The organism is Oceanobacillus sp. M60, assembly GCF_053839645.1.
This window is the reverse complement of sequence record NZ_JBSSNH010000004.1, coordinates 57,672-519,044: the sequence shown is the minus strand read 5'-3', so window position 1 is coordinate 519,044 and position 461,373 is coordinate 57,672. Positions and strand designations below refer to the sequence as shown.

Below are 461,373 nucleotides of genomic sequence, written 5' to 3'. Positions count from 1 at the left end.
CAACTTCCAAGAAAAAATAGGATCTGTAAATAAAAGTGAAGTTCGGTCATGGGATAATTCAATGCAATATATGTATAGAGTGTTAGGAGACAGTGAGATACCTAAAAATGCTGGTGTTGCAATTGAGTATAGAATCCCGTATTCATCAAAAAGAGTTGATTTTTTAATAACTGGAAAGAGAGATAATAAAGAGTCTGTAGTCATAGTTGAATTGAAACAATGGGATAAGGTTGAAAAAGTTGAAGGTAAAGAAGCAATTGTTAAGACTAATTTTAGCAATGGTCTTGTGGAGACTACGCATCCTTCCTATCAAGCTTGGTCCTACGCATCATTAATTAAAGATTATAATGCAACTGTACAGCAAGACGCCATAGATATGTATCCTTGTGCATACTTGCATAATTATATAGTAAACAAAGATTCTGATCCTTTAACAGATAACGTATATTAATACTATTTAGATCAGGCACCTGTTTATGCAAAGGGAGATGCGAAAAGACTAAGAGAGTTTATAAAGAAATACATAAAGTACGGAGATAATAAAGAGACCTTATATAAGATAGAAAAAGGAAGGATACGGCCATCCAAATCATTACAAGACGCATTAAATTCAATGCTGCAGGGAAATGAAGAATTTATTATGATTGATGAACAGAAGGTTGTATTTGAAGAAGCTTTAAGACTTGCTAGTGAAGCGAAACGAACAAATACTAAACAAGTACTTATTGTAGAAGGTGGACCGGGAACTGGAAAATCAGTTTTAGCAGTTAATCTATTAGTTGAATTAACTAAAAAGAGTCTGGTAGCACAATATGTAACAAAAAACTCAGCCCCTAGAAATATCTATGCTACAAAGCTTAAACAAGATTTTAAAAAGACGCAAATCGATAATTTATTTAAAGGATCTGGTAGTTACGTTGATACACCCAATAATGAATTTGATGTCTTGATAGTAGACGAGGCACACCGCCTAAATGAAAAATCAGGAATGTTTCAGAACTTGGGTGAAAATCAAGTAAAAGAATTAATTCATGCTAGTAATATGACAATATTTTTTATAGATGAACATCAAAGAGTAACTTTAAAAGATATAGGCAGTATGGATCTAATCAAGAAATATACAAACGAGCACAATGGAGTAATTCATAAATTAAAGCTGGAGTCCCAATTCAGGTGTAATGGATCTGACGGTTATTTAGCATGGATTGATAATGTGCTACAAATTAGAGAAACAGCTAATTCGAATTTTATAGGTAAGGACTATGATTTTCGTGTATTTGATGATCCTAACAAATTAGTAGAGAGTATTAGAAATTTAAATAAGGATAATAATAAAGCGCGAATGCTGGCTGGTTACTGTTGGGAATGGCCCAAGGAATCAAGAACTAAGTCGGATATTCCAGATATAGTCATTCCAGAAAAAAACTTTGGTATTAGCTGGAACTTAGATAATACATTAACATGGGCTATTGATGATAGTTCTGTAAATGAAGCTGGCTGCATCCACACTTCACAGGGATTAGAATTTGATTATGTAGCTGTAATTATTGGGGACGATCTCTTATTTAGAGATGGAAAAGTCTGTACGGATTATACCAAGCGTGCTAAATCAGATCGTTCTCTATTTGGTATTAAAAAAATGATAAAAGAAAAACCTAAAGAAGCAGAAAAACTAGCTGACACGATTATAAGAAATACGTACAGGACATTGTTGACTCGAGGTCAAAAAGGTTGTTTTGTTTACTGTACGGATACTGCATTGGCAAACTACTTAAAGGGTAGTATTGAAAAGGTTATTGATTATGACTCTGAAGGATTTTTTAATTCAAATTCGTTTGTAGCTGAAGATAAAGGAACTTATAAATGATAGCAGTACGGGGATTACAGACATAACAATCTAACTATACCAGCTTTGAGTTACTGACCTAATCTAAAAAAGTGATAAAAAGGATTTCCGTATCAATCTTGGTCATTCGCACCATACGGAAATCCTTTTTATAGATTTAAGCTACCAATCACTTATCTTTCTAACCAAATAATCCTTTCACTCATCCCCCGAAGTAATATACCGATACAAATCATAATCCACAGGTTCATTCAAAATCATATTCATATGAACAACAGGAATTTCTTTATTATTTTTATCTAGCATATTATCCTGCTCTACAGTTTGTTGATTAGGCAGTGCCTGTCCAAGGTAATAGAAGTCGCTTCCTTCATCATCATCCTTCTTGATAAAGAGATGAATATCTATCCCTTTCGTTTCAGCATGAATGATTTTTTGAACCTCTTCTGATTTCAAAGTTCGATTACTTCGAGTATACCATTTGAAAACATTTGGACTGATTAATTCATCTCCGTAATCTACACTGGATTCTACTTCATTGTCTTTATGGTAAGTAACAAAAATCGGGCAAGTTTGATGCTTTGGTTTGTACCCATACATGGTAGAGCTTTCATCTTTATTCCAATTTAAAAGCTTACATGCGTCTTTTCTCGTGTATTTTTCTTTTAAAGTAAATAAGCTGTTTGATTTATATTTTTTACTTCGTTCCATTCCAGTTATGACCATATCGTATACTAGTTTTTTATAGTATTCATTTGACTCTAAATTTTGATGTACTTCTTTATTAAAAGTATACTCGTTATCTACTGAAAGAGTGATGATTGGTTTTTCTCCATACTTTTTAAGGTCTGCTTGTGTAAAGAAGGATAGATTCATTACTTTTTCTACAGATGCAAGGATGCTTTCATTGACCAGGCAATTGTTATCCTCTAATATGCTTATATATTCTTGCTTATTCACTTTTCCTTGCTGTAAAAGTAGCTGTAATAATAAAAGTTCATGTTGTCTCTTACCATCTAACAGCTCTTTAGAAAGCATGGTTAATACACGTTGATCATAATCACTAAGAGTAGGAACTTTTTCTTTCATTTTTACAAGAAAAGCATAATAAGTATTATATTTTCCAATAATAACTGTTGGATCGATGGAATGATTATGAATAAAATCTTCTAGGTAAGGGATACGCCCTAATCGATTTTTTAGTTCAATATAAGCATCTCTTAATACTTTTTGAGTAGTTAAGTTACTGGAACTAATGGATTTGAAGATTTGTTTTCTCGCAATTTCTTCAAAATTAATACTGGATACACCTTTGATATAGTTTGTTTCCGCAGTGCGACGACGAATATTATCCTTATTTTGTGATTTGTCACCAGATAGGGCAACTGGGATAAGATAATTATTTTTATAATTTCCTATAAAATCAATAATTGTCACAAATTCTTTAGATGGATGTTTACGTAGTCCTCTGCCTAGTTGTTGTATGAAAATAATACTTGATTGTGTTTGTCTTAGCATTACAACCTGATTGATGCTAGGTATATCAATACCCTCGTTAAAAATATCAACTGTAATTATGTAATCAAGGGCCCCATTTTCTAAACGCTCTACTTGATGTAGCCGGAAATCTTGAGAATCTGCCCCTGTTAAAGGCACTGTACGAAATCCTCTGTTATTCAGAACCTCAGATAGCTCCTTTGCTTCCTCTTTTCTACTACAAAATATTAAACCCTTTACGCAATCACCGGAATAGCTATAGTAATCGATTTTTTCAAGAATATGATTAACACGCTCTTCTGTAATTAAATTAGATACAATGGTCGTATCGTCTACTAATTTTCCATCATATTCTATGTCTGTTACGCCAAAATAATGAAAGGGACAAAGCATATCTTCTTCTAAGGCTTCTTGAAGACGGATCTCATAAGCGATATTGTAGTTGAACAGCTCATAGATATTGAAGTCATCGGTTCTTTCGGGAGTTGCTGTCATACCTAAAAGAAACTTTGGTTTAAAATAATCAATCACACGCTGATAAGAGCTAGCACCAGCTTTATGTACTTCATCGATAAGAATATAATCAAATAATTCCGAATCAAATGTATTTAATGTCTCTTGTTTCGATATAGTTTGGATTGTCGTAAAGAGATACTTTGCATCTGTTTCTTTACTTGATCCAGATAATATCCCAAAATCATTATCTAACCCTCCTAAGACACGTTGAAAGTCAGATTTAGCCTTACGCAGGATTTGTTCGCGATGAACAATAAATAACATCCGCTTTGGAGCAACGTTACGGACATTAAATGCGGAAAGATATGTTTTACCTGTTCCTGTTGCCGAAATTACTAAACCTTTATCATGTCCCTCTTGTCTTAGTGCTTCTATTTGTTCTAGAGCATTCTGCTGCATTTTATTGGGCGTAATTGTTAAAGCTTCTTCTAAGGGGTTTGTTTCATAAATTTCCGGTAGTTCGATGACCTTGGTTGCAGCTTGTAAATCAACTGGTTGATAGCTTTGTTCATAGGCCATAATCCATTCTTCAGTCAATATAACAGCATCCGCCCAGACATCTTCAAATTGTTCTTTAAAATGTCGAATGACCGATCCGTTTTCATGAGAAGTTAAGTGCACATTCCACTCATAATTTTCTTTTAAAGCTTGTGCAGTTAAATTAGAGCTTCCTACTATTAATGAATAGTAGCTATTATGATCAAATATATATCCTTTTGAATGAAAACCCTTTAAAGTTGTTAATCTAACCTCTACATTTGTAATTTTTAATAACTCTTTAAAGGCGTTGGGATGATTAAACTGTAAAAAGGTTGATGTTAATATTCGGCCTTTTATCCCTTTTCTTTTTAAGTCGTATAAGTGGGATTTAAGAGTAGCTAACCCACTTTCAGTAATAAAAGCTACAGAAAATATAAACGACTCACATTTATCTAATTCTTCAAGTAGTGGAGATAAGACAGTTTCATTACGCTGTAGGTTATTTACTAATAATCTTGGTTTATAGCTATCTCTTTTTTCGCTATTTTGATTAATAAAACCTTTATATAAAGAATCCTTTAAGTCTTGGAGAAAATGATCCATATTTTCCTTCCTTCCCTTGAAATTTGCTTTACATGTTTTCTAGCTTTTCAATAGTTGGAATATCTGCTGGAGCCCAATCTAATGATGAAAGTTCATACTTAAAAAGCCATTTAATACTATGATGTTCTGTTAAAATGGGGCTTCCCTTTTGTAAGGTACAATAAAAAGTTGTTAAATGAACGATTCCAAAGTCATACTCATATACGGTATGATCGATTTTTTCTCCAACTGCAATATCACATTCCATTTCCTCCTGAATTTCACGCTTTAGCGCTTGCTGAGGTGTTTCGCCAGATTCTATTTTCCCACCTGGAAACTCCCATTTATAGGACAGATTTTTTGATTCGCCACGTTGCGCACATAAAATTTTATCGTCTTTTATAATTACTGCGCCAACAACATGTATATTTTTTTTATTCACTTTATTCACTCCTAGTTGTCGTCTATTATGTATTATTATACCAGATTGGTTATTATGGGTGAAACAAGCATTATTAAGACTAGAATGGTGACGATTGATAGCAATTCCTTTAGAATTCGTCTGTTTATCCGTATTCAGAATCTCTATGGATAAGATAGCCAGTAGAAAAAAATGATCTATCGATTCAATTCGTAAAAGGGCACTATATATTAAATAAAAAACATTACATATCACCCACAACCCACCTTTTACATGAATCATTCATGTAAAAGAAAGGGTTTTCACAAATTGGCTTTACTAATAGGATATAAGTATAGAGGGAGCGAATCACAATGGATTTGAGTATAAGGGAGCAAGAAATAATAAAATATTTGCTTGTAGAAGAAAAAACGACAGTGACTCAAATTGCAAGGTATATGGGATTATCTAATAAAACCATTACCCAATCTTTAAATAACATTGAATCTTTATTCAAAGGAAGTGACGTTGAACTTATTCGTAAGGCGAATGTTGGTGTGTTTTTAAGAGGGGATAGAGAGAAAATTTATTCAATGATTAATCAGAAAGCTAACGTAAATAGGCTTCAAACGCGTGAGGAGAGAATTCAATTTCTTTGTTTCAACATTTTACAAAAAACGGATTACTTTACACTTCAAGACTTAATGGATATTACATTCGTTAGTAAATCGACCATGGAAAAAGATTTACAAGAAGTAACGAACGTATTCCAGTTGTTTAATGTCACTATTGACCGTATCCCAGGCAGGGGTTCTTTTCTAAATTTAATGGAGCAGGAAAGAAGAAAGCTGGCCTTGGATTTAATTCTTTATTTTTGGGGTCAGAACTGGCATATCGTAAAGCGTGAGGAATATTTAATTCATTTGTTAGAGAGCATCCCTGATTTTGTAAGCGATTTTTTTAATAAAGATAGTTTGATTCAGTTAAATAAGGTTTTACAAGAATTTGTAGAGAGTACCAATTTTGTATTTAGCGATTTTGGATATCAATCGTTATTATTGCATTTACTCATTGCAATTGAGCGGATAAAAGAAGGTAAGAATCTCAAAGAGCCTGTACAAGAAGAATTATCAGAGGAATTTCAGGAAGAAGCCAGACTATTAATTCAGCTGATAGAAGCTAGCTTTCAAGTTACTTTATCACAGAATGAACTGTATTATATCCGAATGCACTTGGAGTCCAATAATAACCGATTAAAGAAGAAAGATGCTGTGTTCTATCAGCCGGAAACAAGAATAGAGGATACGGTGCTGACTGTTATTCGTGATTTCCTTCCATCCTATGATCAAAAGCTTCTGGATGGAATAGTAAGTCATCTGAAAATGGCTGTTAATCGATTATTGTTTCATTTGCCAATCAAACATCCGTTTTTAGATGATGTGAAGAAGTATTTTCCTATTTCCTTTGAAGAAGCAATTTATATTAAAGACAGACTCGAAAAAGCCTTTCAGATTTCAGTTCCTGACGATGAAGTTGCTTTTTTAGCGGTGCATATTCAGGCATATAAAGAACGGATAGAAGAGTTATCTGAAGACAAGTTAAAGGTGTTGATTGTGTGTAACAGTGGAAAAGGAACGTCACAGCTATTGGCGGCAAGAATGAGGAAAAATTTCTCTCAATTAGAGGTTTTCAGGATTTTATCTGTACAACAGCTATTTCACACGGAAGTAATAGAAGACTTGATTTTAAGTACGGTGAACCTAGAAATTGAAAATAGAAAGGTATTAGTAATTTCACCATTGCTAGACATTCATGATCAAGCAAGGATCCAAGAGGAAATTCATGAAAAACAGAAATCAAATGATAAGCAAGAGGAAGCATTCGCAAAGTTAATATCGTCAAATACACTGTTTTTAGATAAGGATTTAAGCTCGGTGGATGATGTTCTCACCTATCTCGTTGATGAATTAGCTCAAAGGGATATCGTACAACCAGAGATAATAGAATCAGTGAAAAACAGAGAAAATTTATCTTTCACATCGTTTGGAAGGTTTGCAACACCTCATGGGGACCCTAAATATGTGAACCAATCGAAAATAGCCTTTTTACGTTTAGCTAATCCAATCAATTGGGGCACAACACAAGTGAAATTTGTATTTTTTATTTGTATCAAGGATGAATCACCTCAGCAGCTGGAGCAAATATATGATGCTTTATTAGAAATTATTGATCATCCCGTTCAACAGAAATTGACTAAGGGCGATTATCAACAAGTATGGACATATTTGAAAGGAAGAAAATGATGGATGTAGCGACAATTTTAAATGTACAGCAAGTAGAAATAGATATGGAAGCTCAAACACAGGAGGAAGTAATTAGAAAGTTAAGTGAGAAAATTAATGAAAAACAAGTTTTAACAAATAAAGATGCATACATCGGTTCCGTTTTAGAAAGAGAATCACAATCAACTACAGGGGTCGGAGGGGGCATTGCTATTCCTCACGGTAAATCAAAGGGAGTGTTGGAAGCAGCTATTGCTGTGGGAAAATTAAAAACTCCGGTAGAATGGAAATCTTTAGATGATCAACCTGTTTCTGTTGTTATTATGTTCGCTATTCCGGAGAAAGACAAGAAGGATACACATTTAAAATTACTATCGCAGATCTCAATGAAATTAATGGACGATGATGTGGTAGAGAAATTAAAAAAGGAAACGGATAAACAAAAAATCGTAAATATATTAAGTTAATTGGAGGAATTGATTATGAAGAGAAAAATTATTGCAGTAACAGCGTGCGCTACAGGTGTTGCACATACATATATGGCAGCAAAAGCGTTAAAAAAAGCAGCAAAATCTATGGGGCATTTACTAAAAGTAGAAACCCAAGGAGCAACAGGGATTGAAAATGAACTGACCGAAAAGGATGTCAATATTGGTGAAGTAGTCATTTTTGCAGTAGATACAAAAGTAAGAGATAAAGAACGTTTTGATCACCAGAGAATTTTACATGTACCTGTGGCAGCACCAATCAAAGATGCTGAGAAAGTCATTAGTGATGCTCTTGCACTAGTGGACAATCAGTAAAGAAAGAGGGGATAGAGATGAGAAATGTTGCAAGAGACATAAAAAATCATGTATTGACCGGGATATCATATATGATACCTTTAGTTATTGCAGGAGCAGTTATTATGGCTATTTCACGTGTTGGAGGTTCTATGTTTGGAATCCAAGACATCTGGGATGAATCTTATGCTGAAAGCGGAAATGTTATCATCCGCCTTTTACATGATATTGATGGGTTTGGTGGTATTGCATTAGATTTAATGTTTCCAGTTATCGCTGCTTTTATAGCATATTCTATATCCGATAAATTAGGTATTGCAGCAGGGTTAGTTGGTGGGATGCTGGTAAAGGATATTGAGGCAGGTTTTCTGGGAGCTTTAGCAGCTGGTTTGATCGCTGGATATGTATGTTTATGGATTAAAAATAATGTGCGGCTACCGAAATCTATGTCTTCGATTGTTCCTGTCTTTTTAGTTCCGGTTTTCGGCACCTTGATAACATTATTAGCTATTCAATATATTATCGGTGTTCCTTTTGCCTCCTTAAATACGGGGTTAGAGAACTGGCTAAATGGTTTGAGCGGCGGGAATCAAATTATTATGGCGGCAATTGTTGGAGCAATGGTAGGTTTTGACCTTGGCGGGCCGGTAAATAAAGCAGCTGTTACGACGGCAATGGCATTATTAACAAGTGGTATTTATGGTCCGAATACGGCTGCACAGGTTGCCATTATTATTCCGCCAATTGGATTGGGTCTGGCAACCTTTATAGCAAAGCGAAAATATAATAGAGAGTTAAGAGAAGCCGGTAAATCTTCTGTTGTCATGGGGCTTGTCGGTGTGAGTGAAGGAGCTATTCCCTTTGCAGTGGAGAGCCCTATAAAGGTCATATCGTGCACGGTAATTGGCTCTGCTATTGGCTCATCCATGGCTATTGGTCTGGGAGCAGTTAACCAAGCTCCAATTAGCGGGTTCTATGGTTGGTTTACGGTAGATAAATGGCCAGTCTATATTTTATCAATTGCTGTAGGTTCTCTGTTTGTAGCGATTGCTACGGTACTATTGCGTAAAGAACCGGAATTAGCTGAAGCAAATCAATTAGAGGATGAGGATGATTTTGATGAAGAAGAATGGGAAAAAGAGTGGGAAAGCTAATGACAAATGTACACATTGTTAATCATACACATTGGGATAGAGAATGGTATTTTACGTCGATGGATGCTTTAGTTTTGAGCGATCAATTATTTTCAGATGCTATTGATGAATTATTAAGTAATCCGCAGGCCAGCTTTGTTTTGGATGGTCAGCTTTCTATACTTGATGAATACGTTGAATTATATCCAGAAAGATTAACAGATATTAAACGATTGATTGCGCAAAAACAATTATTCATTGGTCCATGGTATACACAGACAGATGCTTTTTTTACTTCTGGTGAATCAATATTACGCAATGCAATGATTGGTGTTTTTGAAAGTAAGAAGTATGGAGACTATATGCCAATTGGCTATTTACCGGATACTTTTGGGTTTAATGCACAAATTCCGGTCATCTTGAAGGAAGCTGGTTTAGATAATGTGGTTTTATGGAGAGGTGTTCATTTAGGTAAGCACGTTCAATCACCTTATTTTAAATGGCGTGGATTAGGTGATCATCAAGAAATTTATGCTTTGAATCTGCCTCAGGGTTATGGAACAGGAATGCTTCTTGAACCCACCACTGAGTACGTAGCCGGACGTTTAGATCCTGCAGTTGATTTTATCAAAAAGTTTACTGACACAGAAGATATACTAATTCCCTCAGGTAATGACCAGCTTGCGATTATTACAAATTTTAATGGGAAGGTGAAAAGCATCAACCAATTAGGAAGGTATCATTATCAAGTCAGCAGTTATCAGGATTTTTTGGAAAAGATAAAACAAAAAGACTTAGAAACGTATGTTGGAGAATTCCGTTCTCCTGTGCTGGCACGAGTTCATAAAACAATTGGCAGTGTTCGAATGGATATCAAGCAATCAATCTATCAATTAGAACAGAAGCTAATAAAAAGAATAGAGCCAATATTGGTAATTGCCAATCAATTAGGTATTCGTTTCAGTAATCGCTTATTATTAAAAGCATGGAAAAAGCTGCTCGAATCACAAGCGCATGATAGCTTGGCCGGCTGTGTTTCTGATTCTGTTGCTGAAGATATTCGGCACCGATTAAAGGAAGCCAATGAAATTAGCGATAGTATGGAAAACACAATTATGAAACAAATGGCAGAAGCTTTAAAACTAAAAAATGAAGACATTCTTCTATTGAATACGGAGCCTCATAAGTTCCGGGGTTATAAAACCATTCAAGTACTAACAAAAAGGAAAGATATTCATTTTTATGATAGAGATTTTACTATTGAGAAAGTAGATTATGTAGACAGCAGAGAGAATATACTTGAAGAGACACCAGCGGGTAATCGATATATTACTGAACCTGGATATTATATTCTGACTATACGCTTAGCGTGTGAACTACCAGGTTTAGGATACCGTGTGTTATCTTTTGGTTATTCTGAGTATTCGGCACAAGAATTGGTAAGAACAGAAATAAAAGAAATAGCTAATTCACATATGACGCTCTCCTTTGAAGAAAATGAGTTGGTGTTGGAGAGGAATGAAGCTATAATCACGGATTTTATCTCTATTTATGATGAGGGCAATGCCGGCGATACGTATGATTATTCTCCAATTTATGGAGACGAGTCTATTAGACTTGATTACAAAAATGCAGAGGTACACAAAGCAGATGGTATGCAGCAAATGAAGGTCTTTGGAGAAATACAGCTGCCTCATAATATGGAGGATAGATTAGCTGGAGCAAAAACCGTCAAATTCTCGTTTCTTATCACTTTCACACTTGCTGAAGATGATTGTATCCGAGGAAACTTGAATTTTATAAATACGGTATTGAATCATAGAATGAGATTAAAGATAAATGCAGGTAGCCGGATTCGTAAAGCAACTGCTGCGTTACCATTTGGCTATATACGTAGAACAAATCAAAGCCAAAAAGGTTGGGAAAATACCTATTCTGAAAAACCTGTAAATGTAGAGCCATTTGATGGCATCGTTTCCGTTGAAACCGTAAATAATACCATTACGTTTCATACAAAGGATACAAAAGAATATGAATACAGAGAAAATGATTTATATATTACTTTATTTGCAACCACAGATAGCTTAGGTAAGCCAGATTTAGCTTATCGACCTGGCAGAGCTTCAGGGGATACTACAAAAAGAGGGCATATAATGATGGAAACCCCATCAGCCCAACTATTAAATAAGAATATGCAATATAATTTTGCAATTAATATAGGGAATGAAGCCTTCTCGGAAGAGGCTGTTACTGAATGGAGGCGTTATGAAGAATCTCCGTCGGTTTATTATCAATTACAGGACTTTAATTACTTTATTAATCGAATTGATAATAAAATTCAACCAAAGAGGCAGGAGCTTACATTGACGGAGACTAGATTTAGTCTGCTGGAAATAGATAATCAGTATTTTGTAAGCAGCTGTTATAATTCTTACTATTACCCTGAGAAGTTTATAATCCGATTGGAAAATCCGACTTATCAATCTGTGGCAATAAACGAATTGATGGATAAATTTAAAGATAGCAATATATCGAACGTAACGCCAATAAATGCAATGGAAGAGACTGTCGATGCTTCTGAGGAAATAAAACCGTATTCAGTCGTTTCATTTTTAGTAGAATTAAAAGAAAAGAAAAAACGATAATTAGTGAACACTCATGTTTCCAGCTCAGGCAGATTAGCTTGTTCTCCCTGTCTGGGCTGGAGATTTTTATATGAATATTATGCGATGAGTAATGCTTATCCTGAAAATAGCGTTTAGGTTCCATATTTTAACTATCCTTACCGCGCCATATAGCAAACTGTGCTTTACAATCATCGTTTTGTTTACTTGATAGTTTTCGCCAAAGATCAAATTCAAAAATATGATGCATATAGATGCTGTGAACTCCTCCACTTGAAAGCAACGCGTCCATCATCCTTTTTTTAATATCTAATTAAGTTAAATAACAAAAAAACGCTAAGCAGTAACCAGCTTCCTCTAAATTGCGGATATTACAACGTCCTTTTGTATGTGGATCGAATAGTTTACTTTCCTTCGTGGCCCGACTGATGGCTTCGTGATTAATTTCGTTTTCTTTTCCGTTGTATTCTATTGAGTAATAGTCAATTCGTTGATAACCTTCTAAATCCCCTCTATATACTAAAAGATTGTCATAATCCGTTCCTAATATTTTTGAAAGTATTATTAAATCAACTTTGTCAGGCAGAGACTTTCCACAATAATAATTAGAAATTGTTTTTTCATCTCTTTTTAATAATTTTGCTAATTCTGATTGTGATAAGCCTGCTTTCCGAGCTAAGAATTTTATTCTGTGTCCAGTTGCATTTGCCTCAATTTCATCTAAATATGTCGAGTCTTCGATTTCATAACTAGTCAAATTAATTTGTCTCCTTAAAAATAGTTATCAATAGTATAGCTATTTTTAATTAGTTTAGGAAGTGGAAAAATTCTTTCGGGTGCTCGTATTAACTTTATTTCATAAGTGTGGCATCATCCTTTTACAATGCTAAGGTAAGCTATTGTATGTTATTTCATAGAAAATAGGGAATAGGAAAAGAAGTATTATCATTTATTTTAGATGCTATAATGGAGATGGTATATAGGGATAATGAATTTGTATTCTATCAATTATACGAAATTAGAACCTATATATATTCTTAACTTAGGAAAGTACCTAAGTTTCATGCCAGAACTATCTGGGACGAGATGAATAACAGACGCATTTAACTCCACGAATTTTATAGATTAAAATAATGGTTTTTATTATAAGAATTTTGCTTTAAACCAAATTATTGTGAGCATCATGAGAAAACGGTTTAGTATTTATATCTGTATATTTATTCCAAAATTTATCAACTTCTCCCTTTAAAAATCTCCTGAAAAGCCGATATAAAAAAAGGCACTATGACCTCTCTCGGTTAACGTACAACCATAGCCTCCACGCTATAAACGTATACAAACCACACATCTTCGCACGAGACAAATCATTAAGTTCGGACTCAGCAATTTTAAAAATAAAATTGCCCTTACCCAATCAGAAAATAGATAGAATCTCCAGTGTACAGCTTGAAGATAATCGCGTAGTGTTCCATTTTTTATATAAAGAAGGAGAGAACAATGGAAAAGATATTTAATTTCAAAAGCATCAAAAGCAAAGTAATAGCTGCATTTTCGGTGGTTATTTTATTAGTGATTATATTAGGTATATATAATTACACAGCTATTAAACAGGTCAATCAGGATACAACCAATATAATTGAAAACGATCTTCAGCAATTAATTGCAAACAAGGGCATGGAAACAACGATGGCTAACCGGATATCAACAGCCCGTGGTTACATATTAAGCGGAGACAGTACGATGAAGGACCGCTTTGAAGAATATACGGAACAAGGAACCGAATTTGAAGAATTAGCAAGAAGTGTCGGTGTTACGGCAGAATTTGATGATTTGATTAACGAAACCGTCGAGTGGCGAACAGCAATTGCTGAAGATGTGTTTGCGGTATATGAAAGCGGCGATCAAGATACAGCCATAGAGAATCTTAATGAATTAACCCCAATCGTCCGTGAAATCATGATTGGATATGAGGAACTGGCAGCGAATTCGGAAGAAGAGATAAATCAGCACGGGGAAGGGATTATTGATAATGGAGAGCAAACATTAACCATTGTTATTATTGCTTCGATTTTGATTGTTATTCTCAGCATTGCATCAGCAATTATTACGGCAGGAGTCATTACAAAGCCGATTAAAACCGTAATGGAGCGAATGAAGCTTATTGCAGGTGGAGATTTAAGTCAGGAAGACCTACAAACCGATTCCAGAGATGAAGTTGGACAGCTGGTTAACGCCGCCAACGAAATGGCAACCAACACACGTGACTTACTCACACAAATAAATGCTGTGTCCGAAACAGTTACCAATCAAAGTGAGGAATTAACGCAGGCGGCAAATGAAGTGAAATCTGGTTCGGATCAGGTGGCCATCACGATGCAGGAATTGGCATCAGGTTCCGAAACACAGGCGAATAGTGCTAGTGACTTAGCGTCAATCATGGGTACCTTTTCTGCTAAAGTACAAGAAGTCAATGTTAATGGCGAACGCGTTCAAGAGTATTCAAATGAAGTGCTGGGAATGACAAATAAAGGCAGCGAGGCAATGGCAGCTACCACAGATCAAATGTCTAAAATTGACCGGATTGTTCAAGGAACTGTTGCAAAGGTAGAAGGGCTGGATGAACAGTCCCAACAAATATCAAATCTTGTTTCCATGATCAAAGATATTGCAGATCAGACGAATCTCCTTGCATTAAATGCAGCGATTGAAGCAGCAAGAGCAGGTGAGCATGGAAAAGGCTTTGCTGTTGTGGCTGATGAGGTTAAGAAGCTAGCGGAACAAGTGGCTGTTTCAGTTACAGATATTACAAATATCGTAATGAATATTCAGAGTGAAACAAGTGCTGTCGTCGAATCCTTAAAAGGTGGTTATACAGAAGTAGAGATGGGAACCAACCAAATCACGACGACTGGAAAAACCTTTAATGAAATCAACGAATCCATATCAAAAATGGCAGAAAATATTAATCTGGTATCTGGTAATTTAGCTGATATTGCTGCGAATACCCAGGAAATGAATGGCTCAATTGGAGAAATAGCGTCTATTTCCGAAGAAGCAGCTGCAGGTGTTGAGCAGACCTCTGCTTCTACGCAACAAACAAGCGGTGCAATGGATGAGGTAGCGGGAAGTTCCGAGCAATTATCCCAGCTTGCTGAGGAATTAAATGGATTGGTAAGGCGATTTAAGCTTTAAGTGATTGATTTGTAAGTATATCATTCACCTGAATGAGAAAATAAAATTTGTAGAGAAGCTGCTTATAAAGCTGATAAGCAGCTTCTCATTAAAGGAATTACGGGGGAGTTAAGAGAGGCTTCCCGTGATTCCTTTTTATATTGTGATCTAGCGTCTTATAAAATTTCCCAAGTCAGTTAGTTATTAACCTGGTTCTGTATAATAGTATGGATTCCTTAAAAAATGATATATTAATTATAGCTAAAACAAAGAGGTGAACCCCGTGGAACTAAAACAACTACTCTACTTCAAAGAAATAGCAAACCAAAAAAGCATCACCAAAGCCGCCGAACAAATCCATATCTCTCAGCCAGCCCTAAGCAAGTCCATCAAATCCTTAGAAGAAGAACTAGGAACCCCGCTAATCATCCGGACAAACAAAACAATGGACTTAACCGATGCAGGGAAAACGGTATTGGAATACGCACAAAAAATAACGAACTTAGTAGATGAAATGAAATTAACAGTAAGTGATTTAACGAATTTATCGGTAGGAGAGCTGAATATCGGTCTTCCACCATTTATCGGGAGTCTGTTTTTCCCGGAAGTGATGAAAAATTTTCATCGCAGCTATCCGAATATCAAATTAGATATCACGGAATATGGCGGCGCCAGGGTTGTTAAAAGTGTGGAGGAAGGGGAGTTTGAGCTTGGTGTGGCGGTGCTTCCTTTAGATGAGCGCATTTTTAATGTTTATCCGATTGTGAAAGAGAAAATGAAGCTGATTGTTCAGAAGGATCATCCGCTGGCTTCCTATTCGAAAGTAAATGTAAAGGATTTAAGGGATGAAGAATTTATTTTTTATCATGAGGATTTTGCTTTAAATCAAATTATCCGCAATCATTTCTTTACGATAGCGGGCTTTGAACCGAAAATTTTATTTAAGAGCATGCAATGGGATTTGATGTCGGAGCTGGTGGCCGCTGATTTAGGAGTAACGATCTTACCGGAGTCTATCTGTAACCGTCTGTTTACGAAGGATATACAAATTATTGACCTCGAACCGACGATTATGTGGAAGCTTGCGGTTATCACGAAAAAAGGGAAATATATTTCCAACGCAGGAAGGAAGTTTATTGATTTTATTCTAACGGATTCATTATAACTTTGATTCATGAAAATGATAATTAATATGTATTTTACGAATGGATTGGAGGGGCGTAATATAGATAGCAGATGTTTTATATTACGTATAGAAGAAGGGAAAGCCTGTGAGAGTCTTAAAGGTTATTTTACAAATTTGTTTTTTACATGTCTTTCTGCTCTTAGGAGCAGTGTTAAAATATTTTATTCCATTGCCTATTCCCGCGTCTATGTTTGGATTATTTCTCTTGTTCGCGGCATTGTGCTGTGGTGTTATCAAGTTAGAGTGGGTCGATCAAGGTGCGAAATGGTTAATGGCAGAGCTGCTGTTGTTCTTTATTCCTTCTGCTGTGGGAATCATCAATTATGAAGAGATTTTCAGCATACAAGGGTTAGAGATTGTTGGCTTGATTGTCCTTAGTACGATAATTGTTATGGGTCTGACTGCTTGGACGGCAGAAAAAGTATCTGCTGCGAAAAAGGGGGAATCGCATTGATTATTGTGCTGTTTACGGTAATAACGTATTTGGTTTATGTTGTTTCTAAAATGCTTTATAAAAAAATGAACTTTGCTCTTTTTCATCCGCTATTGTTAGCGCCAATCCTATTAATCGCGATTATTTCTATCATGCATGTGTCCGCCAATGATTATATGCAGGGCTCCAAATTCTTATCACATATGCTTGCACCGGCGACAGTGGCCTTTGCGGTGCCGATTTATAAGAACCTGCCGATTATAAAAAAATATATGAAAACCATTGTTATCAGTATTACCACGGGAACACTGATGGCCATGATTTCCACATTTTTATTATCCAAATTAATTCATCTCAGTGATGATTTTATTGTGTCGATTCTTCCCCGATCGATTACTACTCCGATTGCCATGGAGGTATCGAAAGAGATTGGCGGCTTGCCGACATTGACGACGGTTTTTGTGATTATCACAGGGATCGTGGGAGGAATCGTAGGTCCGAATGTGCTGAAATGGCTGTCTATCAAAACACCAATCGCCAAAGGGTTAGCCTTAGGGATGGGAGCGCATGGTGTCGGTACGAATAAAGCCTTGGAATATGGAAAACAGGAATCTGTCTTTTCCTCCTTAGCAATGATTTTTGCAGCTCTCTTTACACTCGTTTGGGGTTCTTTGATAACGTCCTTTATTTAAAGCTTGAAAGATGGCTCGTCATTCAAACTATTTTTACTTCCCCCTCCAAACCATGTATAATAATTCGTATAAAGAGATGAGGGGGAAGATGAAATGGTCCAATCAATCAATACAAAAGTAGATTTAGTTATTGATGGAACCTCACATGTATTAGTTTCAGAGTATGGTAAGATTATGATTGGCGATAAAGGATTTGAATTCTATAATAAACGGGATGCCCGTAAGTATATTCAAATTCCTTGGGAGGAAATAGATTACGTGATTGCTTCCGTCATGTTCAAAGGGAAATGGATCCCGCGTTATGCCATTCAAACGAAGAAGAATGGAACATTTTCATTCTCATCGAAAGAGCCTAAAAAGGTGTTTCGGGCAATTCGTGAATATGTTGACCCTGATCGTATGGTTCGATCCTTAGGTGCTTTTGAAGTCATTAAACGCAATTTCAAGCGTAAGAAATCAAAAAGTTAATTGTTTTGAGTCCGGCGTGGATAGAGGTCTCTCGTTTTCCGGGGGGATATCGGGACAGGTTAACGAAGAAACAGTTACAGAAATGGCACAAGAAAAAATCCCTCTTGAAAGGGGAAAAACAGGGTGCTATAATAAGGAAAGAAGCTCATTAAAGTAATTGGAAAGCTTTTTATTTAGATAGATGGTTAAAACGCTTTCGAACATAATATAAATTAAATAAACACTTGCAATTATATTTTACGTGTTACTGATTCGATCAGGCATGAGTGAAAGGTAGTTATTAAAGCGAAGAGGAAGGACATCTCTGTCTTTTTATCTTCATTTAACCTGCTTTTTTCTCATGTCTTTTTTTATTGGTGCTGAAAGCGTTTTACAAAGCTTGCAAACATACTGCTTTAAGAGCTTGCCATATCTATTGAAGCCTTAACAAACATAAAAAGGAGGTTAAAAAGATGGTAGGAATTATCATTGCCAGCCATGGTGAATTTGCGACAGGTATCTTGCAGTCTGGAGCGATGATCTTTGGAGAGCAAGAGAATGTCAAGGCTGTTACGTTGATGCCGAGTGAAGGTCCGGATGACGTAAGAGCAAAAATGGAAGAGGCCATTGCTTCTTTCGACAATCAGGATGAAGTATTATTCTTAGTCGATCTTTGGGGTGGAACCCCCTTTAATCAGGCAAGCAGCTTGATGGAGGGACATGAAGATACATGGGCTATCGTTGCTGGGTTGAACTTAGCAATGGTAATCGAATCTTATGCATCGCGCTTTTCTATGAACACAGCGCATGAAATAGCGGCTCATATTATTGATACGGCGAAGGATGCAGTGAAGGTAAAACCGGAGGAATTAGAGCCGGAAGAATCTGCTGAATCTGCTTCTGCGTCTTCTGGAGCCAGTGCAGGAGCTCCCGGGTCATTTGACTACGTGTTAGCACGGATTGACTCCCGCCTATTGCACGGACAGGTGGCAACATCGTGGACAAGAAGTACATCGCCCACGCGTATCATCGTTGTATCAGACACGGTAGCAAAGGATGAATTACGTAAAAAATTGATTCAACAAGCTGCTCCGTCAGGTATCAAGGCACATACGGTTCCTATTCAGAAAATGGTGGAGCTCGCAAAGGATGATCAGCATTTTGGCGGACAGCGCGCATTGCTTCTATTCGAGAATCCTCAGGATGTATTGAGAGCTATTGAAGGCGGCGTTCCGCTGGATACGATCAATGTCGGATCGATGTCCCATTCTACTGGAAAAGTGCAGCCCAATAAGGTACTTGCCTTTGACCAGAATGATATCGATACGTTCAAAAAGTTGAAGGAATTAGGCGTGGATTTTGATGTGCGTAAGGTTCCAGCTGATTCATATGGGAATATGGATGAGATTTTGAGAAGAGCGCAAGCAGAATTAGACAGACAGAAATAATCCTAAATCATTAGAGGAAAAGGAGGATTAATCATCATGGATTTAACTATTATTCAAATAATATTAATTATTATTATTGCATTTATAGCTGGTATTGAAGGAATCCTGGATGAATTCCAGTTTCATCAGCCCATTGTAGCTTGTACGTTAATCGGTCTGGTTAGCGGAGAGTTAACCGCATGTCTTATTTTAGGCGGATCGCTGCAATTTATTGCTTTAGGCTGGGCAAATATTGGAGCTGCTGTTGCACCGGATACAGCTTTGGCCTCTGTTGCATCAGCAATTATTCTTGTTTTAAGCGGACAGGGAACAGCGGGGGTAAACTCAGCTATGGCGATTGCTATTCCTTTAGCAGTTGCAGGTCTGTTATTAACTATCATCGTTCGGACGCTTGCTACAGGGATTGTCCATTTAATGGATGCAGCGGCCAAGGACGGCAACATTCGAAAAATTGAAATGTGGCATGTGGTTGCTATCTGCATGCAGGGTTTACGTATTGCTATTCCGGCTGCATTGATTGTAGCTATCGGTGCAACACCGGTTAGAGAGATGCTCCAATCGATGCCTGACTGGTTAACAGAAGGCCTGGCAGTCGGCGGCGGAATGGTAGTAGCGGTTGGTTATGCCATGGTTATCAACATGATGGCTACCAAAGAAGTATGGCCATTCTTTGCCATTGGTTTCGTACTGGCGACGATTCCGGATATTACGCTTGTAGGCTTTGGCGGTATTGGTGTAGCACTTGCACTTATTTATATAGCACTTACGAAACAAGGCGGCTCCGGTGGCGGCGGAAACACTGGTGATCCTTTAGGCGATATTATTGATGACTATTAAAAAAAGGAGGACATGAAGATGGCACAAGAAGAAATCAAATTATCAAAAAGAGATCGTATTGCTATTTGGTGGCGCTCCACATTCCTTCAAGGTTCTTGGAACTACGAACGGATGCAAAATGGCGGCTGGGCATTTTCCATGATTCCCGCAATCAAAAGATTATATCAGACAAAAGAAGATCGTGCGGCTGCACTGCAGCGTCACTTAGAGTTCTTTAATACACACCCTTATGTTGCTTCTCCGATTATTGGTGTAACGTTGGCACTTGAAGAAGAACGTGCAAACGGTGCTCCGGTGGACAATAAGGCGATTCAAGGGGTTAAGGTCGGAATGATGGGGCCGTTAGCAGGTATTGGGGATCCTATTTTCTGGTTTACCCTCAGACCAATTCTTGGTTCATTGGCGGCTTCACTTGCAGTGACTGGTAATATCCTTGGACCAATCATTTTCTTCGTAGCATGGAACTTGATTCGGATGGGATTCCTATGGTACTCACAGGAACTTGGTTACAAAGCAGGGGAAAAAATCACGGATGACTTATCTGGCGGATTGCTCCAGGATATTACCAAGGGCGCATCAATACTCGGTATGTTTATTCTCGGGGCATTGGTAAACCGATGGGTGGATGTCTCCTTTACCCCGACCGTCGCAGAAGTTCAGCTCGATGAAGGTGCTTATATTGAATGGGATAGCTTGCCTGGAGGAGCGGAAGGAATTCAGTCCGCATTGTTACAACAGGAAGAGGGCAGGTCATTGACCCAAACAGATGTCACGACGCTGCAGGATAACTTAGACAGTTTGATTCCTGGTCTTGCCGGGCTGCTGCTGACACTCCTTTGTATGTGGCTGCTCCGGAAGAAAGTGTCACCAATCACGATGATTCTTGGATTGTTCGTAGTTGGTGTTGTATTCCATGCCATCAACCTGATGTAATAAATCTTTTTCAGATGATTTTTGACGATTAGATGTATAAATAAAAAGGTGCCTCCTGGTATGATAAAACTATCAAATGAAGGAGGTGCTTTTTTATTCCATGCCAGAATCCAGAAGAAGACGTTAACGATATATAAATAAAGACAAATCTATTTTAGGAGGTCGCTATGCTTACTATTGGTTATATTGGAAACGGGAAAAGCACGAACAGGTATCATTTGCCGTTCGTAATGCAAAGAGAACATATCAAAGTGAAAACCATTTACCGGAGGACCCCTGCGAACGATAGCTGGGATAAACATGCAGGAGTGCATTACACTTCAGATTTAGAGGAATTGTTACGTGATGAGGACATTCAGCTTATTGTGATTTGTACAAAACATGACAGCCATTATGAATATGCAAAACAAGTATTAGAGCATAATAAGCACTGTTTAGTCGAAAAGCCTTTTATGGAAACCTCAGAGCAGGCAAAAGAAATTTTTGCATTGGCAAAGGAAAAAGGATTGATTGTCCAGGCCTATCAAAACAGACGATTTGATAGTGATTTTTTAACTGTTCAAAAAGTGATAGAAGAAGGAAAGCTTGGGGACTTGCTGGAAGTGGAGATGCATTATGACTATTATCGTCCCGAGGTACCCGAGTCTGCCGATTCATTTGACCCTAATGCATCATTTCTGTATGGACATGGCTGCCATACCCTGGATCAGGTCATCAGTTATTTTGGCAAACCCGATAATATCCATTATGATGTGAAGCAATTATTAGGACAGGGAAGAATGAACGATTATTTCGATTTAGATTTATATTATGGCGGTTTAAAAGTATCGGTGAAATCCAGCTATTTCAGATTGAAAGAAAGACCAAGCTTTGTGGTACATGGTAAAAAAGGATGCTTTATCAAAGAAACAAAAGATCGTCAGGAAGAGCATTTAAAGTTATTCTATATGCCGGATAACGAGGACTTTGGCATCGATACACTGCGTCATTATGGCGTACTGACCTATGTAGATGAAGAAGGAACGGTACATGAGGAAACAATGAAATCGGTAGATGGCGATTATGGGCGTGTATATGACGATTTATATGAAGCGGTTATCAATGGGCAAGATAAAACGATTACGGATGAGCAGACGTTGCTGCAGATGGAAATGTTGGAGACGGGGATTCAACATTTAAGGTAGCTGATGCTTTTGCATAAGTGCATAGAACTTGGATGAACAAGCTGTCTTGTTTATCCAAGTTTTTTTGGTGTGGAGAGCAAATAGCAGTATTTTGTCTACATTAACCCCCAATAATAATTGTTCTCCCTTTTGACTTTTGATTTACTCCATTAGTATTATCCTCTCTTCTGAATCATGTCTAAAAGGTATCTTTGCTTTGTGAATAATTTGTATCAAATTCCACTACATCACTTATATACTACACTATTTTTATAAAATAATAATGATGATCCTCTTATCTATATTAGTACGACAAACATGGCAATCAAGGAAGTAAATATTCCTTCCGAACGGATTGGAGGTAAGTATTTGAACGAAGGGCAGGAAAAAATGTTGAACCTTTTGGGTTAATAGGTTTTATATAGTTATAATTTTTTGCACTGCTACAGGGAACCAAGTTTGTCTGTATGGCACAGATTTATAAATCTATAATGAAAGCAGGGATGGAAAAGGGTGATAAGCATGTTAACAAATAGACAAAAAGAAATTGCATCTATGTTGTTGAATTGTGAAAAGCCGCTACTTTATCGAGAATTAGCTGATAAATGTTCTGTATCACTTAGAACCATTAAATCAGATATGAAGGAAGTAAAGTATTGGTTTAAAAAGCACCAAGTAGATTTACAGTCACAACCGGTTAAAGGCCTTTGGATTACCAATTTAAATGAAAAAGAGAAAATGAAAATCTATCACAAACTCTTATTAGAGACAGTAGATGAAGAAATTTGGGGCGAAGAGGGACGCATACGCCGTATTGTCCTATTGCTAAGTTTACATCCCAGCAAGTATATTACGGCGGAATTCTTAGCTGATCAGTTACTTGTAAGCAAGCAAACGATTTATAAGGATATGAAAAAAGTTGAAAAACACTTGGCTGAAAATAATATAACGTTAAAGATGCTTCCTAGAAAAGGATACACGATTGCAGGAGAAGAAGTTGATATACGGCAGCACGCGGAATATTTACTAACATACAAAATTGTCATTGAGGAATCGTATAGACCAGAAATATATTTGAAATTTAAAGAAGAACTCACTTCCTTTTCACCAGATATGAAAAAGGTGGTTCTACTAATAGATGAAATACTGATGAAATCTATTAAACAATCATTGGTTGAATACCATCCTGCTTCTGTTAAGATTTTCACCCTATTTACAAGGTTAGTGATTTCGGTTTGTCGAGTAACGAAAGAAAATGCTATTCAATTAGGAAGAAATAATGATGAGATAGATATGTCCATGTCAACATTCGCAATGTTCGTCTATGCTGTTGCAAATGATGTTTTTGAACATTTCAACCTAGAGATAACTAATGATGAATTCATTTACATTTATAGAAATGCCTTATTAAATAATCACAACGAAGACCTGATCGAAATGACGAATAATATTATTCATTATGTGAGCAGAAGACTTTCCATTCCTTTTTATAACGATAGTACGTTACAAACAAACCTATTGTCCCATTTCTCTAATAAATTTACTGAAGAAAATGCCATTTTATTAGAGAATAACCCGTTTATGGAAGATCTTAAAACAAAGCATGATTATCTTTATCATCCTGTTAAAACAGCGTGTGAAAAATATATCGAATCACATAATTTTACGTCTGAAATGATTAGTTCATTTGTTACATTGCATTTTCTTGTATCAATGGAAACAACTTTTGAAAACAAGAAACCTTTAAAAGCACTCTATGTTTGTGCAAGCGGCAGAGGAGTGGCACGTGTTATAAAAAATCGTGTGGAAAAAGAAGTGCCGCGGATTAGAATCATTCAATATTGTGGCTTAGATGATTTAGAAGAGATTATGGAAAAGGATACGTTTGACATCATCATTAGTGTATTTCCAATTGAAACCGCTATACCAACGATATGGGTAGACCCGGTACCAAGCGAAAGTAATATTAAAGAGTTAAAGAACAAAGTAAGTGAATTAACTGGTGATAATCAAGTAATTGCACAGCAGATAATCAACAAAAATGAAAGCAATATCGATGATCCAGAAGAATACTCCAGAGCAGTTATATTGGAAGCAATGGAACTATATTTGGGAATTAAGCAAGCTTTTAAAGGCAGAATCAAGCATAAAATGGAGGATGCTTTTCTAATGCATGTTTTCCTCATGGTTCATCGTATTAAATTCAGAATGGAATATGATCACCTTGTAAATACATCTTTTATAGAAACAGAAGATTATCGGAAAGTAGATGAAGTTTTTAAAAAACAAGGTCTGCAGGCCAATGCAGATGAGAAAAAAGCGATCCTATTCTATATTGAAAAGGAGGAAGCAAGCTGTGGGAAAGGTTACCATTATTAAAAATGGAATTGTATTTAACGCTGTTAATAAAGCGTTTACTAAAAAAGATGTCTATGTGAAAGATGATGAAATAATAGCTGAAGAAGATATTGAGGAAACAGATTTGCTGACAGAATGGGATGCAAAGGGAAGCTATGTTGCCCCGGGGTTTATAGATATGCATGTACACGTATTTGAAAATTTTGCTCAAATTGGGATAAATGCTGACAAAATCGGTATTAATCAGGGGGTTACAACAGTTGTTGATGCAGGAAGTACAGGGTATAAAGATTATGCTCAATTTAAGGATAAAATTATCAATCAACATACGACAGAAATATTGTCGTTATTAAATGTATCCGCCACGGGCTTAGTAGAGGGATTGGATGAATTGTCTGCTCCTGAAAAATTAATGAGTGAACGTGCATGGGAAACGATAAAAGCTTCAGAACTGGCTATTGTTGGGTTGAAAGCCAGAATGAGTCAATCGGTGGTCGGGAATCAGGGTATTCGCCCTTTGGAACATGCCCGCAAATTAGCTGATCAGACGGATACGCCCATCATGGTGCATATTGGCTCACCTCCTCCACCATTAAATAAAATTCTGCCTTTATTAAAAAATGGTGATATTGTAACGCATGCTTTTCATGGCAAAAAAGGCGGGATTCTTGATGAAGATGGAGCTTTAATACCTGAAGCACATGAGGCGCTAGAGCGGGGAGTTAAATTTGACGTTGGTCATGGAACATCAAGCTTTTCATATCAAACAATTAAACGATTTAAAGAGAATTATAGTTATCCATTTACGATCAGTACAGATGTTTATGAAAAGAATTTTGAACAGCCAGTTGGCAGTTTAATGGATACCATATCGAAATTATTAGCAGTAGGATATGACTTAGAAGATTTAATCGAATCCGTTACAATTCTTCCGGCTAGAACGCTGTCTTTAATGAATTATGGATCATTGGAACCTGGAAAGAAAGCAGATATTACAATGTTTCATATTGAGAAAAAGGATAGAGAACTAATCGATTCACATGGTGAAGTGATGAAAGTAAATCAACGTTTAATTCCACAAACAACATGGAAAAACGGAAAGATTGTATATCAAAGGGGTTAAGAATGTGGAAAAAAAAGATCTAACTAACTATTTCATGAATAGTCAAGATCCAGATGTTTGTGAAAGTATTTACAATGATGCAGTGAACTATATAGATAGTAATGGATATGAAATAAAAGATGATCAAAGAGAAGCCTTATTAAATCACATATCTGAAATGGTGAAAAGAAATCAAAGAAAAGAAATAATGCAAGTAGAAGATAAAAAGTTATTTGAAGAAGTTTCGCAAGAGTCCATCAAACAAGCTAGAGAATTAGTAAAACAATTAGAACATATTTCAGATGATGAAACGTATTTATTATCGATTCATTTTGAAGTAGTTAAATATAATCAATCAAAATAAGGAGTGAGTTAAATGGTAAAAGTAGTTATTGCAGATAGACTTGGAAAAGGGCAAAACGTGGGAAAAGGTGTAGAAATTGCTGGAGGAGAAGCTATTGTAGTCCCGGGAATTGGAGCGGACATGAAGCTCGGCGATGAAATGAATAAAGTAGATGCGGATTTGGGAATTTCATTTTGCGGCAGTGGTGGAGCAGGAGCAATTACAGCACAAACGAAATATGGATATAAAGCAAGACATGGCATGCGTTCTATTGAAGAAGGAGTAACTGCCATTCGTGAAGGCTATAAAGTATTAGGGTTCGGGTTCATGGATGTAGAAGACCTGGGCAAACGTATCGTGGAAGAATACAAGAAAATACAAGGGGAATGAATCACATGATTGAAAACCAACATGTAACAATAACCGTTTCTGGAAAGGGAAGTACACAAGATGAGGCAGTTAGTCGTGCTTTAAGTAAAATTCAGAAACAGATATTTTCTGAGATTAATCAGCTTGTTATTCGTGCGGAACCAGAAAACATAGAAGAAGTGGAGGCAACTATGGAAGAATATACAGAACGTTTTTTCTTCTTTTTTATGCCGCGTAAAAAATTGAGTTGTCATGTGACGTTAAAAGTAGATGTAAACTTAAAAACAATCGATTCTGCCAAATTTAATTGGCAGAAAAAAGGTAGTCACCATCCATTAAGGAGGGGTATACGTGGGCGGAATCGTAGTTATTCTAATTAAATCATTAATTATTGGAGCGATTGTCGGTTTTGGCGTAGGTGCTGGTGCAGCAAGGATGTTCCATGCACCGAAGTCTCAATCAATGGGAGCATTCAGAACGATTGGCGAGATGAATGCCTGTGCAGGTGACCGTGCATCCCATTTTTCATTTGGACTGGGCTTCTTCTTTAACGCTTGGGCATCAGCTGTTGGAGCTGGCGCGCTTACGCAGGATGTAGATCATAGAATTATTCCCAATTGGTCTGTCGCCGTGCTTTTAAGAAAAGGAAAAACAATAGAAGAAACCATGCATAACCCTTTCAAAATGAGTATAGCGGGGGCGATCGTGGGAGCAATCGTTGTTGCTTTTTTAAGTACTACAACAGCATCTATTCCAGAGGGACTTAGAAATGTTGCGCTGGAAGTATTGGCTCCAGCGGCGGATTGGCTTATTAATATGGCTATGCCGGTCATATTTTGGTTAGCTGCATTAGATGCCGGAAAACGTTCTGGTTTTTGGGGGACGATATTTGGCGGACTAGCTCATATTATTATGGGTAATGCTGTTCCTGGTGTTGTACTAGGTATATTGGTAGGTAAGGGTGTGGATGATTCTGGATGGAATAACATCACAAAAATATTAATGACAGCTATTATTGTGCTGTTCATCTTAAGCGCCTTCTTTAGGGGAATTGATATAGAGCTGATTGAAAGTCTCAACCTTACTGTGCCAAATTGGTTACAAGGACTTCATAATTTAATAAACCCTTAGTGAGGAGGAAATAAAATGACTGATGGTCAACTAAGTGATGCGATGTATAAAAAGAGTTTTTGGTTTGCAGATTGGTCGTTCCCAATTTTTGTAGCACTTCTGTCATCTGGTATTTTTGCAGGTACGCATATGTATTACGTTTATAAAGTAGGTGCTTTTAATGAAGTAGCCATTGTAGCTTTGTTAGAAGCAGGTATGCAAGGATCTGGCTATGGTGCAGCGGCAGCATTTGGAGCTAGCTTTTTATTTGCACGTATACTTGAAGGCGGTTTAGTAGGAGTACTTGATATAGGTGGTTCGATACTAACTGGTGTAGGTATCGGAATACCAGCACTGCTTTTAGGTGCAGGAATTGTTTTACCACTAGAAAACTTTTTTGTCTCTTTAATAACGGGCTTATTAATAGGCGTGGTAATAGGCTATGTTGTTATTGGCATTAAAAAGTTTACGGTCGGAAAGGCTAATTCTACATTTGGCAGTGATGTGATGATGGGTGCAGGTAACTCGTCTGGCAGATTTTTAGGACCGTTAATTATTATTTCTGCTGCAACAGCATCCATCCCTGTAGGCTTGGGTTCTTTACTTGGAGGAGCATTCTTTTATTTATGGAATAAACCCGTTGCGGGCGGAGCAATCTTAGGTGCTATGGCAATCGGAGCATTTTTCCCAATTTAAAATGAATAGCAGCAAAGTATTCCAGTAGATGTTCTATGTTATTGCAACCCCAATCAGTGGGGGGGAAAAGAAAACCCTCACTGATTGAAGTTTCACTTTATAGAAACCATGTTAGATATGTAATCATAACTGAAAGGTTGATTAATTATGGATAATTCACTACATGACAGATATGGATTAAAACGTGTCATAAATGCAAGTGGCAGAATGAGTATTCTTGGCGTCTCTGCACCATCTGATACAGTGATGGATGCAATGAAAACAGGCGGACAAAATTATGTGGAAATTACTGATTTAGTGGATAAGTCAGGCGAATATATTGCGGATATGCTGGATTCAGAATCTGCTCTTATTGTAAATTCAGCATCAAGTGGAATTGTTTTATCTGTCGCTGGATTGGTCACTAAAGGAAATAGAAGGTTGAGTGAAAAGATACATCAAGAAAAAATCATGAAAAATGAGATTATCATGTTGAAAGGGCAAAATGTTCATTACGGTGCTCCAATTGAATCAATGATCTATCTTGGTGGAGGCGAGCTAGTGGAGGCAGGATATGCAAATGAAGGAAAACAAGAACATATCTCCGATGCTGTAAACGAAAATACAGCGGCTATTTTGTATGTAAAATCTCATCATGCCGTACAAAAGAATATGATTTCTGTTGAAGAAGCTGCAGAGGTTGCTAAAGAAAAGAATATCCCGTTTATTGTTGACGCAGCAGCGGAAGAAGATTTGGAAAAATATGTGAAAATTGCTGATCTGGCAATTTACAGCGGATCGAAAGCTATTGAAGGGCCAACATCGGGTATTGTGGCAGGGAAAAAAGATTATGTAGAGTGGGTCAAAACACAGCTTCATTATATTGGAAGAAGTATGAAGGTAGGAAAGGAATCTACATTTGGCTTACTGCAGGCATTGGATGAGTATTTTGTAAAAAAAGATAATAGTGAAGCTGAAAAGGCGAGTTTAGAAGTACTGCAATCATTAAATACAATGGAAGGTGTCACTGCAACGATCGTTCAGGACGAAGCGGGACGCTCTATCTTCAGAGCACGTATCACCATTGATGAAGCTGTTACAGCTATATCAGCTAAGGAAGTAACGAATCAACTAAAACATGGCGAAATTGCTATTTATACTCGTGATTATGGTGTGAGACAAGGATTCTTTGATATTGATCCACGACCGTTACAAGAAAATGATAGTCAAGTTATTTATAGTCGAATCGTTGACATTCTAGGAGGAAAAGAAGTATGAAGAAGATAGATAAATTTTTTTATAAGGACCGTGTTGCTTTAAACGTTCTGGCGAATAGTATTGAAAATGCAAAGGAAGTATATGAAGCAGGAGAGGGAAAGGTACTAATCGGCGTACTATCGAAGAATTATGATACGGTGGAAGAAGCAGTAAGCGCAATGGGAAAATATGATGAAGCAATCCATGGGGCTGTATCCATTGGTTTGGGTGCAGGTGATAACAGACAGGCTGCAGTGGTTGAAAATATTGTGAAATCATATGAAGGGAGTCATATTAACCAAGTGTTTCCATCTGTCGGTGCAACCAGAGCGAATCTAGGAGAGAAAGAGAGCTGGATCAATGCTTTGGTATCTCCATCAGGAAAAGTTGGTTATGTAACTATTTCAACTGGCCCGTTAAGTTCCAATGTCGGAGAACAAGCTGTTGTTCCAATAGAATCAGCTATAGCGTTAATGAAAGATATGGGAGGACATGCATTAAAATTTTTCCCTATGAAAGGTCTCGCTCACCAAGAAGAGTTCCGTGCTGTTGCTAAAGCTTGTGCAGAAGCCGACTTTGCTTTAGAACCAACTGGCGGCATTGACTTAAATAACTTTGAAGAGATTTTGACCATTGCTCTTGAAGCCGGAGTACCAAAAGTCATCCCTCATGTTTATTCTTCTATTATTGATAAAGAAACGGGTAAAACCAATATAGAAGATGTAAAAAAACTATTAGATGTTACGAAACAGCTAGTAAATAATTATGCATAATGAACTGGCTCGTATCTCGATTAGCTACGAATAGAGCTAAAATATTCACCAATTTGTTAGTTACTAAGTAAACATAATTGAAAAAATATATACTATAGCCTGGTGTCCTTTAATGGTTCCAGGCTATTTTTCATCTCTCTTGGTAATATTTCTTGAAAGCCAACCAGTATCTTTTGTTTATTCTAAAGGATTTCTTGTTCAAGCATTTAAAAGAGATTTATTTTAAGACGGGAGAAAAAAGGTGACGCAGTAAGAGTTAATAAAATCCTACAGCTAAAACAAAAAAGCCGTCTATAAAGATAGACGGCTAAATAACAAAAATCAAAAGTAAAAATAGCACATGCTCCTGTATACATACTTTTAGTTTTAAGAAACACGGGTAACCCCTCTTCGAAACCAAGCAATAATTGCTGCAATAATCAAAGCAAAACCTAAATACCCCATCGTAGAATATACTTTGCCGACAAGCGTTGTAAAACCGACTAAGCTAGCTGCAAAACCAAGTAACCCAATAATCACAACGGCAGGCTTATAGGCTCTGCTATCAGGTGCGATAAATCGTACCGTGAAGGAGTAGAACATACCAACTGCTGTATTATACATCATGCCAAGCAATGCAATAGCCATCAGAATACCAATAAATGGATGGATTTGTTCTGCTAAGGCAAGTGTTGGCATGTCCATTCCTGCCACAACATCTACTTTCATGAACATCCCGATATGAATAAGGATAATCAATCCGCCAAGCATGATTCCTCCAAAAATACCTCCCCAGCCTGCAACTTTTCGGTCTTTCACGCCTCCGCTCATGACAATCAGTAATGCTGCTCCTGCTGCCAGATTATAAGATACATAGAGAAAGGAGCTTAACAGCCAGTTCGGTGCGGCAGAAGCTTGTTCCTTGGCGATTGCATCTGCTTCAGCCAGAGATAAATCCGTGGTGAAAATGGAATAGACCAAGATGATAAAGATAATCGCAATCAAGTAAGGTGTAATTGCTGCAATGATTCCGATAATCTTTTGTGTATTTAATAGCAATGTCAGGATAGTTAAAGTTACCATAATAATGCTGCCTGCAATGGTATTGATGCCAAACATCTGCTCAAAAGTAGAGCCGGAGCCTGCAAACATAACGACGGCTACTCCGAAAAGGAAGAAGGTAATTAAAATATCCAATATCGCCCCGATATAACGTCCGCCGATATGGTAGATTACCCCTTTATGGGAAGCTGCCTGCAAGTCTGTTCCCAGCTGGGCAAAGGTGAATCCTAGAAAGATAAAGAGGAGGGTGGCGACAATCCCGCCAACTGTACCCCATATACCAAAGCTGGTGAAGTATTGCATGACTTCTTGTCCTGAAGCGAACCCGGCTCCAACAATAAGACCAACAAAAGCACTTCCTATTTGAAAACTCTTTTTCATCTGATTATCTCCCTTATTTATAATCTTTCTTAACCACGGTATAGGCTTCTACAGCTTTCCGATCTACTTCATAACCGATTCCAGCTTTTGTCGGGACGGTGATATATCCATTTTCTGCAACAACCTCCGGAGCAATGATATCTTTTTCCCAGTAGCGGCTGGAACCAGCGGTATCCCCCGGTAAAATAAAGTTTGGCAGTGTTGTTAAAGCGATATTGTGAGAACGGCCAATTCCTGATTCCAGCATACCGCCGCACCAGACTGGAATATCATTTGCTGCGCAATAGTCATGGATTTTCTTCGCTTCGGTTAAGCCGCCGACACGGCCGATTTTGATATTAATAATTTTTGTACTTCCCAGTTCAACTGCTTTTCGTGCATCTTCCAGTGAGTGGATGCTTTCGTCTAAGCAAATCGGTGTTTGGAGTTCCTTTTGTAATTTTGCATGATCGATAATATCGTCAGATGCCAAGGGCTGTTCAATCATGGTCAGGTCAAAGGCATCTAACTGTTTTAATAGTTCGGTATCCTCTAAACGGTAGGCGGAGTTAGCATCTGCCATAATTGCTGTGTCCGGGAATTTCTCGCGTAATGTACGGATCACATCGATGTCCCAGCCAGGCTTGATTTTTACTTTCATGCGTTTATAGCCTTCTTTGATATAGCCGTCTACTAAAGCGATAAGATCCTCAATGGATTTTTGGATGCCGATACTGATGCCGACTTCAATCTTTTCTTTTCTGCCACCCAGCGCTTCAGCAAGGGATTGGTTGGTTTGTTGTGAGTAAATATCCCAGATAGCTCCTTCGAGGGTAGACTTTGCCATGTTGTTTTTTCGGATAGCAGCAAAGATTTCATTAACTTCATCCGGGTGCTTTAATTCTTTATTTAGGATAAGCGGGATTAAAAAATCCTCCAGCATATGCCAGTTGGTCTGCAGGGTTTCTTCGTTATACCATGGGGCATGGAATGCGACGGATTCTCCCCAGCCGACGGTTCCATCCGCATCCTTTGCTTCCAGTAATAAAAAATCTCGATTTGTAAATGTGCCAAAGCTGGTGGTGAAAGAAGCTTTTAGTTTCATTTGTAAATGACGAACAGTGACTTCAGTGATTTTCATCGTTATTTTCCTCCAAGATCTAAAATATCTTTTTTTACAAAAATGTATTCCCCATAATTTTCATAGGGTGCTAACCGTATAGCTGCGTAACCTGCTTCAAAGAGATTTTGGAACAGCTCTCGTGTCTTTAGTCTCCAGTCCATGGCGAGTTCTTGACTTGCTGCTTTCAGTCCTTGAAAATCCTTTGGCACACGAACGGAATAGGAATATTCCGTCAATTCAAGCGGTTCCTTCTCTTTCGTGAAAACGGGCAAACCTTCCTGATTAAAGGGTAACGTGTTCAGAGCCGTTGCATTTTCTGTATTTACGGATTGCTGCTCCATCACGTGTGGACTTTTCAAATGCCAATGGATTTCAAAGCGGTCTGAAGGGAGTCCTTTATTAAAACCATCCTGCATATTGCCGTAACAATTCTCAATATAGGTGTTACACATGCCGTTTAGTTTTGTTAGATTAAGATAGGCATTACGTGTCTCCAAAGGATCATATGTCCATTTCATCATGTCATAGCCTTTACGGATAGCAATCTCCCGCTGTTTTTGTTTCAGCATTTTTCCAATGCCTTGAGAACGGTATGCTTGATCCATCCCAAGCATATGAGAGCATAGATAGCTTTTGCCGTTATCGAAGCCTGCAAACCCATAGCTGAAGCCGACTAATTGATCGTCAGCATAAGCACCGACCATGATGCCGCCATTTTTGACTGCTGTAAGCGTCTGATGGGTGGGAATGGTAGCCATTCCCCAAATCCTTCCCTCCAGCTCCTGCATTTGTTCCATCTCGGCCATTGTTTTTAGTTCTTTACATTGAATCATTTTGTATCGCTTCTTTCTGTTTGTTGTAGTGCTAGGACAAGCGCCTGTGTGATAATTTCTGCTCCGGTTAGCAGGTGCTTTTGATTGAATGTCATTTCTGGATGGTGGAGCCCCGGTGTGACGCCGCACCCGAGACCAAGCATCGTTGTCTGCAGCTCAGGCTTGGAATACGTATAAAAATGAAAATCCTCTCCGCCTGGTGTGACCACGTCCGGCGCACAATTTTCTTCTCCAGCTACATTGATAATAGCTTGCTCCAAAATGGATTTTGCTGTATCACTTACTTGAGCTGCGACGATATGGGCATCTACATTGTAATCAATGGAAACATCGTATAGTGTACTTACCGCGCCTGCTGCTTTTTCAAATCCGGCTGTCAGAGCCTCCATGGTTTCGTTGGTTTGAGCACGGGCATCGATGCTAAAGGAAGCATTTCCTGGAATAATATTTGTTGAAGCACCGCCTCCCTGTATTTGAGTCATTTTAATGGAGGCTGATTCAGCAGGGCTAATCCAAATACGCTTGAGTCCATCAATCAGCGCACCTGCTGCTTCAATCGCATTCGCTCCCTGTTCTGGTCTTGCACCGTGCGCTTCAACGCCATGAATTTCTCCTGTGAAAAGCTTCGCTGCTCCATGATATAGTGCTGGAGCGTAGGTGCCGTCCTCTAATTCAATCAGTGGCCGGACATGTGCTCCAAATAGAAATTGGAGCGGATCCACAACACCTTGATCCACAAAAGCTTTTGCACCCTGTGCTTTTTCTTCTGCCGGCTGAAAAAGGATACGAACCGCTCCGGATAATGTTGGCTCCAGCTCTTTTAATAAAAGAACGACACCGATCGCTACAGTCATATGCCCATCATGGCCGCAGGAATGGTTCGCCTGGAATGCTCCATTAACCTTTTGCCATAGTGCATCTATATCCGTTCTGAATCCAACTGTGGGAGTACCTTTTCCAATGTCTACATATAACCCGGTCATATCAGGAAACGTTTGCGGATCCAACCCCTCGCTGCGCAGAAAATCCACAAGATATGCTGTGGTTTCTACTTCATTCCAGCTTATTTCAGGGTGCTTATGCAAATGTTCAAAAATCTGCTGTAAACGTTCGGCTAATTGTTGTTTTATCAATTTTCTCAACTCCATTTATCAGAAATAAAAGTATGATTAAAGTCATCATAATTGACGCGCTGCTTCTCATAATAATCCGGGTCAAATGTCATCATTCCAGTTACTACTAAGTTAAGGAAGGAAATAAGTGATGGCATCAGATCAATGGTTGATTTCTCTGTTTGCTCCAATACAAAAGCATAGGAGCAATGTTTTTGAATCGGCGCCAGCTTAGAATCGGTTATGGCAAGCACTGTTATTCCGCGTTTATGAAGCGTCTCCGCAATATGAATGGGTTCTTTAAAGTAACGGTGTAAGGAGATTGTGATGACGACATCATCTTCATCTATTTCCTGCATTGTTCGGATAAGCTCTGGCGTTTCTGTATGAATAATGGATACATTTGGCCGTAAAATATTTAAGGTGAAATGGAGCCAATGAGCCGGGAATTGTGATGCGCCAGCCCCGATAATATAGATATTTTTTGCTTCATGTAATTGTTGTGTTGCTTTATAAAATAATTCTTTATCTATTTGTTCAGCAATTCTGTCAATTTGAGTGATATCTTTTTGCATCGCCTTCTCAATGAGATGCTGATCATTAAACAGCTTCTTTTTTGCTGAAAAATAATTCCCAAGTGTGCTGACTGTATTTTGATTAAAAACAAATAAGGTAATCTTTTTCTGCAGTTCGGCATAGCCTTCGAGTCCAAGCGCATAGCAGAAGCGGATAACAGTTGTTTCACTTGTTTCAGCTTTCTTTCCAACTTCAGCTGCAGAATGTGTCCCGACAAAGGTTGGGTTATTTAACACGAAGTTTGCTACCTTCTGTTGTTTCTTTGATAAAGCATTAAAATGAGCCTCGATTAACTCTTTAATTGGCTGGATATCTTCCAAAAAGAAGTCCCTCCTTCATTTTGAATAAAAAAGAAGTTTAAACTTTTTAAAACCATATCATAAATAAGAAAGGATAACAAGTAATTTTCAGAAAAAATAATATAGAAACATTATTATGACAGTATAGTTGCTTGGCAATGAAGCTGGAGAAAAAAGTGCAATACTTATCTGATAGAAAGAGAAACTGTTTTTTCGTGATTTTTAATACGTCGTTCATACTTTTAAAAAGTTGCATTTACTAAGAAATAATTCATACGTATTAACATTGTAGATAAAATCATAGAAGCGTCCTAATCATCTTGTTTGATAAGTGGAGGGTTTAAACATTTCATTTTTCGGCTAAAAGTACATAGATATGCAAAAACAACAAAAAATAAATCGAGGTGAATCTAATTTGAGTGAAACAACAAGATATATCGGTCTAATAACTGCACCAGGTTATCCAAATGAAATAGGGGCAAGACTGCGAGAGGAATTACCGTCTTTATTGGAGTATTATGTAAAAGAAGAAATCGATTGGAAAATTGATTATATAGAAGATCCCTTGATTGGCGGTGGCGCCGAATCAAAGGAAATACTGGAAGCTACCAAGAAGAAGAAAGAAGAAAAGGAATGGGATTATGCTATTTGTTTAACTGACATTCCTTTGTTTATAGAAAAGCGCATGATTGTTGCAGAAGCAAATGAAGATGAAAATATTGCATTGATCAGCATGCCCAGCTTCGGTTCTACTTTAATGATCAGACGTTTGCGGGAATCTATCATGCAGCTGGTCAACGAAATGTATTATGGGAGCTCAGATGAGGCAAGAGAGCGTTCTGCAGAGCGGATTGAATCAAAGCGCAGCAAGCACAAGGACGTAGATATAGATGACTCTAAAAACCTGATGACGAATAAATTTTTTGGTTGGCTATCCCCAATCAAGCGTGAAGCACCGGATGATAGGGAAGAAGATTATATGGATGTTCGTTTTACAGTAGGGCGTGGAGGCAGTATTTCTATCCGCTTAATGGGTGGAATGGTGCGCGCAAATCGTCCATGGAATATGTTTCCCGCATTTTTGAAAATCCTGACTATTGCTTTTGCCACGGGTTCTTATGCGTTGGTTTTTCCGACATTGTGGCTGTTAAGTGAGCATTATACGATTTTAAGGATGTGTCTGCTTACTATATTTTCTGTCATAGCAATGACGCTATGGATTATTTTGATTCACCGATTATGGGAGAGGAAGCGGGATCAGAGTAATGATTATACACGGAGGCTTTATAACGCAATAACATTTTTAACTTTATTGATTACCGTTTGTATTTATTATGTCATGCTGTTCTGTTTATTCCTTGTCGGCGTATTTGTTTTTATTCCAATGGGAATGCTGGAGGAGCAGCTTACGAGTGACCCTGGCTTAATTAATTATTTCTATATTGCATGGATTGCTGCCAGTGTATCCACGGTAATCGGTGCGCTTGGTACAGCGTTAGAGGATGAGGATGTTGTGCTGAATGCGACGTATGGCTATCGTCAGCGACAGCGTCATGAACAGCTGAAGAAGAAAAAAGAGAATGAAGAGGATGAAGATAAAGAGAAGGAATCTCTGTCTAAATGATATAAAAAAGAGACTGTTTTTTTCAAAGCAGGTCTTCTGTTTGATAATCCCTATCCAAAACAGGAAAGAATGGTTATTATTTTTCTCCTGTGTATGAATAGGGATTTTATTTTAATATCTGATTTGTTGACATTACTGTCCTTAGGAAAAACAGATAGCTGTTGTAATTGCTTTCATATTTTGAAATAATAGTTTCGAATTGAGCTGGTTCATTACACTAGCTGGAAAAAAGTCTATAGAAATTCATTTTTTTAACTTTTATGTTCCACCTTAAAAATACGATGAGAATGAGAATCAAAAGGAGCGTGTATGTATGAAAGCTTTGTTGTTGAAAGAAAAAGAGGATATGTTCATTCAAGAAACTGAAAAACCAGTGATTCAACCGGAAGAAGTATTGATTGAAGTAAAATATTGCGGTATCTGTGGAACGGATGTACATATTTTTCATGGGGAACCAGGTTCTGCTGAAGTTACACCTCCGATTGTCTTAGGGCATGAATTTTCTGGAGAAGTTGTTGAAATAGGTGCATCCGTCTCCGGCTTAAAACTGGGAGACCATGTTGCTGTGGATCCCAATATTTATTGTGGTAAATGTACGTATTGCCGCCAAGGGAGGGTACAGCTATGCGAAGACCTCTCTGCTGTTGGGGTAACGCGAAATGGCGGGATGGAACAATTTTGTGCTGTTCCAGAGACTGCTTGTCATCTTTTAGATAAGGAGCTGCCTTTGGAAGTTGGCGCTTTGGCAGAACCATTAAGCTGTGTACTTCATGGATTTCATCAAATCAGCGAGATTCAGGCGCGTACGAAGGTATTGATTATTGGCGGAGGGTTTATTGGATCTTTATTTTTACAGACTGTCCAGCTAAAGAATCCAGCTAAAGTCGACGTCTGTGAAATTGATGTAAATAAACATGCGCAGCTGAGTGAGTTGGGTGCGGACCGTCTATTTCAATCGACAGATGATGTAGCGGCAGAGTATGACCTCGTGATTGAATGTATCGGCAAAAAACAGACCATAGAGGCAGGTATCCATAAAACTGGAAAAGGGGGTGAGGTACTTCTTTTTGGAGTGCCATCACCAGAAACGCTTGTTGAGTTCCCTGCTTTTGATGTGTTCAGCAAAGAGTTAAAAATGGCCGGTTCCTTTATCAATCCTTTTACAGTAGAAGAAGCTGTTTCCTTGTTAAATCAACAAAAAGTGCAGGTTACACCGCTGATTTCACATACGCTGCGTTTAGAGGAAGTACCAGCTGTTTTAGAGAATTATGGGGATTACGGGATTACGAAGGCTATTGTAAAGCTGTAATCGATTTATTACTTTAAAAACTAATTTCTATTTATGACAAAGCCTTTCATTTTCCCCTGAATTATTGAGGCAGCTGAGAGGCTTTTCTTTGCGTTTTTTAATAACCGATTAGTCCTCTTGCTGCTCCATCTTCCACTCACTAAATTTCCGGACAATAATATCAAAAACAATATGAAAGGGCAGAAAGCTGGAGTTGTCTACCTTGTTATATAAATAAAACGGCGTGCTGTTTACATAGATATTAAACATGGCATTTTGTGCCAGGAAATTATTTCGCAATGTCGTCACGCTGATATATTTAATATTTCTTGTTTTGAACATATGGATGATTTCGTCCAGATTTTTCGATTCTCCAGATAGAGAAATAATAAATATAAGGTCCTCTTCCCCAAATTCATCAATGCCATCTGTTAAGTCTCGTTCACTTCGCAATATGAGAGACTTCTTATGGAGAGACCATAACTGTCTTTGTACGTTATTGGCTATATCCTGCTGAGCCGTCCCCGTACCATAAATATAAATAAAACTTGCTTCGTCGATCAACTCATTTAATTTGTGGAAATTTAACTGTTCCATATATTTCATGGTCTGTTGTATATCCTGGTTCAGCAGCTCCATTAAATCCTTGGAAGTATCTACCTTGTAAATATTTAATTTAATATAAGCTTTCAAATCGCTGTAGCCGTCTAGACCAATTTTTCTAGCCAGCCGATGAATGGAAGAGATAGAGGTATGGGCATAATCTGCCAAGTCCTGAATTTTCATTGCTTTCATTTCATCAATATGGTTGTGAATTGTATTAATGATATGCAAATCATTCTCATTCAAGTCCTCATAGTATTCATTCACCAATTTATCCAGAATCATTTGATTCATCTCCTTGTAATGAAAATGTTTTCATTCTATGAAAATATAATCTAATGTTACTACGTTATTTCTGAATGCGTCAAACCTATTGGAATTTGAAAGCGCTCCCTATATATTGGAATTAGAGATTAAAACAAAGGAGTTTTTGTTCATGAATGCAATCAAGCGGTTTGGCAGTGCAATGATTGTTCCCGTTCTTTTATTTGCGTTCTTCGGTATTGTTGTCGGACTGGCAACATTATTTAAAAATCCCGCTATTATGGGAGGTATCGCTGAAGAAGGAACAATGTGGTATAACATCTGGACCATTATTGAAAGTGGCGGGTGGACGATTTTTGATCACATGGAATTGGCTTTTGTGATTGGTTTACCGATTTCACTTGCAAAGAAAGCGCAAGCACGTGCAACACTTGCGGCATTGATGGTTTATCTTGTTTTTAATAATTATATCAATGCGATTCTGACACTTTGGCCATCGACCTTTGGTGTTGATTTATCCCAGGGTGTTGAAAATTTAACAGGTGTGAAAGAGATTGCTGGTATCCCTACATTAGATACAAATATCATTGGAGCTGTTGCCATATCTGGTATTGTGATTTGGATCCATAATCGTTTTTATGATAAGAAATTACCTGACATGCTGGGTATTTTCCAGGGACTTGTATTCGTTACCATTATTGGATTTTTCGTTATGATTCCGTTTGCTTTACTTATTGCATTTGTATGGCCATATGTTCAGCAGGGGATTGGTTCCTTACAGGGATTCATTACTCAGGCAGGCTATATCGGTGTTTGGCTGTTTCATTTCCTGGAACGCGTTTTAATTCCTACAGGGCTGCATCATTTTATCTATACGCCGTTTGAATATGGACCGGCAGCTGTCAATGAAGGGTTAAAACCATATTGGATTACGCATTTAAATGAGTTTGCCAATTCAACTGCAGCATTAAAGGATCTTTATCCATATGGATTCTTAATGCAGGGAAATATTAAGATGTTTGGCTGTCTGGGTATTGCGCTGGCAATGTACTATTCTACACCGAAAGCGAACCGAAAGAAGGTACTTGCGCTTGTATTGCCAGCCACATTAACAGCCGTATTTGCAGGAATTACTGAACCGCTTGAATTTACATTCCTGTTTATCGCACCATACCTATTTGTGATTCATGCGCTTCTTGGAGCGACCATGGTTACGATTATGAACATGTTTGGTGTTGTTGGAATGATGGGTTCTGGATTTATTGAGATAGCAGCATTGAACTGGATTCCGCTCTCTTCTAATCATGGAGGGATTTATATAGTCCAAGCGATTATCGGGTTGATCTTTGTAGCACTGTACTTTGTCCTATTCAGGTGGATTATTTTGAAGTTCGATATTGCCTTGCCAGGTCGGAAAACGGATGAGGAGGCTAAATTGTACACGAAACAGGATTATCAAAATGCTAAAAAAGAAGAAGAGACTGATAATCAAGAAATTGCAGCTGCAACATATGATTCTGAATATGAAGAGAAGGCGGTCTATTATTTAGAAGGACTTGGCGGTAAAGAAAATATTAAAGATGTCACCAATTGTGCAACACGTCTGCGTGTCACAGTAAAGGATCCTGACTTGGTCAAAGGAAATGATTACTTTACCAAAAATCAGATGGCTCATGGAATAGCTCAAAGCGGCCAAAGTATACAGGTCATTGTAGGCTTGAGTGTACCGCAAGTGAGAGATTCCTTTGAAACAAAACTTTAAAAATATATCAGGAGGCGTTTTAAAATGAAAAAATTTAACATTACGATTGCTGGAGGCGGAAGTACATTTACACCGGGGATTATTTTGATGCTGCTGGATTATCTGGATGAATTCCCGATTGATACAATCAAACTCTATGATAATGATGGAGACAGACAAAAAACAATTGCAGATGCATGTGAGATTTTATTAAAAGAACGTGCGCCGGAAGTGAGTTTGCTAGCTAGTACCAATCCAGAAGAGGCATTTACCAATGTTGATTTTGTAATGGCACATATCCGGGTCGGCAAATATGCGATGCGTGAACAGGATGAGAAAATTCCATTGAAGCATGGAGTGGTAGGACAGGAAACATGTGGCCCTGGCGGAATTGCTTATGGAATGCGTTCGATTCCGGGAGTATTGGAACTGGTCGATTATATGGAAAAGTACTCTCCAGATGCCTGGATGCTGAACTACTCTAATCCGGCTGCCATTGTTGCCGAGGCGACTCGCAAATTAAGACCGAATTCTAAGATTTTAAATATTTGTGATATGCCAATCGGGATTGAAGAATTAATTGCCAAAAGCTTAGGTTTGTCCTCTCGTAAAGAGATGGAGGTAAACTATTATGGTCTGAATCACTTTGGCTGGTGGACAGATATTCGTGATAAAGAAGGAAACAGCTTGATGCCTCAGGTGACAGAGCATGTCAGCAAGTATGGATATACCATGGGCGGACAGGATATCCCTGGAGAAGAAGCGAGCTGGAACAGTACATTTAAAAAGGCGAAAGATGTACAAGCATTAGACGCAGCAACAGTACCTAACACGTATTTAAAATATTATTTATACCCTGATTATGAAGTAGCACATTCCGATAAGAACCATACACGTGCGAATGAAGTGATGGAGGGCCGTGAGAAGTTTGTATTCGGAGAATGTCAGGCAATCATTGACAAAGGAAGTGCGGAGGATACCAGGCTTGAAACGGATGATCATGCTTCCTACATCGTTGACTTGGCAAAAGCAATTGCCTTTAATACAAAAGAGCGCATGCTGATGATTGTAGAAAATAATGGAGCCATCGTTAACTTTGATCCAACTGCAATGGTAGAGGTTCCTTGTATCGTTGGCAGCAATGGTCCAGAAAAACTGGTTGTCGGCGAGATTCCGAGATTCCAAAAAAGCCTGATGGAGCAGCAGGTAGGCGTAGAAAAATTAGTAGTAGAAGCGTTTGAAGAGGGTTCTTACCAAAAATTATGGCAGGCAATCACCTTATCTAAAACCGTGCCAAGTGCCAAAGTAGCGAAGGATATTTTAGATGATTTGATTGAAGCGAATAAAGCGTTCTGGCCAGAGTTGAAATAGTTTCTGACATACAGGCAATAGGAGTGGAGACGCTCCTATTGCCTGTTTTATGTGGTATTGTCGGGCTTTTAAATTTTTTCGCCTGTACGCATTTTCATCATTGAAAAGTTACAATACACCAAAAAGTTGCTGCCCGAACGTATGTCTAGTTATGGTAAAATAAAAGGTATTATTAAATAAAGCAGAATATTCAATTCAACCACAGTCAATATATCATATGGGGAGAGAAAAAGTAATGCAGAGAAAATGTATTATTCTAGGGCTTGCTATACTTATTTTTGGGCTGATTGGATGCAGCAGCAATAATAATCATGCCAGCAAGGAGACGCAGGAAGCTGCAGCGGATGATTCACGTGAAACAGTGACGGAAAAAGAAGAAGTATCAAATGATGCAGACCAAAAAGCAGAAGAACCAGAGGGAAATAAAGCTGATGTTAAAAGCCAAGATGCAGACGAAGAATTAAAGGAAGACATGACAGATGAGAAAACGCTAGAAGCCGACATAGGGACGGGAACGGGTGAATCTGAAACAAATGGTGAAGAACAGGAGGATGCAGCATTTCTATCACCAACTTCCACAGAATACGATATAGAAAAGGTAGAAAAACATGGGGAGTGGGCTGAGATTTCTGCAGAATATCCCGTGTTTGGCACAGAAGAAGCAGATAAAGCGATTGAGATGGAAGCCAAGAAGCATTTTGAAGAATTTGAGACGGAATTTGAAGAAAACGAGAAGCTGCTTGCAGAAATTTCGTATGAAGGAGGAGAAAGTCTTTATTTTTGGGAACCGACTGTAACGGATGATTATATCTCCTTTATGTTTGGACATGTTATGGATTTTGGCGGGCCGCATCCATATACGTATCAATATCCTTTTAATTATGATTTAAAGAACCAAAGGGAATTATCGATACAAGATTTTGTGAAAAATGAATCCCAGCTTAGTAATCTTGGTGATTTAATATATAATAAGCTGGAAAATGAGGGGCCGGAATTAGATATGCTGGAAGAGGCAACACAGCCGGAATGGGATAATTTTCAGCGCTTTATTCTAATGGAAGATTCGATTATTTTTCATTACGAGCACTATGAGCTTGGACCATATGCTTACGGAGTGTTTGATGTAGAGGTAACATTTGATGAACTGAATGAACTTTGATGAAAAACTGGCATTCTATTGGCTGGAGAATAGAATGCCAGTTAGCTTTGTTGGAGAGGTGAATTTGTTTGGTTCTCTTTTTGTATATCTTTCAAGAGAATTTATTTCTAAAGCAAGCATATCTATATACAACACAAACCATGCTGTATCTATTCCAGATTATAGCAGTCTTGACATCCTAACCCACCATGCTATGATTTTCTTTAAAGAGGGACATGAAATAGTGCATTGCAAAGGGGGATTTATTAATTGGTGAAGAGAAAGAAAGTCTACGAAACATTACCTAAGAAAAAAAGATTCAGTAAAAAGAAAATATCAATCGGTATATTAGGATTTATTGTTGTCCTGGGTCTTGCTGTTACTTTGTTTGTAAACGGATACATAAATAAATCACTGCCAACCACAGAGGGGACGGTGGAGCTTTCCATTCTTGAGAAGGAAGTAACGGTGATAACGGATGAAGACGGGGTTCCGCATATTCAAGCAGATAACGCCCGTGATTTATATATTGCACAGGGCTATATTCAGGCAGATCGGCGAATGTTTCAAATGGAGCTCTCTCGAAGGCAGGCATCGGGGACGTTGAGTGAAGTCGTTGGGGAGGATGCGGTCAATCAGGATAAGTATTTCCGAACGCTGGGATTAAGAAGAGCAGCGGAGGAATCGTATGAAGTGTATAGGGATGAGTCAATAGAAGTTTTGGAAGCCTTTGCCGATGGAGTAAATGCGTATATGGAAGAAGCGAAGGAAAGTAACAGCCTGCCGATTGAGTTCACATTAATGGACTTTGAACCGGAAGAATGGACGCCGGTGGATTCGTTAACGATTGGAAAATTTATGGCGTTTGATCTTGGCGGACACTGGGAGCAGCAGGCTTTTAATTATTATTTGTTGAATAAATATGACGCGGAAAAGGCATATGAATTATTCCCTGCTTATCCAGAAAACAGGCCGACAATCATCCAAGAGGATGAACTGGATATTGCAGCGAGCTTTGAGAATGCGGTAATTCCCCATCCTTTTAATGGCAGTAATAACTGGGTGGTCAGCGGAGATAAAACAGCATCTGGCCTGCCGCTATTGGCAGATGATCCACATCTTGGACTCGCTACTCCGTCGATTTGGCTGCAAATGCACTTAGAATCTCATGACGGGTTGAATGTGGGCGGTGTTATTTTTGCCGGAGTTCCGGGGATTATTCTTGGCCATAATGAACAGATAGCCTGGGGCGTGACCAATACAGGTCCAGATGTACAGCAGTTATATATTGAAAAGCGCAACCCTGATAATCCAAATGAATTTTTATACGAGGATGAATGGGAAGAAGCAGTAATGATTGAAGAGCCCATCAAAGTAAAAGACGCAGAAACCATTGCTTATGAAGTGACTGAAACACGTCATGGTCCCATTGTTTCCGAATTTGCGGAAGATACCGGTGCGGAGACCGTGCTTTCTTTAAGATGGACGGCATTGGATCCAAGTACCGAATTAGAGGCAATTATGGAGATGAACCGTGCTGCCGATTGGGAGGAATTTGAAGAAGGGCTGGAGAAGTTTCTTGTTCCCGCACAGAATTTTGTGTTTGCATCGAATGATGGCACGATTGCCTTTAAAGCAAATGGCAAAATCCCTGTTTATGAAGATGGGAAAGATGCTTTACTGCCGCTGAATGGCTGGGAAGCGGAGAATGAGTGGCAGGACTTTATTCCATTCGATGAATTGCCTTCGGTTGTTAATCCGGAGAAGGGTTTTATTGCAACGGCTAATAATAAGGTTGATCCAGATGATTATCCTTATCATATCAGTAACGTGTGGGCACAGCCTTATCGCTATGAGCGGATTGCGGAGGTACTGGAATCAGGGGATGATTTCACCATAGAAGAAATGCAGGATTTGCAAATGGACCAGACTGACTTAAGAGCACGGGAATTTGTTCCTTTATTTCAAGACGTCCTAGCGGATGAAGCATTAACAGAGCAAGAGCAGGATGCGGTCCAATTATTGGCTGACTGGGATTTTGTTATGGATAAGGACGCACCGCAGCCGCTTATCTTTGAACGTTGGATGCGGGAAATTCAAAATCATATCTACCGTCAAGAAATACCAGGCACCATGCGGGGGTTATTCTCCACCCAATCCCAAGCAACGGAAAATCTGCTGCGCACAGCTTTTCATGGAGAGGATTCCATATGGATAGAAGAAAACGGCGGATTGGAAGAAGTGTTGGCCAATTCGCTGAAAACAACTGTAGAAAAACTGACGGAGGAACATGGAGAAGATATGTCTGCCTGGACATGGGGTGATTATCATCAGGTGCAATTTAACCACCCATTATCAGGCATCAGCCCATTTTTAGCGTTTTTCTTTAATCGTGAAGATGCTCTGCCCGTTGGAGGAAGCGGCGTGACGCCCATGGCTGCCAGCTATCATTCCGAAACAGGCGAGGTCGACCACGGTGCTTCCTGGCGGTTTGTAATAGATACGAACGATATGCATGCCGGGTATCATATTGTCGGTCCAGGTCAGGATGGTCATTTCAAGAGTGAATGGTATCAGAATCAAATGAGCGACTGGGTGGAAGGGAATTATCATGAGACGAGGCTGGATGAGACTTCGGGTCTGGAGCTGACGTTGACTCCAGAGGAATGAAATACAATGAGCGATTAGAATGAAAAATAATGATCCTCCGCTAGCTGTTTCTGTACGGAGGAGTCATTATTTTTTTGTTGATGGAAATCATCAAAAATAGATACATTACTAGGTTTAATCTCCTTGTGCTGTGGTTTTTTAAGATCACAAAGGCTTTAATTATGAAAATAATGAAATAATTAATCTGTATTATAGTATAATTGTAGTAGGTTAATCGATGCAAATTATAAAAGTACTCCCCTCATACTTATGCGAGGAGAAAGGAGAGAGCAATGGATATTTGGCCAATCCTTTTGCTTACAGCAGGATTAATGGCATTCATCATCTATTTATCAGTCGTAGTCAGCAGGTTATTTTTTGTAAAAAAAGAGGCAATTACACCTGGCACAGCAAGTTTATTATTCATTAGCTTTATTTTAGTATCGAGCAGTTTTTATATGGTTTTGACAGAGAAAAACGGTATCCTTCCACTTAAGAATATGACGTCGTCTATAGCAGAGCAGCGGAATGATGAGGGGGAGAATATGCAGCCGCTGAATCAGAATAATAAAATGAAAACGGATTTATTAAATGCATGTCTACAGAGGGACGGTATAGATATGCTTTTTGAAGAAATTCCTTTTCAAGTTCTGGATGTTTCTCTGCTGGAGGAGGAATGGGGACAACAGGAGGAAACGCTATTTACAGAAACGAATATCGTCGCCAGATTTTCTATAGGGGATGATGATGTTATGTTAATAGAGGATGCTGTTAAGGGAAGTTCTGAAAAAACGCTGATGGAGCAATTTGATTGGGAGAGTCTGGATAGGGATGTGCTGGATTCTTGTTTAGCTGAGATTGGAGAATTAGAATAGTAGTCAGGGGAAAAGCACCTATCAAATTGCATTTGGACGTTTCATGCTGATAGGTGCTTTCAGTTATTCCTTAGAAATAATCAACTCTGTCTTAACCTCGTCAAATCCCCTTATCACCTCTTCTCTCACTTTCTGATCCGTCACAACATAATCAACCTCATCCAGTCCGGCAATATTCACCGTTACATTCCTTCCAAATTTTGAACTGTCCGAAGCAACATAGACTTCATGAGAAATATCAATAATCTTTTTACGGGCAAGCGCTTCTTCCACATTGTAATCCGAAATTCCTTTTTCCATTGTAATGCCGCTTGCACAGATGAATGCTTTTTGTATGTTTAACTGATGAAAGTTAAATAAATAATCATAGGTGACAACAGAGCGTTCATTCTTTCTGACCTTTCCCCCAATAACGATGAGCTCGACATTGCTGTTCATTAATTCAAGTATGACAGGGACAGAGTTTGTAATGACAGTCAGGTTTCGTTTCTCTTTAATATATCTTGCAATTTGATACGTCGTCGAACCGCTGTCCAAATAAATACAGTCTCCATCCTCGATATGTTCATCGCATGTTTTTGCAATTGCTGTCTTTTCCTCTAGATGGCTGATCATGCGTTCTTCCATGGAAACTTCACCAAACTTTGGTTCTGCCAATTTGACGCCACCGTATATTTTTTTGATTTTTCCCTGTTCGGCAAGCGCACTGATATCTCTTCGCAATGTATCAATAGAAATTCCCATTTCTTCCCGAAGCTCAGGCATTTTCAGTACTTTTTTAACTGTTAACAAATCAATTATTTTCTTTTGTCTCTCAACTGGAAGCATTTTATCCTCCTCATGTAACGTTGTTATTAGTCTATTCTTTAAAGCTAGTTTACGGATAATTTGCAGGATAATCAATCGGTTTTTATAAAAAATTGAATGAAACATGCATAAGTATAAAAGTATATAGTTATTATTTATGCACAAATTATGCTTAATTTATATATAATTTACATACTCTTAATAAAATAACTGATTTATCTTAATACTTATTTTATATGATAGGGGTAACTCAGAGGAGGTGGTCATGTTGTTAGAATTACAGAATATCAGCAAACAATTCGACCAGAAAATCGTATTAGAAAATATCAACCTTACAATTAATAGCGGTGAAATTGTATCACTGCTTGGACCGAGTGGAAGCGGAAAGACAACTTTATTAAATATTATCTTGGGACTGACTAAGATTGAGCAGGGAAAAGTTATTTTTAATGACGAGGATGTAAGTCATGTAGCTATGAAAAATCGCGGTTTTAATATTGTCTTTCAAGATTACGCGTTATTTCCACATTTAAACGCTTATGAAAATATCGTCTATGGATTACGCAATAAAAAAGAGGGTGCTTCAGCAGAGGACGTCAGGGAGTATATTGATTTCTTAGAGCTGAAGCCGCATTTGAAAAAGAGAATTGGCGAGCTGTCAGGCGGACAGAAGCAGCGGGTTGCCTTGGCAAGAACGCTTGTAACGAAGCCGAAGCTGCTTCTTTTGGATGAGCCGTTAAGTGCGTTAGATGGTGTAATTAAGGAATCAATTAAAGAAAGAATTAAGTCGATTGCCAAGAAATTTAACCTGACAACGATTATCGTGACGCATGACCCGGAGGAAGCTTTAACGATCTCCGATAAGATTTTGATTATAAATCAAGGAAATATCTCACAGTTTGGAACACCATTTGAAATTATTAACCAGCCGAAAAATGATTTTGTAAAGGAGTTTATCCTGAGACAGCTTCAAATTAAGCGGCAAAATATCTTTCATCTGTTTGGTGAAAAGTATGCGTAATGCAAAACCAGAAATACGGATTATCTTTATCATCATCCTATTACTCTTTTTTGCTTTTCTGTTCATTCCATTGATTGTTTTATTTCTTCGTTCATTTATGACGGAAGACGGAGGGATAGGGCTTTCAAATTATATAGCATCTTTGACCAATGACGCCTTAATCCATGCAATAGGAAATAGTTTCAAGGTTTCCGGTGTTACAGCGATTATCACAACGACGCTGGCATTTGCTTTAGCATATGCAGTGAACTGTACGAAAATCTATCAGCCTTTAAAGGGTGCTGTCAAAATCGGTATTCTTATTCCCATGCTGATTCCTACGATTACTTACGGGTTTGCTATTATGTACACCTTTGGAAATCAGGGGTTACTGACAAAGCTTTTTGGCAGAAATTTATTTGAAATCTATGGCTTCAATGGGCTGCTGATTGGATATGTTATCTATACATTGCCGGCGGCTTTTCTATTAATCCATAATTCGTTTAAATATATCGATAAGAAATTTATCATTGTGTCGAAGCTAATGGGCGACAGAACCTTAAGAAGCTTTTGGAACACCGTTACCCGTCCATTGTTAGGTGCCTTGGGGGGAGCGTTTGTTTTATCGTTTATTCTCAGTTTCACAGACTTCGGCATCCCGGCGTCTTTAGGCGGTACGTATGATGTTGTTGCCACACAGCTTTATCAAGCGATGCTTGGATCAATTCCTGACTTTAGTGAAGGTGCTGTGATTGCTGTACTGATGTTATTTCCTGCTGTCATCGGAATTTTTCTGCTGAACTATCTGGAGAGATTTAATTTTCATTATGATAAGTTCAGTGAAACAGAAATAACGTCAAGCAAATTTAGAGACAGCTTTTATGGCGTTATTTCTGCGATTATTTTGCTGGGGATGCTTTCTATATTTGCAGTCATGTTTATTACACCATTCGTGACGGCTTTCCCTTATGATTTAAGCTTTACATGGGAGCATATCGCTGGTGTTTTCCAGTCCAATGACCTCGTTTCGGTGTATAAAAATTCACTGATTGTTGCTGTTTTAACAGCTGTATTGGGAACGGTTATCGCCTATGGGTCAGCGCTTCTTAATGCACGTACCAAAGTAAAAGGGAGGCAAACCGTCGATGTCTTTTCGATGATTACCAATACAGTGCCTGGTATGGTTCTTGGTTTATCCTATTTGCTGCTCTTTAATGGGAGCAGTTTAAAAGGAACCTTTCTGATTATTGTTTTATGTAATATCATGCATTACTTTACAACGCCCTATTTAATGGCGAAAAATGCCTTAACAAAAATGAATCCTGGCTGGGAGACCTCCGGAGAATTATTGGGGGACAGCTGGGTCAAAACGGTATATCGCGTTATTCTGCCAAACTCCATATCTACCGTTTTAGAGATGTTCAGCTACTATTTTATGAATGCAATGGTTACAATCAGCGGTGTTATCTTTCTGGTATCCGCTCAGACAACGGTTGTCGCAAGTAAAATTAATGAACTGCAGCATTTTGCCCAGTTCAATGAAATATTCGTTTTATCGGTGCTTATATTCTTAACCAATTTATTAGTTAGATCGGTATGTGAAGTTCTTCAAAAAAAAGTAGAAATTTATAAGAAGTGAGGGGAAAACATGTTGAACACCATGAAAAAATCGATCATCGGAGCAGGAATGGCTTTAGCGTTTACCTTAGCGGGATGTGGTGCGCAAGGAAGTGACGATGTTGTGATTTATACCAATGCAGATGAGGAAGCAACCGCAGCAATGGAAACAGCATTGGACGCTGCAGGCTATGAAGGAGAATATATTTTGCAATCGCAAGGTACATCCGAACTGGGAGGTAAGCTGCTGGCAGAAGGAGATCAAATAGAAGCAGATGTGGTTACCATGAGCTCTTATTTCCTGGACAGTGCCCAGGAACAGAATGAGATGTTTGCGGACTTAACCTTTGAAGCAGAGGCATTAGAAGAGCACCCGTCTTATTATACGCCGGTTTTAGGAAATACAGGTGCTATTTTTGTAAACACGGAAGTACTCAAACAGCATGGTTTGGAGTCTCCAGAAAGTATTGCCGATTTAGCAAAGCCTGAATATGAAGGTCTTGTATCGATTCCGAACATTGAGGACTCTTCCACAGCATGGCTGATGGTACAGGCGGTAATCAGTGAATATGGAGAAGAAGAGGGGAAAGCAATTCTCCAAGATTTAATCGCAAATGTAGGACCACATCTGGAAAGCTCTGGTTCAGGTCCAATCAGCAAAGTACAGGCAGGGGAAGTTGCTGCCGGGTTCGGACTGAGACATCAGGCAGTTGCAGCGAAGGAATCTGGAGCACCAATTGATTTTGTTGATCCGGCAGAAGGGAACTTTTCACTGACAGAAGCAGCAGCAGTTGTAAACAAGGAGGATGACGAAAAATCACAAAAAGCAATGGAAATGGCAGAGGTCATTTCAACAGATGCAAGAGAAGAGCTGTTAACTTATTATCCGGTAGCACTTTATAAAGGAGAAACGGTTGATGAAACGCATGAACCGGCGCATCCTAAAACATTTGACCAGCCATTAAATGTAGAACTATTGGAGCAGCATCAAGCATTCTTTAACTCTGCCAAGTAGGGAATTGAATGAAGTTATTAAGAAAATCACAAAGGGATTACAAAGTTAAAGCCTTCCTAATCTGTAAACAAGGAGCGATGTATTTTGGAACAATATAAATTATTAACACCGGGTCCATTAACAACCACAAATACGGTGAAAGAGGAGATGCTCTTTGACCGCTGCACATGGGACCAGGACTACAAGGATATCACTCAGAAAATCCGTATGCAGCTGCTTCAGCTTGCGAAGGCTTCCCCAGAGGATTATACAACAGTATTGATGCAGGGAAGCGGAACATTTACTGTGGAATCGGTGATGACCACAGCCATGAATAATCAGGATAAAGCATTGATTATCACGAATGGTACGTATGGGGAAAGAATCGTGAAAATGGCAGATTATATCGGTTTACATTATAAGCATTACGATGTTGCTTACAATGCCTATCCCGATGAATTGGAGTTAAAGTACATTTTAGAGAATGATGCTGCAATTACGCACGTGGTGATGGTGCATTGTGAAACAACAACCGGCATATTGAATCCATTGGAAAGGGTATCCAGACTTGCTAAAGCTTATCAGAAAACACTGATTGTTGATGCGATGAGCAGTTTCGGAGGTATTGAGATGGATATTCCGGCGTTAGGAATAGATTTTTTGATCAGCAGCGCAAATAAATGTATTCAGGGAGTGCCTGGATTTGGATTTGTTATTGCGAAATTGGATAAATTACAGGCCTGTGAAGGGAATGCAAACAGTCTATCCTTAGATTTATATGATCAATGGAAGGAAATGAATAAGGACGGAAAATGGCGTTATACCTCGCCAACCCATGTAGTAGCAGCATTTTCTAAAGCTATCGACGAATTAATGGCAGAGGGAGGAATACCGGCCAGGTTCCAGCGCTATCAGCGGAATAATCAGCTGCTGCGAGAAGGTTTAGAACAGCTTGGATTCCAACCGTATATCCCGGGGGAGAGACAGTCACCAATTATTACAACATTTCTATTTCCAAATGATACATTTGAATTTGCAGACTTTTATCATTATGTGAAGGAAAGAGGCTTTGTACTTTATCCAGGCAAGCTGACAGAAATAAATACATTCCGGGTAGGCAATATCGGAGAAGTCTATGAAGAGGATATAAAAAGATTATGCAATGTCATCCAACAATATATGGGAGCAGTGGTAAAATGAAAAAAGTAGAAGGCATTATATTTGATTGGGCAGGGACAACGATTGATTTTGGCTGTTTTGCACCGGTACACGCATTTGTAACAGTTTTTGAAAATGCGGGCATTGAAGTTACCGTAGAAGAGGCGAGAGAACCAATGGGATTAACAAAGATTGATCATATTCGGACGATGCTATCTATGCCGAGAATTACAGCATTATGGAATGAAAAGTACGGCCAGGAATTCACCGAACAAGATGTAGAGAACTTATATGTTGGTTTTGAAGCTGCTCTCTTAGAAACATTAGCAATGTACACAGATCCGAAACCAGAGGTACTGGAAACGATAGAACAGTTAAGAAGTCAAGGCCTAAAAATCGGCTCTACCTCTGGCTATACGCAAAAAATGATGGATATTGTTGCTCCAGAAGCAGAGAAAAAGGGATATCATCCAGACTTTTATATGACAGCAGACGGGACAAGCGGAATGGGAAGACCATATCCATATATGATTTACCGAAATATGGAAGCATTGAAATTAACAGCAGCTGGTCATGTCGTCAAAGTGGGAGATACGATTCCGGATATCGATGAGGCGTTAAATGCTGGTGTTTGGGCTGTTGCGGTTGTTGTCGGCAGCTCAGAAATGGGGCTAAGTGAAGAAGAATTTGACGCGTTATCTGAAGCGGAGCAGGAGGAATGGATTGCTCGGGTAGAGAATACCTTTATAGAGCGCGGGGCTGATTTTACGATCCGGACTATTGGTGAGCTGCCTGGGGTTATTGGGGAGATTGAACGGCGGTTTATGGAATGAATATGCTTTAGGTTTGTGATTTTTTTAAATAGAATATAAATTTTAAAATAGCTGTGTTTTACTTTTCTCAAAGTATGGAACACGGCTATTTATATATCTCTTTTCAAAGGGACAATGGACTTTTTGCCCCGCTATTGATAATTATCATTTCAAGAAATAAATATAACTTATTTCATATTCGGCAAAAATAATTAAGAAGCTTTTACAACACGCTCCCATTCTCAGCCGTGTTATAATCAGACCAGCAAGGTGGGACTGTAACATGAATTTAGAAAAGCGGATGAATGCACGCTAACGTCGTTTATAAAAGCAAAATATTTATCAAATCTGATTAAACCGATATCAGAAGACGGAAGCAGTTAAAGATAATGGAGGGTGATGCTTTAGAATTGACGACCCGCATAAACTCACAACAAAACACAGAAAGGACCTCTAACATGATAGAATGTATCGTTCAACATGCAGCAGATGCAAAAGAAGCTGAAAAGCTTGGTGTCACAAGATTAGAGCTGGTTTCGGCTATTGAATTAGGCGGCCTGACACCTTCTTATGGAACGGTCCACCACGTAATGAACAGCGTAGAAATACCTGTTCAAGTAATGATTAGACCGCATCCTTATGGATTTATGTATCGTGCAGAAGATAAATTGGCAATGAAAAAGGATATTTCTTTACTCTATGAGATGGGGTATAAGCGGATTGTAATTGGTGCGCTGACAGAACATAAAACAATAGATACTGTCTTTTTAGATGATTTATGCAGCCAATTCCCTGATTTGGATGTGACGTTTCATCGTGCTTTTGATGATACTCGCAATCAAATAGAAGCTTACCGGACACTGGTACCTTATCGAAAAAATATTAAGCGAATCCTAACTTCTGGCGGTGCAGCGGATTGTACTGGCGGAAAGGATATGCTGCATGAGCTGGTTCAATTACAGAACGAGTTACAGGGTCCGAATATTTTGCCGGGAAGCGGTCTGGGAGCAGAGAATATAGCCTCCCTGCATGAGGTGATTCAAGCAAAGGAATATCATTTTGGCAGTGGTGTCAGGTATAATCAGTCATTTGAAGAAGGGATGGATCAAGGAAAGATAGCGAGGATCCGGAAAGCGTTAAGCAAGTAATCATCAGCAAGCTTGGTTGAAGCTGCATGCATCATGAAATAAAAACGGTTAAGGCAGTTCATATCCTGTCTTAACCGTTTTTAAAATATCCAATAGAAGGCGATTAGATATCCATCTCCAAACCTAACTCATCTCTTCTATTTCTCACGCTTTCCAAACTCGGGATGGAGAGTTGTCCGCCAAGGGTTTCAACAGAAATCGATGCTGTCAGCGAAGCAATCCGTACCGTATCTTTTAGCGAAAAATGATTCTCTAAGCAATAAGCAAAAGCACCGTGGAATATATCCCCTGCGCCAGTAGTATCCATTGTGTCTGCATGAAAGGCAGGAATGTGATAGATTGTATCTTCCTTTTTATAAATAGACCCATCGCTTCCTAAGGTTATCACAATGGTATTTGGGTTGATTTTCTCCAGTTTTGAAAAAGTATCCCGCCAGGTCTCTTTATGACTCATATCAATCGTTATTCCAGAATATTGATAGGCGAAATCCTTCGAACAGACAAGATAATCAACAGCTTCAATAATATCTAAAAGCTCCGGCTTAAACGTTCCGGCATCCATTAACGTAATAGCTTTTGGATACTTTTGAAATGCTTGAAGAGCGCATGCTTTTTCATAGCCGTCCATAAGAATCACATCGGGCGAATGGACTGACCAATCCGGCTCATAATTTTCGAGAGGTAAGGGAGTATTTAGAATGGTTCGATGTCCATTTTCTTGGTTAACTATAATGGAGCTGATGCTGGTAGCCAGCTGATCATCTACTTTTAAAGAGGTGGTATCGACTCCGGTATTTTCTAATTGTTCTAGAATTTTCTTTCCAAATAAGTCATTTCCAATCCTGCTGATAAGAGACGTTTTACTTCCCCAGAGTGCGCACAAATAAGCCGCGTTTGCGGCCGGGCCTCCCATACATTCTATTCGTTCCGGAATGCGGTATTTTTGATTTTCAACAATCGGCTTGTCGATAGGAAAAGTTATATCATAAACAGCTTGACCGATACATAGAATACTCATTTTATCCCCTCCATTATATAAGACGATATCTGATGGCAATTCCTTTTGTATGTCATCTTACAACAAATAAAAAAGCTGATATCTATTTATCTATATATTCTATCATCGTTCAGAGAATGTGTGGTCAGAGAAACAAGGATTATCTTATCTTTATTATGTAAACGCATCCTTGGGTGGTATAATAACTATATAACTTTTTTGAGAAGTGAAGGAATGAAAAACAGGTTTTTTCCTTGGAAAAAGCCAGGTCAAGATAAAATGAATAGATTAACGATAGGGTGGAGGGTTTTTAATGAAAAAATGGAGAATAGCGCTTGTTCCAGGAGACGGAATAGGACCGGAAGTTGTAGCAGAGGGTGTAAAAGTGCTGCAGGCCATCGAGAAGCTGGATAATACACTTTCTTTTGAATTTGAACGTTTTCCTTGGGGATGTGAGTACTACATAGAACATCAAAAAATGATGGCGGATGATGGGATAGAGCAATTGAAAGAATTTGATGCGATTTATCTCGGAGCTGTAGGCTATCCTGGGGTTCCTGATCATATTTCACTTTGGGATTTACTATTGAAAATTCGTAAGGGTTTTGATCAATATGTGAATCTGCGCCCCGTGCGGTTATTAAATGAAGAACTGACGCCAATTAAAAATAAATCAGAGAAAGATATTGATTTCCTTGTTATCCGGGAAAATAGTGAAGGGGAATATGCCGGCGCCGGGGATTGGTTATTTAAAGGGAAAAAAGAAGAGGTTGTTTTGCAAACCGGTGTTTTTTCCCGGAAAGGGACAGAACGGATTATCCGATATGCCTTCGAGGAAGCACGTAAGCAACAAAAATCACTGACAAGTATCAGTAAAGCGAATGCCTTGAACTATTCGATGGTTTTCTGGGATGAAGTATTTGAAGAAGTAGGGAAGGAATATCCAGATGTCAAAACAGAATCCTATTTAGTCGACGCGGCAAGTATGTTTTTTGTTATGCAGCCGGAACGTTTTGAAATTGTAGTAACCTCCAATCTGTTTGGAGATATCTTGACAGATATCGGCGCTGCAATTACTGGCGGGATGGGGCTAGCGACAGGGGCGAATGTAAATCCGGAAAGAAATTATCCTTCCATGTTTGAGCCGGTTCATGGTTCAGCACCTGATATAGCCGGGCAAGGGATTGCTAATCCTATTGCAGCTATCTGGTCGGTTGCGCAAATGTTAGAGCATTTTGGTGAGGAAGAATGGGGAAGTGTCGTTGTTGAAACGATAAAAGAAATAATTGATGAAAAGAAAGTGCTCACACCAGATTTAGGAGGAAAGCATAGTACTTCAGAAGTTGGAGATTATTTTGTTGAGAAAATAGCGGGGAAGCTGCATCATAAGTAACTGGTTTAATAAGGGTAAATCGCTATCTGATTACGTATGAAGAAGTTGCTTAAGATGAGGTCTGCCTAGCTTCACATGAATGGACGATGGTGTGTTTATTTTGCAATAGAGTTAAAGAAATGGTTAAGCATAAATAAAAAGAAGCTCACGGAAAATTATTATTTCAGCTGTGAGCTTCTTTTTATTTATTTTAAACAGCACATGGAGCAGGCAGTTCGATTGGGACTATAAAGTCACAGAGAAGCTTTCTTTATCAATTAATTCATCCAGCGACCATACCCGCTGATATTCATCCTTATATTGAATATGTGATGCACGAATGTCCGTCGGAGTAGTGACGCCTGCCGCCGCGGAAATACGGAACAGGCTTTCACGAAGGGTGACCAGATAATTCAAAGCCCGATAAGCTTTTTCATCCACGACGAGAGCTTTCTGCAGCTTAGGATCGGTTGTTGCTACACCCACGGGACAACGGTTTGTATGACAAATTTGTGCCATAATGCAGCCGACTGTAATCATAAATGCACGAGCAATCTGGACAAGGTCCGCGCCCATTCCGAGGATGACAGCGATTCGATCAGCTGTAAAAAGTTTTCCTGATGCAATCAGTGTAACGCGGTCGCGAACGCCATATTTTTTTAACGTCTGATTAGCGATGGTGACTGCTGATTTTATAGGGAGTCCAACGCTATCAGCAAGCTCTTGGAAGGTTGCCCCTGTTCCGCCTTCGGAGCCATCTACAGTAATGAAATCCGGGCCGGCACCAGTTTCCTTCATATAACTGGCAACCTCTTCTAAATCATGGGGGCTACCAATGACCAATTTAATGCCGACTGGAAGACCAGTATGATTCCGAATCTGTTCGATAAAAGAGAACATGGATGGAACGTCACCGAACTCGTTAAAACGGTTTGGACTGTCAATTTCTTGGTAAGGAGCGACATTTCGTATAGAAGCGATTTCTTCTGTTACTTTCTCTGCATCGACATGCCCACCGCGAGTTTTTGCGCCTTGTGCAAGCTTTAGTTCAAAGGCTTTGACCTGTGGGATTTCGCTTTTTTCTTTCAATAAATCCCAGTTAAAAGCACCTGATTTTGTACGGACGCCAAAAAGACCGGGGCCAATTTGGGCTATGATGTCAGTATCTCCCGCTAAATGGTAATCGGAGAGCCCTCCTTCTCCCGTGTTCATCCAGGAACCGCCTGCCATGCCAACCCCCTTGGACAGAGCGGTAATTGCATTCTCTCCCAACGCTCCGTAGCTCATTGCAGACATCCCGACCAGCCCTTTTACGCAGAAGGGCTGCCTGCAGGAAGGACCAATAACGACTGCATGTTCATCATTTAAAAGCCATGGCTGAATCCTTTGGTCCTTTAATTTTTCTTTCCGGCTCAGCAAATTATCCTCTTTCACTTCATAAACTTTGGAATCAATGATTCTTGTATTATCTGCCTCCAGTTCTTCTTGCTGTTTAGGAAACATCGCATTTTTTACATAAAAGTCCGCTTTCTCAAAATCACGGCGGGAACCAAAACCAATCATATTTTTCTGATATTTTGCTGGAATTACCACATCACGATAATCATCGCGGGAAAATGGTTTCCCGGCAGTATCTGCATCAAATAAGTATTGTCTCAGCTCGGGACCAGCTTTTTCTGCGGTATATCTTATTTTACCAAGCAGCGGATAGTTACGTAGAATGGCATGTTGTGACTGCCTCCTGTCCTTCCAATATATGTAGCTGAACAGTCCCAGCGGGATAACAATAATAGCTATCACCAGAATACTCAATGCTATCAAAATAAAAGTAAGTGCAGAAAATTCCATTTTCAAATATCTCCTTTCACATCAAAGTATCAAACTGTATATGTAAAACTTGATATGTGCCTATAAGATATACATACCCGTTTTGAAAATGATTACACTTTTAAAAAAACTTTTATTAATTTTTGGAAATTTATTTATAGAAAGCATGAAGATAACATCCAATATTTAAGATTGAATTGAAAAAATATACCCCCTGTAAGCCTTTACAATAAATATTTTATAAATTATAATGTATGCATAATACATTGAAGAGGTGGTAAAAGTACTTATGAGTAAAAAACAGTTCTATTGTATTGGATATGCAGGCAGAGATAAAAAGAAAACTTGGGAGCATGTTGAAGAGTTAAAGAAAATAGGGGTCCCGGAACCTAAATCAGTGCCGGAGTTATATCATTTAAGCGATTACTTGATTGATAACAGTGGAGCAATCAGTGTTATTGGTAATCAAACAAGCGGTGAAGTAGAAATAGTCCTTATATGTGATAAGGAAGGAAATTTATTTGTAACAGTTGGAAGTGACCATACGGATAGAGGTTTAGAAACGGTATCGATTCATAAATCTAAACAAGTATGTGCAAAACCAATTGCTGGTGAAAAGTGGGACTTTGAAGATGTTCAGGATGAATGGGACGATTTAGTTCTATATTCTGAAGTATTATCTGAAGGTAACTGGGTCAAGTACCAGCATGATAAAGTTTCTTCTATTATACCTTTTGAACAAATAATGGACTTTTTAAAAAGAAATGATATAGAAAGTCAAAACTATGTTGTTTACTGTGGCACGGTTCCACTTCTAAATGGTTTTATCTATGGAGATGGTTTTAGATGTGGTATTTACAGTGAAAAGATGGATAAGACAATTGAATTAGAATATAAAGTAGAAAAGTTGAAGGTGTAATGATGAAAATAGCAGTTTTACAATTTGAAGTTGAGTTTGGAGACGTTGAAGCAAATATAGAACACGTGGAGAAGGTATTTCTAAACACAGATTTAAATGATATTGATACAGTTGTTTTACCGGAAATGTGGACGACAGGCTATGATTTAGAAAATATACAAAAGCTTGCTATGGACAACCTTGAACCGATTAAGGGGGTTATTCAAAGGCTTGCCAAAAAATATAGTGTAAATATTGTTGCTGGATCTGTAGCGAACACAAAGGGAGAAGGAGTATTAAACACCTCTTTTGTTGTTAACCGAGACGGGGAATTCATCCACGAATACTCTAAGATTCATTTAGTCCCTATGTTGAATGAACCCAAATATCTAGTAGGTGGTAAGAACAAAGCAGAGGTATTTGAGTTAGATGGAGAAAAAATGGGGGCCGTTATATGCTATGACTTGCGTTTTCCGGAGCTATTTAGAGATTTAGCTTTAGATGGAGCTAAGATTATTTTTGTTGTTGCTGAATGGCCGATAGAGAGAACGGCTCATTGGTTAACGTTATTGCAAGCAAGGGCAATTGAAAACCAGTGTTACATTGTTGCTTCGAATATTATTGGAAAACAGCCGACAGGTACTGAGTTTGCAGGAAAATCTATCATAATTAATCCATTTGGCGAAATTATGAAACAAGCAACAAGTAATGAAGAAGAAGTATTATTGGAGCAATTAGATATGGAATATATAAATAGAATAAGAAAAGAAATACCTATTTTTGAAAGTCGCAGAACAAATTACTATAAATTTAATTAGCTTGAAAAGGAGCTGTTTTTTGTGAAAAAAGTAATTTTCATTTTAGTGCTGTTGTTCATTCTTGCAGGTTGTGGGAGTGGTGATGCTGGTGGTGAAAATAGAGTTATTAAGCTAGCACACTCTGGTTCAGAAAGTCATCAGTATCATATTGCTGCTGAAAAATTTAAAGAAGAGCTTGAAGGTAATGAAAACGTTAATTTTACAGTTGAAATTCATCCGAATGCTTCGCTTGGTTCTGAAGGAGATGTAATTGAGCAAGTAAGTACAGGGTCTATTGAAATGACAACGGTTGCAGCAGATAGTAATCTTTCTAATACCATTCCGGAGATGAACGTTTTTGGGATTCCATATATTTTTGAGGATAAAGATCATGTATATAATGCATTAGATGGAGATGCAGGACAGCAGTTATTAGATTTGGCAGAAGATAAAGGGATGAAAGGGTTAGGTTACTGGGAAGTAGGTTTTCGTCATCTAACAAATAGCTCTACAGAAATTGTCAATCCAGAAGATGTCAACGGTATGAAAATTAGAGTACAGCCAGCTGCTGTATGGGAAGACCATATTGCAGCATTAGGCGGGAGTCCGACACCAGTAGATTTCAATGAATTGTATTCTGCTTTAGACCAAGGGGTAGTAGATGGTCAAGAAAACCCGTTAGCTACGATTGATTCCATGAATCTTTATGAAGTACAGCAATATGTTTCGCTGACAGGGCATACTTATACACCAGCTGTTACTTTAATGAGCAGCAGCTTTTATGATGAGTTAAGTGATGAAGAAAAAACAGCTGTCGAAGAGGCTTTTAATCAAGCGAAAGAATATCAGCGTAATGCTCTCGATGAAAAAGAAGATGAAATTTTATCTATGTTAGAGGAACAGGGAGTAACTGTAACAGAGCCGGATAGAGAAGCGTTCACCGAAGCAACGATCGATGTAAAGGATGCTGTTTCTAACGAAGTTCCTGAAGAGATAATTCAAAGTCTTATTGATTCTAAGTAAGAAGGTAGTGATGATATGTTAAAAAAAGTAGATTACCTTTTAGCTAAAGTAATGGAAGTAATTATGACAGTTAGTCTTTTAATGACTGTCATAATTACTTTTCTACAAGTCGTATCTCGGTATGTATTTCAAATCCCATTACCCTGGGCACAAGAACTTCTAATGGTCTTTTTTGTGTATAGTATCTTTGCTGGAGCAGCATTCCTGGTTTATCGGAAGGAGCATCTTGTCGTAGATTTATTTGATAATATGAGTGCAAAAAGAGATAAGATACTAAAAATTCTTGAATGTATTGTAGCAATTATTGTTCTATGTGTGTTTATTTATTTTGGAATGGAGCTGGTTAATCAGAACTTTGCCTCAGGGCAAACTTTAGGGTTAATACCAATCCAAAGAGCATATTTATATTTAGCAATTCCTGTTTCCTCTGCCTTCATGGTTTATTTTTATATAAGGAGGCTGTTTAATATATGACTTGGATAATATTGATCATTTTAATGTTTTTACTGATAGTACTAAGAGTTCCTATTGTTTTTGCGATGGGTTTTATCTCAATAATTGGTATAGGACTAAATGATATAAGCCTCCTTTCGAATGTTCCAAGAAATCTATTTAGTGGTATAAATAGTTTTACACTGGTAGCAATACCGCTGTTTATTCTAGCCGGCGAGATTATGGCTAAAGGCGGCATATCGCAGCGACTTGTTAATTTTTCAAAGGTAATAGTTGGTCCGATACCTGGTGGGCTAGCGTTGGTTGTTATTATCAGTAGCGTATTTTTTGCAGCGTTAACGGGTACTGCAATAGCTGCAGCCGCCGCCATTGGGGGAATGTTAATTCCAACAATGCTTAAGGAAGGCTATGACAAGGGATTTACAACGTCTCTTATTGCCAGTGCTTCCACGATAGGGCCTATTATACCGCCTAGTATTGTTCTAATATTATATGGGGTAATGGCAAGTACATCGATAAGTGATTTATTTATCGCTGGAGTTTTACCTGGAATATTGATGGCTGCAGGGTTAATTATATATAGTATTTATATTGGAAAGAAAAACAATTATGTTATAAAAGATAATAAAACAGATTTAAAAACTTTTCTTAAATACTTTAAAGACGCAATTCTTGCTTTACTTATGCCTATTATTATTATAGGTGGTATTATCTCTGGTATATTTACAGCGACAGAATCAGGAGTGGTTGCAGTAGTATATGCTCTTATTATTGGAATATTTGTATATAAGGAAATCAATATTAAGGATTTTCTGGACATACTTAAAAATGCTGCGGCGACGACAACCGGAATTATCTTTCTAATTGGGTCTGCATCTATTTTTATTTGGTATATCAATTTTGAAAGTATTCCAAACCAACTAATAAATATATTAGGATTTGCAGCAGATAATCCAGTGCTATTGTTATTAATAGTTAATATTATCTTGCTTATTGCAGGTACATTTATTGATACGGTTAGTGCGGTTACGATTTTTACACCGTTATTTTTGCCAATGGCATTAAATGCAGGTATAGACCCGGTTCACTTTGGAATTATTTTGGCAGTAAACTTAACAATAGGTATGGTTACACCGCCTTTAGGCGTTTGCTTATTTGTAGTTTCATCCATTGCGAAGCAGAAAGTTCCTACAATGTTCAAGCATCTATTCCCACAAGTTGCTATACTAATAGTAGTATTATTAGTTGTTACGTATTTACCATCACTGATTATGGCACCAGTAGAAATGCTAAGTAAATAGCTTGGAGGGATTGAACATGGAAGACTTTCAATTAAAAGGAATAAAAACGAAAACATTAAAAGATATCATATACAATAACTTGAAAGATATTATTTTAAATAATAATTTTCCTTCTACTGACTATATCACGGAACAAACACTGGCTAAAAAACTAGAAGTTTCTAGAACTCCTTTGAGAGAAGCGATGTTAGATTTAGTGAATGAAGACTTAATAGAATTTAAACCAAGAAAAGGTTATAAAGTGCGAACTCATACAGAAAAAGAAGTTCAGCAAATATTCCTTTTAAGAGAAGTTATCGAAACGGAGATTATATCGCCTATTTTTAATAATATAACGGATAAAAATATAATTAAATTAAAATCTATTGTTGAGCAGCAAAAAGAACTTGCTGAATCTGGAGACAGTTATGGGTTTATGAAGCTGGATAAAGAATTCCATCGGCAAATGTTTTTAATAGCTGACTACAATATTTTTCTTAAATCCTATGATGTATTTCATAATTTAACTATATTAATTGGATCGCAAGCAATTCGAAAAAAAGGACGGATGGAAGAAGTAATACAAGAACATAATCAAATTATTAAGGGGCTGGAACAAAAAGATAAAGAAATCGTAGAAAATGCTATTCGTTATCATTTATCTAGAACAAAAAATATGTATACAGATGTTCAGAACAAAGAGACTGATTTTCAGCATGAAGATAAGAACTGTTGAATGGATGACAGTCTCATTTTGCAGTGGATTTTTAAATGAAATTACAAAAAACAAGGAGACAATTCATCCATGAGTTGTTCTCCTTGTTCTTACGTAATATATTATCCTCTCACCATGTAGCTATCACACCGGTCCCCAATTAATCAAAACAGTAATCACAATAAAGATCGTACCAATAACATACCAAATTCCCACAAGCGGCAGTGCGAATTTCAGCCACTTTGTCCAAGGAATACCGGCAATGGCTAAATTGGCCATTAAGACACCGGATAGCGGCGTAATAATATTAGTAAAGCCATCTCCAAGCGTGTAGGCTTGTACAGCAACCTGACGCGGGATATCCATTAAATCGGCAAGTGGTGTCATGATTGGCATGACAATGGCAGCTTGTCCGCTCCCAGAAGTAACAACAAGGTTGAATAGCCCATTTCCGATAAACATAGCTATGGCACCCATGACACTGGAAAACGGTTCTAAAACAACAGCCATACTATGTACGACCGTATCCAGTACTTGTCCATTTTCCAAAACAACTACAATCGAACGAGCCATTCCGATAATTAAAGCGCCATATAATACTCTTTTGGCACCATTCAAAAATTCTTCTACCATTTGGTTAGCGCCCATTTTTGAAATAAGTGCGGTAATAACTGATAAAGCAACGAAAATCCCTGCCATTTCATTGATGTCCCAGTCTAATTGGAATACACCGTAAACATAAATAGCAATACCAGCTATGAGAACAAGTAATACGGTGAGCTGTGTCGATGTTAATTTCCCATCTACGTCCTCCATGGATTTTTCTTCCAGTTTAGGGAATGGATTATCACTCAGAATGCTTTTTTGAGGGTCATTTTTAACACGGTTGGCATACCAGATAATATAAGCAATGGTGGCACCAACAATAATCACATATAGAACTAACCGTAAGGAAAGCCCCGAAAATAATGGAAGCTGTGCTATCTGCTGTGCAAATCCTGTTGTTTGCGGATCCAGGAATCCAACTGCAAAGCCGGAGTAAGCTCCTAGGTAAATAATCGAGACACCGACAATGGCATCCATTCTCATTGCTCTCGCCAGGATAATTCCAATTGGGATGAAAGCAATGGAGGAGTTAGCGATAATTCCCAGCCCTCCAAACACAGAGAAGAGCGTAGCAACCATTAAAATTAAGAGCCATTCGCGGTTTTGTGTCCGTTTAATGGTTTTCATAATCATGTTATCAATTGCACCTGTTTTTTCAATCACAGCGAAAGTTCCGCCAATTGTTAATACAAGGAAAATTAGTCCGGCGCCGCCAATCAATCCTTCTTGAATCGAGCTGAATAAATCAATCAAGCTAACAGGCTGCTGGTCTATTTGACTGTAGCTGTCCGGAACAATGACATCCGTTCCCTCTTCTGTTGTTTCTCGTTCGTAACTCCCGGCTGGAATGATATATGTAAGAATTGCGGCAAGCAGTAAAATAATAAACAATATAACATATGCATCTGGAAGCTGAAATTTCTTTTTTTGCTTTGTTTTTTCTTGCTGTGACATGGAAGAAGCCTTCTTTCTTTGAAAATCTTAAACTTGAAATTGATTATATAAGAGTTTATACTTCAAAGCAATATAAAATAATTAAGAATACTTTTAATAGAAGGCTGCTGCTTGCTTATCTTGTCAAAAATAAGACCTGTTGGAAAGCGGTTGTATATGAATGACCTTCGTGCGTAGAAAAAGAGCTTACTAGATGAAGGATGGAGAAGACAAATGGGAAAAAATATAGAAAAAAGTGTGTCAGAGGTTTTTCAACATTTACACACACATGCTGAAATCAGCTGGGAAGAAGTAGAGACTACAAAATATATCAAAGAAAAATTAGAAGAAGCCGGGTGTGAAACAATCACATTTCCAGACCATACGGGTGTTATCGGAAAGTATGGCAACTTTGATAAAGATCTGCCGGTAATTGGTGTCCGTGCAGATATGGATGCGTTATGGCAGGAAGTGAACGGTGAATTCCAGCCAAATCATTCCTGCGGTCATGATGCGCATATGTCGATGGTATTGGGCGTCCTTTGGACATTGCAGCAGATGCCTGACATCAAAGATAAGGTAGCGATTAAATTTATTTATCAGCCTGCAGAAGAAGAAGGCAGCGGTGCATTGAAAATGGTGGAAGAAAAAGTGGTGGAAGACGTCGATTATTTATTCGGTGTTCACCTCAGACCCAAACAAGAAGTTGATGCAGGGCAGGCTGCTCCTGTGATTGTGCACGGTGCAACAAAAACATATGAAGCAGTCATTAAAGGGGAAGATGCGCATGGAGCGCGTCCACATTTGAATGATAATGCGATTGAAATTGGCATGCAGATCGTCAATATGCTGGGTCAAATCCATATGGATCCAAGAATTCCGCACTCAGCGAAAATGACGAAATTCCAGGCAGGGGCGAAAAGCTCGAATATTATCCCGGGGAACGCCGCATTCAGCTTGGATTTACGTGCGCAATCCAATGAAGTAATGGAACTGCTTGTGAAGAAAGTCGACGGTATTTTAGAGTCTGTACGGAATCTGTATGATATAGATATTGATGTGACTAACTATCATGGCGTACCTGCAGCTGAAACAAGTGAAGAAGCAACGAGCTTTATGCGTACAGCGATTACAGACGTATTGGGTGAAGAAAATGTAGTAGGGCCGCTCCTGACGCCAGGCGGAGATGATTTTCATTTTTATACGGTGAAGAAGCCGGAATTAAAAGCCACGATGCTGGGCTTGGGCTGTAATTTGGGACCTGGTTTACATCATCCTAATATGACCTTTGATAAGGATGCGCTTCAAACGGGAGTGGATATTTTAACGAAGGCTATTTTGAATGTGTATGGAGATGCGTGATGGGGGATGAATGGTAGGAGTTTGAAATATGCCCTTGTATGGCTAATTCTCACTGCGTTTGCGGTGGGAGTTGGCTTTTTAGATTTGAAATAAAGAGTATGAAAATAGACTGTTAAAATTCCGCATTAATATCAATTCGCAAACATTATAATGTTATATTGACTAAATAAAAAATTAGTGTTAATCTATTTCAAATAGAGTTAAACAGGTGTAAAAATGTTTTAATGCTTATATTATTATAATTTAATTTATCATTTGAATTACGAAAGCTAATTAAAAGGAATGATGGAAATGGCAGACAATGTTGTTCTGCAGAATGTAAAAATGGTAGATGGTAAATCAATAGATATTGTTATAGAGAATAGAAAAATCATAGACATTGCTTCACCGGGAACAGCGAGTGGTGAGAAAGTAATTGATTATAAAAGCAAATTTTACGTTTCCAGCGGCTGGATTGATATGCATGTGCACGCTTTTCCAGAGTTTGATCCATATGGTGACAATATTGATGAGATTGGCTATAAAACAGGAGTAACGACAATTATAGATGCTGGCAGCACGGGGGCTGATCGGATTCATGAGTTAGCCGCTAATGCTAAAAAATCTAAGACAAATGTATGCGCTTTCCTTAATATTTCGCGAATTGGTTTAAAGAGAGTAGATGAGTTATCGGATTTATCTTTATTAAATAAAGAGGAATTAATGCGTGCTTTTGAAGAGAGTAAAGATTTTATCGTTGGTCTGAAAGCAAGAATCAGCAGCAGTGTTGTTGGTGAGAACAATCTAGAGCCTTTAAAAATTGCACGTGCATTTTCCAAGGAGACAGATTTGCCATTAATGGTTCATATTGGATCAGGACCTCCGGATATTAATGACGTACTTAAGTTATTAGAGAAAAACGATATAATTACACATTTTTTAAATGGAAAATCTAATAATTTATTTGATTACGAAGGTAAGCCGCTACCTAATTTCTTAAAAGTAATCGAGCGTGGTGTTCATTTAGACGTGGGACACGGAAATGCAAGTTTTTCTTTTAAGACCGCTGAGCTGGCGAAGGAACATGGTATACATTTTAACACAATCAGCACAGATATTTATCGGAAAAACCGTCTTTATGGACCAGTATACAACATGGCAAATGTCTTAAATAAATTTTTGTATTTAGGATATTCTTTAAATGAAATTATTGATGCTATCACAGTTCGTGCCGCTGCTTGGTTAAATAAACCTGAGCTTGGCCGTATTGCTAGAGGAGATATTGCAAATCTTACTCTATTTTCTGTAGAGGATGAGCCGATAGATTTGATAGACTCTGAGGGCGAAAAACGGGTAGCTGACCAGAGGATTAAAGTAAAAGGAGTGGTTGTTAATGGTGAATACAATGAATGCTAAGTATGGCTTAAAGCGTGTTGTTAATGCAAGTGGGAGAATGAGTATTTTAGGTGTTTCTGCTCCAACGGATACCGTAATGGAAGCGATGAAATCTGGAGGGCAGAATTATGTTGAAATTGCAGATTTGGTGGATAAAGCGGGAGCGCATATAGCGGAATTACTTCAATCGGAAGATGCTGTGGTCGTTAATTCTGCATCCAGTGGCATTGCTCTTTCTGTGGCAGCGATTATAACGGAAGGAAATCGCCGGAAGAGTGAAAAGCTGCATCAGGAAGATATCGCAACAAATGAGATTGTCATGCTGAAGGGCCATAATGTGCAGTATGGTGCGCCAATTGAAACTATGGTTGCCCTTGGCGGCGGAAAGCTTGTGGAAACAGGCTATGCGAATGAAGGAAAAAAAGAACATATTGCAGATGCTGTCAATGATAATACAGCGGCTATTCTATTTGTGAAATCTCATCACGCTGTTCAAAAAAATATGATTTCTGCTGAAGAAGCATGGGAAGTTGCACAGGCCAAAAATGTACCGCTAATTATTGATGCAGCAGCAGAAGAGGATTTGAAAAAATATGTACAAATTGCAGATTTAGCGATTTATAGCGGTTCAAAGGCCATAGAAGGACCAACTTCTGGAATCGTAGCTGGAAAAAAAGAATATGTTGGATGGGTAAAAACACAGCTTCACTATATTGGAAGAAGCATGAAGGTTGGGAAGGAAACTACATTCGGCTTATTGCAGGCATTGAATGAGTATTTTGTGAAAACAGATTATAGTGAAGAGGAAAAGAAAAGCCTGAAAGTATTACAATCATTGAATACAATTGATGGTGTCACAGTAACAGTCGTACAGGACGAAGCAGGACGTGCTATTTTCAGAGCGCGGATTCAAATTGATTCAGCGGTTACAGGAACTACTGCGAAAGAAGTAAATGACAAGCTTCGTAATGGGGATGTAGCAATTTATACACGTGACTATGGAATCCGTCAGGGCTTCTTTGATATTGATCCCCGTCCATTACAAGGGGATGATATTGAAGTGATTAAAGCAGAATTAAAATCCATTTTAGGAGGAGGCAACTAATGAATATTAATCATCGCTTTTATAACGATAGAGTCGCTTTAAATGTACTGGCAAATAGTATTGAAAATGCAAAGGAAGTCTTCAAGGCAGCAGAGGGCCACGTTATAGTAGGCGTGCTTTCTAAGGATTACCCGACAGTCGGTGCAGCCGTTACAGCAATGAAAGAGTATGGAGAGGCAATTGAGGATGCTGTTTCCATTGGGTTGGGTGCAGGTGATAACAGGCAAGCAGCAGTTGTTGCAGAAATTGCCAAGGATTACGCGGGTTCTCATATAAATCAGGTCTTCCCTTCTGTAGGCGCAACGCGGGCGAATCTAGGAAAAAAGGACAGCTGGATTAACGCACTTGTATCGCCAACGGGCAAAGTAGGATATGTAAATATTTCTACGGGTCCAGTCAGTGCAGAAGCTGATGAAAAGGCAATTGTACCAATTAAATCTGCAATTGCACTTGTCCGTGATATGGGCGGAAATGCATTGAAATACTTTCCGATGAAAGGGTTGCAATCGGAAGAGGAGTTTCGCGCAGTAGCTAAAGCTTGCGGGGAAGAAAGGTTTGCATTAGAGCCAACCGGTGGCATTGACTTGGACAATTTCGCTCAAATTTTAGAGATTACATTAGAAGCGAAAGTGCCTAAAGTAATTCCTCATGTTTATTCTTCTATTATTCATAAAGAGACTGGAAAAACCAACGAAGAAGATGTTAGAAAGCTGTTAGCTATCAGTAAAGAATTGGCTGATAAATATGCCTAAGAATATTGTTGCTTTTGGAGAAGTGATGATGCGTTTGCAAGTACCTGGATATGAGTTGCTTACACAAGCGAGCAACTTACAGTATTCCTTTTCAGGTACAGGAGTAAATGTTGCCTCTGCTATGACCAAGCTTGGGCATAGCGGATATCTTATTACAAAATTGCCGGATAACCCTCTTGGGGACGCGGCAACATCCTTCCTGCAGCGCTTAGGAATAGAGTGTGATTTTATTGTAAGAGATGGTAAATATATTGGAATGTATTTTCTAGAAAATGGCTTTGGACAGCGGCCGAGTCGTGTCACTTATACCAATCGTTTAGAGAGTACATTTAATACAGCGGCTACTTCCGATTATGATTTGGATTCGATTGCTGCAAATACAGACGTGATCCATTTCTGCGGCATCAGTCTGGCAATGACAGATAAAGTCTGTGCTAGCATGAAGACCTTGGCCAAACTGGTAAAAGAAAAGGGTGGAATGGTTTGCTTTGACTGTAATTATCGCCCTTCCTTATGGGATGGAGGTTATGAGGAAGCAAAACCGCATTATGAGGATATGCTTTCATTAGCCGATATAGTGATGATGAATGAAAAAGATGCGATATATATATTAGGTATGAAAACGGAGCAGACGGAAAGAGAAAAACAGCTTCAAGATTTAATTCACAAAGTAGCAGAGAAGTACAATATTCAAACGGTTGCAGGGACACATCGGGAAATTAATAAAGATAACACGCATAGTTTAAAAGGGTACCTTTATAAAGAAGGAGAATTTGTCTTTTCTAGAAATATTACCTTCTCTATATACGATCGGATTGGTGCGGGTGATGCGTATACAAGTGGAATACTACATGGGGAATTATCAGATTATACACCTGAAAAAGCCGTTGAATTTGGAGCGGCTGCGGGCATGTTGGCATGCACGATTGTCGGAGATACACCGATGTCAACAGAAGCGGAGATTTTATCAGCTATGTCCGGAACAGTAGGAGACGTCAAACGTTAAATTAAAGAGAGAGGGGTAAGGGGATGAATGTTACAAAGAAGAAAGGCCCGTTATATTTACAAATTAAAGAGATATTGAAAAAACGCATATTGCATGATGAATATGCTATTCACACAAACATTCCCTCTGAGCCTCAATTGGAAAAAGAATTTAATGTAAGTAAAATTACAATAAGAAACGCTATTAAAGAACTGGTACAAGAAGGGTATCTTGAAAAAAGAAGTGGTGTAGGGACAAAAGTGATTGCTAATGTTTCAAATGCAAAAATTTCAAAAGGCAAGCGTTTTACCGAAATTTTAGTGGGAGAGGGCTATAAAATTACCAAACGGATAATCAGCATAGACATGATAAGTTTGGCTCCTGAAACGCCATTACATTCTATACTTGGGGATAGATGCTTAAAAGTAGATCGAATATATTTGCTGGATCAAGAACCGTATATTTATTTTACCCATTATATCTTACTAGATATTATCAAAGATATAAAAGACATTCAGATTACTTTTTTATATCGCTTTTTAGAAGAAAATAATATTCGCTTGGAATCGTTTCGTGATGAATTCACGACTTCAAAAGCAACAAAGCATGTAAGTGAAATGTTAAATCTAGAGAGTAATTCAGTTGTATTAAAAAGAATACGAAAATCTAGTGATGTAGAGGGAAATGTTTTGGAATATAGTGAAGGATACTACAATACTTTCAAACATAACTATGTCGTCACCTATAATGATTTGAATCAATAGATTTTCATTTTATAGATATCAGTAGGGATACAAACCTTACTCTTTAAACAATTATTTTACTAGTGTATTTATAAGTAATTGCTTCGGAGGAGAAGACATGGAATTATATCTAAACTAGGAATTGCAATTACTTCAATCATTATTGTTATTTTGGGAGCATCATGGTGGATAATGGCATACGTTTATTTATTTGACAGTGGTCAGCTTATTTGGCTGCAGAAAGTAAAATAAGTGGTGCTATTATCTAATTGATTCCGTTACTTGTCATCGTATTGATATACTATTTGTTTGTGAACTATGTTGATAGGACTCAGTTTCAACTTGAAGAAGAAGCTGCAGTATAAAAGGTTCTTATATCCTGAAAAATGATAAAGTTTGATTTCTAGTACTTTTTTAAATGGTTTTCAGTTATCAGATTATTAATAAAAAAATGAAAAGCAGGGTGGTTATATGTCTAAATTAATTATCAATGCAGATGATTTTGGTTATTCGAAAGGTGTAAATTTAGGAATTATCGAGTCATATAAAAATGGTATTGTGACATCTACAACAATGATGACTAATATGCCTGATGCAGACCATGCAGCGAAACTTGCTAAAGAAAATCCGGAGTTAGGGGTAGGAGTACATCTTGTCTTAGATTGTGGATTTCCAATAAACGATAATGTTCATTCGCTTATTGACGATGAGGGGAAATTTTATAAGTTCGATAAAGTGTTAAATCTTGCCGAAAGTGATGATATAGAAAAAGAGTTTACAAGCCAAATAGAGAAGTTTCTTTCCTATGGTTTAAACCCAACACACCTTGACAGCCACCATCATATACACAGCCAAGAAAAAGTGTTCCCGATAGTGGAGAAACTAGCAAATAAATACAAACTGCCAATTCGTAATTTGAAAAATAACATAAAAAAATCTCATTTGAACCTAGTTGATTATTTTGAAGAAAGCTTTTATGGTGATGATTTGACGGTAGATTCAATAATAAAGATTTTAGATAAGGTAAATCAGTTTGAAATAATAGAAATGATGGCGCATCCAGCCTACATTGATGAATCTGTACTAAAGGGGAGTTCCTACAACTTACAACGTGCTAAAGAATTGTCTATATTGATAGATAAGCGTACGCAGCTTGAAATTTTAAACAGGGGCATTCAACTTGTGTCGTATAAGGAAATAAAAGATGACATTGCTTACCTGGATAAAGTTTAATATGCACAATTAGAGAATGACTTGTTCCCATTCGTGGGCTCATCCGGCAAGTTAAATGGATTGAAAGAGTAACTGCTGAAGTGACGGTAATAAGCTGTTAAAAGCTAAATTATATAGTTGTAATCTAGACTAGAAGGGGGAGAGCACTCTAAGTAAACTCTCCCTCTATTTATTACTAAAATTTTTGAAGTATCGGTAATTATTTGATTTTTCTAATGGAGGAAAAAGGTTCTTTTTCATGATTAATCAAATAAAAAGTAATCTAACAATAGGGATTTGGATAGAATGAAAAAATGGTTTCGTCGATCTTTAAAAAATCAATTAATCGTTTTTATATTAAGTGTTGTATTAATTCCGACTTCCCTTTTAGGCTTGTTTTCATATTTCACGACAGTCCAAGTATCTAAAGAGCGTGCTGCTATATCGGGGGAAAGTTCAATTGATCAGCTTCAAGACGCATTAGAGTTTATTATCAACGATGTTGAAAACATGTCCGTATTTTTAATTGGAAACCAATCTGTACAGGATTATTTAAATCAAGAAGGGAGTTTTGTTGCACAGCAGCGGGATATTTACGGATTTCTATCAAATCTTGCCTTCCCCAAACATTATATTGAAAAAATTACTATTATCCCGCAAAATGGAAATTCAAATATATCTACTACGCTTATAACAGAAAATCAAGAAATAGACTATGAGGATGCATCAGAAGGTAAATGGTGGTCCGTTAAAGAAAGAAACCAGACTTTAGATGGTGAAAAAGAAATGATTACATTGACCAGGCCTATTCGCAGTACGACAAATTATGAGCTTTTAGGGTATCTGTCAATCAGTTTGAATCAAAAAGCAGTCACACAATATTTAGAGTCTATTGATCTTGAATGGAACGGCTCTGTATTTATTTTATCTAATGGAGAAGTAATTGCTGAGAATAAGTATACGACCATTGCCAATTTAGATATCTCCAAGTTAAATAAAAACATCAATAATTGGAACAGTGATGAAAGTTTTGTCTATGAATCTAGCAAAGAAAAATCGACTGTTTTCACCAGAACGATCCCCTCTGTGGATTGGAAGTTGGTGGGCGTAATTCCTTTTCAAGAATATAGCTCACAGAATCGTTATTTTCTTTGGTTAACCATTTTCTTTGTTATTTTGGCAGCAATTCTTGTGGCTAGTCTTGTCATCTTTTTTATTTCGAAGGTATTTAGACCTTTAACGATATTAACGGAGTCCATACAAAAGTCTAATCCAGGAGAAAATTTAAATACAGTTGATTCCTATACAGATAATGAGATTGGTGAATTAATTCGAAGCTATAATGGCCTTAACAATCGTATTACAGCATTAATGGACGAGGTAAAACAGAATGAATCTATTAAACGGCAGTTGGATTTACAGGCGTTGCAATCGCAAATAAACCCCCACTTTTTATACAATACCTTAGCCTCTGTACATTGGATTGCATTAAGTAGAAAGGAAAATGACATATCGAAGGTCGTCTCTCATTTAAGCGACTTTTTAAGATTTAGTCTTAACAAAGGGAGTGAATATTGCACTGTAGAGCAAGAGGTAGGTAATTTAATTCATTACTTGGAAATATTAAAGATTCGTTACCCAAATAGTTTTCACTTGGAATTATCAATTGCTGAGAACATTAAACAGAATTCTACCTTAAAGCTTGTTCTCCAGCCTTTAATCGAAAATAGTATTAATCATGGCTTTTTTTCTGTTCAGGATTATTATGGAGTAATCCAAGTGAACGCAACAGAGCAGGACGGTTATATGTATTTTGAAGTAAAAGATAATGGAACCGGAATGACGGAGAAGAAGCTTAAAGAGATTAAGGAACAATTTATAAATGATTTAAGTACCGAAATGATTGTTGGAAAGAATTATGGTCTTCGAAATGTAAACATGAGACTTATTTTGCACTTCGGAAAAGAATCTGGATTAAATATTGATAGTAAGATAAATAAAGGAACAATAGTCAGTTTTGCTATTCCAATAAAGGGATGATGAAATGATGAAAGTTTTAATTGCAGATGATGAAGTGATTATTAGAGAAGGTATTTCGAATATTATACCATGGAGTGAGCTCGGTTTTACCCTATTGAAACCAGTCTCGTCTGCCGAGGAAGTGATTAAACAATTAGAATTGGAATGTCCAGATATTTTGATTTCTGATATCCGGATGAAAGGGATGACTGGACTAGAATTAGTTTCCTACATTGCAAAACACAATTATCAAATTGAGTCTATATTACTTACGGGATATGATGATTTTGAATATATACAAGAAGCTATCCGCCAAAATGTTTGTGATTATTTGCTAAAAACGAGCTCTCCAGATGAGATTATTTCTGCTGCTGAAAGAGCGAGAAAAAGATTGGAGAAGGTAAAGGAATACGATCACTTAAAGATTTCAGAGGAAGAACGAAATGTAAACAATCATATAAGAGCTGTATTACAAAATGAATCAGCGATGTTTGATTACCCATACGTCGTCAAATCTATTCCAATTTTAACAGAACCGCCTTATCAGCTCCTGCTTATAGATGCTGTAGCTGATTCCAATTCTTTACAAGCTCATGAGGAGTTGTGGAATAGTTATATAAATGGTAAGTGGATTAGTCTTCACAGCCATACACTTATTCTTGTGAAGCGTGAAAAGTATTTAAAAGATGATTATCTTTTAAAAGTAGCCTCTAGAAAAATAAAAGAAATTTATCAAAAACCAATCATTATGAGTTCGATTGTAAGCTCGCTTGATGAATTGCCGGATTTGTATAAAAGAGTGGTATCTTTTATAACATACCAATGGGTATTGCCTGACCAACCGTTTTTAATAGAGAAAGATATTAGTAACCGGAATGGCATTCCTTACTCTGAGAATATTATAAAGCATAAAGATGAGTTAATGAATTGTATTAAAGAAGGAAATGAAGAAAATCTAAAAAAATGGGTTTCTGACCTTGTTGATTGGTTATTTTGCCATCCCAATGCTACACCGGAATCGATTCAGTTTTATGTTCAAAATTTATATATTGAAAGTATTCGTTTTATAAACCATCTTGGAGGTACAAAAGGTATAGATAAATATGATTCTATGCCACCTATCCAAAAATGGTTCGCACATCCGAAAGAAGCTTTATTTTCACTCTTTTTTATCATCTTCATGAACTATAAAATAAGCTACCAGAAGAGTACTAATTACGTTGAAGATTCTATTATGTATATGGAAAAGCATCTTGGTGAACCCATCACACTTAAAGAGATTGCAGCGGAAATTCCAGTCCATCCCAATTATTTAAGTGATGTCATTCGGAAGAAAACAGGCAAATCTTATGTTGAGCTTTTAACTGATTTACGGGTAAAGAAAGCTTCAGAATACCTTATGTATACATCTATAAGCGTTAAGGAAATCACTCAGTTAGTAGGATATAATGACAGCAAATATTTTACAAAGATTTTTAAGAAAAGTCTTGGAATGACACCAACACAGTACAGGGATACAAATATGCATATTAAAAAATAATTATAGGAAGATATTATTTTTGTGCAAAAAATCTTGATATGAAAGTTATTTTAGATGTTGATAGAAATATTCATAATGAGGCTGAGACAAAAAAGTATTCGTAATAGAAACCGACTAATATGTAAATAAATCTCAGGAGATATAGGTATACCTGCAGAATAGCGAAGTATCATTATTGGCGCTGCAATTAGCCGTCCTGTCGAAGAAGATATTTCGCACAATCAATTGTCGGAAATTGCTAGAATAACATACTTTCATCTTAGCCTCTTTTATCTTTTGGGTTTCTAATACTTTCATTTTTATAAATACTTTGTTTTGTCTCCCCTCATCTGTATATTCCCTACCTTACCGAAATGTAAGCGCTGTTATAAGATGGGGATACAAAATAAAAAGGGGTGGTTGATGATGAAAAAAATGTTATCGGTGGCTTTAATCTTACTGCTTTTCTTAGCTGGATGCGGCGGATCTGGAGAAAATATTGAAAGCTCAGGCAGCAGTGATTCAGATAAAATAAAATTATCAATTTGGCATAATTTTGCTGGAGATGATTTTCGAGCGGCAGAAGTAAGAGAAATGATTGAAAAATTTGAAGAAGAACATCCTAATATCCAAATTGATGAGCAAGCGATTCCAGTAGATGGTTATCGTCAACGTGTCAGCACAGTTGCTGCTGCAGATGAATTACCAGATGTTTTTTTAACGTATGCCGGCAGTTTTACGGATGAGTTACAAAAGAGTGACTTAGTACAACCGATTACACCATTATTTGAAGAAAATCCGGAATGGAAAGATTCCTTTTTGGAAGGTGCTTTAGATCCATATGATTATGATGGAGAATTGTATTCAGCACCAGTGGCAATGTCATCTACATCGTTTTTATATTATAACAAAGAACTATTTGAAGAAAATAACTTAGAAGTTCCGGAGACATGGGACGAGTTTATCGAGACGATTGACTTCTTTAATGAGCAAGGGATTACCCCTCTTGCAATGGGAAATAAGGCTCCATGGGTCGCCCAATCTACCACATTCGGCGCAATTGCAGATCGGGTAACTGGTACAGAATGGTTTATGGATGCTGTTAATCAAGATGGTGCATCGTTCACAGATCCAGTTTTCATTGATGCGCTAAGTCATTTTAAAGAGCTTGTTGATCACAACGCATATCCTGAAGGGGCAAACAGTTTGGATAATACTCAGGCCGAACAGTATTTTGCTCAGGGAGAAGCAGCAATGATGGTTAATGGGTCGTGGACAATCAGCAGCTTATCTGTTTCAGTATCTGAAGATGTGTTAGAAAATATCGGAATTACAACTTTGCCTGCAATTGAAGGTGGGGAAGGTGAAGGGAATACGATTACAGGCGGCCCTGGTGGAGGATACTTATTAAATAGCAAAGCAGAAGGTGCAACGAAAGATGCTGCATTAGAGTTAATCTATCATTTAAGTAATGAAGAAGCACAAAAAGCTATTGCAGAGAGCAATTCAATGGTTATGTACGATCTGGAGCTTGATGAAAATGCTGTGAATCCACTTTTCTATGAAGCGTATAATCTTGTTAGAGATGCTAACTTTGCCCCAGTTTACGATATACACTTAACATCTGCCGGCGGAGAGGCGGTTAATAACGGACTGCAGGAAATCATGTTAGGCGGAGATATAGAAAAAATAGCTGAAAATATTCAAAGAGCACAATCTTCCAATAAATAATTTTAACACAGCAGCCAGGGAGGGGAAATTATGCAATCTAGAGGAAGGTTAAGAGGATTGTTAGTAATTACATTACTTCCAGCCCTATTGCTTTACAGCTTTTTCGTCATCGTGCCTATTTTCTGGTCTTCGTATTATGGATTTTTTGAATGGTCCGGGTTAGGTGAGGCAACGTTCATAGGGTTACAAAATTATATTGAAGTAATTCAAGACCCTGTATTTTGGAGAGCATTTAAAAATAATTTAATTATTGTAGGAGCATCTGTTTTAGGGCAGGTTCCCATTGCATTGGGGCTTGCTCTCCTCCTTAGAAAAAGCAGCTTGTTTCAGCGCTTTGTTCGATCGGCAGTCTTTTTACCGATGGTTATATCTACCGTTGTCGTTGGATTAATTTGGGGATATATCTTTGATCCAGATATGGGTGCAGTGAATACGGTATTAAGAGCGGTTGGACTGGAAGGATGGACAAGAGCATGGCTTTCCGATCCATCTGTGAATATGTATGCGATATCTGTTCCAATTATATGGAATTATATCGGTCCTTATTTAATTATCTTCATTGCGGCAATTCAAAATATGCCCTCCGAAATCGAGGAGGCTGCACTGCTTGATGGAGCAACTGGATGGAGAAAATTAATCTATATTATTTTGCCGAATATGTGGGGCACAATCAAGGTTGTTATTGTGTTATGTATTTCTGGCAGTTTAAAGGCGTTTGACCAGGTATTTGTCATGACAGGAGGAGGTCCTGCCCAGTCAACTGAAATCTTAGCAACCTATATGTACAATAATACCTTTTTGGTTTATCGGTACGGGTTCGGTTCTGCCATATCAACGATGATTATTATTTTAAGCTTGATTTTGATTATAATAAGTCAAATATTAATGAAGAGAAAGAACTAGGGGGTGTCAGCTAGATGACGAATAAAACACAAACAGAAATGTATAAAAAGAATTCCTCTTTCGGTTATTCATTAAAGACGGGATTGTTTAAAACAATTAAAGTGTTGTTTTTAAGTCTCTTTTCTTTGTTGATGATTTACCCATTATACTGGTTGATCACCAGTGCTTTTAAAACCAATGAAGAGTTTTTCGCACAACCATATTCTTTTCCAGCAGGGATTGCTTTTGAGAATTTTATAAGAGCGTGGGATGTAGCCAATTTAGGACAGGCTATGGTCAATTCCATCATCGTTACTTTAAGTGCGACCGCATTGACTGTATTTTTAGGAGCATTAACCGCATATGTGCTGTCACGTTTTTCGTTTAAACTAAAAGGATTCCTAATCGTCTTCTTCTTGTTGGGTATGCTGATACCCGTCCATAGTACATTGGTGCCATTATTTACATTGATGAATACAATAGGGTTGCTAGACAGTTATTGGGCGCTTATTCTGCCGTATACAGCATTTGAACTCCCGATTGCCATTTTTTTAACTGTTGCTCATATGAGTACCGTACCAAAGGAGTTAGAAGAGGCGGCTGTTATAGATGGTACAGGTTACTGGGGGATTTTCTTTAAGGTCATGCTACCGTTAAGCGTGCCGGCGCTGGCAACTGTTGCCATTCTTTCTTTCCTGCGATTTTGGAATGAGTTTGCCTTTGCATTGGTATTTATTAACGATAATGCATTAAAAACATTACCTTTAAGTTTAGCTGTTTTCTCTGATGGTTTTAGTACAGATTATGCGCTCACGATGGCTGCAATGACAATCGCTGTTATTCCAACCATTATCATGTATGTTCTATTCCAAGAACAAATCATGAAAGGGATGGTAGCAGGTGCAGTTAAGGGATAATATATAACAAAAAAAGGACGGTGCGCTGATGAATGTTATCCTGTCTAGGTACGTCTTTATTACACAAAAAATATATTGGTTTGCCTATTTGCAAATGTTATGGATGCTGTTTACTTTGCTTGGTTTGGTCATCTTTGGAGGTTTTCCTGCGACACATGCACTGTTTACTGTTTTAAGGGAAAAAGATTTATCAACTGGAGAAGCATTTCGTACATTTCGAAATGCTTTTGCAAGTTCTTTTGTGAAATTAAATGGTGCAGCTATCGTATTTGGTTTCATGTTTATTTTAATCAGTACCAATCTACTTATCCTCCAATCAATCTATATGAAATATTTAGTCATGGGAATGCTAGGGTTAATTTTCATCAGCATGATTCATTTTTTTCAATACTTCGAAACGAAGAAACCGATTATTTTTCAAATAAAAAAAGCATTTTCTGTTGTATGGATTTTGCCGAAGAATAATGTGGGTTATTTGGTTATTTTTGTTTTGTTATTACTTGCAATTTCATATATACCTATGCTCTCTTTCTTTTTTGGAGTAAGCGTAGCCGTATGTTTCATTGTAAAAATCGGAGACTCTAAGGAAAACCAGAGATTAAAAGCGCAGCTGGCAGAAAGGAGCAGCTAATGAATAAATATATTTCTTTTGATATAGGCGGTACGTTCATTAAATATGGCATTATTGGAGCTGACCAAAGTATTTTAGAACATTATAAAATAAAAACACCGAAGACGTTGGATGGTTTATTAGAAATCATCTATAAATTTACTGAACTACATATGGATGCACAAGGAATTGCAATCAGTCTGCCGGGTGCTGTTTCCAATAAGGGCATCATTTATGGTTCAAGTGCTATCTCTTATATTCATGGTCCAAATATAAAGGAACGAATAACAAGTGCAGTATCATTGCCAATTTATATAGAAAATGATGCCAATTGTGCAGGCTATGCTGAAGTTTGGGCAGGTGCAGCGAACGGGAAAAAAGATGTTTTAGTTATGACGATTGGTACAGGGATTGGCGGTGCCATTATTAAGAATGGTGAGTTACATAAAGGAGCCAATTTACATGGCGGGGAATTTGGGTTTATGCTATTGAACTCAAACGACAATGAAATGAAAGCGGATGAATGGGTAAGAATGGATTCAACCTTATCCATGGTAAGAAAAGTTGCCAAAAGAAAAAATATAGATTCGGATTCACTATCCGGCGAAGAAATTTTTACCTTAGCTGCATCGGGAGACCAGATTTGCCTAGATGCTGTAGATGAATTTTCCCGTCTTTTAGCGATTGGACTATTTAACCTGCAGTATATCTATGATCCAGAGATTATTTTAATAGGTGGTGGAATAAGCGCGAGGGAAGATTTGGTTGGGAGAATTTATGAGCAGCTTGATAAAATATTAGATTCATTTCCACAGGCAACGATACGGCCAGTTATTGAAACTTGTCAATTTAGACAGAATGCTAATCTTTTAGGAGCTGTGTACGGTTTAACTAGGGAGTTAGCATCTGAAGTATAAAGCATAAAAAAGAAGGGGTTGAATGTTCACATGGAAAAGACGAATGTGATACCAGAAGGATTTATGTGGGGAGGCGCAGTTACTTCTTTTCAGACAGAAGGCGCTTCCGAGCAGTATGGAAAAGGATTATCGATTATTGATGCTAAAGAAGTACCTGAAAATTATTCCGATTGGAAGGTAGCAATTGATTTTTATCATCGTTTTAAGGAAGATATCGCCTTATTTAAAGAAATGGGGTACAACGCTTATCGTACGAGTATTTCTTGGTCGCGTATATTTCCCGATGGAGAGGGAGAAATCAATGAAGAAGGGTTAAAATTCTATGATGATCTGATTGACGAACTCCTTGCAAATGGCATCGAGCCAGTTATGACGCTATACCATTTTGATTTACCGTTGGCACTAGCGGAAAAATATAATGGTTTTGCGTCAAGACAAGTTGTTGATTTATTTGAAACATATGCTAAAAGCCTTTTTACACGCTATAAGGATAAAGTGAAGTATTGGCTGACTTTTAATGAAATCAATTTAGTTCTAACCAATCCTGAATACTGGGGAATTATGGATTCAAATCCTTCTGAAGCTTTGAAGTATCAAATTTGTCATAACGTTCTTGTTGCTCATGCAAAGGCAACCAAAGCAATGCGTGAGATTATCCCTGCTGGTAAGATGGGAGGAATGATTTCCTATATTTCAACATTTCCTGCTACTTCTAAACCCGAAGATGTTCTGGCTAATTATAAAGCAAAGGAGAAATTAATTGATTTTTATCTCGATATTTTTGCACATGGGGAATACCCAACCTATCTTACTTCTGAATTAGAATTGCAAAAAAATATGCCGCCCTTTGAAGACGATGATCAGCTATTATTAAAAGAAAATAGAGTAGATTACCTATCTATTAGCTATTACCAAAGTAGAATTGTTCAATATACAGGAGAAGAAGGTTTCGCAGAAGGAATGACAAGTAATCCTAATTTAGAAAAGAGTGAATGGGGAGCTGCTATTGATCCAATTGGAATGAGAATTGCTTTGAAAGATATGTATGCACGATATAAATTGCCAATTTTTATTACAGAGAATGGCATAGGTGTTAAAGAAGAGCTGGATGAAAATAATAATGTAGATGATTACTATAGAATTAATTATCTTCAACAGCATATTGAACAAATGAAGATTGCTATGCAGGAAGGTGTAGATGTAATCGGATACCTTACATGGGGGTCAACAGACATACTTAGCTCAAAAGGGGAAATGTCCAAGCGATATGGGCTAGTTTACGTAAATCGCGGAGAAAAGGACGTAAGAGATCTTAAACGATACAAAAAAAGTAGCTTTCATTGGTTCAAAAAAGTAATAGAAACAAACGGAACAGAACTTTAATTTGAGTGAGGCTTGGACAAAACCTGGTGAAAACAGAAAAAATGACTTTCTACTATAATACTAAGTAGGAAGTCACTTTTTTAAGTTAGATTAAAAAATGAAATAAATGTACAAAAAAGGACACCTTTTAATAAAGTTAAAGTACCACTACAAAAAAGGTTTGCTCGGTTTTTCTTATTTTTGGCTACTTATATCCTGACCTCACCCTTTTTTTAGAGAAAAGTAACAGTCGCACGGTAGGTTTTAGAGCGTGTAACCGATATTTCATGCTTACTCCACTACTTAAAATCCTTTTTGCAGGAATCCACCCATGAAATATCAAAATGTAAAAATACGAGTCTAATTAGGTGATTACATTGAATAACAAATTTCCGTAAATTCCAGATTTTCAAGTATGTCATGGGAGAGCGACACCCATTTTTCGTCAGCTAATCGAACGGTTTGATGAACTATCTCCCGTCAAAAAGGATGTATGTGATATATCTATAGGAACAATATGAATTACTGCAATCATCAATCAATTGATGAGTCGTTAGGAAGGGAATGGATGCTCTTTACAAGGTTGGTTTGTAAAAGTCCATTTGCAGGCTGTTCAAGGTATGCTGGAAGCTGGACAGAATAGGAATTAATCTCTTTGTGATACATTAAACTAAGAATACATGATAGCAGGTGATAACCATGTACAAAAACCTCCCTCCTCTTTTTGATGAACTCCAGACAATGCGGGATAATTATTTCCATACAGAAATTTTCAACTCATCGATTCACATTAGAGCAGTTCCTGATAAATGGAGTGTTGCAGAATCGATTTATCATTGCTATTTATTGCTGAAGCTTACGCGGATAACATCTGTCTATTATTTGCCTATAGCTTGTGCTTATATGAAGGTTCGTCGGCCAAAGGTGAAGCGGTATATGGATGATATGTCTAATATATATAGCGGAAAAACAATGAAGGCGCCTTTTATTTTGAAGCCGAAAATGAAGCGGGAATACACGCTTACGGAGCTGCGAGATTTATTAGAAGAAGAGACGGAAAAGATGAAGAAATGTGTAGCATCTCTTACCAAAGAACAATGTTACTGGATAAGGTGTCCGGATCCTGTACCTGGCTACCCGAATGTGATACAAGTGGTGAAGCTATTAAAGATTCATGAGGAGCATCATTATAGGGTGGTGTTGGAACGAGAGGCGAAGTCTAGGAAATAAGAATCAAGTCATTGGATGAGGTATGTACGGAATGCCATAAATACATCTTGCCAATATTTCCAAGGTGACAACCAAGAGATTTTATGCCATAATATATTTTGATAAATATACTGGTACCTTTAAATCAGTCCAGAGAGGCTGACAAGGACAGCGCGAATAGAATAGTTACCATGTGGAGTACCTTTGGGAAAGGTACATTCAGGTGTATGCTATTTAGGAAAAGCTTCTTGTCAGGGATTGGGCAGGGAGCTTTTTTCTTGTCTATAATCTCGAAAGAATCAAGTTTTTCGGTGCCAGTTTCTTATATTTGAAAATATTGGAGGAATTGGTATGTCACAAACAGATAAAGAATTTTCATTGCAGGCAGTGCCGCAGACGCATCGAAATGGATTTTGGAAGATTTTAGCGGTTATGCTGTCGCTCAGCTTTTTCTCAGCGAGTATGATGTCTGGAGGAACATTAGGAACAGGGCTTTCTTTTTCTACGTTTATTTGGATTGTACTGGCTGGTAACCTGATTCTTGGGCTTTATACAGGCTCCTTAGCTTATATTGCTTCTAAAACAGGATTATCTACGCATTTATTAGCACGTTATGCATTTGGAGAAAAAGGTTCTTATTTAACCTCCTTCTTACTTGCTTCTACACAAGTGTGCTGGTTTGGAGTAGGTCTGGCGATGTTTGCTATTCCAGCTGCCAAAGCAACAGGGGCAAATGTCTATCTGTTAATCGGGATTTTTGGCATATTAATGACTGTTTCGGCAATCTTTGGCATGAAAACTTTAACACTGCTGGGATTTATTGCAGTTCCGGCGATTGCTATTTTTGGAAGCTACTCCATGGTTAACTCGGCAAATACAATGGGAGGAATCCATGAACTATTTGCTTATGAACCAGCACAGGTAATCAGTGTCGGATTAGCGTTAACGATTTGTGTAGGGTCATTTATCAGTGCCGGAACGCTTACGCCTGACTTTGCCCGCTTTGCAAAATCAGCGAAATCGGCAGTAACCGCAAATATTATTGCTTTCTTCCTTGGAAATTCATTGATGTTTTTATTTGGAGCAGTTGGCGCGATGGCCTTCGGTATGGCAGATATTTCGGATGTGATGTTTTTACAAGGGCTGATGATTCCTGCTATTATTGTATTAGGATTAAACATTTGGACAACCAATGACAGTGCATTGTATGCGTCTGGTTTAGGGTTTGCGAACATCACCAAGTTTTCCAAGAAGAAAATCGTTGTGTTCAACGGAATTGTTGGGACAATTGCTGCCATGTGGTTATACAATAATTTTGTCGGATTCTTAAATGTTCTCGGATCTGCACTGCCATCGATTGGAGCAATCATATTAGCAGATTATTATCTGGTCCGCCGCAGAAAATATGAACCCTTTGAAACAATGACATTTAAATCTGTAAACTGGGTAGCAATTATTGCCTGGGCAGGCGGTGTCGCTGTTGCTAATTTTGCCCCGGGAATTCCGCCAATCAATGCATTGTTAGGAACATCAATCATTTATGTGGCCGGAATGAAAATAGTGTCACAAAAAGAAACGGTCACCGTACCATTAAAAGAGAAGGATGAGATAGTCAGTGATTATTAAAAATGCAAAGCTTAGAGGAAAAGATGGCCTTTGGCACATCGTTATAGAAAATGGTAAATTTAACGCAGTAACGCAGGAGCTTCCGCAATCTGAAGATAAAGAAGTGATGGATGTACATGGTGCGCTGGTTCTCCCGCCTTTTATTGAACCGCATATTCATTTAGATACCACATTAACAGCAGGTGAGCCTGCATGGAACCAAAGCGGAACCTTATTTGAAGGGATTCAGCGCTGGTCGGAACGCAAAGAAACACTAACCATAGAAGATGTAAAAAAAAGATCTAAAACAGCATTGAAATGGCAGATTGCTCAAGGTATCCAGCATGTCCGTACGCATGTGGATGTGACCGATCCAGAACTGACTGCCTTAAAAGCAATGCTGGAAGTGAAGCAGGAAATGGCTCCTTATGTAGATATCCAGCTGGTTGCTTTTCCGCAGGAGGGCATTCTATCCTATCCCAATGGAAAAGAGCTTTTGGAGGAGGCGCTAAAAATGGGCGCCGATGTTGTCGGGGGTATCCCGCATTTTGAATTCACAAGAGAATACGGCGTCGATTCAATGAGAGTCGCATTTGATCTTGCTGAGAAATACGATAAATTAGTAGATATTCATTGTGATGAAATCGATGATGAGCAGTCTCGCTTTGTAGAAGTAGTCGCCAAAGAAGCTTATGAGCGCGGCTGGGGCGAACGTACAACAGCCAGCCATACGACAGCAATGGGTTCTTATAACGATGCCTATACATCAAAGCTATTCCGTCTGCTGAAGATGTCTGAAATTAACTTTGTATCTAACCCGCTTGTGAATATTCATCTTCAGGGTCGATTCGATACGTATCCAAAACGCCGCGGCTTAACCCGGGTCAAAGAATTGCAGGAAGCGGGAATGAATATCTGCTTTGGCCATGATGATATTTTTGATCCATGGTATCCGCTGGGAACGGGCAATATGCTTCAGGTATTGCATATGGGTATCCATGCATCCCAGCTAATGGGCTATGAGCAAATCGTTAATTCCATTGATCTGGTTACTCAAAACAGTGCAAAAACACTTCATATTGAAGATAAATATGGTATTGAAGCAGGCAAGCCGGCGAATTTCATCGTCTTATCCGCTGATAATGAGTATGATGCTATTCGTAAGCAGGCAACGGTAACACATTCCTTCAGAGATGGAAAAGTGATTGCTCATACCAAACCAAGTGAGGCGTCTATTGTTTTACATGATACAGAAGAAAAAGTGACGTTTGATAGATAAAGTTAATGAAAAAGCGTGCCCTTGGCTGGTGCGCTTTTTTTCTGTGGGTGGGCGAATGCTTTAAGGGAGTGGCGTGTTAAAACTTTTTAAAAGTAAAGTTTTTATATATTATGTCGAAAAAACATGTTGCAATAGACAGAAACATATGATAAAATATAAGAAATCAAATTATATGAATCCGCTTTCAATAAATTGAATCCGCATTCAAGAGAGGTGAAATGATATTTTGAAGGGAAGAGTGAGTGCTTATGATGTAGCAAAATTAGCAAAAGTTTCTCAAACTACCGTTTCAAGAGTTCTTAATAATTACCCGCACGTAAGAAAAGAAACGAGAAAAAGAGTGCATGATGCTATCAATACGTTAGGTTTTTCACCAGATGAAATTGCCAGAAGCCTTGCAAGCAAGAAAACAAATACGATTGGACTTATTGTGGAGGATATTTCAAACTCTTTTTATGCGGAAACAGCTCATATTATCTTGCGGGAAGCTCAGAAATATGATTATGAAGTCATTATCATCGATGCAGAAACAGATGAAAATAGTTTTGAAAGAGCAATTAACACGCTTAATGGGAAAAGAGTAGATGGAATTATTGTTGCCTCAGCCCGGATGGATAATCAAAAGGTAAAAGAATTCTACGATAAAGGATTTCCTATCATTTTTTATAACCGGCGTATTTACGGTATTGAAGAAAGTCATTATGTAGAAGTAGATAACAGACTAGGAGCTAAAATAGCTGTTAACCATCTGGTGGAAAACAAGCACAGAAAAATAGCGTTTATTTCTGGCCCTACAATATATTCTACTTTTTATCAACGCTTCGAAGGGTATAAAGAAGCACTTCAAGAAAATGGTTTAGAATATGATGAATCGCTGATTTATAAGGGAGAAGTAATCTATGAAAAAGTTTTTCAGTTTGCATTGAATCTAATGAGGGACAAAGAAATGCCGACTGCGTTTTTTGCTTCAACGGACCAAATGGCATTAGCAATCATGGATGCAGCAGCTAGAAGCGGAAGACATATTCCATATGATATCTCTATCATCGGCTTTGATGATATTGAGATTGCGAGTAATCCTTATATTGGCTTAAGTACTATTTCTCAAAGAAAAAGAGAAATGGCTGTACTAACATTACAAAAGTTATTTTCACTTATTAACAAGGATGATTCAAATAGTGAGCCAAATAAAATTACGTTAGAACCAGAACTAATTATTCGTAAAACAACAGGTGTTAACAATCAGTAGAATACCGCTTATTTCAGGAGGTAGAGAAATGGCTAGATATAAAGCAAACGAGCTTTTTAATTTATCTGGTAAAACAGCTATTGTTACTGGAGCAAGCAAGGGAATTGGAAGAAGTATTGCTTTGTTGTTAGCTCAAAATGGAGCTGATGTTGCCTTAATGGCAAGAAATGAAGAAGGATTAAAAGAGGTTGCCAAAGAGATTGAAAGCACAGGTCAGAAAGCGCTGCCAGTTTCCGTTGACTTAACAGATATTGATAGTATTCCCAATGTGGTAGAGAAGGTGTATGATCATTTTGGAAAGATAGATATATTGGTGAATAATGCTGGAACGAATATACCGAAGAAGGCGGAAGAAGTTACCGAAAAAGACTGGGATCAGATTATTGATATAAATGTAAAAAGTGTATTTTTTATAAGTAAAGCTGTAGGAAAATACATGAAAGCTGCGGAGCAAGGAAAAATAATTAATGTTTCTTCGCAAATGGCTTTTGTAGGTTATTATAAACGGGCCGCATATGCTTCCAGCAAAGGGGCTATTACACAATTGACAAAATCTTTATCGATTGAATGGGCTCCATATCATATAAATGTCAATGCTGTAGCGCCAACTTTTATTGAAACACCAATGACAAGAAAGATGCTGGATGATGCGGATTTTAAAAAAGATGTGTTAAGCCGTATTCCTCTAGGAAGGTTAGCAAAAGAGGAGGATTTATTTGGCGCATTTGTATTTCTGGCATCCGAGGCAGCGGATATGGTAACCGGCCAAACGCTGATTGTGGATGGCGGGTGGACTGTTTGGTAATTTTTGAATGCGGATTCAATAAAAAAAGAAAACAGGTTAAAAGTAGTGATGAGTAAGGATAAAGGAGAGGAAAATATGATGCAGTTTAACGATTTTCAAATACCAGGCGTTATTCGCTTCGGGGAAGGAGCTTTAGCAACAATAAAAGATGAGGTGCTATCCAAAAACCCTTCCAAGCTATTTATTATCAGTGATAAAGGTGTGGAGAAAGCTGGATTGGTAGATGAATTAAAGGAAGTATTGGAGACGTGTGAGATTCCAATGGAGACAATGACGGATATTGCAGGAGAACCGACCTTTTCGCTTGTTGAAGAAACAATTAAAACACTAAATCAATCTAAAGCTGATTTTGTAATTGGAATTGGCGGAGGAAGTGCGCTGGATGTCGCAAAAGCGAGTGCTGCCTTGCAGGATAAGCATGATCTGGAAAATTACTTTAGTGGAAAGAAAACAATAGAAAATCGAACTGTACCTTGTATACTACTGCCAACAACATCTGGAACAGGTGCAGAGGTGACCAAAAATGCCATTTTTGGGGATGAAGCGGAAGGAGTAAAAAGAGGAATCGTCAGCCCTGCGTTATTACCTGATGCAGCTATCGTAGATCCTGAGCTGACCCTTTCCTGTCCATCAAGAGTGACGGCAGCTTCTGGAGTAGATGCTTTTACACATGCAATTGAATCGTATATCTCGACGAATGCTACAGAGCAGACACGAATCTATTCCGAAAAATCGATGAAATTATTTGCAGAACATATCACAAATGCTGTACATAACGGCAGTAGCATAGAAGCGCGAACAGGTATGAGCTGGGCAAGTTTATTGGGAGGTGTCTCCTTAGCCAACGCAGGTGTAGGAGCGGTTCATGCAATGGCTTATCCATTGGGAGGTACGTATCATATTGAACACGGTGTAGCCAATGCGCTGTTAATGCCTTTCGTCTTTAAAGTGATTGGGAAAACATGTACAGACGATATGGTTAGAGTTGCTTCCTTTGTAGAGATTGGCGATTTTACAAGCTCTAAACACCAGGCACTGGAAGCTGTGGTCCATTATTTATTACAGCTGTTGAAGGATTTGAACCTACCGACTTCTTTAAAAGAATTGGGAGTGGAGAAAGCGGATTTACCTAAATTAGCTGAGCAGGCATCGCAGGTTAAAAGATTGTTGTCTAATACGCCTTACCGGTTAAATGCGGACCAGATTCTTGGTATTTATGAGGATGCTTATGAAGGAGGAAAGGGTGGAAGTAATGGAAGTTAAACAATATCGATTTCTTATAGATGGTGAGTGGAAAGAAGCAACAGAACATTATGATTTGGTAGCTCCATACAGTAAACGTGTAATTGCCAAAATACCGTTGGCCGATGAAGAAATCGCTGAAAAAGCTGTCAAGAGCGCTAAAGCAGCTGCTGGCAGTATGAGAAAGCTTTCACTTTTAGAGAGATCCAATATTTTAGAAAGAGTGTCTATTATCTTTACTGAAAAGCTGGAGGAATGTGCTGAGATATTAGCTTGGGAAAATGCAAAACCAATTCAGGCAGCAAGAGGAGAGATTCAACGAACAATTGAAACTTATAAATTTGCAGCAGATGAAGCTAAAAAAATTGCTGGAGAAATTATTCCGATGGATGCAGCTAAAAATGGATATGGCAGATTTGGATTCACTAAAAAAGAACCACTGGGAGTAATTGCTGCAATTACACCATTTAATTTCCCGTTTAATCTTGTAGCTCATAAATTAGGTCCTGCATTTGCTATGGGAAACACGGTTGTTTTAAAACCAGCTTCTCAAACACCATTAAGTGCTATTATGACTGCAAAGATTTTTGAAGAAGCAGGGCTGCCCAAAGGAGCGCTAAATCTAATTTTTGGATCAGGGAAGACAGTGGGTGATTTTCTAGTAACGCACGAAGATATTAAAATGGTTACTTTTACCGGAAGTGTGCCAGTAGGGAAGGGGATTCGGGAAAAAGCAGGGTTGAAGAAAGTGACGTTGGAATTGGGTTCAAATTCAGCAGTAGTTATTGATAAGACAAAGGATATTCGTTCTGCTGCTTTGAAATGTGCTCAGGGAGCATTTTCTTACTCCGGTCAAACTTGTATTTCTGTACAGAGAATCTATGTTCAGACTGATTTATATGATTCTTTTTTGGAAGCGTTTGCTGAAGAGGTGGAGAATATCAAAGTAGGCGATCCATTAGAAGAAGATACAGTTGTATCTGCACTCATTCATGATAAAGAAGCAGAGAGAGTAGAACATTGGATAAAAGAAGTCAGAGTTGAAAATGTATATCGTGGTGGAGAAAGAACAGGTTCTGTAATCAAACCTACTATCCTAACAAATATAGATTCAGATGCATCTGTTCTAAAAGAAGAGGCTTTTGCCCCTGTAGTAGTAATTAATAAATACGAGAGGTGGGAAGAAGCGATTCAATTGGTAAATGATTCACAGTATGGACTGCAAGCAGGCGTGTTTACAGATTCACTGGAAAAAGCTTATCAGGCGGTAGATGAATTAGAAGTTGGGGGGGTGATTATTAACGATATTCCATCTTATAGAGTAGATCATATGCCCTATGGCGGTGTCAAAAACAGTGGGACTGGTCGTGAAGGAATCAAGTATTCCATGGATGAAATGTCTGAATTGAAGCTGGGCGTATTTAACTTACTATAGAGCTTTGTATTGTGATATTAGTGTGTGTAGTGATGAAGTGAAAAAACTACTATCCAATTTATTTATAGAAAGGAAGATTTCACATGAAGGAAACAAAAAATAATAATTTTACAGAAAAGGAAGAACCAACAAAACATCTGGAGCGTTCCGATAATAATATAAGTAAAGCTGAAAAAGAAAATCATCAAAATGAACTTTCGAAGCTTGTATACTATGCAGATAGTTCAGAAGTAAATATGGTGGACTCCAAAGATGATGATGACTATTTAAATATAGATGTAAAAAATATTAAAAAACAAAGTATGCAGGGATTTGGAGACTATCATAATATTATCGATTATATTATTCGGATAACACGACAAATTTGGAAGGAAAAAGATATCGGTCTAATTTACGATACGTATAGCCATGGTGTCCAAATCCATCGAGGGCTTATCAATAGCCATGGTGTAAATGAAGTTATTGCAGGAACGCTGCAAACTTTGCAATCTTTTCCGGATCGTACAGGATTAGGGTGGAGTGTTGTATGGTCAGGAAATGATAAAGAAGGTTTTTTTACTTCGCATAGAGGAAGATCAATTGGAACAAATTTAGGTAATACTTTATACGGTCCTGCAACAGGAAAAAAAGTAGTCTTTCGAACGACAGCTGATTGTTTAATACATGAAAATAAAATCTATGAAGAATGGCTGGTAATGGACACTTATCATCTGGTACAACAGCTTGGATTTGATCCAGTAGAAATTGCAAAACGCACTGCAAAACAAACGAGCAAACTAGCTCCAACCCTTCAATTTAATATAGCACAATCGGCAGAAGAAGGGTTACAGCCACAAGCTTATAAACCCAAACACGAGGGCTTTGAAATTGGAGATTTTATGTTAATGCTCTTTAATCAAGTGTGGGACAGACGCTCTATTAATAAAGTCAAGGATTTTTATGATGAAAATGCTGTTATTCATTATGTATGTAATAGAGATATGATTGGTCATAGTGAGATACAGGGAATGTTTATTAATCTATTTGCTTCCGTTCCGAACTCAAAAGTTATTTTAGAACGCGTAACTTGTAATAAAAGAGATAATGAAAAGGACTGGGATGTTGCAGTTCGTTGGAGAATACAAGGTCTGCATAGTGGTATTGGGTATTTTGGCAATCCAAGTGGAAAACCTATTGAAATCCATGGAATGAACCATTTTAATGTAAGAAATGAAAAAATCCAAGAAGAGTGGATGCTCTTTGACGGAATGGAAGTACTTCGTCAAATTTATACAGAAAGCGAAAATGATACTGAAAATGATAGTGAAGACAATGGATATGACGATGGGAACTTCACAGGTGTATCTTAAGTAATTAACGTTTCATATATGATTTAAAGCTAGTAGGGCTCACAATTAAACATATGAGGTGATTCGTTTGAAAAAGAATATTTTATTCATCATGCTGCTAGTATTCGTTGTTCTATTGACTGCCTGTAATAATAATAGCAGTGAAGATTTAGAAGACCAGACTGTAACAGTTGCAGTTACAGAAGGTAATATTGGTCAGTTTAATGCTTGGGAGGCACGCAGCGAACAGTTTACAGAAGAAACAGGTATTGAAGTCGAGTTTATAGGGATTCCATATGATAATTTGTTAGATAGAATAACAGCTGAAGGAATCTCTGGAGACGCATCTTTTGATTTAGTTACTCATTTGGACGTGATGGGACCTTCTATTTCACAATTTTTAGAGCCGTTAAGTGGATATGCGGATGAAGATTTTTTTGAGCGTTTCCCAGAATCAATTGTAGAATTATCAACTTATGATGGTGAAATCTATAGTTTGCCTCTACGTGCTAATGCACAAGTATTGTTCTATAGAGAAGATGTTTTCGAGGATTTGGGTATTGAACCCCCAACTACATGGGAAGAACTTGAAAACGTTAGCGAAACAATCACTTCAGAAACAGATAAATCTGCTATAACACCGTACTATCAAGCGGGAAATAATGGGCAGAACCTTGCGATATGGGCAAGTTATCTATGGGGAAATGGAGCTGAAATCCTAGACGAAAATAATACTCCTGTTTTTAATAGCTCTGAAGGTGTTGAAGCAACAGAAAAATATATAGATTTGCTAAGAGAAGGCTTTGCTCCAGAGGGATCTGTTTCCTTTGCGGAACAAGAGTCTAGAACTCATTTTAAGCAAGGAAGATCAGCAATGTGGATAGGATGGTGGTGGGTCTATTCTGACTTTAATGCTAGTGACTCGTCGGCAGAGGAAGTACGAGGAAACGTGAACTTTACCACTATTCCAACATGGGATGATGGTGAACAAGTTGCAAGTGTATCTACTTTCCCGCTTGGGATGATGGAAAGTTCAAAAAATAAAGAAGCTGCATGGGAATTCATGGAATGGCTCAGTAATCCTGAAAATGAAAAAAGTATTGTTATGGATTCGTTAAATGAAGAAGTACCAATGGATCAATTCTCTACAGATATTGTTCAGTTGGAAAATCTTAGAGACGAAGAATTAAATGAACTTGGAGACGATTTGTTTAATATTGGTGGAGACAGTTTTGAAAATGCGAAAACGTTTCCTACTATACCAGAATGGCCACAAATATCAGATATTCTAAGCAGAGCAATATCCAATATGGCGACTGGAGAGGATGTACAGAGCCAGTTAGACGCAGCAGCAGAAGAAGTGGAGCTGCTATTACAAGAATAATATCGAAAAATGAAAAAGGTATTTAATACAAAATGTGTATTAGTGGGAGGGTAAGAATGGAAAGTAAATTTTTCAAATACATTTTATTAGCTCCTGCATTACTGATTATGGCTACAATCACTATTTTTCCATTAGCTAGGTCACTTTGGATAAGTCTTCATGAGTGGAACCTGACAGAAAGTCTTGAAATTGGTTCTTTTATCGGTTTTGATAATTATGTAAGAGCGTTCAATGACCCAAATTTTTGGAATAGTGCATGGGTAACATTAATATTTACAGTTGCTACTGTAATAGTGACAATTGTTTGCGCTATTTTAGTTGCGCTTCTATTAAGTAAAGAAAAAACCTACATTTCTTATTTGAGAGCAGTACTGATTATTCCATTTGCATTAAGCCCTGCTCTCGTAGGTTATTCCTGGAGGTTTATGTTAAATCCTGATTATGGTGTGTTCGCAGCGATAATTGGTTTCTTTATCCCTCCGTTATCCGATGTTGTTTGGTTGGGAAATGCTGTAACAGCAATGATTGCGCTTATTTCTATAGCAGTATGGATCTGGCTTCCGTTTATGTCCTTAATGTTTATAAGCGGAATAATGGGATTACCAAAAGAAGTATATGAAGCGGCAAAAATGGACGGTGCTAATGGTTTTCAAACTTTTTTTCGCATCACCTTGCCGATGATTCAACCAATTGTTCTTATTGCAACAATATTAATGACGATGTTTGCATTAAAACAATTTGATCCGATAGTTACGTTGACTAGCGGAGGGCCAGGGAATTCAACAGAAGTATTAAACTTCTTGGTATATAATACGTCCTTTAGATACTTTGATATGGGATACGGGGCAGCTCTAGGATATATCTTGGCTATTATAACAGTAGCATTTGTGTTGATCTACATGAGGAAATTGGTAAAAGGAGATGATTGGAACTAATGAATACAATAAAACGCAAAAAAACTATTTATTCTGTTCTAGAATTAATTGGTGTATTATTAGTTGTTATTTTTCTCTTTTTCCCAATTTTATGGATTTTATTAACCGCCTTTAAATCTGGTGAAGACGTTTATTCCATCAGTATTATTTTTGAGCCGACACTAGATAATTTCCGTAGATTATTCAGTTCAGCATATAATTTTGAAAACTATTATATGAATAGTTTAATCGTCGTATTTTTCACACTTATTATTACCGTTCCAGTGAGTATTTTAGCAGCATACAGTATATCAAGATACAGAATACCGGGTAAAACGCTGCTTATGTTTGCCATCTTAGCAACTCAGTTTATTCCATTAATTGTTAACGTTATTCCATTCTTTTCAGCATTTAGAAATTGGGGACTATTGGATACAACTGTGGCACTTATCATTGTCAATTTAGGGCACACCATCCCATATGCAATATGGCTGATTAAAGGTTTTATGGATAGTATTCCAAAAGATATGGAAGAAGCAGGAGCAATCGATGGTGCAAGCAGATTAAGGATTATATGGAATATTGTTTTGCCAATGGCTAAGCCAGGAATTATAACAGCAACTGTATTCTGTTTTGTTGTTGTATGGAATGAGTTTATGTTTGCTCTAATTCTTACAAGCCAAGAAGCAGTTACACTTCCTGTAGCTCTGTCCTATTTTGTTGGAGAAAATGGAGTTATTTGGAATGAAATGGCTGCAGCTGGGGTAATTTACGTTATCCCTACTATTATCTTTATGCTTATTGTGCGTAAACAATTTGTAAAAGGAATGAGTGCAGGAGCAATTAAATAAACTGCTATGTGACTAACATATATTGCCTTAAAAAGATTGAAAGGGGAATTGTTTTGGAATTCATTAAAAAGTCGTCTTATGAAAAAGCAGAAACATCAGAGGAAACCGAACAAACTGTAAAAGATATATTAAAGAACATCCGATCACATGGTGACGAAGCAGTAAAGGAATATGAGAAAAAGTTTGGTAAGTCGGAAAGGACTTCGATTCGTCTGAGTGAAGAAGAAATAGAAATTGCAATTAGAGAATTAACAGATGAAGAAAAACATTTAATAGACAATGTCGTAAAGCGCGTTTCTGAATTTGCTCAAGCACAGTTGGATTGCCTACTACCATTGGACAAGGAATTTGGAGATGGAATTCGTTTGGGGCACAAAGTAATCCCAGTGGAAACAGTAGGAACCTACGTGCCAGGAGGGCGCTACCCACTACTTTCAAGCGGGCCAATGGTTGCTGCTCCTGCTAAAGTTGCCGGAGTAAAGAAGATAATTGCTTGTAGCCCAGCTAACTATAATGGCAGTATTCATCCAGCAGTTATATACGGATTGAAAAAATCTGGAGTTAGTGAAATCTATGCGATTGGTGGTGCCCAAGCTATAGGAGCGATGGCGTATGGAACGGAAACTCTTCCACAGGTTGATGTGATATCTGGGCCAGGAAACCGGTTTGTAGCTGAAGCAAAGAGACAGGTGTTTGGAGAAGTGGGAATAGACTTGGTTGCAGGTCCTAGTGAAGTAGTAGTTTTTGCTGATGAGTCCACCAACCCGGAACTAGTGGCTGTTGATTTATTAGCGCAAGCTGAGCATGATCCTAATGCGAGGGCTATTTTAATCAGCACCTCAAAAAAAATGGCTGACAAAACGCTGGAAGAGGTAAACCTGCTTTTAGAGACATTTAACGAAAATTCTCCCGCACACGAATCATGGGAGCGATTGGGAGAAATTATTGTGGTGGAATCGGTTGAGGAAGGAATCAGTGTGTGTAATAAAATTGCAGGGGAACACCTCCATTTACATTTGAAAAATAGTAAAGATATTATAGATCAAATATATAATTATGGTTCTTTGTTTATCGGTGCGAATAGTTCTGTTGTATTCTCTGATAAAGTTTCGGGGACAAACCATACATTACCCACTAATAGAGGGGGGCGATACACAGGTGGTTTATGGGTAGGCAGTTATGTGAAAGTGGCTACTTTCCAAGAAATAACCGGAGCAGGAGTTGATTATTTAGCGACACATTCAAGTAGACAGTCTGAAATAGAAGGACTAGAAGGGCATCATTTATCCGCATTTAAAAGAAAATCAAATTAAATTTGCATGGAAGAGAAATAATTCATTTCATTATACAGATATCAAGGAGGAAAAATAAATGAATTCAGAAAAAACAAATTTCACAAAAGAAATTATCGAAAGGGATTGGGTTGTACGTTTTGATGAAATAAAGGATAAAGCCATTCCGTTAATGTTTATTGATAGTATTATTCCAGGGCATAACCGGCTTAATTATGCTTTGATTGGTGACACCGCAAGTGAAAATGAGAATTATAATCCAGTCATTACTGAGCCGCACGGCTTTCAAATTGGTATGGTAAAGGCACCTAAAGGAAATGGGCCAGCTTATCATACGCACGAATATATCGAAACATTTTTTGTATTAACAGGAGAATGGCGCTTTTATTGGGGGAACAGCGCAGATGAGATTGAAGGAGAAACGATTTTAAAACCATGGGATATGATTTCTTTACCTCCTTACATGTATAGAGGTTTTGAGAATATTGCAGAGGAAGATTCGTGGTTATTTTCTATATTGGAACAACATGAAGTTTTCGACCGTCCCGATCCAATCTGGGATCCAAAGGTAGTGAAAAAAGGGGAAGAATATAATTTCCGTGTAGACGATAAGGGTAAAATGATACCACCAGAAAACTTTAGCCAGCTTGAAAAAGAAATGGCAAAAAAGTTGAAAATGGGTCAGAAGTAAACGAAAGCACAACTTTTAGTTTTGGATGGACGTCTGCCTGACCTGCCGGCCGTAGTTTTTATCTGTGCCGGTCAGGCAGATACAATCAAAAATTTTTATAGAGGGGGACATATCCTTGAAACAAGAGGATTATTTAAAACGAAACAATAAAATTCCGCTTCTATTACTTCCAGGAACACTTTGTAATGAAAAATTATGGGAGCATCAGATGTCGTATTTAGCAGATATAGCATCTATTACAGTTGGAGATTTAACACAAAATAATACAATTGAAGGTATGGCATCTAACGTGTTGGATAAAGCACCTGAACGCTTTGCACTTGCAGGCTTATCACTGGGCGGGATGGTTGCAATTGAAATTATGAGACAAGCACCAGAGCGTGTCATGCGGCTGGCTTTACTTGATACCAATCCCAGGTCTCCAACAGATGTTCAAATTGAAACATGGCTTAAATTTATACAAATTAGTAAAGAAGGAAATTTTACAAGTGTAACAAAGGACTACTTAATGCCGGGTTTAATACGGCGAGCTAACCAGGATACATCGCTTGTTCAGAAAGTAATTAATATGGCTGAAGAAGTTGGAGCAGACGCAATGGAAAGACAAATGACCGCATTGATGTATCGACCTGATGCGTTTGAAGTATTGCCAACAATCTCATGCTTCGTAAGCGTAATGGTTGGAGAAGAGGACAGTGTCTGTCCCGTTGCAATGAGTAATGAGATAGTCCATCAAATTCCAAACTCTGAATTGACGGTGATTAAAAATGCGGGACACCTCAGCAGCTTAGATAATCCGTTGGAAGTTTCTCGTAAATTAAAAGTTTGGTTACTGAAAAATTAGCTTAAAGGGAGTATTTGAACTGTATGACAAAAAACTTGAAAGAAAAAATTTTTAATAATGAAAAAGCATTAGGTGGATTTGTAAATTCATATAATCCCTCACTTGTTGAAATGCTTGGATTTAATGGATATGACTTTGTTGTTATTGATAATGAACATGGAGCATTCAGTCAATCCGAAATTACAGAGATGATACGAACTGCAAAACAAGCCAATATGTCACCGGTTGTACGTACCTCTTATGACCCATCATCTATACAAAAAGCTTTGGATAATGGTGCAGAAGGTATCCAAGTGCCGATGATTAGTAATTCGGACCAGGCGAAAGAAGTTGTTTCTAAAGCGAAATACCCGCCAATTGGAATGCGTGGCGTTGCCTATTCAATTCCAGCAGCGCAATATGGAGTACTGAATGGAAGGGATTATTTAGATCAGGCAAACAAGAATAATCTTATTTCTGTACACATTGAAACAAAAGAAGCTGTAGAAAACTTTGAAGAAATCATCACTATAAATGAAATTGATGTAGCTTTTATAGGTTCAACAGATTTAGCTGTAAATTTAGGCTATGACAATCCTAATCATCCAGAGGTACAGAACGTCATATCAAGTATGTTTGAAAAAGCAAAACGACATGATATAAAAATGGGATTGGTAGCATCTGACTCGACTTCAGCAGCAAAAGCTTTTGATCAAGGCGCCAGCTATGTTGCTGTTGTGATAAATAAGATAATAATGGAGGCCTTGAAAGAAGTAGTATCCAATTCTAAAAACTAAGTGAATGAATTAAATGGGAAGTACATCTCCACTTAAAGTGAATGTTTCTAACTTCATTTACAAAAGTAATTAATAATTAGGAGATGTGCTTTTTCTTGTTTTATGGGAGATACAAATGAACGATTAATAATGTAAAATATTTGTGCTTCGGAAAAGAGGGATTTTTCTATGGGATTTACGATAAACGACCTGTTAGATGGATATCAAAAGCGTAAATATACTCCTGTTGAAGTTATCAAGGAATACATACAAAAAATTAAAGAAAAGGATTCAAACCTTCATTCTTATATTACTCTAATGGAAGAAAGAGCGCTTGAACAGGCTAATAAAATAGAAGTTCATCAGGCAAATAAGGAAAAAATGCGTTTGTATGGTATTCCAATTTCATTTAAAGATGCAATCAACATTTTAGGGTTTCCTACAACAAATGGCTCAAAAATAGACATCCAAAATATTGCTGAAAGCAACGCTGAAATAGTAGATTCGCTGGAAATGGCAGGGTGTATTACCCTGGGGAAAAATAATATGTCTGAATATGCGGCAGATGTCACTTCTAAAAATAAACACTTTGGGGATGTACTTAATCCTTTAAATAAAAAAAGAATTGCAGGGGGATCCAGCAGCGGGTCTGCTGTATCGGTAGCTGCAGGTTTATGTGTTGGCTCTATTGGGACAGATACCTCTGGTTCCATACGGATACCAGCAGCATGTTGTGGAGTTGTAGGAATCAAACCTACCTCTGGTTTAATAGCAATGAAGGGTGTTACAGCTCTTTCTTGGACATTAGATCATATCGGAGCCATTGCGAACAATATAGAAGATGCGAAATACCTAATAGAAAATACGATTGATACAAAATATCGCCGATTTGATCATGAAAACGGACTAAAAAATATAAAAATTGGTCTTCCTAACGTTTACTTTAATGAATTTAATGATAGAGTTACGGATTCGATGATGAAATTGGTCATAAAGAATTTGAAACAGTTGGGAGCACAGATTAAAAAGGTTGATGTATCCTTTCTGAATGATGATACGGTAAAGTTGTCCAGAACAATAGGAACCTCCGAAATGACGGTTATTCATAATGATAACTATAAAATTTATAAAGATCAGTACAGTAAAGAGCTGATACAAACTTTTAAAAGAGGAAATGAGATTCTTGCAATCGACTATTTAAATGCCCTTAAGACAAGGAAAGATTGGAAGAGAAAAATGGAGAGCATTCTAAAGGAAGTTGACATTATGATAACTCCGACAATGCCAATTTTACCTCCGTATATTGATGAAGAAATAGTGTTTAAAGGGGCAGGAAATGAAAACATTGGAGATTTTATGGTTCGGTATACTTCGCCGTTTAATTTTACGGGACACCCTGCATTGACGCTGCCATCTGGAATGAAAGAAGATGGTTTGTCACTGGGATTTCAGATGATTGCGAGTTATTATAGAGAGGATATTCTTTTTCAAGCAGGAAAAGTTTATGAACAGTTTGTCAAATAGATTTTTACATTGCTATATAAGTTGAAATAGAGATTTTGTCATCTAGCATTCGCTCCAGAAAAATACTATGCTTTTCATAAGCTTGAGTTCAGTCTCCTCGAAAAAGTTCCCTTTTTCTACGAGCGCCTTCTTACTAAGACAGCAATTGATTGTCTCCATGAAGACAATTGCATTTTTCCATAGGAGTCTGCGTATTATTTTTCCGATAGCGATAGTGTTTAATCCTAAAATAAATGATTTATTACGTTACGCACAAAAGATAGATTTATTAATTCAACTTATATAGTTATATGTTCTAAATAAAAGTAAAAATAACTCATTGACAAACAAATGAAAACGTTCTATTATAATAACATGCTATAACGTTTTAGCAAACATTAAGTAATTTAGGGAGACAAGAATGGCTACAATTCGAGAAATCGCGGAAAAAGCAGGAGTTTCATCAGGAACTGTCTCTTTTATCTTAAATGGAAAAGCAGATAAAATGAGAATCTCAGCTTCCACGCAAAAAAGAGTATTAGAGGTAGCAAGAGAGATGGGGTACCTTCCAAGTATATCAGCAAGAAGACTTAGGAACGAGGGCGAGAAGAACATACCAATAATTACTCTCTTATGGACCTTAGATGCCAGAGCTTCTTTAGTCAGTCGTTTTTTACAAGGGATACAGAACTTATCTTTATACAGAGATGGATTATTTGAACTTTTAATTCAACCTTATGAAAATGGAAAACTGCATGAAGTAGACAGCTTATATACAGGTACAAGGTTTAATGGGGCTATTATAACAAATGCTTCGAATGAGGATATGGATTTTCTAGAAAATAATAAACTGAAGGTTCCTCTAGTGGTATATTTACGTGAAACTAAAAAGTATAGTTCTGTTACAGTTGACGGAAAGCTGACAGGAAATATGGTAGCAAGCTATCTAGCTGATAAAGGCCATAAAGAAGTAGGTATTGTTATTCCTAATATTTCTTCACAAGCTATTGAGTTGCGGCAAGAAGGTTTTTTAAACGGTATAACAGAATATAACTTAAAGAACACGCATACGTTGTCAGGAGATTTTTCCGAAGATGGCGGCTATAAAACAATGCGAGCATTAATAAAACAATCAGGTGAATTGCCCACTGCTCTTTTCTTCTTAAGTGACCCTATGGCAATAGGCGCTTTGTCTGCTTGTAACGAGTTTGGCTTACGTGTTCCAGAGGATATAGAAATTATAGGACATGATAATAATGAACAAGCACCTTATACATATCCTTCATTAACGACAGTTCATCTACCTGTAGAAGAAATGGCAATAGCTTGTGTTCATCAGCTCATGGATACCATAAATCATCAAATTGAATCTCCCGTTTCTTTGCAATTTAAAACAGAGATTATTGAACGACGAAGCTGTTAATCTATAAGTCAGTTAATAACTGACTACCTTTTTACTAGCTATAACGTTTTAGCAATTATTTTTTACCTTTTGCTATAACGTTTTAGCAGTAAAAAATAATTTAAGGAGGTGATTTTACTACAAGATAAATAGAAAGCGCTTTAAGAATAATGGGAATAGAAGGAGATTGTAAATGAAAAAATTATATGGTGTAACAACAGCAATGGTAACTCCATTTGATGAAAATGGAAGCGTTAATCTAGAGAAAGTAGCTCAATTAACAGAATTTTTAATTGGAAAAGGTGTGCATTGTTTATACCCGTTAGGGACAACTGGAGAAATGATTAAATTAACTATTGAAGAGAGAAAAGCAATCGCTGAAACGGTCGTTAAAACAGCTAATAAAAGAGTAACTGTATATATTCATGTAGGTGATGTTCATGTTGAAAACATTTTGGAACTAGCATGGCATGCACATGAGATTGGTGCTGATGGTATTGGGGTTGTTACGCCTATTTATTTCGGTGTAAATGAACGAGAAATGGAGAATTTTTATGTGCGAATTGCTAATAGCTTGCCAGAAAATTTTCCTATTTATCTATACAGTATTCCGCAATGTGCATCCAATGAGCTGGGAATCGAAGTAACAAGGAAGATTGTTGCTCAGTGTAAAAATATTATTGGTATTAAGTTTAGTTATCCTGATTTTACTTTAACAAGTCAATATTTAAATGTAAATAATGATAATTTTGATGTTGTATTCGGGCCAGATCACCTATTTTTACCTGCTTTAGCATTAGGCTGTACTGGCACTGTATCAGGTGTTTCTGGAGTTTATCCTGAACCTTTTGTAGCTATTTATAATGCATATCAAGAAGGTGACATTGAAAAGGCTAGAAAATATCAAAAAATAGCTACTAAATATTGTGACGTACTAAAAAATGGAAGTAATATGTCTTATTTTAAAGAAGCATTAAAAATTCGAGGTTTGGATGCTGGAGTAATGAAAAAGCCACATCTAGACATAGAGTTAGATGAAATTGAGAAATTAAAAGCAGCTTTACAGGATTTAGATAAAGAACTAAGTGTCAATAGTTAAAAAATAAAAGAAAAGAGGTTTTAATTATGAAAAAGCTATTATTAGGAATGGTATTAATCTTAGTATCAATTATTGCTGCGTGTGGCAGCAATGATTCATCAAATGCAAATAGTGAATCAGCAAATGGTGAAGACGATCCAATAACATTTAGAATTGCTGGTGGTTCAGTTGGTCCCGACCATTCACTTACAAAAACATATAATTTTTTAAAAGAGGAGCTTGAAGAAAAGTCTGACGGCAGATTACAAGTTGAATTGAATGTTGCAGGAGAATTAGGAGAAGACAGGGAAATTATCGAGGCAATGCAGATGGGACAAGTTCATTTAGCTGGACCTTCGCCGGCAGCATTAGGCGGATTTGATAGTTCAGTTGTTATTCTTGATATGCCTTATTTGTTTACTGACCGGGAGACAGCATATGAAGCCTTAGATGGAGAACCTGGACAAATGATTTTAGATAACTTAGAAGAACATGGTTTTAAGGGGTTAGGTTATTTTGAAAACGGATTCAGAAATCTAACGAACAATGTAAAACCTGTTGAATCAATTGAAGATATACAAGGTCTGTCTTTAAGAACTATGGAAAATCAAACGCACATTGAGGCGTGGAAATTATTAGGTGCAAACCCAACACCAATGGCATTAGGGGAATTATATACAGCTTTACAACAAGGAACAATAGATGGGCAGGAAAATCCATTTGGTTTAATTTATGCCAATAAATTCTTTGAAGTTCAAGACTATTTAACAGTGACAAAGCATGTTTATGCTCCGAATGTAATGATCACAAATAAAGAATTCTATGACGAATTACCAAGCGATTTGCAAGAAGTTATTTCAGATGCGATTGGTGCAGCTACTGAATATAACCGTGAATTGGCACAGGAAGAAGAGGTTGAGGCAAGAGAAGCACTGGTTGATGAAGGAATGGATATATATGAATTTTCTGATGAACAATTGCAAGAAATGCAGGAGATAACAGAGCCTGTTTATGAAATGTTTAAAGATGAAATTGGTGAAGATGTTGTAGAAACGTTCCTTAATACTCGCCAGTAAAAGAGCAATTAAAAGGAATACAGCAACGCTATATAAATTATGAAATAGTTATCCCGCTAGCTCAGAAGAGAAATAACTTTAGAAGTTATTGATATGAGAAAAACACCAGCTTATTTTTAAACATACACTTGTTTACAATAGCAGAATTTGTTTAGAAAATTATTCTGAGCAAGTGGGATATTATAAACGATTATAATTTTAAGGACCTCTAGGAGGTATTAATATGAACATCATACGAAAATTGAATGAACATATAGAAGAGTGGATTGTAGTTATGCTTCTAGTTATATCTCTATCCGCAATTAGTTTACAAATGTTTATGCGATATTTTTTGAACAATTCGCTAGCATGGTCGGAAGAACTTGCAAGGTACTGTTTTATATGGCTTATTTACATTGGGATTGCCTATGCTGTAAAAAAATCTAGACATATAACACTCGACATTGTATATGACTTAGTACCAGATACACTTAAGAAGATATTTATATTGGTTTCTAATATTTTAGTGGGTATTTTTGCGGTGGTTGTGATTTACTATAGTTATTTTTTGATTGAGCAATTAATGAACTATGGACAAACTAGTGCTGCAATGCGTGTTGACATGGTATATGTGTATCTTTCTGTACCCATTGGAATGACTTTGACCTTAATAAGGTTATTACAAAATACTATTTATATTATAAAACATTGGAGGACGCTTAGTCTAAAAGAAGAGGATATAGAAGGGGGGAGCAGCTTATGATGACATTAATTTTGTTTGGTTCATTTATATTATTTATGGTTGTGAGGGTTCCAATTGGTTTTGCGTTAGGTTTAGCTTGTCTGGTAACTATTTTTTATAGCGGCTCCGTTTCACCAGAATATTTAGTGCAAGGCTTGGTCACATCTGCGGACTCTTTTCCCTTAATGGCTATTCCTTTTTATATTCTTGCTGGGGAAGTCATGGGGCGAGGCGGTATCTCAAAGCGTTTATTTGGATTCGCGAAAATCTTTGTTGGCAACATAACTGGCGGGCTAGCTATAGCTACTGTCATAACTTGTATATTTTTTGCAGCTATTTCTGGTTCTGGTCCAGCAACCGTAGCAGCAATTGGAGGTATGGTTATTCCTTTAATGGTCCAACAAGGGTATGATAAAAAATTCGCGACAGCATTGATTGTTTGTGCAGGTACAATAGGTGTTATCATACCTCCAAGTATACCAATGGTTATTTACGGAATTTCTGCATCTGCTTCTATTGGAAGTTTATTTTTATCCGGTATTATTCCAGGTTTATTAGTAGGAGCTTTACTTGTTTTTTATAGTTATTTCTATGCGAAAATACACGGCTACCAAAAAGATGATCAAAAGTTTTCTTGGAAGTATGTAGGAAAGGAATTCGGTAGTGCTTCTTGGTCATTGGCAATGCCAGTTATTATTCTTGGTGGTATTTATGGCGGTATTTTTACACCCACTGAGGCTGCAGTTGTTGCAACCGTTTATGGCTTAATTGTTGGCGTATTCGTATATAAAGAGTTGAAGCTTAAAGATTTATTTAGTGTATTCAGCAATTCAGCGTTAACAACAGCGATTATTTTAATCATTACGGGAACAGCGACATTCTTCGGAAGGATATTATCGATAGAAAGTATTCCAACTATGGTGGCAAATGCGATTACTAGTATTTCTGATAATCCTATTATCCTTTTATTAATCATTAATTTATTTCTATTATTTATAGGCACATTCATGGATGTTATTGCTTCCATCATTATATTGACGCCTATCCTTTTACCAGTTGCTGTAGAGATTGGAGTAGATCCAGTTCATTTTGGCATTATCATGGTTGTGAATTTAGCTATCGCTTTGATAACCCCTCCAATTGGCGGAACATTATTTGTTGGAGTAGGTATTTCTAGGCTTTCAATATGGGAGGTAAGTAAAGCAGCTGCTCCAATGTTCGTATTAATGGTGTTAGCTTTAATGGTTGTTACATTCTTGCCTCAGATTAACGTATTTCTACCCTGAAAATGAATTTGGAGGAAATTAAGATGAGTCAGCAAAAAAAAGTTTTAGTTACTGCTACTAATTATTCTCAATTGTGTGCAGAAGCCAAACAATTATTAGAAAAAAACAATTTTGAAATTATTGAAAACCCGCATGACAGACCGATGAAATTTGGTGAGTTAAAAGAAATTATTGGTGATATCGATGCAGTTGTGGCAGGAGTTGATACATGGGACGAGTCTATATTTAAGCTTGCGCCTAACTTGAAAGTTATTTCAAGGTTTGGAGTAGGTGTTGATAATATCAATTTGGACCAGGCAAAAGAGTATGGAATTCAGGTTACGAATGCACCGAGACTTAACTCGAATGCGGTTGCGGAATTAACGGTAAATCTTATTTTAAATAGTTTACGTAATACTGTAAATTTACATGTCTCAACCAGACAAGGTCATTGGGAGCGTTTTGTAGGCACAGAATTAAAAGGTAAAAAAGTTGGTTTATTAGGATTTGGAAACATTGCGCAAAGTGTGGCAAAAAAATTATACGGTTTTGATGTAGAATTACTAGCTTATGATAAGTTTCCTAATAAAGAGATTGCTGCTAGATATGATGTTCAATTTACTTCATATGAGGAAATATTACAAGCCAGTGATATTGTTAGTATGCATCTTCCGAACTTGCCAGAGACACATCATTTTATGAATAAGGAAAGATTCAATCAAATGAAGCAAGGTTCCTATTTTGTTAATACATCTCGGGGTGCTCTTGTAGACGAAAAAGCGTTGTATGAAGCACTGGAAACAGGAAAATTACAGGCTGCAGCAATTGATGTTTATGAAAAAGAACCAATCACTCGTGATAATCCACTGTTTCATTTCGATAATATTATCACTACGCCACATACAGCTGCAGAATCTTATGAAGTATACCATTCCGTAGGCTTAATGACGGCTCAAGCTATTATAAGTGTTTTTCAAGAGAAAACACCTGATAATCTATTAAATTAATATACTTATTGAGGCTCATTAAAGAATAGATATGAGGAGTGAGTAACGTGGGACGAGAACCAATTATTACTGTAATTGGAAGTATTAATATGGATTTAGTTGTTTCAGTTGACAGAAAACCGAATCGTGGTGAAACGGTTAAAGGAGAATCATTTGATACCCTGCCTGGAGGTAAAGGGGCGAATCAAGCGATAGCCTTAGCCAGATTAGGAGCAACTGTAAATATGGTTGGCATGGTAGGCGATGATGCATTTGGGTATGAATTGAAAAGCAATCTGGAGAAAGAAAATGTTCAAGTGGAAGCAGTAGGAGTAACAGAGGGAATTTCTACTGGTGTAGCGGTGATTACGATAGCTGAAAATGACAATAGTATTGCAGTTGTCTCTGGAGCCAATGAAAAGGTTACGCCAGCTTATATTCGTGAATATGAGAAAATTATTAAACAAAGCGATATTGTATTAACACAATTTGAGGTTCCGATAAGTACCGTTGAAGAAGCGGCTATGATTTGTGAGAAGCATGGTATTCCAATCGTGTTAAATCCAGCTCCATTTGAAAAACTGTCAGATTCTCTTTTAGATAAAGTAACATATTTAACTCCAAATCAACATGAATATGAGCTTATTAAAGGATATAAAAGATATTTTGAAAATGACTATCAATCTAAATTAATTATAACTAAAGGAGAAGTTGGAGCTGTTTTTTTTGAGAATGAAAAGCCGCAAATAGTATCTGCATTTACAGTTCAGCCAATCGATACAACAGGTGCAGGTGACACCTTTAATAGTGCATTCACTTATATGATGACTAAGACTAATAATATTGAAGAGGCATGTCGATTTAGTAATGCTGCTGCTGCGCTATCTGTATTAAAGAAAGGAGCTCAGTTAGGAATGCCAACAAAAGAAGAAGTCAACAGTTTTCTTTCTGAGCAACAATCTGAGTAAAAAAATTTATTTAGCAAATCATTCAGAAAAAGCTTCGGTAATAGTGGGAAACAGGAATTTAATGAAATAATAAGACTGGAGCAGTGCTACACATAATTAGAAGTGCTTACGGTCTTTTCATTTTTAAATATAGCGCTTAAGAAAATATGCTATTTTGGAGGACTCAAATGTTTAATAATTTGGAAACTCAACTTAATGTAAAAAAGGTAGCATTGCCTGAAATGTATCCAGTTACTCAATTATTTAAAAGCTATAAGTTAGAGAATATAGAAGAAAGGATTCAAAAACAATTCAAAGAAGAGTTGATTCAATCGAAAGTTAAACCTAATTCTTCTGTTGCCATTGCTGTTGGCAGCAGAGGTATTGCTCAACTAAAACAGGTTGTATCGGTTGTGATTGAAGAAATTATAAAGGTTGGTGGAAAACCATTCATTGTTCCAGCAATGGGGAGCCATGGTGGTGCAACAGCTGAAGGGCAGGCACGTGTTCTTGAAAGCTTCGGAATATGTGAACGAACAATGGGTGTGCCAGTTGTTTCTTCAATGGAAACAGTAGGGGTTTGTAATTATAAAAAAGATGTTACATTGCATTTTGATAAGCATGCTTTTAGAGCTGATGCAGTCGTTGTGGTAAACAGGATTAAAGCACATACTGATTTTAATGGCCCAATTGAAAGCGGCTTGTCGAAAATGGTTACTATAGGTCTCGGAAAACATAAAGGAGCTTCATTATTGCATCAGTTGGGCTTCGATAATTTCCATGAAGTGATTCCTGAGGCAGCACAGCTATTGATTGAAAACACTCCAATAGCCTTAGGCGTTGCTATATTAGAAAATGGCTATCATGATGTAGTAGATATTGAGATACTACCAGCAGAAGAGATTTCCGAAAGGGAGCCCTTATTGTGCAAGAAAGCAAAAGAGTTTATGCCCTCTCTTCCGTTTGCTAATTTGGATGTTCTTTATATTGATGAAATAGGTAAAAACATTAGTGGATCAGGTTTAGATACAAATATTGTAGGGAGAAAAGCAGGGATTGTAAAGCCTAAAATAAATAAAATTATTGTAGGTGATATTACTGCTGAATCGTATGGGAATGCAACGGGAATTGGTTTGGCAGATATTACAACGCAAAAATGCTTACAGAAAATCGATTTTATCAGCATGTACTTAAATTGTATTACCTCGACGGATTTAAGAGGTGTAAAAATTCCTTTGGTTGCTGAGTCAGATCAACAAGCCTTAGAAATAGCTTGTCAAACTAGTAATCAAACTAATTTAGAAAAATTAAAAGTAGTTCGAATCAAAAACACATTATCGTTAGAAACTTTTTTTGTTTCAAGAGCATTATTACCAGAAATAGAACAATTAGAAGGAGTTCTGGTTGTTGGAGATCCGACTAAGCTTGAATTTGATCAAGATGGATATTTATCTTGATGTAGTTTAATGAACTGAAAACAAATAACAAAACGGGAGGAATGAACATGTTAACAAACAAAGACAATCTTTCTAAAAGCACCGGAAAAAGATGGGTGGGAGAATTTCCTAAAATTGGGATTCGTCCTGTCATTGATGGTCGGCAAGGTGGAATTCGAGAATCTTTAGAAGAGGTTACAATGAAAATGGCAACAAGTGTGGCAAGTCTTCTAAAGGAGCAGTTGCGTTATCCAGATGGATCTCCGGTAGAATGTGTCATTGCAGATACGACCATTGGCGGCGTTGTAGAAGCAGCTCAAGCACAAGAAAAGTTTAAGAAAGAAGGGGTTGCCGTAACGATTACCGTCTCTCCCTCCTGGTGTTATCCAACAGAAACAATGGATCAAGACCCTCATACGATTAAAGCAATATGGGGATTTAATGGTACGGAAAGACCAGGAGCTGTCTATTTAGCGGCTGCCTCTTCTGCGCATAATCAAAAGGGCTTGCCAGTATTCAATATTTATGGCCGAGATGTACAAGAGATGAGTGATTCTTCCGTTCCTGAAGATGTACAAACGAAATTATTACAGTTTTCCAAAGCTGCGCTTGCAGTCACAACGATTCGGGATAAATCATATCTTTCCATCGGTTCGGTATCAATGGGGATAGCAAGCAGTATCGTCATCGAAGACTTTTTCCAGGAATATCTAGGAATGAGAAATGAATACGTAGATATGAGTGAAATCATAAGAAGATTACAGAATGAAATTTATGATGAAGAAGAATATGAGTTAGCTTATACGTGGGTACGGGAAAATTGTCAAGAAGGAGAAAATACGAATTTACCAGAGGCACAACGAACGGAAGAACAAAAAGAAGAGGATTGGAAAACCGTTGTCAAAATGGCACTTATTGCAAGAGACCTTATGGTTGGAAACCCAAAACTAGCCGAGAAGGGCTTTGGGGAAGCAGCATTAGGACATAATGCGATTGCAGCCGGTTTCCAGGGACAGCGGGCATGGACAGATTTTATGCCAACTGGCGACTTTATGGAGGCAATTTTAAATTCGTCCTTCGATTGGAATGGAATAAGAGAGCCATTTATGATGGCAACGGAAAATGATACATTAAATGGAATTACAATGCTGTTTGGACATTTGTTGACAAATGCAGCACAAATATTTGCGGATGTTCGCACTTATTGGAGTCCGGAGGCTGTTCAACGTGTAACGGGTAAAGAATTAACAGGGGCAGCATCAAATGGAATCATTCATTTGCTGAACTCTGGACCAGCAGCTTTGGACGGAACAGGACAGCAAGAAAAAGATGGTACACCTGCCATGAAACCATTTTGGGAAATCTCAGAGGAAGAGGTCAATAAATGTCTGGATGCAACAAAATGGTGCCAAGCCGTTGATTTCTTCCCCGGAGGAGGTTTTTCGACGGATTACACAACTAAAGGCGGTATGCCTGTAACGATTGCACGAATCAATATCATTGATGGGCTTGGACCTGTTCTACAACTTGCGGAAGGTTATAGTGTAGAGCTAGAACAGGATGTACATGATGTGTTAGATCAAAGAACAGATTCTACTTGGCCAACGACCTGGTTTGTTCCTAAACTAACAGGAGAAGGTGCATTTAAAGATGTTTATTCCTTTATGTACAATTGGGGGTCCAATCACTGTGCAGTAAGCTACGGACATATTGGCGATGATTTCATCACGTTAGCTTCGATGCTTCGGATTCCAGTTTCGATGCATAATGTAGATGAAAGTCGTATTTTCCGTCCTAGTGTTTGGGGTGCGTTTGGGAGTGGAGACTTTACAGGAGCCGATTATCGCGCTTGTCAAACTTATGGACCTTTATATAAGTAATGATAAATCATTTTAAGCTTAATACAGCGATGAAGGAGGGGAAAGGCTTGTCACGAAAATATACCATCGGTGTTGATTTTGGGACAGAATCAGGCAGAGTTCTCTTAGTGGATGTACAGAACGGAGAAGAGATTGCCACACATGTTACGCATTATAAACATGGTGTTTTAGATGAAAGTCTGCCAAATGGGAAAATGCTTCCGCCGGACTGGGCATTGCAGCATCCTGGAGATTATTTAGATGTGCTCTATCAATCTATACCGCAAGTAATTGAAAAGGCGCAGATTGAAAAAAGAGATATTATTGGGGTAGGAATAGATTTTACATCATCTACTATCTTACCATTAGATCAAGCAGGGGAACCGTTATGTTTTCAACAGGAGTGGGAAAGTAACCCGCATAGCTGGGTGAAGTTATGGAAGCATCATGCGGCGCAAAAAGAAGCAGATGAAATAACACAGCTTGCGAAAGAGCAAGATGAAGATTTCTTAAGCTTATATGGCGGAAAAATTTCTTCGGAATGGATGTTTCCTAAAATATTGCAAATTGTTAAAGAGGCTCCTGAAATCTATGAAAAAACAGATTTATTTATGGAAGCATGCGATTGGATTACTTCTAAATTAACAGGAAAACTAATACGAAGCAGTAATACCTGTGGTTATAAAGGATTCTGGAGCAAGAAAAATGGTTATCCGGAAGCATCTTTTTTTAGCATGTTAGATGCTAGATTGGAAGGTGTTTTAGAAACAAAAATGCGGGGGGAAGTTCAATCCATTGGAGGAAAAGCAGGAGCACTGACAGAAGAAATGGCAGAGAAAATCGGTCTCCTCCCAGGAACTTCTATTGCCGTAGGAATTATTGATGCGCATGCCGGCGTAGCTGCAGTTGGTGCGGTGCATCCTGGACAGTTTGTGATGGCAATGGGGACGTCTACTTGTCATATGTTGATTGCTGATAAAGAAGAGAAAATCGAAGGTGTATGCGGGATTGTAGAAGACGGGATTATTCCAGGTTACGTTAGTTATGAGACAGGGCAGGTGGCTGTAGGAGATTCATTTGCCTGGTATGTGGACCATGCAGTTCCAAGCTATATTTTACAAGAGGCAAAGGAACAGGAAACGAATGTACATGCATTATTGGAGGAAAAAGCGTCAATTTATAAACCGGGGCAATCTGGTCTGATAGCTTTGGACTGGTGGAATGGGAACCGTTCTGTTTTGGTCGATGCTCATTTATCTGGGATAATTGTCGGTTTGACACTAGCCACCAAACCAGAAGAAATATACCGGTCCTTATTGGAATCTACGGCCTTTGGAACAAAGAGAATTATTGAAGGGTATCTCCAAGCCGGTATTAAAGTAAATGAAATTTTTGCAAGTGGCGGATTGCCGCAAAGAAATAGATTGCTCATGCAAATCTATGCGGATGTAATTAATAGAGAAATTAAAATACCAGATTCCTGTCAAACTACTGCGCTTGGAGCAGCTATGTATGCAAGTGTTGCAGCCGGAGGGGAGAATGGCGGCTATGATACCATTTTTGAAGCTGCTGAAAAAATGGCGAAAGTAAAAGAAGAAGTGTTTACGCCAATTCCAGAAAACGTGCAGCTTTATGATGAACTTTACCAATACTATCTTGATGTGCATGATTATTTTGGAAAAGAGAATAGTAGCGTGATGCATGGTTTGAAAAGAATGAAATTGGGATAAGAGATAATAAAAGTAGTAAAAAGAAGAAATGTCTCTCCGTCTTTAAATACATAGAAGAAGGGACCTCCTCACCAAAGGTCTCTTCTTCTACCCAATCAAAGACCCCAAACATCATCTCTTTAATTTCTTCCCTTGCATGGCTTCTCTGGTAAGGTATCCCCGAGATTATGCATCCTTAGAGACAGGGAATGCCCTATTAGTGTTGCAAGCAACCCGAATAATTTTATTTTGAAATATAAAAAAGCGGACCTGCACGAGGTACGCTTTTTTAGCCTCCAAATGCTAAACTTCCAAGCATATAAACAGAAGAAATAATGGTAATCACAGCGATAAAGATTTTCAATTGGTCCACAGGAACCTTGTTGGTAAGGCGGGACCCGGCTAAGATACCAATCGTTGTGCCAATCAGGCTAAAGAGTATAAATAAATGCATGTCGTCGATGCTTGCATACGTGAAATAGCCAAATATAGACGGAAGGGCGATGATAACAGAGTTTAACAATCCCACGCCGACTGCTGTCCGGATATTTACACCAAGGCTTGCGAGCAATGGTACAACTAAAATGGGACCGCCTGCACCTGTTAAAGCGCAAATGGCTGCGGTCAGAATCCCAAGCAGTATAACCCATACCGGCTGCCGTAAAATAAGTGATTTGCTGTCGTCTGCTTTGTTGGCAGAGGCAGCTTTGTTTTTCTTAAGTATAATCGAAAGGCCGGCGAACAGAACAAACAAGTAAAGCAGCAGCTTCGCCAGGGTTTCAGAAATAAGCACATTGATTTGTACACCGAGGAAGGCCCCAGGGAGGCTGCCGATGCTCAAATAAAGTGCTAATTTAAAATCCATATATTTCAGCTTCCAGTAGGAATAGGCCCCGATAACGCCTGCAACGAGAAATGCCAGAAAGCTGAGCGCCAGGGAGTCATATACGGGAAGACCTAACAAACCGACATAAATAATTGGCAGCAGAAAACCGGAAACGCCGGAGAGGCCTACTAATACGCCGATAATTAAATTTGCTATAAATACAATAAAAAACGTTAACATGGAAGTGACCTCAACTCTCTAATAACTTTTCTTCTTGAATGCGGGAGGGAGCTCCTCATACAAACAAGGAGAAGAGCGCTTCAACATTTTGCTGTTAAACCGCTCGTATGCTGTGATGCAATATCTAAATTTTAGCACGAACGATGAGGTCGTCCATAGCTTTTTTACTTTCATATTTTATTCTTTCTTCATCCAGAGTCAATACTTCTCTATTTTTCATTAAAATACGCCCATTTACAATCACATCTGCAACGTCATTGCTGTTCGCGGATTCAATTAATGTATTGGTCAGCTGGTGGGTCGGTTCGATATGCGGCTGATCGGTATTGATTAAAATCATATCCGCTTTCTTGCCGACTTCAAGCCTTCCGAACTGTTCCTCCTGCAGCATGGCTTTTGCACCGCCAAGTGTCACCATCTCCAGGATGTTTTTAGATGGCATCACCACGGGATCAAAAATCGGAACCCCCCAAAAGGTGCGCATAAGGGATTTGAAAACCTTCATTTGATCGAATAAGCTTAATCCGGAATGGGCAGAGCCGTCTGTCCCTAAGCCAATACTTACGCCCTTTTGCATAAGGCTTGGAGACTTGGTAAATCCTTTTCCTGCATTACTGATAGGGCTGTGAGCTACCTTACTGTCGTATTTCTGAACGAGATCCATCTCATTCTCGGATAAGAGGATACTGTGCGCACCTAAGAATTTTTCGTCCAGCACGCCTAATGATTCTAAATATTCATATGGACGCATTTGAAAGTTTTCTAAGCAATAGCTGATTTCATTTGGATATTCATTCATATGTGTCTGCATGCCTGTTCCGGCTGCATTTGCTGTTTCATAGACCTTCTGAATTAATTCAGGTGTACAGGTAATAAGCGATCGTAATGAATACCACACGTGGATTCGTCCATCTGCTTTTCCATGATAAGCATCAAACAGGTCTGTATTTCTTTGAATATTATGTTTCATTGTTGTTTTCATCGATTCTGGAATGGCAGCGCCTGTATCCATTGTAGAGCAGGTAAGCACACCACGTAATCCGGAGGCTTCCACAGCTTCTGCAACCTTGTGCATATAGCTTCCACCTGCATCAACAAAGCCTGTCGTACCAGCCTTCAGCATTTCTAAGCAGCTCAGTTCTGCGCTGATTGCTACATCTTCTTCCCGGAGGTTACTTTCAAATGGAACCATGATACGTGTCCAAATCATTGGATATTCATCTGAAATTCTGCCCCGCAGAAGCTGTTGATTTGTATGCGTATGTGCATCAATCAAACCTGGCATGACAAGTTTACCTTTTCCGTCTATGGTTTCTTTCGCATCATAGGTTTGTGTAAGTTCTTTTTCGATAGCAATAATCTTTTGATCCTTGATAACGATATGTTGCTCGTGAATTACTTCAAAATCTGGGGTTAACATAGAACAGTTTTTAATCAGTATATCTGCATGCATTGTTATTTCTCCTTTAGGACACGTTGAAAAAGACTGTGTGAACAGCCTTCTCAACATGGTTAGTATAAGTGTAAATAGATTTTTAAGTTTTCTTTTAGCTTAAAAAGCGTTTGTAACTGTTAAAAATACTTGAGCAAAGACTGCTTGAAGCAGGAAAGTTCCAGTAAATACAAATACGGCGATAATGACCATTTTCCAGCTTTGACTCATAAATGCTTTAAAATCAAGTCCAATTCCAGCCAGTGTACCCACAACAGTGATGGGTGCTGTAAAAGAAATTAAAGAGGTATAGTAAATAATCGGGTCCGAAATCGGTGAAATCGGGCTGGCTAACAGTAAACCAGTTAAAGCAACATACACCACGGCAGGTATTTTTAAAGGAATGAGCTTGGCGATGAATATACCGATAAATGCAATGCTGGATAAAATCAATACACCAGGAATGGACTCTAAAATGGAAATATCATTTTGAAAAAAGTTCGCAATAATGGTTGTCAGGACGGATGTGAATAAAAGGGAAATCGTCCAGTCTTTCATGCTCATATTCATTGTGAAATCCTGCTTTCTACAGATGTTTTAGGGCTGTGATTTTTATTTCTCCGTCCAATTTTAGGCTCTAACCAGCCATACATTTTGTTGACAAGCGGCAAGGAAATAAACAGCGTAAAGTAAATTCCGGTAATTGCTGATAGCATATCGCTCATCCCGGCCAGCATGATGATTTGATCCGCATAGGCCGGATAAATGGTCGCCAGCGTACTGGAGGCGGCGGCCATCATTACACCGCTGCCGATACCGCATGCCATTGCCAAGGCTAATGGGTGGAAGAAATCAAATGATGCAACAATACTTGCTAATAAACCAAGATAGGTTGTACCAATCAGAAATCCAATAATATAGATAGAAAGGGAGCCGCGGGCTTCGGGAGAGTTTGCTCCATACTTACTGCAAATCAGTCCATAATCCTTATCACGGTTGGTAGAGCTTGTTGCGCCGATGGATTCTCTTTTAAGACCAAGGAGCAGCGCAATTGGAAGAGCAAATAACATCGTTCCAATGGTTCCGAATTCCTGAAAAACGAGTGCTGGGCCAACGTTAACAAGCTCAGGGAGGTTAGACCCTGCCATGACCCCGATTTTTGCCATAAATGGAGAGATGGCAACAAGAACGAGCTGCGATGCTTTTTTTGCTTCTTTCTTTTTAAGGAATTTGAGTACATCTTTACCGAATAGGATACTGATAATAATGGCGAATAACATGGGATAAAGCACGATTAATGCTGAACCGACATTAAATTGGATTGTCCCGATAAGTTCAGCGATAAGGACTATGCCAAATGCAATCGCATAGAGCCGGTAATTTTCCTTGAGATGTCCAATGATCGTTGTTTTTTGAGGTGCTTTCTCCATAGTGTGTTTTCCTCCTAAGATGTAATGCCAAATCAATGCTGATGCAAATAAAAAAACGCTAGTAAGCTTCTTCTACTAGCGTTCCAGTTTGGCATATGAAAAACACAAAAAAGACCAACGTAAACAGGTTAGAACACGCACTTCGGCAGATTTCCTGAGAAGGGGACGCTTCCGATGCTGAAAAAGAATGAAAAGCATCCATTATTTTATCAGCAACGGCTACCTGTTAGATGAAAAAGATAATTCTTATCTGATTGATCATTTGTGATTTTCCATAGTCAAACCATTTACGGTAGTTTGGTAGAAACTTTTGGACCATATTTCCAACTTTATATGGATAATCAAAATACGAATGTTAAATTGTTTTCTTTGTTTAATGTTCGTGTATTAGTAACTTACCTCAATATGATAAGAATGTCAAAGGTTTTTTTATGGGAAATAGATTGAAGTTTTACATTTCATCACAAAAATATAGAATAAGATTAGTTAGAGAAGAAAAAAATTTAAATCCCCCGTATCTTTTTACCGTAGAAAATCGTTTATATTATTGAGAAGCGTAAAAGGAGTGAGTGGCATGTGCGCTAGGCCTAGCACAAATCGAAATGAAGAAGATATAATCGTTCACACGGTGTATCCTCAGCTTTCCCATTACTGCTTTTTCCTGTCTCCAAACAAGTGGGATGGAGAAGAATTAGTGCAGGAAAGTCTGAAGAAAGCACTGATAAGCTATGGAGACCCGAGTTCCTGGAATGTTACGTTGCTGAAGAAAATAGCTTATCATGTCTGGATTGATACAAAGCGAAGGAAAACAGCTGAAACAGAGCATGTCGTGAAAGAGAAATCAGAACAAGAAAGTCATTATGAGGAAATCGAGGCGTTGGTGACAAAACTGCTTTCTTTCATGACAGTGAAACAATGTATGGTGTTTCTGTTGAAGGATGTCTTCCAATATCAGATCAACGAAATTGCTGAGAATTGCGGTATGTCTGATACAGCAGTAAAGGCGATGTTGAACAGGGCTAGAAAACAGATACAGAACATGAAAGAGGAAGAAGCGTTGGTTTCCGCCGATGAAATCGCTTATGAGAATACCGCAGAAAGCTTTGTTCAAGTAGTTGTTTATGTTATTAAAGGAAATGATCCTGCTAAATTAATGGAGTTGATTCCAGGCATCTTTATGTCAGGTTATCCGGCACATAAATTGCGTCATCAAACACATCGCCCTTCTTCTTGCGCTCTCTCGTTGGCAGCGTAGTCTGTCATTATTCATGCGTTTACAGGGAGGATGCAGATGAATACAGTTCCTTATGTTATTGAACAGTCAGGCCGCAGTGAGCGGTCTTATGATATCTTTTCCAGGTTGTTAAAGGACCGGATTATTATGATTAGTGATGAAGTGAATGACCAGATGGCAAACAGTATTGTTGCACAGCTGTTATTTTTAGCTGCAGAGGATGCGGAAAAGGATATTTCTATATATATCAATAGTCCTGGAGGCTCTACTTCTGCAGGCTTTGCCATTTTTGATACGATGCAGTTTATAAAACCAGATGTGCGTACGATCTGCACAGGTTTAGCTGCTTCGATGGGAGCATTGCTATTGCTGTCTGGAACGAAAGGGAAACGTTTTGCACTTCCAAACAGTGAAATCATGCTTCATCAGCCGCTTGGAGGAGCGCGCGGGCAAGCGACCGAAATTGATATTTCAGCGAAGCGGATTATCAAGCTCCGGGAAAAATTGAATCATATTATTGCGCAGCATTCCGGCCAGCCTGTGGAGAAGGTGGAGGCGGATACAGAAAGAGATTATTTCTTAAGTGCAGAAGAGGCAAAAGAATACGGTTTGATTGATAAAATTATTTAAATGAAAAGCGGGCTGTCCATGGAAGTTATGGCAGCTCGCTTTTGCTATGCAAGCATAAATCAATACGTCAGGGAGGATGTTGCGAATCAACCATCGTTATGCTAGGATGAATGTAATTAATAGGGAGGAGGGATTCTTTTGATCGATAACCAATCTTTGCATCGCTAATGCAGAAGCTTCAGACTCGAGACACGATATGTGCCCAGATGAAGGATTGGTCTATCTTTTTTTAGAATCCCTATACGGTTAAAGGTAAGTGTAGGGGTGGAATCTGTCTGCCCCTGCTTTTTTAGTTTTAAGAGTATTCTTCACTGACGGGCATGTATAAAAGTAGAATAAAAAGAAGGATGTGGCAGATGTGGATAAACAAACTGTATCAGAATTAGCTCACAAATACGGGTTAGAATTGAAAGAGGATTCTATCCGCTTTAATGAATCCGGATTGGATTTTCTCGCTGCTTTTGCAGAGGATTCAGATGGAGCGGAATGGGTCTTAAGAATACCGAGACGCGATGATGTGATGGGAAGAACAGTCGATGAAGGGAAAGTGTTAGCGTTCGTTCATCAGCATGTATCCTTTCAGGTTCCTGTCTGGTCCATTTATGAAGAGGATGTAATCGCCTATAAAAAATTGAGCGGGGTTCCAGCAGGCACGATTGATCCAGAAATTCAAAACTATGTCTGGGAAATGGATATTGAAAACATACCTGAAGCCTTTCACCAGAGCCAGGGAGCGGTTTTAGCATCTTTACACACAGTTCCTGTAAAAGACGCAGAAAAAGCTGGAATTCCTGTCCAAACGGCAGAGGAAGCAAAGGCCTCCATGAAAGAACGAATGGAAAAGGTAAAGAAACATTTTGGCGTGGCTGATGCCCTTTGGAATCGCTGGCAGGACTGGTTGAATAATGATGAAGTATGGCCAAAGCAAACAGGATTGATGCATGGTGATATGCATGCCGGCCATATGATGATCGATAACGATTCAAGGGTTATTGGTTTAATTGACTGGACAGAAGCGAAAGTAACAGATGTTTCCAATGATTTTGTCTTCCAATATAAAGCATTTGGAGAAGATGCGCTGGAGAAGCTTCTTCATCACTATAAAGAAGCTGGAGGTATTTACTGGCCAAGAATGAAGGAGCATATCATAGAGCTGGATGCTGCGTATGCTGTAGCGATTGCGGAGTTTGCGATTGTTTCTGGTGTGGAGGAATATGAGCAGATGGCGAAGGAAGCGTTGGGTGTTGGAAGATAAATATAAGGATAATCACGTCTAACTTTGAGCGATAGATTCATTTTAACCCGAAGAACTGAATTTATTTCGCTTCCATAGTAATAAGGTTATTCATGTGAAAATGACTTGTTTTTAAATATGTAAATAGGGTATACTATCAGTAGAAAGACATATAATTAAAAGACCGTTCCATGCTGGTACATGAAACGGTCACAATAGACTGAACCCCATCAAGAGGGGCTAGGTAGCGGGAAAAATAATCCCTCACTTTCCTACGACAAGGCATGAGGGATTATTTTTTATGGTCTTTATCAGACATGATGAACGCTATTAACATCCCAAAAGATATCATTAGCGTTAACACGCTTTCTAGATCCATAGGCAAACACCTCCCTCCCTAGGAAGTCTCCTAATAAAGACTACCGACAGGACGACAAGTGCTACCATAACCCTCATGTGAAGCCAGCTTATTGATGCAACTATTATAACACAAGTTAATTATCTAACAGATAGAATGGTTATATTTTTAAGAAGGAATAGTATAAAAAACTGTAAGTCTGATAACTCTCGGCGGAAGCAAGATGCTTCGTCGTTTATTTGCATTTTCATAAGGGAATATTAAAAATAAACGAAAGCGAAAAGAGGTGCTGCTGAATGGTTCAATTAGGAAAAAAAGAATTGTTTCCAATTGGAATGGGAACCTGGCATATGGGAGATTATCCAGAAAAAAGGAAGCAAGAAATAGAAGCCCTAAGATACGGAATGGAAAGCGGCATTGAAGTAATTGATACGGCGGAAATGTACGGGGAAGGAAATTCAGAAAACCTTATTGGCGAGGCGATTCAAGATGTAAAGAGGGAGGATATTTACCTGATTTCCAAGTTCTATCCGTTTCATGCACAGGAGCCGGATTTGGAGCGCTCGCTGGAGAATTCATTGAAACGGCTAGGTACAGATTATCTGGATTTATATTTATTGCATTGGAAAAGCAGTACACCACTGGAGGAAACAATCGAATCGCTTGAAAAGTATGTAAAGGACGGGCGCATTCGTGCGTGGGGTGTTTCCAATTTCGATACAAAAGACGTTGAAGAAATGAGGCAGACTGCTGGCGGGGAAAACAGTACTGCGAATCAAGTATTATATAATATAGCGAGCAGAGGGATTGAATATGGTTTACTGCCGATGCAGAGAGAAAAGGGATTGCCAACCATTGCCTATTCCCCAACTGCGCAAGGGGATACGAGAGGCGATAAAATCACATCGAACAAAGTCCTGCAAAAGATAGCAAAGCATCATGATGCAACTGTATTTCAGGTGATGCTGGCATGGACGATTCGTCACGATGATGTACTGGCTATCCCGCAATCCAGTGATAAAAAGCATATTCAGGAAAATATAGATGCCGCATCGATAAAGCTTTCTGAAGAAGAGCTGCAGCTCATTGAAAAAGAATTTCCTGCGCCGAAGCGGAAGATGCCGTTAGATATTATCTGAGGCCGGCTGCCCGTTCTTTAATGATGATAGGAAAAGAAACCAATGAAAAACCCGGATAAGTTCGGATTTTTTCATTGGTTTCTATTTTCACTATAATAATCCATCTCTGACCATTTGTAAGATGTCGCTGTCTGCTTTAAGTATATCTTCTTCTGCGCGGGAGGCGATATTCTCTGCTGTTTGTTGCGCCTTCGAGATTTCCTCTTTTTCATGGATGGTTAAGATTTGTTTATTTTCCATAATTACTTTCCCATCAATGATGGCTGTATCTACTTCGTCTCCTCTTGCGGAATATACCAGGTTTGGAACGATATTACGAATGGGCTTGGTTAGCACAGGATAGAAGGCAGGAGCAGTTAAATCTACTAAGATGATATCTGCTTTTTTCCCGCTGCGCAGACTTCCCACTTCATGATCGATGCCCATGACTTTAGCAGCTTCAATGGTAGCCATCCGAAGTGCTTGTGTGGCATGGAAGGCTTGCGGATTTTTATATTTTACTTTGTTCAATATGGCTGCAAATTTCATTTCGTTGAACATGTTATTGCTGTTGTTTCCTGGTGCTTGATCTGATCCTAAGCAAGCTGTTCCTCCGGCATCTAGAAAATGCTGTACGGGCGGGACCATTCCATCGATGATGCCAATACTTCCAGCACAGTAAATCATACTGGCACCGCTTTTGGCTATAAATGCAGTCTCTTCGTCTGTGGCCTCGGTAAGATGTACCGCAATTAATCGCTCATTTAAGAAATCATGCTCATCCAGAAATTCAATACTTCTTTTTCCATAACGTTTTTCCATCTGATTGATTTCCCGGTCACCCTGGGCTACATGCATGTGCAGCTTGGTGTCTAATTTCTCTGCGTGATTTTTTACTTCCTTCAACAACTCTAAGCTCATCATATCCGGACCATGCGGGCCAAGAATAACCGTAATGCGTCCGTCTTCTGTATCATGGTGTTTCTCATATAATTCAAGGTTTCGATTTAATTTTGTCTCCCCAATAGACGACTCAAATGTATATAATTCTCCTACTGGGAGGTCGCCGATGTTATCCGGGATTTCATTGACCAGCTCAGCGACTCGGGCACGGGCGCCGATTTTTTTATAGTTGTTTACGATGAGGTCCATTCTTCCGTCATAGTCACAAAATGTTGTGGTGCCTGCTTTTATCCCCTCGATAATATTCACCATAGAACCGATAGCACTTTCGTCAGGGCGGAGGTGTTTTTGGAATGGCCACAGGCCCTTCTGCATCCAGTTTGACATATCCTGTGCGACTCCTCTAAAGATAGCAATGCCTGTATGGATATGCGCATCAATAAAGCCTGGCATAATTAACTTGTTTGCAGCATCAATATGTCTTTCAGCTGTATATTCCCGTAAAATTTCCTGTGTTTGTCCGACTGCTTCGATTTTATTATGTTTTATGGCAACTGCTCCGTCCGCAATATAGCCGACTCCTTTTCCTTCCATTGTCATCAGGTGTCCATTGTGAATGATAATATCGACTTTCATGTGAGCAACTCCTTGTACCGTATGATTTTATGCCTTAGGAGGTCTTCTCTAAGGAAACTTTCAAATTCTCTTTCTTCGCTTTCCGATTTAAGAAATATAGAATGGATAATAATACTGCTGCCGTAATAACCATGCTTACAATGGCATTTTGTGTTAATCCTGCAGAAAGAAAACCGGTTGCAGCTGAGATTCCAATAATAATAGCATATGGTAACTGGGTTTTTACATGTTCAATATGGTCTGCCGCAGCTCCTGTTGAAGCCATGATAGTTGTATCTGATATGGGAGAGCAATGATCTCCCATTAGTCCGCCGCTTATAACCGCACCAATAGCTATTGGCAAACTGATGTCTATCGCAGCAGCCATTGGCAGGGCAATTGGCATCATAATAGAGAATACTCCCCAAGAACTTCCGGTAGCGAAAGCAATGAAAGCTCCAACCAGAAAGATAATTGCCGGGACGATAAAGGATGGCAGGTAGCTGCCGGTAATATGAGCGATATATTCTCCTAATCCCATCGTAGTGGCTATGGAACCAATCGACCAAGCCATAATAAGAATTAATGTTACAATCATTAATTTTAAAAGGCCATTGGTGAAATCTTCAAATAAATTCACTAAGGATTTGCCATAACGCAGTCTTGCATAGATAATGCCGCCAGCAGAACCGCAAATAAATCCGCTAATGATACCAAGTACAATATCTGCATTTAAAAAGGCGCCTCTAAACCCATTTTCTCCAATATTGCCTGTCCAGAAAATAACTGAAAATATGGTTCCCAGCAACAGTATCATCGGAATCAAAAAGCTGAATATATCTGCATCGTTCCTTTTATTCCCCTTTTCTGTTCCTTCGTCTTCATCCATCATCAATTTATCATGATCTCCATACAATTTCCCGGTTGTTATTGCTTTTTTCTCTGCTTGATACATGGGGCCGATATCTAAATTTAAGTTAATGACGAACAGCACGCCAATCATCGCAAAAACGCCATATAAATTATAAGGAATCATCTGTATGAACATCCCCCATGGATTATCGCTCAAGCTTAGTGCAGCTAATTGTGTGGCGATTAATCCTGTAATAAAAGGTCCGTAACTGCTGATGGGAGACATGGCGGCCATCGGGCTTCCCATGGAATCGAGTATGTATGCCAGCTTTACTCTCGAAATTTTTATTTTATCGGTAATGGGCCGGGTGACTGCTCCAAGAATTAGGACTGGTTCTGTATAAGAGAAGAGAAAAGAACTTCCCCAAACAAAATTTTGAGCCTTCCTTCTGGTATTGATTTTTTTCGTAGCAGCTTCGGCAAACGCCTGCGCAGCTCCGGTCGTGCGAAGGATATTAACAAATCCTCCTGTCGTTGTAACTAGCAGTAACAGGCTAGCATTCCATGGATCTGCGATAGAGGGAATCATGGTGTCTGTAATGGTATATGTAAAACCCACAAGCGGATTCCAACTATTGATGATGGTTGCTCCAAGCCAGACACCGATAAATAAAGATATAATCGTTTGCTTTGTTATGATGGCAATAATAATTGCGAGTATCGGAGGTAACAGCGATAAAAAACCATATTCCATATGTTCCATCTCCTTTTTGTTTATTAGCGCTTTCAATTGAGTGGTGAAACAAGCAACTGCCAGAGCGTTCAGCCAATATAACATGAAAAATGTTTGGCGTAAGCGCTTTATTTGTGCGATTGGCTGTTTGTAGAGAACGGATGTGGTTTTCCATTTTCTATAATAGTTTATAACCTTTATCTATCAGCACAAAACCTTGCGTTTGAATCAGCTTTGACCATGATTCTTTCGATTCGGCGAATCAAGAGAGTTATTTGATATGGATAGGTATGGAAGAATAATATAATCACTTCAACCAGATTTTAATCAAAAGTAAGCATTTCATTTATGTGCCTGCTGATAATCTTTCTTCATTCTCCGTTCCCCAAAGCGTATATTTTATAATTATATAGGAGGCGTAATTGATTGTATAGTGTTTATTTTTTGAATATTTATTAATTATTTTAGGTAAATCATATTTTAATTGAAACAGTGAACGCAATGTGATAGTCAATGGGAGCGACTAAACATTCAGTTGAAGGGCAGAGAGGCAAGTTTTTAAATAACATAGTAAAAAGTATTTCAAGAGCATTGCAGCTGATTAAAAACCTTTGCTGAAGCGGAAAATGTCACTAGAAATGATGTAGGCTTTAAATTTTTTTCAAAAAAAATGATTAGTTTTATGTGAGTCGGGAAGACATCTAGCATTTTATAGGAGGTAGTTAAGATATGACATTCGTAAAATCTTATACAAACGATGAAATGTTAGAAAAAGATGTGAACAAGCTAAAGGATAATAACATCAGCTCCAATAATATTTTCATCCTCTCTCACGATGATGATCGCACTGCACGCATTGTAAATAATACGGAAGCATCCGGTATTGATTACAATAAGCAGGATATCGGAGGAGATTTTGAAAAACCAGGTGATGAGTTAAGAGAAAAACTCCGTGAACTGGGAGTTGCTGATGCAGATGCCCATGAATATGAAGAAGATATGGATGAAGGAAAAGTCTTTTTAATTGTAAAAGATGAATCAGCGAAAAGTATTGTGGGTTAACTGTAAGCCACAATAAACGAAGCAGTTAAGCATAAATCCGGACCAATCCTAATCTCTATGGAAAAGGGAGGGGTCCGGATTTTGGTGTTTTAAAGAAGGACTTTTCTATGTGATAACTCTTAAATATCTTCCATGTTAATTATTTCAGGCGTATCAAAGTTATCACTATTCATGATTTTAATTTGTTCAGGGATGAGTTTGAGAACAGTTAAATCAGGGTCATTTTTAGAATCAAAGTACGCTTTATCCTGTGTTTCCCATAACCAGTCAATGGTTTCTTGATTATTAATAACCTCGACCTTGGCTCTGATTTCTAAGAAGCTTTTATTTTTTGTTTCTTCGTATCCCAGTAAAATATGCGCCTGTGGGTTGCTTTCCACTTCTTCTACCTTTGGAGAATCCTCATCTGTTTTTGTGTATAATACCGCTTCATCATGGTAAAAGACCATATATCGGCTGTTTGGTACATTATTATGGGAAGTAGATAGAACGCCGACCTTTGAAATATCTAAAATCTTTTGAATTTCTTTTATTACTTTTGCTTTATTCATGTTGTCACCTCTTTTAAATGAGCTCATATAGTTTGATTCCAAGATTAAGTTTCCCTTTGCGATAAAAAGATATACGTCATCATGCAATGATTTTAAATCTTAACGTTAGAGGACTATTGTGTAAAATAGTGCAGTTTCAGCTTTAGATTATTATTTTTGAAACAACTGAGCGTCTAATATTTCCACTAATATAACAGCTGGCATTTGGCATTCACCCAAGATACTGATGACAGAACCATTGCTGAAGGACGCCGATTGTTTTAGTAAGAAATTTAATACATTTCACACGGAAGAGTTCTTGAATATTGAGAAAAGATTTACTACAAAACAGGAAATAAAACTTAAAAAAGGGTTGACAACTCCAATGATATCGCTTACATTAATAAAAAGAAATTTAAGAAAATTTGATAATTATATATTTTTTACCCTTATTGAGGAACGATGTTCCTCAATAAGGAACGAAGAGTGTTTAGAGGAAGGTGGATATTAATTGGATGTTGTAACAATTGGTGAAACAATGATTTTACTTTCAACTAATACAAGATTAAGGTATGCTAATAATTTTTCAATGGGAATAGGGGGGGCTGAAAGCAATGTAGCTATCGGGTTAGCACGATTAAATCATAAAGTCGGTTGGATTAGTCGTTTAGGTAATGACGAGTTTGGTAAATATATTCTTTCTGTTATTCGTGGGGAAGGGGTAGATATTAGCAAAGTTCAATTTGATAACCAGGCACCTACTGGAATTTATTTCAAAGAATTAAGAAAACCTAATGATGTACGAATTCAATATTATCGAAAAGGTTCTGCTGCAAGTAAGATGGATAAAAATGATCTCGATAAGAACTATATTAAACGTGCCACATACCTTCACATAACAGGTATTACCCCAGCCTTAAGTGATAACTGTTACAAAATGATTTTAGAAGCAATTTCAATTGCTAAACTTCATGGAGTTAGCGTTGTATTTGATCCCAACTTAAGAAAGCAATTATGGAAAGAAGATAGAGCAAAAAAGATTTTACTAGAAATTGCATTACAATCAGATATATTTTTACCTGGTTTAAACGAAGGAAAGTTCCTAACAGGATATGAAAATCCTAAAGATATCTGTGAGTATTTTACAAATTTAGGTGTATCTACAGTGGTAGTTAAAGCAGGAAAAGATGGAGCTTACTTGATGTGCGATAAAGTTTTTAAGCATATAAAGGGTATTAAAGTTGATGATGAAGTTGACCCTGTAGGGGCAGGTGATGGATTTGCCGCAGGGTTCCTATCTGGTTTAATTGATAAACTTTCTACAGAGGAAGCTGTTAAAAGAGGTAATGTGATTGGTGCTTTTGTTATAACTCAACATGGAGATGTGGAAGGCTTACCTGATAAACAAGAAATACATGATTTCCTTTCAGATAAGGAAGAAGATGTGAGAAGGTGATCATAAGAGGAGGGCTAGAGTGAATACATTTGAAAAAATAAAAGACACTGGAATTATAGCAGTATTAAGAAATTTAGATCCAGATAATGCAATTGAAGTAGCCAAAACATTGGTTAATAACGGTGTAAATGTATTAGAAATAACAATGGAAACTCCTAATGCTATTTCCATCATTGAGAGTATAAATTCAGAATTTCAAAAGACTGCTGTAGTAGGAGCGGGGACAGTTTTAGACACTGAGACAGCACGAACAGCAATTATCGCAGGAGCGCAGTTTATATTTTCACCTACTGTCAACATAGAGACGATTCGGATGACAAAGAGGTATGGACTGGTTAGTATACCAGGAGCCCTAACTCCTACAGAAATTTTAGAAGCATATGAGAATGGGGCAGATGCAGTAAAGGTTTTTCCTGTGAGAACGCTTGGCCCAAGTTATTTAAAAGATATAAAAGGACCATTGCCCCATATTCCTCTTGTTCCTACTGGAGGCATAGACATTCATAATATTCAAGAATATTTCGAAGCTGGTGCGGTAGCTGTTGGAGTTGGAAGTTCATTGGTTGATTTACGTTTGAAAAATGAACCCGTTTTTTTTAAGAATATTGAGATGAAGGCGAAAGATTTCGTTCATAACTTTCGTAATTTTAAAAATAAAGAAAGTGAGTGATGGGTTTGGAATTATCAGACACATCTAAAAATTATCCTGCTTCTGTGATTCGCAAAATGTTTGAATTAGCTAATGACTATGAAGGAGTAATTAAACTTACAGTTGGGGAACCAAACTTTGAGACTCCTGATCATATTAAAAAAGCGGCGAAAGTTGCTATTGACAAAGGATATACTAAATACACTTCGAATGCAGGTTTAGCCCAATTAAGGGAAGTAATTGCAGAAAAATATACAGAGAGTTTAAAAAGAAATATAAGTAAAGACCAAGTAATGGTTACAACTGGAGGGATGGAGGGGATTTTATTAGCTTTATATGCCACAGTTAATCCAGGAGATGAAGTTCTAATAACCAATCCCGGTTACCCAAATTATATAGGACAAATCGAAATGCTTGGTGCTAAAGCTGTACCTGTAAAGGTTTTAGAAGAAAATAAATTTAAATTACAAGCAAAAGATGTAGAAAAAGCAATTACTATCAATACTAAAGTACTTATTTTAAATTCGCCAAGTAATCCTTTAGGAACAGTGTTGGAAGAGAAGGAAATAAGAGAACTAGCAAAAATAGTAAAAAAATATAACCTATATGTTATTTCAGATGAAGTCTATGACAAAATAATATATGATGGAAAGCTTCACTTTAGTATGGCAGAAATAAAAGAAGTAAAGAATCAAGTTATTGTGGTAAACAGCTTGTCTAAAACATATGCAATGACAGGCTGGAGAGTTGGGTTTGTGATAGGAAACGAAGAAGTGATATCTGTTATGCCAAAATTACAAGAAGGTATAGTTTCTTGTATTCCAGAATTTATACAAATGGCTGCAATAGAAGCAATGACAGGTTCCCAAACGATTATAGAGAAGATGGTTAAAGAATATTCATGGAAACGTCAGCTCGTTTATGAGAGTTTGAATCATATTCCGGGTATTTCCTGTATAAAAACTGAAGGTGCTTTCTATGCATTTGCAAATACAAAACAGTTTTCTGAATCATCTGAGTGTTTTGCGATAAAATTACTTAAAAATGCAGGTGTAGCTGTGGTTCCTGGTTCAGCATTTGGAAGCATGGGTGAAGGGTATTTGAGATTATCCTTTGCATGTGGAGAAGAGGAATTAGAAAAAGCTATATATCGTTTAGAACGATATATAGTGAACAATTATTAATTTGAAAATCTTATAAATATCCCCTTTAGTTAATAATAAGCTGATTATTGTATGATAAATTAAAGATAGTATGTATTTAGGAGGGGATCAATTTGGCAATAATTCAATCAGTAGAACGTTCACTTATCATTTTAGAAAAGTTATCAAAGAACCCTAAAGGTATGGGAATAACAGAACTAGCGAATCAGTTGGATGTAGCTAAAAGCACAACACACAGGCTATTGACTACGCTTATGAACAAAGGATTTGTTATACAAGACGAAGAAACAAAGAACTATATATTAGGAATGAAAATTATAGAATTATCAAGTTTAATGCTGGAGGATATGAATATAAGATCTATCGCAAAAAAAGACCTTGAAGAATTAGGGCAAAAAATTAATGAAGTAGTTCATTTGTGCATTCATGAAAATGGAGAAGTTGTTTACATTGATAAATTTGAGAGCGACCAGACGATAAGAATGCATTCAAAAATTGGAAATAGAGGAATGATGCATAGCACAGGGGTAGGTAAGGTTATTTTATCTGGCATGACAGATGAGCAAGTACGAAATATTATCACAGCAAAAGGGATGCCTGCTAAAACACATCGCACGATTACAGATGAAGAAATATTAATTAAAAGATTAAATAAGATTAGAGAGTTGGGATATGAGATTGATGATATTGAAAATGAAGATGGAATACGTTGTGTAGCAGCTCCAATATATGATTACAGAGGGAAAATGATTGCTGCATTTAGTGTTTCGGGTCCTGAAAATAGGATGCGATTAGAACGTATAAAATCTGAACTGGTAGATTTAGTATTAGAAACTAGTAAAAACATATCTTGGAAAATGGGATATACCGGGTAAAGAAAGCATTGATCAAATATATATGCGCAACGACGAATAAATCATGATATTTTCAAGAAAATGGTTCTTGAGTTTAAAGGAAGCACTATTATTAAAATTTTCTTTACAGGAGGCAGATTAAATGAGGGTTTATAAAAAATTAGAGAAATTAGGAATTGAATTGCCTGATGCGCCTAAACCTGCTGCGGTTTATGTTCCTGCTAAAAGGTTTGGTAATTTAGTATATACTTCCGGACAAGATTGCAGAAAGGAGGGAAAACTAATATATGAAGGGAAAATAGGAACTGATCTATCGATAGAGCAGGGATATGAGGCGTCAAGACAAGTAATGATTAACTGTTTGGCCGTCTTGCAAGAAGAAATAGGAGACTTAAACAAGATCAAGCAAGTTGTAAAATTACTAGCTTTTGTTAATTCTGCACCAGGTTTTGTTGAGCAGCCTTATGTTATTAATGGCGCTTCTGAATTTTTGGTTGATGTGTTTGGAGAAAAAGGAAAACATGCTAGGAGTGCATTAGCTTCTAATGAACTTCCATTTAATACACCAGTTGAAATTGAAATGATTGTCGAATTGGAAGATTAATTATTTTTAATCACTTAAGTGAGCAATTTAAACATATTTAATAGAATGGTGTTCTTTATTATGGAACTTAGGAGGGTCCAGATGAAAAAAACTGTAAAGATTTTGTTATTTACACTGTTAACACTTGTCTTGGTCGCATGCGGAAATGATACTAATGGGGATGCAGAAGGTTCAGGAGATAATGATGAAACTTATGAGTGGAATTTAGGATTTAACACAGCTGAAGATTCTGTTAGAGGAGTAGCTGCAGAAACCTTTAAGGAAATTGTTGAGGAAGAAACAGATGGGAGAGTTTCAATAAGTATTTATGCTGGGGAAACACTTGGTTCGGAAGCAGAAATGTTGGAACAAGTTAATTCAGGTGCATTAGCAATGCAGTTGGCTGGTGGAGGTGGAATGCAGAATTATATTCCAGAATATTCAGTACTAGCTTTGCCTTTTATGGTAGAAGACTTTGATGAAGCATATGCTGTCCTTGATGGTGAGATAGGTGATGAATTACGGGGATTGGCAGAAGAACAAGGATTTAAAGTACTTGCTCATACAGATCTTGGGTTTGCGCAAATAACGAATAATGTAAGACCAATAAGTATGCCGGAAGACTTAGCTGGAGTTCAAATCAGAAGTCCTGAAGAGCCAACTTCCATTGAGGCATTCACGCAATTAGGTGCAAATGTATCAACTATGGCATTTACAGAGGTTTATATGGGTCTACAGCAAGGAGTTATTGATGGGCAGTTTAATCCCTTAGATGCGATTTATGAGAATAATATTCACGAAGTACAAGATTATTTAACTTTGACAAACCATTTCTATTATCATGTTAATTTTATTATGAATAATGATTTATTTAATAGTTTAGATTCTGAACTGCAAGAAATTGTTCTAAACGCAGCGGAAGAGGCTGAGAAAGCATCGAGAGAATATACACAGGAAAAAGATGAAGAAATGCTGTCTATTCTCGAGGATGAGTTTGAAGATATAGTTACAGATCCAGACCTGGAAGCTTTTCAGGAGGCTATAGATTATGAAGCATTCCACGAATTTGTAGGTGGAGATATTATTGAGAGAACCCAAGAATTTTTAGATGATTATAGAGCTAATTAAAATTTGATCACACTTTGGCTGAATATAGCTTATTCGGCCAAAGATGGGTTTCAATAAGGAGAGATTTAAAAATGATATCAAAGTTGAAACCAATTATTGATGGAATATTCAAAATTCTGCTCGGTGCTTCTAATATATTATTAGTGATTTTAACATTACTTGTAGCTTTTGAAGTTCTTAGCAGGGCCTTATTTAATACTTCTTTAATTTTTGTAACACCGTTAACAGGAGTAGTTTTCCCCTGGATGGTATTTTTAGCAATTGTTGGTGCAAATAGAAACAACGAGCATATTTCCGTTAATTTCTTGTTAAATAAACTTCCTTCTAAGACTAAAAAAGGTGTTAAATTGATTAATAAGTTAGTGATGCTTTTTTTCTCAGTATTGATGTTATTTTCAAGTTATAGATTATCGAATGATGTGGCAAACATTATGGAACCAATCATTAATGTTTCGAGATTTTGGCTATACTTTTCCATGGTTGTATCATTTGCCGGTAGTTCCTTAGTAATAATAGCACAGATTGTTCAAATTATATTGAATAAAGACAAGGAGGAGGAGCTCGATGATTTGGTTAATGATAATTAGTTTTTTCCTTCTCATCGTAATTGGAACTCCAATTGCGTTTGCAATGGGTGCTTCATCGATTTTTTTCATTTTGGTTGAAGGGATTCCGCTTTCTACTGTGGCACAGAGATTCTTTTCTAATACTCAATCCTTCGCTTTTCTGGCAGTACCCTTTTTTGTATTAGCTGGGAATTTGATGGTGTATGGAGGGATAGCTCAAAAATTAATTAACGTAGCAGACTCTTTGGTTAGAAGACTCCCGGGTGGGCTAGGATGCGTATCTGTTGTGACAAGTATGGGAATGGCCGGTGTATCAGGTTCGTCAGTAGCTGATGCGGCTTCTGTAGGAAGTGTATTGATTCCAGAAATGAAGAAAAAAGGATATTCTGCTTCTTTTTCAGCGGCTATTAATGCAACTAGCTCTGTTGTAGGTATTATTATTCCACCTAGCAGTACAATGATTATTCTTGCATGGTTAGCAAACCTTTCCGTAGCAGAAATGTTCTTAGCAGGTATCATTCCTGGATTTCTAATAGGTTTTACATACCTAGCCGTCACAATTATTATAGCAATTAGAAGAGGATATCCGAAGGGTGAAAAAACTACTGTTAAGGAAATTGTTTTATCATTTGTAAATGCTTTATGGGCATTATTGTTACCGCTAGTTTTAATAGCAGTAATTGTGATGGGGGTGGCAACAGCAACTGAGGCATCTGCAGTAGCAGCGATCTATGCAGCTATAATTGCGTTTTTTGTTTATCGTTCATTAAAATGGAGAGATTTTTTAGCTGCATTAAGAGATAGTGTATATTCTACGGCGTCAGTAATGATTATTGTTTGTGCAGCTTCTATTTTCACTTGGGTATTGATTAATGAAGGAGTCCCACAATTAATATCGAATGCTTTACTTGATTCTGGGTTGCCGAACTGGACTTTATTGATAATTATGGTGTTAATTATGTTTTTATTTGGAATGGTTATGGATTTAGTACCTAACTTGTTTATTTTTATCCCAATATTTTTTCCGATTGCAACTGGTATGGGGATGGAACCTATTCAATTCTCGTTGATTATGTTGGTAACATTAGCATTAGGTCTATTTACACCTCCTGTGGGGACCACACTATTTATTTCATTACACTTAGCAAAAGTAGAAATGGAAGATACCATAAAAGATTTAATACCTTTTGGTGTAACAGGTATTGCAGTAGTAATGTTGATAACCTTTATACCCGAACTAACTTTATGGATTCCAAATTTATTCTTCTAGAGAGGAGTATGGATTTTATATGATTACCCCTTATGTGAAAATTAATTTAAATAAAGTAAAAGCCAATATTCAGTTTATGATTAATCAATTAAGAAAATATGATATTGATCATAGACCACATATAAAGCCACACAAAAATATTGAATTAGCTAAATTACAACTGGATATGGGAGCGATAGGAGTTACTTGTGCTTCTTTATCTGAGATGGAAGTCATGGTTAAAGGAGGGATAAAGAATATCCTTTTAGCTATGCCTTTAATAGGAGATGAACATTGGGAAAAGCTTTACAATGTTCTCCATAGCCATGATGTTGAGTTTATAACAATTGTTGACAGCAAACTTGGGATAGAAGGATTAGCGAAGGTGGGAGAACGTCTCGAACGCCCTCTTCATATCCTTGTGGATGTTGATAGCGGAGGTCATCGGGAAGGCATCCAATCGGAAGATGTATTATCTTTTGTGGAAGAAATAAACAGTAACCCATGGTTAACTTTTAAAGGTCTTTTTACTTACTATGGTCATATTTATCAATATGAAAATAGTTTGCATGCAAAACATGCCAAAAAAGAAGCTTCTATTCTAATAAGTGAAAGAGAAAAGCTAGAAAAACATGGTATAAAAGTGGACGTTTTATCAGGTGGATCAACTGTCTCATCCATGGAGGCTGAACAACTTGAGGGTATAACAGAATCCAGAGCAGGAAACTATATCTTTTTCGATATGAATGCGGTTCATTTAGGAATAGTAGAAATAGAACAGTGTGCACTTAAAGTTATAGCTAAAGTTGTTAGCAAGCCTTTACCCGGTAAAGCGACTATAGATGCAGGATCAAAAGCATTGACATCTGATCAGCCATTAAAAGGTGATGAATACGGCTATATATATAATAGACCCAATTTAAAGCTTCTAAAATTAAATGAAGAACATGGTTTTATTGAATATGATTCAAATAAAGAAAAATTGGAAATTGGAGATGAAATCGAAATAATTCCTAATCATGCTTGTGTTGTTCCCAATCTATTTAATCAAGTGTTTATAGATGATGGAAAAGGATTAAAATCAATAGAAGTGGATGCAAGAGGAAGAAATTATTAAAAAGGAGTCTTTCATACGTGTTGAATCTAACTATTGAAAAGCTTATAGACGATTATAATGAAAAGGAACAGATTAGAATTTTTAAAGAACTTGTTCAAATACCAAGTGAAAATCCAGGGAATTATGAAGAGGGGATAGCGAAAAAAATTCAAAATATATTAAATAATGAGGGAATAAAAAATAAACTTGTTTATATTAATGATAAAAGGCCAAATGTTTATGCGGAATTAGAAGGTTCAGTGGAAGGGAAAACTTTAATTTATAACGGCCATATTGATACAGTACCGATAGGAGAAGGTTGGGAGCATAATCCTTTTAGCGCTTACGAAGATGAAGAAGGGTATATTTATGGGAGAGGCGCATCAGATATGAAGGCGGGAGTATCTTCCATGTTATATGCTGCTATATGTTTAAAAAAATCAGGCTATCCAAAAGAAGGAAAACTAATACTTTTTTTTAATATAGACGAAGAAATAAGTAATTTAGGAATGAAACAATTTTTAGAAGAAGATATTTCAGCGGATTATGCAATCATAAGTGAACCGACTAACCTTGATATTGCAATTGGACACCGAGGAACAGCAAGATATAATTTAAAAACGAGAGGAATTGCAGGTCACTCCTGTTATGTTGCGCATCCAGATAATGCAATCGAAAAAATGAATAGCTTGTTGCCTCTTTTATTTGATTGGGGAAGAAGAATAAAGAAAGAGAAGATAAATAAATTTTTAGGGAGCGCATTAAGTAATGTCACCACTATTCATGGTGGTACAGCAGGTAATATTATACCCGATGAGTGTATTGTTGAGATAGACAGAAGATTGCTTCCTGGGGAAACCATAGAGGAAGTAAATGAAGAATATACGAAAATATTAACCCACGAGGGCGAAGTAGATTTTGAACTGGAAAATTATATTTTTTTACCTGCTAGCCTGATTGAAAAAGATCATCATTTTGTGAAATTTATTTATGATACTACAAAAAAATATAATGAAAAAGTTAAAATTAAATCATTTGAAGCAACATGTGAAGCGCCTTTTTTTTCCATAAATAAAGGAATACCTACAATTATATTTGGGCCTGGCTCTTTAAGTCAAGCTCATGTTGTTAATGAACGTGTTCACAAATCAGAGGTAATCAAGGCTGGGAAACTATTTATTGAGATTTGTATAAGTCTATTAAACAATAAGGGATGATTATATGTCTTTGAATTACTTTTTAAGCTGTACTGAATGTAAAAGAGAATTTAATCCAAGACCTATTTATAATTGTCTGTCATGCAATGGAATTCTGGAAGTTCAATACAAAAACCTGACAAAGTCTATAGCTGGAATGAAACAAGAATATATTTTTCACGATGAAAAAATTGAAAGTCTTCTTGGAGAAGGAAATACTCCCCTGTTAGAGCTTAGTAAGACTTCTAATCGATTAAGAGAAAATAAGATTTTTGGCAAGTGTGAATTTATGAACCCGACAGGGTCTTTTAAAGACAGGCCTGTTGCGGCAGGCATACAGAAAGCTTTAGATTTTGGTTATAAAAAAGTAATTGTTGCATCAAGTGGAAACGGTGCAGCATCTGTTGCTGCCTATTCTGCTAAATTCGGTTTGAGCTCCACTATTTTAGTCCCGGAGGGTACACCTGATGAGAAAGTAAAACAATCTCAGTTTTACGGAGCTAATATTATTAAAGTTAAAGGACCATATAGTAATAGTTTTGAATTGGCTCTGAAATACAGTGAGGAAGAAAAAGTATATAATTTAACAACAACTTTTATCAATCCTTATACGTGGGAGGGAGATAAAGGTGTAGCTTATGAAATTAATCAACAATCAGATAATTGGCCTGATTATGTTATTGTTCCTATCGGTGCCGGACCACTGTTAGTCGGTATTTATAAAGGTTTTAAGGAGTTAAAAGAGATATATGGAAAAAATGACCCCATCCCCAAAATGGTTGGTATCCAAGCAGAAGGATGTTCACCAATTTCAAGAGCTTTTGAAAATAATGAAGTATATGTAATTTCTGAACCAGATCCTAAAACTATTGCTGGCGGGATTGGAGACGGTTTAAGAGGATATGCGAAGGATGGGACTTATACGTTGAATACGATTCGTAAATCCAATGGGGCATGTTTAAGTATTACGGATGAAGAAATCATAAGGGCACAAGAAAATCTTGCTAAGGATGAAGGGATATTTGTTGAACCATCTGGAGCAGCTGCACTTGCTGGGTTTGAAAAATTTTCAAAATTGGAAAATATAAAAAATGCTTCAGTAACATTGCTGTTAACTGGAAATGGGCTAAAGGATATGAATACTATTAATGAAAGTTATACCATTCCGATTATTGAACCAGTTATGGAAGAACTTAACCGATTGATTTAGGAGGATGCTTAACGTGCTAGGTCAGAGCTTAGAAAATCCTACAATTAATGATATTAAGAAAGCAGAAACAAGGATAAAAAAATATGTGGATGTGTCTACAAAAGTGATAACTTCAGAAATATTAAATATGAAGTATGGCTTTCCTATTTATATAAAACCAGAAGGATTACAGCCTACTGGTTCTTTTAAAATAAGAGGGGCATTAAACAAGATTTTAAAGGCAAAAGAAGATGGACAGGTTAGCCATTGTATTACCGCTTCAGCTGGGAACCATGCCATTAGTCTGGCATCTTCCAGCTTGCTGTTAGGCTTAAAATCCACGGTAGTAATGTCAGAACAAACGCCACAAATTAAAATTTTGACTTGTGAAAGACTAGGCGCAGAGGTTATTATTCATGGGGAAAATTATGATGAAGCTTACAAAGAGGCTCAGAAAATATCTAGTGAAAAAAACTATTATTATATACACCCCGTCGCAGATTGTGAAATTGTTGCAGGTCAAGGTACAATTGGCTTGGAGATATTGGAAGAGATGCCAGATATAGATCAAGTGATTGTACCAATTGGCGGTGGAGGCCTTATATCTGGAATAGCTATTGCTCTTAAATCATTAAAACCAGAAATGAAAGTTATAGGTGTACAGCCCGAAAAATCGAACGCTTATTACAAAAGTTGGAAAAGAAGCTATCTTGTTAACATAGAGAAGCCCAATACGATTGCAGATGGGCTTTCATTAAAACAACCTGAAAAATATCTATTCAATATGATGAAACATTGGGTAGATGATATTGTAACTGTGAAAGAAGATACAATTGAGAAGGCAATAAAGGAATTTTTATTTTTAGGAAAACTATTAGTTGAAGGAGCGGGAGCAGTTACTTTAGCTAGCATAATAGAAAGTAAAATCAATATAGAGAAAAAAACCGTTTTGATAGGAAGTGGCTCCAATATTGATGAGCAGCGTTTTAAAGCTTTACTAAATTAGGGGGTGATAATCTTGGATAAGTACTTATTAAGTGACTATACCACATATGAGCTACAGAATGTTATTAATAAAAAAGACCCCATAATAATTATTCCAGTTGGTGCACTGGAACAGCATGGCGCCCATTTACCTTTGGACACAGATATGGACTTGGTAGAAAAAGTTGCAAAATCTTTAGCGGAAAATTGTATACAAGATATAATAGTTACGCCAACTGTATGGACCGGGTTTTCTCACCATCATTTGGATTTTTGCGGTACCATAAGTATTAGACAAAAAACAATGGTATACGTTATTACTGATATTGTTGAAAGTTTATTGAAACATAAAATAAATAAGATTATATTACTCAATGGTCATGGTGGAAATATTTCAATTTTGAAAACTATTCTAGATGAAATCCAATTAAAGTATAAAAATCTTCAGATGGTGTATTTTACTTATTGGGATTTGCTTAGTGATAAGATAGATGAAATAAGACAGTCGCCAGTAAATGGAATGGCGCATGCAGGAGAACTGGAAACTTCATTAAAGTATTACTTTAATGAAGATGATGTGAGAAGGGATTCTATTCAAGATGTGATGTTGCCTGTTCAGCCGTTTCATAATGTAGATATGTTTGCTCCAAATAAAATTAGTATATACAAGCCCTTTGAAAGTTATAGTAAAGGCGGACAAATTGGAAAACCTTCTGTAGCAAATAAAGAAACTGGTAAAAAGATTGTAGAAAACCTATGTAAAGAATTTAGCGATTTAATAAACTTCTATTTTGTTTGAGGAGTTGAGAAAATGGATAAGTTCTCCGGGATTATTCCTCCAGTAGTAACGCCAATTAGTAAGGAAGGAAACTTTGACCAAGATGTAGCCAAGCTAATAATTGACTATTTAATTGATTCTAATGTAGATAGTCTGTTCTTTCTGGGAAGTATTGGCGAGTTTAGCCAAATGAGTTTAAAAATGAAAGAAGAAATTACAGATTTTGTTGTGAATTACGTAAATAAAAGAGTGCCTGTATTAATTGGTACAGGAAGCAATACAATTACTGAATCAATTCACTTAAGCAAGTTTGTGGAAAAAGTTGGAGGAGATGGTGTTGTATCTATTAATCCATACTATTTTAAATTGAATAATGTAGAGCTCTTAAATTATTTTGAATCTATAGCTGATAGTATTTCTATTCCTATGATATTATATAATTTCCCTGATAGAACTGGTCAGGATCTTTCCCCTTCTTTAATAAAGACGTTAGTAAAGAGGAATTCTAATATCGTTGGAATAAAAGAAACTGTTAACTCGATAACACATATAAAAGATGTTATCACTCAAGTTAAGAATGAGTTCCCATATTTCTCTGTTCTATGCGGGTATGATGAGCATTTAACTAGTACGTTATTTTTTGGAGGAGATGGTGGAATTATTGGTACCGGAAATATAGCCCCAGAATTATTTGTTGGATTATACGAGGCTTTTAAATCTAATGATTTAGAAAAAATAAAGATTTATAGTCAGCAGATTATTCAACTGACTAAGATATACAATCAGGATTATCAAATACTATCTGTGATAAAAGAAGGCCTTAAACTCAAAGGTTTTGATATACAGAGTGATTCTCTCGGACCGTATGAAAGTCTGAATCAAGAAAGTAAAAATTTTATAGAAAGAGCATTAAAAAATATATCCTAGTATTCAAAAATTGTGAAATGGTGATTATTGTATCACTTTAAAAGATAAGTAATAGATTTAAGTTTTATCAAAGTGTTGAATGACGAGCTAAGAAAAATAGAATATACAGTATTTTTCCTGAACTACCTCTATACTTGGATTTACCAAGTATAGAGGTAGTTTTTAATGATTTTATATCATTTTTGTCTACACCTATCGTTTTAAAAAAGATTGAGTAAAAAAAGATGGGGAAAATGATTCGGAACAGATGGAGTTGTTTTAGTATTTTATTGCTCAGAATCTCAACCTCATTATGATGCTGCTATATCCTTCTCTGATCTGCTACTATAGCAGGCATTAATTAACTCAAATAATTGACTGATTAAAAAATTCTAAAAATTAATTGACAACGCTTACAATTAAATGCTATAGTTTCTATACTTAATAATTCCATTGGAAAAAGTAATGTTTGTTCATATATTTAAAGTGAATTTATTCTTAAGGGTTTATAAAACAATAGCATTTAGCTTAGATGAATCTTGGGGGAATTCAAATTTATAAAAGTGATTATTTCAATATAGATAGGAATGTGAATAACTATGAAGAGGACTGGAGATCTGAAGCTGATACAAGAATTAAATCGTTCTATCATCTTAGAAACAATTCGAAAATATGGCTCTATATCGAGAAGTGAAATTGCTAAAAAGAATGAGCTCAGCCCTACCACTGTCACATCTGCTGTAGCTGAGCTCATCAATGAAGGCTATGTAGTAGAAGGTGGCACAGGAACGTCCAGTGGTGGGAGAAAGCCGATTCTTTTGAACTTTTCACCAGATAACCACTATTTAATCGGTGTATCTATTTCTTATTCTAAAATAACAATTGCGGATATGAATTTGGAAGCAAAGAGAAATATGAAAAAGGTATATCCTACTAACGGTTATACAGGTGCAGATTTAATAAATTATCTGCTTCAATTATTGGAGGATTTCTACGCTGCACAGCAGGACGATAGACAATGTATTGGTATTTCGCTGATTATTCAAGGAATTGTTGATTCTAAAAAAGGTGTAGTCCATTATAATCCAGTTTTGTTATTAGAGGATGTTTACCTGCGGGATTCGGTTGAAGCGCATTTTAATCTGCCAACTTGGCTTGATAATGATACAAATGCATACGTTTTAGCTGAGAAGAATTTTGGTCATTTTCAAGAGGTGGAGAATCTCATTTATATAACGATTGGCGAAGGTGTTGGTTCCGGCGTTATTGTAAACAACATGCTGTCCCGCGGTGAAAGTGGAGGAGCTGGTGAATTTGGCCATACCAGTATTGATTATCATGGTGAGCTTTGCAGTTGTGGAAATAAAGGATGCATCGAAAATTATATAAGCTGGCCAGCTACATCGAAGAAAATAATGAAAGAGATTGAGGCAGGAAAAGAAACTATTTTAACAACTTATTTAACAAGTGACAAGCTGTTTATTACCCCGTCTGAATTTGTTGAAGCAGTGAATACTGGGGATAACTTGGCTGTTGCAATTAATGATGAAATTGCTGAATACTTATCAGCGGGAGTAGTTAATTTAGTTCACCTCTTTAATCCGGAAGTAATTATATTAGGTGGAGATGTTACCAACCAAAATCAAATATTGATAGACGCTGTACAGCAAAAAATCAAAGACAAAACGTTAAAAACGCTTTATCAAGATGTGGATATTACCACATCATCATTAGGAAAAGAATTTGAAATGGTTGGTGCTGCTTCTGTTTTACTTCAAGATAAATTTCAATTTAAGCTTACACATGACAATCGTGGATTAAAAACAAATTTGTAGGAGGAATCGTATGTTAAAGGGTATTAATCAATGGTGTTATCCGGAAGAGACTAGTTTGGAGAAAGTACTGGAATATAGCAAAGAAGCTGGTTTTGAAACAGTTGAATTAAATGTGAATCCCTCAGGCGGAATTGGTTTAACGGTGGACTCAAGGTCAGATGATGCCAAAAAAATTAAAAGTCTCATAGAAACATATGATTTGGAAATTAAAAGTATATCTACAGCATTATTATGGCAGTTTCCGTTATCTTCACCAGATGAGGCTGTCAGAGCACAGGGTAGAGCCATCGTTGAAAAGCAAATTGAATTAGCAGCTGCAATGGATGTGGATACAGTACTTGTTGTACCAGGCATTGTATCTGAGGAAGTTACTTATGATCAATGCTATCAACGCAGTCAAAAGGAGCTGCGGAAAGTGTTGCCGCTGGCAGAAAAGCACCAGGTACATATAGGGATTGAAAATGTGTGGAATAAATTTTTACTTTCTCCGCTAGAGATGTCCCGTTATGTGGATGAATTAGATTCTGAATATGCTGGCGTATATTTTGATATAGGAAATGTTCTTCAGTTTGGTTATCCAGAGCAGTGGATACGAATTTTAGGCAGCCGCATCTGTAAAGTTCATGTCAAAGATTTCAATACAAGCGTGGGAAATATTACAGGATTTGTTCCGTTATTAGCTGGAGATGTTAACTGGCAGGCAGTTAGCAAAGCATTAAAAGATTTAGGTTATAAGGGTCCGCTTACCGCAGAATTATCTCCATATAAGCTGGATACGAAAGCATTAGCAGCCGATACTGCCAAACATATTGAATTAATTATTGACGCAGGTTGATAGGAGGAGATGAAAATAAAGAAATTAAAAGCAGGGTTTATTGGAATAGGAGGAGTTGCAGCTACTCATTTAAATATTTTGAAAAAGCACAAAAGTGTAGATGTTATTTCAGTCTGTGATATTGCCGAAGTAAATGCAGTTAGGGCAGCTGAAGAAATAGGAGCAAGAGCTTATACGGATGCGGATGATATGTTAGAAAAAGAAACGCTGGATGTTGTTTTCCTTTGTGTTCCACCATTTGCCCACAAAGACTTGGAGCAAAAAATAGTGAGAAAAGGAATTCATTTAATGGTTGAGAAACCTGTCGGGCTAAATATGAAAGAGGTGTACGCGAAACAGGAGGTTATTCGGAAATCAGGTGTTATTTGCGCTACTGGTTATTGCTTACGATACTTGGATACTGTGCAGAAGGCCAAAGAATATTTAGCAGGTAAAGAAATAGCTATGGTACGCGGGTATTACCTATCTTCTTTTGTGGAAACTCCCTGGTACCGTACGATGTCAAAGTCAGGAGGACAATTGGTAGAGCAGGCTACGCATATCGTGGACCTTATTCGTTACTTAAACGGAGATTTTAAGAAGGTTTATGCCAATATGGCATTAAGAGTATCAGAGGATATTGAGGATATTGATATTCCAGATGTGAGTTCCGTCAACTTTACATTCGAAAATGGTGCTATTGGACATTTAGACTGTTCCTTCACTCAAAAGGATCATCGTATGGGCGTAGAATTATTAGGGAAGAATTTTCGCGTAATGATTGATGGAACAAAGCTTACTATCTTTGAAGAGGAGAATGTAATCACCTATAGTTCAGAAGTTGATTTCTATGAAGAACAAGATAATGCGTTTATTGAAGCGATTTTGACTGGAAGGACAGAAAACATTCTATCAGATTATACGAATGGCTTGAAAACTTTAGAGGCAACTCTGGCGGCTAATGAATCTCAAAAAACAGACAATGTAATTCTAATCACTAAAACAGGAAGCTGAATAAGTAATTCTGTTTTATCGAAGTGATAATCAATAGAGGCTGTCACCATGTTAAAAGATTTTGAAAGAGTGATTTAAAAGGTTATAAACGTATTTTGAAAGCGCTTCACGAAAGCGTGTGAATTTGCTATGAAGGAGGACATTCATTTTTTTCTGTCGAAGGCTGTGATTTGAAAATGCTGTCAAACAAGTTGTGGCTCATTATATTCCTGGCAAAACATTATTAAACCCTTTTGGAGGAGATAGAATGGGGAAAAGAGTATGCACCATATTTCTAATGATTACATTAGTCGGTATCTTAACAGGTTGTGGAAATGATACAGAAGGCGGCAGTAAAAAAACGCTGGAAGTAGCCTTGTGGGATGAAAACATAAGCGGTGCAGTGGATGCCTCTATTGAAGAATTTAATAAGGAGCATCCAGATGTTGAGGTGAACGTAACCTATACACCTTATGCCAACTATTTCACGAAATTACGAACCAGTATAGGGGGAGGGAGCGGACCAGATGTCTTTTGGATGAATGGACCTAATTTTTCTGAATATGCCTCTTATGGGCTAATCAAAGATTTGGAGCCATTTATTGAAGAAGATAGTGATTTTTCCAAGGATGCCTATTTCGATTCTATGATAGATTTATATTCTCATGAAGATCACTTATACGCTGCACCATATTTCTCGGATATTGTAGGTTTGTTTTATAATAAAAGACTATTTGATGAGGCTGGTTTGGAATATCCGGATGAAACCTGGACATGGGAGGATATTGAAGAAAAGGGAGATATCTTGGCTGATCGGGAGGAGGGAGTTTATGGATATACAGCCTATGTTGTAAGTAACCAGGCTGGCTATTATAACTTAATTCCACAGGCTGGCGGCTACATGATTGATGAAGACAAGACCCATTCAGGTTTTAATTCACCAGAAGCGCAAGAAGCGCTTACTTTTACACAGGATTTGATAGATAAGGGGATTTCACCATCTGTACAGACACAAATTGAAAACCATCCCCGCGATATGTTTATGTCAGGAATGATAGCAATGCATCCTGAAATCTCTGTGAACGCGGAGATGTTTTACAGTGAGCTTGGGGATGATTTAGGAGTAGCTCCATTACCGGCAGGAAAGGAAGAGGGCTCTATTGCACATGGGATTGGCTGGGCTATGAATGGGGACACCGAGGAAGAAGAATTGGCTTGGGATTTAATCAAGCATTTGACTGGCGAAAAAGGGAATCAGTTTATTGCTGAATCAGGCTTTAGTATCCCAGCTCAGGAATCCATGAGTGATTTATGGGTAGATTCCATGCCTGAATTGGATTTACAGGTATTTATCGACGCACAGGAAGTTTCATTTCCCTACCCTGTCTCCCAAAACACAATACAGTGGCAGGATATTGAGCAGGCAGAAGTTCAAGGAGCATTTTTGGGCTATAAATCAATGAAGGAAGCTTTGGACAATGTTGCCAGAGAGATGGATATCATCTTGGAATCAGAACAGATAAATGAATAAAAATCTTTCTGTAAGAAGGGAGTTTCTAATGAATGAGTGATTCAAACGTGCTTATGAAACCGAAAAGAAGCAGGCGTAAGCGTAAGGAAGCGATGTGGGCTTATCTATTTATCGCTCCTGTTGTACTAGGGCTCTTCCTATTTTATTTGATGCCGGCTCTTGCTTCTTTTGGCTTGTCTTTCACTAGCTGGAATGGGATTAACCCTCCCGAGTTTATTGGTTTGGACAACCTGATAAGGCTGGTTCAAACAGATTCTTTTATCAGAAGCATGGTTAACACACTCGTATTTACGCTGGTTTCCGTGCCGTTAGCGGTGATGCTGGCCACGGGGATTGCCATATTGCTGAATCAAAAAATTAAAGGAATGATCGTCTATAGAACCCTTTATTTTCTGCCGGTGGTAACGATGCCGGTTGCTGTTGGGATGGTCTGGAAGTGGTTATACAACACAGATTATGGATTGCTTAATTATATACTAGGCTTACTCCATTTACCGCAGCCTGCATGGCTGTTCAATCCTAATATTGCGTTAATATCGGTTATTGTTGTGTATGTTTGGATGACAGTAGGAAACAACATTATTTTAATCCTGGCAGGTTTGCAGGGGATTTCAGAAACCTATTATGAAGCTGCCGAAATGGATGGCGCTTCAAAATTAAAACAATTATTTACGATCACCATTCCTCTGTTAACACCGACATTGTTCTTCGTGTTTATCACTGGAATAATCAGCTCTTTACAAGTGTTTGATCTGATATTCATCATGATCGGCGACAGCCATGTCTTATTAGAACCATTGCGTACACTTGTATATGGAGTTTATGAGTCAGGGTTTGAGTATTCGCAAATGGGCTATGCTTCTGCACAAGCATTTTTGCTGTTTTTAATGATACTACTCATTACTATTTTCCAGTTCGCGTTCCAAAAGAAATGGGTGCATTATGACGGATAATAAGGAGGAAGCGTATGAATAAGAAGTGGTTGATTCATTTGGTGCTGATTATTGGTGCAGTGATTATGGTAACACCATTTCTTTGGATGGTGTTAACTTCTCTAAAATCATTTGGAGAAGCAATGCAAGTGCCGATTACCATTTTTCCTGAAGAGTGGCTAGTAGAGAATTACCTTGAAGTTTTTGCAAGTATCGATATGATGAGATATTACTTTAATACGCTGATGGTCACCTTAGGAAGAACATTGGGACAGTTAATTTTGTGCTCATTGGCTGCATTTGCCTTTGCAAGAATGGATTTTCCGGGAAAAAATGTCATATTTATTGTAGTCCTATCTGTTTTGATGGTGCCAATGCAAATTATTCTAATTCCAAACTACGGAATTTTAACGTCTCTGGACTGGATTGACACCTTTTATGCTTTGATTGTTCCTGGTATGTTCAGCGCATTCGGCGTCTTCCTGTTAAGACAATTTTTCTTAGGAATACCGAAAGAGCTGGATGAGGCGGCAACGATTGATGGGTGTTCCTTTTTTGGAATCTATTGGCGCATTATTTTGCCGAACGCGACACCAGGATTAATTGCATTAGGTATATTTACGGTCCTCGCTTCTTGGAATGATTTTCTTTGGCCTTTAGTTATGACGAATTCAGAAGAAACGAGAATGCTGTCAGTAGGTATTGCAGCATTTCAGGGGCAATATTCGACGGATTATCCATTGCTGATGGCGAGTGCTGTACTATCTACTATTCCGATGCTGATTATGTTTGTTCTTTTACAGAAACATCTAGTTTCAGGAATTGCTTTACAAGGCGTTAGAAGATAATTAATAGAAAGAGGTGCACAAAAATGAATATTTTAGTTTTAGGTGCAGGGACAATGGGAAATGCCCACGCTGCTGCTTATACAGAAATGAAAGATGTAACATTATGTGGAATTGTTGATGTGAATTTTGAAAAGGCTGCTCAATTGGCTGACAAGTGTGGGACTAAAGCATTTTCTTCTTATGAAGAAGCGAAGCAGCAGATTGTGGATATTGATGTCGTATCTGTTTGTTTGCCTACTCCTTTACACAAAGAGACAGTCTTGCAAGCGGCGAGAGATAAATTTCACGTTATTTGCGAGAAGCCTTTGGCCCGCCATCTGGCTGATGCCAGAGAGATGATCGATTTCTGTGAACAGCAGGGAGTTCGCTTATTCGTAGGCCATGTGGTACGCTTTTTTCCAGAATATGTACAGGCGAAAGAAGTAGTAGATTCACAAAAAATAGGCCAGCCGGTAATTGCAAGAACAACGAGAGGAGGAGCATTTCCAAATGCCTCTAATGACTGGTATGCAAACTTTATTAAAAGCGGAGGTTTGATTTTAGACACAGTTATTCATGATTTTGATTTTTTAAGATGGTGCTTTGGAGAAGTAGAGCGTGTATATGCAAAAACAAGCAGAGGAAGAGCGGCTGGGAAATTAGAATATTCCTTAGTCACACTTCGATTTGAAAACGGAGTAATTGCTCATGTAGAAGGTACCTGGGCACATCAGAACTTCCATACGAAGTTAGAAATTGCAGGGAAGGAAGGGATAATTCAACATGATAGTACTTCGGTGAGCCCTGTCGTAGTAGAAAAAAGCGCATCAGTTGATGAGGTTGTAGGGGTAGCGGTTCCGTCCAGTCCAACGCAGTATAGTCCATATTATCTTGAAATAGAGCATTTTATTTCTTGTATTAAAGAAGGAAAGGAAGCGAGAGTGACCGCAGAAGACGCCTATAAAGCGCTAGAGATTTCATTAGCTGCTTTACAATCGATTGAGTCGGGAGAGCCGGTTTATCTTAAACAATTTTCCAGTTTGGAGGGGGTAAAATGAAGGTAGGTATTATTAGTTTTGCTCATGGACATGCGTATAACTATGCAAATGCTTTAAACAATTTGCCGGAGATAGAGTTACATGGTATTGCTGATGAAGAGGAAGTGAGAGGGAAAGACGCAGCGGAACAGTTTAATACCAAATACTTTTCGGATTATCATGACTTATTAAAGGAACCGATTGATGCTGTGATTATTACATCAGAGAATCAAAAGCATTTTGAACACGTCAAAGCTGCAGCGAATCATGATAAGCATGTACTATGCGAAAAACCTTTGTCTTCTAATGTGAAGGATGCGGAAGAAATGATTAAGATTTGCCGGGAAAAAGGCGTGATTTTACAAACTGCATTTCCGGTAAGGTTTAATAAACCTGTGCAAAATGCGAAACAAACGATAGACACGGGGGATTTAGGGAATATTATTGCTGTTAAAGGTACAAATAGAGGGACTAATCCTGGAGGATGGTTTGTGCAGAAAGAGAAATCTGGCGGAGGGGCAGTTATCGATCATACTGTTCATGTAGTCGACCTTATTCGTTGGTTTACTAACGCAGAAGTAACAGAGGTATACGCTGAAATAGATGATAAACTATCCGAGGGGGAGATAGATGATACTGGGCTGTTAACCATGGAATTTGATAACGGTATGTTTGCGACATTGGATTGCAGCTGGTCTCGTAATAAGGATTATCCAACTTGGGGAGACGTTACCTTAGAAATAATAGGAACGAAAGGAACGCTCTCTGTGGATGCTTTTGCCCAGAAGCTGGATGTATATAGTTCAGAGGGCGTTAAATGGAATTTCTGGGGAGATGATATGGATGAGGGATTGATAGAGAATTTTATCCAGGCTGTCAAAGAAAACAAAGATCCATTTATTACAGGAGAAGATGGATTAAGAGCTTTGGAAGTAGCTATGGCTGCCTACCACTCATCCGCTAGAAAAACCGCAGTAATGCTAAGTGAATTATGATTTTAATGCTGACAAGACCTCACAAACTAGTTTCAATCTGTGGGGTTTTTCGCTTTTTGGTTTCATTTAACAAACGCTAAGTTTGAAAAGAGATTTCTGCAGTACCGATTCGGTAATTGCTAATATGGTTACATCATCTACATACCCCTTGCTCCATTTGTCTTTTCAACTCAAATCATCTAAAATAATAACTTGGATTCCATTTTTTAAGCAAACCGATGAAGATAAAAGGAGTAATATAGATGAGCAATTTAAAAAAGAATGGCTATGCGCGGTATGATTTAATGCAGCAATTAGACTATGAAGGAATAGAAGCAGATTACCAAGCTTTATTGGATTATTTCGAGGATCTGCCTATCGATGAATATGCAAAAGACTTAAATCGTTATAGAAGATATTCACGCGCTTTGGTATTGCCAACTTCTGGTCAGATTGAATGGCTGCCAACGCTGACGAAGGATGGGGAGGAATACTCTGCGTACTTCCAAGGGAAATTTAATCCGGAATATCCGGGTTCCTATCGGGAATTCCCTTGTATAGATAAGGAAATACAGAATAATAAGCTATTGGAAAAAATTATTCTGTTTGATTATCATGAAACGTTTTGGAAGGAAGAAGACCGGATTATGCCGATTCATGCCGGCGTACATTTTGTAAAGCTGTACGTACAAAATGATACGGATAAGGCTGTTTCTTCCCCGAACTGCTTTCATCAGGACGGAGAACCATTTACCTTTGCCCATTTAATTAAAAGAGAAAATGTCAAAGGCGGTACGAACGCTATTGGTATTCCTAAAGCGGCAGGAGAAACGTTTGATACAGTCAATCAGGATGATGTGATAGAGATTTTTGAGATTACCAAGCCTTTGGAATCTTATGGTGTGGAGGATTCGGCAGTTTCGCATTATGTCAGCCCGATTGAAAAAGGGGACGCGGAAGAAGCTGGAGTACGTTCTGTTATTTTAATTGATTATCAGCAAACTGTTGTTGCTGATGTAGATGATGAGTAAATAAAAAACGTAATGTGAGGCGGGAAAACCTTTCTCACATTACGTTTTTTAAACTTTATATGCGCTTAATCGCAGGCTCATAAATAGATTTCAACGTTTGAACACTATGAGCAAATTTTTCCTGTTCTTCTTCATTCATTGGCACTTCAATAATTTCACGGATGCCAGAACGGTTAATGATAGATGGAACACCGATGCATACGTCTTCTGCACCATATTGACCTTGTAAATAACTGCTTGTTGTCAACACGATATTTTCGTTTCTTAGAATGGCTTCGGTAATTCGTGCTAAGCTCATGGCAATACCATAGAAGGTAGCGCCTTTTTTCTCAATAATGTGATAAGCTGCATCCCGAACCTCTACAAAAATCTGGTCAAGGTCTTCTGCGTTATAATCGTCATGATTATCTAAATACGTTTGCAGGGGAACAGGACCAATGGTTACTCTGCTCCAAAGCGGGAGCTCTGTATCCCCGTGTTCACCGACAATATAGGCATGAACTGCTTTCGGAGAAATATCGAAATACTCTCCAAGCTTATAACGAAGACGGGAAGAGTCTAAGGTTGTTCCGCTTCCGACAACACGGTGAGCAGGGAAACCGCTGAATTCAATAACTGCTTGCGTTAAGACATCTACAGGATTGGTTGCAATGAGGAAAATACCGTCGAAGCCGCTCTCCATCACATCATCCACAATCCCTTTAAATATCTTCATGTTTTTTTCAACGAGGTCTAAGCGTGTTTCACCCGGTTTTTGGTTTGCTCCTGCACAAATACAAACAATATCTGCATCTTTACAGTCTTGATATTCTCCCAGCCAAACATTGGTTGGAGATGGGGCGAACGCTTTCCCGTGGTTGAGATCCCACACATCTCCAAGCGCTTTATCTGCGAATAAATCAATAATAGCTAATTCCTCTGTAATACCCTGGTTTATAAGTGAAAATGCATAACTGACACCGACAGACCCGGCTCCAATCAATACAACGCGATTTACTTTTCCATGATTTGCTGTCATTTTTAACACATCCTTTAAAGTAGTATACGAATCATTCTATACTTAAACAGTGAGCCATTACACAATTTAAGTCAATAGTTTTATAATATTTCGGAAATAGAAGTTTGAAACGAAACTTCGTTCAGTCGGAGTTTTTGTTCTTCTCTGTGATAAAATAACACTTGTCATTTTTATGGAACCATGTATAATATTTCTAAACTCGAGATACATCCTATCAAAAGCGTTGAAGAGAAGAGTAAATATAAGGGAAGCATAACAGAGAACTCCGGAAGCTGAAAAGGAGGATGCGGAACTATATTGAAGCAAGCCTCGTAGCTGCACATTGGATTGTTATATGATGATGTGCCGGTGCTCCCGTTATCGAGAAAAGCAATGATTTGCTGTTGCTTATGGAGGTTTCTGCAGCGATGCAGAAACAGAATGAGGTGGCACCACGATCTTCTGTGATATAAGAAGTCCCGTCCTCAAAGTTGAGATAACTTTGAGGGCGCGGGCTTTTTTTATTTTATAAAAAAGCTTAAAAAAGGAGAGATGGAATGGAAGGGACTTGGGAAAGGTGGAAAAACACCTCATTATTGTTAACGGGAATTGGTGTATCTAATCTGGGAGCATGGATATACCTGATTGCATTAAATTTAATTGTTTTGGAAATGACGGGCTCTCCGCTTGCGGTTTCTGTGTTATATATTTTGATACCGTTGGCAGCAATGTTCACCAATTTTTGGGCCGGTACCATGATTGACCGTTGGAATCAAAAGAACATGATGATCGGATTAGATGTATTTCGGGCAGGCCTTATAGGTATACTTCCTTTTTTAGATTCCTTATTGCTCATCTATGTGTTGGTATTTGGAATTAATGTAGCCAGTGCGGTGTTTGAGCCGGCCTCTATTGTCTACATGACCAAATTGGTTCCAAAAGGAGACCGTCAGCGGTTCAATGCCCTTCGTAACTTTATTAATTCCTGCGGGTTTATTTTAGGACCGTCGATTGCAGGGGCATTGTTTATGTTCGGCAGTCCTTCCTTTGCTATATTTATAAATGCTGCTGCATTATGTATTTCTGCCATGATAATCCTTTTCCTTCCCAATTTGCATGAACAGGGGAAAATAAGTGATAGAATCGATATCCATTCTGTCATTCATGATTGGAAGAAGATTCTTGCATATAGCGGCAATCATAAATATATTACCTTGATTTATATTCTGTTTGGGGGTGTAACAGTTTTTATGACAGGGCTGGACTCGTTAGAGGCAGCTTTTGCAATAGAGGTGCTATTGTTGGATGAAAGCACCTATGGCTTTTTAGTTAGTATTGCAGGAGCAGGGATTATAGCTGGTTCTTTGATAAATGCGATGTTTGCGAAGTACTTAAAAATTAATATGCTGATGGGGCTCGGGGTAATAGGTACGCCTGCTGGTTATTTGGTTTTTGCTTTCTCAACAGATTTTACAGCAGCGGCAATCGGTTTCTTCCTGCTGACATGTGCGCTTTCTTTCGCCAACACGGGCTTCCTGACCTTTTATCAAAATAATATACCTGTAGAGATTATGGGGCGTTTTTCAATGATTTTTGGACTAATCGAAGCGGTATGCATTATTTTGTTGACATTAATCATTGGAATAGCAGCTGAAATGATGGACATTAGATTGGTTTATATTGTGGGCTCGTTCTTGTTTTTAGGTCTGGGTCTATTCTCCAATATGCTGGTGCAAGGAAAGAAGAAAAGAAAATATTATCAATTAAATGAAGGGTAATATATTTGTTTTTTCTGCAAGTAATGGTGTACGAGGTAATTAAAATAACATTATAATTACCTCGTACAAAGAGGGGAAACCTGTATAAACATATCATTATTTGCTTATGCAGGGACCTTCATTCGATATATTCAATAAGACTGGTCACAGAAAAGAAGACATCGATTATGCCGCAGCCGAGCAAACTAGCCTTCGTCTTCTTCAAAGAAAGCGTGAAAATAGGCATAAACAGCATTTTCCGTATCCAATACTTTGTATAGCCTTCCTTCCTGATCTGACGGAACAACCCGTATGTATTCATTGGAGAGGTATAGATAGAGCGTATCTCCATCAGACAGGTTCATTTCTGCGGTATATTCCGGGCTGTCGCTTGTAATCCGTCCGCCCTGATAAATATGGACATCTTCAATCAGCATTCGGGTGATATCATTTGATTGATCCAATACAATTTCTTTCTCATTCTCTGATTGTACAGGCTCATCGCTATCTAAGTGACTGGAGTCCGATTTTGTAAGACGAATCGAATCAACATGTCTCCGTTCCCCTTCCGTGGTCAGAACTTCTGTTAAAACAACGGGCAGATTTGTTGGCAGGGAAGTAAAGGATATTTTAAAGAAGAAAATAAGTGCAAGCAGGATAATGATGATAACAGCAAGGATGCTGCTGATAATAATGTATTTTTTAGGCATGGATTCCGCTCCTTATAATAGGAAGTTCAAAAATCAAAATGATCCGTTTAACACGTGCGATAATATCGTTCCATCGTTAGTAGCATGCAACAAACTGAATAATAACATACTATCAATAAGAAGCAGAAAGGATATGACGAAAAAACCCAGTGTGCACACTGAGCTTTTTCTACCTTTGTTAGGAAATAGATGTAGCTGTTTCTTGAACCACTTTATCCAGTTCCTGAATATTTTTAATGCCTTCTGTCTGCAGCCATTTCGCAGCAGCTTCTCCATCCACGTTTTTGAATTCAGATGTTGCGCCGCTCCAAGTTGCTCTGCCGCATAGAACACCGTTAAAGGCAGATTCCGCTTCTTTGGCAAAACGCAATGTTTCCTGGAATAATTCCGGTGTAACGCCTGCACTTAAAAAGATGAATGGCAGGCTGGTCGCTTCAGACTGTTCTTTGAAAACAGCTTTTGCTTCCGCTTGGGTTTGAGCTGTATCTCCTTCTGCATAGCCTTCCACAAAGTTCATATTGACAGGAACCTCTACTTTTAACACATCCACGTTAAATCTTGACTCGCTATAGCGTTTCATTGCTTCAATCACTTTTTTCGGTTTTACTTTAGCAAATTCCAATCCCTTTTCATTGCCAATCGAATCATCATAGGTAAGAATTTCTAAGAAAAATGGAATCTCCTCTGCGACACATTCACTGCCGACGCGTTCTACAAAAGCTTCTTTAGCTTCATTGATTTCTTTACTTTCATCTACATCCACATAGATCAATAATTTAATTGCGTCAGCGCCTGCAGCTTTCAGGTTTTTGACAGAGCAATTCGGAATTAAATCCGGAAAACGTCCAGGCTCTTGTTTGTCGTAGCCTGTTTGTTCATAAGCCAATATTAATCCGCAATTTTCATCTCTTTTCCTTGCTGCTGCTAATCCATATTCAGGGTCAAGCAGGATAGAAGAAGCGTAAGGAGTCAGTTCTTCAGAAACAATCTGTTTGAAGGCTGAAATCTGCTCGCCGGAAATATCCTCGCCCATCATTCTTCTTAGTGCACCACGCTGGTCAATAGCAAGTGCAGAAATAATCCCCTGATCATTTATGAGTTTTTTTAAATTTTTCATTTTTTAACGCCTCCAAGTAATAATTCTTTTATCTCCGCTTCGGATTGAGAAGCTTTTAGCTGGTTAATAAAATCTTGATTCATCAGTTTTCTGGAAAGAGCCGATAAGATATCTAAATGTTCGTTGCTGCTTCCATCTGGTACGAGAATACTGATAACAAAGTCTGTTGGTTTTCCGTCCATTGCAGGCCAATCAATGCCTTCTGTCAATTGAACGACCATTAATTTTGCTTGTTGGATTACTTCACTTTTTACATGAGGAATAGCGATTCCGTTTTCCATACCTGTCGAGCCTTCTGCTTCTCTTTTTTGCAGACCGCTTGCTACTTTTTCTGCATCTGTTGCAATATTTAATGCTGCAGCTTTATCTGCTATAAACGCCAGAACCTCCTCTTTTGAGTGAAGCTTTTGCTGCAGATAAATTTGGTTTGTTTCTAAAAGCTCCCCCTGTTCACGTGGCGCAGGTGTTTCTTGTTGTACTGGCGCAGCCGCTTGCTCAGGATTGCTTTTTCGTTGATGTCTTTTTTGTTCTAATGCCATTAAGAATCCGGAAATCAGCGCACCAATCAGAATTGCCAAGACCCATAAGAAGGCATGAGTGACAACAGGCAGAACGATAAATCCGCCATGCGGTGCAGGAACTTCTACTTTAAACATATACGTCAGCATGGCAGCGATAGAAGAACCTACCATGATAATTGGGATAATGGTAAACGGACGTTTTGCTGCAAAAGGTATCGCGCCTTCTGTAATGTGCGTTGAACCTAATAGAAAGTTGACATAGCCGGCACTTGCTTCTGCCTGGTTATAGCTGCGTCTCGCAAATAATACCGAGAATCCGGTTGCGAGCGGCGGAACGATACACGCCGCAGAAACACCTGCCATAAATAAGAAATTACCTTGTGCCAGAAGTGCTGTACCTGTTACATAGGCCGCTTTGTTGACGGGGCCGCCCATATCAAATGCACTCATAATACCTACAATCAACCCTAATAAGATCGGGTTAGAATCCTGGAAACTGCTTAGGAAGTCCATCATTCCCTGGTTGATTGCTTCCATCGGAACAGACAGATACCACATCGCAAATCCGCCGATAAAGATACCGAGAACCGGAATTAAAAAAATAGCTTTTAAACCATCTAATGATTTTGGCAGGTTCTTTAGTGCTTTCATAAGCAGTAAAACAAGGCCTCCAGCTAAGAAGCCGCCAACAATTCCTCCTAAAAATCCGGTGCCGTTTGTATCAGCAATCATACCGACAATAAAACCAATAATAAGGCCGGGTCGATTACCAATGGATTGTGCAATATAAGCACTTAAAACAGGAACCATCAATCCCATTGCTAATCCGCCGATGGTATTCATTTGTTCGGCAATAACATTATATTGAGACGATTCAGGGTCAGCTGAATAAATTCCAAACATAAAGGAAACAGCAATCATCACCCCGCCGGCAACAACTAAAGGAAGCATATGGCTGACACCATTCATCAGATGTACATAAAGCTGATGCCATATGCTGGCTGATTCTTGATTGCTGTCGTCATTCGATTGAGCCGCTTCACCCGAACCTTTATAGACCGCTACATTCCCTGATATAGCTCTATCTATTAATTCCTCAGGGTTTTTAATACCTTTTGAAACGGAAACATTGATTACTTTTTTGCCATGAAAACGGTCGATATCCACGTTTTTATCTGCAGCAATAATAATGACTTCTGCGTCTTTGATTTCTTGAGCAGTAAACTGATTTTCTGTTCCTCTTTGTCCATGTGTTTCGACTTTGATGGAAACGCCTTTTTCTGCTGCTGTTTTTTCAAGTGCTTCTGCAGCCATAAACGTATGCGCAATTCCTGTTGGACAGCCAGTAACGCCTAAAAAACGATATGTCATGATGTTCATCCTTTCTTTTAAATGGTTACTACTTGTACTTTTAAGTTTTGCATCAATTGATCGACATCCTCAAAATCGGTTAATCCAGAGCGGAAAGCCGTTGAAGAACCTGCCGCTACAGCTTTTTTCAATGCTGCTTCGGGGGAACTGGTCTGTAAGGTGCTGTAAAAGGTAGCCAGCATCGTATCGCCAGAGCAGGCGGTATTCACGACCTCCCCTTTTGGTGCTGGACAGTAGAGCATTGTGTCTTTATTAACAAAGTAAGCACCTTCGCCTCCCAGAGAAACTAATATATTTTGACAGCCTTGATCTACTAATTTTTGAGCTGCTCTCAATATTGCTTGTTCTGAGTCGAGTTCCTCCTCTGGAAACAAGGCCTGCAGCTCTTCGTCATTCGGTTTGATCAAGTAAGGCCGGTAGTGAACTAATTCACTTAAGATCGGATGACTTATATCTAAAATCAATCGAAATCCAATATCAGAAGCATGCTTTGCGATGGAAACCAGAATGGATGGATTTACGCCCTTCGGCAGGCTGCCTGACACAAATAACACGTCATCCTTTGTAAATCCGGCAATTTTAGTTATTAATTCATCAATTTTTACATCTGTAATTTCCGGACCGCCATTAACAATTTTGTACTCACCCTGATTGGATTTTACAAATGCATTAATTCTTGTGACACCATCAACTTCCGTAAAATCAGTGTCGATATTCATTTGGTTTAGTTCATCCTGAATATAATGCCCGCTGAACCCTGCTATATAACCGATAGCTGTCGAGGGGACGCCAAGCTTTTTTAAAATAATGGATATATTGACTCCTTTGCCATTTGGCTGGAATTCATCGTATATGCTTCGGTTCACCTTATCCGGAAGAAAATCTTCCATTTCGATGAACATGTCAATCGCTGTATTTAACGTGCATGTATAAATCATGGTTCATCATCCTTCCTTCCTTACTTAAAGTATGACACGTCATGAAATGAAAATGTTTGCATTATATGTGGTATAGTTAGAAAATAGATGAAAAAGATTTCAAAAGGATATTCGAAAAGGGCGGGTGTTAAGCGTGAATTTCCAACAGCGGATTCAGCATTATTACAATGAATTAAGCAGCAGTGACAAGCATTTATTGGATTATATTGAATCACATCATGCGACAATGGGGGAGATTTCCATCACCCAGTTAAGTGAGAAAGCAAATGTTTCCACATCCACGATTGTCCGATGCATGAAAAAACTCCACTACCGGGGGTTTACAGATTTTAAATTTCAATTTGTTTCTGAGAAGTCACAGCAATTCCCGGGAGCATTGGAGAAAATAAAAAATATTGATTCTCAAATCCAATCTGCTATTTTCAAGAATCAGGAGGAAGTAACGAATACCATTAATTATCTGGATTCCTCCATTATCGAAGATGCTTTAGTTGCAGTGAAATATAGTAAAAAAATTACGATATTTGCCAGAGGCTTCTCGGAGCATATCTCCAATGAGATGGCGGTGAAACTGCAGCTGCTGGAAAAGCATTGTGAAGAGCATACCGACCCGAATATTATTCGTATTAAATCAAAAAAGTTTACGCGTGATGATTTAGTTATCTTTGTATCGCTAAATGGGGAAACAGAAGAATTAGTAGAAGCGGCACAATTTTGCAAGCGAAATAATGTAAAAACGATTTTGCTGACGACAAATAAGGAAAGCAGTCTGTTTCAGTTATGTGATATTAATTTGCTGGGCTATAAGTCGAAGCAGAGCTTTTTCCCGGACTATGAGGTGCGTTCGCGTCTGCCGCTGCAGGTGCTGGCCCGGATATTTCTGGATGCTTATGTGATTCGGTTTAAGTAGTTTTTTTGGGAGGGAACTGGAGTAGTAACAATCCAGTATAAGCTGAATAATTTAAAAAACTCGTGAATCAGATTGGTTAATGTTTTATATTAATAAAAACCATTGGAGAGCAGATAAGCATTTTCTAAATGTTAATGATTAGAACCGGAATATATGACAAAAGATATTCATAAAATGTAGAAACACTCGTCATCTAGAGTGGGGCTACATTTTTTTGGTTATATGGAAACAAATTTTAATACTTTATGTAGTTATTAGTTGAACCTGGCAGCGACCGTTTCAGGTGATAGGCTTTAAATGGAATCACTTAGCTTTTTATTTTATGATAGCGCTTTCTTTTTTGTGGAGTTCAATTTGATTAGAGAGGGTGTCTGATGATGAAAGCTAACAACCTAACCAGAAATATACTTATCGCATTAGTAGCTGGTGCCGTGGCCGGGATGGCTCTGACATTTGCTCCTGAAAGTTTTTTTGGTCCTTTGGACAGATATGTGCTGGACCCGGTTGGTCAAATATTTATTAATCTCATTATGATGCTGGTTGTCCCGTTGGTATTTGTGTCCATTGTTTTGGGGACGGCAGGTCTTGGCGAGCCGGCAAAATTGGGGAAAATCGGTGTTTTTACGATTACTTTCTTTTTAACAACTACGGCGTTTGCCATCAGTATCGGTTTAGCATTAGCTTACCTGGTAAAGCCAGGGAGAACGGGTATATTTGAAACATCTAACCTGGGTGACTTTACACCGAGCGAGGCACCGCCGATTATGGAAACATTAGTTAGTATCATTCCGGCTAATCCGATAGCGGCTATGTCTGCTGGGGAGATGCTGCAAATTATTGCCTTTGCCGTGTTTATCGGGGTTGCCTTAGCTTATTTAAATGAAAAGACAAAAGGTATTTTTAACTTATTTGAACAAGCAAACGATATTTTAGGCTGGCTTGTTATGCTGGTAATGCGATTTGCTCCATATGGTGCTTTTGCGCTTATTGCATCAGCAATTGGCGGTGCCGGACTGGATGCAGTTGATTCCATGTTAAGTTATATGTTAACCGTTATTGCAGGGCTGCTTCTACATGCGTTGCTTATTTACTCTCTGGCTATCTGGTTCTTGGGGCGAAGGAATCCAATTACATTCTATAAAGGCTTCTTTCCTGCGATGACAGTAGCATTTAGCACAGCCAGTTCCAATGCAACGCTTCCTGTATCGTTGAAAGCTGCACAAGAAAATCTTGGTGTGAAAAAAGAAATCAGCAGCTTTGTCCAGCCGCTGGGAGCAACCATTAATATGGATGGTACGGCAATTATGCAGGCTGTTGCGACCGTATTTATTGCCCAGGTATATGATTTGCCGCTTACGATGATTGATCTTTTAATGGTCGTGCTTGTTGCTACCTTAGCAAGTGTCGGTACGGCTGGTGTGCCGGGAGTTGGTTTGATCATGCTGGCCATGGTGCTGAATCAGGTCGGTCTGCCTGTGGAGGGTATTGCATTAATTATTGGTATCGACCGTATTCTTGATATGCTGCGAACATCTCTTAATATCTCTGGAGATGCGGCATGTGCGTATATTTTATCTGAACGGGAAAAGCGGAGAGAGAACAAGCAAGTGAAGGGCTAGGAATATAGAATAAAACCTTCTTCACTTATCTGTATCTTCTCAGGAATTGTTTTAAGAAGAAGTATTGTGGAAAAACAGCGTACTCCCAATAGAGAGTACGCTGCTTTTCCTTTATAAAGTCGACGGTATATTTTATCGCAGTGGGGGATGAAAAGAAAACCCCGCTGATTGCAGTTTCACTTTATATGAAAAAAGAGAGTATAAACCTGCATATATAAAAAACAATGGGAAGGATTGAAATAAAGAGGCCGACCCTTTTAATTTTAAATAAATAGTATAAAATGGCTCCCAAACCCCAGACAGCAATGAGTAAAAAGAAATTCAGGCCAAAATAATCATTATCTCCCTCAGCAATAGCTCTCCCCATGAAAAAGAAAGATAAGATGGTGGTGATAAATCCCGTTATGATGAAATAGAGCAGAAAGGAGCGATTGTTGCTTCCTTGTAATTTATTTTCTGAAGTAGACTTCATGTGAAATCCTCTCCTATTCAAGTGATTCGTTATAACTTTGTCCAAGAAGTTAAATGTTTTCCTATTTTTATTGTATACCCTCTAATTATTCTCTGTAAATTGATTGCATTTCATTCAAGATGAAGCTGATAGAACCCTTTCTATTTGTAGGAATATTTGTGAAGTGTTACGGTGAAACGATAGGAATCATTTTATGGAGGGATCTGAATGAGTGGTAAACTAGATGGGAAAATTGCTATTGTAACTGGTGGAACCGGCGGAATTGTTAAAGCGACTGTAGAATTATTTTTAGAAGAAGGGGCTTTTGCATAATCAGGGTAACCGATTGTGTAGCAGTTCCTTCTTAATTCATGAAAATTTAATAGTTGGTGATTTAAAAAGAATAGGTGTAAATAGAGTTGGGGTTTACAGTCTTAAAATTAAATTTTTATTCATTTACATTAACTATTGGGAAATTCATGAAAAAAGCTAATCAGTAACTTTATTTTTTATAAATGTATAAATTATTCCTATAATAGAAATTAAAACTATAGCAATAATCCCGGTCGTTACTGTGTCTTGAAGAGCAAGCGCCAGGTCAGTCAACCAATGATAGATGAGAAGTAATGTAAATCCTATGATTGCACCGCATAATATTTTTGCAAGCGTCCTTAAATAGGTGATACATGTTCCCTCTTTAAATTAATCCTTTTTATTTACTTCCCTTTATTAATATATACAAACCCAATCAAAAGAAGTATTTAAGATTATTTTCTTCTTTTGATGTTATACATATTTAAAGCAATACGGTTATGCCCCATGGCTTTAAAGTTTTTAATCAAACCATCCTGCTTCCATATCCAGACCGTCTTCATTACTGTCGATGCTTTCTTCATAAATGACTTCATCCATTGTCATGTTTGGAGTGTAGTAAAAGAAATAATAAATGGCGCCGATGATTCCAATTAAAATGACAGCGGATATAGTTATCTTTATACTTTTTCCCACTATATACCGCCTTTTATATAAAAGTACCCTGCATCTTTCCTTTTTCAAACATGAAAAAAGACTGGGGGAATCCCAGTCAGATAGAAAAATAACCCTTTTTCCATAAAACTCAAAAAGGCTTGGTAATCATCAATGCAATAATAATTAAAAACAGCGTATTGATAAGATGCTCATAGAAAAATAGCCGTTTGGACAAAATGAAGTATTCTGCTGGAATGTCTTCTCCTTTATGCTCCTTCAACAATGCCTTAATCGGCTTAGAGCTGGAAACTAATACCGTCGGACCAGACACGAGAGCAAGTAAAAAAAGAATGAGGCTGATCCAAAACCATCCTTGCTGAAAGAGGTATGTATTTAAAAACCCCATCCATAATCCGGTAACGAGTAACAAGGTACCGCCAATCATGACGAATTGATGCAATTTGTTACGGAGGGCATACGCATGCCGCAGTTCTGTCATGTTAGAAGCCTTTTTAGCAATTGGCGTCATCACAAAACCAGGTCCCATCCCTAAAATGGCAGAAAAGATATGTATAAATACGAGTATTTCATAAAATGTCATACTGTCTGTCACCTCCAAATACAAACAGCATGCCATCCTTTATGGCAACAGGTACGCCATTTCTAGACAGCATGCTTTTGAAGTGTTTTTTGTTTCAGGATAAATCCTGTAAAGTAGGCTCCAATCAGTGCAAGCAGGATTTTTACGGCAACGAGTGGAACAACAAAAACGATGGTAAAGGATAAGGATAACCATAAAACCGATACAGCAGTGATTTTTATTTTTAATGGGATGCCTTTTCCTGCACGGTAATTTTTGATATAAGAGCCAAAATATTTATTTTCAAGCAGCCAATGATATAATCTTTCTGAGCTTTTCGCGTAACATGCTGCAGATAATAATAAAAATGGTGTCGTAGGTAATAGGGGTAAAATTATACCGATGATACCCAGTCCCAGTGATAAGGATCCGCAGCTGACAAAAAATGCTTTTTTCATCATAACACCTACTTCAGCTTTAAATGAAATGCTGCCAAGAAAAGCAGCCAATACGTTTTTTCATAAGAGATTACTTCTATTTTACAATATAATTCCTGCCTGTGAAGGAAAATAAAATGACTAATTTGTGTAGATTCTAGAGGACTCTGGGAAATGTGAAGTAACTGCAAAAAAAGGACTTACCAATCGGCAAATCCTTCAAAGCAGCAATTATAAAACCAGCTGATTTTCCTTCTCTTCAATCAATTCCACAATTTCATTCTTCTCATTCATCACAGCCACTTTAGGTGTATGTGTTTTTACTTCATCCTGATCTAACTGCACATAAGAGATAATAATAATCACATCATCAATCTGTACGAGCCGGGCTGCTGCACCGTTCAAGCAGATTTTTCCGCTCCCGCGTTCGCCGGCAATGACATAGGTCTCCAAGCGTGCCCCATTGTTATTGTTTACAATAGCCACTTTTTCATTTGGCAGGATATCAACAGCATCTAAAATGTCGGCATCAATCGTGATGCTGCCGACATAATTTAAGTTGGCTTCGGTCACGCGTGCGCGGTGAATCTTGCCATTCATCATTGTTCTAATCATGGTTGTCTCCTTTTAAAATAATGTTATCAATCAATCTGGCTTTGGAAAATTTCACAGCCAGGGATATAAAAATCTGACCGGTGATTTGCGGCTGCTCCACTAACTCCGGGTAACTGTAGACAGCAATATCCTCTACATTCCCAGAAGTGTTTTTGGTTAGATGGGCTTGGATGGTATTAATCAAAACCGCGCTGTTTCTTTCGCCGGTGTCATACAATTCTTTTGCTTTGATTAAGCTTTGGTATAAGTGAACGGCCTCTTTTCGTTCCTGTTCGGTTAAATAGACATTGCGGGAGCTTTTGGCAAGACCGTCTGCTTCCCGTATCGTATCAATACCGATAACTTCGATGGGGTGATTAAAGTCGGCAACCATTTTTTCAATAATGGCAAGCTGCTGGGCATCCTTTTTACCAAAATAAGCGAAATCGGGACGAATGATATTGAACAGCTTATTGACGACCGTTACAACGCCGTCGAAATGTCCTGGACGATTTGCTCCTTCCAGCACTTCAGCCATGCGGTTTACCTTTAAGGAAATAGCCAGCGGGTCCGGATACATCTCCTCTACACTTGGATAAAATACATAATCAACACTAAGCGGTTCTAGTTTTGCCTGGTCACTCTCGATATCTCTGGGATAGGCATCAAAATCTTCATTCGGGCCAAATTGAAGCGGGTTTACAAATACACCGACGACGGTGACATCATTGTTTTTCAACGAGGTTTTTACCATCGTTAAATGGCCATCATGTAGGGCGCCCATTGTAGGTACCAGACCGATTTGCTTTTGTTCTTTTTTTAATGTTCGTATGATAGCGTTCATTTCTTGTATTGTTGTAATTCGTTGCGTCATGCGTCTACCTCATCCATAATTTGTTTCTTATACGTAAATTCAGGGGAAGGGAACAATCCTGCTTTTACTTCTTCATGATAAGCTTTTAATGCATCTACACCTGTTGTAAAGTCTCCATAACGCTTCACAAATTTTGGTTTGCGGTCGACGCCATAGTTTAACACATCATGATAAACAAGGACCTGTCCATCTGTATCTGCCCCGGCGCCAATGCCGATAACCGGAATGGATAACGTTTTTGTGATGGTCGCTGCCAGGTCACTTGGGATAGCTTCTAATACCAGCATCACGGCTTCGCTTTGTTCCATCAGCTTGGCATCTGCAATAAGCTCCTCAGCTGCTTCTTTGGATGCTGCCTGAAGCTTATAGCCGGTGATACCGAAGCTCTGCGGCGTCAGTCCGAGATGAGCAACGACCGGGATGCCGCTTTGGGTGCATCTTTTGATTAAGGGAGCAGTATGAGCTCCTTCCATTTTCAATGCATTCGCATTTGTTTCTTGATATAATTCCACCGCATTTTCCATATCTGTTTTATCATCTATACCAACTGTTCCAAAGGGCATATCAACGACCATAAAGGTATCTCTTGCGCCTCTGCGTACGGCTTTCGCGTGGTGTTTCATGTCCTGCATCGTCACCTGGACGGTGCTTTCATAGCCAAGGACGGTCATGCCGAGAGAGTCTCCGACAAGAATCGTCTCTATTCCAGCCTGCTCTGCCTGCTTCGCGCTTGGGTAGTCGTACGCTGTAAGCATTGTCATTTTTTCTCCGTTACTTTTCATGTTCATGAAATCATGAAGGAATTTCACTTCTAAATCACCTACTATTTTTATTGTTCTTCTTATTATAAAATTATCTGTATAGATTCACAATGGCAAGTTATTAGCTTGAGGAAAAGGTGGAGGATTAAAAATGGATACATTTGGAGTTATCGGTCCAGGTGCCGTTGGTTCTGTTATCGGGGAATCATTACATATCAGCGGCTATCAGGTGACTTTTTTGGGCAGGAAAGCAGGGGAAGTTTATATAGAAAGAGCGTCCGCATCGGAAACGGCTGCTTTTCCTGTCGAAGCTATTTCTGAAGCGGAAACAGTGATTGACTATTTATTTATCACTGTGAAAGGAACACAGCTGGAGGGGATTATGCCTTATTTAGATAAGCTGACGCATGAAAATACAGTCTGTATTCTTTGTCAAAATGGTTATGGACAGTTGGATAAATTTCACATTCCCAATGCATACCAGGCGGTTGTCTATATTAGCGCACAGAAGAAAGAGCAGGTTGTTACGCATTTTCGTGACAGAATCTTGATTTTACCGGAAAATCCAGTGACGAAAAAATTAAAAGAGGTGATTGCCGCAAGTGACCTCGACATCCGATTAAGCCCGGATTATCGTTATGAGGTTTGGTATAAGCTCCTTGTTAACCTCGCAATCAACTCTGTTACTGCACTAAGCAGAAATACAGCGCTTATTTTAGAAGAGGAAAAAATACAGCTCTTATGTAAACGATTGATCCAGGAAGGCGTAGCTATTGCTGTGGCAGAGGGGATCCATTTTCAAGAGGGAATTACAGAGGAAATCATGCGCATCTATGCCGGATACCCGCCGTATATGGGGACAAGTATGTACTATGATATTATAGCCGGAAAAACAATGGAGACAGCTTATATACAAGGGTATTTATATGAAAAAAGTCAAACGTACGGCTTGGATACACCCTGTTTAGATGCAGTATACAGTTTATTGCTGGCAAGTGAGATGAGGGGGTAAAATGAATCAATATATTAACCAAAATATGGTAACGTGATTTTTTTGCCATACGTAGGTTTTGGAATTTTTCTTCTGTGGAATTACATAGACGTGAACGCAAACGCCATCTTAATAAATATATTTCTAATCAAAAAGTAACAGAGAGGAGAAATTAAAATGGACGTGCCGAAACGGCAGAAGAAAAAAAGCTTCGTTGAGAAGAAAATTGTTATCCCTTCTATCGTAATTATAGCGATTATCAGTGCCTTATTTGCAATGTACACGAGCGAGTCCATGGAATTATTGGATAATATTTTTAATACATTAGTGGATACCTTTAAGTGGGGGTATTTATGGTACGCCTTTCTCATTGTGATAGCTGCATTGTTATTTTCATTTTCTAAGTATGGAAAAGTAGTTTTAGGTGATCCGGCACAGAAACCGAGATACAGCTTATTTGAATATGCATCTATTTTAATTGCCATGGGTCTTGGTTCAACCGTTATGCGGACAGGTTTGACGCAATGGAGCGAGGTTGCGAATGATCCGCCGTTTGGTCTGGATGCGGGATCGATGGAAGCGATTCTTGCCGGGAATTCCTACAGTATGTTTTTATGGACCTTCCAGACCTTTGCCGTCTTTGTGATGGTAGCCCCGGCAATGGGGTATCTGCTGTATGTCCGGAAGAAACCGAGAATGCGTATTTCAGAAGCGTGCCGCGTGATATTCGGTGACAAATTTACAGACGGAATTGGCGGTATTGTCCTTGACGTTCTTTTCTTAGTCAGTATTTTGGCCGGAGGTGCAGTGACCTTAGGTCTTGGTACACCGATTGTTACGTATAACCTGGCAGAACTATTGAATATCGACGTCACCTTTCCTTTTACTCTTATTGTTACATTGGTATGGGTCTTGGGCTTCTCCATCAGTGCTTATGTCGGGATTGATAAAGGCATCAAACGATTAAGCACATGGAATATGTATCTGGCAGGAGCTTTTGCTGTCCTGATTATTGTCATTGGACCGGGAATCTTTATCATGAATTTCTTTTCAGATTCCTTACGCTATTTAATCTCTAATTATATGAATTTTTCACTATATACGAATTCGCTGGATTTAGAAGGCGGGACACATATTGAGAGTCATACTGTTTTCTGGTTTGCTTATAATGCAACCTGGGCTATGCTTCACGGTGTATTTGCAGCGATTGTGTCGAAAGGCAGAACGATAAAAGAAATGATTTTGACATATCTGATGGCGCCTATGCTGTTATCTTGGCTTGCAACAGGAGTTCTCGGCGGATTAAGTGTTCACAGACAAGTGACAGATACCTTGCCAGTGCTGGATATTGTGCAGAATCAAGGAATTGAGGCATCGATTCCGGCTGTCTTAAGTTCGCTGCCGATTTCAGCGATTGTTCTGATTCTTTTTACGGTTATCGCGACGATATTCCTGATTACTACATTAGATTCAACAACCTATACCGTAGCAACCTATATGTCTAATCAGGATATGTCAAAGTCTACACCGTATAAATCATTACGAATCTTAGTAGCAGTGCTGATTACGGTTCTTGCTTTGACGCTGATGAGTGTAGGCGGCTTATCTCCGCTGGAAGTGCTTTCGGGACTGATGGGAATACCGATTATTATTATTCAGATTCTGACAGTCTTTGCAGCAAAGAAAATGATGGACGAGGACCGCGCCTGGGTGAAAAATGTCCGGAAAGCAAGGTATTCTTCCACCCATCAAAAGGATTAACCACCAAGGAGAAAATGTACGAATCGGCTCTTCAAAAAAATATTATCTTTTGTTCAGTCATGGTATGCTAGGTGGTAAAGAGCTTGGGTACGTTGGTTGCTCTTGAAACTTTAGTCGAAGAGGAGTTTATCTATGAAAAAGAAAGTTTATTTAAATCATGACGGTGGAGTAGATGATTTAATTTCCTTGTTTCTATTATTACAGATGGAAGATGTGGAGCTGGCTGGCGTTGGCGTTATTCCGGCTGACTGCTATTTAGAGCCTGCTGTATATGCAAGCCGTAAAATTATTGACCGTTTTGGAAAAGGACAGAATGTAGAAGTGGCTGCATCCACTTCCCGCGGCAAAAATCCCTTTCCTAAAGACTGGCGCATGCATGCATTCTTTGTAGATGCCCTGCCTCTATTAAACGAGTCTGGAAAGATAGAAGCAAAGCTTGCGGAAGAAGCGGCACACGAGCATTTGGTGAATGTGCTTCGTAAAAGTGATGAAAAAGTAACGCTTGTGTTTGTCGGCCCATTGACCGATTTAGCAAGAGCTTTGGAAATCGCTCCAGATATCGAAGAAAAAATTGAGAAGCTTGTCTGGATGGGCGGAACATTCTTAGAAAATGGAAATGTGGAAGAGCCGGAGCATGATGGAACTGCCGAATGGAATGCCTTCTGGGATCCAGAGGCTGTGAAAAAGGTATGGGACAGCTCGATTGAGATTGACTTAATTGCTTTAGAAAGCACGAATATGGTTCCGCTGACGACCGATGTCAGAGATAATTGGGCTGCTGAACGCCGGGATATCGGGATTGATTTCCTTGGACAGTGCTATGCAATGGTACCACCGCTCGTGCATTTTCAAACAAATTCAACTTACTTCCTGTGGGATGTTCTGACGACTGCAACGATTGGAAAACCGGATCTGGTGAAGAAAAAAGAAGTGAAGAGTATTGTTCACCCGAACGGAGCCAGTCAGGGAAAAACAGAAATTTCAGAGGCTGGACGCCCTGTTCAGTTTGTTTATGAAGTGGACCGGGATGCGTTCTTTGATTATATTACAGCATTAGCCAGACAGGAGAAATAAGATGAGAAAAATCATTATTGATACTGATACAGCCGGGGATGACACGATTGCCCTTTTGACCGCAATGCATCATTTTAAAGTGGAGGGTGTAACGATAACCGGCGGAAATGTGGAGTTTAATCAAGAGGTGGAAAATGCGCTGTATACGATTCAGGTCGCTAATCCGGAAGAGAAGGTTCCTGTCTATAAAGGTCTGGAACGGCCGTTGCTTGCAACAGGGCAGGAAAAGCACCGGACTGTAGAAGACGTTCATGGCGATGATGGCATGGGCGGTGCGCATTTTCCAAAGGCAGCACAGCGTCCGGAGGAAGGACATGCGGTTGATTTTATCATTGAGAAAGTAAAAGAATATCCGGGAGAAGTGAGTTTATTAGCGATTGCGCCGCTAACGAATATTGCAATGGCCATCAAGAAGGACCCTTCGATTATCAAGGATATTCCGCATATTTATATCATGGGCGGTACGAATAATACATTAGGGAATATCACACCGGCAGCGGAGTATAATTTCTATGTGGATCCGGAAGCGGCAAGACTTGTCCTGCATTCAGGCATTCCGATTACAATGGTTGGCTGGGATATGTGTATCGATTATTCCATCATGGATGACGAGGACCATGCGGAAATTGCCGGTCTGGAAACAGCTGGTTCCCAATTTTTTATAGATATTAATCAAGTGGTGATGCAGTTTAATAAATCTGTACACCGGCTGAATGGGACAACGCATCCGGATACATTGTTAGTGGCGATTGCGGCAGATGAGCGTATTATGACGGAAGCGCATGATTATTATGTAGATGTCGAAACAAAGGGTGAGCTTACCAGAGGTTACAGTCTGGTGGATATCAATAACCGTATGGAGAAAGCGCCCAATGTCCGTGTTTGTGAAGCAGTGGATCGTGAACGATTTAAGAAGAATTTGTTAAATGTTTTAGGGACGATTAAGTAGATAAGTAATGAAAAAGCCACGTCTTTCAGGAGAGAGACGTGGCTTTTTCATTACAGTAAAAACGATGTACAAGGGCGGTTAATTAAAAATTAAAAAATAGATCAGTACTCCCAGTGAGAAGCCCAAAATAAGCCGGATAGCTCTTTTCATAATCATTCTCCTCGCTCTGATGTATGTTCTTACTATCATTGTACTAAAGAGAGAAGATGATGCAAGGCTGGTAATGGTTTGGATCAGGATTTTTAATTATTAGATAGCAACCAAAGATTCGTCTGTAAAAGTTTTCATTCTTCCTGTGATAAATCCTCTTATTTCTGCAAAAATTATTTTGAGAAAAACAAACAAAATCCATTTTAATGAAAACGCCTACAGTATAAATTTCCTCCCTTATAGGAAATTTACCTAATATAGCGACTACTAAAATTATATTATAAATTAGATGTATAGGAAGGTTGGGATTAAGGTGAGTAAGAAGCACAATCAATTAATTAACTTTCTATCAACTCAGGAACAAGAGTATATACCAGCTGTGAAAATCGCTGAAGCTATTGGAGTAACAGATCGAACGATTCGAAATTATATCAAGGAGATAAATGAAAAATTTAATCAAATTTCTATTGTTTCTTCCCCGGAAGGCTATAAGCTTCAAACGGATGATATAAACATGTTGACAGTTAATGAAACTGATTTGGAAGAGACGTTGCTGGATTTTGAAATTATCCAATTTCTAATGAATAGAGATGATTATACTACTTATGATGAAATTGCGGATAAATTCTTCTATTCACCCCAAACAATTCGAAGCAGAATTCAGAAATTAACAATAGATATGGATAAGCTGGGAATTGATGTTGCAATAGATACAAAAGTATTTAAAGGTATTGTGTTGGTCGGCACAGAAATACAAAAACGTGTTTTATTGGAAAAACTTTTCACTTCTATTTCTGTAAAGAAGGAGGTCTACAAAGACTTTTTAACACAGAACTTCTGTGATTGGATTCATGAAGATGTTATAGAACGTGTTTTAAACTTAGTAGAAGAAATTAATATAAAATTTGATTTAAACTTAGAGTTTTTGATGTATAAAAAGATCTCCGTTCAATTGATTATTATGATTTCACGAATAGAACGCGGCAACCATGCTGCTATTGAATTAAGTGAGGAAACAGAGTTTAAAGAATTCAAAGAATTTGAAGTGGCAAGAGCTTTTTGTAACGGTATTCTCAAATATGCCATCGCTTCAGAAAATGAATGCATTTATTTAACAAATTATTTAATGTCGCTACACTTAGACTTGGAAGAGCCTAGGATAGAAAACAAAGACCTGCATACTGTAAAAAAGATTGAAAAGATATTATTCAATATAGAGCAGGTTTACCAAGTACCAACCTATTCTCAAAAGAAGTTTAAAACTAATATTTTAAATCATATTTACCGAATTATTTATCCGGTATCACATAACCTGCTTATCTATAATCCGTTTGTGAAGGAAACAAAATCAGAGTATTTTTTCTCATTTAGCATCGCTTCGAATATTGCATTGGAGATTGAAAAAGAATTCAATGTTGAAATTCATGATAGTGAAATAGCCTATTTAGCTTATCATATTCAAAATATTTTCGAATCTCAAGATAAGAAAAGAATAAAGACAATTATTTTATACAACAGAAATTACGAGCGTACAAAACTTCTTTCATCAAAAATAGCAACTTATTTTAACGAATTGGAAATCTATAAAATAGAGAAATGTACTCAAGACTATGCTTTTAATGAGAACTGTTTGTATATCGGCATCGATTTAGCATTTACTCCAAAAACTGAAAAGGAAGTTATTATGGTTCAAAACGGGCTTCAAAATGGAGAGATAAAAAAGATTCGATTTTTTCTTGAATCTCAAAATTCTATTATAGAACGTGCCAATATATATTGGATAGACGAAAATAATCTAGATCAAGTGATTCAAAAACTGCTTAAAAGCAATCAGCGAGAAGATTTTATTGAAGCTGTTATGAAAAGAGAAAAAATGTCTTATACCTCTATGGGTAATTTAGTAGCTATTCCGCATCCTTATTTTGAGATACAGGAATATAAAGAGGAGGTAATCATTGGTATAAATCAGAAAGCAATTGAATGGGGAAGCGAATTTGTTCAGTTAATTATTATTTATTTACCTTCTAATGATGTAGAAAGAAATGAATATATATTTACGGAGTTCTTTCAGAAAACGAAAAACATAACTGATGTTAAGAAGCTTGTTCAAATGAAGACAAAAGAGGAATTCGTAAATTGTTGGAATCAAATTTAAAAAACTTGGAGTGATGAAAATGTTATTAAATATGAAAAATTTATTAAAAACAGCTTATGAAAATCAATTTGCAGTAGGATCTTATAATGTAGCTAATAGTGAGTTTGTAAGAGTAGTGATAGAAGCAGCTGAGGAAAAAAAGGCACCTGCTATCATACAAATTCATCCTAACGAAATAGAATTGCTAGGAGATGAATTTACTGCTTATGTTAGGGAGGTTTGTCAGCGCACCTCTATACCGATAGCTATTCATTTAGATCACGGCGCTTCCGTTCAAGATGTGATGCGAGCTATTAGAAATGGCTTTACCTCTGTGATGATAGACGCTTCTCATGCTTCTTTTGAGGATAATATAGCGATTACAAAAGAAGTGGTGCAGTTGGCACATGCTGTGGATGTATCCGTGGAGGCTGAATTAGGAACAATTGGATCCAATGATAATAGTTCAGAGGGTGGAGCAGATGAAATCTTGTATACCGATCCTCAGGATGCAAAAACATTTGTCGAGGAAACAGGAGTTGACACGTTAGCTGTGGCTATTGGAACTTCTCATGGGCAATATAAACATGCTGGAAAACCAGAATTAAAATTAGAATTGCTAAAAGAAATTTATCAGCAAGTAGCAATTCCTTTGGTTCTTCATGGGGGAAGTGACAATAAAGATGAAGAAATCTCTCAGACGTATTTACATGGTGTTTCAAAAATCAATCTTTCAACAGATATGAAAAATGCTTTTTTCCAAGAAATGCGCAACTTCTTAACTAGTAATCAAGGTGCTTATGAACCAGATGTGATTATGCCGGGCTCTCGTAGTGCAGCAAAAGAAGTTGTAAAGAAAAAAATGGATTTATTTAATTCTACAAATCATGCGAACCTTTATTATAAATAAATAGTAGAGCGAGGGAGAGTAATGAAATTTATTGATATTCTCACGAAAGATAATATCATTTTAAATATAAATGGAAAAAATCAAAATGAAGTAATTGATGAATTGGTAGGAAGATTGGCTGACAATAACCTTACTAGTAATCCAGAAGAATTTAAACAGGCAATCTATAAAAGAGAAGGAGAAATATCTACAGCTGTTGGATACAGTGTCGCAATTCCTCATGCTAAAAGCAAAACAATTTCAAAGCCTGCTATTATATTTGGTAGAACACTAGAAGGGATAGATTACGGAGGTCAGCATACGAATCTTATATTTATGATTGCTGCACCTGAAAATGCTTCTGATGATCATCTTGAATTGTTATCAAGGCTATCCACTTTCTTGATGGATGAAACCTTTCGGGCGAAGTTGCTGGTTGCAATATCTACAGAGGAAATCATTCAAGTTATAACAGAATATGAACAACAAAAAAAGAGCGAAAATATAGATAAAAATGATAGCGATAAATATTTAATCGGGATTACGGGATGTATGACGGGCATTGCACATACGTATATGGCAGCAGAAGCGTTAAAAGAAGCAGCCCGAAAAAGAGGAATGAAAGCGAAAATACAGACGAATGGTGCCAATGGACCTGAAAATAGATTAACTTTGAAGGATGTTCAAGATGCAGATGCTATTGTATTGGCGCATGATGTGAATGTGGATACTTCTATATTTAAAGAAAAGAAGTATGTAGATGCGACTGTAAAAAAAGCTATTAACCATGCAGATGAGTTAATTGATCAAGCGCTGTCATATAATATAAAAGAAATGCGTGAAAATGATGCAGAAGTTGTACAAGAAAAGGCAGAAGATTCTGGTGATAAGGGTGGATTACAATTTTATAAGCATATTATGAGCGGCGTTTCCTACATGATTCCATTCGTTGTTGTTGGCGGAATATTTATAGCTATATCCTTTATGTTTGGAATTTATGCCGCAGATCCGGATAGTGAACAGTATAATGTTATTGCACATTTCTTTAGCCAAGTTGGAGGAGAAGCAGCCTTTGCATTAATGGTTCCAATTTTAGCGGGATTTATAGGCTATAGTATTGCTGGTAAGCTGGGATTAGCACCTGCAATGATTGGTGGAATGATGGCAAATATAGGGGAGGCAGGATTCCTTGGAGGAATGATTGCCGGTTTTGTAGGAGGTTTCGCTGCAAAATTAATTGCTAAGTCTATGAGGAAAATACCAAAGTCATTTCAAGGGTTAATATCTATATTAGTTGTGCCTTTATTAAGTACATTAATTGTCGGAGCTTTTATGTTTTTCGTTTTAAATACACCGATGTCAGCATTAAATGAATTTTTAGAGGGTTGGTTAAGAGGATTGACTGGAGTTAATGCTGCAATTTTAGGAGCTTTATTAGCAGGAATGATGGCTTCCGACATGGGAGGGCCTATCAATAAAACAGCATCAGCATTTGGTTTAGCAATGTTTGCAGCAAATATTTTTGAGCCTTCAGCTGCATTAATGGTTGGTGGAATGGTTCCTCCAATTGGAATTGCCCTGGCAACTTCAATTTTTAAGAATAGATTTACTGGTCAAGAGATAGAGGCTGGAAAAGCTAGTTATGTACTTGGAGCCAGTTTTATAACTGAAGGAGCAATACCGTTTGCTGCAGCAGACCCTCTAAGAGTTATACCAGCAAATATCATTGGAGCTGCTATAGGTGGGGGGCTTTGTATGGCATTGGATATCTCTTTAAGAGCACCGCATGGAGGGATTTTTGTAATCCCGATAGCCAGTAATAAACCTCTATTATATATTGGATGTATTCTGTTAGGTTCAATTATTACCTGTTTTATTTTAGGTTTCTTGAAAAAACCTTTATCGGACGAAGACAGGAAAAAAGGGAAAGAAATGAGTTCCATCTTTTAATAGTAAATAGATGAAAAGCTAAGTAACGTTAAATCTAAATGTTACTTAGCTTTTTTAATTTTTAAAATTTCCTTCCATGTTGCAGAGGAGAAATTTGAAAAAGATATTATAAAAAATAAACAGAATTAATAAGGAGGGCACAAGGTTCCTTCTTAAGTTTTAATTAATCTTTTTGAAGAAAATAGTCACCCTATCAAAATAGCAAAAGCACTATATACAAGCAATAAGCCCATAACTATGTTAAAGACCTTCTGATAACGGTCTAAGAAATTGTGAAGAACAGAACCAAACAGGCTCCAGGTAATTGAGCTGCAAATACCGACAATCCCTAAGAAAAGACAGAATAGGATATAGCTGAAATAGGATTGGTAATAGGGCAGCAGAAATGTAGACACAACGGCAATGCCATAGAGAATCGCTTTGGGATTTATAAATTGCATCAGTGTACCAATGATAAACAGATTTTTATCTGCTTTGGCTGAAGATTCCTGCTTGCTTCCTGAACTGGTAAATGTTTTATAAGCTAAATAGAGCATATAGAATACACCCGCGAATTTTAACGGTGTTTCAATAACTGGCAGGACTTCAATAAGTGCCCGATTGAAAAAGCTGCAAAGTAAAGCGATAAGAAAGAAGCCTGCTCCTACCCCTATACAAAAGGATATGGTATTTCTAAATCCGTAGCGGTTTGCGAAAGAGATGGCCATAAAATTATTTGGACCAGGGGTAAAGCTGCTGACAAAAACAAATGTAAGAAAAGGCAAAATAGGCATGGATGAAAAGCTCCTTTAAAAATGAGTCAGAATAAAACTTATTATACATAATTAAAATCAAAAAATACAGGCTTTTATTGCATATTTTGGAAAGGTTCCTCTATGGACTGTTTCTTGAATAAACATAATCAGAGCACGGCTTCTCTTTAAAAATAATAAAAAATAAACAGCCTATTTCTCTGTTTTTCGACCATTCCTTTTTGAACTATGTTATAATGCATAACAACGCATATTTTTGCATGAAAATACATTTGTGATATAATTATTTTTTCAGTATGAGGAGGTTTATCAGCAAATGTCATTAGAGAAAAACTATGAAGCTATCCAAGAAGAGCTGAATCAAATCAGCAATCAATTATATGAGAATCCAGAGCTGGGAGATCAAGAATTTGAATCGATGAAGTTACTGGTTAATTATTTAAAGACGTATGATTTTGAAGTAGAGACAGGCATTGTTGATCGCCCGACTGCTTTTCGCGCAGAGTATACAAGCAGTAAGCCGGGGCCGACCGTTGCTTACTTGGCAGAGTATGATGCGCTGCCTGGCATCGGACATGGCTGCGGGCATAATTTAATTGCTGCGTTTGCTGTAGGAGCTGGTGTCATACTACGTCAGCATATAGAAGAAATTGGCGGGAAGGTCGTTGTCTTAGGCACGCCTGCAGAGGAAACAAGCGGTGCAAAAGTGCCGATGAGCGAGCAGGGGACGTTTGAAGATATTGATGTCGCGATGATGGTGCATGGCGCCGATGTATCCTCTGAAAGCGGTCCGATGCTGGCCATGGATGCCCTTCAGTTTGATTTTACAGGAAAAGCAGCCCATGCAGCGGCATCCCCGGAGCAGGGAATCAATGCTCTTGATGCTGTGATTCAATTATTTAATGGGATAAACGCGCTTCGGGAGCATGTGCCGGATGATGTGCGAATCCATGGCATTATCACGAAAGGCGGAGAAGCAGCAGGCATCGTACCTGCAGAAGCTACAGCACAATTTTATATCCGTGCCAATGAACGGAAGCTGGTGGATGAGCTTGGAGAGAAGGTAAGAAATATTGCGGAAGGAGCTTGCTTGATGACAGGCGCTTCGGTAGAGATTTCCGACTATGAGCTAAGCTACGATAATATGATTACAAACCAAGCGCTGTCAGACACATTTACGAAGCATATGAAGTCGTATAGTGTGAATCCTGTATATCCGGCTGTTCCGGCGACAGGGTCAGCAGATATGGGGAATGTCAGTCAGGTTGTTCCATCGATCCATCCGTTTGCCGGTTTAAATGAGCCGGGTCTTGTTTTTCATACGAAGGAGTTTGCAGAAAAAACAATCACGCCAGATGGGGAAGCAGCAATTCATGATGCAGTACTGGCTTTGGCACATACTGGGTATGATATTATAGTCAACAAAGATTTACTACATGCGATTAAACAAGAATTTGAAAATCGGTAAGGGTAGAATGAGGTAAGGTCTCATTGTAACAGGTAGTTTATTTCTTTAACAAAGTAGTAAACTGCCTGTTTTTTATTTTAAAAACAGGCAAAAGGAGAGGTTACTATGAGCGGAAATGTAAATACGGCGGAGGAGAACTCTCAGAAGCAGAAGAAAAAATGGGAATTTCCGCATGTTTTTGCTCTCATGTTTGGGCTGATTATTATTACAGCGGTAATGACATACTTTATTCCAGCTGGAGAATACGAACGGGAAACAACTGTCGTCAATGGGACTGAAAGAACGGTTGTTATTAATGACACATATCATGAAGCAGAAGGAAGCCCGACTGGATTCTTTGAAGTCTTTCAAACGGTACATAAAGGAATGACGCAAAGCGCAGACATTATTTTCTTTATTTTTATTGTGGGCGGTGCTTTTGGTATTTTAAATGCAACGAAAGCAATCGAAACAGGGCTCGCCAATCTATCAATGAAGATGGCGGATAAAGAAATATATCTGATTCCTGTTATCATGACGCTATTTGCTTTGGGCGGCGGGACGTTTGGGATGTCAGAAGAAACGATTCCATTTATTATGATTTTAGTTCCGTTAGCAATGAAATTAGGCTTTGATTCTTTAACTGGAGCGGCTATGGTTATTATCGGCTCTGGCGCAGGTTTTACAGCATCCTTTATGAATCCATTTACAGTCGGGGTAGCACAAGGGATTGCCGAGCTGCCGACATTCTCTGGCATGGGGATACGCTTTGCTATGTGGATTATTTTTGTTGCATTTAGTATAGCTTTTGTTATGATTTATGCGAAAAAAGTAAAGAAAAATCCAGAGAAAAGCTTAATGTACAAGATTGATAAACAAAGAAATTTGGATGATTCTTTAGATGGACAATATAAAAAACTGACAGGCAGACAAGCTGTTATTATTGGATTATTAGTAGCAACGATTATTATTTTGGCTATCGGAGTAATTTATTTTGACTGGTTTATTCTGGAGATTGCTTCGCTGTTCTTAATTATGGGAGTGATTGCCGGTTTTGTCGGCAAGCTGCGTGTGAATCAAATCGCCGAATCCTTTATCAACGGCTGTAAAGAGCTGATTGTCGGAGCGTTAGTTGTCGGTTTTGCTTACGGGATTTTAGTTGTTTTAGAGGAAAGTAATACGATTGATACGATTCTATTTGCGGCATCCAATCTGGTAAGCCAGCTTCCTACGGCTTTTTCTGCGATAGGGATGTATGTATTCCAGAGTATTCTAAACTTCTTAGTGCCATCAGGGAGCGGACAGGCTGCTTTAACCATGCCGATTATGACACCATTATCCGACCTTACCGGGGTAAGCAGACAGACTGCGGTAATGGCCTTCCAATTGGGGGATGGGATATCCAACTCGATTACGCCTACATCGGGAGTATTGATGGCTTCCTTGGCAATTGCTAAAATTCCATGGACTACTTGGTTCCGCTGGATTATTCCATGGGTCCTCCTATCCTATCTTGCCGGCGGGATTATTCTTACCATCGTGCATATGTTTATTTGGACGAGTTAATAAAAAAGGTTATGAGCAGTTAACTAAAATGTCTGCTCATAACCTTTTTTTAATTCTTAAGAAATAGAAGCTTCATAGATAGAATCAACCGCTTTTTTCAATGCTGCATCAAATTCTTCTTGAGATTGATTTGCGTTTAGATCCTGACTTAATGCTCTGGAGAAGCTGGCAATAAGTCCTTTATTGTCTTTTAGCTTCGCATTTGCATCATCTGTAGAATAACCGCCAGATAATGCAACAACCCGGACAACATTCGGGTGATTAATTAATTCTCTATATAAATTATTCTGTGTTGGAATGGATAACTTAAGCATAACCAACTGATCCGAATCAAGCTGGTTTAAATGCTCTAAAATCTCTGCTTTTAAAATTTCTTCGCTGTCTTCTTTAGAAGGACTGTGAATGTCTACTTCCGGTTCAATAATCGGTACCAGTCCGGCAGCAATGATTTGTTTTCCAATTTCAAATTGCTGGTCGACCACTTTTTTAATACCTTCCCGGTTATCCTCTTTAATCACAGAGCGCATTTTTGTACCAAAAATATGACGATCGTTGGCACGCTCTAATGTTTCTTGTAAATTATCGATTGGCTTCATCAGCTGAACGCCGTCTGCTTCTTCTGCAAGGCCTTTGTCGACTTTTAAGAATGGGACAATTCCTTTTTCCTCAGCGAGATAATCGCCGGTGTACTTTCCTTCGATTTTACGGTCCATCGTTTGTTCAAAAAGAATCGCGCCAATAATTTGATCGGCATTAAAGGAAGGTGATGTAATAATTCTTGTCCGCATTTCGTGAACCAGGTCAAACATTTCATCTTCGCCCTGATAGGCGTTTTCCGGGATTCCATAGGCAGCCAAAGCCTTTGGTGTACTTCCTCCACTTTGATCCAGTGCTGCTATAAATCCTTTGTCATTTTTCATTCTTTCTAATTGATTTTGCTGCATCACTTTCACTCCTTTTTTAGTTGAGCCAATAATCGGCTATTAAAAAATAGTCTGAAGTAACTCTCAACTTCTATTGTAGCACTAATTAATGATAGATTATAGTATTTTGCGTGAAAGGAAAGGCATAAGAAGGAGCTTTACGCTATCAAAAATAACATATATTTTTTCTTGAAGGCCAGCAATGGAGTTAAAAATAGACACCTTCCAAGTCTTTTAATAGGATAAAAAGAAAAGAGGTGGTTAAGATGCAGGCTATCACGAAAAAAAGGTTGAAAGCTTATCTAATTGATTTAACCGTATCCACAACAGTTACTTTGGCAACAGAGAGTCTATTGGAAAAGAAAATCAAGAGCCCGGTATTCTTTAATTTAGTCAACCCGACGCTGATTATGTGGTCATTGGAATACGCACAGTTAAAATGCGGCGGGCAGACGCTGGGCCACAGGGCAGCCGGGGTAAAGCTGGAGCGTACAGACGGCGGGGATTTAACTGGAAGTCAGATTATCAAACGGATGGCGTATCGTGATACGGTGGGCACATTCGGATATTGGAAGAATCGGGAAAAGTTTGAAGGAAAGGATGGCAGTCAATTTCCTTATGACCATTCGGCTGGAGTCAAGATGAAGGAAGTATAGTTATTTGAACAAAAAATATAGAGTGAAAGCCCGATAATAAAGCTTGAAATAAGCGGATATTATTGGGTTTTTATTTGAATAAAATACACGTTATCAGCCGATAAGCACACCTTTACTTCTCTTCTCGCATAATATACAATTTATAGTAAATGAAAAGATTAAATTTAAACAATTTTTACATATTTTGAAACGTTACCAATCAGGTTAGCAATAGAGTCATTCTGTGAAATAGCTACCTTGAAAACGGAAGGTGAATCTATGAACATTACCTATCTGCTCTTCTTTCTCTGCATTGTTATTTGCACCCTGATTATTACCTATTGGGCGGCGAGGCAAAGCAAAACGACCAATCAGTTCTATATTGCTGCCGGCAGTTTAACAGGGACGCAAAACGGGATGGCGATTGCAGGAGATTATATCAGTGCTGCTTCCTTTTTGGGTATTGTCGGAACGATTGCGATTAACGGCTTTGATGGCTTTTTGTATGCGATTGGTTTTTTAGTTTCCTATTTAATTGTTTTATTTTTTATTGCGGAGCCGGTACATCGTTTGGGAAAGTATTCCTTAGGAGATGTTATTTGCGCACGTTTTCCAAGCTATAAAATGCGGGGAATTATGGCTGTCGGAGCTTTAATTATCTCCATCTTTTATATGATTCCGCAATTAGTGGCCGCCGGGCTGTTGATTCGATTATTGTTAGATATTAATTATTCCGCTTCCGTTCTGATCATCGGAATATTAATGACGATTTATGTTGTTTTCGGTGGAATGTTCGCTACTTCCTGGGTACAAATTGTTAAAACAGTGCTGCTTTTGTCCGGTACATTTTTGTTGGCACTGATTGTATTTTCGCGATTTAACTGGAGTATCCGGAATCTTTTAGAGCAGGTTACACTTGGATCGCCCTTAGGAGATCAATTTTCATTGCCGGGGCATTTATTTAACAATCCATTGGAAACGCTTTCCTTACATCTTGCGTTAATACTGGGCACTGCCGGGCTTCCGCATATTTTAATCCGCTTATTTACTGTCAGAAATACCGTAGAAGTGCGGAAATCTCTTTTAACGGCAAGCTGGATTATTGGTGCATTTTATTTAATTGCACTCGTTTTAGGTCTTGGCGCTGTTGCTTTGGTAGGGTTTGAAGAATTGGTGCTACTCGATCCATTTGGAAATTTAGCTGCGCCATTATTAGCGGAGAGCTTAGGCGGAGATTTTTTAATGGCGTTTATCGCAGCCATTGCGTTTACTACAATTGTTGCTGTGGTAGCTGGTTTGGTTATCTCTGCGACGACTGCGTTCTCTCATGATATTTATTTCCATATCTTAAAAAGAGGAAACACTTCGGAAAAGAAACGTCTACGTGCTGCGCGCTGGACCGCATTTTTTATCGGTCTGCTGTCTACACTGCTTGCACTTGGATTGCGGAATATGAATGTAACGTTTTTGGTTTCGTTAACATTTATCGTGGCAGCTTCCAGCAATCTGCCCGTCCTTTTATTCACGATTTACTGGCGGCGCTTCAATCAAACAGGAGCAATCTCGGGGATGCTCTCAGGGCTGACTGTGTCTCTGATACTCTTATTCTTAGGTCCGCATGTGATGAATCCGGATGGCGGATGGATAGCTGCTGAGGCTGTTGTCCCTCTTTATAATCCAGGGATTATTGCGATTCCTGCCGGATTTTTAGGGGCGTATTTGGGAGCTGTTTTATCACGGAATAAGGAAAATACCGTTCCATTTGCATCCTTCTACCTGCAGGCCCAAACCGGGATAGAAGGAAGGAGAAATCGTTCATGATGGATTTGACAATGGTTTTATTCGAACGTTTAGGTCTATTGTTGGTCATTGCCTTTGTTCTTACACGCATTCCGGGCTTCCGGTCGCTGCTTTACCGCGAATTCAGTTTTAAAATGGCAGGAATTCATGCGTGTGTGTTTGGTATTTTTGGAATTGCCGGAACATTAACAGGTGTCGTTATCGGCAGTGACTTTACGGTAACGCATGCTTTTGTCTGGGAAGTGGAAGCAGACCAGATGGTGGTAAGCTCCAGCTTAGTTGCCATTGTCATGGCGGGGCTGCTAGGGGGCCCGGCGGTTGGTCTGGGAGCAGGAATTATTGCTGGTACACATTTGTTTTTCCTGGGCGGGATTGGTTTTATGGCTAATAGTCTTGTAAATCCGCTGACCGGTCTGCTTGCTGGATTTACCGCACGGTTTTTCTCGCAGGAGCGTGTTATATCACCGATAAAAGCTTTGTTCATTGGAATATTTCCTCCAATTTTATTGATGCATTTATTGCTTATTTTTGATTCACAGGATCGAACCATGGTAGAGCTGATCAACACGATTGGTTTACCGGTGGTTTTATCCAACAGTATAGCCATTGCTATTTTTACAGCAATGATTGCAATTGTCCTCAGAGAGCAGGAAAATGAAGCTGCCTTTGCAACGAGGCAGGCATTAACGATTGCGGAGGAGGCGTTGCCTTTTTTAAAAGAAGAATCCTTTCAGAAGAAGGCAGAAGGGATTGCTGATTTATTTTATGCGCGTTTGAAATTAGCTGCTGTTACCGTAACAAATGATAAAGAAGTAATGGCGCATAAAGGGCTCGGAGGCGATCATCATCGAATTGGAAATCCGTTAATCACTCAAATTTCACATCAAGCCTTAGAATCCAAAGAGATATTGGTCGCTTATTCCCAAGCAGAAATTCAATGTACGCATAAAAAATGCCCATTAGAGGCTGTGATTATTATTCCAATCTGGGAAGCACAGCAAACGATTGGGCTGATCAAATTATATTTTCGCAAACCCCAGCATATCCGTCCGGTTGAGCTAATGCTGGCGGAGGGTCTCGGTCAATTGATTGCTAATCAATTAAAAACAATCAAAGCAGAACGTCTTGAACTGCATACACGTGATGCAGAATTAAGCAATTTGCAAGCACAAATCAATCCGCATTTTCTATTTAATACCCTGCATATGATAGCTGCCTTATTTCGCAAGGAACCTGAAAAAGCACGGCATATTACAGTGCAATTGGCACATTTTATGCGCTTTAACTTAAAGCTTGTATCAACACAGCTTGTCCCATTGGAAAAGGAAACAGAGCATGTAAAAGCGTATATCGAGATTATCCAGACCCGTTTTACAGGGAGGATGCAAATCCATTTTATACAGCCGGAGGAAATGTCACATCTGCTGATTCCGCCGTCATCGATTCAGCCGCTTGTTGAAAATAGTGTCAGACATGGATTAGAACATGTTTCCGAGGGGGGAAGAGTGGATGTGAAGATGGAGCAGGTCGGCAAATGGATAAAAATAAGTGTCCAGGATAATGGTCAAGGGTTTCCAGATTCAATTTTACTGCAGGCAGGAGAGAAAGTGCTGACAGGGAAGCCGCATGGCGGAACGGGTTTGTATAATGTGAATCAGCGTTTAATCAATCTGCTTGGGGAAGAATCGAGGCTGCATGTGCGGAATTTACCTGGTGGCGGGAGTGAGGTCCATTTTACCATTCCAGCTGTGAACACTAGAAAGGAAGATGATTTATGATGAAAATTCATACGATGATTGCGGAAGATGAGCAATTGGCACGGGAAGAATTGATTTATTTATTGGAAAAGGAAAAAGACGTCAAGCTTCTGCCGAGTGCCGAGACAGGAAAACAGCTGGTTGAATTGTATAAGGAGTATGAACCGGATGTTATTTTTCTGGATGTGCATATGCCAGGCATGCGCGGTGTAGCTGCAGCCAAGAAAATAATGGAGCTTGCCTACATCAGAGCGCCGTTATTTATTTTTACTACGGCATACGAGGATTATGCTGTGGAAGCATTTGAAATAGAGGCAGTAGATTATATGCTGAAGCCATATGATACAGAAAGGTTTCAAATGGCGATGAACCGGCTCCGCAAACGCATGCAGCAATTGAAAAGCAAAGAGGAGGGACCGTCCAACCAAGGGATGACTTCCTCAGCAAAGCTTTTGATCGACAATGATGACCGGACGATTGTTCTGTCTCCGGATGCGATTTATTATGCTATGCCGCATAATCGGGTGTTGGAAATTCATACAGAGGACAAGGTAATTTACAGCAGAATGTCATTGCAGGAGCTGGAAAAGAAACTGCAAGGTCATGCTTTTTTTAGAACGCACCGCAGTTATCTGGTTAATTTAAATCATATTCAGGAAATTACACCATGGTTTAATGGCGCTAGCAATATCACATTACGTGATAAAAAGCAGACAACGATTCCCGTCAGCCGGACTGCAAGAAAGCATCTGTTTGAGTTATTTGGCAGCTAGGAAAGGAAAGACTTTCCTGGCTGTATAAGTGTAGCAAAGGTTTTTTTGAAATGAACCATTCATCACAAGATTCCAACCATTCAATCATTTATTTAAACCGTTGAAGCAAATATACATACGCACATAAGCATCTTCCTTTATAATTTAGAAAGCGTTTACAAAAAGGGATTAAAAAGGATTGAAGGAGGAATGCCAGTCCAAGGAGACAATTGCAGCTGCTGAAGGGATATGAAGAAAAAGGCAGAGAAGCGGTAATTGATTCAGATAGAAAGAAGCTGGTTAACGACTTAAAGGTGATAAAAGGTTTTTTGGCAGTTAAGAAAGTGTATACTTCCTGCATAAGTGCAACTAAGTTTTCTTTAACAGAGGGGCAGCGGTCAGAAAACCTTTTTTTCCGATTTTCGAGGAGGATGCAGATGGGTGCAGAAAAAGAATATAAGCAGAACCCTGCAAAAGAGATTGACTACGTGCAAGTAACAGAAAGCAAGTCTTTTAAAAAGCTGATGCACGATCGAAAAAAATTTATTGTGCCATTAACAATCTTTTTCCTGGTATTTTATTTCTTACTTCCGGTTTTGACTTCGTATACCACATTTTTAAATACGCCGGCGATTGGCGATATTTCTTGGGTGTGGCTGTTTGCATTAGCCCAATTTATCATGACATGGGTATTATGTACGGTTTATGTAAAAAAAGCAGCTGTTTTTGATAAACAGGCAGATGAAATTATAAAAGAAATGGAAGAAGGAGGGGAAGGACGATGAGTGCGACGGTTGTTATCCTCTTCTTGGCAATTGTTATATTAACACTTGTGATCACGTTCTTTGCTGCAAGAAAGACGCAGACAGCAGGAGATTTTTATACTGCCGGCGGAGGACTTACAGGAATGCAGAATGGACTGGCGATTGCCGGTGATTATTTATCTGCAGCCTCTTTTTTAGGGATTGCAGGTGCTATTGCTTTATATGGATTTGATGGATTTTTCTACAGCATCGGGTTTTTGATTGCATATTTAGTGGTTCTCTTCCTTGTAGCCGAACCGCTGCGTAACCTCGGCAAGTTTACACTGGCTGATATGATTAATTCCCGTTTTGACGCCAGTAAGGTTCGGGGAGCAGCGGCGCTGAATACGATAACAATCAGCACCTTTTATATGATAGCCCAGCTTGTAGGAGCTGGAGCTTTGATTCAGCTATTATTTGGTATTCCATATTGGGCGGCAGTACTGATTGTTGGTGTGATGATGACGATTTACGTTTTATTCGGCGGGATGATTGCTACAAGCTGGGTACAAATTGTCAAAGCAGTTCTGCTGATGGCCGGGATGGTCGTTATGACGTTTCTTGTCCTGTTAAAATTTAATTTTAATATCGGGCAAATGTTTACGGATGTGAAGTCTGTAACAGCGCATGGAGAAGCATACTTAATGCCGGGATTGCAATATACAGAACCGCTCAGTACGATATCGCTTATGCTGGCGTTAGTACTTGGAACTGCGGGGCTGCCTCATATTTTAATGCGGTTTTTTACTGTGCGGGATGCGCCGACGGCTAGAAGCTCTGTTGTTATCGCAACATGGGTTATCGGCATCTTCTATGTGTTGACATTATTCTTAGGCTTCGGAGCAGCAGCATTCGTTGGATATGAAAACATATTAGCTGCAAATCCGGGAGGAAATATGGCTGCCCCATTGCTTGCTCAAGTGATTGGAGGGGACATCCTGTTTGCCTTTATCTCAGCAGTTGCATTCGCAACGATTTTAGCGGTAGTAGCTGGACTTGTTCTTTCAGGAGCTTCCGCATTTGCACATGATTTATACGGACAGATTATTAAAAAGGGAAAGGCAACAGAAAGAGAGCAGGTGAGAGCCGCCCGTTACGCATCCTTGGCTGTATCTGTTCTGTCCATTGTTTTAGCTCTATTTGCTCAATATTTAAATGTGGCTTTTCTTGTCTCGCTTGCCTTTTGTATTGCGGCCAGTGCCAATCTACCGGTTATTTTGTACACCATCTATTGGAAACGATTCAATACGGCAGGAGCAGTGACGGCCATGCTGACGGGGTTATTCTCTGCATTAATCCTTGTGTCCATTAGTCCCAGCGTATTTTCACCGGTAGAAGGGGCGGCCTTATTTGTAGGAGAGCCTATCTTCCCGCTGACGAATCCGGCACTTGTTTCGGTTCCGCTCGGCTTCCTGGGTGGTTATCTAGGTACGATTCTATCGAAGGAGACGGATATGAAGCGTTATGCAGAAGTGAAAGTGAAAGCAAATACGGGATATAAGCGCAGCGGTGTAAGCCACTAAAGAGTGTATTAAAAATGCCTGCAGAAATTTTTCTGCAGGCATTTTTGGTGTGTTTAAAAAAAGTAACTCATAAGTTGATTTATCGCTTTGATAGTTAACAATAACTCCATTGAATAGCCTTATAATAAAGCATACAATAAAAGGGAAAGGAGCGTTCCTATGAGAATGAACATTGGCCCTATCATTACCGAAAAAAGAAAACAAAAAAAGATTACGCAGCAAGAACTGGCAGATTTCCTCGGTGTTTCCAAGGCATCTGTTTCCAAATGGGAGACAGGGCAAACCTATCCGGATATTACCTCTCTTCCGTTGCTTGCTGCGTACTTTAATGTAAGCATTGATTCCTTGCTGGGATATGAATCACAGCTTAATCAAAAAGAAATCCAACGTATTTATGCTTCCTTAAAGGGTTCGTTTGAAACAAAGCTGGCAGAGGATGTTTTGGTGTCTATTCGAAGCTTTATCCGCAGATATTATTCTTGTTATCCATTTATTTTGCAAATGGGATTGCTTATCATAAATCATATTGACCGGCTGCCAGGAGAAAATCTGGAGGAAAAAAACCAAAATTATATGAATGAAGCGAAGGATTTGTTTGTCCATGTACGTACACATGCAAAAGATCCGGAGTTGATTACAAAAGCTTTTAAGATGGAAGCATATTCGTTATTTACTTTAAAAGAAGCAGATCAGGTCTTAGAAATTCTTGGAGAATATCCTCCTGGGATTTTTCCGGTGGAGAGTCTGATTTCCGGAGCTTTTCAAATGAAAGGAGACACGGATCGAGCCATAGGAACGCTTCAAAGTGCATTATTTCAATATATTATTATCGTGATGAGTGCATTTACAAATTATTTGCAGGTATTAATCCATGCTCCTGATAAATTTAAAGAGACGGTCCAAAGAGGGAAAGCAATAGCAGAAACGTTTGACCTTGAATCGTTGCATCCAGTGTCGTTGATGAATTTTCAATTATCGGCCGCTTACGGATATGCACAAATGAAGGAGGAGGACGCATCGCTTTCTATACTAGAAGAATTTACAAAGGTAATAAAAGTAACGGATTTCCCACTAGTCCTGCACGGGGATGATTATTTTGATCAAGTGGATGATTGGTTGAATAATCTGGATATCGGTAATCAGATGCCAAGAGATTCTATGCTGGTAAAAGAGAATTTTATAAATGCGGTTGTAGATAATCCCTTATTTTTAAATTTAGAGGAAGGAGAAAGATTTCAGCAGATAAATAGGCAGTTGAAATGTCTCTTGGAAGGGGAGGAAGAAAAATGAATGATATTTCATTTTTAATGGATCATTTAGCGTTACTCATACCGTTGATCATGCTGCAGCTTATATTGATGGTTACAGCACTGGTTCATGTGATAAAACATCCAGATTACCGTTTTGGCAATAAAGGCATGTGGATTATTATCGTTGTACTTCTCCAAATCATTGGTCCCGTGTTTTATTTCGTATTTGGGAAAGGAGAACATGAATGAATATCTTAGAGGTGAAAAATGTTTCTAAACGTTTTGGTTCTAAACAGGTTCTGGATGGACTGGATTTAAGTGTCCCCACAGGATCCATTTTCGGCTTTGTAGGGGGAAATGGAACAGGTAAAACAACAACGATGAAGCTGATTTTAGGACTTGAAGAAACTTCAAAAGGTGATATATTTGTCGGGGGAGAAAAGGTTACTTTTGGAAATACAAAAACGAATCGAATCACAGGCTATTTATCAGATGTTCCTGAGTTTTACCATTACATGTCTGCAGAAGAATATTTATCGTTTTGCGGTGAAATTACTGGATTGACAAAAGAAAAACGAAAGCAAAAGATACAGGAAACGTTGAGACTGGTAGGTCTGGAAAGAAATAAAAAGAAAATCAAAGGTTTTTCCAGAGGAATGAAACAGCGGCTGGGGATTGCGCAGGCGATGTTAAATGATCCGGAATTACTTATTTGTGACGAGCCGACTTCTGCATTAGACCCGGAAGGAAGAAATGAATTCTTGGAACTTTTAGCCTCGTTAAAAGGGAAAATGACGATTTTATTTTCCACACATATTTTAGGCGATGTCGAGCGTATTTGCGATTATGTAGGAATTTTACATGAAGGAAAGCTGAAGGTAAATTCGTCGATAGAAGAATTGAAGCAAACCTATGCAAAACCGCAAATAGAATTGGCTTTTGATGAGGAGGCTGATTTTACTGCTCTTGCTGCAGAGTTTCATGCTTTAAAAAAACAAGAAATCATCACAGAGGTTGAGAATGTAAACGGACGGAACCAGGTTATTATTACTTATAATAAAGGTTATGCAGAGACAGCTGGATTGCTTTTAGAAAGTTTTACAGCTAACAAAATGATGCCTGTCTCTTTAAGAAAAATGAATCCTTCTCTGGAGTCTATCTTTTTGGAGGTGATTCAATGAGAAATATTTATTACTTTTCCAAAAAAGAATTTTTGGAAAGCTGGCGTACCTCTAAATTGTTTATATTAATAGCTATTTTTCTTATTTTGGGCATCATGAACCCGTTGATAGCGATTATAACACCGGATATTCTCCAGATGAGCTTTGGGGATACATTGCCAATAGATATTCCGGAACCCACCTCTCTCGATTCTTGGGGACAGTTTTACAACAATATGACACAGATGGGATTGATCGTGATTGCGCTGCTGTTCAGTGGAACAATAAGCGGAGAAGTGAGCAAAGGAACGTTGATTAACCTTGTTACAAAAGGATTGAAGCGTTCTACGATTGTAATCAGTAAAAGCATTCATTTAATTTTCCAATGGACTTGTAGTATGTTATTAGCATTTTTTGTGACCTGGGGCTACACGCTTTATTATTTCACAGATGATCATAGCCCGCATATTTTTCTGGCTGTTTTTCCATTATGGATCTTTGGAATTTTGTTAGTAACAACAATACACTTAACCTCAACCATCTCCAGAAACAGCTATGAAGGCTTATTGCTTACTGGAGGATTTGTAGTTCTGTTATTTGTCGTGAGTATCTTTGACAGGTTCGAGCGTTATAATCCGATTACACTTATTGCTGAAAACATGAACTTTTTGCAGGGTGCTTCCAGCTTAGGAAATTACATGCCTGCCATGCTTATTTCTCTTTTCTTGTCTTTGTTATTTATCTGCTTATCCATTGTCATTTTAAATAAAAAGAAATTATAGCAGTTATTAAAGAATGGTTTTCCTAATTTTCTTCCGTCATGTGATTTCATATGGCGGTTTTTTTACATAAAAAAAGAACTGATAGTCAGTCAGCTCTTTTTTGCACTCTCCTATGAGCAGGGAATACGACACGCATATTTGTTTATACCGTTATTTTAATTCAACAATTCAACGCAGATTCTCTGTCAATAGGGTGGTACCCTCTATCGTCTGGTTAAAACAAAGGCTCTGTTATACTATTCCTGTTGTACATTTATTTATGTTTTTCTTTTTATTTCTTGGGGAAGAATCATATTTTTTAAAACAAAATAAGACTACAGCAGTTATTCACTAATCAAAACATTATTGCATCCGAATCTTAAACATCGTCCCTTTCCCAACTTCACTCTCCATTTCCACCATGCCGCCGTGCGCCTGAATGATATCTCTTGAAATAGCCAGACCCAGACCGGTTCCGCGTGAAGTCGTATTCGTGCCGCGGTAATAACGATCAAAAATTTGTGCCTGTTCTTCTTTCTTGATCCCTTTCCCATCATCGCGGATGATAATACCGTCTTCTTGTACTTCTACGGTTACTTTGACGTTCTCATCATTATGAATCAAGGCATTGAAAATAAAGTTAAGTATAGCTCTTTTCATTAAATGCTGATCGATATTCCAAATTAACTCGGGTGCGTAGCTGCTAAAGTCAATGTCACGTGTTTGGAATTGCGGGTCATTTAGTAAATCAATAATCATTTTTCGGACAAAGCCTTCTACCCGGATTTCCTGAAGATTCAATGTCATTTCCTGGTTTCTTAGCCGCATCGTTAAATTAAAATCATCCAGCAGCTCTTTCATATAGAGTGATTGCCGTTCAATGACTTCGGCATATTCTAAGCGTTCTTCTGCAGAGATATCCTCATTGCTTAGCAGCTCCGCATAACCTCGGATGGATGCGAGCGGTGTTTTAATATCATGTGAAACGTTGCTGATCCATTCATTACGCATCTGTTCCAGTTTTTGCCGTTCATTTTCATGAGCCTGCAAGGTTTCAGATACATCGTTTAAGTTAGAGAAAACGCGTTTAAATACCCCTGGACGCTTCATTTTCTTCGGTTCAAACTTTCTTTCCTTCAGCTCGCTGATTCGTTCTATGATGCGCGAGACTGGTTTGGTCAGCACGGTACTGAATAGAAATCCGACAATAAAGGCGATAATTAAATCGACTATAATAATCGCACCTAGGAATTGGGAAGCGTATGTCAGAAACTGTTGCGGGTCAGCCATAATAATGGTCCGTTGCTGCTTGGAATCCGGAACACCAATGATATAGCTGAAGCCCTCATATTCTCCGATAAAGTAGGTATTCAAATCATCATCCATATATTTATATTTATGAACTAAATCAATCGGTGTATAGTGTGTAGCCGCATTATCTGGTGCGAATTCATCGGATAACACATTTCCATTTTCGTCTAATATTTGCAGCCAGGCTCCAAATCGGGTCAGTGCATCCTTTCCTTCTTCGGATACAACAGGTTCGCCGTCTTCCATAGACAAATAGTAAAAGAAGGAACGGGTAAAGTTTTCTCCTGTATCATGAATGATATCTTCTGGATCCTCATTGTGCTGAGACAATATTAACGCAAGCAGAATAACGGTATTCACAATGCTGACGATAAAAACAATACTGAGAATGGAAATAAGGTAGCGAATGGTGAGTTTCCATTTCATGGTGCACTTTCTCCTTTATCAAATAAAAATCTCTTCATCATGTAAACATAGAAGCAGTTTATGGGTTAAAGCGATAGCCGAGTCCTTTTACCGTAACAATGTAGGCGGGTTCTGAAGGATTTTCTTCAATTTTCTCCCGCAGTCTGCGGATATGCACCATCAATGTATTATCTGCTCCGTAAAAGTCTTCACCCCATACGGTTTCGAATAAGGTTTCCTTACTTAAAATATGCTTCGGGTTGCGCATAAAGCACGCCATTAAGCCGACTTCCTTCGCCGTCAGCTCTAACACCCTGCCATCCTTGCTTATTTCTGTTTCATCCCCATTAATCGTAAATTCGCCAATATTTTTATCTGCTTGCGCTGGGGCGTGCGAGCTGGAAGCTTCCATGGAATAGATACCTGCCCGGCGCAGCTGCGCTTTCACACGGTAAGCCATTTCTTTAGGACTGAAAGGCTTCGTAATATAATCATCTCCGCCAATAGCAAGTCCGAGTATTTTATCGATTTCATCTGATTTCGCGGACAAAAATAGAATTGGAATACGTGATATTTCACGGATTTTCCGGCATAAATCATAGCCTTCGCCGTCCGGAAGCATCACATCCAATATCGCCAAATCGGGCTCAAATTTAACAAATTGCTGCCATCCTTCCCGGATAGAGCCGGCTGTTGCAATTTCGGTCATCCCCTCTTTTTGCAGAGCTGTTTTCATTAACTGACATAAGTCCTGTTCGTCATCCACGATTAAAATTTTTGGCTTTTCCATGCTGTGTTCCCGCCTTTCTTATTTATATATATAGTGAGGTTTTCTTTTATCATTTACTAAAAAGTTGAATTATTACTATCTTAACAGGAATTCGTCAACTATGAGTGAGATTTAAACATTTTGTAAGGTTAGATTGATGGCTGTTTAAGGATGAAGGTCTATAGTAAAAATATAGAACGTTCACAGGGAATATATAAAAGAGGTGCAAAAATAATGGAGCATTTATTAAAAGTAGATGGTGTTGAAAAAATATATGGAAAAGGCGCTAATACATTTCAAGCGCTGAAAGACATATCCTTTACCATTGATCATGGTGAATTTGTCGGAGTGATGGGACCTTCTGGAGCAGGAAAATCAACGCTTCTTAATGTACTCGCAACGATCGATACACCGACAAAAGGGGATATTTATGTAGAGGCAGACAATATTGCCAAGATGAAAGAGGATAAGCTGGCAGATTTTCGCCGCGATCATTTAGGCTTTATTTTTCAGGATTATAATTTATTAGATTCCTTAACGGTAAAGGAAAATATTCTGCTGCCGTTAGCGATTGCCAAACAGCCGGCGAAGGAAATTGAAGAGAAGGTAAATGCCATTTCCCGTTCGTTTGGCATCGAGGATTTATTGGATAAATATCCGTATCAAATTTCCGGGGGACAAAAGCAGCGTACTGCTTCCTGTCGTGCACTCGTGTCGAACCCGAAGCTTATTTTTGCGGATGAACCGACAGGAGCGCTTGATTCCAAGTCAGCTACCGATTTGTTGGAGAGCTTAAGCAATTTGAATGAAGCGCATGAAACAACGGTGATGATGGTAACACATGATGCTTATGCAGCAAGCTTTTGCAGACGTATTCTGTTTATAAGAGATGGAGGTCTGTCGCAGGAGCTTATTCGCGGCACGCATACACGAAAGGAATTTTTCCAGATGATATTAGATGAATTGGCAGAAGCAGGCGGTGACGGGAATGACCTTATTTGATTTAGCATTAAAAAATATTCGCAGAAACATGAAGAGCTATGGATTATATATTGGTTCCACGATTTTCTCGATTATTATTTATTTTACCTTTGCCATGCTGAAGCATAGTGATGATATCAGCGGATTGGCAGAGACTTCGAAACAAATGCAGGCAGTGATGAGCGCTTCCGCATTTGTACTGATGATTTTTGTGGCTATATTTATTTTGTATTCTAATTCCTTTTTTATGAAAAAGAGGAAAAAGGAAGTTGCGCTTTATTCCTTATTAGGCGTACGTAAACGATCGATTGGTTTTTTACTATTCTTTGAAAATATCGTGATTGGACTGATTGCATTAGTTATCGGGGTGGGGTTAGGCTTCTTATTGTCGCAAGCCTTACTAGCTCTATTATTAAAATTAATGGGCTTATCATTATCTGTTGGTTTTGCTTTCTCCATGCAGGCAGTGATTGAGACAGTAGTGGTCTTCTTCCTGATCTTTTTAGTTACTTCTCTGCTCGGTTATCGGGTGATTTATAAATTTAAGCTCATTGATTTATTCCATGCGGAGAAAAAAGGGGAAGCACAGCCAAAAGCACGCATCCTTTCTGCGCTGATTGGTGTACTCGCTCTAGCTGGAGCCTATTGGCTGGCGCTTCAGGATTTAATGACCTCTTCCGCCTGGCGGATTTTCGGCTTAGCGATGCCGCTGATAATCATCGGTTTAACGATTTTAGGGTCTTATCTTTTATTTAACAGTGTGCTTGTTTATGTTTTAAATCTATTGAAAAAGAGTAAGAAGTGGGCTTGGAAAGGACTTAATCTGATGACCTCCTCCCAGCTTCTTTACCGGATTCGAGGGAATGCGAAAACATTAACGATTATTGCAACGTTGAGTGCGACAACGATTACGGCAGGCGGAGCAATATTCGGGACGTATTATAATACCGAAAAAAATGTAGAACAATTTACACCCTTCTCCTTTATGTGGGAGGGAGAGGAACAGGACATCGATTCAGGTATAGTAGAAGATGCGGTCAGCTTTGAGGCGAAGGACATTACCGTAGAAGGAGAAGTATATGATCAGTCCTATTATGTCATTGACGAAGAAACGTTTATGAGGCTGACAGAAGCGCTCGGCTGGGATGTAGAAAATGTTGATTTAGCAAACGATGAAGTCATCATGGCTGATCCCTTTTATGATGAACGGTTGGAAGAGAAAGCAGAAACGGTAGAAGTAGGTAATGACGTGAAAGCGGTGGATCAGTTTTTTGAACAACCGCTGTTCAATATTCAAACTCTGCCAGGAATAACTTTAGTGATGGATGATGCGTCATTTCAAGAGCTGGATGGCGGGGAAGGCACTTATCAGGCTGTACAAACCGCTGATTATAAGGAACATTTAGAGCTTTCCAAAGAGCTGGAAGCAAAAACAGAGCATTTCTCCAGTGCTGTCCAAAGTTATCAGGATTCCATCGAATCATCGGGGGCGATGTTATTTGTCGGCAGCTTTTTGGGGCTGGTATTTTTAGTGGCTACAGGCAGCATTATCTTCTTTAAAATGATGACGGAAGCGGAAGAAGATAAGGATAAATATACCGTTCTATATAAGATCGGCGTGTCTAAAAAAGAAATGAAAAAAACCGTCCGTTATCAAGTCGGTCTTATTTTCTTAGCACCGCTGGTATTAGGTCTGATGCATGGAGCTGTTGCTTTAATGGCATTTTCTAATTTATTAGATATGAACTTATGGGAGCCGGTTATTATATGGATGGCTGCCTACACATTGATTTATATTTTATATTACGTGGTTACGGTTCGGGGATTTAATAAAACAATCACCCAGACCGCCGCACAGGAGGGGTAAAATGAAGAAAATAATGGCTTTAGTAATTGGTGTTGTAGTTTTATTTGTTGCTGCAGTTGTAGTGTTGATGACGGTAGACTTTAATCGGACAGGGAAGGATAATGCTTACGTTCAAATCGACGAATCAGCATATACGGAAGAAGATAAGCTGGATAATGGTGAAGTAATGAAGACGTATTGGTATGAGCAGTCGGCTTATACAGAGGACGGGGAAGAAATTCAGGTTGAATTTTCCGCCCAGAAGGAATTGCGTCAGGGAGCATATCTGATGCTCTACGTGAATAAGGATAATGAAGTTTCTTCGTATGATGAAGTAAGTGAAGCGGAATTGCCGGATGAGGTGAAGGAAGCGTTGTAGTTTAGCAGCTAACAGCCTGGTAAGGTATAAAACATTTATATCTTATCAGGCTGTTTTTGTGCAGTTTAACACCCATTCTTTACGTTGAGACAGAAAGACTATATGATTAAGAATAGATAAATGAAAGCGGGCCAAAAGGAGAAGATTTTTATGAAACCTAAGATTCAGGATGTCGCGAAAGTTGCTGGAGTATCTCCAACAACAGTTTCTCGTGTACTGAACGATAGAGGATACATCAGTAGCAAAACGAAAGAAAAAGTGTTTGCAGCGATGAAGGAAATCAATTATATACCGAATGACCTTGCACGTTCACTGTATAATAAGCGTACCTACTTGATTGGTGTTATCGTACCTTCTACTAACCATCCTTTTTTTGGTGAGCTAGTGGATAATATTGAGAGGATATGTAATGACAAAGGATATAAAGTTTTGTTATGCAACAGTTTGCAAGAGGCAGAAAAAGAAAAAAAATATTGGGACATGCTGCAGCGTAATCAAGTAGATGGGGTAATTGTTGTCACGTATAATCGCGGCTTAGTTGATAAGGAGCAGCAATTTCCTGCAGTTGTGATTGACCATTATCTATCGGAGAATATTCATGTTGTCAGCTCAGATAACTTTCAAGGCGGAGAAATGGCAACGAAAGAGTTGATAGAAGCCGGATGTGAAAATATCATTCATATTAATGGAGATGTGAATTTGGAAACACCAGCAAATGAAAGACAATATGCTTATGAAAAAGTGATGCATGATGCAGGAAGAATACCTTTAACGTATCATGTACCGAATGTTGCTTATTTAGAAAGCAATATTGATATTATAAAACAGCTTTTTAAGGAAAATCCAGATGTGGATGGTATATTTGCCAGTGATGATTTATTAGCTATTCGTACTTTACAGTATGCTGAAAGTTTGGGTTATAAAATACCTGAGGATTTAAAAATTATTGGTTATGATGGAACAGGTCTGATTCGTTCGATTTATCCTGATTTATCGACGATTATTCAGCCTACATATCAAATTGCAGAAAATGCTGTGGAAACATTGATTCAGGAGATTGATGGGAAGCCCCATGATTTGAAAGAAAAAACATTCCCGGTTTCCCTGTGGAAAGGGAAAACAACAGGTCATGTAACATGAAGAACAATATGTTTATTCCTATTTAGACGGAGAAAAAAGGATGAAATAATATCCCAATGAGAAAAATCTGCTATAATAATCAAACAATAAGAGTGATAGATAAGGAGTGTTTTCAAAATGATAGGAGCAATTGAAGCAGGTGGAACAAAGTTTGTATGTGCAGTAGGTAATCCGGACGGAACCATTTTAGATCGAACTGCTTTTCCGACAACAACACCTGAAGAAACATTAGCACGGGTGGAAGAATTTTTTTCTAAGTATTCGATTGAAAAAATGGGAGTAGGAGCTTTTGGACCAATCAATTTACGGGCAGACAGTGAAAACTATGGCGCGATTGAAAACACCCCGAAAGTTCCTTGGCGTTATTATCCTCTTTTGGAAGAATTAGAAAAACGTTTTAATATACCGGTAGCTATTAATACAGATGTTATTGCATCGAGTATGGGAGAGTATGAATACGGTATTGGAAAAGATGCCTCCAGCTGTCTTTACATAACAGTAGGTACAGGTATTGGGGCTGGGCTTGTTCAAGATGGCAAACCGTTTCAAGGAAGAAACCATTCGGAAATGGGCCATGTTATATTAAAAAAACATCCGGAAGATGATTTTGAAGGAGCATGCCCAAGCCATGGAGCCTGCTTAGAAGGATTAGCTGCAGGACCGGCAATCGAAGCGCGTTATGGACGCAAGGGAGCGGAATTAGCTGATGAGGATCATGTTTGGGAAATAGAAGCATATTACCTTGCACAGGCTATATTGGATTATTTTGTTATTCTTTCTCCAGAAAAAATTATTCTTGGCGGCGGAGTAATGAAGCAGGAAAAGCTCTATCCAATGATTCGTGAAAAATTTATGGAATTGTTGAACGGCTATATAGAAGTAGAGAATGTAGATGAGTTGATTGTAGCCCCGGGATTAGATGACGATCAAGGGGTAAAAGGCTGTATTGCATTAGCGATGAAAAAATAGATGAAAAAAAGAGATGAATCGGAGGTGGTGATTAGCCAGCCTGGGTTCATCTCTTTTTGCTATTATAGATAAATTTAAACGTAAGAGACTTCCCTGTAATAAGACATTAACAATATGCCATAAGCTTGTAAAAATTTTAAAAAGTATATGACAACCGGTTGACATATGAAACCGGTTGTCATATAATCTTTTGTAAGCAGTTACAATAAACTGAAAATGAAAAGGGGATTAGTGATGAAAAAGTTATCTGTACTTGTCGGTGTCGTGTGTGCAGTTTTGTTCTTAGCAGCTTGTGGCAGTGGAGGAAGCTCTGAAGCAAATGATAATGAGATAGTTGTTTGGTTCCATACTTCATTAGAAACGCCTGAAGGAGAAGCAATGCAAAATACTATTGACCGTTTCAATGAAGAATATGAAGGAGAATATACAGCAACAGCAGAATTTGTTCCCCGCAGCGGAAGTGGTGGAGGATATGAAGATAAAATTAATGCAGCATTAACAACAGATACTTTACCCGATGTCTTAACATTAGATGGTCCGAATACAGCAGCATATGCAGAATCTGGAATTATTGCTCCAGTCGATGAATATCTCACCAACAAAGATGATTTACTGCCGAGCATTATTGAACAAGGTACGTACGATGACCAGATGTATGGAGTCGGCTTTTCAGAATCTGGAGTAGGTATTTTCTATAATAAGCAAATGTTTGAACAAGCGGGAATAGACTTGGAAACGTTGCCGACAGTGGACGAGCCGTGGGATTGGGATCAATTCATAGAACTGAATGAAACATTGCATAATGAATTTGACAAGCCAGTTATTGATATGGGATTCGACGATAAGAGCGAATGGTTAATGTACGCATTTACTCCTTTCTTATGGTCGCAAGGTGGAGATGTCGTTTCTGAAGACGGCACAACAGCTGAAGGCGTTTTAAACGACGAGAATGGCGTCAAAGCGTTCACATTTATCCAGGATATGGTGAAAAATGGTTACAGTACGATTACACCGGTGGAAAAAGGGTTCCATACTGGAGAATACGCAATGAAGCTTGGCGGCTCATGGACAATTGCAGAGCTTGAAGAATATCCAGATATTGAATACGGTGTGATGCCATATCCAACGTCTCCAGATACAGGTGAACTTGTATCACCATCAGGAAGCTGGCAATATGCAATGTCTGCTTCTTCTGAAAAACAGGAAGCAGCAGGAGCATTAATTGATTTTATGGTATCTACGGAATCATTATCAGAAATGTCATTAGCAAATAGTGTTCTGCCGGCATCTTACTCGGCAATTGATGAAATTACAGATGAAGTAAGTGATGAAATGAATGTTTTAATTGAACAGAACGCAGCGTCTGCACAAGCTCGTCCGCTTCTGCCTAATTACCCGCAAGTAAGCCGTATTTTTCAGGATACAATAAGCGACACAACTTATTATGAAGAAAATAGTGACATTCAAGCGTTGCTTGATGACAAGGCAGCACAAATTCAGAGTGCATTAGATTAATCTAGAAAATTACAGGAAGAACGTTAGACCGAATTATATTAAGAATATTTCAGCTTAGTATTTTACTAAGCTGAAATATTTAAAAGGGGTTTAGGAAATGAATATTAAAAAGAAGGAGAATTTAGCAGCTTATATTTTTTTAGCGCCAGCATTAATATTACTAGGGTTATTTCTAGTTTATCCATCGTTATTAGCAATCTATTATTCATTTACAGATTACTATTTATTAACACCAAATGATATTAATTTTGTTTGGCTTGAAAATTTTATAGCAATCTTTAAAGATCCTGTTTTCATACAAAGTTTAAAGAACATTGCCTTATTTGTAGTACTTGTTATTCCAATTCAAGTTGGGGCAGCACTTGGCCTGGCTTTATTGATTAACAAACAGCGTAAAGGAAATATCTTCTTTAAAGTTGCTTTCTTCTCGCCAGTTGTTTTGTCGCTCGTTGTTATTTCTGTCCTTTGGTTATATTTATTAAATCCTTCAGAAGGTTTGATTAATAATATACTTCTTAATGTAGGAATAGATCCGCAACCATTTTTAAGCAGTCCGACCCAAGCTATGGTTACTATTGTATTCGTATCTGCTTGGCAGGGGGCTGGTTATCAAATGCTTATTTTTTTAGCGGGGCTTCAGAATATTCCTGGAGAGGTATATGAAGCAGGAAAAATAGATGGAGTGAATAAATGGCAGAAATTCTACTACATTACATTGCCTTTATTAAAGCCTACATCTATATTGATTATGATTACGACATTAATATCTGCCTTTAAGCTGATTATACAGCCGATGGTCATGACACAAGGCGGACCAATGAATGCAACCATGACGCCTGTTTACTATATCTATCAATCTGGTTTCTCTGATCGGATGATAGGTTACGCCAGTGCGATGACTGTTATCTTTGGGATTGTAATCGGAATTGTTACTCTTATCCAAAGCAGAGTTTCAAGGGAGGACGATAACTAATGAAAAAACCAATTAGAAGAATTATCGAATATACAGTACTTATATTAATCGCATGTATCTTTGTATTTCCTTTAATTTGGATGATTGTCTCCTCATTGAAGCCTGAAGCCAGTATCTATACAGATATGAACGGAATTAAAGCATTGCTCCCGTCGCTTAATCCATCTGATTGGCTGCAGTCTTATAAAGAACTATTTAACCGATTCGATATTGTACAATATATTTTTAACAGTGTTATTTATGCAGTAGTGATTACAGGCGGATCCATTGTTGTCAATGCTATGGCTGGATATGCTTTTGCCCGGTTCCATTTCCGGGGAAAGAAAATTCTTTTTGCATTAATGCTTGCACTGTTGATTGTACCAGTGGAAACGATTATTATTACACAGTTTACCGTAGCTCATAGTTTAGGAATTTTAAATACACGGTTAGCAGTAATCCTGCCGTTAATTGCAAATATATTCTTTATCTACTTATTTAGGAATTTCTTTAAAGCGGTGCCTGAAGAGGTTATTGAATCTGTTAAGATTGATGGGGGAAACAACTGGACCATTTTTTGGAGAATTGTGCTGCCTATGTCCAAACCAGCCATTGCAACAGTTGGTACACTTTCTTTTATCGCCAGCTGGAATGACTATTTATGGCCATTGATGGTCTTGACAGATACGTCGAAATTCCCGTTACAAGTAGCAATAACAAATATTAATACAACCGAACCGGTTTTTACGAATCAGGTTATGTCGATTTTAACGATATCTACGATTCCGTTAATCATTGTATATATTCTGGCGCAAAAATATATTCTGCAGGGTCTTGGCGGGTCTGGAACAGGAATTAAATAATAGAAATAACTGGAATAAACGTTTGCTAATGAATTCATTCAAACTATGTGAAATCCAGCTTTTATAACTGGATTTCACATAGTTATGCCAGTTAAATTGTTCTTTTTTAGAGATATTTTACATTATAAGTTTTAAATCAAAGATATTTATGAATATAATGTCAACCGGTTGACATTATATTCAAAGTATAAGTTAATACTACATAGAACAACAAATATTATTTCACAGTTTCATAAGAATAACATTTCTAAAGAGAGGGAGATTTACATGCTATATCAAGAAAAACATCGTCCGCAATTACATTTCACACCAAAGGAAAATTGGATGAATGACCCAAATGGCCTCGTTTATTACGAAGAAGAGTATCATTTATTTTACCAGTACAATCCACATGGCAATGACCACGCAAATATGAACTGGGGACATGCAACAAGTACAGACCTGTATCATTGGGAAGAGCATGGGGTTGCGTTAGCACCAGATGAATTGGGAACGATTTTCTCAGGCTCTGCAGTCGTAGATAAAAATAATACGAGTGGTTTGTTTGAAAGCGATGCCGGCGGATTAGTCGCCATCTTCACACATGATGGTGCAAGTCAGCAGCAAAGTATCGCTTACAGTGAGGACAAGGGAAGAACGTGGATAAAGTATGAAGGGAACCCAGTTATTCCAAACACAGAAATAAAAGATTTTCGTGATCCAAAGGTTTCCTGGCATGAAGAAAGCAAGCAATGGGTCATGGTATTGGCTTGTGGGGACCATATCCAGTTTTATGGCTCGCCAAATCTAATTGATTGGACCTATCTATCTTCATTTGGAAAAGAATATCCTTCCTATATCGGTGTCTGGGAGTGTCCGGACCTGCTTTATTTACCAGTAGAGAACAGTTCTAAAAAAGAATGGATACTTATTGTAAGCATCAATGCAGACGGGCCTAACGGCGGTTCCGCAGTGTATTATTTTACTGGAAGTTTTGATGGGAAAGAATTTCACCCGAATGAAACACCGCAAGATGAACTGAAATGGGCAGATGCAGGAAAAGATTTTTATGCAGCTGTCAGCTGGGACAATACAGAGGATACTTACTGGGTCGGCTGGATGAATAACTGGCAGTATGCGGGAGTTTTCCCGGTCTCGCCATGGCGCAGCGCAATGAGTCTGGCGCGGAAGCTTTCCTTATTTGAAAAAGATGGAAGTCTCTTATTAAAGCAAGAGGCCATCACCGCAGATAATAGCAGGGAAGAGGTTTCTTATAAAGATGAAACTGTTCATCCTGGTAAGCCGGAAAGCTACGAAATTAGTGATACTGCTCAAGTAGATTTGCAGGTTTCAACAGCATCAGCTAGTACGAAGTGGAGCGTGCAATTAGTTACAGATCAAGATGAAGCGTTCCGATTAGAATTAGACTATAAAGAAGATGCTTATACATTCTATCGTACGGATGGGCTGGTTGACTTTTCAGCAGATTTTCCGAAAGAAATAAAAGGCAGTTTACATGGAATGGATGTTCAGAATCTGAAAGTAATTATTGACAGATCATCTGCAGAAATCTTTTTAAATGATGGTTTAACTGTATCAACAAACTTGATTTATCCAGAAGGAACAGTAACAAAGCTGGAAATTTCTACAGTAAATGAAACGCTGCAATTAGACACTGTCACATGGACAAAGCTGCATTCTATTTGGAAATAAACATAACTGAATGGAGGAGTAAGAAAAGCTCCTCCTTGCTTTACAAAGAAAGGATTTAATAAATATGGATTTTTTAAAAAATAGTAAATATTGGTTCTCATCTGGCTATCTATTTTTCTTCTTTATCACATGGTCTATCTGGTGGTCTTTCTATGCGATTTGGTTGAATAACAGTCTTGGACTAACAGGAGCACAAGTCGGAACAATCTACTCGTTTAACTCATTCTTTTCTTTATTCTTCATGATTCTTTATGGATATATGCAGGATAAATTGGGGACGAAGAAAAATCTTGTCTGGATACAGAGTGTGGTACTTGTTCTTATTGCACCATTTGTTATTTATGTCTATGAGCCATTACTTTTGAATAATTTTTACTTAGGAGCAGCTTTGGGTGCTATTTATTTAGGCGCAGGGTTTATAGCAGGCGCAGGATTTTTGGAATCCTTTACAGAAAAACTCAGCCGTAAATACGATTTTGAATTTGGTAAAGCACGGATGTGGGGTTCATTAGGCTATGCTGTTTCTGCTATTGGCGCAGGGGCATTAATGAGTATTAATCCACATATTAATTTCTGGATTGCATCGGGAACAGGAATTATCTTTCTTTTGATTAATGTGTTTTTTAAAGTGGAGGTTACGAAAACAGAAGAAAAAAGTGTCTCCAATATATCAATGAAAGATATTCGCTTTTTAGTTTCAAATAAAGTATTTTGGTTTTTAATTATTTATCTGTTTGGAACCGTATGTATTTATACGGTATATGATCAGCAGCTTTTCCCAGTTTACTTTGTAAGCCTATTCTCCGGGGCAGGTACGGATGGAAACACCGTTTACGGAATTCTGAACTCTATACAAGTATTTGTCGAAGCGATTTTCTTATTCCTGGCACCATTTATTGTGAACAAAGTCGGAATTAAGCGCTCGCTTGTATTGGCAGGAAGTATCATGGCTTTTCGTATCATTGGTTCCGCCATGGTAACAGGCGGATTTGGTATTTCATTCATGAAAATGCTTCACGCAGTGGAATTACCGATTTTATTGATTGCGGTATTTAAATATATTGCTGCAAACTTCGATGTGCGGTTATCTGCAACGGTTTATCTCATCGGCTTTAAGGTCTCCAGTGAAATTGGGGTTATCATTTTCTCTGCATTAGTCGGCTGGATTTATGATTTGACTAACTACGAAACGACCTTCTATATATTAGGCTCCATTGTAGTATTATTTGTTATCTTCTCGATTTTTGCATTGAATAACAATGATAAAGAACAAAAATTAGATGAGCATGAATTTGCGATGGCAAAGGAATAAATAAAGAGCAATGAGCTGTGTTGAAATACATATAGTTCATTGCTTTTTCTGATGCTGTAAAAAATAGATAAGAAAAATGTTGTTGAAAAAGAAGGAGTTTCCAAAAAAAAGTCGAAATTAACTACTTGAAAGGGTTTTCAAAACAATAAATTAGAATGCTGCTGTTCTCTTTAAAAGAGATTTGTTATCAAATAATACATTATAACGTTATGATTTAAAGGGGAACAGCATAGATATGAAGGGGTGATGATAAATGGAAATTTCAATTAAAGGGGATGCAGTGAGCTTACACGCAGGAATCGTAGAATTGCAGGAGGTCTATGCATTCCGTCTTGCAGAACAGGGCGGCATTGTACTGACCGGGAGGCAGGATGAGCGTATCAACGGGTTAATAATAACTTTTGATGAAGGGGGCGGCACGGTTACCTACCATGAGCCATGCCATTTTTTCAGAGCGCTTGGCTTGATTTTAGAACAGTGGAATAAGGGAAATAAACAAATCCATATTCAAGAGACGATGCAATTCTCCAGTGTAGGGCCTATGTTTGATTTATCGCGTAATATGACGATGAAGCTGTCTACGCTAAAGGACTTCATCCGGAAATTAGCGGTGATGGGACATAATACGGCAATGCTGTACATGGAGGACACGTATGAAGTAGACGGAGAGCCTTATTTTGGTTATATGCGCGGGCGTTATAGTGAACAAGAGCTGCGGGAACTGGATAATTATGCAAATCTATTTGGTATCGAGCTGATTCCTTGTATCCAGACGTTGGCGCATTTAGAGGAATTTCTGAAATGGGATGCGGCTTATACCTATAAGGATACGCGGGGTGCGCTGTTATTAGAGAGTAATGCTACGTATGATTTGCTGGACCGGATGATTGCTTCTGCAACCAGGCCCTTCCGTAGCAATCGCATTCATATTGGTATGGACGAAGCGGAAGAGGTGGGACGAGGCAGATATTTAAATATCCATGGTTTCAAGGATCGTTTTGAACTGATGAAAGCACATCTGGATAAAATCGTGGAAATAACGGATAAGTATCAGCTGCGTGTGGTGATGTGGAGCGATATGTTTTTAAAGCTGGCTTCCGAAACGGGGGACAGCTATGACAAAACCACAGATTTACCAGAGTATATCGTGAATCAGCTGCCAGATAACGTGCAGTATATGTATTGGCAGTATGCTCAAGCAGATAGGGAGCATTATCAGCGGATGCTGCAGCAATTAAAACGGTTTGGCAGTACACCGGCATTTGCAGGGGGAATGTGGGTGTGGAATACCTTTGCCCCGAATTATCAAATCTCTCTGACTGCCAGTGAGCCGGCACTTGCTGTCTGCAAGGAGGAAGGTGTAGGCGATGTATTTGTAACGCTTTGGGGAGACGATGGCTATGAGAGCAATGTGTACCATGCACTTTATGGACTGCAATTCTATGCTGAGCATGCGTATCATACCGAAATCGATATAACCCGTGTGAAGGAACGTACGTTATTTTGTACAGGTATGGATCCAGAAGCGCTTTTGGCCTTGAATAAAATGGATCAGCCGCCAGGGGTAGACGAAGGGAACACCTTACAGACGAACCCTTCTAAATTCCTGCAATGGCAGGATGTGCTGCTGGGATTATTTGATAAACATGTCGAAAAAAATCCTGTCGGAAATTTCTATAAGAAGCTGGCGGAGGAAATCCAGCAGTATAACCAGCAGGCGTCAGAGCGCTTTTTTGATGTGCCGGAGAAGCTGTGTTGGGTCTTAGCTAAAAAAGGGGATATCGGTGTCGAACTGAAAGCAGCTTATGATGCAGGGAATCAGGAAAAGCTGCAGGAAATTGCCCGACAGGTTATCCCGGAAGTGACAGGGCGTGTGAAGGAATTGCATGCTGCGCATCGGAAGCAGTGGCTGTCGTTGAATAAACCTTTTGGGTGGGAAGTAATAGATATTCGTTATGGAGGATTATTACAGCGTTTAGATACTGCCCGCTTAAGAATCGAGGAGTATGTAAGAGGAGATTTAGAGGCAATCGATGAACTGGAGCAGGAGCGGTTATATTTCTCTCCGAATGTGGAGGAGTCCAGCGGTTTGGGCTGGTGCAGCTACTATTATCGGATGGCTTCCCCTAACGTATTTTTTCATGTATTGCCAATTTATTAAGGAGGATGCCTCATGGATAAACGGAATACAGAAGTACTTGTCGGCTGCTATGGAGAAGTAGATTTGGCATGTATTCATTGGTTGAATATACATGCTGAATCAGGTGAAGTGACACCTCTGGGGGAACAAGCCGGAATTGCTAATCCATCCTTTTTAGTGAAGCATCCGGTGAAAAACCGTGTGTATGCCATCAGTGAAGCAGCGGATGGAGAGGTAGTTTGCTATGAACTGGACTATGAAGCCCATCGTCTGAAGGAAAGAAGGCGTTTGCCGACACATGGCGGTCCGTGCTACGCGGAGGTGAGTGCCTGCGGGAAGTATTTATTTATCAGTAATTATTCGAATGCAGGTGTTGTTGTTTTTGCACTGGATGATAACGGAGATCTGCAGGAAGAAGCAGAGCATATTGCTTTTGTCTCTGAAAACAGGCAGGCTTCCCGTATCCATACCGTTCGGCAAATTCCAGAAACGTCCCTTTTCCTGCTGACGGATATTGGTAAAAGCAACATCTATCTGTATCAATGGGATGAAGAGCGGAGGAGTTTACTTCCCTTTCAAAGCTTGACAGTCCCGGAAAAAGCAGGACCGAGGCATGTAGCTTTTCACCCGGAGAAGCCAATCGTATATGTGGTCAATGAATACAAATCCACCGTATCTGTCTATCAATATGCGGTTCCGTCGGACTCTTTACAGTGCATTCAAACGGTGGAAACAGTTCGTGAAATAAGAAATTATGGAGCAGAAATTCAATTTTTGGATGGCAAGGTGATTACCTCTAATCGGGGATCAGATACATTGAGTCTTTTTAAAGTAACTGAAAATGGGTCATTGGAAAAGGAAGGCTCTATTTCTGCAGGCGGCGAATGGCCAAGACATTTTTGTAGTAACCAATGGGTAGATAATCAATTATTTGTTTGCCACCAGCACAGTAACAACCTGGCTGTTTTCAAACAAATGAATGGTACCTATTCCATGATAGATAATACATTTTCTATACAGTCTCCAGTTTGTATTGTTGCTTTATAGCATTTTGAATCCATTCTAAAAGAACAAATTGGTGAGAAAATAAGCCGTCCGACAAATAAAGACAAAAGATTTATATTAATCATTATAATGTTATGTTGACGTTTTGGGATAATAGTGGTACTATTTTGAATAAGCAAAATAATCCGTATGACATCTTAGACATTATTTGATTAAAGGGGGAAGGAACTAAATTAAAAAATGAAGATGGCAGTTGTTTGTTAGAAAAAGTTTGTTTTACATTTTTACCTACTTAAAAGGGGGTTCATTATGTTAAAGAAATGGTTTTTCTTCATCGCAACACTTGTTTTTGTAAGCGCTTTATATGCGTGCAGCAGCGGAAATGACGGTGATAGTAAGGAAGGCGAAGCAGCGGGCGGCGATAATGTCAATGCGACAGGGTTTCCAATCGTAGAAGAGGAATTAGAGCTCACTATCTTTGCGAACAAGCCCGCACAAAATGAAGGCAATGACTGGAATGATATTTTAATCTGGAATACGTACAGAGATTTAACAAACATTAATGTGAATTGGAATTCCGTAAGCCCGGATGCTCTGGAGGAGAATAGAAACCTGGCATTGGGCAGTGGTGACCTGCCAGATGCATTCTTCCTTGCAGAGCTGTCAAATACGGATTTATTACGATACGGTTCCCAAGGGGCGTTCCTGCCATTAAATGATTTGATTGATGAATATGCACCAAATTTAAAAGCTTTAATGGAAAATGACCCAACAATTGAAAAAGCAATTACTTTCCCTGATGGTAATATCTACTCCATGCCATCGCTCATTGAAGATGATTTTCTCTCTTTACGGCTCAGTGCAAGACCTTGGGTGAATGAGAATTGGCTGAATGAGCTGGATATGGATATTCCGGAAACGACAGGAGATTTTTATGAATATTTAAAGGCAGTAAAAGAACTTGATCCAGTAGGAAATGGGGATACGATTCCTTATGGAGGTACAGACATTGCGGAGCTTGTTCAATGGCTGTCTGGATCGTTCGGCGTAATGAACCATGGTGCCTCCAACACAAACTTGGATTTAGATCCGAATGATGACTCGAAGGTGCGCTACTATGCAACCGCTGATGAATATAGAGAGATGCTGGAATACATCCATATGCTGTACGAAGAAGGATTAATTGATCAAAGCATTTTTACCATTGAATGGGGCCAGTTCCTTGCCAATGCATCGGATAATCTATATGGAAGTATGATTTTCTATGATCCAATTGAATTATTCGGGGAAGAGATTGGCTCGCAATATAATAGTTTAGCAGCTTTAGAAGGTCCAGACGGGCATCAGTCTTATAATAAACTTTCATCCTCTGTATGGACTCCAGATAACCTGGTGATTACCAGTGAAAACCCGAACCCGGCTGCAACGGTCCGCTGGATGGATCATTTCTATGGAGATGAAGGTGCAGAGCTTTACTATATGGGTGTAGAAGGAGAAACATTTGAAATAGAAGATGGAGAAGCCGTTTATAGTGATCATATTTTGAATCCGGAGGGTGACATGACATTTGAACAGGCGATTGCCCAGGATTTAACCTGGCTTGGTTCCATCAGCGGAATTATTAAAGCAGATTACTTCCAAGGAGGAGAAACCGCACCGCAATCAATGGAAGCAGCTGAAAAAATTGAGCCGCAAGTCATTGATGAGGTATGGCCGAGGTTTACTTTCACAGAAGAGGAAAACCGTATTCTGCAATCAACAGGTGAGGACATTAATAAGTATGTAGAAGAAATGCGCGACAAGTTTATTACAGGTGATGAAGATTTAGATAACTGGGATAGCTATATCCAAACGATCGAGCAAATGGGAATGGAAGAATTGCAGGAGGTTTACCAGGCTGCATATGACCGCTATCAATCTAATTAAAGCAGAGGTTTAAAAAGGTTCATTCACATCGAGAGGGCAGTAGATCTCATGCCCTCTCTTTTTTTACAAGTGGGTACATCATGAGATGGATTACATAAGAAACAAGAATGGATTTTCGCTGCTGCTGTGTTTCATTTAGCAGGGAAATTCCATAGAAAAAAGGGGGATAACGGAAAGATGGCAAAAAATCAATCCATACAAAAGGGTAGAGGAGCCGTTATCAAAAAGAATTTTCTGCGCAACTGGCAGTTATACCTTTTCATGATGCCAGTCTTTTTGTACTTTTTTATATTTCATTATATACCAATGTACGGTGTGCAGATTGCCTTTAAGGATTATTTTGCAACACTTGGCATTTGGGGAAGCGAATGGGTCGGGTTTGAGCATTTTGAACGTTTCTTCAGCTCCTATTATTTTTGGAGACTGCTCAAAAACACCATTATTTTAAACCTGTATATGCTGGTCTTGTTCCCATTGCCGATTATTTTAGCGTTAGCATTTAATGAGCTCCGAAATGGTGCATTTAAAAAATGGACACAGACGCTGACCTATGCACCGCATTTTATATCGGTTGTCGTTGTTGTCGGGATGCTGGTAGCTTTTCTGGACCCGAATACAGGCTTGATAAATCACTTATTACGTGCGCTTGGAATGGATACGATTCCGTTTTTGACCAGTCCAGACTGGTTCCGCCATATCTTTGTATGGTCCGGTCAATGGCAGACGCTGGGATGGAGCACGATTATTTACCTTGCTGCACTGGCAGGCGTGAACCCGGAATTACATGAGGCGGCTAAAGTAGATGGTGCGACACGGATGCAGCGGATTACAAGGATTAATATTCCAAGTATTATGCCGACAATCGTTATCTTGTTTATTTTGAATATCGGTAATTTCATGCAAATCGGGTTTGAAAAGGTACTCTTAATGCAGAATACGCTGAATTCAGAGACGTCGGACGTTATTCAAACCTTTGTATATGAGACAGGGATATTGGAAGGACAATACAGCTTTGCTGCCGCTGTCGGGTTATTTGAGTCAGCTATTAATATCGTGCTTTTGATTACTGTGAACCAAATTGCACGGAAAGTTAGCGAGAACAGCCTATGGTAAGGAGGGAGATGCGTGATGTCCAGGTTCAGTTTGTCGGATAAAGCCTTTGACCGGCTCAATTTAATATTTGTTTTGCTTGTGACGTTAATCATTATTTATCCGCTGATATTTGTGATTAGTGCGTCCATCAGTGATCCTCATGCTGTAAACACAGGGAAGATGTGGCTATGGCCGGTAGATTTGACGTTTGAGGGTTTCCAGCGTGTATTTCAGAATGATGCGATTTGGACAGGATACAAAAACACCATTCTATATACAGCAGTCGGCGTCATTATTCACTTGTTTGTCCTCCTGCCGGCATCGTATGCGTTATCGCGGAAAGAATTAATGGGCAAAAAAGCCTGGCTTTGGTTTATCTTATTTACGATGCTATTCAATGGCGGATTAATTCCTACGTATTTGGTCGTCCGCAATCTGCAGATGCTGGATACGATGTGGGCGATTGTGATTCCCGGAGTAGTCGGTGCCTGGTCGATTCTCGTAGCGCGGACCTTTTTTCAGCAGACGATTCCCGATCAGCTGGTGGAAGCAGCTAAAATCGATGGAGCCAGTGATATTTATTTATTTTTTAAAGTCGTCTTGCCGTTATCGATGCCAATCATTGCTGTTATGGCATTATTTCACGGCGTTGCGTTATGGAATCAATATTTCAATGCGCTGATTTATTTGCGGAGTGAAGATAAATTTCCGCTCCAGCTTATCTTACGGCAAATTCTCATCCTGAATGAAGTGAGTGCAGACAGTGCGTCCAGTGCTGCCGGAAGCGCGCAGTCCTTTGCAGATCAAATAAAGACAGCTTCCCTTGTGAAATATGCGGTGATTATCGTATCTGCACTGCCGCTGCTGATTGTTTACCCGTTCCTGCAGCGTTTCTTTGTAAAAGGAGTATTGATAGGGTCTGTGAAGGAATAACAGTACACATACACAAAGGAAAGGAGAGGTAATGATGGCAGAGGTAGCTCGCGGATATTATAGCGTTGCGATTTGGATAACACGTTTTGCTTATCTGAATATATTATGGATTCTATTTACGATGGCAGGTCTTCTTTTCTTTGGAGTTATGCCTGCAACGGTCGCGATGTTCGCTGTTGTCCGTAAGTGGCAGCGGGGCGAGGAGGAAGTTCGGATGTTTGCAGTATTCTGGGAAATCTACCGGCAGGAATTTTGGAAAGCGAACGGTCTTGGTATTATATTGTTCGCGCTTGGCTACTTGTTTTCGGTACAATTTCAAATACTTGGTGCACAAAGCGCCTTAGTCTATCAAATGGCCCAATTTTCCGTTGTGATCGCCTTTGCGCTGCTGGCTGTATTCTTGGTTTATTTATTTCCGGTCTATGTCCATTTTAAGCTGCGAACCATACAGTACTTAAAATGGCCGCTAATTATTGCGATTGTTCATCCGATACTCACGGTATTTTTACTGGTTTGTATTGGTGCAGGCGGTTATTTAATATTTCAAGCATTTCCGGCAGTGCTTTTCTTTTTCGGAGGCAGCCTTTCCGCTTACTTGATTACGTGGGGGGTGTCTAAAACATTTGCCAAGTATGAAGCGGCAGTCTAGAAATAATAAAATAGATAAAACGAAGCGTCATGAAGCGGGAGTTTTACAGGCGGTTTTCCGTGATAAAAGAAAAGCATGGACAGAGGGGGACGGGCGATGGTACAGGTGATTAAAAATGCATTACTTACGAATGGGCAAAAGGCAGATATTTTAATTGAAAATGGGCGAATCAAGGATGTTGTCGCAGATGCAGGCAGCTTTTATCCAGTTCTGGCAGATGCAGAAGGGATGTATGTTTCGCCTGGGTGGATTGATCTACATACACATGCTTTTCCAAAATATAAGCCTTATTGCGCTGTCCCTGATAAAATTGGTTATCAAACAGGAGTAACCACTGTAGTCGATGCGGGAAGCAGCGGAGCAGATACGATAGAGGAATTCCACCAGATTGCAAAAGCGGCAAAAACCAGAGTGCTTGCTTTTCTGAATATCTCAAGGATTGGTTTAAAACAAATGGATGAATTAGCAGATATAAATAATATTTCCTGGAACGCAATACAAAATACGGCAGCTGATTATCCTTTTTTCATTATTGGGTTAAAAGCGAGGATGAGTGCCAGCGTGGTGGGGGATAATGGATTAAAACCGCTGCATTTGGCAATTAAGTACAGCAAAGCGCTCAGGAAGCCGCTCATGGTCCATGTAGGCAGCGCCCCGCCCATGCTGGAGGAGATACTGCCTTTGTTAAAGAAAGGGGATATTCTCACACACTGTTATCATGGGAAACACCCCAATCATATTCTAAAGCCTGGAGGAGAAGTTGCCTCGGCTTTAGCGGAAGCCGTCCAAAGAGGTATCTATCTTGATGTAGGGCATGGGAAATCAAGCTTTTCCTTTCCTGTAGCCAAAAAAGCAATGGGATCAGGAATATCTTTTGATACAATCAGCACGGATATTTATGAGGAAAATCAAATAAATGGCCCCGTGTACAGCATAGCAGCAACATTGACGAAATTCCTGGCATTGGGTTATTCATTGGAAGCGGTTATCCGTGCGGTAACAGAAATCCCGGCACAGGTTTTAAAGCAGCCGAAGCTAGGTAATTTTCACCGCGGTTCTTATGCAGAATTTACTTTTTTTACTGTCGAGCATCAACAAAAAACGCTGGTTGACTCGATGGGAAATGAAATCATCACAAACCAAGTGATTAAACCGCAGGCTGTTTATCTCGGTAATGAATATATTGAATTGGAAAAGCATTATTCCTATGAATAGCAGGGGGAAGGGACCCCTTTCCGGTTGACTACAAATTTTAGTATGAGCAGGATTCTTGGTATAATAAGAAAGTAGAAAAAGATATAACAAGCATGGGCATGCGTTCATCAGGAGATACAGTGTGAAAGTAAGGGGAATGACGGGCACGCATACAGTGGATTTGGATATAGAAAGGTAGAGATGACAATGAAGCTAAATTTAAGACAGGGATCCTTATACTTACAGGTGAAGGAGATATTGAAGGAACGAATAATTAACGGACAATATCCCAAAAACAGCTTAATTCCTTCTGAACCGGAATTAGAAAAAGAATTCGAAGTGAGTAAAATTACGATTCGCCGGGCGGTGGAACAATTAGCTCAGGAAGGATATGTGGAGAAAAAAAGCGGCATTGGGACGACAGTACTGGCGAACCAGGCTGTTTCGAAGCTTTCCAAAGGACAGCGTTTTTCTGAATATCTGATTGGGGAAGGTCATCAATTAGGTAAAAAGCTGATCGAGGTGGAAAAAGTAGACGCTATCCTGCCTGCTATCCATGATTTAGCTGGGGAAGGCGCTTATTGTGTAGAACGTCTCTATACATTAGACGATAAGCCCTACATTCATTTCAGGCATTATATTCCATCATCGATTTCCCTGCCAAATGATCCCAATGTCTTTGTCAATTCATTATACGATATGCTCTATCAGGAGGGAATCCGCTTCTTTCGGTTCAAGGATGAATTCAGCGTGGCTATCCCGGAGCCGGCTGTTGCAGAGATGCTGGAAATGGAGCTGCAGCCGTTACTGCAGCGGGAACGTTTTTCTTATGACGAGCGTGACAGGCTGGTAGAATATTCGGTTGCTTATTACCGGACAGATATCCATAAGTATATTGTTAATTTTAATGTATAGCGAAAAGCGTACCTGAAGTAAGGTACGCTTTTGCTGTGCTTATAGCATTATTTTGGGAGTTTGCTTTCCAGTACTTCCTTTAATACAAGGGCATGATTGTGTTCTTTATCTTTGGCAGCATACAATAAAATAAGTGTCTGCTGCTTTTGCAGTTTCTGGAGTTCAGCTAATTTCTTTAATTTTTCATCATCATTTAGCAGTTCTTTTTTATATGCTGATTTAAAATCTGCAAATTTTTCAGGGTCATGGTTAAACCATTTTCGTAATTCTGGCGTAGGTGTTACTTCTTTGGCCCAATCATCGAGCTCTGCGTCTTTTTTGGAAATTCCCCGCGGCCAGACTAAGTCCACTAATACACGATATCCAGAGTCGTTAGATTTTTCATAGATACGTTGCAGTTTGATAGACATTGATTATTCCGCCTTTCCAACCAGTTGATTTCTCTTTAAGTTTATCATTTATGCGATTTGGTTTCTATGGATTGGTTCAGGCTGGAATAATTATATCTCAACCGCACTTAAGAATAAGCAAATATATCTTACTTTTTTAATGTGCAAATGTTGATTAATATTTATACGGTTTGCTTGCGCCTTCTTGCTAAAAACAGCAGGAACCCGCCTGCTGCAATAAATGCCAGTCCCCAGATTCCTTTTTCTGCATAATTAGAAGCAGTATCAGGGAGCTTTTCCTTTTTATCCCTATCGCTTTCAACTGTTGAGGCTGCTTCCATGTCCACGTCAGCTTCCGCTGTTTTTGGAGATTCCTTCACATAAGAAGTCTCCTCTGTTGCCGGAGGTTCTTTGTCCGGGCTTGTGATGACGGAAGGCTCTGTTTTCTTGTCTGCTTCCTTTTGAATCGCATTTCCAGTATCTATAATCGTATCAGCGTCAACTATTTCCCCGGAAATAATCAAGTCAGCAAGAAAGTCTCCTTGCAGGTTATAAATATTCGCCTTCAAGTCCGTATTTTCGAGCTTTGTTAAGCTGAATAGTGTCTGCAGGGTGATCGGCTCTTCTCCTTCGTCTGTAACAAGAACAAATTCTACATGGAACTGAAAGATATCAATCAATTCATGGAAAATAGATAATAGCTCCGTAGCTTGTCCAGGCGTTAATTCTGTCGCTTTCTCAAAATCGGAAAAAGCCATCATGCGTTCTGCTAAATTGAGCATTCTAGCAATTGTTTCATCACTGGTGATGTCTGGAATACTCCGAATATGCTCTTCCAAACGAAGCAGTTCATCCTCTGTTAAATCGAACTCCTCCATAAAAAAGCTTAAATCAAAGAAATCCTCCTCCCAAATAATTTCGCCGTCTAAATCGTTGAATAAATCATCTAAGAAAACATAGCTATGGATGTCTAGCCCGTTATCAGAGATAAGCTGCAGAACATCTTCTGTGGCCATTTCAAAATAAGGACCGACATTGCTCAAATCTTTATGGATGATTTCTCCTAAAAAGTCGGACAGCTCGTCGACCGTCTTAAAATCATTTAACTCAGATCCGTAAAGAGCTAATGCATTTTCAACATGGTCAGAAGTAACTTGAAAGCCCCGGATTGCTGTTGCTTCGGCCAGATAATCTGCAAGTTTTTGGTCAAAATCAGGCTCTCTGGGTGTTAAATTGTATAAGTAATAGTCCGTGTTCATATAAAGATCATCTAAAAAAATATAATCCTCTAAGGTTTCGCCAAACTCAGCCAGGGTTGCCCGGAGGGTACTCTGGTCAATATTATAATCACTATAAATCTGTTTTAAATTGTTACCATCTTGATGGATGACCTCTCCTAAGAAGTCTTTTAAATCGGTGACGGTATCAAAGTCCTCTAGATAGAAATCATAAAGCGACAACGAAAATGTGATATCCTCTTTGGTAACTGTAAAGCCGCGTACTTCACTAATTTCCGTTAAATAATTCTCCAAATCTTTTTGAAAGCTGTTTGATTGCGCATCTGCAGTCCCAGGTAAAACGACAAACAAAAATAAGAATAATGCAAAAATTTGTGTCGATTTCCTCATTTCTTCTCCTCTTTTCGATTAAAATAACTAGCTCAATGAGAAAATTATAGCCTTGAAATCCCTTTCTGGCAATCTTTTTTTTGAAATATTTTTCAAATTTAAAAAGTATAGAGATTTCACACTGTCAAAAGAAGGATTACATCAGGAAACGTTTACAAAATATAAAGGTTATGTCACTATATTAGTATACAAGTATTCATCGATTGATAAAGGAGATATGCCGCATGAAGACATTTTATCCGAAGAAACAGCTGAGTAAGGAATCTAAGGGTGAGCAAGTGCTTGCAGAATTAAGAATGAGGATTATTTCCCGCGAAGTCAAGGCAGGAACGGTACTATCAGAAAATCAACTGGGGGCTTTATTTGATGTCAGCCGCTCTCCGGTGCGAGAAGCACTGCGTGTGCTGGCCAGTGAAAATCTTGTGCGATCCGAGCGGATGGGTGCAGTTGTTGTCGGTATCTCTGAAAAAAATATTGAAGAAATTTATGATGTCCGCTTAATGGTGGAATCCTTTACGTTTGAACGTCTATTGAAAATGCAGACAGATGCACTGGTTCAAGAATTAAGGAAAACGTTAGAGATGATGGAAATTGCAATCAAATACAAAGATGTAGATCAATTTTCTTTTCTAGATCTGGAATTTCACGAAACGGTTATTAAATACATTGACCATCATCATATTATGATGCTGTGGACGAATTTAAGACCTGTTTTGGAATGCCTGATTATTTTATCGATGCGCTACCGGATGATAACGGATGAAAAAGATTTTGAACGTGTTCTTTATAACCATGAGCTTATCGTGGAAGCCATTGATAAAAAGGAAAAGAATTTAGTGGACCTGGCTTTTGAGAGAAACTTTCATGATGTGCACAATCAAGTAGAACCTATCTGGACAGAGGAAGAGATGATGAAGACGGTAAGAGAATATAGTGCAAAAGAATAGGCAGCAAGCTATTTTAATATAAAATAGCTTGCTGCCATTATCTTCAAATTGTTTTATCTTGGACGATTTTTCCATCTTGCATTTCAATGATATGATCGGCAAAGGTCAACATGTCCATATCATGTGTAACCATTAAAACCGTAATATTTCGTTCCTTTGCGAGCCTTTGGATAAGTGTCATTACTTCTTTAGAGCGTTTGGAATCAAGGCTGGCAGTAGGCTCATCGGCAAAAAGCATTTTAGGGCTGTGAATAATCGCTCTTGCTACAGCGATGCGCTGCTTTTCTCCTCCAGATAAAGAGGCCGGATAAGCATCTTTTCGTTTCCACATATCGACCAGTTCTAAAATCTCTCTGATTTCCTTTTTCTGCGTTTGCTTGGAAAGAGGGGTTTCCGCAGTCTCCAGCATCAGAGACAGTTGTTCCTGGACGGTTAAAAAGGGAACCAGATGCGCAAATTGAAAAATAAACCCAAACTGTTTCGCCCGAATTTGACGGAGCTCTTCCCTTCGCATCGATGTCAGCTGTTGCTGCTCGAAGGAAATCTGCCCATCAGATGCTGTCTGCAATCCTGCTGCAATGGTCAGCAGGGTACTCTTGCCTGAACCGGAAGCACCGGTTAAGGCAGTAATTTTTCCTTCTGGCAGGGTAACATCAATCCCTTTTAATATCTCTTCTTTCACCTCTCCGTGAGTAAATGTTTTTTGCACGTTTTTTATCGTAAATAAACTCATTTTACATCTCTCCTTGCTGTATAGCCTGCATTGGCTCGACACGCTTAATTTGAATCCCGGACAACGTGGCTCCGATAAATCCAATGATGATAAAAACGAGAGAGAGCAGTCCTGTTGCCTGCCATGTTAAATGAAAAGGCATTCCGCTTGGCGCCAGTACTTGGAAAGTCTGGCTAATGACAATAGATAAAATCAGCGAGATCACAGAGATGATAAGCATCTGCGCCCACATCATTTGAAACAGCTTTCCTGTCTTAACACCTAATGCCTTTAATATGCCGTAAATACCCAGCTTTTGAACGTTGATCATATAGAAAAAGATGGCAAACAACATCCCGCTGATAACCAGCAGGAAGATGACAATCATATTCAGTGACATCTGTTCGGCACTGTAGCTCGGGATCGTATTTAAAAATTCACTATTTGAAAAAGCCTGCAGATTTTCGAAGGCTGGTGCATCCCCCGTGATAAATGCGAGCTGCATCGAGTCGGTATGGAAGAACGTTTGAAAATCATCCGGGTTGATAAATGCCGCCGGTGAGTGACTGTATTTTTCATGTTCTACAAATCCTGCTACCGTCAATGTCTGTTCCCACTGTTCATTTGTTATTTCATCTCCTACCGCGATTCCTTCTTCTTCCAGTGATGCATCTAAAATAACATCGCCAGCGTTGACCTCTGGAAAATAGGTGCTGTCCGTTGCTGCTACATAAGCAACGCTGCGCTGTTTATCTGCAGTGTCGATAAAATTCCCCATCTGGATTGAGAAAAACGTGGTCTCAGGCTGTTCTTCTGTTATTTCTTGCTGCTGCTCTTCTGACAGACTGGAGAAGCTGTAGGTTTCGTCTGCTTCTTCCTCCATATAAAACGTCCCGCCCGACAAATTTTTAATCAGTGAAGCATTGTCCTGCGAGAGCCCATTTGCCAGGCCGGATATAATAAAAGTTAATAAGCTGATTAAAAAAACAATCGAGCTCAGGATGGTATAACGTAATTTATTTTTCTTCATTTCTTTCCATGCCATTTTCATCTTGCTCTAACCTCCTGAATGTTTCGTATATCCAGAAGTATATAGGGCGAATATGAACGCAATATGAACAGGAAATGTCAACAGAGGTGTTGCAAGTATTATAGGAGGGAAATAAAAAAGCCGATTTCTGTCACTTAAGTTTGAATGGAAAGATTCAAAATAAATGAAAGAATATCGACTATGTTTCATAATCTATGGAATTAATTAGCTGCGAAACGATTTACATAAACAATCAGCTGGTCTGGCCTTGCATAAATCTAACAGGTAATTGATAAAGACTATCCAGCTCCACATCTGCATTATTTATCCGTTTCATCAGTAAATCAATCAAGAGATCGACAAATTGATCAATCGGCTGTAAGATGGTCGACAGCTGCGGAAAATAGTTTTGGATAAATTCCGTCCCGTCATAACCAATTACTTTTAAATCTCCCGGGATATTAATCCCTAATTCCTGCGCTTTGTTAAGAACCAAAATGGCTGTTAAATCATCCGTACAAAAAATACTGTCTATATCCTCTTTGGATAATATCTGGCGAATTTCCGTAGCTTTTAAAAATGGAGAATGCTCCAAGGGGAAGTGGTAAACCATTGGTTCTAACTGATGCTCCTTTAATACAGATAAATAGCCTTCCAGACGCTTGTTTGTCGGTGAATCGGATTCATTCGTCCCTGTGAGGATGGCAATTTTTCTGCCGCCTCTTTGATAGAGCTGCTCCGTTGCCAGACGGCCGCCTTGATAGCTGTCGCTGGAGACAATAGGAATACCTTCTGCCAGATGACGGTCAAATGAAATAATAGGCAGCCCCACATTTTCATATTCCGGAATTCCCAGATTATGCGCTCCTGCAATAATACCATCTACTTTGTTAGCAGCGAGCATTTTTAAGTAGTCCCGTTCTTTCTCCTTGTTATTGGCGCTGTCACAAAGAATCGTTTTATATCCTTTTTCAAATAGCTTTGTCTCCATTTTGGATGCTAATTCGCCAAAAAAAGGGTGAGATACAGTAGGGAAGATCAGACCAATCAATTGTGTATCTTTTCCCTGCAGCGAGCGGGCCATCGAGTTCGGCTGGTAATTTAATTCTTCCATCGCTTTGTGTACCTTATCGATGGTTTTCTGGCTTAGGTAGCCATAATGATTAATTACCCGTGAAACGGTTGTTGCTGAAACGCCTGCCCTTTTCGCTACATCTGTCAATTTAACTCCCATGATGCTCTCACCCTTTACTTATTACTCATTCATTTCGCGTAAGGTCCAGAAATCTCCCGTATAATCCCCTTCAAACCCTTGAAGGAAGATATGCGTCTGCTGCGGGTCTTTCACAAAAACACGGCTCGTGATGACGCGATAGCCATCATTAACAAAAACCTCGCAGACAGAACGATCTGCAAAAATATGCAATGTCAGCTTATCCTGTCTTTTGAGTGCAGCAGTTCTAGTGGAACCATAGGACTCTCCAAAAGGGATACCTGCCTTACTGCGGTCCATGCTTATTGTATCATGTTTTGCATCGAAAGAAATCTTCAAACCTTCCTCATTCTGCTTATCTGCAAATAAATATAAAGAGCCGGATGTACCTGCATTTAGTTCGAGCTTTAATTCATAAACATTGCTGTCAGGTGAGCTTAATAACGTATCGGATTCTTTTGCAGAACCTTGCAATTCCTGATGATTCTGCCGTAATTCCTGCATTTCTGCAACTGGTTTTTGGTACAGATGATTTTCCTTGATGGACAATTCTTTCACGATACTGAGGCAATGCGCCCATCCTTCTTCAAAGGTAGGATAATCAATTTCCGGCAGCCCAATCCAGCCAACGCTCAATACACGGCCATCCGGTGCCTGGAATGCTTGTGTTGCATAGATATCAAAGCCTTCATCAAGGTTGACTAAATCAGACGTGTTTTCGATCGATACCGTCTCTTTATTAAATGAGGAACCGATGACATACATATTTGGATAGATATTTTGATAAGAGGAAATGTCTTTGTCTAAACCCTGTGGGCAGAACAGCAGCACAGGCTGACCGTCTACCAAAACGAAATTAGGGCATTCCACCATAAAGCCCATTTCTTCTGTTGTATAATCTAATTCACCAAGCAATTCCCAATCTGTCAGATTGCTGCTTTGGTAAGCTAATACCGCACCTTTTTCATTTTCTGTTTGGGCACCAATCATCATCAGGTAATGATTCTGATAACGAAATACCTGCGGATCCCGAAATTCATGTGTATAGCCTGCCGGCGGACTATCGATTAAGGGTTCCGTTATTTTTTCTACTTCCATTTCCGTGTTCATCCAAGCACCCAGCTGATAAGAATGACGCTCCCACTCCTCGTTACGTACATTTCCTGTATACATTAAAAATAGCTTGTCTTCTACTGTCATCGCTGAGCCTGAATAAACCCCATGACTATCATAAGAAGAATCGGGTAATAAAGCGTAATCATGCTGCTCCCAATCAACTAAATTATCCGATACCATATGATACCAGGACTTCACGCCGTGCACAGGTCCAAATGGATAAGCCTGATAAAATAAATGCCACTTTCCATTGTAGAATGAGAAACCATTCGGATCATTCAAGAGGCCGGTTTTCGGTTGAATATGGAATGCCAGCTTCCATCCGGACTGCTCTAACTTTGCTGCAAGCATATCCTGATAGCTTTTAGACCATTGGTGATAAGGTTTATAACGCAAAGGTGTCGTCCATTCTGTTATTAATTCCATACTTTTTCAACTCCTTATATCTATTAAACTTCTTATATAGAACATATGCAATAATCATCAATATGTCAAACGTATAACATAATATTATCTAAAGTAAAAGCATTTATATGAATGATTAGTGAAATGTATGATAAACGATTGACATATTGATTTTTTGTTTGTATGATAAAAAAAACGGTTACAGGGAGGAAGAAATCATGAATCATAAGCAGGTTGCAGAAGATATCCTGAAAATGCTTGGCGAAGATAATATACAAGCTGCCGCTCATTGTGCAACTCGTTTACGTTTAGTCTTAAAAGATGATGAAAATATTGACCAGCAAGGATTAGATAATCATCCAGATATTAAAGGAACGTTTAAACAAAATGGTCAGTTCCAGATTATTATCGGTCCTGGCGATGTAAATAAAGTGTATAAAGAATTAACAGATGCAACAGGCATTCAAGAAGTATCCAAAGACGATTTGAAAGCAATATCGGAGGAAGAGAAAAAACCGAATCCAATCATGTCATTTATTAAATTACTGTCTGACATCTTCGTGCCGATTATTCCGGCCTTAGTAGCGGGCGGTTTATTGATGGCTTTAAATAATGTGCTGACATCTCCGGATTTATTTGGCCCGCAGTCGGTTGTAGAAATGTTTCCTGCCATTGAAGATGTAGCCAGTATTATTAATCTGCTTTCTTCTGCGCCATTTGCTTTTTTACCAATTCTGATTGGTTACTCCGCCACGAAGCGATTTGGCGGTAATCCGTACTTAGGTGCTGCAATGGCGATGGCCATGGTTATGCCGGATTTAGTCAATGGCTATGCGGTAGCAAATGCGATTGAGGACGGAACAATGAGCTACTGGAATATTTTTGGTCTGGACGTAGCGCAAGCTGGGTATCAAGGGTCTGTATTGCCTGTCTTAGCAGTGTCATGGATTTTGGCCAACATTGAGAAATTCTTCCATAAACGGCTGGCGAATGCATTTGATTTTACCTTTACACCAATGTTTGCGGTAATTATTACTGGATTTTTAACGTTTATTTTTGTCGGACCAATGATGCGTTCCTTGTCTGACGGATTAACAGACGGTCTTGTGTGGTTATACCAGACCACAGGAGGATTTGGCTTAGGGATCTTCGGAACGTTCTATTCTGCAATTGTTATCACGGGGCTGCACCAGAGCTTCCCGACAATTGAAACGATGCTGCTTGCGGATGTAGCAAATACTGGCGGTTCCTTTATTTTCCCGGTTGCTTCCATGGCAAACGTAGCCCAGGGTGCGGCATGTCTGGCAATCTTCTTTGTTACAAAGAATAAAAAGCAAAAAGGTCTGGCGTCTTCTGCAAGTGTATCTGCGATGCTGGGTATTACAGAACCGGCGATTTTCGGGGTGAACTTAAAACTGAAATTTCCATTCATTTGTGGAATGATTGGGGCAGGCATTGCTTCTGCATTTATCGGCTTTTTCCATGTGCTTGCAGTAGCAATGGGACCGGCGAGTGTGATTGGTTTCATTTCCATTGCACCTAATTCGATTCCAATGTTTCTGATCGGTATTGTCATTAGTATGGTAGTTGCTTTTACGTTAACCTTTATCTATGGAAAGCGAAAATTAGCTGCGCCAGAAAATGATAAAAGCCCGGAAGAACCGGCAAATGAAACGAATACGGAAGCTACTTCTGTTCAAGCAGGCGAAGTAACAATCAGCTCCCCGCTTACTGGAAAGCTTATTCCGTTACAGGAAGTGAATGATCAGGTGTTTTCATCAGAGATGATGGGGAAAGGGATAGCTATTTATCCGGAAAAACAGCTAATTGTAGCTCCGGCAGACGGGGCGATTACCGTCACTTATGATTCTGGGCACGCTTTTGGAATTCGTACGGATCAAGGAGCAGAAATCTTAATCCATATTGGTATTGATACTGTAAATCTGAATGGAGAAGGCTTTGATTGCAAAGTAAGCCAAGAGCAGCAAGTGAAAAAAGGCGATATTTTAGGAACATTCAACATCGATGGAATAAAAAATGCCGGTTATGATCCAACGGTAATGATCATTATCACCAATACGGGTGATTATGCGGAAGTATTTCCTGTAAATCAGAAAGCAGTTACGGAAGGCGATAATTTACTGCATTTAAATAGATAAACAGTCTATCTCTCTACAAGAGGAAGAGTGGTTCCAGACAGTATATTAATAATCTGAAAAAGAGAAGGGACATTTTGTCATCCTTCTCTTTTTCACGTTGGATTAACTCTTTATTTTAGTTTGTTTTTGTGAACAGGGTTAGAATAAAAAAGCAGGCAAAGCTGATTAGAAGTGTGACTCCGCCTCCAATATAAAGAATAAGTGTAAGCAGCTGCGGCAGCTCAAATGGCTGTACCATATACAACCACATTCCAAGCGTTAAACCAATGGATCCTGCTGCTGCACTCCATACATGGAGGGCTGTTAAGAAAGATGATTTTGGCTGAAAAACTTTATAGAATATTGCCCAGCAAAATAGGGACAGCCAGCCGACTACCAGACTGTGAGCATGAACAGGGCGGAATGCATACGATCCTGAACCTGCCATATGTGCGCCCAGAATGGCACCGATGAGACCGAAAACTCCTGATAAGATTAATAACAAACGACTTGGATTTTTAATCATAATGTCCTCCTTATTTCTTTTGCTTCATCGTAACGAATGAATATGAACGCATTGTGAATAAGGAGAAAAACTTAGTTCGAAATCGGCAAAGTAACAATAAAGATAGTTCCGGCAGTTTCACCAGGTCTGGCTATGACAGTACCGCCGTGTAAATCTATGATCGTAGCCACAATGGATAAGCCCAATCCTGTGCCTTTTACACTCCTTGTACGGGAAGCATCCGCCCGATAAAAACGGTCAAAAATACGTTCTGCTTCCTCTTCAGAAATACCAATTCCCGTGTCTGTAAAAGAAATAGAGCAATGCTCATTTGTATATGTGAGTTGAATATCAATACTGCCGCCTAATTGATTATATTTTAATGCGTTGGAAAGCAAATTATCCCAAACCGTATTTAACAGTGAAGGGTCGCCGTAAATCTCCAAGTCAGGGAGTGTGTAGCTCAGCATGATTTCTTTTTCATGAATCAGCCATTGATAACTTTTTAATAGGTTTTTTAATTGACTGCTGACGTTAAAATGCTTCTTTTTTACAATGTGCTTTTCATGATCAAGCGAAGCAAGCAGCAGCAATTGGTCCGTCATGGTGGATAAACGTCCGGTTTCTTCATTAATAATTGAGATATAATGCTGCCTGTCCTTTTCTGTTAATTCGTTATCCTCCAGCAAGTTCGTATACCCTTTGATATTAGATAATGGAGATTGAATATCGTGCGAGATATTAGAAACAAATTCTTTGCGTACTTGTTCGTTTTCCACAATTTGTTTCGCCATCTGTGAGAAACTTGAGGATAACTCTCCAAGCTCATCCTTTCGTTTCGTGTTCAAGGCATTCACCTGGAAATCTCCTTTAGCCAGCTGTTTAGTAGCATCACTAAGCCGGGAAATGGGTTTGATAAGGTAATTTGTGCTAAAAAGAACAAACAAAATACTAAGGATAATTGTTAAAGCAAAGAGCACTCCAAATAATAAATGCATTTCGTTGAAGAGCAGCTTGATGTCTGGTCGGATAAATAGCGCGAAGCTCTCTCCCTGATACGTAAGCGGCACCCCAATGGAATTCTTCAGCTCATTGGCAAAAAAACCTGTTACAAAGGTTTCCTGAGGGAAATGGAGCATGCCATGGTAAACTTCCCCGTTCAGCACATTTTCCACGACAGCTGATTCCAGATTATTTTCCCGGAAGGCTGCTCCGAAGAACTGTCCTTGACTTGAGTTATCCACAAGGTATAGTTGATAACCGACATCTGCTATATTTGATAAATAGTCGCTGATATCGATTTCTGGATTATTTTCAATAAACGCAGCCATATCTAAGGCGATTTCTGTATTTTTTGCATCGTTTTGGGGCTTCAGAGAATGCTGGTAATAGGTATTCGATATGAAAAAGGCAATCACACCACTAAGCAGCATGATGCCAATAGTGACAGCAGCAAATTTAACATATAGTGACCGCATTATTCTGCTGACTCCAGACAATAGCCAACACCTCGGACAGTTTTAATGGAAAAAGCAGAAGTCAAGGAAGAAAAACGCTCCCGCAGCCGTTTGACATGAACATCTACGGTACGGTCATCACCTTCATAATCGATTCCCCACACTTTTTCAATCAGTTGTGAGCGGGTAAACACATTTTGTGGATAAGTTGCCAATAATGCTAATAATTCAAATTCCTTTAAGGGAAGTAAAAGGGTTTTATCCCCAATCTTTACCTCATAACTATCCAGATTAATTTCGGTATCTCCCAATCGTATGATATGCGTATCGTTCTCCTGATGGTAGCGGCGCAGCAAAGCATGAATACGGAAGCTGAGTTCACGCGGTTCAAATGGTTTTACTAGATAATCATCTGTTCCCGCCAGAAAGCCTTCTTCCTTATCCTCAATTTGCCCTTTGGCTGTGAGTAAAATAATCGGAATATCGTATTGCTTACGAATTTCTTTTGTCAGCTGAAAACCGTCCATAAATGGCATCATTACATCGACGACGGCTAAATCACAGCTGGTTTTATTTAAGAGAGATAAAGCATTTGCACCATCCTTGGCTTCTGCAACGAGAAAACCTTCCTTTTCAAGCTGGATCCGGACAAGCTGTAAAATGCGGGTATCATCATCAACAATTAAGATTCTTTGCATATGGGTAGTCTCCATTCATACTAGTTCATACTTAGTTTAAGCTTACAGCAAATGATAGCAAGCTGCCAAATTATTCTTCGATGTTTACGTTATTAACCGGAACATAACGAATATGCCAATATACCAGCCCTATTCCCGACAACACACTGATAATAGAGAAAATCAGCATCCCGAAAAGACCAAATTTTAAATATCCGAAAAGGAGTCCGATAACGAATAGGATAGGCGAACTCAGCCGTCGTACGCTTGTCTCCAGAGATCCTCGCAGCATGGATTCTCTCCATGAGAAAAGCTCAATAAAGGAGTTAAATCGAAAGCCAAGCCAGCCTGTTTTAGTAATATCCACAATGATATAGATCGAAGCCAGCCAAAATAGATAGCCAGTCCAATGCGGTGCAGATACCATCAGCACAGCAATTAGGAGCCCTGTAAGCTGAACAAGCGGCATCAGCACCGGTAAATTGCGGAAGAAGGATTTAAAATAGGCATCGGTGAATATCATGTCACTGCTTTGCTTTTGAAACATAACCTGTGATTCCTTCCAGAGCCTGATTGGTTTTGCAGAAGGCGGTTTGTACCCTTGCTGCCGGACATTGGTAAATAAAAGATTAACCCATTTTCCTCTTGCTTGTTCATCCATTTCAGCAATTTTTAAAAAATGGGTTCCCTGATAAGCGAGCTTGTCAGATACAATAGTAATAGCGATAATACTTAATGTTATCCACATTATCCACAGAGGTAAATGTAGTAAGATACCCTGTGATAAACTTATCCACAGTATAAGGATTAGAATAATGGATATCGAACGAATAATAAAAGAGGGGATATGAATCTGTGCATATTTTCTCCATAAGGTTATCAAACATAGGCCTGAGAGATAGTAAAGCCATAAATATCCCAAAGAAAGCAGAGATAAAGAGAATAGTTTGCTTAGAAAAGGTGCAGCAATGATAAAAAACAACGTTGCAGTAAGTAGCATCATACTAGTTGAATAGACGATTCCATATTGAGAGATGCGCCGCAGCAAGGGAATATTTCTGCTTAAGAAAAGCTGGTCCGCCAGATAGGTAAATAATTTGATATGATGGAAGAAAAAGCTTATTACCAATATCATCATCCAGCCATACCAGCCAATGAAATTTAATAGAAAGGGGATATCCAGCAGCCATTCCATGTAGAAAAAAGCACCAATGGCAATCCCGGGAATCAAGATATAGATAAATAAGGTCCAATCCAGTATCAGCTTGCTGGCTTCCCATAAATTTTTATAATCGGACTGGAGCCGTTTGAGGAACAGCGTGCGTGCAGTTCCATTCATGATACGCCCTCCTCTAATAATTCATAAAAACAATCTAAAAGAGAAGTGCCAGCGGACTGATTTGTTTCTTTCTGTAACGCCTGTAAATCTCCTTGGAAAATTGTATTTCCTTCATTTAAAAGAATGAACCGTTCACAGAGTTTCTCTGCGGAATCCAGGACATGTGTAGACATCAACAAAGCGGATCCGCGTTCTTTTTCCTGATACAGCAGGTTAATCAAATGCTTTGTTGCGATTGGATCTAATCCAATAAAAGGTTCATCAATGATATATATATCCGCTTCTGTCATAAAGCTGAGACAAATCAATGTTTTTTGCCGCATTCCTTTGGAAAAATGAATAGGCAGTTCATGTTCTTTACCCGTAAGCGAAAATTTCTTGAGAAGATCCTTTGCGCGGGGCTCCCAAATAGTTTGGGGCATTTCATAAGACGTCGCAGCAAGCCGTAAATGCTCCCAGAGCGTAAGGCGATCATAGAGAATCGGCTCTTCGGGGATGTATGCCAGCTGTTTGTCTTCTTCTAATTCAATATTTCCATGTACATGCTCCATGGTGCCGATGATTGATTTGATTGTTGTACTTTTCCCGGCGCCATTTGCTCCGATTAAACCGACAATTTCACCGGGACAGATGGTGAAATGAATGTTTTGCAGATAAGGTTCCTTTTGCTGATAACCTGCTGAATCGATATGTACCTGCAGCACAGAATCTCCTCCCTGGGTTATAGAGTGTGTTTCTATTTAACTCAACTTTCGTACATTAAAGAGTAACTTCATTTCCATAGAAACAGGAGTTGATCGTTCCTTTAATAACACCCTTGATAAAGATATAGAAGGCGAAGTGTAAAGCACCGCTGCGGCGGACCGTTTTGCTTTCCGACGTACAAATGTTTTCGATGGGACGAGTAATCGCAGTCCCAGGACGTACTAGTGCAGACGTTGCAACAACTCTTTTCGATGGGGTGAGTAATCGCAACCCCAGGACGTTGCGACATTAGTCTGCCTAGGGGCACGCTCTTCAGCTAACTTTCCAAGAAGAGTACTTGGCAAAAGTGGATCTTCAGATGGTGCTGATCCCTCAGGAGTCAAAACGGTCCGCCTCCGCTAGTAAGATATTCTTTACGTGGAAAACAACTCATCAAATAGATGTTAGATCAGGTAGAACATATTTTTCTTGCTGCATGGTAACATGTTCCGCCAAGATTCCTTTCTGTGCATCGAAGCGATTCCCTGTATTTCATATCCATGCTGTCATGATTGGGTTGTTCAGACGAAAGCTGTTATTACGTCCAGCTCATTAAAATCTTATTTCTTTCATTCGTTGTAGAATCCTATCAGAGCGCAGGCCAACCACGGAGACTCCTATGGGAACAGGGCGAGCTGAAGATCCACTTGAAAAGTGGTTTTCTTTTCAAGTTAGCTGAAGCCGTCCCCATGGAAAGCGGAGTGGTTGGCCGGAGCGGAGCTATGCACCGTCACCAATTCTAAAAAGGCCGGATATTTCACCAAAATGCAAGCATGGTAATAAAGAACATGTTTACCCCGTAATAGCAAGATATATATGCTTATTCTTAGGTGCGAAAGTTGAGTATTTAAGTAAATGAATTATTCTATAATAGAAATACGGTAAACCAGGAAAAAGGTTTCGTTTTAATAAGAAACAGCGGCTTTCCAAAGCTATATTCATTTTATCTGTTTGCTTTCATGTATGCCTTTCCATTATAATAGAAATAATTTGAAAATTTGTTCGCAGGAGGAAGATAGAATGGCAACGTTTGAGGATTTTATGAAGATCGATTTACGTGTAGGTACGGTATTGCATGCAGAACCGCTCGAAAAGGCGCGTGTTCCGGCGATTAAATTACGGATTGATTTTGGCGAGGAGCTTGGTGAAAAGCAATCATCGGCACAAATTACAAAGCGCTATACACCAGAGGATTTGATAGGACGTCAGGTTGTTGCGGTCGTTAATTTTCCGCCGCGTCGAATTGCCGGCTTTAAATCAGAGGTGCTTGTCGTTGGCGGCGTAGAAGAAGAGGGAGATGTCGTTTTGCTTCGTCCGGATGAGCAAGTAACAAACGGGACGAAAATTTCGTGAAGCGCTAAGTTTAAAATCAAAAAAGAACTGTCCAGCTATCTTGAACGGACCTTTGCAACGGTTTGTTCAAAGATGCGTGGAAAGTTCTTTTTTTCGCAGTAAACTGGCTGTGCGGATTCCACTGAATAAAGATTTATTTTATTCTTGTACCGGCTGTTCGATACTTCCCATAAATAAAATAATATCCTCTTCTGTATTGGTGATGGTGAATAGAAATGGACGGTTGATATTCATGGTAAACGTATCTTCCAATACAGCAGAAGTTTCTTCTACCTCCACTGAAGTAGCGCCGGCAGCTTCTGTTCCTTCTTCATCGACTTCGATAAATGTTTTATGAAAAATTCTGCTGATATAAGCGTCTGAAGCATCCGTTCCCTCAAACATGTTGGATAAATCAGCCTGATTCGGGTCAAAAGCCTGTTCCATGCCAAGGTGGATGAAAAAGTCATTGAGCTCCGATTCATATTCCAGCGTGAAGGATGGAAGTAATACCGTTCCTGTTTGCTGCTCCAACGCATCCATGCTTTCTTGCCATTTTTCCAAAGAAAAGTCTTCTCGGAAATTAGAAAAGCTCGTGTCCTCACTTGGCAGGAAAATCTGCATTTGTATGGTTTCTTCCTCTTCATAAGGCAAGGAAACAACCTGGACATTCTCATCTTCCCAATAATGTAAGTCTTTCTTATACAAAGTCATCATCGGTGTTTCTATAGTGGAGCCATCTTCTAAAGAAAATTCCTGTTCTTCTGTTAAGGTTTCATCGAAGGGATACGTCCAATCTCCTTGAAAATAAACGGCATTAAGCAAGAATAAAATTAAATCAGGAGAAATATCATCTGCCATATGATCAATCCGGTCATTGGTCTGTTCAGCAACCCAATCATTGATGGCATCAGCAGTTGTTAAAGGGTCTATTTTTGCCTGATAATATGTTTCCAGTGCTTCTTGATACGCAGCATTTATTTCCATGTCCTCCCTGAACCATACAGCATTGGCGAGATACAGTTCTACCTCCTGATTATCTGCTGCTTGCTCCATTAACAAATCGTGGTTGGCAGAAAGCAAGGCATCCGAATCGATGTTTTCCAGGCCAAGCACTTCTTCCATTTCTGCTTTTGTTTTCCCATCTGCGCCGTGATAGGTCATGTTCAGTGCTGTCCAAATACTGATAGGCGAAATAAAGACATTACCATCCTCATTCTTGTCTAATCCGGAGAGTGCTTCAAACCCAAGCTGGTTCAATCCTGACTGAACGGTTTCTCTGGAAGCATCGTCTGGCGATGGATTTTCTTCAGAATCAGAGGAATTGCAAGCGGTTAAAATAAGAACGATACAAAGACAAAGTAATTTTTTCATCATTTTATCAGCATCTCCTTATATGATTTTGTTAAACATATCATACATGAAAGGGGGGGGACAACTATGCCTGAACCCCGCGCCAAAATACCTTCCACATCGACTCCCCATGACTTTCAATAACATCCATTTCATAATAGTTTGTTTCATACGATAGACCGTCCAATAAACCATAAAAAGCGCGAGCAGCTTCTTCTGGAGAAACTTCTTCCGTCACTGCCCCAGATTCCTGCGCCTTTTTTATTTCTTTTTTAAAGGACGCCCGTGCCTGCTCCTCGCTCTCGCGCAATATTTCTAAAACTTTGTCCTCAAAACCTTTAGGAGGATAGGAGGAAAAACGATTATAAAATTCAATACTGCTGTCGTGATTTGCCATGTCCTTCACATGTGCCTGAAAAGAAAGATGCAATTTTTCCTGCGCTGTTTCCCCCTCATTTTTAAAGGCGGACTTCACAAAATCCACGTAATCCGCAGCGATTTTTGTGGTTACATCGAAAAATAATTCTTCTTTACTGCTGTAATGTGCGTAGAGAGAAGATTTCTGCAGGCCAACTCGATCGGCGATTTTTGTCATGGAGGTCCCATTATAGCCAAGCGTTGCAAAAAGCTCCATTCCTTCGAGTAAAATTTTTTCTTTTGTATGCATGATGATTCTCCTTTGACAAAGTAATGATGGTGAGGTAAAATTTCTCTAGAAACGAACGGTCGGTAGGTTATGTTATTTCTTATTATAAAGCATATATCCCTGCCTGTCATGTGAAAATAAACAAAACGCTTTGTTTCATCAATAAAAAAGCCGGAGGAAAGATAGTATGGAAGCACAGCCTTTATTTAAAAATCGTACGTTTGTGTTGTTGTTTGTTGCTGGGATCTTTGGTGTTGTCAGCTTCAGTATGTTTTTGACAACAACGACATGGTTTGTTATCAGTGATAGCGGATCAGCCAGCTCGTTAGGACTTGTATTAATTGCTGCAACCGTCCCGAGAATTTCGATGATGATTTTCGGAGGAGTGGTAGCGGACCGTTACAAGAAGACGACGATTATGTTTTTAGCGAATTTTGTGCAGGCTCTTCTTTTGCTTGTGTTATATATACTGATGAAAAATGATGCATTATCACTTACTTTGCTTCTATTGATTGCTGCGGGATTTGGGATGCTGGATGCCTTTTTCGGGCCGGCAAGTTCATCGATGATTCCTAAGATTGTTGAGAAAAGCCAGCTGCAGCGTGCCAATGCTTTATTCCAGGGTGTCGATCAGATTTCATTTGTAGCAGGTCCGATTGTTGCCGGTGTATTTATGGAATCTATCGGTGTCGGCGGCAGTTATTTTGTAGCAATGATTTTGGCTTTGCTTTCTGCGGTCATTATTTATCCGCGCTTCATTAATGAAGGGCCGGTTTCGTTGCAGGAAAAGCAGAAGCCAATCAAAGAAATCAAGGAAGGTCTGGCATATATTCGCAATTCAAGCTTTTTGATGACGGGGTTAGTTGTACTTATTACACTTAACTTCTTTGTGTTTGGAACATTGCATATTGCGATTCCTTTCCTGGTGGAAAGCTATGGCGGAACCCCGCTTAATCTAAGTTATATGGAAGCCAGTCTGGGGATTGGTCTGGTGGCTGGCACAGGGATACTCAGCTCTGTCTTAGTCAAGAAGAAAGGGAGGACCTCCTTATTTGGATTATTGGGAGCATTAATCGCATATGTCATTTTTGCACTTGTTCCTAATTTAACGATGCTGACAATAGTTGTGTTCTTTATCGGGTTTTCCATGTCATTTGTATTCATCCCATTCTTTACTGCTGCTCAGGAACAGGCGGAAGATTATATTATGGGAAGGGTCATGAGTATTATTTTCCTGGCTATGAATGGATTCGATCCGATTTCTTACGCCCTTGTTTCCGGGTTATCAGCTGCTAATATCCCAATTCAAGCTATTCTGCTTGGTTTTGGAATGCTTGGCTTGATTATTACAGCAGTGTTATTTACAAAAGCAAAAACCTACAAAAGCATTTAAATCTGCAGAGTTAAAAACCTCTTATGTGACGTTAAGGCCCATAAGAGGTTTTTTTACACCGTCATTTCTAATTGATTTCTGCGCCATTTCCCAATAAAAAGAACGGCAAGGGTAAGAATGTTAAGGAAGATAAGCTGTCCATATTTCAGCGAAGCAAAAAGCTGCTGTACCAATGCTTCTTCTAACAGCATTTTTCCGGCTGTCCAGGCAAGCAGGCCGGCACCAATGTAAATGATAATCGGAAATTTCTCAATGAGCTTCAAAATCAATTCACTGGCTGTTAAGATAATCGGGATGCTTAAAATAATCCCGGCAATAATCAGAAGTAAATCACTATCAGCAATGGCGGCGATGGCTAGTACATTATCCAAGCTCATAATCACATCAGCAAAGATAATAATCGTAATGGCTTCCCGCAAGGAATTCCCGCTTTTCATCTGGCTGTGATCCTGCTTATCCACCAGTAATTTATATGCTACATACAATAGGAGACATCCGCCGATTAATTGGATAAAAGGAAGCTGCAACAGGTAAATCATAATAAATACAAAGAGAATCCGAAGTGCGATTGCGCCGAACGTTCCCCAGCGAATAGCGCGTGCCTGAAGATGTTCCGGAAGATTCCGGCTCGCCATTGCAATGACAATCGCGTTATCTCCACTCAGTAAAATATTAATCAGGAGAATCTGTCCGATGGTCTGTATAAACTCCAACATATCTCTCCTTTCCTCATCAAGTCATTGGTTAAGTATATGAGCTTGTACGAGAAATCAGAACAGGCGGGAGGAAAAAATGGATCAGAAAACAAATAGAACAATAATTCTCTTTTACAGAGAATTCATTATCAAACTCAAAAATCCTTATTTTCTTCATTCATGAAGAAAATAAGGATTTTTTGGCTATTATGTACATACATGCTTAGAAACGTTTCTTAAGCTTTTTAAACCATCTTAAAAGAAGTGTTCATCCAGTTAAAAAATAAAATAATGAAAATAAATACGCTATTCATAGAAGCGGAGGCTGCTGCTCCTGCATCTTCAAAAATATGTAAAGAAACTTAAAAATGAAAAATAGGATGAAAGCTTTGTGAAATATTAACTATTGTATCGAAGACGTGCATAAATGCCGTTTCGTCTGTCTAAATCCAATTTTAAGCCTGCATACGGATCGGCGTGGAGATTTTCTTTGATCCATTTTCTTAATGCAGCAATAATTTGCTTGGTCATCCATTCCTGTTTTCCAGATGATGTCACGACTTCTGCTGAAAATCCAGTGTAATCATCATAAAATAACTCTACTTGGACGTCATCTGCACTCATATTCTGTTCTTCAGCAATGTACATACATATAGCAAGCACAATATCCTCTTCAGGAATAATAAGTTTTTGCATACCTCAAATTCCTCCTGCATATGGTTGGGAGCTTATTTTCAGCTTCCAGTAATGATGCTTACTCTATTCTACTACAAACTCCCTATTTGCATGAAGTAAGAAGTAGTTATAGGGGCATAAACTTTTCCTGGCTTCTTTTCGACCGTTTCTTTTTCCGTCCAGGTAAGTTGTAAATCTTTTTGGAAAAAGAAAAATGCGGATGAAAGAGCTTACTTTTTACTTTGTGTAACGAACGTTTCTAAAAAGGATTATATGGATAGTATATCACTGTCTCAATTGATTTAATAATAAGAGCGACTTCAAATCTGCTACAGCTTATATAAAACGCAGTATATTTTAACCAATCACCGTTTCTCACCGTATTTATGGATAGTGATATCGATTACTGCTGCCGCTTTTTCACACTGTTAATAAGTTCCTTTGTTGTTTATACATTTCCATAAAAGGGTAGAGGGGATGATATAGACAGTTATCTTAAGAAATATAAAAAAGGAGCGTGCAGAATGAAAAGCACTGGTATCGTTAGAAAAGTGGACGAACTGGGCCGGATTGTTATACCTAAGGAATTGCGAAGAAGTTTGAACATACAAGAGCGGGATCCGATGGAAATATTCGTAGAGGAAGACCGAATTATCATACGGAAATACGAAGCTGAAAAGACTTGTTTTATTACAGGAGAAGTCAATGATGATAATATACAGCTGCCAGGCGGATTATATGTAAGTCAAAAAGGAAAAGAAATTCTTAAAGAATATCTTTGATGTGAAACAGAAAGATTGAAACGGAAGGGAGACGCAATATGTCTCCTTTTATTTTTGGCAAAGAAAAGCAGCCGGATTTAATCTGTCACAGCTGCTTCCAAAATTGAAAAGGATACCTGATTACAATCAATTCGTGCTAATCTTCCATATGGAATGGGCGTTTTTGGTTCGGTATGTCCAAAAGAAACCCCATATAACACTGGGAGGTCATTCAGCCTGTTTTCTGCTAAAACAGATAGAATAACTTCCTTGTACGCCTCGTAATGTACTTCCCCATAAGGCTTGGCAACAATCATTCCATTCGCTTGGTGTAGAATCCCCTGAGCGGCATAATTTCGAAGCCATCTTTTAATTAATTCTGGATCCGTTTTTTCCTCTGATGTTTCAAAAAAGAGAATGCTGTTTTGCCATGCTTCCTGCTGCGGCCAAATGGCTGTTCCTTTAGCAAATTCAAGTACTTCGATACAGCCGCCGATGAGGTTCCCTTTTGCGATACCGTTTCCTTGCAGCAGTTCGTAACCCTGATTAGGGTGCATTGTTCTGGCAATAGACTTATTGGAAATATCCCACTCTAAAAATTCACTTGTCCACTTTTCCGGTGCAGGGATGCCGCCGACCGCTTCTGCTTCAAAAAGCATGCTTTGAATGGCTTGCACCGTATAATCATCCATCGCCACATTTTCTGCAAAATCTGTCATGATTGCTGGTCCGTAGAAGGAGGATAAACCAGCATGGAAGCAGAATAAATGAGCAATCGTCGTATCAGAAAATCCCATGAAAATCTTTGGATTTTGACGGATAATCTCAAAATCGATATAGGGAAGCAGACGAATACTGTCATCACCGCCAATATTAGAGATAATCGCTTTGATTTCAGGGTCTTTGAATGCAGTCATTAAATCTTCGGCCCGTGCCTCGGGATGTTCATCTATATAAGTTTGTCCTTTTAAGCTGTTAGGCATTGGAACGACTTCAAGCCCAAACACGCTCTCTAAGCGTTCCACACCCTGCTGGTAGCGCCAGCTTAAGGAGGGCTCGCCTGCTCCGCCCCAGGAGAGGCTGACAGTCGCTGCCTTATCTCCTGGAGATAATTTTGCCGGCTGCATAAGCATAAGAAATACTCCTCTCAGAAAATTGTATATCTTATGTATTCGTTATTTATTGGAGAAATCCTTTTTCTGTTTCCTATAAAAAGAGCCTGTTTTCTTCTTTCTTCGCATTAAAACAGGTGCATATATTAATAAAGCCGTAACGATGAGAATGCAGCTATAAATAATAAAGCTGGATCCGAAAAAATCTCTAAATTTAGTCCCTGCTATGTGTGCTTTATAAGGCTGTCCTTCAGGATATTGAACATCAATGACATGGTTAGCCTGAGAAAATATACGAGAAGATACTTCTTTGGAAACCATAACCTCCTTGTTTATGTCTTCTGCGTAGAAAGATAAATGCAAATAGTATGAACTTGTGCTATAGCGGCCAGCATTATAGTCATATTCCCTATCCGAAATATAGGCTTCGGTTTCTATTTGGTCTCCGCTATGGGACTGCACAATACTAACGATAGATTTTCCCATAAAGACATATGCCATTAAAAATACCAAGCAAACGATTCCCAATAGAGAAAAGAGAAACAGTGAAGCTGCTTTATCCTCTAATTTTTTTAGCAGTGGTATATGTTCGAGATTATAAGTAATGAAACCGAAAGGATAGATACTAAAGACGACGATGACAATAAGACATATTGCGCAAAAAAGCAGCAATATGTATACAGACAATGGACAGTAGAATCATCCTTCCTTTTAAATTCTGCTTTACGCTTCCAGAACTGTATGGTAATCTGAAATGGATAAATACATACGCAATGGATCCACTAGGGGTGCTTATTAAGCTGAGAGAGGCATATTGCCTTGACCCTTACCAACCTGATCTAGTTCGTACTAGCGGAGGGAAGTGGGCGGAATATGCCTATAGGCAAATGAACCAAACTTTTCTGCCGCTTTCTATATCAGGAGGCGGCTTTTTTGCGTGCTGAAAAGGAGGTTTTTGAATGGATAGGGTAATTCAGGAGGTTCGAAATCGAGAAGACGAGTTAATAGCGCTTGTCAGCGATTTAATTCGTTTTGAAACGCCAGCCCCGCCTGCAAGAAATACAGAGGCTATCCAAGCTTACATTGCGAACTACTTGAAGGAAATGAATTTTGAAACAGAACAATGGGAGGTTTATCCCGGTGACCCGAATGTCGTCGGCTGTTTACGTGGAACTGCTTCCGATACATACAACAGCTTGATTCTTAATGGGCATGTGGATGTCGCTTCTATAGAGGAAGGTGAAAACTGGAAGCATGCGCCATTTCAGCCAGCAGTGGAAAGACGTACATTATTTGGGCGGGGTGCAGCAGATATGAAAGGCGGTCTGGCAGCGTGTTTATTTGCGATGCGCATATTGCATGACCACCAGATTCGCCTTGGCGGGGATGTTATTCTGCAGTCCGTCATTGGGGAAGAGGTTGGAGAAGCAGGGACGAAGCAATGTGGAGAACGCGGGTATACAGCGGATTATGCCATCGTTGCAGATACAAGTCATTGTGAAATACATGGGCAAGGAGGCGTTATTACCGGCTGGATCACAGTGAAAAGTCCAATCACGCACCATGATGGTACACGTCGCCAGCTCATTCATGCAGGCGGCGGGATGAAAGGGGCCAGCGCCATTGAAAAGATGAATAAGCTCCTTACTGCGTTGCAGGAGCTGGAGCGACATTGGGCAGTGACCAAATCCTATCCAGGCTTTCCCCCAGGAACCAATACCATCAACCCGGCAGTGATTGAAGGAGGCAGACATGCTGCTTTTATTGCTGATGAATGCCGCCTATGGATTACCGTTCATTATTATCCCGATGAGACTGCTGAGCAGGTTGCTGCAGAAATTGAGTCCCATTTACGCAAGACGGCTGAAGCGGATGTCTGGATGCGGGATAATCCACCCGCCTTTGAATGGGGAGGCGAATCGATGATTGTGGACCGCGGTGAAATTTTCCCGTCTTTCTCCGTAGATAAAGAACATGCTGCTTTTGCGATGTTACAGGAGAGTCATAGCAAAGCCTTTGGCGAGGAAGCGAAAGTCCGAATGTCTGAAACAGTAACCGATGGCGGCTGGCTTGCAGCATACGGGATTCCGACGGTCTGCTATGGACCGGGTGAATTGAAGCATGCCCATGCCGTGGATGAGCAGGTAAATATCGACGAGTTAGTAGATTATACAGTGTCCCTGCTGCGATTTATTTTGAAATGGTGTCAAACAGAAAAACAGGAATAAGGCATTTATAAAAATGATAGAAAAAGGAGTGCATAGAACATGAAATTTACAGAACGTATTCGCAAGTCAGCAGATTCGATTTGGGAGAAAAGCCACCAGCATCCGTTTGTGCAGGGAATTGGAAATGGAACACTCGATATGGAGTCATTTAAATTCTACATGTGTCAGGATTACAAGTATTTGATAGAGTACTCAAAAGTAATCGCGATGGGAACGGTGCTTGCAAAAGATTTAGATACCATGTCCGGCTTTGCTAAATCGCTGGATGAAACCCTGAATTTCGAAATGGATCTTCATCGCCAGTATGCCGAGCGTCTCGGTATTTCCAGAGAAGAATTAGAATCTACGGTTCCAGGGCCTGTAACGCTTGCCTACAGCAGTAATATGCTTGCAGAGGCACAGAAAGGTTCTTTAGCAGACTTAATTGCAGCGATTCTGCCATGTGCCTGGAGTTATTATGAAATTGGTCTGGAGCTGGCAAAAAAGCCGGGTGCACTGGAGCATGAACAGTATGGGGAATGGGTGAAAATGTACAGCTCGGATGAATTTGGTTCCATCGGCAAGTGGCTGATTGAAAAATTAGACGAGCTTGCGGAAGGCTGTACAGAAGCAGAACTGAATCATTTAGAAGCTATTTTTCTGAATACGAGCCGCTATGAATATATGTTTTGGGATATGGCATATAAGCGTGAAGGCTGGCCGGTATAAGGTAAAATCACCCTATATGATTTCTTGAGTTGTAAAAAAATGTATAAGCAGAATGTTCCGTATAACAAATTATTTTCTTCCAATATTCAAAAAAGTAGAATGGTTGGATAGACAAGAAATGGATTCATGGTAAAATAAAGAAAACGGATACGGAAGATGGGTGAAGCAGATGAAGCTCTGGTGGAGAAAAATAGCAGTCATATTTATAACAATTTTAACATTGGGTATCTATACGCCAACAAATCTTTTGGAAGTCGACGCCAATAAGCGGGATGACAGCAGCGTATCTTCTTCATCAGATATCGAAACAACATCTGTTATCGAGGAAACCACCCAATCATACAATGTAGAAGACCCAAGAGAAGCTTTTCTTGGCCACCTTCATGAAGAGGCGAAAAAATTGAGTATCGAAAAATTTGGAACGAGGATTGCGGGGAAGGTCGAGGATGAATTTTCTGCTATGATTTTACCGCAGATGGAATTGGTGTTGTCTGATCTTGTCGAGCATTCTGCCATATATAAGGATATAGCGATTACGGAAAAACCTTCAGACGGCTATGGGGAGCGGATTTTCAATGTTTCCAATAACAGCACCGGCAAAACATTGGCAAAGTTTCATGTACGCAGGGAAAACCGACCATTGGAAGGGTATTATTTTAATTTTCATTACCATTTAAGTGAGGATGGATTCCAAAAGCATTATCATATCGGGGATATTTATTGGAATAAGAATACACCGCCTAAATGGATGGCATAAGATCAAAATTTTGGGGCTGAGGTTACTCGCCTTGCTTAAAACAAATAGAGCTGTATTTATTTTAATCCATCAAGAAAGGCAAGGAAGCGTGCAGCGCTTCCTTGCCTTTTATCTGTTTTATAATAATTGATCCGTTTCTCCTAAATAAGCCCCAATCTTCCGGTCAAAAACAACTTCATCTGCAAACTCATCTAATGGTGTTTTCTCCTGGTTGACAATGACAAGTTTGGCGCCATTTTGTTTTGCGATTTCCGGGAATTGGTTGGCTGGCGTAACCGATAGAGAGGAACCTAGCACGATAAATAAATCGGCTTTCTTTGCATGCTCAAACGCAGCAGAAAAGGCATCCTCAGGGAGCATTTCCCCAAATAATACAATAGAAGGTCTGAGTATTCCGCTGCAGGAACAGTGATAGTCTTCATTTAAATAAGCAGAACTGTCGTAGATTTTCCCACAGCTTTGGCAATGCAGCTCTTGCAGGGTTCCATGAAGCTCATGAACGTGTCTGCTGCCTGCAGCCTGATGAAAACCGTCCACATTTTGGGTAATAATCGATTGGATCAGTCCATTATTTTCCCAATCGGCAAGAATGTGATGTCCTTTATGCGGACCAACTTCTTTGACGCCCAGGACGCGCTCCCGATAAAATTCGATAAAATCCTCTACGTGATGATTTAAAGCATCTACACTTGCGATTTTGCTTGGGTCTTTCTTTCTCCAAAGTCCCCGGTTTGTGGAACGAAAGTCAGGCAGCCCACTCTCTGTAGACATTCCTGCGCCAGTGAAAACGACGGTATGTTTGGAATCTTTTAACCATTCATGAAGCATCGAGACCCCTCCTCTTCTATATATTTTCTATTATACATGTTGTTTAGGCTATATGCGACTAATATTGACAGTTAAAATAGAATATGGTATTCATGTAATAGAGGTTTAGCACTCTGTGAGAGAGAGTGCTAAAAACAGAAAAAGGAGAGAGCGCATTATGGCAAAGCACGAGTTTAAAGCAGAATCACAGAAATTATTAGATATGGTCATCCACTCCATTTATTCACAACGGGAGATTTTCTTGCGTGAATTAATCTCTAACGCAAGTGATGCTATTGACAAGATTTATTATAAAGCATTAACGGATGATGCTTTAACATTCGATCAAAGCAATTACTATATCAAACTGATTCCTAATAAAGAAAAACGTACGTTGACTGTAGTAGATACGGGAATTGGAATGACAAAGGAAGAGCTGGAAGATAACCTCGGTGTGATTGCTAAGAGTGGTTCACATACGTTTAAATCAGAAAATGAAATTAAAGACGGCCATGATATTATTGGTCAATTTGGTGTCGGCTTTTATGCAGCGTTTATGGTTGCGGATAAAGTGACCGTATTAACAAAATCGATTGACAGTGAAGAAGGATACAAATGGGTTTCACAAGGGTCAGACGGCTATACGATTACGCCGATTGACCGCGAAGAAGTTGGCACAGAGATTATCCTTGAAATAAAAGAAAACGAAGAAGAAGACAATTATGATACGTTTTTAGAAGAAGCTACTTTAAAACAAATCGTCAAGAAATACTCTGACTTTATCCGCTATCCAATTAAAATGGATGTTACGGAAAGCAAGTTAAAAGAAGGAACAGAAGATGAGTATGAAGATGTGATTGAAGAGCAGACGCTGAACACAATGGTTCCTATTTGGAAGAAAAATAAGAGCGAATTAACAGACGAAGATTATACCAATTTCTATCAGGAGAAACGGTACGGATTTGATCAGCCGTTGCGCCATATTCATATCAATGTAGATGGAGCGGTCCGTTATAATGCAATTCTATTTATTCCAGAGCAAACGCCGTTTAATTATTACTCCAGAGAGTACGAAAAAGGCTTGGAACTTTATTCAAATGGTGTTTTGATTATGGAAAAATGTGCCGATTTACTGCCTGATTACTTCAGCTTTGTAAAAGGAATGGTCGACTCAGAAGATTTATCCTTAAATATTTCCAGGGAAATGCTGCAGCATGACCGTCAGCTGAAAATCATTGCGAAAAATATTCATAAGAAAATAAAACAGCAGCTGTTAAGCCTGCTTCGCGATGAACGTGAAAAATATGAAACATTCTTTAAAGCATTCGGTCAGCAAATCAAATTTGGCGTGTACAGTGATTTCGGCCAGCATAAAGAAGAACTGCAAGACTTGCTTCTATTCTATTCTTCTACAGAGAAAAAGCTGGTAACGTTAGAGGAATATGTATCACGTATGCCGGAAGACCAAAAATATATCTATTATGCTTCTGGAGATTCCAATGAGCGTATTGAAAAGCTTCCGCAAACGGAAATTGTTGCAGATAAAGGCTATGAAATTCTTTATTTCACAGATGAAGTGGATGAATTTGCGATTAAAATGCTGATGCAATATCAGGATAAGGAATTCCGTTCCGTTTCCAGCGGTGATTTAGGAATTGAAGCCGATGAAAAAGAGGAAGAGAAGGAAGAAACAGAAAGTCATAATGAGCTGTTTACAGCAATGAAAGAGGTGCTTGGTGATAAAGTGAAGGATGTTCGGGCTTCCAAGCGTCTGAAATCCCATCCGGTCGTGCTTTCTGCAGATGGTGAGATTTCTCTGGAAATGGAGAAAATTATTAATGCGATGCCGGATAACCAGCAGATTCAGGCAGATAAAGTGCTGGAAATCAATGTGAATCACAGTATTTTTAAAGCACTCGAAGCAGCACAGGGGAATGATCAGGATAAACTAGCGTTATATACCAACCTGCTTTACAATCAGGCGTTATTGATTGAAGGGCTGCCGATTGAAGATCCAGTGGCATTTACGAATGATATGAGTAAGATTATGGTTTGATGAAAAAGCATCGTGTGGAAGGCATAGCCTTCTATGCGGTGTTCTTTTGTTTAAAGGATAGTGAATTTTATTAATTTTGATACAGATAGCAATAAAACCTATCTAGCGTAGTGTTTTTCCGGAGCGGCTATTTTCAGCTATCTTTATAAACATTCTTATTTTTTAAGCTGATAACTTTTAGAAATTTTCCTATCTTGTTTAATTTTTAAGGTTATGAAATAGCATAGTGAGGGAATACAATGATTAGGTCGGCAGTTAAATGAAGCTGGGAAAGAAGCATTTTTAACTAAAGGTGTTTAGCAGAGGGAGGAAAAGTGTACACTAATGAAAAAGCAATCGTTTGCCTGCCATAGAATCGTCACATTTCATAAAAAAAGTGACACGATGTCATAAAAATAATTGACTTATGACATCGTGTCACTTAATATAGAATTATAGGACATGACATTGTGTCACAATAGGTTATGGAGGAGCAAGAATATGCCTACATCAACATTTTTTAATTTAAACGATTCCAAACGGGCAAAATTATTGCAAGCGGTTGAAAAAGAATTTGCAAGAGCACCGTTATCGCAGGCCTCCATTGCGAATATTGTAAAGCTTGCAGGTGTTTCAAGAGGAAGTTTTTATCAATATTTTGATGGCAAAGAAGATGCTTTTTATTATTTATTAAAGCTTCATACAGATAAACGCCGTGCTTATTTTTTAAGCCTGTTGCGCGAAACAGATGGAGATTTGATGGCTTCCATGGATAAGGTTTTTCGGGTAACACTGATAGAATTGTCCGAAGAGAAGCATTTGCAGTTTTTAAAGAATGCCGTATTGAATGTGACACATGAAGTGGAAGATTCATTTACAGAGTTATTCTTAGGAAAGCATAATGAAGTAGACGCAATGAATCAAGTAAAAGATTTAGTTGATTTTAAAAAGCTGAATATCGAAAGTAAACAAGAGTTTTTCCATGTTATGCAGATTTTAACGTCTGTTACATTTCGAAATATTGTGGATCAGCTATCCAGGAATCTTTCTCGTGAAGAAGCTCTAGATAATTTTCGTATTGAAATGGATTTGTTAAGCAAAGGGTTATCAAGTGCTGACAGGCAAGTATAGAACTTTTCTGATGGTTTGAAGAAAGAAACTATATATAAATGGGGTATGATTAATGACAGTTACAATTTATGGTGCAGCATGTTCATCAACAAGAAAAGCAAAACAATGGTTTACGAAAAACGGGATTGAGTATACAGAACGTAATGTAATCAGAGAACCTCTGACCGTAAACGAATTACAAAATATTCTTCGGATGACGGTGGAAGGTACAGATGAGATTATTTCCACACGTTCTAAGATTTATAAAGATTTAGATCTTGATATTGAAGCATTGCCATTGCAGGAGCTGCTGGAAATTATTCAGGAATACCCGCGTCTTTTACGCAGTCCGATTATGGTCGATGCCAAACGTTTGCAGGTAGGATATCATGAAGAGGATATCCGTCAGTTCTTACCGCGTAAAACGAGAGAAAGCCAATGGCTGCAATGGAGAAAGAATCATTTGCGCGTTGCAGAAAACTAATCCATAAAAAAATGTTCAAAAGCGCTTTTTACCGCCCTTAGGGATATAAAGTTTAAGCTGAACTAGCGGAGGAGACAATGCAATTTATTGCCAAACAACCGTATGTAAAAGTAGTCCGTCAAGTAAGTGCATTAGAGCAAAAGGATACAGAAGAGCAACGTTATATGTATCTTTATGAAGACAAAATCGCTACAAAGTACAGGGAATTTCCAATTGAAAATGTAATGGATATTTCGTATCGACTTACTGGGAACCAGACAAAGGGAATGCTTTATTTACACACGCTTAAAGGAGTTTATGCCTACATTATAAAATCTTCACCTGAACAATTTATCGATGCGTTTAAAGCTCGAACACATAGTACCACCCATCGAAATTAGAGAAACAAACGGAACAGCTCGAAGCTTTGCTAAATCCTTTCTTCGGGTTGCTTCTCCTGCTCACAAAACCTCAGCTAGACTTCCCCGGAGCGAGGTATCTTTATCCAAATATAAATAGCAATAAAGAATAAAACCTGAGTGACTATACCGCTTAGGTTTTTTTCCATCTATCCAATTAGGCAGATAACCAAAATTCGTCCTATTTTTTTCTTTGTGCATAAGCTGATTTTAGAGGTGATGTTAATGGTATATCTGAACCAGGAGAAGCACATTTATGCAGAAGATATAAAAGGAGCTTCGCCTAATCAAGAAACGTTTGTTTATGAATATGCAAGTGAGAGAGAGCAAAAGCAGCTGGAAATGCAGAGGGAATCTGTGAAAGTATTGCAGCAGCTGCAGCGGGATACCTTTGCTAAAAATCAGCAATTGGAGCGTATTGCGAAACGATTGAAGGAAATGGACAAAAATAAAAAAGATCAGCAGCAGATGCAGGAGAAGGTATTCAACCGATTAGATGTACTTGATAAAAATATAAAGAAGGAAAACAAGCAGCTCAATCAAATTATTGCTGCTCAAGAAAGTGCAAAAGAAGAGGAAGATGGCTTCAAAGCCAACCAGGCATTGATTCAGGTTAAGCTTGAAAAAATAGATGAAGTAAGTGAAGCAGTGAAGAAAAAAGTGGAAGAACAAGGAAATAAGTTGGATGAAATGGATAATCAAAGAAAAGAGGAACTGGCTGTTCTTCATGAAAGGCTCGATAAGCAGGAAGCATGGCTTGAAAAATTAATACGGCAGGTCCATGATTTGCGGGGCATTATTTATGAAAGAGCAGATGAAGTGATAAAAAAGGTAGAAAAAAGTATTCAATTATTTGGGAGCAAGTGGAATGTTGTCCGCCGCACGGACTCAGAGTCCTCTAAAGAAACAATAAAGAAGTGAGCTGTTTTCTAAGAAGCAGCTCACTTCTTTATTGGTACATCATCAAACATCTGTTTTATCGGCAGTATTATCCGATGAAACCTCCTCCGGTTCAGGAATAATTGCTTCTTCCTCAAATCCGGTAAAGGCTGCTTCATCTTCTGTCGTCGGAGCAAAGAAAGTGCCGCCAGATACATCCTTCACGTTATGGACAACGATAAATGAACTGGAATCGATTTACCTGATAATTCGTTTAAGTGTTAAGAGGCGGTAACTGGGTACGATAATATAAAGGATATAATGCTGGCGATCTGTATAGGATCCAGAGCCATTGATAAAAGTTGCACTAGACGCCATGACTGTATTAATCTGATGAGCTATTTTTTTAAATTCCGGTGAAATAATCGTGACTGCTTTCTTAGAATCAAAACCGCCAATCACATAGTCGCTGGCGACCTTCCCTATGGATAAAGCAATAATGGTATATAGTGTGTAAAGCGGGCCAATAATGAAAACCCCGGCTAATACGATAACGGCGTCCATGATGAAGGTGGTTAGTACGACATTCCATTCATAGCGCTGTGCGAGCAGACGAGCTATTGTCGAAGTACCTCCAATGGAGCTGCCCGCTTGGATAATCAAACCAAACCCGATTCCCATTGTGAGGCCTGCAAAAATAGCGGCTACCAGAGAATCACCCAGAGGCTGTGTTACGATATTTTCCGTTAAAAAGATAAACAAGGATAGAAGAGGGACATTAACCATTGTTTTTATCACGATGCTTTTAGGAAGAAATTTAAAACTGACGAGTTGTAATAGGACAAAAGCAACCATCGTAACAATCCCGGGCGACCATCCGAGAGAATAAAAGAGTAAAAGTGCAATACCTAGAATGCCTCCATCTGCAATTTGGTTTGGCATGGCGAATATGGTCGTTGCCAGAGCACATAAAATGGTTCCAATCAGCGCCAGAAAGATTTGTTTCATGTTCTCAACCTCCATCGATAAAATAGTTTTCCCTGACAATAGGAATCATACGTATATTTATATTTAGTGTAAAGAAATAAAGGCAATTGGGAAAGATATTTCAATGCTGCCTTCTCGCACTTTTTAGATAAACGTGCTTTCACTATGTCTGTCAAGCAGGCTGAGTATAACTATCCAACACAGAATGGAAGTGCTAAAATGGATATGATGTATTATATTAATCTGAAAAATAGACCGAAAAAATAAAAATGATGATGTTAGACAAGGTGGGAAACACATGATAACAACCAGTTTTCGTGATACTTGGGCAGAAGTATCCTTACAAGCATTAGCGTTTAATGTACAACAATTTAAACAGCATATCCGTGAAGGAGCGCGGTTTATGGCAGTGGTGAAGGCAGATGGATACGGGCATGGAGCTGTGCCGATTGCAGAAGAGGCGCTGGCAAATGGGGCGGACTGTCTTGGAGTAGCAATCTTAGATGAAGCGCTGTCTTTGAGAGAAGCAGGAATTACTGCACCGATATTATTATTGGGCTATACGCCAGCTCATGCCGTTCATAAAGCAGTAGAACAAGATGTCACGCTGACTGTCTATTCAGAAGAGACAATCGAAGCCATCTGTCAGGCTGCAGATACCTTACAGAAAACAGCAAAAGTCCATATCAAAGTGGATACCGGAATGACTCGTATCGGTGTCCGTACCGCAGAAGAAGCTGTGGATTTATGCCGCGCATTAGACCGGGAAGAAATAGAACTGGAAGGAATCTTTACGCATTTTGCGGAAGCCGACAATGGAGAATCCAGTGCTTATACGTATCAGCAATTTGAAAGCTTCCAGAAAATTTATCAGGCAGTAGAAGCAAAAGGCTGTCAGATTCCAATCAAGCATTGCTGTAATAGTGCGGGGACCATTGCCTATCCAGAAATGCATCTGGATATGGTACGCGTCGGAGTCAGCTTGTATGGGCTTTATCCTGAACCGCACCTCAAAGAAATCCTGCCATTAAAACAGGTGATGAGCTTAAAAACAAAGCCGGTTTACATTAAAAATGTTCAGGCTGGACAATCTATCAGCTATGGCAGAACCTATACAACAACGAAAAAAACAAAGGTTGCAACCCTGCCGATTGGTTATGCCGATGGCTTTTCACGTCTTTTATCCAATCAAGGACATGTGACCGTTCGCGGGAAGGAATGCCTGATTGTCGGACGCATTTGTATGGATCAGACCATGGTGGATGTGTCCGATGTAGATGGCGTTCATGAGAATGATATTGTTACCATTTTTGGCGAGCCGAGTGAGGGCTATATTTCTTTAGATATTGTCGCAGAGCAAATGCAGACCATTCATTATGAAACGGTTTGTTTAATTGGCAAAAGGGTACCGAGAAAATACGTGAAATAATAATGTGGAACAGGAATGATAAAGGATGACACCTTTTACGGAAGAAGTTATTAAAATAATACGGGAGATCCCGTCTGGAAAAGTAATGACTTACGGCCAAATAGCAAGAGAAGCTGGCAATTCGAGAGCCGCAAGACAGGTTGTCCGCGTGCTCCATTCCATGAGCAAAAAGCATCAATTGCCCTGGCATCGTGTGATCAATGCAAAGGGGCAATTAGCTATTCCGAATGAAGAGGGAAATTGGGAGCAGCGCACACGTCTGGAAGCAGAAGGTGTCCTGGTGAGTTCCAGCGGATACGTCGATTTAAAAAAATATCAATGGCATCTCGAATGAAGCGCTGCAATTCAGGAAGGCCTCTATGGGTAAGCATCTTATTGTATTTCTGTTAGTTAACTAGGTATAATACAGGTAATAACTGTTTTGAGAAACATTCTCATTCCTATATTTACAGGTTCTCCAAATGCAGAAACGTGCTTCTTTTGAGGCGAGTCTTTGCAGAGCAGGAAACAGCGTAAATACATATTCATATATATGAATAGACGGACGAGAGAATCTAAAAATCGAAACTTCTGAATACAGAATAAGACCACCATATAGGAGGATGCTCCGTGAAGATAGTTGGAATTTCCGGCTCCACGATTGGCTCAAAAACAAGAGTCGCTGTGGACCATGCATTGAAATATATTGAAAAAGAACATACCGGGGTAGAAGCAGAGATGTTAGATTTGAAGGATTATGACATGGTTTTTAGTGACGGACGTTCTTATAAAGATTATACAGGCGATACGAAAATCTTATTAGAAAAAATCATGCAAGCAGATGGTATTTTGATTGGAATGCCTGTTTTCCAAGCATCTATTCCAGGAACATTAAAAAATCTGTTCGACCTTCTGCCAATGGATGCATTTCGGAATAAAGTGGTTGCTATTATTGCAACAGCAGGAACAACAAAGCATTATTTAGTACCCGAGCAGCATTTGAAGCCGATTCTTCACTATATGCACGCATGGGTGATTCCGAAATATGTATTTGTTGAAGAAAAAGATTATACAAACTATGTAATCTCGAATCAAAACGTCATTGACCGCTTAAATAAGCTGTCAGATGATTTGATTCATTATGTAGATCTCATGCAGAAGCACCCAGAGCTAACGTCGCTTATATAAGAAAAGCCCTCTTACTGAAAAATTGTTTTCTTAAGAGGGCTTTTCTTTATTTAAGAAATAAGAAATAGTTGGAGCTAGTCACTCCAACGGGTTTCATGGGGTGAGTAATCTTAGGCCCTAGAAATATACTCCGTTTTCCGTCGCCCTCGAGCTCATCTCCTTTAAAGAAGACTTAGCGATTGGCAAGCCGACAGGCGTAGACAGAGCTAAAGTCGCACTTATGCCCAGAGGGTGAAAAGAAGACTTAGCGATTACCAAGCCATTCCTTTTTGCTTCGAATCAATGGTAAACAAGCTGTGGGCGATAAGAAATTGAGCACTATAATACGTAAGCATAATGACTTCATGAGCGCCTGTAAAGCCGGTGATAAACATGTTCCACGCTAGAACGCTGTCAGAAATAATAAATAGAAGGCTGCCGAGAATAGCCCAGCGATTTCCTGTCATGATTGCTGTGAACGCCATAAGCGTGATAATTCCAATATAGGAAATGACAGGAAAGATGAAACCTGTCTCCGCGTTTGTTTGCAGACTACTCACAAGCTGATAACCAATCCAAACAGCAAAAAGAATAAGCGGAACTGCAGAAAGACTTCTTGGCAAAGAAAAACGCCATTCTTTTAAAAATCCAACGATATATAGTACATGTCCGATAAAAAACGCGGTCAAGCCGATGAAAAACCACTGCAGCGTCGCATCCCCAATCAAGCACAAGCTGATACCGCCAATAATCCAATAATGCGTGGACTTTCGTTTAGGCAGCGATTTTTCAAAAGCATAAATCAGAATCAGCACCATTGGAATCACCTTGAAGAAAATACTAAATGCTAATGGCTCAGATGGTGAAATAAATATATAAACAATTCCAGTCGTCAGAATTAATATGGGTAAACGATAAAGTATCAAAATGGGTACATTCCCTTCGCTTGTTAAAATAAAAATCTTCAGACATGTTTAGTTCCATCATAGTAAAAAAATGCTTAGATAACAAATTCTAGATATATAAACAGAAAACCTTTTTTCAAACCTATTTTTAACTTCGGAAGAGATAGAGGCTTCCGTTGAAGATAGGGAGGCTGTTTTGTATTGTTTGTACATATGAAGCTGAATACTGCTGTAATCCTTTGTTAACAGCATTCAATAAAAAACTCCCCTTGCCCATCATAGACAAGGGGAGATTCTTTATTCTTCAATAGAAACATCTTTTAAATTTAACAGCTGTGTCGGAGACTGTGTCAGTCCTTTTACGCTGTCATCAACACCTAACAAATATTGCTGGTGATGGATATAAACCATTGGCGTGATTTCCGCAAGTAATTCCTGGGTTTGGCGGTAAAGCTCTAATCGTTCATCTGGATCACTTTCCTGGCGGGCTTGATCTAATAAATCGTCGAGTTCTTCATCTTCTGTGAAGGTGCGATTTCCTGGTTCGCCTAAATTATCTGAATGGAATAAAGGATATAGCCCGTTGTCCGCATCACCGGTAACAGTGGTCCAGCCAAAGACAAACATATCATGTTCCCTGTTGGCAGTCTGTTCCAGCATTGTTCCCCATTCCACGGTTCTTACTTCCGCATTGATACCAATTTCCTTCAGCTGTGCTTGGATTGTTGTTGCTGTATCGATGCGCTGACGGTCATCATTTGTCCAAATCGTGGTAGAAAACCCATTTTCATAGCCTGCTTCAGCAAGTAACTCTTTGGCCTCTTCCAGATTATATTCGTGATCCTCTACATCTTCACTGTATCCGAATACACTTGGCGCAATCGGTGTGTGTGCGGGGATCCCGACATCGTCATAGATTCCGGAAAGAATTTCCTCTTTATTAATGGCTTTTGCAATTGCCTGACGGACACGTTCATCATCAAACGGTTCCTTGTCCATGTTAAAACCTAAATACGATAATGCCAGGCTGTCCTGAGACTGCACTGATAAATGATCGGAATTTTCAATTTGAGCTACATCTGACGGACTAAGGGAATTAGCGATTTGAGAAGCACCAGTCTCTAATTCTGCGACACGGGTCAGATCTTCTGTAACTACTTTGAAAGTTACGGAATCAAGCAGTGCCGGTTCGCCCCAATAATCTTCATTGTTAACTAAGCGTACCTGCTGTCCTGGCTTCCATTCTTCGTATTTGAAAGGGCCGGTGCCTTGCGGGTTTGCACTGATGACAGTACCTGCTTCTTCGCCATCTTCCATTGCAGCATAGTCTTCTTCAATCTGGTCTTTTGAAATCATCACACCGCCGGGATGAGCAAGGTGTGCCGGTAACGCTGCAAAAGGATATTCTGTTTTAAAATGAACAGTGTAATCGTCAATAACTTCTACCTCGGAAATCATATTGTACATGATCGCCCGTGGAGAACCAATTTCCGGATCAAGCGTACGGTCAATATTTGCCTTTACAACCTCCGCATTAAAATCAGAGCCGTCATGGAAGGTCACATCTTGACGAAGCTTGAATTCCCATGTCGTATCATCAATTTGTTCCCACTCCTCTGCCAACAAAGGCTGATTTTCCATATTTTCATCCTGGGTAACAAGCGTTTCAAAGATATTTCTTTGTACATCACTGGACGGAGTATCATTGGATGCTGCCGGGTCAAGCGATACAGCATCGGCTGGTGTGGTAATAATTAAATCGCCGCCCTGCGATCCTCCCTCTGTCGTATTGCTGTCAGAGGATGCATTGTCATCTGGTTCACTGGCACAGGCGGCAAGTATCAGGCTGAACAGAGCAATAAATGCAAGTACATATATCTTTTTCTGTATTCTCATGATGCTGTTTTCTCCTTTAAGTATAGTAGTCTGGTATATTACCTGAAAATATGGATTTACCAGCCTGGAACAACAGAGCCGTCAAAGTTTTCTTCAATAAATTCTTTCACTTCGTCTGTATGGTAAATATCAATAAACTGCTGAACAACGTCATCATCTTGGTTTTCTGTACGAGCTGCAATCAAGTTAACGAATGTAGAATCCTGCTCGATAAAGAGCGAATCATCATTGGGTGAAAGCCCTGCTTCAATTGCAAAGTTTGAATTGATTGCTGCTGCATCAACTTCGCCAAGCTGTCTTGGAATTTGTGCAGAGTCTAATTCCAGTAATTCAAGGTCTTTCGGATTGTCAATTACATCATTTACGGTTGCATTTACACCCAAGCCTTCTTCTAATGTGATAAGACCAGCTTGTTCAAATAATAATAAAGCACGTCCGCTGTTTGTAGGGTCGCCAGGGAGCCCTAATGTTGCGCCATCAGGAAGGTCCTCCAGAGAATCAACCGATTCGGAATAAACTCCCATCGGGAAAGTAACGGTATCTGCTACCTTCACTATATCCAAGCCTCTTTCTTCCACCATGCTGTCCATAAAAGGCTCTGTCTGGAAGCTGCTGATGTCAATTTCACCTTCATCCAGTGAAACGTTTGGCATCACATAATCACTAAAAACCACAGTTTCAATTTCTAAATCGTCTTCTGCTGCAATTTCAGCTATTTTTTCAACAATTTCTTCATGTGGACCAGCTGTTACACCTACTGTCAATACGCCGTCTTCAAGTAAATCTGAACCGCTCTCTTCCTCATCTCCTCCGCAAGCAGCGAGGAAAACGAATAATAAAGCTGTAATAAGAAGTAAATATTTCTTTTTCATGATGATTTTCCTACTTTCTTTTTTTATTTAGTAACACTCTCAAGTTGTAAAAATGCGTCGATAACGGTATTTGCATTAATTTCTTCTTTCATCAAATGAATGGATTCTTCTTCCCGTGTCACTTTTTTCGCAATGGTTTCCAGCAGCTCCTGATCATCCGTATGTATGGAGAAGTCTGCTAATTTTGTCGGGAAGCCCCATGTATCATAGTAAGCTAATAGCTTCGTAAGCTCGTTTTTATCCTGTTCGATAGCAAGCTGAGCTAAAATGCCGTAGGATACAATTTCCCCGTGAAGTGAATCGGCAATCTGCGGGGCAGCAGTTAACCCATTATGAATGGAATGCGCACCTGCAATTCGTCCAGCTTTTCCGCCGAAGCCGCCAACCATACCGCCTGTTGCGATAATTGCTTCGATAACACGAATAAGAGCATCAGTGACTTGGTTACTCTCACAAGCTTGGATTGCTGCTTCACTGTCATCCAGCAAAATATCCTTGCAGGCACGAGCGGCGAATTGAGATATTTGCAGCCAGACTGGAAGCGTGCCTTCAGGGTAGAAGGCTTCAACTAGAGAGCGAGCTTCATAGAATTTGGCTAACGTATCGCCAATGCCTGCTTTTAAGTATTTTACAGGAGCTTCTGCAATAATTGCTGGTTCTACCACTACGAGTGTATTAGATTCAGGAAACTCAGTGTAATGAGAATGAGCACCATCTTCCTGATAAAAGACGCTTAATGGCGTCCAAGCTGCGCAGGTGGCGGCAATCGTTGGGATTAAGATACTTTTTATTTGCGCATTGGCAGCCGCTGCTTTGGCAATATCCAGAGCTGTTCCCCCGCCGATGCCGATGACAGCATCTATTTGCTGTTCTTCATAAATCGAGGCCAGTCTGTCAGTTCGTTCCACGGTGCAATGCCCATCTGCAGTATGTATATCTTTTTCCTCTATTTGATCCAGCAATGCAGAAGGAAGATATGGTTTTGCTTTTTCCCAAGCAGTACGCCCGGCAACTACAGCAATCCGCTTCACCCGCAAGTCATTCAGATTTTCTATCAGGTATTCCAGAGAACCTTCACCGATTTGATAATGGCTGGGCGATCCCTTTACAGTAACTGTTTGCATGGTAAGATAACCCCTTTTACATGTGTTTAAATGCTACATAAAAAACCTCTCTATTTTGTTCTAGAGAGGTTGAATAAGTTCATTTACGAAACGTCCTCTCTTATTTTCCAAAGCACATTATGCACTTTGCAGGATTTAGCACCTTTTTTAGAACGAGTTCTAGAAAGGTTGCCGGGCTTCATCGGGCCAGTCCCTCCGCCACTCTCAATAAGAGTTCTTATGTAACTGTGGATACATTTTAATATGAAATATGAGAAAAGTCAAATATAGCTTGATGCAAGGGAGCTGGCGGGCTAATTATGTTAATCAGCACCATTTTTGGTCCCAAAATCCAAATACTTGAACGGATTATCGCTCGTTTCTTTTAAAACACATTCATCCATTTATTTCATGTTTACTCTTTCTTATTTTTTGATATAATAAGAACAAATGTTCAGAACAAAAGTTCTTGTTCGGAGGAATAAATATGATTGGATTACTTCATCATTCTCTGGATAAAAAGGAAAAAATCATGATCTATTATATCGACCGCCATAACAATGTGACGCAGCGGGTTATTCGGGTGGTGGATATAGATGATAAAAGGATTCTTGCTTATTGTTATTATAAAAAACAGGTGCGCAGCTTTAAGATAGAAAATATTTTATCCATAGGGTGTGTAAAAAGGAGCGTCGGGGCTTGAATATTCGTGTACAGGAAGAAAGGAATACGAAAGAAAAAACAATGTTAAATGAGCGGCAACGGAAGCAGAATTGCTTTCAATTAATTATCGCTCATAAAGATAATTTGCTTATTGAAGTGAAATGCTATCAGGACTGTCATGTTCATCATATAAAAGGATATATAGACAGCATTAACTATCAAGACGAGCACATAGCCATAGTTGATAAGCTGGGTCAAAAGGATTTTACAATCATTAAGTTTAATGATGTAATGGACGTTTTTATATTGTAGATAAAAACCCGAATGTATTCCAAGCGGAATCATTCGGGCTTATTTCTAAACATAAAACAGCGTAAGGCTGCTTTTACCTATTTCTGCTCATCCAACGCGATGTCCTTTTTCTTCTTCTTCAAATAATACGCACTCATCAGAGAAGCAATTGGAATAACCAGAGCGATGCCAAGGCCCGAAATAAGGATTCCAAGCATTTCATCATTGAACACTTTGGCATTTATAATTTGTCCAAGAGAGTAATCTAAATCCTTAAACCAGATTAGCAGCCCCATATACCCTCCGAAAAAGGCGAAGAATAGCGTGTTTGTGCTTGTACCTAGAATATCACGGCCAATACGAATGCCGGCGAAGAATAGATTCTTTCTGGAAATTTCCGGATTCTGGTCGTGGATTTCACGCATCGGAGAGGTGATTGAAATGGCAGTATCTACAATCGCCCCAATCGTGCTCATAATAATCACAGCTGTAGCAATTTGAATGAAATTTAATCCAATATGCACATTGAAAGCTGTGATTTCTCCAGATTCTTCTTCCCCAAGTCCATAAATCATGGATTGTTCGGTTAAAATAATAATGAAAAAGATTAAAATAACCATTGTTGCAATGGTAGATAAGAAAGCAAGCATCGTTTTATTATTTACCCGGTTGATGAAGAACAAGCTGACTGCACTGATGAAACCACATGCAATAAGCGTAATAATAATTGGATTCCCGGACGGGTCATTCATGACGAATACAGCCATAAGCACAATGATAAAATTGATAAAGAGGGCAATAAAAGAGCGTACACCCTTCATACCGCCGACCCAAGCCATTAATGCAAATAATATGATTGCCAGTAATACGAGTACATTCATAATTTCGCCTGCTTTCTCCGGATAAAGAAAATGGAAATATAGATGGCAATTGGAATGGTCAATACAATCCCAATGCCGCCGACTAAAGCACGTGTTAATTCAAGGGAAAGGTTCATTGATATGGTAAAGCCGAACGGTGCTGCATTTTTAAAATAGATTAGCAGCATGGGAAGGGACCCGCTGACATAGGCAAAAAATAAAATATTGGTCATGGTGCCCATGATATCTTTCCCGACTTCGTAACCTGCTTTTTTTAATGTTTTTAAATCAATCCGGTTATTTTTCTCATACATTTCAAACATGGAAGCAGATAAAGTAATCGCAACATCCATAACAGCCCCTAAGGAACCAATTAGTAACCCTGCCATAAATATGGTTTCCGGGTTCCTGGTTAAAAAGGCCATTTCTTCATAACGCAGTCCTTCTTCGCCAGTGAAATGCAGTGCTGCATAAGCAATCACCAATGAAATTACGGTCCCTATCAATGTGGCTAAAATAGCTGTATAGGTTTTTTCGTTAAATCCTGTCGCCATCAATAAGGAGAGAATGGTGAAAATAATAATACTGATTGCAGTAATAACAGAAAGACTGATGCTTGGATTCTGTATATAAATATCTAATGCAAATGACAAAATAGCTGCATTGACAAACAAACTCAGTGCGGATAGAGCACCTCTGGATTTTCCGACTGCTAATAAAATAATCAGGAATATCCATGCGACAAACACGAAATATTTGTCCCGTTTAATATCCCCTGTTGCTTCTCCGTCTTGAGCAAGAAAGATTTCATCGCCTGCAGATAACTCATAGTCCAATGCCAGGGACTGGACATATTCATTATCAAATTCAGTTATTTCTCCTTTATCTGATCCATTTTTTACTTCTCCAACGATATGCTGGGTGACTTTTTCATCTTGATTGCCATGCTCATCTGGCTGATCTTCTCTATTTATTTCTTGAACATCGGTTATGTGAACAATCGTTCTATCATATAAATCATAATTGTTATTGATAAATATCATCGATGCGATAAAACCGATTAGTAATAGACAGACGGTAATATATTCGGTCCTGGTCCGATTTTTTAACCATGCCTTCAATGTAATCACTCCAAAAATAGGATTGTCCTATTCGTATTTCCGAAAACATATACTATGATAACACTTTTAATAAGAAGGAGATACATACAACATCACAAAATTTCAGGGAATAAAGGGAAGCTTCATTCCGCGGGGGCCTTTTCATTCCCTGCGAAATGTTAATTAAACCAACCGGGCCGTTATTGGCTGATGGTTCTCCTGCTTAGAATTTTCAGTTTCTCTCTATGCTTGAAGCGGGCATCATACAAAAGACCTTCGATGGGGCGAGTAATCGCAGCAACGGTTTTAATAGACCGAGTAATCGCAGGTCTCAATGATGTCAGGTTAATGCGACCGCTGCGGCGGACCGTTTTGCTTTCCGACGTACAGGACGTACTAGTGCAGACGTTGCAACAGGACGTTGCGGCCTTAGTCTGCCTAGGGGCACGCTCTTCAGCTAACTTTTGCCAAGAAGAGCACTTGGCAAAAGTGGATCTTCAGATGGTGCTGATCCCTCAGGAGTCAAAACGGTCCGCCTCCGCTAGTAGGATATTCTATACGTGAAAAAACAACTCACCAAATAGATGTTTAATCAGATAGAACATCTTTTTCATGCTGTATGGTAAAATGTTCCGTCAAGATTACTTTCTGAGCATAAATGCTATTCCCTGTATTTCATATTCATGCTGTCATGATTGGGTTGTTCAGACGAAAGTTGCTATTTCCTTCAGCTCATTAAAATCTTATTTCTTTCATTCGCTGTAGAATCCTATCAGAGCGCAGGCCAACCACGCAGACTCCTATGGGAACAGGGCGAGCTGAAGATCCACTTGAAAAGCGGTTTTCTTTTCAAGTTAGCTGAAGCCGTCCCCATGGAAAGCGAAGTGGTTGGCCGGAGCGGAGCTATGCACCATCATCAATTCCAAAAAGGCCGGATATTTCACCAAAATGCAAGCATGGTAATGAAGAACATGTTCATCTTGGAATAGCAAGAAATATTTGCTTATTCTTAGGTGCGAAAGTTGAGTATTTAAGAAAATTCATTAACCTGACAACATTGGTAATCGCAGTCCCAGTCCCAATCAGTTACATTGCAATAAAACAAAAAGTCACCCATAACCTTCTTATTTTAGTATGTACCAAAAGGGAGTGCGTATTTCAACCTGTCCAACGTTTTGGACATTTACAGGAATTCCATGCTACAATTTTGTCAAACACTTTTGACAAAAAGGAGCTTAGTTAGTGAAGAATAAGATTAAAAAATTAAGGAAGCAATCGAATATGACACAAGAAAAATTGTCTAAGCTTTGCGGTGTTTCCAGGCAAACCATTAACTGTGTGGAAAATGATAAATACGATCCGACGTTAGAACTGGCATTTAAAATATCCAGAGCGCTTGATAAAAATGTAGAAGAGGTGTTTATGTATGACAAAATTTCATAAAGACTACCGTGTAACGATGAAAGATATTAAAAAAGAGGGGGCTTCTATTTTAAGAAAACAGTTAGACCCTGTATCTCTTCCTGTTTCGGAGGAAACGAAAACAGAGCTGGAATGCATGATGACGTATTTGAAAAACAGTCAGGACCCTGAGATAGCAAAGAAATATCAGCTAAGGCCGGGAGCAGGACTTTCAGCAAATCAAGTCGGCATCAATAAAAGCATGTTTGTCATACGATATCAGAAAGAAAAGGAGGAAACAATGGAATTAAAGCTGATTAACCCTAAACTGATCAGCCATGCTGCAAATACCATCTATCTTCCGGAAGGGGAAGGATGCCTTTCTGTAAACAGGGAAGTATCTGGACATGTGCCGCGTTATGAGAGAATAAAGGTGCAGGCCTTTGATACAGAGGGAGAGGAGCATACATATACCTTTAAGGGATATAGCTCTATCTTAGTTCAGCATGAAATGGATCATCTGAATGGCATCATGTTTTTTGACCGGATTAATAAAGAACGGCCATTTTTGAATTTGCAGTAGGATCCAAGCTTTTTAGGGAAGGGGGAATCGCAGTGAATCCGTTTACTGCAATATTACAGGAAGCGTATGGAGTCCATCCTGTTCACGTACAATCCAAACAGGGAGGATGGGCGTCCCTTGCCTTTGAAATAAAGGCGGAGGATGCTGCTTATTTTTTGAAAGTATATGAAAAGAGACGTGCTTCTACGCCAAAGTTGACCGCGTGGATTGACCAGCATGCTCCCATTGTGGGGTGGTTAGCAGATAACAGTGATTTAAAAGGAAAAATTCCTGTTCCGCTACAGACAAAGGAAGGGAAGTATCAATGTGAAGACGCAGAAAATAGTTATTTGCTGTATCCTTTTATTGATGGGGAAACCATTGGTGAACAAGGCTTAACCAAGCAGCAGGTATTAGAATTTGCACATATAATAGCCAGACTCCACTCATTTGGGAAGGAAATCCCTTTTCCAACGGAAGCTTTGAAGGAGGACTTTGACGTGCCTTTTTTAGAAGAATTGGAAGAGGTCATTCATTTCAATGAAAAACATATCCCGGGGGAGCTACATGCCCTTTTTCGTGAAAATCGGGAAAAAATAGCTGCATGGATCAGCAGCATAAAAGAACTTTCAGAAAAGCTGAAATCTGCTTCCTTCGATATGGTCTTATGTCATACAGATTTGCATCATTGGAATTTGATGCAGGGGGAGAAGCTATTATTAATAGATTGGGAAGGACTGAAACTGGCTCCTCCTGAAGCAGATATGATGTTTCTGACAGAAAAGCCTTATTGGAAGCAGTTTATGGAAGTCTACCTTCAGCATCATGAAAGTTATCATATCAATCAAGATGCTCTTGCTTTTTACCAGTTAAGAAGAAGGCTGGAGGATATTTGGGAGTTTGCTGAGCAGTTATTATATGAAGAACCGGATGCGCAAGAAAAGGAGGAAATTATCGGTTATTTGAGGAGTCTAACGGACGATACAAATTGATTGTTTGAAATGCCGGGTTAAACATTCTCTAAAAAGGGAATAAGCAAAGGTATTTGTAATGAAACCAAAAGGAAGTGAAGGAATGTTTTTAGCTTGGAATGAAATAAAGAACAACAAGCTGCGTTTCACCTTAGTTATAGGTGTGCTGGTACTTATTTCTTACCTTGTATTCTTTTTATCCGGTCTGGCCAACGGGCTGGAGCAGCTTAATCGGGAGGCTGTTGATAAATGGGAAGCAGACGGTGTTATTCTGACAGAGGAGTCCGATTTACGTCTGCAGCAATCCATCGTGTCTGCGGATGATTTTGACGGGGCCGGAGTGGATGAATATACCGAATTATCTCAGCTCAGCGCAATAGCGAGTCATGGGGATAAAAAAGAAAATGTATTTATCTTTGCTGTAGATGAAGCGTCCTTTATCATGCCAAATGTGACAGAAGGAAACGCATTCGCGGATGAGGGAGAAGTAATAGCGGATGATACATTAAAAGAAGACGGCTTTGAAATTGGTGATGAGATTTCCTTATCTTCCACAGAGGAGACGTTGGAAATCACTGGCTTTACGGATAAAGCCAGATTTAATGCAGCACCAGTGCTGTTCACAGATTCCAATACGCTGGAGACACTGCAATATGGTGAAATCGCTGAAGGAGATAATGAGGCAGTGAATGCCTTTATTATTCGTACAGATAACTTAGACAGTGTGGAAGCAGATGAAGCATTGCAGGTGGTTGATACAGAAACGTTTATTGAGAATTTGCCTGGTTACACAGAGCAGAATTTAACGCTGACATTAATGATATATTTCCTGTTTGTTATTTCAGCTGTGGTCCTGGCGATTTTTCTCTACGTGCTTACTATTCAGAAGATAAGTATTTTCGGGGTGATGAAGGCTCAGGGAATATCCTCCCAATACTTGGCCGGCTCTGTTGTAGCGCAGACATTTTTACTTTCTTTAGCTGGGGTGATGATTGGGCTGGTTCTTGCTGTAGTTACAGGATTATTCCTGCCGGCAGCTGTACCGGTAGCCTTTAATTACATTGAAATGCTGGTCTATGGAATGATTCTGATTGCCGTATCCGTCATTGGAGCATTTATTTCTGTACAGACCATTGTGCGAATTGACCCATTACGGGCGATAGGAGGTTAAGGGAATATGGCTATTTTAGAATTGAAAAAGGTGCAGAAAACCTTTGGATCTGGCAGAACAAAAGTAGAAGCAATGAAAGAAACAAATTTTGAGGCGCAACAAGGCGAATTAGTTGCAGTTATTGGCCCCTCTGGTTCCGGAAAAAGTACGTTTTTAAGTATCGCCGGAGGGCTGCAGACACCCACAGCGGGAGAAGTCAAGATGAACGGCACAGCTTTGACTGATTTAAAGGAAAAAAAGCGTGCAGCGTTAAGGCTGAAAGAAGTCGGCTTTGTTTTGCAGGCATCGAATCTGGTTCCTTATTTAAACGTTGGACAGCAGATGCAACTGCTGGATAAGGTAAAGAAAGGGAATATGTCTAAAGCAGAATCCGAAGCGCTCTATCAGTCGTTAGGCATTGATCATTTGCTTCGCAGCTTCCCAAAAGACTTATCTGGCGGAGAGAGGCAGCGGGTAGCGATTGCTAAAGCACTCTATACCAACCCAAGTCTTATTTTAGCAGATGAACCGACGGCGTCACTTGACTCTGACCGTGCATTTGAAGTGATGCGTATGTTAAAAGAAATTACAGAAGAAAAGCAAACAGCAACAATCGTTGTAACACATGATACCCGGCTGATTGAGGATTGTGATAAAGTCTATCAAATGACAGATGGGAACATGGAATTACAGGAAAAAGAACGTTATACGGTATGACAAAAAGGATGTGATTTCCATTCACTGGAACATCACATCCTTTTTCATTCTGTTACAAAAATGGATTATAAAACCTGCTGCCATCATGAAAGGTGATTATCAACGATACGGTCAAAATGACTGCTCCAACAGCTATCGTGATATAATCTGCCCGTTTAAAAGGCTTGATGCTGTACCAGGTTCTTTTTTTATTTTTCCCAAATCCCCTTAACTCCATAGCGTTACTGATTACTTCAATTCTGTCCAAACTGGATAGGATTAAAGGAAGAATAATAGCTCCTGCATTTTTGATCCGCTTAGCTAATTTTTCATTTTTTGATAAATCAATCCCGCGGGCCTGCTGAGCTTGGGCAATAGTACGGAAGTCCCGTTGGATATCTGGAATATACCGGAGTGCCAAGGAGACAGAATAAGCGATTTTATAATTGATTCCAATCCGGTGGAGAGAAGCAGCGAATTCACTCGGATGGGTAGTGACGATAAATAGTAACGCAGCCGGAATAACGACAAAATATTTTAATGTAATATTAAATTGATAAAAGATTTGCTCCAGTGTCATATTATAACGCCCGGCTATTTCAAAAAGTACATGATTGGTACCATAGATCCGGACACCTTCCTGAGGTGAAAACAGGTAAATAGCGATATTATTCAACAGTAAAAAGATTAAAATAAAGATTAATACAAAGGCGATGTCCCGGATATGAACCTTTGAAACAATGAATATGGTCATGCTTATAATGAATAAAAATAATAGAATCCTTGTATCATAAGTGAGCATTGCAGCGGAGGACCACATGATAAAAATAATCAATTTAGTGCCCCCTGATAATCGATGGACAGGGGATTCCTTTTCGATATAAGATAACATTTCTACGGCCATGCTTTGCGTACCTCCCTGTCGAAGGCAATAAACCTGGATACAAACTCGACCGGTTCCTCAATACCGGTAAGAACTGCTAAATCAAATAAGGACGTTTCTTTTAAATTAGCTTCCGCCACAATCGCTTCATTGGTTAAGATATTTATAGGTGAATCATCTGCAGTTACTTTGCCATCTGCTATGACAATCGCCCTTTGCGTATATTCCAGCATTAAATGCATGTCATGTGTAATCATCATAATGGTAATACCTTGGGCGTTTAAATCTGCCAGGAATTCCATCATCTCCGTATAGTGATAGAAATCCTGCCCGGCAGTAGGCTCGTCCAGAATAATTATTTCTGGCTTCAGCACTAAAATAGAAGCGATGGTTACCCTCTTTTTCTGCCCAAAGCTTAACGCGGAGATCGGCCAATTTCGAAAAGGATACAGACCGCATATTTTTAATGTGTTTTCTACCCTCTCTCTTATTTCTTCTTCGGAATAAGTTCCCTTCATAACAAGGCCTAAGGCTACTTCGTCATAAATCATATGCTTTGAGATCATTTGATTTGGATTTTGCATCACCATGCCGATCCGTTCAGCACGCTGATAGATAGTGTCTCCGGTAATATCCTTTTCGTGATAGATGATTTTTCCTTGGTTATTTTTTTCAAATCCGCAAATTAATTTGGATAAAGTTGATTTACCTGCACCATTTTTACCGACAATGCTTACCATTTCTCCCTTATCAATGGAAAAGGATACCTTTTTAATGTTATTTTCCTTGCCACTATATGTGAAGGAGACGTCCTCCAGCTGCAAAACAGGATGTGTCAGCGTTCTCTTTTTTGCGGGCGGAGATTGCTCAAACCAATGTAAAAGCTTGTCTTTGAATGCCTCTGTTTGCAATGTATTCAAGTGTGCTAAGCCATGCTGCGGAGTGAGGAGACAACCCGCGTATTTTAATGCTTTGATGTATAAGGGCTCTCGAATGTTATTTCTCTGTAACACATCGGAGGTAAGCAATACATTGGGAGAGGAATCATTTACAATCTCTCCGTCATTAACAACGATAATTCTGTCCACATTCCGGTATAATACATCCTCTAAACGATGCTCAATGATAACGACCGTCGTATTTGTCTCCTTTTGAATCTGATCAATTAAATCTATGGCATGTCTCCCTGTAGCAGGGTCCAAATTGGCCAATGGTTCATCAAAAAGGAGAATATCTACGTCATCCACCATGACTCCAGCGAGAGAGACCCGCTGCTTTTGTCCGCCGGAAAGAGCATGGATAGAAGCATCTAAGTATTCATCCATATCTACAAGGCGTGAGACATCGGCTACCCTTTTCATCATGGTGTCATGCGGAGTAACATTATTTTCTAAAGAGAAAGCAATATCCTCGCCGACAGATAAGCCGATAAATTGTCCGTCAGGATCCTGCAATACCGTGCCAACCATTTTGGATAACGAAAAGATATCGAGCTCTTTTGTTTCCTGTCCTTGGATTTTCAAGCTTCCTGTCATCTCCCCTTTATACGAGAAAGGCACCAGCCCATTGAGGCAATGAGCTAGTGTGCTTTTTCCAGAACCAGAAGGGCCTGCAATTAATATTTTTTCTCCTTGATGAATGGTTAAATCAATATTTTTTAACGTAGGTTCCTGTTGGCTTCGATATTTAAATGTAACATTTTCAAACTGGATAATAGGCTGTTTCATGTTTATCTCCCTTAAAGTATCTGCTGTTCTCAGAAATCAGATAACGGCAACAGATACTATTCTTTGGTAAGACTCCCGCTTTGACTTTTGGTTTTTGTATAAGATGCGATTAGAATCGTACCAAGAATGCCGGTGGTTATAATATTGGCAATACCGGCGAAAGCGCCTTGTACAAATACTTTATTTGCAGGCTCTGCATAAATCAATATGTCTAAAGCTGGAGCAATCAAGAACCAGCCTATCGCTTGTACACCTGCTTGTACCACATTGAACTGAATGATTTGTCTGGAGGCAAATATTCCTGACTCTATATCGATTTTTCTAGTGAATAAGCCGATAAAAAAGCCGATAAATACCGATACAAACACCCAGCTCCACCAAATAGAACCATAAAATACGGCATCCTTTAAGGCGTGACCGATTAAACCAATCAGTCCTCCGGCAATAGGGCCAAAAACGACGCTCATTAAAGCTAAAAAGGCATATGCGGTTTCAATGGTTGTATTTGGTATCCCGGTTGGAATGGCTGCAAAGCGCCCTAAAATAACAAATACTGCTGAACCAATTCCAATTGCTACAATTGTTTTAATAGATAACCCATTTCTCTTCAATTCCCAATTCCCCCTTTAAATGATATGTTCTTATTTTATTAAATACCAATCAGCTTATTTTCGGTGCTTTGCGAATAATAATTTGCCAATGGGGCCCAGTTTCTACGTGATACGCATTGGCAAAGGAGCCCTGGTTAATCGCAACGCCTAAATTATCCAACGAATTCACATACAGCAAAGGCTCTCCGAGGCGAATTTCGGCAAAGGAATGCCGGTATGTCATGATATTTTTATATACCTGCTGGCGGTTATTGGCGATAGTGACTTCGAAAGCATCTCCGTGAGCCACATTAATTTCTTGAAACAACTCTCTGCTGATGTTGGTCCATAGATTGCCGAAGCGAATATCTAATATATCAATATTACCGTAGACGATATCTTCTTCTATATAAGCTTCCGGTTTTGTTAATTCAACAATATCGTTTACATCAACAGGGGCTCCGACTTCTTCAAAGGTAATGGTATTTGATGCTAATCTTGCTCCTGTATAGGCATAAACGTCACGTCCATGAAACGTATAGGATTCCCCTGAGCGAGGTAAACGGTTTGTTTTCTCATCGATGATTCTGGCTTCCTTAATGCCGATGTCCTTTTTAATATGGGTAAGTGTTCCATTATCCGGCGTCACAATATATTGGTTATTCACCGTTTTAACGACGACGCTCAGCCTTGCAGTACCAACTCCTGGATCAACTACAGAGATAAAAACTGTTTCCTCTGGCCAATATGGTAACGTTTGATAGAGGCGATAGGAGCCTTCCCAAATATTATATTGCGGGATATCGTGTGTCAGGTCGAATACCCGGAGCTTGGAATCTACAGAAAGTGCTACCCCATACATGGCACTGACTGCTCCGTCGCTAAGACCAAAATCTGTTTGAATGACTAAATTTCTTCCCATTTTAAATTCCTCCTTAATAATATGTGCTCAAAAATTCGATAAAAATTCGCTGTGTCATTTTTGCTGGACTTTTGAAACTCCTCTTTGTGTTGCTTGCATTTTCGTCGATGAGCAGTTGGTTTTTAAGGAATTAAAAAACCACGCCCATATCGAATAAACGATAAGGACGTGGTTGGAATATACGTGGTACCACCTTATTTTACTGTATGCTCACACATACAGCCTCATCAAGTACGAAAGCAAGAAGCTTTGATACTGTGGTATTGATAACGAGTACCAAATCTCGTCGGAACCTACTCATATCAATCGATATTTTCAGCACGAAGCTCAGAGGCCATTGTTCAGATTCGTATTTTTACTTCTTTTCAGCTGCCGAAGTTCTCTGTGAAAAAATAGTTGAATCTTACTTTTCCTCTTCCACGCTTTTCATAAATAACCTATGCGAATTAATGTCATTATAAATAATCGAAATATAAAAAGCAAGTATTTTTAGAAAAATGATAAAAGTCGAAATAACAGGTCTGGCTTGTTAAAGGAATCATCTATTTCGGCAGTTTTCAAATTTGAATGCTAAATAGATCATCTGTGCATAGAATAAGATAGAGAAGGAAATGATTCTTTTCTTAATGAAATAGGACAAGCTTGAGAAGGGGAAACCACTCGGCGGATTATCTTGTTTTTCCAAAGTACCGCAATCATAGCCCTCTTAAAGTAAAAAACTTAAATTTACATACTCTTTACATTAACTGCAAACTATATTAATAATTCTTCTCTATACTTCAAAGTGAGGACAGAGGAGAAATGTCCAGTAACTATTATGCAGATAAATTTAAGGGGGCACTTTAATGAGCTTTAGACGGTTTACTTTATTCTTTTTTGTTTCTATTTTAATTTTCTTGGCAGCATGCGGTTCAGGCGATGCAGATAGTGCAAGTGATTCTGAATCTGGCAGCAGTGAAGAATTATCAGGTAATGTAGCAATTGATGGTTCAGGTACGGTGTACCCATTAATGGCGAGATTAGCTGAAGATTATATGATAAATGAGCAGCAGGGCGTTTCAGTAGAGGTTAGCCGTGCCGGGACAAGCGCAGGTTTTGAAAAATTCTTAGTGGAAAATGGAACGGACTTCAATGATGCTTCCCGGGAAATAAAAGAGGAAGAACAGGCAAAAGCAGATGAATTAGGCATGGAAGTGCAAGAATTGAAGGTTGCATTAGACGGTTTAACGATTGTGACGCATCCAGATAATGATTGGGCGACAGAGTTAACACCAGAGCAGGTACAAGGAATTTTCCTTGGTGAATATACGAAGTGGTCAGATATTGATGACTCTTGGCCAAATGAAGACATTCAAACGTACGGTCCAAATGAAAATCATGGAACATATGAATTCTTTTACGAAGAGATTTTAGAAGAACAAGATTTAGTAGGTGGAATTGATCTTCAACAAGATTACTCGACATTAGTGACATTGGTTTCAGAAGATAAGAACGCTATTGGATTCTTTGGATTTGGATATTATCAAAGTAATCAAGATGCGATCAACGCTGTATCTATTGACTTTGGTGACGGAGCGGTTGAACCATCTCTAGATACGATTGCAGAGGACGGACCTTATGCAGACTATACACGTCCAGTATTTACGTACCTGAATGTAAATCAAGCACAGGAAAAACCGGAAGTGCTTGACTATGCAAAATACGTTTTAGAAAATACAAATAATGTAGCTGGCGAGACAGGCTTTGCACCGATTCCAGATGAAGAAATCCAGTCACAGCTGGAAGAGTTAGAAGGAATCGAATAAGACAAGAAGACGGATGAGCGGTGTGTAAAAACACCTCTCATCTTCCTCTTATTTTAAGAAATGGAAGGTGGCTCTAGCATCATGGCTGCAAATAATAAGAACCGCATGTCGGTTAGTAAAATGATTGAACAACAAAAACAGAAGCGCAAATTTTTTAATCAATTAGAACGGTTCATACCAATTCTATTATTAATTATTGCTTCGATATCGGTTCTTACCACAGTTGGGATAATTTATACGCTGTTTGCTGAATCGGTTGCGTTTTTTCGGAATGTCCCAATTCTTGATTTTCTTACAGGGACTGTGTTAAAACCGTTAAGCCAAAATCCTGAATTTGGATTACTGCCGTTGTTAAACGGAACCATTATCTCAACAGTGATAGCAATGCTGGTAGCGGGGCCAATCGGGATGATGTCGGCAATCTATTTAAGTGAATACGCGCCTGATCATGTTCGGAGAGTGCTGAAGCCGTTATTAGAGATTTTAGCCGGCGTACCGACAATTGTTTATGGATTTTTCGCCTTTACATTTGTAACGCCTTTACTAAGAATGATTTTTCCATCTATTGAAGCAACCAATATTCTTAGCCCGGGAATCATTATGGGCGTCATGATTATTCCGATGATTGCTTCGTTATCAGAAGATGCCATGTCTTCTGTTCCAAACTCGATGAGAGAAGGAGCGCTAGCACTTGGCTCAACAAAACTTGAGACAACATTTAAAGTAGTTATTCCAGCAGCACTGTCAGGGATTATTGCTTCCTTTGTGCTTGGTATTTCCCGGGCAATAGGGGAAACGATGATTGTAGCTATTGCCAGTGGAAGCTCCAAGAATTTCTCGTTTGATATTACTGGGTCGATGCAGACGATGACTGCTTATATTGTAGAGGTAGCAGGCGGGGAAGCGGCAGCAGGAACGACTATTTATTATAGTCTTTATGCCGTTGCATTAACCTTATTTGTTTTTACGTTAATGATGAATCTATTAGCAAAATATATTTCACGTAAGTTTAGAGAGGAGTACTAAGATGGCTACGAGATATATGGATGCAGTGCTTGTTGAGAAACGTATGTCATCCCGTGTACGAAAAAATACTGGCTTTAAAGGTCTGTTCTTTGCCTCCACATTATTCGGTCTGATTGTGCTGGCTGTATTGCTCGTTCGTATTTTTACGCAGGGAATCGAATATATCAATATCGATTTTCTGATGAATCACCTATCCACAGACGCAAGCAGAGCAGGGATTATGGGAGCTATTTTAGGAACAGCGTGGCTGATGGTGGTAGTTATTCCGGTAACTATGATTATCGGGGTAGGAACAGCCATTTATCTGGAGCTTTATGCAAAGAAGGGCAAGCTTCAGTCCTTTATTGCAACAAATATTTCTAACTTAGCAGGCGTCCCGTCGATTGTGTATGGATTGTTAGGTCTGACGTTATTTGTCCGTACTCTCGAATTTGGCAATGTTATCTTAGCAGGCGGATTAACCTTAGCATTGCTTGTACTTCCGATTGTTATTGTGGCAGCACAGGAAGCACTGCGGGCAGTGCCGGGACAGCTTAGTGAAGCATCCTACGGCATGGGAGCAACAAAATGGCAGACAGTGCGCCGTATTATTTTACCAGCGGCATTACCTGGTATTTTAACGGGAGCAATTTTAGCATTATCACGCGCAATTGGAGAAACAGCTCCGTTAACTGTTCTTGGTATACCTGCATTGTTAATCCCGTTTCCGTCCGGTGTTTTTGATACATTTACGGCATTGCCGATGCAAGTTTATTATTGGACGATTGATTCCTCCCTTGTAGCAGAATATGCAAATCTGGCAGCAGCAACGATTATCGTGTTATTGATTTTACTGTTCTTACTAAACTCTATCGCTATTTTGATTCGGAATAAGTTTCAGCAGCGCTACTAATGGGAGATTACGGAATTAAATTGGTTAAATAAAGAGAGGAGATTATTCTATGAGTACGGTAATGGAGAAACAAATTAATTTAAAGCTTGTAAGAAACCCCAATGAAAGATATGAACCGGAAGTGCCAAAAGAGGTCGTTTATGATACAAAAGGGTTAAACCTATGGTACGGGGAAACACATGCTTTAAAAAATATAAATATGGATATCAAAGAAAAAGAAGTGACAGCGATTATCGGCCCCTCTGGCTGTGGGAAATCGACGTATTTGAAAACATTGAACCGGATGGTGGAACTGGTTCCCATTGTGAAAACATCCGGTCAGATAACGTATAAAGGGAAAAATATTTTAGATAAATCCTTTCGTGTAGAGGATTTGCGTACACAGGTCGGAATGGTTTTTCAAAAAGCAAATCCGTTTCCGAAATCAATCTATGAAAATATTGCTTATGGACCTAAAATCCACGGCATTAAAAATAAGAAGGTCCTTGATGAAATTGTGGAGAACAGTCTGCGCGGCGCATTTATCTGGGATGAGTTAAAGGACCGTCTGGGTGATAATGCATACGGGTTATCGGGCGGACAGCAGCAGCGTTTATGTATTGCCCGCTGTTTGGCAGTGGAACCCAACGTGATTTTAATGGATGAGCCGACCTCGGCGCTGGATCCAAAATCAACCTTGCGCATCGAGGAGCTTGTACAGGAATTGAAGAAAGATTACGCAATTGTTATCGTAACGCATAACATGCAGCAGGCAGCCCGTATTTCTGATAAGACGGCATTTTTCTTAAATGGGGAAATCATTGAATATGATAAAACTGACCACATTTTCAATAACCCGACAGATCAGCGTACAGGGGACTATATTTCTGGACGATTTGGATAAGTGAATAAGACATCGTTAGAGAATGGCTTTCCGGGTCATTCTTTTTATTTTAGAATTTGAGTTTAGTGTTAAGTGACAGTGTTTTTTTATGATAGAAGCATATCGGATTTTTATCGCCAGACTTGAATTAAGAAATAAATGGATAAATGATTTTAAATGCGGGCGGTACAAGAATAACCAAGGCTACAAACAGATGGACATACCTTCTGTTCGTGAAACTGGTATAGGTGAATAACAATAAAATGATAAAAACAGTTAAAGCCAATAGATTGATGGAATATATCCAAATGGTTGAGTAGAACACATGTAAAATAGATATGAAAAAGTAAATAAATGCGCTTGCAATAAAACTTTTTTTAGCGGAAGACACCGTTACCATCCCCTGTTGCTAGAGTTAATTTCATATATAACCATTCTTCCCTTCATACAAAAGAGAAAACCTGATTCTTTGGTTTTGTAAGCACCGCCTATAATCTGTAGATGTTTATTTCTCCGCTCAAAAAGGTAAAGAATAGTAGCATAGAAAAGCCTTTTTAGACGATGAGTAATCATGAGCTAAAGGGGTTTTTTATAAAAATGGATTCTATTACAAGAGGAATGTACATTACTTGGATCGTTTTTATTGTTCTTGCATTCTCCAGTTTAATGATTAATTTTAACTCTGATGGAGAAACATCTCTTATTGTGCCCCTAATCGTATTCATAGGTTTAGCTATTCTAGGATTGATAGAAGGAATCATGAAAATAAATCAAAATAAAAAGCGATACGGAGCAATCGAAATAATGTTAGCCATTCTTCTCTTTATAGTAATTATGATAGCCATAATAACTTCCTAACCTTAATAAAATTCAAAGTACAAATCCGTGTTTGGATATTTTATACAAGGGAACATGATAATATAAAGAATGATTAAAAGGAGTTGTGAGAAATGAAGGTATTTGTCATTGGAGCGAACGGACAGATTGGAAAGCATCTGGTGAACCAGCTGCATGCAAATGAACAGCATGAGGTGACAGCCATGGTTCGCAAAGAAGGACAGAAAAAAGAATTAGAAGATAGAGGTATTCCTGCTGTTCTAGCGGATTTAGAAGGTAGTATTTCAGATTTAGAAAGTGCTATCAAAGATGTAGATGCAGTGGTATTTACAGCTGGCTCCGGCGGAAAGACCGGCCCGGATAAAACATTGCTCATTGATTTAGACGGTGCAGTAAAATCGATTGAAGCTGCGAAAAAAGCCAATGTGAACCGATTTGTGATGGTGAGTGCATTCCAGGCGAATAACCGGGACAGCTGGGCAGACAGTCCAATTAAGCCATATATGGTGGCAAAACATTTTGCGGATGAAACATTGGTACAAAGCGGACTTGATTATACCATCGTCCGTCCAGGCGGATTACAGAATGAACCAGGTACAGGAAAAGTTCTGGCAGGAGAAAATTTGGAGCGGGGCAGCATTCCGCGTGAAGATGTAGCAGCCGTCATTGTGGAAGCACTTGAAGCTGAAAATACGTATCAAAAAGGCTTTGATTTAATTACTGGAGTAGACTCTATTCATGATGCGGTAGGGAAAATATAGAATAAAGCTGTAGCTTTCGGGAATTTCCCGGATGGTTTTCCGTAACAGCGTGGAAAAAAGGCGTTCTTTTCTAGAAAGAGCGTCTTTTTTGTGTAAAAAAAATATACATAATCATTTCCACACAAAAGGATACTTTTTCTATACAAACGCTCATTTATCCCATTATTTATGTTACCAGAAACGAATAAAAAACCTAGAAATTACGTGTCTTGACTGGATAAAAGCGGAATTCCTCAAAAAAATAAAAAAATTTTAAAATACCTCTTGCATTATTATACATAATGATGCATAATAATTCGATAACAGCACATTTACGAGAGGGGATTTTTTAAGTGGCAAAAGACAAGATCGTTTTAGCTTATTCTGGAGGATTAGATACATCTGTAGCGGTGAAATGGTTACAGGATAAATATAATTATGATGTGATTGCAGTAGCGTTGGATGTTGGGGAAGGAAAAGACTTGGACTTCGTGAAGCAAAAAGCATTGGACGTAGGTGCTATCAAATCATATGTGATTGATGCGAAAAAGCTTTATTCAGAGGAATATGTATTGCCGGCATTGAAGGCCAACTTGCTTTATGAAGGGAAATATCCATTAATTTCGGCATTATCGCGCCCATTGATCGCAAAAATATTGGTGGATATCGCTGAAGAAGAAGGTGCAGTGGCTGTAGCGCATGGCTGTACTGGAAAAGGAAATGACCAGGTTCGTTTTGACGTTGCCTTTACAGCGCTAAACCCTGAATTAAAGATTGTTGCGCCAGTTCGTGAATGGGCAATGTCGAGAGAGGAAGAAATTGAATATGCATTAGAGCATAATATTCCGGTTCCAATTAAAAAGGACAGTCCATACAGTATTGACCAGAATCTATGGGGAAGAAGTAATGAATGCGGCATTTTAGAGGATCCATGGGCAGAAGCGCCAAAGGATGCATATGATTTAACCCAAGAACCAGAGGATGCACCAGATGAAGCGCAAACGGTGCAGATTACGTTTGAACAAGGGAAGCCGGTCTCATTAGACGGTCAAAAACTGGATTTAGATGAATTGATTCTAACACTAAATGAAATTGCCGGTAAACATGGTGTTGGCAGAATCGACCATGTGGAGAATCGTTTAGTAGGTATCAAATCAAGAGAAATTTATGAAGCTCCGGCAGCAATGACGTTGATTAATGCACATCAGGAATTGGAAGCATTAACTTTACCTCGTGAAGTAGCGGAATTTAAACCGGTAGTAGAGCAGAAGCTGTCACAGGCAGTTTATTACGGCTTATGGTATTCCCCGTTGACAGAAGCCTTGCAGGCCTTTATTGAGAAGACACAGGAGCATGTTTCTGGTACAGTAAAAGTGAAGCTGTACAAAGGGCATGCACAAGTTGTCGGAAGAGAATCTGCAAATTCCTTATATGACTTTGACTTAGCAACCTATAACAAAGCTGATGCTTTTGACCATGATGCAGCACTAGGATTTATTAAGCTATGGGGACTGCCGACGCAGGTACATGCCTCTGTCAACGGCCCTCAAGGAAATAAATCGATTGAGAAAGTAAAACTAGAGGTAAAGGAAGCTGTTAATCCGTGAAATTATGGGGTGGAAGATTTACAAAACCAACGAATGAACTAGTCGACGAGTATACCTCGTCGATTCGTTTTGACCAGAAGTTAGCGAAATATGATGTGAAAGGCAGTCTGGCTCACGTTGCAATGCTGAAGAAATGCGATATTATACCGGCAGAGGACGCAGAGCAGATTACCGAAGGATTGAAAAAGGTTCTGTCCAAAATTGAGGCTGGAGAAGCTGAATTATCAGAAGCAGATGAAGATATCCATATGAATGTCGAGAGACTGCTGATTGAAGAAATTGGTCCAGTAGGAGGAAAGCTTCATACTGGGCGCAGCAGAAACGATCAGGTAGCGTTGGATATGCGGCTGTATGCAAGAGAAGCGGTATCTGAGCTGATTGTGCTCGTGAAATCAGTTCAGCAGGCGCTTATCGGGCAGGCGAAGGCAAACATTGATGTCATTATGCCGGGATATACGCACCTGCAGCGTGCGCAGCCGGTTTTATTTGCCCATCATATGATGGCATACGTATTTATGTTTCAGCGTGATGTGGAGCGTCTGGAGGACAGCTTGAAGCGTGTGAATAAATCGCCATTAGGTGCAGGGGCACTGGCAGGCACAACTTTTCCGATTGATCGTGCTTTTGTAGCAGAGCAGCTTGATTTTGACGGAATTTGTGAAAATAGCCTGGATGCTGTCAGTGATCGTGATTTTGTGGTCGAATTCCTGTCCAATGGCTCGTTGATCGGTACGCATTTATCACGTCTTTGTGAAGAACTCGTGCAGTGGTCCAGTGCCGAATTTAATTTTGTCGAGCTGGATGATTCGTATACAACGGGAAGCAGCATGATGCCGCAAAAGAAAAATCCAGATGTGGCAGAGCTTGTCCGCGGCAAGACAGGTCGTCTTTACGGCAATCTGATTGGAATGCTGACGACGTTAAAAGGCTTGCCTCTCGCATATAATAAAGACATGCAGGAGGACAAAGAGGGGATGTTTGATTCCCATGAAACGCTGAAGGGCGCTTTACAGCTCTTTGCCGGAATGATTGCATCCATGGAAGTAAATAAAGAAAGCATGTATAAGGCGGTTTCGAATGATTATTCCAACGCGACGGATCTGGCTGATTATTTGGTGAATAAGGGACTCACCTTCCGTGAATCGCATGCGGTTGTTGGCCAGGTGGTTTTAAACTGTATTCAAGCCAGCAAGTATCTGCTGGATTTGAGCTTAGCGGAATTCAAACAATATTCCGATGTGGTGGAAGAAGATATATTTGAAGCGCTGAAGCCGGAGACAGTGGTTAATGCAAGAGCTGCTGCAGGCGGAACAGCCAAAAACAGTGTATTAGACCAAATTGAAAAGGCAGAGCAATTATTGGAATCATCTGATGTAAATAAGGTATAGTATATACGAGAAGTAAAATGATTGGAGCCCATAGAGTCAGCAGATGGGTTCCTTTATTTTACGCAAAAAAAATACAATAGATTCAAGTTTTTCTAATGTCGTAAAGGCGGTAATGTATTATGAAATTAATTGCATCAGATATGGATGGAACCTTGCTTAATGAAAATGGCGTAATCAGTGAAGCGAATGCACAAGCAGTAAAAAAAGCAATGGATAAAGGCGTGGAATTTATTGCTGCAACAGGCAGGTCCTATCAGGCAGCGAATACGCCGCTTCAAGCTGCCGGGATTAATTGTCCCATTATCAGCTTGAATGGCGCAGTAACCTATCAGGAAAATGGAAAAGTAATCAATAGTATTCCAATGGATAAACAGGCAGCTGCACGTATTGTCGATGAATGCAGCAAACTGGGGATGTATGTAGAATTATTTACAGATAAAGGCGTCCTTTCTGAAAGCCGGGAACACTTTTTAGATATCCTCATGGATATCCTGCACACAACTCATCCGAATATATCTGAGAGGGAAATGCGTGAAATGGTAGAGCAGCGGTTTCAATTAGAAGAGGTTTCTTTTATTGAAAATCTGCAGTTAGCAGTGAAGGATGAGGATACGGAAGTTTATAAAATCCTTTCTTTTGCTTTTGAGGAGAGTCAGCTGGAGGGCGCAAAAAGAAAGCTTCGTGATGAGACAGGGGCTGTAATTACATCTTCCGGAGAGACGAATCTGGAATTTAATCATCCTAAAGCCCAAAAAGGATTAGCCATTCAAAAGTATATAGAAGACAGCGGCTGGTCTATGCAGGATGTGATGTCAATCGGAGATAATTGGAATGATGCAAGCATGTTAGAAATGGCTGGCCGCGGAGTCGCGATGGGTAATGCTGCAGATAAAATTAAGCAGTTATGCCAATACGAGACGGTGACAAATGAGCAGGATGGTGTTGCCAAAGCCATTGAAGAGATGCTGGCGGAGTTTAATAAATAGAAAAATGCCGGGCTGTTTTACCTTGCCCGGCATTTTTTTATTTAATGGCGTTTACTTAACCATAATACGCCTGATTTTGCGAGTCTTGGCAATAAGCCTGTCATTGGCTTCTTGGCCATATTTCCAAAACCATCTGACTTGCCTAAGGAGCCCAAGGTTCCTTTAAGTTTAATAGGTTTTGGTTTTTTCGGCTGTTTTTCATTTAAAATAGCAAGCAGAATTTCTGCAATTTGTTCTCCCTGCAGGCCGGCCAGCTGTGCACTTGGCGAGTGTTCACTGGATGCGCAATCTCCCAGCACATACACAGATGGATCCTCTGGAACCTGATAAAAATCATTGACAACGACTTTTCCGTGATTATCCTTGCTGTATGGAAGTTCACGTACAAGCCAATTCGGCTGTACACCTGCTGTCCAGATGGTCACATCATTTAAATAACAAACGCCATTATTGCAAACGCCGTCTTGTTCTACATATTCTACCGTTGAATTATGTATCACATCGACATTGTTTTCTGTCAGCCATTTTTGTACATAGGATTGAATTTTGCTGTCCAGTGGTTTTAATACCGTATTACCGCGGTCAAGCAGACGGATGTTTAAGTCTGGCCGGCTTTCCCGGATTTCTGAAGCCACCTCAATCCCGCTTAATCCTGCACCGATAACAGATACTTTTCCATAAGCTTTCAAATTTCCTATTGCCACTCCTGCTTTTCTGGCTTTTGCAAAGGTTTGAACGCTTTCTGTGAATTCTGCTGCCCCCGGGATTCCATGGTAATTGTCTTCACAGCCTAAGCCGATAATTAAATAATCATAAGGAACAATGGAATCTTCATCTTGAATAATAATTTGTTTATTTTCCGTATCGATTTTTATGATTTCCCGAAAAATATAGTTCACCCGGGAATCAGCTGGAAAATCAACACGAACATCATGATCGGCTGAAGTTCCTGCAGCAATCGCATAGAACTCTGTTTTTAGCGAGCGAAATGGATTACGGTCGATAACAGTGATATGTATATCATCGGCTAATGTTTGGCTGAGAAGGCCGAGCAGCGTCTTGATACCGCCGTATCCACCTCCAACAAGAACAACTCTTTTCATTGTGTACACCCCTTATTTAAATTGTGAAGAAATATAAAACGAAACGTCATTCGGCGGGAGTTTTTACGGGTGATTCTCTGCAGGAAATGAAATGTTCCGACAGAATGGTACGGTGATGACGCGCCCCCATCAAAATGATGCGATAAATCACTCCAACAAAACGCAAATAGTAACACAAGGGTATGCACCCGGGGATATGACCGAGCAGCCGCTTCCCTAAAAACTCCTAAAGCAATCGAAGTTATACTGCCAGATAAACGGTAGTAAAATATGAATGCATTTTCATTTAAAAATAACCGCGTTCAGCTCCAAATGTTCTCCACTTTCGACATTTTGAAACAATCTCTCTTCCGTTTACTAGCGTAACAAATTATGAAGGCGATGTCATTAAGATTGAGGCAGCAGTTTGCAATTGAGAAAAGGATAATTTATTCAAAAAAATTAAATTATTTCGCCCGGAATGAATAGCTTGCTAGAGTTTTAGAAATAATGGTACGATTAAGAGTGCTTTTTATTCAATAAGTTTAACCAATCATTCTATGGGAGGGAAATATAACTCCCGTTGAATGAAGTTTCGTTTTCATAGATATAGAAAAGAAAAGGAGTTGCCTATGGCAGGAATGAATTCAATCCCATTTACTGTAGCAAAAAATGAGCATTTTTTTGATCGCCTGGGAGATTATATCGGCGATGTTTTTTATGATATTTTACCAGAACAAGGCTTTGAGCTGCGTGATGAACAGATTTATATGGCGTTTCAGCTGGAACAGGCTTTTAAGCATAAAAAGACCATTTTTGCAGAAGCAGGAGTTGGTACGGGGAAGACAATCGTGTATCTCTTATATGCCATTTGTTATGCCCGCTATCAGAGAAAGCCTGTGATTATTTCCTGTGCGGATGAAACATTGATTGAGCAGCTGGTCAAAGAGGGCGGAGATATTGATAAGCTGGAAAAAGCGCTGGGCTTAGAGGTAGACGTCCGTTTGGCAAAAGCACGCGAAAACTATTTGTGCATGAAGAAGCTGGATCCGTTGTCCGAATATACAGAGGATGAAGAAATTCTTGATGTACATGACTCTGTTCCGGACTTTGTGTTCGATCAAGGTGTCTCGATGCAGTCTTTTTATCCTTATGGAGACAGGAAAGATTATCCATGGCTTTCGGATAAGCAATGGGAACAGATTGGCTGGGACCCGTTGAAGCAGTGTGCGACTTGTGATTTTAGACATCGCAGTGCGCAGACATTGCATCGTGATTATTACCGCCATGCAAAAGATTTGATTATCTGCTCGCATGATTTTTATATGGAGCATGTCTGGACGAAAGAATCAAGAATCAGGGAAGGGCAGCTGCCATTGCTTCCGGAAGCCAGTGCGGTTGTTTTTGATGAAGGGCATTTATTAGAGTTTTCAGCCCAAAAAGGATTGACCTACCGCTTCAACTATCAGAATATCACCAATGTCTTAACTGGCTATCAAGGGCAGGATGTGCGGGAAGAATCACTGCAATTAGCCGAAGATATCATGGCGCTGCATGATGACTGGTTTGATTATATTTCAGAAATAGCTGTGCGTGTAGAAGGCTCCAATCGACTTGAAATTCCAACAGATACGAAAATGCGTGAAATGGCAGTTCAATTAGAGAAGATGGTTCAAGAGCTGTTAGAACAGCTAGTTTTTGATGCGGAATTGTTCACCATGGATGCATACCATACAAAAATTATTGAAGAGTACTTGGAATTTTTCACGTATGGTTTATCAATTTTCTTAAAGGATGATGAGGGAGTTTACTGGTTGGAAGAAGACGGCGACCAAAGCAGTCTGGTTATCATGCCGAGACTGGTAGAGGAGGTGCTTCGGGAAGAAGTATTTCAGAAAAACATTCCATTTATTTTCTCCTCAGCAACACTCTCTCAAAATGGAGATTTTTCATATATTGCGAAGAGTCTGGGTGTGGATGCATATGACTTCTTTTCTGTTGAATCCCCATTTGATTATGAGGAAGTTCGTACCATAAAAGAACATGGGTATTCGGAGGAAGCAGAAAAATACCTCGGGATTGCCACCCAGCTTCAGGAGAATGAAGGGCACAGTCTCATTTTATTCCGCTCGGAAGAAGAGATGCAGGCATTCCGGAAATGGGCAGAAACGCAAGACTGGTCCTTTGATTTCTTGTTTGAAGGGGATAAGGAAATCAGCGAAATTGTCCGCGAATTCCAGTTTAATAAGTCCTCTGTTCTCTGTGCGTATCATTTATGGGAAGGGCTCGATGTGCCGGGAGAGGCACTGACACAAGTCATCATTGCTTCCCTGCCATATCCGCCAGATGATCCTGTGTTTAAAGCAAAACGCAAACATGCAAAGAACGCGTATGATGAAATTGACTTGCCCTATATGGAACTTCGGTTAAAACAGGGCATCGGCCGTTTGATTCGTACAGAGCAGGATAAAGGAATCGTTCATATTTGGAAAAAAGCTTAGCTGTTCTATCAGCATTTTATTTGTTTTTAAAAGGACCGTTGATACGAGAAACCCCGTATCAACGGTCCTTTTTCGTATCAATTAAGCTTATAAAATGATTCAAAACCTTCGCAGTCAGCCCCCAGATGGTATTGTCGTCATATTGGTAGAAAAGCTCCTCCATCGTCCTGATATGCCATTCATAGTCCTCTCCGCCGACAATCAAATGGTATGGGAAATTATCCTCGGGCTTTATTTCTAAATGTACTTTATATTTTTTTGGTTCATTTTCTAAAAAGAAGGAAAGCGGAACGGTGAAAATATGATCCACTTCATCCGGGCTGGGTTGGATATTTTCTATACTCTTCAGCCTTCCGATAAAAGGATATATAATTCTTCCTAAGTCATTCACTACATAATCAAGCGGAATCGGGTCGGAAATATCCTGTTCTGAAATACCAAGCTCTTCCGTCGTTTCCCGTATAGCGGTGTGGGAAGGATGCTTGTCATCCTGGTCTGCACGACCTCCGGGAAAACAAACATCTCCAGGCTGGCTTCTTAGGTTTTTGGACCGGACTTCAAAAAGGATATGGGTTTCTCCATTTAATTCAACCAAAGGAATTAAAACAGAAGACCGTTTAAAGTATTTGTGGCCCATTAATGCCGGAGTGCGATCCCTTAAATGATTCAGAATATTTTCTATCTGCATGCGTATCCTCCCTTTTCATCATTCGTGTCATATATTAATTCTAGTATGCTTTTGGATTACTGTCATGTATATCGATTAACATGACAGATTATGTGTGTAAGTTGACACGTATTCGTAGAGATAGGATGATAATTATATAGAGAACGTTCAAATAGTTATCGCTTTTGATAGAATAAGAATAAATAAGAGAAGGGTGCGTATGCAATGAAACATGCTATTTATCAAATGGATATTGTTCCCGGCGACCCGGAGAGCAATCGCAAACATGTGAAGGAGTGGCTGATAAAACAGGTTAAGGAAGATAAACCTGATATCGTTGTTCTCCCGGAAATGTGGACGACAGCCTATACGTTGGACCAATTAGATCAAATCGCTGATTTGGATGGAGAGCCTACGAGGAGCTTTTTGAAGGAGCTGGCAAAAAGGTATCAGGTGCATATTATTGGCGGATCATTTGCGAATAAAGTAGAGGATGCAATCTATAATACAGCGCTTGTTGTTAATAACGAGGGAGAAGAGGTCTATACGTATGATAAAATCCATCTCGTCCCGATGCTGAATGAACCGGCATATTTAACAGGCGGAAGAAAACAGGCGCGTGTATTTGAGTTAGATGGGATCAAAATGGGGCTGATTATCTGCTATGACCTTCGTTTCCCTGAGTTAGCAAGGGAGTTGGCTCTGGCTGGAGCAGAAGTGATTTATGTTGTCGCAGAATGGCCATCCGCACGCAAGGATCATTGGAAGGCGCTTCAACTGGCGCGGGCAATTGAAAATCAATGTTATATTATATCCAGTAATCGGATAGGAGCTTATGATGGTGTCGCATTTTGCGGAACGTCGCTGATTGTTGATCCGTGGGGAACGATTGTCCAGGAAGGGTCCGAAGAACAGGAAGAAACACTGATTGAAACAATCGCTGCTTCAAACGTGGACCGTATACGTGAGGAAGTCCCTGTCTTTAGAAGCAGAGTGCCGGAAATGTATCAAGTCTGGTAATATAAAAAAGACTCCTTTGTCAGTGCGTCCCTTGAAAAACTGGAAGATAACCGGTTTTCAAGGGATAATCACCGTCGCAGGGAGTCTTTTTTAATGAATTGATTTATCAATATTAGGCGGTTCTTTTAATTCACCTGTACAAACATTTTCTGTGATATGCACTTGGGAAGTCTTCCCTTTGTTGTTTACGAATTTGAATACACCGTTATTAAAGTCCGTACCAATTTCCTTGTAGAAGATTCCCTCGTACAGATTATGCTTGGAACGAGTGAACTTCAGACGATATTGTCCGGGCACTTCGCCGTCTTCCTGAATAAATGCACGTACGCCTTTTTCGTAAATCGTATCATCCGTACTTTTTAATGTACGATCCACAGAAACAATGTGAAGGTCGATAAAAGAAATCTCACGAAGAAGCACGTTGACAAAAGACCCTTTTGTAATCTCTTCCCAACGGTTTTGTGCGCTTTGCCCAATAATAATTTGTGTAATATTGTACGTATGTGCTACGTCTTTAATTGCTTTTACAGAACGTTTCTCTTTGTCACGTATAATAAATTCCTCTACGTCTAATTCCTCGCACAATTCCTTCCAATGTTCAACAAAGCCAGATTTATCTGCATCAAATTCATCATAAGGAAGGGGATCTACTGTTAAAACATATAGTGGGCAATCCATCATTTGTGCTAATTTATGACCGCGGCGGATTAGACGTTCTCCATTAGGACCATAATAAACACATACTAAGATACTTTCATCCATACGACCTCTGATTTTTTTCATCGCTTCTACGCACCTTTCTTTAATAGTCATTTACTTTTTCTTTCGTTTTTAAAACATCTATATATATCCGAATAGGAACAGAATGGTTTCACTTTTAATTTAACCTGTCAGAAGAAGGTTTAATCCCTTTTGTAATAGGTTTTTGAAGGTAGTCATATCCTTTAAACCGTATCATTTTAACATGTATTTTTAGATTCGTATAGTACTAGATGAAAAATATTTATTCTATATGGATTTTTTCACTGTAAAGTCCTTTATACAGGTATTTCTTAGAAGTTGCAAGTAAATTTAATAAAGACGTCTTCGCTGCTGAAGAGAGATAGGAAAATACCTCAAAATGAAATTTTATAGAGGTGTCACAACGTCATGCATGCAAATAAGGATAAATTCTTGTATAATGTCTATGTGTGATTATGAAGACGTCATGTTTAGTGTGTGTTCCAATAAGCTTTGTAAAAATGCCCGAACGACAAATGCTGCAGCATTGCACTGACTTTGTCAGACTTTTTGAACAACCATTTTAACACCTCATAATGCCTTTGCTCTTACTACATGAAAGGCTTATTATTTTACCACGTTTTAACACAGCATGAGTGTCCGTCATTCCCTGCGAGGGTATTGAAATAATAAAACAAAACGTTGATTCAGTGGGAGTTTTTACGAACGGTTCTCCCTTATCAATATTATGGCTGGAAAAACGGTCACTACATTTCCTGATTAACTCAAGCTTCCATTCACAAGGGGAAAAGAAAAAACAGGCGGATTATGTTCCGTTTGATTAAATTGAGTTTCTCTCTATTTTTAATGCATTGGTTCAACCACTTTATCGTCTTTATTCTATTCAGTAACGTAATATGCTGAAGGGGGCCTGCAGCTATTTATATATACTTTCGCCAATAATAGGCTTTCTATTATTAGATTAGCATTTTACGGACAAAATAACCATTGTATATGCTGCTTGTTTAGAAAGTATAAGAAAAACCGCAGTTTTAAAGGGTAGTTAGTAAATAGCATACTTGTCTGGAGGAAATATGTGCGGACTTTTTAAACAGGTGAGAAATTTTAACCTTTTTTGCTGCTTGAACCCAAACTTTGATTGATGCCTAAACACCTGGCAACCATCTGGTTTTCTAACATAATCACAAAATAAGAAAAACAATGAAATGATAGGAGGTTCTCTTTTGTCGACTTTAGTACTGGCTATTTTTATCCCATTTCTGGCTGCTGCAATTATACCCTTCTTATATAAGTATATAAAAAACATCCATGTAGGCTGGTTCGTCATTCTGGTGCCGACAGGTTTATTCATTTATCTTGCTTCGCTCATCCCGGATATTTCAGGCGGAGAAGCAATTGTGCAGACAATAAACTGGATTCCGAGCTATGGAATCAATATAACGGCTTACCTGGATGGACTTAGTCTGACTTTGGCATTATTGATTTCCGGAGTGGGAGCACTTGTAATTCTTTACTCTATTTATTACCTTTCGTTGAAAGAACCAATAGGTACGTTCTATACATACCTTATGCTGTTTATGGGAGCAATGTTAGGCGTTGTGATGTCAGACAACATGCTGGTTTTGTATGTATTTTGGGAGTTAACAAGTATCTCTTCCTTCCTGTTGATCGCATTCTGGTATCAGCGAAAGCGTTCCAGAGAAGGTGCCAAGAAATCATTGATTATCACGGTTTCTGGCGGGATTTCGATGCTGGTTGGTTTTATCATGATTGGTGCCATGGCAAATACGTGGAGTATCCGCGAGGTAATTGCTGAAGTGGCGTCAATTAGCGATCATGCTTTATTTATTCCTGCTTTGCTGCTTGTGCTGCTTGGAGCATTTACGAAATCAGCACAGTTTCCGTTCCATATCTGGCTTCCGGATGCGATGGAAGCACCTACACCGGTTAGTGCTTATCTGCACTCGGCTACAATGGTAAAAGCGGGTATTTATCTGGTTGCTCGTTTCACACCGGTTTTTGGCGGGGAAGCTGTGTGGTTCTGGGCGGTTACTGGTGTCGGGATATTTACGCTTTTCTGGGGCTCCTTTAATGCTGTCCGTCAGACCGATTTAAAAGCATTGCTGGCCTATTCAACCATCAGCCAGCTTGGAATGATTATGAGTATGTTTGGGATGGGTTCCGCAGCGCTTCATCTTGGATATTCCGATGAATCGATGGTATATACAGGGGCAACCTTTGCGGCGTTATTCCATTTAGTGAATCACTCGACGTTTAAAGGCGCATTGTTTATGGTTGTCGGTGTTGTCGACCACAGTGTTGGTACCCGGGATATTCGCCGCCTGGGCGGACTCATTACACTTATGCCTATTACATTTACGATTGCAACAATCGGCAGTATGTCCATGGCAGGGTTACCTCCGTTTAATGGATTTCTGAGTAAAGAGATGTTCTTTATATCTACTTTAGATATTACGGAAGCAAGCTTCTTCGGCTTAGGAACGTGGGGGATTATTATTCCGATTGTTGCCTGGATAGCAAGTGTCTTTACATTTGTTTATTCCACTGTATTCGTTGTGAAAACGTTCCTTGGTCCATATAAAGAAGAAAAGCTGGAGCATCCGGCACATGAACCAAAACCGGGAATGCTGATTTCACCGTTTGTATTAGGATTGCTTGTAATTATATTTTTCTTTGTGCCAAATGTGATTGGAAAGAATCTGATTACACCTGCGATGAGCGGAATCTTTCCTACCTTTGCTGCAGAAGGTGCAGATTTAGGAACGGATATTTATGCGTGGCATGGCTTTGAACCTGAATTATTTATGACCATCGGTGTCGTACTGTTTGGGGCTCTCTTATTCTTCTCGAGAAAATATTGGTTAGGTATATATAATCTGTTTCCAGAGAAAAGATCAATTAATGTGTTTTATGGATTTGTATTAGACCAGATGGAAGATAAATCAACAGTTATTACAAATAAATATATGACGCGTTACTTACGTGATTATATGGTGTATATTTTTGCTTTCTTTATTTTGGTGGTCGGCGGAACTTTTATTTATACAGAGGCATACCAATTTACACTGCCGGAGAATGCAACGATTTCGGTTTTTGAATGGCTTATTGTGCTGTCTATGATGGCAACCGGGATTACAATTTTATTTGCACAGTCCAGGCTGACAGCGATTGTGTTAAATAGTATTTTGGGCTTTGGAATTGCGATTCTTTTTGTCCTGCTGCGTGCACCTGATTTAGCACTGACACAAACCGTTATTGAAGCAGTAACCACTGTTTTATTCCTTGTAGCGTATTATTTCTTGCCTGAGCTGGAAAAAGAAAATACGTCGAAGAAAACGAAGAGTATCAACCTGTTTATCTCTATCGGTGTCGGTGTCGTATTTACGGCTGTAGCATTAGGTGTTCAAGGGAACAGAGGATTTGATACAATTTCCGGATTTTTTGAGAATTCCTATGAACTTGCTGGAGGAAATAATATGGTGAATGCCATCTTAGGGGACTTCCGTGCATTTGATACGATGTTAGAGGTAGTCGTTCTCTTAATTGCAGGGATTGGTATCTATACAATGATCCGGGTGAAGGCCAAGAAGGAGAGTGATCAGATTGAAGATAAATAACGTCATCCTTCGTACAGTGGCCAAGCTTGTTTTCTTTATCATTCTGACGCTTGCAGTATATTTATTTTTCGCAGGTCATAATAGTCCAGGCGGCGGCTTCAGCGGCGGGCTGGTACTTGCATCTGCACTGGTACTGCTATTTATTGTATACGATATTGAAACCATTCAAAAAGGTCTTCCTATTGATTTTAAATTGGTAGCTGCTTTTGGTGCATTCTTGTCTGTGGGCACTGGGTTTGGCGCATTGGTGTTTGGTGCAAACTTCTTAACACAGGCCTTTGATTATTTCGATATCCCTTTTTTCGGGGAAATAGAACTGACAACAGTGACGATTTTTGAAGCTGGCGTTGCTCTTGCTGTTGTCGGTGTTGTGGTAACAATCTTATTAAGTATTAGTGAGGATGAGTAATTATGGAAACGTTAGTAACCATCCTGGCAGGCGTATTAGTTACAGTAGCAACTTATCTCTTGCTGTCAAAGAGTTTGATCCGCGTTATTATCGGTACTGCGATTTTGACCCATGCAGCCCATCTTCTCATTATGGTGCTTGCAGAATTAAAAACGGGAACAGTGCCGATTGTCGGCGAAGGGGATCCGGTAGATCCACTCCCGCAGGCATTGATTTTAACGTCAATTGTTATCGGTTTTGCGGTAACTGCGGTGTCTCTCGTTCTCGCTTATCGAACATATCAAGAGATTGGAACAGATAAATTAGATGAGCTGAGGGGGGAGCCGGATGAGTAATTTAATTGTTATGCCCATGGCACTGCCGGTCCTGTTTGGGATTATTCTTTTATTTTTGAGGCCTTATGTGAAGGTGCAGAGAGGACTGTCATTGCTCGTATTTGTTGCGAATATCGGAATCAGCGCATATGTGCTGCATCTGATTCAGCAAAATGGCGTCTTACGTCTTGATTTTGGCGGCTGGGAGCCTCCTTTTGGAATCTTATTTGTAGCAGATAGTTTTTCCATGCTGCTGGTACTGGCGGCAAGTATTGTTGCTGCTGTATGTTTAATCTATTCGTTTTCTTCTGTGGAACCATCTTTTGAAAAGAACTTTTATTATTCTTTTGTTTTATTTCTTATCGCAGGGGTAAATGGTTCCTTTCTGACTGGGGATATCTTCAACCTGTTTGTCTGTTTTGAAATTATGCTGCTTGCTTCCTACGTGTTAATCGTATTTGGCGGCAAAAAAAGACAGCTTCGCGAGTCGATAAAATATGTCATTGTTAATGTTGTCTCCTCTTGGATTTTCCTTGTAGCTATTGCATATATATATGGATCGGTCGGAACATTAAATATGGCGCATATAGCAGAGCGTGTTGCAGAAAATGGACAGACTGCGACATTAACTGTTGTCAGTATAGTTTTCTTAACCGTTTTTGCATTAAAAGCAGGTCTGTTTTTATATTTCTGGCTGCCGGGCTCTTATTCTGTTCCAATTACTCCAGTCGCAGCTATGTTCGGAGCGCTGCTGACAAAGGTTGGAATTTATGCGATGTTCCGTATGTTTACCTTGATTTTCTATCACGAACCGCAAATGACGCACACGATAATTGGAATTTTAGCAGGTCTGACCTTAATCGGCGGGAGCATTGGAGCAGTTGCTTATAAGGACCTCAGATTAGTTGCTTCTTACAATGTGGTCATTGCAGTTGGTTTTATTCTCGTTGGCTTGGCTGTTGCAACACCAGCTGCTATAGAAGGATCTATTTATTATTTGATTCATGACATTATTATAAAAGCATCCCTATTTTTACTGGTAGGAACGATGATTGCAGTGACTGGACAGACGAAAATGGATGAAATCAGCGGTCTGATCAAGAACCACCCGCTGCTTGGCTGGCTGTTCTTCCTGACAACATTATCTTTAGCTGGAATTCCGCCATTAAGCGGATTTATCGGTAAAGTCCTTGTTGGGGAAGGTGCTGTAGAAGGCGGCGCATATGTCTTATTAGCCCTTGCGTTTATCTCAAGTATCTTTGTTCTATACTCCTTGATGCGTATTTTCTTAACAAGCTTTTGGGGAGAAACGATTATCAGTAAAGACGAAGAAGCGCCAGCAAAGAAAGGCTGGAGCGTTGCAATGTGTATATTAGCTTTAGGGACGATTGCTTTGGGCTTAGGCGCTGAATCTATGTCTGTTTATGTTCAAGATGCAGCAGAAACATTATTAAACCCGCAAATTTATATTGATGCAGTACTTGGAGGGAATTAGTCTGGATGAAATCCGAATTATCGGGTGCCCTCGGAGCGTGCATGAATACCTCTGAAGCAGTTTTTCTAATAAACAAGGTGGTGATGCTGAATGCCGGCACAGTTTTTATTGAATGTGTTTATTGCTGTATTATGGACCCTGATTAATGATGAATCCGAACTTCGATTTACAACATTTGTCGCAGGTTATCTCGTTGGGATTGGTATTGTGTTTTTAATGCATCGATTTTTTGGAGAACGATTTTATCTTTCTCGCTTTATAGCGCTAATAAAACTGATATTTATCTTTACGAGAGAGCTTATTATGTCGTCAAAGCTCGTTCTTGGGCAAATTTTAAAACCGAAACTTTCGATTAAGCCAGGGCTGTTTAAATACGAAACAGTCTTACAGGGAGATTGGGAAATTACGGCTTTAGCACTATTATTAACATTAACTCCAGGTTCTGTTGTTATTGAAGTGACAGATGATGGAGATGCATTTTATATTCATGCGATGGACGTGGAAGAGTCAAAAGATATCCTGTTAAAGTCCATTGATAACTTTGAAAAAGCGATTATGGAGGTGACACGCTAATGATTCAAGGAATGCTGACGATTGCTTTAACGTTTTATGGAATATCGATTTGTATCAGCGTGATTCGTATTATTATTGGCCCGAGTCTGCCTGACCGTATCGTTGCTTTAGATATGGTTGGTGTGACACTCGTATCCTCCATAGCTATTATATCAGTTATGCTGACAACCACTGCATTTTTAGAAGTTATCTTGATTTTAGCTATCCTGGCTTTTATCAGTACCATTGCCTTCTCGAAATATATTGAGAGGGGGGTCATTCTTGAATATCGACGCGACGATTGAATTTATTGCTGCTCTATTTATGCTTGCCGGATCGATTATGGCATTAATCAGTGCGATAGGAATTATTCGTCTGCCGGATGTTTTTACACGTTCCCACGCTGGTACAAAAAGTTCTACACTTGCTGTATTATTGACCCTTCTTGGAGCATTTATTTATTTTGCTTCCAATCAAGGATTTTACAGTGTCCGGCTGCTGCTCGGAATTGCTTTTGTGTTCTTAACTGCTCCAGTTGCAGGGCATCTTATCACACGTGCGGCTTACCGGGCGAATGTAAAAATGGCTGATACGACTGTGGAGGATGAATTGAAAGAAGTGACAGATAAAGTAAAAGAAGAAGCGGAAAAAGAGCGCAGTGAAACTGGAGAAGTCATTATAGAAGACGAAAAGAAAGCAGACAAAGAGCATTCTGAATAGAGTGCTCTTTGTTTATAATTCTAAGATAACGGTGCATACTTTTAAAAGGGAGACAGGTTTTTAAGAGCGTTGAAGAGGGAAGTAGGATAGAGAAGTACATAGGGGGTTTGAAAATGGTGAAACCAATCGTGCAAGATAAAGGAATGGATCATACCATCGATTTTTTAAGAGACGGTTATTTTTATTTTTCTAAACGAATGAACGAGTATCAGGAAGACGTTATCGGTTCGCGTATATTTGGAAGAAAGCTGGTGATGCTGCGAGCGGAGGAAGCAGCAGATTTAGTAAAGGACACGGCTAAGTTTAAGCCTGAGAAAAGTATTTTTGAATTGTCCACCAGCCTGCTTAGGGAAGAAAATGGTTTATTTTATCTGGCAGATATCAATCATCATCAGGAGAAAGCCTGGTTTCAAGAAGTTTTCTCGGCAGAAAAGCGGGAAGAATTGGAGGCAATTATCCGACAGCGCTGGGAAGAAAGAATAGAAGCGTGGAAAATAAACCCGTCTATTGATTTTGTTACGGAAATGGAAGAGATGTGGGTAATTGCTGTATGTAACTGGCTGGGGATTCCGATTCGTGCAAATAATCTAAAGCAGCGTACCACGGATATTCAGGAGTTTGTTCAATTATTTTCAAAGTATGGATTCAATCGCTGGAAAAGAAAACAAGCGAAAAATAGAATGGAAAAGTGGCTTGTCTTTTTAGTACGTCAGCTGAGAGCGGGCAGAATCCATGTCGATGAAGAAAAGATACTATCCAAACTGGCTTGGTATGAAGATGAATCAGGTCAAATTTTACAGACAGGGAAAGTGGTTCAAGAATTATTATTGCTTATCCGGACTTTTGCAGCTTCCAGCAGATGGGTCGTCTTTTGCCAAATAGCACTGCTTGAAAATCCGGGGTTAAGGGATCGGCTGCAAGTAGATCATCAATATGTTGACTGCTTTATCCATGAGGTTATCCGTTACTACTCTATCACACCTTTTGCCGTAGCAAAGACACAGGAGCAGCTTTTTTGGAAGGATATGTTTTTTGATAAAAATCAATTGGTGTTATTTGATATACATGGCGCTAATCATCATCCTGATAAGTGGCTTCAGCCGGACTTATTTCAGCCGGATCGATTTTTAGATATTTTACCTGACTTTGGAGAAGGGGCGGCGAAAGAGCTCGCTTCTGCGAATGAGAATATAACAATGCAGCTCATGAAGGTTAGCTTGTCTTATCTCCTGCGGACCGATTGGATAGCTCCGAATCAGACCTTCACCTGCAGTGGCACGGAAATTCCGGCACGGCCAAAAAATGGCATGCCGCTGGATTTTTACCATCAATCTTTTGTAGAGGATATGTAAAGGCGGTTTTTATTGACTCGGACAGTGATGTAATAAAATACATTTTTCACGGTCAATTGCATTGCGATAAAAAGCCAGCTTGAACAAGAAATAACTTCTTGATCAAGCTGGCTGACGTTATCTATTATTCACTCATCAATTCGCCTACGATAGAATAGGAATAAAGTCTTTCCTTAATACCGTAGATCTGTGAGGTGATTATAATTTCATCTGCATCTGTTTCTTTACGGAATGCTTCTAACCCTTTACGGACAGTTTCTTTGTTGCCGATAATAGTTGTCTTCGGACTTAAAGACTCTTGTACAGCAGCTTTTTCTGCTGGAGACCAGACGGCATCCATGTTCTCAACGGGCGGCTGCAGTTTAGATTCTATTCCTTTTCGCAGATTTAAGAATTGCATCTGATGAGAGGTAGCCAAATAAGCTGCTTCTTCATCAGTATCTGCTGCAATGACATTGACTGCAACCATTGCATACGGTTTATCAAGCGCTTCAGACGGCTGGAACCGCTCACGATAAAGCTCTAATGCAGGAACGGTATATGCAGGTGCAAAATGGCTGGCAAATGAAAATGGCAAGCCTTTTTCCGCCGCTAATCGTGCACTAAAATCGCTGGAACCAAGCAGCCAAATCGGAATATCTAAGCCCTGTCCAGGTATTGCCTTTACTCGGGAAACTGGATTGCTTGAAAAATAATCCTGCAATTCATTGACTTGCATCGGAAATTCCTCGGGGCCGGCATGAAGGGTGCGACGCAGGGCAAAAGCGGTTGCCTGGTCACTTCCGGGTGCACGGCCTAATCCTAAGTCTATCCGATTCGGATAAAGGGATTCCAGTGTGCCAAATTGCTCTGCAATGACCAGACTGGCATGATTTGGCAGCATGATTCCGCCTGAACCGACACGGATGGAGTTGGTGTGCCCGGCAATATGGCCGATCAATAAAGAGGTTGCTGAGCTTGAGATTCCTTTCATGTTATGGTGTTCTGCAAACCAATAGCGGTGAAATCCCAGTTTTTCAACATGCTGTGCTAAACGGACACTTTCCTGAAATGCCTGTTTAGCATCTCCTTCTTCGATAATTGGTGCGAGATCGAGTACAGATAAAGGTATATTTTGAAACTTTTTGTATGATTGAGTATCCATTAAACCCCTCCTTCACTAATAAAAATGATAAAGGTTTCTTAGGGCAGCGTCCAATGTTTAAACTTATGGCGTCAGAAGAAGTTACTTTTTGCCTCTTCATTCAGGGGAGGGGACTGCGTTTACTCGTCCTATCAAATATCGTCGCAGCGGACATCTCCTTGGCAAGAACATCCGGTGTTTTAAAAACCAAGTGATTTTCTTGATTCATCTAATGAAAAGAATGTGAAAACTATTTGCTAACCTGGTCGTAATCAAGTAATATAGGGAAAGCAGAAAAAATGAAATGAGGGTATTTTTGATGAGTCATTCATCTATTTACGGATTAACATATGAACAATTGCAGTCGTGGTTAATGGAACATGGTGAAAAACGTTTTCGTGCTGAGCAAGTGTGGAACTGGTTATATAAAAAACGGATTGACCGCTTTGAAGATATGAATAATGTCAATCAGTCAACGATAGATCTTTTAAAGGAAAATTTTGTCCTGCATACAATGGCTGAAGAAATTCGCCAGGAGTCAAAGGATGGAACGATTAAATTTTTATTCAAGCTGGCAGATGGCAATGTGATTGAGACGGTCCTGATGCGTTTTAATTATGGATTATCTGTCTGTGTGACAACACAGGTAGGATGTAATATTGGCTGCTCTTTCTGTGCAAGCGGGCTGCTGCGTAAGAGCCGTGATTTAAACAGTGGGGAAATCGTCGAGCAGATTATGAATGTACAAAAGCATATGGATGAGCGCGGGGAAGAAGAGCGTGTCAGCCATATTGTAGTGATGGGAATTGGCGAGCCGCTGGATAACTATAAGAATTTAATGGATTTCCTATACATTGTGAATGATGATGGCGGATTAAATATCGGTGCACGTCATATTACGGTTTCGACAAGTGGACTGGCACATAAAATGTATGAATTTGCAGATGATCCGATACAAGTCAATTTGGCTATTTCTTTACACGCTCCAAATAATGAATTACGTACACAAATTATGAAAATCAACCGTGCCTTCCCAATTGAAAAACTGATGAAGGCTGTGGATTACTATTTAGAGAAAAAGAATCGCCGGATTACGTATGAGTATATCATGCTTCATGATGTCAATGATCACAAGAAGGAAGCATTGGAACTGGCTAAGCTGATCAGGAACCACCGCCATTTAGCTTACGTGAATCTGATTCCATATAATACGGTCGATGAGCATATAGATTATCAGCGCAGCAGTTCAGAGAATATCCAGGCCTTTTATGAAACATTGAAGGCAGAAGGAATTCAATGCGGTGTCCGCTGGGAGAATGGTGCGGATATTGATGCAGCCTGCGGTCAATTACGCAGTAAGCAAATTAAAAAGACAAAAGCAGTTTAATATACAGTGAAAGGAGCTTGCTCTGAGACAGGGCAGCTTCTTTCTTTATAAATAGGGCAGGATAGCCGGGGGAGGAGTTATGTATTGGATAAATCAGTTCTCATCAGAGAAATCGAAGCAAAGGATGATAAAGCGATGGAAGCGATTATTAAGCGCTCCTTAGAAAAACATCATCTCGATCATGAAGGGACAGCTTATACAGACCCGCAGCTTGCTGAGCTAAGCTCTTATTATCAAGCACGGCCAAAGGATAAATATTGGGTAATGGAGCTGGATGGGGAAGTCGTTGGCGGTGTTGGTATAGGTATATATAATGAAAAGCAGTCTATTTGTGAGCTGCAGAAGCTTTATTTGGCTCCTTCAGCTCAAGGCAAGGGTTTATCCCGGAAGCTGATGAAAACGGCTCTGGACTATGCTTCTGTGCATTTTAAACAATGCTATTTAGAAACAAGACATGAATTGGAGGCGGCGAGCAGTTTATATGAAAAATATGGCTTTCAATCCTTGGAGAAACCTTTGGAAGGAAGCGAACACTCGGCTATGGACCGGTGGTATATCAAGGTATTATAGAGAAAGGGCAGCTTCGTTCAATTTTAACGAAGCTGCCCTTTCTTATGCTTGGTGCACAAAGTAATACGTTATTTCTTGTTATTTAACCTGCCATCCATAGAAATAATCCGATTTTTCCCGCTGTTTTTTGCCTTTAACAGCAATTCATCAGCTTGTAAATAAGCATTCTTAAGCTCCGTCAGACGATCATTATGGATATAATACATTCCAAATGAGGCGGTATAAGGGATGCTGACAGCTTCAGACCGGAATTCTGTCTGGGCAGGGGCAGCCAAAATAGTATCCCTAAGTTCATTTAGAAAAGACTGGCAATCTTCATAGTTTTTATTCCGTAGAATGATGGTAAATTCCTCTCCGCCCGTGCGAAATACATAATCACAGGAATCTATGCTATTCTGCAGTATTTGGGCGAAGTGTCGGATGACATTGTCGCCGACAACATGATTAAACGTATCATTGATAGATTTAAAAGCATCGATATCACCAATAATCAGGGCGATGTCTTCTTCCTTCTCGTCTAACTCCTGCATTACTTTATTCAGATAGGTCCGATTATAAATATTCGTCAGAAAATCGGTATAGGCCATTTTTTTAAATCGTTCGCTTTCCTGTTTTTGGAGTAAAAGCTTGGTATGAAATATCCCTGCGCGTCCTACGATATAACTCAATAGGAAAATAGCAATCACTGCTTCCCATTGCCCTTCGGATATAAATGTGAAAAGCAGCCCGTTTGTCAAAGCTGTTTTAAGCAAATCAATCATGCTTCGCCCGGTAATAAATTCAAATGCTTCCTGTTTCGAATGTATATTTTTAGTAACAAGCATGATTAATATTAAAAAACAGGAAGAAATAACGTCCATTAAAATAATTAACAAGAATACAACCAGCCAGAACGAGAAGGGGAGGCCCTGTACAGCAGGGTATATAGTGTGAAAACCATAGAATCCAATCGTACAGAATAATGTCGGCGCACCAATATTATAAAAGGTATGCAGCAGTTCGTCCTCATCTGCTGTACCGGTGATTTTCCGATGAAAATACACATAAAATCGATTTGCAATTTCAAATAGAAATAAGCCTAATGGACCTGCTAATAAAACGAAGGAAAAGCTATAGGAAATACTATAATCAATATTCATTTTTCCGGCCTTAACAAGTGTCCTTAAATGGACAAAAAGGATAGAAAAGAAAAGGTAGATAGAATAAATCAAAATATAAGAGTTTACATCCAGAAGCGAGGTACCATAGCTGACTGAAAGCAAAGCAGCTATGGTAAAAACCGATAGGATCACTATACGCAGGTATAATCGGACCATTATAAGAACCTCTCCATTTCAAAGAATAGTAATTGGATTTTCCACCGGCCTGATACTCCAAGTAAAAAAGAAGCGGTAAATTAGACCTAATTATATGGCAAGTAAAATCATAGCTGCGTAAGTTTAAATAAATATAAGTAAATAAACGATGTTTTTACTTTCCCCACCGATTATAAAATACAAATATTTACTTATTCTAAGTCAGTAATATTCATATGTATGCAATTATATTTTATAGAAAATTGTAATATTTAACAAGTATTAATTTTGATTTTGTAAAAACAGGGGAGAGCCACGGGTAGAAAACATCAGTAAACAATTATGTACACAAAAAAACAATATTGTTTACAATGAGTACAAAAATGTTTACTTGTAAACATTAGCGTGTATAAATTGATTTGACAGGTTTTATTAAAGTGTACAAGAAAACAAACATGTAAACATTTCGCTAAAACACTTGAAGAATGGAGAGGATGTGTTTATGCTAGAGTTATAGTTTATCGAAGAAGATAACTATTAGATAGAATGGAAGTCTAGATAGATTGCTCATTCGTTTTATGTTGTATTATATAGAAGAAACGTAATTTTGAAAGGAGAATGAAAATGACAAAGTCAAGAATTGCAGCAATTGATGTTGGAAATGATGCCTTAAAGGGGAATTTTGGTAAATTAGAAAATGAATACTACATACCCAATGTGGTAGCTCCTGATCTAGAAGACAGACCCGTTATTGGAATTGAAGAATTAGATACGAAAGAAGTACTGGATAATATTCATATCCGTATCCATTCCCCTGCCTTATCCGAAAATAACCTTGTTTACAGAGTAGGTAATCTGGCTACAAAAACAACCAACTCTCAGGAACTTGATCCAGGAAGCAGTAAATCAGAAGAGGATCAGACATTAGTTATGTTACTGGCTTCATTAGCATTAGATGCTGTATCAAGTGAAGTATTTAAAGAGAAAAACGGTGTTTATGATGCGCTTTATACATTAGGTACAGGATTACCGCTTAGAGAAGTAAAAGAAGGAAAAGACGTGGGTTATCGTTCCCGTCTATTAGGCTCTGTGCATCAGATAGAATTTTTAGTTACTCCAAAGCATCAGGGGAAAAAAGTAAATATTAAATTTGATGAAGTAAAAGTATATCCGGAAGGTTTTGCTGCATACGTCAATTTAATTATGGATAATGACTTAAAAGTTATCAACAAGGAATTAATTGACAAACAAATTTTAATTCAAGATATTGGCGGTTTATCCACAGATATTGCTGTTATTCGCAATAGAAATGTGGATGACGATAAAGCACAAGGTTTTAATATCGGTGTTTCCGAATCATTAGAACAAATTCGTGAAGAAATCAGATCAAAACACGGTGTAGAACTGGACAGCAGAAGAGATGTCGTGGATATTATCACCAGAAAAAATAATCGTAATCATATTATGGTCAAAGGAAGCCGCACGAATGTCCATGATATAACAGATCATATTCTGTTGGAGCTTGCTAAGAAAGAATATCGTTATTTGCGGAACGTATGGAGCAGGAATTCCCAGACAGAAATTTGCTATTTTGTCGGCGGCGGCTCTGCGGTGCTGAAAGATTACATCAAAGCGATCAATAATAAGCTGGAAGGCTACAATATTGAATTCTTTGAAGATGAGAATGAAAGCATCTGGATGATGGCTAATGCGTATTATAAATTAATTACCGATTTTGTGCAGAAGAACGAAAAGGTTGAGAAGGAAGAGAAGACTACGAAAACGAAGTAAGGTGATTATTCTATGGGAAAGAATATCGAAAGAGGACAAACAATCACATTTCGAATTCCTTCAGATACTCCTGACTACTTACTAAGACAACTGCAGCAATTGAAGGAAACCGAACGGAGAAACTTCTCCAGTAAAATTGCGAGCTTCGTTCTAAAGGGTGTCAATGAAATGACAGTAAGGGAAAAGGAGACGGTTACGATTCCGCTCCCCCGACAGCTGACAAAGGAACAAAAAAGCTGGTTAAAGCATGAGCACTCAGAAGCTCTGATCGGGACGATTCTATATCAATTATTATCCGATCCTATGCGGGCAACGGCACTATTAACTTCTATGAACAGCGGAGTGGAAACTCTATTTAAAGAGATAGAAGAACCAAGCAGCACTGTACCGGAAATAGAGGAAGAAAGCCTTCAGGAAGATTGGAGTATGGACGATTTAAGTGCAGGTGATTTAATGATTCATCCTGCTGAAGAAGAGGAGAAAGAGGAAGAAGAACCCGACCCATTAGGTGACTTCTTTTCAAGTATGAATAAATAAAAAAGGAACAGCTGCCATGAAATATGGAGCTGTTCCTTTTTTTATAAGAGTAAGAAAGTATATAAAAAATGCTGAATATTGCCACTCCAACAGGTTTCATGGGGAGAGTAATCTTAGACCCCGGAAATACACTGCGCTTTTCATAGGCCTCGAACTCATCTACTTTAAAGAAGATTATTTGCTGATTGGCAAGCCGACAGGCGCAGACAGAAGCATAGTCGCACTTATATTTCTTCTTAGGTGGGAGCGGACGCCTGCTCGGCTAAAATACCGATATTTTAAAGACCAGGTAGTATTCTTGATTTTTTTGCTCTCATAAAACCCGCTTTTGTTTATGCATATCTGGGGATAATCCTGTGGAAATCTAAAGGATAACTTTTTGGTTATCTACACATTATCCACAGGGGTGAATGTGGATAAAAAATTGCCAATAAAAATCGTTTCTAAATACTTTTATTTCTATTAAATTAAGCTATAATGAGAACTTGAGTTTAATAAAAAATAGCGGATTTTATTTTTGATTGAAATTGTATATCTGTCCATTTAAGTTTAATTATTTAAACTATCTTTTGCATCTGACAAAATAAATTTTTTCTATAAAGAGGCACTCTAACTGGCGTAGCGTATTTCCAGAGTGCAATATAGAAGCTAAAATCTTTATTTCAACTAAATATATCATGTTATATTCAATTAAAAAAACTTATTCGCATCATGATAAATGAATCGAAAGTATGAACAGTTCAAAAAATAACGTTAACCATACGTTGTTTTCCCTTTGTTATTTTAAGCAGATAGTGCAGAAATCAGCTGTTTTTTTGGACAAAAACAGATTTTAGTTATAACATCCTATCTCGAATTAAAATCTTGCGTAGTTGAATAATCTATGATAGTGTTTAATACAAGATATAGGCGAAACGAAAAACGTTTAGCACTACATATTGTGTCTTGTCAAGGTAATGTCTGAATTGCTGAAATGGTGAAGCCTGCTGTAACCTTGGTTTCCTCCATCAACTGATTGTATTTAAAATGGAGTAATCTACTATATATAGTACGGATAACAGATTACTTTTCATCATTTCATTCATCAGCAGATTTACCTCACAAGACGCTTATTATTTTGGAGAAATAAGCAGTAAAGCCGTTGGAAGAGTATAAGTTTATTTTTATTATGATAAATAAATTGATTTTAAATAGATACATATGATTATAGGAGGCATAAAAATGACCATTATTATTAATCCGACATCGATTCAAGAAAAAATCAATCGTGCATCAGAAGGTTTGAAAGTAGATGCTGATGCTTGGTTTCAAAAAGCAGAAAAGCAGACACAGGGGGTTACTTCCAGTACGAAAGTGAATGATACCATTATTCAGACAGCCCTTGAAAATATAGATGAAGCAAATCCGGATTGGACGTATGCAGCTGCACGAATTTACGTGGAGAATTTATATAAAGAAGCTGCTGCCAACCGCGGCTATGACGAAAGAGAAAAATATGGTTCCTTTTATCATTTAATTAACATGTTAACCGATGAAGGCATTTATACACCTTCATTTCTGGAAAAATACTCAAAAGAAGAAATTGATCAAATTGGAAGCCTGATTGTACCGGAAAGAGATAGATTATTTAATTATTTAGGGATTTATACCATTGCTACACGGTATTTAGCAACGGATCATCAGAAGCGTGTATTTGAGCTTCCTCAGGAGCGCTGGCTGATTATTGCGATGCACCTAATGCAGGATGAACCGCAAAATAAACGGGTGGAATATATTCAGGAAGCTTACTGGGCGTTGAGTAATTTATATATGACTGTAGCAACACCAACCTTAACCAATGCCGGAAAAACACATGGCCAGCTTTCCAGCTGCTTTATTGATACTGTAGATGACAGCCTGCAGGCGATTTATGACAGTAATACCGATATTGCCAAGCTTTCTAAAAACGGCGGCGGAATCGGTGTTTACATGGGTAAAATTCGTGCACGGGGCAGCTCAATCAAAGGATTTAAAGGAATGTCCAGCGGTGTTGTGCCATGGATCAAACAGTTAAACAATACAGCAGTCAGCGTGGATCAGCTTGGAACCCGTAAAGGTGCGATTGCGATTTATTTAGATGTATGGCATCGTGATATCGAATCATTCCTTGATTTGAAGCTTAACAATGGGGATGATCGCATGCGTGCGCATGATATCTTCACTGGCGTATGCTTGCCGGACTACTTTATGGAACAGGTTGAAAACCGCGGCGATTGGTATTTATTTGATCCGCATGAAGTACGTCAGGTAATGGGCTATTCTCTAGAGGACTTTTATGATGAAGAAAAAGGAAATGGTTCATGGCGTCAAAAATACGAAGAATGTGTCGCAAATGAAGATTTATCAAAAGAAAAAGTACCGGCGATTGAAATTATGAAGCGTTTGATGCGTTCTCAGTTAGAATCTGGCACGCCTTTCATGTTCTACCGTGATGAAGTAAACCGTCAAAATGCAAATTCACATGAAGGTTTGATTTATTGCTCGAACCTGTGTACAGAAATTACACAAAATCAGTCACCCACTGAATTTGTTGAAGAGTTTTTAGAAAGTGAAAATACCATTGTAAGAAAATATCAGGCTGGAGACTATGTGGTTTGTAATTTGAGCTCGGTGAACCTTGGAAGAGCTGTTTCCAATGATGTATTAGAGCGTCTGATACCGATTCAGGTAAGAATGCTGGATAATGTGATCGATATTAATACACTGCCGATCATGCAGGCAACCATTACAAACCAAAAATACCGCGCTATTGGTCTAGGAACGTTTGGGTGGCATCATCTTCTTGCGCTAAAAGGAATCGGCTGGGAAACAGAAGAAGCTGTTCAATATGCGGATGAGCTTTACGAAAATATCGCTTATTTAACGATTAAAAGCAGTATGGAGCTAAGTAAAGAAAAAGGTGCGTATTCTGTTTACGAAGGAAGTAAATGGAGCACAGGTGCTTATTTTGACCAAAAAGGCTATACTGACTCTAAATGGACTGCATTAAAAGAAGAAGTCAAAGAGAATGGTATCCGTAATGGTTATTTAATGGCTGTTGCACCGAATTCTACAACGGCGATGATTGCTGGTTCGACAGCAAGTATCGATCCGATTTTCCAAGTGTTCTATCATGAAGAAAAGAAGGATTTTAAAATACCTGTTACAGCACCGGCTTTAGACCATAACACGTATAATATTTATCGCCGTTCTGCGTATATTGTAGACCAGCGTTATTCTGTGAGCCAGAATGCAAAACGCCAGCGTCATATTGATCAAAGTTTATCATTTAATATTTATGTACCGAATACAATTCGCGCATCTGTATTACTCGACTTACACTTACAGGCATGGAATGAAGGATTAAAAACGACGTATTATGTCCGTTCCACATCCAACGATGTCGAAGAGTGTGAGTGGTGTCAAAGTTGAGGATTCTCATTGCGTATTTAAGCTACAGTGGTAATACAGAAGAGGTTGCTGCGTATATTGGGGATTATTTAAATAAAGAAGGGATAACAGTTGAGTGGCATCGAATCGGCATCGATGCACTCAGCGATCCTGCTGATTACGACCTTGTATTTTTGGGTACCTTCACTTGGGAAAGAGGAGCTACACCAGATGAGGTAAAGGATTTTGTTTTGGAAGTAGGATATAAACCTGAAAATATGGTTATTTTCGGAACTGGAGATACACAATTTGGCGGGGATGATTTGTTTTGCAAAGCAGCAGATAAATTAGCCCATTTTTATGGAAGCAGTTATCCGGCTCTTAAAATCGAACAATCGCCGCGTGGATCACAGGAGAATAAGATTGAACAGTGGTTAGAAGGAGTGCTGAATCATGCAAAAAGTTACGCTTGAGCGTGCTAAAACGTTAGAACCGCGTTTTCCAAATAAGTCAACCGGCGTATTTGGAGGCCAATCAAGTGGCATTCTAAATTGGAATGATATTGCTTATCCACATTGGTATAAAATATATAAACGACTTGTCGGAAACTATTGGCAGGCCGATGAAATAAATATGTCTAGTGACGTAAAACAGTTTCCTACCCTGTCTGAAGAAGAGCAGGATGCGTATTTGAAAATAATTGGGCTGTTATCCACATTAGACGCACCGCAAACAAGAACAGCATTGTTGATTTCACTCTATGCAACAGATGCTTCTGTCCAATCAATTATGGCGGTTATCGCGCAACAGGAAGCAGTGCATAATGAAAGTTATTCTTATGTTCTATCCTCTGTCGTTTCCTGGAATGAACAGAATGAATCATTCCAATTAGGAAGAACAGATGAATTATTGATGAAACGGAACGAACTGTTAACAGAGCAATATAATACGTTTGTGGAAAATCCGACAATAGAAAATATCCTTAAAACATTAGTATATACTTCACTGTTAGAAGGAATGTTTTTCTATTCTGGATTTGCTTTCTTCTATAATTTGGCGAGACAGAATAAAATGGTAGGGACCTCCACGATGATCAGCTATATCAACCGTGATGAATTGGAGCATGGCCGCTTTATTACAGAATTGTTCCGTGCCACCTTAGCTGAGAACCCGGAACATAATAATAAAGAATTCATTCAATGGGTTTATGACCATTTCCATCAATCTGTTGAATTAGAATTAGAATGGTCACATTACGCGCTTGCGGGTGTGGAAGGAATTGATATGGATGAGCTGGATGGCTATGTCAAATACCGTGCTAATAAAATGCTGCGTATGATGGGATTAGAAGAACTTTATCCAGAACATGTGGATAATCCTATGAAATGGATTCGTGCATATGTGGATAACGTCGATGGAACAAAAACGGATTTCTTTGAACAGAAATCACGTCAATATACGAAAACTAGTGATTTAAATGGTTTTGATGACTTATAAGAAAAGAAGCTTTTACGTTATATAGCGTAAAAGCTTCTTTCGTATTTCAGAAAGATAACCTGTGGATAAAGTTATAACTTATTCACAACATTACTCATCTATCGTGGATAGTTCTCCTGTAACGGCATCGATAGCATAGGAACCGCTTGTTACCTTTCCGCATAATTGATACATTTTCGTTTGATTATCATAAACATATACAGGTTCTACTTCGATATGCTCGCATAAATGTCCGGCAGCTGCTTCGACATCCACTTTTACGGCCTCCGCATCTGCAAGGAAATCAAAAGCATCCAATAGCGCCTCTGTATCCACGTAATTATCAACTTGTAATGTTTCTGGATGAATTAACAGCTTCAAGGATGGATAAAGAACCCTTGGTGTAGGTGTTGCAGGATCCAACCTTGCTAATAAATAGCCTCGTTCCCGTTTTACAGAAGTTAAGCGCCAACGACCGCTGTCATTTGGAAACTCCTTCTGCAGCATATTCGTGATTTCAATCACCATTTTCTCTGCGGTATCATCTGGAATAGGCAGGTTATTATCGGTGACTTTTTCCTTTTGAAAAGCTTCTTCTTCGGTAAATACATGTTTTAAATCGATTTCCTTTTTCTCGAATTTCTCTGTAGAAGGCTCCTCCCAAGTTAAAATTGTATCAAGAGGGGTATAAGAAAGATTATTCTCTACTTGATCGAAATAGATAATAGTATCCGGATTTTGATTAGAAACAAGGAAACTGGATATAACATAGTATGGCTTCCAAGCAGCAGTCGATTCGTCTGGGACTTCAATAAGCTTACAATGCTGCTTTGCCAAAGGATAGATAACCTCATCTACTAAATTAAAGGGCTCCCATTGAATTTGTGATTCATCTGCAAACATTCCATGTACGTAAAAGCTTGATAACATTCCTTCTTCATTAAAAGAAATCGTGACTGTTCCTCCAGGAAAAAGTCTGATATTATCCACAGCAGCGTGGAAAACGATTTTTTCTTTTGTTTCATTTACAAGCTTAAACTGTCTGCCATATTCTAATTGAGTCTGCTCTTCTATCCATTCAATCATTGATTCCATGTTATCCACTTGTGGAAATAATTCAGCAGACAACCGGTTTTCTTTCCCTACAAAAATAATTTCGGTCAGTTTTTTAGATTCGATATCCACAGCTATTACGACAGTTCCATTTGGGTTTAAATCATCGGTTATTGCTAAGCCGTTTGGAATCCAGGTCATACTTAAATGAATCTGATTCGCTTCATGTGGAAGGAAATCATAGCTTTCTAAATAAAAATCAGTCAGTTGAAATTGTTCACGTGTTGTTTCAATTATTTGTTTTGCAGCAGGATGCATAGGTATACCTCGCTTTTTGACTTATAGATTGATTAAAGTATAACATGCTATCTTCTCATTCTAAAGAAATGCATCAGCATGAAAAAACGGCTTCGAAGTATTTTCGAAGCCGTTTCATCCTAATTAATTTAAATGATTAATAAGTCCATTGGTAATTGCGCGGGCTACGCTAGATTGATAGTCACCCGTCTGCACAACGGTCAGGTCATGCGGATTGGTAATATAGCCAAGTTCAATCAGCACAGATGGCGCATTTGTGTTTTCGAGCACTTTATATCCCGCCTGTTGTGTGCCTCTGGATGGCAGAGAAACAGTAGAAGACAGAGTGCTGTTAAGTGAGCTGGCTAAAGCAGTGTCAGAATCAGAATTGTAATAAGTTGTTACTCCGCTCACTGGCACAGCAGAGAAACTATCATAATGTAAACTGATAAAAGCATCGGTATTATAGCTGTTACTGATTCGTGCTCTTTCATCTAATGAAACAAAATAATCACCATTTCGGGTCACGATTACATTTGCTCCGGCTTCTTCCAGCTGCTGCACAACATAATCTGCTGTAGAGGTGACAACATCTTTTTCATAGATATTATTTAATCCGATGGCTCCCGGATCTTTCCCGCCATGACCAGGGTCAATGACAATGGTGTGTCCGGATAGAGAACCAGAGCTGCTGGACTGTGTCTGAGCTGCTTCGACAGTTGGAGCAGTATTTTCTGTTGCTTCTTCATTGCTGCTTCCGTCCGTTGTCAGCCAGGAAGCAATCCATCCTGTTTCGCCGTTGCCTAAGGAAATCTCAATCCAATCTCCTGAAGCAGCGTTGACATCAAAGGAATCTCCCTGATAAGCATAGGAAATAATGGTATCTGATGTGCTCGGGCCGGACCGGACATAAATGCTGTCAGCAGAAACAGTCACTGACCCGGAAGAATTTACAGCAGGCTCTGCAGCCGGTTCCTCATTTACTGTTTCTTCTGCAGCTGGAGCTGCTTCCTGACTCGAGTCGCCAGTTGAAATCAGATGGTGTTTGGCGACCCATACAGGTTCACCGCCATAATAAGTTTGAACCCAACCATGCTGTTCGTCAAACGCATTCACCTTATCTCCCTTTGTAAACTGACCAACCAGAGACGCATCGTTAGACGGCTCGCTTCGGATGTTTAACACAGCAGAACTTACTTCATAACTGTCGCCATTTGCCAAGCTTGCATTCGGCAAGAAAAAACTAAGTATAAATAATATTGCAGCCAATAGATAAATCTTCTTTGTTTTCTTTTCCATTGAATCCTCCTCTAGATGACTAAAATGAATTACATGATTGGATACTAATAGAATAGCCTAAACATAGAAGAGTTTAAACCTGGAAAGGGAAAAATAATTAAATAAGACTAGCATTTTTAGATTCATTTAGGATTAAGTAGTTATTTTGGGAAAATAATAATAATTCTTTCATTAAGGGAATTATTTATATATGATTGATAAATATCCGTTGGAGACATCAATCGGTAAGGATTGTAAACTTAGTCATCCGTAAAAGAAAGCAGGGTGGAAGCAGCTTTAAAAGCTTTTTTATCATATAATATGTCACCGGGTTTACTGGCTTTTCCAATTACATATCCTGCAAAGTGCATTTTATAAAAGTCACATATATATTGAAATTGCTGAATAAGCGGCAGTCCTTTAATAAATGGGTTGTCACCGCCAACAATAATTAGATATACCTTCTTTTGAGACAGTTTTTCTCTGAAATCAGGATAATCGGAATCTCTTAAGATTTGTGACCATCGATCAATAAACAGCTTCATAAGGGCAGACATACTATACCAATAAATAGGGGTGGCAAAAACAAGTGTATCATGTTCTAAAAGCATATCAATAAGCTTTGTATGATCATCATTTACTGGTGTGAATCCATTTCTGTCATGTCTTTGGTCAATGATGGGATGAATAATATAATCACGTAAATAAACGTGCGTGCCCTGATTTTTAGGCACAGCTTCATAGGTTAATATTTCTGTATTACTGTTTTTACGGGTGGATCCATGGAACACAATCGTACTCATAAACATCCTCCTTCTATAATAAAACGAAACTTCATGCAGCAGGAGTTGTTGCTCCTCTCCAGCTGAATTAGCCTGAGTGATTCAGGGAGTCCATATCTGTTCTCTCCCGCTTGAATAAATTTAAATTCACTCTTTATGGTGAGGCGGGGGTTACGGGCAGTTCTCCATGATAAATGAAGAAGCGGGGGAGAGGAATTAAAGATAGCAGCTTGCAATGAATGGAAGTGATTCTATCATTTATTTAGTATGAAGATTTTTAGATTTTCACTTAAAAAAGCAATATGATAAAGAATATGTATGACCTTGTCAGTGTATGCATGAACGAAAAAAACAGAGGCAGGAGAGCAGGATGAACTGCTTCTGTCTCTGTTTTATCATCGCGTGATATTTCTTTCTTAATTAGAATCGGCTGTATTCCGTTCTAGCGTTGAAAAAGGGTGCTGCCATGGTAGTGAACTCGAAATTAGCTTCTACATACGAATCCATTTCCAGATCTCTTTTGGTGTGGCGTTCTTTCCATATAAAAGAATTCCGACTTTGAAAATTTTTCCGGCAATCTTCATAAAAAGAAGGATACTTAAAATAATCACAGCAAAGGCAATCATAATTTCTATCCAAGGCCAATCATCCAGCATGGTCAACCGCATGAGCAATACAGAAGGTGCTGTGAATGGAATGTAGGTGCTCACGGTAGCAAGGATACCATCCGGATTACTGATTACCGGTCCAATAATGATAAATGGCAAAAATGGAAGCATCATTACAAACCCTTGCAGATTACCAGCACTGGACACATCCGACATGGTTGCGCCGACACCGACGAAAATGGCTGCAAACATCAGATAACTCAAAAGAGCGATAAATACAAATAGAAGCGTTCTTGGAACAAGCAGGTATTCTAAAATCGGGATATCTGTCTGCCAGATAATAAATGGCAGCAGGACCGCAATATAGACTGTAACTTGAATAAGACCTAAGATAAAATAACCGATAATTTTCCCCTGCATCAGCTCGGATGGTGTTAGAGAGGATAAAATAATTTCTGCAATCTTATCTTTTTTCTCTTGGGAAGCACTTTGAAAAATAGCCATCCCTGTAAAAGTGATGGAAAGCATAATTACCCCGGCAAAAACACCTGGCAGGATACTTTCCCAAGGATCCTCCAGGGAAGCAATCGCACTGCCTTCGCTTGTCGCTGCTTCATCCTGATGGGTGCCCTCTGCAAAGGACACAGGCTCAAGCAGCTGGTTTATTTCCCGTTCACTGAGACCAGAGTCTTTCGCTTTCATTACCTGGACTGGTCCGCTTAACGCCTGTAATTGCCCAGGAAATAATGGATCAGCTTCCTCGCTTGTATAAGTGGCAATTCGGTTCTCCTCCAAGGACTGCTCATTAATAAACAGATACGCCGTATAAGGCTCATTCACTTCTGTTACTTCGGATTTTAATGTATCAGTAGGGTGAAGCTCCCAGCCAAAATCACGTTCTTCATTAATCGCCTCGATGTCTTCATATATTCCTATGTCATCATTTACATAGACTGTCATATTTTCAGCTTCATCTGAATCTGAAGAAAATAAAGAGGCGAGGAAGAAGAATAAAATAAATAAAGCCGGTGTAATAAATAATCCAATGACAAATGTTTTATTTTTTAAATTTCGTTTTATTTCCCATTTTGCTACTTTCAGCGAGTTCTGCATTTCAGGCACCTCCTTCCTGAGAGATAAGATGCTTATCTGTAGCAATATCAATAAAAATTTCGTGCAGAGAAATACGGTTAATATGTAGCTCTTGTACATCTAATTCTGCAGGTAATTGCTTTAGCCAATAATGAGGGATGACCCCTTTTTGCAGATGGAGAATCGAACGGCTGCCGTTGTATTCGATCCGATCGACTTCAGGAATTTTTTCCAGCAGAGCGGGCGAATTCTCCCCATGCAAAATGCACTTGAAATTGGCATATTGTTTTTTCACATCATCCAATGTGCCGTAAATTACTTTCTGACCATGCTGTATCATAAAAAGCCGGTCACACATCTGCTCCACAAGATTCATTTGGTGTGAAGAAAGCAGAATGGCCGTTCCATTCGCGGCTAAAGAAGCGATTTCATCTTTGAAAATCTCTTGGCTGACTGGATCGAGACCAGAAAAAGGTTCATCCAGAATGAGCAGCTCTGGTTCATGGAGGATAGAACCGATAAATTGTACTTTTTGGCTCATTCCTTTAGAGAGCTCTTCTACAGATGTATTTTCCTTGCCTTCTAAATCAAATTTCTTTAAATAGGTTAAGATGCGTTCTTTTGCTTTATCTAAAGGATAGTTCTTTAAATCAGCAAGATATAAGAGAATATCCATCACCTTGACATCTTTATAGAGGCCTCTTTCTTCAGGGAGATAACCAATTTTAGATTTTGGGATGGCTTCTCCAGACTGCTGATGGAAGTGAACTTCCCCGCTGTCCGGATACATGATACCCATAATATTACGAATTGTGGTAGATTTACCTGCCCCGTTTGGCCCCAATATAGCCATGATTTCACCGCGGTATACTTCAAAGGAAATTCCCTTTAGAGCTTCTTTATCCTTAAAAGATTTCTTAAGGTTCTGAACGGTTAATAAGGTTTTCATATAAAACAACTCCTCGTTCATCCCATTATAAAAACGGAAAATTCTTCTTATTTTATTGTACGGAAACACTGTTTGAATGGTTTCAAAAAATTAATTATTACTGGTAATTTATTACGGAGAATTGTCCGTCATCCTCCTGCCTTTTTGGAATTGATGATTGTGCATAGCTCCTGCAACCAACCACTCCGCTTTCCGACGTACAAATCTTTTCGATGGAATGAGTAATTGCGGCAATGTTGCCAGGTTAGTGCGACCTCTGCGATTACTCATCCTGTCAAAACCGTCGCTAGCTAGTTGTTTTTATCACATTTAAGTATATTTTCCAATCATAGATTTTGGTGTTAGCCCATTAATATGCGGTATTTTTAATTTACTATGAAAGGGTGTAGGGAAATGTACATATTTAAAATTCATGAGGAGTGTGTTTCAGTTTGAAAAGTAAAAGAAAAGAGCTATAAATATCCGTGTTCACACAAATACAGATTATCCATAATTTACCTTCATCATTTATTCATATTTGGGATAAAATGTGAATAAAATCACAAATTAGTATTTACGGATGCGTATCTGCATGATATTATAAAAGTGTACTAAAGGATATCCTCTTTAAATAAATGTGAAATACTGAACAAGTTAAAAACAAATTATTTTATTAAATAAAGGGAGAGATTGACATGATGAACTTTTTAAGAACAAACAAGTACGTTGCGGGGCTTTGGGTGATTATTCGACTTTATCTTGGATTTAGATGGCTGACCTCTGGCTGGGGCAAAATTGTAGGCGGTGAATTTGATGCAGGTGGTTATTTGCAAGGTGCTATTGCACAAACAACTGGAGAAAATCCGGCTGTACAGGGCTGGTGGGCAACGTTTCTTGAAACGGTAGCAATTCCGAACGCTGGACTATTTTCTGTATTCGTTATGTGGGGAGAAGTACTGGTTGGACTTGGACTAATCTTAGGTATTTTTACAAACCTTGCTGCACTTATGGGCGTTGTAATGAACTTCTCTTTCTTGCTAAGCGGAACGTTCTCTACAAACCCGCAAATGGCTATCTTAGGAATCTTCATTGCTATCGCTGGTGCAAATGCTGGAAGATATGGTCTGGACCGCTGGGTAATGCCTTATCTTAAAGAAACCTGGAATCAACGCGTAAGAAAAGGAAAACAACCTGAAACCAATGCAGCTTAAAGCAGTGGATTAAATAAAAATATAAAAAATACAGGAGAGCGGGATAACCCCCGCTCTCCTGTATTTTTTATGAGAAGGAAGAACCTCCTCTAAATTCTTTTCATGTTATTTGCTGAGAAACTCCTGTATAATAGCTTAGGAATGACAAAATGAGAGAAGGATGTTTATGTCGTCGGTTCAAGCGCAAAACGTCCCGCAGTATGATAAGATTTTTTCGCGGGATTTTTTATATATTTGGATAGCGAACTTTTTTATTTTCTTAGGTTTTCAAATGACTATCCCTACCATACCGCTATTTGTGAAGGATCTTGGCGGAAGCGACCAAATGGTAGGTATTATTGTAGGTATTTTTACGTTTTCTGCCCTCCTGATACGTCCCTATGCCGGGCATGCGCTCGAAAATAAGGGGAGAGGGTTTGTTTACTTAATCGGATTAGGGATTTTTGTTCTCTCTGTAGGAGCATTTGCGTTTACAGCGAGCATTTTAATTTTAATTATAATACGAATTATTCAAGGTATCGGCTGGGGATTTTCAACAACAGCCGGAGGAACAATAGCAACCGATTTGATCCCGCCAAAGCGGAGAGGGGAAGGAATGGGCTATTTTGGTTTATCCGGAAATATTGCGTTGTCTTTCGGGCCAAGTTTAGGCCTGACACTGGTTGTGCTTATCTCCTATCAGCAGCTTTTTTTACTATGTGCATTTTGCGGTGTAGTGGCGTTTCTTTTTGCCATGCGCATCCGCTATAAAAAAGTTGATCCGGCTCATCAAACAAAGGTTGCGCGCTTTGACGTACTGGAAAAAAGCGCACTGCAGCCATCAATTCTGCTATTTTTTATTACCTTTGCATTTGGCGGAATAGCGACATTTCTGCCTCTGCATGCGCAGGAAAGAGGCGTAGAGGGGATTCAAATCTATTTCTTTATTTTCGCAGTATTTATTATGGTTTCGCGGCTGTTTTCGGGCAGACTATACGATAGAAAAGGTCATAAAATGATTTTTCTGCCGGCAGTTTCGCTTATATTCCTGTCTATGCTTCTCTTAGCCTGGCTGCCCAACATAACTGTTTTATTGACAGCAGCAGCTTTATTTGGGCTGGGATTTGGGGCAGTTCAGCCTGCCCTGCAGGCATGGGCGGTCAATCAGGCGCCAGCTGACCGGAAAGGAATGGCAAATGCGACCTTCTTTTCCTGTTTTGATCTCGGAGTCGGCGTCGGGGCAATTTTGTTCGGGCAGATTGCAGCAATGCTTAACTATACATCTATCTATTTAACAGCAGCAGGCTCTATCGTTATTTCCATCCTGATTTATGTATTTACTGCCCTTGGGAAATCATCTGACAACATAAAGGTGGGTTAACAGATTTGAAACAAATTAAAGATATCAATATAAAAAATGCGTTTCCTGATAATTTTTACCGTCGTGGTCTGAATTACTTTAGAACCAATAAAGTAAAGGATTTAATGTATAATCCGAATCAGTTGACTTGGTCGGCAACAGTCCAGGGTACAGAGGATTACTTTGTAGAAGTGAATACCAATGATTTGCAGCAGGGTTCCATCGACATGCATTGCGATTGTCCTGCATTTGAGGTGTACGGCTATTGCAAGCACATCGTAGCCGCTTTATTAGCGGTTCAAAGCTATGAAAACAGTGATGTGAAGCCAAAAGTAAATCACTATCGTTTAAATCGTTTTATGGAAGCTATTCGGGGAACGAGAAGTGTCACAGAAAACACTTCTTATCAGCACCCGGTAAAGGTAGAGTATATTGTAAGCTGGTCTTATTTGAGGCACTTGCAGGTAGAATTGAAAATTGGTGAGAAGCACCGCTATGTGGTAAAGAATGCAGCGGACTTCTTAGAAAATTATTTTAGAAAAAGAGATCATTATTTCTCTAAAAAGTTTACATTTCAAGCAGGGAAGCATGTCGTGGAAGAAGCAGATCAAGAGATTTTTGAGCTGCTGTATCAGGCAAGCAAGAGTGCTGACCTGTATGATTCCTATAATTATGCAGGGAAAAGAAGCAGTGAAAGGTATCTTCTGATTCCGCCGGTGCTTGCAAAAAATTTATTATATAAATTAATGGAACGGGAAGCGGCTGTGAAAACGGAGCGGGAAGAATATAAAGAGGTGCAAATCGTTGATGGGGAACTGCCTTTTCAATTTGACGTTATGAAAAACGACCAGCATATCTCGCTTAATCTGCAGCAGGGAAATGAAATGACATTCTTTCCTAACTATGATGTATTATTTTTAGATGGTGTTTTCTATTTTCCTAAACGAGAGCAAGTCCCTGTTTTGAAGGAATTGGAAATGTTTCGTTTAGAGAATATTTACTTTGATGTTCCTGTTGAACAGACAGATACCTTTCTCTCTGAAATTATGCCGGCGCTGGAGACAGTCGGCCAGGTTCAATTAGATGAACGTATTGCAGATGAGGTCATCAAGGAGCCGTTAAAAGCAAGATGCTACTTGGAATTGCGGGAGGATTTAATTGTTGGCCGTCTGGAATATCATTATGGCACACATGTGATTGATCCATTTCAAGGAAAAAAAGATTCGGATGTGATGCTGATCCGGGACGTGGATAAAGAAAGTCTGATTATGCAGCATATCGAAGAAGCAAACTTCAAATATAATGGCAGAGAACTTTATATGTCTGTGGATGAAGAAGACCTCTATTATTTCTTATATAAGATTTTACCTTCCTTAGATAAGGATGTAGAACTGTTTCTGTCAAGCGATTTTAAAAGGCTGTTCTTTGATTATGATCCGCAGCCGAGCACGAGTGTCCGCATGGAGGGGCAAAATAATTTATTAGAAATAGGTTTTTCCATTGATGGAGTAGATGATAATGAAATTAATCGAGTTCTTCAGGCAGTGATTGAAAAGAAACGCTATTTTCGTTTGAATTCCGGTCAAATGCTGGATTTGGATACGGAAGAATTTGCTTCCATTCAGCGGTTTTTTGACGGATTGGGAATGGATAAGGATGCCGTTCAGAACGGTCAGGTACAGATGCCGGTATATCGCGGCGCCCAGCTGGATGAGCTGCTCGATACAAAAAAACAGTATGATTCGAATTTCAGAGAATTGTTAAGCCATTTGAAGTCGCCGGAGGAACAGGTTTATGAACTGCCTGAAAACCTGCAGGCATCCTTGCGAACCTATCAGAAGGTTGGTTATCAATGGTTTAAATCCCTTAGCCAGTATCAGCTCGGCGGAATTCTGGCAGATGACATGGGGCTGGGAAAGACCTTGCAGAGTATCGCCTATATTACGTCTGAATCCAAAGGGAATCCTGTCGGCCCGCATTTGATTGTAGTTCCATCTTCTGTAGTATATAACTGGAAAAGTGAGCTGGAGAAGTTTGCTCCGCACTTAACCTCGGTTATTTTGACCGGGCAGCCGGCGGAGAGGCATAAGCGAATGGAAAGCGCCGCAGAGACGGATGTCTGGATTACTTCTTATGCAACCTTACGCCAGGATATTGACTATTATCAGGAGATTACGTTCCAAACATTATTGCTGGATGAAGCGCAGTATATTAAAAACTACCAGACGAAAACTTCAAAAGCCATCCGTACACTTCATGCGACACGGCGGTTTGCGTTAAGCGGCACACCAATTGAAAATTCAATTGAGGAGCTGTGGTCCATTTTCCAGGTAGTCCTGCCTGGATTAATGCCTGACCAGAAGACGTTTAGGCAGCTTGATTCCAGCAAAGTGGCTGCCATTACAAAACCATTTATTTTACGACGTTTGAAGCGGGATGTGCTCAAAGAGCTTCCGGAAAAAATCGAATCCGTTCATATTTCCGAATTAACAAATGATCAAAAGGATTTATATGTCGGTTATTTAAGGAAGCTGCAGCAGGAAGCCGCGGTGTCCATGCAGGAGGATTCTTTCCAGCAAAATAGAATGAAGATTTTAGCAGGGTTAACGAGACTTCGCCAGATCTGCTGCCATCCTTCCATGTTCGTCGAAAATTATGAAGGAAGATCCGGCAAGCTGGAGCAGCTGATGGAAACAGTGGAAACAGCAATTAATAATGGAAAAAGACTGCTTATCTTTTCCCAATTTACCAGCATGTTAGACATTATTCGCGAACGGTTAGAGGCAGCAGAGCATGACTACTTTTATCTGAGTGGCGAAACACCTTCTAAAAATCGTGTCGAAATGAGCGAACGGTTTAATCATGGCGAAAAAGGAATATTTCTTATTTCCCTGAAGGCAGGAGGAACTGGTCTGAATTTGACTGGTGCGGACACGGTTATTTTATATGATTTATGGTGGAACCCTGCCGTAGAAGACCAAGCGACTGGGAGAGCGCATCGATTCGGACAGAAGAATGTGGTGCAGGTTATCCGTCTGGTGACAGAAGGCACGATTGAAGAAAAAATTTATGAGCTGCAGCAAAAGAAAAGAGAATTAATTGATCAGGTCATCCAGCCTGGAGAAACGATGCTTTCTTCTCTAAGCGAGGATGATATTAAAGAACTTTTAAGTTTGTAGACATCAATGTAGAATATTCCTTTCTAAATAACAAAAAAGACGGCCATGCTCCGTCTTTTTTGTTTGGCATTATTGATTTAAACTGAACAGCTTTCTGGGTCTTCCCTTCGAATAGGGACTTTCCTTGCCGGAAATTTTAATAATCTCTCCGGACAGCAATTTTTTTACAGTCCGTTCGGCACTGCGCTTGCTGACCTGATAAAACATTGCAATATCGTTTGATGAGAATGGTTCATTATTACGTTCTACAATAAATTGAATAAAAAGATAAGATAATTCATTGTTCAGGCGGGCTTGATGAACAAGCTCATGAAATAATTTATTGGTGTCGATATGTTTCCGCTGGCCGATAGGACCAATGATTTCCTGACATTCATTAACCAGATAACTGAGGCTATGCCGATCATTCCGGCAGGCTTCCAGGGCCATAAACGCATTTTTTTGAGAAGAAAGAGGATTCAATCCCAGTCCAAATGCCAGTCCAATAGAACAGCCGGCAAGCTTTTCTACCTCCTCGATAAAGGGAAAGTCGCGATAGTTTTCTTTAATCACTTTAATCAGCTTGCTTGTACCGATGATAAAATAGTGATTATCTTTATTCGGTAAAAGTATCGACTCATACTTTTGACAAAATGTACTGACATATTTTCTGACTTCTGTATGTATTTGATGATGCATATGGATAGGGAGGCTTTCTTTTAAAAATAAAATACCTGTTACTACAAGTCCGGTTGAATCCTTCTGCACTTCCAGTGTTCGTACTACTTTTTCCAATGCCTGGTAAATACGTTTATCAGGTATTGGAATATAATGAACAGGTAACGCTTCTTGAAAAAGCCCATTATAGACATCTCTTCTCGAGGTCAGAATTAAATCTATTTTTTTCTGCAAAAATAAATCCTTATGGAAATCAATCAGCATTTGCACATTGAAATAACTCTGCTTGGTATAGCTGGCTGAAATAAAATCATATTCTGTCATGGCGATATCATCCTTGAAATCAATGTGCTTGATATCTTCTGGATAATCGATGGATATGCATTTTTTCTTAGAAAGCTGTCCGATACGTAAGATAGATGACAAAATACTATATTCATCGTAAGCGATATAAAGCATGATTTGCTGACGCTTTTGTTTTAAAGCTTCACTGTAGGCACTGTAATCAGTGAAAAGAAGTGCGTCACACATCATGGCTCCCTCTGCTCGAACTGCAGCATTGCATGATTCGGACAATACAAAAGGGAGGACGTCGATAGATGGAAATTGTTCTGCGATTTCTTGTACTCTTTGAACGATTGTTTTTTCTCCTAAAACCCCTAGTGTTATATTCATTTGTTTCCCCCCTTACAGATACCTGTATTTTTTATAGAAAAGGAGAGGCATGGCTGCTTAACCTTTCAAATAATGATAGATATGTGCTCCTGCTCTCTGATGAAATTGCTGTCCCTCTCCATTGTTCGTCCATCCCTCTGTCAGCATAACTGCTTTGAGCTGTTTATCAGCTGTTTGAAAAATAGCCGCATCATGCTCTGCCCCGGTCAGTTCCCCGGTTTTATGAAATGTCTTGATGGAGGAATCATAGGCAGAAAAAGCAGTCAGTTTGCTGTTGAACTGCTGATTTTCCAAGATAGTCAGCATTTGCTCCTGACGATGTTTCGGCAGTATGTTATTTGGCTCTGTCAATAAATCCAGCAGAAGCATGACATCATAGCAGCTCGTCCGATTCTCCAATCCGAGCTTTATGGCTTCTTCATCCATCAGTTTTCGCTCTAATTTCGTGTGCTTTCCGCCTATTTGTTGAATAAATGCATGGATAGTATCTAAACCGATGAAATCAATCAATGCATTTGTTGCGGTATTATCAGAGACAATGATCATTAATTCAAGGAGCTGCTGATAGGTATAGTTCTGCTTATCTGATAAATAAGGAATAACTCCCGCACCGCCAACCATATCGGAGGGGGAGAGATGCACCTGTTTAGATAAATCAATATTTTCTTTTTCTTCTTCATAATAGGCAGCGGCAAGGATAAACAGTTTAATAATACTGGCGGAACGCAGCGGCTTGTTTTCATTAAAAGCAATTTCATTTTCTCCGGATTGGATCAAATAGCATATTTTTACTGGCGGTAAAGGTTTTATGGAATAAATAGCATGCTTTAACATTTTTAATGACAATGTTTTATCACCTCGTTGGAAAGTGGGTTACATTAATATTATGGAATATTCAAAAAGTAGTCAAGAAATACTTGAAAATCGCTTAAAAAAAGAATATACAGCATGTTTTGGCGCTATAAAGCATACAGTAAAAGGAATGTTTAAAGTGATGAATTTTTTTAATATTATTTATGTAATCGTTTCCTGTTTTGAGAATAATTTGACGTTTGTGTTACTAATATTGTAAACTTATTACAAGTACGATACTTTTTTGTAAAAGGGGGACTTTTAGATGAAAAAGAATTGGTTAAGCCCACTGGCATTTATTTTTGCATTATTGTTATTATTAGCAGCCTGCGGCGGTGACGACGGCAATGCAGACGATGGCGGCGAGGAAGCTGGAGATCCGGGTACAGATCCGGAAATGATTCAGATTGCTACCGGCGGAACAAGTGGAACATACTACCCGCTTGGAGGAGAAATGGCAACCATTATTTCAAGTAATACAGATGTAACAGCGGATGCGATTTCCTCTAATGCTTCAGCAGAAAATGTTCTGTCCATAGAGAATGGCGATGTAGAAATTGCTTTTGTACAAACAGATGTAGTAGCACATGCTGAGGAAGGAATTAATGCTTTTGATGAGCCTGTCGAAAATGTACAGGCAATGGGTTCTTTATACCCGGAGACGGTTCAAATCGTTACAACAGAGGGTTCTGGAATTGAATCGGTAGAAGACCTGGCAGGAAAAACCGTTTCTGTTGGTGCTCCTGGATCAGGTACATTTATCAATGCCGAACAAATCCTGGAAGTACACGATATGACAATCGATGATATTGATGCTCAAAACCTGGACTTTGGTGAATCTACCGGAGGAATCCAGGATGGCAATATTGATGCTGCGTTTATCACTTCAGGAACGCCTACCGGTGCGGTAGAAGGGTTGGCTGCTTCTGTAGATGTGGCTATTGTCCCGATTGCTCAGGATAAAATCGATGAGCTTACGGAAGCGTATCCTTACTATGCTGCAGATACGATTGAAGAAGGTACTTATAGTCTAAGTGAAGATGTAGAAACAGTTGCTGTATTAGCGGCATTGGCTGTAAACAGTTCTTTATCTGAAGACCTTGTTTATGAGATGACCAAAGCAATCTATGAAAATGCAGAAGGGATGGCGCATGACAAAGCATCCTTCATCACACTGGATACTGCGTTAGACGGAATTGATATTGAAGTGCATCCAGGTGCACAGAGGTACTTTGACGAAGAGGGTATTGAATAAATAAATAGAATAAGCCGGCTCCACCCCAGAGAATGCAGGGATAGGCTGCCGGCTTTTTTTAAGCACAGCTTGTAAAATTAGGTGATGCTAAAATGCGGAGAAAGTGGGTAAAATTCCTTCTTTTATTTCTTTTGATTGGAGGAGGAATTGGACTTGGCGTGAATTATCCGATTCAGACAGCGTTAGTTTTTAACGACGGCGAATCCGGAGAATTGACGGCTTTTTTACCTTTAAAAGAGAATGACCATTTCTCGATTACGTTCACTCACTCGATCCATTTAACAGATGTGGTGGAGAAATACAGGGTGACAGAGGATTTGATGATCGAGCAATATGAAATAATTTATGAAGAGTTTGGTATTGGTATGCCCAATAATGCGGGTGAGGGCGAAGAATTTGTTTATGAGGATGGAAAATACCATATAAAAAATATGGAACATCGATTTGAATCGTTAAATATCCGGAATGGAGAAGTTGTTTCGAATCATCGGCTGGTTTGGGCAGATCATCAGGATATCAAGGAGTGTTGTGAAGTTCCTTTTAATGACTACTTTGTGCCGGGAGATTGGTATAGAGTAAAAATAGATGAAATAACATTGCTTGATTATTGGAAAGGAGAGAAAATCAGTGAGTGAAAAAGAGAAGGATCAGCTTTCAGAAAAAGAACAGCAGGAGTTGTTGGAGAAATATGATGCAGAAGCAAAGACCAGAAATGTAAAGGGTAAGATATATCACGTTATCTTTCTTGGGTTAATTGCCTTTTCTGTATTTCAATTATATACCGGAATTTTTGGTCAGCTGACTGCTTATATTCAACGAACCATTCACTTAGGATTTGCACTTTCACTTATTTTCTTATTATTCCCGGCTGCCCGTGGAATGAGAAAGGATAAAATCCCTTGGTATGATTATATTTTAATGCTGTTATCCATTCTTGTCTGCGGCTATTGGCCGGTGTATTATGATACATTAGTTCAGCAGTTTGGCGGCATTTCTGTCATGCAAATGGTTGTGGGCGGGTTTGGAATCCTGCTTGTGTTGGAAGCAGCCAGACGTGCAGTAGGTCTGCCGATTACAATTATTGCACTATTGTTTCTTAGCTATGCACTACTCGGTCCAAATATACCGGGAATGTTTGCGCATGCCGGTCTGTCGCTGGAGCAGTTGATTCAATCGATGTTCTTTACGACAGAAGGAATTTTAGGAACTCCATTGCAGGTATCGTCTACATATATATTCTTATTCCTTTTATTTGGCGCTTTTTTAGTACAGACAGGGGTAGGAAATTATTTTAATGATTTAGCTATATCCATCGCCGGTAAAAGAGTAGGCGGGCCTGCAAAAGTAGCTATTTTTTCAAGTGCATTAAATGGAACTATCTCGGGGAGCTCTGTTGCAAATACAGTAACAACAGGCTCGTATACGATTCCTATGATGAAAAAGCTGGGATATCGGAAGAATTTTGCCGGAGCGGTAGAAGCAGCCTCCTCTACAGGCGGTCAAATTATGCCGCCGATTATGGGAGCAGCCGCCTTTTTAATGATTGAATTTGCAGGAGAAAGCTATTGGAATATCGCGAAAGCAGCAGTTATTCCCGCAGCTTTATACTTTGCAGGGATTTGGATCATGACACATTTTGAAGCGAAACGGACAGGCTTAACAGGTCTCCCGGATGAAGAGATTCCAAGTAAACTCTCCGTTTTAAAAAAGATTCATCTGCTGCTGCCGATTTTAGCCATTGTCTATTTCTTATTTATCGGTGTGAGCGTTGAGAGAGCAGCTATTTATGGGATTTTAACGACGATTATTGTCAGCTTGTTCCGAAAAGATACGAGAATTACACCGGCTAAATTTATTGTTGCCTTGGAACAAGGGGCCAGAACAGCATTAGGTGTTGCTGCTGCAACAGCATGTGCTGGTATTATTGTAGGGGTAGTGACAAGAACAGGCTTAGGCCTAAAGCTTGGAAACAGTTTAGTATCGATTGCTGGTACGATTGCTTCTACACCGGAAATTCAATTGATGCTGACATTGGTATTTACCATGATTACATCGATTATTATCGGCATGGGCTCACCGACAACCGCCAACTATATTATCACGTCTACAATTGCTCTGCCGGCAATTGTAGCACTAAATGACAATCTGGATGTAGCAATTCCGCTTCTGGCTGCACATATGTTTGTATTCTATTTTGGAATTGTGGCAGATATTACTCCGCCGGTAGCATTAGCTGCCTTCGCGGCAACCGGGATTTCTGGGGGAGAACCGATACGTACCGGAGCAAATGCAGCAAGGTTGGCTATCGCAGCATTTATAATTCCGTATATGTTTGTTTTGAATCCGACACTCCTTATGATAGATGCGAACGTGTTCGAGATTATATTTGCCTTTTTCACGGCTATCCTAGGGATGATAGCGATTGGTGCCGGAATGATTGGTTACTGGTACCGCAGAATCAAATGGTTTGAGCGTATTTTAGCTATTGCAACTGGATTGATGCTGATTTATCCGGAAGGGTATTCCGATACAATAGGCTTTGTATTATTTGCTATTCAGCTTGTGATTCAATTTATGTCGAGGGATAAAAATGCGAAGCGCAGTAAAACGCAAGTAAGTTAAGAAAATAAAAAAATGGGGAAGAAGTTCTTTGAGATAAGAGCTTCTTTTTTTACATTATAGGATGATATTTTAGCAATTTTTACAGTGGAAGAGCAAATACAGGTTTTTCTAATGCTTTCCCTTTATAATAAAAGCAAAGAATAAGGTGAGAAAAATCAGGAGTGCAAATCAATGGCTAAGAAATATGATTTTACAAAAGGAAGTATCGGCAAAAGCCTTTTTTATTTTTCCGGACCCATTCTTTTGGCAAATCTGCTGCAAACCTCATATCAATTTGTAGACAGTTTGTGGGTCGGAAATTTGCTTGGTGCGAACGCCCTAGGTGCAGTTGCCATTTCCGGGAGCATTATATTTGTGGTGCTCTCATTAATTATTGGTTTAAATAATGCTGCTCTGACCATTTTGTCGCAGCAGCAGGGGAAGCAGAATGAAGAGGGGCTGAAGCGTTATTTGAATGCATTTGTTGTTCTGATGACATCGGTTGCATTATTACTTGGCGTCTCCGGGTATATTTTTGCAGAGGTGCTGCTGACCATGCTGGGAACACCGGAAGCAATGGCAGCAGATGCCGCTGCCTATCTGCGGATTAACTTTATGGGGATTCTTTTACTGTTTGGCTATAACTTTATCAGTACAGTACTGCGTTCCATTGGAGACAGTAAAACACCGCTTTACTTTGTAACAGTAGCAGTCCTGCTGAATACCGTATTGGACCCGCTATTTATTCATGTATTTGACTGGGGCATCAATGGCGCAGGCTATGCTACAGTGACATCACAAGGTGTTTCCTTTTTAATTGGATTCTTTTATATTCTGAAGAAGGATTTAGCTCCGTTTACGATTCCAAGTCTGCCAAAATGGAAAGAAATTAAATTGATATTGCATATCGGCATCCCATCCAGCCTGCAGATGGCAGTGATTTCTGCTGGTGCAGCTGCCATTATCGGGGTAGTGGCTGTACATGGAGAAGCAGTTGTTTCAGGGTATAGTGCAGCACAGCGTCTGGATAGTTTATTAATGCTGCCTGCACATGCTTTAAGTATTGCCATTTCCAGTATGGCTGGGCAGAATATCGGTGCACAAAACTGGGGAAGAGTCAGAGAAGTGGCGAAGTTTGGGGTGATATATAATTTTCTTATTATGCTGTTTATCGGTATTATCGTCGCCATTTTTGCTGAATATGGGGTAAGGTTGTTTATTCAGGACGAAGCTTCTGTCCAATTTGGTACAATATATCTTCAGATTGTTGCATTATGCTATCCGTTTTTAGGGATTAATTTTATCTTAAACGGTGTTGTCCGGGCAGCAGGCGCAATGTATCCGATTCTTATATTAAATATCATTTCTTTCTGGATACTGCGTTATCCCCTGGCTGCCTTATTCTCTTGCCTGTTTGGTGAAATTGGCATTGCAATTGGTGTAGGGGCAAGCTTTATCCTAAGCAGCGCGGTTGCTATTCTATATTATCGTTTCGGGAAATGGAGAGAGAAGAAGCTATTCGCAGATGCTTAAACAGGGGAGGATCATGGATGATTTGGATTGTCGGTTTCGTATCCGGCCTTGTACTTGGCGGCTTCTTATATGCTTTGCAGCAATGGACAGCGATTCCTGTTTACACCCTGCTGATGAATGTAGATTATTTTCCCGTAATTGGCGGAATGAATTTTCCTAATTGGGTAGAGTTTTCCTTCCATTTGGGTGTTTCTGTGGCTATTGTCTGGATTCTCTATCGCGTATTAACAAAGAAACATCTGGAGCAGAAGCTGATGTCTTATATATATTGTAATGCTGCGATTGGCCTGCTTATTTTCCCGACAACGATGCTATCTGACCGGACTCCAGAAATAGGCAGTATAGAGGCATGGCTTATCTGGCTGGCCGGACATATGGTATATGGTATTTCTATATGGGGGATGCTGAGGATAGGTGAATGGGTAAAGGAGAAAAAATATGAAACGTAGGAAAAAACGCCAGCTGGCAGAGCTGCTGAAATATTTGATAGTTATATGTCTTGTGTTTTTCTTCGGTTTAGTTTCCCTTTCTTTATTAGTCAATTATGTTGCAGAGCAATCTGAACCAGAACTGGAAGAGTCAGGGCCAAGTCCCCTGCCAGCCTTGAACCAGAAAATATGGGAATATAAACCGATTGTTGAAAAATATGCAGAACAGCATGGAATTGAAGAACAGACCAATACAATTCTTGCCATGATGATGCAGGAATCCGGTGGACGCGGTACCGATCCGATGCAATCCTCGGAAAGCCTGTGCGGGGAAATAGGCTGTATTGATGATCCAGAGCATTCGATTGAGCAGGGCGTATCCTTCTTTGCCTGGGTGTATGAACAAGCAGAGGGCGACACAGCCTTAGCAGTTCAAGCTTATAATTTTGGTCCCGGCTTTATTAACTATCTACAGGAAACGGAAGAACCTTATTCGGAGGACGCTGCCATTGCTTATTCGCAGTATATGTATGAAGAGGCGGGAAGAGAGGCTTCCATTTATGCCTGCCGGAGAGAAGAAGCAGAAGAACTAGATGCATGCTATGGAGACATTTATTATGTTTCTTCTGTCATGTCCTATAAGGAAGCAATAGAAATGGAACTGGAAAACTGATATGATAACAGTATGTGAAATGCTCTTGATTCAGAGCAGCTTTTACATACAGAAGTGTTGTCATATCTTTTTTGTGCATGAAAAGAATCGTTCTACAATGCATATTTCCAAGCAATTAACTGATGATTATGACAACAGCGGATACTAAAAAAACAAGGCGGAGGATGATTTTTTATGAAAGCTATTCAGACAAATAATGCACCAGCAGCAATTGGACCATACTCTCAAGCAATCGAAGCAGGAGATTTTCTTTATATTTCCGGACAAATTCCGATTGATCCGGCAACAGGGGATGTCGTAGAAGGAATTGAAGCGCAGACGAAGCAAGTATTAGCAAATTTACAGGCTATTTTAGATGAAGCGGGGTTAAGCTTTGCAAACGCAGTGAAATTTACGATTTTCTTAAATTCCATGGAGGATTTTGCGACAGTGAATGAAATTTATGGAGCAGCGTTGTCTGAGCCATATCCGGCACGTGCTTGTGTGGAAGTGAGCCGTCTTCCGAAAGACGTTCTTGTAGAAATGGATATTGTAGCATACCGTAAAGCATAAGGAGTGATTATATGGAGAATTTTATCTATCACAATCCAACGAAACTTATCTTTGGAAAAGGACAAATCGAAAAGCTGGCTGGCGAAATTCAGCCTTACGGAAGCCGTATTCTGATTGTATATGGCGGAGGAAGTATTAAACGAAATGGCATCTATAATCGTGTATTGGAAGAATTGAAAAAAATCAATGCGGAGGTGTTTGAGCTTTCTGGTGTAGAACCTAACCCGCGTATTTCTACAGTACGGAAAGGTGTACGTATTTGCCGCGAACAGAGAATTGATTTTATCTTGGCTATCGGTGGAGGCAGCACTATTGACTGCTCCAAAGCAATCGCTGTCGGCGCCGTAACGGATGCAGATATGTGGGATGTAGTGACGAAAAAGGAAAAGCCGGCAGGTGCACTGCCATTTGGAACGATTCTCACCTTAGCTGCTACAGGCTCTGAGATGAATTCGGGCTCTGTTATTACCAATTGGGAAACCAATGAAAAGCATGGATGGGGGTCTCCGTATACCTATCCAAAATTTTCTATTCTGGATCCTGTGCATACTTTCTCTGTACCGCGGGATCAAACCATTTATGGATTGGTAGATATGATGTCGCATGTATTAGAGCATTATTTTCATCATGAAGAAAATACACCGATTCAAGACAGATGGTGTGAAGGTATTCTGTTGACCCTGATTGATGTAGGGCCGAAACTATTAGCAGACCCTGAAAATTATGCCTATCGCTCTACAGCAATGCTGGGCGGAACACTGGCCTTAAATAATATGCTGAATTTAGGTTATCGGGGTGATTGGGCAACGCATAATTTAGAGCATGCGGTTTCTGCTGTCCACGATATTCCGCATGGCGGCGGTTTAGCTATCCTATTCCCGAATTGGATGCGGCATGTACTGGATGAGAATAATGTACATCGCTTTAAGCAGCTTGCTGTCCGGGTCTTTGACGTAGATACCATAGGGAAATCAGATAAAGTAGTTGCCTTAGAAGGAATTGACAAACTGCGTGAATTTTGGAATGAACTTGGTGCGCCATCCAGTTTGACAGATTATGATATAGACGAGTCCACGCTTGAAGAAATGGCGGAGAAAACCGTGGTGGCAAACCCGACATTCGGCAACTATCGTGCTTTAACGAAGAAGGATTCTCTGGAGATTTTTAAAGAAAGTCTGTAATTTCCCGGGAAATCATGTCTGACTATACAAAGAAGAGCTTGCAGTTATTCATAAACTGCAAGCTCTTCTTTAATTTGCAAACGTATTTTATCAAGACATTCTTCCGGTGTCTTGCCAAACACACGCTTATTATTTACTAATGCGTACGGTCGAACGGCACAAAGTCCGCAAAACGACAGGCATTCATTCATAAGAACCGCTACCTCAGGGAATTCTTTCTCTAAGATGGATTCAATATCTATAGTAGTGATGGCATTTCCGTCACATATTTCTACGACAACGATACCCATTGCTATCACTTTCTTTCTATAATAATTAACGCTACTTTGTTAGTTTTAGCATAATTATAGAAACAAATCAATATTTTTATCTGGATGAGAAAGTGTGCGAATGAGAATGCTTTGTATTCGGTTCATGTTCATAACGTAACCAGACAACAAGCATGATAAAGCCGCAAAGAATAAGCAGCAGGCCGGTTGTTAAAAAGACGGAAGAGAATCCCCAGGTTGCAGCGATGGTACCGCCAAGCATGGGACCGATAATGTTTCCGAAAAAGCGTAAACTTGTATCGTAGCCAAGTACTTCTCCTTGTGTAGACAGCGGTGCTTCTTTCCGGATATAAGCCACACGGATTGGGATAACTCCACCAAGGAACAAACCGAGTAAGAATCGCATAATGACTAATTGCCAAATACTCGTAATGAACATACCCGGCAAATAGACCAAGCCGGAAACAAACAGCATGATAATTAATATTTTCGTATAGCCGTGCTTATCTCCGATCATTCCCCAGCGTCTGGTCATCAACAGATTGCCTACCCCTGTGGCGGAGAAGGCAATTCCTGCAAAGAATGCGAGGTTGACCGGACCATGAATTTCTTCAACGAATAATGATAAAATCGGCTGAACGCTGAAGTGAGCAATCTGTACAAGTGCTGACATCAATAAAACAATCAATAAGATTGGTTTACGCAGGATATACTGCAATACTTCTTTTCTGGAGTAATTCTTTGTATCCTCTTCTTTTGAAAAGGTCACCTTCATTTCTTTCACTCCAAATATAACGAGCAATCCGGAGATAAAGATAGTGATCGCTACCCACTTAAAGGTGCTGGAATACCCAAATGCATCTGCCAGCGCCCCACCTAATAAGGGTCCCATCAAAGAACCGGTGATGGTTCCGGTCTGCAGGGTGCCTAATACTTTCCCGGCAACTTCTTTAGGCGTCTGGGTTGCGATAAACGCCTGAGACATTGGAATAAATCCTGTTACGATTCCCATTAAAAAGCGCAAGAGAAATAACTGCCATACGGCTGTGACGAATCCCATTAAAAATACGGAAATTCCGATTCCTAATGCAGACATCACCATTAAACGTTTCCTGCCGAAGCGGTCGCCGACTCTTCCCCAAATCGGGGCAAAGATAAATGCACTGATGAAAGTAACGGCAAAGGTCAATCCAGACCATGTCTGCACATAAGACGCAGAAAAGTTTCCCATGGACTGAATGTATAAGGAAATAAAAGGCACAACCATTGTCATGCTTCCGCTAATAAAGAAATTAGCAAACCACATAATCACTAAGTTACGTTTTACTCCTGGGTGTGTATTAATAACGTTCAAACCTTCTTTCTGACATTGTAAGAACTGCAGATTCATGTACACTTATTGATTCAAGCATACAGCAGGGGAAATCGAATTTGCTGTATGCATTTTCGTTTTGAAATGGGATAAGCGTCTTTAGTACATATGAAAAAGGCATAAGTGCAATGACCCATACCTTCTCTAAAACAATCTGCAGCCGTCCGTTTAAGTTGCATAAATGCATTACGCTATCACCATCTGTGGAATTCCTGCAATCTTAAAAAAAGGAGTGCCGAATTTCCAATAAATAATCCTACATTTATTTCGCTACTCCAAATATACACTAACACGAACTAAATGAAAAGGTATCTGCTTACAAAAAGGATTTATTTTAATGTCTCCATTTTCGCACATTAAAAAGTAACTTCATTTCCATAGAAACAGGGGCTGACCGTTCCTTCGATAATTCCCTTGACAAAGAATAGAAGGTGAAGTGTAAAGCACCGCTGCAGCGAAAAGCGGGGTGGTTGGCCGGAGCGGAGCTACGCAACATCATCAATTCCAAAAAGGCCGAATATGTAACCCAAAAGCAAGCGTGGTAATCGAAAACAAGTTCATCCTGGAATACAAGATATATATGCTTATTCTTAAGTGCGAAAGTTGAGTTAACGTCATAAAAAAACGTTTTATCATAAAAAAGACAGGGAATCAGCAAGGATACATAGACAGTAATCCTATATGATAAAATATAGTTCCAAGCTTTTCCTATAGAAATAAATCAACTGTTAGAAGGCCCGGGGGCTGGCAGCATGTTTTTTTCTGCAGATTGTATTTAGCCGGCAGATGAAATTAATGTTTTAAAAACATGTAAACATTTTTGCTTCGGGTTATAATAGATGACGATAGTTGCTCATCATAAATATCAAACGTAGGAGTTAAAAAACGCTTACGAAGAAAAGGAGTAAACAGAATGAATAAAAAGGTAGTATCCGTGCTGAAATACCTGGCACTAAGCTGCATATTATTTTTTAGTATCCTATTGCCAGTTTCAGCAGCTTCTAATACGACGATTATCTATGGGGAAAAACTCAGTGACAGTCAGCGGGCGGAAGTTCGGGAGGCTTTGGAAATCTCAGATGATGACACATATGAAGAACATGACGTTACAGGACAAGATTATGCTGATTTTATAAATGGAAATCCAGATGCAAATATGTATTCTTCTGCAGGAATTACGCTGGAGTCAAGCGGTTCCGGCCTGGAAGTGAATATATTAACACCCGATAATATTACGGAAGTAACCAGAGAAATGTATATGAACGCACTGTTAACAGCCGGAGCGGAAAATGCGACGGTAGATGTTGTTTCTCCAGTCAGGGTATCTGGTCATTCTGCATTGACAGGAATATACAAAGCCTATGATGTAGAAGGAGTAGAATTAGATCCGGAACGAATGGAATTAGCTAACGATGAGCTAGAAGTAGCAACTGATTTAGCAGATAATGAAGATATTAGTGATGAAGACGTAAGTACACTTTTAACAGAAATCAAAAAAATGATTGCTGAACAGAATCCAGTAACCAGAGAAGAAGTAGAACAAATCGTTAATGAGCAGCTTAACAATCTGGACATTCAGCTGAATGACGCCGACAGGCAGATGCTTATTGATTTAGTAAATCGAATGAGGGATTTAGAAATTGATTTTGGAGAAATGAGAGATCAACTCGAGAGTATTACAAATGACCTTGTCGAAAGAGCAGAGGATTTAGGTTTAGACAGGGGATTTTGGGAGAGAGTGGCGAACTTCTTTAGTGATATCTTCCGTTCCATTGCAAACTTTTTCAGCAGCTAATTGAATACTGGCAAGCAGTTGACGAAGAGCTCTCTAATCATAGAGGGCTCTTTTTTTATATTACAGAAACGAGCCTTTGACGTGGGTTTGTCATAATGCATACGCTTTACCGCTCTTCTATAACAAATATGTTACAAATGTAATAGTAAACAGGGCATATGTAATCATTGTAATTTACACTTAACCCTTCTGTAACTGTATTCTTCTGATTCCTGTGATAGGATAGTCATTGTGAAAAAACATAAGGAGGTTATCAGATGAGAAAACTCGTAGCAGCATTATCTGCTGGAATTATTATAACCGGTACAGCTGCAACAACAGTTTCCGCTGACGCAAATGAACACAAGGTAGAATCAGGAGAGAGCTTATGGAAGATTGCAGCTCAATATGATACAAGCGTGCAAAACTTACTTGATATAAATGATCTTAAATCAGAGGTAATTCACCCGAAAGATGTTATTAAGGTAAGTGAATCTGGTGAAGATGGAGAAGAAACAGTATACACAGTAGAAAAAGGGGACACCCTTTCAGCTATTGCTAAAGAATTCAATGTATCTGTCAGCGATATTAAAGAATGGAATAACCTTTCATCTGATATTATCGTAATCGGTAATGAATTATCAATAAATGGAACAGCTGAAGAAGCTGTAGCAGAGCAACCAGCAGTAGAGGAAGAACCAGCTGAGGAACCTGCAGCAGAAGAAGAAGCAACAGAAGAACCAGCAGTAGAAGAAGAGGCAGCTGAAGAGCCGGCTGCAGAGGAAAGCGAACCTGCTGTAGAGCAAACTTCTAATGAAGAAGCAGCTGCTTCTGAATCAGAAGAACAATCTTCAGATAATGGTTCTCCACAAGGCGAAACAATTTCTGTAGAAGCGACTGCATATACAGCAGATTGTAATGGATGTTCCGGAGTAACTGCAACTGGTGTAGATCTAAATCAAGATCCTAATGCGAAAGTAATTGCAGTAGACCCAAATGTTATTCCATTGGGAAGTGAAGTTTATGTAGAAGGTTATGGCTATGCAACTGCTGCTGATACTGGCGGTGCAATCAATGGAAACAAAATTGACCTTCACGTACCATCCCAAGACGAAGCAGTAAACTTTGGAAGACAACAAGTTAACGTAACAATCGTTGAATAAATCATATAAAAATAGCTTAAGAGTCTATAAAACTCTTAAGCTATTTTTTTTAGTTGAGAAAATAAATATAATAAAAAAGGGTCAACACCAAAATCTATGGTTGGAAAATATAATTAAATATGATAATAGCAATTACCAAGCGAAGGAAATACACGTAGACTCCTATGGGAATGCGCAGTGTGAAGACCCCGCAGAAAAAGTGGTCTTCTTTTTTCGAGGAGGCTGAAGACAAGCCCATGGAAAGCGTAGTGTATTTCCGTAGCGGCCGCTTACAGCAAATTTATATCTACTATGTTACCCATAGATTTTGGTGAAAAGCCATAAAAAAGGCATCATACTTTTGATTATATAAGCATGAGACCCCATGAAGTCATGATATTTAGCTGTCCGTATCTCGTAGTTATCACGCAGAGTTTTTCTGATATACATGCGTTTCATCTATTATCAACGATCATCTGATTTTTTCTTTACATTTTAAAAAGACGAATAAACATTTGCTGATATAATTTACACCCCAGAAAGCCGGCAGTGTTATCTTTATCAAATCCTTGGAATATCCTCTTTAATTCTGAAATTCGGTAGAAGTGGCAGCCGGGCTTTGTTCAATTTCTTCATTACTATCGTTATGAGCACTTGAATAGCCTAAAGCTCCTACTGCAGCAATGACAAAAATAAACAAAGTAAGTAGAACTTTTCGCATGTTTCTTTTCAACCCTCCATCATATATTTAAAGTATGTGTTCAAAAAAAGTTCACTCTATCGAAGCATCATTTTTTAAGAGACTTTTTGAACATCCTTTTTAATAATATTCAACTCTCTTAGTATAGGACAATATGGTCAAATTGGCTAGCAGGAAAAACATTAATTTTCATATATATTCGCTAATTCTGTGAATAACTGGATTGGGTTATTTATATGTTATACTTGAAAGGGATTACATTTTTGACAAAGAGTTGTCCGCAGACCCATGAGGTGCAAAGTTACATTTTACAATGCTTTAAAGGAGGAAAATAGGGTATGACAAGCCGAAAATTAGATCATTTTTTGGAATCAAATATAAATGATTTAAAGGAAAATGGTCTCTATAACGAAATTGATACTGTAGAAGGTGCAAATGGCCCGGAAATTACAATCAAAGGAGAAACATTAATCAATCTTTCTTCTAATAATTACTTAGGGCTTGCGACGCACCATGAATTAAAAGATGCAGCCAAGCAAGCTGTGGATTCCCATGGTGCCGGCGCTGGCGCTGTCCGCACGATTAATGGAACGCTTGACTTGCATATCGAATTGGAAAAGAGAATTGCTGCATTTAAAGGAACAGAAGCAGCTATCGCTTATCAATCTGGATTTAACTGTAATATGGCAGCGATTTCGGCTGTAATGGATAAAAATGATGCGATTCTATCAGATTCTTTAAACCACGCCTCTATTATTGACGGCTGTCGCTTATCGAAGGCGAAGATTATTCGATTTGAGCATTCAGATATGGCGGATTTACGTGCGAAAGCGAAGGAAGCGACAGAATCAGGGACATATAATAAAGTGATGGTAATTACGGATGGCGTATTCTCCATGGATGGAGATATCGCGAAGCTTCCGGAGATAGTGGAAATCGCTGAAGAATTTGATTTGATTACCTATGTAGATGATGCGCATGGCTCAGGAGTAACTGGTGACGGTGCAGGAACAGTAAAGCATTTTGGGTTGCAGGATAAAGTAGATTTTCAAATGGGTACGCTGTCGAAAGCAATTGGTGTTATCGGCGGTTATGTTGCAGGGAAACAATCATTAATCGATTGGTTGAAAGTCCGTTCCCGTCCATTCTTATTTTCTACAGCGGTATCTCCAGCAGATGCAGCTGCAAGCACAAGAGCAATTGAAATGCTCATGGAGAGTACAGAACTGAATGAAAAGCTCTGGGAGAATGGGAATTACTTGAAAGAAGGCTTGAAAAAGCTTGGTTTTGATATTGGCGACAGCGAAACACCAATCACACCTTGTATTATCGGTGATGAAAAACAAGCGCAGACATTTAGTAAAAGACTGTATGAAGAGGGCGTTTATGCGAAAGCAATCGTGTTTCCGACAGTGCCGAGGGGGACCGGGCGGGTTCGTAATATGCCGACAGCTGCGCATACGAAAGAAATGCTGGATCGAGCTATTGGCATTTATGAAAAAATCGGTAAGGAATTAAAACTTATATAAATTGAAGTAATAAATTACACTTTATTTTTCTTATAAAATGACGAAATAATGATTGAAAACGGTAACTAGCGACGGTTTTTGGTGGGGCGAGTAACCGCAGTCCCAGTCCCAGAAGAAAAACACGGAGACTCCTGGTCGACTAAGAACAGTCACGTCCTGTGACCAACGACCGACACTAGGACGTCTTGTCCGTTGTGGGAAGGCGCGGGGCATAAGTGCGACTTTAGCTCTGTCTGCGCCTGACGGCTTGCCAATCGCTAAGTCTTCTTTTCACCCGCAGGGCATAAGTGCGACTATGCTTCTGTCTGCACCTGTCGGCTTGCCAATCAGCAAGTCTTCTTTAAAGGAGATGAGCTCGGGGCCCGCGGAAAGCGTAGTGTTTTCTGGGGTTGCGATTACTCACCCCATGAAACCCGTTGTAGCGGTAGCTATTTATTTCAATTTATATATTTAAAAATAAGAGCGCATGTTCAAAAGGTTGATAGAAGAGCGGAGCATCTTTCCAACAGCTTTTTTGAACATCCTCTCAATGGAGGTTTTCCGAGATGAAAAAAATTTTAGTGACCGGTGCATTAGGCCAAATCGGATCAGAATTAACGGAGAAGCTTCGTAGTACATACGGCGAGGATAATGTCATTGCTTCCGATATCCGGAGACCGGAGCAGCCATCAGGAATATTTGAAGAAATCGATGTGACAAAGGAAAAGGAAATTTACGAGATTTCCAAAAAATACAAGGTGGATACGATTATTCATTTAGCTGCACTTTTATCTGCGAAGGCAGAGGCTTTTCCAAAAGTCGCCTGGGAAATTAATATGGGCGGACTGGTAAATGCACTGGAAGCTGCGAAGGAATTAGATTTAAAATTTTTCACACCAAGCTCAATCGGAGCTTTTGGACCAAGTACACCGAAAAATAATACCCCGCAGGATACGCTGCAGCGTCCGACGACGATGTATGGGGTGAATAAAGTAGCAGGAGAAATTCTTTGTGATTACTATTATTCCAGATTTGGGGTGGATACCAGGGGTGTTCGTTTTCCTGGTTTAATTTCCTATGTAACTTCTCCAGGAGGCGGCACGACAGACTACGCGGTGGAGGTGTATTATGAAGCACTTCGGACAGGAGCATATACCTCTTATATAGAAAAAGGAACGCGTATGGATATGATGTATATGCCAGATGCTTTACAAGCAATTATTCAACTGATGGAAGCAGATTCCGATCGCTTAAAGCATCGCAATGCCTTTAATATAACTGCGATGTCTGCTGCGCCGGAGCATTTTGAAGAAGCAATTCGCAAGCACATTCCTGATTTTACAATGGATTATCAGGTAGACCCGGTCAGACAAGGAATTGCAGAGAGCTGGCCGGATTCGATTAATGCAGATGCTGCGAAAGAAGAATGGGATTTTGAAGCAGCATATGATATGGACGCAATGACGGTGGATATGCTGGAGAAAGTTCGTGAGAAAATAAAGAAGAATAGTGCATAACAGGACAAAATGATTCCAGGCTTTCAAGTAAAAAGACGCACTTATATTTCAAACATTTAAACTACTTCTTTTATATCAGAAGCCTTTTTACTATTTTTTGACTGCTGTAAAGGAAGTATCTCAGTATAATTAAAAAAACCGCCTTATGTCCAGGTTAATCGATGACGACCATGGACATAAGGTGGTTTTCAATAATACTACGGATGTAAGACGGGGTATAGCGTTCTGGATTAAATAATGCATGGATAGCCAGCCCATCGAGTAAACTATACAATTTCTCTAATTCAATATCTCTAGAAATATTTTTTTTCAATAAGTCATTTTCTTCTAAAGTCGTTAAAACTAATTCAATAACTTTTAAAACATCATCGTAATTGAGATCAAATCCATCCTCTTTTCGACCATGAGTAATAAAGGCAAACCAAACCTCCATTTCCTTTCTTGAAATGTCATTATAAGGAGTTATCTCCATAAGAAGCTGAACCAATTTTTCTAAAACTGGCAGATCTTTCTCCATAATTTTTTTAATCCTAACCCCCACGTTTTCTTTTAATAATTCCATTGCAAATTTAAGAAGTTCTTTACGAGTAGGAAAATAGTACCTGAGAGTGGATTGAGAAATTCCGGTTTCTTCTGCTATTTTTCGTGTCGTTGCATGTTCAATCCCCTTTTGAGATATAATTTCCCATGTAGATTTTGCTATTTGTTCCCGACGTTTGCTATGGTCAACTTTTTTTGGCATAGAATAATTGTATCAGATAAAAAGAGAAAAACAAAATTTTTTCGCTCAATTGAGTTATTAAAATTGCGCGTTCGTTTGCAGCTATGATAAAATCTTTTTAGCTCAATTGAACTAAAAAAGTTTGCTTAGCTAAATACTCAAGTCAAACGATGGAATGAATTTTAGAACAACCAAAAAAGCTTTAGACAGCGAAGGGGCAGATGGGATGAAGGGGCAGGAAAATCGAATAAGATTATTAGATGTGTTAAGAGGCTTTGCGATTATCGGCACGTTAGGAACGAATATCTGGTTGTTTGCTCAGCCGGGGAATATTATGACTGTTTTTTCAAATGCAAATTGGTGGGAAAGCTTAGAGTCTTTTCTGCAAGCTTTCCTATCTGTATTTGTTAATGGTAAATTTTTAAGCTTATTGACTATTATGTTCGGAATTGGTTTGGAGTTGAAATATCGTAAAGCTGCAAGAGAAGGTCTTCCGTGGATTCGCCTGTATTTATGGACGATGTTTCTGCTGTTTTTAGATGGTTTATTACATTTTATTTTTGTGTTTGAATACGACATTCTAATGAGTTATGCAATTACAGGAATGATCGTTGCCTTCATTATTCGTTATCGTGAAGAAATGATGAAGAAAACGATGATAGTATCAGCAATTATTCATCTCACGGGCGTAATGCTGCTGTCGATAGCATGGTTCTTCTTAATAAAAGAAGCGTCATTTCTAAATGAAATGGCGAGAATGTCTCAAGAAACAAGTAATTTATACTCCAATCAGAGTTATTGGCAACAAGTACAATTTAGAATCCGAGACTTTTGGGGGTTAAGGGTAGAGGCTATTCTAATAATCTTTATGAATATCACCTTGTATATTTTAGGGATTCGGTTATTTCGTGCAGGTGCATTTTCAAATAACGAAAATGGGCAGCGTCTCCGAAAAAAATTAATGATATATGGTCTCGGTATTGGAATACCATTAAATTTACTTACGTTAGTACCGGGCGGATATTTTGATATTGCCTCCCGGTATGTATTTGCTCCGATTTTGGCATTAGGCTATATTGGCTTATTCGCTTGGGTACTGAAAATAAAAATAGCTCCATGGCTGATTAATCGATTTGAATCTATAGGAAAAACTGCATTAAGCTGTTATATATTACAAAATATAGTGGCATCAATTATCTTTTATGGCTGGGGGGCAGGGGTGGCTCCGATGTCTTCCGCTTATACTGTAATTGTTTATTGGATTCTTATTACAATAGTGATGATGATAACTGCTGAACTTTTTATGAAGTATTTAGGTACAGGTCCGTTGGAATACTTGTGGAGAAAATTATCATATTCTCCATTTAAAAAATAAAGTGATCCATTATACAATCAAATTTCAAAGCATAACTAAAAGTTTACATGAGGCAATGGGTTGACTCTTTAAACGCAGGGGCGCTAACTCCCTGAATTACTTAGGATAACGCAGTGGAAAAATATATAAATTCTAACTCTAAAATAAGAGGTTATTTACTAATAACAGCTTTTATATGTACTAAAGAGAAAGAAACTGCTGCACAATCATGTAATCGATTGTGCAGCAGTTTCTTTTCTAATGTTTCTTAAAACAAGCTTCTATTTATGCCGTTCTATACATTTCATTCACTTGCTTTTGCAGCTTTTTATCCTGTACATATTCATCATAAGCCATTTCTTTATCCACGATGCCATTCGGAGTAATCTCCATAATACGATTTGCGATACTGTTGATAAATTCATGGTCATGTGATGTAAAGACAAGAGATCCTTTGAATTTAACAAGCCCATTATTTAATGCTTGAATGGATTCAAGGTCAAGGTGGTTTGTCGGCTCATCCAAAATAAGCACATTCGCTTCGGAAAGCATCATTTTAGAAAGCATACAGCGGACCTTTTCGCCTCCGGACAGTACATTTGCTTTTTTCTTCGCTTCTTCTCCGGAAAATAACATTCTACCTAAGAAACCGCGCAGAAATGTTTCTGTTTCGTCCTCCGGAGAGTATTGACGCAGCCAATCCACTAACGATAAGTTTACACCGTCAAAGAACTCGGAATTATCTTTCGGGAAATAGGACTGGGAAGTCGTGATTCCCCATTTGTAAGAACCTTCGTCCGGCTCTAATTCTCCGGCAATAATCTGCAATAGCGTGGTATTGGCAATATCATCCTTGCCAACAAGCGCTACTTTATCATTCGGATTTAGTGTGAAGTTAATCTTATCCAGTACTTTCACACCATTAATCGTTTTAGATAAATCTTTTACTTGTAATAAATCATTTCCAATTTCACGCTCTGGGGTAAAGGCGATATATGGATATTTTCTAGATGACGGCTTAATATCGTCCAGCGTAATATTATCAAGCATTTTCTTACGTGACGTTGCCTGCTTCGACTTCGAAGCGTTCGCACTAAAACGGGCGATAAATTCTTTTAACTCTTTAATTTTCTCTTCTTTTTTCTTATTAGACTCTTGAGCCATACGGGATGCAAGCTGGCTGGACTCGTACCAGAAATCATAGTTTCCAACGTAAAGTTGAATTTTCCCATAATCGACATCTGCAATTTGCGTACATACTTTATTTAAAAAGTGACGGTCGTGGGATACAACGATAACCGTATTTTCAAATTGAATCAAAAATTCTTCCAGCCATTGAATTGCCTGAATGTCTAATCCGTTTGTCGGCTCATCCAGAAGAAGAATATCCGGATTGCCGAATAAGGCTTGCGCAAGTAATACTTTTACCTTTTGTTCTTCAGGAATCTCAGCCATTTTTAAATCATGAACAGATTCTTCTACACCAAGTCCTTTCAGAAGCACGGCAGCATCGGACTCTGCTTCCCATCCGTTCATTTCTGCAAATTCACCTTCCAGCTCAGCAGCACGAATGCCATCTTCTTCGCTGAAGTCTGCTTTCATATAAATTGCATCTTTCTCCTGCTTTACATTATATAAACGCTCATGGCCCATCAAGACAGTCTCTAAAACAGGGTGCTCTTCGTAAGCATAGTGATCCTGTTTTAAAACTGTCAGACGCTGTCCGGGTGTCAGTGATACATTACCGGATTGCGGCTCGATTTCACCTGAGAGAATTTTCAGGAAAGTAGATTTCCCTGCACCATTTGCTCCAATCACACCATAGCAATTTCCAGGGGTGAATTTTAAATTAACATCTTCAAAAAGCTTCTTATCACCATATCGTAAACTAACATTAGTTACTGTTAACATATTTTATATTGCCTCCAAAAAATCGTTATCAGAATAAGCTTACGTTATTTGAGATAACAATGCAAGATAAGACGGTTAAATAATTGATGTCGTATCCTATAATTTAAGGTGAGCAGAGAAATAGACCGGAAGGCTTAGTCAAAAATATGACGCTGGGTTATTACAGGAAGGTAAAATAACAGGTATCATCAAAGTAAGTTAAGGAAATATGTTATTCATTATCCTCTAAAACCGGGTTGGGAAGCAAAGAGGTGTGAATGCCAGCAAAAAATGGTACACAAGCGGGATGCCAATTCAGATTATTTTCATATACTAGGAAATAAGAACATGCTGAAGAAATATCGATAGATGAAAGCAAGCGACCGAAAGGAATCTGATGCTGCGATGAAAAAGTACAAGGCGTATCGAAAGCATATTAAGAAAAAATCATGCCGATTTAGAACAGCCAATGAAACTTTTTTTAAATGTAATACGTAAATAAATGGTAGAAGAACAATTTATATAGAAGAGAAAAAAATGAACACGACATTTCCTCATTAATGAAGGATGCAGTGATTTGAAAAAAGCAATTTTGCTGAAAAACGTTAGGTTTACTAGTTTACCTAATTTTTTGTATCAGCTGTTGTATATTAAAAAGCTTTTGTATATATTAATAAAAAGGGGTATGTCCAAAGAGGGGGAACACGTAGATGAAAAGCAAGTCGGTTTATTTGCTGTTTACCGATACAGGAAGCTATCTGTCACGATTAATTCATCTGTATACCCATGAGCCTTTAAACCATGTTTCTATAGCTTTAGATAGAGAATTAACAGAAGTTTATAGCTTTGGGAGAAAACAGCCTAATAACCCATTTATCGGCGGCTTTGTGAAGGAGGATATTTTCTCGCCGTACTTAAATCAGTCCAGGTGTGAAATTTACGAGCTTAAAGTCACTGAAAAAGAATATGAATATATTAAAACCTTTATTCAGCATATAGAGATTGATAAAGAGAAATACCGTTATAATTTTATCGGTCTGTTCGGGGTTATGATGAAAATAAAAATTACACGGCAGACAGCCTTTTTTTGCTCACAGTTTGTGGCAACCATTTTACAAAATGTAACGAGCCTTCCGCTGACAAAAGATCCTTATTTTACAACACCAGAGGATATTCGGAGTGCTCCTAATTTAAAGCTTATCTATGAAGGGGTATTATTACATTATAAAGACATAGATTCGTTATCACTGACAGAACAGCCATCATTATCTTATATTTCTAATTTATAAATGTCATGATAAGGCATCTAAAAAGCACAGCGTCTCACTGGAGGCGCTGTGCTTTTTTGGGTTTCATTCAAACAAGTCCTGCATCGCGTCCATGCTGACATCTTGAATGCCAAGAGTTTCATAAGGGACGACAAGTTTCATGGTAATATTATTTGCTTCTAAGTCCATATGGTGTACAGCAACATCGAAATTCCCCTGTAATTCCATATCAGTAACAGCTACATAAATTTCCTGGCTGTCTGGATCAATAGTTACCCATTCAGGCATTGGCAAAAAGCGATCCATATATTCCATGATTTTTTTGTTCGGCAGCTCTAACAGTCCAACGGATATCGACTTTTGCTGTAGGATAAGGTCCCCATTTGCCTGTTCAATCGGTTCAAAACGGACGGATAAAGGCACCGTAGAGGAGAAAACAGGCAGTTCTCCCATCAGATGCACATCATCTTCAAGCAAAATACGGTAATGATGCTCTGTTCCCTCCAGTAATTTTTCAATATAAGCATTGACTAGATTATTTAAGTTTTGCTTGGTTGTCTGAATATAAAACTCAGAGCTTTCCTGCTCGTCTATCATGGTATTTGGAGGGAATGCATTATTGGAAACCGGCCAAAAAATAAGTACCAGCAGAACCAGCAGGATAAGGCCGTTAAAGATGAGGAGACCGAAAAACCCGGCCCTCCATTTATTATTGATTTTTATTTGTCTGTTCTTTATTCTCATTATGTTTTCATCCCAACTTAATTAAAATATTCCAGAATACGTTCAGCCATTAAATAATATCCGTCATAATTAGGGTGGAAATTATCTTCTGCAAATAAGTCTGCAGCATCGTCATCAAATAAATCATCAATTGGAACAAAAGTGCTGTTTTCATTTTCGCTGACAATTTCTCTTCCGATATCATTCCAATTCAGAACGATTTGATCCAATTCCGGGATATCCTCAAAATAATTTTTAAAAGGATTAAATATACCTAATAGATAAATAGAAGCATCCTCATTAAGGGAACGGATCGTATCAAATATCTCATGTAATCGTTCTTCATAGGATGTTTGTTCTTCATTGAAATAGCTGATCTCTAAATCCATGATATTTTCCTTCAGTACTTGCATAATATCATTCGCACCGATGGTTATGATAATCATATCTGCTTCTTCTAAAGCCTCAGCTAATGCAGGTTCTTCCTCCAGACGGTGAAGCAGCTGGTCCGTTCGGTTTCCGCGCTTTCCGAAATTTTGAAAATGAACGTTGGTATCAAGAACCTGGAGTGTTCTGTCTAATATCCCGACATACCCTCCCTGATCTGTATCGTCCCCTACCCCTTGCGTCAGGGAGTCTCCGAGTGCCACAATATTTACATCTTCCTCCGAAGCAAATTCAAATGTATTTTCTAAATCTTCGTCGACAGCGATTGGAGTATTTTCCTGCTCTTCAACGTCCCCCATAACCTCTTCGCTCTCTTCGGGTGTTTCTTCCTCATTTTCTGTTTCTTCAGGCGTAATTTGTTCTCTTAATGCTTCTTCTTTTTCCCGTTGTTCCGAGTTTAATTGAAAATAGGGCAGCTGTAAAATTGCAAAAACAGCAATAGCGGTAATCAGAGTGGAGCTAATGAGAATAAACCATTTCTTTTTCGTCATTTTCATCATCACACCTACGTGTTCTTTTCTTCTAGTTTATGTTGGAACAAATAAAATTACCTAAGAATACGAAAAGGAAATTAAATTTGTTATATGTGTATTTGCAAAATGGATTGGTAAAGTTTCATAGAATATATGCGTCTTCTTATAGTCTTATTTTAATCAAGGATAATCAATACTAAACAGATTAAATGAAAAACGCCTTCTAATTTTTAAGCTAGAAGACGTAACCACATTATAGTATAACATAAAACGAAACATCAATCAGTGGGAGTGTTGTTTTTCTCCATGATAAAATTACCCGCCTTTCTTAACAATAAAACATGGAAATGTTCTATAAAAGAAAGGCGGGGAAGGATGTTATTTTTGTATTTAACGTCCGGAGCTGCGTAATTCAAGAGCAAATTGCGCCGGCTGAACGGTCGAAAGAATAAACACTTCAGATGATACTTCAGGAGCAGAAGCTGTGAATAAAATCGTGCCCTGATAAGCTGCGTTTTCTTCTGGTGTCTGTTTACCTTCCTGCAGCCATATTGCATCAGCTCCTGTTAATATATCTGTTGTCACTTCATCGATATCTGCCGCAGGAATTACCTCATAGCCTAATTTATAGAGAGGAACAATTTCTTCGTCCGCGATGCCGACAGTAATAATCCGCTTTTTGCGGACACCTTCGCTGCGGTCAAATGGGGATTGAAGTAAATTTTGCACTGCTATTTCCTCGGCTGATTTTTGATTGCCCTGTGATTTTCCTGTTGCTTTATCAATGGCTTGATCCAAGTCAGCTACAATATCGTCAAATGACTCTAAACCAATGGATAAACGGACCAATTCTTCCGTTGTACCGCTTTTTGCCAAGTCCTCATCTGTCAATTGCTGATGGGTTGTAGAAGCAGGGTGGATAATAAGCGATTTGGCATCCCCCACATTGGCGACATGAGACCAGAGCTGCACATTATCGATTAGAGTACGGCCTGCTTCTCGTCCGCCTTCAATACCAAATGTAATAACTGACCCAAAACCGCCCTTTAAGTATTTTTTAGCAAGCTGATGGGAGGGATGTGATTCCAGCCCCGGGTAGTTGATCCATTCTACAGCAGGGTGATTTTCCAGGTAAGCTGCTATTTTTTCTGCATTTTCGCTATGCTTCCTGATGCGTAAGTGTAAAGTTTCCAGGCCTTGCAGTAATAAAAAGGCATTTTGCGGACTAAGCGCAGGTCCGATGTCACGTAATAATTGGACGCGCAGCTTGGTAATGAATGCAGCAGGACCTAAATCCGCATATTTTAAGCCATTATAGCTCTCATCCGGCTCGATAAAATCAGGGAATTTATCATTATTCCAATCAAATCTGCCGCTGTCGACAACGACACCGCCGATGGTTGTGCCATGTCCGCCAATCCATTTCGTGGCGGAGTGAACCACAATATCCGCACCCCAGGTTAACGGCTTGGCAAAATAAGGGGCAAATGTATTATCAATAATTAAAGGAATGCGATGATTATGAGCAATATCAGCCACCGTTTCGACATCAAAAACATATAAACTTGGATTAGTGATGATTTCTCCAAAAATTGCTTTTGTTTTATCTGTAATTGCAGCCTCAATAGCATCCGGGTCAGTTCCATCTACAAATTTTACATTGATTCCATAACGGGGGAGCGTGTTGGCAAATAAGTTATACGTCCCGCCATATAGATTGCTGTCCGCGATAATCTCATCACCGGCACGGGTGATATTTAAAATCGCCATCGTAATAGCTGCCATCCCGGAAGCTAGACCTAAAGCACCGACTCCGTCTTCTAATTGTGCAATCCGCTGCTCAAATGTATCTACCGTCGGATTCATAATTCGAGTATAGATATTACCTGGCTCTGCTAATCCAAATAAGTTTTGTGCATGCTCTGTATCACGAAAAACATAAGAGGTTGTTTGATAGATTGGAACAGCACGTGCTCCGGTTGTCGGGTCTGGAACCTGCCCCCCGTGTAACAAAATCGTTTCGTCTTGCTGTACTGGATAGTTTGACATTGTATTTCCTCCCTTTTTATTGAAAACACTCTTTTACCTGAAAAAAGCTCTCTTCTATAATGAAGAGAGCTCTGATAACTGACTTAGAACCCTCTCTTATCTTTCAGATGATATATCTGTAGGATGGAGCACCTGAATGTTCAAGTTGCCGGGCTTCACAGGGCCTATTCCCTCCGCCGCTCTTCATAAGAGATTCTGCTAAATATTTTGAAATTACTTGCGAGTATATAGTTTTACAGGTTAAAAGTCAAGTGTTTTACTAGGGATTAATAGATGAAATAAAGTGAATCTTCCTTCAGCGGGGATTTCTTTCATCCTTACTGAAGGAATTATCACAAAAGTATGACCTAAAGGCCTTTGGACGAACCGGGCCGTTACTGGCTGAAAACTATGCCTTTCTTCTTTTTCTCCGCGGTGCATCCCGGTAAATACTGGCCATATAGATAATAAGTGCAGCCCAAATCAAAGCAAAGGTAATCATATGATGTACCGTAAAGGTTTCATTATATAGAAATACCCCCAGAAAGAACATAATTGTCGGTGCCACATATTGTAAAAAGCCAACCATTGCCAATGGAATCCGTTTGGCCCCTGCAGCAAACAGCAGTAAAGGTATTGCTGTAACACCCCCCGCGCCTATAAGTAAAAGATTGTCCGATGTAAACAAAGGAGAAAAAGTAAAAGATCCTTCTGACGGAACAAATAGTAAATACAATAGAGCAATCGGAGCCACTACAAGTGTTTCAATAGTAAGTCCATACATTGCATGCAGATGGAGTGTTTTTTTAATCAATCCATAAAAGCCAAAGGTGATGGCCAATAACAGCGAAATCCAAGGGAACACACCATAGCTCAGTGTTAAATAAAGTACGCCGATACCGGCAAGGATGAACGATAAGACCTGTCCTTTCGTTGTCTTTTCTTTCAATACAAATACCGCTAATAAAATGCTGATCAAAGGATTGATATAGTACCCTAAGCTGGCCTGCAGCACATGTCCATGCTGAACCGAAAAAATAAATAGAAACCAGTTAATAGATATAACGATGGAAGCTGTAATGATAGCGATGGTTTTCTTTTTATCTTTTTTCAGCTCGTGGACCGTTTCAATCAGTTCACGCCAATTACCTGTCACCAGTACTAAAAAAATCATGAAAATTAAGCTCCAGACAATCCGGTGGGCTAGTACTTCGCCAGCTGGAACATGTTCAAGAAACTTCCAATAGATTGGAAAGATTCCCCATAATAAATAAGCAGCAAAGGTAATAACCGCTCCCTGTTGTAAAGATTTATCCTCCATTATCCATTCCTGCCTTCTGAAAAAATTAAACTAAAACCAATATTAAAACTTTATGAGGCAGGAAGCAATAACTTTTAAATAATGTATTCCGTAAAACGAAGCTTCATGGAGCGGGAGCTTTGTTTTCTTTGTACGAAATATTAGATATTTTTTTGAGCCGGAAACATTTCCAACAGCACAGGAATACTTTATCATAAAGAGAGAGACTTATCTGAATTATTACCTTTATCAGGATCGGGGAGAATATAAATGAGCAAAAAGTTTAAACATATGGAAACAGCAATGATTCACGAAGGGTACGATTCCAAAGAGCTGCTTGGCAGTTTAACACCGCCCATTTTTCAAACATCTACATTTACCTTTGACACAGCGGAGCAGGGGGAGGCACGTTTTGCCGGAGAGGAAGAAGGACATGTCTATACGCGTGTCAGTAATCCGACCGTGCAAATACTGGAACAAAAGCTGGCCGCATTGGAAAAGGCTGAAAAAGGACTGGCATTTGCCTCGGGGATGGCTGCCATATCTGCCGTTTTGATTGCACTCACCAAAGCAAATGACCATATTATTTGCTCGTCCGGACTATACGGCTGTACCTTTGGACTGTTGTCGATGATGGATAAAAAATATAATATCCAGACAGATTATATAGCTATGACAGATGCGGAAAGTATAGAGGGAAAAATCAGGCCAGAAACAAAGGTATTTTATATTGAGACGCCGATTAACCCGACAATGGAAGTAATTGATTTGAAATTAGTGATTGATATTGCTAAGCGGCATAATATTTTAGTTGTGGTGGATAATACATTTTCTACACCGTACCTGCAGCGTCCGTTGGAATTGGGGGCAGATGTGGTAGTGCATAGCGCGACAAAATATTTAAGCGGTCATGGTGATGTGATTGCGGGCATCGCCGCAGGAAATAACGAATTAATGGAGCAAATCGCAGCAACGACGCAAAAGGATATTGGCGGTGTGCTTTCGCCGTTTGATGCCTGGCTGGTTGTTCGCGGAATGAAGACATTGCCGCTCCGAATGGATAAACATTCGGATAATGCCCTGCAAATTACAGAAAAACTAAAGCAGCATCCAAAGATTAAGCATGTATTTTATCCGGGTGATCCGGATGCGGAAGGCTATTCAATTATGAAAAAACAAATGAAATCTGGCGGAGGCACCTTATCTTTTGAGATAGACGGCGGAAAGAAAGAAGCGCAGACTTTTCTGAATAAACTTCAATTTATAAACATCGCTGTCAGTCTTGGAGATACAGAAACATTGATTCAGCATCCGGCAACCATGACACATGCTGTGATTCCTGATGAACAACGCCGGAAAATGGGAATAACAGACGCTCTGATTCGGTTATCTGTCGGAATAGAGGCATGGCAGGATATTTGGGAGGACTTGGAGCAGGCGCTGACATAATTAAAATAGGGGATTCAGTTATTTGCCGGAAAAAGAACGTTTTATATAGAAGAAATAGCAGATACGCAAGCTATGGGTAAAACGAAACTTCATTAACCCTTTCACGCTGAATGAAGTTTCGTTTTGTGCTATGATAAGAGCAGAATTCCCTTTTTTATTGGAAAAGAAGTGATGGGAGCAGGATATATGGGCGTTTACTCAATCATAATTGGATTAATTTTTGTTATAAATATTGCGTTAGCTATATCCATTATTTTTCTGGAAAGGAAGGATCCGACCTCTTCCTGGGCATGGGTAATGGTATTGCTGTTCATCCCTATTTTAGGATTTATTCTTTATTTAATTTTTGGACGGCCCATCAGCAATCGCCGGATATTCAAATGGGATCAGCGGAGCCGGATGGATGTGAAGAAGGCTGTACAAAAACAAATCAATGCCATTGAGGATGACGCTTTCCTGTTAAATCATGACGATTTAAAAAAACATCAGGATTTAGTCTATCTTCATCTCCGTAATGACAATGCTGTTTATACAGATAATAATGGCGTAGATATTTTTACAGATGGGCATGAAAAATTTGAGGCTCTTTTAGAAGATATCAATCGGGCAAAGCATCATATTCATGTACAATATTATATTATGCGGAGTGACGGGCTAGGGAGCAGGCTTGCGAATGCATTAATAAGAAAAGCAAAAGAGGGGGTATGCGTCCGGCTTTTGTATGATGATATGGGCTCCAGGTCACTTAAGAAAAGCTACATAAAAAAATTAAAAGAAGCGGGCGTTCTGGTAGAAGCATTTTTCCCATCGAAATTTATTATTAATTTTAAAATCAATTACCGGAATCATCGCAAGCTCACGATTATTGATGGAGAAATCGGATACATTGGCGGTTTTAATGTTGGAGATGAATACCTGGGAATGAAAAGCAAATTTGGTTATTGGCGTGATACTCATTTGCGGGTGATAGGTGATGCAGTGCAAAGTATGCAGACACGCTTTGTATTGGATTGGAATCAGGCCTCGAAGCAGAAAATTCCTTACGAAGAAGAGCATTTTCAAACTATCTCTGGAGGGAATATAGGGATGCAGATTGTCTCCAGCGGACCCGATTCGGAGTATGAGCAAATCAAAAACGGATATATTAAGATGATCATGGAAGCAGAAGAGTATATCTATATTCAGACACCTTATTTTATACCAGATGAAAGCTTGCGTGATGCACTGCGTATTGCCGTGCTATCCGGAGTAGATGTCAAAATTATGATTCCCAATAAACCGGACCATCCCTTTGTTTATTGGGCAACCATGTATTATTGCGGGGATCTGCTTGGCGCCGGTGCAGAGATTTTTATTTACCAGAATGGATTTCTGCATGCTAAAACCATTATTGTCGATGGAAGAATAGCTTCTGTCGGTACGGCAAATATTGATGTAAGAAGCTTTCGGCTCAATTTTGAGGTCAATGCATTTTTATATGATATTGAAGTTGTGCGTCGGCTGATGGTCGATTTCGACAAAGATTTGGCGCATTCTACACAAATGACGAAAAAGTTATATGACAAACGTTCTATCGGAATTCGTTTTAAGGAATCCGTCTCGCGTTTAATATCACCAGTTTTATAAGACAAACTAGACAGCAGGAGGCAATATAAATGAAAGCAAAACCTTGTTCCGCATCATTAGCTTTAAAAACAACACATATCCTTCCGCCGGATACGAATCAATATGATACGTTATTTGGCGGAAAATTAATGGCGCATCTTGATGATATCGGTGCGATTGCAGCAGTAAAGCATGCAAATAGCCCGGTGGTAACAGCTTCTACGGATTCTGTAGATTTCTTAGCGCCTGTAAAAGTTGGCCAATATATTTCGATTGAAGCATTTGTGACCTGGACACATCACACCTCCATGGAGGTATTTATCCGGGCAATCACCGAAGATATCCGGACCGGGGAAAGAACAGCATGTACAACAGCGTTTATGACGTTTGTAGCGATTGATGAAGCGGGCAAACCGATTAAAGTGCCATCCGTTTATCCGGAAACCGACGATGAAAAGATGCTTCATGAAAGTGCACCGCTGCGTGCCAACCGCCGTGCGGAGCGGAGAAAGCAATCTAAGCAGCTTGCAGAAACCTTTGGAACCGTCTATGGAACAGAAAAATAAGATAGATCGTAAAAAGCCGGTTAAAATCACAACATATGATTTTAACCGGCTTTTTATATATTGTATTACACTTTTTCCCGATAAGAATACCAGTCAGCAATTGAATAACTATCCGCTGTTCGCAGCTCTTTAATGACAAAATGGCGTCCTGCGCCTTTATTTAAAATAGCCATGTCCAGCGTTGCAAGGGACTGCTTTCGGTGAAGCAGATGCTGTTTCTGCTGCAAGGCCTGGATCCTTCGATGCGGAATAATCGCAGTATCCTTGCTGATTGTTCGTGTCTGAATCGTTATCTGCTGTTCATCAATCGCATAGCCGATGGATTTGAATACAGCAAACCCCATTATCCCGAGGACCAGCATAATAATTGCAGGTATCCAGATATAGGATACGAAGAAAATACCTGTAATGATAACAGCTAATAACGGAAGATTGATGGACCGCCATAGATAATAAGGTAAGGCTTTTTTCGGCGGATGAATCAGATTCTCCGTACGATAGCTATACTCCGGTAAAAATTCACTTAGAAAAGCTACAAATTCTTTCTTGCGGAGCAGCGGGAAAATAATCGTATTTACTTCCTGACTGCTATTTATCTCTCCGCTTGCAATTTCAACATAAGGTCTGGCAAAGCCAAATAGTTGATGAATAGGGGATTCCTTCATCCCCACTGCCTGTATTCTTTTTAATGGAATGGTTGTTTGTTTTTTCTCTAATAACCCTCTGGTAATAAATAGTTCTTTTTCATAACGGGTAATGGTAAAATTCCAATCTTTAATCACCGTATATAGAATACTTAATAACCATAGAAAGATGAGAACGATAATCGCTAAAATAATGATAATTTGCATGCCGAGAGACAGAAGCCAGCGTGTCGCATCATCGTAAAATTGGTCTGGAATCAAAGTTTCAACCTGAGAAAAGGCAACCCCGAAGAGCCCGATTAAAATTCCGAAGCTTGCTGAGGTGGAGCCGGTAATCAACAGGGCTTGAATTGTTATTGTCCGTTTAGGGAGGTGAGCTTCATCCTGCTCCTGCTGTTCGTTATCTGATACCTCGGTTTCCAGCTCCCCGGTATCCGGTACGTGTTTCTTGTATTTTAATTCATCATGCAGCATGCGCCCGTCCTCCATACGGACCGCAGACAGCGCGGCATCTGTAGAGGAGTCATTCCCTGCAGTTTCAATGGCTACTTTGGTTAACCCGAAGATGCGGTGAATAACATTCTGTGATAAATCAATAGACTGAATCCGATGCTTGGAAATCGTGCGTTTTTTACGAATGAGAATTCCGCGTTCGATACGTAACTGGTCTTCCTCTAATTGATAGGTGAAACGAAGCCATGATAAAAAGCTGAATAAAATGATTAATCCGATGATTACAAGCAAACCGATTATCAGATAAAAGGTATTACTGTTTCTGATAATGACAATAGCAATAGGTAAAAGCCCAATGATAGATTGTTTCAATGATTGAATAATATTAAATATTACTGCAGCGGGGTGCAGTCGTTTCGGATTAGACATCATCTTGCTCCACCCTTGCTAATTCAGAAATTTGATCGCGTAAATCATATGCTTCCTCTTCTAATAAAGCAGGTATCTGATGTGTTGTCGCTGCCGTTGATATTTCCAGGGTGGCCAGCTTATATTTTTTCAAGACGGGCCCTTGCTGTGTATCGACATGCTGGACACGAATCATTGGTACAATTGTCCGCGTTACTATAAGAATCCCATGTTGTATGTAAATCTCCTGATCGTAGACCTGATAACGCCATCTGCGCCATCTTAATTTTGGAATAATCAAAGCGGTGATGATCCATTCCGCCACGGTAAGACCGGCAATGATGAAAACAATCCAGAGCGGCAGAAAATCGAAAATAATATACACAACAATTGCTCCAATGGTTATCAATAAAAAGATGAGTGCATATATATGTGCTGTAAGCTGCCATGCTTTGATAGCATCTGTAGCAATTTTTACATTAGGCTGTTCCCGCATGCATTTCCACTCCTTGTTTTTTGACTGCTTCTATCATACAACAGATGGGGAGGTTTAGAAAAAAATTTAAGAATAGCTTAAGAAAATCCAAATATATCAGTGAACCGCCGTCTATCCATAGAGATTACTTTAGGAAGTATAGGACAGAGATTCATCATACATTTGGATTTTTTAAAAGAAAAAGAATGTTTATATAAATAGCCGCTCCAACGGGTTTCATGGAGGGAGTAATCTTCAATGTTGTCAGGTTAATGCGACCGCTGCGGAAAAACACTACGCTTTCCATGGGCTTGCGCTCAGCCTCCTCGAAAAAAAGAAGTACGCTTTTTTCTGCGGGGTCTTCACCCTGCGCTTTCCCATAGGAGTCTACGTGTTTTTCCTCCGCTAGATAGGTTTTATTACTATCTGTATAAAATTCATTAACCTGTTAACATTGAGACCTGCGATTACTTGGTCTATTAAAACCGTTGCTGCGATTACTCGCCCCATCAAACCCGTCGCTAGAATTTGCGTTATTTCTTTGAAAGAAAGCAAATGAAGCATATTTCTTCAAAGATGGGAGCGGAGGGAAGTCGACTCCTGCGGGAAAGGCAACAGGTGAAGACCCCGCAGGAAGTGGTTTTCTTCCGAGGAGGCTGATCCGTTGCCCGCGGAAAGCGACTTTCCGGAGCGGACATCTCTTTGGCAAGAACACTAGTGATTTAAAGACAAAGCGGTGTTCTTGTATTTCTTATAAAATAAAAGATTTCTAGATATAAGAGAAAGGTTTACTTCACTTCGTTATCTGCTGAGACATATTCTTCCGCCCAGCGCTGAATATCTTTAATAACAGGCTCCAGTGCTTTTCCTTTCTCTGATAAGGTGTATTCAATACGAACTGGAAATTCCGAATAGATATTCCGCTCGACAATCCCTTCTTTTTCCAGTAATTTCAAACGATCCGATAGTAAACGCCCGCTGATTGGGAGATCTGCTTCCATCTCTGAAAAACGTTTTGCCCCTTTTAATAGTTCAAATAAAATAAGACCGACCCAGCGTGTACTTAATAAGACCATTGCTTTTTCAAAACGTGGACATAATTGATTCATTTTTCCACCCCCATAAAACAATCTTGTATCTAAAATGCGTGATATATACATTAGTTACGAAAAGTAATCTAATGATAGGGTATCATAAATAGGAGAGGTAGTAAATGAAAGCCGGAATGGGGGATAACGAATTCCATGTTTTCTTTAGAAATATTCAAAGGGATATGAAATAATAGGGTATGATAAGAAAGAAAAATAAATTTGTAAATATGGAGGGACGCATAAATGGTTCAGGCACAGGTACAAGAAAAATATGCAGAATTAACATTGAAAAAAGGGGTTAATTTACAAAAAGGACAAGCTGTCATGATCAATGCCCCGATTGAAGGAGCAGAATTTACACGGATTGTTGCCCGTAAAGCATATGAAATGGGAGCAAAGGATGTCCATATTAACTGGGTGGATGATGAGCTTACCTTGTTAAAATACGAGAATGCCCCGGATGAAGTAATTACGAATTATCCGGAATGGAAAGTGAAATTGCATGATACATTTGCAGAAGACGGCGCTGCCGTTGTAAATATTCGCTCCACCAATCCGGATTTATTAAAGGATATTGATCCATCCCGTGTTGCCAAAGCAACTAAAGCTGCCGCTGAAGCAATGGTGAACTTCCGTAAATATACAATGAATGACCGGATTCCATGGACGATTATTTCTATCCCTTCAAAGGATTGGGCAAAGAAAATCTTCCCTGATAAATCAGCAGAGGATGCGGTTGCCAGCCTTTGGGAGGCTATCTTAAAAATTGTCCGTGTTGACCAGGACGATCCTGTTGCAGCATGGGACAAGCATAATGAAACATTAAGAACCGCCAGAGAAGTGTTAAATAAGAAAAGCTATCAAAAATTAATTTTTCAAGCACCTGGTACAGACCTAGAAATGGAGCTGCCGGAGGGGCATATCTGGAAAGGCGGATCGGCCGTAGCAGAGACGGGAGTCACCTTTAACCCGAATATGCCGACAGAAGAGGTTTTCTCCGTACCGCATAAATATGGGGTTAATGGTACCGTATCCAGCACAAAACCATTAAACTATGGCGGAAGCTTAATTGATAACTTCTCCTTAACCTTTAAGGATGGAAAAGTAGTTGATTTTCAAGCAGAGCAGGGAGAAGAGGTCTTGAAGCATTTACTGGATTCGGATGAAGGAGCCCGCCGTTTGGGGGAAATTGCGCTGGTTCCGGACGAATCTCCAGTATCGCAATCCGGGCTTATTTTCTATAACACGTTATTTGATGAGAATGCATCCTGTCATATTGCGTTAGGGAAAGCTTACCCAACGAATCTCGAAGGCGGAGCTACAATGGACTTAGAGGAGTTAGACAAGCATGGCGTGAACGACAGTCTGGTCCATGTCGATTTTATGATTGGATCAGATAAAATGGACATTGACGGAATTACTGCAGATGGGAAATCAGAGCCGGTTTTCCGTAACGGGACTTGGGCGCTGGATATGAAGTAATTAAACAAAATAGTAATCAAAAAAAGGCAGCAAGATTTTTTAAAATATCTTGCTGCCTTTTTTAATGGCTTAAGAGCTTTTTTCTTTCGCCATAAACTTATCATTCTTTACTAGAACTGCTTTGATTTTGCGATAGGTGTAATCTTCCGGCAGAGCCTCTTTCAGCTCCTTCAATCCAATTGGATCAATTTCTTCGTGCTTGGATAAAATTTTGCCTTCTTCCTCGGTATTAAAGAATAGATTCCAATTCAGCGTATATCCCTTTTGGAAAGCCTGAAAAATATGTGATTCGATGGTCAGCTCTTTTAAATCCCGGATGGAAGCAATTTCTCGAATCGTTTTTCCTTTTTGCAGGAGCTCATATGATATTTGATAGGACGGCCGGTCATCCGCATCCTTTGCTTTCGCAGCCTTTTGATAATGAATGGCAGTAGGGGCTTTGTAATCCGGGTTTTTTTCTTTCCATTCGGCAACAGCTTCCAGGAAGGATTCTCCATAGAGGTCATATTTCTTTTGTCCTACTCCTTTTAACCGTAAGAATTCATCCTTACCTTCTGGAAGATAGCGGGCCATTTCTTTTAATGTCATATCTGAAAACAGCACATAAGGTGGCAAATCCAGCTCCTGAGACATCGATCTTCTTAACTGGCGCAGTGACTCAAAGAGATCATCACTGTAATCTGTTTCACTGACAGCAGGGACATCCTGGATAAACATGGTAACATTCTCTTTTCCGGTCAGGATGTCCATGGACTTCCGGTTTAGTTTTAAAACAGGAAACTGCCCTTCCTCTGCGGATAAGCATTCTTCAGCGATTAAGAAGTGGATTCTTTCTGTAATTTCCTTCTCCGTATATTTGGATAAGATGCCGTAAGTAGATAATTTCGATAAGCCAAACTGAATCAGCTTTTTATCCTTTGAACCTTTTAAAACTTTCGCTGTCATGGAAGCGCCAAAGCGTTCACGCATGCGCTTCACGCAGGATAAAATCATTTGCGCTTCTTCGGTAATATCCTCTAACTCTCCTTGCTTCAGGCAATTGCTGCAGCGTCCGCAAGATACAGAAGATGCGGCCGACCCCATCTCGAAATAGTTTAAAATATAACTGTATAAGCAGTTTTGTGTACGACAGTAGTTCACCATTTTATTCAATTTTTGATATTCCCGCTGTGTTCCTTCTTCATCCAAATCGGATTTCTCAATCAAAAATTTTTGAGTATGGATATCTTGAGGAGAGAAAAGCAGGACACAGTTGCTCGGCTCGCCGTCGCGTCCTGCTCTTCCTGCTTCCTGATAATACGATTCCATATTCATCGGAATGGCATAATGAATAATAAAGCGGACATTTGATTTATCAATCCCCATTCCAAATGCAGTCGTAGCAACCATCAACTCTGTCTGGTCAAAGATAAAGGCCGTTTGCGCAGCCTGCCGTTCCTGCTCGGACAATCCGCCGTGGTACTTGGAAACAGCATAACCTTTCCCTTTTAGGACATCATAGACATGTTCGACCTGTTTTCGTGTTGCTGCATAAATAATACCGACTTCTCCCTGATGTTTTTTCAGATAGGAAAGAATATAATCTATTTTATTTACCCCTTTTTCGATAAAGAAGGAAAGATTTTTTCTTTCAAAGCCAGTATGCACTGTATTTGCAGGAGCGATATGTAAAAGAGCCTGTATGTCTTCAATTACTTCAGGGGTCGCTGTCGCGGTAAGCCCCATAACCGTTGGATTGCCGCCAATCTCCTGGAGAATAGGAACGATAGAGCGGTAGCTTGGACGGAAATCATGACCCCACTGGGATATACAGTGCGCCTCATCAAAGGCAATCAGAGATATATTAGTCTGCTGCAAGGCTTGAATAAAAGCCCCTGATTCAAAACGCTCTGGAGCAACATAAACAAATTGATAGCGATTTTGCTGCATCGCCATTAAACGCTGATACTGCTCACCTGCAGAAATGGAGCTGTTAATATAAGTTGCTGCTGCCCCGAGGGCATGCAGTCCGTCAACTTGGTCCTTCATCAGTGAAATAAGCGGTGAAATGATAATTGCTGTTCCGTTCATCGCAAGCCCGGGTACTTGATAACAGAGTGATTTTCCGCCACCGGTCGGCATCACAGCAAGGACATTTTCACCTTGATCAATTGTATCAATAACTTCAGCTTGTCCAGGCCGAAAACTGGAGTAACCAAAGTAATTCTGTAAAATATTTAAATACTTTTCCATAGATAAATCTCCCTTATTGAGGTTGGTTGAGGATGCGAATATTCATCCCATTAAACCGCTGGGGCTGGGATTACCATTGTTGTCAGGTTAATGAATTTTCTTAAATATTATTTAGATAGTAATAAAACCTATCTAGCGTAGTGTTTTTTCCGCAGCGGCCGCATTAACCTGACAACATTGAGACCTGCGATTACTCGGTCTATTAAAACCGTTGCTACGATTACTCGCCCCATTAAAACCGCTGTAGCATGAATTGCTGATATAGGAAAGAATAGCTTGAGTTTATTATTTCGAGTTTGTATATGTTAGATAATTACATCATTATTCTACTTTCTATCCTAGAACGTTTTAGCCCGAAAGTAAAGTAAGGAAAAAGGGTGAATAACAGCTGGAAATGCTGTCAAAAAGCAAATATGACATAAGGAAATGTTAATTTTTCGATGGACAACTTCATATGAATTTACATTTCCCTGTTTCATCTTTAAAATATGCTATATCTTTTTGAAAAGGAGGAGGATATATGGTACCTTCTTTGCTGTTTGAATTAATGTTGATTGGCTTATTAGGTGTCGCTTCCCAATGGGTCGCATGGCGCTTTCGTATGCCGGCTATCGTTGTGATGGCTGCTACAGGACTAATCATTGGCCCTGTTTTCGGATTAATTAACCCAGAACAGGATTTTGGGGACTTGTACAGTCCGCTTATCTCTGTTGCTGTAGCAATTATATTATTTGAAGGAAGCTTAAATTTAAGCTTTAAAGAATTACGCGGAATTGGAAAACCAATCTTCCGGATATCTACGGTAGGAGCATTTATTGCCTGGATTTTAGGGTCGCTGACCGCTCATTATATTGCCGGATTATCCTGGGCAGTTGCCTTTGTGATTGGCGGTTTGTTTGTTGTGACCGGTCCGACCGTTATTATGCCTCTTTTACGTCAGGCGAAGCTGAAAGCACGTCCGGCGAAGGTTTTAAAGTGGGAAGGGATTATTGTTGATCCAATTGGAGCGTTGCTTGCGGTTTTTGCTTTTGAAATTATTACGTTTATCACCGCATCTAATCCCGAAGCTAGTCAGATTTTATTATTCTTCGCAGGCTCTCTATTTGCCGTTTTCTTAGGCTGGATATTAGGACGCGGACTTGGCTGGATGTTCGAAATGGGGCATGTGCCTGAATTCCTAAAGTCTCCGACAGTTGTCGTTGTTGTCTTATTCTGTTTTACCATTGCGGATGTCATTATGCATGAGACGGGACTTTTATCTGTCACTGCGATGGGAATTACCTTGGCAAATATGGGGATTCGCTCTGTATCGGATATGCGCCATTTCAAAGAAAATATTTCGGTACTGCTGATTTCAACCATTTTTATTATGCTGACAGCCTCGCTGGATGTGGCAACGATTATGCAAATTTTTAACCCTCATATTATTGGCTACGTATTATTGATGATGTTTGCTGTCCGTCCCTTATCTATTTTCTTGTCAACTATTGGAACTGGGCTTAGCCTTAATGAAAAAGTGCTGATTGGCTGGATTGCACCGCGGGGAATTGTTGCACTAACAGTTTCTGGTTATTTTGCCGGGGTGTTAACAGAAGCAGGCTATGAGGATGCATCTATTCTGACGGCATTAACCTTTGCGCTGGTTATCTTTACGGTTATTGCGCATGGATTTTCTATCGGCTGGCTTTCTAAAAAGCTGAATCTGTCGAATAAAGGGAATCCGGGAGCGCTTATTGTCGGAAGCAATCCATTTACGATTCAATTGGCTAAATCATTAAAAGAAGCAAATTATCCGTCTATCATTGTAGATTCTTCGTGGGAAAATCTTTCTCTGGCAAGAAAAGAAGGCCTGCAATTTTATCATGGGAGCATGTTGTCCGAGCAGACAGAGCATCATCTCGATACGATTCCATACGAGTATTTATTAACACTGACGCATGATAAATCGTATAACTCGCTCCTCTGTACAACGTTTCTTCCGGAATATGGAAGAACTAATGTGTTTAAAGTGAGTCCGTACACAACATTCAAGGATAATGGATACTCAACTGGTATGGTTTCACAGGTTGGCGGCCGTATTTTATTTGATAAAAAATTCTCTTTGGAGGATCTAATCGATAAAGCGGAAAATGGGTTTACTGTACGGCAGACAACACTCACTGATAAATTCACATTTGAACACTACAAACAGGCAAAAGATCCGGAGACGGTATATTTATTCTTAATCAAACCATCCGGACAGCTGAAGTTTTTCTCTGAGGAAATGCGTACTGTACCCGCATCAGGAGATAAGATTGTCAGTTTGACCAAAGGAAAAGTAAAATAAATTTTAAAGAAAACCAAGCTAAAAAAGCGCATGGTCGCCTTGGCAGTTATGCTTATACTTTATTGCTTAAATTTTTATACTCTCGTAAAGTGCAAAAAAGATATAAGATATTATAATTTCTTTATAAGTAAAAAGCTGCCTTTCTGATAGAGCAGTCAGAAAGGCAGCTTTTGCTTAAAATATATTACTTGTTCTCCACGTAAATAACTATAACTAATTAAAACAAAGAAATAATAGTCAAATATTTAAAATGCAGATATTATAAAAAGTAGTTGACCTGTAATTTTAAAAATATTATAATAACAAAATAAGAAAGCGCCTGCATGATATGAGTAACTACGATTACCCTTCGTGGATCCCTTATATTACCTGCATTGTATTAAAGGAGACTTATCTGTTGTATCATTCAAATACAGTCTATATTATCGGCGATGCCAAAGCTTCACAGAATAATCCAATTACAAAAAAGTATAGTCAATTTTTTGTAGCGCTAGTGGTAGACTTTCAAACAGATGAAATTGTGGATTGCGAATGTTCGTCTACCATTCAATTAACGAATCATTTCGTTAAATCTCTGTTTATTGGTGAGGCAATGGGCAACTCTTTAATAGAAGAGTCCATTCGCAAAAGGTATCACGGTTCATCACAAAAAGCCCTGCTCGTAGCCTATCGAGATGCTGAATATAAATATACTCAAGTAAAAGCTGCTTTAACTAAAGAAACCTAGTTGAAATCCAGTCTAACTAAAATTTTATTTTAGTTAGACTGGATTTTTTTTCGCTAAATATGGATGATTCAATAGATTGGTATTTGTGAGGATGGAAATTTTGAAGAAAGGGGCTATATAGAAAACATTAGGGGATTAGAATCATAAAAAAATCTTAAATGAAAGTGAGGAGGAATAATATGATTACGGATGGATTTATTTATATTGCCGTCTTAGTAGCTCTAGCCGCTTTGATGGTAGGGATAGAAAGTAAATTTAGCTCAAATCGATTTTTTAAATTTATACCAGGTATTGTTTTGATTTATATTGGTGCAGCTTTGTTACAGACTATTGGTTTATTTGATAATGAGGCTACAGAATCATCTTATGTAGCAGTGAAAGATGCTTTACTACCCGCTATGTTAATGTTGATGTTATTAAAATGCGATATTCGAAGCATCATTAAATTAGGCCCTCGTATGTTAGGTGGTTATTTTGTTGCAGTAATAAGTATAATTATTGGCTTTACGGTTGTTTATCTTATATTTAATCAATTATATGCTGCCGATACTTGGCGCGCTTTTGGGGCCTTGGCAGGTAGCTGGACTGGCGGCAGTGCAAATATGGTTGCTTTACAAGATATTTTACAAGTTCCGGAAAATATCTTTGGATACATTTTAATGATGGATACAATTAATTATGCTGTTTGGGTGATGTTTATGTTTTGGCTGGTCCCATTTGCTGGTGCATTTAATCGGTGGACCAAAGCAGATATAACGATGATTGACAATGAATATGAAACAAATGAGGCATCATCAGATAATCAGGGGATTGAATTTAAACATATTATTTACTTGCTGGGGATCGGTCTGTTTGTTTCAGCATTAGCAACACTAGCCGGAGATAACTTACCTGAACTCGGCGATGTATTTAGTGCTACAACATGGACTATTTTAATCGCTTCTGTTGTTGGACTGGTACTTGGTCAAACTCGTTTATCTAAAATTCCAGGTGCTTTAGATGTTTCGAATGTCATGCTGTATATCATTATAGCTTTAATTGCTTCCCATTCAGATTTCTCACAAATTGCTCAAGCACCTATTTATATTATTTCTGGTTTCTTAATTATGCTTGTTCATTTAATTATTATGCTCCTGCTAGGTAAATTATTTAAGTTAGATTTGTTTACATTAGGAATAGCTAGTTTAGCTAATATTGGAGGTATGGCGTCGGCACCGATGCTTGCAGCAGCATATAGTAAGACTCTGATTCCTGTGGGGGTCATCATGGCATTGATAGGTTCGTTTTTAGGCACCTATTTTGGAATGCTTGTTGGGAAAATCCTTGAAATGCTTTAAAGAATGATAGGATACGAAATTGACACTAAAAGGAGAATATAAATTGTTTATTGAAGATATAAGAACTTCTCGCAGGAAAATACCGCTGCATACACCATTTAAGACAGCGCTGAGAACTGCAACATATATAGAGAGTATTACTGTGACTATTTATTTAGAAAATGGATTAGCTGGAAGAGGAGAAGCTGCTCCTACGTGGGTAATCACTGGAGATTCATCAGAAAGTATTCAAGCAGCATTAGAAGGACCAATTAAACAGGCGATTCTGCAGCAGGATATACGACATTTTCAATCGTTACTGGTTGCTATTCAAAATAGTTGTATTGGAAATACAAGTGCTAAAGCAGCTGCTGATATTGCTTTACATGATGTATACAGCAGATGGATGGGGGTCCCGCTTTATCAATTATTAGGAGATTATCAATCACTTAAGACATCTATGACAATAGGCGTGGATGACCCAAAAAAAATGGCGAAAGATGCCGACAAGTGGGTGGAAAAAGGCTATACAAGTTTGAAAATTAAAGTTGGTGCAAAACCAGAGCTTGATATGGATAGAATCCTGGCTATTAGAGAAGTCATTCCTTCTGAAATATTGCTTCGATTAGATGCAAATCAAGGATGGACACCTAAACAAGCAGTACAGTTAATTCAAGAAATGGAGCGTATAAATGCTGGAATTGAATTTATCGAGCAGCCTGTAAAAGCAAATGATTTGGAAGGTCTTAAATTTGTTACAGATAATGTGAAAACACCTATAATGGCGGATGAAAGTATATTCTCTCCACAAGATGCTTTTAAGATTATTCAAGGGCATTACGCAGATTTAATTAATATAAAATTAATGAAATCTGGCGGTATCTATAACGCATTAATCATTGCTGATCTTGCAATGGTCAATCAGGTTCCATGTATGATTGGCAGTATGATGGAATCAAGCTATTCTGTCGGAGCAGCAGCTCATTTTGCAGCCGCCCATCCAAATGTTATATATTATGATTTAGATGCTCCATTATGGTTAACAGAAAAGCCTGAGGTGATTGAATATCAGGGAGAGAAGGTTTCCCTATCAACAGGTGAGGGGATTTCTGGTGTAGATAAGTAGAACGAGAAGAGGCGATAAGAAGTCCCGGCTGTCATAAAATTTCATTTTAGGATTTTTTTCTTGAAAGCGTTGTGAATTGTAAAAAGAAATAACAAAAAAGCTAAAAAGAAAACTTTTTAGCTTTTTTGTTATTCTATCAATTATTATACTGTTCCAATTCTTTTCTTACCTCAGCAATCTCTCCTTCTAAACGGACCAGTTGTTCTTCGGCAGAGGAGACACGTCCTTTGACGAACTCTAACTTGTCTAAATCTCCTTGGATACGGATGTAATCAGACTTTAATTCATCGAGCTTTTGTTGCAGTTCTGCTTTTGTTGTCAAGAAAACCCCTCCTAAATCAATGCATCGTCTTTATTTTTTCTGGAGTCCACAAAGGTTTGGTAAAAGTGGATTACAATTGTCCGGATTATTGCATACACAGGGATAGCGAATAAAATTCCTAAAAATCCGGCAATACTTCCTGCCGCGAGGATAACTGTGATAACAGTCAGCGGGTGCAGATTAAGCGCCTGCCCCATCACATTAGGAGAAATAAATACACTTTCCAGCTGCTGTGCAACAAACATAATAATAGCTATCCATATGATATTCATTGGATCCTGGAACCCTGCAACCAGGATAGCTGGAACAACAGCAATATAAGGTCCCAAAAATGGGATGACATTCATCATCATACCGAATAGAGCAAGTACGACGGCATACTCTAAACCGATAATCAAGTAACCTATTAACAAGAGGATACCTACTGCAAAACTTACTAATAACTGTCCTTGGATAAACGAGGACAATACATTATCGATTTTACTTAATAGTCCATGTAAGTTTTCTGCTTTTTTCTTGCTGAAAAATTGCAGAATAAAAGGTACAAGCTTCTCTCCATCCTTCAACATGAAGAAAAGGAAGAATGGAACCAGAATTATGCCGGCAATGATACTTACCAATTGACCAATGAAGCTTCCTAAAAAGCCAAAGACATTATTCAATACACTTTCAATGTGTCCGGGAATATCATTGGCAAAATTATTGATGGCATCGATTACCTGGTCAGGAACTAAAGCAATATTTTCCTGCCAATACCCAATCCAGCTCTCGACCGTACTAACCATTCCAGGAATACTGTCCATTAAATTTTCAAACTGATCACGGGCGATCGGCCAGATAAATACAATGAATAGCGTAACGACCCCGATGATAACCAGGAATACGATAATAATAGATAAAATCCGCGGGACTTTATATCTTACCAGCAGATTCATCAATGGCCGGGTTAAGTAATAAAGAATACCTGCACCGATAATCGGAAGAGCTACAGCACCGACTAATTGCAGAACAGGTGTAAAGATAAAATGCGTTATAGAGATGAGAAAAATTAATGTAAACAAACAAATAAAAAAGATAAAAAATTGAAACCAGCGTTTCTGTGTCATTGAATCACACTACTTTCTTTCCAAGTTATGCTATATATTATTTTACATTAACCGAATTCAGAAAGCTATAAACATCTGCGGTCGATTTAAATATAAAGTTACTGTAAAAGATATTGACAAAGAGCATGAAAAAGGTTTTAATAAAGTATACTTAAATAAATGGCTGGCAAAAGACAGGAAGGAAACATTTTTGCTGTCTGGGAACGTCATATTAAAAAAGCTTAGTAAACATTTATTTCCTAAAGGGGAGTAGCTGTACACGTAAAGTCGTCATTACGAGATAACCGTCTCCGGCTTTATGTGGCAACCAGAAAAGTTGTTAGCGAGACCTTTACCGATTGCAGGTAAAGGTCTATTTTTATGGCCTTTTCTGCAAAACACATGTAGAAGAGGAGAATACATCATGGGAACTGAACTATTGCTGGAGTATTTATGGGTCTTGCTTGTATTAGTTGCATTAGAAGGCTTATTAGCTGCTGATAATGCGCTTGTATTGGCCATCATGGTAAGACACCTTCCTGAAAAACAAAGGAAGAGAGCATTATTTTATGGATTAGCCGGGGCATTTGTAATGCGTTTTGCGTCTTTATTTGTTATCTCATTCCTGGTCGATTTCTGGATTGTACAAGCGTTAGGCGCTGCCTATCTTTTATTTATATCAGGAAAGAATTTATATGACAGGTTTAAGAAGAAGGAGCCGGAGACTTCCGATGCATCGGCACAAAATGGTAAAAAGGCTGGTGCGGCAGGAAATCAGGAGCCTGAACAAGCATCTAAAAAAGAATTTTGGATGACTGTGGTGAAGGTGGAGTTTGCAGATTTAGCATTTGCTGTTGATTCCATTTTAGCAGCTGTTGCCTTAGCGGTAGCATTGCCTCCAACAGATTTCGGCCATGTTGGAAGCTTGGATACCGGTCAATTTGCTGTTGTATTTGCCGGCGGTATGATTGGCTTGATTATTATGCGATTCGCTGCCAATATTTTTGTAGGTCTCTTGCATAAACGGCCAACATTGGAAATCGCCGCATTTCTGATTGTGGGCTGGGTAGGAGTGAAACTGGCTGTTATTGTATTAGCCAATCCGGATTTAGCTGTGATTCCAGAGCACTTCCCGCACTCTACATTATGGAAAGCTTCCTTCTATATTATTCTTGTAGGAATTGCGTTAATCGGCTGGTTTGCATCTAGTCCGAAATTAAAAAGAAATAAAGAACAGTCCAGATAAATGAGATAATCCCGTACTATGAGGGAAAGTCGTGCTGCCCTGCAATAGGAACAGCACGACTTTTTTAATCAGCAGATTTTAAAATTCTATTTTTTGTAAAAAATCTTCCCGTGCGTCATAATTGAAAGAAAAGAAAAAAAGGAGTGATCCGGATGACATTGCATCACTTTCATCTAGAAGGGAAATGGCAAGGCGGTCGTAACAGCGAAGGGTATATCAACGCCGGGAATTTACAAACGAAAATCTCCATCCCGCCAGAAATGGATGGGCCCGGTATTGGTACCAATCCAGATGAAATGCTGCTTGGAGCGGCTGCGACATGCTATATTATTTCATTGGCAGCCATGCTGGAACGTGCAGAAGTTCCTGTTAATACCATGAGCATAACCTCTGAGGGGATGGTAGACGTAACAAATGGCATTTTCACTTACGAAAAAATCATCCACCGTCCCCATGTTACCTTAAAAAAAGAGGCGGCAGAGCAGCAGATACGCTTAACTAATAAACTCATTGAAAAAGCAGAAGAATCATGCATGATTTCAAGAGCAATAAAAGGAAACGTTCAATTAGGGCTGGAACCAACCGTTCAGATAGAAAAGTAAGAATGTATCAAGGTCATATGAAACAAGGAGAGCTTCAGCTCAAATTGTTATCATATGACTTTTTACTGGGAAATGAAATAAAAGCCCGACTCCGTAAAGTTTTGTTTCATGTTACATTTTTTCGAGACACTAACAAATAGATTACAAAACGATAAAAATTCCCTTTTTGGGGAGATTTTTTAAATAAAAGCGAGTAAAGTAGAATATACAACTTTAAAATGGTGTACGAAATAGAGGGATGGTCTATGGAACGAAATGCATTTTTTGATAATGCGAAAGTGTTTTTGATTTTTCTCGTTGTTTTTGGTCATATGATTCAACCTTTTATCAGCGATTCACAATCGACAGAAGCAATTTATATATGGATATATACCTTCCATATGCCGGCGTTCATTTTATTAGCCGGTTTCTTTGCAAAAGGCTCAGGAAATAAGAAATATATATGGAATTTAACGAAAAAGTTAATTGTTCCATATTTTATCTTTCAAACATTATATACGATTTATTATTTCTTTATAGGAAAAGCAGATTGGCAGACTGGAGTTTTCTATCCGCAATGGTCATTGTGGTTCTTATTCAGCTTATTCAGCTGGCATATTCTGCTTGTGTTATTTAAAAAGATACCTGCTGGGTGGAGTATTACTTTATCCATATTGATAGGTATCGTTGTCGGCTATTTTGGAGAAATTGGGCATTCGTTCAGCTTATCCAGAACATTTGTGTTTTTTCCATTCTTCTTGATTGGTTACTGGTTAACCGTCGATCAAATGATGCTGGTGAAGCATCGCAAAGTGAAGATCGCTTCAATTGCTGTGATGGCAAGTATGTTCGTATTAATTTATGTATTCCCGGTTATCGATACCGGATGGCTGCTTGCTTCAAAATCATACAGTAATTTAGGTGTGGAGAGTTTCGGCGGCTTCGTGCGGTTATTTGTTTATGCCATTGCAGCAGTGATGACAATCAGTATATTAGCCTGGATTCCTAAAAGAAACCTGGGCTGGGTAACAGTCCTTGGAACAAGAACATTATATGTTTACTTATTGCATGGTTTTATCGTTCAGTTCCTGCGAGAATTTGATTTATTATCTGTTCATCATTGGTTTGATGTCGTCGGAATCGCCGGCTTGTCAGCGCTGATTGTCATTTCGCTGTCCAGCAAGCCTATTTTGACCATCTCCCAGCCGCTGATTGAAGGTCGCTTAGCCAAGGTTAAATCATTATTTAACCACCGGCACAAAGGAACATCTTCTTAAAAAAATGTAAAATAAAAAATGCGGAGTTCCCGGAAAGGGCTCCGCATTTTTTATTGATTTTAAAATAACAGATGCGCAATAAGGGTGATAATTGGCAGTGTAATCACGGTACGCATTAAAAAGATAATAGCTAAGTGACGGAAGGATACTGGAATTTTAGTACCTAGAATCAGTCCGCCGACTTCAGACATGAAAATAAGCTGTGTTACAGATAAGGCAGCAATAATAAATCGTGTTATTTCTGCCTCTACGCCAGTAATTAAAATGGCTGGCAGAAACATATCTGCAAAACCGATCAGAATGGTTTCAGATGCTTCCTGGGCAAATGGAATCTGCATTAGTTCTAAAATAGGAACGAATGGCATTCCGAGCCACTGGAATAACGGTGTATATTCTGCAATAATCACTGCCAACGTTCCGAACGCCATCACAACAGGTGTGACAGCAAACCACATATCAAAAATATTTTTTCCGCCGTCTATAAAAAAGGTACGGAAGCTCGTTTCTTTCTCTGCACGTTTGACGGCATTTTTGAATCCGTGAGTAAATACATTATCCGATGCAGGGATTTTTTCATCGTCTGTTCTTTCCTTGCCGCTGATATAGGTATTTGGCATTTTAGAGAGCGGCGGAATGCGCGGCATAATGAAAGCTGCAGCTCCTCCTGCAATCAGGATAGTCAGGTAAAAAGGCAAAAACATATGTGCTAAACGAACTTCTTGTAAAATAACTAAAGTGAACGTAATGGATACAACCGAAAACGTTGTACTGATAATAGCTGCTTCCCGCTTTGTATAATAACCTTCCTCATACTGTTTATTTGTCAGCAGTACCCCGATTGTCGCATCTCCGACCCAGGAAGCTAAACTGTCGACAGAAGCTCTGCCCGGGAGACGGAATAAAGGCCGCATGATATTTCTCATGATACCTCCGAAAAACTCCAGCAATCCAAAATTCGTCAGGAAAGGTAAAAAGAGACCGGCGAATAAAAAGGTAACAAACAGGGTGTGCAGCAGGCTGTCCAGCAACATGCCGCCTGTATCTTCGCTGTAAACAAACTCCGGACCAATTTGAAAGTAAACCATAATTGCAAAAACGGCTGCCAACAGACGTGTAATTGTCCAGAACCATGTGGTATAAAATAATTGATGCAGGAAAGGAGATTTGCTGAAAGTTGATTCACCGGCTAGTTTAGCAAAGGCAGTGAATCCAGCAGTGATGATAATAACGATCATCATAATAAGAGACAGATTGCTTTCAAGTATATCCTGCAGTGTACCGGCTAAAAAGGCAATAGGTATGGTAAACCCTTCCTCTGTCGGTAATGGATATAAAAATAGGAATAAACCTAATAAAGATGGAATAATGAATTTAATAATCTGACTAAAGGAATAGGACTTCATTTATTTTCCTCCTAAATAATATAGAAACTAAAAATTGTAACTGTATGATTATACAATCAAACGTAATTTTATTCAATAGGGCATAGCTAGATAATGATTAAATATAGTAAATAAAGGGAATATAAAAGTATATCAGGGAAATTTGGCGCCAAAATCGTTTACGTGACAGCAAAATGTTTTATATAATAGGTAGTAAGAAAGTTTATTTTATTATATGTACCCAAATAATGTATAGAACATTCCTGTTTCACGTATTGTAAGGATGGCAGGCTGAAAAAGCAAGCTTCATCCAGTTTTAAGGAATCATCATAACAGCATACAATAGGAGGTATAAATGATGAGTGATTATTTACGTAAAGGATTTTTACTGGGGCTGGGTGCTGCAGTAAGCGGGAAAGAGAAATTTGAACAAAAAGTGAAAGAATTAGTAGAAAAGAATGAATTGACACAAGAGCAGGCAAGAACTGTTTTAGATAACTTTATGGAAAAAGGCAGCACTAAAAAAGACGAGTGGGACGAAAAAAGCAGAGAGAAAAAGAAAGAATTAGCTAGAGAATCTGGACTGGCAACGACAGATGATATCGATGAGCTGCGCGCCAGGATTATTGTACTTGAAGATAAGCTGGGCGTTTCCCTGGCAGAAGAAGCTGACACAGAAGAAGATCAGAACTAATGTTTAAAAGCAGGACGCTTTCGATAGAATGAGGGTGTGCTGCTTTTTTACTGGATAATTGCTGACGCGGGGAGGGAATAACATGCCGACAGTTCACGGACCAGTGATTGATAATCAGACAAGATGCAGGCATTATCATACGCAAAAAGATATTATTGCCATCAACTTTAAATGCTGCCAGAAATATTATCCATGCTTTCAGTGTCACGCAGAATGTGAAAATCATAAAGCAGCTGTATGGGGGAAAGATGAATTCGATACGCCGGCGGTTTTGTGCGGTGTTTGTAAAACAGAACATACGATTAAACAGTATTTAAATACGGACAAGTGCCTCCGTTGTGAATCTGCCTTTAATGAAGGCTGCCAACATCATTATCATTTATACTTTGATTATACAGCGGATTGTAAAAGACAATAGCCTATCCGTCGTTGACATCATTTAATTATCATAAACATCTTGTAATTTTACGCTATTTCTAATAGTATCTTATATAAGCACCAGGTACTAAATTTGAAAAAAGGAAGAGACGCATGTATTATTTTGCTGCATATCTATTAAAAGTTATATTAAGTTTATTTGGACGTGTAAAGGTATTTCAAAAAGAAAAACTCCCGCAATCAGACGGGTATATTATCGCATGTACCCATACAGGCTGGGTCGATATTTTGTGGTTAGGAGTCAGTCTATTGCCGACGAAAGTCCACTATATGGCGAAGAAGGAATTATTTCAATCCGGCCCTCTAAGATGGCTGATGAAAAAATTAAATGCATTTCCTGTAGACCGGGATAACCCAGGACCCAGCACGATTAAAGTGCCTCGCAAGCTTTTAAAAGAAGGAAAAGTCATCGGTATTTTCCCCAGCGGCACAAGAACAACGAATCAGGTTCCATTAAAAAGAGGGGCTGTCACCATTGCTGCATACAGTAAGGCGCCGATTGTTCCTGCAGCTTACACAGGTCCAAATAATTTTAAAGAGCTGTTTAAGTTTAAAAAGCCGAAAATTATCTTTGGTGATCCGATTTATTTGCCTGAGGATGTACCTCGTAAAGAGGCGATGGACCAGATGATGGAAATAATGAATGAAAAGTTATACGCTTTGCAATCCACAATAGAGGATAAATAAAACAATAAATAGCTTGATATAAAGGAAGAAATTTCTTCTGACATATTCAATGTAATTAAAGGAGATAATATGTCAGGAGAATCTTTTTCTTGTTAAAATTTGCTGTAATAAGCAGATAAAGCGTTTTCTTTAGAATGAAAACTTGAAAAATTCTCCTATTGAAGATAAAAATAGACAATGCTATAATATTTCTATATTTGACTGCGCAGTATAGGGGGAGTTTTCAAGAATGAAAAACTTTTTTCATCTATATCATCAAACTTCAACACAGCTAGGAAGAGAATTAGAAGAATCTGAGGTTATATTTTTGAAATGGATGTATGAACGCTATACCGTGGAGGAAATATCGGGAAGAAAGCTGAACGTAAATCGTATATTACGTTAAAGAGCAGAGAGACGGCTATCGTCTGAAGCTCTTTTTTTATGTTTTCAGGTTTAAAGGATTTCTGTGCTATAATTCGTAATGAATGCAGAAAAAGGAGGGGTTGTATGGCTGTAAGCAATGAAATAATAATCAATAAAATGATTCATGAGCTGGAAGAAGCCAAAAGAAAAGCCCATCAGGAAGATCAAGTAAAAAAACATATGGAAAATATCCACCTGTTAAGTGAACTGTTTCTTTCAGGGAGCTCTGATTCCAGTGTTGCCAGTCAGAAGCAAGTAAATATAGAAGATACAGAGGAGCGAATTTCGGAAGCAGAGATGAGAGCAATGCTCGGCAAGCAGCCTGCGGACAAAGGGGCTGTACCGGAAAAGAATAAGCTGATAGAAGAAGATGCCAATGGGGATTCTATATTTGATTTTTAGGTTATGGAAAATGTATTTTATATAATATGTTATGATTAGGAGATGAAAAGATGAAGTTATTTTTAATCATTGGAGCTATCCTTGGATTTCTGGCAGTTGCTTTTGGAGCATTCGGTGCACACGGTCTGGAAGGAAGGCTGTCCGAAAGAGCCTTAACAAATTGGGGCAAAGCGGTAGATTATCAAATGTTCCACACCGTAGCCATTGTTGCAGTTGCGCTTCTTTTAGGAAAATTTGAAGGAAGCAGTCTCTTTGCATCCAGCGGCTGGCTGTTCTTAACAGGTATTATTTTATTTTCAGGAAGTTTATATATCTATGCTTTAACCGGCGTCAAAGCGCTTGCGATGATTACACCAATTGGAGGATTGGCCTTTTTGGCAGGCTGGGTTCTTTTGGGGATAGGCGCGATGAAATTAGTATGAAAAAATGCGTTTTAGCCTTTGATTTTTAAGGTTAAAACGTTTTTTATATATAAAAGAAAAGAGAAGTAAGAAATATAAACAATAAAAAAGCCCGGATAACCTGTTTCATGGCATCGGAAGCTCTGTGTGTATACAGCAAAATGAAAACATTACTGAGCATGCTGAATACAAAAAGATAACAAGCTAGGAATAAAAAGAACATCCATCCTGTTATCCAGGCAAAAATCCCGGCAAACAGGCCGCCAATTATTGCAAGCATTTCCATGCGTATAAATTTTTCCAGAGGGTGTCTCATTTTAATCTCCTCGCAATACACACATTTTAAGGTAAATAAAGCGTAGACTTCATGAATGTCTACGCTTTATTTACTGCTTCTATTTCTTTATCTTGGATTGTAGTTGGATAATTGGCCCTGATTGCCGCCATATGGGTAAGAATAGTTGATTTCCTCATCAAATAATACATAATCGAGATACACCATTAATAATAAGAAACGACGATTGGAGTCTTCCTCCCGAATTAAAATATGATCCCGTCCGGCTTCCTCAATATAGCCTCGAAATGACGTTGGCTGCTGTCCTTCAAAGGTCAGATAAAAGGTACCTAATTTTCCGCGGTTCAACCGTAAAATATTCTCAATAAACGATTGCTGGTTGGTTAACTGTCCGCCGCCAGTTCCATTGCTTGGCTGGGCATACTGCCGAACGGAATAAGCTGGATAAAAACTACCTGTTGCCTGCGGATAATAATAAGGGTTTGGGTAGTAAGCCTGGTTATTATTCACTGGCTGATTTGGATTCATTTGATCACTCATAAGTTCACTCTCCTTCAAAATAAAAACGTGATGCTATACATGCAATATAAAAAGTTATCCATCTCTGTCTACCGAAATACAGTTGGACACTCCTCTGCAGATGGTGCATAAAAGCAATGTGATTTAAACCTTCCCGTATTCCATTGACCGTACCATTGGTCAGGACAGGGTTCTTTAGGCATAAAGAACCAAAGTGAATTGGAAGCAGGATGCTGCATCTTGCCTTGAAGAGCTCTTCTTGTAAGACGTTTTTCGGATTCTCTTGTCCGTTGATAAAAATATCCTTTCTGCGTTGCTTCAAATCCTCCAGGACTCTGAAAAAGCCTGGTCGATATGGTCCGGATATCCGTGAAATCTAAACAATCCGCAAGAACACGGTTAGCCCCTGTATTACCTGCCATCAACATGCCAAGATCGCCGTCTCCCTCTGCCTAAGCACGCATTAGTCGGGCGAGTAAATCAACATCCGCTTCATTATGAGCAATAATAGCCATAGACCGACCTCATTTCTTGAAAATCTTCGGTGCAAGCTCATTAATGATATGTATGTAGGAGAGTGTATTTTCATGATTATTTTTTCACGAAAAAAAGAGGCCGTTTCAGCCTCTTTAATAAGTGAGATTATAATGCAAGATAATTAGCAAGCTCATCTGGTGCTAAGTAATTACCCATGATGAAATCACCAAACTCTGCATATTTTGTGGTTACTTCATCAAAACGCATTTCATAAACGATTTTCTTAAACTGCAGCGGGTCATGAGCAAATAATGTTACGCCCCATTCCCATTCATCCAGTCCAATCGAGCCAGTGATGATTTCTTTTACTTTACCGGCATATTTACGTCCGGTCATGCCATGCTCATAAAGTAATTTGGTACGTTCTTCTTTCTCAATAGCAAACCAGTTTGCTTCCGGTTCGCGGCGTCTTGCCATTGGATAGAAGCAAGCATGCTCCCATTTCGGCATAATCGGTCTTAAGCGCTCTTTAACATATGGAGAAAGCTCGCGATCCTCACCGGCTTTCATTGGATCGTGCATTGTCATTTCAATAATGGATACATAAGAATAAGCAGGGATTAAGAAGTCACCTAATACCGATTTATTGATAGCTCTTTTGATTTCTTCCAGCTCGTCCATTGTTTCACGTAAGAAAATAAACATCAGATCTGCTTTATTTCCGACAACTTTGAATATACTATGACTGCCTTCTTTATTTTCTTCTACGGTTTCCCATTGTTTGATAAGTTCTTCAAACTCTTGTATTGCTTTATTTCTTTCGTCTTCAGAAATGGATTTCCAAGATGTCCAATCAAATTGACGAGTATCATGTAATGCGGACCAGCCATCTACAGTTACTACTGCTTCTGCCATCGTTCATACACTCCTTCACATAAATTAAATACTGAATCACTATTAACTATAGCATAACCAGAGGGTGTGAATCATATAAAAAAAGGCACAAAATCATGATATTTTACGTATTGTCAAGGGTTTGTCAAAATTAGAAAGAAGTGCAAGACCAATTTTTGAACATACTTGATTGAAGAGGATGGATGAAAAATGGGAGAAGTTCTTCCTCCTGTGAAAGGAAAACAGATGTAATCCTTTACATTGATTTTTCGGGGTTCAAGGCTTTATTTGTGCCGATAAATGGTATATCATTAAAGAGAATTTGAAGGTAAAAAACGAATTTTTTTTTCCAAACAAAAAGTCCGTAACTATCATTTTAATATGTTAATTATTATAGGAGGTTTCATCATGGGTTTATTTGAACAATTAACAGAGAAAGTAAAGGGAAACGGCAAACGTATCGTATTTCCAGAAGGGTTAGACGAACGTGTCTTAACAGCAGCAGGACGTCTGGCGGAAGATGCTGTGCTGACACCTGTCGTTATCGGCAATAAGGAAGAAGTAGAAAAGAAAGCAGCAGATCTTGGTGTACAAGCATCTGGACTAGAAATAATTGACCCGGCAAGCTATGAAGGCTTCGGGGAAATGGTTGACGCTTTTGTAGAAAGAAGAAAAGGAAAAGCAACCGAAGAAGATGCAAAGAAAATTCTTTTAGATGAAAACTATTTTGGTACGATGCTCATCTATTTAAATAAAGCAGATGGTCTGGTAAGCGGTGCTGCCCACTCTACAGCAGATACCGTACGCCCGGCATTACAAATTATTAAAACAAAAGAAGGCGTGCAGAAAACTTCCGGTGTATTCATTATGGTAAGAGATGAAGAAAAATATGTATTTGCTGATTGCGCGATTAATATTGCTCCAGACAGCAATGATCTAGCAGAGATTGCTGTAGAAAGTGCGAAAACAGGAGCGCTATTCGATGTGGATCCGCGTGTTGCTATGCTCAGCTTCTCAACTGCCGGTTCTGCAAAATCGCCAGAAACAGAAAAGGTTACCGACGCTTTAACGATTGCAAAGGAAAAAGACCCTTCTCTTGTAATCGATGGAGAATTCCAATTTGATGCTGCTTTTGTTCCAAGTGTTGCAGAGAAAAAAGCACCGAATTCTGTTATCAAAGGGGATGCTAATGTATTTGTATTCCCAAGCCTGGAAGCAGGAAACATTGGTTACAAAATCGCACAGCGCTTAGGAGGATTTGAAGCAGTAGGTCCGATCCTGCAAGGGCTGAACAAACCCGTGAATGACCTGTCCAGAGGCTGCAGTTCAGAAGATGTGTACAACCTGGCACTTATTACAGCAGCTCAAGCAGCAGCTGAATAATCAATCCATAAAAACAGCCTGACCGGAATAGTTGGTCAGGCTGTTTTTGTATGCATTTTGAACATGTGCTTATCATGTAGAAACGTCTGTAAAACTTTTACGGAAGGAAACTTCGTTCAAATATTTTCATTCCGTTTTATCATTTGCTGGTACCTTTTATCAAAATTTTTCTGCTCTGTATCCTGCATCGGCATGGTAATGATTTCTTCTGTCAGCCCATTTAATGTATCCATTACACGCTGTTTCACTTCTTCGACTGTTAAAGGAATTCCCAGTAAATCAGAAAGGGAAGCCATCACATCAGGGGTCACCTCTGGATAAGTAAAGGTAGTCTCTTCATTTTGTTTGGCAATATGATAAAATTCCCGAATTAAGGAAGCGCGTGCCTTACTGTTTCCTTCGATATCTAGATAAATTTGTACGGAGATTCCTTTTTTGACCCGGCGCTGAGAAATACCAGCGAATTTTTTTCCGTTAATACTTAAATCATAATCACCGGGACAATAGGAGCCGACAATTTCATAGGCTTCCATAGCATCGGTTAGATCTGCAAACATGGCCTGGACAAACTGAACCATCGCCTCATAACAATCGTAAATGGATAAGTCATTTGCGCCGGGGATAATCAGGGAAATATTAAGCACGCCTTCATCCAGAGCAACCGCAAGGCCCCCTGAATTGCGGACAATCCCTTGATAATTTTTTTCTTCTAGAAATGCCATCCCCGCATCAATATGAGGCAGGCGAGAATCCGGGATACCTAAAACAATGGTATCTGGATGCACCCATAAACGGATAACAGGAGGAGAAGCTGCTTCACTGACGGAAATAGCCAGAGCATCATCCATAGCAAAGGAGGCGAGGGCTGTATTCGGTTTGCCCGCCACCATTGTTGCTGTGGAATGGTCTATATAACGAAATGTTTTATGTCGAATAATTTCTTTCCAATTTTTCATCGTGTTCATCCTAAACCTTTCATCAACTGTTTAACTATATTATAATATATTCAAAGCATATATGGAAAAGAAGTATAAGAGGCTTCTTTAAATATACAGAGATAAACGGAAACTTAACTGGATAACTATACGAAAATTTTTAGGAAACTGCGGATGGAGATAATGATATGGCATATAAAGATGAACAATTAATAGAAGAAAAGGTATTCAAAGATCCGGTCCATCGGTATATTCATGTCCGTGATCGGGTTATTTGGGATTTGATCGCTACACCGGAATTTCAGAGGCTCCGCCGGATAAAGCAACTGGGAACGACGAATCTGACCTTCCATGGTGCAGAGCACAGCCGTTTTAATCATTCGCTGGGCGTCTATGAAATAGTCAGAAGGATTACCACCAATTTTGCAGACCGGGAAAGATGGGACAGAGAGCAGCGGCTGCTGTGTCTTTGTGCTGCGTTACTGCATGATTTGGGGCATGGGCCATTCTCGCATTCGTTTGAGAAAGTGTTTAAGCTGGATCATGAGCAGTTTACACAACAGATTATCTTAGGGAGCACGAAGGTCAATGAAATCCTGAAAAAAGTATCAGCTGATTTTCCTGTGAAGGTAGCAGATGTGATTGCCAAGACATATTCAGATAAGCTTGTTGTCAGCCTGATATCGAGTCAAATCGATGCGGATCGAATGGATTACCTGCAGCGCGATGCGTATTTTACCGGGGTAAGCTACGGCCATTTTGACATGGAGCGTATTTTGCGCGTCATGCGGCCGATGGATGATCAAGTTGTGATTAAATCAACGGGGATGCATGCGGTCGAGGATTATATCATGAGCCGGTATCAAATGTACTGGCAGGTTTATTTTCATCCGGTTACGCGGAGTGCAGAGGTTATCCTGTCAAAAATTTTTCAGCGGGCAAAGGTGCTTTACGAGGACGAATCGTATCAATTTCAGCTGGAGCCGACACACTTTATTTCCTTTTTTGAAGAAAAAGTGCAGCTGTCCGATTATTTAAAGCTGGATGATATGATTGTATATTATTATTTTCAGCAATGGCAGGAAGAAAAGGATGCTATATTGGCTGATTTAAGCTACCGGTTTATCAACCGTCACTTATTTAAATATGTGGAATACAACCCGGACCCGCAAATCAATGCAGGGATGGAGCTGTATCAGCTGTTTAAAAAGGCAGGGATTGATCCAGACTATTATTTAGTAGTGGATTCATCGTCCGATTTGCCGTATGATTTTTACCGGCCGGGAGAAGAGGAAGAACGTCTGCCAATCCATCTGTTAATGCCTGATGGCGGTTTAAAGGAGCTGTCCCGGCATTCCGATATTGTTGAAGCAATCTCTGGTAAGAAAAGGACGGACCATAAGCTGTACTTTCCTAAGGACAGCATACAGCGAATAGAAGATACGGATTTGAAGAAACGAATTTTAGATATATTGTACGGGAAGGAATGACCATTTGTGTTAGACAACCATGCGAAACTGCTCTATTTTTTCTCTGAAGCCAGGCAAGTGACAGGAAGAAAGAAATTACAGAAAATGATTTATATCTTACAGCAAAGCCGGGTTCCCTTTGAAGAAAAATATCAATTTCATTTCTACGGACCCTATTCAGAAGAATTAACGTTGCGTGTCGAGGAACTTTGCAATTTACATTTTTTAAAGGAAGAAAAAGAAGAAAAAAGCAATTATCATCAATATCACTATTCCATCACGGAAGATGGGGAAACTTTCTTAAAGCAATTTGAAGTGAACATGCCGGATATCAAGAATCAAATTAACCTTTTACAGGAGTGCAGCGCCCGCTTTTTAGAGCTGGTCTCGACGATGTTATATTTTTCTTATTTGTCAAAGGAAGAAATAATTGATAAAGTGCACACCGTAAAGTCGAAGCTGAAATACACAGATGAGGAGATGACAGAAGCATTCCGATTTATGGACGAGCTGCGGAATAAGTCTTCTCACTAAAAAACCTTTTTAGAACATGGTAGAATGAGACAAAGGTCAGAATGAATGTCAGGAGGGGAATACAATGACGGAAGAAAATAAAAAGAAGAATACATTTACGATTATAAAAGATGATTCAACGGACGGGCACGGCGGTTATGGAGCAGGAACAGTCAGTCTGGAAAATATGTCATCGATTATCGTCGATCCGAATGAAAATAAGGCATATGTGGATATGGATGCGATGCATGCAAGAAGTTCCGTAGAGCGCCGTGTGAAATGGATAAGAGATCGGGAAGAAGTGCAAGGCGGAAAGCTGTATTGGATTGTCTGGGTAACGGTGGAAAAAGGAGAAAATGGGCCTTACTACGCTGGTGTTGCCGGCAGTGAGATCCGCGTGAACCGGGAAATCAAACGTGCGTATAAATCCATGGCAGAGCATGTGAAGCATATGGAGAAATCCTTAAAGGGCAAAATTATTGTAGAGCACATGGATGATCATTCTAAAAAGTTACTGGGCGACTTCTTAAAAGAATTCAAACCAGAAATGTGGGAAAACTCTACTGCAGAGCTGAAAGAGCAATTAGATATTTAAACCAAAACAATGACAAAATTGTGAATGAATTATGAACATATTTAGAAATTCTTGTACTTTTCTCAAATCCTTTGTAAACTATGAGTACATGGGCTGAACTCATGTTTACTAGGACAAAAAAGCGGTTCGTATCGAATTAATTCGATACGAACCGCTTTTTTGTCCTATTTTCATAATAAATGACGAACTATATATAAACTTAAATTAAGTCAGATTAATTTAAAAAAGGTATTGAAATTCGACAATTATTGCTATAAAATACACTAAAACGATAAGAATTATATAATTTATTTCGAAAAGAGGATTAAGAAGATAAATGGGATCACATGTTATTGATTTACGGATGTTGCAAAATAATTTTAGCACAGAGGAAATGCGCCAGATTTGGAATGATGAAAATAGATTACAGAAAATCCTTGATGCAGAGGCCTCTCTTGCGCTGGCTCAAAGTGAACTTGGTGTCATTCCGGAAAAAGCGGGAGAAACGATTGCCGAAGCAGCCAAAATAGAGAATTTTGATGTAGAGGATATTGCGCAGGAGGCAGTAAAATTAAAGCACTCGCTAATGGCTACGGTCAATCAACTGCAGAATCTGTCTGGTGAGTATGGAGAGTTTGTTCACTTTGGTGTTACTACCCAGGATATTACGGATACCGGAACCATTCTGCAATTAAAAGAGGCGCATCAGATACTATTTAGAGATATGAAAGAAACTGCACAATTGCTGGTTGAACTTTCAGATAAATATAAAAATACACCAATGGCTGCACGGACACATGGCATGCAGGGGCTTCCTACTACATTTGGATTTAAGCTGGCAGTAGTCTTAAGCGAATTTGACCGTCACCTGCAGCGTTTGAAAGAAGCAGAGCCACGTACTTTTACAGGTGTTCTTGCCGGCGGAGTAGGTACATATGCAGCGCTTGGCAGTATTGGTCCGGAGGTAGAGACGAAGGCATTGGATAAACTGGGCTTATCTACACCAGATATTTGCTGGCATTCCTCTCGTGACCGTATTTCGGAGTATGGATCCATTCTTGGACTTGTCAGCGGATCATTAGGCAAGCTGGGTAATGAATTCTATAACTTAATGCGGACAGAGATTGATGAACTGGAAGAGCCGTTTCAAGCAGGAAATGTTGGTTCGACAACCATGCCGCACAAACGAAATCCCGCTTTGTTTGAAGGAATTGCGAGCTTGACCAAACCTGTTTTACACAGTGTGAGTCTGCTTCATGAATCATTGATTATGGATCATGAACGGGATGCAAAAAGCTGGAGAAGCGAATGGGTAGCGTTGCCGGAAATTTGTTTATATCTATCTTCTCAGCTTAAAACCACAATTAATGTATTAAAAGGATTGATTGTGAAGCCGGAAAACATGCTTCGTAATTTGAATATGCAAGGCGGCTTATTATTATCCGAACGAATTATGTTTGCGTTGTCAGAAAAGGTCGGCAAGCAGACCGCTCATCACCTGGTATACGAGCTGTCTATGAAATCCTACGAAGAAAATATTCCGTTTAAAACAACGCTGACGGAAAATGAAGTGGTAAGCAGCGTATTATCAGAGGAGCAAATTGAAGATTTACTGGATCCGAGCCAATATACCGGTTTGGCAAGTGAAAAAGTAGAAGAAGTCATTGCGCAAATAAAAAAAGGAGCTCTTTTACATGGGTAAACTAGCATTCTATCAAGCTACTGAAGATAATGTATCAGAAATAAAGGAGCTCACATTAAAAGCTTATGCATCCATTCGCGACCTTGGCATTCATTTTGCTGCCGCAACAGCAGATGATGCACTGGTTAAGAAAAATATAAATGAAAATATATGTTTTTATATGAAAGATGAGGATGCTACCGTAGCGACTGCGTCCATTCGGATGCCTTGGAGTCCGCATCACGGCCCCTATGAAATTCCGCATATTTGGTGGGTAGCTGTCGATCCGCAATATAAACGAAAAGGATATGCATCTAAAATTCTTGATTTTGTGGAACAGGATTATTTAGCTCACCAGCTGCATTGTCCATCGGTGAGTCTAGGAACAGCAAAAGAGCACCCTTGGCTGGCAGATATGTACATCAAGCGTGGTTACCAGCCGGTCGGAGAAGCGGATCTTGGAAAGGGTCATCAGACGGTTTATTTGGAAAAATTATTATTGGGCACAGAATATAAAAAGAGATAAGAAGGCGGGTTATAGAAAAATGAAAAAATTGATATTGCTAGCAGGAAGCATTGTTTTAATAACCATTCTAGCAGCATGCGGGGATTCCGGCAGCTCTGAAGAAGGTTCGGGTGATAACGTACTACAGGCAGGAACAACGGCACAAAGCTATCCAAATAGCTATGAGGAAAACGGCGAATTAGTAGGCTATGATGTAGAAGTATTAGAAACAGCTGCTGAAAACTTAGGCTACGAAGTCGAATGGGTAACAACCGATTTTTCAGGGCTTATGGGGCAGCTGGAAACAGGACGGATTGATACCGTGGCGAACTTTGTGGCTGTAACAGAGGAAAGAGCTGAATCATATGACTTTTCGGTGCCTTATGCGTATGCTGGTGCAACCATTGTGACTCATGAGGATAACGATTTTACAGACTTAGAACAATTTAAAGGAAGAACCGTTTCTGGGGTATTGGGTTCCAATAATGTTAAAAATCTAGAAGCCTTTGATCCAGAAATTGAGCCAAGAACGTATGAAACACGTGATGGTGCGATGAATGATGCTATCAATAACCGTGTCGATGGCTATGTGAATTCGAAGTCTGCCTTGATAGCAGAAATCGAATTAGGAGATTTACCTCTTAAATTTGTTGGAGACCCATTTGTGTACGAAGATATTTCTTTCCCGTTTACAAAGAATGAGGAAGGAGCGGCATTACGTGAAGAATTTGATGAAGAATTAGAAAAGCTTCGTGAAGACGGTACATTGGCAGAAATCTCAAAGAAATATTTTGCCGGAGAGGATATAACCGTACAAGAATAATTTATTTGGCTGAGCATACGAAAACAGAAGTAATGCCGCTGTAAGCATCTGATCTGGATTGATGAAGCAGTCCCAGCTCTGACAGCGGCTTTCACTTTATGATTTGGCTGGTCTTCGTTTTTTGAAGTTTTTCTAACTGGAGGATGACATATGAATTTTAATATAGACTTCGTTTATTTAATAAGTTTGATTCCAGACTTATTACCATTTATACCACTTACATTATTTTTAGCGATTGTTACGATGGTGATTGCAGTTGTTTTGGGGATGGGTATCGCACTGGTGCTGCGCTCAGGTATACCTGTCCTCACGCACTTAGCTATCGCCTATGTTTCGTTTTTTAGGGCAATTCCATCTCTGGTTCAACTTTTCTTAATCTATTACGGGCTGCCGCAGATTTTTCCTGCTCTAAGCGGAATGACGGCGATTGCTGCTGCTATCCTTGGTTTAAGTCTGAAGCAGGCAGCCTATTTAGCAGAAATATTTCGTGCCGCACTCGCTTCTGTTGATAAAGGACAAATGGAAGCTTGTCTGTCTGTTGGAATGACAAGAGTTCAAAGCTTCCGCAGAGTTATTTTGCCCCAAGCAGTACGAAATGCTACGCCTGCAACAGGAAATATTTTTATTGGATTGATTAAGGAAACATCCCTGGCGTTTACATTAGGAGTTGTAGAGTTGTTCGCACAAGGGAGAATACTTGCCGCTTCCTCCCTGCGCTTTTTTGAGACGTATTTAGCCCTGGCGCTCTTATACTGGGCGATGATTATTATTTATACGTTTATTCAACAGGCGCTTGAAAAAAGAATGGAACGGCCATATCAATCATAAGGGAGTACGAATATGATTACGGTAAAAAATTTGAAAAAACAATTTGGATCTAATGTTGTGTTAGACGGAATCAACCTGGAGGTAAAAGAAGGGGAGGTCCTGGCAATTATCGGACCATCTGGCTCAGGGAAATCGACGTTGCTGCGTTGCTTGAATTTATTAGAAAAACCCGATGCAGGGGAATTGATTATTGGAGATAAAAAGATAAACGTTAAAAAAATGTCTTCCAAAGAAATCTATCAATTAAGACAGCAGACGGCGATGGTTTTTCAGCATTATAACCTATTTAAAAATAAAACAGCGTTGGAAAATGTAACAGAAGCGCTGATAATTGCTAAAAAAATGAAGAAGCCAGAAGCTGAAAAAATTGCAATGGAAATACTGAATCAAGTCGGTTTAGGAGACAAAGTACATCAATATCCGGTTACATTGTCTGGAGGACAACAGCAGCGTGTTGGTATTGCGCGTGCGCTTGCAGTGAACCCGTATGCGATTCTGTTCGATGAACCGACATCGGCACTTGACCCGGAATGGATTTCTGAAGTGCTCCAGGTAATTAAAAAAATTGCGGAGCAGAACTCAACAATGATTATCGTGACACATGAGATGCAATTTGCAGAAGAAGTAGCAGACCGCGTTATTTTTATGGCAGATGGAAATATCATTGAGGAAAATACACCGAAAGAATTTTTCCATAATCCACAGTCTCCGAGAACAAAACAATTTTTAAGAAGATTAGGGGCAGGTGAAGAAAATGTTTAAGGTAACAGAAGAACTAGTCAAAGATTTAATCGAAAAACGCAGATACTTGCATCGGAACCCAGAGCTTGCGTTTGAGGAGATAAATACGTCGGCCCACTTAAAAAAATGGCTGGAAGAGAATGAAATCACGATTCTGCCTTTTGATATAAAAACAGGCGTTATTGCAGAAGTAAAAGGGGAGCATGCTGGCCCGACAATCGCTATTCGTTCGGATATTGATGCATTGCCGGTCAAAGAAGAGACAGATGTGCCTTTCCAATCGGAAACAGAGGGGAAAATGCATGCATGCGGCCATGATTTCCATATGGTTTCTATTTTAGGTGCAGCCATTCTGCTGAATGAACAAAAAAATCAATTACATGGCACTGTCCGTTTTATTTTTCAGCCGGCTGAAGAAGTAGCTCAAGGAGCAAAATATCTAGTAGAACAAGGTGTCTTAGAAGGCGTGTGCGGTATATTTGGCATGCATAATAAGCCTGATTTGCCAGTAGGCACCATTGGCGTGAAATCGGAAGGTTTGATGGCCAGCGTAGATAAGTTTGAAATAACGTTTAAAGGTATCGGCGGACATGCAGGGATTCCGCATAATGCGATTGATCCAATCGTGATAGCATCCCAGTATGTAACGAATGTACAGTCGATTATTGCCAGAAGAATTGATCTTTTCCATAATGCGGTCATCAGTATTACAAGCATTAATGGCGGGAATACGTGGAATGTCATACCTGATCAGGTGAAGCTGCAAGGTACAGTCCGAACATTTCAGCCGGAAGCACGTCAGGCTATTCCGGAGTTTATGCAGAATTTAGCAGAAACCACTGCTAAAGGAAATGGCGGCGAAGTCGATTTTGAGTGGGAAAGCTATTTGCCGGTAGTAAATAATGCATCTCAGTATGAACAAACGGTGCGTGAGGCTGCTGTAGAGGCAGGCTATCAAGCCGTAGATGCTGTACCAAGCTCTGGCGGAGAAGATTTTGCTTACTATCAGAATTATATCCCGGGATTCTTTGTGTGGATGGGAGTCGATGGGCCAAAAGAATGGCATCATCCAGAATTTGATTTGCAGGAGGATGCCATTGAAGTAGCAGCAGCATTCTTTGCCACATTAGCTGTAAAGGTCCTGAAAAATGAATAATATGACAGAAGCCCTCGTTCAGAGGGTTTTTTCTGCTCCTAAGTGGGAAGATTTAAAAGCGGATACAAAAGAAAATTTACAAAAAGGGTTATTGGATTATCTTGTTTGCTGCTACACCACTGTTGCATATGATACGCATTTTCCCAACGTATGGAATGCTCGATTATTTCCAGATGCAGCTCACGAGAACGCACTGGTTATTGGGATACGTGAAAAGGGCCACCCCTACGATGCCTGTTTTTTGAATGGATACGCTGCGCATGCCTTAGACTTGGACGATGTCCACTCGGAAATCCGCGGGCATCCATCTGCTGTTATTCTCAGTTTATTAATGTCCTTGATAGAACAGAAGCAAGATACTGCCCGTTTTTTTGAGGCTTATTTAATTGGAGTAGAAGTGATGACACGCATATCCAAAACAGTGGGGAAATCTCATTATGAAAAAGGATTTCATACGACAGCCACAGCGGGAATGTATGGAGCCGTTGCTGCTGGAGCGTATTATATGACATTACAAGAAAAAGAATTTAACCAAGCACTCGACCTATGTGTTTCGCAAATCAGCGGCTCCAGGAGCCATTTTGGAACGCTTATCAAACCGTTACACGCAGGGCTGACAGCGCAAAAAGCGTGGCAGATTCTGCATCTTGTTAAACAGGGTGTTGCTGGTAATGGTAATACAATAACAGCTGAGAATGGATTGTTGTCCATGTTTGGAAATGAAGACAGCAGTATAGACAGTCTGCTTGATGAATGGGGGCTGGAATGGGCTGTTGATAAGCCAGGATTTTGGTTTAAGCTGTATCCCTGCTGCTCAGCGAACGCTCATCCAATTGATGCGACAAAAGCCTTGATGAGGGACTGGGAAGTAGATTTGAAGCAAATCGCTTCGATTCAGCTTTATTTTCCTGAAAACGGTGATGCAGCACTTATCTATACAAATCCGAAAAATGGGGAGCAGGGACGTTTTAGTGCAGAGTATTGTGCAGCATTGCTGTTAACCGGAAGAGAGCTTTCCATGGAGGCTTTTTTGGGGGAAGAGATTCCGGAAGAGGTCAGTGCGTTAATGAATAAAATAACAAGGGTGTATGATGAGAATATTCCATTTGCCTCTGTGAGTTATCCGGCGAATCGATATAGTATGATAGAAATCAGCCTGCGTAATGGGGATATTAAGCAAGCCCGCTGCGATATTCCGTATGGTTCGCCGGGAAACCCGTTGGGACGGGAAGATTTGATAGAGAAAGCAGACAAGCTGCTGCAGCAAAAGGCGATGCCATTTATAGAAGTATTTCAGCAAGAAGAAACAGTCACATTAGAGAAATTGCTTCCGCTGTTAAAAGCAGAAAGCTAATCCAGAAAAAGGACTGCCGGGCAAGGTTTTTTTGAGACCTTGTCCGCAGTCTTTTTCCGCGTTTAGAACAACAAATCAAACCATCTCTCAAGAATCCCTGTGTCCTCGATGACATCATCCCGCTGATCGACATTTCCGTTATGACAGTAACCAAGCGGCTCAGTGCCTTTTTCGTAAAACATGATTCTGCTTTTTTCACAGCTGGTATCGGCCCGTAATCCGCTGACCGGATCGATTGGAAGACCGACGATTCCAGAAGGCATGGGAAAAACATTTTTTCCGTCTTCGTCAATATTCTCCATATAATTTGCCCATATCTCTTTTGAAAAGGCTGCTTCCGCTACATTGGTCATTTCCCGGTGGTCATCATACCCGACCCAAATTCCGGTAGAGATAACGGGGCTATAGCCAATCATCCAGCTGTCAAAATCCGTTGTTCCCGATTTGCCGGCATAAATATCGGAAAGCTTATTTTGCAGACTTGCTCCGGTGACACTGGTGTAGCTATTTAATGTTTCGTCAAACATTCCGGTTAGAAGCTGGGTTAGAATAAACGCTTTTTTTTCATCAAGAACGGGCTCGCTCTCTTCGGGGCTGTGCGAGTAAAGTGTTTTTCCATCTGCATCGGTAATTTCTTCAATAAGATAAGGCGTGACTGCTTCTCCTCCATTAGCAAGACGGGCATAAGCATTCGTCAGCTCAATGACCGATACAGCAGAAGTGCCGAGCGCCAGGGAAGGAACATTATTCAGGTCACTTTCAATCCCGAATTTTTCTGCTGTCTCAATAAATCGTTCTCCGCCGACATAAAGCGCGGTTTTCACGGCGTAGATGTTATCTGATAGAGCAATTGCCTCCGCAAGCGTGATAGGGGCATCTGCATAATACCCATTAAAATTACTCGGCTGGTAAGCAGAACCGTCTGCAAGCTCAAAAGTCGTTGCTTCGCTGGTTAAGGTCGTACTGGCTGTATAGCCATTTTCTAAGGCAGCATAATATAAAATAGGTTTAAAGGTAGAACCGGGCATCCGTTTGGCGTCCATCGCCCGGTTGTAGCTGCTTTCTTTATAATTGGTTCCGCCAATCATGGCAGTTATTGCACCAGTTTGCGGAACAATAGAAATACCGGCAGCCTGTAAGTCGCTGCCTTCCTTAATGGTTTGTGCAGCGGCCTCCTCCATTTCTTGTTGATAATCGCTGTTCAATGTCGTGTGCAGCTGATAACCGCCGAGCTTTATTTCTTCCACATCCTTCTCCAAAATCCGTGCAGCTTCCTTTAATGCTTCATCCTTAAAATAGGACGCTTCTTCCTCAGCTGGAGCCTGCTGCTGATAAGCTAATTCTTCATTTATCGCCTCTTCGTATTCTGTCTCCGTAATCATTTCATTGTCCAGCATTCGATGGAGGATAAGCTGCTGCCTGTCCGTCGCATTTTCCAGGTTATTGAGTGGTGAATAATACGTCGGTCCCTTTGGAATCCCCGCCAGCATACTCGCTTCTGCCAGGGTTAACTGATGAGCAGGCTTTCCAAAAAAATAATTGCTTGCCGCTTCAATCCCGTGTGCTCCGTGACCGTAATAAATGGTATTCATATAGCCTTCTAGAATTTCTTCCTTGGAATAAAACATTTCTAAACGAATGGCATAGAAGGCTTCTTGCAGCTTGCGGGACCAGGTTTTTTCTGCAGATAGATAGAGATTTCTGGCATACTGCTGTGTAATCGTGCTGGCTCCTTCTTTTAACGAGCCGGAAATAAAATTATTCCACAGTGATTTCGCAATCCGGAAATAATCGAGTCCATGATGATCAAAGAAACGATTGTCTTCAATCACCAGACTCGCCTGGACAGCGGAATCATCAATATTTTCTAAAGGGACCCATTCATAAGAGTCTCCAAATGTATCCTCAATCTCATTCCCTTCCCGGTCGTAAAACACAGCAGGAGATTGATTGTTGAGACTTGGAGGACCCATGAGATAGGCTAATAAGTAAACAGCTAAAATACCAGTAATAATCAGCAGCACAACGACGCCAATTAACTTATAGATTAGACGCAGCTTTTTTAATGATTTCATCCTTTATCGTCTCCAAAATAAATATGTCTTTACAAAATGGTGATACTGGAGTTTATTTATTCTCTCTATTTATTATGGAAAAAGAACGCCTTTTATAAACGTGTAAAACGAAACTTGATTTAGGGGACCGTTTTTCCCCGCTCATCTTAAACAATTTTTTCCGTATCAGTTAGGGGAAATTACAGACGATCATGCCGTGATAAAGTTTTTTAAGCAGCAAGAGTATTGCTTATCATGGTGTTTTAAAGATATAATAAGTACACTATAAATATAAATTTGTAAACAAGATTAAAGGAGTACGTATGCAACATAATTCCGAACATGTTACTATTACGCTGAAGACAGTGATTTATGATGTAGATTCCGGTGAACAGGAGACGCAGGAACAATCCTTCACGGGAGAATGGACGAAGAAAGGCAGCATCGATGTACTTAAATACGAGGAAGTAAATGAAGAAGCCGGAACGATTCAAAATATGATTATGATTCGGCCGGAGCGTGTCTCGATTAAGAGAACGGGTGTCATCCAAATGAATCAGCAATTTCAATTAGGCCAGAAAACAGAAAACATTTATCAGCATATGCATGGCAATATTCATATGGAAACTTTTACAGAATCGATTTCATTTACAGAGGATGCCATGCCGCGGGTGCTTGATATGAATTATACGATGAAGCTGAATGAACAACTCGAACGGAAGCATCAGCTCAAGCTTCAATTTTCAGCAAAATAAGCAAAGATTTTCCCGCCTTTAAGGAATTGGGAGCAGGTAAGCGGGAGAGAAATTGCCAAAAGTACCCCCGTGACAGAAGTGGCGGAGCGTTAGTGGGATTCCTTTCTGGCATAAGAGCAGTCCACCTGTATGTCGTGTTCCTTAAACTGCCGGCGGGGATAGAAACAAGGAGGAAATAAGGAATGAATGTACTAGCACAAACAGAAGAAATATTAAAAGCGCAAATTCATACAGCTGTTCTTGCTGCAGAGCTTGCGACGGAGGATACGATTCCGGATATTATTCTGGAAACACCGAAGGATAAAGCACATGGTGATTTTGCCACCAATATTGCGATGCAGCTGGCTCGAATTGCGAAAAAAGCACCGCGTCAAATTGCAGATGAAATTACAGCCAACTTAGATAAGCAGGCAGCGTCTGTTGAAAAAATTGATATTGCCGGACCCGGATTTATCAATTTCTATATGAAGCAGGATTTCTTAGGGGAAGTCATTGAAACCGTACTGGGCGCTGGAGATGCTTACGGCACTTCAAAAGACGGGAACGGAGAAAAGGTTCAGGTTGAATTTGTTTCTGTTAACCCGACTGGTGACCTTCACTTAGGCCATGCGCGAAATGCTGCATTCGGGGATGTATTATGTAATCTTTTTGCAGCTGCAGGCTATGAAGTGGAGAGAGAATATTATATTAATGATGCAGGAAACCAGATCAACAATCTTGGCTTATCTGTAGAGGCACGTTATTTACAGGAATTAGGGCAGTCCGTAGATATGCCGGAAGACGGCTATCATGGGCAGGCAATCATTGATATTGCGAAAAACCTTGTGAAAGAGAAAGGGGATGCCTGGGCGGAGAAATCTCATGAAGAGCGTCTCGATTATTTTAAAGAATATGGCTTAAAGGCTTCCCTGCGTAATATTGAAAATGATTTAAAGGATTTCCGTGTTGAATTTGACAGCTGGTTCTCCGAGCGTTCTCTTTTTGAAAACGACCAGATTGATGCTGCTTTACAAGTATTGGAAGATGGCGGCTATACGTATGAAAAAGACGGTGCATTATGGTTTAAGACGACTGCTTTTGGTGATGATAAAGACCGCGTCCTTATTAAGCAGGACGGAGCATATACGTATTTAACACCAGATATTGCTTACCATAAAAATAAATTAGATCGCGGTTTTGACCAAATTATTAATGTGTGGGGCGCAGACCATCATGGATATATTCCAAGAATGGGAGCTGCTTTGCAGGCGTTAGGTTATCCAGTTGAGAAATTCTCCGTGAAAATTATCCAAATGGTTAATCTGTTTGAAGCCGGGGAAAAGGTAAAAATGAGCAAGCGTACCGGGAAAGCTGTTTCCTTAAGAGAGCTGATGGATGAGGTAGGAATCGATGCGGTCCGTTATTATTTCGTAGCGCGTTCCAATGATTCGCAGTTAGACTTTGATATGGACCTTGCCAAATCACAATCCAATGATAACCCGGTTTATTATGTTCAATATGCTCATGCACGTATTTGCACGATGCTGGAACAGGCGAAGAATAAAGGATTTGCAACAGATGGGGATTTTGATGCGTCCTTATTGACCGCAGAAAAAGAACTGGACCTGCTTAAAAAAGTTGGAGAGCTGCCGCAGGTGATCGCTGAAGCGGCAGACAAACAAATGCCGCATAAAGTCACGCAGTATGTATTTGACCTTGCTTCTACACTGCACAGCTTCTACAATGCAGAAAAAGTATTGGATGGAGATAATCCGGAGCGTACCAGCGCGCGTATTGCTTTAATGAAAGCAGTGCGTCAAACACTGGCGAACGGCTTGGGTATCTTAGGTGTGAATGCACCGGAGAAAATGTAAGAAAGAAAATGATATGAAAATCCTGCAGAGAAATGGTTGATTTCTTTGTGGGATTTTTTTAAAACAACATTTTCGTAAAGTATACTGAAAGGAAGTTATTGATCGTATTATCATTATGAATTAAACTATATTATTTCATTAAAAAAATATTCATGCTTGGTTCATGGAACGGTCATCAATAAACGAGTCCTCGTTATGAGAGAGCAGGTAACCAGAGAAAAAATAATTTTTCAGTCTCCTGCTAAAGATCATGAGAGGATTATTTTTGTTTTTATCAGCTATGATGAACGCTATCAACAATCTAAAGGATATTATTAACAGCAAACATAATAAACCGCTAAAAATTATCATAATTTCCTCCAAATAGGTTGACTGAATGTTCATTCATGTTTTAAAGTAGAGATAGAATTATTTTTTACACAGATATGAAAACGCTGTCAATTTATATTATAATATAAAGAGGGGGGAATCATCTTGGATACATTTCTGATGATTAATTGGATAGCATTTATAGCCATAACAGGCTATGCATTATTCTTATTTGCCAAAATCATCGCAACAAGAGTGGCCTATATCAGACTCGGTAAAAAATCAGAGTTTGACGGCGAGATAAAGCTGCGGATCCAACGCATTATAAAAAATGTATTTGGCCAATCGAAGCTGTTAAAAGATAAAAAATCTGGTACGATTCACGTGATGATGTTTTACGGCTTCATTCTGGTTCAATTTGGAGCCATTGATATGTTTGTCAAAGGGCTGTCGCCGGGGAATCATCTACCGTTTGGCGTGCTTTACCCGGGATTTGTCTTTTTTCAAGAGCTTGTTACCTTAATGATTCTGGTGGCGGTGGTATGGGCTTTTTACCGCCGTTATATGGAGAAGCTCGTTCGTTTGAAAAGAGGCTTGAAAGCAGGGCTTGTCCTTATTTTCATTGGAACATTGATGATTTCTGTGCTGTTCGGAAATGGAATGGCAATGATTTGGCATGGACATGAATTAACATGGACGGAGCCGGTTGCCAGTGCTGTTGCCGGGTTATTCGGCGGCATTTCAGCAAGGGCAGCAATGGTTTTATTCTATATTGCCTGGTGGGTACATACGATAACATTGCTTACTTTCTTAGTGTATGTGCCGCAGTCCAAACACGCACACTTAATTGCTGCACCAATCAATGTCTTTTTGACGAAAAAAGTGCCTGGTAAATTAGAAAAAATCGATTTTGATTTAGAAGATATGGATGAAGAAAGTGAAGAAGAAATTGCTTTTGGTGTCGGAAAGGTAGAGGATTTTAAACAGCATCAAATGGTCGATTTCTATGCTTGCGTGGAATGCGGCCGCTGTACGGATGTTTGCCCGGCATCCGGAACAGGAAAAATGCTTTCGCCGATGGATATTATGATTAAGGTTCGTGATCATTTAACCGAAAAAGGCGCAGCCGTTACTGGAAAATCGGCGTGGGTTCCTTCTTATGCCTTTTCCGGAACTGCCGGCAACCAGGCTTCTGCAAGCAAGGAAGCAGCTGCATCGGTGCAAAGCATGAGCTTGATCGGTGATGTCATTACAGAAGAAGAACTAGCTGGATGTACGACATGCCGAAACTGTGAGGATGCTTGTCCTGTCAATAATGAACATGTCGGTACAATTATCGATATGCGCCGTTATTTGGTCATGACAGAGGGGAAAATGGATTCTGAAATTCAGCGTGCTGTCATGAATATTGAACGTCAGGGCAATCCATGGGGCTTATCGAAGAAGGACCGGATCAAATGGCGTGATGAGGATAAATCGGCTTATATTCCGACAGTGAAAGAGCTGAAGAAGGGGGATAAATCCTTTGAGTATTTATTCTGGGTCAGCTCGATGGGGTCCTTCGACAGCCGCAGCCAGAAAATTGCGCTCAGCTTTGCTAAATTAATGAACCAGGCTGGCGTCAGCTTTGCCATTTTAGGAAACACCGAAGCGAATTCTGGCGATACGGCAAGACGAATTGGGAATGAGTTTTTATTCCAGGAAATTGCCGAGAAAAATATCAAGCAATTTACCAAGAATGACGTCACAAAAATTGTCACGATTGACCCGCACGCGTACAATATATTTAAGAATGAATATCCTGACTTTGGATTTGAAGCAGAGGTCTACCATCATACGCAGCTGCTCTATGACCTTGTCATGTCAGGGAAGCTGAAGCCGCAGAAAGCAATCAATGAAAGATTGACCTACCATGACTCCTGTTATTTAGGGAGATATAACGGCGTTTACGATCCGCCACGGGAAATTTTGAAGGCTATTCCAGGCTTAGAGCTGATAGAAATGAACCGCAGCCGCGAGAACGGGATGTGCTGTGGTGCAGGCGGCGGCTTGATGTGGACGGAGGAAACGACTGGAAACCGGATTAATGTGGCCCGTACAGAGCAGGCATTACAAGTGCAGCCATCAATGATTTCCAGCGCCTGTCCATACTGCTTAACGATGCTTAGTGATGGGACAAAAGCGAAAGAAGTAGAAGAGGATATTGGTACAATGGATGTGGCTGAAATTCTGGCACTATCTGTTTTAGAAGAAAATGAAGAAAAAACAGCATAAAGGTATAGAGAGGATTGACGCCCTCTCTATATTTTCTACTGTCTATTGAACGAGCGTTCGTTCGAATAAATAAGGGAGGCTATATCGAATGAGAAAATCGGTTATTGTTTCAGGGGCACGGACCCCTTTCGGGAAATTTGGAGGGGCTTTAACGCCGTTAACCGCGGTAAATCTGGGGGCAAAAGCAATTAAAGCAGCATTGGAACGGGCAGATCTTAACGGAGCTGATGTAGATGAGGTAATCATGGGAACGGTTCTGCAGGGCGGACAGGGGCAAATTCCGTCCAGGCAGGCTGCTGTAGAAGCGGGTGTCCCTTGGGAAGTGAAAACGGAAACAATCAATAAGGTATGTGCCTCTGGATTACGCAGTGTGACCCTGGCAGATCAATTGATTCGCTTAGGGGAAGAGGATGTCATTGTAGCCGGCGGAATGGAAAGCATGAGTAATGCACCGTACTTCTTACCTGATGCCAGGTGGGGAAATCGCATGGGCGATAAAACGGTGAAGGATTTAATGATTTATGATGGTCTTACCTGTACTTTTACAGGAAACCACATGGGCAGCTACGGAAATGACACAGCTGCTTCCTTTGAAGTAACACGTGAACGCCAAGATGAATGGGCAGCCCGGAGCCAGCAGCTGGCAGTAGAAGCGATCGAATCAGGGAAATTTGCAGAGGAGATTGTTCCTGTAGAAATTCCTGTTCGTAAAGGGGAGCCGATTGTGGTCAGCGATGATGAAACGCCAAGAAAAGGAACCACGGTGGAGAAACTGGCAACACTTCGGCCTGCATTTGATAAGGACGGTACTATTACAGCAGGAAACGCACCTGGCGTAAACGATGGGGCAAGTGCTGTCGTCGTGATGTCAGATGAAAAAGCAAAGGAATTAAATAAAACACCACTGGCAACAATTTTAGGTCATGCAGAAGTAGCAGTGGAAGCAAAAGACTTTCCGCAAACACCGGGCTTAGTAATCAATCGTCTGCTAGAAAAAACAGGTGTATCCAAGGAAGAAATTGATCTTTATGAAATCAATGAAGCATTTGCAGTAGTTGCACTGGCAAGCGGGCAAATTGCGGATATTGATGAGGAGAAAATCAACGTCAATGGAGGGGCAGTAGCACTGGGGCATCCAATTGGCGCAAGCGGTAACCGGATTATCTTAACTTTGATTCATGAATTAAAACGCCGCGGCGGAGGAAAAGGTATTGCAGCGATTTGCAGCGGCGGCGGTCAAGGAGACGCAGTTTTAATTGAAGTACCGTCAAGTGAAGCATGAGTTTAAACGATAAGTTTAAAACCCCTTGAAAAGGAGCGTATAATCATGACTGTAAAAGAAGTAATGGTAATCGGAGCAGGGCAAATGGGTGCAGGCATCGCACTCGTTTTTGCCCGTTCCGGCTATGAGGTGAAGCTGTATGATGCGGATATTGAGGCATTGAAAAGAGGAAAGCAGTATATTGAAAAGATATTTGAGAAGGATGTTGCAAAAGGAAAAATGGAAGCGGATACAAAGGGGCGGGCATTGAATCGCCTGCAGCTTGTTGTTGACCTGGAAGCAGATCCAATCACAGCAGATTTTATTATTGAAGCAGTGGTAGAGAAGCTGGAAGTAAAAAAAGATGTATTCCACAGGCTGGATGAACTTGCGCCCGCACATAGCCTTTTTGCAACTAATACCTCCTCCTTGCCGATTACAGAAATTGCAGCTGTTACTGGCAGGGCAGAACAATTTATCGGCATGCATTTTATGAACCCTGTTCCTGTTATGAAGCTGGTTGAAATTATTCGGGGCTTAGAAACGAGTGATGTGACGTATCAAACAGTACAGCAATTGACGGAAGCATTAGGCAAGCAGGATGTGGAAGTGAAAGATTTTCCAGGGTTTGCTTCCAACCGTATCTTGATGCCAATGATTAACGAAGCCGTCTATACCGTCTTTGAAGGGGTTGCCAGTATAGAAGATGTGGACCAGGTGATGAAGCTGGGGATGAATCATCCGATGGGCCCGCTGCAATTGGCAGATTTCATTGGCTTGGACACCTGCTTATCGATTATGGAAATTCTTCATGAAGGCTTTGGAGACAGTAAATATCGTCCGTGTCCGCTCCTGAGACAGTATGTGCAGGCGGGAAGACTTGGAAAGAAGGCGGGTAAAGGGTTCTACTCATATACTGATTAAGAGAAGGACTTCAAAAATTCCCCAAATGATAAGCGGCGAATCTTTGCGTTAACGTGTTTTTCCGATGGGACTGGGACTGCGATTACTCGCACCACCAAAACTATTAATCATGTATTTGAAAATACGAAGGAAATTCCGTTCCATGTTCTAGGATTGCTCCTACTCATGTTGTTTGGTTAATGAATTTTCTTAAATATTATATAGATAGTAATAAAACTATCTAGCGGAGGAAAAACACGGAGACTCCTATGGGAAAGCGTAGTGTGAAGACCCCGCAGAAAAAAAGCGAACTTCTTTTTTTTGAGGAGGCTGAGCGCAAGCCCATGGAAAGCGTAGTGTTTTTCCGCAGCGGTCGCACTAACCTAGCAGCATTTTGCTTGTTCCATCGTGAATCGTGGGAATCTTTTTGAAAATGTATTGAAAGTGAAAGGGGTGTGCATGTTGATTATCACACAAACAGAAGAACAAAAAATGTTAGTGAAAATGGTTCAGGACTTTGCCCGCGATGAAATTGCAAACGAAGTCGAGCGGATGGAAGAACAAGACCGGTTTCCTGAAGAAATTATCAAGAAGATGGGGGAGCTCGGCTTAATGGGAATTCCTATCCCGGAGAAGTTCGGAGGAGCGGGCATGGATTTCAGCTCCTATATCCGGGTAATCCATGAATTATCGAAGGTTAGTGCAACCGTCGGTGTTATTTTATCGGTACACACGTCTGTCGGCACCAATCCAATTCTTTATTTCGGAACAGAGGAGCAGAAACAAAAATATATTCCGAAGCTTGCTTCTGGCGAATATTTAGGCGCGTTTGCTCTGACAGAAGCGAATTCAGGATCAGATGCAAGCGGGTTAAAGACAACTGCTAAGCTGGTAGATGATACGTATGTATTGAACGGCTCCAAAGTATTTATTACTAATGGAGAATATGCAGATACCTTTATTACGTTTGCCAGAACAGGTGAATCGAAAGATGACATCAGTGCTTTTATTGTGGAAAAGGATAGTCCCGGTCTGTCGATTGGGAAAAATGAAAAGAAGATGGGCTTAAAGGGTTCAAGCACGGTGGAATTAACCTTTGAGCAATGCCGTATCCCGCAGGAAAACCTGCTTGGCATGGAAGGGGAAGGCTTTAAAATTGCGATGGCTAACTTGAACATCGGAAGGATCGGGATTGCGGCACAGGGACTTGGTATTGCCGAAGCAGCTTTAGATTATTCTGTTGCTTATGCGAAGGAAAGAGAACAATTTGGCAAGCCGATTGCAGCCAATCAGGGAATAGCTTTTAAGCTGGCTGAGATGGCAACCAATGTAGAAGCGGCGAAACTATTAACCTATCAGGCAGCCAAACGGATTGAAATGAATCAATCCTGTATCAAGGAAACATCGATGGCAAAGCTGACAGCAACGAAAACGGCTATGCAAAATGCCATTGAAGCGGTCCAAATCTACGGGGGATACGGCTATACAAAGGAATATCCGGTAGAAAGGTTATTTCGTGATGCCAAAGTAACGGAAATCTATGAAGGAACAAATGAAATACAGCATATTGTGATATCCAAAGAGCTTTTGAAGGGGAGATAGGAATGGATTTTCAATTAACGGAAGAACAGGAAATGCTTCGGAAAATGGTTCGGGATTTTGCTGAAAATGAAGTAGAGCCGACAGCTGCAGAAAGAGATGAAGAAGAGCGGTTTGACAGAGCAATTTTTGATCAGATGGCAGCACTGGGATTAACAGGTATCCCTTGGCCGGAAGAATACGGCGGAATCGGCGCTGATTATCTGAGCTATTGTATAGCGGTAGAGGAATTATCACGTGTCTGTGCTTCGACTGGAGTTACCCTTTCTGCCCACGTATCCCTGGCAAGCTGGCCAATCTATAAATATGGAAATGAAGCGCAGAAGCAGCATTTCCTCCAGCGTCTTGCAACGGGAGAAGCGTTGGGAGCTTATGCTTTGTCTGAGCCGGGGGCGGGCAGTGACGTTGTCTCCATGAAAACAACAGCCAAAAAGGATGGCGGCGATTATATACTGAATGGCAGCAAAGTATGGATTACCAATGGCGGGGTTGCTGATATTTATATCGTTTTTGCAAAAACAGATGCGGATCAAAAACATAAAGGCATCACGGCATTTATTGTTGAAAAAGGAACAGAAGGATTTACCTTTGGCAAGAAGGAAAAGAAGCTGGGCATTCGTTCTTCGCCTACGACAGAGTTAATCTTTGAAAATTGCAGGATTCCAGCTGAAAATGTGCTGGGTGAAGAAGGAGAAGGCTTTAAAATCGCCATGACGACCTTAGATGGAGGCAGAAATGGGATTGCTGCACAAGCTTTAGGAATTGCACAGGGCGCACTGGATGCAGCTGCAGCATATGCGAAGGAAAGAGAACAATTCGGCAAACCAATCGCAGCAAACCAGGGTATCTCTTTTAAACTGGCGGATATGGCAACGGAGATTGAAGCAGCCCGTCTGTTGACCTATCAGGCAGCATGGCTGGAATCAGCAGGGAAGCCATATGGAAAGGCATCCGCAATGTCCAAATTATTTGCAGGAGATGCAGCAATGCGCATTACCGTCGAAGCAGTGCAAATTTTCGGCGGCTATGGATATACAAAAGACTATCCGGTAGAACGCTACATGCGTGATGCGAAGATAACGCAAATTTATGAGGGGACGAATGAAATTCAGCGGCTTGTTATTGGGCGGATGGTAACAAAATAAAGCACAATCTCTTTTAAAAGGAGGCTGAAAAAATGAGTGAAGATCAAATCCGCTCTTCTGTAAAAGATCAGGAGCTTGTGATGCGGCGCCGGAAGCAGATTATTGAAGGCGCCATGCGGCTGTTTCAGGAGAAAGGCTTTCACCGTACAACGACCAGAGAAATTGCGAAAGAATCCGGGTTCAGCATTGGCACATTATATGAGTATATCAGAACAAAAGAGGATGTGCTTTTTCTCGTCTGTGAATTCGTGCATGACCGGGTTCGCGATCAGCTGACAGAAACGATTTCTGTAGAAAATCCGACAATGGAAAGTCTGCGTCAGGCGATTCGGCAGTATCTTTACTTTATGGACACGATTCAGCCTGAAATTTTAATGCTCTATCAGGAAACAAAATCATTAAATAAAGAAAAACGTCAATTTGTCTTGGGGCAGGAGCAGAAGGTTGTCGGAATGATGGAGGAATTGTTGAATGTTTGTTTAAAAGAAAAGCGGAGTGCGAAAGAAATTCATTTTCTGGCTAATCATATTGTCGTCAGCGGGCATATGTGGTGTTTCCGCCGCTGGCTCATTCAAAAGGAATTTACCCTCGATGAGTATGTCGAGCTGCAGATGAAGCAAGTGGATTGCTGGCTGTAACTATAGGGAGGATTAGGGATTTTACTATGTTAAGAGCTGACTAAAAGAGGGGGATAAGCATGACAGAAGAACGTTATTCGCCAAAGCATCCTATTCGTTTTGTAACGGCATCGAGCCTGTTTGACGGGCATGATGCTTCCATTAATATTATGCGGCGCATTTTGCAGGCGAGCGGTGCCGAGGTTATTCATCTTGGACATAACCGTTCCGTAGAAGAAGTCGTCTACGCAGCAATCCAGGAGGACGCGCAGGGGATTGCTATCTCATCGTATCAGGGCGGGCATGTGGAATATTTTAAATATATGATTGACCTGTTGAAAGAACTGGATGCGGCTCATATTCAAGTGTTAGGCGGCGGCGGAGGGACGATTCTCCCCCGTGAAATCAAAGAGCTTCATGATTATGGCGTAGCTCAGGTTTTTTCTCCCGAGGATGGGAGAAAGTATGGTCTGCAGGGGATGATTGACCGGATGCTGGAAAAATGTGATTTTCTTCCGCCGATTGATATTGAAAAAGATATGGAGCGGTTAAAAGAAGGAGATCGCTTAGCAATCGGTAAATTCATTACCTTGATGGAGAATGGGGAGGAAGAAACGAAAAAGCAGGTATTAAAAAAACTTTCAGAGCAGCAAAAACAGAAAATCCCTGTTCTCGGAATTACAGGAACAGGCGGAGCAGGGAAAAGCTCGCTGACAGATGAACTTATCCGCCGTTTTTTAAATGAAATTCCAGAGCGGAAAATAGCTATCTTATCTATCGATCCATCCAAACGAAAAACAGGTGGAGCATTGCTTGGTGACCGTATCCGTATGAACGCGATTTTTTCAGAGCGGGTGTATATGCGCTCGCTGGCGACCAGAAATTCTGGAACAGAGCTTTCCGATTCCATTCAGGATGCGATAAATGTCGTGCGCGCATCAGACTATGACCTGATTATTGTCGAAACGAGCGGGATTGGGCAGGGTGATGCTGCGGTAACAGATATTACGGATTTATCCATGTATGTGATGACAGCGGAGTTTGGGGCGCCGACGCAATTAGAAAAAATAGATATGATCGATTATGCCGATTTTATTGTGATTAATAAATTTGAACAAAAGGGGTCAGAGGATGCGCTGAATCAAGTCCGGAAACAATACGAACGCAGCCATATGCTGTTTCATGAGGATAAAAGCCGATTTCCTGTTTTCGGCACAATAGCAAGCCAGTTTAATGATGAAGGAACGAATGCTTTGTTTGGGTCTTTGATTGACCGGATAAAAGCCGATTATCAGTGGGAAGCAGAGGTCTCCTTTCCGCGTCATGTTATCTCCGAAAAGCAAAATCAAATCATTACGAATGAGCGCAGGCATTATTTACGGGAGATTGCTTCCTATGTCCGGAATTATGATAAGCGCGCCGGGAAGCAGCAGAAAATTGCTTCTAAACTTTATCGATTAACCGGAGCTAAGGAAGATGCGGAGGAAGCTATTGCGGCTTCATTGGATCAAATCATTACAAGCTATGAACAGCAATTAGACGGAAACTCCAGACAATTGCTGGAAAATTGGGAGACATTAAAAGAAAGCTATCTTGGGGATACCTTTACGTTTAAAGTAAGAGATAAAGAGATTACGATGGATTTAACAACAGAGTCTCTCTCGGGATTAAAGATTCCGAAAGTAGTGCTGCCGAAATACCAGGATTGGGGAGACCGCCTTTATTGGTTAATGCGGGAAAATGTTCCCGGAGCCTTTCCTTATACAGCAGGCGTATTTCCATTTAAACGAAAGGGAGAAGATCCGACCAGACAATTTGCCGGTGAGGGGACACCGGAACGGACCAACCGCCGCTTCCATTATCTGTCTAAAGGGGAGGAAGCAAAACGACTTTCTACAGCATTTGATTCAGTTACTTTATATGGAGAAGACCCTGCAGAACGTCCGGATATTTACGGAAAGGTTGGCAACAGCGGCGTAAACATTTGTACATTAGAGGATATGAAAAAGCTCTATAGCGGTTTCGATTTAACAGACCCCTTAACATCTGTCTCGATGACAATCAATGGTCCGGCGCCTATTATTTTAGCGATGTATTTTAATACGGCCATTGACCAGCAGGTGGATAAGTTTACCGAGGAGCAGGGACGGCCGCCAACCAGTGAGGAATTTGGTCAAATTAAGACAGATACTGTTTCTGTCATCAGAGGGACCGTGCAGGCAGATATTTTAAAAGAGGACCAAGGGCAGAATACCTGTATTTTTTCAACTGAATTTGCCCTGCGGATGATGGGGGATATTCAAGCATATTTTATAGAGAATAAGGTACGTAATTATTATTCTGTTTCCATATCTGGTTATCATATTGCAGAAGCCGGCGCGAATCCGATTACCCAGCTGGCGTTCACGTTAGCAAATGGATTTACGTATGTAGAATATTATCTAAGCCGCGGAATGGATATTAATAAATTTGCACCGAATCTCTCTTTCTTCTTCTCGAATGGGCTAGATCCGGAATATACCGTGATAGGCCGGGTAGCGAGAAGAATCTGGGCAATTACCATGAAGGAAAAATACAGTGCCAATGAACGCAGCCAAAAGCTGAAGTATCATGTGCAGACTTCAGGGCGGTCCCTGCATGCGCAGGAGATTGATTTTAATGATATCCGCACCACATTGCAAGCATTATTAGCTATTCAGGATAATACGAATTCCCTGCATACCAATGCTTATGATGAAGCAATCACGACCCCGACAGAAGAATCTGTCCGCCGGGCGATGGCGATTCAGATGATTATTAATAAAGAATTTGGGCTGGCGAAAAATGAGAATTCCTTACAGGGATCCTTTATTGTTGAAGAATTAACCGACCTTGTGCAGGAAGCGGTTCTGCAGGAATTTGAACAGATGAATGACCGCGGTGGTGTCCTGGGGGCGATGGAACGCCAATATCAGCGCGGGAAAATTCAGGAGGAATCGCTTTATTATGAGGGAAAGAAGCATTCGGGAGCATTGCCGATCGTAGGGGTGAATACGTATTTAAATCCCAACCCGCCTTCAGAGGAAGACATTGATTCCATGGAGCTTGCCCGGGCAACCGAAGAGGAAAAAATGCATCAAATTAATGAACTGCGTCGTTTTCAATCAGAGCATAAAGATCATGTAGAAGAAGCTCTAAAACGATTAAAACAGACAGCAGTAACAGACGGAAACATCTTCCAAGAACTGCTGCACACTGTCCGCCACGCAAGCCTTGGAGAAATCACCAGAGCACTCTATGAAGTCGGCGGGCAATACAGACGGAACATGTAATATCCAGAAACCCGTCTCGGCATTTGTAATACCAGCTCGTGCTCCTTTAGAAGCAGAAGAAATGGTATGTTTAAATCCAGCGTAGATCTGAACAACTTTCACTGGATAATTGCAATCAAATGTGTTTATAATGTAAAATAGATTTATTGTGAAGAATTGGGGATGTTCATCCAAATCATTGGTTGATATAAGTGAATAATTATGTTGGCGATACTAGCTAGCGACGGTTTTGATGGGGCGAGTAACCGCAATGGTTTTCGGTGGGACGAGTAATCGCAGTCCCAGTCCCAGAGGAAAAATACGGAGACTCCTGGTCGGCTAAGAACGGTCACGTCCTGTGACCAACGACCGACACTAGGACGTCCTGTCCGTCGTGGGAAAGCGCGGAGGGAAGACTCCGCAGAAAAAAAGCGTACTTCTTTTTTTCTACCCGCAGGGCATAAGTGCGACTATGCTTCTGTCTGCGCCTGACGGCTTGCCAATCAGCAAGTCTTCTTTAAAGGAGATGAGCTCGGGGCCCACGGAAAGCGTAGTGTTTTTCCGTAGCGGTCACTATGAGTCATGATAACATCTATTTATAAACCATAGATTTTGGTGTCGATCTCAAAATAGCATATATAATAATCATTGATAGCATAGATGGGTATGATTATTTTCTAAAAGGAGTGCATGAGCGTGAGTTTGAAAGAATTAACACAAGAGCAAATTGACGATTTATCCATGATTGAATTAGGTTCCCTCATTCTAAAAGAAAAAAATAAAGCAATCCCTTTTCAAGATTTATTTTCTCAAATAGCAGAGTTAAAAAACTTATCCGAAGAACAGAAAGAAAATTTGATTGCACAATTCTATACAGACATGAATGTTGACGGACGTTACTTAACATTAGGTTCCGGTGTATGGGGACTAAAAAGCTGGTATTCGGTCGAACAGGGAGAAGAAGAAATTACGGAAGAACCGAAAAAGCGTAAGAAAAAGAAGAAAGCTGCAGTGGAAGACACAGAAGATATCCATGATGATTTAGACATAACTGATGAAGACATCGATGATATGCTGGATGATTTCGATGATGACGTAGAAGATGCGGATCTGGAAGAAATTGAAGATGAAGTAGACGACGTTATCGGCAAGGACGATCTCGATGAATTAGATTACGATAATGAAGACGATCGTTAATCATTAATGTACAAAGTTGATAAGCTGGGGCAAGTTGATCATCATTCGACTTGCTCCAGCTTTTTGTAATAAAGCGGGAACGTGACAGGAAAAAAACATGTTTTTTTCAGTGCTTGACATTTACATAGACTAACAGTAGAATCTTTATTGGGCTCTTTGAATATAATTACAAAGCGTTTCCCCTGAGAGATGAGAGGGGAAACGCTTTTCTTGTTAGATAGAGAAATAAATTGAAATAGTTTTGTGTGATAGCTTTTACCATCTATGTAAATGCTACGGACAGGACAATCATTCCAAAGAACGGCCAATTTTATCACGGAGAAGCCTCCGTAAACCTTCCGCCTCAAAATAAATGTATTCGGGCGAGAGATAACGGGCGCTAACTCCCTGAATCACTTAATCAATGCATAACATAAAATAAAGAAAGAAGGATGAGAACAAGTGACAAAGTATATTTTTGTAACTGGCGGCGTAGTATCATCGCTTGGAAAAGGGATTACAGCAGCTTCATTAGGACGTTTATTAAAAAACCGCGGATTAAAAGTAACGATTCAAAAATTTGATCCGTACATCAACGTAGACCCTGGGACAATGAGTCCTTATCAGCATGGGGAAGTATTCGTGACCGAAGATGGCGCTGAAACAGATTTAGACCTTGGACATTATGAACGCTTTATCGATATCAACTTAAATAAATACAGCAATATTACAACAGGGAAAGTATATTCCAGTGTCATCCGCAAAGAGCGTCACGGCGATTACCTTGGCGGAACAGTACAGGTTATTCCGCATATTACCAATGAAATCAAAGACCAGGTATTCCGTGCAGGTGAAGCTACTGGCGCAGATGTTGTTATTACAGAAATCGGCGGAACTGTCGGCGATATTGAGTCACTGCCATTCTTAGAAGCTATCCGTCAAATTAAAAGTGATGTTGGCCGGAATAGTGTGATGTACATCCACTGTACGCTTGTTCCTTACATTAAAGCTGCAGGCGAAGTAAAAACGAAGCCGACACAGCATAGTGTAAAAGAGCTCCGTTCTCTTGGAATCCAGCCAGATGTGATTGTATTACGTACCGAAATGGCAATTACTAAGGAAATGAAAGAAAAGATTGCTTTATTCTGTGACATTAATGAAAAATCGGTTATTGAAATGATGGATGCAGATACGCTGTATCAAGTTCCTATTGCTTTACAGGAGCAAAATATGGATCAGATTGTTTGCAACCATTTTGGGTTAGATTGCCAAGATGCAGACATGGACGACTGGAAGGAACTTATTAATAAGGTTCGTAACCTTTCTAAAAAAGTCGAGATTGGGCTGGTCGGGAAATATGTAGAACTTCCTGACGCTTATCTTTCTGTTGTCGAATCCTTAAAGCATGCCGGGTATGATTTTGATGCGAATGTCAATATACATTGGATCAACTCTGAATTATTATCAGAAGCAGAGATTGAAACAGCATTATCGAAAGTAGACGGGGTTATCGTTCCTGGCGGATTCGGTGACCGTGGTATCGATGGAAAAATCCATGCGATTCGTTACGCGCGTGAAAACAAAATCCCGTTCTTTGGAATTTGCTTAGGCATGCAGCTGGCTACTGTGGAGTTTGCCAGAAACGTAGCAGGCTTAGAAGGCGCACATTCTGCAGAAATTAATCCGGGAACGCCATACCCGATTATTGACCTGCTTCCAGAGCAAAAGGATATTGAAGACTTAGGCGGTACATTGCGTCTTGGATTATATCCATGCCATTTAACAGAAGGCACGAAAACAAAAGAAGCGTATGACGGTGCAGAAGTAGTGGAAGAAAGACATCGTCATCGTTATGAATTTAATAATGTGTATCGGGAGCAAATGGCAGAAAAAGGGCTTGTTTTCTCTGGGACTAGCCCGGATGGACGCCTTGTAGAGACAATTGAAATTCAGGATCATCCTTGGTTTATTGCTTGCCAATTCCATCCGGAGTTCACTTCTCGCCCTACCAGATCGCAAGGATTGTTCAAAGGATTTATCGGTGCGGCTGTGGAAAATAAAAAATAAATGATAAAAGCAAAAAGGAGATATTCATCTATCACAGATGAGTATCTTTTTTTGTATTCACGCTGGGTTAAACAGCAAGTATAAGTACTTTAATCGCTTATCAAAATAAAATATAGGAACAATTTCCTCGACATCTATGCTAAAGTATGGTTAAAGTATTTTCCGTGGGCAGAAATACATCACAGAAGCAATTGCATCTATACTATCCCATAGTGCCGGAGAAAAAACGGCTGATTCACCATTGTGTTATGTAAATCTTATCCCCTGTTTTTTGGAAGAATAAGGTTTATTGAAAAAAAGCGAAAGGAGCTGAATCTCATCGAGACAATGGCTGCTTTGGCTGGCAAAAGGCCGGGAGGAACGATGAGCGGTGGTGTATAATTTTCGCTTGTGAATACACATCTAAATGAATGGTGGAAACTGCCATCAGGTCTGCAGTTTTAGCCGTAAAATGATTCTTGTTAAAATAGGGGGTAAAAAACAAATCCATATAAATAAGCAGGAATTTAAATAAATATATCGAATTTTAAATTTAAAACAAAAATTAAATATATCGGAGGGTAAGTATGACACAATCAATCCTCATTGTTGATGACCAAATAGGAATTCGCATGTTGCTTCAAGAAGTTTTTCAAACAGCCGGTTATCGTACTTCACTTGCAAAGAACGGAAAAGAAGCGGTTGAACATTTATCAGAGTCCCCTTGCGATTTGGTAGTTCTGGATTATCATATCCCTGTTTACAACGGAAAGGCTGTCATGCAAAAAATAAAGCAGATGAGGGTAGAAGCAAAAACTATCATCATTACTGGATTGCCGGAAGTTGCAAAACAGGAACTGGGGGAAAACTTACCTGAGGAAATTATTTCGAAGCCATTCAATGTTGCAAAACTATGTCATGTTGTGGAAGAAATTTTGAAGAAAAACGAATGAATCACTGCTACTTTGTTGCGATAAAGTCTTGAAATTGGTATTCTTATATTGTAATGAATGTTGTCAGAAATTCATGCGGACAATTTGAAGGAGGAACTTGGTATGCCTTTAGTATCAATGAAAGAAATGCTCGAAAAAGGAAAAGAAAATGGATATGCAGTAGGTCAGTTTAATATTAACAACCTGGAATATATCCAAGGTATTCTCCAAGCAGCTCAAGAAGAAAAGTCACCAGTAATTCTTGGTGTTTCTGAGGGTGCTGGAAAATATATGGGCGGCTACAATGTCGTAGTTGCTATGGTAAAATCTTTAATGGATTCATATGGTACAACCGTGCCTGTTGCCATTCATTTAGATCACGGGTCCAGCTTTAAAAGCTGTGCAGAAGCAATCCATGCAGGATTTACTTCTGTCATGATAGACGGATCGCACTCACCGATCGAAGAAAATATCGAAGTAACAAAGAAAGTGGTTGAACTTGCTCATATCCATGGTGTATCTGTTGAGGCAGAGGTTGGTACTGTAGGTGGAGAAGAAGATGGTGTTATCGGCGGAATCAACTATGCAGATAAAGAAGAATGTCTGCGTCTTGTGACAGAAGCAGGAGTAGATTGCCTGGCGCCAGCACTAGGTTCCGTTCATGGTCCATACCAAGGAGAGCCTAACTTAGGATTCACAGAAATGAAAGAAATCCTGGAGTTAGTTAATGTGCCATTAGTACTTCACGGCGGTACAGGAATTCCTACAAAAGATATTCAAAAAGCAATTTCATTAGGAACTGCTAAAATCAATGTGAATACAGAGAATCAAATTTCCCAGACGAAAGCAATTCGTGAAACATTAGCACAAAAGCCGGATTTATATGATCCGCGTAAATATTTAGGACCAGGTACTGCAGCGATTAAAGAAACCGTAATCGGTAAAATGCGTGAATTTGGTTCTTCTAATAATGCATAATTGATTTCATTAAAAATATGTGTTAAAAAGAGCAGATAAGAAACTTTTTAATCACATCAATAAAAATATATCAGGCAAAAGCTGTACCGATGGTGCAGCTTTTGCTGCAAAATCTCAGGGAGGTAATCTAAATGAAATTTTTCATTGATACAGCTAATATTGAAGATATCAAAGAAGCGAATAAGCTTGGGATACTGGCTGGTGTTACAACCAACCCAAGCCTTGTAGCAAAAGAAGGGGTTTCTTTTCATGACCGCTTGCGTGAAATCACAGAAGAAGTTTCTGGATCAGTCAGTGCAGAAGTAATTGCTGAGGACGCAGAAGGCATGATAGAAGAAGGGAAAGAGCTGGCAGCCATCGCACCAAATATTACGGTAAAAGTACCGATGACCCTTGAAGGTTTGAAAGCGGTTAAGGTGTTCAGCGATTTAAATATCAAAACCAACGTGACATTGATTTTTAATGCGAATCAGGCATTGCTTGCAGCACGTGCTGGAGCAACCTATGTATCTCCTTTCCTGGGAAGATTAGATGATATTGGACAGGATGGAATGGAATTGATAGCTAATGTTGCAGCTATTTTTGACCGTCATCAGATTCAGACTGAAATCATTGCTGCATCTATCCGTCATCCAATTCATGTTACAGATGCTGCATTAAACGGAGCGCATATTGCAACCATTCCATTCAACGTTCTGTCGTCCTTAGTCAAGCATCCATTAACGGATCAGGGAATTGAGAAATTCTTAGCAGACTGGAATAATCAAAAATAATTGCATAGAGTTGGAAAAAAGACAGACAATAAGAAAAGGGTAAAGATGATATGCATCTGAATAAACAAAAACAACTTGTGGATCATAACTTCCATAGGAACGAGGTTTTTACATGCAAAAGTTATTAATTGAGGGTGGGCATGAATTATCTGGAGAAGTTCATATCAGCGGTGCAAAAAATAGTGCAGTAGCTTTATTGCCTGCAGCTATTCTTGCAGATTCTACAGTAACGATTGAAGGATTGCCGGATATTTCGGATGTAGATACGTTAGGTCAGCTGTTAGAAGAAATTGGCGGGACAGTATCCCGGGATGGTCAGGACATGACGATCCATCCAGAGAAAATGATTGCCATGCCATTGCCGAACGGAAGAGTCAAAAAATTACGTGCATCCTATTATTTCATGGGTGCCATGCTTGGAAAATTTAATAAAGCAGTTATTGGTTTGCCTGGAGGCTGCTACCTGGGGCCGCGCCCAATAGACCAGCATATTAAAGGATTTGAAGCATTAGGTGCTGAGGTGACAAATGAGCAGGGTGCGATTTATTTACGTGCCAAAGAGCTGCGCGGTGCACGCATTTATTTGGATGTCGTCAGTGTTGGGGCTACCATTAATATTATGCTGGCCGCGGTAAAGGCAAAAGGACAAACAATCATTGAAAATGCTGCAAAAGAACCCGAGATTATTGATGTTGCGACGCTATTAACCAATATGGGTGCCAAAATCAAAGGTGTTGGAACAGATGTGATTCGTATCGACGGGGTTCCTTCCTTACATGGTTGTACGCATACCATTATTCCTGACCGTATTGAAGCGGGTACGTATGCTATTGCAGCCGCTGCAATGGGGAAAGAAGTGATTATTGACAATGTTATTCCGCAGCATATGGAATCATTGATTGCAAAACTGCGGGAAATGAATGTAAATATTGAATCACACAATGACCAATTATATGTTGCCAGAACAAAATCATTAAGCAGTGTGGATATCAAGACATTGGTTTATCCTGGCTTTCCGACTGACCTGCAGCAGCCGCTTACAACACTATTAACACAAGCGGGGTATTCTGGTGTGATTATCGATACCATTTATTCTGCACGATTAAAGCATATTGATGAGCTCCGCCGGATGAATGCGGAAATAAAAGTGGAGGGCGGATCCGTGATTGTTTCTGGTCCGACTCAATTAGAAGGTGCAAAGGTAAAAGCCAGCGACCTTCGTGCCGGAGCAGCTCTGGTAATTGCCGGACTTCTTGCAAATGGCGTAACGGAGATTACCGGTTTGGATCATATTGACCGCGGCTATGAGAATTTGACGGACAAGCTTTCTTCTCTCGGAGCAACCATTTGGCGGGAAGAAATGACTGAATCAGAAATTTACCAAGATCAGAATACGTAAAAGAGACGGTTAAAAAGCGGAATAAAAGGACACATCGAATTTTTACAGCGCGGGGGCTCCCATCCCTCCAACTGCTGTAATTTAAGCCGGCAAGTCCTTTTATTTGCTTTTTAAACATCCTCTAAAAGAGAAGCGGCTTCCTTCTTTTTTATTATATAGCATGTTTTGAGGTATTCGGGCGGCCTGGCAAATACTTCTTATCGATGTATCGTTTTCCTGAATATTTTTAAACGCAGTGATAGAAAAGATACACCTGTCCTCAAATAACTTCTATTGTCGAAAAAGCCTGCAAGATGAGTACATTTTCGATAACTTCAGAATCATAGATAAAAGTCATAGTTAACATGATAAAATTCCTCTATTTTTGACAAAAAAGTCTATTGAATCTTTATTCGTAAAAGAGTATGATAATAGATGTTTAGTCAAACCAAGCAATTTGATAAAAGTCTGACAGGGAAATAGAAAAGGAAGTTTCATTTTACAGAGATATCGTATTCTTACCAAAATACGCAACTCTGATGACCCGCCTTCCTGAAAAGTACTGTCAGTCTAATAAATAACATGGATTGTGTCTGTTATCTCCAGACATCTGCAGCAATATCACAGCTTCTAACTGCTTCTCTCAGCCGGAGCAGGTCTTCTTAGTACTCCTTCCATATCATTATAAGGAAATCCGTTTTGCATACCATGACGAAAATGGTACTTTTACAGTCAAGACGATGATAGATGAAAAAGGAAGTTAGAAAAATTTAAAAATAATACCAGATACATATCGTTTCCGAAAAATAGGAAACGAATGATAAGCTGTCAACGAATCAATCATCCGTTTTTTCTCCATTTGATTAAAATCTTTAGCGGATGAAATTCTAATGAAGCGTATACACGATAAGACAGCAATAGGTAACCAAACGATCAGCTATGGAGAAAGATAGAGATGGTGTACTCCATCAAATTATTTATCATAAAATACAGAAGCTGTATGAAAAGATGGGACAATGTTTATTCGTCCTATTAAAATATATAAAAGAACCTAGAACAGGCGTGGTGATTTAATGGCAACACTGACAATCTCTAGTTTAGAGACAATGACGTTAAAAGAGATTTATGCACTTGCGAAAGATTATAAAATTTCATATTACGCAAAGCTGACAAAGAAAGAGCTAATTTTTGCAATATTAAAAGCGCAGGCGGAAAAAGATGGATTTTTATTTATGGATGGAATCTTAGAAATTATTCCTTCTGAAGGATTTGGTTTCCTGCGTCCAATCAACTATTCTCCAAGTGCAGAGGATATCTATATCTCTGCTTCCCAAATCCGTCGTTTTGATTTGAGAAATGGAGATAAAGTATCCGGAAAGGTACGTCCGCCAAAGGAAAACGAACGTTATTACGGTCTGTTGCATGTCGATGCAGTGAATGATGAAGACCCGGATTCTTCCAAAGAACGTGTCCATTTTCCAGCTTTAACAGCACTTTACCCAAATCGGCCAATCAGGTTAGAAACAGAAACAAACCAGTTATCTACACGTATTATGGATTTAATGACACCAGTCGGTTTTGGACAGCGCGGTTTGATTGTCGCGCCGCCAAAAGCTGGGAAAACGATGCTGATTAAAGAAATTGCAAACAGCATCTCTCAAAACCATCCGCATGCCAAACTGATTATTCTGCTGGTGGATGAGCGTCCAGAGGAAGTAACCGATATTGAACGTTCTGTAGGTCCGGACGTTGATGTCGTTTCCTCTACTTTTGACGAAGTTCCTGAGAGCCATATCAAAGTGTCGGAGCTTGTGTTAGAGCGTGCTATGCGTCTTGTCGAGCACAAGCGTGATGTCATCGTTCTGATGGATAGCATTACACGCTTGGCCCGGGCGTATAACTTAGTTATTCCTCCAAGCGGACGTACCTTATCCGGCGGTATCGATCCGGCAGCCTTCCACCGTCCAAAGCGATTCTTTGGTGCGGCAAGAAATATTGAAGAAGGCGGCAGCTTTACCATTTTAGCGACAGCGCTGGTAGACACCGGTTCACGTATGGATGATGTGATTTATGAAGAATTTAAAGGAACAGGGAATATGGAGCTGCATCTGAATCGTCATCTTGCAGACCGCCGAATCTTCCCTGCTATCGATATTCTGCGTTCAGGAACCCGTAAAGAAGAGCTCTTGGTAGATAAAGCACATTTAGATAAAATGTGGCTGCTGCGGAAAACCATGCAGGATTCCAATGATTTCTTAGACCGCTTCTTAAAACGGATGAAGAATTCTAAGAATAATGAAGAATTCCTGCAGCTGATGGACGAAGAAATGAAACGAAAAGGAATGAATCGTCAATAGAATCAGATGCATTTTGTCTTTTGTTAATAACTTCTATTGCATTTCATTCTATACACTGTTATAATCTTTCTATGTGAGTTTAGGTAGGGTGCATTGCATCGCGAACGACTCTTCGAATAACTCTGTTTCCAAGGGACTCAGGGCAAAAAGGAGTAGAAGAACATGAAAAAGGAAATTCATCCAGAGTACAGAAAAGTAGTTTTTCTTGATACTAGCACGAATTACAAGTTCTTAAGCGGATCTACAAAAGAATCAGACGAAACAATTGAGTGGGAAGATGGAAACACATACCCTCTATTAAAAGTTGAAATCAGCTCTGATTCACATCCATTCTACACTGGTAAGCAAAAAGCTGACAAAGTCGGCGGCCGTGTGGATCGCTTTAAGAAAAAATATAACCTTAACTAATTTTCTGATGAACCGTCTATCGGTTAAAAAGAATTTTTATAAGGAATGGAATTTGGAAAGGACAGGCAAAATGTCTCATTTTGCCTGTTTTTTTACTTTTAATGAGATAAAATATGAAAAATAAGTTTTTTTCATTTATCATATAATAGAAGATAGTTGAGAGTGCTGCCTGAGCTTCTCATTAAAAATAGTTATACTTATTCGCGAGAGGAGTTTCTCCAAATGCATATAATGAAGCGAAATGGCTGGGTAGAATTAATTTGCGGAAGCATGTTTTCCGGGAAATCAGAAGAATTAATACGTCGTGTCAGAAGAGCAACGTATGCGCATCTAGATGTATGTGTATTTAAACCGGCTATTGATAACCGTTATGATGAAACAGCAGTTGTTTCTCATGATGGCAGAACTACTATTGCAAAATCAATCAAGGATGCGGCTGAAATTTTAGAGGAAATAAAGCCCGATGTAGAGATTGTGGCGATTGATGAAGTGCAATTTTTCAATAACAATGTCATTGATGTCATCGAGGAGCTTGTTCGCCGGGATATCCGTGTCATTGTTGCCGGCCTGGATATGGATTTTCGTGGGGTTCCTTTTGAACCCGTACCGCAGCTGATGGCTTTATCGGAATCGGTGACGAAATTAAACGCCATCTGTCCATTATGCGGTTCGCCTGCCAGCAGAACGCAGCGGCTGATTGATGGAAAACCTGCTTCCTACGATGACCCTGTCATTCTGGTAGGAGCTTCAGAATCCTATGAACCGCGCTGCCGTCATCATCATGAAGTACCTAATAAACCAGAAGTAAATGTAGCACAAAATGTTGTAAAACAAGCAAATAGTTAATACGAAAACTGCCGAATCTATATATTCGGCAGTTTTTTATATAATGAAACCTCATTTTGTTGCGATTCCTCCTCGCCACCTTGCAGGATTAGGTTAGAGTTGGAGAAAGGCGCATTGATTACTCTCTTCCATAGAATGGCTTTTGCGATTACTTACCCAATTAAAACCATTGGCAGTTGAGTGAATCGTGTTGGTACTTGTTGTTGGATTTCCTGTTTAAAAATGATATTTTACTTATTTTGGAGTGAACGCCAAACATTCAGTTATATTGTGGTAAATGGAGTTGGAATAATTTAACGAAATTTCTTCTTACATATATAAGCATGTATCGAAATGGAAGTGTAATAATTCTTGGTATAATCATGATACATAGTAAACGCATTTTCGAAAGGTAAAGCCCGCGTTTGATACGCTTCCCTGAAAATACAACGCTTTGACTCTTTTGGTCATAAATAGGGATTTCATCGTTATCAAGAAAACTTGCTTTCGACGTATAAGATTCTTCTGTCAACATCACCGTTATCCCATGCTTTTCTGCTTTGTATGTGATCATTTGAATAAGCAGGCTGTGCGGGATAGCTGTAAAAGATTGGTTATTCCTTTTTCCTATAGCGGCGTGTTGTTTCCAGTCTTTATTTTGCCCGATGATGATGGTATCAATATCCTCTTCCAAGGCGATTTTCACGATTTGAAAACTGGCTTTATGAAAGAGATCTTTGATTTGAAGAAATCGTTTTTGGCTGATTTTCTCCAAACGTTTGGATGTAAACGGCCCCTCGTTTGTATTTTTTCCTTGACGGAAGATCCCTGTATAATAGGCTTTTAGCTGATTATAGCGTTGATTGACGGATTTGATATTTTTGCCCTTCACTAAAACTGGCCTTTTGCCTGTGTTCGTGACAATGGTTGCAAGATTATCCATACCTAAATCAACAGACATAAAACGGTTCTTGGATTCTTTTTTCTCTGCTTTTGCAGGAATTTGAAAAACTAATTCCACGACATATTGACCGTACTTGGGAACGACTCGAACTTGTTTGAGCCTTCCTTCCGAATAACCTAACTTCCCTATATTCAGGCGTGCTTTTGTTTAGGGAACTTCAAGAATTTATTATCTTTTACCATACAATCCTGATTGGAAAAGGTTATTTCTTTTTCTTTGGAACGACAATATCCTGGTATTCTAGGACGTGCTTTAAATTTTACGGGATTCTTTTTATACTCCCGTAAGCTGTCATAAAAAGATATCCAATTTTGAAAGACCATTTTCATAATGCCTTGACTCGATTGAATCGGTAAGGATTGATAATCGTTCTGTTTCATCGATTTAAACAAAGCATTCAAAAAAGGGTACGGGATATATGGATGATCCTTAGAGGCCATCTCAAATAAATGACATTTGATTTCCGTTTGTTCTGATTTGGCTTTTTCCTGTTCTTCATACTAACCGTCAGAATCCTAATATTATTGAGGAAAAATAATTCACAAATCGGGCTAATTAATCAATTTCAGGTCGTTGCACACATGGAAAGAACGGGCAAATACACTGGATATAGGATGAGAGGAGGTTAACGGATGTCTTTTCACTATCCCTATTCGCCCGGCTGGCACCGTTATCGTCAAAATCAGGGAGGGCATACCCGGCAAAAGGAATATCAGAGCCAACGGAGCAATAGCGCACAGGACGCAGGTGTGGAAACGCAAATACAAGGTGATAACTATGGATCAGGCTATGAACTTCCTGTTCAGGATACAGCCAGCCAAAGACCGGGAAGCAATCTATATAAAGCCCATTCCGCTTCTTATCATGATGCATCACCGGATATGCAATACATGATGCAGATGATGATGGATTTAAGAAGCCAGCTGGAGCAGCTTAACTACTTGATTGCACAGAACAATCGACTGCTGCAATTTATGCATGAGCAAGAAGATACCAAATGTATTCAAGGAAGTGGCGGCGGAGCTGTTATTGTACGGATGTGATAACGCTTGGCCGTTTTTTAAAACGTTGTTATAGGAGTAAGGCTGATGAATAATACAGGCGGAGGAAAAGGTAACATTTATTAAAAAAATAAATAACAATACGATAATTGCAGGTGCAATATTTTACATCAGATTCGTATACCACAAAAGAAATCCAAATTAGCTTGGGTTTCTTTTTGATAAAAAGGGTCTTCTTTCTGGACAAATTCTTTTTCAAAGAAATTGTGAAAGTTATCGTAATTTTTGCACAAGTGCTATTACGCTATTCCTTCTCATGATACAATATAAATATACTATGTATCATTCTGGAGGTGAATACATTGAAATGGGAAGAAGTGCGCGACGCATTTCCGGAACAATGGGTTTTAATTGAAGTAGTTCAGGCGCATACTAATGAGCACAGTGAACGCATTTTAGAAGACATGGACCCTTTGAAAAAATTCTCCAACTCTCCAGAGGCAATGAAAATTTGTCAGGAGATTCACCGATACAATTTAGGAAGAGAGGTATATGTGCTTCATACAAGCCGGAAAAATCCCAATATCATGCAGAAAAAAGAAATAAGTATCAGATAAAGGTTAAAAAAATAAACTTTTCTTTTTAGAAAGATACGGAATTGGAAGGGAAAATAAGCGGATGCTGTATATTAAATTAAATAAAGAAGAAATCAAGAAAGAATGCCTATAGACAGGTCATGTATAAAACGTGCCGAGTTTATGGGTATTTTTTTGTTTATCGGCAACCCTGCCATTACTTCTCATCTGGTGTGCAATTGACCCGGATGCTCCCTTATAATATAATAAGACTGTTATGGAGAAAGAGGTGTATTCTTGTGTTAGATCGTTTGCAAGCACTAGAAGATCGGTATAATAAATTAAATGAAATGTTAAGTGACCCGGAAGTAATCAGTGATACAAAAAAGCTGCGTGAGTATTCGAAAGAGCAGGCTGGACTGGAGGACGTTGTCCAGGCTCACCGTGAGTATAGAGAAGTTACATCACAACTGGCAGATGCGAAAGAAATGCTGGAAGATGAATCAGATAATGAAATGCTGGAAATGGCGAAGATGGAAGTATCTGAATTATCGTCCAGAAAAGAAGAGTTGGAGGAACAAATGAAGATTCTCTTGCTTCCTAAAGACCCGAATGATGATAAGAACGTTATTATGGAAATTCGCGGTGCTGCCGGGGGAGATGAAGCTGCTTTATTTGCAGGTGATTTATATCGGATGTACTCTCGTTATGCAGAAGCGCAGGGCTGGAAAATTGATGTGATGGAGGCTAGCTCCACAGGCGTTGGCGGTTATAAAGAAATCATCTTTATGATCAATGGATCAGACGTTTATTCGAAACTGAAGTATGAAAATGGCGCCCATCGCGTACAGCGTGTTCCGGAAACAGAGTCTGGCGGACGGATTCATACATCCACTGCAACTGTTGCGGTGCTGCCTGAAGCGGAAGAGGTAGAGATAGATGTCCATGAGAAGGATATTCGTGTGGATACCTTTGCTTCCAGCGGACCGGGGGGACAAAGCGTAAATACGACGATGTCAGCAGTACGTTTAACGCATGAGCCTACTGGGATTGTGGTATCGATTCAGGATGAAAAATCACAGATTAAGAATAAAGAAAAAGCAATGAAAGTATTACGGGCTCGTATTTATGATAAATTCCAGCAGGAAGCACAAGCAGAATATGATGAAAATCGTAAATCAGCGGTTGGTACAGGAGACCGCTCAGAGCGTATCCGTACGTATAACTATCCACAGAACCGTGTGACAGACCATCGGATCGGTTTGACCATTCAAAAGCTGGACCAGATTATGCAGGGCAAGCTGGATGAGTTTATCGATGCGCTTGTCATGGAAGAGCAAGCGAAAAAATTAGAGCAGATTGGGGAATAATCAATGACCCAAACAAAAATTCATGAAGTCCTTCACCGGGCTTCTCTTTTTTTAGAAAAGGCAAATAGAGAACCAAAAGTGGCAGAAATATTAATCAGACATCATTTAGGGTTATCCAGACAGGAATGGCTGCTTGTTTTGCGTGACCCCATATCTGAAGAAAAACAAATACAGATTGAAGCAGATATAAAAAAGCATGCTGAAACTGGAATTCCCGTCCAGCATTTGACGGGATCTGAGGAATTTTATGGACGCATCTTTCAAGTGAATAAGCATGTGTTAATTCCCAGACCGGAAACGGAAGAGCTGGTGCTTGCTGTAAAGGATTACCTTGCTGCGCAAACCGGACCTGTACGGGTGGTTGATATAGGTACAGGAAGCGGCGTTATTGCGATTACGTTGGCATTAGAATTAAATCATGCAGAAGTCTTTGCTACCGATATTTCAGCTGAGGCGCTTCAAATAGCCAAGCAGAATGCCGATCAATGGGAGGCAGATGTATCATTTCTGGAGGGAGATTTTTTATCTCCGGTTATTCATGAAACCACGCCATTTGATGTGATTGTTTCCAACCCGCCGTATATTGCGAAATCAGAAGCAGCTGCGCTTAGTGATACCGTCCGTGATTTTGACCCGGAGCTGGCGCTTTTTGCAGAAGAGGATGGATTGGCAGCATATCATATGATTATCGAACAAGTGAAACAGCTGCCCTTAAAAAAAGATACACTGCTGGCTTTTGAAATTGGCCATACGCAGGGGGAATCTGTAAAGAAACGGATACAGCAGGTTTTTCCAGGCAGCCATGTGGAAACCAAACAAGATATCAACGGAAAAGATCGAATGGTATTTGCGAGCCATTTAAACTGATGTCTGCATAGCCAGAATAACGAAAAAGTATACCCGGTTTTCAAATATATATTTCTATCAAACTTGTATAAGCAGAAATCTCCTTGTCCAAACTATCTCATAGATAGATGGAAGGGAGATTTTTTTATGAAAAAATTATGGATGGCAATGGCACTTATATTTTTATTATTATCGATTATTCCAGTAGTTAGTATAGCAAAAGAATTGCAAAATAAAGAGCTTGACTATCAGGTTATCCCGGACGAAGCGATCCGGCTGCGTATTCTGGCAAATAGTGACAGCGAGAAGGACCAAGATGTAAAACATAAGGTCCGTGATGAAGTGAATGAAGTCATCACAGAATGGGTGAAGGACATTGATGATATTGAAGAGGCAAGACAGCTGATCGATGACCGGCTTCCGGAATTAGAAGAAGTAGTCAGAGATACACTGGAGAAAGAAAATAGCGATGATGACTTTGAACTGGAATTTGCGGAGGATGTATCATTTCCTGCGAAATTATATGGAGACTACCTTTATCCGGCAGGGGAATATGAAGCGATTTTAGTAACGATAGGAGAAGGTTCTGGCGCCAACTGGTGGTGTGTCCTATTCCCGCCATTATGCTTTTTAGATTTCTTTAACGGCACCTCTGTAGCGGATGGAGATGCAGCAGAAGCAGAAGAGGAAGAAGAGGTCGAAGTAGAATTCTTTTTATTTAAATGGTTAGGCTTGTCATAGATTTGTTCATAGAGGCATACGATGATAGTAAAGCGTAGCTTAAGTTTAATCCAAGAAAAAGAATGGAGGATGGAAAAATGCAAATCTACCAAGTTAAAGAAGCAAAACTAGAGCTGATAGAGAAATTTATGGAAAAGAACGGAACGCTTTTCGGCAAAAAATTAACAAAGGAGAGCTATGTTGTAGAAATCAACGGAAGCATGGAAGGCTGCTTTAATCTGGATATGGTAGATGAATCAACGTATTGGCTGAAGCAATTATATTTAAATAAAGAGCATGTAGAAAAATTATTTGTTGTATTTGAATCTGTTCTCGTCATATCCAGAAAAAATAACGTAAAATGTGTATATGTGCATAATCAAAGCCCGGTTGTGGATATCTTATTAGAGTCTTTACAATTCAAAAGAGAAAGCGATGTCACATTTAAAAATATAAATTCAGAAAAAACAGGGAATTGGTGGGCGTATCAGGTATCCTAATTTCTTAAAAAGGAGAGAAGCTTGATATAACTAGCATAGTTTATTTCGTAATTTGTCAAGTGAAAATTATACACACTATTCACAACAGGGTGTGTATAATTAGGGGATATATGTGAATTATCGTCATTTTGTGGATAAAAACTGTGAATAATGTGCATAAGTTTGTAAAAATACTGCTTTTTTGCGTTTCCGTTGTGTATCGACTAAAATAGAAACGTATAAAGTGAAACTTCATGCAGTGGGAGTTTTACAAAAGCCCTTCGGTGGGAAGAGTAATCGAAGCAATATTGTCAGGTTAATAGCCGCTACGGAAAAATACTGCGCTTTCCCATAGCAGTCTCCGTATTTTTCCTCCGCCAGACAGTTTTTTACTACCTATCTGTAACAAATATAATATTCAATAAAATTTATTAACCTGACAACATTGGTAATCGATCTCCCAGCTTGTTACACTGCGGGAAATGAGGAAAAGTTATGCACACGAAAGTATGGAAAAAGAATGGAACCACTATCATAGACAAAGAGATTCAAGAGGCAGCAAATCTGTTAAAAGAAGGAGAGGTTGTCGCCTTTCCTACAGAAACGGTATACGGATTGGGCGCAGACGCGACGAACGAAGCAGCTGTCCGAAAAATATTTGAAGCAAAGGGACGCCCGCAGGATAATCCATTGATTGCCCATGTTGCGTCAGCGGAGCAGTTAAAAGAGCTTGTCACATATATTCCAGATTATGTGTATCCATTGATGGAGGCTTTTTCACCGGGCCCTTTAACATATATTTTACCAGCAAATGATTTCTGTGCAGAGAATGTAAAAGCGGGTTTATCCACAATCGGGGTGCGAATCCCGAGTCACCCTATTGCGCTTGCTTTATTACAGGCAGCAGGAAAACCTGTTGCGGCTCCCAGTGCAAATGTGTCCGGAAAACCCAGCCCGACTCAAGCGGCACATGTATATGAGGATTTAAACGGAAAAATCAGCGGACTGATTGATGGCGGGCAGACTGGTGTCGGATTGGAATCAACGGTCATTGACTGCACGGGAGAAATACCGGTTATTTTACGGCCCGGCGGAGTGACAAAGGAAAAATTAGAGGCGGAAGCGGGCACTGTGATGATCGACCCTGGCCTTGTTACATCCTCCGCGGACCGTCCCAAAGCTCCTGGAATGAAATATAAACACTATGCACCAGAGGTTCCGCTTTATTTATTTGAAGGAAATCTTCAGGCTTTTAGTGCATTTGTGGATAAGGAAAAGCAGGCAGGGAACAGAATAGGCGTCCTGGCATCCAATCAAAGTGCTGAAATTTTTCCAGACGGCACAAAAGTGCATCTGCTTGGCGGGACGATAGAAGAAATCGCTTCTTCCTTATATGATGGATTGCGGTTCTTTAAGCATGCCAATGTGGATAAGATTGTTTGCGAGACATTTCCGGAGCAAGGAATTGGTCAAGCAGTCATGAATCGTCTGCGAAAGGCGGCAGATCAAATTATAAAAGAATAATCTTTTTAATAGTAGAGATATCCACATTGGTCGTCACGAATATTTCTGAAAACATTCATATAATCCTGTTTGGAAGCATAAAGTGTACAAGCATGCTTCAAAGGGGGACGTATGAATGTTTTTTTCTACCGAATTACTTTCACTGGCCTTGCTTGCCGTTGGTTTAAGTATGGACGCATTCTCTATCAGTTTGGGCTTAGGAATGAATAAAATGCGATTGAAACGGATTGCTATTATTGGCCTGGTAATCGGCAGTCTCCACATGCTTTTCCCGATGGCAGGCATGCTGCTTGGACATGCGTTATCAGAACAGGTCGGACAATGGGCAGCGCTGGCATCGGGAATCCTGCTGTTCTTTATCGGCGTCCATATGTTTTTCTCCGCCTTTCATACATCCGAGGAGTACAGATGGCAGCCGGTCGGCCTCGGATTGTGGATGCTTGCGTTCAGCGTCAGCCTCGATAGCTTTACAGTTGGGTTCAGCCTTGGTATTTCTGGCGTCACGATTATTTTTACGCTCCTTATTTTTGGGGCTGTAAGCTGTCTTTTTACATGGATTGGCTTATTATTAGGCAGACGGCTGCAGGGCTTCCTTGGTATATACAGTGAAATTTTTGGAGGGATTATTCTTTCATGCTTTGGGCTTTATATGTTATTCAGCTGAGCGTAAATGATGAATCGAAATAAAAAGTGCTGGCGGCCGAATTTTCAGAACGGGGATAGGGATAAAACGATATATTCCATATCAATCACAGATGAAAAAAGCACACGCCACCCTATTACAAAAAGGCTAAAACCCCGAATTGCACAGGTTTTAACCTTTTTAACACCTAGTTATGGCTTGATGGGACTAAATTATTCGACGTCTTCTTTTGGAAGCGCCCATATGGACACACTGCCTCCATTGACAGGGAAAACGGCAAAGCCATCTTCTTCAATGGAGATATGCTCGGTTCTTGTTCCGGTCAGGTCGACCCAGACTTCTCCTGCACGATCTTTTCCTGCATACATTCTTTTCTCGCCATCATCTCCGTTTGAGATAATGACGGCACAGCCTGATCGTTCTATTTCCGGGGAGCCGCAGCGAACCCAGCCAATCGTGCTAGGGTGATCGAAGTAGTCTTCCTGTTCACCGTACGCTTTATGATAGCGAGCATAGAGAAGCGGATCAATGGCTTCTTTTTTATCCTCGATTGGATTTTCTCCTCCAATCCCAAAATAATCACCGTAAAAAATGCATGGGTATCCGCCTTCCCGCAGTAAAATAAGGGCATAAGCACTTTGTTTAAACCAATCCTCGACCCAGGATTCAAGTGCTTCATCAGGCTGTGTATCATGGTTATCCACGAAGGTCACAGCATGATGCGGATAGGATTGAACCAGTGTATCGTCAAAAATGGCTGTCAAATCAAAATCGTTGCCGGCTTTAGAAGCTTCATGCAGCTTATCATGCAGCGCGACATCAAATAAATCGATATGGTAATCAACTTGTTCTAAAAATTGCTGGCATGCTTCCAAATCATGCTTCCAGAACTCGCCGACGAAATAAAATTCCTCGCCGTACGTTTGGGCAATCTCTTTTGCAAACACGTTAATAAAATCGTGATTAATGTGTTTCATTGCGTCTAAGCGAAAACCATTGCAATGTAGCGTATCTACTAGCCATTTGCCCCAGCGGATCATTTCTTCCCGGACTTCTGGATGATGGTAGTCGATATTCGCAAACATTAAATAATCGTAATTGCTGAATTCATCATCTACCGCTTCGTTCCATGTTTTATTATCGCCTACAATTCGGAATATACCTGTTCTGTCCTCCTTCGCGTCGTAGTCTGTCCCATTAAAATGCTCGAACCTCCATTTGAAAGAAGAATACGTGTCACCACGTCCAGGGAAGGTGAATTTTGTCCAACCTTCTATATCAAAGGGTTCTGAAATCTCTTTTGTTCTGTCATTCGAATCTACTTCAATCACTTGAAATACTTCTGTTTCATCTGCTCCGGCTTTATGATTCATCACGATATCCGTATACACATGGATATCTTCATCATGACACGCTTTTATCGCCTCCTGCAGCTCTTTTTTTGTGCCGTATTTTGTAGCGGTGCTCCCTTTTTGATCAAATTCCCCCAAGTCGTATACATCATAGGGAGCGTAGCCATTATCTTCAGGTGACATGCCCTTTGTAACAGGCGGAATCCAAACAGCGTCGATGCCTCTGTTTTTTAATTCAGGAGCTGTTTCCTTCAGCCGGTTCCAATGGAGAGCGTCTGCTTCTACATGCCATTCGAAAAATTGAATCATAGTGTGATTTCGCTTCATATTATTTCTCCTCGTTTCTATTAATAAACCTATTAAAGAAAGGGTGTATCTTCCCTTTGTCCCAGCTGCGTAATTGTTCTTTTCATGCGAGCTGTTCATTTTTATAATTTATTTCTACCATACTAAGTAGTAGATACACCTTATGAAGAGAAACGAAACCTCATATCTCTTTTAAAGGGCAGTCTGCGTTTTTGATTTAATCATGATATGATGTAAAAAAGAATACGTTTGATAAATATTACCGTGATAAGAACAGGAGGATTCATCTTATGAATGTATTATTTGTATGTACGGGAAATACGTGTCGCAGTCCAATGGCAGAAGCCTTGTTGAAGCAGCGCGCACAATCAGATATACAGGTGAAATCTTGCGGAATCAGTGCGATGCCGGGAGCGCCGGCGAGCAGTCAGACAGAAGAGGTCCTGAGACAGGAAGGGATTGAAATCAATCATCAATCCGCCCCAATCAGCGCCGCATTGGTACAATGGGCCGATGTGATCCTGACTATGACCGCTTCCCATAAAGAAAGAATCTGGTCCGAATATCCCGAAGAAAGAAAAAAAACATATACACTTAAAGAATTTGCACTACATGCCGATATAAAAATATGGGAGCAAATAGAAAAAGCCTATGCGAATTTAGAAGAAAAAAGAAAGCGCTGCGTCAAGCAGTTTGATTCTAAAATGGATCCGATAGAACAGCGCCAGCGGCTGTATGAAATAGGTCAGGAAGAGATGGAAACAATTCGTGATTTAAAAAGACAGCTGACGCATTCTGATATTGCCGATCCTTTTGGCGGGTCAACAGCGCATTATTTGAAGACAAAACAAGAAATTGAAGCCTGTCTTGATCATTGGCTGTCATCTTAAAAAGCAGCAATGAAGAAGGCAGTGGATGGCAGTCTGTGAAAACTCCGTGGAATCTTTGCAGTGAAAGGGAAAGCGAAAAAATTTGCTTTTTCTTGAAAGCGCTTGTGCCGGAGTTTTTGCATGTTTTGCTTGCTGTATTTTCATCAGATTTCCGCTGTACAGCATGCAAGTCTTATAACCGCAGCGATGAAAATTTTAATTGGGGGAGTGGAAGTTTAATGGGGAATAGGTATCGGTTTAGTCTTAGGTTAAAGCTGGTTGTGTTTACTACTTTTTTAGCGCTTATTACATACTCAACAAGCGCATTTTTTATTTATGTTGTATATGACTATGTGCAATCCCGGGTCAATATATCTCAGCAGGTTTTTGTTATCAGTACGCTGCTGGCCGGGGTGGTGTGGTCCGGGATTCTAGCTTTTTTTGCTGCGAGATGGATTACAAAGCCTTTGCAGAAACTGGAGAAAATTACAGGGGAAGCAGCCAAAGGAAATTTAGAGATGCGGGTGGAAATCCCGAAATCGGATGATGAAATCAAATCGTTATCTGTTGCGGTAAACAGTATGCTGCAGAGTTTAAATAAAATGGTAATAAATATTGACCAGCATTTTGAGGAAACAAATACAACCGTCCATCAATTGAAGGAAGCTTCGAATACGGCTACAAAGCATGCTGCTGCGATTGGTGATTCGATCAGCGAAATTTCAGATGGTGCCGAGAATTCATCACGTGCGACACAGGAGACGGTCGGATCGATTGAAATTGCAACAGAGCTTGCGAACGAAGTACAAAATAAAGCAGAGACCTCCAAAAAGCAGTCCCATGCTATGATTCATATGCTGGAGGAAGGCCAGAACATGGTGAAACAATTAGTTGCCGGAATCGAGCGTATTGCTGTAGAGCAGGAAGTTTCAATGGAAGATGTCAATCATTTGCGCCAAAGCACGATGGAAGTGGAAGGAATCATTACTTTAGTCGGTGAGATTGCAGAACAAACCAACTTACTGGCATTAAATGCCTCCATTGAGGCTGCGCGGGCTGGGGAGCATGGAAAAGGCTTTGCGGTGGTTGCAGAGGAAGTGCGGAAGCTAGCCGACCAAAGCGGAAAGGCAGTGAACGATATTTCCGAGCTCCTGCTTTCCATCCAGACAGATGTGAAGCAATTAGCAGAAAAAATGAATACCAATGCGGCATCCGCGCGGAAAGAAGTCGGTCGTGGAGAGGACACGAATCGTACGATTACGGAAATGGGGACAACAGTTACAGAGACCGCCACGCAGGTCGATACGATTTATGAATTGGTGGAGCAGCAGCTGCAATCGATTCAAAATACAGCCAATCAATCGCAGGAAGTAGCAGCGATTGCCGAGGAAACATCTGCTGGTACACAGGAGGTCAATGCTGCGGTTCAAGAGCAGATTGGAACAATGGAACGAGTGGACCAATTAGCAGGACAGATGGAGGAGCATGCCGGAAATCTAAGAGAACAGATTAAGCAATTTAATGTGAAGCAAGAAACGGATTCTGGCAGCGTGATATCCATGGAGCCTTCTGACAGCAGCAGGGGCGGTTTAGAGGAAAACAGGCATCAAGATGTATCGTAATTTTAAAAAAATCATGGTATGCTATAAATGATTCTATTATTTGCTGTGTTAAACGAAGACGCAGAAGGATGATAAGCAGTAAGGGTGTGTCATGATGATAACAAAAGACTTAGAACAAGTTATTGATCAATGGCTGGCGACAAACAGCCTGCAAAAAGGCGAAATCGTTGTTATTGGCTGCTCTACAAGTGAGGTAGCCGGTCAGCCAATCGGGACAAGCGGGAGTACGGAAATTGCTAAAAGTATTTACGAGCAGATGACAAAGCTTCAGAAGCAAACTGGAGTCCATCTTGCATTTCAATGTTGTGAGCACTTAAACCGATCTCTTGTCGTAGATCAACAGACAGCTGTGCAGTATGGTCTGGAGGAAGTTGCTGTGGTGCCTGTTCCAGAAGCAGGTGGATCAATGGCGAGCTATGTCTATAGGCAACTGGAGCATCCTGTTGTTGTGGAGAATATTCGTGCCCATGCCGGGATAGATATTGGCGAAACCATGATAGGCATGCATTTGAAGCCAGTAGCGGTTCCCTTGAAATTGGAACAGCGTACGATTGGCCACGCCAGAGTCAGGGCAGCTCGGACCCGTCCGAAATTGATTGGCGGCCACCGGGCATATTACGGAGAAAACGCAGTGAGATAAGTCATTCTTTTTCGTTTGAACAACAAATAATAATAAATTTTTACCCTATATAGGAGGCTGTGCAGTAATGATGGAATATGTAAAACAAGCAGATAATGAAGTTTTTCAGGCGATGTTGCAAGAGAAGGAGCGTCAGCAAAATAAGATTGAGCTGATTGCTTCAGAAAACTTTGTATCCAAGGCGGTTATGGATGCAATGGGGTCCATACTTACGAATAAATATGCGGAAGGTTACCCGGATAAACGCTATTATGGCGGCTGTGAGTATGTTGATATTGTAGAGGACCTTGCCAGAGAACGTGCGAAGGAAATATTCGGCGCGGATCATGCCAATGTACAGCCTCATTCCGGTTCCCAAGCGAATATGGCCGTATATTTTACTTTTCTGGAGCCAGGAGATACCGTATTAGGAATGAATTTAAATCACGGCGGACATTTAACGCATGGAAGCCCGGTCAACTTCAGCGGCGGGTTGTACAACTTTGTTGACTATGGTGTGGATAAAGAGACAGAGCAGCTGGATTATGATGCTGTCCTGGAAAAAGCAAAAGAAGTCAAACCGAAACTGATTGTTGCTGGTGCAAGTGCGTATTCCCGAAGCATCGACTTTAAAAAGTTCAGAGAGATTGCAGATGCTGTCGGTGCTTATCTAATGGTGGATATGGCACATATCGCCGGATTGGTTGCGACAGGTCACCATGAAAATCCGGTTCCATATTCTGATTTTGTGACAACCACAACGCATAAAACATTACGCGGTCCACGCGGCGGAATGATTCTTTGTAAAGAAGAATATGCGAAGAAAATTGATAAAGCCATCTTCCCTGGAATCCAAGGCGGACCTTTAATGCATATTATTGCAGCAAAAGCGGTTTCGTTCAAAGAAGTATTATCCGATGATTTCAAAGCATATTCCGGAAATATCATTGAGAATGCAAAAGCACTTGGAGAAGCACTGCAAAAAGAAGGCATCCGTATTGTTTCAGGCGGAACAGACAATCATTTATTATTATTAGATGTTACGCCATTAAATCTGACAGGAAAAGTAGCAGAAAAAGCATTAGATGACGTGGGCGTAACTACAAATAAAAATACCATCCCTTTTGATACCGAAAGCCCATTTGTTACAAGCGGCGTACGTATTGGAACAGCAGCAGTAACCACACGCGGATTCGGAATCGAAGAAATGAACGAAATAGCAGCAATTATCTCACTTACCTTAAAAAATTACGAAGACGAAGAAAAACTCAACGAAGCAAAAGAACGCGTACAAGCATTAACAGAAAAATTCCCGCTTTATAAATAAGATATCCCCACTGTGGATAAACTTTATACGTTTAAAGCAGGACAATAGAAATCCACAGAGTTAGGTGCTCTGTGGATTTCTATATTTATTTTTTTCTGTTGGTTAGTATAGAAATATTCTCTAAATTTAAAAGATGCATAAGGTGAATTATTAAATTATATACTTTTCTTTTATAATAGACGTGAATAATCTTTAGTCAGATATTATAACTAGCGGAGTGTATTTCTGGAGCGACAGCCAGGAAATCTTTTTTATTCCAAAGCATATCTATTATTTGATTTATAGTAAAACCAACTTGATTTCTTCAGGAATCAGCGAGATAATAAAAAACAAAATTATAATTTTTGCAATAAACTATTATTCATTCAGCAAAGAAAATTCACTTGAAAGCATACCTGATTTTCAGTACAATTTGAACGATATATAAATTTAAGGAGTGGTCACGTGAGTAATGTATTTGTATTTGATCATCCGTTAATTCAACATAAATTAACGTATATTCGCGATAAAAATACAGGAACAAAAGAATTTCGCGAGCTTGTAGACGAAGTAGCGATGTTAATGGCATTTGAAATTACAAGAGATTTACCAACATCTGATGTAGAAGTGGAAACACCAGTTACCACATCAAAATCAAAAGTATTAGCTGGTAAAAAACTTGGACTGGTGCCGATTCTTCGTGCAGGCTTAGGCATGGTTGACGGCGTACGCAAACTGATTCCGGCAGCAAAAGTTGGACATGTTGGTTTATATCGTGACCCAGAAACACTAAAACCGGTAGAATACTATGTTAAATTACCCAATGATATTAAAGAACGTGAACTGATTGTGATTGACCCGATGCTGGCAACAGGCGGTTCGGCAATTGATGCCATTGGTGCTTTGAAAAAACGCGGCGCGAAAAATATCCGCTTGATGTGTCTGGTAGCGGCACCAGAAGGCGTGAAGGCAGTACAAGAAGTACACCCGGATGTAGATATTTACTTAGCAGCACTAGATGAACGTCTGGATGACCATGGTTACATTGTTCCCGGCCTTGGAGATGCAGGAGATCGTCTATTCGGAACAAAATAAGAGAATGAAAAGCAGACTGGATATCATATCTAGTCTGCTTTTCATGTTAGAAAGAAGACTGTGGATAACACAGAATACCATAAAAGAACCGTGTGATAAATTTACCCCCGTTAAAAATTGTATAAAATGACCTTTATCCACGAAAACTACTCTACAAAGGTGGAGATGTTATGTGGAAAAAGGTGTTGTACTCTCTCGTAATCTGCTTGCTTTTGATGCAGCTGCAAACCATAACGGTGTATCATGCTGACAATCCCAAGCAGACTCTGATTATAGAAGTAGAGGGAGACCCGCATGAAGTAAAAGAAGAAATAGAAGCTTATCATCCATTTGTGGAGGTTGTAGCGGTATACGATATTGTTTTTGACGGACTTGCTGTCGAAGGAAAAGGAGAGCAGCTGGCAGAGCTTGGCTCCATTGAGCAGGTGAAGACATTCCACCAGGTGCAGACATACGAAACCCTGCCTCAACAGACAAATAGCGCCGATGTAACGGAAGAAATGGATTCCTCTGCACCAGAACCGCAAGATTTGAATACAACTCCTTTTACAGGGGACGGTGTTAAAGTAGGTGTGATTGATACAGGAATTGACTATAACCACAATGATTTACAAAAGAATTATCAAGGCGGCTATGATCTGGTTGATTTCGATGATGATCCAATGGAAACCACACCGGAGGAAGGGCAGCCAACTGCACACGGGACCCATGTAGCAGGAATCATTGCAGGCAATGGGGAGATAAATGGGGTAGCTCCAGACGCAGAGATTTACTCCTATCGTGCTCTTGGGCCAGGCGGTTCAGGCTCCTCTGTTCAAGTGCTGGCTGCTATAGAAAAAGCAATCGAGGATGAGATGGATATTATCAACCTGTCCTTGGGCAATGATGTCAATGTTCCGGATTACCCGACGAGTATGGCTGTAAACCGTGCCAGCGAGCTTGGCATGATTGTTGTTATTGCAAATGGAAACAGCGGACCGGATGCATGGACAGTCGGATCGCCGGCAACAGCAGACAAGTCTGTATCTGTGGGAGCATCCACAACACCCCAAAAAGAGCCTGTGCTTGCAGATACGTTTGAGGAAAAGGAAATTCCTTTAATCGAAGCAATCGGAGCTGAACCATGGGAGCTGGACCGCTCCTATGAGCTGGCGGATATGGACAATCTGGAGCAGGGAGAATCTCTACAAGGAAAAATAGCAGTTGCGAAACGAAAAGAGATTCCCTTTTTTGAATTGGCATTACAAGCAGAAAGTCTGGGTGCAGAAGCCTTGATTATTTATAATTCAGAACCTGGACCTTTGCAGGCATCGGTAGAGAATAACCGTCAGCCTGTAACAATTCCGGTTGCTTCTATCCAGCAAGAAGAAGGAGAATGGCTGCAGACGCAAATAAATCAAGGGAATTATTTTATAGATTCTATTCAAAAAGAATCGTTATTGACGATTGCACCCTTTAGTTCACGTGGGCCGGTGACTGTCCAATGGGCAATCAAGCCGGATATTTCTGCACCGGGAGCTGCCATATGGAGTACGGTTCCCGGAGGATATCAGGCAATGGACGGGACGAGTATGGCCGCTCCGCATGTGGCAGGGGCCTTTGCTGTTTTAAAGGAGGCGCATCCAGACTGGACGAATACACAGCTGATTGGCGCACTTAAAACAACAGCACAGCCTTTTGAAGAACAGGAAGTCCGGCTTAATGCTACTACGCAAGGGATGGGACTGATGCAGCTGGATGCGGCAGTAGATACCCCTGCCATTATTTCTGACCCGCAGCTGGAGTTTGGGAAGCTGAATCAGTATCAGGAAGCATTTACAGAAACAGTTACGATTGAAAATAAAACAGAGAAAGAACAAACGTATTATTTTGAAACGCCGGAGCGAAAAGATGGTCTAGTATGGAGCATCCCGCAATCCTTTACAATCGAACCGGGAGAACAAGAGGAAGTAACGATAGAGCTGTCAATGAACCGGGAGCGTCTGGAAGAAGGAGTGCATGAAGGCTGGCTGACACTGAAAGAAGATGAAAGAAGCTATGCTTTGCCGTACATCATTGTCAATCAGGAGGCAGATCAGCCTAAAACGGCAGGCTTTGAATTCTACTTGGAACCGTTTGAAAATGCGGATTATAAGTATCAATTCTTTGTAACAGAACCTGTTAAAAGCCTGGATGTCAGTTTATATCACCCAGAGACATTATTGTTTGAACGGAAACTGCTGGAAGAAGCAGAACTGGAGGAAGGGCGTCATGAGGGAGTTATCAGCAAAGAAGAAGCAGGAGCACCTGGTTATTACCTGGCATTAATCACAGCAGAGCTTGAAGACGGTGAGTTTGAGCAGGTGGAAACGATGGTTTTTATAGAAGACGTTCAAAATGTCCCTCAGTAATAAGCTGCGGGCAAGGATTTCTGTAAAACACAGCACGCAAGAAGTACGGATAGGCTTTTTTCGGCGGGATGTGGGTTGCAATTACCAAAGTTGTCAGGTTAATGAATTTTATTAAATATTATACAGATAGTACTCAAACCTATCTAGCGGAGGAAAAACACGGAGACTCCTATGGGAAAGCGTAGGGGGAAGACCCCGCAGAAAAAAAGTGTACTTCTTTTTTTCGAGGAGGCTGAGCGCAAGCCCATGGAAAGCGTAGTGTTTTTCCGCAGCGGTCGCATTAACCTGACAACATTGCTGCAATTACTCGTCCCATCGAAAACCGTCGCAGCGGACATCTCTTTGGCAAGAACACCGAGGTTGTAAAGACCTATTGGTGTTCTTGGTCTTTCTGAACATCCATGTATGATAATAAAATGTATTATTTTATCTCAGCTAAAATAAGATGAAAAAATCTCTGATTTCTACCTTTTTTATCTAGTAAAAAAAAGCTTGTTCACAAAAATGTCAAATCGATTGGAAGTATTTGTGTGGAAGAGACCTTGTAAAACATTTCACAAACCCTTATACTATAGGAATACGCTTGATTTGAAGGGTTTTATGACGGTTTTAAAAATACCCAGTATATTGCTTGGTACACGTTGACAACTCTTACAGGCGTATTGTAAACTTACTTAGTGTGGAGAAAAGGAGAGAGCGGTAAAAGCCCATTAAAAATCGATGCTTTCTGAAAAATATGCGAAATGCATTTCTCTGCCTTCTATACATAGATGCAAATAGTATGTAACACCTCCGCATCTAAGACTACAAGTAGTATTACCCAGCAAGAAGTTCCCCAACTTGATTGAAAACGGATGCAAATCTATTTTCCTAACACAAGTATCTAAGTTGACGGGCATTAGGAGTGAAATAGCATTGATGTCTAATTTTGATAATATGATTATCCGTCAGCGGAAGTGGATGCTTTACTGGTTAGCAATTTTAGTTCTTTGCGCTGGATTCCTACCCTATACCCGAATTTTACTCGGTCTAATCTTAGGTAGTAGTGTTAGTCTTTATAACTTGTGGTTACTGCAATACAAGTCCAATCAACTTGGCGAAACAATTGCAGCAGGCAGGAAGGCTAGAAGCGGTTTAGGTACATTCTCCAGGATGACAGCCGCCATTTTAGCTGTTGTCATCGCGATGCGATTTGAAGCGTATTTCCATTTATATGCTGTAATCTTTGGAATTGTATCTTCTTATGTGATTATGGCGCTGGATTTTATTTTCTATCAGATTATCGTATACAAACGAGGAGAAGATAGACCACTCTAGTATTCCATTTTTACTTACAAATAGTTTTAGTAAAGGGGTGATAATTTTGGATCACGAAAGTCCGATAGTACATGATGTCTTTGGGATACCAGGTGCGGATTTAAACCTTGCCAATCTTTTAATGACTGTTATTGTATCACTCATTGTGTTTGTTTTTTGTGTGTGGGGAAGCAAAAAACTGCAGATGAAGCCTACAGGCATACAGAACTTTATGGAATGGGCAGTAGAGTTTGTCAAAGGCATTATAAAAGACAATATGGATTGGAAAACAGGGAGACTATTTCTTCCGCTTGGTTTAACGCTTATTTTTTATATCTTAGTAAGTAACCTTGTGGGTGTAGCAACTGTGGGCGTGGTTGGACATGACTTATGGTGGAAATCTCCAACTGCAGATCCAGTGATGACATTGACACTATCTGTAATGGTTATTTTATTAACGCATTACTATGGTATAAAAATCCGGGGCACCAAGGCATACTTAAAAACATTCGTAAGTCCCGTGCCGCTTATGTTGCCATTTAAAATTGTTGAAGAATTCACAAATACTTTAACATTAGGTCTTCGTTTATTCGGTAACATTTATGCAGGTGAAATCTTATTAGGTCTACTTATTGGACTGGCAACATCATCTGTATTCGGATTTTTCGGAGCAGCGATCCCGACACTTGCGTGGATGGGCTTCAAACTCTTTATCGGTACAATTCAAGTTTATGTATTTGTTATGTTAACAATGGTGTACATGTCTCATAAAGTGAGCGAGGACCATTAAATAAAACTATTATATTTTTTTACACATAAAAAGGAGGAAATTATTCATGGGAGCTTTAGCAGCAGCAATCGCAATTGGACTGGCAGCATTAGGTGCTGGTCTTGGTAACGGTATGATCGTAAGTAAAACAGTAGAGGGAATCGCTCGTCAGCCAGAACTAAGAGGACCGCTTCAAGGAACAATGTTTATCGGGGTAGCACTTGTTGAGGCGATTCCGATCATCGCAGCAGTTATCGCATTTATGGTAATTGGCGGCTAATTTTTCAGAAATATAATGGCGAAGTTTATCTCAGGGAGAATCTTCGCCATTCCTTTATGCAACAGTGTTCATTCTAAAAGGTATACGACGTTTCGTATGTAATAAATGAAATAGAGCAGGCAGCCCGGCTGAGCAGCAGCGGTATGCGCTCTATTTTAGAACAAGGTCTTAGCGAAAGGAGTGGAATTCGTGCATTCATATACTGATTTATTGATAGTTGGAGCCCAAATCGGCGGCTTGCAATGGGTAGACATGCTCGTTCAGCTATTTTTCTTCCTTGTACTTCTGGCATTATTGAAAAAGTTCGCCTGGGGTCCATTGATGAATATGATGGAAAAGCGTGAGCAATACGTAGCGAATGAAATCGAAGAAGCTGAAAAAAGCAGAGCTGATGCAGAAAAAGCTTCTAAAGAAGCAGCTGAGCAGCTTAATCAAGTGAGAGCGGAAGCTCAAAAAATGATTGAAGATGCAAAAGCAGCAGGCAGCAAGCAAGAAGAACAGATTATTGCAGCTGCGAAGAAAGAAGCAGAGCGTCTGAAAGAAGCTGCCCAGGCAGATATCCAAAACGAGAAAGAAAGAGCTATCCAAGCGCTGCAGGATAAAGTGGCGTCTCTATCTGTATTAATTGCCAGCAAAGTGATTGAGAAAGAATTAACGGAGCAGGATCAAGAGAAATTAATCAACGAATACATTAAAGAGGTAGGAGAAGAGCGATGAGTAATGTAGTAGTTGCTAAACGATACGCAGATGCTCTTTTCAGACTTGGAGTAGAACAGCAAAAATTAGAACAGCTTACAGCAGACTTTAAAGTCGTGCAGCCTGTTTTTAAGAATGATAAAAAATTAGCTAAATTCCTGACGCATCCAAAGATTGATAATGCAAAAAAGAAACAGCTGGTAGTTGAAGGTTTTCAAGGGGTGGACCCGATTGTATTGAATACACTTCAATTATTGGTGGATCGCCATCGAATATCGATCATTCCAACCATTATCGATGAATTCATTTCTTTAGTAAATGATGCAAAAGGAATGGCAGATGCTACAGTTTATTCGACAAGAAATTTAACGGATGATGAAAAGAGTCATTTAGCACGCTCTTTTGCTGTCCGATTAGGAAAAAGTGCAGTTCAACTTAACAATATCGTCGATCCGTCGATTTTAGGCGGAATCAAAATCAGAGTTGGAAATACGATTTATGACGGTACGGTAAAAGGGAAGCTAAATCGAATCTCCCGTAGTATTGTATCTGCTAATAAATGATGATAGGGGTGAAATGGTATGAGCATTAATGCTGAAGAAATCAGTACGCTGATAAAAAAGCAAATTGAAAATTTTGATTCAGACATAGAAGTTACTGATGTAGGAACAGTTATTGAAATCGGGGACGGGATTGCACGTGCACACGGACTTGATAATGCAATGGCTGGAGAGCTGCTTGAATTCTCTAATGGAGTAATGGGCCTGGCTCAGAACTTAGAGGAAAGCAATGTAGGTATCGTTATTCTTGGACCTTACGAGGAAATCAAAGAAGGTGACGAAGTTCGTCGTACAGGCCGTATCATGCAAGTACCGGCTGGAGAGGAACTTTTAGGCCGCGTGGTGAACCCGTTAGGTCAGCCAATCGATGGACAAGGCGCAATCGAAACGTCAAAAATGCGTCCAATCGAAGCACAGGCACCAGGTGTAATGGATCGTAAATCCGTTGATGAGCCATTACAAACAGGTATAAAAGCGATTGACGCGCTTGTACCAATCGGACGCGGACAGCGTGAGTTGATCATCGGTGACCGTCAGACTGGTAAAACAACGGTAGCAGTAGATACAATTTTGAACCAGGCAGATCAGGATATGATTTGTATCTATGTTGCCATCGGTCAAAAAGAATCCACTGTCCGTTCGACAGTAGAAACATTCCGTAAACATGGTGCATTAGATTACACAATCGTTGTATCTGCAGGTGCATCTGACCCGGCTCCATTATTATACTTATCACCATATGCTGGTGTAGCGATGGGGGAAGAGTTCATGTATAACGGCAAACACGTGCTTGTTGTTTATGATGATTTATCAAAACAGGCAGTTGCTTACCGTGAACTTTCTCTGTTACTTCGTCGTCCGCCAGGCCGTGAAGCATTCCCGGGGGATGTATTCTATCTGCATTCACGCTTATTAGAACGTGCAGCTAAACTAAGTGACGCAAAAGGCGGCGGTTCGTTAACAGCACTACCTTTTGTTGAAACACAAGCAGGAGATATCTCTGCGTATATCCCTACCAACGTTATCTCGATTACAGATGGTCAGATTTTCTTACAATCCGACTTATTCTTCTCAGGGGTACGTCCGGCGATTAACCCTGGTTTATCTGTATCCCGTGTAGGTGGATCCGCACAAATCAAAGCGATGAAAAAAGTTGCTGGTACGCTTCGTCTTGACCTGGCATCATTCCGTGAGCTGGAAGCATTCTCGCAATTCGGTTCTGATCTTGACAAAGCAACACAAGCGAAACTTAACCGCGGTCAACGTACAGTGGAAGTATTGAAGCAGGGTCTTCATAAACCAATGGGCGTTGAAAAACAGGTTGCGATTATCTATGCCTTAACAAGAGGTTTCTTAGATGATATTCCTGTGGAAGATATTCAGCGTTTTGAAGAAGAAATGAATATTTGGATCGAGCATAACCAAAATGATATTTTCACAACAATTCGCGAAACTGGTGCTCTTCCAGATGATAAAGAATTCAGCGGAGCAATTGAAAGCTTCAAAAATACATTCTTGCCATCTAATCAATAAGATGTCTGCGATAAAAGTAAAAGGACTGAATAGCGAATAACTTCGGTCCGCATTCCTTATAGGAAAGTGTGGTGAAAAGCTTGGCATCACTGAGAGATTTAAAAGGAAGAATTGACTCAACGAAGAAAACAAAACAAATCACAGGGGCAATGGAGCTTGTATCGGCATCTAAAATGTCTAAGGCAGAACAAAATGCCCGCGGATTTGTTCCATACGCAGAGAAGCTGCAGGAAGTAGTTAGCAGTATTGCAAATTCCAATACAGACTTACAGCATCCGATGCTTACGAAGCGGGAAGTGAAGAAAACAGGCTATCTGATCATCACTTCTGACCGTGGTTTAGTTGGAGCGTATAATAGTCATATTTTAAAAAACCTTATAAATAAAATTGAACAGAATCATTCCTCAAAAGATGAATATACCCTTATTGTGATTGGGAGAAAAGGATATGACTTTTGCCGTAAACGCGGACTTCCAGTTGCCCAGAGTATATTAGGAATGTCAGACCATCCTTCATTTGCAGATGTGAAAGACCTTGCTTCTGAAGCTGTGCAAATGTATGCTGATGAGGAAATTGATGAACTTCATATTATTTATAATCATTATGTAAGTGCGATTTCTCAAGTAGTCACAAATAAACAGCTTCTGCCGATTGAAAATATAGAAGAACAAAGCGCTTCTGCCTCTGATTATGAATTTGATCCGAATCAGGAGGAGATTCTGGAAGTACTTTTACCTCAATATGCAGAGAGCTTGATTTTTGGCGCATTACTTGACGGAAAAGCAAGTGAGCATGCTGCAAGTATGACAGCAATGCGCAGTGCAACAGATAATGCAAATGAATTGATTGGTGATTTAGAACTTTCATATAACCGTGCACGTCAAGCAGCGATTACCCAAGAGATTACCGAAATCGTCGGCGGTGTAGCAGCGCTTGAATAGGCACGCAGGTAAGTTAAGTTAGGAGGGGAACAGATGACGAAAGGACGCGTAACACAGCTGATGGGACCGGTCGTTGACGTACGTTTTGAAGATGGTCAGCTCCCAGCTATAAACAATGCATTAGTAGTACGCAGTAAACAGTCAGGTGAAGATTTAACGCTTGAAGTAGCCCTTCACCTTGGTGATCATAGTGTTCGTACAATTGCAATGTCCTCAACAGATGGTTTCCAGCGCGGAGCAGAAGTAGAAGATTTAGGTCGACCGATTTCTGTCCCTGTTGGAGATGTTACATTAGGACGAGTATTTAATATTTTAGGTGAAAAAATTGATTTAGATGAGCCGCTTCCAGCAGGCACCCGCTTAGATCCAATTCACCGGGAAGCACCGGATTTTGAGAATCTTTCTACAGAAACAGAGATCCTGGAAACAGGTATCAAAGTTGTAGACTTGCTTGCCCCATATATCAAGGGTGGTAAGATCGGTCTGTTTGGCGGAGCCGGTGTAGGTAAAACCGTATTAATTCAAGAATTAATCAATAACATTGCTCAAGAGCATGGCGGTATTTCTGTATTTGCGGGTGTTGGAGAACGTACCCGTGAAGGAAATGACCTTTACTATGAAATGAGCGACTCTGGAGTTATTGCAAAAACAGCGATGGTATTTGGTCAGATGAACGAGCCGCCTGGTGCCCGTATGCGTGTGGCATTGACAGGTCTTACGATGGCTGAATATTTCCGTGATGAACAAGGTCAGGACGTATTATTGTTTATTGATAATATCTTCCGTTTTACCCAAGCAGGTATGGAGGTATCCGCACTTCTTGGACGTATGCCTTCAGCCGTAGGTTACCAGCCGACACTTGCTACAGAAATGGGACGATTACAGGAGCGTATCACTTCAACGGATAAAGGTTCTGTAACATCAATTCAAGCAATTTATGTACCGGCCGATGACTATACTGATCCAGCGCCGGCAACTACTTTCGCTCACTTGGACGCAACGACAAACTTAGATCGTAAGCTTTCTGAGCAAGGTATCTATCCTGCCGTGGATCCATTAGCATCAACTTCTCGTGCACTTGACCCGGAAGTGGTTGGCGAGGAGCATTATCGTGTTGCGGTAGAAGTACAGCAAACACTTCAAAAATACCGTGAATTGCAGGATATTATTGCAATTCTTGGTATGGACGAGTTAAGTGATGAGGACAAGCTGGTAGTTTCCCGCGCACGCCGTATTCAATTCTTCTTATCGCAAAACTTCCACGTTGCTGAGCAGTTCACTGGGCAGCCTGGCTCGTATGTTCCGGTAAAAGAAACGGTTCAAGGCTTCAAAGAAATTCTTGAAGGAAAGTACGATGACCTTCCAGAGGATGCCTTCCGTCTTGTTGGACGTATCGAAGAAGTAGTTGAAAAAGCAAAAGCTTCGGAATAATAGACAGCAGAGGATGATTCATAAATGAAAGACCAATGTATCATCCTTATGGCTTCGAGGCCAGCTGTAGGAGGGGTAAACATTGAGTACATTAGAAGTAAGTGTCGTCACTCCTGAAGGTCCGATTCTGGAAGATAGCTTTGATATGGTTGTCTGTAAAGCGGAAACTGGTGAAATTGGAATCCTGCCAAAGCATATTCCGCTTGTCTCGCCACTGCAGATTAGTATTGTCCGCTTGAAGAAATCAGGCGATACGAAGCAGGTTACAATCAGCGGAGGCTTTATGGAAGTACAGCCTGATAAAGTAACTATCCTGGCACAGTCTGCGGAAACTGCTGATCATATCGACGTTTTGCGTGCAAAGCAAGCAAAAGAACGTGCAGAGAAACGTCTTCAGGATAAAAGCGATACAGTAGATAGATATCGTGCTGAACTTGCATTAAAACGGGCAATTAATCGTCTGGAAATCGCAAATTCATAATATAAGTTTTAAATAAATAAACTCCCTGCCCAAATGATGGATAGGGAGTTTATTTTATCGCAGTGTAACTGACTGCAGGACTCCTCTGAATAAAATTTTGTTTTAAGAAGGGAGCAAACAGTTGAATAATAAATAATTCATATTGGCTGTTATCGATATCAAAAGTACTTCTTACCAAGGAAGTAAAACGAAATATGTTATAATTTCCCGGGAAATGATGCATTGAAAATATTATTCCACAATATAAGACAAAAAATAAAAGTGGAATGGTATATATAAATGAAAGTAAGAAGTTAGAATTTTGTTTTCTTATAATAATGCCGAGATGGTGATTGAAAAGAGTAATCAGCGAACGTTTTTAGTGGGGTGCGATTACTGACCACCGCCATAACCATAATAGCGGCAGGTATAAATCCGACAATCATTTAAAAAATAATATTTCAGCATATAAAGAAAGGAGTTTGTTATGTTTTCAGCAGGACAATTAGCTTTGCTCAGTATCTTCTCCCATATCATGTTTATTTATCTGACTTGGAAAGTAGTTACTGCCATCCGGATTGAAACGATATTTAAAAAAGGAAGATCAGCAGAAGCAAGAGTGTTTCTTCTGTTTATTACGATTATGATTGGAACAGGTGTAAGCAGGTTCTTTCTTGATATATTGCAATGGTCTGGTGATTTAATATATCTTTTTTCTTCCATACATGTATTGATATAAAAACTTCTGTCAAAACTGAGATTAATAGATTTGATAGGAGGTTTTTTTATGTTTCATAAAATTCTTTTTCATTCTAATTTCCCTTTTACCCAAGCAAGCCCCCTTCAGGCATTCAAAAATCGAGGTCAGCGAAACAAACAGGCTATTTGTTTTTTGCTGCTTATTTGCTTTTTTGTTAACCAGGCCTTCAGCCAGCCTTATCAGGAGGATGAAATGCAGGACTTAGGTGCATTTGCGATGTCGAACAATTGGAATATCGACTTTTGGGAGGTAACGATGAAGGAACAGATGGCAGCAGAAGAGGCACAACATCTTATTCAGCAGCTGGAAGCAACGTATACGCTACAGGAGGATAAGGATGAAAACCGGATAAAGTATACTTTTGAGAGTCGTCACAAAGAGGACCCCTTTTACGTAATATATAATGTGATTCTTCCTGTGGATAAGGAAGAGCCGGCAGAGGTAATTGTTGTTATGCATGGGACTGATTGGAATAACCAAATAAGCCAAAAGTATCAAAAAGAGAAAAGAGCTGTACAAAAGAATTATTTAACAAAAGAGACACAACTATATACTTGTCTATCTATACAAGATAGTGATATAATGAATCACGATGTAATTTTAAATGAAGCAGCGACATATTTTAATATAGAGCATATTTCGACTAAAAATGACAATATAGAAAATTCTAGGATTGAAAAAAGTACATACGGGTATACAAAAACATGGGAGCAGTTTTATTTCATGGAAAATGACCCAAAAAATGTGCAAATTACCACTGTTGCAGATCGTCAAGGGGAAAAGAGTTTTATGATAGGAACACCTATCCTAATCAATGAATATTAATAATAGGGAAATTAGATTCTGAAGGGGATTTATGACATGGAAAAAATCATCGTTGGTGGCGGACGAAAGTTAGAAGGCACTGTGCGTGTTGAAGGTGCTAAAAACGCAGTCCTGCCTGTACTTGCTGCTAGCTTAATAGCTAGTGAAGGAAAAAGTATTATTAAAGAAGTACCAGTATTAGCAGACGTATACACAATTAATGAAGTGCTTCGCAACTTAAATGCCAATGTGGAATTTGATTCAACAGAAAAAACAGTAATGATTGATGCTTCTGCTAAGCTGGAGACAGAAGCCCCGTTTGAATATGTAAGAAAAATGCGTGCATCCGTGCTTGTGCTGGGACCATTATTAGCCCGCTATGGACACGCAAAGGTAGCTATGCCTGGAGGATGTGCAATTGGATCACGTCCAATTGACTTACATTTAAAAGGTTTTGAAGCTATGGGAGCAGAGATTCACGTTGGTAATGGTTTTGTAGAAGCTAAATCAAATGGCCGCCTGCATGGCGCGAAAATTTATTTAGATATGCCAAGTGTTGGTGCTACAGAAAATATCATGATGGCCGCTGCATTAGCAGATGGAAAAACAGTGATTGAAAACGCAGCGAAAGAACCTGAAATCGTTGACTTAGCTAACTACTTAAATAAAATGGGCGCAAGAATCGTTGGAGCTGGTACTGAAACCATCCGTATCCACGGTGTGGAAAAGCTTTACGGAACAGAGCATATCATGATTCCAGATCGTATTGAAGCAGGAACATTTATGGTTGCAGCAGCAATTACAAAAGGAAATATATTAATTGAAAATGCTGTGCGTGAACATTTAAGTTCAGTGGTTTCGAAATTGGAAGAGATGAACGTGCAAGTGATTGATGAAGACGGCGGATTACGGGTTATTGGTTCTGATGCGACGCAATCTACAGATATAAAAACATTGCCGCATCCAGGTTTCCCGACAGATATGCAATCACAAATGATGGCATTGATGTTATGTGCGAAGGGAACCAGTGTTATCACTGAAACCGTATTTGAGAACCGTTTTATGCATGTAGAAGAATTTCGCCGTATGAATGCGAATATTAAAATTGAAGGCCGCAGTGTGATTATCGAAGGTCTTTCTAAATTACAGGGTGCAGAAGTGGCAGCGACAGATTTACGCGCAGCAGCAGCACTGATTTTAGCAGGACTTGTAAGTGACGGTTATACACGGGTTACAGAGCTGAAGCACTTAGATCGCGGATATGTTGATATCGTAGGAAAATTAGCGAATCTTGGCGCAGACATTAGACGCGTTGATGAAAATGGTGTCGTATTACAGCCATTAGGCGTAGAAGAAAATGTCGAATTAAGTGAATTTGTAACGGAATAATACTATCGCAATCCTTTCAAAAAAGATGTATCTCATGGAGATGCGTCTTTTTTATTTTTCTGTAATTAACCCCTATAACAAGCGACAGTTTTTGATAGGACGACTAATCGCAGCAATGTTATCAGGTTAATTAATTTTAATGAATATTATATTTGTTACAGTACATTTGCTACAGAAAAGTAGTAAAAAACTATCTAGCGGAAGAAAAACACGGAGATTCCTGGTCGACTAAGAACGGTCACGTCCTGTGACCAACGACCGACACTAGGACGTCCTGTCCGTTGTGGGAAAGCGCGGAGGGAAGACCCCGCAGAAAAAAAGCGAACTTCTTTTTTTTTGAGGAGGCTGAGCTCAAGCCCACGGAAGGCGTAGTGTTTTTCTGTAGCGGTAGCTAGAAGGTAAAACCTTCATTTTAAAGCATATAGGTACAAAGAATTATTTTTTCAAATCTTATTAAATAGATATGGTTAGTAACAAGTTACGTTAAATCAGCAGTCTATTCGTTTTTCGAAATAAAATGTTAGAAAATGAAATGAGTGATAATTCATTTTTTTACAATATTTCTCTTCTCACTTTTCATGAAACATGCTATATTTGAGAAAATTACTAATATTTCGATTGGGTGATGAAAATGAAAATGTATATCTCTGTGGATATGGAAGGAATAACAGGACTTCCCGACGCCAGCTTTGTGGATTGGCGGAAACATAATTATGAAAGAGCCCGCAAAATAATGACGGATGAAGCAAATTACGTGATTCAAGCTGCCTTTGATGAAGGAGCAGAAGAAGTATTAGTGAACGACAGCCATTCCAAGATGAACAATTTACTTATTGATGAGATTCATCCGGATGCCTTATTAATAACGGGAGAGGTCAAGCCCTTTTCAATGATGCAAGGATTAAATGACAGCTATAGCGGTGTTTTCTTTGTAGGTTATCATGCAAGAGCAGGGCAGCGCGGGGTGATGTCACACTCAATGATACACGCTATCCGTAACTTTTATCTGAATGATCATTGTATCGGGGAGATGGGAATGAATGCATATCTTGCCGGATACTTTGGTGTACCTGTTTTATTTGTAGCAGGAGATGACCAGGCAGCGGCAGAAGCAGAGAAATTAATCCCGCATGTCACCACTGCTGTTGTAAAGGAAACAATCTCGAGATCCTCCGTAAAAAGTTTAACACCTAAAAAAGCAGGTCTGTTGCTTAAAGAAAAAGTAAAGCTCGCTCTGGATAACCGCAAGCTTGTATCCCCATTGATTCCTCCAGAAAATCCAGAGCTGACGATCGAATTTAATAACAGCGGACAGGCAGAATGGGCCAATTTAATGCCCGGCACGCTATGGATTCCCGGCACAACCAAAGTGCGCTTCCAGGCAAAAGATATGAAGGAAGCCTATCAAGCGATGCTGGTTATGACGGAACTGGCCATGCAGACAACATTTTCCTAAAGCTTCTAAACCACCTCTTAAAGTGTAATGAATACAAGAAACAAACATATTTATCATTAGTAACAAGCTGATTTATTCTTTTTAATTAACAGGTTCGTTTTTCTTTTCTTTATATACGGAATGTTTTTTTATAAAAAGATATGATAGTGAGGTGAAAGGTATGCTGAAATACATTTTTAAGCGCTTACTTATTATGATTGTTACACTATGGGTGATCATTACCCTTACTTTTGTATTAATGGTAAATATACCAGGATCTCCTTTTAACACAGATCAGTCATCAAATGCAACGGTACAGGCTAACCTGGAGGCGCATTATAATTTAGATCAGCCTTACTACATACAATATTTGCTTTACATTAAATCCATTGTCACCTTTGAATTCGGACCTTCTATCAAGCAGCCTAATCAGACAGTAAATGACCTTTTATCACGGGGTTTTCCCATTTCCTTTGAACTGGGAATCATCACGATTGCCCTGGCAGTCGTTTCCGGCGTATTGATTGGAATAATTGCAGCGCTGCGGCATAACGGCTTTCTTGATTATCTAACTATGGGGATTGCTGTTTTAGGCATCTCGATACCAAACTTTATTTTAGCTACGATTCTTATTCAGCAGCTGGCGGTAAATTTGGAAATATTTCCGGCAGCCACCTGGAGAAGCCCCGCTCACATGGTGCTTCCTATCCTTGCGCTTGCGACAGGCCCAATGGCAATTATTGCCCGTTTGACACGCTCTACAATGCTGGAGGTGCTGACACAGGATTATATTAAAATGGCAAAGGCAAAAGGACTGTCGCCTTGGAAGGTCATTTTCAAGCATGCGCTCCGGAACGCGTTAATGCCAGTTGTGACGATTATGGGAACCCTCTTTGCAGGGATCTTGACAGGAACCTTTGTGATTGAACAGATTTTTGCGATACCGGGAATGGGAAGATATTTTGTGGAAAGCATTAACCAGCGTGATTACCCGGTAATTATGGGGACCACTGTTTTTTACAGCGCTTTCTTGATTATTATGCTTTTCCTGGTGGACATTGTCTATGGAATACTTGATCCACGAATCAAGATGCATCAGAAAGGGGGCAGATCAAGATGAAACCAGAGAAAGAAATGGAGCATTTTGAGACACCGGCCGCTATCCCTGATGAATGGTTTTCGTGGAAAGAAAAGGATAAAGAAAAAATGGAGGAAGTGTCCCGTCCATCCTTATCGTATTGGCAGGATGCCTGGCGGCGTCTGGTGAAAAATAAGATGGCCATGCTTGGGCTGATCTTTCTCGTCTTACTGACGATTATGGCTATTTTCGGTCCGGTTATTTCTCCTTATGAAGTAAACAGACAAGACCTTCCGAATCAGTATCAGCCGCCTTCGATGGAGCATTGGTTTGGCACGGATAATGCAGGGAGAGATGTGTTTACACGGACGTGGTACGGCGCCCGTATTTCCTTATTTGTCGGTCTGGTAGCTGCCTTGATTGACGTCACCATCGGGATTATCTGGGGAGGAATCTCCGGTTACAAGGGCGGCCGTACGGATAATGTGATGATGCGTATGATTGAAGTGTTATATGGCTTGCCTTATCTATTAGTTGTTATTTTACTTTTAGTTGTACTCGGGCCGAGTCTTGGAACGATTATTCTGGCCTTGACCATTACCGGCTGGGTAGGGATGGCCCGAATTGTGCGGGGACAGGTGCTGCAAATTAAAAACTATGAATTTGTCCTCGCTTCGAAATCATTTGGTACGAAAACATCGCGGATCATCCGGAAGAACCTCCTTCCGAATACGATGGGACCCATTATTGTTCAAATGACCTTAACCGTGCCGTCTGCAATATTTGCCGAAGCATTCTTAAGCTTTATCGGTCTTGGGATTCAAGCCCCGTTTGCCAGCTGGGGAGTGATGGCAAACGATTCATTAGGAGCGATTTTATCCGGAAACTGGTGGACTTTGTTCTTCCCGGCATTTTTTATCTCTTTTACGATGTTTGCCTTCAATGTCTTGGGGGACGGTCTGCAGGATGCACTTGATCCGAAATTAAGAAAGTAGGTGGGCAACTTGGAAAGAATACTCGAGGTAAACGACTTGCATGTGACCTTTACTACGTATGGAGGGACAGTCCAAGCTGTCCGGGGCGTCAGTTTTCACTTGGATAAAGGAGAAACCTTAGCAATCGTCGGGGAATCCGGCTGCGGAAAAAGTGTTACCTCCAATGCCATTATGCGGCTGATTCCGGATCCGCCGGGGAAAATCACGAAAGGCTCCGTTATTTTTAAAGGGCAGGATCTGGCAGCATATTCGGAGAAGAAAATGCGGTCCATCCGCGGAGTAGATATTTCAATGATTTTTCAAGATCCAATGACAGCACTTAATCCAACCTTGACCATTGGCACACAGCTGATGGAGGGGTTAAAGGAACATAAGAAAATATCGGGGGCACAAGCGAAGGCAAAAGCGGTTGAAATGATGAACCTGGTCGGAATTCCTAACCCGGAGGAACGTTTAAAACAATATCCGCATCAGTTTAGCGGTGGAATGCGTCAGCGGATTGTGATTGCAATTGCTCTAATCTGTGATCCGGATTTGCTGATAGCGGATGAGCCGACGACTGCACTGGATGTGACCATTCAAGCACAGATTTTGGAATTGTTTGCAACCATCCAGGAGCGGACTGGGGTATCGATTATTTTGATTACGCATGACCTGGGCGTGGTCGCAAAGATAGCAGACCGCATTGTTGTGATGTATGCTGGGAAAATTATTGAATCCGGCAGCAAACGGGAAATATTCTACGAATCGAAGCATCCATACACACAAGGGCTGCTCCATTCTGTTCCCAGATTAGATGCCAAGGAAGAATTAAAGCCGATTGCTGGTACACCACCTGATTTATTCTCACCTCCAAAGGGATGTCCTTTTACAGCGCGATGTCCATTTGCGATGGAGGTGTGTGATAAAGTTTACCCCGCTCCAGAAAAAATCAGCGATACACATTATGTGGATTGCTGGCTGCAAGATGAGCGGGCCAAGCGGCTGTTAGCTGCAAATGTCTTACAAACTTAAAAAGGGGGCAAAACAATGAGTAGAAAGAAGCTTTTATGGGTACTCCTGGTACTTTTTACAGCATTTGTTCTCGCTGCATGTACAGCGGGCGAGGATGCAGGAGAGGAGCCGGATGATGCGGACACGGATACAGCAGAAGAAGCGGATGGCGAGGAGGGCGGAGAGGATGCTGCTGCAGAAGAAACGCCGGATCTGGATGGAAAGACATTATATATCAACAACGGTCAAGAGCCGACCTCCCTCGATCCATCCATTGGCTTTGATCAGGTATCTTGGGATCCTTTGAATAATCTGATGGAAGGGTTGACACGTCTGGATGAGAATTCAGAAGCAGCAGAAGGGGTGGCAGAGAGCTGGGATATTTCTGAGGATGGATTGACGTATACATTCCATTTGCGGGAGGATGCCAATTGGTCTAATGGAGACCCTGTGGTTGCAGAAGATTTTGTCTTTGCCTGGAAGCATATGCTGGACCCTGATACAGCTTCTGCTGCCGCATTTTTAGCTTACTACATTGAAGGCGGAGAAGAATACAACAGCGGGGAAGGTTCGGCCGATGATGTCAATGTCACAGCCATTGATGATAAGACATTGGAAGTTGTTTTAATTCAGCCGACTGGATTCTTCCTGGATTTGCTTACCAACCCGGCATTTTTCCCAATCAACCATCAGGTTGCTGAAGAAACGCCAGACTGGCATGCTGAAGCAGATACGTTTGTAGCAAATGGTCCATACATGTTAGATTCATGGGATCATGATAGCGAAATGATTTTTGCAAAGAATCCAGAATATTGGGATGCAGATGCTGTTAACCTGGATTATGTTCATTTTTCCATGGTTAACGATTCAAATACACAATACCAAATGTTCCAGACAGGCGAGCTGGATACAGCGAGCGTGCCTCCAGAGCTATCTGATGAATTGATAGATGGAGATAATGTATTTATCGGGGAATATGGCGGACTGGAATTCTTTCGTTTTAACCTGACAGAAGAACCGTTCCAAAATAAGAAAATCAGACAGGCGTTTTCATACGCTATTAACCGCGATGATATTGCGGAATACGTCGTTAAACAAGGGGTAGAGCCTGCATACGGTTTTGTATCACCTGGCTTTACCGCACCGGACGGAAACGATTTCCGTGAAGAAAACGGCGATTTAGTAGCATTTGATCCGGAACGTGCCCAAGAGCTGCTCGCAGAAGGAATGAAGGAAGAAGGCTATGATGAGCTGCCGCCGATTGTACTATCCTTTAATACCAGCGACACTATTCAAGCGATTGCAGAAGCCATGCAAAATATGTTGAGTGAAAACTTAGGCGTGGAGGTCACACTGGAGAACCAGGAATGGAATGTGTTTGCAGAAGCGCAGCAAAATCTGGAACTGCAATTCTCAAGAAGCTCATTTATCAATGATTATGCTGATCCAGTCAACTTCTTAGAAAGCTTTGTCTCAGATTCTTATATGAACCGTACCGGGTTTGAAAGTGAAGAATATGACGAGCTGATTCAAAAAGGTAAAAGCGAAACAGATGAAGAGCAGCGCTATGAATATCTATACGAAGCAGAAAGAATGCTGGCTGAAGAAATGATTGCCATGCCAATCCGCTACTATAACGTGGTTGTTCTGGAAGCAGATGGCGTGGAGGGAATCCTTCGCCACCCGGTAGGATACTTTGATTTGAAATACGCAGATAAGACGGAGTAAGGTACAGGGGAACTGCGGTAAACAGGATAGGCTCATTCATATATGAGCCTGTCTCTGTTTTTAGAAAACTTGGTTGTCACTAAGCCCTTAGGTGACAACCTTAGTTACACTTATGCAGTTAAGAAAGTTTATACTTTCTTAACTGCCAAAAAAGGAGGATATATAGATGCTTTCTTATCGTTTGAAAACTGGGGACACCATCGGAATGATTGCGCCGGCCGGTCCTGTAAAAAAAGAAAAACTGGAGCAATCCTTCTCCTTTTTTGAAAATATGGGTTTAAGGATAAAGCTTGGACAGCATGTCTATGATCAATATGGCTATTTAGCAGGAAAGGATACCCATCGGTTAGCAGATTTTCATCAGATGGTTGCCGACCGGAACATCAAAGCGATCATTTTTGCCAGAGGCGGATACGGTACGGGGCGTTTCATTGATAAATTAGATATGGAATTAATCAAAAAAAATCCCAAAATTATCTGGGGATACAGCGATATTACATTTTTACATACAGCTATCCGGCAAGCAACAGGCCTGATTACGTTCCATGGCCCGATGCCGGCATCGGATATAGTGAAAAAAGACTTCGATACGCTTTCCAGTCAGCTGTTTAGACAGTTGTTCGGGCCGACCAATCTCATTTATTCGGAAAGCATTTCTCCGCTGACTGTCTATCGAGAAGGAGAAGCCACGGGCAGCATTGTCGGTGGAAATCTTTCTCTCCTGGTGCAGACAATCGGAACGCCCTATGAAATTGTAACAAAGGATAAGCTGCTGTTCATCGAGGATATTGGAGAGGAGCCGTATCGAGTTGACGGGATGATGAACCAGCTTCGTCTGGCTGGGAAACTAAAGGATGCTGCCGGTATCATTATTGGCGACTTTGCGGAAGCTGAACCGAAAGTCCAGCCCAGTCTGAGGATGGAGGAAGTCTGGAAACATTATTTTAGAAATTATACCAAGCCGGTTGTTGCCGGTTTCCGAATTGGCCACTGTTTTCCGCATTTCTCTATTCCTTTGGGGGCAAAAGCAACGTTATCCAGCAGAACGAAAACACTTCAGCTGTCGCCGGGAATCCGTTAATGAAAGAGAGAATTACCCACATAGAAAGGGCTGTTTAGCATGAAGATTGTTGATTTGGAACTTTATCATAGCTCGATTCCATTGCATACCCCATTTAAAACAGCGTTGCGCACAGTAACCATTGCGGAAAGTATAGTTGTGAAAATAACCTGCGATAATGGCATCACTGGCTGGGGAGAAGCCCCGCCGACACATGTTATTACAGGGGAAAGCCTGGCGAGCATCCATTATGCAATGGATAAAGTGCTCCGTCCGGTTATAATCGATGCATCATTATGTTCTTATGCAGCTGTATTTGCCCGTTTAGAGAAAGCAATCACAGGCAATACAAGCGCCAAGGCTGCAGTGGATATGGCATTGTATGATTGTCTTGCTCAAGCAGCCGAACAGCCTTTATATCAATACCTGGGAGGCTATCGTTCGCAGATTGAAAATGATTATACGGTCAGCGTGAATGAGACGGAACAGATGGAGCAGGATGCAAAATTATATAAAGAGAATGGGTTTCGGATTTTAAAGGTGAAAGTAGGCAAGGACCCGGCAGAAAAAGATATAGAACGGGTAGCTGCTATCAGGAAAGCTGCAGGAGAGGATGTGCTGATACGGTTAGATGCCAACCAGGGCTGGACGGCGAAAGAGGCTGTGAAAGCTATTACACAAATGGAAGAGCTGGGATTAAATTTGGAATTGGTAGAGCAGCCTGTGCCGGCACATGATGTGCAGGCGCTCAAATATATTACCGAACGTACCACAACACCAATTATGGCTGACGAAGCGGTATTTTCCACACAGGATGCACGCCGTGTGCTGGAAATGGGGGCGGCAGATTTAATCAATATTAAATTGATGAAGTCCGGCGGAATCCATCAGGCTATAAAAATCGCGAACCTGGCTCAGGATTTTGGTGTCTCATGTATGGTCGGAAGCATGATAGAGACCAAGCTGGGCATTACCGCAGCAGCTCATTTTGCAGCCAGTCATCCGGCGGTGATCCGCTTTGATTTTGATGCGCCGCTGATGCTGTCCGATGATATTTTGGAAGGCGGTATCCAGTATCAGGGAAAGGGAAATCAAATTACGTTTTCAAATCAATCCGGACTCGGGATAAAATCAGTGAAGAAAGCTTATCTGCAAACAATCAAAAGGGAAGGGAGCTGGTAGAATGCAGCAGTTGTTGAAGGAGCTTCCGAAAACATTCCATGTAACAAATGTACAGGCTGCAACAATTTGGACCAATCCGCAGGCAGCCAGAGCAGAGGATAAAGATGGAACCTCCCATCCTACAGATATATTAAAATGGGTCAATTCCTTAACCTATGAGGAAAGCTTGGCACTATGTAATGAAAATCGCGTACAATCGCAAACGCTATATGGCGAGCCTGTTATCGTTTTAGAAGAAGAGGGAGACTGGGCGCATGTGATTGCTCCGTTCCAGCCGTCCAAAAAAGATTCCAGAGGCTATCCTGGATATATCCCTCTCCGGCAATTGACAAGCGTGGATAAAGAAGCATGGCTTCAGGATAAATATATTGTGGTGACGACAGACAATGCCTGGCTGGAAGACCCGGCGAAAGACACGCGCATCCAGCTGAGTTATTTAACGATACTGCCTTATTTAGGGGAGAGGGAAGCACATGTTTATGTACAAACACCATCCGGAAAGCAGCAGATCGCCAAAGAAAAAACAGTCACCGTGACAAAAGAGGACGGGATAAAACAGGGCAGCGGAGCAGATATTGTCACTGCAGCTCTTCCCTTCATCGGATTGGATTATTTCTGGGGAGGAATGAGCTCCTTCGGCTATGATTGTTCCGGTCTGGCCTATGCTGCACATAAAGCAAATGGTTACTGGATTGCCCGGGATGCGGGAGACCAGGCGAGGGCGGGAGAAGAAATTGCAATCGATGCCCTCAAGCCGGGAGATTTGCTTTTCTTTGCCTATCAGGAAGGGAAAGGAGCCATCCATCATGTCGGCATCTATAAAGGAAATGGAGAAATGCTGCATTCCCCGCAAACCGGAAAAGGGGTGGAAATCACGCCTTTAAAAGGGACCGAGTATGAAAAGGAGCTCTGCGCAGCAAGAAGATACTGGAGGTGAGGAGATGGAAGATAAAATCCTGGAAGTAAAAAATCTAGTGAAATACTTTGATGTCGGGAGGTCAGATATTTTAAAAGCTGTTAATGATGTATCTTTTCATATTTTTAAAGGGGAAACGTATGGGCTGGTTGGCGAATCCGGCTGCGGAAAATCTACCATCGGCCGCACGATTCTAGGATTATATGAAAAAACAAGCGGGGATGTTTGGTTTAATTATGAAAATGTCCATGGGTTGACGGAAAAGGAACAATTCGCTCTCTACCGTAAGATGCAGATGATTTTTCAGGACCCCTATGCTTCGCTGAATCCCCGGTCTACCATTAGGGAAATTATCTCTGAGCCGCTGGAGGTACATGGGGTTTTTAAGAAGAAAAAAGACCTGATGAACCGGATATATGAACTGTTGGAAGAGGTAGGGCTCAGCCGGGATCATGTGAACCGCTATCCACATGAGTTCAGCGGCGGACAGCGCCAGCGAATCGGAATTGCAAGAGCGCTCGCGCTAAACCCGGACTTTATTATTGCGGATGAGCCTATCTCTGCATTGGACGTTTCTGTGCAGGCGCAGGTCGTCAATCTGATGAAGCGGCTGCAGCGGGAAAAAGGGCTGACGTTCTTATTTATTGCCCATGACCTATCGATGGTAAAGCAATTTTCAGACCGGATCGGCGTAATGTATCTAGGGAATTTAGTAGAGGAAACAAGCGGAGAAGCGCTCTATGAAAATCCATTGCATCCTTATACCAAAGCCCTGCTATCAGCTATCCCGATCCCAGATCCGGATATAGAAGAAAAGAGAGAGCGGATTATTTTAGAAGGCGAATTGCCAAGCCCTATCAACCCGCCCTCTGGCTGTGTATTTCGAACAAGATGCCCCATGGCAATGGAGATATGCAAGGACGTCAAGCCGGTATGGCAAGAGATAGATCCCGGGCATCGTGTAGCCTGTCACCTCTATGATAAAAATTATCAAGACAGCCTGACAACAGGACCGCAGCGGACAAAAGAAATTGTCGAAGAAGAAATCCAATCATAGCAGGAGAAACCATGGAAACTCTTAAACAATAGAGCCCTTCTATGGTTTTTTGTGTGTATATCATAAAAGCGAAATTTTTTGATAAGTGAGATAATGGAAGCCTGTCCAAATTTCTTGTTGGATACGATGTTTTACTATAGACGATACCATAAATGTTTTTGGCGGAACGCCTGATTGCAATGGTTTTCGATGGGACGCGTAATGGAAGCAATGCTTTTAGATTAGTGAATTTTATTAGTTTTGATACAGATAGTAATAAAACCTATCTAGCGTAGTGTTTTTCTGGGGTTGCGATTACTCACCCCACCAAAACCCGTCGCAGCGGCGTTTTAACCTGACAACATTGGTAATCGCGGTCCGAGAATGTCACGCACCAAGTTTTTAACCCTTATTCCGCAGGGTCGCAAAACCTCCCCGCTGAATAAAGTTTCCTTTTTAATTTTCCATTTGCATAACGTACTTCTCACATTTTTTCTTAAGAAAAGGTCTATTTTGCCGGCAAAATGTATAGATTTAATAGTAGGCATGATAGATATAAACAGCTTATCACTCTTAAGAAAAGGAGGAGGAACGTGTATAACAAAAAATATAAACGGAAAAACACAGCAATTCATAAGAAAATGAAGCAATTGAAGCAGAAAAACAGGATATCGAACCAGCCAATGCAGAAAATCGTACCTTTTTCTAATCGGAAATCAGTGCATTATAAGCCTCAGCGCCCGTCTCCTTGGAAGCAGATAGTCATCACGGTTTTTATGGTTATGATAATTTTTATTCTTGCTGTCCCGACAGTAGTTGTGCAAATGTCTAAGACAGAGAATCAAATTAGCGTAGGCTCAGAGACGGTAGACAATAAGGAGGAAGCAAAGCCAGATGAAGAGGATGAGCCAGAAAATCCTCCAGAAGAGACAGCAACCAGCGACGAAGCAGTAGAAGTCGGGGCTTCTCCATTCAATGTTTCTGTCATGCGCGTGAGTAATGAAGAAGTGGAAAATGTTCCGGTAGAGCAATATGTCGCTGGTGTGGTTTCTTCGGAGATGCCGGCAGAGTTTGAACTGGAGGCATTAAAAGCACAGGCGATTGCTGCAAGAACATTTACAGTTAACTTTTTATTAAACGGCGAGAAAAACGACAGCTATGACCTGACCGATTCGACACAGCATCAAGTATATAAAAGTGAACAGGAGCTCCAAGAACAGTGGGGAGCAGAATATCATGAAAAAATGAACAAAATAAATCAAGCGGTGAAAGAGACAGAAGGGCAGATTATTACTTACAATAGTGCGCCGATTACGGCCTCCTTCTTCTCCACCAGCAATGGATACACGGAAAATTCAGAGGATTATTGGGAAGGCGAGGTTGCCTACCTACGCAGTGTAGAGAGTCCTTGGGATGAAGCGTCACCAGAATTCACCCAGCAGACAACGCTGACTGTCGCAGAGGTATCCGAGGCTTTAGAAATCCCGCTTCAGGATGATAAGGCCATTCCGATGGAGATCAGCCATACAGACAGCGGCAGAGTAGATGAAATAACCGTTGCCGGAAATGCATTTACTGGTCCGGATTTTCGCGATAAATTGGGCTTAAGATCCAGTGACTTTGCCATTGAACAGAGTGACAGCCATTTGATTTTTACAACACAAGGCTATGGGCATGGTGTCGGCATGAGTCAATACGGAGCAAATGGCATGGCGGCAGAAGGTAAAAACTATGAAGAAATCATTCATCACTATTACACAGATGTTGAAATCAGCCAGATAGGTGAAATAGCACCAACCCTCGTTTCTAACTGAGACGGGGGATTTTTTATCAAAAAAATAGGGTAAGCCTATCAATGTCTTTTCTATTCATGTGCAAAAAACTGCTTCATATGGTTTGAGAATCAGATGCTTTTGAAGCTGCTGCGATGAAGCTTTTCCTTCTATCTTAAACCAGGATAAAAGGGAAATAACCTATCTATGAAAACCTCTGCATAAACTACTTATTATGAAAATCAAAAAAATTTTTTCATAGCCATGTATATAATTCTCTTTTTCTGCTCACAATGGTTGCAGAGGTGATGAAAATGAAAGAGGAATTCAAAGGCCCAAAAAATAAATGGAGCCAAATTTTCCGCAAGAAATGGTTTTTCCCAGCAATGTATTTAAGTATCGCAGCTGTTTTATTAGCAGCAGTCGTTTGGTATCAAAATGCAGGATCTGATGTTTCAGAACCGGCTGATCAAAGAAATGGAGAGGAAGAATATCTTCCAGTAATGAATGAAGAAGATTCCGTTCCGGTAGTTGACCAGCAGGAATTGGTAGGAATGCCGCTTGAAAACACAGATGAAGCAGAAATCGTAACTAAATTTTTTGACTACAACGCAGAACAAGAAGACAGAGAAAATGCACTTGTACTTTACAACAATCGTTACTATCAAAGTACAGGAGTAGATATCGCAGCAGCAGATGCAGAATCATTTGATGTTTTGGCTTCTATCAGTGGAACAGTAGAAGAAGTGAAGGAAGACCCATTACTAGGCAACGTGGTTGTTTTATCTCATAGTGAAGATTTAAAAACGTATTATGCTAGTCTTGAAGATGTAGCTGTCACTGTCAGCGATAAGGTTGAACAAGGAGACAAGCTGGGAACAGCTGGAAAAAACTTGTTTGGTAAAGACAACGGAACACACGTGCATTTTGAAATCCGTAAAGACGGCAAAGAAGTGAATCCTGAAAGCTACTTTGAACAGCCGGCATCCAGCATTGTCGTAGAAGAGAGTGCGGAAGAGGATGAAGCAGTAAGTGATGAACCGACTTCAGGAGAAGATGTAACAGAGCCTGAAGAAGATACAGAAGACGCAGAAGAAGCAGAGCAAGAAGAAGTACCAAGTGATGAAGACGAAGAAGCAGATGAAGAAATTGATGTAGAATTGGACAATTCAGAAGAATAATAAAAAATGCTTGGGAAACCAAAAAAACCGGTGATGAATCCTTCATTGCCGGTTTTTTATTGGCTTTTTTGAACATCCTTTAAAGCAATACAGGAACGAACTTTTGAAAATACATCTTGTCCCGGAAATTATTTGTACAAATCTTAAGCATAAAGGAACGTTTTTTTTAATATGATGATATTACAAACCATGCAATCGAACTGTCTGAGGTGAAAAGACATGTGATTTAGAAGTATCCTTCATCTAAAGTGGAACCCTTTTTTTATATACCAATGACTACATAAAAATAGTCAACCGCTTATTATAGTATGTGTTCAAAAAAGTGCAATGAAAAGGACCGAGTCGGCTAAAAACGCAACGTTAGCGGAAAAGCAAGCTAACGTAGAATTTCGATGTGTCATTTTCAGAGGATTTTTTGAACATCCTTTTATAAGTCCTATCCCAAAACATACACCCTGTCCAAACGACACCTCGGAATTACAACTTAGGGGGGCGAACGGTGTGCATGATTACATCAAAGAAAGGACAATTAAAATAGGGAGGCATGTTGTAGAAACCAGAAAAACAGTCCGCACCATTGCAAAAGAATTTGGCGTATCCAAAAGTACGGTCCATAAGGATTTAACAGAGCGCCTGCCGGAAATCAATCCCAAACTGGCACTGGAAGTAAAAGAAATTTTAGAGTATCACAAAGCCATCCGCCATTTACGCGGGGGAGAAGCAACAAGAAAGAAGTATAAAACACCGCCAACGGAAGGGCCGTTAACTGAAACAAAAATCACACAAACATTCCTATCTTCCTCCAGCAGGCCAAAAGCACAGGGAAGCTAGGAAAATAGAGACAATCCAATTTTTAACAAAAAGTTGGATTGTTTTTTGTTGCCATTTCTTTGTACAAAGGAGAATCACGAATAGATCAAGGATGATTCCTATTAATGCAAATTAGGAGAAGATTTTATTTAAATTAAATTATCAAATAACTCATTGACTGAACGAACGTTAGGTAATATAATAATCTAACAATCGTTAGGTGGTGAGGAATTGCAAAAAAAGTTAATTGATGCAGCACTGAAACAATATGCTTTAAATGGGTATCATGGCGCAACAATGAGGAAAATAGCCAATGAGGTTGGTATTAAGCCGGCATCTATTTATTTTTTTTACAAAAATAAAGAAGATTTGTTTATCGTGGCATTCAAGCAATTTTTGGATAACCATTTTGATAAAATGAAAAGTATTTTGAATGAGAAGCGGGAGGAGCCTGCTCAGAATATTTTTTCTGCCATGTTTGAAGGGATTGCAGACCACCATAAAGGAGATATGGAAGGAACGGATGCTTATATTTCATTAGTAACTTCTCCAATACCGGGAATCTCGCAATATTTATATGACCATATGAAGCGATATAATGAATGGCTTGTCGCATCCTTAGATTCGATACTAAGAGATAGTTATCCGAAGATGCAGGCTGATGAAATTGACAGAATTATTAAGCAGTTCGTTTTGATAGGTAACGGCGTCTTTTGGGGGATTAAATTATACGACGGGGCTGATTTTGAGGAGCAGATTATGCTGGCAAGTCAGTTGATGCAATCATTATTAGAGGAATTGCATTTTAAATACATGTAAACAGCGTTATTTTAATTAGTGCAAGGAGCCGCAATGCTTTTTGAGAGGACGAGTAATTGCAACAACGGTTTTAATAGACCGAGTAATCGCAGGTCTCAATGCTGTCAGAGGCATGAATGATGAAATATCAAGCGAAGTATATACCGAGTTTTCTAAAAAATAAGTTATTAACTCAACTTTCGCACCTAAGAATAAGCAAATATTTCTTGCTATTCCAAGATGAACATGTTCTTCATTACCATGCTTGCATTTTGGTGAAATATCCGGCCTTTTTGGACTTGATGATGGTGCATAGCTCCGCTCCGGCCAACCACTCCGCTTTCCGACGTACAAATGTTTTCGATGGGACGAGTAATCGCAGTCCCAGGACGTACTAGTGCAGACGTTGCAACAACTCTTTTCGATGGGGTGAGTAATCGCAACCCCAGGACGTTGCGGTCTTAGTCTGCCATGGGGACGGCTTCAGCTAACTTGAAAAGAAAATCGCTTTTCAAGTGGATCTTCAGCTCGCCCTGCGATGCACAAATGTTTTCGATGGGGCGAGTAATCGCAGTCCCAGGACGTGCAAGTGCAGGCGTTGTGACAGGAGTCACGGGTTTAGCCTGCCAACCACTTAGGAGTCTGCGTGGTTGGCCTGCGCTCTGATAGGATTCTACAGCGAATGAAAGAAATAACATTTTAATGAGCTGGACGAAACAGCAGCTATTGCCTGAACAACCCAATCATAACAGCATGAAATGACGAAGGAGGAATAAAAAATGGGGAATAAAACCAATATTGGAGATGATTATTCACTATCCAGAGTACCCAGATCGGCAAGGCAGTCTCTTTGGAGTATTACGATTATTAGAGTAGGAGCATTAGCAACCATTTCCCAATTTATTTTAGGTGCATCGCTGGGTTATGGAATGACATTCTGGCAAGCTTTTTGGGCAACGATGCTGGGAAGTGTTATTTTACAGGTTATCAGCTTTCTTTTAGGGTATGCAGGTGCTAAAGAAGGTCTCTCCACCAGTTTGCTTTCAAGATGGACAGGGTTCGGCAGATACGGATCGAGCATTATCGGAGGCGTCATTGCTATTTCCTGTATCGGGTGGTTTGGGGTTCAAAACTCTGTGTTTGCCGATGGTCTGGTACAGGCTACCGGAGGAGCACTTCCGCATGCAGCTGCTGCTACGATTACAGGATTAGGAGTTACTGTACTCGTTATCTTCGGTTTTAAATTATTGAGTATCACAGCTACAATTACCGTACCATTATTTCTATTAGCAATGGCTGTCGGTGTTTATTATGTATTTAGTGAGCATTCTATCAATGGATTATTCTCTGCAGCTCCGGCTGGTGATCCTTTAACAATGGGGGCAGCTGCTACAATGGTTGCAGGCGGATTTATCATTGGAGCTGTTATTACACCAGATTTCACCCGATTTGCTAAAAGTGGTAAAGATGTATTCTGGATGGCTACCATCGGGGTACTGATTGGGGAACTTGGAATCAATATGATAGCTGTATTGATGGCACTTGCTGCCCGGACGAATGATGTAGTGAGTATTATGGTACAAGCATCCGGCTGGCTTGGAGCATTTGCTGTTGTTTTATCTACAGTTAAAATTAATAATTTGAATCTGTATTCTTCGTCTCTCGGCTTTACAAATATTTTTGATTCCGTATTTAAAATAAAGCTTAACCGTGCAAAGGTTACATTAGTGATTGGTATTATTGGAACGGTGCTTTCCGTGCTTGGAATGCTGGATTATTTTGTTGATTTCTTAGTGTTCCTCGGCGTACTTGTTCCGCCAATTGCGGGAATTATGGTGGTAGAGTACTTTATTTTAAAAACACACTGTAAAAGTTTGGATGAATCCAGAGAACAAGGGACGCTGCCCACAGATGTTGAAAAAATGCATCCTGTTACACTGATTGCCTGGGCAGCGGGTTTTGCTGCAGGGTATATCCTCACAATTGGTATTCCATCCATTAACTCGCTATTGATTAGCGGAATCGTTTATTATATCGGGTCCCTTATCTTTAGAAAAAAGAAATAATACAAATCAAAACTTATATTCTGGAAACATGGAGGCTTAAAAAATGAGAAAAATAGGCAAACAAGAAATTGAAGATATCGCTGTTGGTGCAGCACTGCTTGGAACAGGCGGAGGCGGAGATCCATACATCGGAAAGCTGATGGCGCTGCAGGCAATCGAAGAAAATGGACCAGTAACTTTATTGGATATAGATGAAGTTCCAGAGGATGCTTTGGTTGTTCCCTCTTCCATGATGGGAGCTCCCACGGTCATGCTTGAAAAAGTTCCCAGTGGAGAAGAAGCGATTGAGGTTTTTGGGAAACTGGAAGAATTTCTTGGAGAAGACATTTATGCAACTTTTCCGATTGAAGCGGGAGGAGTAAACTCCATGCTGCCTTTTGCGCTCGCTGCAAGACGGGGATTGCCTGTTGTTGATGCAGATGGGATGGGAAGAGCATTTCCTGAACTGCAGATGGTTACATTCTATTTAGATGGTATCCAGGCTACTCCGGCAGTAATCGGCGATGAAAAAGGGAATACAGCGCTGTTATCCACGATTGATAACGTCTGGACAGAACGCATTGCCCGTGCTTCTGCCATTCAAATGGGCGGCTCTGTAATGAATGCCATGTATTCCATGCGAGGTAAAAATCTAAAAGATAGCGGAATTGCCGGTATTTTAAAGTTGGAAGAGGAAATTGGAAAAACCATTCGCCTTGCTAAAGCAAATAATGTCAATGCGATTCAGGAAGTTTTGAAAACAGTGGGTGGGTTTGAACTATTCCGTGGAAAAGTAACAGATATTGATCGGAAAACAGAAACTGGTTTTGCGAGAGGTACAGCATCCTTTGAAGGAATCGGTGACTATAAAGATGAAATGCTTCAGCTTCGTTTTCAAAATGAGCATCTTCTTGCTCAAACAGATCGGCGATTGCTTTGTGTGACACCAGATTTAATTGCCGTACTTGATGCAGAAACAGGTTTGCCAATTACCACAGAAGGAATCCGTTATGGTTCCAGATGTGTCGTTATTGGTATACCATGCCATGAAAAATGGAGAACGGAAAAAGGGATTGCAACAGTCGGACCCAAATATTTTGGCTACGATGTCGAATATACGCCGGTGGAAGAATTAGTTCGTAAAGGAGAGACGGAATAATGAGTACGTATCGTATTGGAATTGACGTAGGTGGAACACATACGGATGCTGTTTTGCTGGATCAGGATAATCAAGTAATTTCCGAAACAAAATCATCCACAACAGAGGACGTAGAAACTGGAATTTATACAGCGATGCATGAAGTGATTACAAAGGCAAATGTGTCTCCTGAACACATCCGTTATGCCATGCTTGGGACAACGCATTGTACAAACGCTATTGTAGAGCGAAAAGGGTTAAACAACATTGCTGCTGTTCGTATTGGCGCCCCGGCTACATTGGCAGTGAAACCGCTGGTAGGCGTGCCGGAGGACCTTCGTGCGGCGCTTGGAAAGCATGTTTACCTTGTACGTGGAGGACATGAATTTGATGGCAGGGAAATCGTTGATTTAGATGAAGCGCATTTATACAAAATTGCCAATGAAGTAAAAGGAGAGGTAGATTCTATTGCAATCACTTCTGTTTTTTCTCCTGTATCTACCGACCATGAGGAGAGAGCAAAGAAAATATTTCAAGAAGTATTAGGAGAAGACGTATCCATTTCGTTATCTGCTGAAATTGGTTCTGTCGGTCTGCTGGAACGTGAAAATGCAACAATCTTGAATGCTTCCGTAATCCGTGTAGCGAAAACAGCTGCAGACGGGTTCATCAATGCGTTAAAAAGTGAAAATATTGATGCAAAAGTATTTTTTGGACAAAATGACGGAACATTAATGTCTGTTGATTACGCGGTTCGTTACCCGATATTTACAGTTGCCTGTGGTCCGACAAACTCTTTACGCGGCGCTTCCTATTTAGGGAACCTGTCTGATGCTATTGTTGTAGATGTTGGCGGTACAACCTCAGATGTTGGTGTATTAATTCATTCTTTTCCGCGGGAATCTTCTCTGGAAGTAGAAATTGGAGGAGCAAGAACGAATTTCCGTATGCCTGACTTAATTTCTATCGGACTCGGCGGAGGAACAATTATCCATGCAGAAGAAAACGAAGCATTTTCAATTGGTCCGGACAGCGTCGGGTACCGTTTGCCTGAGAAAGCAATGATTTTCGGCGGTGATACACTGACAACAACAGATGTAGCAGTAGCGCTTGGTAAAGTTGATTTAGGTGATGCATCCAAAGTGGCTCATCTGGATAAGTCATGGCTGAATAAAGTTTATGAGAAGATGGTGGAGCTTGTAGAAGAGGCTATTGACAAAATGAAGACAACCGCGGATCCCATTCCTGTTATTCTTGTCGGCGGCGGGAGTATTTTATTACCAACTGAATTAAAAGGGGCTTCACGCGTCCTCCGACCAGAACACTCCGGTGTTGCTAATGCCATTGGTTCAGCGATTTCTCAGGTCAGCGGACAAGTAGAAAGAATCTACTTATTAGATGAGGTAGGACGGGAGCATGTACTGGAATCGGCAAAATCGGAGGCAAAAGCAACAGCAGTAAATGCAGGTGCAGATTCGGAGACTCTTGTGATTGTTGATGTAGAGGACGTTCCTTTAGCTTATCTTCCGGGAAATGCCACACGGGTTAGAGTGAAAGCAGCCGGAGAACTGCAGCGGAACGCATAGCCTAAAAAAATACAAAGAAGTGTTCAGGCAAAGTTGACATAGGAAATATCATGTCAACTTTGCCTTTTTAATTACTCCACTTTCACATTTTAAAGTAGTTTGTCCTCTGGATATTTTGGTGAAGCACCTTAAAAAAATAAAAAAATCTTATTTTCATACAGTTAATTACCGGGTTTTGTGGTAAAATAGTATACTAGTAGCATTTTGTCTTAGGACGGTGCAAGATAGTAACGCTAGGAGGATTTAGATTCATGTTTTCCAGAGATATTGGGATTGATCTTGGTACCGCAAATGTGTTGATACATGTAAAAGGAAAAGGAATAGTTTTAAATGAACCATCTGTCGTTGCCATGGATCGAAATACGAACCGTGTGCTTGAAGTTGGAGAAGAAGCCCGCCGTATGGTTGGACGTACACCGGGTAATATAGAGGCGCTGCGCCCGTTAAAGGACGGCGTTATTGCTGATTTTGATGTCACAGAAGCCATGTTAAGATATTTTATAAATAAAATTAATGTCAAAGGTGTTTTGTCAAAGCCGAGAATGCTTATTTGCTGCCCGACAAACATAACGAAAGTGGAACAAAAAGCCATTAAAGAAGCAGCAGAGAAGTCAGGCGGAAAGCGCATATACTTAGAAGAAGAGCCTAAAGTAGCTGCGATTGGCGCTGGAATGGATATTTATCAGCCAAGCGGAAACATGGTAGTAGATATCGGCGGCGGAACAACCGATGTAGCCGTGTTGTCCATGGGCGGCATTGTTACTTCGCAATCCGTTAAAATGGCTGGAGATAAGTTTGACTGGGATATTCTGCAATATATTAAAAAGGAATACAAACTGCTTATTGGTGAACGTACTGCAGAAGATATTAAAATCAATGTCGCTACGGTGTTCCCTGGATCACGTAAAGAATCCATGGATATCAGAGGCCGGGATATGGTATCTGGCTTACCGAGAACGATAACGATTGAATCAGAGGAAATTTCACAGGCGTTGATGGAATCTGTAGCACTTATTGTTCAGGCAGCTAAAGCAGTTCTGGAACAGACACCTCCCGAATTATCCGCAGATATCATTGACCGGGGCGTTATCCTGACTGGAGGCGGCGCACTGCTTCATGGAATTGACCAATTATTGGCGGAAGAATTAAAGGTTCCTATCTTTGTTGCAGAGGATCCGATGGATTGTGTTGCAAAGGGAACGGGAATCATGCTTGAAAATATTGATAAGCTTGAAAAAAGAAGTGTAAACTAATCATTAATAGAAGCTGGCAGAATGTGTTGCTTATTTTATTACCCTGCCAGCTCTAATCTTTTACATACAGAGGAGGAAGCTTTGTGTTAAGAGGTTTATATGGAGCGGCAAGTGGTATGATAACGCAGCAGCGGCAGCAGGAAGCATTGTCTAATAATATTGCCAATGCAAATACGCCAGGATACAAAGCCGATCAAACGGCAATTCGTGCTTTTCCGGAATTATTGATACAGCAAAGCGGCGGGAACACCATCCCGACCACGCAAGGAGGTTTCAATATTCCTTTATCCCGTCAATTGGGCGGTATGAATACAGGCGTATATGTTCAAGAAACGATTCCTCATTTTGCGCAAGGGGATATCAACGAATCGGGACTGCCGACAGATGTTGCGATCGAGCAGGGAAATGTTCCAGATGAAAATGGGGCTATCTTCTTTGCCGTTCAAAATGAAGATGGAGATGTACGTTATACGCGAAATGGTAATTTTACGATTGACGCAGAAGGTTTCCTTGTGACGAATCAGGGATACTATGTTTTAGATGAAGACGGGAATAACATTCAGACAGACGGAACGATAGAGACTATTACCCCAGAGGGCGTTATTCCGACAACTGGCGGCGATGTGACAATTGGTATGCAGTATGCAGCGGATGCAAACACACTGACGAAAGAAGGAAATGATCTTTTTGAAGGGGATGCAGAGGCTGTACCGGCAGATGCAGCGTATGTATTGCACCAGGGGGCATTAGAACAATCGAATGTCAATACCGAACAAGCCATGACGGATATGATGAATGCTTATCGGTTATTTGAGAGTAATCAGCGCGTTTTACGGGTATATGATGAGAGTCTCGGAAAAGCTGTTACAGAAGTTGGCCGATTAGGATAGGGGGAAATTGAACATGTCACGTATTATGAATCAATCAGCAGTAACCATGAAACAAATCCAGCACAAGCTTGATGTTATTGGCAATAATATTTCCAATAGCAACACAACTGGATATAAAAACAGACAAGTTGAATTTTCTTCCTTACTAAGCCAGCAAATTGATAATTTGAATGCTCCTGAAAATGCAGAAGGCAGACTGACTCCCGATGGAATACGTGTGGGAGCAGGGGCGGGTTTAGGTGCTATTAACCTGAACCAGTTGCAGGGAAGCATGATAGAGACAGACCGCAGCTTAGATGCTGCATTAACGGAAGAGAATATTTTTTTTCAAGTGAACCGCGTAGAAAATGGGCAGCAGGATACAGTCTATACGAGAGACGGTTCCTTTTTCCTTTCTCCAGTTGAAGGAGGGGGCGTTGCCTTGACAACTTCCGATGGTCACCCTATTATCGGGACAGAGGGACCGATTGAAATCCAAGACGGGTTTGATGCCATTGAATTAAATGATCAAGGTCAATTGTTGGTCACCAGAGACGGTGAACAGGCGGCAGAAGCTGAATTGGCTGTTGTGGAAGCTGTACGTCCCAGCGCTTTGGAAGCAGAAGGAGATAATTTCTTTACTGTTTCAGGAGCAGCGGATATAGACGAAATCATACAAGCATATGCTGGTGAGGGCGCTGTAATCCATCCGCAGTCATTGGAGCAATCAAATGTGGACATGTCGCAGCAGATGACAGATATGATGGCAGCACAGCGGCTTTATCAATTTAATTCACGTTCCATCACCATGGGCGACCAAATGCTTGGGTTAGTGAATACCATTCGTTCCTGATTCAGGTTGAGACGATGGCAGTTACATACCGTTAGTGTTCAAGAAGGATGCGTTGTTTGATTGCTCTTTTTGAACATCCATTTGTAAGGAGTTACTGAAATGACGAATAATCCATCTTCACAGAATACCTCACAGGAAGCTGAGCAAGAGACAGCAGCTGGTGAGGAACAAGCAGTACAACAGGATATTTCTAGAAAAACAGATAAAAAAGAAAAACAGCAGCGTAAACGTGAGGAGAAACGCAGCAGACCGCGTTTGCGTATTTTTCCGATTTGGCTGCGTATCATTGTTATCACAATTTTTGCTGCAGCAGCCTTCATCATTGGCCTAATGATTGGTTTTGCTGTACTTGGCGACGGATCTCCATTAGATGTTCTGCGCCTAGAGACCTGGCAGCATATTATCGACATTGTAAATAAAACAGAGTAAAACATATTCGAGGATGGACGAATATGTTTTTGCTATAGTTTAAATAGGTACGTTAAGCAAAATATTACTAAAACTGAATTTGTGCACAGATAAGAAAAAACAAGAACACTACTTGCTCTTTAAATCATCGGTGTTCTTGCCAAGAAGATCTCCACTACGACGGTTTTCGATGGAGCGAGTAATGCCAGCATTGTTATCAGGTTAATGAATTTTTAAATGTGATATTTGATACAACTAGATAGCCATTTGTTTTCTTATAACATTGACGAAATGATGATTGAGAACAGAGAC

General features: G+C 39.5%; 412 protein-coding genes, 3 pseudogenes, 4 riboswitches and 2 other annotated features (1 of these 421 cut by a window edge). Of the genes and pseudogenes, 314 read left to right on the top strand and 101 right to left on the bottom strand.

Annotated elements, in window-relative coordinates:
• Positions 1-1,867 (top strand): annotated as a pseudogene (locus tag ACW0TQ_RS13070) (DNA/RNA helicase domain-containing protein) (it extends 77 nt beyond the left edge of the window).
• 177 nt (positions 1,868-2,044) lie between these two features.
• Here the strand turns inward: ACW0TQ_RS13070 and ACW0TQ_RS13065 are convergent.
• Together ACW0TQ_RS13065 and ACW0TQ_RS13060 are read right to left on the bottom strand one after the other, a co-directional pair.
• On the bottom strand, positions 2,045-4,942 hold the full coding sequence (locus ACW0TQ_RS13065; RefSeq protein ID WP_455725754.1) for a DEAD/DEAH box helicase: 2,898 nt from the start codon (positions 4,940-4,942) through the stop codon (positions 2,045-2,047).
• Between the two features lie 28 nt (positions 4,943-4,970).
• Positions 4,971-5,363, bottom strand: a complete 393-nt coding sequence (locus ACW0TQ_RS13060) for a (deoxy)nucleoside triphosphate pyrophosphohydrolase (RefSeq protein WP_455725753.1) — start codon at positions 5,361-5,363, stop codon at positions 4,971-4,973.
• Between the two features lie 332 nt (positions 5,364-5,695).
• Between ACW0TQ_RS13060 and ACW0TQ_RS13055 the strand changes: the two genes are divergently transcribed.
• The 5 genes from ACW0TQ_RS13055 to ACW0TQ_RS13035 are packed head-to-tail and all read left to right on the top strand — an operon-like array spanning position 5,696 to position 12,163.
• Positions 5,696-7,624 carry a BglG family transcription antiterminator gene (locus tag ACW0TQ_RS13055; protein ID WP_289584541.1) on the top strand — a complete coding sequence of 643 codons (1,929 nt, stop codon included), beginning with the start codon at positions 5,696-5,698 and terminating at the stop codon, positions 7,622-7,624.
• Entirely contained in the window at positions 7,624-8,070 is a 447-nt protein-coding gene (locus ACW0TQ_RS13050; RefSeq protein WP_289584539.1) for a PTS sugar transporter subunit IIA, read from the top strand. The genes ACW0TQ_RS13055 and ACW0TQ_RS13050 overlap by 1 nt, the downstream gene beginning before the upstream one ends.
• A 15-nt stretch (positions 8,071-8,085) precedes the next feature.
• The gene (locus ACW0TQ_RS13045) at positions 8,086-8,406 is read left to right on the top strand and encodes a PTS fructose transporter subunit IIB (RefSeq protein ID WP_212929519.1); all 321 of its coding nucleotides are present in this window, start codon (positions 8,086-8,088) and stop codon (positions 8,404-8,406) included.
• Between the two features lie 17 nt (positions 8,407-8,423).
• Complete coding sequence (locus tag ACW0TQ_RS13040; protein WP_042528815.1) at positions 8,424-9,539, top strand: PTS fructose transporter subunit IIC; 1,116 nt, start codon at positions 8,424-8,426, stop codon at positions 9,537-9,539.
• On the top strand, positions 9,539-12,163 hold the full coding sequence (locus ACW0TQ_RS13035; protein ID WP_455725752.1) for a glycoside hydrolase family 38 N-terminal domain-containing protein: 2,625 nt from the start codon (positions 9,539-9,541) through the stop codon (positions 12,161-12,163). The genes ACW0TQ_RS13040 and ACW0TQ_RS13035 overlap by 1 nt, the downstream gene beginning before the upstream one ends.
• Positions 12,164-12,455: 292 nt before the next feature.
• On the opposite strand, the gene ACW0TQ_RS13030 is transcribed toward ACW0TQ_RS13035, so the two are convergent.
• Positions 12,456-12,899 (bottom strand): helix-turn-helix domain-containing protein, encoded by a 444-nt coding sequence (locus tag ACW0TQ_RS13030; RefSeq protein WP_368901804.1) that lies wholly within the window; start codon positions 12,897-12,899, stop codon positions 12,456-12,458.
• 740 nt (positions 12,900-13,639) lie between these two features.
• Here ACW0TQ_RS13030 and ACW0TQ_RS13025 point away from each other — a divergent pair.
• From ACW0TQ_RS13025 to dagF (ACW0TQ_RS12940), 18 genes are all read left to right on the top strand, one after another.
• Positions 13,640-15,334, top strand: coding sequence for a methyl-accepting chemotaxis protein (locus ACW0TQ_RS13025; RefSeq protein ID WP_455725751.1), 1,695 nt, complete (start codon positions 13,640-13,642; stop codon positions 15,332-15,334).
• 262 nt (positions 15,335-15,596) lie between these two features.
• Positions 15,597-16,478 (top strand): LysR family transcriptional regulator, encoded by an 882-nt coding sequence (locus ACW0TQ_RS13020; protein ID WP_212929523.1) that lies wholly within the window; start codon positions 15,597-15,599, stop codon positions 16,476-16,478.
• Positions 16,479-16,584: 106 nt separating this feature from the next.
• A complete protein-coding gene (locus ACW0TQ_RS13015; protein ID WP_455725750.1) occupies positions 16,585-16,953 on the top strand; it encodes a CidA/LrgA family protein in 369 nt (122 codons plus the stop codon).
• A 5-nt stretch (positions 16,954-16,958) separates the two neighbouring features.
• Positions 16,959-17,624, top strand: coding sequence for an LrgB family protein (locus ACW0TQ_RS13010; protein ID WP_306432784.1), 666 nt, complete (start codon positions 16,959-16,961; stop codon positions 17,622-17,624).
• Positions 17,625-17,717: 93 nt separating this feature from the next.
• On the top strand, positions 17,718-18,092 hold the full coding sequence (locus tag ACW0TQ_RS13005) for a DUF956 family protein (RefSeq protein ID WP_042528829.1): 375 nt from the start codon (positions 17,718-17,720) through the stop codon (positions 18,090-18,092).
• 452 nt (positions 18,093-18,544) lie between these two features.
• On the top strand, positions 18,545-19,519 hold the full coding sequence (locus ACW0TQ_RS13000) for a mannose/fructose/sorbose PTS transporter subunit IIA (RefSeq protein ID WP_042528831.1): 975 nt from the start codon (positions 18,545-18,547) through the stop codon (positions 19,517-19,519).
• A 36-nt stretch (positions 19,520-19,555) separates the two neighbouring features.
• Positions 19,556-20,356, top strand: a complete 801-nt coding sequence (locus ACW0TQ_RS12995; RefSeq protein WP_042528833.1) for a PTS mannose/fructose/sorbose transporter subunit IIC — start codon at positions 19,556-19,558, stop codon at positions 20,354-20,356.
• Between the two features lie 18 nt (positions 20,357-20,374).
• Positions 20,375-21,289, top strand: coding sequence for a PTS system mannose/fructose/sorbose family transporter subunit IID (locus ACW0TQ_RS12990; protein ID WP_042528835.1), 915 nt, complete (start codon positions 20,375-20,377; stop codon positions 21,287-21,289).
• 167 nt (positions 21,290-21,456) lie between these two features.
• Positions 21,457-22,473, top strand: coding sequence for an oxidoreductase (locus ACW0TQ_RS12985; protein ID WP_212929295.1), 1,017 nt, complete (start codon positions 21,457-21,459; stop codon positions 22,471-22,473).
• 501 nt (positions 22,474-22,974) lie between these two features.
• On the top strand, positions 22,975-24,831 hold the full coding sequence (locus tag ACW0TQ_RS12980; RefSeq protein WP_212929294.1) for a BglG family transcription antiterminator: 1,857 nt from the start codon (positions 22,975-22,977) through the stop codon (positions 24,829-24,831).
• Complete coding sequence (locus ACW0TQ_RS12975) at positions 24,809-25,933, top strand: amidohydrolase/deacetylase family metallohydrolase (protein WP_455725749.1); 1,125 nt, start codon at positions 24,809-24,811, stop codon at positions 25,931-25,933. Before ACW0TQ_RS12980 ends, ACW0TQ_RS12975 begins: the two co-directional genes overlap by 23 nt.
• A gap of 4 nt (positions 25,934-25,937) precedes the next feature.
• The gene (locus tag ACW0TQ_RS12970) at positions 25,938-26,276 is read left to right on the top strand and encodes a PRD domain-containing protein (protein WP_052484846.1); all 339 of its coding nucleotides are present in this window, start codon (positions 25,938-25,940) and stop codon (positions 26,274-26,276) included.
• Positions 26,277-26,288: 12 nt separating this feature from the next.
• Positions 26,289-26,645 carry an SFCGS family glycine-rich protein gene (locus tag ACW0TQ_RS12965; RefSeq protein ID WP_042528842.1) on the top strand — a complete coding sequence of 119 codons (357 nt, stop codon included), beginning with the start codon at positions 26,289-26,291 and terminating at the stop codon, positions 26,643-26,645.
• Between the two features lie 5 nt (positions 26,646-26,650).
• A complete protein-coding gene (locus ACW0TQ_RS12960) occupies positions 26,651-27,004 on the top strand; it encodes a DUF4312 family protein (RefSeq protein WP_052484847.1) in 354 nt (117 codons plus the stop codon).
• A complete protein-coding gene (locus ACW0TQ_RS12955; RefSeq protein ID WP_212929293.1) occupies positions 26,976-27,755 on the top strand; it encodes a DUF4311 domain-containing protein in 780 nt (259 codons plus the stop codon). Before ACW0TQ_RS12960 ends, ACW0TQ_RS12955 begins: the two co-directional genes overlap by 29 nt.
• A gap of 15 nt (positions 27,756-27,770) precedes the next feature.
• Complete coding sequence (locus ACW0TQ_RS12950) at positions 27,771-28,430, top strand: DUF4310 family protein (protein WP_084612803.1); 660 nt, start codon at positions 27,771-27,773, stop codon at positions 28,428-28,430.
• A gap of 147 nt (positions 28,431-28,577) precedes the next feature.
• Complete coding sequence (locus tag ACW0TQ_RS12945) at positions 28,578-29,687, top strand: DgaE family pyridoxal phosphate-dependent ammonia lyase (RefSeq protein ID WP_455725748.1); 1,110 nt, start codon at positions 28,578-28,580, stop codon at positions 29,685-29,687.
• Positions 29,684-30,439, top strand: a complete 756-nt coding sequence (gene dagF / locus ACW0TQ_RS12940) for a 2-dehydro-3-deoxy-phosphogluconate aldolase (RefSeq protein ID WP_455725747.1) — start codon at positions 29,684-29,686, stop codon at positions 30,437-30,439. Before ACW0TQ_RS12945 ends, dagF (ACW0TQ_RS12940) begins: the two co-directional genes overlap by 4 nt.
• Before the next feature lie 366 nt (positions 30,440-30,805).
• Here the strand turns inward: dagF (ACW0TQ_RS12940) and ACW0TQ_RS12935 are convergent, their stop codons facing one another.
• Genes ACW0TQ_RS12935 through ACW0TQ_RS12915 form a run of 5 tightly spaced genes read right to left on the bottom strand, consistent with a single transcriptional unit; the run spans position 30,806 to position 35,804 of the window.
• Positions 30,806-31,861 (bottom strand): YkvI family membrane protein, encoded by a 1,056-nt coding sequence (locus ACW0TQ_RS12935; RefSeq protein ID WP_455725746.1) that lies wholly within the window; start codon positions 31,859-31,861, stop codon positions 30,806-30,808.
• A 13-nt stretch (positions 31,862-31,874) separates the two neighbouring features.
• Positions 31,875-32,981 carry an o-succinylbenzoate synthase gene (gene menC, locus ACW0TQ_RS12930; protein WP_455725745.1) on the bottom strand — a complete coding sequence of 369 codons (1,107 nt, stop codon included), beginning with the start codon at positions 32,979-32,981 and terminating at the stop codon, positions 31,875-31,877.
• A gap of 2 nt (positions 32,982-32,983) precedes the next feature.
• Positions 32,984-33,796, bottom strand: a complete 813-nt coding sequence (locus ACW0TQ_RS12925) for a GNAT family N-acetyltransferase (protein WP_042528877.1) — start codon at positions 33,794-33,796, stop codon at positions 32,984-32,986.
• Positions 33,793-34,944 (bottom strand): amidohydrolase, encoded by a 1,152-nt coding sequence (locus ACW0TQ_RS12920; RefSeq protein WP_455725744.1) that lies wholly within the window; start codon positions 34,942-34,944, stop codon positions 33,793-33,795. Before ACW0TQ_RS12920 ends, ACW0TQ_RS12925 begins: the two co-directional genes overlap by 4 nt.
• Positions 34,935-35,804 (bottom strand): MurR/RpiR family transcriptional regulator, encoded by an 870-nt coding sequence (locus ACW0TQ_RS12915; RefSeq protein WP_455725743.1) that lies wholly within the window; start codon positions 35,802-35,804, stop codon positions 34,935-34,937. Before ACW0TQ_RS12915 ends, ACW0TQ_RS12920 begins: the two co-directional genes overlap by 10 nt.
• 394 nt (positions 35,805-36,198) lie before the next feature.
• On the opposite strand from ACW0TQ_RS12915, the gene ACW0TQ_RS12910 reads away from it, so the two are divergent.
• The gene (locus ACW0TQ_RS12910) at positions 36,199-37,407 is read left to right on the top strand and encodes a hypothetical protein (RefSeq protein WP_289584521.1); all 1,209 of its coding nucleotides are present in this window, start codon (positions 36,199-36,201) and stop codon (positions 37,405-37,407) included.
• 313 nt (positions 37,408-37,720) lie between these two features.
• Positions 37,721-38,716, top strand: coding sequence for a zinc-dependent alcohol dehydrogenase family protein (locus ACW0TQ_RS12905; protein WP_455725742.1), 996 nt, complete (start codon positions 37,721-37,723; stop codon positions 38,714-38,716).
• A 108-nt stretch (positions 38,717-38,824) separates the two neighbouring features.
• Here ACW0TQ_RS12905 and ACW0TQ_RS12900 read toward each other — a convergent pair whose 3' ends face one another.
• Positions 38,825-39,583: a MurR/RpiR family transcriptional regulator gene (locus ACW0TQ_RS12900; RefSeq protein ID WP_343771024.1), complete on the bottom strand. Its 759-nt coding sequence runs from the start codon at positions 39,581-39,583 to the stop codon at positions 38,825-38,827.
• Positions 39,584-39,734: 151 nt separating this feature from the next.
• Here ACW0TQ_RS12900 and ACW0TQ_RS12895 point away from each other — a divergent pair, with 151 nt between their 5' ends.
• The 6 genes from ACW0TQ_RS12895 to ACW0TQ_RS12870 all read left to right on the top strand — a co-directional run bounded on the left by ACW0TQ_RS12895 (position 39,735) and on the right by ACW0TQ_RS12870 (position 47,336).
• Positions 39,735-41,324, top strand: coding sequence for an alpha-glucoside-specific PTS transporter subunit IIBC (locus tag ACW0TQ_RS12895; protein ID WP_455725741.1), 1,590 nt, complete (start codon positions 39,735-39,737; stop codon positions 41,322-41,324).
• A gap of 24 nt (positions 41,325-41,348) precedes the next feature.
• Positions 41,349-42,674 carry a 6-phospho-alpha-glucosidase gene (locus ACW0TQ_RS12890; RefSeq protein WP_042528890.1) on the top strand — a complete coding sequence of 442 codons (1,326 nt, stop codon included), beginning with the start codon at positions 41,349-41,351 and terminating at the stop codon, positions 42,672-42,674.
• A gap of 235 nt (positions 42,675-42,909) precedes the next feature.
• A complete protein-coding gene (locus tag ACW0TQ_RS12885; RefSeq protein WP_193063695.1) occupies positions 42,910-43,833 on the top strand; it encodes an RsiV family protein in 924 nt (307 codons plus the stop codon).
• Positions 43,823-44,089, top strand: coding sequence for a hypothetical protein (locus ACW0TQ_RS12880; RefSeq protein ID WP_368901040.1), 267 nt, complete (start codon positions 43,823-43,825; stop codon positions 44,087-44,089). Before ACW0TQ_RS12885 ends, ACW0TQ_RS12880 begins: the two co-directional genes overlap by 11 nt.
• Positions 44,086-46,482 carry a penicillin acylase family protein gene (locus ACW0TQ_RS12875; protein WP_455725740.1) on the top strand — a complete coding sequence of 799 codons (2,397 nt, stop codon included), beginning with the start codon at positions 44,086-44,088 and terminating at the stop codon, positions 46,480-46,482. The genes ACW0TQ_RS12880 and ACW0TQ_RS12875 overlap by 4 nt, the downstream gene beginning before the upstream one ends.
• Before the next feature lie 272 nt (positions 46,483-46,754).
• On the top strand, positions 46,755-47,336 hold the full coding sequence (locus ACW0TQ_RS12870; protein ID WP_193063693.1) for a hypothetical protein: 582 nt from the start codon (positions 46,755-46,757) through the stop codon (positions 47,334-47,336).
• 63 nt (positions 47,337-47,399) lie between these two features.
• Here ACW0TQ_RS12870 and ACW0TQ_RS12865 read toward each other — a convergent pair whose 3' ends face one another.
• Positions 47,400-48,164 carry a DeoR/GlpR family DNA-binding transcription regulator gene (locus ACW0TQ_RS12865; protein ID WP_042528902.1) on the bottom strand — a complete coding sequence of 255 codons (765 nt, stop codon included), beginning with the start codon at positions 48,162-48,164 and terminating at the stop codon, positions 47,400-47,402.
• A gap of 247 nt (positions 48,165-48,411) precedes the next feature.
• Between ACW0TQ_RS12865 and ACW0TQ_RS12860 the strand changes: the two genes are divergently transcribed.
• From ACW0TQ_RS12860 to ACW0TQ_RS12835, 6 genes are all read left to right on the top strand, one after another.
• Entirely contained in the window at positions 48,412-49,164 is a 753-nt protein-coding gene (locus ACW0TQ_RS12860; protein ID WP_455725763.1) for an ABC transporter ATP-binding protein, read from the top strand.
• The gene (locus ACW0TQ_RS12855; protein ID WP_226894854.1) at positions 49,157-50,782 is read left to right on the top strand and encodes an ABC transporter permease subunit; all 1,626 of its coding nucleotides are present in this window, start codon (positions 49,157-49,159) and stop codon (positions 50,780-50,782) included. The genes ACW0TQ_RS12860 and ACW0TQ_RS12855 overlap by 8 nt, the downstream gene beginning before the upstream one ends.
• 9 nt (positions 50,783-50,791) lie before the next feature.
• On the top strand, positions 50,792-51,775 hold the full coding sequence (locus tag ACW0TQ_RS12850) for an extracellular solute-binding protein (protein WP_226894851.1): 984 nt from the start codon (positions 50,792-50,794) through the stop codon (positions 51,773-51,775).
• Between the two features lie 84 nt (positions 51,776-51,859).
• Complete coding sequence (phnW, locus tag ACW0TQ_RS12845) at positions 51,860-52,954, top strand: 2-aminoethylphosphonate--pyruvate transaminase (protein ID WP_193063691.1); 1,095 nt, start codon at positions 51,860-51,862, stop codon at positions 52,952-52,954.
• Complete coding sequence (gene phnX, locus ACW0TQ_RS12840) at positions 52,951-53,745, top strand: phosphonoacetaldehyde hydrolase (RefSeq protein WP_455725739.1); 795 nt, start codon at positions 52,951-52,953, stop codon at positions 53,743-53,745. The genes phnW and phnX overlap by 4 nt, the downstream gene beginning before the upstream one ends.
• 437 nt (positions 53,746-54,182) lie before the next feature.
• Complete coding sequence (locus ACW0TQ_RS12835; protein WP_193063689.1) at positions 54,183-54,872, top strand: copper homeostasis protein CutC; 690 nt, start codon at positions 54,183-54,185, stop codon at positions 54,870-54,872.
• 103 nt (positions 54,873-54,975) lie between these two features.
• Here the strand turns inward: ACW0TQ_RS12835 and ACW0TQ_RS12830 are convergent, their stop codons facing one another.
• On the bottom strand, positions 54,976-55,890 hold the full coding sequence (locus tag ACW0TQ_RS12830) for a carbohydrate kinase family protein (protein ID WP_042528912.1): 915 nt from the start codon (positions 55,888-55,890) through the stop codon (positions 54,976-54,978).
• Between the two features lie 292 nt (positions 55,891-56,182).
• On the opposite strand from ACW0TQ_RS12830, the gene ACW0TQ_RS12825 reads away from it, so the two are divergent.
• Positions 56,183-57,262, top strand: a complete 1,080-nt coding sequence (locus tag ACW0TQ_RS12825) for a tartrate dehydrogenase (RefSeq protein ID WP_256705390.1) — start codon at positions 56,183-56,185, stop codon at positions 57,260-57,262.
• A 225-nt stretch (positions 57,263-57,487) separates the two neighbouring features.
• Here ACW0TQ_RS12825 and ACW0TQ_RS12820 read toward each other — a convergent pair whose 3' ends face one another.
• On the bottom strand, positions 57,488-59,089 hold the full coding sequence (locus tag ACW0TQ_RS12820) for an FMN-binding glutamate synthase family protein (RefSeq protein WP_455725738.1): 1,602 nt from the start codon (positions 59,087-59,089) through the stop codon (positions 57,488-57,490).
• Positions 59,090-59,357: 268 nt separating this feature from the next.
• Here ACW0TQ_RS12820 and ACW0TQ_RS12815 point away from each other — a divergent pair, with 268 nt between their 5' ends.
• The 6 genes from ACW0TQ_RS12815 to ACW0TQ_RS12790 are packed head-to-tail and all read left to right on the top strand — an operon-like array spanning position 59,358 to position 64,255.
• On the top strand, positions 59,358-59,987 hold the full coding sequence (locus ACW0TQ_RS12815; protein WP_042528917.1) for a DUF2848 family protein: 630 nt from the start codon (positions 59,358-59,360) through the stop codon (positions 59,985-59,987).
• Positions 59,987-60,784 carry a carbon-nitrogen family hydrolase gene (locus ACW0TQ_RS12810; RefSeq protein WP_319022543.1) on the top strand — a complete coding sequence of 266 codons (798 nt, stop codon included), beginning with the start codon at positions 59,987-59,989 and terminating at the stop codon, positions 60,782-60,784. Before ACW0TQ_RS12815 ends, ACW0TQ_RS12810 begins: the two co-directional genes overlap by 1 nt.
• A gap of 21 nt (positions 60,785-60,805) precedes the next feature.
• Positions 60,806-61,786, top strand: a complete 981-nt coding sequence (locus tag ACW0TQ_RS12805) for a DctP family TRAP transporter solute-binding subunit (RefSeq protein ID WP_052484851.1) — start codon at positions 60,806-60,808, stop codon at positions 61,784-61,786.
• A gap of 15 nt (positions 61,787-61,801) precedes the next feature.
• Positions 61,802-62,260, top strand: a complete 459-nt coding sequence (locus tag ACW0TQ_RS12800) for a TRAP transporter small permease (RefSeq protein ID WP_455725737.1) — start codon at positions 61,802-61,804, stop codon at positions 62,258-62,260.
• The gene (locus ACW0TQ_RS12795; RefSeq protein WP_042528923.1) at positions 62,257-63,540 is read left to right on the top strand and encodes a TRAP transporter large permease; all 1,284 of its coding nucleotides are present in this window, start codon (positions 62,257-62,259) and stop codon (positions 63,538-63,540) included. The genes ACW0TQ_RS12800 and ACW0TQ_RS12795 overlap by 4 nt, the downstream gene beginning before the upstream one ends.
• Before the next feature lie 16 nt (positions 63,541-63,556).
• Positions 63,557-64,255: a GntR family transcriptional regulator gene (locus ACW0TQ_RS12790; protein ID WP_052484852.1), complete on the top strand. Its 699-nt coding sequence runs from the start codon at positions 63,557-63,559 to the stop codon at positions 64,253-64,255.
• A 123-nt stretch (positions 64,256-64,378) separates the two neighbouring features.
• Here ACW0TQ_RS12790 and ACW0TQ_RS12785 read toward each other — a convergent pair whose 3' ends face one another.
• On the bottom strand, positions 64,379-65,794 hold the full coding sequence (locus tag ACW0TQ_RS12785; protein WP_341173418.1) for a YfcC family protein: 1,416 nt from the start codon (positions 65,792-65,794) through the stop codon (positions 64,379-64,381).
• Positions 65,795-66,007: 213 nt separating this feature from the next.
• On the opposite strand from ACW0TQ_RS12785, the gene ACW0TQ_RS12780 reads away from it, so the two are divergent.
• The 41 genes from ACW0TQ_RS12780 (at position 66,008) to ACW0TQ_RS12580 (ending at position 114,149) form a co-directional block, all read left to right on the top strand.
• Positions 66,008-67,135 (top strand): M20 peptidase aminoacylase family protein, encoded by a 1,128-nt coding sequence (locus tag ACW0TQ_RS12780; RefSeq protein WP_455725736.1) that lies wholly within the window; start codon positions 66,008-66,010, stop codon positions 67,133-67,135.
• 291 nt (positions 67,136-67,426) lie between these two features.
• On the top strand, positions 67,427-68,530 hold the full coding sequence (locus ACW0TQ_RS12775) for an amidohydrolase/deacetylase family metallohydrolase (RefSeq protein ID WP_332094019.1): 1,104 nt from the start codon (positions 67,427-67,429) through the stop codon (positions 68,528-68,530).
• Positions 68,508-69,614, top strand: a complete 1,107-nt coding sequence (locus tag ACW0TQ_RS12770) for a DgaE family pyridoxal phosphate-dependent ammonia lyase (RefSeq protein WP_332094020.1) — start codon at positions 68,508-68,510, stop codon at positions 69,612-69,614. The genes ACW0TQ_RS12775 and ACW0TQ_RS12770 overlap by 23 nt, the downstream gene beginning before the upstream one ends.
• Positions 69,614-70,366, top strand: a complete 753-nt coding sequence (gene dagF / locus ACW0TQ_RS12765; RefSeq protein WP_368901036.1) for a 2-dehydro-3-deoxy-phosphogluconate aldolase — start codon at positions 69,614-69,616, stop codon at positions 70,364-70,366. Before ACW0TQ_RS12770 ends, dagF (ACW0TQ_RS12765) begins: the two co-directional genes overlap by 1 nt.
• Positions 70,359-71,372, top strand: a complete 1,014-nt coding sequence (locus tag ACW0TQ_RS12760) for a sugar kinase (protein WP_455725735.1) — start codon at positions 70,359-70,361, stop codon at positions 71,370-71,372. Before dagF (ACW0TQ_RS12765) ends, ACW0TQ_RS12760 begins: the two co-directional genes overlap by 8 nt.
• A 23-nt stretch (positions 71,373-71,395) precedes the next feature.
• Entirely contained in the window at positions 71,396-72,115 is a 720-nt protein-coding gene (locus ACW0TQ_RS12755) for a GntR family transcriptional regulator (RefSeq protein WP_332094023.1), read from the top strand.
• 450 nt (positions 72,116-72,565) lie between these two features.
• Positions 72,566-73,327, top strand: coding sequence for a chitin disaccharide deacetylase (chbG, locus tag ACW0TQ_RS12750; protein ID WP_332094024.1), 762 nt, complete (start codon positions 72,566-72,568; stop codon positions 73,325-73,327).
• A 285-nt stretch (positions 73,328-73,612) separates the two neighbouring features.
• The gene (locus ACW0TQ_RS12745; RefSeq protein WP_455725734.1) at positions 73,613-75,346 is read left to right on the top strand and encodes a cache domain-containing sensor histidine kinase; all 1,734 of its coding nucleotides are present in this window, start codon (positions 73,613-73,615) and stop codon (positions 75,344-75,346) included.
• Positions 75,347-75,350: 4 nt separating this feature from the next.
• Positions 75,351-76,865 (top strand): response regulator transcription factor, encoded by a 1,515-nt coding sequence (locus ACW0TQ_RS12740; protein WP_455725733.1) that lies wholly within the window; start codon positions 75,351-75,353, stop codon positions 76,863-76,865.
• A 402-nt stretch (positions 76,866-77,267) separates the two neighbouring features.
• Positions 77,268-78,575: an ABC transporter substrate-binding protein gene (locus ACW0TQ_RS12735; RefSeq protein WP_455725732.1), complete on the top strand. Its 1,308-nt coding sequence runs from the start codon at positions 77,268-77,270 to the stop codon at positions 78,573-78,575.
• Between the two features lie 30 nt (positions 78,576-78,605).
• Positions 78,606-79,478: a carbohydrate ABC transporter permease gene (locus tag ACW0TQ_RS12730; RefSeq protein ID WP_332094028.1), complete on the top strand. Its 873-nt coding sequence runs from the start codon at positions 78,606-78,608 to the stop codon at positions 79,476-79,478.
• A gap of 14 nt (positions 79,479-79,492) precedes the next feature.
• Positions 79,493-80,374, top strand: coding sequence for a carbohydrate ABC transporter permease (locus ACW0TQ_RS12725; protein WP_419880323.1), 882 nt, complete (start codon positions 79,493-79,495; stop codon positions 80,372-80,374).
• A 28-nt stretch (positions 80,375-80,402) separates the two neighbouring features.
• Positions 80,403-81,005 (top strand): DUF624 domain-containing protein, encoded by a 603-nt coding sequence (locus ACW0TQ_RS12720; protein ID WP_332094029.1) that lies wholly within the window; start codon positions 80,403-80,405, stop codon positions 81,003-81,005.
• Positions 81,005-81,901 (top strand): ROK family protein, encoded by an 897-nt coding sequence (locus ACW0TQ_RS12715; protein ID WP_455725731.1) that lies wholly within the window; start codon positions 81,005-81,007, stop codon positions 81,899-81,901. Before ACW0TQ_RS12720 ends, ACW0TQ_RS12715 begins: the two co-directional genes overlap by 1 nt.
• A 30-nt stretch (positions 81,902-81,931) precedes the next feature.
• Positions 81,932-83,284, top strand: a complete 1,353-nt coding sequence (locus tag ACW0TQ_RS12710; RefSeq protein ID WP_455725730.1) for a glycoside hydrolase family 1 protein — start codon at positions 81,932-81,934, stop codon at positions 83,282-83,284.
• A 678-nt stretch (positions 83,285-83,962) separates the two neighbouring features.
• Positions 83,963-84,493 (top strand): DinB family protein, encoded by a 531-nt coding sequence (locus tag ACW0TQ_RS12705; RefSeq protein WP_455725729.1) that lies wholly within the window; start codon positions 83,963-83,965, stop codon positions 84,491-84,493.
• 330 nt (positions 84,494-84,823) lie between these two features.
• Positions 84,824-86,098 (top strand): cytosine permease, encoded by a 1,275-nt coding sequence (gene codB / locus ACW0TQ_RS12700; protein ID WP_332094033.1) that lies wholly within the window; start codon positions 84,824-84,826, stop codon positions 86,096-86,098.
• On the top strand, positions 86,088-87,356 hold the full coding sequence (locus ACW0TQ_RS12695) for a cytosine deaminase (protein WP_332094034.1): 1,269 nt from the start codon (positions 86,088-86,090) through the stop codon (positions 87,354-87,356). Before codB ends, ACW0TQ_RS12695 begins: the two co-directional genes overlap by 11 nt.
• A gap of 226 nt (positions 87,357-87,582) precedes the next feature.
• Positions 87,583-88,605 (top strand): LacI family DNA-binding transcriptional regulator, encoded by a 1,023-nt coding sequence (locus ACW0TQ_RS12690; protein WP_256705353.1) that lies wholly within the window; start codon positions 87,583-87,585, stop codon positions 88,603-88,605.
• A 28-nt stretch (positions 88,606-88,633) separates the two neighbouring features.
• Positions 88,634-89,410, top strand: coding sequence for an SDR family NAD(P)-dependent oxidoreductase (locus ACW0TQ_RS12685; RefSeq protein ID WP_212929238.1), 777 nt, complete (start codon positions 88,634-88,636; stop codon positions 89,408-89,410).
• A gap of 75 nt (positions 89,411-89,485) precedes the next feature.
• Complete coding sequence (locus tag ACW0TQ_RS12680) at positions 89,486-90,673, top strand: iron-containing alcohol dehydrogenase (protein WP_368901030.1); 1,188 nt, start codon at positions 89,486-89,488, stop codon at positions 90,671-90,673.
• The gene (locus tag ACW0TQ_RS12675) at positions 90,639-92,087 is read left to right on the top strand and encodes an aldehyde dehydrogenase family protein (protein ID WP_256705350.1); all 1,449 of its coding nucleotides are present in this window, start codon (positions 90,639-90,641) and stop codon (positions 92,085-92,087) included. Before ACW0TQ_RS12680 ends, ACW0TQ_RS12675 begins: the two co-directional genes overlap by 35 nt.
• Positions 92,088-92,170: 83 nt before the next feature.
• Positions 92,171-93,436 carry an ester cyclase gene (locus tag ACW0TQ_RS12670; RefSeq protein WP_455725728.1) on the top strand — a complete coding sequence of 422 codons (1,266 nt, stop codon included), beginning with the start codon at positions 92,171-92,173 and terminating at the stop codon, positions 93,434-93,436.
• Between the two features lie 67 nt (positions 93,437-93,503).
• Positions 93,504-94,799, top strand: coding sequence for an extracellular solute-binding protein (locus tag ACW0TQ_RS12665; protein ID WP_368901029.1), 1,296 nt, complete (start codon positions 93,504-93,506; stop codon positions 94,797-94,799).
• Positions 94,800-94,855: 56 nt separating this feature from the next.
• A complete protein-coding gene (locus ACW0TQ_RS12660) occupies positions 94,856-95,734 on the top strand; it encodes a carbohydrate ABC transporter permease (protein ID WP_256705346.1) in 879 nt (292 codons plus the stop codon).
• The gene (locus tag ACW0TQ_RS12655; RefSeq protein WP_256705345.1) at positions 95,734-96,564 is read left to right on the top strand and encodes a carbohydrate ABC transporter permease; all 831 of its coding nucleotides are present in this window, start codon (positions 95,734-95,736) and stop codon (positions 96,562-96,564) included. Before ACW0TQ_RS12660 ends, ACW0TQ_RS12655 begins: the two co-directional genes overlap by 1 nt.
• Before the next feature lie 53 nt (positions 96,565-96,617).
• Complete coding sequence (gene hisD / locus ACW0TQ_RS12650; RefSeq protein WP_256705344.1) at positions 96,618-97,877, top strand: histidinol dehydrogenase; 1,260 nt, start codon at positions 96,618-96,620, stop codon at positions 97,875-97,877.
• 58 nt (positions 97,878-97,935) lie between these two features.
• Positions 97,936-98,547 (top strand): cupin domain-containing protein, encoded by a 612-nt coding sequence (locus ACW0TQ_RS12645; RefSeq protein WP_256705342.1) that lies wholly within the window; start codon positions 97,936-97,938, stop codon positions 98,545-98,547.
• 115 nt (positions 98,548-98,662) lie between these two features.
• Positions 98,663-99,391: an alpha/beta fold hydrolase gene (locus ACW0TQ_RS12640; protein ID WP_256705341.1), complete on the top strand. Its 729-nt coding sequence runs from the start codon at positions 98,663-98,665 to the stop codon at positions 99,389-99,391.
• Between the two features lie 23 nt (positions 99,392-99,414).
• Complete coding sequence (locus ACW0TQ_RS12635; protein WP_256705340.1) at positions 99,415-100,167, top strand: HpcH/HpaI aldolase family protein; 753 nt, start codon at positions 99,415-99,417, stop codon at positions 100,165-100,167.
• Between the two features lie 168 nt (positions 100,168-100,335).
• Positions 100,336-101,670: an amidase family protein gene (locus ACW0TQ_RS12630; protein ID WP_368901028.1), complete on the top strand. Its 1,335-nt coding sequence runs from the start codon at positions 100,336-100,338 to the stop codon at positions 101,668-101,670.
• A 400-nt stretch (positions 101,671-102,070) separates the two neighbouring features.
• Positions 102,071-103,072, top strand: a complete 1,002-nt coding sequence (locus ACW0TQ_RS12625; RefSeq protein WP_256705338.1) for a LacI family DNA-binding transcriptional regulator — start codon at positions 102,071-102,073, stop codon at positions 103,070-103,072.
• 172 nt (positions 103,073-103,244) lie between these two features.
• Positions 103,245-104,150: a dihydrodipicolinate synthase family protein gene (locus tag ACW0TQ_RS12620; RefSeq protein WP_256705337.1), complete on the top strand. Its 906-nt coding sequence runs from the start codon at positions 103,245-103,247 to the stop codon at positions 104,148-104,150.
• Between the two features lie 26 nt (positions 104,151-104,176).
• Positions 104,177-105,205 (top strand): TRAP transporter substrate-binding protein, encoded by a 1,029-nt coding sequence (locus ACW0TQ_RS12615; protein ID WP_256705336.1) that lies wholly within the window; start codon positions 104,177-104,179, stop codon positions 105,203-105,205.
• A gap of 223 nt (positions 105,206-105,428) precedes the next feature.
• The gene (locus ACW0TQ_RS12610) at positions 105,429-105,947 is read left to right on the top strand and encodes a TRAP transporter small permease (protein WP_256705335.1); all 519 of its coding nucleotides are present in this window, start codon (positions 105,429-105,431) and stop codon (positions 105,945-105,947) included.
• Positions 105,944-107,212, top strand: a complete 1,269-nt coding sequence (locus ACW0TQ_RS12605) for a TRAP transporter large permease (RefSeq protein WP_256705334.1) — start codon at positions 105,944-105,946, stop codon at positions 107,210-107,212. The genes ACW0TQ_RS12610 and ACW0TQ_RS12605 overlap by 4 nt, the downstream gene beginning before the upstream one ends.
• 23 nt (positions 107,213-107,235) lie before the next feature.
• Complete coding sequence (locus ACW0TQ_RS12600; protein WP_256705333.1) at positions 107,236-108,198, top strand: phosphoglycerate dehydrogenase; 963 nt, start codon at positions 107,236-107,238, stop codon at positions 108,196-108,198.
• Between the two features lie 47 nt (positions 108,199-108,245).
• The gene (gene rbsK, locus ACW0TQ_RS12595; protein ID WP_341173410.1) at positions 108,246-109,145 is read left to right on the top strand and encodes a ribokinase; all 900 of its coding nucleotides are present in this window, start codon (positions 108,246-108,248) and stop codon (positions 109,143-109,145) included.
• Between the two features lie 167 nt (positions 109,146-109,312).
• Positions 109,313-110,581 (top strand): nickel pincer cofactor-dependent isomerase, group 22, encoded by a 1,269-nt coding sequence (locus tag ACW0TQ_RS12590; protein ID WP_256705330.1) that lies wholly within the window; start codon positions 109,313-109,315, stop codon positions 110,579-110,581.
• Positions 110,582-110,628: 47 nt separating this feature from the next.
• On the top strand, positions 110,629-112,440 hold the full coding sequence (locus ACW0TQ_RS12585) for an L-fucose isomerase (protein ID WP_455725727.1): 1,812 nt from the start codon (positions 110,629-110,631) through the stop codon (positions 112,438-112,440).
• Positions 112,441-112,487: 47 nt separating this feature from the next.
• On the top strand, positions 112,488-114,149 hold the full coding sequence (locus ACW0TQ_RS12580) for a ribulokinase (protein ID WP_455725726.1): 1,662 nt from the start codon (positions 112,488-112,490) through the stop codon (positions 114,147-114,149).
• A 268-nt stretch (positions 114,150-114,417) separates the two neighbouring features.
• On the opposite strand, the gene ACW0TQ_RS12575 is transcribed toward ACW0TQ_RS12580, so the two are convergent.
• The 4 genes from ACW0TQ_RS12575 to ACW0TQ_RS12560 all read right to left on the bottom strand — a co-directional run bounded on the left by ACW0TQ_RS12575 (position 114,418) and on the right by ACW0TQ_RS12560 (position 118,056).
• Positions 114,418-115,194, bottom strand: coding sequence for a sulfite exporter TauE/SafE family protein (locus ACW0TQ_RS12575; protein ID WP_256705326.1), 777 nt, complete (start codon positions 115,192-115,194; stop codon positions 114,418-114,420).
• Positions 115,195-115,318: 124 nt separating this feature from the next.
• Positions 115,319-116,647 (bottom strand): amidohydrolase family protein, encoded by a 1,329-nt coding sequence (locus ACW0TQ_RS12570; RefSeq protein WP_368901026.1) that lies wholly within the window; start codon positions 116,645-116,647, stop codon positions 115,319-115,321.
• Between the two features lie 99 nt (positions 116,648-116,746).
• Complete coding sequence (locus ACW0TQ_RS12565; RefSeq protein WP_332094047.1) at positions 116,747-117,196, bottom strand: hypothetical protein; 450 nt, start codon at positions 117,194-117,196, stop codon at positions 116,747-116,749.
• Positions 117,193-118,056 carry a DUF3100 domain-containing protein gene (locus tag ACW0TQ_RS12560; RefSeq protein WP_332094048.1) on the bottom strand — a complete coding sequence of 288 codons (864 nt, stop codon included), beginning with the start codon at positions 118,054-118,056 and terminating at the stop codon, positions 117,193-117,195. The genes ACW0TQ_RS12565 and ACW0TQ_RS12560 overlap by 4 nt, the downstream gene beginning before the upstream one ends.
• A gap of 255 nt (positions 118,057-118,311) precedes the next feature.
• Positions 118,312-118,413, bottom strand: a riboswitch (purine riboswitch).
• 217 nt (positions 118,414-118,630) lie between these two features.
• Here ACW0TQ_RS12560 and ACW0TQ_RS12555 point away from each other — a divergent pair.
• From ACW0TQ_RS12555 to ACW0TQ_RS12540, 4 genes are all read left to right on the top strand, one after another.
• Positions 118,631-119,311 carry a sigma factor-like helix-turn-helix DNA-binding protein gene (locus tag ACW0TQ_RS12555; protein ID WP_455725725.1) on the top strand — a complete coding sequence of 227 codons (681 nt, stop codon included), beginning with the start codon at positions 118,631-118,633 and terminating at the stop codon, positions 119,309-119,311.
• A gap of 36 nt (positions 119,312-119,347) precedes the next feature.
• Positions 119,348-119,920 carry an ATP-dependent Clp endopeptidase proteolytic subunit ClpP gene (gene clpP, locus ACW0TQ_RS12550; protein ID WP_332094049.1) on the top strand — a complete coding sequence of 191 codons (573 nt, stop codon included), beginning with the start codon at positions 119,348-119,350 and terminating at the stop codon, positions 119,918-119,920.
• 358 nt (positions 119,921-120,278) lie between these two features.
• Positions 120,279-121,175, top strand: a complete 897-nt coding sequence (locus ACW0TQ_RS12545; protein ID WP_368901025.1) for a phosphotransferase — start codon at positions 120,279-120,281, stop codon at positions 121,173-121,175.
• A gap of 633 nt (positions 121,176-121,808) precedes the next feature.
• Entirely contained in the window at positions 121,809-122,651 is an 843-nt protein-coding gene (locus tag ACW0TQ_RS12540; RefSeq protein WP_193064444.1) for an aldo/keto reductase, read from the top strand.
• A 90-nt stretch (positions 122,652-122,741) separates the two neighbouring features.
• On the opposite strand, the gene ACW0TQ_RS12535 is transcribed toward ACW0TQ_RS12540, so the two are convergent.
• Together ACW0TQ_RS12535 and ACW0TQ_RS12530 are read right to left on the bottom strand one after the other, a co-directional pair.
• A complete protein-coding gene (locus ACW0TQ_RS12535; protein WP_212929212.1) occupies positions 122,742-124,169 on the bottom strand; it encodes an amidohydrolase family protein in 1,428 nt (475 codons plus the stop codon).
• A 34-nt stretch (positions 124,170-124,203) separates the two neighbouring features.
• Positions 124,204-125,754 carry a Na+/H+ antiporter NhaC family protein gene (locus ACW0TQ_RS12530; RefSeq protein ID WP_368901023.1) on the bottom strand — a complete coding sequence of 517 codons (1,551 nt, stop codon included), beginning with the start codon at positions 125,752-125,754 and terminating at the stop codon, positions 124,204-124,206.
• A gap of 708 nt (positions 125,755-126,462) precedes the next feature.
• Between ACW0TQ_RS12530 and ACW0TQ_RS12525 the strand changes: the two genes are divergently transcribed.
• Complete coding sequence (locus tag ACW0TQ_RS12525) at positions 126,463-126,795, top strand: YflT domain-containing protein (protein WP_042528966.1); 333 nt, start codon at positions 126,463-126,465, stop codon at positions 126,793-126,795.
• 119 nt (positions 126,796-126,914) lie between these two features.
• Here ACW0TQ_RS12525 and ACW0TQ_RS12520 read toward each other — a convergent pair whose 3' ends face one another.
• Complete coding sequence (locus tag ACW0TQ_RS12520) at positions 126,915-127,346, bottom strand: pyridoxamine 5'-phosphate oxidase family protein (RefSeq protein ID WP_193064447.1); 432 nt, start codon at positions 127,344-127,346, stop codon at positions 126,915-126,917.
• 490 nt (positions 127,347-127,836) lie between these two features.
• Here ACW0TQ_RS12520 and ACW0TQ_RS12515 point away from each other — a divergent pair, with 490 nt between their 5' ends.
• From ACW0TQ_RS12515 to ACW0TQ_RS12405, 23 genes are all read left to right on the top strand, one after another.
• The gene (locus tag ACW0TQ_RS12515) at positions 127,837-128,781 is read left to right on the top strand and encodes a sugar kinase (protein ID WP_042528972.1); all 945 of its coding nucleotides are present in this window, start codon (positions 127,837-127,839) and stop codon (positions 128,779-128,781) included.
• Between the two features lie 19 nt (positions 128,782-128,800).
• Positions 128,801-129,451, top strand: coding sequence for a bifunctional 4-hydroxy-2-oxoglutarate aldolase/2-dehydro-3-deoxy-phosphogluconate aldolase (locus ACW0TQ_RS12510; RefSeq protein ID WP_212929210.1), 651 nt, complete (start codon positions 128,801-128,803; stop codon positions 129,449-129,451).
• Entirely contained in the window at positions 129,451-130,614 is a 1,164-nt protein-coding gene (locus ACW0TQ_RS12505; RefSeq protein WP_212929209.1) for a pyridoxal phosphate-dependent aminotransferase, read from the top strand. The genes ACW0TQ_RS12510 and ACW0TQ_RS12505 overlap by 1 nt, the downstream gene beginning before the upstream one ends.
• A 92-nt stretch (positions 130,615-130,706) precedes the next feature.
• Positions 130,707-131,468 (top strand): IclR family transcriptional regulator, encoded by a 762-nt coding sequence (locus ACW0TQ_RS12500; RefSeq protein WP_212929208.1) that lies wholly within the window; start codon positions 130,707-130,709, stop codon positions 131,466-131,468.
• Positions 131,469-131,589: 121 nt separating this feature from the next.
• Entirely contained in the window at positions 131,590-132,051 is a 462-nt protein-coding gene (locus ACW0TQ_RS12495; protein ID WP_455725724.1) for a RidA family protein, read from the top strand.
• A gap of 81 nt (positions 132,052-132,132) precedes the next feature.
• Positions 132,133-133,158 carry a TRAP transporter substrate-binding protein gene (locus ACW0TQ_RS12490; RefSeq protein ID WP_042528980.1) on the top strand — a complete coding sequence of 342 codons (1,026 nt, stop codon included), beginning with the start codon at positions 132,133-132,135 and terminating at the stop codon, positions 133,156-133,158.
• A 71-nt stretch (positions 133,159-133,229) separates the two neighbouring features.
• Entirely contained in the window at positions 133,230-133,745 is a 516-nt protein-coding gene (locus ACW0TQ_RS12485; RefSeq protein WP_455725723.1) for a TRAP transporter small permease, read from the top strand.
• Positions 133,723-134,994, top strand: a complete 1,272-nt coding sequence (locus tag ACW0TQ_RS12480) for a TRAP transporter large permease subunit (RefSeq protein WP_368901021.1) — start codon at positions 133,723-133,725, stop codon at positions 134,992-134,994. Before ACW0TQ_RS12485 ends, ACW0TQ_RS12480 begins: the two co-directional genes overlap by 23 nt.
• Before the next feature lie 19 nt (positions 134,995-135,013).
• Complete coding sequence (locus ACW0TQ_RS12475) at positions 135,014-136,090, top strand: alanine racemase (protein ID WP_042528984.1); 1,077 nt, start codon at positions 135,014-135,016, stop codon at positions 136,088-136,090.
• A gap of 17 nt (positions 136,091-136,107) precedes the next feature.
• Positions 136,108-137,286 carry a M20 family metallopeptidase gene (locus ACW0TQ_RS12470; RefSeq protein ID WP_212929206.1) on the top strand — a complete coding sequence of 393 codons (1,179 nt, stop codon included), beginning with the start codon at positions 136,108-136,110 and terminating at the stop codon, positions 137,284-137,286.
• 4 nt (positions 137,287-137,290) lie between these two features.
• Positions 137,291-138,475 (top strand): threonine synthase, encoded by a 1,185-nt coding sequence (gene thrC, locus ACW0TQ_RS12465; RefSeq protein WP_042528986.1) that lies wholly within the window; start codon positions 137,291-137,293, stop codon positions 138,473-138,475.
• A 13-nt stretch (positions 138,476-138,488) separates the two neighbouring features.
• Positions 138,489-139,460: a threonine ammonia-lyase gene (locus tag ACW0TQ_RS12460; RefSeq protein WP_212929205.1), complete on the top strand. Its 972-nt coding sequence runs from the start codon at positions 138,489-138,491 to the stop codon at positions 139,458-139,460.
• Between the two features lie 12 nt (positions 139,461-139,472).
• Positions 139,473-140,237, top strand: coding sequence for a creatininase family protein (locus tag ACW0TQ_RS12455; protein ID WP_341173402.1), 765 nt, complete (start codon positions 139,473-139,475; stop codon positions 140,235-140,237).
• A gap of 12 nt (positions 140,238-140,249) precedes the next feature.
• Positions 140,250-141,143: a dihydrodipicolinate synthase family protein gene (locus ACW0TQ_RS12450; protein ID WP_042528991.1), complete on the top strand. Its 894-nt coding sequence runs from the start codon at positions 140,250-140,252 to the stop codon at positions 141,141-141,143.
• Positions 141,144-141,721: 578 nt separating this feature from the next.
• The gene (locus tag ACW0TQ_RS12445) at positions 141,722-142,957 is read left to right on the top strand and encodes an ROK family transcriptional regulator (RefSeq protein ID WP_455725722.1); all 1,236 of its coding nucleotides are present in this window, start codon (positions 141,722-141,724) and stop codon (positions 142,955-142,957) included.
• 10 nt (positions 142,958-142,967) lie between these two features.
• Positions 142,968-143,792 carry a sugar phosphate isomerase/epimerase family protein gene (locus tag ACW0TQ_RS12440; protein WP_256705318.1) on the top strand — a complete coding sequence of 275 codons (825 nt, stop codon included), beginning with the start codon at positions 142,968-142,970 and terminating at the stop codon, positions 143,790-143,792.
• A gap of 9 nt (positions 143,793-143,801) precedes the next feature.
• Entirely contained in the window at positions 143,802-144,785 is a 984-nt protein-coding gene (locus ACW0TQ_RS12435; protein ID WP_368901020.1) for a Gfo/Idh/MocA family oxidoreductase, read from the top strand.
• Between the two features lie 247 nt (positions 144,786-145,032).
• Positions 145,033-146,295, top strand: a complete 1,263-nt coding sequence (locus ACW0TQ_RS12430; protein ID WP_368901019.1) for an extracellular solute-binding protein — start codon at positions 145,033-145,035, stop codon at positions 146,293-146,295.
• Positions 146,296-146,327: 32 nt separating this feature from the next.
• Positions 146,328-147,248, top strand: a complete 921-nt coding sequence (locus ACW0TQ_RS12425; protein WP_256705315.1) for a carbohydrate ABC transporter permease — start codon at positions 146,328-146,330, stop codon at positions 147,246-147,248.
• Between the two features lie 14 nt (positions 147,249-147,262).
• A complete protein-coding gene (locus ACW0TQ_RS12420) occupies positions 147,263-148,075 on the top strand; it encodes a carbohydrate ABC transporter permease (RefSeq protein ID WP_455725721.1) in 813 nt (270 codons plus the stop codon).
• A 23-nt stretch (positions 148,076-148,098) separates the two neighbouring features.
• On the top strand, positions 148,099-149,112 hold the full coding sequence (locus ACW0TQ_RS12415) for a Gfo/Idh/MocA family protein (RefSeq protein ID WP_193064452.1): 1,014 nt from the start codon (positions 148,099-148,101) through the stop codon (positions 149,110-149,112).
• Positions 149,109-150,086, top strand: coding sequence for a Gfo/Idh/MocA family protein (locus tag ACW0TQ_RS12410; RefSeq protein WP_368901018.1), 978 nt, complete (start codon positions 149,109-149,111; stop codon positions 150,084-150,086). Before ACW0TQ_RS12415 ends, ACW0TQ_RS12410 begins: the two co-directional genes overlap by 4 nt.
• Before the next feature lie 242 nt (positions 150,087-150,328).
• Positions 150,329-151,096, top strand: a complete 768-nt coding sequence (locus ACW0TQ_RS12405; protein WP_341173400.1) for a 2OG-Fe dioxygenase family protein — start codon at positions 150,329-150,331, stop codon at positions 151,094-151,096.
• A gap of 55 nt (positions 151,097-151,151) precedes the next feature.
• Here ACW0TQ_RS12405 and ACW0TQ_RS12400 read toward each other — a convergent pair whose 3' ends face one another.
• Positions 151,152-152,114: an L-lactate dehydrogenase gene (locus ACW0TQ_RS12400; protein WP_332094059.1), complete on the bottom strand. Its 963-nt coding sequence runs from the start codon at positions 152,112-152,114 to the stop codon at positions 151,152-151,154.
• A 214-nt stretch (positions 152,115-152,328) separates the two neighbouring features.
• Positions 152,329-152,583: a binding site (T-box leader), on the top strand.
• Positions 152,584-152,650: 67 nt separating this feature from the next.
• Here ACW0TQ_RS12400 and ACW0TQ_RS12395 point away from each other — a divergent pair.
• Positions 152,651-153,871 (top strand): MFS transporter, encoded by a 1,221-nt coding sequence (locus tag ACW0TQ_RS12395; RefSeq protein WP_368901017.1) that lies wholly within the window; start codon positions 152,651-152,653, stop codon positions 153,869-153,871.
• A 185-nt stretch (positions 153,872-154,056) separates the two neighbouring features.
• On the opposite strand, the gene ACW0TQ_RS12390 is transcribed toward ACW0TQ_RS12395, so the two are convergent.
• The 4 genes from ACW0TQ_RS12390 to pfkB all read right to left on the bottom strand — a co-directional run bounded on the left by ACW0TQ_RS12390 (position 154,057) and on the right by pfkB (position 158,507).
• Positions 154,057-154,560, bottom strand: coding sequence for a hypothetical protein (locus ACW0TQ_RS12390; RefSeq protein ID WP_042529022.1), 504 nt, complete (start codon positions 154,558-154,560; stop codon positions 154,057-154,059).
• Positions 154,561-154,738: 178 nt separating this feature from the next.
• Positions 154,739-155,677: a tagatose-bisphosphate aldolase gene (gene lacD, locus ACW0TQ_RS12385; protein ID WP_042529025.1), complete on the bottom strand. Its 939-nt coding sequence runs from the start codon at positions 155,675-155,677 to the stop codon at positions 154,739-154,741.
• A complete protein-coding gene (locus tag ACW0TQ_RS12380) occupies positions 155,674-157,569 on the bottom strand; it encodes a fructose-specific PTS transporter subunit EIIC (RefSeq protein WP_193064457.1) in 1,896 nt (631 codons plus the stop codon). Before ACW0TQ_RS12380 ends, lacD begins: the two co-directional genes overlap by 4 nt.
• A 17-nt stretch (positions 157,570-157,586) precedes the next feature.
• Positions 157,587-158,507: a 1-phosphofructokinase gene (gene pfkB / locus ACW0TQ_RS12375; protein WP_042529030.1), complete on the bottom strand. Its 921-nt coding sequence runs from the start codon at positions 158,505-158,507 to the stop codon at positions 157,587-157,589.
• A gap of 133 nt (positions 158,508-158,640) precedes the next feature.
• On the opposite strand from pfkB, the gene ACW0TQ_RS12370 reads away from it, so the two are divergent.
• On the top strand, positions 158,641-159,417 hold the full coding sequence (locus ACW0TQ_RS12370; RefSeq protein WP_042529032.1) for a MurR/RpiR family transcriptional regulator: 777 nt from the start codon (positions 158,641-158,643) through the stop codon (positions 159,415-159,417).
• 374 nt (positions 159,418-159,791) lie between these two features.
• Complete coding sequence (locus ACW0TQ_RS12365; RefSeq protein WP_455725720.1) at positions 159,792-161,036, top strand: dicarboxylate/amino acid:cation symporter; 1,245 nt, start codon at positions 159,792-159,794, stop codon at positions 161,034-161,036.
• A gap of 1,285 nt (positions 161,037-162,321) precedes the next feature.
• Here the strand turns inward: ACW0TQ_RS12365 and ACW0TQ_RS12360 are convergent.
• From ACW0TQ_RS12360 to panB, 6 genes are all read right to left on the bottom strand, one after another.
• Positions 162,322-162,495, bottom strand: coding sequence for a hypothetical protein (locus tag ACW0TQ_RS12360; protein WP_256705306.1), 174 nt, complete (start codon positions 162,493-162,495; stop codon positions 162,322-162,324).
• A 109-nt stretch (positions 162,496-162,604) separates the two neighbouring features.
• Positions 162,605-163,057 (bottom strand): DUF2269 family protein, encoded by a 453-nt coding sequence (locus ACW0TQ_RS12355; RefSeq protein WP_042529036.1) that lies wholly within the window; start codon positions 163,055-163,057, stop codon positions 162,605-162,607.
• A 62-nt stretch (positions 163,058-163,119) separates the two neighbouring features.
• A complete protein-coding gene (locus tag ACW0TQ_RS12350; protein WP_455725719.1) occupies positions 163,120-163,497 on the bottom strand; it encodes a YbaN family protein in 378 nt (125 codons plus the stop codon).
• A gap of 207 nt (positions 163,498-163,704) precedes the next feature.
• A complete protein-coding gene (gene panD, locus ACW0TQ_RS12345) occupies positions 163,705-164,088 on the bottom strand; it encodes an aspartate 1-decarboxylase (protein WP_193064459.1) in 384 nt (127 codons plus the stop codon).
• Positions 164,081-164,941: a pantoate--beta-alanine ligase gene (panC, locus tag ACW0TQ_RS12340; RefSeq protein WP_455725718.1), complete on the bottom strand. Its 861-nt coding sequence runs from the start codon at positions 164,939-164,941 to the stop codon at positions 164,081-164,083. Before panC ends, panD begins: the two co-directional genes overlap by 8 nt.
• Positions 164,938-165,750, bottom strand: a complete 813-nt coding sequence (gene panB / locus ACW0TQ_RS12335; RefSeq protein WP_455725717.1) for a 3-methyl-2-oxobutanoate hydroxymethyltransferase — start codon at positions 165,748-165,750, stop codon at positions 164,938-164,940. Before panB ends, panC begins: the two co-directional genes overlap by 4 nt.
• 103 nt (positions 165,751-165,853) lie before the next feature.
• On the opposite strand from panB, the gene ACW0TQ_RS12330 reads away from it, so the two are divergent.
• The 7 genes from ACW0TQ_RS12330 to ACW0TQ_RS12300 all read left to right on the top strand — a co-directional run bounded on the left by ACW0TQ_RS12330 (position 165,854) and on the right by ACW0TQ_RS12300 (position 175,600).
• A complete protein-coding gene (locus tag ACW0TQ_RS12330) occupies positions 165,854-166,714 on the top strand; it encodes an oxidoreductase (protein ID WP_455725716.1) in 861 nt (286 codons plus the stop codon).
• A gap of 156 nt (positions 166,715-166,870) precedes the next feature.
• Entirely contained in the window at positions 166,871-168,454 is a 1,584-nt protein-coding gene (locus tag ACW0TQ_RS12325; protein WP_193064461.1) for a BCCT family transporter, read from the top strand.
• A 132-nt stretch (positions 168,455-168,586) separates the two neighbouring features.
• Positions 168,587-169,528, top strand: a complete 942-nt coding sequence (locus tag ACW0TQ_RS12320; protein WP_212929260.1) for a nucleoside hydrolase — start codon at positions 168,587-168,589, stop codon at positions 169,526-169,528.
• Between the two features lies 1 nt (position 169,529).
• Positions 169,530-170,477, top strand: a complete 948-nt coding sequence (locus ACW0TQ_RS12315; protein WP_289584494.1) for a nucleoside hydrolase — start codon at positions 169,530-169,532, stop codon at positions 170,475-170,477.
• 463 nt (positions 170,478-170,940) lie between these two features.
• Positions 170,941-172,782 (top strand): BglG family transcription antiterminator, encoded by a 1,842-nt coding sequence (locus tag ACW0TQ_RS12310; protein ID WP_212929258.1) that lies wholly within the window; start codon positions 170,941-170,943, stop codon positions 172,780-172,782.
• A 19-nt stretch (positions 172,783-172,801) separates the two neighbouring features.
• Positions 172,802-173,671, top strand: a complete 870-nt coding sequence (locus ACW0TQ_RS12305) for a ketose-bisphosphate aldolase (protein ID WP_455725715.1) — start codon at positions 172,802-172,804, stop codon at positions 173,669-173,671.
• Positions 173,672-173,692: 21 nt separating this feature from the next.
• Positions 173,693-175,600 (top strand): PTS fructose transporter subunit IIABC, encoded by a 1,908-nt coding sequence (locus tag ACW0TQ_RS12300; protein ID WP_289584491.1) that lies wholly within the window; start codon positions 173,693-173,695, stop codon positions 175,598-175,600.
• A 185-nt stretch (positions 175,601-175,785) separates the two neighbouring features.
• Here ACW0TQ_RS12300 and ACW0TQ_RS12295 read toward each other — a convergent pair whose 3' ends face one another.
• Complete coding sequence (locus ACW0TQ_RS12295) at positions 175,786-176,373, bottom strand: LysE family translocator (protein ID WP_212929255.1); 588 nt, start codon at positions 176,371-176,373, stop codon at positions 175,786-175,788.
• A gap of 295 nt (positions 176,374-176,668) precedes the next feature.
• Here ACW0TQ_RS12295 and ACW0TQ_RS12290 point away from each other — a divergent pair, with 295 nt between their 5' ends.
• Together ACW0TQ_RS12290 and ACW0TQ_RS12285 are read left to right on the top strand one after the other, a co-directional pair.
• Positions 176,669-177,820 carry a M20 family metallopeptidase gene (locus ACW0TQ_RS12290; RefSeq protein ID WP_455725714.1) on the top strand — a complete coding sequence of 384 codons (1,152 nt, stop codon included), beginning with the start codon at positions 176,669-176,671 and terminating at the stop codon, positions 177,818-177,820.
• 105 nt (positions 177,821-177,925) lie between these two features.
• Positions 177,926-179,365, top strand: coding sequence for a YfcC family protein (locus tag ACW0TQ_RS12285; protein WP_042529056.1), 1,440 nt, complete (start codon positions 177,926-177,928; stop codon positions 179,363-179,365).
• 56 nt (positions 179,366-179,421) lie between these two features.
• Here ACW0TQ_RS12285 and ACW0TQ_RS12280 read toward each other — a convergent pair whose 3' ends face one another.
• Complete coding sequence (locus tag ACW0TQ_RS12280) at positions 179,422-180,309, bottom strand: fructose bisphosphate aldolase (RefSeq protein ID WP_455725713.1); 888 nt, start codon at positions 180,307-180,309, stop codon at positions 179,422-179,424.
• Positions 180,310-180,554: 245 nt separating this feature from the next.
• On the opposite strand from ACW0TQ_RS12280, the gene ACW0TQ_RS12275 reads away from it, so the two are divergent.
• The 10 genes from ACW0TQ_RS12275 (at position 180,555) to ACW0TQ_RS12230 (ending at position 190,750) form a co-directional block, all read left to right on the top strand.
• Positions 180,555-180,944 carry an RDD family protein gene (locus ACW0TQ_RS12275; RefSeq protein ID WP_042529060.1) on the top strand — a complete coding sequence of 130 codons (390 nt, stop codon included), beginning with the start codon at positions 180,555-180,557 and terminating at the stop codon, positions 180,942-180,944.
• 258 nt (positions 180,945-181,202) lie between these two features.
• Positions 181,203-182,744 (top strand): solute symporter family protein, encoded by a 1,542-nt coding sequence (locus ACW0TQ_RS12270; RefSeq protein ID WP_289584490.1) that lies wholly within the window; start codon positions 181,203-181,205, stop codon positions 182,742-182,744.
• A complete protein-coding gene (locus ACW0TQ_RS12265; RefSeq protein WP_193064467.1) occupies positions 182,741-184,501 on the top strand; it encodes a LytS/YhcK type 5TM receptor domain-containing protein in 1,761 nt (586 codons plus the stop codon). Before ACW0TQ_RS12270 ends, ACW0TQ_RS12265 begins: the two co-directional genes overlap by 4 nt.
• Positions 184,498-185,253, top strand: a complete 756-nt coding sequence (locus tag ACW0TQ_RS12260; RefSeq protein ID WP_332094075.1) for a LytR/AlgR family response regulator transcription factor — start codon at positions 184,498-184,500, stop codon at positions 185,251-185,253. Before ACW0TQ_RS12265 ends, ACW0TQ_RS12260 begins: the two co-directional genes overlap by 4 nt.
• 416 nt (positions 185,254-185,669) lie before the next feature.
• Positions 185,670-186,017 (top strand): DUF485 domain-containing protein, encoded by a 348-nt coding sequence (locus tag ACW0TQ_RS12255; RefSeq protein ID WP_042535655.1) that lies wholly within the window; start codon positions 185,670-185,672, stop codon positions 186,015-186,017.
• Positions 186,014-187,558: a solute symporter family protein gene (locus tag ACW0TQ_RS12250; protein ID WP_193064468.1), complete on the top strand. Its 1,545-nt coding sequence runs from the start codon at positions 186,014-186,016 to the stop codon at positions 187,556-187,558. The genes ACW0TQ_RS12255 and ACW0TQ_RS12250 overlap by 4 nt, the downstream gene beginning before the upstream one ends.
• Before the next feature lie 159 nt (positions 187,559-187,717).
• Complete coding sequence (locus ACW0TQ_RS12245; protein ID WP_256705292.1) at positions 187,718-188,848, top strand: helix-turn-helix domain-containing protein; 1,131 nt, start codon at positions 187,718-187,720, stop codon at positions 188,846-188,848.
• On the top strand, positions 188,845-189,057 hold the full coding sequence (locus ACW0TQ_RS12240) for a PLDc N-terminal domain-containing protein (RefSeq protein ID WP_256705291.1): 213 nt from the start codon (positions 188,845-188,847) through the stop codon (positions 189,055-189,057). The genes ACW0TQ_RS12245 and ACW0TQ_RS12240 overlap by 4 nt, the downstream gene beginning before the upstream one ends.
• Complete coding sequence (locus ACW0TQ_RS12235) at positions 189,054-189,989, top strand: ABC transporter ATP-binding protein (RefSeq protein WP_256705290.1); 936 nt, start codon at positions 189,054-189,056, stop codon at positions 189,987-189,989. Before ACW0TQ_RS12240 ends, ACW0TQ_RS12235 begins: the two co-directional genes overlap by 4 nt.
• Positions 189,986-190,750 (top strand): ABC transporter permease, encoded by a 765-nt coding sequence (locus ACW0TQ_RS12230; RefSeq protein WP_256705289.1) that lies wholly within the window; start codon positions 189,986-189,988, stop codon positions 190,748-190,750. Before ACW0TQ_RS12235 ends, ACW0TQ_RS12230 begins: the two co-directional genes overlap by 4 nt.
• Before the next feature lie 342 nt (positions 190,751-191,092).
• On the opposite strand, the gene ACW0TQ_RS12225 is transcribed toward ACW0TQ_RS12230, so the two are convergent.
• Entirely contained in the window at positions 191,093-192,466 is a 1,374-nt protein-coding gene (locus ACW0TQ_RS12225) for a sensor histidine kinase (RefSeq protein ID WP_256705288.1), read from the bottom strand.
• A gap of 58 nt (positions 192,467-192,524) precedes the next feature.
• Positions 192,525-193,235: a response regulator transcription factor gene (locus ACW0TQ_RS12220; protein WP_042529071.1), complete on the bottom strand. Its 711-nt coding sequence runs from the start codon at positions 193,233-193,235 to the stop codon at positions 192,525-192,527.
• Positions 193,236-193,448: 213 nt separating this feature from the next.
• On the opposite strand from ACW0TQ_RS12220, the gene ACW0TQ_RS12215 reads away from it, so the two are divergent.
• The 18 genes from ACW0TQ_RS12215 (at position 193,449) to ACW0TQ_RS12130 (ending at position 214,717) form a co-directional block, all read left to right on the top strand.
• The gene (locus ACW0TQ_RS12215) at positions 193,449-194,216 is read left to right on the top strand and encodes an ABC transporter ATP-binding protein (protein ID WP_455725712.1); all 768 of its coding nucleotides are present in this window, start codon (positions 193,449-193,451) and stop codon (positions 194,214-194,216) included.
• Entirely contained in the window at positions 194,173-196,062 is a 1,890-nt protein-coding gene (locus ACW0TQ_RS12210) for an ABC transporter permease (RefSeq protein ID WP_455725711.1), read from the top strand. Before ACW0TQ_RS12215 ends, ACW0TQ_RS12210 begins: the two co-directional genes overlap by 44 nt.
• 1 nt (position 196,063) lies before the next feature.
• Positions 196,064-196,420, top strand: a complete 357-nt coding sequence (locus tag ACW0TQ_RS12205) for a YxeA family protein (protein WP_368901007.1) — start codon at positions 196,064-196,066, stop codon at positions 196,418-196,420.
• A 150-nt stretch (positions 196,421-196,570) separates the two neighbouring features.
• Complete coding sequence (locus ACW0TQ_RS12200) at positions 196,571-197,560, top strand: LacI family DNA-binding transcriptional regulator (RefSeq protein ID WP_042529080.1); 990 nt, start codon at positions 196,571-196,573, stop codon at positions 197,558-197,560.
• Positions 197,561-197,677: 117 nt separating this feature from the next.
• Complete coding sequence (locus ACW0TQ_RS12195) at positions 197,678-198,529, top strand: ROK family protein (protein WP_368901006.1); 852 nt, start codon at positions 197,678-197,680, stop codon at positions 198,527-198,529.
• Between the two features lie 234 nt (positions 198,530-198,763).
• Entirely contained in the window at positions 198,764-200,044 is a 1,281-nt protein-coding gene (locus tag ACW0TQ_RS12190) for an ABC transporter substrate-binding protein (RefSeq protein WP_193064473.1), read from the top strand.
• A 97-nt stretch (positions 200,045-200,141) separates the two neighbouring features.
• Positions 200,142-201,017 carry a carbohydrate ABC transporter permease gene (locus ACW0TQ_RS12185; RefSeq protein WP_193064474.1) on the top strand — a complete coding sequence of 292 codons (876 nt, stop codon included), beginning with the start codon at positions 200,142-200,144 and terminating at the stop codon, positions 201,015-201,017.
• Positions 201,017-201,859, top strand: coding sequence for a carbohydrate ABC transporter permease (locus ACW0TQ_RS12180; protein ID WP_042529088.1), 843 nt, complete (start codon positions 201,017-201,019; stop codon positions 201,857-201,859). The genes ACW0TQ_RS12185 and ACW0TQ_RS12180 overlap by 1 nt, the downstream gene beginning before the upstream one ends.
• A 267-nt stretch (positions 201,860-202,126) precedes the next feature.
• Positions 202,127-203,551 (top strand): glycoside hydrolase family 32 protein, encoded by a 1,425-nt coding sequence (locus ACW0TQ_RS12175; RefSeq protein ID WP_368901005.1) that lies wholly within the window; start codon positions 202,127-202,129, stop codon positions 203,549-203,551.
• A gap of 64 nt (positions 203,552-203,615) precedes the next feature.
• Positions 203,616-204,863, top strand: coding sequence for an oligosaccharide MFS transporter (locus ACW0TQ_RS12170; protein WP_343769087.1), 1,248 nt, complete (start codon positions 203,616-203,618; stop codon positions 204,861-204,863).
• Positions 204,864-205,116: 253 nt separating this feature from the next.
• Positions 205,117-207,024, top strand: coding sequence for a family 20 glycosylhydrolase (locus ACW0TQ_RS12165; protein WP_368901004.1), 1,908 nt, complete (start codon positions 205,117-205,119; stop codon positions 207,022-207,024).
• A gap of 12 nt (positions 207,025-207,036) precedes the next feature.
• Positions 207,037-208,050, top strand: a complete 1,014-nt coding sequence (locus ACW0TQ_RS12160) for a lactonase family protein (RefSeq protein WP_042529095.1) — start codon at positions 207,037-207,039, stop codon at positions 208,048-208,050.
• A gap of 267 nt (positions 208,051-208,317) precedes the next feature.
• Entirely contained in the window at positions 208,318-209,934 is a 1,617-nt protein-coding gene (locus tag ACW0TQ_RS12155; RefSeq protein ID WP_289584488.1) for an extracellular solute-binding protein, read from the top strand.
• 177 nt (positions 209,935-210,111) lie between these two features.
• On the top strand, positions 210,112-211,047 hold the full coding sequence (locus tag ACW0TQ_RS12150) for an ABC transporter permease (protein WP_040978049.1): 936 nt from the start codon (positions 210,112-210,114) through the stop codon (positions 211,045-211,047).
• Between the two features lie 15 nt (positions 211,048-211,062).
• Positions 211,063-211,959: a carbohydrate ABC transporter permease gene (locus ACW0TQ_RS12145; RefSeq protein ID WP_042529099.1), complete on the top strand. Its 897-nt coding sequence runs from the start codon at positions 211,063-211,065 to the stop codon at positions 211,957-211,959.
• Positions 211,960-211,993: 34 nt separating this feature from the next.
• Entirely contained in the window at positions 211,994-212,608 is a 615-nt protein-coding gene (locus tag ACW0TQ_RS12140) for a YesL family protein (RefSeq protein WP_042529101.1), read from the top strand.
• Between the two features lie 96 nt (positions 212,609-212,704).
• Positions 212,705-213,823: an amidohydrolase/deacetylase family metallohydrolase gene (locus ACW0TQ_RS12135; protein WP_455725710.1), complete on the top strand. Its 1,119-nt coding sequence runs from the start codon at positions 212,705-212,707 to the stop codon at positions 213,821-213,823.
• Positions 213,824-214,003: 180 nt separating this feature from the next.
• The gene (locus tag ACW0TQ_RS12130) at positions 214,004-214,717 is read left to right on the top strand and encodes a GntR family transcriptional regulator (protein ID WP_306432771.1); all 714 of its coding nucleotides are present in this window, start codon (positions 214,004-214,006) and stop codon (positions 214,715-214,717) included.
• A gap of 47 nt (positions 214,718-214,764) precedes the next feature.
• On the opposite strand, the gene ACW0TQ_RS12125 is transcribed toward ACW0TQ_RS12130, so the two are convergent.
• Both ACW0TQ_RS12125 and ACW0TQ_RS12120 read right to left on the bottom strand, forming a co-directional pair.
• A complete protein-coding gene (locus ACW0TQ_RS12125; protein WP_042529107.1) occupies positions 214,765-215,127 on the bottom strand; it encodes a DUF488 domain-containing protein in 363 nt (120 codons plus the stop codon).
• Between the two features lie 161 nt (positions 215,128-215,288).
• Complete coding sequence (locus ACW0TQ_RS12120) at positions 215,289-216,734, bottom strand: processed acidic surface protein (protein WP_455725709.1); 1,446 nt, start codon at positions 216,732-216,734, stop codon at positions 215,289-215,291.
• Between the two features lie 224 nt (positions 216,735-216,958).
• Here ACW0TQ_RS12120 and ACW0TQ_RS12115 point away from each other — a divergent pair, with 224 nt between their 5' ends.
• Positions 216,959-217,681: a GntR family transcriptional regulator gene (locus ACW0TQ_RS12115; protein WP_042529115.1), complete on the top strand. Its 723-nt coding sequence runs from the start codon at positions 216,959-216,961 to the stop codon at positions 217,679-217,681.
• A gap of 43 nt (positions 217,682-217,724) precedes the next feature.
• On the opposite strand, the gene ACW0TQ_RS12110 is transcribed toward ACW0TQ_RS12115, so the two are convergent.
• The 4 genes from ACW0TQ_RS12110 to ACW0TQ_RS12095 form a co-directional block, all read right to left on the bottom strand.
• Complete coding sequence (locus tag ACW0TQ_RS12110; RefSeq protein ID WP_042529116.1) at positions 217,725-218,414, bottom strand: ABC transporter ATP-binding protein; 690 nt, start codon at positions 218,412-218,414, stop codon at positions 217,725-217,727.
• A gap of 1 nt (position 218,415) precedes the next feature.
• Positions 218,416-219,444: an ABC transporter permease gene (locus tag ACW0TQ_RS12105; protein WP_455725708.1), complete on the bottom strand. Its 1,029-nt coding sequence runs from the start codon at positions 219,442-219,444 to the stop codon at positions 218,416-218,418.
• A gap of 232 nt (positions 219,445-219,676) precedes the next feature.
• A complete protein-coding gene (locus ACW0TQ_RS12100; RefSeq protein WP_042529120.1) occupies positions 219,677-220,657 on the bottom strand; it encodes a LacI family DNA-binding transcriptional regulator in 981 nt (326 codons plus the stop codon).
• Between the two features lie 21 nt (positions 220,658-220,678).
• A complete protein-coding gene (locus ACW0TQ_RS12095; RefSeq protein ID WP_455725707.1) occupies positions 220,679-222,178 on the bottom strand; it encodes a sucrose-6-phosphate hydrolase in 1,500 nt (499 codons plus the stop codon).
• A 197-nt stretch (positions 222,179-222,375) separates the two neighbouring features.
• Here ACW0TQ_RS12095 and ACW0TQ_RS12090 point away from each other — a divergent pair, with 197 nt between their 5' ends.
• Positions 222,376-224,316, top strand: coding sequence for a sucrose-specific PTS transporter subunit IIBC (locus ACW0TQ_RS12090; RefSeq protein ID WP_455725706.1), 1,941 nt, complete (start codon positions 222,376-222,378; stop codon positions 224,314-224,316).
• Positions 224,317-224,431: 115 nt separating this feature from the next.
• Here ACW0TQ_RS12090 and ACW0TQ_RS12085 read toward each other — a convergent pair whose 3' ends face one another.
• The 5 genes from ACW0TQ_RS12085 to ACW0TQ_RS12065 form a co-directional block, all read right to left on the bottom strand.
• Entirely contained in the window at positions 224,432-224,821 is a 390-nt protein-coding gene (locus tag ACW0TQ_RS12085; RefSeq protein ID WP_042529125.1) for a hypothetical protein, read from the bottom strand.
• A 71-nt stretch (positions 224,822-224,892) separates the two neighbouring features.
• Positions 224,893-226,278 (bottom strand): sensor histidine kinase, encoded by a 1,386-nt coding sequence (locus tag ACW0TQ_RS12080; protein ID WP_455725705.1) that lies wholly within the window; start codon positions 226,276-226,278, stop codon positions 224,893-224,895.
• On the bottom strand, positions 226,278-226,955 hold the full coding sequence (locus ACW0TQ_RS12075) for a response regulator transcription factor (RefSeq protein WP_193064484.1): 678 nt from the start codon (positions 226,953-226,955) through the stop codon (positions 226,278-226,280). Before ACW0TQ_RS12075 ends, ACW0TQ_RS12080 begins: the two co-directional genes overlap by 1 nt.
• 70 nt (positions 226,956-227,025) lie before the next feature.
• Positions 227,026-228,273 carry an ABC transporter permease gene (locus ACW0TQ_RS12070; protein WP_455725704.1) on the bottom strand — a complete coding sequence of 416 codons (1,248 nt, stop codon included), beginning with the start codon at positions 228,271-228,273 and terminating at the stop codon, positions 227,026-227,028.
• Entirely contained in the window at positions 228,270-228,977 is a 708-nt protein-coding gene (locus tag ACW0TQ_RS12065; RefSeq protein WP_455725703.1) for an ABC transporter ATP-binding protein, read from the bottom strand. Before ACW0TQ_RS12065 ends, ACW0TQ_RS12070 begins: the two co-directional genes overlap by 4 nt.
• A gap of 1,060 nt (positions 228,978-230,037) precedes the next feature.
• Between ACW0TQ_RS12065 and csaA the strand changes: the two genes are divergently transcribed.
• Positions 230,038-230,370: a chaperone CsaA gene (csaA, locus tag ACW0TQ_RS12060; RefSeq protein WP_455725702.1), complete on the top strand. Its 333-nt coding sequence runs from the start codon at positions 230,038-230,040 to the stop codon at positions 230,368-230,370.
• Between the two features lie 138 nt (positions 230,371-230,508).
• Here the strand turns inward: csaA and ACW0TQ_RS12055 are convergent, their stop codons facing one another.
• A complete protein-coding gene (locus ACW0TQ_RS12055; RefSeq protein WP_455725701.1) occupies positions 230,509-231,726 on the bottom strand; it encodes a serpin family protein in 1,218 nt (405 codons plus the stop codon).
• Positions 231,727-231,787: 61 nt separating this feature from the next.
• A complete protein-coding gene (locus ACW0TQ_RS12050) occupies positions 231,788-232,369 on the bottom strand; it encodes a TetR/AcrR family transcriptional regulator (RefSeq protein ID WP_455725700.1) in 582 nt (193 codons plus the stop codon).
• Positions 232,370-232,535: 166 nt separating this feature from the next.
• Here ACW0TQ_RS12050 and ACW0TQ_RS12045 point away from each other — a divergent pair, with 166 nt between their 5' ends.
• Entirely contained in the window at positions 232,536-233,741 is a 1,206-nt protein-coding gene (locus ACW0TQ_RS12045) for an MFS transporter (RefSeq protein WP_455725699.1), read from the top strand.
• Positions 233,742-233,794: 53 nt separating this feature from the next.
• Here ACW0TQ_RS12045 and ACW0TQ_RS12040 read toward each other — a convergent pair whose 3' ends face one another.
• The gene (locus tag ACW0TQ_RS12040) at positions 233,795-234,457 is read right to left on the bottom strand and encodes a TerC family protein (RefSeq protein WP_042529138.1); all 663 of its coding nucleotides are present in this window, start codon (positions 234,455-234,457) and stop codon (positions 233,795-233,797) included.
• Positions 234,458-234,835: 378 nt separating this feature from the next.
• Complete coding sequence (locus ACW0TQ_RS12035; RefSeq protein WP_042529140.1) at positions 234,836-235,132, bottom strand: DUF2653 family protein; 297 nt, start codon at positions 235,130-235,132, stop codon at positions 234,836-234,838.
• 503 nt (positions 235,133-235,635) lie between these two features.
• Between ACW0TQ_RS12035 and ACW0TQ_RS12030 the strand changes: the two genes are divergently transcribed.
• Positions 235,636-235,893 carry an AbrB/MazE/SpoVT family DNA-binding domain-containing protein gene (locus ACW0TQ_RS12030; RefSeq protein WP_256705271.1) on the top strand — a complete coding sequence of 86 codons (258 nt, stop codon included), beginning with the start codon at positions 235,636-235,638 and terminating at the stop codon, positions 235,891-235,893.
• Between the two features lie 77 nt (positions 235,894-235,970).
• Here the strand turns inward: ACW0TQ_RS12030 and ACW0TQ_RS12025 are convergent, their stop codons facing one another.
• Both ACW0TQ_RS12025 and ACW0TQ_RS12020 read right to left on the bottom strand, forming a co-directional pair.
• On the bottom strand, positions 235,971-237,005 hold the full coding sequence (locus ACW0TQ_RS12025; protein WP_339180707.1) for a S66 family peptidase: 1,035 nt from the start codon (positions 237,003-237,005) through the stop codon (positions 235,971-235,973).
• A gap of 42 nt (positions 237,006-237,047) precedes the next feature.
• A complete protein-coding gene (locus ACW0TQ_RS12020; RefSeq protein ID WP_455725698.1) occupies positions 237,048-237,497 on the bottom strand; it encodes a hypothetical protein in 450 nt (149 codons plus the stop codon).
• 261 nt (positions 237,498-237,758) lie between these two features.
• Positions 237,759-237,862, top strand: a riboswitch (TPP riboswitch).
• Positions 237,863-237,943: 81 nt separating this feature from the next.
• Between ACW0TQ_RS12020 and ACW0TQ_RS12015 the strand changes: the two genes are divergently transcribed.
• From ACW0TQ_RS12015 to ACW0TQ_RS12005, 3 genes are all read left to right on the top strand, one after another.
• On the top strand, positions 237,944-239,212 hold the full coding sequence (locus tag ACW0TQ_RS12015) for an acetylornithine deacetylase (protein WP_455725697.1): 1,269 nt from the start codon (positions 237,944-237,946) through the stop codon (positions 239,210-239,212).
• A gap of 39 nt (positions 239,213-239,251) precedes the next feature.
• Positions 239,252-239,920: a thiaminase II gene (tenA, locus tag ACW0TQ_RS12010; RefSeq protein WP_455725696.1), complete on the top strand. Its 669-nt coding sequence runs from the start codon at positions 239,252-239,254 to the stop codon at positions 239,918-239,920.
• A 169-nt stretch (positions 239,921-240,089) separates the two neighbouring features.
• Complete coding sequence (locus ACW0TQ_RS12005; protein ID WP_455725695.1) at positions 240,090-240,677, top strand: YpjP family protein; 588 nt, start codon at positions 240,090-240,092, stop codon at positions 240,675-240,677.
• Between the two features lie 117 nt (positions 240,678-240,794).
• Here the strand turns inward: ACW0TQ_RS12005 and ACW0TQ_RS12000 are convergent, their stop codons facing one another.
• Entirely contained in the window at positions 240,795-241,505 is a 711-nt protein-coding gene (locus ACW0TQ_RS12000; RefSeq protein WP_455725694.1) for an NAD-dependent protein deacylase, read from the bottom strand.
• Between the two features lie 157 nt (positions 241,506-241,662).
• Here ACW0TQ_RS12000 and htpG point away from each other — a divergent pair, with 157 nt between their 5' ends.
• The 5 genes from htpG (at position 241,663) to ACW0TQ_RS11975 (ending at position 246,432) form a co-directional block, all read left to right on the top strand.
• Positions 241,663-243,540: a molecular chaperone HtpG gene (gene htpG, locus ACW0TQ_RS11995; protein WP_455725693.1), complete on the top strand. Its 1,878-nt coding sequence runs from the start codon at positions 241,663-241,665 to the stop codon at positions 243,538-243,540.
• Between the two features lie 480 nt (positions 243,541-244,020).
• Complete coding sequence (locus ACW0TQ_RS11990; protein WP_193064498.1) at positions 244,021-244,650, top strand: TetR/AcrR family transcriptional regulator; 630 nt, start codon at positions 244,021-244,023, stop codon at positions 244,648-244,650.
• A 52-nt stretch (positions 244,651-244,702) separates the two neighbouring features.
• A complete protein-coding gene (locus ACW0TQ_RS11985) occupies positions 244,703-245,113 on the top strand; it encodes a Spx/MgsR family RNA polymerase-binding regulatory protein (protein WP_193064499.1) in 411 nt (136 codons plus the stop codon).
• A 77-nt stretch (positions 245,114-245,190) separates the two neighbouring features.
• Positions 245,191-245,493 (top strand): hypothetical protein, encoded by a 303-nt coding sequence (locus ACW0TQ_RS11980; protein WP_256705270.1) that lies wholly within the window; start codon positions 245,191-245,193, stop codon positions 245,491-245,493.
• A gap of 243 nt (positions 245,494-245,736) precedes the next feature.
• Positions 245,737-246,432 (top strand): hypothetical protein, encoded by a 696-nt coding sequence (locus tag ACW0TQ_RS11975; protein ID WP_193064501.1) that lies wholly within the window; start codon positions 245,737-245,739, stop codon positions 246,430-246,432.
• A gap of 42 nt (positions 246,433-246,474) precedes the next feature.
• Here the strand turns inward: ACW0TQ_RS11975 and ACW0TQ_RS11970 are convergent, their stop codons facing one another.
• Together ACW0TQ_RS11970 and ACW0TQ_RS11965 are read right to left on the bottom strand one after the other, a co-directional pair.
• The gene (locus ACW0TQ_RS11970) at positions 246,475-246,615 is read right to left on the bottom strand and encodes a hypothetical protein (protein ID WP_455725692.1); all 141 of its coding nucleotides are present in this window, start codon (positions 246,613-246,615) and stop codon (positions 246,475-246,477) included.
• A gap of 33 nt (positions 246,616-246,648) precedes the next feature.
• The gene (locus ACW0TQ_RS11965) at positions 246,649-247,398 is read right to left on the bottom strand and encodes a YitT family protein (RefSeq protein ID WP_455725691.1); all 750 of its coding nucleotides are present in this window, start codon (positions 247,396-247,398) and stop codon (positions 246,649-246,651) included.
• Between the two features lie 277 nt (positions 247,399-247,675).
• Between ACW0TQ_RS11965 and alr the strand changes: the two genes are divergently transcribed.
• From alr to ACW0TQ_RS11950, 3 genes are all read left to right on the top strand, one after another.
• Positions 247,676-248,806 carry an alanine racemase gene (gene alr / locus ACW0TQ_RS11960; protein WP_193064502.1) on the top strand — a complete coding sequence of 377 codons (1,131 nt, stop codon included), beginning with the start codon at positions 247,676-247,678 and terminating at the stop codon, positions 248,804-248,806.
• A 25-nt stretch (positions 248,807-248,831) separates the two neighbouring features.
• Positions 248,832-249,140, top strand: coding sequence for an MGMT family protein (locus ACW0TQ_RS11955; protein WP_193064503.1), 309 nt, complete (start codon positions 248,832-248,834; stop codon positions 249,138-249,140).
• 275 nt (positions 249,141-249,415) lie between these two features.
• Positions 249,416-249,973 carry an NADPH-dependent FMN reductase gene (locus tag ACW0TQ_RS11950; RefSeq protein WP_193064504.1) on the top strand — a complete coding sequence of 186 codons (558 nt, stop codon included), beginning with the start codon at positions 249,416-249,418 and terminating at the stop codon, positions 249,971-249,973.
• Between the two features lie 251 nt (positions 249,974-250,224).
• Here ACW0TQ_RS11950 and ACW0TQ_RS11945 read toward each other — a convergent pair whose 3' ends face one another.
• From ACW0TQ_RS11945 to ACW0TQ_RS11930, 4 genes are all read right to left on the bottom strand, one after another.
• The gene (locus tag ACW0TQ_RS11945; protein ID WP_193065518.1) at positions 250,225-250,878 is read right to left on the bottom strand and encodes a lysoplasmalogenase; all 654 of its coding nucleotides are present in this window, start codon (positions 250,876-250,878) and stop codon (positions 250,225-250,227) included.
• A 276-nt stretch (positions 250,879-251,154) separates the two neighbouring features.
• Positions 251,155-252,753: a glutathione ABC transporter substrate-binding protein gene (locus ACW0TQ_RS11940; protein ID WP_455725690.1), complete on the bottom strand. Its 1,599-nt coding sequence runs from the start codon at positions 252,751-252,753 to the stop codon at positions 251,155-251,157.
• A 56-nt stretch (positions 252,754-252,809) separates the two neighbouring features.
• Positions 252,810-253,625 (bottom strand): MetQ/NlpA family ABC transporter substrate-binding protein, encoded by an 816-nt coding sequence (locus tag ACW0TQ_RS11935; RefSeq protein ID WP_193065520.1) that lies wholly within the window; start codon positions 253,623-253,625, stop codon positions 252,810-252,812.
• A 23-nt stretch (positions 253,626-253,648) separates the two neighbouring features.
• Entirely contained in the window at positions 253,649-254,749 is a 1,101-nt protein-coding gene (locus ACW0TQ_RS11930; protein WP_256705268.1) for an iron-containing alcohol dehydrogenase family protein, read from the bottom strand.
• A gap of 97 nt (positions 254,750-254,846) precedes the next feature.
• Positions 254,847-254,963: riboswitch (SAM riboswitch) on the bottom strand.
• A 252-nt stretch (positions 254,964-255,215) separates the two neighbouring features.
• Here ACW0TQ_RS11930 and ACW0TQ_RS11925 point away from each other — a divergent pair.
• Both ACW0TQ_RS11925 and ACW0TQ_RS11920 read left to right on the top strand, forming a co-directional pair.
• A complete protein-coding gene (locus tag ACW0TQ_RS11925) occupies positions 255,216-255,431 on the top strand; it encodes a hypothetical protein (RefSeq protein ID WP_455725689.1) in 216 nt (71 codons plus the stop codon).
• A complete protein-coding gene (locus tag ACW0TQ_RS11920) occupies positions 255,428-255,703 on the top strand; it encodes a YolD-like family protein (protein ID WP_455725688.1) in 276 nt (91 codons plus the stop codon). Before ACW0TQ_RS11925 ends, ACW0TQ_RS11920 begins: the two co-directional genes overlap by 4 nt.
• 77 nt (positions 255,704-255,780) lie before the next feature.
• On the opposite strand, the gene ACW0TQ_RS11915 is transcribed toward ACW0TQ_RS11920, so the two are convergent.
• Positions 255,781-256,563 (bottom strand): YibE/F family protein, encoded by a 783-nt coding sequence (locus ACW0TQ_RS11915; RefSeq protein WP_455725687.1) that lies wholly within the window; start codon positions 256,561-256,563, stop codon positions 255,781-255,783.
• On the bottom strand, positions 256,560-257,672 hold the full coding sequence (locus ACW0TQ_RS11910; protein ID WP_455725686.1) for a YibE/F family protein: 1,113 nt from the start codon (positions 257,670-257,672) through the stop codon (positions 256,560-256,562). The genes ACW0TQ_RS11915 and ACW0TQ_RS11910 overlap by 4 nt, the downstream gene beginning before the upstream one ends.
• 1,212 nt (positions 257,673-258,884) lie before the next feature.
• On the opposite strand from ACW0TQ_RS11910, the gene ACW0TQ_RS11905 reads away from it, so the two are divergent.
• The 5 genes from ACW0TQ_RS11905 to ACW0TQ_RS11885 all read left to right on the top strand — a co-directional run bounded on the left by ACW0TQ_RS11905 (position 258,885) and on the right by ACW0TQ_RS11885 (position 262,443).
• The gene (locus tag ACW0TQ_RS11905) at positions 258,885-259,085 is read left to right on the top strand and encodes a helix-turn-helix transcriptional regulator (protein WP_193064805.1); all 201 of its coding nucleotides are present in this window, start codon (positions 258,885-258,887) and stop codon (positions 259,083-259,085) included.
• Entirely contained in the window at positions 259,069-259,626 is a 558-nt protein-coding gene (gene def, locus ACW0TQ_RS11900) for a peptide deformylase (protein WP_455725685.1), read from the top strand. The genes ACW0TQ_RS11905 and def overlap by 17 nt, the downstream gene beginning before the upstream one ends.
• 32 nt (positions 259,627-259,658) lie before the next feature.
• Positions 259,659-260,597, top strand: a complete 939-nt coding sequence (locus ACW0TQ_RS11895) for a phosphotransferase (protein ID WP_455725684.1) — start codon at positions 259,659-259,661, stop codon at positions 260,595-260,597.
• A gap of 82 nt (positions 260,598-260,679) precedes the next feature.
• Positions 260,680-261,747, top strand: a complete 1,068-nt coding sequence (locus tag ACW0TQ_RS11890) for an ABC transporter permease (RefSeq protein WP_455725683.1) — start codon at positions 260,680-260,682, stop codon at positions 261,745-261,747.
• A 6-nt stretch (positions 261,748-261,753) separates the two neighbouring features.
• Positions 261,754-262,443 (top strand): ABC transporter ATP-binding protein, encoded by a 690-nt coding sequence (locus tag ACW0TQ_RS11885; RefSeq protein ID WP_455725682.1) that lies wholly within the window; start codon positions 261,754-261,756, stop codon positions 262,441-262,443.
• A gap of 52 nt (positions 262,444-262,495) precedes the next feature.
• On the opposite strand, the gene ACW0TQ_RS11880 is transcribed toward ACW0TQ_RS11885, so the two are convergent.
• The 4 genes from ACW0TQ_RS11880 to ACW0TQ_RS11865 are packed head-to-tail and all read right to left on the bottom strand — an operon-like array spanning position 262,496 to position 266,544.
• Positions 262,496-263,326, bottom strand: coding sequence for an energy-coupling factor transporter transmembrane component T family protein (locus ACW0TQ_RS11880; protein ID WP_042529196.1), 831 nt, complete (start codon positions 263,324-263,326; stop codon positions 262,496-262,498).
• Positions 263,317-265,032 (bottom strand): energy-coupling factor transporter ATPase, encoded by a 1,716-nt coding sequence (locus ACW0TQ_RS11875; RefSeq protein ID WP_368901244.1) that lies wholly within the window; start codon positions 265,030-265,032, stop codon positions 263,317-263,319. The genes ACW0TQ_RS11880 and ACW0TQ_RS11875 overlap by 10 nt, the downstream gene beginning before the upstream one ends.
• Before the next feature lie 56 nt (positions 265,033-265,088).
• Complete coding sequence (locus ACW0TQ_RS11870; protein ID WP_042529200.1) at positions 265,089-265,643, bottom strand: ECF-type riboflavin transporter substrate-binding protein; 555 nt, start codon at positions 265,641-265,643, stop codon at positions 265,089-265,091.
• Between the two features lie 49 nt (positions 265,644-265,692).
• Positions 265,693-266,544: an SAM hydrolase/SAM-dependent halogenase family protein gene (locus tag ACW0TQ_RS11865; protein ID WP_042529202.1), complete on the bottom strand. Its 852-nt coding sequence runs from the start codon at positions 266,542-266,544 to the stop codon at positions 265,693-265,695.
• A 159-nt stretch (positions 266,545-266,703) separates the two neighbouring features.
• Positions 266,704-266,973 (bottom strand) — a binding site (T-box leader).
• Between the two features lie 416 nt (positions 266,974-267,389).
• Between ACW0TQ_RS11865 and ACW0TQ_RS11860 the strand changes: the two genes are divergently transcribed.
• The 9 genes from ACW0TQ_RS11860 to ACW0TQ_RS11820 all read left to right on the top strand — a co-directional run bounded on the left by ACW0TQ_RS11860 (position 267,390) and on the right by ACW0TQ_RS11820 (position 276,687).
• The gene (locus tag ACW0TQ_RS11860; RefSeq protein ID WP_042529204.1) at positions 267,390-268,349 is read left to right on the top strand and encodes a PstS family phosphate ABC transporter substrate-binding protein; all 960 of its coding nucleotides are present in this window, start codon (positions 267,390-267,392) and stop codon (positions 268,347-268,349) included.
• Positions 268,350-268,430: 81 nt separating this feature from the next.
• A complete protein-coding gene (gene pstC / locus ACW0TQ_RS11855; RefSeq protein ID WP_193064798.1) occupies positions 268,431-269,375 on the top strand; it encodes a phosphate ABC transporter permease subunit PstC in 945 nt (314 codons plus the stop codon).
• Between the two features lies 1 nt (position 269,376).
• Positions 269,377-270,267 carry a phosphate ABC transporter permease PstA gene (pstA, locus tag ACW0TQ_RS11850; RefSeq protein WP_042529208.1) on the top strand — a complete coding sequence of 297 codons (891 nt, stop codon included), beginning with the start codon at positions 269,377-269,379 and terminating at the stop codon, positions 270,265-270,267.
• A 49-nt stretch (positions 270,268-270,316) separates the two neighbouring features.
• Complete coding sequence (gene pstB, locus ACW0TQ_RS11845; protein WP_042529210.1) at positions 270,317-271,150, top strand: phosphate ABC transporter ATP-binding protein PstB; 834 nt, start codon at positions 270,317-270,319, stop codon at positions 271,148-271,150.
• A 576-nt stretch (positions 271,151-271,726) separates the two neighbouring features.
• Complete coding sequence (locus ACW0TQ_RS11840) at positions 271,727-271,987, top strand: hypothetical protein (protein WP_042529212.1); 261 nt, start codon at positions 271,727-271,729, stop codon at positions 271,985-271,987.
• 92 nt (positions 271,988-272,079) lie between these two features.
• Positions 272,080-272,727: an SDR family oxidoreductase gene (locus ACW0TQ_RS11835; RefSeq protein WP_042529214.1), complete on the top strand. Its 648-nt coding sequence runs from the start codon at positions 272,080-272,082 to the stop codon at positions 272,725-272,727.
• Positions 272,728-273,059: 332 nt separating this feature from the next.
• Positions 273,060-274,313, top strand: coding sequence for an argininosuccinate synthase (locus tag ACW0TQ_RS11830; RefSeq protein ID WP_193064796.1), 1,254 nt, complete (start codon positions 273,060-273,062; stop codon positions 274,311-274,313).
• Positions 274,310-275,701 carry an argininosuccinate lyase gene (gene argH, locus ACW0TQ_RS11825; protein ID WP_042529218.1) on the top strand — a complete coding sequence of 464 codons (1,392 nt, stop codon included), beginning with the start codon at positions 274,310-274,312 and terminating at the stop codon, positions 275,699-275,701. The genes ACW0TQ_RS11830 and argH overlap by 4 nt, the downstream gene beginning before the upstream one ends.
• A 119-nt stretch (positions 275,702-275,820) precedes the next feature.
• Positions 275,821-276,687: a Cof-type HAD-IIB family hydrolase gene (locus ACW0TQ_RS11820; RefSeq protein WP_042529220.1), complete on the top strand. Its 867-nt coding sequence runs from the start codon at positions 275,821-275,823 to the stop codon at positions 276,685-276,687.
• A 41-nt stretch (positions 276,688-276,728) separates the two neighbouring features.
• Here the strand turns inward: ACW0TQ_RS11820 and ACW0TQ_RS11815 are convergent, their stop codons facing one another.
• A complete protein-coding gene (locus ACW0TQ_RS11815) occupies positions 276,729-277,790 on the bottom strand; it encodes an NAD(P)/FAD-dependent oxidoreductase (RefSeq protein WP_256705262.1) in 1,062 nt (353 codons plus the stop codon).
• A 91-nt stretch (positions 277,791-277,881) separates the two neighbouring features.
• Between ACW0TQ_RS11815 and ACW0TQ_RS11810 the strand changes: the two genes are divergently transcribed.
• Together ACW0TQ_RS11810 and ACW0TQ_RS11805 are read left to right on the top strand one after the other, a co-directional pair.
• Positions 277,882-278,010 carry a hypothetical protein gene (locus ACW0TQ_RS11810; protein WP_264299303.1) on the top strand — a complete coding sequence of 43 codons (129 nt, stop codon included), beginning with the start codon at positions 277,882-277,884 and terminating at the stop codon, positions 278,008-278,010.
• A gap of 391 nt (positions 278,011-278,401) precedes the next feature.
• Positions 278,402-280,270, top strand: a complete 1,869-nt coding sequence (locus tag ACW0TQ_RS11805; protein WP_193064793.1) for an ATP-dependent DNA helicase — start codon at positions 278,402-278,404, stop codon at positions 280,268-280,270.
• A 58-nt stretch (positions 280,271-280,328) separates the two neighbouring features.
• On the opposite strand, the gene ACW0TQ_RS11800 is transcribed toward ACW0TQ_RS11805, so the two are convergent.
• Positions 280,329-280,958, bottom strand: a complete 630-nt coding sequence (locus tag ACW0TQ_RS11800) for an NUDIX hydrolase (RefSeq protein WP_042529223.1) — start codon at positions 280,956-280,958, stop codon at positions 280,329-280,331.
• 204 nt (positions 280,959-281,162) lie between these two features.
• On the opposite strand from ACW0TQ_RS11800, the gene ACW0TQ_RS11795 reads away from it, so the two are divergent.
• Positions 281,163-281,957, top strand: a complete 795-nt coding sequence (locus ACW0TQ_RS11795) for a carbon-nitrogen family hydrolase (protein ID WP_193064792.1) — start codon at positions 281,163-281,165, stop codon at positions 281,955-281,957.
• Between the two features lie 90 nt (positions 281,958-282,047).
• On the opposite strand, the gene ACW0TQ_RS11790 is transcribed toward ACW0TQ_RS11795, so the two are convergent.
• Complete coding sequence (locus ACW0TQ_RS11790; RefSeq protein ID WP_042529227.1) at positions 282,048-282,740, bottom strand: universal stress protein; 693 nt, start codon at positions 282,738-282,740, stop codon at positions 282,048-282,050.
• A gap of 1,181 nt (positions 282,741-283,921) precedes the next feature.
• Between ACW0TQ_RS11790 and ACW0TQ_RS11785 the strand changes: the two genes are divergently transcribed.
• The 8 genes from ACW0TQ_RS11785 (at position 283,922) to ACW0TQ_RS11750 (ending at position 291,178) form a co-directional block, all read left to right on the top strand.
• Positions 283,922-286,336 (top strand): Na+/H+ antiporter subunit A, encoded by a 2,415-nt coding sequence (locus ACW0TQ_RS11785; protein ID WP_455725681.1) that lies wholly within the window; start codon positions 283,922-283,924, stop codon positions 286,334-286,336.
• Entirely contained in the window at positions 286,323-286,745 is a 423-nt protein-coding gene (locus tag ACW0TQ_RS11780; protein WP_193064790.1) for a Na(+)/H(+) antiporter subunit B, read from the top strand. Before ACW0TQ_RS11785 ends, ACW0TQ_RS11780 begins: the two co-directional genes overlap by 14 nt.
• Positions 286,746-286,747: 2 nt before the next feature.
• The gene (locus tag ACW0TQ_RS11775; RefSeq protein ID WP_042529233.1) at positions 286,748-287,080 is read left to right on the top strand and encodes a Na(+)/H(+) antiporter subunit C; all 333 of its coding nucleotides are present in this window, start codon (positions 286,748-286,750) and stop codon (positions 287,078-287,080) included.
• Positions 287,073-288,554, top strand: a complete 1,482-nt coding sequence (locus ACW0TQ_RS11770) for a Na+/H+ antiporter subunit D (RefSeq protein WP_193064789.1) — start codon at positions 287,073-287,075, stop codon at positions 288,552-288,554. The genes ACW0TQ_RS11775 and ACW0TQ_RS11770 overlap by 8 nt, the downstream gene beginning before the upstream one ends.
• A 90-nt stretch (positions 288,555-288,644) precedes the next feature.
• Positions 288,645-289,127, top strand: a complete 483-nt coding sequence (locus tag ACW0TQ_RS11765; protein ID WP_042529237.1) for a Na+/H+ antiporter subunit E — start codon at positions 288,645-288,647, stop codon at positions 289,125-289,127.
• Positions 289,127-289,411: a Na(+)/H(+) antiporter subunit F1 gene (locus tag ACW0TQ_RS11760; RefSeq protein ID WP_042529239.1), complete on the top strand. Its 285-nt coding sequence runs from the start codon at positions 289,127-289,129 to the stop codon at positions 289,409-289,411. The genes ACW0TQ_RS11765 and ACW0TQ_RS11760 overlap by 1 nt, the downstream gene beginning before the upstream one ends.
• Positions 289,412-289,430: 19 nt before the next feature.
• Positions 289,431-289,826: a Na+/H+ antiporter subunit G gene (locus ACW0TQ_RS11755; RefSeq protein ID WP_244882410.1), complete on the top strand. Its 396-nt coding sequence runs from the start codon at positions 289,431-289,433 to the stop codon at positions 289,824-289,826.
• Positions 289,827-289,939: 113 nt separating this feature from the next.
• Positions 289,940-291,178: a cytochrome P450 gene (locus ACW0TQ_RS11750; RefSeq protein WP_042529243.1), complete on the top strand. Its 1,239-nt coding sequence runs from the start codon at positions 289,940-289,942 to the stop codon at positions 291,176-291,178.
• 124 nt (positions 291,179-291,302) lie between these two features.
• Here ACW0TQ_RS11750 and ACW0TQ_RS11745 read toward each other — a convergent pair whose 3' ends face one another.
• Positions 291,303-292,322, bottom strand: a complete 1,020-nt coding sequence (locus ACW0TQ_RS11745) for an LLM class flavin-dependent oxidoreductase (protein ID WP_042529245.1) — start codon at positions 292,320-292,322, stop codon at positions 291,303-291,305.
• A gap of 298 nt (positions 292,323-292,620) precedes the next feature.
• Between ACW0TQ_RS11745 and rlmN the strand changes: the two genes are divergently transcribed.
• Positions 292,621-293,688, top strand: coding sequence for a dual-specificity RNA methyltransferase RlmN (rlmN, locus tag ACW0TQ_RS11740; protein WP_042529247.1), 1,068 nt, complete (start codon positions 292,621-292,623; stop codon positions 293,686-293,688).
• 84 nt (positions 293,689-293,772) lie between these two features.
• Positions 293,773-294,258, top strand: coding sequence for a GNAT family N-acetyltransferase (locus ACW0TQ_RS11735; RefSeq protein ID WP_226895110.1), 486 nt, complete (start codon positions 293,773-293,775; stop codon positions 294,256-294,258).
• 68 nt (positions 294,259-294,326) lie between these two features.
• Here ACW0TQ_RS11735 and ACW0TQ_RS11730 read toward each other — a convergent pair whose 3' ends face one another.
• Entirely contained in the window at positions 294,327-295,574 is a 1,248-nt protein-coding gene (locus tag ACW0TQ_RS11730; protein ID WP_455725680.1) for a GGDEF domain-containing protein, read from the bottom strand.
• Between the two features lie 603 nt (positions 295,575-296,177).
• On the opposite strand from ACW0TQ_RS11730, the gene ACW0TQ_RS11725 reads away from it, so the two are divergent.
• The 5 genes from ACW0TQ_RS11725 (at position 296,178) to ACW0TQ_RS11705 (ending at position 302,786) form a co-directional block, all read left to right on the top strand.
• Positions 296,178-297,344, top strand: a complete 1,167-nt coding sequence (locus ACW0TQ_RS11725; protein WP_042529250.1) for a ParM/StbA family protein — start codon at positions 296,178-296,180, stop codon at positions 297,342-297,344.
• 12 nt (positions 297,345-297,356) lie between these two features.
• Positions 297,357-297,881, top strand: coding sequence for a hypothetical protein (locus ACW0TQ_RS11720; protein WP_042529252.1), 525 nt, complete (start codon positions 297,357-297,359; stop codon positions 297,879-297,881).
• Positions 297,882-299,102: 1,221 nt separating this feature from the next.
• Positions 299,103-301,331: a ribonucleoside-diphosphate reductase subunit alpha gene (locus ACW0TQ_RS11715; RefSeq protein ID WP_042529254.1), complete on the top strand. Its 2,229-nt coding sequence runs from the start codon at positions 299,103-299,105 to the stop codon at positions 301,329-301,331.
• A complete protein-coding gene (locus ACW0TQ_RS11710; RefSeq protein ID WP_042529256.1) occupies positions 301,316-301,762 on the top strand; it encodes a flavodoxin in 447 nt (148 codons plus the stop codon). Before ACW0TQ_RS11715 ends, ACW0TQ_RS11710 begins: the two co-directional genes overlap by 16 nt.
• Complete coding sequence (locus ACW0TQ_RS11705) at positions 301,743-302,786, top strand: ribonucleotide-diphosphate reductase subunit beta (RefSeq protein ID WP_042529258.1); 1,044 nt, start codon at positions 301,743-301,745, stop codon at positions 302,784-302,786. Before ACW0TQ_RS11710 ends, ACW0TQ_RS11705 begins: the two co-directional genes overlap by 20 nt.
• Positions 302,787-302,876: 90 nt before the next feature.
• Here the strand turns inward: ACW0TQ_RS11705 and ACW0TQ_RS11700 are convergent, their stop codons facing one another.
• From ACW0TQ_RS11700 to ACW0TQ_RS11680, 5 genes are all read right to left on the bottom strand, one after another.
• Positions 302,877-304,136 carry a hypothetical protein gene (locus ACW0TQ_RS11700; protein ID WP_368901254.1) on the bottom strand — a complete coding sequence of 420 codons (1,260 nt, stop codon included), beginning with the start codon at positions 304,134-304,136 and terminating at the stop codon, positions 302,877-302,879.
• Between the two features lie 123 nt (positions 304,137-304,259).
• Positions 304,260-305,414, bottom strand: coding sequence for an N-acetylmuramoyl-L-alanine amidase family protein (locus ACW0TQ_RS11695; RefSeq protein ID WP_042529262.1), 1,155 nt, complete (start codon positions 305,412-305,414; stop codon positions 304,260-304,262).
• A gap of 239 nt (positions 305,415-305,653) precedes the next feature.
• Positions 305,654-306,196, bottom strand: a complete 543-nt coding sequence (locus tag ACW0TQ_RS11690) for a flavodoxin family protein (RefSeq protein WP_042529265.1) — start codon at positions 306,194-306,196, stop codon at positions 305,654-305,656.
• Positions 306,197-306,666: 470 nt separating this feature from the next.
• On the bottom strand, positions 306,667-307,896 hold the full coding sequence (locus ACW0TQ_RS11685) for an ABC transporter permease (RefSeq protein ID WP_256705253.1): 1,230 nt from the start codon (positions 307,894-307,896) through the stop codon (positions 306,667-306,669).
• 1 nt (position 307,897) lies between these two features.
• Positions 307,898-308,824 (bottom strand): ABC transporter ATP-binding protein, encoded by a 927-nt coding sequence (locus ACW0TQ_RS11680; RefSeq protein ID WP_341173379.1) that lies wholly within the window; start codon positions 308,822-308,824, stop codon positions 307,898-307,900.
• Positions 308,825-309,498: 674 nt separating this feature from the next.
• On the opposite strand from ACW0TQ_RS11680, the gene ACW0TQ_RS11675 reads away from it, so the two are divergent.
• From ACW0TQ_RS11675 to ACW0TQ_RS11665, 3 genes are all read left to right on the top strand, one after another.
• Positions 309,499-310,014 (top strand): DoxX family protein, encoded by a 516-nt coding sequence (locus ACW0TQ_RS11675; protein ID WP_042529269.1) that lies wholly within the window; start codon positions 309,499-309,501, stop codon positions 310,012-310,014.
• 166 nt (positions 310,015-310,180) lie between these two features.
• Entirely contained in the window at positions 310,181-311,374 is a 1,194-nt protein-coding gene (locus tag ACW0TQ_RS11670; protein WP_256705251.1) for an MFS transporter, read from the top strand.
• Positions 311,375-311,379: 5 nt separating this feature from the next.
• Positions 311,380-314,532, top strand: coding sequence for a DEAD/DEAH box helicase (locus ACW0TQ_RS11665; protein WP_289584454.1), 3,153 nt, complete (start codon positions 311,380-311,382; stop codon positions 314,530-314,532).
• Between the two features lie 69 nt (positions 314,533-314,601).
• Here ACW0TQ_RS11665 and ACW0TQ_RS11660 read toward each other — a convergent pair whose 3' ends face one another.
• Together ACW0TQ_RS11660 and ACW0TQ_RS11655 are read right to left on the bottom strand one after the other, a co-directional pair.
• Positions 314,602-315,864 carry a hypothetical protein gene (locus tag ACW0TQ_RS11660; RefSeq protein WP_289584453.1) on the bottom strand — a complete coding sequence of 421 codons (1,263 nt, stop codon included), beginning with the start codon at positions 315,862-315,864 and terminating at the stop codon, positions 314,602-314,604.
• Positions 315,865-315,921: 57 nt separating this feature from the next.
• Positions 315,922-316,710 (bottom strand): serine hydrolase, encoded by a 789-nt coding sequence (locus ACW0TQ_RS11655; RefSeq protein WP_042529276.1) that lies wholly within the window; start codon positions 316,708-316,710, stop codon positions 315,922-315,924.
• A gap of 271 nt (positions 316,711-316,981) precedes the next feature.
• On the opposite strand from ACW0TQ_RS11655, the gene ACW0TQ_RS11650 reads away from it, so the two are divergent.
• From ACW0TQ_RS11650 to ACW0TQ_RS11615, 8 genes are all read left to right on the top strand, one after another.
• Positions 316,982-317,971 (top strand): TAXI family TRAP transporter solute-binding subunit, encoded by a 990-nt coding sequence (locus tag ACW0TQ_RS11650; RefSeq protein WP_455725679.1) that lies wholly within the window; start codon positions 316,982-316,984, stop codon positions 317,969-317,971.
• Between the two features lie 92 nt (positions 317,972-318,063).
• Entirely contained in the window at positions 318,064-318,606 is a 543-nt protein-coding gene (locus ACW0TQ_RS11645; protein ID WP_256705248.1) for a DUF1850 domain-containing protein, read from the top strand.
• A complete protein-coding gene (locus ACW0TQ_RS11640) occupies positions 318,599-320,593 on the top strand; it encodes a TRAP transporter permease (RefSeq protein WP_341173378.1) in 1,995 nt (664 codons plus the stop codon). The genes ACW0TQ_RS11645 and ACW0TQ_RS11640 overlap by 8 nt, the downstream gene beginning before the upstream one ends.
• A gap of 171 nt (positions 320,594-320,764) precedes the next feature.
• Positions 320,765-322,105 carry an MATE family efflux transporter gene (locus ACW0TQ_RS11635; RefSeq protein ID WP_256705247.1) on the top strand — a complete coding sequence of 447 codons (1,341 nt, stop codon included), beginning with the start codon at positions 320,765-320,767 and terminating at the stop codon, positions 322,103-322,105.
• Between the two features lie 17 nt (positions 322,106-322,122).
• A complete protein-coding gene (locus ACW0TQ_RS11630; RefSeq protein ID WP_212928751.1) occupies positions 322,123-322,554 on the top strand; it encodes a hypothetical protein in 432 nt (143 codons plus the stop codon).
• Positions 322,544-323,206: a lysozyme family protein gene (locus ACW0TQ_RS11625; protein WP_256705246.1), complete on the top strand. Its 663-nt coding sequence runs from the start codon at positions 322,544-322,546 to the stop codon at positions 323,204-323,206. The genes ACW0TQ_RS11630 and ACW0TQ_RS11625 overlap by 11 nt, the downstream gene beginning before the upstream one ends.
• Before the next feature lie 174 nt (positions 323,207-323,380).
• Positions 323,381-323,758, top strand: a complete 378-nt coding sequence (locus tag ACW0TQ_RS11620; protein ID WP_042529292.1) for a RidA family protein — start codon at positions 323,381-323,383, stop codon at positions 323,756-323,758.
• An 11-nt stretch (positions 323,759-323,769) separates the two neighbouring features.
• Positions 323,770-324,939, top strand: coding sequence for an iron-containing alcohol dehydrogenase (locus ACW0TQ_RS11615; protein WP_256705245.1), 1,170 nt, complete (start codon positions 323,770-323,772; stop codon positions 324,937-324,939).
• Positions 324,940-324,983: 44 nt separating this feature from the next.
• Here the strand turns inward: ACW0TQ_RS11615 and ACW0TQ_RS11610 are convergent, their stop codons facing one another.
• Complete coding sequence (locus ACW0TQ_RS11610; protein ID WP_042529296.1) at positions 324,984-325,229, bottom strand: YuzB family protein; 246 nt, start codon at positions 325,227-325,229, stop codon at positions 324,984-324,986.
• 76 nt (positions 325,230-325,305) lie between these two features.
• The gene (locus ACW0TQ_RS11605) at positions 325,306-326,514 is read right to left on the bottom strand and encodes an MFS transporter (protein WP_256706343.1); all 1,209 of its coding nucleotides are present in this window, start codon (positions 326,512-326,514) and stop codon (positions 325,306-325,308) included.
• A 979-nt stretch (positions 326,515-327,493) separates the two neighbouring features.
• Here ACW0TQ_RS11605 and ACW0TQ_RS11600 point away from each other — a divergent pair.
• Positions 327,494-328,375 (top strand): DUF1002 domain-containing protein, encoded by an 882-nt coding sequence (locus tag ACW0TQ_RS11600; protein WP_256705244.1) that lies wholly within the window; start codon positions 327,494-327,496, stop codon positions 328,373-328,375.
• Positions 328,376-328,632: 257 nt separating this feature from the next.
• Complete coding sequence (locus tag ACW0TQ_RS11595) at positions 328,633-329,517, top strand: 3D domain-containing protein (RefSeq protein WP_042529300.1); 885 nt, start codon at positions 328,633-328,635, stop codon at positions 329,515-329,517.
• A gap of 562 nt (positions 329,518-330,079) precedes the next feature.
• Here ACW0TQ_RS11595 and ACW0TQ_RS11590 read toward each other — a convergent pair.
• Complete coding sequence (locus ACW0TQ_RS11590; protein ID WP_175296993.1) at positions 330,080-330,217, bottom strand: hypothetical protein; 138 nt, start codon at positions 330,215-330,217, stop codon at positions 330,080-330,082.
• 317 nt (positions 330,218-330,534) lie between these two features.
• On the opposite strand from ACW0TQ_RS11590, the gene ACW0TQ_RS11585 reads away from it, so the two are divergent.
• Both ACW0TQ_RS11585 and ACW0TQ_RS11580 read left to right on the top strand, forming a co-directional pair.
• Entirely contained in the window at positions 330,535-331,725 is a 1,191-nt protein-coding gene (locus ACW0TQ_RS11585) for a glycine C-acetyltransferase (protein WP_193064778.1), read from the top strand.
• 545 nt (positions 331,726-332,270) lie between these two features.
• On the top strand, positions 332,271-333,221 hold the full coding sequence (locus ACW0TQ_RS11580; protein WP_256705242.1) for an L-threonine 3-dehydrogenase: 951 nt from the start codon (positions 332,271-332,273) through the stop codon (positions 333,219-333,221).
• A gap of 154 nt (positions 333,222-333,375) precedes the next feature.
• On the opposite strand, the gene ACW0TQ_RS11575 is transcribed toward ACW0TQ_RS11580, so the two are convergent.
• Complete coding sequence (locus ACW0TQ_RS11575; RefSeq protein ID WP_042529306.1) at positions 333,376-333,963, bottom strand: TetR/AcrR family transcriptional regulator; 588 nt, start codon at positions 333,961-333,963, stop codon at positions 333,376-333,378.
• 205 nt (positions 333,964-334,168) lie between these two features.
• Between ACW0TQ_RS11575 and ACW0TQ_RS11570 the strand changes: the two genes are divergently transcribed.
• Entirely contained in the window at positions 334,169-335,317 is a 1,149-nt protein-coding gene (locus ACW0TQ_RS11570; RefSeq protein ID WP_256705240.1) for a DUF418 domain-containing protein, read from the top strand.
• 264 nt (positions 335,318-335,581) lie between these two features.
• Here ACW0TQ_RS11570 and ACW0TQ_RS11565 read toward each other — a convergent pair whose 3' ends face one another.
• Complete coding sequence (locus ACW0TQ_RS11565) at positions 335,582-337,207, bottom strand: ABC-F family ATP-binding cassette domain-containing protein (RefSeq protein WP_332094094.1); 1,626 nt, start codon at positions 337,205-337,207, stop codon at positions 335,582-335,584.
• Between the two features lie 689 nt (positions 337,208-337,896).
• Here ACW0TQ_RS11565 and ACW0TQ_RS11560 point away from each other — a divergent pair.
• Positions 337,897-338,475 (top strand): hypothetical protein, encoded by a 579-nt coding sequence (locus ACW0TQ_RS11560; RefSeq protein ID WP_042529313.1) that lies wholly within the window; start codon positions 337,897-337,899, stop codon positions 338,473-338,475.
• A gap of 63 nt (positions 338,476-338,538) precedes the next feature.
• On the opposite strand, the gene ACW0TQ_RS11555 is transcribed toward ACW0TQ_RS11560, so the two are convergent.
• From ACW0TQ_RS11555 to rarD, 4 genes are all read right to left on the bottom strand, one after another.
• Complete coding sequence (locus ACW0TQ_RS11555) at positions 338,539-339,198, bottom strand: YpmS family protein (protein WP_042529315.1); 660 nt, start codon at positions 339,196-339,198, stop codon at positions 338,539-338,541.
• Between the two features lie 17 nt (positions 339,199-339,215).
• Positions 339,216-340,115 carry an SGNH/GDSL hydrolase family protein gene (locus tag ACW0TQ_RS11550; RefSeq protein WP_455725678.1) on the bottom strand — a complete coding sequence of 300 codons (900 nt, stop codon included), beginning with the start codon at positions 340,113-340,115 and terminating at the stop codon, positions 339,216-339,218.
• 372 nt (positions 340,116-340,487) lie between these two features.
• On the bottom strand, positions 340,488-342,146 hold the full coding sequence (locus tag ACW0TQ_RS11545) for an O-acetylhomoserine aminocarboxypropyltransferase/cysteine synthase family protein (protein ID WP_042529319.1): 1,659 nt from the start codon (positions 342,144-342,146) through the stop codon (positions 340,488-340,490).
• A 93-nt stretch (positions 342,147-342,239) separates the two neighbouring features.
• Positions 342,240-342,338, bottom strand: a riboswitch (SAM riboswitch).
• A gap of 196 nt (positions 342,339-342,534) precedes the next feature.
• Positions 342,535-343,446, bottom strand: coding sequence for an EamA family transporter RarD (rarD, locus tag ACW0TQ_RS11540; RefSeq protein WP_042529321.1), 912 nt, complete (start codon positions 343,444-343,446; stop codon positions 342,535-342,537).
• A 249-nt stretch (positions 343,447-343,695) separates the two neighbouring features.
• Between rarD and megL the strand changes: the two genes are divergently transcribed.
• From megL to ACW0TQ_RS11525, 3 genes are all read left to right on the top strand, one after another.
• Positions 343,696-344,874 (top strand): methionine gamma-lyase, encoded by a 1,179-nt coding sequence (megL, locus tag ACW0TQ_RS11535; protein ID WP_042529323.1) that lies wholly within the window; start codon positions 343,696-343,698, stop codon positions 344,872-344,874.
• A gap of 186 nt (positions 344,875-345,060) precedes the next feature.
• Positions 345,061-346,500 carry a cardiolipin synthase gene (cls, locus tag ACW0TQ_RS11530; RefSeq protein WP_042529325.1) on the top strand — a complete coding sequence of 480 codons (1,440 nt, stop codon included), beginning with the start codon at positions 345,061-345,063 and terminating at the stop codon, positions 346,498-346,500.
• 29 nt (positions 346,501-346,529) lie between these two features.
• A complete protein-coding gene (locus ACW0TQ_RS11525) occupies positions 346,530-347,045 on the top strand; it encodes an acyl-CoA thioesterase (protein ID WP_042529327.1) in 516 nt (171 codons plus the stop codon).
• Positions 347,046-347,110: 65 nt separating this feature from the next.
• On the opposite strand, the gene ACW0TQ_RS11520 is transcribed toward ACW0TQ_RS11525, so the two are convergent.
• The 3 genes from ACW0TQ_RS11520 to ACW0TQ_RS11510 form a co-directional block, all read right to left on the bottom strand.
• Positions 347,111-348,574, bottom strand: a complete 1,464-nt coding sequence (locus tag ACW0TQ_RS11520; protein WP_455725677.1) for a PH domain-containing protein — start codon at positions 348,572-348,574, stop codon at positions 347,111-347,113.
• Positions 348,564-349,046: a PH domain-containing protein gene (locus tag ACW0TQ_RS11515; protein WP_042529332.1), complete on the bottom strand. Its 483-nt coding sequence runs from the start codon at positions 349,044-349,046 to the stop codon at positions 348,564-348,566. The genes ACW0TQ_RS11520 and ACW0TQ_RS11515 overlap by 11 nt, the downstream gene beginning before the upstream one ends.
• A 767-nt stretch (positions 349,047-349,813) precedes the next feature.
• Positions 349,814-350,134: a winged helix-turn-helix transcriptional regulator gene (locus ACW0TQ_RS11510; RefSeq protein WP_455725676.1), complete on the bottom strand. Its 321-nt coding sequence runs from the start codon at positions 350,132-350,134 to the stop codon at positions 349,814-349,816.
• 225 nt (positions 350,135-350,359) lie between these two features.
• On the opposite strand from ACW0TQ_RS11510, the gene ACW0TQ_RS11505 reads away from it, so the two are divergent.
• Entirely contained in the window at positions 350,360-351,598 is a 1,239-nt protein-coding gene (locus tag ACW0TQ_RS11505) for an aminopeptidase (RefSeq protein ID WP_042529336.1), read from the top strand.
• A 69-nt stretch (positions 351,599-351,667) separates the two neighbouring features.
• On the opposite strand, the gene recQ is transcribed toward ACW0TQ_RS11505, so the two are convergent.
• Positions 351,668-353,830, bottom strand: coding sequence for a DNA helicase RecQ (gene recQ, locus ACW0TQ_RS11500; RefSeq protein ID WP_379542215.1), 2,163 nt, complete (start codon positions 353,828-353,830; stop codon positions 351,668-351,670).
• 520 nt (positions 353,831-354,350) lie between these two features.
• On the opposite strand from recQ, the gene ACW0TQ_RS11495 reads away from it, so the two are divergent.
• From ACW0TQ_RS11495 to ACW0TQ_RS11480, 4 genes are all read left to right on the top strand, one after another.
• Positions 354,351-356,156, top strand: a complete 1,806-nt coding sequence (locus ACW0TQ_RS11495; protein WP_042529341.1) for a cation:proton antiporter — start codon at positions 354,351-354,353, stop codon at positions 356,154-356,156.
• Positions 356,157-356,553: 397 nt separating this feature from the next.
• Entirely contained in the window at positions 356,554-356,883 is a 330-nt protein-coding gene (locus tag ACW0TQ_RS11490; protein ID WP_042529344.1) for a DUF3870 domain-containing protein, read from the top strand.
• A gap of 179 nt (positions 356,884-357,062) precedes the next feature.
• Complete coding sequence (locus tag ACW0TQ_RS11485; protein ID WP_042529346.1) at positions 357,063-358,220, top strand: DUF819 family protein; 1,158 nt, start codon at positions 357,063-357,065, stop codon at positions 358,218-358,220.
• A 43-nt stretch (positions 358,221-358,263) separates the two neighbouring features.
• Entirely contained in the window at positions 358,264-359,325 is a 1,062-nt protein-coding gene (locus ACW0TQ_RS11480; RefSeq protein ID WP_042529348.1) for a dipeptide epimerase, read from the top strand.
• A gap of 136 nt (positions 359,326-359,461) precedes the next feature.
• Here ACW0TQ_RS11480 and ACW0TQ_RS11475 read toward each other — a convergent pair whose 3' ends face one another.
• The gene (locus ACW0TQ_RS11475) at positions 359,462-359,647 is read right to left on the bottom strand and encodes an SE1832 family protein (protein WP_042529350.1); all 186 of its coding nucleotides are present in this window, start codon (positions 359,645-359,647) and stop codon (positions 359,462-359,464) included.
• Positions 359,648-359,658: 11 nt separating this feature from the next.
• Entirely contained in the window at positions 359,659-360,753 is a 1,095-nt protein-coding gene (locus ACW0TQ_RS11470; protein ID WP_193064731.1) for an AI-2E family transporter, read from the bottom strand.
• A gap of 403 nt (positions 360,754-361,156) precedes the next feature.
• Between ACW0TQ_RS11470 and ACW0TQ_RS11465 the strand changes: the two genes are divergently transcribed.
• The 3 genes from ACW0TQ_RS11465 (at position 361,157) to ACW0TQ_RS11455 (ending at position 363,836) form a co-directional block, all read left to right on the top strand.
• The gene (locus ACW0TQ_RS11465) at positions 361,157-361,978 is read left to right on the top strand and encodes a TerC family protein (RefSeq protein ID WP_042529354.1); all 822 of its coding nucleotides are present in this window, start codon (positions 361,157-361,159) and stop codon (positions 361,976-361,978) included.
• A 152-nt stretch (positions 361,979-362,130) separates the two neighbouring features.
• Complete coding sequence (locus ACW0TQ_RS11460) at positions 362,131-362,580, top strand: OsmC family protein (RefSeq protein WP_332094102.1); 450 nt, start codon at positions 362,131-362,133, stop codon at positions 362,578-362,580.
• 245 nt (positions 362,581-362,825) lie between these two features.
• Complete coding sequence (locus tag ACW0TQ_RS11455; RefSeq protein ID WP_042529357.1) at positions 362,826-363,836, top strand: acyltransferase family protein; 1,011 nt, start codon at positions 362,826-362,828, stop codon at positions 363,834-363,836.
• A gap of 59 nt (positions 363,837-363,895) precedes the next feature.
• On the opposite strand, the gene ACW0TQ_RS11450 is transcribed toward ACW0TQ_RS11455, so the two are convergent.
• The gene (locus ACW0TQ_RS11450; protein ID WP_332094103.1) at positions 363,896-365,239 is read right to left on the bottom strand and encodes a YjiH family protein; all 1,344 of its coding nucleotides are present in this window, start codon (positions 365,237-365,239) and stop codon (positions 363,896-363,898) included.
• 337 nt (positions 365,240-365,576) lie between these two features.
• Here ACW0TQ_RS11450 and ACW0TQ_RS11445 point away from each other — a divergent pair, with 337 nt between their 5' ends.
• The 6 genes from ACW0TQ_RS11445 (at position 365,577) to ACW0TQ_RS11420 (ending at position 368,266) form a co-directional block, all read left to right on the top strand.
• Complete coding sequence (locus ACW0TQ_RS11445; RefSeq protein ID WP_193064738.1) at positions 365,577-365,912, top strand: phasin family protein; 336 nt, start codon at positions 365,577-365,579, stop codon at positions 365,910-365,912.
• Between the two features lie 82 nt (positions 365,913-365,994).
• Positions 365,995-366,330 carry a CHY zinc finger protein gene (locus ACW0TQ_RS11440; RefSeq protein ID WP_042529363.1) on the top strand — a complete coding sequence of 112 codons (336 nt, stop codon included), beginning with the start codon at positions 365,995-365,997 and terminating at the stop codon, positions 366,328-366,330.
• 113 nt (positions 366,331-366,443) lie between these two features.
• The gene (locus ACW0TQ_RS11435; protein WP_193064726.1) at positions 366,444-367,037 is read left to right on the top strand and encodes a lysophospholipid acyltransferase family protein; all 594 of its coding nucleotides are present in this window, start codon (positions 366,444-366,446) and stop codon (positions 367,035-367,037) included.
• A gap of 229 nt (positions 367,038-367,266) precedes the next feature.
• The gene (locus tag ACW0TQ_RS11430; protein ID WP_175296994.1) at positions 367,267-367,422 is read left to right on the top strand and encodes a hypothetical protein; all 156 of its coding nucleotides are present in this window, start codon (positions 367,267-367,269) and stop codon (positions 367,420-367,422) included.
• Positions 367,423-367,526: 104 nt separating this feature from the next.
• On the top strand, positions 367,527-367,844 hold the full coding sequence (locus ACW0TQ_RS11425; RefSeq protein ID WP_341173374.1) for a YwdI family protein: 318 nt from the start codon (positions 367,527-367,529) through the stop codon (positions 367,842-367,844).
• Between the two features lie 50 nt (positions 367,845-367,894).
• Complete coding sequence (locus ACW0TQ_RS11420) at positions 367,895-368,266, top strand: DUF423 domain-containing protein (protein ID WP_042529369.1); 372 nt, start codon at positions 367,895-367,897, stop codon at positions 368,264-368,266.
• Between the two features lie 43 nt (positions 368,267-368,309).
• On the opposite strand, the gene ACW0TQ_RS11415 is transcribed toward ACW0TQ_RS11420, so the two are convergent.
• The 4 genes and pseudogenes from ACW0TQ_RS11415 to hemQ form a co-directional block, all read right to left on the bottom strand.
• The gene (locus ACW0TQ_RS11415; protein WP_042529371.1) at positions 368,310-368,561 is read right to left on the bottom strand and encodes a hypothetical protein; all 252 of its coding nucleotides are present in this window, start codon (positions 368,559-368,561) and stop codon (positions 368,310-368,312) included.
• 87 nt (positions 368,562-368,648) lie between these two features.
• Positions 368,649-369,080, bottom strand: coding sequence for a spore coat protein GerQ (gene gerQ / locus ACW0TQ_RS11410; protein WP_042529373.1), 432 nt, complete (start codon positions 369,078-369,080; stop codon positions 368,649-368,651).
• Positions 369,081-369,148: 68 nt separating this feature from the next.
• Positions 369,149-369,574: pseudogene (locus tag ACW0TQ_RS11405) on the bottom strand (cell wall hydrolase).
• A 127-nt stretch (positions 369,575-369,701) separates the two neighbouring features.
• Positions 369,702-370,451, bottom strand: coding sequence for a hydrogen peroxide-dependent heme synthase (gene hemQ, locus ACW0TQ_RS11400; protein ID WP_042529375.1), 750 nt, complete (start codon positions 370,449-370,451; stop codon positions 369,702-369,704).
• 387 nt (positions 370,452-370,838) lie between these two features.
• Between hemQ and pta the strand changes: the two genes are divergently transcribed.
• Complete coding sequence (gene pta, locus ACW0TQ_RS11395; protein WP_042529377.1) at positions 370,839-371,813, top strand: phosphate acetyltransferase; 975 nt, start codon at positions 370,839-370,841, stop codon at positions 371,811-371,813.
• A gap of 116 nt (positions 371,814-371,929) precedes the next feature.
• Here pta and ACW0TQ_RS11390 read toward each other — a convergent pair whose 3' ends face one another.
• Entirely contained in the window at positions 371,930-372,769 is an 840-nt protein-coding gene (locus tag ACW0TQ_RS11390) for a lipoate--protein ligase family protein (RefSeq protein WP_256705235.1), read from the bottom strand.
• Between the two features lie 167 nt (positions 372,770-372,936).
• Between ACW0TQ_RS11390 and ACW0TQ_RS11385 the strand changes: the two genes are divergently transcribed.
• From ACW0TQ_RS11385 to ACW0TQ_RS11340, 10 genes are all read left to right on the top strand, one after another.
• Positions 372,937-374,238, top strand: coding sequence for an HD domain-containing protein (locus ACW0TQ_RS11385; RefSeq protein WP_042529381.1), 1,302 nt, complete (start codon positions 372,937-372,939; stop codon positions 374,236-374,238).
• A gap of 6 nt (positions 374,239-374,244) precedes the next feature.
• The gene (locus tag ACW0TQ_RS11380) at positions 374,245-374,751 is read left to right on the top strand and encodes a YwgA family protein (protein ID WP_042529382.1); all 507 of its coding nucleotides are present in this window, start codon (positions 374,245-374,247) and stop codon (positions 374,749-374,751) included.
• Between the two features lie 64 nt (positions 374,752-374,815).
• Entirely contained in the window at positions 374,816-375,325 is a 510-nt protein-coding gene (locus tag ACW0TQ_RS11375) for a YwhD family protein (RefSeq protein WP_256705234.1), read from the top strand.
• Positions 375,326-375,641: 316 nt separating this feature from the next.
• A complete protein-coding gene (gene purB, locus ACW0TQ_RS11370) occupies positions 375,642-377,006 on the top strand; it encodes an adenylosuccinate lyase (protein ID WP_256705233.1) in 1,365 nt (454 codons plus the stop codon).
• Complete coding sequence (locus ACW0TQ_RS11365; RefSeq protein ID WP_042529423.1) at positions 376,999-377,511, top strand: GNAT family N-acetyltransferase; 513 nt, start codon at positions 376,999-377,001, stop codon at positions 377,509-377,511. The genes purB and ACW0TQ_RS11365 overlap by 8 nt, the downstream gene beginning before the upstream one ends.
• Before the next feature lie 19 nt (positions 377,512-377,530).
• Positions 377,531-378,313 (top strand): amino acid ABC transporter substrate-binding protein, encoded by a 783-nt coding sequence (locus ACW0TQ_RS11360; RefSeq protein WP_455725675.1) that lies wholly within the window; start codon positions 377,531-377,533, stop codon positions 378,311-378,313.
• A 150-nt stretch (positions 378,314-378,463) separates the two neighbouring features.
• Positions 378,464-379,141, top strand: a complete 678-nt coding sequence (locus tag ACW0TQ_RS11355; protein ID WP_042529427.1) for an amino acid ABC transporter permease — start codon at positions 378,464-378,466, stop codon at positions 379,139-379,141.
• Positions 379,142-379,153: 12 nt separating this feature from the next.
• Positions 379,154-379,903 (top strand): amino acid ABC transporter ATP-binding protein, encoded by a 750-nt coding sequence (locus tag ACW0TQ_RS11350; protein ID WP_042529429.1) that lies wholly within the window; start codon positions 379,154-379,156, stop codon positions 379,901-379,903.
• Positions 379,896-381,038: an amidohydrolase gene (locus tag ACW0TQ_RS11345; RefSeq protein WP_455725674.1), complete on the top strand. Its 1,143-nt coding sequence runs from the start codon at positions 379,896-379,898 to the stop codon at positions 381,036-381,038. Before ACW0TQ_RS11350 ends, ACW0TQ_RS11345 begins: the two co-directional genes overlap by 8 nt.
• The gene (locus ACW0TQ_RS11340) at positions 381,031-382,392 is read left to right on the top strand and encodes an MmgE/PrpD family protein (protein ID WP_455725673.1); all 1,362 of its coding nucleotides are present in this window, start codon (positions 381,031-381,033) and stop codon (positions 382,390-382,392) included. Before ACW0TQ_RS11345 ends, ACW0TQ_RS11340 begins: the two co-directional genes overlap by 8 nt.
• A gap of 62 nt (positions 382,393-382,454) precedes the next feature.
• Here the strand turns inward: ACW0TQ_RS11340 and ACW0TQ_RS11335 are convergent, their stop codons facing one another.
• Positions 382,455-384,467 (bottom strand): transglycosylase domain-containing protein, encoded by a 2,013-nt coding sequence (locus ACW0TQ_RS11335; protein WP_455725672.1) that lies wholly within the window; start codon positions 384,465-384,467, stop codon positions 382,455-382,457.
• 302 nt (positions 384,468-384,769) lie between these two features.
• On the opposite strand from ACW0TQ_RS11335, the gene ACW0TQ_RS11330 reads away from it, so the two are divergent.
• From ACW0TQ_RS11330 to ACW0TQ_RS11245, 18 genes are all read left to right on the top strand, one after another.
• Positions 384,770-385,201 carry a YwiB family protein gene (locus ACW0TQ_RS11330; protein ID WP_042529435.1) on the top strand — a complete coding sequence of 144 codons (432 nt, stop codon included), beginning with the start codon at positions 384,770-384,772 and terminating at the stop codon, positions 385,199-385,201.
• Between the two features lie 182 nt (positions 385,202-385,383).
• Positions 385,384-387,054 (top strand): arginine--tRNA ligase, encoded by a 1,671-nt coding sequence (gene argS / locus ACW0TQ_RS11325; RefSeq protein ID WP_341173366.1) that lies wholly within the window; start codon positions 385,384-385,386, stop codon positions 387,052-387,054.
• Positions 387,055-387,528: 474 nt separating this feature from the next.
• Positions 387,529-389,637, top strand: coding sequence for a (Fe-S)-binding protein (locus tag ACW0TQ_RS11320; protein ID WP_455725671.1), 2,109 nt, complete (start codon positions 387,529-387,531; stop codon positions 389,635-389,637).
• 88 nt (positions 389,638-389,725) lie between these two features.
• Positions 389,726-390,919, top strand: a complete 1,194-nt coding sequence (locus ACW0TQ_RS11315; RefSeq protein ID WP_256705225.1) for an acetyl-CoA C-acetyltransferase — start codon at positions 389,726-389,728, stop codon at positions 390,917-390,919.
• Positions 390,920-390,964: 45 nt separating this feature from the next.
• A complete protein-coding gene (locus ACW0TQ_RS11310) occupies positions 390,965-391,822 on the top strand; it encodes a 3-hydroxyacyl-CoA dehydrogenase family protein (RefSeq protein WP_256705224.1) in 858 nt (285 codons plus the stop codon).
• A gap of 438 nt (positions 391,823-392,260) precedes the next feature.
• Entirely contained in the window at positions 392,261-393,403 is a 1,143-nt protein-coding gene (locus ACW0TQ_RS11305) for an acyl-CoA dehydrogenase (protein ID WP_256705223.1), read from the top strand.
• A 2-nt stretch (positions 393,404-393,405) separates the two neighbouring features.
• A complete protein-coding gene (locus tag ACW0TQ_RS11300; RefSeq protein WP_193064713.1) occupies positions 393,406-394,545 on the top strand; it encodes an acyl-CoA dehydrogenase in 1,140 nt (379 codons plus the stop codon).
• Positions 394,546-394,577: 32 nt separating this feature from the next.
• Entirely contained in the window at positions 394,578-395,183 is a 606-nt protein-coding gene (locus ACW0TQ_RS11295) for a TetR/AcrR family transcriptional regulator (RefSeq protein ID WP_042529447.1), read from the top strand.
• 59 nt (positions 395,184-395,242) lie between these two features.
• Positions 395,243-398,473 (top strand): fused isobutyryl-CoA mutase/GTPase IcmF, encoded by a 3,231-nt coding sequence (gene icmF, locus ACW0TQ_RS11290; RefSeq protein ID WP_455725670.1) that lies wholly within the window; start codon positions 395,243-395,245, stop codon positions 398,471-398,473.
• A gap of 675 nt (positions 398,474-399,148) precedes the next feature.
• On the top strand, positions 399,149-399,649 hold the full coding sequence (rpoE, locus tag ACW0TQ_RS11285; RefSeq protein ID WP_042529451.1) for a DNA-directed RNA polymerase subunit delta: 501 nt from the start codon (positions 399,149-399,151) through the stop codon (positions 399,647-399,649).
• A 441-nt stretch (positions 399,650-400,090) separates the two neighbouring features.
• A complete protein-coding gene (gene pyrG / locus ACW0TQ_RS11280; RefSeq protein ID WP_042529456.1) occupies positions 400,091-401,695 on the top strand; it encodes a CTP synthase in 1,605 nt (534 codons plus the stop codon).
• A gap of 566 nt (positions 401,696-402,261) precedes the next feature.
• Positions 402,262-402,627 carry a response regulator gene (locus ACW0TQ_RS11275; protein WP_042529458.1) on the top strand — a complete coding sequence of 122 codons (366 nt, stop codon included), beginning with the start codon at positions 402,262-402,264 and terminating at the stop codon, positions 402,625-402,627.
• Between the two features lie 102 nt (positions 402,628-402,729).
• Positions 402,730-403,584 carry a class II fructose-1,6-bisphosphate aldolase gene (fba, locus tag ACW0TQ_RS11270; RefSeq protein WP_042529460.1) on the top strand — a complete coding sequence of 285 codons (855 nt, stop codon included), beginning with the start codon at positions 402,730-402,732 and terminating at the stop codon, positions 403,582-403,584.
• A gap of 131 nt (positions 403,585-403,715) precedes the next feature.
• Positions 403,716-404,357 (top strand): fructose-6-phosphate aldolase, encoded by a 642-nt coding sequence (gene fsa / locus ACW0TQ_RS11265; protein WP_042529462.1) that lies wholly within the window; start codon positions 403,716-403,718, stop codon positions 404,355-404,357.
• 112 nt (positions 404,358-404,469) lie between these two features.
• Positions 404,470-405,756, top strand: a complete 1,287-nt coding sequence (murA, locus tag ACW0TQ_RS11260) for a UDP-N-acetylglucosamine 1-carboxyvinyltransferase (protein WP_042529464.1) — start codon at positions 404,470-404,472, stop codon at positions 405,754-405,756.
• Positions 405,757-406,808: 1,052 nt separating this feature from the next.
• Complete coding sequence (rho, locus tag ACW0TQ_RS11255; RefSeq protein WP_042529466.1) at positions 406,809-408,092, top strand: transcription termination factor Rho; 1,284 nt, start codon at positions 406,809-406,811, stop codon at positions 408,090-408,092.
• A 162-nt stretch (positions 408,093-408,254) separates the two neighbouring features.
• Positions 408,255-408,500: a type B 50S ribosomal protein L31 gene (locus ACW0TQ_RS11250; RefSeq protein WP_042529468.1), complete on the top strand. Its 246-nt coding sequence runs from the start codon at positions 408,255-408,257 to the stop codon at positions 408,498-408,500.
• 222 nt (positions 408,501-408,722) lie between these two features.
• Positions 408,723-409,346 carry a thymidine kinase gene (locus ACW0TQ_RS11245; protein ID WP_042529470.1) on the top strand — a complete coding sequence of 208 codons (624 nt, stop codon included), beginning with the start codon at positions 408,723-408,725 and terminating at the stop codon, positions 409,344-409,346.
• Positions 409,347-409,716: 370 nt separating this feature from the next.
• On the opposite strand, the pseudogene ACW0TQ_RS11240 reads toward ACW0TQ_RS11245, so the two are convergent.
• Positions 409,717-410,786: pseudogene (locus tag ACW0TQ_RS11240) on the bottom strand (RNA-guided endonuclease InsQ/TnpB family protein); the annotation flags it as partial.
• Between the two features lie 135 nt (positions 410,787-410,921).
• Between ACW0TQ_RS11240 and ACW0TQ_RS11235 the strand changes: the two are divergent.
• The 8 genes from ACW0TQ_RS11235 (at position 410,922) to ACW0TQ_RS11200 (ending at position 417,468) form a co-directional block, all read left to right on the top strand.
• Positions 410,922-411,332, top strand: a complete 411-nt coding sequence (locus ACW0TQ_RS11235; RefSeq protein ID WP_368901272.1) for a hypothetical protein — start codon at positions 410,922-410,924, stop codon at positions 411,330-411,332.
• Positions 411,333-411,652: 320 nt separating this feature from the next.
• On the top strand, positions 411,653-411,907 hold the full coding sequence (locus ACW0TQ_RS11230; RefSeq protein WP_042529474.1) for a hypothetical protein: 255 nt from the start codon (positions 411,653-411,655) through the stop codon (positions 411,905-411,907).
• A 257-nt stretch (positions 411,908-412,164) separates the two neighbouring features.
• On the top strand, positions 412,165-413,235 hold the full coding sequence (gene prfA / locus ACW0TQ_RS11225; RefSeq protein WP_042529476.1) for a peptide chain release factor 1: 1,071 nt from the start codon (positions 412,165-412,167) through the stop codon (positions 413,233-413,235).
• A 3-nt stretch (positions 413,236-413,238) separates the two neighbouring features.
• Complete coding sequence (prmC, locus tag ACW0TQ_RS11220) at positions 413,239-414,102, top strand: peptide chain release factor N(5)-glutamine methyltransferase (RefSeq protein ID WP_455725669.1); 864 nt, start codon at positions 413,239-413,241, stop codon at positions 414,100-414,102.
• 126 nt (positions 414,103-414,228) lie between these two features.
• On the top strand, positions 414,229-414,822 hold the full coding sequence (spoIIR, locus tag ACW0TQ_RS11215; protein ID WP_193064708.1) for a stage II sporulation protein R: 594 nt from the start codon (positions 414,229-414,231) through the stop codon (positions 414,820-414,822).
• A 77-nt stretch (positions 414,823-414,899) separates the two neighbouring features.
• Positions 414,900-415,301: a hypothetical protein gene (locus ACW0TQ_RS11210; RefSeq protein ID WP_042529482.1), complete on the top strand. Its 402-nt coding sequence runs from the start codon at positions 414,900-414,902 to the stop codon at positions 415,299-415,301.
• Positions 415,302-415,775: 474 nt separating this feature from the next.
• Positions 415,776-416,804, top strand: coding sequence for an L-threonylcarbamoyladenylate synthase (locus ACW0TQ_RS11205; RefSeq protein ID WP_455725668.1), 1,029 nt, complete (start codon positions 415,776-415,778; stop codon positions 416,802-416,804).
• Between the two features lie 115 nt (positions 416,805-416,919).
• Entirely contained in the window at positions 416,920-417,468 is a 549-nt protein-coding gene (locus tag ACW0TQ_RS11200) for a manganese efflux pump MntP (protein ID WP_455725667.1), read from the top strand.
• A gap of 191 nt (positions 417,469-417,659) precedes the next feature.
• On the opposite strand, the gene ACW0TQ_RS11195 is transcribed toward ACW0TQ_RS11200, so the two are convergent.
• Positions 417,660-419,126: an alpha-amylase gene (locus tag ACW0TQ_RS11195; protein ID WP_455725666.1), complete on the bottom strand. Its 1,467-nt coding sequence runs from the start codon at positions 419,124-419,126 to the stop codon at positions 417,660-417,662.
• Positions 419,127-419,395: 269 nt separating this feature from the next.
• Here ACW0TQ_RS11195 and ACW0TQ_RS11190 point away from each other — a divergent pair, with 269 nt between their 5' ends.
• From ACW0TQ_RS11190 to ACW0TQ_RS11000, 39 genes are all read left to right on the top strand, one after another.
• Positions 419,396-419,995: a low molecular weight protein arginine phosphatase gene (locus ACW0TQ_RS11190; protein WP_455725665.1), complete on the top strand. Its 600-nt coding sequence runs from the start codon at positions 419,396-419,398 to the stop codon at positions 419,993-419,995.
• Positions 419,996-420,213: 218 nt separating this feature from the next.
• Positions 420,214-421,596 carry a methyl-accepting chemotaxis protein gene (locus ACW0TQ_RS11185; protein ID WP_455725664.1) on the top strand — a complete coding sequence of 461 codons (1,383 nt, stop codon included), beginning with the start codon at positions 420,214-420,216 and terminating at the stop codon, positions 421,594-421,596.
• A gap of 91 nt (positions 421,597-421,687) precedes the next feature.
• Entirely contained in the window at positions 421,688-422,236 is a 549-nt protein-coding gene (locus ACW0TQ_RS11180; RefSeq protein ID WP_042529492.1) for a TIGR01440 family protein, read from the top strand.
• Positions 422,237-422,306: 70 nt separating this feature from the next.
• Positions 422,307-423,542 carry a serine hydroxymethyltransferase gene (locus ACW0TQ_RS11175; protein WP_193064737.1) on the top strand — a complete coding sequence of 412 codons (1,236 nt, stop codon included), beginning with the start codon at positions 422,307-422,309 and terminating at the stop codon, positions 423,540-423,542.
• Between the two features lie 444 nt (positions 423,543-423,986).
• Complete coding sequence (upp, locus tag ACW0TQ_RS11170) at positions 423,987-424,616, top strand: uracil phosphoribosyltransferase (protein ID WP_042529494.1); 630 nt, start codon at positions 423,987-423,989, stop codon at positions 424,614-424,616.
• 170 nt (positions 424,617-424,786) lie between these two features.
• Complete coding sequence (locus ACW0TQ_RS11165; protein WP_339234677.1) at positions 424,787-427,006, top strand: S8 family serine peptidase; 2,220 nt, start codon at positions 424,787-424,789, stop codon at positions 427,004-427,006.
• A 918-nt stretch (positions 427,007-427,924) separates the two neighbouring features.
• Positions 427,925-428,323, top strand: a complete 399-nt coding sequence (locus tag ACW0TQ_RS11160; protein ID WP_042529500.1) for an ATP synthase subunit I — start codon at positions 427,925-427,927, stop codon at positions 428,321-428,323.
• 46 nt (positions 428,324-428,369) lie between these two features.
• Positions 428,370-429,092 carry a F0F1 ATP synthase subunit A gene (gene atpB, locus ACW0TQ_RS11155; protein ID WP_042529502.1) on the top strand — a complete coding sequence of 241 codons (723 nt, stop codon included), beginning with the start codon at positions 428,370-428,372 and terminating at the stop codon, positions 429,090-429,092.
• 46 nt (positions 429,093-429,138) lie between these two features.
• The gene (gene atpE, locus ACW0TQ_RS11150) at positions 429,139-429,351 is read left to right on the top strand and encodes a F0F1 ATP synthase subunit C (protein ID WP_040978261.1); all 213 of its coding nucleotides are present in this window, start codon (positions 429,139-429,141) and stop codon (positions 429,349-429,351) included.
• Between the two features lie 189 nt (positions 429,352-429,540).
• Positions 429,541-430,068: a F0F1 ATP synthase subunit B gene (locus tag ACW0TQ_RS11145; RefSeq protein ID WP_042529504.1), complete on the top strand. Its 528-nt coding sequence runs from the start codon at positions 429,541-429,543 to the stop codon at positions 430,066-430,068.
• Positions 430,065-430,610, top strand: a complete 546-nt coding sequence (locus ACW0TQ_RS11140; protein ID WP_042529506.1) for a F0F1 ATP synthase subunit delta — start codon at positions 430,065-430,067, stop codon at positions 430,608-430,610. Before ACW0TQ_RS11145 ends, ACW0TQ_RS11140 begins: the two co-directional genes overlap by 4 nt.
• A gap of 18 nt (positions 430,611-430,628) precedes the next feature.
• A complete protein-coding gene (gene atpA, locus ACW0TQ_RS11135; RefSeq protein WP_042529508.1) occupies positions 430,629-432,140 on the top strand; it encodes a F0F1 ATP synthase subunit alpha in 1,512 nt (503 codons plus the stop codon).
• Between the two features lie 80 nt (positions 432,141-432,220).
• Positions 432,221-433,081 (top strand): ATP synthase F1 subunit gamma, encoded by an 861-nt coding sequence (gene atpG / locus ACW0TQ_RS11130; protein ID WP_042535684.1) that lies wholly within the window; start codon positions 432,221-432,223, stop codon positions 433,079-433,081.
• A gap of 33 nt (positions 433,082-433,114) precedes the next feature.
• Complete coding sequence (gene atpD / locus ACW0TQ_RS11125; protein ID WP_042529510.1) at positions 433,115-434,512, top strand: F0F1 ATP synthase subunit beta; 1,398 nt, start codon at positions 433,115-433,117, stop codon at positions 434,510-434,512.
• Positions 434,513-434,594: 82 nt separating this feature from the next.
• Positions 434,595-434,993, top strand: a complete 399-nt coding sequence (locus ACW0TQ_RS11120; RefSeq protein WP_042529512.1) for a F0F1 ATP synthase subunit epsilon — start codon at positions 434,595-434,597, stop codon at positions 434,991-434,993.
• 466 nt (positions 434,994-435,459) lie between these two features.
• A complete protein-coding gene (locus ACW0TQ_RS11115; RefSeq protein WP_042529514.1) occupies positions 435,460-435,711 on the top strand; it encodes a DUF1146 family protein in 252 nt (83 codons plus the stop codon).
• Positions 435,712-435,759: 48 nt separating this feature from the next.
• Positions 435,760-436,557: a YwmB family TATA-box binding protein gene (locus ACW0TQ_RS11110; RefSeq protein ID WP_455725663.1), complete on the top strand. Its 798-nt coding sequence runs from the start codon at positions 435,760-435,762 to the stop codon at positions 436,555-436,557.
• Positions 436,558-436,593: 36 nt separating this feature from the next.
• Positions 436,594-437,925 (top strand): UDP-N-acetylglucosamine 1-carboxyvinyltransferase, encoded by a 1,332-nt coding sequence (gene murA, locus ACW0TQ_RS11105; RefSeq protein ID WP_042529516.1) that lies wholly within the window; start codon positions 436,594-436,596, stop codon positions 437,923-437,925.
• Between the two features lie 631 nt (positions 437,926-438,556).
• Entirely contained in the window at positions 438,557-439,381 is an 825-nt protein-coding gene (locus ACW0TQ_RS11100) for a M55 family metallopeptidase (RefSeq protein WP_042529518.1), read from the top strand.
• Between the two features lie 160 nt (positions 439,382-439,541).
• A complete protein-coding gene (locus ACW0TQ_RS11095; protein ID WP_042529520.1) occupies positions 439,542-440,480 on the top strand; it encodes an ABC transporter permease in 939 nt (312 codons plus the stop codon).
• On the top strand, positions 440,477-441,433 hold the full coding sequence (locus ACW0TQ_RS11090; protein WP_042529522.1) for an ABC transporter permease: 957 nt from the start codon (positions 440,477-440,479) through the stop codon (positions 441,431-441,433). The genes ACW0TQ_RS11095 and ACW0TQ_RS11090 overlap by 4 nt, the downstream gene beginning before the upstream one ends.
• A 9-nt stretch (positions 441,434-441,442) precedes the next feature.
• Positions 441,443-442,447 carry an ABC transporter ATP-binding protein gene (locus ACW0TQ_RS11085; protein WP_042529525.1) on the top strand — a complete coding sequence of 335 codons (1,005 nt, stop codon included), beginning with the start codon at positions 441,443-441,445 and terminating at the stop codon, positions 442,445-442,447.
• 15 nt (positions 442,448-442,462) lie between these two features.
• Entirely contained in the window at positions 442,463-444,154 is a 1,692-nt protein-coding gene (locus tag ACW0TQ_RS11080; RefSeq protein ID WP_256705216.1) for a peptide ABC transporter substrate-binding protein, read from the top strand.
• 166 nt (positions 444,155-444,320) lie between these two features.
• Entirely contained in the window at positions 444,321-445,235 is a 915-nt protein-coding gene (locus tag ACW0TQ_RS11075; RefSeq protein ID WP_455725662.1) for a S66 peptidase family protein, read from the top strand.
• Positions 445,236-445,274: 39 nt separating this feature from the next.
• A complete protein-coding gene (locus ACW0TQ_RS11070; RefSeq protein ID WP_256705214.1) occupies positions 445,275-446,396 on the top strand; it encodes a mandelate racemase/muconate lactonizing enzyme family protein in 1,122 nt (373 codons plus the stop codon).
• A gap of 1 nt (position 446,397) precedes the next feature.
• Entirely contained in the window at positions 446,398-447,333 is a 936-nt protein-coding gene (locus ACW0TQ_RS11065; RefSeq protein WP_193064697.1) for a C40 family peptidase, read from the top strand.
• A 4-nt stretch (positions 447,334-447,337) separates the two neighbouring features.
• Positions 447,338-448,369 carry an ABC transporter ATP-binding protein gene (locus tag ACW0TQ_RS11060; protein ID WP_256705212.1) on the top strand — a complete coding sequence of 344 codons (1,032 nt, stop codon included), beginning with the start codon at positions 447,338-447,340 and terminating at the stop codon, positions 448,367-448,369.
• Positions 448,370-448,941: 572 nt separating this feature from the next.
• Positions 448,942-450,162, top strand: a complete 1,221-nt coding sequence (spoIID, locus tag ACW0TQ_RS11055) for a stage II sporulation protein D (protein ID WP_341173359.1) — start codon at positions 448,942-448,944, stop codon at positions 450,160-450,162.
• Between the two features lie 272 nt (positions 450,163-450,434).
• Complete coding sequence (gene spoIIQ / locus ACW0TQ_RS11050; protein ID WP_042529539.1) at positions 450,435-451,301, top strand: stage II sporulation protein SpoIIQ; 867 nt, start codon at positions 450,435-450,437, stop codon at positions 451,299-451,301.
• Between the two features lie 501 nt (positions 451,302-451,802).
• Positions 451,803-452,132 (top strand): sporulation transcriptional regulator SpoIIID, encoded by a 330-nt coding sequence (spoIIID, locus tag ACW0TQ_RS11045; RefSeq protein WP_042529541.1) that lies wholly within the window; start codon positions 451,803-451,805, stop codon positions 452,130-452,132.
• Between the two features lie 210 nt (positions 452,133-452,342).
• A complete protein-coding gene (locus ACW0TQ_RS11040) occupies positions 452,343-452,930 on the top strand; it encodes a TetR/AcrR family transcriptional regulator (RefSeq protein WP_341173358.1) in 588 nt (195 codons plus the stop codon).
• Positions 452,931-452,970: 40 nt separating this feature from the next.
• The gene (locus ACW0TQ_RS11035) at positions 452,971-453,093 is read left to right on the top strand and encodes a hypothetical protein (protein ID WP_256705208.1); all 123 of its coding nucleotides are present in this window, start codon (positions 452,971-452,973) and stop codon (positions 453,091-453,093) included.
• A gap of 595 nt (positions 453,094-453,688) precedes the next feature.
• The gene (locus tag ACW0TQ_RS11030; protein WP_455725661.1) at positions 453,689-454,975 is read left to right on the top strand and encodes a purine-cytosine permease family protein; all 1,287 of its coding nucleotides are present in this window, start codon (positions 453,689-453,691) and stop codon (positions 454,973-454,975) included.
• Between the two features lie 43 nt (positions 454,976-455,018).
• Positions 455,019-456,113, top strand: a complete 1,095-nt coding sequence (locus tag ACW0TQ_RS11025) for an S-methyl thiohydantoin desulfurase family protein (RefSeq protein WP_341173356.1) — start codon at positions 455,019-455,021, stop codon at positions 456,111-456,113.
• Positions 456,113-457,678 (top strand): ROK family protein, encoded by a 1,566-nt coding sequence (locus tag ACW0TQ_RS11020; RefSeq protein WP_455725660.1) that lies wholly within the window; start codon positions 456,113-456,115, stop codon positions 457,676-457,678. The genes ACW0TQ_RS11025 and ACW0TQ_RS11020 overlap by 1 nt, the downstream gene beginning before the upstream one ends.
• 251 nt (positions 457,679-457,929) lie before the next feature.
• On the top strand, positions 457,930-458,931 hold the full coding sequence (gene mreB, locus ACW0TQ_RS11015; RefSeq protein ID WP_042529553.1) for a rod shape-determining protein: 1,002 nt from the start codon (positions 457,930-457,932) through the stop codon (positions 458,929-458,931).
• 83 nt (positions 458,932-459,014) lie between these two features.
• On the top strand, positions 459,015-459,821 hold the full coding sequence (locus ACW0TQ_RS11010) for a flagellar hook-basal body protein (RefSeq protein ID WP_042529556.1): 807 nt from the start codon (positions 459,015-459,017) through the stop codon (positions 459,819-459,821).
• Positions 459,822-459,834: 13 nt separating this feature from the next.
• The gene (locus ACW0TQ_RS11005) at positions 459,835-460,653 is read left to right on the top strand and encodes a flagellar hook-basal body protein (protein WP_455725659.1); all 819 of its coding nucleotides are present in this window, start codon (positions 459,835-459,837) and stop codon (positions 460,651-460,653) included.
• Between the two features lie 99 nt (positions 460,654-460,752).
• Positions 460,753-461,082, top strand: coding sequence for a DNA-directed RNA polymerase subunit beta (locus ACW0TQ_RS11000; RefSeq protein ID WP_042529560.1), 330 nt, complete (start codon positions 460,753-460,755; stop codon positions 461,080-461,082).
• The last annotated feature ends 291 nt before the right edge of the window (positions 461,083-461,373 follow it).

Excerpts from the sequence above, each read along its gene's own strand:
- ACW0TQ_RS11025 (WP_341173356.1), top strand. The coding sequence starts at position 455,019 with ATGAGAAAAATAGGCAAACAAGAAATTGAAGATATCGCTGTTGGTGCA.
- ACW0TQ_RS12865 (WP_042528902.1), bottom strand. The coding sequence starts at position 48,164 with ATGCTTCCAGTTGAGAGACAAAAGAAAATAATTGATTTGTTAACAGTT.
- ACW0TQ_RS11715 (WP_042529254.1), top strand. The coding sequence starts at position 299,103 with ATGACCATTATTATTAATCCGACATCGATTCAAGAAAAAATCAATCGT.
- ACW0TQ_RS12495 (WP_455725724.1), top strand. The coding sequence starts at position 131,590 with ATGAGGGTTTATAAAAAATTAGAGAAATTAGGAATTGAATTGCCTGAT.
- ACW0TQ_RS12400 (WP_332094059.1), bottom strand. The coding sequence starts at position 152,114 with ATGACAGCAAATCATGGAAAAGTAAATCGCGTTGTATTGATTGGAGCC.
- ACW0TQ_RS12030 (WP_256705271.1), top strand. The coding sequence starts at position 235,636 with ATGAAAAGCACTGGTATCGTTAGAAAAGTGGACGAACTGGGCCGGATT.
- ACW0TQ_RS11775 (WP_042529233.1), top strand. The coding sequence starts at position 286,748 with ATGGAAACGTTAGTAACCATCCTGGCAGGCGTATTAGTTACAGTAGCA.
- ACW0TQ_RS11140 (WP_042529506.1), top strand. The coding sequence starts at position 430,065 with ATGAGTAATGTAGTAGTTGCTAAACGATACGCAGATGCTCTTTTCAGA.
- ACW0TQ_RS12605 (WP_256705334.1), top strand. The coding sequence starts at position 105,944 with ATGATGACATTAATTTTGTTTGGTTCATTTATATTATTTATGGTTGTG.
- ACW0TQ_RS12390 (WP_042529022.1), bottom strand. The coding sequence starts at position 154,560 with ATGCCTAAAAAATACATTATTATCAGCAGCATCCTTGCTGTTATCATC.
- ACW0TQ_RS12290 (WP_455725714.1), top strand. The coding sequence starts at position 176,669 with ATGTCATTAGAGAAAAACTATGAAGCTATCCAAGAAGAGCTGAATCAA.
- ACW0TQ_RS12965 (WP_042528842.1), top strand. The coding sequence starts at position 26,289 with ATGGTAAAAGTAGTTATTGCAGATAGACTTGGAAAAGGGCAAAACGTG.
- ACW0TQ_RS13050 (WP_289584539.1), top strand. The coding sequence starts at position 7,624 with ATGGATGTAGCGACAATTTTAAATGTACAGCAAGTAGAAATAGATATG.
- ACW0TQ_RS11955 (WP_193064503.1), top strand. The coding sequence starts at position 248,832 with ATGACACCTTTTACGGAAGAAGTTATTAAAATAATACGGGAGATCCCG.
- ACW0TQ_RS11865 (WP_042529202.1), bottom strand. The coding sequence starts at position 266,544 with ATGGGAAGAAATTTAGTCATTCAAACAGATTTTGGTCTTAGCGACGGA.
- ACW0TQ_RS12270 (WP_289584490.1), top strand. The coding sequence starts at position 181,203 with ATGAACATTACCTATCTGCTCTTCTTTCTCTGCATTGTTATTTGCACC.
- pfkB (WP_042529030.1), bottom strand. The coding sequence starts at position 158,507 with ATGATTTATACATGCACGTTAAATACAGCGATTGACATGTTCATCGAA.
- ACW0TQ_RS11935 (WP_193065520.1), bottom strand. The coding sequence starts at position 253,625 with ATGAAAAAGAAATATTTACTTCTTATTACAGCTTTATTATTCGTTTTC.
- ACW0TQ_RS12855 (WP_226894854.1), top strand. The coding sequence starts at position 49,157 with ATGCGTAATGCAAAACCAGAAATACGGATTATCTTTATCATCATCCTA.
- ACW0TQ_RS12025 (WP_339180707.1), bottom strand. The coding sequence starts at position 237,005 with ATGCTTATGCAGCCGGCAAAATTATCTCCAGGAGATAAGGCAGCGACT.
- ACW0TQ_RS11110 (WP_455725663.1), top strand. The coding sequence starts at position 435,760 with ATGTTTCATAAAATTCTTTTTCATTCTAATTTCCCTTTTACCCAAGCA.
- ACW0TQ_RS11965 (WP_455725691.1), bottom strand. The coding sequence starts at position 247,398 with ATGAAACAAATCTTTCTGGCGCTGATTGGAACCATTTTATGTGCTCTG.
- ACW0TQ_RS12630 (WP_368901028.1), top strand. The coding sequence starts at position 100,336 with ATGGGATTTACGATAAACGACCTGTTAGATGGATATCAAAAGCGTAAA.
- clpP (WP_332094049.1), top strand. The coding sequence starts at position 119,348 with ATGAATACAGTTCCTTATGTTATTGAACAGTCAGGCCGCAGTGAGCGG.
- chbG (WP_332094024.1), top strand. The coding sequence starts at position 72,566 with ATGTCTAAATTAATTATCAATGCAGATGATTTTGGTTATTCGAAAGGT.
- ACW0TQ_RS11725 (WP_042529250.1), top strand. The coding sequence starts at position 296,178 with ATGACAAAGTCAAGAATTGCAGCAATTGATGTTGGAAATGATGCCTTA.
- ACW0TQ_RS11820 (WP_042529220.1), top strand. The coding sequence starts at position 275,821 with ATGAAATTAATTGCATCAGATATGGATGGAACCTTGCTTAATGAAAAT.
- ACW0TQ_RS12850 (WP_226894851.1), top strand. The coding sequence starts at position 50,792 with ATGTTGAACACCATGAAAAAATCGATCATCGGAGCAGGAATGGCTTTA.
- ACW0TQ_RS12715 (WP_455725731.1), top strand. The coding sequence starts at position 81,005 with ATGAATAAATATATTTCTTTTGATATAGGCGGTACGTTCATTAAATAT.
- ACW0TQ_RS11765 (WP_042529237.1), top strand. The coding sequence starts at position 288,645 with ATGCCGGCACAGTTTTTATTGAATGTGTTTATTGCTGTATTATGGACC.
- ACW0TQ_RS12220 (WP_042529071.1), bottom strand. The coding sequence starts at position 193,235 with ATGGAAAAGCCAAAAATTTTAATCGTGGATGACGAACAGGACTTATGT.
- ACW0TQ_RS11840 (WP_042529212.1), top strand. The coding sequence starts at position 271,727 with ATGGATTCTATTACAAGAGGAATGTACATTACTTGGATCGTTTTTATT.
- recQ (WP_379542215.1), bottom strand. The coding sequence starts at position 353,830 with ATGGAAAAGTATTTAAATATTTTACAGAATTACTTTGGTTACTCCAGT.
- panC (WP_455725718.1), bottom strand. The coding sequence starts at position 164,941 with ATGACGCAACGAATTACAACAATACAAGAAATGAACGCTATCATACGA.
- ACW0TQ_RS12710 (WP_455725730.1), top strand. The coding sequence starts at position 81,932 with ATGGAAAAGACGAATGTGATACCAGAAGGATTTATGTGGGGAGGCGCA.
- ACW0TQ_RS12980 (WP_212929294.1), top strand. The coding sequence starts at position 22,975 with ATGTTAACAAATAGACAAAAAGAAATTGCATCTATGTTGTTGAATTGT.
- ACW0TQ_RS11610 (WP_042529296.1), bottom strand. The coding sequence starts at position 325,229 with ATGGGTATCGTTGTCGTAGAAATATGTGACGGAAATGCCATCACTACT.
- ACW0TQ_RS12085 (WP_042529125.1), bottom strand. The coding sequence starts at position 224,821 with ATGATTAAAAATCCAAGTCGTTTGTTATTAATCTTATCAGGAGTTTTC.
- ACW0TQ_RS12175 (WP_368901005.1), top strand. The coding sequence starts at position 202,127 with ATGCTATATCAAGAAAAACATCGTCCGCAATTACATTTCACACCAAAG.
- ACW0TQ_RS12785 (WP_341173418.1), bottom strand. The coding sequence starts at position 65,794 with ATGTCACAGCAAGAAAAAACAAAGCAAAAAAAGAAATTTCAGCTTCCA.
- ACW0TQ_RS11200 (WP_455725667.1), top strand. The coding sequence starts at position 416,920 with ATGTTTTTTTCTACCGAATTACTTTCACTGGCCTTGCTTGCCGTTGGT.
- ACW0TQ_RS12760 (WP_455725735.1), top strand. The coding sequence starts at position 70,359 with ATGCCTAAGAATATTGTTGCTTTTGGAGAAGTGATGATGCGTTTGCAA.
- ACW0TQ_RS12490 (WP_042528980.1), top strand. The coding sequence starts at position 132,133 with ATGAAAAAAACTGTAAAGATTTTGTTATTTACACTGTTAACACTTGTC.
- ACW0TQ_RS12125 (WP_042529107.1), bottom strand. The coding sequence starts at position 215,127 with ATGTCTATCAAACTGCAACGTATCTATGAAAAATCTAACGACTCTGGA.
- fba (WP_042529460.1), top strand. The coding sequence starts at position 402,730 with ATGCCTTTAGTATCAATGAAAGAAATGCTCGAAAAAGGAAAAGAAAAT.
- ACW0TQ_RS12300 (WP_289584491.1), top strand. The coding sequence starts at position 173,693 with ATGAAATTTATTGATATTCTCACGAAAGATAATATCATTTTAAATATA.
- ACW0TQ_RS13025 (WP_455725751.1), top strand. The coding sequence starts at position 13,640 with ATGGAAAAGATATTTAATTTCAAAAGCATCAAAAGCAAAGTAATAGCT.
- ACW0TQ_RS11205 (WP_455725668.1), top strand. The coding sequence starts at position 415,776 with ATGCACACGAAAGTATGGAAAAAGAATGGAACCACTATCATAGACAAA.
- ACW0TQ_RS12960 (WP_052484847.1), top strand. The coding sequence starts at position 26,651 with ATGATTGAAAACCAACATGTAACAATAACCGTTTCTGGAAAGGGAAGT.
- ACW0TQ_RS11805 (WP_193064793.1), top strand. The coding sequence starts at position 278,402 with ATGGCAGGAATGAATTCAATCCCATTTACTGTAGCAAAAAATGAGCAT.
- ACW0TQ_RS11465 (WP_042529354.1), top strand. The coding sequence starts at position 361,157 with ATGGGAACTGAACTATTGCTGGAGTATTTATGGGTCTTGCTTGTATTA.
- ACW0TQ_RS12950 (WP_084612803.1), top strand. The coding sequence starts at position 27,771 with ATGACTGATGGTCAACTAAGTGATGCGATGTATAAAAAGAGTTTTTGG.
- ACW0TQ_RS11430 (WP_175296994.1), top strand. The coding sequence starts at position 367,267 with ATGAAAAACTTTTTTCATCTATATCATCAAACTTCAACACAGCTAGGA.
- ACW0TQ_RS11390 (WP_256705235.1), bottom strand. The coding sequence starts at position 372,769 with ATGAAAAATTGGAAAGAAATTATTCGACATAAAACATTTCGTTATATA.
- ACW0TQ_RS12180 (WP_042529088.1), top strand. The coding sequence starts at position 201,017 with ATGAAAAAACCAATTAGAAGAATTATCGAATATACAGTACTTATATTA.
- ACW0TQ_RS12240 (WP_256705291.1), top strand. The coding sequence starts at position 188,845 with ATGAATGATATTTCATTTTTAATGGATCATTTAGCGTTACTCATACCG.
- ACW0TQ_RS12050 (WP_455725700.1), bottom strand. The coding sequence starts at position 232,369 with ATGCATACAAAAGAAAAAATTTTACTCGAAGGAATGGAGCTTTTTGCA.
- ACW0TQ_RS11815 (WP_256705262.1), bottom strand. The coding sequence starts at position 277,790 with ATGAAAAGAGTTGTTCTTGTTGGAGGTGGATACGGCGGTATCAAGACG.
- ACW0TQ_RS12205 (WP_368901007.1), top strand. The coding sequence starts at position 196,064 with ATGAAGAAAATAATGGCTTTAGTAATTGGTGTTGTAGTTTTATTTGTT.
- ACW0TQ_RS11185 (WP_455725664.1), top strand. The coding sequence starts at position 420,214 with ATGGGGAATAGGTATCGGTTTAGTCTTAGGTTAAAGCTGGTTGTGTTT.
- ACW0TQ_RS12435 (WP_368901020.1), top strand. The coding sequence starts at position 143,802 with ATGAAAATAAAGAAATTAAAAGCAGGGTTTATTGGAATAGGAGGAGTT.
- ACW0TQ_RS13035 (WP_455725752.1), top strand. The coding sequence starts at position 9,539 with ATGACAAATGTACACATTGTTAATCATACACATTGGGATAGAGAATGG.
- ACW0TQ_RS11690 (WP_042529265.1), bottom strand. The coding sequence starts at position 306,196 with ATGAGTACGATTGTGTTCCATGGATCCACCCGTAAAAACAGTAATACA.
- ACW0TQ_RS11305 (WP_256705223.1), top strand. The coding sequence starts at position 392,261 with ATGTTGATTATCACACAAACAGAAGAACAAAAAATGTTAGTGAAAATG.
- ACW0TQ_RS12795 (WP_042528923.1), top strand. The coding sequence starts at position 62,257 with ATGACTTGGATAATATTGATCATTTTAATGTTTTTACTGATAGTACTA.
- ACW0TQ_RS12265 (WP_193064467.1), top strand. The coding sequence starts at position 182,741 with ATGATGGATTTGACAATGGTTTTATTCGAACGTTTAGGTCTATTGTTG.
- ACW0TQ_RS12110 (WP_042529116.1), bottom strand. The coding sequence starts at position 218,414 with ATGAGTTTATTTACGATAAAAAACGTGCAAAAAACATTTACTCACGGA.
- ACW0TQ_RS13040 (WP_042528815.1), top strand. The coding sequence starts at position 8,424 with ATGAGAAATGTTGCAAGAGACATAAAAAATCATGTATTGACCGGGATA.
- ACW0TQ_RS12625 (WP_256705338.1), top strand. The coding sequence starts at position 102,071 with ATGGCTACAATTCGAGAAATCGCGGAAAAAGCAGGAGTTTCATCAGGA.
- ACW0TQ_RS11930 (WP_256705268.1), bottom strand. The coding sequence starts at position 254,749 with ATGCAAACAGTTACTGTAAAGGGATCGCCCAGCCATTATCAAATCGGT.
- ACW0TQ_RS11210 (WP_042529482.1), top strand. The coding sequence starts at position 414,900 with ATGCAAATCTACCAAGTTAAAGAAGCAAAACTAGAGCTGATAGAGAAA.
- ACW0TQ_RS12825 (WP_256705390.1), top strand. The coding sequence starts at position 56,183 with ATGAAAAAATGGAGAATAGCGCTTGTTCCAGGAGACGGAATAGGACCG.
- ACW0TQ_RS12195 (WP_368901006.1), top strand. The coding sequence starts at position 197,678 with ATGATAGGAGCAATTGAAGCAGGTGGAACAAAGTTTGTATGTGCAGTA.
- ACW0TQ_RS12250 (WP_193064468.1), top strand. The coding sequence starts at position 186,014 with ATGAGTGCGACGGTTGTTATCCTCTTCTTGGCAATTGTTATATTAACA.
- ACW0TQ_RS11005 (WP_455725659.1), top strand. The coding sequence starts at position 459,835 with ATGTCACGTATTATGAATCAATCAGCAGTAACCATGAAACAAATCCAG.
- ACW0TQ_RS12740 (WP_455725733.1), top strand. The coding sequence starts at position 75,351 with ATGATGAAAGTTTTAATTGCAGATGATGAAGTGATTATTAGAGAAGGT.
- hemQ (WP_042529375.1), bottom strand. The coding sequence starts at position 370,451 with ATGGCAGAAGCAGTAGTAACTGTAGATGGCTGGTCCGCATTACATGAT.
- ACW0TQ_RS11000 (WP_042529560.1), top strand. The coding sequence starts at position 460,753 with ATGACGAATAATCCATCTTCACAGAATACCTCACAGGAAGCTGAGCAA.
- ACW0TQ_RS12440 (WP_256705318.1), top strand. The coding sequence starts at position 142,968 with ATGTTAAAGGGTATTAATCAATGGTGTTATCCGGAAGAGACTAGTTTG.
- ACW0TQ_RS12480 (WP_368901021.1), top strand. The coding sequence starts at position 133,723 with ATGATTTGGTTAATGATAATTAGTTTTTTCCTTCTCATCGTAATTGGA.
- ACW0TQ_RS12600 (WP_256705333.1), top strand. The coding sequence starts at position 107,236 with ATGAGTCAGCAAAAAAAAGTTTTAGTTACTGCTACTAATTATTCTCAA.
- ACW0TQ_RS11245 (WP_042529470.1), top strand. The coding sequence starts at position 408,723 with ATGCATATAATGAAGCGAAATGGCTGGGTAGAATTAATTTGCGGAAGC.
- ACW0TQ_RS11355 (WP_042529427.1), top strand. The coding sequence starts at position 378,464 with ATGAATTTTAATATAGACTTCGTTTATTTAATAAGTTTGATTCCAGAC.
- ACW0TQ_RS11575 (WP_042529306.1), bottom strand. The coding sequence starts at position 333,963 with ATGCCAAAAAAAGTTGACCATAGCAAACGTCGGGAACAAATAGCAAAA.
- ACW0TQ_RS12730 (WP_332094028.1), top strand. The coding sequence starts at position 78,606 with ATGCAATCTAGAGGAAGGTTAAGAGGATTGTTAGTAATTACATTACTT.
- ACW0TQ_RS12100 (WP_042529120.1), bottom strand. The coding sequence starts at position 220,657 with ATGGGAGTTAAATTGACAGATGTAGCGAAAAGGGCAGGCGTTTCAGCA.
- ACW0TQ_RS11565 (WP_332094094.1), bottom strand. The coding sequence starts at position 337,207 with ATGTTAACAGTAACTAATGTTAGTTTACGATATGGTGATAAGAAGCTT.
- pta (WP_042529377.1), top strand. The coding sequence starts at position 370,839 with ATGGGTTTATTTGAACAATTAACAGAGAAAGTAAAGGGAAACGGCAAA.
- rho (WP_042529466.1), top strand. The coding sequence starts at position 406,809 with ATGGCAACACTGACAATCTCTAGTTTAGAGACAATGACGTTAAAAGAG.
- dagF (WP_368901036.1), top strand. The coding sequence starts at position 69,614 with ATGAATATTAATCATCGCTTTTATAACGATAGAGTCGCTTTAAATGTA.
- ACW0TQ_RS12255 (WP_042535655.1), top strand. The coding sequence starts at position 185,670 with ATGGGTGCAGAAAAAGAATATAAGCAGAACCCTGCAAAAGAGATTGAC.
- codB (WP_332094033.1), top strand. The coding sequence starts at position 84,824 with ATGTCACAAACAGATAAAGAATTTTCATTGCAGGCAGTGCCGCAGACG.
- ACW0TQ_RS12105 (WP_455725708.1), bottom strand. The coding sequence starts at position 219,444 with ATGAAAATGGCATGGAAAGAAATGAAGAAAAATAAATTACGTTATACC.
- ACW0TQ_RS12615 (WP_256705336.1), top strand. The coding sequence starts at position 104,177 with ATGAAAAAGCTATTATTAGGAATGGTATTAATCTTAGTATCAATTATT.
- ACW0TQ_RS11060 (WP_256705212.1), top strand. The coding sequence starts at position 447,338 with ATGGAAGATAAAATCCTGGAAGTAAAAAATCTAGTGAAATACTTTGAT.
- ACW0TQ_RS12080 (WP_455725705.1), bottom strand. The coding sequence starts at position 226,278 with ATGCGGTCACTATATGTTAAATTTGCTGCTGTCACTATTGGCATCATG.
- ACW0TQ_RS12900 (WP_343771024.1), bottom strand. The coding sequence starts at position 39,583 with ATGATTCTGGATAAATTGGTGAATGAATACTATGAGGACTTGAATGAG.
- ACW0TQ_RS11450 (WP_332094103.1), bottom strand. The coding sequence starts at position 365,239 with ATGAAGTCCTATTCCTTTAGTCAGATTATTAAATTCATTATTCCATCT.
- ACW0TQ_RS12525 (WP_042528966.1), top strand. The coding sequence starts at position 126,463 with ATGACATTCGTAAAATCTTATACAAACGATGAAATGTTAGAAAAAGAT.
- ACW0TQ_RS12260 (WP_332094075.1), top strand. The coding sequence starts at position 184,498 with ATGATGAAAATTCATACGATGATTGCGGAAGATGAGCAATTGGCACGG.
- ACW0TQ_RS12935 (WP_455725746.1), bottom strand. The coding sequence starts at position 31,861 with ATGAAAAAGAGTTTTCAAATAGGAAGTGCTTTTGTTGGTCTTATTGTT.
- ACW0TQ_RS12945 (WP_455725748.1), top strand. The coding sequence starts at position 28,578 with ATGGATAATTCACTACATGACAGATATGGATTAAAACGTGTCATAAAT.
- ACW0TQ_RS12450 (WP_042528991.1), top strand. The coding sequence starts at position 140,250 with ATGGATAAGTTCTCCGGGATTATTCCTCCAGTAGTAACGCCAATTAGT.
- ACW0TQ_RS12735 (WP_455725732.1), top strand. The coding sequence starts at position 77,268 with ATGATGAAAAAAATGTTATCGGTGGCTTTAATCTTACTGCTTTTCTTA.
- murA (WP_042529464.1), top strand. The coding sequence starts at position 404,470 with ATGCAAAAGTTATTAATTGAGGGTGGGCATGAATTATCTGGAGAAGTT.
- ACW0TQ_RS11420 (WP_042529369.1), top strand. The coding sequence starts at position 367,895 with ATGAAGTTATTTTTAATCATTGGAGCTATCCTTGGATTTCTGGCAGTT.
- ACW0TQ_RS11875 (WP_368901244.1), bottom strand. The coding sequence starts at position 265,032 with ATGAAACAGCCTATTATCCAGTTTGAAAATGTTACATTTAAATATCGA.
- def (WP_455725685.1), top strand. The coding sequence starts at position 259,069 with ATGACAAAATTTCATAAAGACTACCGTGTAACGATGAAAGATATTAAA.
- ACW0TQ_RS11300 (WP_193064713.1), top strand. The coding sequence starts at position 393,406 with ATGGATTTTCAATTAACGGAAGAACAGGAAATGCTTCGGAAAATGGTT.
- ACW0TQ_RS11770 (WP_193064789.1), top strand. The coding sequence starts at position 287,073 with ATGAGTAATTTAATTGTTATGCCCATGGCACTGCCGGTCCTGTTTGGG.
- thrC (WP_042528986.1), top strand. The coding sequence starts at position 137,291 with ATGTCTTTGAATTACTTTTTAAGCTGTACTGAATGTAAAAGAGAATTT.
- ACW0TQ_RS11625 (WP_256705246.1), top strand. The coding sequence starts at position 322,544 with ATGAAACGTAGGAAAAAACGCCAGCTGGCAGAGCTGCTGAAATATTTG.
- ACW0TQ_RS11800 (WP_042529223.1), bottom strand. The coding sequence starts at position 280,958 with ATGCAGATAGAAAATATTCTGAATCATTTAAGGGATCGCACTCCGGCA.
- ACW0TQ_RS12895 (WP_455725741.1), top strand. The coding sequence starts at position 39,735 with ATGAATGCAATCAAGCGGTTTGGCAGTGCAATGATTGTTCCCGTTCTT.
- ACW0TQ_RS11750 (WP_042529243.1), top strand. The coding sequence starts at position 289,940 with ATGGTGAAACCAATCGTGCAAGATAAAGGAATGGATCATACCATCGAT.
- ACW0TQ_RS12315 (WP_289584494.1), top strand. The coding sequence starts at position 169,530 with ATGAGAAAAATCATTATTGATACTGATACAGCCGGGGATGACACGATT.
- ACW0TQ_RS11335 (WP_455725672.1), bottom strand. The coding sequence starts at position 384,467 with ATGAAATCATTAAAAAAGCTGCGTCTAATCTATAAGTTAATTGGCGTC.
- ACW0TQ_RS11030 (WP_455725661.1), top strand. The coding sequence starts at position 453,689 with ATGGGGAATAAAACCAATATTGGAGATGATTATTCACTATCCAGAGTA.
- ACW0TQ_RS11990 (WP_193064498.1), top strand. The coding sequence starts at position 244,021 with ATGCCTACATCAACATTTTTTAATTTAAACGATTCCAAACGGGCAAAA.
- ACW0TQ_RS12040 (WP_042529138.1), bottom strand. The coding sequence starts at position 234,457 with ATGTTGGAGTTTATACAGACCATCGGACAGATTCTCCTGATTAATATT.
- ACW0TQ_RS12130 (WP_306432771.1), top strand. The coding sequence starts at position 214,004 with ATGACAATGAAGCTAAATTTAAGACAGGGATCCTTATACTTACAGGTG.
- ACW0TQ_RS12485 (WP_455725723.1), top strand. The coding sequence starts at position 133,230 with ATGATATCAAAGTTGAAACCAATTATTGATGGAATATTCAAAATTCTG.
- ACW0TQ_RS11345 (WP_455725674.1), top strand. The coding sequence starts at position 379,896 with ATGTTTAAGGTAACAGAAGAACTAGTCAAAGATTTAATCGAAAAACGC.
- ACW0TQ_RS12355 (WP_042529036.1), bottom strand. The coding sequence starts at position 163,057 with ATGACATTTTATGAAATACTCGTATTTATACATATCTTTTCTGCCATT.
- ACW0TQ_RS11755 (WP_244882410.1), top strand. The coding sequence starts at position 289,431 with ATGCTTGCCGGATCGATTATGGCATTAATCAGTGCGATAGGAATTATT.
- ACW0TQ_RS11860 (WP_042529204.1), top strand. The coding sequence starts at position 267,390 with ATGAGCTTTAGACGGTTTACTTTATTCTTTTTTGTTTCTATTTTAATT.
- ACW0TQ_RS12585 (WP_455725727.1), top strand. The coding sequence starts at position 110,629 with ATGTTAACAAACAAAGACAATCTTTCTAAAAGCACCGGAAAAAGATGG.
- ACW0TQ_RS11650 (WP_455725679.1), top strand. The coding sequence starts at position 316,982 with ATGAAAAAGAATTGGTTAAGCCCACTGGCATTTATTTTTGCATTATTG.
- ACW0TQ_RS12670 (WP_455725728.1), top strand. The coding sequence starts at position 92,171 with ATGAAGGAAACAAAAAATAATAATTTTACAGAAAAGGAAGAACCAACA.
- ACW0TQ_RS11590 (WP_175296993.1), bottom strand. The coding sequence starts at position 330,217 with ATGCGAAAAGTTCTACTTACTTTGTTTATTTTTGTCATTGCTGCAGTA.
- ACW0TQ_RS12380 (WP_193064457.1), bottom strand. The coding sequence starts at position 157,569 with ATGACATATCGTTTTTTAGGCGTTACTGGCTGTCCAACAGGAATTGCG.
- ACW0TQ_RS12145 (WP_042529099.1), top strand. The coding sequence starts at position 211,063 with ATGTCCAGGTTCAGTTTGTCGGATAAAGCCTTTGACCGGCTCAATTTA.
- ACW0TQ_RS11620 (WP_042529292.1), top strand. The coding sequence starts at position 323,381 with ATGAAAGCTATTCAGACAAATAATGCACCAGCAGCAATTGGACCATAC.
- ACW0TQ_RS12330 (WP_455725716.1), top strand. The coding sequence starts at position 165,854 with ATGGATACATTTGGAGTTATCGGTCCAGGTGCCGTTGGTTCTGTTATC.
- ACW0TQ_RS12210 (WP_455725711.1), top strand. The coding sequence starts at position 194,173 with ATGAATTGGCAGAAGCAGGCGGTGACGGGAATGACCTTATTTGATTTA.
- ACW0TQ_RS13065 (WP_455725754.1), bottom strand. The coding sequence starts at position 4,942 with ATGGATCATTTTCTCCAAGACTTAAAGGATTCTTTATATAAAGGTTTT.
- ACW0TQ_RS12565 (WP_332094047.1), bottom strand. The coding sequence starts at position 117,196 with ATGAATATGAGCATGAAAGACTGGACGATTTCCCTTTTATTCACATCC.
- fsa (WP_042529462.1), top strand. The coding sequence starts at position 403,716 with ATGAAATTTTTCATTGATACAGCTAATATTGAAGATATCAAAGAAGCG.
- ACW0TQ_RS12445 (WP_455725722.1), top strand. The coding sequence starts at position 141,722 with ATGAAGAGGACTGGAGATCTGAAGCTGATACAAGAATTAAATCGTTCT.
- ACW0TQ_RS12200 (WP_042529080.1), top strand. The coding sequence starts at position 196,571 with ATGAAACCTAAGATTCAGGATGTCGCGAAAGTTGCTGGAGTATCTCCA.
- ACW0TQ_RS12350 (WP_455725719.1), bottom strand. The coding sequence starts at position 163,497 with ATGATGAAAAAAGCATTTTTTGTCAGCTGCGGATCCTTATCACTGGGA.
- ACW0TQ_RS11680 (WP_341173379.1), bottom strand. The coding sequence starts at position 308,824 with ATGAAAACCTTATTAACCGTTCAGAACCTTAAGAAATCTTTTAAGGAT.
- ACW0TQ_RS11065 (WP_193064697.1), top strand. The coding sequence starts at position 446,398 with ATGCAGCAGTTGTTGAAGGAGCTTCCGAAAACATTCCATGTAACAAAT.
- rarD (WP_042529321.1), bottom strand. The coding sequence starts at position 343,446 with ATGGAGGATAAATCTTTACAACAGGGAGCGGTTATTACCTTTGCTGCT.
- ACW0TQ_RS11180 (WP_042529492.1), top strand. The coding sequence starts at position 421,688 with ATGATGATAACAAAAGACTTAGAACAAGTTATTGATCAATGGCTGGCG.
- ACW0TQ_RS11415 (WP_042529371.1), bottom strand. The coding sequence starts at position 368,561 with ATGAGACACCCTCTGGAAAAATTTATACGCATGGAAATGCTTGCAATA.
- ACW0TQ_RS11495 (WP_042529341.1), top strand. The coding sequence starts at position 354,351 with ATGGTACCTTCTTTGCTGTTTGAATTAATGTTGATTGGCTTATTAGGT.
- ACW0TQ_RS12215 (WP_455725712.1), top strand. The coding sequence starts at position 193,449 with ATGGAGCATTTATTAAAAGTAGATGGTGTTGAAAAAATATATGGAAAA.
- ACW0TQ_RS11705 (WP_042529258.1), top strand. The coding sequence starts at position 301,743 with ATGCAAAAAGTTACGCTTGAGCGTGCTAAAACGTTAGAACCGCGTTTT.
- ACW0TQ_RS12820 (WP_455725738.1), bottom strand. The coding sequence starts at position 59,089 with ATGGAATTTTCTGCACTTACTTTTATTTTGATAGCATTGAGTATTCTG.
- ACW0TQ_RS12035 (WP_042529140.1), bottom strand. The coding sequence starts at position 235,132 with ATGCAAAAACTTATTATTCCTGAAGAGGATATTGTGCTTGCTATATGT.
- ACW0TQ_RS12530 (WP_368901023.1), bottom strand. The coding sequence starts at position 125,754 with ATGGAATATGGTTTTTTATCGCTGTTACCTCCGATACTCGCAATTATT.
- ACW0TQ_RS11385 (WP_042529381.1), top strand. The coding sequence starts at position 372,937 with ATGGCATATAAAGATGAACAATTAATAGAAGAAAAGGTATTCAAAGAT.
- ACW0TQ_RS11730 (WP_455725680.1), bottom strand. The coding sequence starts at position 295,574 with ATGGTCCGATTATACCTGCGTATAGTGATCCTATCGGTTTTTACCATA.
- ACW0TQ_RS12810 (WP_319022543.1), top strand. The coding sequence starts at position 59,987 with ATGATGAAAATAGCAGTTTTACAATTTGAAGTTGAGTTTGGAGACGTT.
- ACW0TQ_RS12505 (WP_212929209.1), top strand. The coding sequence starts at position 129,451 with ATGGGTTTGGAATTATCAGACACATCTAAAAATTATCCTGCTTCTGTG.
- ACW0TQ_RS12095 (WP_455725707.1), bottom strand. The coding sequence starts at position 222,178 with ATGGAATTAATAACAGAATGGACGACACCTTTGCGTTATAAACCTTAT.
- ACW0TQ_RS12880 (WP_368901040.1), top strand. The coding sequence starts at position 43,823 with ATGAACTTTGATGAAAAACTGGCATTCTATTGGCTGGAGAATAGAATG.
- ACW0TQ_RS11115 (WP_042529514.1), top strand. The coding sequence starts at position 435,460 with ATGTTTTCAGCAGGACAATTAGCTTTGCTCAGTATCTTCTCCCATATC.
- ACW0TQ_RS11340 (WP_455725673.1), top strand. The coding sequence starts at position 381,031 with ATGAATAATATGACAGAAGCCCTCGTTCAGAGGGTTTTTTCTGCTCCT.
- ACW0TQ_RS11435 (WP_193064726.1), top strand. The coding sequence starts at position 366,444 with ATGTATTATTTTGCTGCATATCTATTAAAAGTTATATTAAGTTTATTT.
- ACW0TQ_RS12185 (WP_193064474.1), top strand. The coding sequence starts at position 200,142 with ATGAATATTAAAAAGAAGGAGAATTTAGCAGCTTATATTTTTTTAGCG.
- ACW0TQ_RS12120 (WP_455725709.1), bottom strand. The coding sequence starts at position 216,734 with ATGAGGAAATCGACACAAATTTTTGCATTATTCTTATTTTTGTTTGTC.
- ACW0TQ_RS13055 (WP_289584541.1), top strand. The coding sequence starts at position 5,696 with ATGGATTTGAGTATAAGGGAGCAAGAAATAATAAAATATTTGCTTGTA.
- ACW0TQ_RS12475 (WP_042528984.1), top strand. The coding sequence starts at position 135,014 with ATGATTACCCCTTATGTGAAAATTAATTTAAATAAAGTAAAAGCCAAT.
- ACW0TQ_RS11985 (WP_193064499.1), top strand. The coding sequence starts at position 244,703 with ATGACAGTTACAATTTATGGTGCAGCATGTTCATCAACAAGAAAAGCA.
- ACW0TQ_RS12835 (WP_193063689.1), top strand. The coding sequence starts at position 54,183 with ATGATAGAATGTATCGTTCAACATGCAGCAGATGCAAAAGAAGCTGAA.
- ACW0TQ_RS12830 (WP_042528912.1), bottom strand. The coding sequence starts at position 55,890 with ATGAGTATTCTATGTATCGGTCAAGCTGTTTATGATATAACTTTTCCT.
- ACW0TQ_RS11885 (WP_455725682.1), top strand. The coding sequence starts at position 261,754 with ATGGCTATTTTAGAATTGAAAAAGGTGCAGAAAACCTTTGGATCTGGC.
- ACW0TQ_RS12610 (WP_256705335.1), top strand. The coding sequence starts at position 105,429 with ATGAACATCATACGAAAATTGAATGAACATATAGAAGAGTGGATTGTA.
- ACW0TQ_RS11675 (WP_042529269.1), top strand. The coding sequence starts at position 309,499 with ATGATGAACTTTTTAAGAACAAACAAGTACGTTGCGGGGCTTTGGGTG.
- ACW0TQ_RS11310 (WP_256705224.1), top strand. The coding sequence starts at position 390,965 with ATGACTGTAAAAGAAGTAATGGTAATCGGAGCAGGGCAAATGGGTGCA.
- cls (WP_042529325.1), top strand. The coding sequence starts at position 345,061 with ATGGGCGTTTACTCAATCATAATTGGATTAATTTTTGTTATAAATATT.
- ACW0TQ_RS11630 (WP_212928751.1), top strand. The coding sequence starts at position 322,123 with ATGATTTGGATTGTCGGTTTCGTATCCGGCCTTGTACTTGGCGGCTTC.
- ACW0TQ_RS12365 (WP_455725720.1), top strand. The coding sequence starts at position 159,792 with ATGATGAAAGCTAACAACCTAACCAGAAATATACTTATCGCATTAGTA.
- ACW0TQ_RS12235 (WP_256705290.1), top strand. The coding sequence starts at position 189,054 with ATGAATATCTTAGAGGTGAAAAATGTTTCTAAACGTTTTGGTTCTAAA.
- ACW0TQ_RS12160 (WP_042529095.1), top strand. The coding sequence starts at position 207,037 with ATGGATAAACGGAATACAGAAGTACTTGTCGGCTGCTATGGAGAAGTA.
- ACW0TQ_RS12305 (WP_455725715.1), top strand. The coding sequence starts at position 172,802 with ATGTTATTAAATATGAAAAATTTATTAAAAACAGCTTATGAAAATCAA.
- ACW0TQ_RS11470 (WP_193064731.1), bottom strand. The coding sequence starts at position 360,753 with ATGACACAGAAACGCTGGTTTCAATTTTTTATCTTTTTTATTTGTTTG.
- pstA (WP_042529208.1), top strand. The coding sequence starts at position 269,377 with ATGGCTACGAGATATATGGATGCAGTGCTTGTTGAGAAACGTATGTCA.
- ACW0TQ_RS12295 (WP_212929255.1), bottom strand. The coding sequence starts at position 176,373 with ATGCCTATTTTGCCTTTTCTTACATTTGTTTTTGTCAGCAGCTTTACC.
- ACW0TQ_RS11365 (WP_042529423.1), top strand. The coding sequence starts at position 376,999 with ATGGGTAAACTAGCATTCTATCAAGCTACTGAAGATAATGTATCAGAA.
- ACW0TQ_RS12925 (WP_042528877.1), bottom strand. The coding sequence starts at position 33,796 with ATGATTCAATGTAAAGAACTAAAAACAATGGCCGAGATGGAACAAATG.
- spoIIQ (WP_042529539.1), top strand. The coding sequence starts at position 450,435 with ATGAAAGAGGAATTCAAAGGCCCAAAAAATAAATGGAGCCAAATTTTC.
- ACW0TQ_RS11360 (WP_455725675.1), top strand. The coding sequence starts at position 377,531 with ATGAAAAAATTGATATTGCTAGCAGGAAGCATTGTTTTAATAACCATT.
- ACW0TQ_RS13000 (WP_042528831.1), top strand. The coding sequence starts at position 18,545 with ATGGTAGGAATTATCATTGCCAGCCATGGTGAATTTGCGACAGGTATC.
- ACW0TQ_RS12170 (WP_343769087.1), top strand. The coding sequence starts at position 203,616 with ATGGATTTTTTAAAAAATAGTAAATATTGGTTCTCATCTGGCTATCTA.
- ACW0TQ_RS11925 (WP_455725689.1), top strand. The coding sequence starts at position 255,216 with ATGATTGGATTACTTCATCATTCTCTGGATAAAAAGGAAAAAATCATG.
- dagF (WP_455725747.1), top strand. The coding sequence starts at position 29,684 with ATGAAGAAGATAGATAAATTTTTTTATAAGGACCGTGTTGCTTTAAAC.
- phnX (WP_455725739.1), top strand. The coding sequence starts at position 52,951 with ATGAAAAAAGTAGAAGGCATTATATTTGATTGGGCAGGGACAACGATT.
- ACW0TQ_RS12990 (WP_042528835.1), top strand. The coding sequence starts at position 20,375 with ATGGCACAAGAAGAAATCAAATTATCAAAAAGAGATCGTATTGCTATT.
- ACW0TQ_RS12280 (WP_455725713.1), bottom strand. The coding sequence starts at position 180,309 with ATGCAGCAAAATCAATTAGAAAGAATGAAAAATGACAAAGGATTTATA.
- ACW0TQ_RS11510 (WP_455725676.1), bottom strand. The coding sequence starts at position 350,134 with ATGAATCAATTATGTCCACGTTTTGAAAAAGCAATGGTCTTATTAAGT.
- ACW0TQ_RS11890 (WP_455725683.1), top strand. The coding sequence starts at position 260,680 with ATGTTTTTAGCTTGGAATGAAATAAAGAACAACAAGCTGCGTTTCACC.
- ACW0TQ_RS11375 (WP_256705234.1), top strand. The coding sequence starts at position 374,816 with ATGACGGAAGAAAATAAAAAGAAGAATACATTTACGATTATAAAAGAT.
- spoIIR (WP_193064708.1), top strand. The coding sequence starts at position 414,229 with ATGAAAAAATTATGGATGGCAATGGCACTTATATTTTTATTATTATCG.
- ACW0TQ_RS13045 (WP_212929519.1), top strand. The coding sequence starts at position 8,086 with ATGAAGAGAAAAATTATTGCAGTAACAGCGTGCGCTACAGGTGTTGCA.
- ACW0TQ_RS12190 (WP_193064473.1), top strand. The coding sequence starts at position 198,764 with ATGAAAAAGTTATCTGTACTTGTCGGTGTCGTGTGTGCAGTTTTGTTC.
- ACW0TQ_RS11190 (WP_455725665.1), top strand. The coding sequence starts at position 419,396 with ATGAATGTATTATTTGTATGTACGGGAAATACGTGTCGCAGTCCAATG.
- ACW0TQ_RS12560 (WP_332094048.1), bottom strand. The coding sequence starts at position 118,056 with ATGGAGAAAGCACCTCAAAAAACAACGATCATTGGACATCTCAAGGAA.
- atpA (WP_042529508.1), top strand. The coding sequence starts at position 430,629 with ATGAGCATTAATGCTGAAGAAATCAGTACGCTGATAAAAAAGCAAATT.
- ACW0TQ_RS12415 (WP_193064452.1), top strand. The coding sequence starts at position 148,099 with ATGAATATTTTAGTTTTAGGTGCAGGGACAATGGGAAATGCCCACGCT.
- ACW0TQ_RS12320 (WP_212929260.1), top strand. The coding sequence starts at position 168,587 with ATGAAAAAGAAAGTTTATTTAAATCATGACGGTGGAGTAGATGATTTA.
- ACW0TQ_RS11580 (WP_256705242.1), top strand. The coding sequence starts at position 332,271 with ATGAAAAAAATTTTAGTGACCGGTGCATTAGGCCAAATCGGATCAGAA.
- ACW0TQ_RS11020 (WP_455725660.1), top strand. The coding sequence starts at position 456,113 with ATGAGTACGTATCGTATTGGAATTGACGTAGGTGGAACACATACGGAT.
- ACW0TQ_RS12660 (WP_256705346.1), top strand. The coding sequence starts at position 94,856 with ATGGAAAGTAAATTTTTCAAATACATTTTATTAGCTCCTGCATTACTG.
- ACW0TQ_RS11095 (WP_042529520.1), top strand. The coding sequence starts at position 439,542 with ATGCTGAAATACATTTTTAAGCGCTTACTTATTATGATTGTTACACTA.
- ACW0TQ_RS11070 (WP_256705214.1), top strand. The coding sequence starts at position 445,275 with ATGAAGATTGTTGATTTGGAACTTTATCATAGCTCGATTCCATTGCAT.
- ACW0TQ_RS11350 (WP_042529429.1), top strand. The coding sequence starts at position 379,154 with ATGATTACGGTAAAAAATTTGAAAAAACAATTTGGATCTAATGTTGTG.
- ACW0TQ_RS11940 (WP_455725690.1), bottom strand. The coding sequence starts at position 252,753 with ATGAGAATACAGAAAAAGATATATGTACTTGCATTTATTGCTCTGTTC.
- ACW0TQ_RS12620 (WP_256705337.1), top strand. The coding sequence starts at position 103,245 with ATGAAAAAATTATATGGTGTAACAACAGCAATGGTAACTCCATTTGAT.
- ACW0TQ_RS11295 (WP_042529447.1), top strand. The coding sequence starts at position 394,578 with ATGAGTGAAGATCAAATCCGCTCTTCTGTAAAAGATCAGGAGCTTGTG.
- mreB (WP_042529553.1), top strand. The coding sequence starts at position 457,930 with ATGTTTTCCAGAGATATTGGGATTGATCTTGGTACCGCAAATGTGTTG.
- ACW0TQ_RS12995 (WP_042528833.1), top strand. The coding sequence starts at position 19,556 with ATGGATTTAACTATTATTCAAATAATATTAATTATTATTATTGCATTT.
- ACW0TQ_RS11720 (WP_042529252.1), top strand. The coding sequence starts at position 297,357 with ATGGGAAAGAATATCGAAAGAGGACAAACAATCACATTTCGAATTCCT.
- ACW0TQ_RS11520 (WP_455725677.1), bottom strand. The coding sequence starts at position 348,574 with ATGATGTCTAATCCGAAACGACTGCACCCCGCTGCAGTAATATTTAAT.
- ACW0TQ_RS11810 (WP_264299303.1), top strand. The coding sequence starts at position 277,882 with ATGTTCCGACAGAATGGTACGGTGATGACGCGCCCCCATCAAAATGAT.
- ACW0TQ_RS11460 (WP_332094102.1), top strand. The coding sequence starts at position 362,131 with ATGACATTGCATCACTTTCATCTAGAAGGGAAATGGCAAGGCGGTCGT.
- ACW0TQ_RS12985 (WP_212929295.1), top strand. The coding sequence starts at position 21,457 with ATGCTTACTATTGGTTATATTGGAAACGGGAAAAGCACGAACAGGTAT.
- atpD (WP_042529510.1), top strand. The coding sequence starts at position 433,115 with ATGACGAAAGGACGCGTAACACAGCTGATGGGACCGGTCGTTGACGTA.
- ACW0TQ_RS12405 (WP_341173400.1), top strand. The coding sequence starts at position 150,329 with ATGAGCAATTTAAAAAAGAATGGCTATGCGCGGTATGATTTAATGCAG.
- ACW0TQ_RS12720 (WP_332094029.1), top strand. The coding sequence starts at position 80,403 with ATGAATGTTATCCTGTCTAGGTACGTCTTTATTACACAAAAAATATAT.
- pstB (WP_042529210.1), top strand. The coding sequence starts at position 270,317 with ATGAGTACGGTAATGGAGAAACAAATTAATTTAAAGCTTGTAAGAAAC.
- ACW0TQ_RS11330 (WP_042529435.1), top strand. The coding sequence starts at position 384,770 with ATGCAACATAATTCCGAACATGTTACTATTACGCTGAAGACAGTGATT.
- purB (WP_256705233.1), top strand. The coding sequence starts at position 375,642 with ATGGGATCACATGTTATTGATTTACGGATGTTGCAAAATAATTTTAGC.
- ACW0TQ_RS12245 (WP_256705292.1), top strand. The coding sequence starts at position 187,718 with ATGAGAATGAACATTGGCCCTATCATTACCGAAAAAAGAAAACAAAAA.
- tenA (WP_455725696.1), top strand. The coding sequence starts at position 239,252 with ATGAAATTTACAGAACGTATTCGCAAGTCAGCAGATTCGATTTGGGAG.
- ACW0TQ_RS12920 (WP_455725744.1), bottom strand. The coding sequence starts at position 34,944 with ATGGAGTTGAGAAAATTGATAAAACAACAATTAGCCGAACGTTTACAG.
- ACW0TQ_RS12790 (WP_052484852.1), top strand. The coding sequence starts at position 63,557 with ATGGAAGACTTTCAATTAAAAGGAATAAAAACGAAAACATTAAAAGAT.
- ACW0TQ_RS12140 (WP_042529101.1), top strand. The coding sequence starts at position 211,994 with ATGGCAGAGGTAGCTCGCGGATATTATAGCGTTGCGATTTGGATAACA.
- ACW0TQ_RS12815 (WP_042528917.1), top strand. The coding sequence starts at position 59,358 with ATGAGTAAAAAACAGTTCTATTGTATTGGATATGCAGGCAGAGATAAA.
- ACW0TQ_RS12770 (WP_332094020.1), top strand. The coding sequence starts at position 68,508 with ATGGTGAATACAATGAATGCTAAGTATGGCTTAAAGCGTGTTGTTAAT.
- ACW0TQ_RS12775 (WP_332094019.1), top strand. The coding sequence starts at position 67,427 with ATGGCAGACAATGTTGTTCTGCAGAATGTAAAAATGGTAGATGGTAAA.
- csaA (WP_455725702.1), top strand. The coding sequence starts at position 230,038 with ATGGCAACGTTTGAGGATTTTATGAAGATCGATTTACGTGTAGGTACG.
- ACW0TQ_RS12395 (WP_368901017.1), top strand. The coding sequence starts at position 152,651 with ATGGAAGGGACTTGGGAAAGGTGGAAAAACACCTCATTATTGTTAACG.
- ACW0TQ_RS11880 (WP_042529196.1), bottom strand. The coding sequence starts at position 263,326 with ATGGCCGTAGAAATGTTATCTTATATCGAAAAGGAATCCCCTGTCCAT.
- ACW0TQ_RS12135 (WP_455725710.1), top strand. The coding sequence starts at position 212,705 with ATGGTACAGGTGATTAAAAATGCATTACTTACGAATGGGCAAAAGGCA.
- ACW0TQ_RS12890 (WP_042528890.1), top strand. The coding sequence starts at position 41,349 with ATGAAAAAATTTAACATTACGATTGCTGGAGGCGGAAGTACATTTACA.
- ACW0TQ_RS11795 (WP_193064792.1), top strand. The coding sequence starts at position 281,163 with ATGAAACATGCTATTTATCAAATGGATATTGTTCCCGGCGACCCGGAG.
- ACW0TQ_RS12285 (WP_042529056.1), top strand. The coding sequence starts at position 177,926 with ATGAGCGGAAATGTAAATACGGCGGAGGAGAACTCTCAGAAGCAGAAG.
- ACW0TQ_RS12905 (WP_455725742.1), top strand. The coding sequence starts at position 37,721 with ATGAAAGCTTTGTTGTTGAAAGAAAAAGAGGATATGTTCATTCAAGAA.
- ACW0TQ_RS11670 (WP_256705251.1), top strand. The coding sequence starts at position 310,181 with ATGTCGTCGGTTCAAGCGCAAAACGTCCCGCAGTATGATAAGATTTTT.
- ACW0TQ_RS11090 (WP_042529522.1), top strand. The coding sequence starts at position 440,477 with ATGAAACCAGAGAAAGAAATGGAGCATTTTGAGACACCGGCCGCTATC.
- ACW0TQ_RS12015 (WP_455725697.1), top strand. The coding sequence starts at position 237,944 with ATGGATAGGGTAATTCAGGAGGTTCGAAATCGAGAAGACGAGTTAATA.
- ACW0TQ_RS12635 (WP_256705340.1), top strand. The coding sequence starts at position 99,415 with ATGACAAAAAACTTGAAAGAAAAAATTTTTAATAATGAAAAAGCATTA.
- ACW0TQ_RS11080 (WP_256705216.1), top strand. The coding sequence starts at position 442,463 with ATGAGTAGAAAGAAGCTTTTATGGGTACTCCTGGTACTTTTTACAGCA.
- menC (WP_455725745.1), bottom strand. The coding sequence starts at position 32,981 with ATGAAAATCACTGAAGTCACTGTTCGTCATTTACAAATGAAACTAAAA.
- megL (WP_042529323.1), top strand. The coding sequence starts at position 343,696 with ATGAGCAAAAAGTTTAAACATATGGAAACAGCAATGATTCACGAAGGG.
- ACW0TQ_RS12685 (WP_212929238.1), top strand. The coding sequence starts at position 88,634 with ATGGCTAGATATAAAGCAAACGAGCTTTTTAATTTATCTGGTAAAACA.
- argS (WP_341173366.1), top strand. The coding sequence starts at position 385,384 with ATGAATGTACTAGCACAAACAGAAGAAATATTAAAAGCGCAAATTCAT.
- ACW0TQ_RS12575 (WP_256705326.1), bottom strand. The coding sequence starts at position 115,194 with ATGTTAACGTTTTTTATTGTATTTATAGCAAATTTAATTATCGGCGTA.
- ACW0TQ_RS12800 (WP_455725737.1), top strand. The coding sequence starts at position 61,802 with ATGTTAAAAAAAGTAGATTACCTTTTAGCTAAAGTAATGGAAGTAATT.
- ACW0TQ_RS12705 (WP_455725729.1), top strand. The coding sequence starts at position 83,963 with ATGTACAAAAACCTCCCTCCTCTTTTTGATGAACTCCAGACAATGCGG.
- ACW0TQ_RS12090 (WP_455725706.1), top strand. The coding sequence starts at position 222,376 with ATGAATCATAAGCAGGTTGCAGAAGATATCCTGAAAATGCTTGGCGAA.
- ACW0TQ_RS11235 (WP_368901272.1), top strand. The coding sequence starts at position 410,922 with ATGTCTTTTCACTATCCCTATTCGCCCGGCTGGCACCGTTATCGTCAA.
- ACW0TQ_RS12000 (WP_455725694.1), bottom strand. The coding sequence starts at position 241,505 with ATGCTTCATGAATGGTTAAAAGATTCCAAACATACCGTCGTTTTCACT.
- ACW0TQ_RS12325 (WP_193064461.1), top strand. The coding sequence starts at position 166,871 with ATGGACGTGCCGAAACGGCAGAAGAAAAAAAGCTTCGTTGAGAAGAAA.
- ACW0TQ_RS11425 (WP_341173374.1), top strand. The coding sequence starts at position 367,527 with ATGGCTGTAAGCAATGAAATAATAATCAATAAAATGATTCATGAGCTG.
- ACW0TQ_RS12675 (WP_256705350.1), top strand. The coding sequence starts at position 90,639 with ATGAAGGAGGAAAGGGTGGAAGTAATGGAAGTTAAACAATATCGATTT.
- ACW0TQ_RS11695 (WP_042529262.1), bottom strand. The coding sequence starts at position 305,414 with ATGGAAAAGAAAACAAAGAAGATTTATCTATTGGCTGCAATATTATTT.
- ACW0TQ_RS11545 (WP_042529319.1), bottom strand. The coding sequence starts at position 342,146 with ATGTCAAACTATCCAGTACAGCAAGACGAAACGATTTTGTTACACGGG.
- ACW0TQ_RS12655 (WP_256705345.1), top strand. The coding sequence starts at position 95,734 with ATGAATACAATAAAACGCAAAAAAACTATTTATTCTGTTCTAGAATTA.
- ACW0TQ_RS11555 (WP_042529315.1), bottom strand. The coding sequence starts at position 339,198 with ATGAGAATAAAGAACAGACAAATAAAAATCAATAATAAATGGAGGGCC.
- ACW0TQ_RS12755 (WP_332094023.1), top strand. The coding sequence starts at position 71,396 with ATGAATGTTACAAAGAAGAAAGGCCCGTTATATTTACAAATTAAAGAG.
- ACW0TQ_RS12420 (WP_455725721.1), top strand. The coding sequence starts at position 147,263 with ATGAATAAGAAGTGGTTGATTCATTTGGTGCTGATTATTGGTGCAGTG.
- ACW0TQ_RS11700 (WP_368901254.1), bottom strand. The coding sequence starts at position 304,136 with ATGCATCCTGCTGCAAAACAAATAATTGAAACAACACGTGAACAATTT.
- ACW0TQ_RS12780 (WP_455725736.1), top strand. The coding sequence starts at position 66,008 with ATGGGAAAAAATATAGAAAAAAGTGTGTCAGAGGTTTTTCAACATTTA.
- ACW0TQ_RS11790 (WP_042529227.1), bottom strand. The coding sequence starts at position 282,740 with ATGAAAAAAATCAGAGGTCGTATGGATGAAAGTATCTTAGTATGTGTT.
- ACW0TQ_RS12680 (WP_368901030.1), top strand. The coding sequence starts at position 89,486 with ATGATGCAGTTTAACGATTTTCAAATACCAGGCGTTATTCGCTTCGGG.
- alr (WP_193064502.1), top strand. The coding sequence starts at position 247,676 with ATGATAACAACCAGTTTTCGTGATACTTGGGCAGAAGTATCCTTACAA.
- ACW0TQ_RS11570 (WP_256705240.1), top strand. The coding sequence starts at position 334,169 with ATGAAGGGGCAGGAAAATCGAATAAGATTATTAGATGTGTTAAGAGGC.
- icmF (WP_455725670.1), top strand. The coding sequence starts at position 395,243 with ATGACAGAAGAACGTTATTCGCCAAAGCATCCTATTCGTTTTGTAACG.
- ACW0TQ_RS11615 (WP_256705245.1), top strand. The coding sequence starts at position 323,770 with ATGGAGAATTTTATCTATCACAATCCAACGAAACTTATCTTTGGAAAA.
- ACW0TQ_RS11595 (WP_042529300.1), top strand. The coding sequence starts at position 328,633 with ATGAGAAAACTCGTAGCAGCATTATCTGCTGGAATTATTATAACCGGT.
- ACW0TQ_RS12075 (WP_193064484.1), bottom strand. The coding sequence starts at position 226,955 with ATGCAAAGAATCTTAATTGTTGATGATGATACCCGCATTTTACAGCTT.
- ACW0TQ_RS12745 (WP_455725734.1), top strand. The coding sequence starts at position 73,613 with ATGAAAAAATGGTTTCGTCGATCTTTAAAAAATCAATTAATCGTTTTT.
- ACW0TQ_RS12155 (WP_289584488.1), top strand. The coding sequence starts at position 208,318 with ATGTTAAAGAAATGGTTTTTCTTCATCGCAACACTTGTTTTTGTAAGC.
- panD (WP_193064459.1), bottom strand. The coding sequence starts at position 164,088 with ATGATTAGAACAATGATGAATGGCAAGATTCACCGCGCACGCGTGACC.
- ACW0TQ_RS11635 (WP_256705247.1), top strand. The coding sequence starts at position 320,765 with ATGGCTAAGAAATATGATTTTACAAAAGGAAGTATCGGCAAAAGCCTT.
- ACW0TQ_RS11835 (WP_042529214.1), top strand. The coding sequence starts at position 272,080 with ATGAAGGTATTTGTCATTGGAGCGAACGGACAGATTGGAAAGCATCTG.
- ACW0TQ_RS13005 (WP_042528829.1), top strand. The coding sequence starts at position 17,718 with ATGGTCCAATCAATCAATACAAAAGTAGATTTAGTTATTGATGGAACC.
- ACW0TQ_RS12520 (WP_193064447.1), bottom strand. The coding sequence starts at position 127,346 with ATGAATAAAGCAAAAGTAATAAAAGAAATTCAAAAGATTTTAGATATT.
- lacD (WP_042529025.1), bottom strand. The coding sequence starts at position 155,677 with ATGAAAAATTTAAAAAAACTCATAAATGATCAGGGGATTATTTCTGCA.
- ACW0TQ_RS11605 (WP_256706343.1), bottom strand. The coding sequence starts at position 326,514 with ATGTGGTTTGCTAATTTCTTTATTAGCGGAAGCATGACAATGGTTGTG.
- ACW0TQ_RS11250 (WP_042529468.1), top strand. The coding sequence starts at position 408,255 with ATGAAAAAGGAAATTCATCCAGAGTACAGAAAAGTAGTTTTTCTTGAT.
- ACW0TQ_RS11600 (WP_256705244.1), top strand. The coding sequence starts at position 327,494 with ATGAATAAAAAGGTAGTATCCGTGCTGAAATACCTGGCACTAAGCTGC.
- ACW0TQ_RS12005 (WP_455725695.1), top strand. The coding sequence starts at position 240,090 with ATGAAGCTCTGGTGGAGAAAAATAGCAGTCATATTTATAACAATTTTA.
- murA (WP_042529516.1), top strand. The coding sequence starts at position 436,594 with ATGGAAAAAATCATCGTTGGTGGCGGACGAAAGTTAGAAGGCACTGTG.
- htpG (WP_455725693.1), top strand. The coding sequence starts at position 241,663 with ATGGCAAAGCACGAGTTTAAAGCAGAATCACAGAAATTATTAGATATG.
- rlmN (WP_042529247.1), top strand. The coding sequence starts at position 292,621 with ATGAGTCATTCATCTATTTACGGATTAACATATGAACAATTGCAGTCG.
- ACW0TQ_RS12115 (WP_042529115.1), top strand. The coding sequence starts at position 216,959 with ATGAAGACATTTTATCCGAAGAAACAGCTGAGTAAGGAATCTAAGGGT.
- prmC (WP_455725669.1), top strand. The coding sequence starts at position 413,239 with ATGACCCAAACAAAAATTCATGAAGTCCTTCACCGGGCTTCTCTTTTT.
- ACW0TQ_RS11275 (WP_042529458.1), top strand. The coding sequence starts at position 402,262 with ATGACACAATCAATCCTCATTGTTGATGACCAAATAGGAATTCGCATG.
- ACW0TQ_RS11505 (WP_042529336.1), top strand. The coding sequence starts at position 350,360 with ATGGTTCAGGCACAGGTACAAGAAAAATATGCAGAATTAACATTGAAA.
- ACW0TQ_RS11685 (WP_256705253.1), bottom strand. The coding sequence starts at position 307,896 with ATGCAGAACTCGCTGAAAGTAGCAAAATGGGAAATAAAACGAAATTTA.
- atpE (WP_040978261.1), top strand. The coding sequence starts at position 429,139 with ATGGGAGCTTTAGCAGCAGCAATCGCAATTGGACTGGCAGCATTAGGT.
- ACW0TQ_RS11165 (WP_339234677.1), top strand. The coding sequence starts at position 424,787 with ATGTGGAAAAAGGTGTTGTACTCTCTCGTAATCTGCTTGCTTTTGATG.
- ACW0TQ_RS12570 (WP_368901026.1), bottom strand. The coding sequence starts at position 116,647 with ATGCATGCAGATATACTGATTAAAAACTGTTCTATGTTAACCCCAGAT.
- ACW0TQ_RS12425 (WP_256705315.1), top strand. The coding sequence starts at position 146,328 with ATGAGTGATTCAAACGTGCTTATGAAACCGAAAAGAAGCAGGCGTAAG.
- ACW0TQ_RS12725 (WP_419880323.1), top strand. The coding sequence starts at position 79,493 with ATGACGAATAAAACACAAACAGAAATGTATAAAAAGAATTCCTCTTTC.
- ACW0TQ_RS11560 (WP_042529313.1), top strand. The coding sequence starts at position 337,897 with ATGAAAAGCAAGTCGGTTTATTTGCTGTTTACCGATACAGGAAGCTAT.
- ACW0TQ_RS12430 (WP_368901019.1), top strand. The coding sequence starts at position 145,033 with ATGGGGAAAAGAGTATGCACCATATTTCTAATGATTACATTAGTCGGT.
- ACW0TQ_RS12885 (WP_193063695.1), top strand. The coding sequence starts at position 42,910 with ATGCAGAGAAAATGTATTATTCTAGGGCTTGCTATACTTATTTTTGGG.
- ACW0TQ_RS12150 (WP_040978049.1), top strand. The coding sequence starts at position 210,112 with ATGGCAAAAAATCAATCCATACAAAAGGGTAGAGGAGCCGTTATCAAA.
- ACW0TQ_RS12410 (WP_368901018.1), top strand. The coding sequence starts at position 149,109 with ATGAAGGTAGGTATTATTAGTTTTGCTCATGGACATGCGTATAACTAT.
- ACW0TQ_RS12055 (WP_455725701.1), bottom strand. The coding sequence starts at position 231,726 with ATGATGAAAAAATTACTTTGTCTTTGTATCGTTCTTATTTTAACCGCT.
- ACW0TQ_RS12555 (WP_455725725.1), top strand. The coding sequence starts at position 118,631 with ATGTGCGCTAGGCCTAGCACAAATCGAAATGAAGAAGATATAATCGTT.
- ACW0TQ_RS11745 (WP_042529245.1), bottom strand. The coding sequence starts at position 292,322 with ATGGATACTCAATCATACAAAAAGTTTCAAAATATACCTTTATCTGTA.
- ACW0TQ_RS11550 (WP_455725678.1), bottom strand. The coding sequence starts at position 340,115 with ATGACGAAAAAGAAATGGTTTATTCTCATTAGCTCCACTCTGATTACC.
- ACW0TQ_RS12070 (WP_455725704.1), bottom strand. The coding sequence starts at position 228,273 with ATGAATGGAACTGCACGCACGCTGTTCCTCAAACGGCTCCAGTCCGAT.
- ACW0TQ_RS12535 (WP_212929212.1), bottom strand. The coding sequence starts at position 124,169 with ATGAAAGTCGATATTATCATTCACAATGGACACCTGATGACAATGGAA.
- ACW0TQ_RS11440 (WP_042529363.1), top strand. The coding sequence starts at position 365,995 with ATGCCGACAGTTCACGGACCAGTGATTGATAATCAGACAAGATGCAGG.
- ACW0TQ_RS12870 (WP_193063693.1), top strand. The coding sequence starts at position 46,755 with ATGGATATTTGGCCAATCCTTTTGCTTACAGCAGGATTAATGGCATTC.
- ACW0TQ_RS12230 (WP_256705289.1), top strand. The coding sequence starts at position 189,986 with ATGAGAAATATTTATTACTTTTCCAAAAAAGAATTTTTGGAAAGCTGG.
- ACW0TQ_RS11315 (WP_256705225.1), top strand. The coding sequence starts at position 389,726 with ATGAGAAAATCGGTTATTGTTTCAGGGGCACGGACCCCTTTCGGGAAA.
- pstC (WP_193064798.1), top strand. The coding sequence starts at position 268,431 with ATGGCTGCAAATAATAAGAACCGCATGTCGGTTAGTAAAATGATTGAA.
- ACW0TQ_RS11585 (WP_193064778.1), top strand. The coding sequence starts at position 330,535 with ATGACAAGCCGAAAATTAGATCATTTTTTGGAATCAAATATAAATGAT.
- ACW0TQ_RS11980 (WP_256705270.1), top strand. The coding sequence starts at position 245,191 with ATGCAATTTATTGCCAAACAACCGTATGTAAAAGTAGTCCGTCAAGTA.
- ACW0TQ_RS11160 (WP_042529500.1), top strand. The coding sequence starts at position 427,925 with ATGTCTAATTTTGATAATATGATTATCCGTCAGCGGAAGTGGATGCTT.
- ACW0TQ_RS11645 (WP_256705248.1), top strand. The coding sequence starts at position 318,064 with ATGCGGAGAAAGTGGGTAAAATTCCTTCTTTTATTTCTTTTGATTGGA.
- ACW0TQ_RS11175 (WP_193064737.1), top strand. The coding sequence starts at position 422,307 with ATGGAATATGTAAAACAAGCAGATAATGAAGTTTTTCAGGCGATGTTG.
- ACW0TQ_RS12645 (WP_256705342.1), top strand. The coding sequence starts at position 97,936 with ATGAATTCAGAAAAAACAAATTTCACAAAAGAAATTATCGAAAGGGAT.
- ACW0TQ_RS11445 (WP_193064738.1), top strand. The coding sequence starts at position 365,577 with ATGAGTGATTATTTACGTAAAGGATTTTTACTGGGGCTGGGTGCTGCA.
- ACW0TQ_RS11455 (WP_042529357.1), top strand. The coding sequence starts at position 362,826 with ATGGAACGAAATGCATTTTTTGATAATGCGAAAGTGTTTTTGATTTTT.
- ACW0TQ_RS12225 (WP_256705288.1), bottom strand. The coding sequence starts at position 192,466 with ATGAAATGGAAACTCACCATTCGCTACCTTATTTCCATTCTCAGTATT.
- ACW0TQ_RS12275 (WP_042529060.1), top strand. The coding sequence starts at position 180,555 with ATGCAGGCTATCACGAAAAAAAGGTTGAAAGCTTATCTAATTGATTTA.
- ACW0TQ_RS11915 (WP_455725687.1), bottom strand. The coding sequence starts at position 256,563 with ATGAATGTACTCGTATTACTGGCAATCATATTATTTGCATTAATGGCT.
- ACW0TQ_RS11760 (WP_042529239.1), top strand. The coding sequence starts at position 289,127 with ATGATTCAAGGAATGCTGACGATTGCTTTAACGTTTTATGGAATATCG.
- gerQ (WP_042529373.1), bottom strand. The coding sequence starts at position 369,080 with ATGAGTGATCAAATGAATCCAAATCAGCCAGTGAATAATAACCAGGCT.
- ACW0TQ_RS11195 (WP_455725666.1), bottom strand. The coding sequence starts at position 419,126 with ATGAAGCGAAATCACACTATGATTCAATTTTTCGAATGGCATGTAGAA.
- ACW0TQ_RS11100 (WP_042529518.1), top strand. The coding sequence starts at position 438,557 with ATGAAAATGTATATCTCTGTGGATATGGAAGGAATAACAGGACTTCCC.
- ACW0TQ_RS11485 (WP_042529346.1), top strand. The coding sequence starts at position 357,063 with ATGATTACGGATGGATTTATTTATATTGCCGTCTTAGTAGCTCTAGCC.
- ACW0TQ_RS11075 (WP_455725662.1), top strand. The coding sequence starts at position 444,321 with ATGCTTTCTTATCGTTTGAAAACTGGGGACACCATCGGAATGATTGCG.
- ACW0TQ_RS11525 (WP_042529327.1), top strand. The coding sequence starts at position 346,530 with ATGAAAGCAAAACCTTGTTCCGCATCATTAGCTTTAAAAACAACACAT.
- ACW0TQ_RS12165 (WP_368901004.1), top strand. The coding sequence starts at position 205,117 with ATGGAAATTTCAATTAAAGGGGATGCAGTGAGCTTACACGCAGGAATC.
- ACW0TQ_RS12590 (WP_256705330.1), top strand. The coding sequence starts at position 109,313 with ATGTTTAATAATTTGGAAACTCAACTTAATGTAAAAAAGGTAGCATTG.
- ACW0TQ_RS11515 (WP_042529332.1), bottom strand. The coding sequence starts at position 349,046 with ATGCGGGAACAGCCTAATGTAAAAATTGCTACAGATGCTATCAAAGCA.
- ACW0TQ_RS11660 (WP_289584453.1), bottom strand. The coding sequence starts at position 315,864 with ATGAATATAACACTAGGGGTTTTAGGAGAAAAAACAATCGTTCAAAGA.
- ACW0TQ_RS12540 (WP_193064444.1), top strand. The coding sequence starts at position 121,809 with ATGGTTCAATTAGGAAAAAAAGAATTGTTTCCAATTGGAATGGGAACC.
- ACW0TQ_RS11975 (WP_193064501.1), top strand. The coding sequence starts at position 245,737 with ATGGTATATCTGAACCAGGAGAAGCACATTTATGCAGAAGATATAAAA.
- ACW0TQ_RS12045 (WP_455725699.1), top strand. The coding sequence starts at position 232,536 with ATGGAAGCACAGCCTTTATTTAAAAATCGTACGTTTGTGTTGTTGTTT.